The 417168-nt window shown below is 45.2% G+C and carries 370 protein-coding genes, 25 tRNA genes, 2 rRNA genes, 1 other RNA gene and 4 pseudogenes; 247 read left to right on the forward strand and 155 right to left on the reverse strand.

Annotation, left to right across the window (positions count from 1 at the left end; all coding sequences use genetic code 11):
* Window positions 1–8: 8 nt before the first annotated feature.
* The 5 genes from rrf (UF05_RS02775) (at window position 9) to UF05_RS02795 (ending at window position 2579) form a co-directional block, all read left to right on the forward strand.
* A 5S ribosomal RNA gene (gene rrf / locus UF05_RS02775) occupies window positions 9–124 on the forward strand.
* Between the two features lie 99 nt (window positions 125–223).
* Window positions 224–299: transfer RNA gene (locus UF05_RS02780), tRNA-Thr, on the forward strand.
* A gap of 57 nt (window positions 300–356) precedes the next feature.
* Window positions 357–473 (forward strand): 5S ribosomal RNA (gene rrf / locus UF05_RS02785).
* A 31-nt stretch (window positions 474–504) separates the two neighbouring features.
* Window positions 505–581 (forward strand) — tRNA-Asp (locus UF05_RS02790).
* Between the two features lie 561 nt (window positions 582–1142).
* On the forward strand, window positions 1143–2579 hold the full coding sequence (locus UF05_RS02795) for an NAD-dependent succinate-semialdehyde dehydrogenase (protein ID WP_161618657.1): 1437 nt from the start codon (window positions 1143–1145) through the stop codon (window positions 2577–2579).
* Window positions 2580–2714: 135 nt separating this feature from the next.
* Here the strand turns inward: UF05_RS02795 and UF05_RS02800 are convergent.
* The 16 genes from UF05_RS02800 to mutY all read right to left on the reverse strand — a co-directional run bounded on the left by UF05_RS02800 (window position 2715) and on the right by mutY (window position 8844).
* A tRNA-Asn gene (locus UF05_RS02800) sits at window positions 2715–2790 on the reverse strand.
* Between the two features lie 15 nt (window positions 2791–2805).
* Window positions 2806–2881 (reverse strand) — tRNA-Thr (locus tag UF05_RS02805).
* A 39-nt stretch (window positions 2882–2920) separates the two neighbouring features.
* Window positions 2921–2996, reverse strand: a tRNA-Asn gene (locus UF05_RS02810).
* Window positions 2997–3017: 21 nt separating this feature from the next.
* Window positions 3018–3093 (reverse strand) — tRNA-Thr (locus tag UF05_RS02815).
* 51 nt (window positions 3094–3144) lie between these two features.
* Window positions 3145–3220, reverse strand: a tRNA-Phe gene (locus tag UF05_RS02820).
* Between the two features lie 234 nt (window positions 3221–3454).
* A complete protein-coding gene (locus tag UF05_RS02825) occupies window positions 3455–5080 on the reverse strand; it encodes a methyl-accepting chemotaxis protein (protein ID WP_017449126.1) in 1626 nt (541 codons plus the stop codon).
* Between the two features lie 272 nt (window positions 5081–5352).
* Window positions 5353–5428, reverse strand: a tRNA-Asn gene (locus UF05_RS02830).
* A 43-nt stretch (window positions 5429–5471) separates the two neighbouring features.
* Window positions 5472–5547, reverse strand: a tRNA-Phe gene (locus UF05_RS02835).
* Window positions 5548–5554: 7 nt separating this feature from the next.
* Window positions 5555–5630: transfer RNA gene (locus UF05_RS02840), tRNA-Thr, on the reverse strand.
* A gap of 71 nt (window positions 5631–5701) precedes the next feature.
* A tRNA-Asn gene (locus UF05_RS02845) sits at window positions 5702–5777 on the reverse strand.
* A 70-nt stretch (window positions 5778–5847) separates the two neighbouring features.
* Window positions 5848–5923 (reverse strand) — tRNA-Phe (locus UF05_RS02850).
* A gap of 7 nt (window positions 5924–5930) precedes the next feature.
* A tRNA-Thr gene (locus tag UF05_RS02855) sits at window positions 5931–6006 on the reverse strand.
* Window positions 6007–6071: 65 nt separating this feature from the next.
* A tRNA-Phe gene (locus UF05_RS02860) sits at window positions 6072–6147 on the reverse strand.
* A 100-nt stretch (window positions 6148–6247) separates the two neighbouring features.
* Window positions 6248–7387, reverse strand: coding sequence for a membrane-bound lytic murein transglycosylase MltC (mltC, locus tag UF05_RS02865; RefSeq protein ID WP_005490305.1), 1140 nt, complete (start codon window positions 7385–7387; stop codon window positions 6248–6250).
* An 88-nt stretch (window positions 7388–7475) separates the two neighbouring features.
* Window positions 7476–7748, reverse strand: a complete 273-nt coding sequence (locus UF05_RS02870; protein WP_005482430.1) for an oxidative damage protection protein — start codon at window positions 7746–7748, stop codon at window positions 7476–7478.
* Between the two features lie 19 nt (window positions 7749–7767).
* Window positions 7768–8844 carry an A/G-specific adenine glycosylase gene (gene mutY, locus UF05_RS02875; RefSeq protein ID WP_045545356.1) on the reverse strand — a complete coding sequence of 359 codons (1077 nt, stop codon included), beginning with the start codon at window positions 8842–8844 and terminating at the stop codon, window positions 7768–7770.
* Between the two features lie 203 nt (window positions 8845–9047).
* Between mutY and trmB the strand changes: the two genes are divergently transcribed.
* The 3 genes from trmB (at window position 9048) to glsB (ending at window position 11820) form a co-directional block, all read left to right on the forward strand.
* Window positions 9048–9767 (forward strand): tRNA (guanosine(46)-N7)-methyltransferase TrmB, encoded by a 720-nt coding sequence (gene trmB / locus UF05_RS02880; RefSeq protein WP_025510552.1) that lies wholly within the window; start codon window positions 9048–9050, stop codon window positions 9765–9767.
* Between the two features lie 11 nt (window positions 9768–9778).
* A complete protein-coding gene (locus UF05_RS02885) occupies window positions 9779–10807 on the forward strand; it encodes a TRM11 family SAM-dependent methyltransferase (RefSeq protein WP_005482466.1) in 1029 nt (342 codons plus the stop codon).
* A 92-nt stretch (window positions 10808–10899) separates the two neighbouring features.
* Window positions 10900–11820, forward strand: coding sequence for a glutaminase B (gene glsB / locus UF05_RS02890; RefSeq protein WP_005482494.1), 921 nt, complete (start codon window positions 10900–10902; stop codon window positions 11818–11820).
* Between the two features lie 61 nt (window positions 11821–11881).
* On the opposite strand, the gene hemW is transcribed toward glsB, so the two are convergent.
* The 7 genes from hemW to UF05_RS02925 form a co-directional block, all read right to left on the reverse strand.
* On the reverse strand, window positions 11882–13060 hold the full coding sequence (gene hemW / locus UF05_RS02895) for a radical SAM family heme chaperone HemW (RefSeq protein WP_045545355.1): 1179 nt from the start codon (window positions 13058–13060) through the stop codon (window positions 11882–11884).
* Window positions 13061–13078: 18 nt separating this feature from the next.
* The gene (locus UF05_RS02900; protein WP_005482459.1) at window positions 13079–13681 is read right to left on the reverse strand and encodes an XTP/dITP diphosphatase; all 603 of its coding nucleotides are present in this window, start codon (window positions 13679–13681) and stop codon (window positions 13079–13081) included.
* A 117-nt stretch (window positions 13682–13798) separates the two neighbouring features.
* Window positions 13799–14230 (reverse strand): DUF4426 domain-containing protein, encoded by a 432-nt coding sequence (locus tag UF05_RS02905; protein WP_045545354.1) that lies wholly within the window; start codon window positions 14228–14230, stop codon window positions 13799–13801.
* Between the two features lie 127 nt (window positions 14231–14357).
* Window positions 14358–14648 (reverse strand): DUF167 family protein YggU, encoded by a 291-nt coding sequence (yggU, locus tag UF05_RS02910; protein WP_045545353.1) that lies wholly within the window; start codon window positions 14646–14648, stop codon window positions 14358–14360.
* Window positions 14648–15205, reverse strand: coding sequence for a YggT family protein (locus UF05_RS02915; protein WP_005482440.1), 558 nt, complete (start codon window positions 15203–15205; stop codon window positions 14648–14650). Before UF05_RS02915 ends, yggU begins: the two co-directional genes overlap by 1 nt.
* 52 nt (window positions 15206–15257) lie before the next feature.
* Complete coding sequence (gene proC / locus UF05_RS02920; protein ID WP_005482485.1) at window positions 15258–16076, reverse strand: pyrroline-5-carboxylate reductase; 819 nt, start codon at window positions 16074–16076, stop codon at window positions 15258–15260.
* A gap of 119 nt (window positions 16077–16195) precedes the next feature.
* The gene (locus tag UF05_RS02925) at window positions 16196–16909 is read right to left on the reverse strand and encodes a YggS family pyridoxal phosphate-dependent enzyme (protein ID WP_023623289.1); all 714 of its coding nucleotides are present in this window, start codon (window positions 16907–16909) and stop codon (window positions 16196–16198) included.
* A 28-nt stretch (window positions 16910–16937) separates the two neighbouring features.
* Between UF05_RS02925 and UF05_RS02930 the strand changes: the two genes are divergently transcribed.
* Complete coding sequence (locus UF05_RS02930) at window positions 16938–17978, forward strand: type IV pilus twitching motility protein PilT (protein ID WP_005461712.1); 1041 nt, start codon at window positions 16938–16940, stop codon at window positions 17976–17978.
* A 30-nt stretch (window positions 17979–18008) separates the two neighbouring features.
* A complete protein-coding gene (locus tag UF05_RS02935; protein ID WP_005461714.1) occupies window positions 18009–19115 on the forward strand; it encodes a PilT/PilU family type 4a pilus ATPase in 1107 nt (368 codons plus the stop codon).
* 61 nt (window positions 19116–19176) lie between these two features.
* On the opposite strand, the gene ruvX is transcribed toward UF05_RS02935, so the two are convergent.
* The 8 genes from ruvX to metK all read right to left on the reverse strand — a co-directional run bounded on the left by ruvX (window position 19177) and on the right by metK (window position 25824).
* Window positions 19177–19602, reverse strand: coding sequence for a Holliday junction resolvase RuvX (gene ruvX, locus UF05_RS02940; RefSeq protein WP_005461715.1), 426 nt, complete (start codon window positions 19600–19602; stop codon window positions 19177–19179).
* Between the two features lie 48 nt (window positions 19603–19650).
* On the reverse strand, window positions 19651–20214 hold the full coding sequence (locus tag UF05_RS02945) for a YqgE/AlgH family protein (RefSeq protein ID WP_005461717.1): 564 nt from the start codon (window positions 20212–20214) through the stop codon (window positions 19651–19653).
* A 113-nt stretch (window positions 20215–20327) separates the two neighbouring features.
* Window positions 20328–21278, reverse strand: coding sequence for a glutathione synthase (gene gshB, locus UF05_RS02950; RefSeq protein WP_005425823.1), 951 nt, complete (start codon window positions 21276–21278; stop codon window positions 20328–20330).
* Window positions 21279–21292: 14 nt separating this feature from the next.
* Window positions 21293–22024, reverse strand: a complete 732-nt coding sequence (gene rsmE / locus UF05_RS02955) for a 16S rRNA (uracil(1498)-N(3))-methyltransferase (protein ID WP_005461719.1) — start codon at window positions 22022–22024, stop codon at window positions 21293–21295.
* A 124-nt stretch (window positions 22025–22148) separates the two neighbouring features.
* Window positions 22149–22844, reverse strand: coding sequence for a deoxyribonuclease I (gene endA / locus UF05_RS02960; RefSeq protein WP_025632333.1), 696 nt, complete (start codon window positions 22842–22844; stop codon window positions 22149–22151).
* A gap of 119 nt (window positions 22845–22963) precedes the next feature.
* A complete protein-coding gene (locus UF05_RS02965; protein ID WP_021453096.1) occupies window positions 22964–23461 on the reverse strand; it encodes a SprT family zinc-dependent metalloprotease in 498 nt (165 codons plus the stop codon).
* Window positions 23462–23527: 66 nt separating this feature from the next.
* Window positions 23528–24325 (reverse strand): DUF2189 domain-containing protein, encoded by a 798-nt coding sequence (locus UF05_RS02970; protein ID WP_005461722.1) that lies wholly within the window; start codon window positions 24323–24325, stop codon window positions 23528–23530.
* Between the two features lie 344 nt (window positions 24326–24669).
* Entirely contained in the window at window positions 24670–25824 is a 1155-nt protein-coding gene (gene metK, locus UF05_RS02975) for a methionine adenosyltransferase (RefSeq protein ID WP_005461723.1), read from the reverse strand.
* 316 nt (window positions 25825–26140) lie between these two features.
* On the opposite strand from metK, the gene tkt reads away from it, so the two are divergent.
* Window positions 26141–28135, forward strand: coding sequence for a transketolase (gene tkt / locus UF05_RS02985; protein WP_045545352.1), 1995 nt, complete (start codon window positions 26141–26143; stop codon window positions 28133–28135).
* Window positions 28136–28212: 77 nt separating this feature from the next.
* On the opposite strand, the gene UF05_RS02990 is transcribed toward tkt, so the two are convergent.
* Window positions 28213–29106, reverse strand: a complete 894-nt coding sequence (locus tag UF05_RS02990; protein WP_005493888.1) for a LysR family transcriptional regulator — start codon at window positions 29104–29106, stop codon at window positions 28213–28215.
* 136 nt (window positions 29107–29242) lie between these two features.
* Between UF05_RS02990 and UF05_RS02995 the strand changes: the two genes are divergently transcribed.
* The 5 genes from UF05_RS02995 (at window position 29243) to mscS (ending at window position 36230) form a co-directional block, all read left to right on the forward strand.
* A complete protein-coding gene (locus tag UF05_RS02995; RefSeq protein ID WP_015297287.1) occupies window positions 29243–31201 on the forward strand; it encodes a ligand-gated channel protein in 1959 nt (652 codons plus the stop codon).
* A gap of 130 nt (window positions 31202–31331) precedes the next feature.
* Window positions 31332–32369 carry an erythrose-4-phosphate dehydrogenase gene (gene epd, locus UF05_RS03000; RefSeq protein WP_005461726.1) on the forward strand — a complete coding sequence of 346 codons (1038 nt, stop codon included), beginning with the start codon at window positions 31332–31334 and terminating at the stop codon, window positions 32367–32369.
* Between the two features lie 153 nt (window positions 32370–32522).
* Window positions 32523–33683 carry a phosphoglycerate kinase gene (locus tag UF05_RS03005; protein WP_005482432.1) on the forward strand — a complete coding sequence of 387 codons (1161 nt, stop codon included), beginning with the start codon at window positions 32523–32525 and terminating at the stop codon, window positions 33681–33683.
* 154 nt (window positions 33684–33837) lie between these two features.
* Window positions 33838–34914 carry a class II fructose-bisphosphate aldolase gene (gene fbaA, locus UF05_RS03010; protein ID WP_005482445.1) on the forward strand — a complete coding sequence of 359 codons (1077 nt, stop codon included), beginning with the start codon at window positions 33838–33840 and terminating at the stop codon, window positions 34912–34914.
* Window positions 34915–35363: 449 nt separating this feature from the next.
* Window positions 35364–36230: a small-conductance mechanosensitive channel MscS gene (gene mscS, locus UF05_RS03015; RefSeq protein WP_005482477.1), complete on the forward strand. Its 867-nt coding sequence runs from the start codon at window positions 35364–35366 to the stop codon at window positions 36228–36230.
* A 47-nt stretch (window positions 36231–36277) separates the two neighbouring features.
* Here the strand turns inward: mscS and UF05_RS03020 are convergent.
* Window positions 36278–36760 (reverse strand): annotated as a pseudogene (locus tag UF05_RS03020) (YbaK/EbsC family protein).
* A gap of 24 nt (window positions 36761–36784) precedes the next feature.
* Complete coding sequence (locus UF05_RS03025) at window positions 36785–37414, reverse strand: LysE/ArgO family amino acid transporter (protein WP_021450042.1); 630 nt, start codon at window positions 37412–37414, stop codon at window positions 36785–36787.
* A gap of 138 nt (window positions 37415–37552) precedes the next feature.
* Here UF05_RS03025 and UF05_RS03030 point away from each other — a divergent pair, with 138 nt between their 5' ends.
* Both UF05_RS03030 and UF05_RS03035 read left to right on the forward strand, forming a co-directional pair.
* Window positions 37553–38449, forward strand: coding sequence for a LysR family transcriptional regulator ArgP (locus UF05_RS03030; protein WP_005482449.1), 897 nt, complete (start codon window positions 37553–37555; stop codon window positions 38447–38449).
* A gap of 223 nt (window positions 38450–38672) precedes the next feature.
* The gene (locus UF05_RS03035) at window positions 38673–39365 is read left to right on the forward strand and encodes an oxidative stress defense protein (protein WP_005482489.1); all 693 of its coding nucleotides are present in this window, start codon (window positions 38673–38675) and stop codon (window positions 39363–39365) included.
* A gap of 64 nt (window positions 39366–39429) precedes the next feature.
* Here the strand turns inward: UF05_RS03035 and serA are convergent, their stop codons facing one another.
* The 5 genes from serA to UF05_RS03055 all read right to left on the reverse strand — a co-directional run bounded on the left by serA (window position 39430) and on the right by UF05_RS03055 (window position 42767).
* Window positions 39430–40662 (reverse strand): phosphoglycerate dehydrogenase, encoded by a 1233-nt coding sequence (gene serA / locus UF05_RS03040; RefSeq protein ID WP_005482463.1) that lies wholly within the window; start codon window positions 40660–40662, stop codon window positions 39430–39432.
* A gap of 274 nt (window positions 40663–40936) precedes the next feature.
* Window positions 40937–41593 carry a ribose-5-phosphate isomerase RpiA gene (gene rpiA / locus UF05_RS03045; protein WP_005493901.1) on the reverse strand — a complete coding sequence of 219 codons (657 nt, stop codon included), beginning with the start codon at window positions 41591–41593 and terminating at the stop codon, window positions 40937–40939.
* Window positions 41594–41652: 59 nt separating this feature from the next.
* Window positions 41653–42246, reverse strand: coding sequence for a 5-formyltetrahydrofolate cyclo-ligase (locus UF05_RS03050; RefSeq protein ID WP_025631679.1), 594 nt, complete (start codon window positions 42244–42246; stop codon window positions 41653–41655).
* A gap of 19 nt (window positions 42247–42265) precedes the next feature.
* Window positions 42266–42450: non-coding RNA, 6S RNA (ssrS, locus tag UF05_RS23910), on the reverse strand.
* Between the two features lie 8 nt (window positions 42451–42458).
* Complete coding sequence (locus UF05_RS03055; protein WP_005484120.1) at window positions 42459–42767, reverse strand: cell division protein ZapA; 309 nt, start codon at window positions 42765–42767, stop codon at window positions 42459–42461.
* A 249-nt stretch (window positions 42768–43016) separates the two neighbouring features.
* On the opposite strand from UF05_RS03055, the gene UF05_RS03060 reads away from it, so the two are divergent.
* From UF05_RS03060 to UF05_RS03070, 3 genes are read left to right on the forward strand one after another with little or no spacing between them, the layout of a single operon-like run.
* Entirely contained in the window at window positions 43017–43595 is a 579-nt protein-coding gene (locus UF05_RS03060; protein WP_005457285.1) for a YecA/YgfB family protein, read from the forward strand.
* A gap of 22 nt (window positions 43596–43617) precedes the next feature.
* Window positions 43618–44796, forward strand: coding sequence for a 2-octaprenyl-6-methoxyphenyl hydroxylase (gene ubiH / locus UF05_RS03065; protein ID WP_005493906.1), 1179 nt, complete (start codon window positions 43618–43620; stop codon window positions 44794–44796).
* A 49-nt stretch (window positions 44797–44845) separates the two neighbouring features.
* The gene (locus UF05_RS03070; protein ID WP_025631681.1) at window positions 44846–46054 is read left to right on the forward strand and encodes an FAD-dependent 2-octaprenylphenol hydroxylase; all 1209 of its coding nucleotides are present in this window, start codon (window positions 44846–44848) and stop codon (window positions 46052–46054) included.
* Between the two features lie 82 nt (window positions 46055–46136).
* Here UF05_RS03070 and UF05_RS03075 read toward each other — a convergent pair whose 3' ends face one another.
* The 3 genes from UF05_RS03075 to ygfZ all read right to left on the reverse strand — a co-directional run bounded on the left by UF05_RS03075 (window position 46137) and on the right by ygfZ (window position 48425).
* Window positions 46137–46343, reverse strand: a complete 207-nt coding sequence (locus UF05_RS03075) for a DUF1107 domain-containing protein (RefSeq protein WP_005380970.1) — start codon at window positions 46341–46343, stop codon at window positions 46137–46139.
* 647 nt (window positions 46344–46990) lie between these two features.
* Window positions 46991–47464, reverse strand: coding sequence for an aminoacyl-tRNA deacylase (locus UF05_RS03080; protein ID WP_005481229.1), 474 nt, complete (start codon window positions 47462–47464; stop codon window positions 46991–46993).
* Window positions 47457–48425, reverse strand: a complete 969-nt coding sequence (gene ygfZ, locus UF05_RS03085) for a tRNA-modifying protein YgfZ (RefSeq protein WP_031816780.1) — start codon at window positions 48423–48425, stop codon at window positions 47457–47459. Before ygfZ ends, UF05_RS03080 begins: the two co-directional genes overlap by 8 nt.
* Before the next feature lie 404 nt (window positions 48426–48829).
* Here ygfZ and UF05_RS03090 point away from each other — a divergent pair, with 404 nt between their 5' ends.
* Together UF05_RS03090 and UF05_RS26705 are read left to right on the forward strand one after the other, a co-directional pair.
* Window positions 48830–49090 (forward strand): FAD assembly factor SdhE, encoded by a 261-nt coding sequence (locus tag UF05_RS03090; protein WP_005458651.1) that lies wholly within the window; start codon window positions 48830–48832, stop codon window positions 49088–49090.
* Window positions 49038–49484 carry a protein YgfX gene (locus UF05_RS26705; protein WP_259346569.1) on the forward strand — a complete coding sequence of 149 codons (447 nt, stop codon included), beginning with the start codon at window positions 49038–49040 and terminating at the stop codon, window positions 49482–49484. The genes UF05_RS03090 and UF05_RS26705 overlap by 53 nt, the downstream gene beginning before the upstream one ends.
* Window positions 49485–49502: 18 nt before the next feature.
* Here UF05_RS26705 and nadB read toward each other — a convergent pair whose 3' ends face one another.
* Window positions 49503–51125, reverse strand: a complete 1623-nt coding sequence (gene nadB, locus UF05_RS03095; RefSeq protein ID WP_021450035.1) for an L-aspartate oxidase — start codon at window positions 51123–51125, stop codon at window positions 49503–49505.
* Between the two features lie 573 nt (window positions 51126–51698).
* On the opposite strand from nadB, the gene rpoE reads away from it, so the two are divergent.
* The 11 genes from rpoE (at window position 51699) to acpS (ending at window position 60911) form a co-directional block, all read left to right on the forward strand.
* Window positions 51699–52277 carry an RNA polymerase sigma factor RpoE gene (gene rpoE / locus UF05_RS03100; RefSeq protein WP_005493913.1) on the forward strand — a complete coding sequence of 193 codons (579 nt, stop codon included), beginning with the start codon at window positions 51699–51701 and terminating at the stop codon, window positions 52275–52277.
* Window positions 52278–52303: 26 nt separating this feature from the next.
* Window positions 52304–52930 carry a sigma-E factor negative regulatory protein gene (locus tag UF05_RS03105; RefSeq protein ID WP_005481241.1) on the forward strand — a complete coding sequence of 209 codons (627 nt, stop codon included), beginning with the start codon at window positions 52304–52306 and terminating at the stop codon, window positions 52928–52930.
* Window positions 52927–53889, forward strand: a complete 963-nt coding sequence (gene rseB, locus UF05_RS03110; RefSeq protein WP_005490311.1) for a sigma-E factor regulatory protein RseB — start codon at window positions 52927–52929, stop codon at window positions 53887–53889. The genes UF05_RS03105 and rseB overlap by 4 nt, the downstream gene beginning before the upstream one ends.
* Window positions 53889–54359, forward strand: a complete 471-nt coding sequence (locus UF05_RS03115; RefSeq protein WP_025537343.1) for a SoxR reducing system RseC family protein — start codon at window positions 53889–53891, stop codon at window positions 54357–54359. Before rseB ends, UF05_RS03115 begins: the two co-directional genes overlap by 1 nt.
* Window positions 54360–54486: 127 nt before the next feature.
* Window positions 54487–56280, forward strand: coding sequence for a translation elongation factor 4 (gene lepA / locus UF05_RS03120; protein WP_020835382.1), 1794 nt, complete (start codon window positions 54487–54489; stop codon window positions 56278–56280).
* Between the two features lie 103 nt (window positions 56281–56383).
* The gene (gene lepB, locus UF05_RS03125) at window positions 56384–57283 is read left to right on the forward strand and encodes a signal peptidase I (protein ID WP_020841275.1); all 900 of its coding nucleotides are present in this window, start codon (window positions 56384–56386) and stop codon (window positions 57281–57283) included.
* Window positions 57284–57303: 20 nt separating this feature from the next.
* Complete coding sequence (rnc, locus tag UF05_RS03130) at window positions 57304–57981, forward strand: ribonuclease III (RefSeq protein WP_005460683.1); 678 nt, start codon at window positions 57304–57306, stop codon at window positions 57979–57981.
* A complete protein-coding gene (gene era, locus UF05_RS03135) occupies window positions 57974–58936 on the forward strand; it encodes a GTPase Era (protein ID WP_005460684.1) in 963 nt (320 codons plus the stop codon). Before rnc ends, era begins: the two co-directional genes overlap by 8 nt.
* Before the next feature lie 121 nt (window positions 58937–59057).
* The gene (gene recO / locus UF05_RS03140) at window positions 59058–59789 is read left to right on the forward strand and encodes a DNA repair protein RecO (RefSeq protein WP_045545351.1); all 732 of its coding nucleotides are present in this window, start codon (window positions 59058–59060) and stop codon (window positions 59787–59789) included.
* Entirely contained in the window at window positions 59786–60517 is a 732-nt protein-coding gene (gene pdxJ, locus UF05_RS03145) for a pyridoxine 5'-phosphate synthase (protein ID WP_045545350.1), read from the forward strand. The genes recO and pdxJ overlap by 4 nt, the downstream gene beginning before the upstream one ends.
* Window positions 60518–60530: 13 nt before the next feature.
* Entirely contained in the window at window positions 60531–60911 is a 381-nt protein-coding gene (acpS, locus tag UF05_RS03150) for a holo-ACP synthase (protein ID WP_005484129.1), read from the forward strand.
* Window positions 60912–60980: 69 nt separating this feature from the next.
* Here acpS and barA read toward each other — a convergent pair whose 3' ends face one another.
* On the reverse strand, window positions 60981–63779 hold the full coding sequence (gene barA / locus UF05_RS03155) for a two-component sensor histidine kinase BarA (protein ID WP_045545349.1): 2799 nt from the start codon (window positions 63777–63779) through the stop codon (window positions 60981–60983).
* Between the two features lie 193 nt (window positions 63780–63972).
* Here barA and rlmD point away from each other — a divergent pair, with 193 nt between their 5' ends.
* The 13 genes from rlmD (at window position 63973) to rpoS (ending at window position 78510) form a co-directional block, all read left to right on the forward strand.
* On the forward strand, window positions 63973–65292 hold the full coding sequence (gene rlmD, locus UF05_RS03160) for a 23S rRNA (uracil(1939)-C(5))-methyltransferase RlmD (RefSeq protein WP_045545348.1): 1320 nt from the start codon (window positions 63973–63975) through the stop codon (window positions 65290–65292).
* 124 nt (window positions 65293–65416) lie between these two features.
* Entirely contained in the window at window positions 65417–67636 is a 2220-nt protein-coding gene (gene relA / locus UF05_RS03165) for a GTP diphosphokinase (RefSeq protein WP_005490307.1), read from the forward strand.
* A 224-nt stretch (window positions 67637–67860) separates the two neighbouring features.
* Window positions 67861–68652: a nucleoside triphosphate pyrophosphohydrolase gene (mazG, locus tag UF05_RS03170; protein ID WP_017449146.1), complete on the forward strand. Its 792-nt coding sequence runs from the start codon at window positions 67861–67863 to the stop codon at window positions 68650–68652.
* Window positions 68653–68870: 218 nt separating this feature from the next.
* The gene (locus UF05_RS03175) at window positions 68871–70511 is read left to right on the forward strand and encodes a CTP synthase (RefSeq protein ID WP_005455581.1); all 1641 of its coding nucleotides are present in this window, start codon (window positions 68871–68873) and stop codon (window positions 70509–70511) included.
* Window positions 70512–70589: 78 nt separating this feature from the next.
* The gene (gene eno / locus UF05_RS03180; protein ID WP_005455579.1) at window positions 70590–71891 is read left to right on the forward strand and encodes a phosphopyruvate hydratase; all 1302 of its coding nucleotides are present in this window, start codon (window positions 70590–70592) and stop codon (window positions 71889–71891) included.
* Window positions 71892–72528: 637 nt separating this feature from the next.
* Window positions 72529–72810: a cell division protein FtsB gene (ftsB, locus tag UF05_RS03190; RefSeq protein ID WP_005455577.1), complete on the forward strand. Its 282-nt coding sequence runs from the start codon at window positions 72529–72531 to the stop codon at window positions 72808–72810.
* Between the two features lies 1 nt (window position 72811).
* The gene (gene ispD / locus UF05_RS03195; RefSeq protein WP_020841271.1) at window positions 72812–73516 is read left to right on the forward strand and encodes a 2-C-methyl-D-erythritol 4-phosphate cytidylyltransferase; all 705 of its coding nucleotides are present in this window, start codon (window positions 72812–72814) and stop codon (window positions 73514–73516) included.
* A gap of 17 nt (window positions 73517–73533) precedes the next feature.
* Window positions 73534–74010: a 2-C-methyl-D-erythritol 2,4-cyclodiphosphate synthase gene (ispF, locus tag UF05_RS03200; protein WP_045545347.1), complete on the forward strand. Its 477-nt coding sequence runs from the start codon at window positions 73534–73536 to the stop codon at window positions 74008–74010.
* A gap of 46 nt (window positions 74011–74056) precedes the next feature.
* Window positions 74057–75100 (forward strand): tRNA pseudouridine(13) synthase TruD, encoded by a 1044-nt coding sequence (gene truD, locus UF05_RS03205; protein WP_045545346.1) that lies wholly within the window; start codon window positions 74057–74059, stop codon window positions 75098–75100.
* Entirely contained in the window at window positions 75100–75876 is a 777-nt protein-coding gene (surE, locus tag UF05_RS03210) for a 5'/3'-nucleotidase SurE (RefSeq protein WP_005478553.1), read from the forward strand. Before truD ends, surE begins: the two co-directional genes overlap by 1 nt.
* Window positions 75876–76502, forward strand: a complete 627-nt coding sequence (locus tag UF05_RS03215; RefSeq protein WP_005455562.1) for a protein-L-isoaspartate(D-aspartate) O-methyltransferase — start codon at window positions 75876–75878, stop codon at window positions 76500–76502. Before surE ends, UF05_RS03215 begins: the two co-directional genes overlap by 1 nt.
* A 14-nt stretch (window positions 76503–76516) precedes the next feature.
* Window positions 76517–77440, forward strand: coding sequence for a peptidoglycan DD-metalloendopeptidase family protein (locus UF05_RS03220; protein WP_005455560.1), 924 nt, complete (start codon window positions 76517–76519; stop codon window positions 77438–77440).
* An 80-nt stretch (window positions 77441–77520) separates the two neighbouring features.
* Window positions 77521–78510 (forward strand): RNA polymerase sigma factor RpoS, encoded by a 990-nt coding sequence (gene rpoS / locus UF05_RS03225; protein ID WP_025632114.1) that lies wholly within the window; start codon window positions 77521–77523, stop codon window positions 78508–78510.
* A gap of 79 nt (window positions 78511–78589) precedes the next feature.
* Here the strand turns inward: rpoS and mutS are convergent, their stop codons facing one another.
* Window positions 78590–81151 (reverse strand): DNA mismatch repair protein MutS, encoded by a 2562-nt coding sequence (mutS, locus tag UF05_RS03230; RefSeq protein ID WP_045545345.1) that lies wholly within the window; start codon window positions 81149–81151, stop codon window positions 78590–78592.
* 84 nt (window positions 81152–81235) lie between these two features.
* Here mutS and pncC point away from each other — a divergent pair, with 84 nt between their 5' ends.
* The 24 genes from pncC to luxS all read left to right on the forward strand — a co-directional run bounded on the left by pncC (window position 81236) and on the right by luxS (window position 100490).
* Complete coding sequence (gene pncC / locus UF05_RS03235; RefSeq protein ID WP_021450025.1) at window positions 81236–81718, forward strand: nicotinamide-nucleotide amidase; 483 nt, start codon at window positions 81236–81238, stop codon at window positions 81716–81718.
* Window positions 81719–81918: 200 nt separating this feature from the next.
* Window positions 81919–82962: a recombinase RecA gene (gene recA, locus UF05_RS03240; protein ID WP_023623298.1), complete on the forward strand. Its 1044-nt coding sequence runs from the start codon at window positions 81919–81921 to the stop codon at window positions 82960–82962.
* Window positions 82963–83084: 122 nt separating this feature from the next.
* A complete protein-coding gene (recX, locus tag UF05_RS03245; RefSeq protein WP_005455548.1) occupies window positions 83085–83552 on the forward strand; it encodes a recombination regulator RecX in 468 nt (155 codons plus the stop codon).
* Between the two features lie 142 nt (window positions 83553–83694).
* Window positions 83695–86277: an alanine--tRNA ligase gene (gene alaS / locus UF05_RS03250; RefSeq protein ID WP_005455546.1), complete on the forward strand. Its 2583-nt coding sequence runs from the start codon at window positions 83695–83697 to the stop codon at window positions 86275–86277.
* 202 nt (window positions 86278–86479) lie between these two features.
* A complete protein-coding gene (locus UF05_RS03255; protein ID WP_045545344.1) occupies window positions 86480–87667 on the forward strand; it encodes an aspartate kinase in 1188 nt (395 codons plus the stop codon).
* A 92-nt stretch (window positions 87668–87759) separates the two neighbouring features.
* Window positions 87760–87957 carry a carbon storage regulator CsrA gene (gene csrA / locus UF05_RS03260; protein ID WP_004415691.1) on the forward strand — a complete coding sequence of 66 codons (198 nt, stop codon included), beginning with the start codon at window positions 87760–87762 and terminating at the stop codon, window positions 87955–87957.
* 243 nt (window positions 87958–88200) lie between these two features.
* Window positions 88201–88292: transfer RNA gene (locus UF05_RS03265), tRNA-Ser, on the forward strand.
* Window positions 88293–88323: 31 nt separating this feature from the next.
* Window positions 88324–88400, forward strand: a tRNA-Arg gene (locus tag UF05_RS03270).
* A gap of 29 nt (window positions 88401–88429) precedes the next feature.
* A tRNA-Ser gene (locus UF05_RS03275) sits at window positions 88430–88521 on the forward strand.
* Window positions 88522–88606: 85 nt separating this feature from the next.
* A tRNA-Arg gene (locus UF05_RS03280) sits at window positions 88607–88683 on the forward strand.
* A gap of 56 nt (window positions 88684–88739) precedes the next feature.
* Window positions 88740–88816 (forward strand) — tRNA-Arg (locus UF05_RS03285).
* A gap of 57 nt (window positions 88817–88873) precedes the next feature.
* Window positions 88874–88950 (forward strand) — tRNA-Arg (locus UF05_RS03290).
* Window positions 88951–89007: 57 nt separating this feature from the next.
* A tRNA-Arg gene (locus UF05_RS03295) sits at window positions 89008–89084 on the forward strand.
* 57 nt (window positions 89085–89141) lie between these two features.
* A tRNA-Arg gene (locus UF05_RS03300) sits at window positions 89142–89218 on the forward strand.
* A gap of 57 nt (window positions 89219–89275) precedes the next feature.
* Window positions 89276–89352 (forward strand) — tRNA-Arg (locus UF05_RS03305).
* 569 nt (window positions 89353–89921) lie between these two features.
* Complete coding sequence (locus UF05_RS03310; protein WP_005493951.1) at window positions 89922–90179, forward strand: oxaloacetate decarboxylase subunit gamma; 258 nt, start codon at window positions 89922–89924, stop codon at window positions 90177–90179.
* A 32-nt stretch (window positions 90180–90211) separates the two neighbouring features.
* Window positions 90212–91999: a sodium-extruding oxaloacetate decarboxylase subunit alpha gene (oadA, locus tag UF05_RS03315; RefSeq protein WP_025442243.1), complete on the forward strand. Its 1788-nt coding sequence runs from the start codon at window positions 90212–90214 to the stop codon at window positions 91997–91999.
* Window positions 92000–92008: 9 nt separating this feature from the next.
* Entirely contained in the window at window positions 92009–93139 is a 1131-nt protein-coding gene (locus UF05_RS03320) for a sodium ion-translocating decarboxylase subunit beta (protein ID WP_005462536.1), read from the forward strand.
* Between the two features lie 152 nt (window positions 93140–93291).
* Window positions 93292–94242: an NADP-dependent oxidoreductase gene (locus UF05_RS03325; protein ID WP_024703540.1), complete on the forward strand. Its 951-nt coding sequence runs from the start codon at window positions 93292–93294 to the stop codon at window positions 94240–94242.
* Window positions 94236–94697, forward strand: a complete 462-nt coding sequence (locus UF05_RS03330; protein ID WP_005462564.1) for a YqaA family protein — start codon at window positions 94236–94238, stop codon at window positions 94695–94697. Before UF05_RS03325 ends, UF05_RS03330 begins: the two co-directional genes overlap by 7 nt.
* Window positions 94698–94706: 9 nt before the next feature.
* On the forward strand, window positions 94707–97550 hold the full coding sequence (locus UF05_RS03335; RefSeq protein WP_025607477.1) for a M16 family metallopeptidase: 2844 nt from the start codon (window positions 94707–94709) through the stop codon (window positions 97548–97550).
* A 156-nt stretch (window positions 97551–97706) separates the two neighbouring features.
* Complete coding sequence (gene gshA, locus UF05_RS03340) at window positions 97707–99275, forward strand: glutamate--cysteine ligase (protein ID WP_015297257.1); 1569 nt, start codon at window positions 97707–97709, stop codon at window positions 99273–99275.
* A 24-nt stretch (window positions 99276–99299) separates the two neighbouring features.
* The gene (locus UF05_RS03345; protein ID WP_025607588.1) at window positions 99300–99905 is read left to right on the forward strand and encodes a transglycosylase SLT domain-containing protein; all 606 of its coding nucleotides are present in this window, start codon (window positions 99300–99302) and stop codon (window positions 99903–99905) included.
* 66 nt (window positions 99906–99971) lie between these two features.
* Entirely contained in the window at window positions 99972–100490 is a 519-nt protein-coding gene (gene luxS / locus UF05_RS03350) for an S-ribosylhomocysteine lyase (protein WP_029816118.1), read from the forward strand.
* 61 nt (window positions 100491–100551) lie between these two features.
* On the opposite strand, the gene UF05_RS03355 is transcribed toward luxS, so the two are convergent.
* Both UF05_RS03355 and UF05_RS03360 read right to left on the reverse strand, forming a co-directional pair.
* On the reverse strand, window positions 100552–101832 hold the full coding sequence (locus tag UF05_RS03355) for an HlyC/CorC family transporter (protein WP_005462557.1): 1281 nt from the start codon (window positions 101830–101832) through the stop codon (window positions 100552–100554).
* 125 nt (window positions 101833–101957) lie between these two features.
* The gene (locus UF05_RS03360) at window positions 101958–102752 is read right to left on the reverse strand and encodes a cytochrome C assembly family protein (protein WP_005462565.1); all 795 of its coding nucleotides are present in this window, start codon (window positions 102750–102752) and stop codon (window positions 101958–101960) included.
* Window positions 102753–102964: 212 nt separating this feature from the next.
* Between UF05_RS03360 and ffh the strand changes: the two genes are divergently transcribed.
* The 5 genes from ffh to rplS all read left to right on the forward strand — a co-directional run bounded on the left by ffh (window position 102965) and on the right by rplS (window position 106548).
* Window positions 102965–104347 (forward strand): signal recognition particle protein, encoded by a 1383-nt coding sequence (ffh, locus tag UF05_RS03365; protein WP_005462555.1) that lies wholly within the window; start codon window positions 102965–102967, stop codon window positions 104345–104347.
* A 209-nt stretch (window positions 104348–104556) separates the two neighbouring features.
* Window positions 104557–104805 carry a 30S ribosomal protein S16 gene (gene rpsP / locus UF05_RS03370; protein WP_005379962.1) on the forward strand — a complete coding sequence of 83 codons (249 nt, stop codon included), beginning with the start codon at window positions 104557–104559 and terminating at the stop codon, window positions 104803–104805.
* Between the two features lie 28 nt (window positions 104806–104833).
* Window positions 104834–105382: a ribosome maturation factor RimM gene (gene rimM / locus UF05_RS03375; RefSeq protein ID WP_005462552.1), complete on the forward strand. Its 549-nt coding sequence runs from the start codon at window positions 104834–104836 to the stop codon at window positions 105380–105382.
* 27 nt (window positions 105383–105409) lie between these two features.
* On the forward strand, window positions 105410–106153 hold the full coding sequence (gene trmD / locus UF05_RS03380) for a tRNA (guanosine(37)-N1)-methyltransferase TrmD (RefSeq protein ID WP_005462562.1): 744 nt from the start codon (window positions 105410–105412) through the stop codon (window positions 106151–106153).
* A gap of 41 nt (window positions 106154–106194) precedes the next feature.
* The gene (rplS, locus tag UF05_RS03385; protein ID WP_005462554.1) at window positions 106195–106548 is read left to right on the forward strand and encodes a 50S ribosomal protein L19; all 354 of its coding nucleotides are present in this window, start codon (window positions 106195–106197) and stop codon (window positions 106546–106548) included.
* A gap of 343 nt (window positions 106549–106891) precedes the next feature.
* Here the strand turns inward: rplS and yacG are convergent, their stop codons facing one another.
* From yacG to nadC, 8 genes are all read right to left on the reverse strand, one after another.
* Complete coding sequence (gene yacG, locus UF05_RS03390; RefSeq protein ID WP_005462546.1) at window positions 106892–107086, reverse strand: DNA gyrase inhibitor YacG; 195 nt, start codon at window positions 107084–107086, stop codon at window positions 106892–106894.
* 68 nt (window positions 107087–107154) lie between these two features.
* Entirely contained in the window at window positions 107155–107895 is a 741-nt protein-coding gene (gene zapD, locus UF05_RS03395; protein WP_045545343.1) for a cell division protein ZapD, read from the reverse strand.
* 27 nt (window positions 107896–107922) lie between these two features.
* Complete coding sequence (gene coaE / locus UF05_RS03400; RefSeq protein ID WP_005480887.1) at window positions 107923–108537, reverse strand: dephospho-CoA kinase; 615 nt, start codon at window positions 108535–108537, stop codon at window positions 107923–107925.
* The gene (locus tag UF05_RS03405) at window positions 108538–109407 is read right to left on the reverse strand and encodes a prepilin peptidase (protein WP_025533026.1); all 870 of its coding nucleotides are present in this window, start codon (window positions 109405–109407) and stop codon (window positions 108538–108540) included.
* Between the two features lie 64 nt (window positions 109408–109471).
* Window positions 109472–110695 (reverse strand): type II secretion system F family protein, encoded by a 1224-nt coding sequence (locus tag UF05_RS03410; protein ID WP_029815938.1) that lies wholly within the window; start codon window positions 110693–110695, stop codon window positions 109472–109474.
* 25 nt (window positions 110696–110720) lie between these two features.
* Window positions 110721–112406 (reverse strand): type IV-A pilus assembly ATPase PilB, encoded by a 1686-nt coding sequence (gene pilB / locus UF05_RS03415; RefSeq protein ID WP_045545342.1) that lies wholly within the window; start codon window positions 112404–112406, stop codon window positions 110721–110723.
* Window positions 112407–112877: a pilin gene (locus tag UF05_RS03420; protein ID WP_045545341.1), complete on the reverse strand. Its 471-nt coding sequence runs from the start codon at window positions 112875–112877 to the stop codon at window positions 112407–112409. It lies immediately after the preceding gene.
* 263 nt (window positions 112878–113140) lie between these two features.
* The gene (gene nadC / locus UF05_RS03425; RefSeq protein WP_045545340.1) at window positions 113141–114028 is read right to left on the reverse strand and encodes a carboxylating nicotinate-nucleotide diphosphorylase; all 888 of its coding nucleotides are present in this window, start codon (window positions 114026–114028) and stop codon (window positions 113141–113143) included.
* Window positions 114029–114120: 92 nt separating this feature from the next.
* Between nadC and ampD the strand changes: the two genes are divergently transcribed.
* From ampD to lpdA, 5 genes are all read left to right on the forward strand, one after another.
* Window positions 114121–114672 (forward strand): 1,6-anhydro-N-acetylmuramyl-L-alanine amidase AmpD, encoded by a 552-nt coding sequence (gene ampD, locus UF05_RS03430; RefSeq protein ID WP_031816752.1) that lies wholly within the window; start codon window positions 114121–114123, stop codon window positions 114670–114672.
* Between the two features lie 405 nt (window positions 114673–115077).
* A complete protein-coding gene (gene pdhR, locus UF05_RS03435; protein WP_005462576.1) occupies window positions 115078–115845 on the forward strand; it encodes a pyruvate dehydrogenase complex transcriptional repressor PdhR in 768 nt (255 codons plus the stop codon).
* Between the two features lie 48 nt (window positions 115846–115893).
* Window positions 115894–118557 (forward strand): pyruvate dehydrogenase (acetyl-transferring), homodimeric type, encoded by a 2664-nt coding sequence (aceE, locus tag UF05_RS03440; RefSeq protein WP_005462566.1) that lies wholly within the window; start codon window positions 115894–115896, stop codon window positions 118555–118557.
* A 19-nt stretch (window positions 118558–118576) separates the two neighbouring features.
* Window positions 118577–120463 carry a pyruvate dehydrogenase complex dihydrolipoyllysine-residue acetyltransferase gene (aceF, locus tag UF05_RS03445; protein WP_045545339.1) on the forward strand — a complete coding sequence of 629 codons (1887 nt, stop codon included), beginning with the start codon at window positions 118577–118579 and terminating at the stop codon, window positions 120461–120463.
* A 281-nt stretch (window positions 120464–120744) separates the two neighbouring features.
* Window positions 120745–122172 carry a dihydrolipoyl dehydrogenase gene (lpdA, locus tag UF05_RS03450; RefSeq protein ID WP_005479684.1) on the forward strand — a complete coding sequence of 476 codons (1428 nt, stop codon included), beginning with the start codon at window positions 120745–120747 and terminating at the stop codon, window positions 122170–122172.
* A gap of 127 nt (window positions 122173–122299) precedes the next feature.
* Here the strand turns inward: lpdA and opaR are convergent, their stop codons facing one another.
* Window positions 122300–122914: a transcriptional regulator OpaR gene (gene opaR, locus UF05_RS03455; protein WP_005479697.1), complete on the reverse strand. Its 615-nt coding sequence runs from the start codon at window positions 122912–122914 to the stop codon at window positions 122300–122302.
* 318 nt (window positions 122915–123232) lie between these two features.
* On the opposite strand from opaR, the gene hpt reads away from it, so the two are divergent.
* Window positions 123233–123763, forward strand: a complete 531-nt coding sequence (gene hpt, locus UF05_RS03460) for a hypoxanthine phosphoribosyltransferase (RefSeq protein ID WP_005479701.1) — start codon at window positions 123233–123235, stop codon at window positions 123761–123763.
* A 74-nt stretch (window positions 123764–123837) separates the two neighbouring features.
* Here the strand turns inward: hpt and can are convergent, their stop codons facing one another.
* The gene (can, locus tag UF05_RS03465; RefSeq protein WP_045545338.1) at window positions 123838–124506 is read right to left on the reverse strand and encodes a carbonate dehydratase; all 669 of its coding nucleotides are present in this window, start codon (window positions 124504–124506) and stop codon (window positions 123838–123840) included.
* Window positions 124507–124789: 283 nt separating this feature from the next.
* Here can and UF05_RS03470 point away from each other — a divergent pair, with 283 nt between their 5' ends.
* The 4 genes from UF05_RS03470 to UF05_RS03485 all read left to right on the forward strand — a co-directional run bounded on the left by UF05_RS03470 (window position 124790) and on the right by UF05_RS03485 (window position 129459).
* Window positions 124790–126460, forward strand: coding sequence for a SulP family inorganic anion transporter (locus tag UF05_RS03470; protein WP_005493993.1), 1671 nt, complete (start codon window positions 124790–124792; stop codon window positions 126458–126460).
* A 252-nt stretch (window positions 126461–126712) separates the two neighbouring features.
* Window positions 126713–127630, forward strand: coding sequence for an ABC transporter ATP-binding protein (locus UF05_RS03475; protein ID WP_024702450.1), 918 nt, complete (start codon window positions 126713–126715; stop codon window positions 127628–127630).
* Window positions 127631–128401, forward strand: a complete 771-nt coding sequence (locus UF05_RS03480; protein WP_005479696.1) for an ABC transporter permease — start codon at window positions 127631–127633, stop codon at window positions 128399–128401.
* Between the two features lie 128 nt (window positions 128402–128529).
* Window positions 128530–129459 (forward strand): Kdo(2)-lipid IV(A) acyltransferase, encoded by a 930-nt coding sequence (locus tag UF05_RS03485; RefSeq protein WP_025518856.1) that lies wholly within the window; start codon window positions 128530–128532, stop codon window positions 129457–129459.
* A gap of 51 nt (window positions 129460–129510) precedes the next feature.
* Here the strand turns inward: UF05_RS03485 and panC are convergent, their stop codons facing one another.
* The 7 genes from panC to sfsA all read right to left on the reverse strand — a co-directional run bounded on the left by panC (window position 129511) and on the right by sfsA (window position 135554).
* Window positions 129511–130416 carry a pantoate--beta-alanine ligase gene (panC, locus tag UF05_RS03490; RefSeq protein ID WP_045545337.1) on the reverse strand — a complete coding sequence of 302 codons (906 nt, stop codon included), beginning with the start codon at window positions 130414–130416 and terminating at the stop codon, window positions 129511–129513.
* Between the two features lie 11 nt (window positions 130417–130427).
* Complete coding sequence (gene panB / locus UF05_RS03495; protein WP_005454450.1) at window positions 130428–131222, reverse strand: 3-methyl-2-oxobutanoate hydroxymethyltransferase; 795 nt, start codon at window positions 131220–131222, stop codon at window positions 130428–130430.
* Window positions 131223–131246: 24 nt separating this feature from the next.
* The gene (gene folK, locus UF05_RS03500; protein WP_005494002.1) at window positions 131247–131732 is read right to left on the reverse strand and encodes a 2-amino-4-hydroxy-6-hydroxymethyldihydropteridine diphosphokinase; all 486 of its coding nucleotides are present in this window, start codon (window positions 131730–131732) and stop codon (window positions 131247–131249) included.
* On the reverse strand, window positions 131729–133096 hold the full coding sequence (pcnB, locus tag UF05_RS03505) for a polynucleotide adenylyltransferase PcnB (protein WP_020841253.1): 1368 nt from the start codon (window positions 133094–133096) through the stop codon (window positions 131729–131731). Before pcnB ends, folK begins: the two co-directional genes overlap by 4 nt.
* Before the next feature lie 81 nt (window positions 133097–133177).
* Window positions 133178–134062, reverse strand: a complete 885-nt coding sequence (gluQRS, locus tag UF05_RS03510) for a tRNA glutamyl-Q(34) synthetase GluQRS (RefSeq protein WP_042765588.1) — start codon at window positions 134060–134062, stop codon at window positions 133178–133180.
* A gap of 192 nt (window positions 134063–134254) precedes the next feature.
* On the reverse strand, window positions 134255–134701 hold the full coding sequence (gene dksA / locus UF05_RS03515) for an RNA polymerase-binding protein DksA (protein WP_005490361.1): 447 nt from the start codon (window positions 134699–134701) through the stop codon (window positions 134255–134257).
* A 136-nt stretch (window positions 134702–134837) separates the two neighbouring features.
* Window positions 134838–135554, reverse strand: a complete 717-nt coding sequence (gene sfsA / locus UF05_RS03520) for a DNA/RNA nuclease SfsA (protein ID WP_017447689.1) — start codon at window positions 135552–135554, stop codon at window positions 134838–134840.
* Window positions 135555–135620: 66 nt separating this feature from the next.
* On the opposite strand from sfsA, the gene hrpB reads away from it, so the two are divergent.
* The 10 genes from hrpB to UF05_RS03570 all read left to right on the forward strand — a co-directional run bounded on the left by hrpB (window position 135621) and on the right by UF05_RS03570 (window position 151894).
* Window positions 135621–138089, forward strand: coding sequence for an ATP-dependent helicase HrpB (gene hrpB / locus UF05_RS03525; protein WP_045545336.1), 2469 nt, complete (start codon window positions 135621–135623; stop codon window positions 138087–138089).
* Window positions 138082–140454, forward strand: coding sequence for a penicillin-binding protein 1B (mrcB, locus tag UF05_RS03530; protein WP_005494015.1), 2373 nt, complete (start codon window positions 138082–138084; stop codon window positions 140452–140454). The genes hrpB and mrcB overlap by 8 nt, the downstream gene beginning before the upstream one ends.
* Window positions 140455–140541: 87 nt before the next feature.
* A complete protein-coding gene (locus UF05_RS03535; protein ID WP_045545335.1) occupies window positions 140542–142857 on the forward strand; it encodes a patatin-like phospholipase family protein in 2316 nt (771 codons plus the stop codon).
* Between the two features lie 268 nt (window positions 142858–143125).
* On the forward strand, window positions 143126–145723 hold the full coding sequence (gene acnB, locus UF05_RS03540) for a bifunctional aconitate hydratase 2/2-methylisocitrate dehydratase (RefSeq protein ID WP_005465026.1): 2598 nt from the start codon (window positions 143126–143128) through the stop codon (window positions 145721–145723).
* Between the two features lie 98 nt (window positions 145724–145821).
* The gene (locus UF05_RS03545) at window positions 145822–146190 is read left to right on the forward strand and encodes a YacL family protein (protein ID WP_005494019.1); all 369 of its coding nucleotides are present in this window, start codon (window positions 145822–145824) and stop codon (window positions 146188–146190) included.
* 188 nt (window positions 146191–146378) lie between these two features.
* Window positions 146379–146717 carry a P-II family nitrogen regulator gene (locus tag UF05_RS03550; RefSeq protein WP_005386570.1) on the forward strand — a complete coding sequence of 113 codons (339 nt, stop codon included), beginning with the start codon at window positions 146379–146381 and terminating at the stop codon, window positions 146715–146717.
* Window positions 146718–146743: 26 nt separating this feature from the next.
* Window positions 146744–147973 (forward strand): ammonium transporter, encoded by a 1230-nt coding sequence (locus tag UF05_RS03555; RefSeq protein ID WP_005490371.1) that lies wholly within the window; start codon window positions 146744–146746, stop codon window positions 147971–147973.
* A gap of 151 nt (window positions 147974–148124) precedes the next feature.
* Window positions 148125–149138: a Fe(3+) ABC transporter substrate-binding protein gene (locus UF05_RS03560; protein ID WP_005479089.1), complete on the forward strand. Its 1014-nt coding sequence runs from the start codon at window positions 148125–148127 to the stop codon at window positions 149136–149138.
* A gap of 99 nt (window positions 149139–149237) precedes the next feature.
* Complete coding sequence (locus tag UF05_RS03565) at window positions 149238–150863, forward strand: ABC transporter permease (protein ID WP_024699414.1); 1626 nt, start codon at window positions 149238–149240, stop codon at window positions 150861–150863.
* A complete protein-coding gene (locus tag UF05_RS03570) occupies window positions 150863–151894 on the forward strand; it encodes an ABC transporter ATP-binding protein (protein ID WP_005461276.1) in 1032 nt (343 codons plus the stop codon). Before UF05_RS03565 ends, UF05_RS03570 begins: the two co-directional genes overlap by 1 nt.
* 154 nt (window positions 151895–152048) lie before the next feature.
* Here the strand turns inward: UF05_RS03570 and UF05_RS03575 are convergent, their stop codons facing one another.
* The 14 genes from UF05_RS03575 to hemL form a co-directional block, all read right to left on the reverse strand.
* A complete protein-coding gene (locus UF05_RS03575) occupies window positions 152049–153461 on the reverse strand; it encodes a phosphoglucomutase/phosphomannomutase family protein (RefSeq protein ID WP_031847481.1) in 1413 nt (470 codons plus the stop codon).
* A 106-nt stretch (window positions 153462–153567) separates the two neighbouring features.
* On the reverse strand, window positions 153568–155976 hold the full coding sequence (locus UF05_RS03580) for a GH36-type glycosyl hydrolase domain-containing protein (RefSeq protein WP_045545334.1): 2409 nt from the start codon (window positions 155974–155976) through the stop codon (window positions 153568–153570).
* Window positions 155977–156060: 84 nt separating this feature from the next.
* Window positions 156061–157980 carry a beta-N-acetylhexosaminidase gene (locus tag UF05_RS03585; RefSeq protein WP_045545333.1) on the reverse strand — a complete coding sequence of 640 codons (1920 nt, stop codon included), beginning with the start codon at window positions 157978–157980 and terminating at the stop codon, window positions 156061–156063.
* An 8-nt stretch (window positions 157981–157988) separates the two neighbouring features.
* A complete protein-coding gene (locus UF05_RS03590; RefSeq protein WP_045545332.1) occupies window positions 157989–158879 on the reverse strand; it encodes an N-acetylglucosamine kinase in 891 nt (296 codons plus the stop codon).
* A 2-nt stretch (window positions 158880–158881) separates the two neighbouring features.
* Window positions 158882–160621: a glycoside hydrolase family 9 protein gene (locus tag UF05_RS03595; RefSeq protein WP_025632492.1), complete on the reverse strand. Its 1740-nt coding sequence runs from the start codon at window positions 160619–160621 to the stop codon at window positions 158882–158884.
* 63 nt (window positions 160622–160684) lie between these two features.
* The gene (locus UF05_RS03600; protein WP_005461254.1) at window positions 160685–161680 is read right to left on the reverse strand and encodes an ABC transporter ATP-binding protein; all 996 of its coding nucleotides are present in this window, start codon (window positions 161678–161680) and stop codon (window positions 160685–160687) included.
* A gap of 47 nt (window positions 161681–161727) precedes the next feature.
* Window positions 161728–162711, reverse strand: coding sequence for an ABC transporter ATP-binding protein (locus tag UF05_RS03605; RefSeq protein ID WP_020841243.1), 984 nt, complete (start codon window positions 162709–162711; stop codon window positions 161728–161730).
* A gap of 2 nt (window positions 162712–162713) precedes the next feature.
* The gene (locus tag UF05_RS03610; RefSeq protein WP_045545331.1) at window positions 162714–163739 is read right to left on the reverse strand and encodes an ABC transporter permease; all 1026 of its coding nucleotides are present in this window, start codon (window positions 163737–163739) and stop codon (window positions 162714–162716) included.
* 2 nt (window positions 163740–163741) lie between these two features.
* A complete protein-coding gene (locus UF05_RS03615) occupies window positions 163742–164728 on the reverse strand; it encodes an ABC transporter permease (RefSeq protein ID WP_005461259.1) in 987 nt (328 codons plus the stop codon).
* A 170-nt stretch (window positions 164729–164898) separates the two neighbouring features.
* Window positions 164899–166581 (reverse strand): ABC transporter substrate-binding protein, encoded by a 1683-nt coding sequence (locus tag UF05_RS03620; RefSeq protein ID WP_005461274.1) that lies wholly within the window; start codon window positions 166579–166581, stop codon window positions 164899–164901.
* 908 nt (window positions 166582–167489) lie between these two features.
* The gene (locus UF05_RS03625) at window positions 167490–170876 is read right to left on the reverse strand and encodes a hybrid sensor histidine kinase/response regulator (RefSeq protein ID WP_005461251.1); all 3387 of its coding nucleotides are present in this window, start codon (window positions 170874–170876) and stop codon (window positions 167490–167492) included.
* Between the two features lie 226 nt (window positions 170877–171102).
* Window positions 171103–172128, reverse strand: coding sequence for a 16S rRNA (guanine(1207)-N(2))-methyltransferase RsmC (rsmC, locus tag UF05_RS03630; RefSeq protein ID WP_045545330.1), 1026 nt, complete (start codon window positions 172126–172128; stop codon window positions 171103–171105).
* A gap of 86 nt (window positions 172129–172214) precedes the next feature.
* Window positions 172215–173300: an AI-2E family transporter gene (locus tag UF05_RS03635; protein WP_005461253.1), complete on the reverse strand. Its 1086-nt coding sequence runs from the start codon at window positions 173298–173300 to the stop codon at window positions 172215–172217.
* A gap of 337 nt (window positions 173301–173637) precedes the next feature.
* Window positions 173638–174933 (reverse strand): glutamate-1-semialdehyde 2,1-aminomutase, encoded by a 1296-nt coding sequence (hemL, locus tag UF05_RS03640; RefSeq protein WP_005488434.1) that lies wholly within the window; start codon window positions 174931–174933, stop codon window positions 173638–173640.
* Window positions 174934–175180: 247 nt separating this feature from the next.
* Between hemL and erpA the strand changes: the two genes are divergently transcribed.
* The 3 genes from erpA (at window position 175181) to vmeK (ending at window position 179887) form a co-directional block, all read left to right on the forward strand.
* Window positions 175181–175522: an iron-sulfur cluster insertion protein ErpA gene (gene erpA, locus UF05_RS03645; RefSeq protein WP_005461279.1), complete on the forward strand. Its 342-nt coding sequence runs from the start codon at window positions 175181–175183 to the stop codon at window positions 175520–175522.
* Window positions 175523–175630: 108 nt separating this feature from the next.
* Window positions 175631–176746, forward strand: coding sequence for a multidrug efflux RND transporter periplasmic adaptor subunit VmeJ (gene vmeJ / locus UF05_RS03650; RefSeq protein WP_045545329.1), 1116 nt, complete (start codon window positions 175631–175633; stop codon window positions 176744–176746).
* A 9-nt stretch (window positions 176747–176755) separates the two neighbouring features.
* Window positions 176756–179887 (forward strand): multidrug efflux RND transporter permease subunit VmeK, encoded by a 3132-nt coding sequence (gene vmeK / locus UF05_RS03655; protein WP_045545328.1) that lies wholly within the window; start codon window positions 176756–176758, stop codon window positions 179885–179887.
* A gap of 24 nt (window positions 179888–179911) precedes the next feature.
* Here vmeK and UF05_RS03660 read toward each other — a convergent pair whose 3' ends face one another.
* A complete protein-coding gene (locus UF05_RS03660; protein ID WP_005490383.1) occupies window positions 179912–181201 on the reverse strand; it encodes a peptidoglycan DD-metalloendopeptidase family protein in 1290 nt (429 codons plus the stop codon).
* 130 nt (window positions 181202–181331) lie between these two features.
* Between UF05_RS03660 and tyrS the strand changes: the two genes are divergently transcribed.
* A complete protein-coding gene (gene tyrS / locus UF05_RS03665) occupies window positions 181332–182519 on the forward strand; it encodes a tyrosine--tRNA ligase (RefSeq protein WP_005479092.1) in 1188 nt (395 codons plus the stop codon).
* Between the two features lie 417 nt (window positions 182520–182936).
* Window positions 182937–183782, forward strand: a complete 846-nt coding sequence (locus UF05_RS03670) for a magnesium transporter (RefSeq protein ID WP_005479095.1) — start codon at window positions 182937–182939, stop codon at window positions 183780–183782.
* On the opposite strand, the gene dacB is transcribed toward UF05_RS03670, so the two are convergent.
* On the reverse strand, window positions 183761–185182 hold the full coding sequence (gene dacB, locus UF05_RS03675; RefSeq protein ID WP_045545327.1) for a serine-type D-Ala-D-Ala carboxypeptidase: 1422 nt from the start codon (window positions 185180–185182) through the stop codon (window positions 183761–183763). The genes UF05_RS03670 and dacB overlap by 22 nt on opposite strands.
* 198 nt (window positions 185183–185380) lie before the next feature.
* Window positions 185381–186373, reverse strand: a complete 993-nt coding sequence (locus UF05_RS03680) for a porin (RefSeq protein ID WP_017447707.1) — start codon at window positions 186371–186373, stop codon at window positions 185381–185383.
* 537 nt (window positions 186374–186910) lie between these two features.
* Here UF05_RS03680 and greA point away from each other — a divergent pair.
* Window positions 186911–187384, forward strand: coding sequence for a transcription elongation factor GreA (greA, locus tag UF05_RS03685; RefSeq protein WP_005485311.1), 474 nt, complete (start codon window positions 186911–186913; stop codon window positions 187382–187384).
* 81 nt (window positions 187385–187465) lie between these two features.
* On the opposite strand, the gene yhbY is transcribed toward greA, so the two are convergent.
* Complete coding sequence (yhbY, locus tag UF05_RS03690) at window positions 187466–187762, reverse strand: ribosome assembly RNA-binding protein YhbY (RefSeq protein WP_005380066.1); 297 nt, start codon at window positions 187760–187762, stop codon at window positions 187466–187468.
* Window positions 187763–187900: 138 nt separating this feature from the next.
* On the opposite strand from yhbY, the gene rlmE reads away from it, so the two are divergent.
* The 17 genes from rlmE (at window position 187901) to vmrA (ending at window position 205978) form a co-directional block, all read left to right on the forward strand.
* Window positions 187901–188530 carry a 23S rRNA (uridine(2552)-2'-O)-methyltransferase RlmE gene (gene rlmE, locus UF05_RS03695; RefSeq protein WP_005494062.1) on the forward strand — a complete coding sequence of 210 codons (630 nt, stop codon included), beginning with the start codon at window positions 187901–187903 and terminating at the stop codon, window positions 188528–188530.
* 108 nt (window positions 188531–188638) lie between these two features.
* Window positions 188639–190618, forward strand: a complete 1980-nt coding sequence (gene ftsH / locus UF05_RS03700; RefSeq protein ID WP_020841236.1) for an ATP-dependent zinc metalloprotease FtsH — start codon at window positions 188639–188641, stop codon at window positions 190616–190618.
* Between the two features lie 52 nt (window positions 190619–190670).
* On the forward strand, window positions 190671–191501 hold the full coding sequence (gene folP, locus UF05_RS03705; RefSeq protein ID WP_025795190.1) for a dihydropteroate synthase: 831 nt from the start codon (window positions 190671–190673) through the stop codon (window positions 191499–191501).
* A 19-nt stretch (window positions 191502–191520) separates the two neighbouring features.
* Window positions 191521–192861: a phosphoglucosamine mutase gene (gene glmM, locus UF05_RS03710; protein WP_020841235.1), complete on the forward strand. Its 1341-nt coding sequence runs from the start codon at window positions 191521–191523 to the stop codon at window positions 192859–192861.
* A 222-nt stretch (window positions 192862–193083) separates the two neighbouring features.
* Window positions 193084–193422 carry a preprotein translocase subunit SecG gene (gene secG / locus UF05_RS03720; protein WP_005481580.1) on the forward strand — a complete coding sequence of 113 codons (339 nt, stop codon included), beginning with the start codon at window positions 193084–193086 and terminating at the stop codon, window positions 193420–193422.
* A gap of 15 nt (window positions 193423–193437) precedes the next feature.
* Window positions 193438–193521: transfer RNA gene (locus UF05_RS03725), tRNA-Leu, on the forward strand.
* Between the two features lie 56 nt (window positions 193522–193577).
* Window positions 193578–193654, forward strand: a tRNA-Met gene (locus UF05_RS03730).
* Window positions 193655–193881: 227 nt separating this feature from the next.
* Window positions 193882–194337 carry a ribosome maturation factor RimP gene (rimP, locus tag UF05_RS03735; protein ID WP_045545326.1) on the forward strand — a complete coding sequence of 152 codons (456 nt, stop codon included), beginning with the start codon at window positions 193882–193884 and terminating at the stop codon, window positions 194335–194337.
* A 36-nt stretch (window positions 194338–194373) separates the two neighbouring features.
* Window positions 194374–195861: a transcription termination factor NusA gene (nusA, locus tag UF05_RS03740; protein WP_005456069.1), complete on the forward strand. Its 1488-nt coding sequence runs from the start codon at window positions 194374–194376 to the stop codon at window positions 195859–195861.
* Between the two features lie 22 nt (window positions 195862–195883).
* The gene (gene infB / locus UF05_RS03745) at window positions 195884–198601 is read left to right on the forward strand and encodes a translation initiation factor IF-2 (protein WP_005481598.1); all 2718 of its coding nucleotides are present in this window, start codon (window positions 195884–195886) and stop codon (window positions 198599–198601) included.
* Window positions 198602–198715: 114 nt separating this feature from the next.
* On the forward strand, window positions 198716–199111 hold the full coding sequence (gene rbfA / locus UF05_RS03750) for a 30S ribosome-binding factor RbfA (protein WP_005456060.1): 396 nt from the start codon (window positions 198716–198718) through the stop codon (window positions 199109–199111).
* Entirely contained in the window at window positions 199111–200055 is a 945-nt protein-coding gene (truB, locus tag UF05_RS03755) for a tRNA pseudouridine(55) synthase TruB (RefSeq protein ID WP_020841233.1), read from the forward strand. The genes rbfA and truB overlap by 1 nt, the downstream gene beginning before the upstream one ends.
* 150 nt (window positions 200056–200205) lie before the next feature.
* A complete protein-coding gene (gene rpsO / locus UF05_RS03760) occupies window positions 200206–200475 on the forward strand; it encodes a 30S ribosomal protein S15 (protein ID WP_005456110.1) in 270 nt (89 codons plus the stop codon).
* Window positions 200476–200827: 352 nt separating this feature from the next.
* The gene (gene pnp / locus UF05_RS03765; RefSeq protein WP_005456067.1) at window positions 200828–202963 is read left to right on the forward strand and encodes a polyribonucleotide nucleotidyltransferase; all 2136 of its coding nucleotides are present in this window, start codon (window positions 200828–200830) and stop codon (window positions 202961–202963) included.
* Between the two features lie 180 nt (window positions 202964–203143).
* Entirely contained in the window at window positions 203144–204064 is a 921-nt protein-coding gene (gene nlpI / locus UF05_RS03770; RefSeq protein WP_025441385.1) for a lipoprotein NlpI, read from the forward strand.
* A 96-nt stretch (window positions 204065–204160) separates the two neighbouring features.
* The gene (locus UF05_RS03775) at window positions 204161–204574 is read left to right on the forward strand and encodes a MarR family winged helix-turn-helix transcriptional regulator (RefSeq protein WP_024702430.1); all 414 of its coding nucleotides are present in this window, start codon (window positions 204161–204163) and stop codon (window positions 204572–204574) included.
* 57 nt (window positions 204575–204631) lie between these two features.
* Complete coding sequence (gene vmrA / locus UF05_RS03780; RefSeq protein WP_045545325.1) at window positions 204632–205978, forward strand: sodium-coupled multidrug efflux MATE transporter VmrA; 1347 nt, start codon at window positions 204632–204634, stop codon at window positions 205976–205978.
* 53 nt (window positions 205979–206031) lie between these two features.
* On the opposite strand, the gene UF05_RS03785 is transcribed toward vmrA, so the two are convergent.
* The 3 genes from UF05_RS03785 to UF05_RS03795 all read right to left on the reverse strand — a co-directional run bounded on the left by UF05_RS03785 (window position 206032) and on the right by UF05_RS03795 (window position 210133).
* The gene (locus UF05_RS03785; RefSeq protein ID WP_029855165.1) at window positions 206032–206910 is read right to left on the reverse strand and encodes a U32 family peptidase; all 879 of its coding nucleotides are present in this window, start codon (window positions 206908–206910) and stop codon (window positions 206032–206034) included.
* A 20-nt stretch (window positions 206911–206930) separates the two neighbouring features.
* Window positions 206931–207944: a ubiquinone anaerobic biosynthesis protein UbiU gene (ubiU, locus tag UF05_RS03790; protein WP_005456088.1), complete on the reverse strand. Its 1014-nt coding sequence runs from the start codon at window positions 207942–207944 to the stop codon at window positions 206931–206933.
* A gap of 149 nt (window positions 207945–208093) precedes the next feature.
* Window positions 208094–210133, reverse strand: a complete 2040-nt coding sequence (locus UF05_RS03795) for a sensor domain-containing protein (RefSeq protein WP_015297221.1) — start codon at window positions 210131–210133, stop codon at window positions 208094–208096.
* Between the two features lie 366 nt (window positions 210134–210499).
* Between UF05_RS03795 and ubiT the strand changes: the two genes are divergently transcribed.
* Together ubiT and UF05_RS03805 are read left to right on the forward strand one after the other, a co-directional pair.
* Window positions 210500–211027, forward strand: a complete 528-nt coding sequence (ubiT, locus tag UF05_RS03800; RefSeq protein WP_005490392.1) for a ubiquinone anaerobic biosynthesis accessory factor UbiT — start codon at window positions 210500–210502, stop codon at window positions 211025–211027.
* Entirely contained in the window at window positions 211011–211514 is a 504-nt protein-coding gene (locus tag UF05_RS03805; RefSeq protein ID WP_025508524.1) for a GNAT family N-acetyltransferase, read from the forward strand. Before ubiT ends, UF05_RS03805 begins: the two co-directional genes overlap by 17 nt.
* Before the next feature lie 67 nt (window positions 211515–211581).
* Here the strand turns inward: UF05_RS03805 and UF05_RS03810 are convergent, their stop codons facing one another.
* Window positions 211582–212031 (reverse strand): hypothetical protein, encoded by a 450-nt coding sequence (locus tag UF05_RS03810; protein WP_005456073.1) that lies wholly within the window; start codon window positions 212029–212031, stop codon window positions 211582–211584.
* A 51-nt stretch (window positions 212032–212082) separates the two neighbouring features.
* Here UF05_RS03810 and UF05_RS03815 point away from each other — a divergent pair, with 51 nt between their 5' ends.
* The 10 genes from UF05_RS03815 (at window position 212083) to deoD (ending at window position 222175) form a co-directional block, all read left to right on the forward strand.
* Window positions 212083–212481 (forward strand): DNA polymerase III subunit psi, encoded by a 399-nt coding sequence (locus UF05_RS03815; protein ID WP_045545324.1) that lies wholly within the window; start codon window positions 212083–212085, stop codon window positions 212479–212481.
* Between the two features lie 65 nt (window positions 212482–212546).
* Window positions 212547–213002, forward strand: a complete 456-nt coding sequence (rimI, locus tag UF05_RS03820; protein WP_005494078.1) for a ribosomal protein S18-alanine N-acetyltransferase — start codon at window positions 212547–212549, stop codon at window positions 213000–213002.
* A gap of 121 nt (window positions 213003–213123) precedes the next feature.
* Window positions 213124–214713, forward strand: a complete 1590-nt coding sequence (gene prfC, locus UF05_RS03825; RefSeq protein WP_005456063.1) for a peptide chain release factor 3 — start codon at window positions 213124–213126, stop codon at window positions 214711–214713.
* Window positions 214714–214797: 84 nt separating this feature from the next.
* On the forward strand, window positions 214798–214995 hold the full coding sequence (locus UF05_RS26260) for a DUF5363 family protein (protein ID WP_005456108.1): 198 nt from the start codon (window positions 214798–214800) through the stop codon (window positions 214993–214995).
* On the forward strand, window positions 214982–215755 hold the full coding sequence (locus UF05_RS03835; RefSeq protein WP_029803204.1) for a TatD family hydrolase: 774 nt from the start codon (window positions 214982–214984) through the stop codon (window positions 215753–215755). The genes UF05_RS26260 and UF05_RS03835 overlap by 14 nt, the downstream gene beginning before the upstream one ends.
* 204 nt (window positions 215756–215959) lie before the next feature.
* Window positions 215960–217243, forward strand: a complete 1284-nt coding sequence (locus tag UF05_RS03840; protein WP_005456066.1) for a NupC/NupG family nucleoside CNT transporter — start codon at window positions 215960–215962, stop codon at window positions 217241–217243.
* A 581-nt stretch (window positions 217244–217824) separates the two neighbouring features.
* Window positions 217825–218601 carry a deoxyribose-phosphate aldolase gene (gene deoC / locus UF05_RS03845; RefSeq protein WP_005456105.1) on the forward strand — a complete coding sequence of 259 codons (777 nt, stop codon included), beginning with the start codon at window positions 217825–217827 and terminating at the stop codon, window positions 218599–218601.
* Window positions 218602–218698: 97 nt separating this feature from the next.
* Window positions 218699–220027: a thymidine phosphorylase gene (deoA, locus tag UF05_RS03850; RefSeq protein ID WP_005494080.1), complete on the forward strand. Its 1329-nt coding sequence runs from the start codon at window positions 218699–218701 to the stop codon at window positions 220025–220027.
* A gap of 68 nt (window positions 220028–220095) precedes the next feature.
* Window positions 220096–221316 (forward strand): phosphopentomutase, encoded by a 1221-nt coding sequence (locus tag UF05_RS03855; RefSeq protein ID WP_005456086.1) that lies wholly within the window; start codon window positions 220096–220098, stop codon window positions 221314–221316.
* 139 nt (window positions 221317–221455) lie between these two features.
* Entirely contained in the window at window positions 221456–222175 is a 720-nt protein-coding gene (gene deoD, locus UF05_RS03860) for a purine-nucleoside phosphorylase (protein ID WP_005456104.1), read from the forward strand.
* A gap of 87 nt (window positions 222176–222262) precedes the next feature.
* Here the strand turns inward: deoD and UF05_RS03865 are convergent, their stop codons facing one another.
* Window positions 222263–222868 carry a YtjB family periplasmic protein gene (locus UF05_RS03865; RefSeq protein ID WP_005481596.1) on the reverse strand — a complete coding sequence of 202 codons (606 nt, stop codon included), beginning with the start codon at window positions 222866–222868 and terminating at the stop codon, window positions 222263–222265.
* A 91-nt stretch (window positions 222869–222959) separates the two neighbouring features.
* Between UF05_RS03865 and serB the strand changes: the two genes are divergently transcribed.
* Complete coding sequence (serB, locus tag UF05_RS03870; RefSeq protein WP_045545323.1) at window positions 222960–223940, forward strand: phosphoserine phosphatase; 981 nt, start codon at window positions 222960–222962, stop codon at window positions 223938–223940.
* A 42-nt stretch (window positions 223941–223982) separates the two neighbouring features.
* Here the strand turns inward: serB and UF05_RS03875 are convergent, their stop codons facing one another.
* Window positions 223983–226331: a PilZ domain-containing protein gene (locus UF05_RS03875; RefSeq protein ID WP_045545322.1), complete on the reverse strand. Its 2349-nt coding sequence runs from the start codon at window positions 226329–226331 to the stop codon at window positions 223983–223985.
* Between the two features lie 136 nt (window positions 226332–226467).
* Between UF05_RS03875 and radA the strand changes: the two genes are divergently transcribed.
* Together radA and fusA are read left to right on the forward strand one after the other, a co-directional pair.
* A complete protein-coding gene (radA, locus tag UF05_RS03880) occupies window positions 226468–227847 on the forward strand; it encodes a DNA repair protein RadA (RefSeq protein WP_005456064.1) in 1380 nt (459 codons plus the stop codon).
* Window positions 227848–228063: 216 nt separating this feature from the next.
* Window positions 228064–230154 carry an elongation factor G gene (gene fusA, locus UF05_RS03885; RefSeq protein ID WP_005456593.1) on the forward strand — a complete coding sequence of 697 codons (2091 nt, stop codon included), beginning with the start codon at window positions 228064–228066 and terminating at the stop codon, window positions 230152–230154.
* 199 nt (window positions 230155–230353) lie between these two features.
* On the opposite strand, the gene UF05_RS03890 is transcribed toward fusA, so the two are convergent.
* Window positions 230354–231280, reverse strand: coding sequence for a LysR substrate-binding domain-containing protein (locus UF05_RS03890; RefSeq protein ID WP_045545321.1), 927 nt, complete (start codon window positions 231278–231280; stop codon window positions 230354–230356).
* A 98-nt stretch (window positions 231281–231378) separates the two neighbouring features.
* Between UF05_RS03890 and UF05_RS03895 the strand changes: the two genes are divergently transcribed.
* Entirely contained in the window at window positions 231379–231588 is a 210-nt protein-coding gene (locus tag UF05_RS03895; RefSeq protein WP_005494095.1) for a DUF1127 domain-containing protein, read from the forward strand.
* Window positions 231589–231643: 55 nt separating this feature from the next.
* Here the strand turns inward: UF05_RS03895 and UF05_RS03900 are convergent, their stop codons facing one another.
* Window positions 231644–233335 carry an AMP-binding protein gene (locus UF05_RS03900; protein WP_045545361.1) on the reverse strand — a complete coding sequence of 564 codons (1692 nt, stop codon included), beginning with the start codon at window positions 233333–233335 and terminating at the stop codon, window positions 231644–231646.
* Between the two features lie 364 nt (window positions 233336–233699).
* On the opposite strand from UF05_RS03900, the gene UF05_RS03905 reads away from it, so the two are divergent.
* Entirely contained in the window at window positions 233700–234695 is a 996-nt protein-coding gene (locus UF05_RS03905) for a transporter (protein ID WP_045545320.1), read from the forward strand.
* Window positions 234696–234990: 295 nt separating this feature from the next.
* Here UF05_RS03905 and UF05_RS03910 read toward each other — a convergent pair whose 3' ends face one another.
* The 4 genes from UF05_RS03910 to UF05_RS03925 are packed head-to-tail and all read right to left on the reverse strand — an operon-like array spanning window position 234991 to window position 237502.
* Window positions 234991–235557, reverse strand: a complete 567-nt coding sequence (locus UF05_RS03910; RefSeq protein WP_045545319.1) for a hypothetical protein — start codon at window positions 235555–235557, stop codon at window positions 234991–234993.
* A 54-nt stretch (window positions 235558–235611) separates the two neighbouring features.
* Window positions 235612–236289, reverse strand: coding sequence for a C39 family peptidase (locus tag UF05_RS03915; protein WP_045545318.1), 678 nt, complete (start codon window positions 236287–236289; stop codon window positions 235612–235614).
* Between the two features lie 5 nt (window positions 236290–236294).
* A complete protein-coding gene (locus UF05_RS03920; protein ID WP_045545317.1) occupies window positions 236295–236618 on the reverse strand; it encodes a hypothetical protein in 324 nt (107 codons plus the stop codon).
* Window positions 236619–236638: 20 nt separating this feature from the next.
* A complete protein-coding gene (locus UF05_RS03925) occupies window positions 236639–237502 on the reverse strand; it encodes a hypothetical protein (protein ID WP_023624281.1) in 864 nt (287 codons plus the stop codon).
* Window positions 237503–238071: 569 nt separating this feature from the next.
* On the opposite strand from UF05_RS03925, the gene UF05_RS03930 reads away from it, so the two are divergent.
* A complete protein-coding gene (locus tag UF05_RS03930) occupies window positions 238072–238716 on the forward strand; it encodes a helix-turn-helix transcriptional regulator (protein WP_045545316.1) in 645 nt (214 codons plus the stop codon).
* A gap of 203 nt (window positions 238717–238919) precedes the next feature.
* Here the strand turns inward: UF05_RS03930 and UF05_RS03935 are convergent, their stop codons facing one another.
* Entirely contained in the window at window positions 238920–239669 is a 750-nt protein-coding gene (locus UF05_RS03935) for a transglycosylase SLT domain-containing protein (RefSeq protein ID WP_045545360.1), read from the reverse strand.
* A 134-nt stretch (window positions 239670–239803) separates the two neighbouring features.
* Window positions 239804–240667 (reverse strand): LysR family transcriptional regulator, encoded by an 864-nt coding sequence (locus UF05_RS03940; RefSeq protein WP_045545315.1) that lies wholly within the window; start codon window positions 240665–240667, stop codon window positions 239804–239806.
* Window positions 240668–240981: 314 nt separating this feature from the next.
* Between UF05_RS03940 and UF05_RS03945 the strand changes: the two genes are divergently transcribed.
* The 14 genes from UF05_RS03945 (at window position 240982) to UF05_RS04010 (ending at window position 252767) form a co-directional block, all read left to right on the forward strand.
* Complete coding sequence (locus UF05_RS03945) at window positions 240982–241191, forward strand: Flp family type IVb pilin (protein ID WP_045545314.1); 210 nt, start codon at window positions 240982–240984, stop codon at window positions 241189–241191.
* A gap of 31 nt (window positions 241192–241222) precedes the next feature.
* The gene (locus UF05_RS03950) at window positions 241223–241666 is read left to right on the forward strand and encodes an A24 family peptidase (RefSeq protein ID WP_045545313.1); all 444 of its coding nucleotides are present in this window, start codon (window positions 241223–241225) and stop codon (window positions 241664–241666) included.
* Between the two features lie 16 nt (window positions 241667–241682).
* Window positions 241683–242525 carry a Flp pilus assembly protein CpaB gene (gene cpaB, locus UF05_RS03955; protein WP_045545312.1) on the forward strand — a complete coding sequence of 281 codons (843 nt, stop codon included), beginning with the start codon at window positions 241683–241685 and terminating at the stop codon, window positions 242523–242525.
* On the forward strand, window positions 242525–243886 hold the full coding sequence (locus UF05_RS03960; protein WP_045545311.1) for a type II and III secretion system protein family protein: 1362 nt from the start codon (window positions 242525–242527) through the stop codon (window positions 243884–243886). The genes cpaB and UF05_RS03960 overlap by 1 nt, the downstream gene beginning before the upstream one ends.
* Window positions 243883–244359, forward strand: a complete 477-nt coding sequence (locus UF05_RS03965) for a hypothetical protein (protein ID WP_045545310.1) — start codon at window positions 243883–243885, stop codon at window positions 244357–244359. The genes UF05_RS03960 and UF05_RS03965 overlap by 4 nt, the downstream gene beginning before the upstream one ends.
* Window positions 244359–245594 (forward strand): AAA family ATPase, encoded by a 1236-nt coding sequence (locus UF05_RS03970; protein WP_045545309.1) that lies wholly within the window; start codon window positions 244359–244361, stop codon window positions 245592–245594. Before UF05_RS03965 ends, UF05_RS03970 begins: the two co-directional genes overlap by 1 nt.
* The gene (locus UF05_RS03975; protein WP_045545308.1) at window positions 245591–246868 is read left to right on the forward strand and encodes a CpaF family protein; all 1278 of its coding nucleotides are present in this window, start codon (window positions 245591–245593) and stop codon (window positions 246866–246868) included. Before UF05_RS03970 ends, UF05_RS03975 begins: the two co-directional genes overlap by 4 nt.
* The gene (locus UF05_RS03980) at window positions 246868–247770 is read left to right on the forward strand and encodes a type II secretion system F family protein (protein WP_048852209.1); all 903 of its coding nucleotides are present in this window, start codon (window positions 246868–246870) and stop codon (window positions 247768–247770) included. The genes UF05_RS03975 and UF05_RS03980 overlap by 1 nt, the downstream gene beginning before the upstream one ends.
* Entirely contained in the window at window positions 247767–248627 is an 861-nt protein-coding gene (locus UF05_RS03985; RefSeq protein WP_045545306.1) for a type II secretion system F family protein, read from the forward strand. Before UF05_RS03980 ends, UF05_RS03985 begins: the two co-directional genes overlap by 4 nt.
* Window positions 248627–249325: a tetratricopeptide repeat protein gene (locus tag UF05_RS03990; RefSeq protein ID WP_045545305.1), complete on the forward strand. Its 699-nt coding sequence runs from the start codon at window positions 248627–248629 to the stop codon at window positions 249323–249325. Before UF05_RS03985 ends, UF05_RS03990 begins: the two co-directional genes overlap by 1 nt.
* 109 nt (window positions 249326–249434) lie before the next feature.
* On the forward strand, window positions 249435–249989 hold the full coding sequence (locus UF05_RS03995) for a TadE family protein (protein ID WP_082063947.1): 555 nt from the start codon (window positions 249435–249437) through the stop codon (window positions 249987–249989).
* 2 nt (window positions 249990–249991) lie between these two features.
* A complete protein-coding gene (gene tadF, locus UF05_RS04000; protein ID WP_045545304.1) occupies window positions 249992–250513 on the forward strand; it encodes a tight adherence pilus pseudopilin TadF in 522 nt (173 codons plus the stop codon).
* A gap of 86 nt (window positions 250514–250599) precedes the next feature.
* Window positions 250600–252072 (forward strand): pilus assembly protein, encoded by a 1473-nt coding sequence (locus tag UF05_RS04005; RefSeq protein ID WP_045545358.1) that lies wholly within the window; start codon window positions 250600–250602, stop codon window positions 252070–252072.
* A 5-nt stretch (window positions 252073–252077) separates the two neighbouring features.
* Window positions 252078–252767, forward strand: coding sequence for an OmpA family protein (locus UF05_RS04010; protein WP_045545357.1), 690 nt, complete (start codon window positions 252078–252080; stop codon window positions 252765–252767).
* 101 nt (window positions 252768–252868) lie between these two features.
* On the opposite strand, the gene UF05_RS26800 is transcribed toward UF05_RS04010, so the two are convergent.
* Window positions 252869–253972, reverse strand: a complete 1104-nt coding sequence (locus tag UF05_RS26800) for a phosphatase PAP2 family protein (protein WP_045545025.1) — start codon at window positions 253970–253972, stop codon at window positions 252869–252871.
* Between the two features lie 101 nt (window positions 253973–254073).
* Window positions 254074–255213 carry a chromate efflux transporter gene (gene chrA, locus UF05_RS04020; protein ID WP_029798127.1) on the reverse strand — a complete coding sequence of 380 codons (1140 nt, stop codon included), beginning with the start codon at window positions 255211–255213 and terminating at the stop codon, window positions 254074–254076.
* A 112-nt stretch (window positions 255214–255325) separates the two neighbouring features.
* Between chrA and UF05_RS04025 the strand changes: the two genes are divergently transcribed.
* Window positions 255326–256246: a LysR family transcriptional regulator gene (locus UF05_RS04025; protein ID WP_021447671.1), complete on the forward strand. Its 921-nt coding sequence runs from the start codon at window positions 255326–255328 to the stop codon at window positions 256244–256246.
* A 48-nt stretch (window positions 256247–256294) separates the two neighbouring features.
* On the opposite strand, the gene UF05_RS04030 is transcribed toward UF05_RS04025, so the two are convergent.
* From UF05_RS04030 to ebgR, 4 genes are all read right to left on the reverse strand, one after another.
* Entirely contained in the window at window positions 256295–257728 is a 1434-nt protein-coding gene (locus tag UF05_RS04030) for an amino acid permease (RefSeq protein ID WP_045545026.1), read from the reverse strand.
* Between the two features lie 78 nt (window positions 257729–257806).
* On the reverse strand, window positions 257807–258259 hold the full coding sequence (locus UF05_RS04035; RefSeq protein ID WP_029825049.1) for a beta-galactosidase subunit beta: 453 nt from the start codon (window positions 258257–258259) through the stop codon (window positions 257807–257809).
* 3 nt (window positions 258260–258262) lie between these two features.
* Window positions 258263–261361 carry a beta-galactosidase subunit alpha gene (gene ebgA, locus UF05_RS04040; protein WP_045545027.1) on the reverse strand — a complete coding sequence of 1033 codons (3099 nt, stop codon included), beginning with the start codon at window positions 261359–261361 and terminating at the stop codon, window positions 258263–258265.
* 346 nt (window positions 261362–261707) lie between these two features.
* Window positions 261708–262694, reverse strand: a complete 987-nt coding sequence (gene ebgR, locus UF05_RS04045) for a transcriptional regulator EbgR (protein ID WP_005494135.1) — start codon at window positions 262692–262694, stop codon at window positions 261708–261710.
* 380 nt (window positions 262695–263074) lie between these two features.
* Between ebgR and galE the strand changes: the two genes are divergently transcribed.
* The 7 genes from galE to UF05_RS04080 all read left to right on the forward strand — a co-directional run bounded on the left by galE (window position 263075) and on the right by UF05_RS04080 (window position 272158).
* On the forward strand, window positions 263075–264121 hold the full coding sequence (gene galE / locus UF05_RS04050) for a UDP-glucose 4-epimerase GalE (protein ID WP_025631158.1): 1047 nt from the start codon (window positions 263075–263077) through the stop codon (window positions 264119–264121).
* Window position 264122: 1 nt separating this feature from the next.
* Entirely contained in the window at window positions 264123–265175 is a 1053-nt protein-coding gene (locus UF05_RS04055) for a UDP-glucose--hexose-1-phosphate uridylyltransferase (RefSeq protein WP_020841212.1), read from the forward strand.
* A 109-nt stretch (window positions 265176–265284) separates the two neighbouring features.
* Window positions 265285–266445 carry a galactokinase gene (gene galK, locus UF05_RS04060; protein WP_020841211.1) on the forward strand — a complete coding sequence of 387 codons (1161 nt, stop codon included), beginning with the start codon at window positions 265285–265287 and terminating at the stop codon, window positions 266443–266445.
* Window positions 266446–266454: 9 nt separating this feature from the next.
* Window positions 266455–267519 carry a galactose-1-epimerase gene (gene galM, locus UF05_RS04065; RefSeq protein WP_045545028.1) on the forward strand — a complete coding sequence of 355 codons (1065 nt, stop codon included), beginning with the start codon at window positions 266455–266457 and terminating at the stop codon, window positions 267517–267519.
* 387 nt (window positions 267520–267906) lie between these two features.
* Window positions 267907–269547, forward strand: coding sequence for a sodium/sugar symporter (locus UF05_RS04070; RefSeq protein ID WP_228750843.1), 1641 nt, complete (start codon window positions 267907–267909; stop codon window positions 269545–269547).
* 63 nt (window positions 269548–269610) lie between these two features.
* A complete protein-coding gene (locus UF05_RS04075) occupies window positions 269611–271452 on the forward strand; it encodes a DUF294 nucleotidyltransferase-like domain-containing protein (protein WP_045545029.1) in 1842 nt (613 codons plus the stop codon).
* A 1-nt stretch (window position 271453) separates the two neighbouring features.
* Window positions 271454–272158: a 3'-5' exonuclease gene (locus UF05_RS04080; protein WP_025536491.1), complete on the forward strand. Its 705-nt coding sequence runs from the start codon at window positions 271454–271456 to the stop codon at window positions 272156–272158.
* Between the two features lie 15 nt (window positions 272159–272173).
* Here the strand turns inward: UF05_RS04080 and UF05_RS04085 are convergent, their stop codons facing one another.
* Window positions 272174–273172 carry a substrate-binding domain-containing protein gene (locus UF05_RS04085; protein WP_020835443.1) on the reverse strand — a complete coding sequence of 333 codons (999 nt, stop codon included), beginning with the start codon at window positions 273170–273172 and terminating at the stop codon, window positions 272174–272176.
* Between the two features lie 176 nt (window positions 273173–273348).
* Here UF05_RS04085 and UF05_RS04090 point away from each other — a divergent pair, with 176 nt between their 5' ends.
* Both UF05_RS04090 and UF05_RS04095 read left to right on the forward strand, forming a co-directional pair.
* A complete protein-coding gene (locus UF05_RS04090; RefSeq protein WP_005494151.1) occupies window positions 273349–273681 on the forward strand; it encodes a tRNA-binding protein in 333 nt (110 codons plus the stop codon).
* A gap of 145 nt (window positions 273682–273826) precedes the next feature.
* Window positions 273827–274423, forward strand: a complete 597-nt coding sequence (locus UF05_RS04095) for an outer membrane beta-barrel protein (protein WP_045545030.1) — start codon at window positions 273827–273829, stop codon at window positions 274421–274423.
* Between the two features lie 37 nt (window positions 274424–274460).
* Here UF05_RS04095 and UF05_RS04100 read toward each other — a convergent pair whose 3' ends face one another.
* Window positions 274461–275012 carry a gamma-glutamylcyclotransferase family protein gene (locus tag UF05_RS04100; protein ID WP_021449958.1) on the reverse strand — a complete coding sequence of 184 codons (552 nt, stop codon included), beginning with the start codon at window positions 275010–275012 and terminating at the stop codon, window positions 274461–274463.
* Between the two features lie 186 nt (window positions 275013–275198).
* Between UF05_RS04100 and UF05_RS04105 the strand changes: the two genes are divergently transcribed.
* Entirely contained in the window at window positions 275199–276383 is a 1185-nt protein-coding gene (locus tag UF05_RS04105; protein WP_045545031.1) for an NnrS family protein, read from the forward strand.
* A 76-nt stretch (window positions 276384–276459) separates the two neighbouring features.
* Here the strand turns inward: UF05_RS04105 and UF05_RS04110 are convergent, their stop codons facing one another.
* The 5 genes from UF05_RS04110 to UF05_RS04130 form a co-directional block, all read right to left on the reverse strand.
* On the reverse strand, window positions 276460–277407 hold the full coding sequence (locus tag UF05_RS04110; protein WP_045545032.1) for a magnesium transporter CorA family protein: 948 nt from the start codon (window positions 277405–277407) through the stop codon (window positions 276460–276462).
* A gap of 278 nt (window positions 277408–277685) precedes the next feature.
* Window positions 277686–279245 (reverse strand): glycerol-3-phosphate dehydrogenase, encoded by a 1560-nt coding sequence (glpD, locus tag UF05_RS04115; RefSeq protein ID WP_045545033.1) that lies wholly within the window; start codon window positions 279243–279245, stop codon window positions 277686–277688.
* A 178-nt stretch (window positions 279246–279423) separates the two neighbouring features.
* Window positions 279424–280215: a DeoR/GlpR family transcriptional regulator gene (locus tag UF05_RS04120; protein ID WP_005456614.1), complete on the reverse strand. Its 792-nt coding sequence runs from the start codon at window positions 280213–280215 to the stop codon at window positions 279424–279426.
* Window positions 280216–280374: 159 nt separating this feature from the next.
* Window positions 280375–281892 carry a glycerol kinase GlpK gene (gene glpK, locus UF05_RS04125; RefSeq protein WP_005456578.1) on the reverse strand — a complete coding sequence of 506 codons (1518 nt, stop codon included), beginning with the start codon at window positions 281890–281892 and terminating at the stop codon, window positions 280375–280377.
* A 50-nt stretch (window positions 281893–281942) separates the two neighbouring features.
* Window positions 281943–282797, reverse strand: coding sequence for an MIP/aquaporin family protein (locus UF05_RS04130; RefSeq protein WP_005456607.1), 855 nt, complete (start codon window positions 282795–282797; stop codon window positions 281943–281945).
* A gap of 895 nt (window positions 282798–283692) precedes the next feature.
* On the opposite strand from UF05_RS04130, the gene glpT reads away from it, so the two are divergent.
* A complete protein-coding gene (gene glpT, locus UF05_RS04135) occupies window positions 283693–285063 on the forward strand; it encodes a glycerol-3-phosphate transporter (protein WP_025502907.1) in 1371 nt (456 codons plus the stop codon).
* 56 nt (window positions 285064–285119) lie between these two features.
* Window positions 285120–286175 (forward strand): glycerophosphodiester phosphodiesterase, encoded by a 1056-nt coding sequence (gene glpQ / locus UF05_RS04140; RefSeq protein ID WP_045545034.1) that lies wholly within the window; start codon window positions 285120–285122, stop codon window positions 286173–286175.
* A gap of 63 nt (window positions 286176–286238) precedes the next feature.
* On the opposite strand, the gene dapD is transcribed toward glpQ, so the two are convergent.
* The 3 genes from dapD to UF05_RS04155 form a co-directional block, all read right to left on the reverse strand.
* On the reverse strand, window positions 286239–287270 hold the full coding sequence (gene dapD / locus UF05_RS04145) for a 2,3,4,5-tetrahydropyridine-2,6-dicarboxylate N-succinyltransferase (protein WP_005456577.1): 1032 nt from the start codon (window positions 287268–287270) through the stop codon (window positions 286239–286241).
* A gap of 332 nt (window positions 287271–287602) precedes the next feature.
* Window positions 287603–287899, reverse strand: a complete 297-nt coding sequence (locus UF05_RS04150) for a YebG family protein (protein ID WP_031853664.1) — start codon at window positions 287897–287899, stop codon at window positions 287603–287605.
* Between the two features lie 128 nt (window positions 287900–288027).
* Window positions 288028–288954: a LysR substrate-binding domain-containing protein gene (locus UF05_RS04155; protein WP_005482339.1), complete on the reverse strand. Its 927-nt coding sequence runs from the start codon at window positions 288952–288954 to the stop codon at window positions 288028–288030.
* Between the two features lie 109 nt (window positions 288955–289063).
* On the opposite strand from UF05_RS04155, the gene UF05_RS04160 reads away from it, so the two are divergent.
* The gene (locus tag UF05_RS04160; protein WP_045545035.1) at window positions 289064–290038 is read left to right on the forward strand and encodes a TDT family transporter; all 975 of its coding nucleotides are present in this window, start codon (window positions 289064–289066) and stop codon (window positions 290036–290038) included.
* A 75-nt stretch (window positions 290039–290113) separates the two neighbouring features.
* Here the strand turns inward: UF05_RS04160 and UF05_RS04165 are convergent, their stop codons facing one another.
* On the reverse strand, window positions 290114–291937 hold the full coding sequence (locus UF05_RS04165; RefSeq protein WP_020841201.1) for a DUF3413 domain-containing protein: 1824 nt from the start codon (window positions 291935–291937) through the stop codon (window positions 290114–290116).
* A 252-nt stretch (window positions 291938–292189) separates the two neighbouring features.
* Here UF05_RS04165 and recC point away from each other — a divergent pair, with 252 nt between their 5' ends.
* The 3 genes from recC (at window position 292190) to recD (ending at window position 301830) form a co-directional block, all read left to right on the forward strand.
* A complete protein-coding gene (gene recC, locus UF05_RS04170) occupies window positions 292190–295681 on the forward strand; it encodes an exodeoxyribonuclease V subunit gamma (RefSeq protein WP_025632628.1) in 3492 nt (1163 codons plus the stop codon).
* A 327-nt stretch (window positions 295682–296008) separates the two neighbouring features.
* On the forward strand, window positions 296009–299683 hold the full coding sequence (recB, locus tag UF05_RS04180; protein WP_045545066.1) for an exodeoxyribonuclease V subunit beta: 3675 nt from the start codon (window positions 296009–296011) through the stop codon (window positions 299681–299683).
* Window positions 299683–301830 carry an exodeoxyribonuclease V subunit alpha gene (gene recD, locus UF05_RS04185; RefSeq protein ID WP_045545036.1) on the forward strand — a complete coding sequence of 716 codons (2148 nt, stop codon included), beginning with the start codon at window positions 299683–299685 and terminating at the stop codon, window positions 301828–301830. The genes recB and recD overlap by 1 nt, the downstream gene beginning before the upstream one ends.
* Window positions 301831–301864: 34 nt before the next feature.
* Here recD and UF05_RS23950 read toward each other — a convergent pair whose 3' ends face one another.
* A complete protein-coding gene (locus UF05_RS23950) occupies window positions 301865–302053 on the reverse strand; it encodes a hypothetical protein (RefSeq protein ID WP_011106047.1) in 189 nt (62 codons plus the stop codon).
* A 348-nt stretch (window positions 302054–302401) separates the two neighbouring features.
* Window positions 302402–303739 carry an amino-acid N-acetyltransferase gene (gene argA, locus UF05_RS04190; protein ID WP_045545037.1) on the reverse strand — a complete coding sequence of 446 codons (1338 nt, stop codon included), beginning with the start codon at window positions 303737–303739 and terminating at the stop codon, window positions 302402–302404.
* Window positions 303740–303903: 164 nt separating this feature from the next.
* Here argA and UF05_RS04195 point away from each other — a divergent pair, with 164 nt between their 5' ends.
* From UF05_RS04195 to UF05_RS04215, 5 genes are all read left to right on the forward strand, one after another.
* Entirely contained in the window at window positions 303904–304359 is a 456-nt protein-coding gene (locus UF05_RS04195) for a DUF2850 domain-containing protein (RefSeq protein WP_020841194.1), read from the forward strand.
* A gap of 259 nt (window positions 304360–304618) precedes the next feature.
* Window positions 304619–305722: a murein transglycosylase A gene (mltA, locus tag UF05_RS04200; protein WP_020841193.1), complete on the forward strand. Its 1104-nt coding sequence runs from the start codon at window positions 304619–304621 to the stop codon at window positions 305720–305722.
* Window positions 305723–305821: 99 nt separating this feature from the next.
* Complete coding sequence (gene tcdA / locus UF05_RS04205) at window positions 305822–306631, forward strand: tRNA cyclic N6-threonylcarbamoyladenosine(37) synthase TcdA (RefSeq protein ID WP_045545038.1); 810 nt, start codon at window positions 305822–305824, stop codon at window positions 306629–306631.
* Between the two features lie 34 nt (window positions 306632–306665).
* Window positions 306666–307094, forward strand: a complete 429-nt coding sequence (gene csdE, locus UF05_RS04210) for a cysteine desulfurase sulfur acceptor subunit CsdE (RefSeq protein ID WP_005494187.1) — start codon at window positions 306666–306668, stop codon at window positions 307092–307094.
* A 271-nt stretch (window positions 307095–307365) separates the two neighbouring features.
* Window positions 307366–308325: a GGDEF domain-containing protein gene (locus UF05_RS04215; protein ID WP_228084308.1), complete on the forward strand. Its 960-nt coding sequence runs from the start codon at window positions 307366–307368 to the stop codon at window positions 308323–308325.
* 33 nt (window positions 308326–308358) lie between these two features.
* Here UF05_RS04215 and csdA read toward each other — a convergent pair whose 3' ends face one another.
* From csdA to UF05_RS04235, 4 genes are all read right to left on the reverse strand, one after another.
* Window positions 308359–309570, reverse strand: coding sequence for a cysteine desulfurase CsdA (gene csdA, locus UF05_RS04220; RefSeq protein ID WP_031818141.1), 1212 nt, complete (start codon window positions 309568–309570; stop codon window positions 308359–308361).
* Window positions 309570–310169 (reverse strand): DJ-1 family glyoxalase III, encoded by a 600-nt coding sequence (locus UF05_RS04225; RefSeq protein WP_005494195.1) that lies wholly within the window; start codon window positions 310167–310169, stop codon window positions 309570–309572. Before UF05_RS04225 ends, csdA begins: the two co-directional genes overlap by 1 nt.
* The gene (gene panE, locus UF05_RS04230) at window positions 310166–311056 is read right to left on the reverse strand and encodes a 2-dehydropantoate 2-reductase (RefSeq protein WP_045545039.1); all 891 of its coding nucleotides are present in this window, start codon (window positions 311054–311056) and stop codon (window positions 310166–310168) included. Before panE ends, UF05_RS04225 begins: the two co-directional genes overlap by 4 nt.
* A 108-nt stretch (window positions 311057–311164) precedes the next feature.
* The gene (locus UF05_RS04235; protein ID WP_005456639.1) at window positions 311165–311983 is read right to left on the reverse strand and encodes a nucleoside-specific channel-forming Tsx family protein; all 819 of its coding nucleotides are present in this window, start codon (window positions 311981–311983) and stop codon (window positions 311165–311167) included.
* Window positions 311984–312306: 323 nt separating this feature from the next.
* On the opposite strand from UF05_RS04235, the gene UF05_RS04240 reads away from it, so the two are divergent.
* The 4 genes from UF05_RS04240 to UF05_RS04255 are packed head-to-tail and all read left to right on the forward strand — an operon-like array spanning window position 312307 to window position 315540.
* Window positions 312307–312903: an LON peptidase substrate-binding domain-containing protein gene (locus UF05_RS04240; protein WP_020841190.1), complete on the forward strand. Its 597-nt coding sequence runs from the start codon at window positions 312307–312309 to the stop codon at window positions 312901–312903.
* A complete protein-coding gene (locus UF05_RS04245) occupies window positions 312900–314258 on the forward strand; it encodes a DUF4397 domain-containing protein (RefSeq protein WP_045545040.1) in 1359 nt (452 codons plus the stop codon). Before UF05_RS04240 ends, UF05_RS04245 begins: the two co-directional genes overlap by 4 nt.
* A 41-nt stretch (window positions 314259–314299) precedes the next feature.
* Entirely contained in the window at window positions 314300–314884 is a 585-nt protein-coding gene (locus tag UF05_RS04250; protein WP_005456530.1) for an RNA polymerase sigma factor, read from the forward strand.
* Window positions 314881–315540, forward strand: coding sequence for a ChrR family anti-sigma-E factor (locus UF05_RS04255; protein ID WP_020841188.1), 660 nt, complete (start codon window positions 314881–314883; stop codon window positions 315538–315540). Before UF05_RS04250 ends, UF05_RS04255 begins: the two co-directional genes overlap by 4 nt.
* A gap of 86 nt (window positions 315541–315626) precedes the next feature.
* Here the strand turns inward: UF05_RS04255 and UF05_RS04260 are convergent, their stop codons facing one another.
* From UF05_RS04260 to UF05_RS04275, 4 genes are all read right to left on the reverse strand, one after another.
* Complete coding sequence (locus UF05_RS04260; RefSeq protein WP_045545041.1) at window positions 315627–316979, reverse strand: AmpG family muropeptide MFS transporter; 1353 nt, start codon at window positions 316977–316979, stop codon at window positions 315627–315629.
* Window positions 316980–317050: 71 nt separating this feature from the next.
* Window positions 317051–317596 (reverse strand): peptidylprolyl isomerase, encoded by a 546-nt coding sequence (locus UF05_RS04265; RefSeq protein WP_005456634.1) that lies wholly within the window; start codon window positions 317594–317596, stop codon window positions 317051–317053.
* Window positions 317596–318165: a YajG family lipoprotein gene (locus tag UF05_RS04270; protein WP_005456550.1), complete on the reverse strand. Its 570-nt coding sequence runs from the start codon at window positions 318163–318165 to the stop codon at window positions 317596–317598. Before UF05_RS04270 ends, UF05_RS04265 begins: the two co-directional genes overlap by 1 nt.
* 36 nt (window positions 318166–318201) lie before the next feature.
* Window positions 318202–319359, reverse strand: coding sequence for a methyltransferase (locus UF05_RS04275; RefSeq protein WP_020841185.1), 1158 nt, complete (start codon window positions 319357–319359; stop codon window positions 318202–318204).
* Between the two features lie 274 nt (window positions 319360–319633).
* On the opposite strand from UF05_RS04275, the gene bolA reads away from it, so the two are divergent.
* The 11 genes from bolA to dinB all read left to right on the forward strand — a co-directional run bounded on the left by bolA (window position 319634) and on the right by dinB (window position 329296).
* Complete coding sequence (bolA, locus tag UF05_RS04280) at window positions 319634–319942, forward strand: transcriptional regulator BolA (protein WP_005456570.1); 309 nt, start codon at window positions 319634–319636, stop codon at window positions 319940–319942.
* Window positions 319943–320415: 473 nt separating this feature from the next.
* Window positions 320416–321756: a Na(+)-translocating NADH-quinone reductase subunit A gene (locus UF05_RS04290; RefSeq protein ID WP_005494215.1), complete on the forward strand. Its 1341-nt coding sequence runs from the start codon at window positions 320416–320418 to the stop codon at window positions 321754–321756.
* Between the two features lie 5 nt (window positions 321757–321761).
* Window positions 321762–323006, forward strand: coding sequence for an NADH:ubiquinone reductase (Na(+)-transporting) subunit B (locus UF05_RS04295; RefSeq protein ID WP_005456580.1), 1245 nt, complete (start codon window positions 321762–321764; stop codon window positions 323004–323006).
* Complete coding sequence (locus tag UF05_RS04300) at window positions 322996–323781, forward strand: Na(+)-translocating NADH-quinone reductase subunit C (RefSeq protein ID WP_005456526.1); 786 nt, start codon at window positions 322996–322998, stop codon at window positions 323779–323781. The genes UF05_RS04295 and UF05_RS04300 overlap by 11 nt, the downstream gene beginning before the upstream one ends.
* Window positions 323781–324413 carry an NADH:ubiquinone reductase (Na(+)-transporting) subunit D gene (locus UF05_RS04305; RefSeq protein ID WP_005456515.1) on the forward strand — a complete coding sequence of 211 codons (633 nt, stop codon included), beginning with the start codon at window positions 323781–323783 and terminating at the stop codon, window positions 324411–324413. Before UF05_RS04300 ends, UF05_RS04305 begins: the two co-directional genes overlap by 1 nt.
* 7 nt (window positions 324414–324420) lie before the next feature.
* Complete coding sequence (gene nqrE / locus UF05_RS04310; protein ID WP_005436652.1) at window positions 324421–325017, forward strand: NADH:ubiquinone reductase (Na(+)-transporting) subunit E; 597 nt, start codon at window positions 324421–324423, stop codon at window positions 325015–325017.
* A 33-nt stretch (window positions 325018–325050) separates the two neighbouring features.
* Window positions 325051–326274: an NADH:ubiquinone reductase (Na(+)-transporting) subunit F gene (nqrF, locus tag UF05_RS04315; protein WP_005456545.1), complete on the forward strand. Its 1224-nt coding sequence runs from the start codon at window positions 325051–325053 to the stop codon at window positions 326272–326274.
* 155 nt (window positions 326275–326429) lie between these two features.
* Complete coding sequence (locus UF05_RS04320) at window positions 326430–327434, forward strand: FAD:protein FMN transferase (protein WP_005494217.1); 1005 nt, start codon at window positions 326430–326432, stop codon at window positions 327432–327434.
* Between the two features lie 22 nt (window positions 327435–327456).
* Complete coding sequence (gene nqrM / locus UF05_RS04325; protein ID WP_005436655.1) at window positions 327457–327690, forward strand: (Na+)-NQR maturation NqrM; 234 nt, start codon at window positions 327457–327459, stop codon at window positions 327688–327690.
* A gap of 176 nt (window positions 327691–327866) precedes the next feature.
* The gene (locus tag UF05_RS04330; protein ID WP_020841183.1) at window positions 327867–328100 is read left to right on the forward strand and encodes a DUF2789 domain-containing protein; all 234 of its coding nucleotides are present in this window, start codon (window positions 327867–327869) and stop codon (window positions 328098–328100) included.
* 131 nt (window positions 328101–328231) lie between these two features.
* Window positions 328232–329296 carry a DNA polymerase IV gene (gene dinB, locus UF05_RS04335; protein WP_045545042.1) on the forward strand — a complete coding sequence of 355 codons (1065 nt, stop codon included), beginning with the start codon at window positions 328232–328234 and terminating at the stop codon, window positions 329294–329296.
* 1 nt (window position 329297) lies between these two features.
* Here dinB and UF05_RS04340 read toward each other — a convergent pair whose 3' ends face one another.
* Window positions 329298–331223, reverse strand: coding sequence for a RecQ family ATP-dependent DNA helicase (locus tag UF05_RS04340; RefSeq protein WP_045545067.1), 1926 nt, complete (start codon window positions 331221–331223; stop codon window positions 329298–329300).
* A gap of 76 nt (window positions 331224–331299) precedes the next feature.
* Between UF05_RS04340 and UF05_RS04345 the strand changes: the two genes are divergently transcribed.
* Both UF05_RS04345 and UF05_RS04350 read left to right on the forward strand, forming a co-directional pair.
* On the forward strand, window positions 331300–331779 hold the full coding sequence (locus UF05_RS04345; protein ID WP_029864552.1) for a GreA/GreB family elongation factor: 480 nt from the start codon (window positions 331300–331302) through the stop codon (window positions 331777–331779).
* Window positions 331780–331840: 61 nt separating this feature from the next.
* On the forward strand, window positions 331841–332584 hold the full coding sequence (locus UF05_RS04350) for a YggN family protein (protein WP_021449939.1): 744 nt from the start codon (window positions 331841–331843) through the stop codon (window positions 332582–332584).
* A gap of 141 nt (window positions 332585–332725) precedes the next feature.
* Here UF05_RS04350 and UF05_RS04355 read toward each other — a convergent pair whose 3' ends face one another.
* Window positions 332726–335272 (reverse strand): Ig-like domain-containing protein, encoded by a 2547-nt coding sequence (locus UF05_RS04355; protein WP_045545043.1) that lies wholly within the window; start codon window positions 335270–335272, stop codon window positions 332726–332728.
* Window positions 335273–335660: 388 nt separating this feature from the next.
* On the opposite strand from UF05_RS04355, the gene UF05_RS04360 reads away from it, so the two are divergent.
* Complete coding sequence (locus UF05_RS04360) at window positions 335661–337025, forward strand: sodium-dependent transporter (protein ID WP_005456537.1); 1365 nt, start codon at window positions 335661–335663, stop codon at window positions 337023–337025.
* Window positions 337026–337111: 86 nt separating this feature from the next.
* On the opposite strand, the gene UF05_RS04365 is transcribed toward UF05_RS04360, so the two are convergent.
* The 5 genes from UF05_RS04365 to tsaA all read right to left on the reverse strand — a co-directional run bounded on the left by UF05_RS04365 (window position 337112) and on the right by tsaA (window position 340975).
* Window positions 337112–337303 carry a DUF4250 domain-containing protein gene (locus UF05_RS04365; protein ID WP_042765545.1) on the reverse strand — a complete coding sequence of 64 codons (192 nt, stop codon included), beginning with the start codon at window positions 337301–337303 and terminating at the stop codon, window positions 337112–337114.
* Window positions 337303–337509, reverse strand: coding sequence for a YaeP family protein (locus tag UF05_RS04370; protein ID WP_005391765.1), 207 nt, complete (start codon window positions 337507–337509; stop codon window positions 337303–337305). The genes UF05_RS04365 and UF05_RS04370 overlap by 1 nt, the downstream gene beginning before the upstream one ends.
* Window positions 337510–337620: 111 nt before the next feature.
* The gene (locus UF05_RS04375; RefSeq protein ID WP_020841177.1) at window positions 337621–338289 is read right to left on the reverse strand and encodes a tellurite resistance TerB family protein; all 669 of its coding nucleotides are present in this window, start codon (window positions 338287–338289) and stop codon (window positions 337621–337623) included.
* A gap of 163 nt (window positions 338290–338452) precedes the next feature.
* A complete protein-coding gene (locus tag UF05_RS04380; RefSeq protein WP_005479053.1) occupies window positions 338453–340168 on the reverse strand; it encodes a proline--tRNA ligase in 1716 nt (571 codons plus the stop codon).
* A gap of 111 nt (window positions 340169–340279) precedes the next feature.
* Window positions 340280–340975, reverse strand: coding sequence for a tRNA (N6-threonylcarbamoyladenosine(37)-N6)-methyltransferase TrmO (tsaA, locus tag UF05_RS04385; protein ID WP_017447760.1), 696 nt, complete (start codon window positions 340973–340975; stop codon window positions 340280–340282).
* A gap of 122 nt (window positions 340976–341097) precedes the next feature.
* Here tsaA and UF05_RS04390 point away from each other — a divergent pair, with 122 nt between their 5' ends.
* The 3 genes from UF05_RS04390 to UF05_RS04395 all read left to right on the forward strand — a co-directional run bounded on the left by UF05_RS04390 (window position 341098) and on the right by UF05_RS04395 (window position 343568).
* Window positions 341098–341358, forward strand: a complete 261-nt coding sequence (locus UF05_RS04390; RefSeq protein ID WP_025795090.1) for a type B 50S ribosomal protein L31 — start codon at window positions 341098–341100, stop codon at window positions 341356–341358.
* 3 nt (window positions 341359–341361) lie between these two features.
* Window positions 341362–341487, forward strand: a complete 126-nt coding sequence (ykgO, locus tag UF05_RS23965; protein ID WP_005380299.1) for a type B 50S ribosomal protein L36 — start codon at window positions 341362–341364, stop codon at window positions 341485–341487.
* A 494-nt stretch (window positions 341488–341981) separates the two neighbouring features.
* Window positions 341982–343568 (forward strand): AbgT family transporter, encoded by a 1587-nt coding sequence (locus UF05_RS04395; protein ID WP_005484923.1) that lies wholly within the window; start codon window positions 341982–341984, stop codon window positions 343566–343568.
* Window positions 343569–343698: 130 nt separating this feature from the next.
* Here the strand turns inward: UF05_RS04395 and UF05_RS04400 are convergent, their stop codons facing one another.
* Both UF05_RS04400 and UF05_RS04405 read right to left on the reverse strand, forming a co-directional pair.
* A complete protein-coding gene (locus UF05_RS04400) occupies window positions 343699–344142 on the reverse strand; it encodes a YaiI/YqxD family protein (protein WP_005456606.1) in 444 nt (147 codons plus the stop codon).
* 2 nt (window positions 344143–344144) lie between these two features.
* On the reverse strand, window positions 344145–344432 hold the full coding sequence (locus tag UF05_RS04405; RefSeq protein ID WP_043038175.1) for a hypothetical protein: 288 nt from the start codon (window positions 344430–344432) through the stop codon (window positions 344145–344147).
* Between the two features lie 895 nt (window positions 344433–345327).
* Here UF05_RS04405 and UF05_RS04410 point away from each other — a divergent pair.
* Window positions 345328–345813: a GNAT family N-acetyltransferase gene (locus UF05_RS04410; RefSeq protein ID WP_021452994.1), complete on the forward strand. Its 486-nt coding sequence runs from the start codon at window positions 345328–345330 to the stop codon at window positions 345811–345813.
* Here the strand turns inward: UF05_RS04410 and UF05_RS23975 are convergent.
* Both UF05_RS23975 and UF05_RS04415 read right to left on the reverse strand, forming a co-directional pair.
* Window positions 345773–346072, reverse strand: a complete 300-nt coding sequence (locus tag UF05_RS23975; RefSeq protein ID WP_079856709.1) for a DUF3301 domain-containing protein — start codon at window positions 346070–346072, stop codon at window positions 345773–345775. The two genes, UF05_RS04410 and UF05_RS23975, sit on opposite strands and share 41 nt — an antisense overlap.
* Before the next feature lie 13 nt (window positions 346073–346085).
* On the reverse strand, window positions 346086–347123 hold the full coding sequence (locus tag UF05_RS04415; protein ID WP_045545044.1) for a DUF3549 family protein: 1038 nt from the start codon (window positions 347121–347123) through the stop codon (window positions 346086–346088).
* Window positions 347124–347202: 79 nt separating this feature from the next.
* Between UF05_RS04415 and UF05_RS04420 the strand changes: the two genes are divergently transcribed.
* Together UF05_RS04420 and truC are read left to right on the forward strand one after the other, a co-directional pair.
* Complete coding sequence (locus UF05_RS04420; protein WP_023584124.1) at window positions 347203–347517, forward strand: YqcC family protein; 315 nt, start codon at window positions 347203–347205, stop codon at window positions 347515–347517.
* A gap of 5 nt (window positions 347518–347522) precedes the next feature.
* The gene (gene truC, locus UF05_RS04425; protein ID WP_025795087.1) at window positions 347523–348290 is read left to right on the forward strand and encodes a tRNA pseudouridine(65) synthase TruC; all 768 of its coding nucleotides are present in this window, start codon (window positions 347523–347525) and stop codon (window positions 348288–348290) included.
* A gap of 82 nt (window positions 348291–348372) precedes the next feature.
* Here truC and UF05_RS04430 read toward each other — a convergent pair whose 3' ends face one another.
* The 3 genes from UF05_RS04430 to map form a co-directional block, all read right to left on the reverse strand.
* The gene (locus UF05_RS04430; protein WP_005456756.1) at window positions 348373–348756 is read right to left on the reverse strand and encodes a DUF3461 family protein; all 384 of its coding nucleotides are present in this window, start codon (window positions 348754–348756) and stop codon (window positions 348373–348375) included.
* A gap of 142 nt (window positions 348757–348898) precedes the next feature.
* The gene (gene glnD, locus UF05_RS04435; RefSeq protein WP_025522346.1) at window positions 348899–351523 is read right to left on the reverse strand and encodes a bifunctional uridylyltransferase/uridylyl-removing protein GlnD; all 2625 of its coding nucleotides are present in this window, start codon (window positions 351521–351523) and stop codon (window positions 348899–348901) included.
* Window positions 351524–351636: 113 nt separating this feature from the next.
* Entirely contained in the window at window positions 351637–352515 is an 879-nt protein-coding gene (gene map / locus UF05_RS04440) for a type I methionyl aminopeptidase (protein WP_005456732.1), read from the reverse strand.
* A 397-nt stretch (window positions 352516–352912) separates the two neighbouring features.
* On the opposite strand from map, the gene rpsB reads away from it, so the two are divergent.
* The 21 genes from rpsB (at window position 352913) to UF05_RS04545 (ending at window position 375592) form a co-directional block, all read left to right on the forward strand.
* Window positions 352913–353641 carry a 30S ribosomal protein S2 gene (gene rpsB / locus UF05_RS04445; protein ID WP_005456727.1) on the forward strand — a complete coding sequence of 243 codons (729 nt, stop codon included), beginning with the start codon at window positions 352913–352915 and terminating at the stop codon, window positions 353639–353641.
* A gap of 131 nt (window positions 353642–353772) precedes the next feature.
* Window positions 353773–354618, forward strand: a complete 846-nt coding sequence (gene tsf, locus UF05_RS04450) for a translation elongation factor Ts (protein ID WP_005456729.1) — start codon at window positions 353773–353775, stop codon at window positions 354616–354618.
* Window positions 354619–354766: 148 nt separating this feature from the next.
* Window positions 354767–355498 (forward strand): UMP kinase, encoded by a 732-nt coding sequence (pyrH, locus tag UF05_RS04455; protein ID WP_005494271.1) that lies wholly within the window; start codon window positions 354767–354769, stop codon window positions 355496–355498.
* A 96-nt stretch (window positions 355499–355594) separates the two neighbouring features.
* The gene (frr, locus tag UF05_RS04460) at window positions 355595–356152 is read left to right on the forward strand and encodes a ribosome recycling factor (RefSeq protein WP_005456723.1); all 558 of its coding nucleotides are present in this window, start codon (window positions 355595–355597) and stop codon (window positions 356150–356152) included.
* A 96-nt stretch (window positions 356153–356248) separates the two neighbouring features.
* Window positions 356249–357004 carry an isoprenyl transferase gene (locus UF05_RS04465; protein ID WP_005480970.1) on the forward strand — a complete coding sequence of 252 codons (756 nt, stop codon included), beginning with the start codon at window positions 356249–356251 and terminating at the stop codon, window positions 357002–357004.
* A 12-nt stretch (window positions 357005–357016) separates the two neighbouring features.
* Complete coding sequence (locus UF05_RS04470) at window positions 357017–357859, forward strand: phosphatidate cytidylyltransferase (RefSeq protein WP_005480977.1); 843 nt, start codon at window positions 357017–357019, stop codon at window positions 357857–357859.
* Between the two features lie 51 nt (window positions 357860–357910).
* Window positions 357911–359116 carry a 1-deoxy-D-xylulose-5-phosphate reductoisomerase gene (gene ispC / locus UF05_RS04475; RefSeq protein ID WP_045545045.1) on the forward strand — a complete coding sequence of 402 codons (1206 nt, stop codon included), beginning with the start codon at window positions 357911–357913 and terminating at the stop codon, window positions 359114–359116.
* Window positions 359116–360474 carry a sigma E protease regulator RseP gene (gene rseP / locus UF05_RS04480; protein ID WP_045545046.1) on the forward strand — a complete coding sequence of 453 codons (1359 nt, stop codon included), beginning with the start codon at window positions 359116–359118 and terminating at the stop codon, window positions 360472–360474. The genes ispC and rseP overlap by 1 nt, the downstream gene beginning before the upstream one ends.
* A 44-nt stretch (window positions 360475–360518) precedes the next feature.
* Window positions 360519–362933, forward strand: coding sequence for an outer membrane protein assembly factor BamA (gene bamA / locus UF05_RS04485; protein WP_005456717.1), 2415 nt, complete (start codon window positions 360519–360521; stop codon window positions 362931–362933).
* A 13-nt stretch (window positions 362934–362946) separates the two neighbouring features.
* The gene (locus UF05_RS04490) at window positions 362947–363456 is read left to right on the forward strand and encodes an OmpH family outer membrane protein (RefSeq protein ID WP_005456715.1); all 510 of its coding nucleotides are present in this window, start codon (window positions 362947–362949) and stop codon (window positions 363454–363456) included.
* Between the two features lie 6 nt (window positions 363457–363462).
* Entirely contained in the window at window positions 363463–364494 is a 1032-nt protein-coding gene (lpxD, locus tag UF05_RS04495; protein WP_045545047.1) for a UDP-3-O-(3-hydroxymyristoyl)glucosamine N-acyltransferase, read from the forward strand.
* A 172-nt stretch (window positions 364495–364666) separates the two neighbouring features.
* Entirely contained in the window at window positions 364667–365119 is a 453-nt protein-coding gene (fabZ, locus tag UF05_RS04500) for a 3-hydroxyacyl-ACP dehydratase FabZ (RefSeq protein ID WP_005456699.1), read from the forward strand.
* Window position 365120: 1 nt separating this feature from the next.
* On the forward strand, window positions 365121–365909 hold the full coding sequence (gene lpxA / locus UF05_RS04505) for an acyl-ACP--UDP-N-acetylglucosamine O-acyltransferase (protein ID WP_005456706.1): 789 nt from the start codon (window positions 365121–365123) through the stop codon (window positions 365907–365909).
* A gap of 110 nt (window positions 365910–366019) precedes the next feature.
* The gene (gene lpxB / locus UF05_RS04510; RefSeq protein WP_045545048.1) at window positions 366020–367159 is read left to right on the forward strand and encodes a lipid-A-disaccharide synthase; all 1140 of its coding nucleotides are present in this window, start codon (window positions 366020–366022) and stop codon (window positions 367157–367159) included.
* A 9-nt stretch (window positions 367160–367168) separates the two neighbouring features.
* A complete protein-coding gene (rnhB, locus tag UF05_RS04515) occupies window positions 367169–367804 on the forward strand; it encodes a ribonuclease HII (protein ID WP_043038171.1) in 636 nt (211 codons plus the stop codon).
* Window positions 367805–367886: 82 nt separating this feature from the next.
* Window positions 367887–371366, forward strand: a complete 3480-nt coding sequence (gene dnaE / locus UF05_RS04520; RefSeq protein WP_005487225.1) for a DNA polymerase III subunit alpha — start codon at window positions 367887–367889, stop codon at window positions 371364–371366.
* A gap of 47 nt (window positions 371367–371413) precedes the next feature.
* A complete protein-coding gene (gene accA / locus UF05_RS04525) occupies window positions 371414–372373 on the forward strand; it encodes an acetyl-CoA carboxylase carboxyl transferase subunit alpha (RefSeq protein ID WP_017447765.1) in 960 nt (319 codons plus the stop codon).
* 75 nt (window positions 372374–372448) lie between these two features.
* Window positions 372449–373765, forward strand: a complete 1317-nt coding sequence (tilS, locus tag UF05_RS04530) for a tRNA lysidine(34) synthetase TilS (RefSeq protein ID WP_045545049.1) — start codon at window positions 372449–372451, stop codon at window positions 373763–373765.
* Between the two features lie 56 nt (window positions 373766–373821).
* Entirely contained in the window at window positions 373822–374133 is a 312-nt protein-coding gene (locus UF05_RS04535; RefSeq protein ID WP_005488964.1) for a c-type cytochrome, read from the forward strand.
* 188 nt (window positions 374134–374321) lie between these two features.
* The gene (gene glnB, locus UF05_RS04540; RefSeq protein WP_005436810.1) at window positions 374322–374660 is read left to right on the forward strand and encodes a nitrogen regulatory protein P-II; all 339 of its coding nucleotides are present in this window, start codon (window positions 374322–374324) and stop codon (window positions 374658–374660) included.
* Between the two features lie 86 nt (window positions 374661–374746).
* Window positions 374747–375592: an endonuclease/exonuclease/phosphatase family protein gene (locus UF05_RS04545; RefSeq protein WP_021486826.1), complete on the forward strand. Its 846-nt coding sequence runs from the start codon at window positions 374747–374749 to the stop codon at window positions 375590–375592.
* 11 nt (window positions 375593–375603) lie between these two features.
* On the opposite strand, the gene UF05_RS04550 is transcribed toward UF05_RS04545, so the two are convergent.
* The 3 genes from UF05_RS04550 to gloB form a co-directional block, all read right to left on the reverse strand.
* On the reverse strand, window positions 375604–376290 hold the full coding sequence (locus UF05_RS04550; RefSeq protein WP_005494291.1) for a YIP1 family protein: 687 nt from the start codon (window positions 376288–376290) through the stop codon (window positions 375604–375606).
* On the reverse strand, window positions 376287–377873 hold the full coding sequence (locus UF05_RS04555) for a lytic transglycosylase (RefSeq protein WP_045545050.1): 1587 nt from the start codon (window positions 377871–377873) through the stop codon (window positions 376287–376289). Before UF05_RS04555 ends, UF05_RS04550 begins: the two co-directional genes overlap by 4 nt.
* A gap of 258 nt (window positions 377874–378131) precedes the next feature.
* On the reverse strand, window positions 378132–378890 hold the full coding sequence (gloB, locus tag UF05_RS04560) for a hydroxyacylglutathione hydrolase (protein ID WP_005456739.1): 759 nt from the start codon (window positions 378888–378890) through the stop codon (window positions 378132–378134).
* Between the two features lie 38 nt (window positions 378891–378928).
* Here gloB and UF05_RS04565 point away from each other — a divergent pair, with 38 nt between their 5' ends.
* On the forward strand, window positions 378929–379684 hold the full coding sequence (locus UF05_RS04565; RefSeq protein WP_005481108.1) for a class I SAM-dependent methyltransferase: 756 nt from the start codon (window positions 378929–378931) through the stop codon (window positions 379682–379684).
* A 4-nt stretch (window positions 379685–379688) separates the two neighbouring features.
* Here UF05_RS04565 and rnhA read toward each other — a convergent pair whose 3' ends face one another.
* Complete coding sequence (gene rnhA / locus UF05_RS04570; protein WP_005484436.1) at window positions 379689–380153, reverse strand: ribonuclease HI; 465 nt, start codon at window positions 380151–380153, stop codon at window positions 379689–379691.
* A gap of 58 nt (window positions 380154–380211) precedes the next feature.
* Here rnhA and dnaQ point away from each other — a divergent pair, with 58 nt between their 5' ends.
* Together dnaQ and UF05_RS04580 are read left to right on the forward strand one after the other, a co-directional pair.
* On the forward strand, window positions 380212–380934 hold the full coding sequence (dnaQ, locus tag UF05_RS04575) for a DNA polymerase III subunit epsilon (RefSeq protein WP_005457782.1): 723 nt from the start codon (window positions 380212–380214) through the stop codon (window positions 380932–380934).
* Window positions 380935–380942: 8 nt separating this feature from the next.
* Window positions 380943–382193 (forward strand): TIGR03503 family protein, encoded by a 1251-nt coding sequence (locus tag UF05_RS04580; RefSeq protein WP_015297131.1) that lies wholly within the window; start codon window positions 380943–380945, stop codon window positions 382191–382193.
* A gap of 65 nt (window positions 382194–382258) precedes the next feature.
* Here the strand turns inward: UF05_RS04580 and UF05_RS04585 are convergent, their stop codons facing one another.
* Together UF05_RS04585 and fadE are read right to left on the reverse strand one after the other, a co-directional pair.
* The gene (locus tag UF05_RS04585; protein ID WP_045545051.1) at window positions 382259–384034 is read right to left on the reverse strand and encodes a SulP family inorganic anion transporter; all 1776 of its coding nucleotides are present in this window, start codon (window positions 384032–384034) and stop codon (window positions 382259–382261) included.
* Between the two features lie 213 nt (window positions 384035–384247).
* Entirely contained in the window at window positions 384248–386692 is a 2445-nt protein-coding gene (gene fadE, locus UF05_RS04590) for an acyl-CoA dehydrogenase FadE (protein ID WP_045545052.1), read from the reverse strand.
* A 356-nt stretch (window positions 386693–387048) separates the two neighbouring features.
* Between fadE and lpcA the strand changes: the two genes are divergently transcribed.
* Together lpcA and UF05_RS04600 are read left to right on the forward strand one after the other, a co-directional pair.
* Window positions 387049–387624, forward strand: coding sequence for a D-sedoheptulose 7-phosphate isomerase (lpcA, locus tag UF05_RS04595; RefSeq protein WP_020841160.1), 576 nt, complete (start codon window positions 387049–387051; stop codon window positions 387622–387624).
* A 52-nt stretch (window positions 387625–387676) separates the two neighbouring features.
* Window positions 387677–388522, forward strand: a complete 846-nt coding sequence (locus tag UF05_RS04600; RefSeq protein WP_045545053.1) for a class II glutamine amidotransferase — start codon at window positions 387677–387679, stop codon at window positions 388520–388522.
* 79 nt (window positions 388523–388601) lie between these two features.
* On the opposite strand, the gene purN is transcribed toward UF05_RS04600, so the two are convergent.
* Together purN and purM are read right to left on the reverse strand one after the other, a co-directional pair.
* Window positions 388602–389249, reverse strand: a complete 648-nt coding sequence (gene purN, locus UF05_RS04605; protein ID WP_005494306.1) for a phosphoribosylglycinamide formyltransferase — start codon at window positions 389247–389249, stop codon at window positions 388602–388604.
* Between the two features lie 129 nt (window positions 389250–389378).
* Window positions 389379–390419 carry a phosphoribosylformylglycinamidine cyclo-ligase gene (purM, locus tag UF05_RS04610; RefSeq protein WP_045545054.1) on the reverse strand — a complete coding sequence of 347 codons (1041 nt, stop codon included), beginning with the start codon at window positions 390417–390419 and terminating at the stop codon, window positions 389379–389381.
* 180 nt (window positions 390420–390599) lie between these two features.
* Here purM and upp point away from each other — a divergent pair, with 180 nt between their 5' ends.
* Complete coding sequence (gene upp / locus UF05_RS04615) at window positions 390600–391226, forward strand: uracil phosphoribosyltransferase (RefSeq protein WP_005457783.1); 627 nt, start codon at window positions 390600–390602, stop codon at window positions 391224–391226.
* 104 nt (window positions 391227–391330) lie between these two features.
* Here upp and UF05_RS04620 read toward each other — a convergent pair whose 3' ends face one another.
* A complete protein-coding gene (locus UF05_RS04620) occupies window positions 391331–392584 on the reverse strand; it encodes a uracil-xanthine permease family protein (RefSeq protein ID WP_005457676.1) in 1254 nt (417 codons plus the stop codon).
* Between the two features lie 429 nt (window positions 392585–393013).
* Between UF05_RS04620 and UF05_RS04625 the strand changes: the two genes are divergently transcribed.
* Entirely contained in the window at window positions 393014–394216 is a 1203-nt protein-coding gene (locus UF05_RS04625) for a DUF2066 domain-containing protein (protein WP_045545068.1), read from the forward strand.
* Between the two features lie 68 nt (window positions 394217–394284).
* On the opposite strand, the gene UF05_RS04630 is transcribed toward UF05_RS04625, so the two are convergent.
* From UF05_RS04630 to UF05_RS04645, 4 genes are read right to left on the reverse strand one after another with little or no spacing between them, the layout of a single operon-like run.
* Entirely contained in the window at window positions 394285–394728 is a 444-nt protein-coding gene (locus UF05_RS04630) for a DUF2069 domain-containing protein (RefSeq protein WP_005457718.1), read from the reverse strand.
* Window positions 394729–394780: 52 nt separating this feature from the next.
* Window positions 394781–395353, reverse strand: a complete 573-nt coding sequence (gene wrbA / locus UF05_RS04635; protein ID WP_045545055.1) for an NAD(P)H:quinone oxidoreductase — start codon at window positions 395351–395353, stop codon at window positions 394781–394783.
* A complete protein-coding gene (gene arsC, locus UF05_RS04640) occupies window positions 395354–395704 on the reverse strand; it encodes an arsenate reductase (glutaredoxin) (protein ID WP_005457719.1) in 351 nt (116 codons plus the stop codon).
* A gap of 16 nt (window positions 395705–395720) precedes the next feature.
* Window positions 395721–397172, reverse strand: a complete 1452-nt coding sequence (locus tag UF05_RS04645) for a beta-barrel assembly-enhancing protease (RefSeq protein ID WP_025503459.1) — start codon at window positions 397170–397172, stop codon at window positions 395721–395723.
* 260 nt (window positions 397173–397432) lie between these two features.
* Here UF05_RS04645 and UF05_RS04650 point away from each other — a divergent pair, with 260 nt between their 5' ends.
* Together UF05_RS04650 and UF05_RS04655 are read left to right on the forward strand one after the other, a co-directional pair.
* Entirely contained in the window at window positions 397433–397669 is a 237-nt protein-coding gene (locus tag UF05_RS04650) for a sulfurtransferase TusA family protein (protein WP_005481078.1), read from the forward strand.
* Between the two features lies 1 nt (window position 397670).
* Entirely contained in the window at window positions 397671–398741 is a 1071-nt protein-coding gene (locus UF05_RS04655) for an AI-2E family transporter (protein ID WP_005457764.1), read from the forward strand.
* Window positions 398742–398864: 123 nt separating this feature from the next.
* Here the strand turns inward: UF05_RS04655 and UF05_RS23980 are convergent.
* A pseudogene (locus UF05_RS23980) lies at window positions 398865–399005 on the reverse strand (thioredoxin-dependent thiol peroxidase); the annotation flags it as partial.
* A 534-nt stretch (window positions 399006–399539) separates the two neighbouring features.
* Between UF05_RS23980 and UF05_RS04665 the strand changes: the two are divergent.
* Window positions 399540–400019 carry a hypothetical protein gene (locus UF05_RS04665; protein WP_045545056.1) on the forward strand — a complete coding sequence of 160 codons (480 nt, stop codon included), beginning with the start codon at window positions 399540–399542 and terminating at the stop codon, window positions 400017–400019.
* Between the two features lie 426 nt (window positions 400020–400445).
* Here UF05_RS04665 and UF05_RS04670 read toward each other — a convergent pair whose 3' ends face one another.
* Together UF05_RS04670 and UF05_RS04675 are read right to left on the reverse strand one after the other, a co-directional pair.
* The gene (locus UF05_RS04670; RefSeq protein ID WP_045545057.1) at window positions 400446–401480 is read right to left on the reverse strand and encodes a putative adhesin; all 1035 of its coding nucleotides are present in this window, start codon (window positions 401478–401480) and stop codon (window positions 400446–400448) included.
* Between the two features lie 16 nt (window positions 401481–401496).
* Entirely contained in the window at window positions 401497–402201 is a 705-nt protein-coding gene (locus tag UF05_RS04675) for an EAL domain-containing protein (protein ID WP_031852425.1), read from the reverse strand.
* Window positions 402202–402415: 214 nt separating this feature from the next.
* Here UF05_RS04675 and UF05_RS04680 point away from each other — a divergent pair, with 214 nt between their 5' ends.
* The 5 genes from UF05_RS04680 to UF05_RS04700 all read left to right on the forward strand — a co-directional run bounded on the left by UF05_RS04680 (window position 402416) and on the right by UF05_RS04700 (window position 406254).
* Entirely contained in the window at window positions 402416–403228 is an 813-nt protein-coding gene (locus UF05_RS04680; RefSeq protein WP_029803930.1) for a hypothetical protein, read from the forward strand.
* On the forward strand, window positions 403215–403430 hold the full coding sequence (locus tag UF05_RS04685) for a hypothetical protein (RefSeq protein ID WP_139103948.1): 216 nt from the start codon (window positions 403215–403217) through the stop codon (window positions 403428–403430). Before UF05_RS04680 ends, UF05_RS04685 begins: the two co-directional genes overlap by 14 nt.
* Complete coding sequence (locus UF05_RS04690; protein ID WP_045545058.1) at window positions 403405–404523, forward strand: cytotoxic necrotizing factor Rho-activating domain-containing protein; 1119 nt, start codon at window positions 403405–403407, stop codon at window positions 404521–404523. The genes UF05_RS04685 and UF05_RS04690 overlap by 26 nt, the downstream gene beginning before the upstream one ends.
* 105 nt (window positions 404524–404628) lie before the next feature.
* Complete coding sequence (locus tag UF05_RS04695) at window positions 404629–405318, forward strand: hypothetical protein (protein ID WP_045545059.1); 690 nt, start codon at window positions 404629–404631, stop codon at window positions 405316–405318.
* A 63-nt stretch (window positions 405319–405381) separates the two neighbouring features.
* Window positions 405382–406254 (forward strand): YopJ/AvrA family T3SS effector serine/threonine acetyltransferase, encoded by an 873-nt coding sequence (locus UF05_RS04700; RefSeq protein WP_031852429.1) that lies wholly within the window; start codon window positions 405382–405384, stop codon window positions 406252–406254.
* 258 nt (window positions 406255–406512) lie between these two features.
* Here the strand turns inward: UF05_RS04700 and UF05_RS04705 are convergent, their stop codons facing one another.
* Window positions 406513–407481 (reverse strand): hypothetical protein, encoded by a 969-nt coding sequence (locus tag UF05_RS04705; protein ID WP_231583795.1) that lies wholly within the window; start codon window positions 407479–407481, stop codon window positions 406513–406515.
* A gap of 63 nt (window positions 407482–407544) precedes the next feature.
* Window positions 407545–407604 (reverse strand): annotated as a pseudogene (locus tag UF05_RS26720) (hypothetical protein); the annotation flags it as partial.
* On the opposite strand from UF05_RS26720, the gene UF05_RS26435 reads away from it, so the two are divergent.
* The 14 genes and pseudogenes from UF05_RS26435 to UF05_RS04770 all read left to right on the forward strand — a co-directional run.
* Entirely contained in the window at window positions 407580–407780 is a 201-nt protein-coding gene (locus UF05_RS26435; protein ID WP_231583799.1) for a hypothetical protein, read from the forward strand. The pseudogene UF05_RS26720 and the gene UF05_RS26435 sit on opposite strands and share 25 nt — an antisense overlap.
* 385 nt (window positions 407781–408165) lie before the next feature.
* Window positions 408166–408882 carry a hypothetical protein gene (locus UF05_RS04710; RefSeq protein WP_045545060.1) on the forward strand — a complete coding sequence of 239 codons (717 nt, stop codon included), beginning with the start codon at window positions 408166–408168 and terminating at the stop codon, window positions 408880–408882.
* Between the two features lie 182 nt (window positions 408883–409064).
* Window positions 409065–409319 (forward strand): type III secretion system inner rod subunit SctI, encoded by a 255-nt coding sequence (sctI, locus tag UF05_RS04715; protein ID WP_005484531.1) that lies wholly within the window; start codon window positions 409065–409067, stop codon window positions 409317–409319.
* Between the two features lie 35 nt (window positions 409320–409354).
* Complete coding sequence (locus tag UF05_RS04720) at window positions 409355–409855, forward strand: type III secretion protein (protein WP_370446093.1); 501 nt, start codon at window positions 409355–409357, stop codon at window positions 409853–409855.
* A 1-nt stretch (window position 409856) separates the two neighbouring features.
* Window positions 409857–410315: a hypothetical protein gene (locus tag UF05_RS04725; protein ID WP_045545061.1), complete on the forward strand. Its 459-nt coding sequence runs from the start codon at window positions 409857–409859 to the stop codon at window positions 410313–410315.
* 32 nt (window positions 410316–410347) lie between these two features.
* On the forward strand, window positions 410348–410836 hold the full coding sequence (locus tag UF05_RS04730; protein WP_021821942.1) for a hypothetical protein: 489 nt from the start codon (window positions 410348–410350) through the stop codon (window positions 410834–410836).
* A 21-nt stretch (window positions 410837–410857) separates the two neighbouring features.
* Entirely contained in the window at window positions 410858–411976 is a 1119-nt protein-coding gene (locus UF05_RS04735; RefSeq protein WP_045545062.1) for a hypothetical protein, read from the forward strand.
* An 89-nt stretch (window positions 411977–412065) separates the two neighbouring features.
* Window positions 412066–413112 (forward strand): hypothetical protein, encoded by a 1047-nt coding sequence (locus UF05_RS04740; RefSeq protein ID WP_045545063.1) that lies wholly within the window; start codon window positions 412066–412068, stop codon window positions 413110–413112.
* A 13-nt stretch (window positions 413113–413125) separates the two neighbouring features.
* Complete coding sequence (locus UF05_RS04745) at window positions 413126–413857, forward strand: hypothetical protein (protein ID WP_031852435.1); 732 nt, start codon at window positions 413126–413128, stop codon at window positions 413855–413857.
* Between the two features lie 50 nt (window positions 413858–413907).
* Window positions 413908–414474 carry a hypothetical protein gene (locus UF05_RS04750; RefSeq protein WP_045545064.1) on the forward strand — a complete coding sequence of 189 codons (567 nt, stop codon included), beginning with the start codon at window positions 413908–413910 and terminating at the stop codon, window positions 414472–414474.
* Window positions 414437–414841, forward strand: a complete 405-nt coding sequence (locus UF05_RS04755; RefSeq protein WP_031816290.1) for a hypothetical protein — start codon at window positions 414437–414439, stop codon at window positions 414839–414841. The genes UF05_RS04750 and UF05_RS04755 overlap by 38 nt, the downstream gene beginning before the upstream one ends.
* A gap of 8 nt (window positions 414842–414849) precedes the next feature.
* A complete protein-coding gene (locus tag UF05_RS04760; protein WP_031816291.1) occupies window positions 414850–415416 on the forward strand; it encodes a hypothetical protein in 567 nt (188 codons plus the stop codon).
* A 1-nt stretch (window position 415417) separates the two neighbouring features.
* Window positions 415418–415702: a hypothetical protein gene (locus UF05_RS04765; RefSeq protein ID WP_031779571.1), complete on the forward strand. Its 285-nt coding sequence runs from the start codon at window positions 415418–415420 to the stop codon at window positions 415700–415702.
* Between the two features lies 1 nt (window position 415703).
* A pseudogene (locus UF05_RS04770) lies at window positions 415704–417168 on the forward strand (hypothetical protein); the annotation flags it as partial.

Below are 417168 nucleotides of genomic sequence, written 5' to 3' on the forward strand. Positions count from 1 at the left end.
AGAATTTGCTTGGCGACCATAGCGTTTTGGACCCACCTGACTCCATTCCGAACTCAGAAGTGAAACGAAATAGCGCCGATGGTAGTGTGGGGCTTCCCCATGTGAGAGTAGGACATCGCCAGGCTTTAATTTAGTTTTTTCCTTTTTAAAAGGCGAAGACAAAAGTTAAGAGAGCCCGTTTGTAAAAGCGGGCTTTTTTAGTCCTCACGGACACAAATAATGTGCTGATATGGCTCAGTCGGTAGAGCGCATCCTTGGTAAGGATGAGGTCCCCAGTTCGATTCTGGGTATCAGCACCATTTATTATTTGTTTTATGTTTTAAATTAAAGCCTAAAACAAAATGTAAAGAATTTTACTTGGCGACCATAGCACTTTGGACCCACCTGACTTCCATTCCGAACTCAGAAGTGAAACGAAGTAGCGTCGATGGTAGTGTGGGGCTTCCCCATGTGAGAGTAGAACATCGCCAGGTTCTTATTTAGACTCCAGAGTCTAACCAGTGCGGAGCGGTAGTTCAGTTGGTTAGAATACCGGCCTGTCACGCCGGGGGTCGCGGGTTCGAGTCCCGTCCGCTCCGCCACTTATTTAGAAAGCCTTGCTAGAAATAGCAAGGCTTTCATCGTTTAAGGCCAAGTCATTTTCCCCTTCAGAGAAACTAATTCCGTTTCAGTGCTCGGTACTTATTCCAACCCTTGTAGTCCGGCCATTTATACGGAATCCTCATTCGCAATAGCGATGCTCTCTCATCTACAAGCACCTGTCTTTGCCTATCTGTATTCTAGGCATATACAAACTAATTTGACTCATTTTGGTTTGCTTAAGAAGAATAAGCTTTATGGCTTTGTTGATTCATTTAGTCCTAGCCTAAAAGCTTTGGTTTTCATTTGTGTCTTGAGTCTAGCTTCAGTATAGTTAGTATTTCGTTGCCATATCATCATGTTGAGACTCGAAGTTATCAAATGAGTCTCGCATTTATGCAATCTTTGAATTTTCGAACTGGCTTGCTATGTGATCCATTCCTAGTCCTTATACTCACGGCTTTTTCGCTTGTTAATGTCAACACTGTCAGAAAACTTTGTTTGCTTTGCTGATTTCTACTAGAAGGATTACCCTAAAAGGAGTTCTCGTAGGAGTTAGTCTGGTGATGCAACAAATAAAAAATGAAACCTTAAAAGAAGTATTTAAACAATGGGCTTCCGACGACGGAGTTGTGGTCATCAACCCTGCAACTGAGCAAGAGTTAATTCGCTTGAAACCGAGTTCAATTGAAGAGTTGGATTGCCTCATTGAAGCGTGTTCGGCTGAACAAGTTCGATGGGCTAAGTTGAGTGCGAAAGAGCGATCTAGCTGTTTGAAAAACTGGCATCAATTGTTGATGGAACACGCTGAAGATATAGCGACCATTATTACATTGGAACAGGGTAAGCCATTGTCTGAAAGCCGCGGGGAAGTGAGCTACGGGGCATCTTTTGTAGAGTGGTTTGCAGAAGAGGCTAAACGAGCTTATGGCGAAGTTATCCCAGCTCCTGCTGTAGATAGACGTTTATCTACAATTAAACAGCCTGTAGGCGTGTGTGCTGCGATTACACCGTGGAATTTCCCTATTGCTATGATCACACGAAAAGCGGCACCTGCGTTAGCTGCTGGATGTGGGATGATCATCAAACCGTCCGAATTGACCCCTCTGACCGCACTAGCGGTTGTTGAACTTGCGTATCAGGCTGGTATCCCTAAGCCGCTTTTACCTGTTGTTATTTCTGAACAGGCCGCTGAGTTTGGTCAGGTGTTATCGATGGATCCTAGGATCAAGAAGATTTCATTTACGGGTTCGACTCGCGTCGGCAAAATTTTGATGAAGCAGGCTAGTGAAACTGTTAAAGCGGTATCGATGGAACTTGGAGGTAACGCTCCGTTTATTGTTTTTGAGGATGCTGATTTGGAATCAGCTGCTAATGGGCTTATCGCGTCCAAGTTCCGTAATGCAGGGCAAACGTGCGTGTGTACAAACCGTTTATATGTACATCAAAATGTCAAAGAGCGCTTTATGGAAAAAGTGCTCGCGAAAATGATGGAGCTAAATGTTGGGAATGGCTTGGAGTCTGGTGTGACAGTTGGGCCAGTGATCACCATGGCTTCTAAGCATCGTCTGGAGGCTGTTATTGATCAGGCGTTACAAGAGGGGGCTACCATTGCTAACCGTCCTCAAAAGCTCGCAGGGCGCTTTATGGAGCCTGTAATTTTGGATAATGTCGATCAAGGCATGGCTATCGTGCAGCAAGAGTTGTTTGGGCCAGTATTACCCGTATTAACATTTGAAGATGATGAACAAGTGTTAGCAATGGCCAATGATACTGAGTATGGCTTAGCTTGTTATTTCTATACCGATAGCCTTAAACGAATTATCAAGTTCACTGAAGGCTTGGAATACGGAATGGTTGGTGTGAACGAAGGTATTATCTCGACAGAAGTTGCGCCATTTGGTGGTATTAAAGAGTCAGGTGTTGGGCGTGAAGGCGCGAAACAAGGGCTCGATGAATACCTAGAGACGAAATACATATGTCTTGGTGGCTTAAACTGATCTTTGGATGAGAGTGCAAAAGAGAAAGCTGGGTTTCTAAACCTGGCTTTTTTGTTTATAGAGCAAAGAGGAGAGAAGGGTGTATTTCTTCCAGATGCAAAAAAGCCGCATCAAGTGATGCGGCTTCTTCTAATATGGCTCCCCCTACTGGACTTGAACCAGTGACCTGCGGATTAACAGTCCGTCGCTCTACCGACTGAGCTAAGGAGGAACAAATTTTAATAAGTGGTGCCGACTACCGGAATCGAACTGGTGACCTACTGATTACAAGTCAGTTGCTCTACCTACTGAGCTAAGTCGGCACATTTTCATTAACAAGTAATTAACTTGCCAATTGAAAGTGGCTCCTCCTGCTGGGCTCGAACCAGCGACCTGCGGATTAACAGTCCGTCGCTCTACCAACTGAGCTAAGGAGGAATTGTCTTTTCTAAGAATAAATGGTGCCGACTACCGGAATCGAACTGGTGACCTACTGATTACAAGTCAGTTGCTCTACCTACTGAGCTAAGTCGGCGTACCGTTATTCTTTATATTGTTCGTGTTAGACACCAACAATTTTAAATTGTGGTGCCCGGAGGCGGAATCGAACCACCGACACGAGGATTTTCAATCCTCTGCTCTACCGACTGAGCTATCCGGGCGACGAGGTGTATTAAAAGGCTTTTCGGCTTTCAGGTCAACAATAAAATTTAAATAAAATATCGTTTGATGAAAATGTGCTCGGAGTGGGCTGTTTTTATGCGTTTTAAATAGGGATACACCATGTTTTAAGCTTTTCTAAGAAAGAAATTACGAGCTTGTTTGCTAAATAAATGCGACGAAAACAAAAAAAGCACGTTTGAAAACGTGCTTTTTAGTGAACAATTGACTTTAAACTAGTGCTTTACGGAGAACTTATTCACCCATCCTTCCAGTTCATTTGCCAAAGAGGCCAAACTTTGGGTGCTCGATTGGCTCTCTGTTACCACTGAATTTAGCTTACTTCCGCTCTCTTCAATCAGATTTATGCGGTGTGCAATGTCATCACTGACTTGCGTTTGCTCAGCTGCTGCCGTCGCAATTTGCTGACTCATTGCTGTGATAGATTCAAGCGCGGTAACGATCTGTTGGAGAGCTTCTGATGCATTCATCGATTCAGTTACTGTGCTTTCACTTGTTTCCGCACAGATTTCCATTGTATGAATGGCATTGCGAGAGCCTTCTTGAAGATTCGAGATCATGTGTTGGATCTCTTTTGTGCTGTCTTGAGTTCGACCTGCAAGATTACGCACCTCATCTGCTACTACAGCAAAGCCTCGTCCTTGTTCGCCTGCTCGGGCTGCTTCAATTGCAGCGTTCAAGGCTAATAGGTTGGTTTGTTCCGCAATATCCCCGATTACATCCAGAACTTTCACGATGTTGTTTACATCTTGATCGAGATCGGCAACCGCTTTACTTGCAGTATTCAGCTGAGTCGCAAGACCTTGGATGTTATCTACCGTACTGTGGATCAGTGATTGAGTGTGCTGACTTTGTTTATCTGCTTCATCGGTATTACGTGCTGTGTCACTAGCAGAGCTTGCCACATGGTTAGCGGAAGAAGCCATTTCTGTCATCGCTGTTGCAATCATTGCGGTCGATTGCTGCTGAGAAACGGTAAGATCGGCGATGGAATTTGAGCGCGACTCTACTGCTGATAGCTCATCGCGTAGAGCGTGCATCGATTGTTCAAGGTTAGTCACCATGGTTGCCAATGATTGGCTCATATTCTGAACCGCATGGTAGATACTGCCTTTTGGAGCGACGGTATCAAAGCTAGTTTGGATGTTACCTTGTGCAACCGCTTGAACCGCTTCTCGTACATCGTTAGGTTCACCTCCTAAGAGATTGAGCATTTTGCGAATTGAGATGATCAAGCCTCCAAGAATTGAACCTGCGATAACCAGACACAGCATAAGCTGCCACTGTGCTGTCGACCAAAAACGTGCATTCACTTCATTAAAGCCAATACCTGTGCCGACAACCCAACCCCAATGTGGTGTTTTTTCTGCTATTGAGTGTTTTTCTTCAATGCTGCCGTCGGCCTGTTTTTGGCTCCAGGTATATTCAACAATCTGACCTGTTTTGCGACCCAAAACATCTAGGATGAGTTGGCCTACGCTATTACCGCTGCCATCTTTAAAGTCATGGAAACTGGTTCCGTGTAGTTGAGGATCTAGTGGTGCGGCAATAAACATCATATTTTCGTCCGCCACATAAACGTACTCGTTGTCTTTGTAGATGTTGTTACGCAGTAGGCGTGTTGCGAGTGCTTTTGCTTCCTCTTCAGGCATCTTGCCTTCAACTGCCATTTTTTCTACTTCAGTCAGAATGCTGTATGCACTCTTGAATAGCTCAGTTACTCGAGCTTTGTTATCGAGGTTACTTGCGACGCGTAAGGTCCATAAACCTGTAGCGGTCAAGGCTAGCAAAGCTAACAGTATGATCGCGGATAATAAGTAGGCTTGAGTTTTTAATTTCATATTTGGCTCACAAAATGTGTCATTGCTATGCAAAGCATGGCTTATGTCAATAATCTAATAGCCGACGCATCTTATTGAAGAAGTGGTATTACGCCTACAAGCACGTATTGAAACTATGATGAGGATTAAATTTTTAGCGTGAAATAAGTATTTTTGAAGAGGGGATTTAATATTCGGTGATGTTTGGATATGAAGTGCGAAGCAAAGGAATATTAAAATGGAGAATAGGGCAGATGCAAAAAAGCCGCATCAAGTGATGCGGCTTTTTAAATTGGCTCCTCCTGCTGGGCTCGAACCAGCGACCTGCGGATTAACAGTCCGTCGCTCTACCAACTGAGCTAAGGAGGAACTATTCTGTTTGTGTCTTGCCATTCAGCAAGTGCACCAAATATGGTGCCTCGAGGCGGAATCGAACCACCGACACGAGGATTTTCAATCCTCTGCTCTACCGACTGAGCTATCGAGGCAAAAGAATGGTGCCGACTACCGGAATCGAACTGGTGACCTACTGATTACAAGTCAGTTGCTCTACCTACTGAGCTAAGTCGGCACACTTTATTCTTTTTAGAAGAGTTCAACTCTTCATCTTTTAGAATCTCACTTAAGTGAAACTCTGAAAAGTGGCTCCTCCTGCTGGGCTCGAACCAGCGACCTGCGGATTAACAGTCCGTCGCTCTACCAACTGAGCTAAGGAGGAATTGTTCTTTTAACAACAAAAAGTTGTTTGTGTCTTGCTAATCATCAAATGAAGCAAGCGCACCAAATAATGGTGCCTCGAGGCGGAATCGAACCACCGACACGAGGATTTTCAATCCTCTGCTCTACCGACTGAGCTATCGAGGCAAAAGAATGGTGCCGACTACCGGAATCGAACTGGTGACCTACTGATTACAAGTCAGTTGCTCTACCTACTGAGCTAAGTCGGCACACTGTATTCTTTGTGCTTTTGTTCGTGTAATAACTTTTGCTAAGACACCAACAAATCAAATTGTGGTGCCCGGAGGCGGAATCGAACCACCGACACGAGGATTTTCAATCCTCTGCTCTACCGACTGAGCTATCCGGGCAACGGAGCGCTATTAAACGGATTTTCCCGCTTTGCGTCAACCACTTTTTTTAAATAATTTCAAAAAAGTGGTTGTTCGAACGCTTTTTATTCAACTGTCATTACAAAGTGTGCTCAGAGTTAAATTCCTTTTTGAAATTTGTAACTTTTTCTAGGTAACGACGCGCTTCAGCGTTCGGATGTTTCTTAGTTAGCGCCCAATAAACTTGGTTGGGTTGCAAAGAATTGAGATCTCGCATCGCGCGTTTTCGGTCACTGCGATTAAATGTGTTTAAAACACCACCAGTTCCACCGTTGTAAGCGGAAATCATACTGTACTCTAACGAAGTTGGATGCTGAACTTCGCGTAAATAACGGTTTTTGAGGATGTAGAAGTAGGCGGTTCCTGTGTCAATATTGTTTTCTGGGTTGAACAAATACTCTGGGCTAGGTTGTCCTGATTTGTTCTTTACGAGCTTAAATACATCACGACCAGCGGTTTTAGGCACTACTTGCATCAATCCATAAGCATTGGCCCAACTTACTGCGTAAGGGTTAAAACTGCTCTCGGTTTTGATGATGGCGTAAATCAGATCTTCAGGAATGTCGTATTTTTTTGACGCGCGACGCACGATATCCGCGTATTGGTAACTACGCTGAGAGAAGTGATCCTCTACCATTGGAATCTCAACGTAATACGCTTTTTTAAAGTCTACATCTTTGGTTTTGATGTTATTGGCAATCAGATAGTCAGCGAAGCGATTCGCGCGCCATGACCATTGAATGGGCTTTTTATCTTGATCGAGCACCTGTTTGTACAAAAAGGGTTGGCCTTCGAGTTTGATCTCTTTCGATGAGAACAAGTCGACGTTTGCTGGATCATCTGGCGTTAGCAATGTGGTGATGATCGCGTTCTTCAAGTGTTTTTGTGGTTCGGTCGGAGAAACGGTCTCGATAGTGATAAGACCTTTCTGGAAATCCACTTCTGCCCGACTTAAATAATTGTCGATGTATTTAACGTAGTTACTTTTACCTGCGAACTTCACTTCACGTTGTCCCCAACGCTTTTTGATATTGCCTGAGAAGCTATTGATTAACGCATCGAGTGCGGCGGTATCTTTCTCAAACTGGCCTGGTAGCTCTGCTAGATTGTTTGCAAAGCGGTTGGTTGGCTCGTAGTTCACGTCATAAATTTTTTCGACGAATTCGCGGCTACAGCCTGCCAATAAGAGAGCGGTGGCAATAAAAGCAATTTTCTTCATAAGTTTTTAGGTGATGAGGACAAGACGCTGGAGGAAAAATGACATCACAGTTTAGGTTGTGATGTCATTGCTTTTGAACAAATTGGCTTTATTCGCTTGGTGGTGTGTAACCTTCAATGTGAACGTCTTTGCCTTCGAATAGGAAGTTCACCATTTCGGTTTCGAGCAGTTTACGATGCTCTGGATCCATCATGTTGAGCTTTTTCTCGTTGATCAACATGGTTTGTTTGTGTTGCCACTGAGCCCAAGCTTCTTTCGAGATGTTATCGAAAATGCGTTTACCTAGTTCACCTGGGTAAAGTTGAAAGTCCAGGCCTTCGCCTTCTTTCTTTAGTCGAGCACAAAACACAGTGCGGCTCATAATGACTCCTTGTATTCAATTAACGAAGTTCGTGAGGTAGCGCTTCCAATAAAAGTTTCACTGGTGCGGCTAACCCCACTTCTTCAGGTTGAGATAAGTTATACCAAAGACCTTTGCTGCCTTCCATTACCACATCGGGTTGCTTTGACAGGTCAATCAAAATCGGTGTGATATCTAGGTGGTAATGACTAAATGTATGGCGAAACGTGATTAACGTTTCCTGCTTATTGATGTCGCTGGCTTTTATACCACGTTGCTCAAGTAGTAAATCGATATCGCTTTCGACGTCCACATGTTCGGTTTGTGGGAAGCAAAATAAACCTCCCCAAATGCCAGTTTGTGGTCTTTGTTCTAACCATACTTCGTGTCCGTTCTCACTGTGGTGATGAAGCATCACGAAGCGGGTTTGTTTGACCGGTTTTTCTTTCTTCGGTTTTTTACCCGGGTAGTCGAGCACGTTCCCTTGTTTTTTCGCCACACATAAATCAGCAACAGGGCATAGGGTGCACTTAGGTTTGCTGCGGGTACAAACCATCGCCCCCATGTCCATCATGGCTTGGTTATACTTATCTACATCAGTTTGCGGAGTATGCGCTTCGGCAATTTCCCATAGCTGATTTTCAACTTTCTTCTGGCCTGGCCAACCTTCTACAGCAAAGCAGCGTGATAGCGTTCGTTTTACGTTGCCATCAAGAATGGCATGCGGTTGCTTGTGTACCGATGACAATACGGCTGCCGCGGTTGAGCGACCAATTCCAGGAAGCGCATTCATTTGTTCTAGATTAAGTGGAAACTCGCCACTGTATTTATGGGCGACCTCTTTAGCTGCTTTATGAAGGTTGCGAGCACGCGCGTAATAACCTAGTCCAGTCCAAAGGTGTAGCACTTCATCTTGCTCTGCGCTCGCAAGGTCGACGACAGTCGGAAAGCGTTCCAAGAAGCGTTGGTAATAAGGAATAACGGTAGTGACCTGTGTTTGCTGAAGCATGATTTCAGACAACCAGACACTGTATGCGGTTTTGTTTTGTTGCCACGGAAGATCTTTTCTTCCGTATGCGTCATACCATTCTAAGATGGCACTGGCGAAAGGGGTCACGACTTGCTCTGTATTCTATTATTGGTTAGGGGCAAAATTGCACCACAGAATGGGTAAGAAGTACAACTGGTAAACAGTGGGGATATTACAGGGGGGGGGATGGCTTTTGGGTAGCGATAGGCCACAAGCTCAACAAATACTTGCACCCGAGTAAATTCTTTGGATAATCCCCGCTTTGATTAATCAATGTGCAGGCAAAATCAATGAGTGAAGTAACCACTAACGAATACAACGAAGACGGCAAGCTGATCCGTAAAATCCGCAGTTTTGTACGTCGCGAAGGTCGTCTAACGAAAGGCCAAGAGAACGCGATGAACGAGTGCTGGCCAACAATGGGTATCGACTACAAAGCAGAACTTCTTGATTGGAAAGAAGTGTTTGGTAACGATAATCCAGTCGTACTAGAAATCGGTTTTGGTATGGGTGCTTCATTGGTTGAAATGGCAAAGAATGCGCCTGAGAAAAACTTCTTCGGTATTGAAGTACATAGCCCAGGTGTTGGTGCTTGTCTTTCTGATGCACGCGAAGCGGGTATCACTAATCTTCGCGTAATGTGTCACGATGCGGTTGAAGTGTTTGAGCACATGATCCCAAATGACAGCCTTGCTACGCTACAATTATTCTTCCCAGACCCTTGGCACAAAAAGCGTCACCACAAGCGTCGTATCGTGCAGCTTGAGTTTGCTGAAATGGTTCGTCAAAAGCTTATCCCGAACGAAGGCATTTTCCACATGGCAACAGACTGGGAAAACTACGCAGAGCACATGATTGAAATCATGAACCAAGCGCCAGGTTTCGAAAATATTGCGCAAGACGGTGACTTTGTTCCTCGTCCTGAAGATCGTCCACTGACGAAGTTTGAAGCTCGTGGTCACCGTCTAGGTCACGGTGTGTGGGATATTAAATACAAACGCACTGCTTAAGGAGTCAGTTGATGTACCACTACGCGATATTAGCGAATCCGGGTCACAACCGAATTTACTTTGATAGCGCAATGACCATTGCATGCTCAGAGCTTAAAGCGATTTTGGCCTCTGAAGGTGTTGAAGTGACTGAAATTGGCAGCAAAGACGTGGGTTTACCTGCGGCGCTGGTGTTTTCTTGTGAGCAAGCGTTAAGTGAAGCGCAGTCTCGTAAGATTGCCGCATCTTCTATCTATTACGCGCTGTTTGAAGTGCGTGAAGATGGTTTGCTTCGTCCAATTCAGGCGCCTGCATTCAATACTTTCCCTGAGAGCATGAGCCAGATCCTGCGTTATACAGGTAAAACCAATGAGCAGTTTACTCGCTTGATGGTTAACCTTGGCGTGAGTGCTGCAAATACTGACAGCACGCAGCTAACGCTGATGGATCCAATGTGTGGTAAGGGTACGACACTGTTTGAAGGTTTGATCCATGGCTTGAATGTCGTGGGTGTAGAGATCAACCAGAAATGGGTTCAAGAGATCCAAACCTTCATCGTTAAGTTTATGAAGAATGGCCGCTTCAAGCACAAAGTGAGCAAAGAAAAGCGCACTTCTGGTGGCAAGAAAGTGGCAGATGGCTTCGTTGTTGAAGCGGCTGCAAGTAAAGAAGACTACCTCCAGGGTAATCTTCAAACCATGAAGTTGTATTCAGCAGATACCCGTATCGCTGACCAAGTTGTGAAGAAAAACTCGGTTGACGTCATGGTGTCTGACCTACCTTATGGTGTGCAGCACGGTAGCAAAAATGCCAAAGACAGCAAGCTGAACCGTAGCCCACTAGAGCTTTTGAAAGAGGCTCTGCCTGCATGGAAAGTGGTGCTGAAAAAACAAGGTTCTGTAGTGCTGTCTTTCAATGAATTCACGTTGAAATGGAAAGATGTCGCGGCATTATTTGAAGAGCAAGGGTGGAAGGTACTTTCAGAAGAGCCTTACATCGGTTATCTTCACCGTGTTGATCAATCTATCAACCGCAATATTATTGTGGCAGTGAAACCATAATCGAATCTTCGATAACTAATCCGATGAAAAGCCAACGCTCTGTTGGCTTTTTTTACCTCTGAGCGAATACTCTTGTGACAAGAAGGTAGACAATGAAACCGACAGCGGAAATTTTGACAGATATTCTGGCGGAAGTACGCCCTTTGATCGGCCAAGGAAAAGTGGCGGACTACATTCCGGCTCTGGCAAAAGTACCGAATAATAAATTAGCTATTGCGGTATACACCAATGAAGGTGAAGTGATTAAGGCTGGCGATGCCGATGAGTCTTTTTCTATTCAGTCTATTTCGAAAGCACTGAGCCTAACGTTGGCCATGTGCTTGTACAAACAAGAAGAAATTTGGGCAAGAGTTGGTAAAGAGCCATCAGGTCAGGCGTTTAACTCGCTGATTCAGTTGGAGATGGAACAGGGTATTCCACGCAACCCGTTTATTAACGCGGGTGCAATTGTTGTGGCTGACTTGCTGCAAAGTCGTTTGTCCGCACCTCGTCAGCGCTTACTTGAGTTTGTTCGTCAGTTGTCGGGCGATACTCACATTGTCTATGACAAAGTCGTGGCCGCGTCGGAAATGATGCACGGCGATCGCAACGCGGCGATTGCTTACCTAATGCGTTCATTCGGGAACTTCGAAAACGAGGTTATTCCTGTGCTACAAAACTACTTCCATGCCTGTGCTTTAAAGATGAGCTGTGTGGACTTAGCAAAAACCTTTAGCTACCTAGCCAACAAAGGCACTTCCGTGCAAACGGGCAAGCCAGTGGTGTCACCAACACAAACGAAGCAACTGAATGCATTGCTCGCAACTTGTGGTTTGTACGATGGTGCCGGTGAGTTTGCTTACCGTGTGGGTATGCCGGGTAAATCTGGCGTCGGTGGCGGCATTATTGCCGTGGTTCCGGGTGAAATGACCATTGCGGTTTGGTCTCCAGAACTTGATGCATCAGGGAACTCGTTGGCGGGTACGAAAGCACTGGAACTGCTCTCTGAGCGAATTGGCCGTTCGATTTTTTAGTGTTAACTGTTTCTATACAAAAAGCCTCTCGTCTGAGAGGCTTTTTTGTAGTTCGCGTGGTTTACTCTTCGTCTTCTTCTGCCATAAAGGCTTCAAGTAAGTCGTTGAGGAACAGCTTTCCTTTCTCGGTGAGCTGCCAGTGCGTCTCCGTTTCACTCAAATAGCCTATCTCTAACGCCCAATCAATGGTGTCTTGAATGGTACTGAGCGGTAAGCCCGTGGTATCCACATAATCTTGCTTCGGACACGCTTCCATCAAGCGGAAGCGGTTCATGAAGAACTCAAATGGGCGGTCTTCATCGGCAACGAGCTGCTCGGTATGCAAATACGGCTTTACCATATTTTGATAAGCTGCCAAGTAGCCACGAGGATGCTTCACTTTCGTGGTACGAATGATGCGGCCATCGGCAAAACTCAATTTGCCATGCGAGCCACAGCCGATGCCAAGGTAATCGCCAAAGCGCCAGTAATTCAGGTTGTGCTGACACTGATAACCCGGTTTGCTGTAACCAGATATTTCGTACTGAACGTACCCTGCTGCTGCTAGCTTTTCATGCCCTTGTTCGAAGATGTCCCACAAGTCATCGTCATCTGGTAGTGTCGGTGGCTTGTAGTAGAACATGGTGTTTGGTTCGATGGTGAGCTGATACCAAGACAGGTGCGGCGGTGCGAGCTCAATCGCTTTGTCCAAATCGGCTAGCGCTTGTTCGATGCTTTGATCGGGTAAGCCGTGCATTAAGTCGAGGTTAAAGCTGTTCAAACCAATTTGATGGGCAAGTTTCGCTGCATTAACGGCTTCGCCTTGACCATGAATTCGTCCTAGACGCTCCAACTTCTCCTGCTCAAAGCTTTGAACTCCGATGGAAATTCGCGTGACCCCCGCTTTACGATAACCCACGAAACGCTCTGCTTCGATGGTGCCAGGGTTTGCTTCCATAGTGATTTCAATGTCTGGCTTGAATGGAATTCGCGCTTCGATGCCTTTTAGCAAACGCTCAATGCCTTCTGCAGAAATCAAACTTGGCGTACCTCCGCCAATGAAGATGGAATGCAGCGGACGCGGTGCGTCATTTAAGCGGTACTTATCAATATCGGTATCCAGATCTTCTAGAAGGGCACTGATGTACTCTTCTTCTGGGATCTCCGCTTTAAGCGCATGGGAGTTAAAGTCGCAATAAGGGCACTTTTGTACACACCATGGGATGTGTACATACAAGCTGAGTGCTGGGGGCGTTAACATGGACAAGTTCACTCGATCTTACTGTGCGGTTTGCGCTGATAACTGAGCAAACAGTGATTTCAGTGCTTTACCGCGGTGAGACAACTGCTTTTTACGTGCCGGCTCTAGCTCTGCTGACGCACAGTTATCTTCTGGTACGAAGAAGATAGGGTCGTAACCAAAGCCATTTTCGCCATGTGCTTCAGTCAGAATGCGACCTTCCCATTTGCCATGACAAACGATAGGTGTTGGATCGTTCTCGTGACGCATCAATACCAATACGCAGTGAAAACGCGCGGTACGCTCTGCTTCTGGCACGCCTTCCATTGCGGCTAGCAATTTCTCTAAGTTCTCTTGGTCAGAGGCTTTTTCGCCTGCGTAACGTGCTGAGTAGATGCCCGGTGCACCTTTTAGGAAATCGACTTCCAGACCAGAATCATCTGCAATCGCTGGTAAGCCAGTTTCTTGCGCGGCATGGCGAGCTTTAATGATTGCGTTCTCAATGAATGTGGTGCCCGTTTCAGCAACTTCTGATACGTTGAATTCACTTTGCGCTAATACTTCAAAACCGAAGTCAGACAGTAGATCTGCCATCTCGCGAACTTTGCCTTGGTTGCCTGTTGCTAGCACAATTTTTTTCATGGGAATCTCTTTTAATAGTGATAGAGGAGAACAAATCGCTCTCCTCTAGATATTCTGGAACTGATAGAGGCTTTTGGCCTACTTAGATCAAAAAGCATTTAGATCATCACAACCCAATTACTCTTCGACAAAAAATTTCTGGGTGAATTTAAGCTTACCTGAGCCTTTGTTTCCAGCTTTAACGTCAATATCGAAGGTAAAAGTTTCTTCGTGAGTAATTGGCAGCTCGGCTAAGTAGTAAATGGCTTCACCTTCTTTAATTTCACGAAAGGTCAACTTTTGAGTTTGACCAATTAAGTTTTTCGCGTGTCCGCCTACCTTCGCCTCGACCGCTGGCTTACCTAAAGAGGCGCTGTCTAACACGCTGATGTTCACTACAGCCACGTAACCATTACGTTTGATGTCGTAGCTGCGAGCGACTTTAGGTGTCAGGAAAGTCGAGTTAAAAGCCACATAGTGTACTTCGATGTTTTTCATGTTTTTGAACTGTTCAGCAAAGGTCGGTAATGACAACAGACTGATCAGTAATGCGGTAATCCATTTGCTCATTGTTACTTCCTCAAAGCACTCGTTATGAGCCAACCATAGTTGCACTTTTACCCGAGTGGCAGGTTAAAAAAGCATGTCCGATAGTTGGTACTAGTAAGTGTGGTACAAAATTATAAATAAAAAGCCATCATAAGATGGCTTTTACTTCAGCGGGTATCTGTACGGGCGATTCTATCCGAATTTGTTTGTGCCGTCCTAGTTCACCTTTTTCTATTTGAACCAAACCCTTAGCGATTTTGAACTGCTTGGCTAAGAACTTAGTGAGGTGAGCATTGGCTTTGCCATCGACAGGCGGTGCAGTGATGGCGATTTTGAGCTCTTCACCGTGCAAGCCGACGATCTTATCGCGGCTTGCTTTTGGTTGAATATAAAGCTTAAGGACGATGTCCTCGCCATCTTGCCAAACTGCTGCGGACATTACAGTTGGAACCAAATAGGACCAATGATATCGCCCATCAAGAAGTTTGCGAATTGCAAACCGATGAACAGAACCAGCACGCTCAAATCCAAGCCGCCAAAAGCAGGAAGCACGCGACGAATTGGTGCGCACATTGGCTCGGTCAATTGATGGAACACGTATTCAATTGGGCTACGACCTTGGCTCACCCAGCTTAGGATTGCGCGAATCAACAATACCCAGAACAGAAGGCCACCAGCAGCTTTTAGTAGCGATAACAAACCCAAGAATAGGAAATCAACACTAAAAGAGACAGAGCCGTTAGACGCAATCAGAATCAGCGCGACAAATTTCAACACACACAGCACGTAAGCAAACAGAACCGTTGCAAGGTCAATATTGCCGATAGATGGAATAACACGACGCAGTGGGCCAATGACTGGCTGAGTCGCTTTTACAATAAATTGCGAGAACGGGTTGTAGAAATCTGCACGTGCAGCTTGCAACCAAATTCGCAAAATCACGACCATGATATACAGGTCAAATAGGGTTGAGATGAGAAAACTCATTGAATTCATAAGGTACCCTTAACAAGTAGTGGATGATGTTTCTTGAGAATCATCCAGATAATTAAAACAGTTTTTCCATTTCTTCTGCGCGAGCAACCGCAGCTTGCATGGCTTTTGCAACGATGTCCGTTAACTGATGTTCGTTGAATGTACGAAGTGCTTCGGCGGTTGTGCCGCCTTTCGAAGTCACGTTTTCACGCAGTGTCGACAGTTCAGTGTCTGGATTGCTCACCACCATACTTGCCGCACCCAGCGCTGCTTGTTGAACCAACAAACGAGCCGTTTCTTTATCAAAACCTTGAGCTATCGCTTCAGCTTGCATCGCTTCCATAAACAGGAAGAAGTATGCCGGAGCGCTGCCTGCTGCTGCAATCACATTGTTGATGCCAGATTCTTGTTCCACCCAGCAAACTTTACCAACCGCTTGCATCAGTTCTGCGGCAAAGGCTCTGTCTTGTTCTTTGACATGTTCTGGAGCGAATAAGCCACTCATGCCCAAACCCAACTGAGATGGAGTGTTTGGCATTACGCGAACCAAATTCAATTTTGTCGCTAGCATCTCATCCAAACGTGAACAATTGATGCCTGCCGCAATAGAAATCACGAGCTTGTTGCTAAAGTCGATAGATTGCAGAGGTTTACAAACATCCGCCATCATTTGTGGTTTCACAGACAGAACCACCACATCGGCCTCGGACGCTGCCAGCATGTTGTCGCTGGTGGTGCGGATACCAAAATCTTGCTCAAGCGGCAGACGACGCGCCTCTGATGGGGCGGTTGCAACAATGTTTTGTGCAGGGTAGCCGTTAGCCACGAGGCCAGAAACAATGGCTCTGACCATGTTTCCCGCACCGATAAAGGCGATCTTTTTATGTTCCATTTGTCTGATTTCCATCATGATATTTACGATTTATTGTGCGCTCAGGTGTATAATGGCGCCGCTTTGCGTTAACCGCTGTTTCATCGCGGTATCAATTAAGCATTTTCGCTTTTAAATGACTATTCACTTTTCGTGCTGTAGTCTCGCGCGCCAAAGATAGCCGTTCCGATACGAACCATGGTGCTGCCTGCTTCAATCGCAGCGGTCATGTCGCCACTCATGCCCATCGATAAGGTATCGATTTCTGGGTATTGCTGTTCAAGGGCTTGCTTCAGTGTCGCTAGCTTCTCGAACTCACGAAGCTGGGCGTCGTAGTCTGACACGTTCGCAGGAATCGACATCAATCCTCTTAAAGTGAGGTTGGGAAGGTGAGAAATCAACTCAGCCAGTTCGAATATTTCTGCGTCACTAACGCCAGATTTGGAATCTTCACCACTGGTGTTGACTTGAATCAGCACTTGCAATGGTTTGAGTTCTTGCGGACGTTGCTCATTGAGTCGCTGTGCGATCTTAGCGCGATCAATGGTGTGAACCCAATCGAAATGTTCAGCAACAAGTCGCGATTTATTCGATTGAATCGGGCCAATGAAGTGCCATTCGATTCGATTATCTGGATAATGCTCGGCAAAGTGCTGAACTTTACTGACGCCTTCTTGGACGTAGTTTTCACCAAACGCGGTTTGTCCCGCTTGGTAGGCTTCGAGAATTGCCTCGACAGGTTTAGTTTTGCTTACCGCTAGAAGTTGCACTGACTCTGGAGATCGACCACATTTTTGTTCGTCGCGTCGAATTTGAGAGGTGATATGTTCAATATTTTGTTGAATACTACTCATAGCTGTACTTTAGACTTAAGGATTTTAAATGGATATCACTGAGTTACTGGATTTTAGTGTAAAACATAATGCTTCGGATCTACATCTTTCTGCAGGTGTACCACCAATGGTTCGTATTGATGGTGATGTGAGAAAACTGGGCATTCCAGCGTTTACACACCAAGAAGTGCATCGTTTGGTTTTTGAAATCATGAACGATGCCCAGCGCAGTGAGTTCGAAGAAAAACTCGAAGTCGATTTCTCTTTTGAATTGCATAACGTTGGCCGTTTTCGTGTCAACGCTTTCAACCAATCTCGCGGTTGTGCGGCAGTGTTCCGTACCATCCCAAGTAGCATCCCAACTCTGGAAGAGCTAGAAGCGCCAGAGATCTTCAAAAAAATCGCGAATGCTGAAAAAGGTTTGGTTTTGGTTACTGGCCCAACGGGTTCTGGTAAATCGACAACCTTAGCAGCCATTGTTGACTACATTAACCGTAATCACAACAAGCATATCCTCACAATTGAAGATCCGATTGAATTTGTTCACAACAACAATAAGTGTTTGATCAACCAACGTGAAGTTCACCGTGATACCCATAGCTTCCAAAACGCGCTACGCAGCGCATTGCGTGAAGACCCGGATGTGATCCTTGTCGGTGAGATGCGTGACAAAGAAACCATCAGCCTAGCGTTAACGGCGGCAGAAACGGGTCACTTAGTTTTCGGTACGTTGCACACCAGTTCAGCAGCAAAAACCATCGACCGTATCATCGATGTGTTCCCAGGTAGCGACAAAGACATGGTGCGTTCCATGTTGTCTGAATCCCTTCGTTCGGTTATCGCGCAAAAACTTTTGAAACGTAATGGCGGTGGTCGTATCGCTTGTCACGAAATCATGATGGCAACGCCCGCGATTCGTAACTTGATTCGCGAAGACAAAGTCGCGCAGATGTACTCAATCATTCAAACGGGTGCTGCGCATGGAATGCAAACCATGGAACAAAATGCCCGTCAGTTGATGGCGCAAGGTATGGTTTCGCGCGAAGAAGTCGACAGCAAGATTGGGCTTGAAGTGCAGCAATTCTCGTAACGCTCATACAGATAATGGTGAATACGGAAGATGGATCTGAATAAATTTCTTGAAGGTATGTTGACGCTAAAAGCGTCGGATCTTTACATCACGGTTGGTGCGCCAATTCTATTTCGTGTGGATGGCGAATTGCGTCCGCAAGGGGAGAAACTCACCGAACATGATGTTGCAAAGTTGCTCGATAGCGCAATGGATCCGGATCGGCGTCAGGAGTTTCGCAAAAGCCGCGAATCAAACTTTGCTATCGTCAGAGATTGTGGTCGCTTCCGTGTTAGTGCTTTTTTTCAGCGAGAACTGCCGGGAGCAGTCATTCGCCGTATCGAAACCATTATTCCTACTTTTGAGCAGTTAAAATTGCCTTTAGTGCTGCAAGACTTAGCGATTGCCAAGCGTGGTTTGGTGCTGGTGGTCGGCGCGACTGGCTCGGGTAAATCGACCACGATGGCGGCGATGACGGGCTATCGAAACAGCAACAAAACCGGTCACATCTTGACGGTCGAAGATCCGATCGAATTTGTGCATGAGCATAAGCGTTGTATCGTGACTCAGCGTGAAGTGGGTTTGGATACCGAAAGCTATGAAGTCGCACTGAAAAACTCGCTGCGCCAAGCGCCAGATATGATTTTGATTGGTGAGATCCGTAGCCGAGAAACGATGGAATACGCGATGACCTTCGCCGAAACGGGTCACTTGTGTATGGCAACGTTGCACGCCAACAACGCCAACCAAGCGTTAGAGCGTATTCTCCATTTGGTGCCTAAAGATCAAAAAGAGCAATTTTTGTTTGATTTGTCGATGAACCTAAAAGGCGTGATTGGTCAGCAGCTGATCCGTGATAAGAATGGTCAAGGGCGTCATGGTGTGTTTGAAATCTTGCTAAACAGTCCACGAGTGTCGGATTTGATCCGTCGTGGTGATTTACACGAATTGAAGTCAACCATGGCACGATCCAATGAGTTTGGCATGCTGACGTTTGACCAATCGCTCTACAAGCTGGTGATGCAAGGTAAGATCAGCGAAGAGGATGCACTGCACAGCGCGGATTCTGCCAACGATCTTCGTTTAATGCTGAAAACACAGCGTGGTGAGCCGTTCTCTACAGGTAGTCTTGCCAACGTCAAAATCGATATGGATTAAGCGTATTCAAGACACAAAAAAGGTTGGCTTCTGCCAACCTTTTTCATTGTGCTTGCGAGGTTTATTCGCCCCAAAGCGCTTCAAACCAACTTTCCAGAATGACCACGGCAGATTGGCAGTCGATATTGCCTTTGGATAATGCTTTGTAGCCACCCATACTGAACAATTCTGCACGCGCTTCTGAAGTTGATAAGCGCTCATCATGCAATTCAACAGGCAAGCCATAACGACCTTGCAGACGCTTCGCGAATTTTTTCGCTCGCGGGGTGATGGTTTCTAAATCTTTACCATGCAAATCCGTTGGCAGGCCTACGACCAATAAGTCTGGCTGCCATTCTTTAATTTGTTTTTCGATGTCATCCCAATTTGGAATGCCATCATTGGCTTTAAACGCTTTCAGTGGTGAAGCGGTGCCAGTGATTTCTTGACCAATCGCGCTACCAATACTTTTAGTACCGAAGTCGAAGGCCATTATTGTGCGTGACATACAGTGTCTCAAATCTTAATGAAGTGGAAGTTAAGGAAGGCGGTTGCGTTACGCATGACCTGCGTCTGCCGACAATTGGCTTGGGTCGATACCTAGCTTTTCTACCGCTTTTTTCCAGCGCTCTGTAATGGGCGTATCGAAGATGATTTCTGGTGTGGCTTCGATGGTTAGCCAAGAGTTTTCAACCAGTTCATTTTCTAACTGACCAGCACTCCAACCGGAATAACCAAGAGCAACCAAATAGTCACTTGGCTCAGCCTCTGTCCCCAATACGGAAAGAATATCTCGCGAAGTGGTGACAGCAAGGTCATCGGTCATTTGAATGCTGGATTCATAGTAATCTTTCGGTTTATGTAGAATAAAACCACGGTCTTCTGAGATTGGACCGCCATTGTAGACGGGTCTATCTAAGCTGGCTTCAAACAGGCGCGGGTGAACAGGCTGCACGTCAACTTGCTTGAGCATGTTGCCTACGGTGATATCAACAGGCGCGTTGATCATCAGGCCCATAGCGCCTTCTTCGTTATGTTCACAAACGTAGATAACGCTATTCTGGAAATACGGGTCTTTCATTCCAGGCATGGCTACTAAAAAATGGTTTGTGAGGTTCATTTTCATACCGACCTTTAAGGCTCGTAAATGCACTTAAGCAAACTCGCGACTATGTGCATGAGTTTGCTTAAGATAATGTCTGGTTCTCTACTATAACTGTACTATAAATTCAGTTATTCGCCTTTCACACGACGTTCAATGGCATCCATCAGTTTGCCAGTAATAGAAATGTCGAATGCCGCTTCGATTTCACGAATACAAGTTGGGCTAGTCACGTTGATTTCAGTTAGCTTGTCGCCAATCACATCAAGACCAACAAAGATAAGACCTTTTTCTTTTAGAGTCGGAGCAACAGCTTGAGCAATCTTCATATCTGTTTCGCTTAGCGGACGAGCTTCACCAGTACCACCAGCGGCTAGGTTGCCGCGCGTTTCGCCTTTAGCAGGAATACGCGCAAGACAGTAAGGCATCGGTTCACCGTCAACAACAAGAATACGCTTATCACCATTGCTGATGTCTGGCACGAAGGTTTGCGCCATCGCGTAGTTTTGACCATGGTTAGTCAGCGTCTCGATGATCACCGACACGTTTGGATCGTTTTCTTTTACGCGGAAAATTGAAGCGCCGCCCATACCATCAAGAGGTTTGAGGATCACATCGCCGTGCTCTTCACGGAAGGCTTTAATTTTTTCTGCTTTGCGTGTCACGATTGTAGTTGGCGTAAGTTCTGGGAACCAAGCGGTAAACAGTTTTTCGTTGCAGTCGCGTAGGCTTTGAGGTTTGTTAACGATCAATGCGCCTTGTTCTTCAGCACGCTCAAGAATGTAAGTCGCGTAGATGTACTCGGTATCAAACGGAGGATCTTTGCGCATGAGTACCGCGTCGAGCTCAGACAGTTCGATCGTCTGCTCAGATTTGAACTCGTACCAGCCGTTTGGATCTTCTTTCAGCTCAACCACTTTAGTGTCGGCAATCGCTTTGCCTTGGTCTAGGTGAAGATCGTTCATTTCCATGTAGTGGATTTCATAGCCGCGGCGTTGCGCTTCAAGCATCATGGCAAAGCTAGAGTCTTTCTTGATGTTAATGGACGAGATTGGGTCCATTACAATACCGAGTTTGATCATTATTTTTCTCCGTTTTAACCAAGATCGCCGAAACGAACTTGTAAGGCTGTAATTGCTGTCAAAGCCGCAGTTTCGGTGCGTAGAACGCGGGGGCCGAGTAGCGTCTCTTCAAATTGGTATTCGCGGGTCATATCGATCTCTTCTGACGACAAACCGCCTTCAGGGCCGATCAGAAGACGCACTTTCTCTACAGGTGTCGGCAGGGTGTTGATTGAGTATTTTGCACGAGGGTGAAGGTTGAGCTTTAGACCATCGTACTCTTCTTGGCACCACTGTTCCAAGCTCATGATTGGGCGAATTTCTGGTACTACGTTGCGACCACATTGTTCACACGCACTGATCGCAATCTTCTGCCACTGCGCGAGCTTTTTCTCAAAACGTTTTTGATCCAGCTTTACGCCACAACGTTCAGAAATAAGTGGTGTGATGGTATTAACGCCAAGCTCTACTGATTTCTGGATGGTGAACTCCATCTTATCGCCACGTGAAATGACTTGGCCAAGATGTAAGTCGAGAGGGGATTCAATGTTGCTTTCGACGCGCTCAGTTACGTCAACGAGAACGTTCTTTTTACTGACTTCACTGATCACTGCTGGGAACTCTGCGCCACTGCCGTCAAATAATAGAACTTCTTGGCCTTCTTTCATGCGAAGTACTCGGCCGATATGGCCTGCAGCGTCTTCACTTAAAGCGATGGTACCAAGTTGATGAATGGTTTCTGGATGATAAATTCGAGGGATACGCATGAGATTTCCAGCAAGAGAATAAACTTAGTTCCTAACATGGATGCTTTCCACCGAAAAAACAAGGGGCAAGAGGCGTTTCGAATGAAGGAAACGCCTCAAACAAAGCTCGGGTGCGCTTGTGTTTTTACAGTGCGCGGCAAGCCTCTTGAACAAACGGGTTGTGGTTACCTTGTACTTTGGCGATGCGCTCGTCACGCTCACATTCCCATTTATCTACCGGATAGGTTTTGTTCCAAGCACTCATTAGCTGAGTTTGTTGCTTGGAGAGTTTGAATCCGTACTCCTTGCTCATGTACAGGTAAGTACGTGCAATCGAGCCGCGAGCTCTGTCGGGTGGCATTACTTTGCGTTGCTTGAAGTTCACTTGCATGTCGCAGCGGCCATAGCTGACACCATCCATGCCGTTCCATTGGCTGAAGTTGAAGTTAGAACGGTCTCCGTTCACCTCACCAATCGCTGGGGTCAGGTTGTGTAAATCCGCTTCCATGAGTTTAAAAGCCGTGTCGTTGCGCGAACAGTTTTTACGCCCACCGCTTTGCCAACACTGGAGCTGGTGGCCGAATTGCCAGGCAGGAACCACATGTTCCCATTCAATGCGAGCTGCGCGTTTTTCTTGTTTGCGAACTTGGTAACCGCAAGAGGCTAAGTCAGGAACCCCTTTTTTGCCTTGCCACTGGATATCACAACCGCAGTAAAAACTGCTTGGGTGGTCTTGATAGATTTTCACCGCTTCACGTTTGGCGGCAGAAAATGAGCTAGGAGGGGCAGAAAAAGCGGAACTAGAAAGAACAAAGAGAAACAGAGTAAACAAGTATTTCATGATTAAAGTCTTTAAAAAGTATGACTTTAATCATTCTACCACTCAGAGATTGGCTTTAGTAATGAGTCTGTTAATAATAAAAACAAACAAGTGATCGCCGCTGTTTCTCACCGGTGAGATTAAGAAAGTTGAACACCTGTAAAATTCAAAGGCTGGTGGCATTTTTGACAGGAGTAGGTTGCCTCTTTGCGCAGAACTTTATTGTGTCGGCGAATCGAGAGCGGGTAGGTCATGCAGCCGCAACGATACTCAAACGTCTTACCCTGGACTGAGGTAACTTCAAAGCGGTGTGTGGTGTTGGCAGGAATACCAAATACGGATTCCATGACGCCCCGCCACTCTTTTCCGTGTGGTCGAACTCGGCCGTACACTTGGTAGGTGATTAAGTGGGCGACTTCATGAGGAATTACTTCTTCCAAAAACGCCTGTGGATTTTCTCTAAATAAAATAGGGTTGAGACGAATCTGATTTAATTGAAGGTAGGCTTTTCCCGCTGCTTTGCCGCGAACGTTGAATGTGATGCTTGGGATAGGGAATGAGCGCTTAAATGCCTGCTGTGCCAAAGAGATACAATCAGCCATGACTTGCTTGGCTTTATAACTCAGTTCAATGTCCATCCATACTCCGGTGTATTCAATAAAAAGCCCCCGCGTTGGCGAGGGCTGAATCATAGCATTTGTCCGTTAAGGCGTGTGTTTTTTCTTGATGGTTGCATGGTAGGCGTGCCATGTACCGTAGCCCAGAATTGGCATGGTAAACAACATACCGATTCCGTAGGTAGCAAAACCAATCAAGATACCGCCACAAATAATCGCTGCCCAAACAATCATGGCTGGAATATTGGATTTCACTGCGTTAAAGCTAGTAAACACCGCTGTCATCATGTCGACACGGCGTTCCATCATTAATGGAATCGAAAACGCAGAGATACTAAATACGATACACGCCAACACGAATCCAACCAATGAACCTATGACCAGAAAAGGCAAAAACTCAGTCAGTGGTGCGCCTTGTACGGATGGGTACAACGCGTGGAGCAGCGCAGCGATACGCATCCAGAAAATCATACAGACGGCGAGCAATACTGCGAACGCCCATTGTGAGCTCGAGTTACGACCAATCGCTTTCATGGAATGGAGCAGGCGCGCTTTGTGCCCACGTTCTCTCTCCCAACTCGCATCATAAAGACCCAGTGCTAAAAACGGACCTATGAGCATATAGACGATGAGGCTTGGCATCACCACTAAATGTGTGCCTTGCCATTGCACCAGAAGCACAATACCAATCGCTGCTGCCATAAAACAGATGCCGTAAAAAGCACTGATGAGAGGCATTCGTACGAAATCATGTAACCCCAGAGCTAACCAGTGAAAGGGTGCACTCAGATTGACGGTGTTACACGGAATGGTTCTGGCGTATTCATTATCTGGTACTTCCTTTCGTTTGCTTTGGAAGTCAGATGGATTCACGGTACGAGGCATAACTCCTCCTTGATTAATTCCCACGGTGTCAACGCTTACCAAGGTCGTCAGTACTCGATCATCTCAATGGTTATCTTAAGGAGTACAGTGACTTGGTATCGAGCCATACAAAAGGATGTTTGGTTTACGTGTTTTAATCACGGACTCCACCACGTGAACCTACATCTTATTACTCGGTGTTATATGCATCGAAAAGTGCATTTAACATTATGTTAACTATTGGCGGTGATAGGGGAATTTACAAATAATTGCTGAATTTTTGTTCGGCAAGGGGAGGGAGGAATGTTCAATACAAAAAGCCCCCGCCATAAGGTGAGGGCTTTGTTGATTCTTGCGTGGCTCGATTACTTGATGCCAGCGAAATCGCGTAGAAGCTCAGCTTTATCAGTCGCTTCCCATGGGAACTCTTCGCGACCAAAGTGACCGTATGCTGCTGTCTTCTTGTAGATTGGTTGAAGTAGGTTAAGCATTTCTTGTAGACCGTATGGACGTAGGTCGAAGAATTGACGAACCGCTTCAATGATGATGTCGTGAGATACTTTCTCGGTACCAAACGTTTCAACCATGATAGACGTTGGATCAGCAACACCGATTGCGTAAGAAAGTTGGATTTCACAACGGTCAGCCATACCAGCCGCTACGATGTTTTTCGCTACGTAACGTGCTGCGTAAGCTGCAGAGCGGTCTACTTTCGATGGATCTTTACCAGAGAATGCGCCGCCACCGTGACGAGCTGCACCGCCGTAAGTATCTACGATGATTTTACGACCAGTTAGACCACAGTCACCCATTGGGCCACCGATAACGAAACGACCGGTTGGGTTGATGAAGAAGTTAGTGTCTTTGCTGATCCACTCTGCAGGAAGAACAGGTTTGATGATCTCTTCCATTACTGCTTCACGTAGGTCAGGCGTAGAGATTGAATCACAGTGCTGAGTTGAAAGAACAACAGCATCGATACCAACAATCTTACCTTGGTCGTACTGGAACGTTACCTGAGATTTTGCGTCTGGACGCAACCAAGGTAGTGTGCCGTTTTTACGAACTTCTGCTTGCTTTTCAACAAGACGGTGAGAGTAAGTGATTGGCGCTGGCATGAGTACTTCAGTTTCGTTACATGCGTAACCAAACATGATGCCTTGGTCGCCTGCACCTTGCTCTTTAGGGTCAGCTTTATCAACACCTTGGTTGATATCTGGAGACTGTTTACCGATTGTGTTTAGAACTGCACAAGAGTTCGCGTCAAAGCCCATATCTGAGTGTACGTAGCCGATTTCACGAACGGTTTCACGAGTTAACTCTTCGATGTCAACCCATGCTGAAGTCGTGATTTCACCACCCACCATTACCATACCGGTTTTAACGTAAGTCTCACATGCAACACGAGCCTTTGGATCTTGCTCTAGAATCGCGTCAAGAACCGCATCAGAAATCTGGTCTGCAATTTTATCTGGATGACCTTCTGATACTGACTCAGAAGTAAACAGGTGCTTAGCCATGTTAGCTCCACTATATCTGGTTTAAAACTGAGGAATGATAAACTCCCCAGCGCAAATTAATACTAATATTTGTAGGTGTATCTACATCTAGACGTCTATTCTAATTTTGATTGCTCGAATTACAAGCTCTTTTTTGGTTTTTGTTATAACCAAACGTTTGCTTGAATTATTGATAATTTTTAGAACTTCGATGTATTTGAACTGAAAGGTGCAATATTTGTGAGGTTTTGGGTTGGAAAACGTTTGCACACCCAACTTGGCTTTGAGAGAATTGTGACCTCTTTTTTCGTTTCGCTTAATGTACTCAGGAGCAGACATGTCGTCTCGTAAACATCTTGCCAATGCAATTCGTGCTCTAAGCATGGATGGTGTTCAACAAGCTAACTCTGGCCACCCAGGCGCACCTATGGGTATGGCTGATATCGCTGAAGTTCTTTGGCGCTCTCACCTAAACCACAACCCAGCTAACCCAGAGTGGGCAGATCGCGACCGTTTTGTACTTTCAAACGGCCACGGTTCTATGCTGATCTACTCTCTACTGCACTTGAGCGGTTACGAGCTATCTATCGATGATCTGAAAAACTTCCGTCAGCTTCACTCTAAGACTCCAGGTCACCCAGAGTACGGTTACGCACCAGGCATCGAAACGACAACAGGCCCTCTAGGTCAAGGTATCACGAACGCTGTTGGTATGGCTCTAGCAGAAAAAGCGCTAGCAGCACAATTCAACAAAGAAGGCCACGACATCATTGACCACTTCACTTACGTGTTCATGGGTGATGGCTGTCTGATGGAAGGTATCTCGCATGAGGCATGTTCTCTTGCTGGTACGCTAGGCCTAGGTAAACTGATCGCATTTTGGGATGACAACGGCATCTCTATCGATGGTCACGTTGAAGGTTGGTTCTCTGACGATACACCTAAGCGTTTCGAAGCTTACGGTTGGCACGTAATCCCAGCAGTAGATGGCCATGATTCTGAAGCAATCAACGCAGCGATTGAAGCTGCAAAAGCAGACCCTCGTCCTACGCTAATTTGTACGAAGACTATCATCGGTTTTGGTTCTCCAAACAAATCGGGTTCTCACGACTGTCACGGTGCACCACTAGGCGCTGAAGAAATCGCAGCAGCACGTGAATTCCTAGGTTGGGAACACCCTGCATTTGAAATCCCTGCTGATGTATACGCAGAGTGGGATGCAAAAGCAGCTGGCGCTGAAAAAGAAGCGGCGTGGAACGCGAAGTTCGAAGCATACGCAGCGGCTTACCCAACAGAAGCAGCAGAGCTTAAGCGTCGTCTAAACGGCGAACTTCCTGCAGAGTGGGAAGAGAAAGCAAACCAAATCATTGCTGATCTTCAAGCAAACCCAGCAAACATTGCGTCACGTAAAGCATCTCAAAATGCTCTAGAAGCTTTCGGTCAAATGCTACCAGAATTCATGGGCGGCTCTGCTGACCTAGCGCCTTCTAACCTAACCATGTGGTCGGGCTCTAAGTCTCTAGAAGCGAACGACTTCTCTGGTAACTACATCCACTACGGTGTACGTGAATTTGGTATGACTGCTATCATGAACGGTATCGCACTACACGGCGGTTTCGTTCCTTACGGCGCAACATTCCTAATGTTCATGGAATACGCTCGTAACGCAATGCGTATGGCTGCTCTGATGAAAATTCAGAACATCCAAGTGTACACTCACGACTCTATCGGTCTTGGCGAAGATGGCCCAACTCACCAACCAGTTGAGCAAATCGCTTCTCTACGTTTGACTCCAAACATGAACACATGGCGTCCATGTGACCAAGTTGAGTCTGCTGTAGCATGGAAACTAGCGATTGAACGTAAAGATGCACCAACAGCACTTATCTTCTCTCGTCAAAACCTAGCGCAACAACCACGTAGCGCTGAGCAAGTTGCAGACATCGCGAAAGGTGCTTACATCCTGAAAGACAGTGAAGGTAAGCCTGAGCTAATCCTAATCGCAACAGGCTCTGAAGTTGAGCTAGCAGTGAAAGCCGCTGAGCAACTAACAGCAGAAGGTAAGAAAGTACGCGTTGTTTCAATGCCATCAACAGATGCATTCGACAAACAAGACGCAGCTTACCGTGAAGCAGTTCTACCATCAGACGTAACAACACGTATCGCTATTGAAGCGGGCATCGCAGACTTCTGGTACAAGTACGTTGGTTTCGACGGTCGCATCATCGGTATGACAACATTCGGTGAATCTGCACCTGCTGACCAGTTGTTCGAAATGTTTGGTTTCACTGTAGAAAACGTAGTGAACACAGCAAAAGAACTACTAGCGTAATCGAGACAGTTGTTTAAACCGGCTCTGTTGAGCGGTTGTGAGAAAAGGCCATCATGTTGATGGCCTTTTTATTTGTCTCAATATTTCCAATCTAGCGGAATACTTTGGTGAATATCTTCAAGCAGTACGGATAAGCGAAGAGGATGACGCCCTGCTGGTGTATAACAGTTGATCGTTATTGGCTCTGAAAGCCAGCCTTCAAGGCATGGGGTGATACGGCCGGGGTGATGTTTCTCATACCCTTGTGCAGTCCAAGTCGGCAAGAGACCAATGCCGTGTCCGTTGGCGATACTATCGATCTGCATAGCAATGTTGTCGCTATAGAGTCGGCTGACAAATGGTTCTAGAAAAAACTCCCCTTGTTCAGGGTGCGAGAGTAGCAAACCATTCTCTTGTATCGACCCAAAATCTATCCACGGATGTTTGTTTAGTTCTCTCGGGTGGTGGATGGGGCCATGTTTTTCGATGTAGTTTGGCGACGCGAATGGGGTGTAACGAAATACGCCAAGCGTTTCTTTGCGCCAATCCAGCCCTTTGTGTTCACCTAGCCAGATAAACAAATCTGGATCGTGGTGTGTATCGGAAAAATCACTGGTGAGCTGGACTCTGACGTCAGGGTTCTCCGCCAGAAATTCATTGAGCACATCGCCTAACCAACTGCGAACTAACGCTGCGTGGCAAACGATATGTAGAGAGCCTGATACTTGATTATTTAAGCCTTGAAGCGCCTCATAACTTTCCTCGCTGAGCTCTAGGATCTGGCGGCTGTAGTCGGCAAAAATCTCCCCTGCGCGTGTCAGAATCAAGCGGTTGCCTTGTCGAGTCGTTAGCGCTTGGCCAAAGTCGGCTTCTAATTGTGCTAAGCGGCGGCTCACGGTGGATTTCGGCTGATTCAGTGCTTTGGCGGCTGCGGTCAAACTTTTGTGTTGGTTAAGCGCATCAAAAGCACGAATTGATGCTAAGTCGTGCATATCTTACTCCTTACTGCGTTATGTACGGATTCCATATATGGGAAGAACCGTTCCATAACTATCACTATGCATCTCATTCTATTTATGAATAATTCCACTTTGAAAATAATAATCATTATCAATTATGGAGATGTAGATGTCCACTCTTAGACTGCCAGTGCTAACTGCAACTGGTGTTTTAGCCTTCGTCAGTGTCCCTCATGTATTTGCTAACGACTCAGTTTCAAAAATGGAAACCGTCGTGGTGACAGCGTCAAGTTATGAGCAATCCCAAGCGGATGCGCCTGCAAGTATTAGTGTTATTTCGCGAGAAGAATTGGACTCGCGCTACTACCGCGACGTGACTGATGCACTGAAAAGTGTGCCGGGTGTTGTTGTGACTGGTGGTGGTGATACAACCGATATCAGCATTCGTGGTATGGGCTCTAAGTACACGTTAATTCTTGTGGATGGTAAGCGCCAAAGTACTCGCGAAACTCGCCCAAATAGCGATGGCCCTGGTATTGAACAAGGTTGGTTGCCACCACTTCAAGCCATTGAGCGAATCGAAGTGATCCGTGGCCCGATGTCGACACTATACGGTTCCGATGCGATTGGTGGTGTGATTAACGTGATCACCCGTAAAGATGCGCTTGAGTGGACAGGTAATGTGCAGCTGGGGACGGTTATCCAAGAAAACAGCCGTTCTGGTGGTGAACAGAGTGCAAACTTCTTTGTAAATGGCCCTCTTGCAGAAAACTTGTTGCTACAGGTTTATGGTCAATACACCGCAAGGGAAGAAGATGACATTGATTATGGTTATGAAGACAAAGATATGCAGAGCATCTCTTCAAAACTGATCTATCAAATCAATGATCGTCACTCTGTGCAGTTAGAGGGGGGGACATCGGCACAAAGTCGTCGCGGTAATGTTGGTCTTTCTGTACCTACGACGGGCTGTCGTAGAGGCTGTGAAGATTCATTGAATGAATATCGTCGTAACTACGTTACGCTTAGTCACACCGGGGAGTGGGAGTTATTGGGTAATTCTGATACCTACTTGCAGCGCGAGGAGAGTGAAAACAAATCTCGCGAAATGACTATTGTAAATACCACGTTTAAATCCAGCGTAGTTAAAGGGCTGGGCGCGCATACTCTGACAACTGGTGTCGATGCGACGCATGCCGAGTTGGAAGATTTTACGTCTAACAAAGCATCATCTAAGACTAAAGCATCAAATACTCAATGGGCTGTGTTCATCGAAGATGAATGGAAGATCGCAGAACCTTTTAGTCTGACATTAGGTGGTCGTTTGGATCACGATGAAAACTACGGCGCGCATTTTAGCCCGAGAGTGTATGGTGTGTGGCGTGTTGATCCTGCTTGGACGGTCAAAGGCGGTGTGGCGACAGGTTTCCGCTCTCCTCAGTTACGTGAAATTACCCCTGGTTGGGCGCAAGTCAGTGGTGGCGGTAATATTTATGGTAACCCAGATTTAGATCCGGAAACTTCACTGAACAAAGAAATCAGTGTGCTTTACCAAGGTGATTCTGGTCTTGATGTGACGTTAACTGCCTTCCACAATGAGTTTAAAGATAAGATCACTCGCGTGGTGTGCCCAGATACAATTTGTACGGATGGCCCAAACCAATGGGGGGCAGATCCTACTTACCGCATTAATGTGGATGAAGCTGTTACTCAGGGTGTAGAAGCAACGTTGGCGAAACCACTAACCGAGACTATCTACTTAAGCTCAAGCTATACCTTTACCGACTCGGAGCAAAAAACGGGTGAATACAAAGGCATGCCACTTCAGCAACTTCCAAAGCATCTGTTTAATGTTGATGTCACTTGGCAAACAACAGACAACCTAGAGAGCTGGACGAAAGTGACCTACCGAGGAAAAGAAATGGATCCGGTCACTGGCCCATCACGCAACAGCATCGTTGAACCTGCTTATACGTTTGTAGATGCCGGCGTAACGTATCAGTTGACGGATAACACCAAGATCAAAGGTGCGATTTACAACCTGTTCGATGAAGACATCAACTACAAAGAATATGGGTACGTCGAAGATGGACGCCGTTACTGGTTAGGGTTAGACGTAGCATTCTAATTTCTTTTAAAGAAGGCTGGGCTATGTCCCAGCCTTTTTAAATCATGCTTTACTATGATTCATTAGGTGCGTTTTTCAGCCTTATCAGGTACTATCTGTGCCACGAAATTTTTGGTGGGGCGAAGGATAAATGCTAAAAGTTGCGATCAATGGATTTGGACGTATAGGTCGTAATGTTCTGCGAGCTGTCTATGAAAGCGGCAAACATCAGCAGATTAAAGTGGTAGCGGTTAATGAGCTTGCTCAACCAGAGGCAATGGCTCACCTTCTACAATATGACACCAGTCATGGCCGTTTTGGTAAGAAAATCTCCCACGATCAAGAACATTTGAATGTTCACCATGAAAGCGGTGAATATGATGCCATCCGAATTCTTCATCTCTCTGAAATTGAACTGCTTCCGTGGCGCGACCTTGAGGTCGATATCGTTTTAGATTGTACCGGCGTTTATGGTTCAAAGGCGGATGGTCTTGCCCATATCGAAGCCGGAGCGAAGAAAGTGCTCTTCTCTCACCCAGGAGCGAACGATCTCGATAACACCATTATTTACGGTGTGAACCACGAAACTCTCAAAGATGAACACCGCGTGGTGTCCAATGGTTCATGTACCACCAACTGTATTGTTCCCATTATCAAAGTATTGGATGAAGCGTTTGGGATTGAGTCAGGTACCATTACCACAATTCACTCATCTATGAACGACCAACAAGTTATTGATGCTTACCATAATGACTTACGTCGTACTCGAGCTGCGAGCCAATCTATCATTCCTGTTGACACCAAGTTGCATAAAGGAATTGAAAGAATCTTCCCGAAATTTTCCAACAAATTCGAAGCCATTTCCGTTCGAGTTCCGACAGTTAACGTCACTGCAATGGATTTAAGTGTCACAATTAATACAAATGTGAAAGTTAATGACGTAAATCAAACCATTGTTAACGCATCTCAGTGTACATTACGTAACATTGTTGACTATACTGAATCGCCACTCGTTTCCATCGACTTTAACCACGATCCCCATAGCGCGATAGTGGATGGAACTCAGACAAGAGTGAGTAACGGGCAATTAGTAAAAATGCTCGTTTGGTGCGATAACGAATGGGGCTTTGCTAACCGGATGCTGGATACCGCTTTAGCAATGAAAGCTTCTTCACAAGTGGAGCTTTAAAGGTGAAGAAGTGATGGAGAGAATTTTTATTTCAAGCCTTGAAATAAATCTGACGTATCTCCATATCTATAACCAGTTTGAAGAATTAACAGGCTTGGCAGGGTTGCCGAGTTTTCAAAAACTTTAATTATTAAATATTTGAGAGGACACATCATGTCTGTAATCAAGATGACTGACCTGGATCTTGCAGGTAAACGTGTATTCATCCGTGCTGACCTAAACGTGCCAGTAAAAGACGGTAAAGTAACTTCTGATGCACGTATCATCGCATCTCTTCCAACTATTAAGCACTGCCTAGAAGCTGGCGCTAAAGTAATGGTTACTTCTCACCTAGGTCGTCCAACTGAAGGTGAATACGCTGAAGAGTTCTCTCTACAACCAGTTGTTAACTACCTAAACGACGCACTAGATTGCGAAGTTAAACTTGCTAAAGATTACCTAGATGGCCTAGAGCTAAACGCTGGTGAGCTTGTTGTTCTAGAAAACGTTCGCTTCAACAAAGGCGAGAAGAAAAACGAAGAAGAGCTATCTAAGAAATACGCAGCACTATGTGACGTATTCGTAATGGATGCATTCGGTACGGCTCACCGCGCTCAAGCGTCAACTCACGGCGTTGGTATGCACGCTCCTGTAGCTTGTGCTGGTCCTCTACTAGCAAACGAACTAGAAGCTCTAGGCAAAGCAATGGATAAGCCTGCTCGTCCAATGGTTGCTATCGTAGGTGGTTCAAAAGTTTCTACTAAGCTAACTGTTCTTGAATCTCTATCTAAAATCGCTGACCAACTTGTTGTTGGTGGTGGTATTGCTAACACATTCATCGCTGCTGCTGGCCACAACGTTGGTAAATCTCTATACGAAGCTGACCTAGTAGACACTGCTAAGAAGCTAATGGACGAGTGTGCAATTCCAGTGGCAACTGACGTTGCATGTGCGAAAGCATTCGACGAGAACGCAGAAGCAGAAATCAAACACGTTTCTGAAGTACAAGACGACGACATGATCTTCGACCTTGGTCCAGAATCAACAGCTGCTCTAGCTGAAATCCTTAAAAACGCGAAAACTATCCTATGGAACGGTCCTGTAGGTGTATTCGAATTCAAGAACTTCGAAGCAGGTACTAAAGGTATCTCTGAAGCTATCGCAGCTTCTGAAGGTTTCTCTGTTGCAGGTGGTGGTGACACGCTAGCAGCTATCGACAAGTTCGGTATCAAAGCTGACGTATCTTACATCTCTACTGGCGGCGGCGCTTTCCTTGAGTTCGTAGAAGGTAAAGTTCTTCCAGCAGTAGAAATGCTAGAAGCACGCGCTAAGTAATTAAAGCAAAGCGGGGGAGTTACTCTCCCGCTTTCTTGTTTGCTGCAACGTGAGAGGAACTCTGCTAGAATAGCCTCAGTTGTGAGCAAACGTTTGCAAGATTTTCAACTTAACAAGTTTTGTTTAAAAACGACAGATAAATAGGATTACATCCATGTCTAAGATCTTCGACTTCGTAAAACCAGGTGTTATCTCTGGCGATGACGTTCAGAAAGTATTTGAAGTTGCAAAAGAAAACCACTTTGCACTTCCAGCAGTAAACTGTGTTGGTACTGACTCTGTAAACGCAGTACTTGAAGCAGCTGCAAAAGTTAAAGCTCCAGTTATCGTTCAGTTCTCTAACGGTGGTGCTGCTTTCTTTGCTGGTAAAGGTCTAAAACTTGAAGGTCAAGAAGCTCAAATCCTAGGTGCTGTTGCTGGTGCGAAATACGTTCACGCTGTAGCTGAAGCTTACGGTGTTCCAGTAATCCTACACACTGACCACGCTGCTAAGAAACTTCTACCATGGATCGACGGTCTACTAGACGCTGGTGAAGAGTACTTCGCGCAAACTGGTAAACCTCTATTCTCTTCTCACATGATCGACCTTTCTGAAGAGTCTCTAGAAGAGAACATCGAAATTTCTGCTAAGTACCTAGAGCGCATGGCTAAAATGAACATGACTCTAGAAATCGAACTTGGTTGTACTGGTGGTGAAGAAGACGGCGTTGACAACTCTGATATGGACGCGTCTGAGCTATACACTTCTCCAGAAGATGTTGCATACGCATACGAGAAACTAAACGCTATCAGCCACCGTTTCACTATCGCAGCATCTTTCGGTAACGTACACGGTGTTTACAAGCCAGGTAACGTTGTTCTAACTCCAACTATCCTACGTGATTCTCAAGCGTACGTTTCTGAGAAATTCGGTCTTCCAGCGAACTCTCTAAACTTCGTATTCCACGGTGGTTCTGGTTCTTCTCTAGAAGAAATCCGTGAATCTATCGGCTACGGTGTTATCAAAATGAACATCGATACAGATACACAGTGGGCAACTTGGGATGGTATCCGTCAGTACGAAGCTGAAAACCACGATTACCTACAAGGTCAAATCGGTAACCCAACTGGCGAAGACGCGCCAAACAAGAAGTACTACGATCCACGCGTATGGCTACGTGCTGGTCAAGCTTCAATGGTTACTCGTCTTGAGCAAGCATTTGCTGACCTTAACGCAATCGACGTACTATAATTCGTCTGAATTGAGTTATCTAAAAACCCGCTCTTTGAGCGGGTTTTTTTGTGTCTGTCATTTGGCTTTCTTCAACGTTAATAGATTTATACCCATGCTGAATAGAAGAATGGATAGGGGCATGCAAGTACGTATTAATAATGCACCAATAATCATTAGGTTGTTTTTTAGCCGCTTCGCATGAATCTAGGTAATAGAAGTGGCGAAATGTTAAAGCATTGCGTACTCTGTAACAGGTCGATATCAGAAAATTCTGATAAAGCCTTGTTTTGCATATCTTTGCGAAACTCTGACTTTGCAAAATGTCAAAGTTGGGATATCGTGCCAAAAATCTGACACTGTTCAGTTGGGCAATAGGGATATTGTTGTAGATAAGGGCCTATAAAAAACAAGGCTCATAAGTTAACGGCAATTAGATTTATATATCTTTATTTTTGAGGATAAGAATTATGGCAGGTGAATCGATGGGTATCGATACCACTCTAACAGATGGGCTGACTCAAGCTGAGACTTGGCTTACAAACAACTCAGACCTACTTATTCAGTACGGTGTGAACATTATTTCAGCGCTGATTATCCTATTTATCGGTAATATTATCGTTAAAGCAGTCGCTGGCAGTGTTTCCAAAGTACTTGAAAAGAAAAACATGGATAAGGCGGTCGTAGAATTTATTCACGGTCTTGTTCGTTACCTACTATTCGTTATCGTACTTATCGCAGCTCTGGGCCGCTTAGGTGTTCAAACGGCATCTGTTGTTGCTGTAATCGGTGCGGCAGGTCTTGCTGTTGGTCTTGCTCTACAAGGTTCTCTATCAAACTTTGCGGCAGGCGTACTGATTGTTGCATTCCGTCCATTTAAATCTGGCGACTATGTAGAGATTGGCGGCGTAGCGGGTAGTGTTGAAGCGATTCAAATCTTCCAAACAGTTCTAAAAACGCCAGACAACAAAATGGTTGTTGTACCTAACTCGTCTGTTATTGGTGGTGCAATCACGAACTACTCTCGTCATGCAACGCGACGCGTAGATTTGGTCATCGGCGTTTCATACAAAGCCGATCTTAAGCTAACGAAGAAAGTGATTCGCGAAACGCTAGAAAAAGATCCTCGTATCTTGAAAGATCCTGATATGACTATCGGTGTTCTAACACTAGCAGATTCTTCAGTTAACTTCGTAGTGCGCCCTTGGGTTAAAACTGCGGATTACTGGGGTGTGTACTTTGATTCAATGCAAGGCATTAAAGAAGCATTGGACGAGAACGGTATCGAAATTCCATTCCCACAAATGGATGTTCATTTGAACCGTGTCGAATCTTAATTCGAACGATAGATAATCTAAAAAGCGAGGCACTAGCCTCGCTTTTTTTATATTTCAAACAGAGGGTTATTACCTATCTGTAAGAGTGGTCTTAAATGAATACCTGCAATACCGAAGGTGCGCTCTGGTAGCCCTGGTGTATAAAGCAACTCTTCGTGATGATAGAGCTTGGTATCCACCACGATCGCAACCTCTGGTGGTAAACCTATCGGGCAAACAGCACCGGGTAGGCAGCCAAGTAATTCCTGCATGAGTTCATCACTGCCAATAGAAGGTCGCTTGCCTAATATTGCTTTAATCGTGTTGGCATCAAGGCGAGAGTCTTTATCAGTAATGAACACGGCATACCCGCCACCTTTGAGTGTTAAAAACAAGCTTTTGCTATGTGTGCCTTGCTAGCCGAGTTCTTTCGCGACTTTAAGGTCGGTGTCGAAGTCGAGAATGGCTTCATGTCGCCATTCTCGAAATGGAATCGAGAGCGAATGCAATCGCTCTTTGTTGAGGCGATAGATGTTTTCCAGTGACTCCATGTCATTCATATCCTTAGGTTTGGGTTACCAGTATTTAGTGATGAGCTCGCTCGCGAGTACATAAGCAATGGTGAACATCATCAGTGCAACGGCGATATCGATGCCTTTTTTCACTTTCGGTTTAGATAGCGTAGGCCCGAGTTTTGCGGCGCCCATCGACAAGGTATAGAACCAAACAAATGACGCCATAATAGTGCCTAACGCGAAAGCGATTCGATCATGGCCTTCAAATTGTCCACCGATTGAGCCTAAGATAACGACGGTATCTAAGTACAAATGTGGGTTGAGCACGGTGACAGCTAATGCGCCTAAAATGACCGTTCGGCGTCCACGAGCTACGACTTCCCCTTTTGATTCCGATTCATTCTCTGGCTTGAATGCGCTTTTAAGCGAAAGTAGTCCATAGAAGCTCAGGAAGGCAATACCACCAAGCGTCACCGATGTCAGTAGGACTTCATTTTGAGACAGAATAGCACCACCACCAAAGATACCTAGAGAAATGAAGATCATATCTAAGACGCTACAAATAGTGGCTGTCGTCAGGTGGTGATTGCGCTTTATGCCTTGATTCAAGACATACGCATTTTGTGCTCCGATCGGAATGATCATCGATGCCCCTAAACCAAATCCTTGCAATAAAACCCAAAAGCTCACAATACACCTCAAATAATTAAGAAAACGACAGAGAGGGGAAAGATAATGGCTTTGGTTAAATAAGTATAATTAATGATTTTAATATATTATTAGAGTTACTTATTTAACGGTTTGGTGTTGTTTTTTGGGAGAACGTGAATGCGAGGGTTGGATTACAAATGGATAGAAGCCTTGGATGCCGTTGTTTATCAAGGCAGTTTTGAACGAGCTGCTGAGCATCTGTTTGTCTCACAATCTGCCATTTCGCAGCGTATTAAACAGCTCGAAAAGTTCTTGGCGCAACCTGTGTTAATTCGCGAGCAGCCACCCAAGCCAACCCCTATTGGGAAAAAACTATTGGGGCTTTACCGTCGAGTTCGGTTGCTAGAGCACGAAATTTTACCTGAGATCAAAAACGATACTACAACGCGCCCAGTACAACTGTCTTTGGCTACTAACGCCGACAGTTTGGCTACGTGGTTACTGCCTGCTTTGCAAGATGTCATGAAAACTCGTCAAGTAGAGTTGAAGCTGACGATTTACGGTGAATCACGTTCAATAGAAAAACTGAAAAGTGGTGAGGTCGCAGGGGCGATCAGTTTAGAGTCTCAAGCGATACCAAATTGTCGCGCCGATTACTTAGGACGAATTGATTACGTTTGTGTGGCTAACCCTGAGTTTTATCAGCGTTACTTTTCTGAAGGTGTAAACAATCAGACCTTAGCAAAGGCGCCAGCGGTTTCCTACGATCAGTATGATGACTTACATAAAAAGTTTCTCACGGAGCATTTCAATGTGCGTCCTGATAGCGTGATTCATCACAACATCAGCAGCTCAGAGGCTTTTCTCAAAATGGCGTTAGCTGGAGTGGCATATTGTTTGATCCCTCGTTTGCAAATTACTGATGAGTTAGAGCAAGGCTCGTTAATTGATATTACGCCTGGCTTCCTGATGTCTTATCGTATTTATTGGCACCATTGGCAGTTGGAAACTGGCGTATTGCAGGAGATTTCACAAGCGATTGTCAATTATGCACAGCGTCATTTACCACAGTAGTGATTGAATAGACGACCATTTCTGACGAATATTAAATGACGAATGGTTGAAATTACACCAAAGTTACACAGTCAAAGTTGTGTTAGAAGTGAAGTTAGGAGCTTGGATAATCACCGGAAGTTTCTATTATGAAACCACTTACTCCTACAGCTCGGCGACTTAACAAAGTCGGTGATGCTGATTTGTGGAGACACTTCACTATTGATATGGATGGATTTGTCGAATGAAACTGTATTCGTGTTTGCTGGCTTCAGCTCTTAGTCTTAGCAGTGTTTCAGTCTTGGCTGATGTGCCTGAATTTGCTCACGTAACAACAACGGGTTACGGTGAGGTGGTCGCAACACCAGACATGGCGACCTTTTCTGTAAAAGTGGTGGATACCACCATGACAGCGGAACAAGCAAAACAATCAGTCGATAAAACAGTCGAAGATTTTCTCCAATATCTGTCTGATGCTGGTTTATCAAAGGACAATATCACCAGCTCAAACCTGTATCTTGCGCCTCAGTATCACTACCCTAAATCGGGCAAAGCGGAGTTGGTTGGATACAGAGCATCACGCAGCATCAATGTAACAGTGACAGATTTAGCCGATCTTAACCAGTATTTGGATATGGCGTTGAAAGCTGGCATTAATCAGGTCGACAACATCCAATTGAAAGTGAGCAATCAAGCGGAATACCAACAAAAAGCACGCATGGCTGCGATCAAAGATGCGAGAGAAAAAGCGGCATCGCTTGCATCTGGCTTTGATAAAAAACTCGGCGGCATCTGGCAAATTAACTATAACCAAATGCATGTACAGCCTGTGTTGATGCGCTCAATGGCGATGGACAGCAAGCAAGGTTCGAACAGTTACCAAGACTCGACTCTTGTAATTCGTGACCAAGTAGATGTGGTTTATAAATTAAAATAATTTGTTTTGGTAACACAAAAAGAAAAGGCAGGGATAATCCCTGCCTTTGTTGTATGGATTCTTCTTAATGAAGAATACGAGCACGAATCGTGCCTTCAATGCTTTTCAACTTAGTTAGTGCTTCTTCTGAACGCTCAGTTTCCACATCAATAACTACGTAGCCGATCTCAGCTTCAGTTTGTAGGTACTGCGCTGCGATGTTGATGCCTTCTTCTGCGAAGATGGTGTTAATTTGAGTCAGAATACCTGGGCGGTTTTTGTGAATGTGCAGTAAGCGAGAGCATTCACGACCGTGTTCAGGCAGAGAAACTTCAGGGAAGTTAACGCTTGATAGTGTTGAACCATTATCTGAATATTTCGCCAGTTTACCCGCTACTTCCACGCCGATGTTTTCTTGTGCTTCTTGAGTAGAGCCGCCCACGTGTGGCGTTAGAATGACGTTATCGAATTTCTGTAGTGGAGATTCAAACGGGTCAGCGTTTGTTTTTGGTTCAACTGGGAATACGTCGATTGCTGCGCCAGCTAAGTGACCTGCTTCTAGGCTGTGGCAAAGCGCAGGAATATCAACAACGGTACCGCGAGCGGCGTTGATGAAGATTGCGCCAGGTTTCATGCGAGCAAATTCTTCTTCACCCATCATGTTCTTCGTTTCAGGTGTTTCTGGTACGTGCAGCGAAATAACATCACATTTGTTTAGCAGCTCGCTCATCGTGTGGATTTGCGTTGCGTTGCCAAGTGATAGTTTGTTTTCGATGTCGTAGTAGTACACGCGCATACCTAAGTTTTCAGCAATAATGCCCAGCTGAGTACCGATATGGCCATAACCAATGATACCAAGGCGTTTACCACGCGCTTCGTAAGAGTTGTCTGCGCTCTTCTTCCAAATACCACGGTGTGCCAAGGCGTTCTTTTCAGGAATCCCACGAAGGAGCAGAAGAATCTGACCAAGCACTAGCTCAGCTACACTTCGTGTATTTGAAAACGGTGCATTGAATACAGGAATGCCACGTTTTGCCGCCGCACCAAGATCGACTTGGTTAGTTCCGATACAAAAACAGCCAATCGCAACCAGTTTGTTTGCCGCATTGATCACTTCCTCGGATAGATTCGTTCGGGAGCGGATACCGATGAAGTGCGTATCTTTAACTGCTTCAATCAGTTCTTCCTCTGAAAGCGAACCTTTGTGATATTCAATGTTGGTGTAACCAGCTGCTTGAAGAACTTCAACTGAAGAAGGGTGAAGTCCCTCGAGTAAGAGGATCTTAATCTTTTCTTTTTCCAGTGAAACTTTGGCCATTTTTTCTCGTCCTTAAAATGGAAAGGTGGGCTAATGTGGCGCACATTGGGCAAAACCATTAAAAAGGGGATAATTAATAGTTTTGTAGGAGGACAAACGTTTCCTTGTGCGTCTTCTGTTCAATAAAGTAACAAAAAAAAATTGCTTTGGGTAAGAAAATTACGGAATAAGAGATAATTTTCTTAGAGAAAGGAATAAAAAACGGTGCCTTGCAGCACCGTCTGTAATGAAATAACAGAAAACTGAATCAGATAGACCGATTCATGGCTATTATTTACTCTTCAATTTTTGCGCCTTCTGGCGTACCAGTGATCACAACATCAGCACCACGGTGAGCAAAAAGACCAACCGTTACCACACCCGCGATACCGTTGATTTTGTCTTCCATCTCTTTCGGGTTGGTGATTTGCATGTTGTGCACATCTAGGATGATGTTGCCGTTATCCGTTACAACACCTTCACGGTATGCAGGGTCGCCACCAAGTTTCACCAACTCACGAGCAACGTAAGAACGTGCCATTGGAATCACTTCCACTGGAAGAGGGAACTGGCCAAGCACGTCAACCGCTTTCGTGTCGTCAACGATACATACAAACTTTTCAGAGATTGCTGCAACGATTTTTTCACGAGTTAGCGCTGCACCGCCACCTTTGATCATTTCACGCGCAGGGTTGATTTCGTCTGCGCCATCAACATATACGTCTAGCTTAATTACGTCGTTGCACTCAAAAACTTCAATACCAAGCTCTTTTAGACGCTCTGTAGAAGCAACTGAGCTAGACACTGCACCTTTGATATCATCTTTGATAGTGCCTAGTGCATCGATGAAGTGATTCACGGTAGAGCCTGTGCCAACACCGACAATGCTGCCTTTCTCAACATATTTAAGTGCTGCCCAACCAGCCGCTTTTTTCATTTCATCTTGAGTCATGCCAATCTCCTGAATAGATGTTCGTTAACGTTTGCGGGCGTGATTATAGCGGCTAAGCGTTATTTTTCCCATTGCCATATTTGGCTTGGAGTCACGATCTTAGGTAATGGAATATCCCAGCTTTCAATTGGTAAGCGTTCTACATGCTGGCAATCGTGAGCAATGCCAATCGGTTTGCCTCCTTCTCCTGTCTTGAACCAATGAGAAAGAGTGCGATCGTAGTAGCCTCCACCCATACCTAAGCGGTGTCCGATACTGTCGAAGCCGACCAAAGGCGTGCAGATTACATCTAATTGTTTGACGGGAAGAAGGTGGCGAATATCGAGTTTTGGCTCGAGAATGCGGTACTTATTGTAGACCAGTTGATCTTCATTCACGTATTGAAGAAACAATAACTGGCCTTTTGAGAAAGGATGGATGACGGGTAAATACACCGACTTTCCCTGTTGCCATAACCATTCAATCAGTGGCTTCGTATCGAGTTCACCATCGGCAGAGAGATAAATGGCAATGTTCTGCGCTTGTTGGATTTCTGGAAGTTGGGCGAATTGAGTAACTAGGTCTAGCCCCGCTTGAAACTGCGTATCGCTACACAAGGCGTTGCGTTTTTCACGGATAAGTTTGCGGAAGTCTTGTCGGGAGCGTGATGATATGGATTGTGATGACATAAAGGAATACCCCAGGGTGCCGTTGAGGATTGTGGCCCTTGAACCAGCTGGTTCAAGGCGGATCAGCAATGATAACCGTAGGCTTCTCGGTGCATGCCAAGCTTGCTCAATAGCTATCAAGTACTAACCCTTTGGTATTGCTTATCGGCTCAGGGACTTAAATCCGTCTGACGAACACCCCAGGGTAAATTTTGTATCTACGGCTGTCCTTGCGTAACTTTGCTTAGTGCGTTCTCTAAAGACGCAGTGAGCTTTTCCATGCGCTCAGTAATTTCTTGCTGTTGACCGTTTGATTCGTATGACTTGGTGTGCAACTCATAACAAATGTTTAATGCAGCAAACGTCAGCAGTTGAATTTCATTGGTTACCTTAGTACGTTCGCTCATCTCTTTCAATCGGCGATCAAGATCTTTTGCTGCTGCAACGAGAGACTCTTCTTGCCCTGCTGGACAATTTACTCGTGTAACTTTGCCTAGTATTTCTACGTCGATCGCTTGATTGCTCATGATGAATAAACTCTATATTCGCGCTATCTAAGGTGTTGCTACGTGCAACTACCGAGGAGGAAACTATAGGAAAACCGTTATTAAGATTCAAGCATTTCCCATCACAGAAAGAGAAATGATGACGTGATCACACAGGAATTGGACAAATTGAACAAATGGTATTCAAAATTGAATTTGATAGCCGTTTCAGACGACTAACCTTGATGGTAGGATATGTCGATACATTATTACGCAAGAATGAGCCAAGTTATGAGTGAAATCACCCTTCCAGAATATCAATCTATTGCTGCAGAGCTACAATCTGCAAGTTTAGCTGTGACACCTGCGGAGCTGCACGGTTTGCTTGTCGGCATGCTAAGTGGTGGATTGGCGATTAACGATCAAACCTGGCAACCAATTCTATTCGATTACACCAATGATGGCATGGGCTGGCCAACGACGGCGTTAGCTTTTGCACAGACGGTCTTCAAAGTGACGGCGAACGAGCTAACGGGTTCATCCATGGAGCTGTCACTACTTCTGCCGGATGAGTCGGGCGAAGAGGGTTTATTCGCGTTGGCAGATAGCTTGTCTGATTTTGTGAATCACTTTATCTCTGGTCTTGGTTTAGCAGGCATTGCGCTGAACAATGCATCGGATGATGCAAAAGAAGCGTTGGCTGACCTAGAAGAAATTGCCAAGTTAGGCATTGATGAAGATGATGACTTTGGTGAACAAGCACAATTGCTGGAACAAGTCATTGAACACGTGAAAGCTTGCGTACTTACCATTCATGCTGAGTTCGGAGCTCGCCCAGAAAGCAGCGAAAGCAAACCGACGATCCATTAATCTAGATAGACCAGAGGTTAACATGAAGCAATATGACGTAGTAATTGCTGGTGGTGCCATGGCTGGGGCTACACTAGCTTTAGCGATTGAGCATTTGTCTCAAGGGGCTTTGCGTGTTGCCGTTGTTGAACCGTTTAAAGCACAATCTGATCAGCATCCGGGCTTTGATTCGCGCTCGATTGCTTTGTCTTATGGTACGGTTAACCTGCTGCGTCACTTAGAGTTATGGTCTGCGATTGAACCTTTTTCGACCCCGATTGAACACATCCATGTGTCTGATCGTTCTCATGCGGGAATGACGGACATCACTAAGCACGACGTTGGCGTTGAAGCGTTAGGTTATGTTGTAGAGTTAGCCGATGTTGGTCGTGTTTACCAAGAATTGCTGACTCACAGTACCGCTATCGATTTGTACTGCCCAGACTCCGCGAAGCACATTACCCGAACTCAAGAAAATGTGACGATTGAGCTTGCTAGTGGTGAGTTGCTTAATGCGAAATTACTTGTTGCCGCCGATGGTGCGGTTTCGCAATGTTGTCAGCAAATTGGTTTGGAGCTTTCTGAGCATGATTTCGACCAAGTTGCCGTAATTGCCAATATTGTGACTCAAGAGCCGCATCAAGGTCGCGCATTTGAGCGTTTTACTGAAAACGGCCCAGTTGCCCTGCTGCCAATGAGTGATAATCGAATGTCGCTCGTGTGGTGCTTACGTCCTGATGAAGCTCAAATTGTAATGGAATTGTCTGAAAGCGAATTTCTTGAACGGCTTCAGCAAGATTTTGGTTGGCGATTAGGTGCGATGCAAAAAGTGGGGCTGCGTGCGAGCTATCCGTTGTTGCTTCGTCATCGCAAGCAAAATATTTCACACCGTTTTGCGATAGTCGGTAACGCAGCACAAACGCTGCATCCCATTGCTGGGCAGGGCTTCAACTTGGGGATCCGAGACGTGGTCACTCTCGCTGAGGAACTGGTCAAGCAAGGTGAAGATGTTGGGCGTTACCAAGGCCTGATCCGCTTTAGTCAACGCCGAGAAGCAGACCGCAACGAAACCATTTGGCTAACAAGCTCGTTAGTCCATGTTTTTTCGAACGATTTACTCGCGATGCGAATTGGGCGAAATACCGCCTTAGCCGCGATGGATAACCTTTCTATTTTTAAGCAGCCGCTCTTGCGCCATACTCTTGGCTTAGTGAAACGATGATTGACTGCAACAAACTAGGTAACAACCAGTTATTAGGTAATAAATAGCAATGATGCAAAGTGTAGATATCGCCATCATCGGCGGAGGGATGGTTGGGTTGGCGCTTGCCGCCGCATTCAAAGACAGTGACCTGCGTATCGCCGTGATCGAAGGTAACGTGCCAGATGAAACGTTGAATGAACTGCCTGATGTGCGAGTTTCTGCACTGAGCCGCTCAAGTGAAACCATTTTACGTAAGCTAGGAGCTTGGCAGGGTATTGAGCAACGCCGTGCTGCACCTTACTACGGTATGGAAGTGTGGGAGCAAGACAGCTTCGCAAAAATAGAGTTTGATGCACAAAGTATGGCGCAACCTGATTTGGGTCACATCGTTGAAAATCGCGTGATTCAGTTAGCGTTGTTGGAACAAGTACAAAAGCTAGAGAATGTGACGCTATTCATGCCAGCGCGCTGTGCGACACTCGCGGTTGGTGAACAAGAGAGTTGGTTAACGCTCGATAACGGCCAAGCGATGACAGCGAAGCTGGTGGTGGGTGCTGATGGCGCGAATTCGTGGCTGCGTAACCAGATGGATATTCCTTTGACGCATTGGGACTACGGTCACCATGCGTTGGTTGCTAATGTGAAAACAGCGGATCCGCACCACAGCATCGCGCGTCAGATTTTTACACCTCACGGGCCTTTGGCATTCTTACCGATGTCTCAACCAAACATGTGTTCTATCGTCTGGTCGACAGAGCCAAACCGAGCGGAAGAATTGCTGGCCATGAGCGGTGAAGCGTTCAACAAAACGCTAACCAGCGAATTTGATGCTCGTTTAGGCGTGTGTGAAGTGGTGGGAGGGCGAGCGGCGTTTCCGCTAAAAATGCGTTATGCCCGAGACTTTGTGGTTGAGCGTGTTGCACTGGTTGGCGATGCGGCTCATACCATCCACCCTTTAGCTGGCCAAGGCGTGAACCTCGGCTTATTGGATGCAGCCAGTCTGGCGCAAGAAGTACTGACTCTTTGGAAACAAGGGCAAGACATTGGTAGTAAACGCAATCTGCGTGGCTATGAGCGTTGGCGTAAGGCTGAAGCGGCGAAGATGATTGCGGCGATGCAAGGTTTCCGTGATTTATTCTCTGGTGACCATCCAGCGAAAAAACTGGTTCGCGGTATTGGCTTGAGTTTAGCGGGACAATTACCGGGTGCTAAAGATGAGATCATGAAACGTGCACTGGGTTTGAAGGGGCACCTACCAGAACTGGCTCGTCAATAGCTCTGAGTTACATTACCTAAAAACACAAAAGGCTGGATAATCCAGCCTTTGTTTTACTTATCTTTTTGACATCGATGAAGTGCTAAGCGTATGCGCATCGGAGTTTCATTATTTCTTGGTTAATCTCTTTTACCGCTCGAAAATGACGTTGCTCCGCTTTTTCCGGTAGTATCAATTTACCGTTATCAAACTCGAATCTTCCGACCCCGTAAATATAGATTCTTCCCTTAAAAAGACGACTTATATGTTTAGCAATCATACTTGGTGTATAGCGCTTAAACAGTCTCATATTTACTTTCCTTTTCTCTTACCTAGCCCAGTTATTCTACGTTTTGGACGTAAAAATTATTGTGACAGCAATAGTATTAAGTACAGGTGAAATGTATCGCTTTGGAGAATTGTGCTGCCTTAGACAAATTGACAGACTGATATCTCAAATAGCGTGAGGATTACCCCAAAAAATTACACTGGAAGGAACCCAAATGTTTCTGTTCTCCTTCATACGTGGTGCATTAAGCAATAGTTTTGTTACAGAAATAAGAATAGAAGGAAAATGATTGTTTGCTAATTGTTTCTTTTTCAAACCTACACCTTCTATCTAAGTGTTATAGCTTGCTTACACAAGATTAGATGAGACTGCTTGAAAAAAGTTCCAAGCAAAAAAAAGCCCGCTTGAGCGGGCGAATAGTCACAGATGCATTACACAAAAGTGGATAGCTGACATCACGAGCGTGGTCATGCCTGTCAGCCGGTTCACTTTATGTTGGTTAAGTGCTTGTTGAAAACTTAACCAACAGAATCAGCATATACGAGTTTTATAATGGTGACTATTTATGTTTTAATTTTGATTAAAAATTCTTTGGCGTGTTTTTATAGATATGAGGGAGATCACGCAGTGATGAGAACACTGCGCTTTATTGCATTATGAATTGGATGTTAACGACAGATTTCGGCCACGGTGGGTTGGCATAGCTGAACCAAATCGTCGATGGATAACGCCAGCCCTGCCATGCGGTCCCCACTGCTGATGGTGACTTCACGTTCTTCCAATAAGCTTGGGTCAAACACAATCGGCATCTGTCGTTTGAGTAATAACGGCGTCACTGTGCCAATTTTATAACCAGTGATGGCTTCTACATCGGCCTGGTCGACACAAGTCATGCGGCGACATTGCAGTAAAGCTCGTACCTTTTTTGGATCCACACTGCGATCACCAGGGGCGCAGGCGAGGGCGTATTGATTGCCCATGTCTCGCAGCAATATCGCTTTGACCATTTGAGAAGGGCGAATGCCGCGTTGTTGCGCGGCATCCTCAATTGTTGTAGCTGGTCTTTGATGCGGAAGCAGACGAAACGTGATGTTTTGGTCGGCAAGAAACTGCATCAAAGGAGTATGAATGGCATTATTCATCATCAAGGCTGTAAGGCAATTCTGCGATGGTCCATTCACAATCAGGCTGAGACGTCAAACGAAGGCGAGTGTCGTCATCCAGATTATTTGGTAACACGATCAAACCCATAGCTTGGTTATCACTGAATTGATAGTGAGCCAGTAACGTGCCGACTGAGCGCCAGTTGTCGCCTACGCTGCGTTCTAGTTCAATCGCATCATCGTTTAACGCGGTCGACGTTGCGCCTTTCACGATGTACATAGCGCGCTTGTTTGTGCCGCGGTATTTCGCTCGAGCTACGGTTTCTTGGCCTGTGTAACAGCCTTTAGTGAAGCTAATGCCACCTAGGGCTTGAATGTTCAAGGCTTGTGGAATGTGCTCGTTTTGCGCTGTGGCAGAAACGAATGGCAGTGCAGATTCAATGTCGAACCGAGTCCAAAGCTCGCGTGTTGTCAGCGTAGCATCGCTGTTTTCGATCAGTGCTTGCGCCGCTTCTTCTGTCACAACAAGTAACCAACGGTTCGCCTCTACTTTTACCGCAGTGCCGCCATTGATGATGCGTACATCACCGGCATCTTCATTTAAAGCAGACACAAACGCATCGGCGTTGACACCTGCAACGCCAAGAATCACATCGTTAGATTCTTCAATCGTGACTTTGGAAAATACGGCGTATTTTTTTATTTCTTTCAGTTCGATTTCAATCGCAGATTTCGGCTGGATCATGCCGTAGCCATCACCATGATGGAACAAGCGGAATACACTCCACACTTTACCTTTCGCGTCGCAGTGCGCACCGAGTGTTGATTGGTCTTTTTCTAGAGAAACCACATCACAGGTAACTTGACCATGCAGGTACGATTTTTTGTCATCGCCTACCATGGTGATCATGCCTAGATGATCGAGTCGTGAGATAGACAGTTCTGGTAGAGCATCTTGAGTCGATAGGTTGAGCGGTGAAAAGCGAGTTTGCCATTCCATGATTACAATGCCTTTTGAAGATATTTTTCAGCTATGTTAAATGCAGATTCACGATTTGTCAGCTTTCAATATGCCCAAGTCACCTTAAGGTGTTCGGTTTAGCGAGAACCGCTCAGTTTTCAGATGTAGCGGTAATTTGGAAATCTAATCAACCTTGAGTAAGAAACGTCAACAACGTATGCCAATCAAGGATAGGTGACGTTTTCTATCGTGATTTCATGGCAGAATAATTAGGAAAGAGCTCGCTGTTGCTAAACGTGAGGTTCAGTGGTGTTGAATCAGTGACCAGCTTTGAATCTGACACCTTGAAGTTACTTAACGTATTGTGACCCGCACACTAGTGACGTAGCACATCCCTTGTTACACTCCGCATTAATAACAAGACATCTATGAAGGAATAATGAATGTACACTCCTGAAGAAAAGGCGCGTATTAAATGGGCTTGTCGTCGTGGCATGCTTGAGCTGGATGTGGTGATTATGCCGTTTTTTGAAGAGTGCTTTGATGCGCTGAACGAACAAGAACAGCGTGACTTTGTTTCTCTGCTTGAATGTGATGATCCAGATCTGTTCACTTGGGTGATGGGACATGGTCGTAGCGAGAACCTAGGCCATGCAGCAATGGTTGATAAAATTGTTGCCCACAACCTCAGCAAAGTTCGTTAATCTTAACGTATCTTCCTCAATTACGGCTCAAGTCAGTAATCTGACCGTTTTCTTAAGCTTGACTTGGGCCGTGTCGCTTTCCGACATTCCGCTCGTATTATCGATTTATTTGTTATTACTGATTGCTAGCAAGCTACGTGATCCAGGCTTTGTCCTTTTGTCGAGTCAAGGGCATTGGTATGTGCACAGTGACGGTACGGTAAAAAATGAAACGAGTAGTTCGCATATCAAACACGTCAACCTGACGACGCTGCCTTTTAAACTCTCCTTTACGCTAGAGTCGGGTGAAATGGTGACGATTTGGCGAGACAGTTGTGATGAACGGTGCTATCGGCAACTTTCCTTGATTTTGCGTCAATGGAAAATGAAACAAGGAGCCAAAGCTCCCTGTTGATAAGCGTTACATTCGATATTAATTATCGGTTAACTGCTTTGCTGGTACCAGAATTGTCGGGCCGCTGTTTTCCAGTTGATTGGGGTAATCAAGCGTGTAGTGCAGGCCGCGGCTCTCTTTACGCTGCATTGCACAGCGAACCATAAGCTCTGCAACTTGCAGTAGATTACGCAGCTCCAACAAGTTATTAGATACGCGGAAGTTACTGTAGTACTCATGCGTTTCTTGTTGTAGCAGTTGAATGCGGCGCAATGCACGCTCTAAGCGCTTATCGGTACGCACAATGCCCATGTAGTCCCACATGAACAGGCGAAGTTCGTGCCAGTTGTGTTGAATAATAACTTCTTCATCACTGTTGGTGACTTGGCTTTCATCCCAACATGGAACACGTGAAGGCAGCTCAATGCTGGTGTGATGTTTCAGAATATCTTTTGCAGCAGACCACGCATAAACCACACATTCCAACAGTGAGTTCGATGCCATACGGTTAGCACCATGCAAGCCGGTGTAGCTCACTTCGCCAATCGCGTATAGGTTTTTCAAATCCGTATGACCGTTTTGATCCACCATCACGCCGCCACAGGTATAGTGCGCAGCTGGTACGATTGGAATAGGCTCTTTGGTCATATCAATGCCCAAGTCCATCAAGCGCGAGTAAATGGTCGGGAAGTGCTTGGTGATAAAGTCTGCTGGTTTATGACTGATGTCGAGATACATGCAGTCTGCACCCAAGCGTTTCATTTCGAAGTCGATGGCACGAGCGACAACATCGCGGGGGGCGAGTTCTTTTCGCTCATCAAAATCTGGCATAAAGCGAGTACCGTCTGGGCGACGAAGGTAAGCGCCTTCACCACGAAGGGCTTCGGTCAGCAAGAAGTTGCGAGCTTCGGGGTGGTAAAGGCAAGTTGGGTGGAACTGGTTGAACTCTAAGTTTGCCACTCGACAGCCAGCTCGCCACGCGATAGCAATACCATCACCCGATGAGACATCAGGGTTAGAGGTGTATTGATAAACCTTTGATGCGCCACCTGTCGCTAGAACCACAAATTTGGCGCGCACGGTTTCTACGTGCTCTTCGTTTCGGTTCCAGATATAGGCACCGATGACTTTGTTTTTATCACCGCCGATTTTATCTTCAGTGATCAAGTCCAGAGCGTTGTGGCGTTCAAGAACATGAATATTGGGATGGTTGTGGGCGTTGTCCTGCAATGAGGTTTGCATTGCCATACCGGTTGCGTCTGCAGCGTGCAGAATACGGCGGCGGCTGTGGCCACCTTCGCGAGTTAGGTGGTAACGAGGTTCATCGTCAGAATCATCGTCTTCACGGTCAAATGGTACACCGCCGTCAATCAGCCATTGCACACATTCTTTTGAGTGTTCTGCAATGAATCTCACGGTCTCTTCGTCGCAGATACCATCCCCGGCAATTTGGGTATCTTCAACGTGCGACTCAATGGTGTCGGATTCATCGAACACAGCGGCGATACCGCCTTGAGCGTAGTAAGTTGCCCCTTCGCTGCGCGGTCCTTTGCTGAGTACCATTACTTTACAGTGGTTTGCGACACGTAAAGCCAACGACAAGCCCGCAGCGCCACTCCCTACCACTAACACATCACATTCATGTTCACGATTTGTGTTCATATAACTTTTATAATCCCAAGCTAAGGTAACAACGTTACCTTGTGTATTATTTGCACACCATGTGCATTCCATATGCGTGACATCCGTCACTAAGGGCTAAGTTGGGAGACTTATCTAAATCACAGTTACTCTGGTGACTTGAGCCACTCTTCTTTTTGCATGCTTAGGTCATTGAGGCCTAATGACACACGGTTGTTTTCTGAGTTTTGGTTGAAAACGCGTTATTCAGACAGCCAATAGCCATGCAAATGAAAAGTAATAGTTTGTCAATCTCATTGCTTTTCTAGTTTCTACCCAGCACAATCTGGGACAGAGATCATCCATTATACCCATTTCCCTTTAATATGCTCGCTTGTCAAATTAGACATAAGTCAGGCAGTGCATGGGATTTGGCGCATGACATCACACTGTGAAAAAACAATGACAAAAAACTTGAGAAACCATGGAACTTTCTCATTCACATTGGAGTCACAATAGTGCTCAAGTAAGCAGTGGTGTCAATACTACGTTTTGCATAATTAGTACCCATATCTGAGAAGAGTAGGGGCATAACAAATAGGAGTATCCGCTCGAATGAACGAGCAGCTGACCGATCAAGTATTGATTGAGCGAGTTCAGAATGGTGATAAGCAAGCATTCAACCTGCTGGTAACAAAGTATCAGAACAAGGTGTGTAATCTTATTTCCAGATACGTTAGTAATCCTGGCGATGTACCTGATGTAGCACAAGAAGCCTTTATCAAAGCTTACCGAGCTATCCCTAGCTTTCGCGGGGAAAGTGCGTTTTATACGTGGCTGTATCGCATTGCAGTGAATACTGCGAAAAATCACATTGTGGCTCAAGGGCGCAGACCCCCAGCGACAGATGTTGATGCTGAAGAAGCTGAATTTTACGAAACAGGTAGTGCACTTAAAGAAATTTCGAACCCTGAGAACTTAACGTTGTCCAAAGAATTGCAACGGGTAGTGTTCAGTGCAATCGAAGCTTTACCTGAAGATTTAAAGACAGCAATGACATTGCGAGAGCTTGATGGCTTAAGTTATGAAGAAATTGCTGAAGTGATGGATTGCCCGGTAGGAACGGTACGTTCACGTATCTTCCGTGCTCGTGAAGCGGTGGAAAAGAAAATCAGACCTCTTTTACAGCGCTAGTACAAGTAATAACTATGGTGAAAACAATGGCTGACAAAGAACAACTTTCAGCTCTCATGGATGGAGAATTGGTCGATAAGGCTTTAATTCAAGAGTTAGAGCAGGACCAAGAGAGCCGTGAAGCTTGGCAGAATTATCACCTAATTGGTGATGTGATGCGAGGCGAGGCGCCAGCAAAACCTGAGTGGAATATTGCTGAAAGCGTAGCGTTAGCGTTAGAAGACGAACCTGTGCATCGTGCGATCGATTCGCGCAGTGCCAATGTCATTTCAATCGCTGATGCGCCTAAAGAGTCGCAACCAGAACCGCAAAAAGCCAAACGTCAGTTGCCAGCGTGGTTAACTCAGTTTGGGCAAGTCGCTGTTGCTGCATGTGTGTCGCTAGTCGTTATCTTAGGTGTGCAGCAATACGGTGGTAGCGATCCAATGTCGCCACAAGCTGAACAGTTACCAGTTTTGCAAACCGTTCCGTTTGCAGGCAGTGCTGAACCTGTGAGCTTAACTCGTGAGTCCGTAGAGCGCTCAGTGGGTGAGGCAAATATGCAGGAGCAACGTAAACGCGTTCATGCTATGCTACGTGACTACGAATTGCAGTTAAGAATTAACAGTGACGCATCTCAGCAAGATGCGCATCTGACTCCGGATAGTGAATGAAAAAATTTCTGATCAGCGCTTGCGCTCTGTTCAGTATGATGTCTTCGCAAGCCTTTGCTGGTGATAAGCCGGCGGAGGCTTTATTGCATCAAATGAGCGAGGCGAGTAAGAATTTAAGTTACGAACTTTCTTACATCCTTATCAAAAAGAACAGCATTGAGCCTTTGCTGTATCGTCACGCGACACACGGCGAAGATCAGTACGCTCATCTTGTTTATTTAAGTGGACCTGTACGTGAGGTGATTCGTCGCGGAACAGAAGTGAGTTATATCGAAACTGGCGTGGAACCGTTCACTATCGAATCAGGCAAAATGGTTGCACCAACGATACCGATGCTTAACACCAATATCGACGAGCTAAACCTGTATTACGACTACGTTCAAGTAGGGCGTGCGCGTGAAGCCGGTGTTCCAACTCAGGTATTACGCATTGTGCCGAAAGACGGACTACGTTATTCCTATGTCCTTTGGATTGACGAAAAGAGCAAATTGCCACTTCGCGCCGATCTTGTCGATCGTGATGGCGAGATGCTAGAGCAATACCGCACGATCTCTTACACAGTAAACCCTAAAATTGCAGAGTTGATGAGCGGCCTTGAAGACGTTCAACTTCCTGCTGTGCTTACCATGCCGAAAGGTGAAATTGGCACGAGCAATTGGACTGTGGGCTGGACTCCAGACGGTTTTCATCCAAACGATCTCAATCGCTACCGTATGGCATCAACAGACCAAATGGTAGAAAGTCAGTTGTATTCTGATGGCTTGTTCAACTTCTCTGTTTACGTAGCAAACAAAGATGAACATTCATTAAAAGGACAACTGGTTCGTCAAGGCCGTAGAACATTACACAGTTTTGTGAATGGTGATTATGAAATCTCTGTGGTCGGAGATATTCCGCCTGCTACGGCGCAGCGCATTGCTCAATCTGTCACATTTAATGTAACAAAGAGTAAGCAATAATGATGACTGCGTTAGCTACCGTGACCGGAGTAGAGCGTCACGGTAAGCAGTACGAGATAGATTTAAGCTGCGAGCAGCAAACGAGCTGCAGCAGCTGCTCCTCGCAAAAAAGTTGTGGCACAGGTGTTGTCACTAAAGCGATAGGTAATAAGAGCCTGTCGTGGCATCTGCGCACAGAAAAAAACGTGCAAGTCGGTCAAGTCGTGGAAATCGGCTTTCCTGAATCCAGCCTTATCAAGTCAGCCATGGCGGTGTATCTACTGCCTTTATTTGGTTTGATTCTTGGTGCTATGGTTGGTCATTTCTTACTGACTCCTTTGACCGCTGGTGGAGAAGGCATTGTTATTCTCGCATCCGTGCTATTTGCAGGCGGTGGTATGTGGTTCGCAAAACGCCTATCAAAACCGCTTGAAGATGAGTCAAAACGCCAAGTCACCCTCATTCGAGTTCTCGGTGAACCTATCCAATAAGCTCTACACTTTAAATTAGGTGCGCCCGTTAACGAAATTCGGTAGAATCTGCCAACTTGATTGAAATGCCGTCAAATGATGGCTTTCTTACTGTCCCAATTTGTAAAGAGTTAGTCACCCTAAATCTATGAAGCACATTCGTAACTTTTCGATTATCGCCCACATCGACCATGGTAAGTCGACCCTATCAGACCGTCTAATCCAAGTTTGTGGAGGATTAAGCGATCGTGAAATGGCCGCACAGGTTCTGGATTCTATGGATCTTGAACGTGAGCGTGGTATCACCATTAAATCTCAGAGTGTGACGCTAAACTACACCGCTAAAGACGGTGAAACTTATCAGCTGAACTTCATCGATACTCCGGGACACGTAGACTTTGCATACGAAGTATCACGTTCTCTAGCGGCTTGTGAAGGCGCGCTATTGGTTGTTGATGCTGGTCAGGGTGTAGAAGCGCAAACACTTGCTAACTGTTACACCGCGATCGAAATGGATCTGGAAGTTGTGCCAATCCTAAACAAGATCGACTTGCCAGCCGCTGATCCTGAACGTGTAGCTGAAGAAATTGAAGAAATCGTTGGTATTGATGCGATGGACGCAACACGCTGTTCTGCGAAGACAGGTCTGGGTGTTGAGGATGTTCTAGAAAACATCGTATCAGCAATTCCAGCACCAGAAGGTGATCCTGATGCGCCACTACAAGCGCTGATCATCGACTCATGGTTTGATAACTATCTTGGCGTAGTATCTTTGGTACGAATCAAAAACGGTTCACTGAAGAAGAACGACAAAATCAAAGTAATGAGCACAGGCCAAGCTTGGGGTGTAGACCGTTTGGGTATCTTTACACCTAAGCAAGTGGATACTGATGTTCTAAATACTGGCGAAGTAGGTTGGGTTGTTTGTGGTATCAAAGACATCCTAGGCGCACCAGTAGGTGATACGCTAACGTTAGCGAAAAACGGCAGCGACAAGCCACTTCCAGGCTTTAAGAAAGTAAAACCTCAGGTATACGCGGGTCTGTTCCCTGTATCATCTGACGATTACGAAAACTTCCGTGACGCACTGGGTAAATTGAGCCTAAACGATGCATCGCTATTCTACGAGCCAGAAAACTCAGCAGCGCTTGGTTTTGGTTTCCGTTGTGGTTTCCTTGGCATGCTGCACATGGAAATTATCCAAGAGCGTCTAGAGCGTGAATACGATCTCGACCTGATTACCACAGCGCCAACGGTAGTTTACGAAGTTGAGAAAACGGATGGTGAGCTACTGTACGTTGATAGCCCAGCGAAGCTACCTGCTATTAACGACATCGAAGAGATTCGTGAGCCAATCGCACGTTGTAATATCTTGGTACCAGCAGATTACCTAGGTAACGTGATCACACTGTGTGTGGAGAAGCGTGGTCTCCAAGTTGATATGGTTTACCACGGTAACCAAGTTGCAGTGACTTACGACATCCCAATGGCGGAAGTTGTTCTCGACTTCTTCGACCGTCTGAAGTCTACGTCACGTGGTTACGCGTCTCTGGATTACAACTTCCAACGCTTTGAAGCGTCAAACATGGTACGCGTAGACGTACTATTGAACGGCGACAAAGTGGATGCACTTGCGCTTATCACGCACAAAGATCAGTCTCAGACTCGTGGTCGTCAGCTGGTTGAGAAGATGAAAGAATTTATCCCTCGTCAGATGTTCGATATCGCGATTCAAGCGGCTATTGGTAACCACATCATTGCGCGTTCTACCGTTAAGCAGCTACGTAAAAACGTAATCGCAAAATGTTACGGTGGTGACGTGAGTCGTAAGAAGAAACTTCTGAAGAAACAGAAAGAAGGTAAGAAACGTATGAAGCAGATCGGTAACGTGGAACTGCCTCAAGAAGCGTTCCTAGCAATTCTTCACGTCGGCAAAGATTAGAGTTGAACTTTGTCCCACTGTTGTTGGTCATAAGGCGTTAGAACTTAAATAAGTGAAAGGGTTTAGGCTCTTTCACTTTCGTATTTTTAGATAAGGGAATTTAATGGCGAATACATTCTCACTGATGCTGGTTATCGTCACCTTGGTAACGGGTGTAGTTTGGCTACTGGAAAAGCTGGTGTTTGCAAAAAAACGTCAAGCGAAAGTAGCGGAGATTCAAGCGCAAACTACAAATGGTTTGGATGCGGTCACTCTACAGAAAGTGGAGCGCCAGCCATGGTGGATTGAAAACAGTGTGTCTATTTTCCCTGTTATCGCTTTCGTCTTAGTATTACGTTCTTTTATCTATGAACCGTTTCAAATCCCGTCAGGCTCAATGATGCCAACCTTGCTGGTTGGTGATTTCATTTTAGTTGAGAAGTACGCGTACGGTCTAAAAGACCCAGTATGGCGTACTCAGCTAGTGGAAACTGGTAAGCCTGAACGTGGTGATATTGTTGTCTTTAAATACCCACCTCAACCAAGCGTTGATTACATCAAACGTGTCATTGGTTTGCCGGGTGACATTGTTCGTTATTCTGGTGATAAGCAGTTGTGCATTCAAAGCCAAGGCGAATCCAGCTGTAAGCCAGTTAAACTGAGCAATGTAGAAGAGAGTCAATTCAAATCAAACGGTATCCCAATGATCCAACTGGATGAGAAATTGGGTAACGTTGAGCACAATATTTTGGTTAACCCACTTGTACGTAACCGTGTGGAGCAATACTTCCCACGTAGCGGTACAACTGAATGGGTGGTACCTCAAGGTCAGTACTTTGTGATGGGTGATAACCGTGACAACAGTGCAGACAGCCGTTACTGGGGCTTTGTTCCTGAAGCTAACCTTGTCGGCAAAGCTGTTGCCATTTGGATCAGCTTTGAGTTTGATCGTGGCGCAGATAGCGTTCTACCTTCATGGATCCCAACTGGTGTGCGTTTCAACCGCATCGGTGGTATTCACTAACTATTTAATATCGAGAGAGTATGAATTCTCCAATTGATAAACTAGAGAGAAAGCTCGGCTACCAATTTAAGGATGCTGGGCTTATCAACTTGGCGCTGACTCACCGCAGCGCCAACAGCAAGCACAATGAACGTCTTGAGTTTCTGGGCGATTCAATTTTAAGTTTTGTCATCGCTGATGATCTGTACCATCGTTTTCCGAAAGTGAACGAGGGTGACATGAGCCGTATGCGCGCTACTCTGGTACGTGGACACACATTGGCGGAACTGGGTCGTGAATTCGATCTAGGAGATTATTTAAAATTAGGTCCAGGTGAATTGAAGAGTGGCGGTTTCCGCCGAGACTCTATTCTAGCCGATGCGGTAGAAGCCATTATTGGTGCGATTTACCTAGATAGTGATATTGAGAAAGTACGCAGTATTGTTCTGAGTTGGTACAACTCGCGTCTTGAAGCCATCAAACCTGGCGTATCACAAAAAGACCCAAAAACTCGCCTACAAGAGTTCCTGCAAGGCAGAAGAAAACCGCTGCCTGTCTACACAGTGACTAATATTAAAGGTGAAGCGCACAACCAAGAGTTTACGGTTGAGTGTGAAGTAGCAGGTGTGGATAAGCCTGTAATCGGTAAAGGCACCAGCCGCCGCAAGGCAGAACAGGCGGCAGCAGAAACAGCACTAGAGCAATTAACTAATGGCTGATAACGAATTCGACATCGATGCGTTTTTCGCATCACATGGTGAGGTGAGCTCACCGGAAAACCAGCATTGTGGTTTCATTGCCATTGTTGGTCGTCCTAACGTGGGTAAATCGACGCTTCTGAACAAAATTCTAGGTCAGAAGATTTCGATCACGTCACGTAAGCCGCAAACGACGCGTCACCGCATCATGGGCGTCGACACAGATGGCGATTACCAAGCGATTTACGTTGATACACCAGGACTTCACATTGAAGAAAAACGTGCAATCAACCGTTTGATGAACCGCGCTGCAAACTCCTCGTTGAGTGACGTGAACCTAGTTTTCTTCTTGGTCGATGGTACTCATTGGACTAAAGACGACGAGATGGTGTTGACCAAGCTTCAGAAATCGAACTTCCCTGTTGTACTTTGTGTTAACAAAGTTGATAACGTGCAAGATCGTAATGAAGTGATGCTACACATGGCTGAAATGTCTAAAAAAATGGACTTTGTCGATGTAGTGCCAATTTCTGCGAAGCAAGGTAAGAACATTGATGTATTGCGCAAGCACGTACGTAATCACCTGCCGAAAGCGACGCATCACTTCCCTGAAGAATACGTAACGGATCGCTCTCAGCGTTTCATGGCTTCAGAAATCGTACGTGAAAAGCTAATGCGCTTTACTGGTGATGAACTGCCATATTCTGTAACGGTTGAGATTGAGCGTTTTGATTACAACCCAGAAACGGACGGTTTCCATATCAATGCTTTGATTCTTGTTGAACGTAATGGTCAGAAGAAGATGGTGATTGGTAAAGGCGGCGAGAAGATCAAAACCATTGGTCGTGAAGCACGTCTAGATATGGAAGAGTTGTTCGGTCGTAAAGTTTATCTAGAGACTTGGGTGAAAGTGAAGTCTGGTTGGGCAGATGACGAACGTGCACTACGCTCACTGGGTTACATCGACGATCTATAATTTGAGGCGAGAGCACTTCGTTTCAATATTAAGTAGAATCCAATATCGATTAAAATAAGGAGCCGCATGGCTCCTTATTTTTTACTATTCTGGCATTAGATTTTTAGGCACACAGATTTAGATGAGCAACTTATCCGCAGAAGGTTTTCAACGCAGCTTTGTCCTGCACCGACGCCCTTACAGTGAATCGAGCTTAATCCTTGATGTATTTAGCGAGGAATATGGTCGTATCACGCTAATGGCCAAGGGCGCGCGTAGTAAACGCTCCAATCTAAAAGGCGCACTGCAACCTTTTACGCCGCTATTGCTTAAATGGTCTGGTAAAGGGTCGATGAAAACGTTGCGCCAAGCAGAGCCTATCAGCCTCGGTTTACCTTTATTTGGGATCAACCTGTACTCAGCCATGTACGTCAACGAGCTCGTTGGGCGAGTGCTAATGGCAGAAGTCCCTATGCCTGCACTGTTTCATGATTACCTGCATGCCTTAACCGAGCTCGCTCAGTGTGAAAACCCAGAACCCGCATTACGCCGTTTTGAGTTGGCTTTACTCTCTTCAATGGGGTATGGCGTCGACTTTTTGCACTGTGCTGGCACGGGTGAACCGGTCGATCCTGAGATGACGTACCGCTACCGAGAACAAAAGGGATTTATCGCATCGGTAAGGCGCGACAATCTAACATTTCTGGGCAATGAGCTGATTGCAATCAGTGAGCGGCGGTTTGTCACTAAAGAGCAGTTAAAAGCGGCAAAACGCTTTACACGTATAGCCTTAAAGCCGTATCTTGGCGGCAAACCTTTAAAAAGTCGTGAATTGTTTATTCAGACACCCAGAGCACGGAGTAATGGAAAATGAGCTCAATTTATTTAGGCGTTAATATCGACCATATTGCCACTCTACGTAATGCGCGTGGTACAAAATACCCAGATCCTGTACACGCTGCGGAAATTGCAGAGCGTGCTGGGGCGGACGGCATTACCATCCACCTGCGTGAAGACCGTCGCCATATTTTGGATCGTGATGTGCGTATTCTACGTGAGACGATTCAAACACGTATGAATCTAGAAATGGCGGTCACTGAAGAAATGGTTGAGATCGCACTAAAAACTAAGCCAGAGTTTGTTTGTCTCGTACCAGAAAAGCGTGAAGAGCTCACCACTGAAGGCGGCTTAGATGTGGTTGGCCAACTTGAGAAAGTAAAAGCGGCAACACAAAAGCTGACGGAAGCGGGCATTAAAGTTTCTCTGTTTATTGATGCGGATCGTCAGCAAATTGAAGCGGCGAAGCAGTGCGGTGCACCATTTATCGAGCTTCATACTGGTCATTACGCTGATGCAGAAACAGAAGAAGAGCAACAAGCAGAATTGAAGAAGATTGCTGCGGGTGCAAGTTACGCTGATGACCTTGGTATTATTGTGAACGCTGGCCACGGTCTGACTTACCACAACGTGGCACCAATTGCTGCGCTACCAGAAATTTACGAGTTGAACATTGGTCACTCTATCATTGGACGTGCAGCGTTTGATGGCCTAGAAAAGTCAGTGGCAGAGATGAAAGCACTGATGATCGCGGCACGCAAATAACTAGGTTCTGCGAATGGCTATTTTAGGTTTAGGAACCGATATTGCTGAAATCGAGCGTATAGAGAAAGCGCTAGGCCGCAGTGGTGAACCTTTTGCTCGACGTATTCTCTCTGAGGATGAAATGGCAAAGTTTTCGCAACTTAAGCAGCAAGGGCGTTATCTTGCTAAGCGTTTTGCTGCTAAAGAGGCAGCATCGAAAGCGCTAGGTACGGGGATTGCTCAAGGCGTGACTTTCCATGATTTTACCGTCTCGAATGATGAGTTGGGTAAGCCAGTTTTAATGCTGTCTGGCGTGGCTCAAAAAATGGCGCAGACGATGGGCGTTAATCACGTTCACTTATCCATTTCTGATGAACGTCACTACGCGGTTGCGACCGTGATTCTTGAATCCTAACCCTTTAAGCTGAATAACAAAAGCCAGAGCAAATGCTCTGGCTTTTTTGTATGAAGTTCAGTCAGGATGCTACTGCTCTAGATAAAGTTTTGCAGTGGTGGTGACCTTAATCATTTCATCTTGCAATTCAAACATTTCAGGTTCAATTTCCTCAATGCTGGCTCCTGAACGAAGTGCGTGTTCAAGCGTAGCGCAGAGAGATTTTAGCCTTGGTACGCCACAATAAGAGCTACTGCCGTGCAGTTTGTGGATCACATGAATTAACTCTTCACGCGAATAATCGTCTTGCTCAAGTGCGTGGTCGACAACTTCTTCTACTTCTGGAATGAAATCGATCAACATACGCAGCATATCTTTGGCTAAATCTTCCTTATTAGCGCTCTGTTTCAATGCGGCTTGCCAGTCAATAATCACATCAGGTTGTGTATTTTCAGCTGTGGCAGGAGCTTTACTTGCTGGTTCATCGACGTAGGACGGCGCAACTTTCCCTATGCTTTCTGTACAGGTATTCGGATTCCAGTGGACCAACACTTGTTGCAGTACATGCTCTTCAATTGGTTTGGTGAGGTAATCATCCATACCTGCGGCGAGCAGACGATCGCGCTCCCCAGCCATGGCGTGCGCGGTAACGGCGATCACTGGTGTGTCTTTGTTTAACTCAAGCTCTTTGATGTTCTGACAAGCGGTCACGCCATCCATTAATGGCATTTGGATGTCCATAAAGATCAGGTCGTATTTCTTCTCGGTAGCGAGATTTACGGCTTGCTGACCATTGCTACAAGCCGTTACGGTTTCCACTCTTTCTTTCAGTAGTGCTGAAATCAGTTTTAGGTTTGCAGGGTTATCATCCACCGCGAGCACCGTCAGTGGCAGTCGTTCGCTTTCTTCTGTTTCAACAGGAGCGGCAATAGCTTGAGGTGCTTCAACATGTTCATTGATCAAACTTTGCAGCAGCTTACGGCGAGATAGCGGTTTGGTTAAGCATTGGATTTGATGCTCGGTCATGATTTGGTCGGCAAGCGCTAATTCGGTGCTCGGTGTACCCATGATGACACTTGGCGCCATGCGCTTCGCTTGCTCAATCCAAGCAGCGACTGATTGCTCGTCATAAGTTTGGTTAGCTGCCAAGTTCAGCAATACGTAATCGTAGTGCTCTTCGTTCTCTGGTAAGGAAGAACGATAGGTCACGAGAATACCTTCTTGACTCAAGATCTGCTGAGTCACCGATGCCGCTTGCATGTTTGGTTCTACCAACAGCAACTGTTTGCCCGTTAGTAGCTCGACTTCAATCAGATCGCTCATTGGCATTTCTGTCGAGTTGAGGCGAAGTGTAAACCAGAATGTCGAACCTTGGTGAAGACGACTGGTCAAACTGATTTCGCCTCCCATCTGACTAACCAGTTTCTGGGTGATAACCAAGCCCAGGCCCGTACCACCATATCGACGAGATATGCTGGCATCCGCTTGGCTGAATGCTTGGAATAACTGCGCTTGTTGACGCTCTGAAATACCGATACCGGTGTCTCGCACCATAAATTGCAGCTCAACCGAGTCACCTGCTTGTGAACGCATTTCGACGCTAACATCGATGTTTCCGCGCTCAGTAAACTTAATGGAGTTCCCCACCAAGTTAGTCAAAATTTGTTGGATACGTAGCGGGTCTCCGACTAGACCTGGCGGGATCTTCGGATCCACTTTCAAGGTGATCTCCAGACCTTTCTCATGCGCGCTGGTGGCTTGTAGGTTGATTACTTCTTCTAAGCTTTCGCGGAAATCAAATGGAATGTTTTCCAACGCCAGCTTACCGGCTTCCAATTTTGAGAAATCGAGAATGTCATTGATGATGTTTAATAGGTTGTTTGCGGACTTCTCAATGGTTTGCAAGTAGTCGGTTTGGCTATTAGAAAGCTGCGTTTTGAGCATTTGACGAGTAAAGCCAATCACGCCATTCAATGGCGTACGTAATTCGTGCGACATATTGGCCAAAAATTCTGACTTCACACGTGCGGCTTCTTGTGCGCGCTTCTTCGCAATATCGAGCTCAACGTTTTGAATTTCTAACTGTTCCAAGGTTTCGCGTAGGTCTGACGTGGCTTGGTCTATACTGTGCTGCATCTCGACGTGGTATTCCGATAGCGAAACCGCCATGGCGTTGATACCGTTTTTCAGTTGGTCTAACTCGCCGTGCATTTTGCCTTCGATACGCACATCCAAGTGACCACGACGAATGCGATCAACGACGTTTTTCATGTGCGTGATTGGTTGGGTAACATCATGCATTAAGCGGGAAGCAAACACGCTCGCAAGCCCAAGACCAAGGATCAAAACAAGGAAAGCGGAGAAAACTTCTTGGTATTGCTGCAAGCGTAGAGAAGAAAGATCCATTTCTACCGCGATGTAGCCAATGGCTTTCGTGCCTTGGTTTTCGTTAGACAGTTCTGATAAATAGTGTCCTTCCGACAAGATCGGCACACGCAGGATCAGGGAGTTCTCATAGATTTCCGAATTTCCCAGCTTCGGGATCGGCTTATCTTTTGGGAACATCAGCGCTTCAAAATTAGGATGGAAGTTTGACGTGACGAACAGTTCATGGTGCTCATCAAATACGGCAATACTGCGAACGAGTTTGGAATTTTTACGGTGCGCGTAGCTAATCAGGCGACGTACGGCTTCACGGCTTTCAGCAAGTAGGTGAGATTCACTGGCGATCGCAAGAGGTTCAATGATGCTATTGCCCGTAGTGATAACTTGTTTCTCTAGGTCCTGATAGCGATTAAAGGAGAAAAAGCCGCTCAGTAATAAACCAATAATGAGAGTGGGAGCGAGAGTCAGCGTAATTACACGTGCTCGTAAGCCATATCTGGTCATGTTATCTAATTACATCGGAGTCTGGATATGGGAAAATAACGCATTATTTCTCAAGAGTAGTCATACTGCCTTGAGCAAAGAAGTGACGTCACCGGATAAACGGTAAGCATAATCAAGTCACTCGAATCACACAACGGCTGCAATCAAGAATAGTGAAGCAGCAGAGCAATTAGACACTAATCAGGCACAGAGCATGGCACGTATCTTTCAACCTAAAAAGAAAACGCAATTAAACACTCGTCACCAAGCGGTACAAGTAGAGCGTTTGGATCACCACGGCGCAGGTATTGCTTACCTTAAAAAGAAACCGTTGTTCATTGACGGCGCATTACCAGGTGAAGAAGTGGTGACGCAATTGGTGGAAGAGAAGAGCAAATTTGCTCGCGGCAAGCTGATTAAAATCCTAAAGCCAAGCGACGCGCGCGTTGAGCCATTTTGTCCGCATTATCATGAATGTGGCGGTTGTGATTTGCAGCACCTCAATTATGACCAACAATTGACGCACAAACAGCAGACGCTGCGTCAGTTAATGCGAAAATTTGCTGGCAGTGACATTGAGTTAGATGCGCCAGTATTGGGCGAGTCATTGGGCTACCGACGTCGTGCTCGCGTGAGTTTGTTTGTCGATAAGAAAACGCGTCAGTTGCACTTCGGCTTCCGCAAAAAGCAAAGCAAGCAAATTGCACAAGTGACGGATTGTCCGGTATTGGCTCCTGAGTTGAATGCGCTATTGCCTGAGATTTATTCGGTGCTAACAGCGTTCAAAAAGCCAGAGCAATTGGGGCATGTAGAACTGGTGTTGGGTGACAACGGGCCTTGTATCACGCTGCGACACTTAAGTAATTTGGCCGATGAAGAAGTGAGTGCATTAGTTGAATTAGCGACACACCATCAAGCCTCGTTGTATCTGATGCCAGAAACTGACCAACTTAACTTAGTTGCAGGTGAGGTGCCTTTCTATCAAGAAGTGGGCGTAAAAATCCCTTTTGCACCGAACAACTTTATTCAGGTCAACCAAGCGGTGAACCAGAAAATGGTGGAACAGGCGATTGAGTGGTTAGACCCTCAAAGTGACGAACGAGTGTTAGATTTGTTCTGTGGATTAGGCAACTTCAGCTTGCCGTTCGCAAAGCGTGCTAAACATGTCGTTGGCGTAGAAGGTGTGGCTGAGATGGTCGAAAAAGTCTCAAATAATGCATCTTTGAACCAAATCAATAACGCGCAATTTTATCACGCTAACCTTGAGCAGGATTTTGACGGCCAAGCTTGGGCTGCGGAAAAGTTTGACAAAGTATTGCTGGACCCTGCACGAGCAGGAGCGAGTGGGATCATCGATCAAGTTTCTGCGCTTGGCGCTCAGCGTGTAGTTTATGTTTCTTGTAATCCTGCTACCCTTGCAAGGGACAGCCAGAGCTTGCTAGATCAAGGCTATCAACTAACCAAATTAGGTATGCTGGACATGTTCCCTCATACCAGCCATTTAGAATCGATGGCACTGTTTGAAAAGTCTTAACTTTTAAGACTTTGGCCGCTTACTTGTGGTGGGCGGTCATAAAGCCAACACTCAACGTGGAGGCAAAGAACTAACCTGGACGGTGTTAGTCAAACCACACAAATATAATAATTAGGATGATGAGATGGTTGCGGTAAGAAGCGCGCATTTAAACCAAAATGAACAGTTTGAACTTGAAAACTGGGTGGCTAGCCTAGGACAAGAGAAAAGCACAGCATCACGCTTAATCGAAGTTTATCGAGATTGCCAAACGATTTTGGCGGGTCACGAACAAGCCGAACTCCTGTTGTGGCGTGGACGAGAGATGATCGAAATTCTGATCACCTTGTCGATGGACAAAGCAACATTAGTGGCGGCTCAACTGTTTCCTTTGGTTTCAAGTGGTGCTTTCAACAGAGAACTTCTTGAAGAAAAATACAGCAAAGAAATCATTAAGCTCATTGATGGCGTAGAAGAAATGGCCGCTATCGGTCAGCTTAACGTCACGATGGAAGGCAGCGCTGCGTCGTCTCAAGTAGACAACGTTCGTCGCATGCTGCTTGCCATGGTGGATGATTTTCGTTGTGTTGTCATCAAGCTAGCAGAACGAATTTGCAACCTTATTGAAGTGAAAAAAGCACCGGACGAAGTTCGACGTGCTGCGGCGAAAGAGTGTGCCAACATTTATGCTCCACTGGCTAACCGCCTAGGTATCGGTCAGCTTAAGTGGGAAATCGAAGACTACGCTTTCCGTTATCAACAACCGGATACTTACAAGCAAATTGCAAAGCAGCTTGCTGAGCGTCGTATTGTCCGTGAGCAATACATCAAAGATTTTGTCGAAGACTTATCTCAAGAGATGAAAGCTTGTGGCATTAATGCCGAAGTAAGTGGTCGTCCTAAACACATCTACAGCATTTGGCGAAAAATGCAGAAGAAGAGTTTGGCGTTTGATGAATTGTTTGACGTGCGTGCAGTACGTATCATCGCCGACAAACTGCAAGATTGTTACGCTGCGTTAGGTGTGGTTCATACCAAATACAAGCACTTACCGAGCGAGTTCGACGACTACGTTGCAAACCCAAAACCAAACGGTTACCAATCGATTCACACCGTGATTCTTGGCCCTGAAGGCAAAACCATCGAGATTCAAATTCGTACCAAGCAAATGCACGAAGAATCTGAGCTGGGCGTTGCCGCGCACTGGAAATACAAAGAAGGTGCGAGCAGTCGCAGTGGTTACGATGAGAAAATTACCTGGCTGCGTAAACTATTGGATTGGCAAGAAGAAATGTCCGATTCTGGTGAGATGTTGGATGAACTGCGAAGCCAAGTCTTCGATGACCGCGTCTACGCATTTACACCACGCGGTGATGTTGTCGACTTACCAATGGGGGCAACTCCACTAGACTTTGCCTACCACATTCACTCAGAAGTCGGGCACCGTTGTATTGGTGCCAAAGTTGGTGGCCGAATCGTGCCGTTCACCCATAAACTCCACATGGGCGATCAGGTCGAAATCATCACAGCAAAAGAGCCAAACCCATCGCGAGACTGGTTAAACCCATCACTAGGCTTTGTTCACTCAGGTCGTGCTCGTGCGAAGATCAACGCTTGGTTCCGTAAACAGAGTCGTGAGAAAAACCTCGAAGCGGGACGTGAAATCCTCGAACACGAGTTGGTGAAGATTGGTGCGACGTTAAAAGATGCAGAGCATTACGCCCTAAAACGCTTCAACGTCAACACGCCGGATGAACTCTACGTCGGTGTAGGCAGTGGCGACCTGCGTATCAATCAGATCATCAACCACATCAATGCACTGGTGAATAAACCAACGGCGGAAGAAGAAGACCAGCAAGCGCTAGAAAAACTCCAAGAAGCCGAGCACAAAGCACCAGCGCAAAGTCGGCCGAAAAAAGACGCGGTAGTTGTAGAAGGTGTCGACAACCTAATGACGCACCTAGCTCGCTGTTGTCAGCCAATTCCAGGTGATGACATTTGTGGTTACATCACCCAAGGCCGAGGGATCTCAGTGCACCGCAGTGACTGTGAACAGCTCGAAGAACTGCGTCATCACGCACCAGAACGTATCATTGATACCGTATGGGGCAGCGGATTTGTAGGGTCATACATCCTCACCGTGCGTGTCGAAGCGATGGAGCGAGGCGGTCTATTGAAAGACATCACCACACTATTTGCCAACGAGAAAATCAAAGTGACCAGCATGAAGAGCCGTGTCGATTACCGTCGTCAGCTCGCCATCATGGACTTTGATCTTGAGGTGACCAATATTGAGGTGCTCTCTCGCGTTTCGAAACGTGTCGAGCAGATTAAGGATGTGATGTCGGTAAAACGCTTAGGCTAACTTTCACGTCGTACTTGTCACTTTTACTGCGTTAACTGCGTTTACTCCGGAGTGCCGGCCCAGGCTCATCACATAGGCGAGCTATGCTCAGGAGTCGCGAAAACTTGTTGCCTTGTCAAAGTAACAATTACTTAGTGAAAGCTGCTGAGAAAATATAATGTAGAAGGTGAGTGGTTTTGGCTGCTCACCTTTTTCTTTAGATAGAAAGGTTTAAAGGAACAGAAATGAGTCATCCAATTGAACAATTAGAACAAATCATGGCGAAGTTACGTGACCCAGAAAGCGGTTGCCCTTGGGACTTAAAACAAACCTTTGACACCATCGTTCCGCACACCATCGAAGAAACCTACGAAGTGGTGGATGCGATTCAGAATCGTGATTGGTCAAATCTGAAAGAAGAGCTGGGTGATTTGTTGTTCCAGGTGATTTTTTACAGTCAATTAGCGAAAGAGCAAGGGCTGTTCGAATTTTCGGACGTGGTCGAAACCGTGAACGAAAAACTGACGCGTCGCCATCCGCATGTTTTTTCGGATGTTGAGTTTGAGTCTGACGAGGAAATTAACGCTAACTGGGAAGCGGAAAAAGCAAAAGAAAAAGCGCAAGTAGGCAAAGCTGAAGAAAGTATCCTAGACTCAATACCAAACTCTTTGCCGGCGCTTTCTCGTGCTACAAAGATTCAGAAAAAATGTGCGAAATACGGATTCGATTGGGATTCGCTTGGGCCAGTAGTCAGTAAGGTTCAAGAAGAAGTGGATGAGGTGATGGAAGAAGCGCTTCAAATCGAACCAGATGAAGAGAAAGTCGAACTTGAGTTAGGGGACTTGTTGTTTGCCACGGTCAACTTAGCGCGTCATCTTGGCAAAGACCCAGAAGTGGCATTAAGCAAAGCGAACATTAAGTTTGCCAAGCGTTTTAAGCAAGTTGAAGGTAAGGTCGCGCAATCAGGAAGAACACTCACCGAGTGTACGTTGTCAGAACTCGACAATTTTTGGAATGAAGTGAAAAAAGAAGAGTGAAGTTGCAGACAAAATAGTCACAGCGCGATTTATGGGACAAGTCTGACTCAGAACATAAATAAGCACTTTGCTTTGTCTCTACCCACTTTGATTTGAAGCAAAAAATAAAAAATTACGGTGTGATAGATTTCACGTTGTGGCGGTAAGGAGCTTCTGGTATATTTATCTCCCGTCCAGAAGCACTCCATTTCCCTCATTCAACCAATTTCAGGTTAAACATGACGACAAATTACATTTTTGTTACTGGCGGGGTTGTATCCTCTCTAGGTAAAGGTATTGCAGCAGCATCTCTTGCAGCTATTCTAGAAGCTCGTGGTCTTAAAGTGACTATGATGAAGCTTGACCCTTACATCAACGTTGATCCAGGCACAATGAGCCCAACTCAGCACGGTGAAGTGTTTGTTACGGAAGATGGCGCAGAGACTGACCTTGACCTTGGTCACTACGAGCGTTTCATCCGTACCAAGATGACCAAGCGTAACAACTTCACTGCAGGTCGTGTTTATGCCGACGTACTTCGTAAAGAACGTCGTGGTGACTACCTAGGCGCAACAATTCAAGTTATCCCTCATATCACTAACGCTATCAAAGATCGCGTAATCGCAGGTTCTGAAGGCCACGATATTGCTATCGTTGAAGTTGGTGGTACGGTAGGTGATATCGAATCGCTACCATTTATGGAAGCAATCCGTCAGCTAGCAGTAGAACTTGGCCGTGAACGCGCAATGTTCATGCATCTAACTCTTGTTCCTTACCTAGCAGCAGCTGGCGAAGTGAAAACTAAACCGACTCAGCACTCTGTTAAAGAGCTACTGTCTATCGGTATCCAACCAGACATCCTAGTTTGCCGCAGCGATCGCATGATCCCAGCGAACGAGCGTAAGAAGATTGCACTTTTCTGTAACGTTCCTGAGAAAGCGGTAATCTCAATGAAGGACGTAGATTCAATCTACAAGATCCCTCAACTTGTTAAGTCTCAAGGTCTTGATGACCTAGTGTGTACTCGTTTCGGTATTGATGCGCCAGAAGCTGACCTTTCTGAATGGGAACAGGTTATCTACGAAGAAGCGAATCCAACAGGTGAAGTAACTATCGGTATGGTCGGTAAATACATCGAACTACCAGATGCGTACAAATCTGTGAACGAAGCACTTAAGCACGCAGGCTTGAAAAACCGCCTAAACGTAACCATTAAGTACGTAGACTCTCAAGACATCGAAACTAAAGGCGTTGAGCTTCTAGAAGGTCTAGACGCTATCCTAGTTCCAGGTGGTTTCGGTGATCGTGGTGTTGAAGGCAAGATCCGTGCGGCTCAATACGCACGTGAAAACAAAGTGCCTTACCTAGGTATCTGTCTAGGTATGCAAGTTGCACTTATCGAATACGCGCGTAACGTTGCGGGTATGGAAGGTGCACATTCAACAGAATTTAACAAAGACACGAAGTACCCTGTGGTAGGTTTGATCACAGAATGGGTTGATGAAACAGGTAACGTGGAAGAGCGTACTGAATCATCTGATCTTGGCGGTACGATGCGTCTAGGTTCTCAGCTATGTCACCTAGAAAAAGGTACAAAAGCTCGTGAACTGTACGGTAGCGCGACGATCCATGAACGTCACCGTCACCGTTACGAAGTGAACAACGTTCTTCGTCCACAAATTGAAAAAGCAGGTCTTAAAGTGTCAGGCCTATCTGCGGACAAGAAGCTAGTGGAAATGATTGAGAACCCAGCTCACCCATGGTTTGTAGCAGCTCAGTTCCACCCTGAATTCACATCGACTCCTCGCGATGGTCACCCATTGTTTGCAGGTTTCGTTAAGGCTGCGGGTCAATACTCACGCGGCGAATTCGAGAAGTAAAAGGATACGGGCGGCGGCGAAGGTTGTGCTGCTGCCCTTTAAAATTGACATTTATATTTGAAACGAGAGGAAACATTAATGTCTAAGATCGTTAAAGTTCTAGGTCGTGAAATCATCGACTCACGTGGTAACCCAACTGTAGAAGCTGAAGTACACCTAGAAGGCGGTTTCGTAGGTATGGCGGCAGCTCCATCTGGCGCATCTACTGGTTCTCGCGAAGCTCTTGAGCTACGTGACGGTGACAAAGCACGTTTCCTAGGTAAAGGTGTTCTTAAAGCAATTGAAGCTGTAAACGGCCCAATCGCTGAAGCTCTAGTTGGCAAAGACGCTAAAGACCAAGCTGCAATCGACGCAGTAATGATCGAACTAGACGGCACTGAAAACAAATCTAAATTCGGTGCGAACGCTATCCTAGCAGTTTCTCTAGCAAACGCTAAAGCTGCAGCAGCAGCTAAAGGCATGCCTCTATACGAGCACATCGCTGAGCTAAACGGTACTGCTGGTCAGTTCTCTATGCCTCTACCAATGATGAACATCATCAACGGTGGTGAGCACGCAGACAACAACGTTGACATCCAAGAATTCATGATTCAACCAGTTGGCGCTGCAACTCTTAAAGAAGCTGTACGCATGGGTGCGGAAGTATTCCACAACCTAGCTAAAGTTCTTAAGTCTAAAGGCTACAACACAGCTGTTGGTGACGAAGGTGGTTTCGCTCCTAACCTTAAATCTAACGCTGAAGCTCTAGAAGTTATCGCAGAAGCTGTTGCTGCTGCTGGTTACGAGCTAGGCAAAGACGTTACTCTAGCTATGGACTGTGCTGCATCTGAGTTCTTCGACAAAGAAGCTGGCATCTACAACATGAAAGGTGAAGGCAAAACTTTCACTTCTGAAGAGTTCAACCACTACCTAGCTGGTCTAGTTGAGCAATTCCCAATCGTATCTATCGAAGACGGTCTAGACGAGTCTGACTGGGATGGTTTCGCACACCAAACTCAACTTCTAGGCGACAAGATCCAACTAGTTGGTGACGATCTATTCGTTACAAACACTAAGATCCTAGCTGAAGGTATCGAGAAAGGCATCGCTAACTCAATCCTAATCAAGTTCAACCAAATCGGTTCTCTAACTGAGACTCTAGCTGCGATCAAGATGGCTAAAGACGCAGGTTACACAGCAGTAATCTCTCACCGTTCTGGCGAAACTGAAGATGCAACTATCGCTGACCTAGCGGTAGGTACAGCTGCAGGTCAAATCAAAACTGGTTCTATGAGCCGTTCTGACCGTGTTGCTAAGTACAACCAACTAATCCGTATCGAGGAAGCTCTAGGTGAGCGCGCTCCTTTCAACGGTCTTAAAGAAGTTAAAGGCCAAGCTTAATTCTTATTGAATTAGTTTAGCTAAATAGCTTTTTGAAACCCTCGCTAAGGCGGGGGTTTTTGTTTATAGGCGTATGTTTAAAAGCAGATGGTTAAGAGCGATGAGCTGTTTTGACCGTGTTGCTGCTATACCTAAAAGAAAGCAACCAACTAATCCGTATTGAGGAAGCTCTAGGTGAGCGCGCTCCTTTCAACGGTCTTAAAGAAGTTAAAGGCCAAGCTTAATTCTTATTGAATTAGTTTAGTTAAATAGCTTTTTGAAACCCTCGCTAAGGCGGGGGTTTTTGTTTATTGGCGTATGTTTAAAAGCAGATGGTTAAGAGCGATGAGCTGTTTTGACCGTGTTGCTGCTATACCTAAAAGAAAGCAACCAACTCATCTGTATCTAGCAAGCTCTTAGTTAGCTAACTGCCCTGAGTTCTCAGGTAATTGAAACCGAATCTTCCTTTTTCTAGCACGTAAACGGTTCTTTACTTTCTCGATTAAAGAGTGCCATCGAACTTAGGCATTTTTTATTTTCGTGCTTATTTCCTGTAAGGAGCGTGTGAGTCTCCCTTTATCCCCTAGAGGCAACTCGGCATTTATGCTATATATGTCACCTTATCTAATTCCTTCCGGTACAGAATGTTAGCAGCGATATGCGAATCTTTGTTATAGCCCTTACGTTACTGTTTGGTTGGCTTCAATACACTCTATGGTTTGGTAAAAACGGGGTGTCTGACTACTACACAGTAAAAGATGAAATTGAAGTTCAACAGCAGGTGAACAGCAAGCTACAAGCTCGCAATAATGAAATGTTTGCTGAGATAGATGACTTAAAGCAAGGACTTGATGCGATTGAAGAAAGAGCTCGTCATGAACTTGGCTTGGTGAAAGAAGGAGAGACCTTCTACCGCATAGTTGGTGAGGAAAACCCGTAAGATGTCAGAGAACGTTTCATCTCATATCGCTATTGTACCTGCGGCTGGTGTTGGTAGCCGAATGAAAGCAGATCGACCTAAACAGTATTTGTTAATCGATGGAAAAACGGTATTGGAACATACCGTAGAGAAACTGCTTGCTCACCCTAAAATCGCGAAAGTTGTGGTTGCGGTTACAGAAGGTGACCCATACTACCCTGAACTATCGATTGCCCTGCACCCAGACGTAATACGTGTCGCTGGTGGTAAAGAAAGAGCCGATTCAGTGCTTTCAGGGCTAAACTATGTAAGTGCGCAGCTTCCGTGTGAATGGGTTCTTGTCCATGATGCCGCGAGACCTTGCGTAACATTAAACGATATTGATCGTCTGATTGATGTTTGTTGTGCTCATCCTACTGGTGGCATTCTTGCCTCGCCCGTGAGAGATACAATGAAACGAGCGAACAAAGAAAACAACATCGATCATACCGTAGACAGAGAAGCATTGTGGCATGCACTGACTCCACAAATGTTTAAAACTCAGCAGCTAACAAGAGCACTGGCAGACGCATTGCAGCAAGGTGTTGCGATCACTGATGAAGCATCGGCTTTAGAGTGGTTGGGAGAAACGCCAGCTTTAGTTCAAGGTAGTGCGAATAACATTAAAATTACTCAGCCAGAAGATCTCGCCTTAGCCGAGTTTTATCTTAGCCGCGAGCGCGGTTAGAAAATAAAGGATAAAAAATGATTCGAATTGGTCATGGTTTCGACGTACACAAATTTGGCGGTGAAGGCCCTGTGATTATTGGTGGTGTTGCAATTCCTTACGAACGAGGCCTGATTGCGCACTCAGATGGCGACGTTGCTCTGCATGCTCTCACCGACGCTTTGTTAGGTGCGATTGCTGCGGGTGATATTGGTCGTCATTTTCCAGATACCGACGATAAATGGAAAGGTGCAAACAGCCGCGAATTATTGAAAGACGTTTACCGTCGAGTAAAAGAACAAGGCTACCGCCTTGGTAATGCAGACGTCACCATCATGGCGCAAGCGCCGAAAATGGCGCCTCACATTGATGCAATGTGTGCAGCCATTGCCGAAGATCTAGAAACCGATATTAGCAACATCAACGTAAAAGCAACGACGACAGAACGTCTTGGTTTTACTGGACGCAAAGAAGGCATTGCTACAGAAGCAGTCGTGCTTCTATTTAAGCAATGATCGAATAATTTGCTCCTTAAAGCTGCATAAGCAGTGGAAATACATCATGTCAGATATTTTATCCTCATTGGCTTACCTCACAGGCAAGCCAGTCGCATCAGCAAAAATTAAAGCGCAACCAGAACACTTTCAGGTTCGCGAAGATTTGGGTTTTGCCTTCACGGGAGAAGGTGAACACTTAATGGTGCGCATTCGAAAAACAGGTGAGAACACCAGTTTCGTCGCTAACGAGCTAGCGAAAGCTTGTGGTGTTAAGTCTAAAGACGTTAGTTGGGCAGGCCTGAAAGATCGCCATGCAGTAACCGAACAGTGGCTAAGTGTTCATCTGCCTAAAGGTGAGACTCCAGATTTTTCGACATTTTTGGCGCAATACCCAAGTATTGAAATTCTGGCGACCGATCGACACAACAAAAAACTGCGTCCTGGTGACTTAATCGGGAACGAGTTTGTGGTTACCTTGTCTGAAGTGACAGATATGGCGGATGTAGAGCAACGCCTTGAAAAAGTTAAACAAGTTGGTGTGCCAAACTACTTTGGTAGCCAACGCTTTGGTAACGATGGAAATAACCTTGACGAAGCCCGTCGTTGGGGACGAGAGAACGTTCGTACGCGTAACCAAAACAAACGCAGCATGTACCTGTCTGCCGCGCGTTCATGGATCTTCAACCGCATCGTTTCTGCTCGTCTAGAAAATGGTGTGTTTGATAAATTCATCGATGGTGACATCGCACAGACATCACAAGGATTGTTGGCTGTTGATGCGAATAACCTTGCTGATATGCAAAACAAGCTTGCATTGAGTGAAGTTGAGATTACTGCCGCTTTAGCGGGTGATAATGCGTTACCGACCCAAGCTGATGCACTTGCATTAGAACAGCCATTTATTGATGAAGAACCTGATTTAATGGTTCTAATCCGTGGGAATCGTATGCGTCACGATCGTCGTGAAATCGCACTCAAACCAAAAGACTTAGCTTGGAACATTGAAGGTAACAATATTACGTTGACCTTCTCACTCGATGCAGGCTCTTTTGCCACATCCATTGTTCGTGAGTTGGTGAATGAGGTCAAAGTAGAAAGAGAATACTAATGGAACTGGATTCACTAAATACAAAACCTTTAAGAATTCTAATTAGTAATGACGACGGTGTGCATGCTCAAGGAATTCACGCGTTAGCGGATGAGCTGAGAAGCATCGCGGAAGTGATCATTGTTGCCCCAGACCGAAATCGTTCTGGTGCATCAAACTCATTGACTTTGGAACAGCCTCTGCGAGTCTCAGAAATTGCCCCTAATACTTATTCGGTTCAAGGGACACCGACAGATTGCGTTCATTTTGCTCTAAATGAGCTGATGAAAGATGACCTGCCAGATCTTGTATTATCTGGCATTAATCATGGTGCAAATCTGGGGGATGACGTTCTGTACTCTGGTACCGTCGCTGCTGCAATGGAAGGGCATTTTCTTGGCGTGCAGGCCATTGCGTTTTCACTGGTTGGTAAACGTCATTTTGAGTCGGCTGCTAAAATTGCTCGACAGTTGGTTGAGCAACACTTGGCAGCGCCAATCCCAACCAACCGTTTGTTGAACGTGAATGTACCTGACTTGCCTCTCGAGAGTCTTGGTGAAATCGAAGTTACCCGTTTAGGTGCTCGTCATCACGCAGAGAATATGATCAAGCAGAAAGATCCGCGTGGGCATGATATCTATTGGTTAGGGCCTCCGGGGAAAGAACAAGATGCGGGTGAAGGTACCGACTTTTATGCGATTGAGCATGGTCGAGTTTCTATTACCCCACTGCAAGTAGACCTCACGGCTCATGAGTCTCTGCGTGCGATGGATAGTTGGTTGAAGGAAGAGAAGTAATGAGTAACCCACATGCTGACAGGTTGATAGCGTTTCTTATCTCCAGTGGCATCAAAGATCAACGCGTTTTGGATGCAATGCATTGTTTACCGAGAGAGAGCTTTGTTTCTCAAGCGATGATGCACCAAGCCTACGATAACAATGCGCTACCGATTGGTCAGGGACAAACTATTTCTCAACCTTACATCGTCGCTCGCATGACCGAGCTGCTTGAGCTTCAACGTGCTAGTAACGTTTTGGAAATCGGAACCGGTTCTGGGTACCAAACGGCAGTTTTAGCACAAATCGTTGACCATGTTTATTCCGTTGAACGCATCAAATCTTTGCAATGGGAAGCGAAACGTCGTCTTAAGCAACTTGATATCTACAATGTCTCGACGAAGCATGGTGATGGCTGGTTAGGATGGGAAACGAAAGGTCCGTTTGACGCCATCATTGTTACCGCTGCTGCAGAAGTGATTCCCCAAGCGCTTCTCTCACAGCTAAAAGATGGCGGTAAAATGGTGATTCCTGTCGGAGATGCTGAGCAGCAACTACTTAGAATTGAACGCAAGGGTGACGAGTACCTTTCTACCGTTGTGGAAATGGTTCGCTTTGTTCCTCTTGTCGCGGGTGATTTGGCTTAAGGATCTGAGGTTAGGTGAGTAAGTTACTGCGTCATATTGGTATTAGCTTTGTATTAGCTGCGGGACTCGTTGGTTGTGCGGCTCACTCACCTGCGCCTGTTTCCAGCCTAAAGAAGGATTATTCGAGCGTTGAGCGTGGTAGTTATAGAGGGAGTTACTACGAAGTAAAGAAAGGTGACACACTTTATTTCATTGCTTACGTCACAGATAAAGATGTAAATGATCTTGTACGTTACAACGAACTCTCTCAGCCTTACACCATTTATCCAGGTCAAAAGCTAAAACTTTGGGCTCCGAAATATGTCGCGCCAAAATATGGCCAAAAAGTTGAACCCGTTGTAGTACCTGTAGTTACAACGACACCGCCTCCAGTGGTGAAGCCAACGACGACGACAAAGCCTGTGACTTCAAGTAAAAACTCTAGTCAAAAGCCTACAACAACTCCGACTAAAGTAGCACAAAAAGAGCCGCCAAAGAAAGTTGAACAAACCAAAGCAAAGGAGTATGTTGGTTCAAAAGATAACCAACCTACTAAACCGAAGCCGCCAACAACGACGGTACAAAACGACAAAGTATCGAAGTGGTTGTGGCCGACAAAAGGGAGAGTAATCAAGAACTTCTCGGCGGGAGAACAGGGAAATAAAGGCATTGACATCGCAGGACAGCGTGGTCAGCCTATCGTTTCAACCGCAGCCGGCACGGTCGTTTATTCGGGTAATGCGCTAAGAGGTTATGGCAACCTAATTATAGTGAAGCATAACGACAATTATTTAAGCGCATACGCACATAACGACAAACTGCTGGTAACAGAAGGTCAGAGTGTAAAAAGCGGACAGAAAATTGCGACCATGGGTAGTTCAGGCGCAAAATCCGTCAAGCTGCACTTTGAAATTCGCTACCAAGGTAAATCAGTGAATCCAAAACGCTATTTACCGTAAGACTTTGAAAAACAACTTGCGAAATCATTTAGCGACATATTGAGTTGTCATGTCTTGCTAACTCGCCAGGGGGAGGCGTTATGAGTATCAGCAACACAGTATCCAAAGTTGAAGAGTTTGAATACGACAATGCGTCAGAGACGACCATTGATAACGAACTCGGAAAATCATCATCTACTACCGAAGGCAAAACAGCTGTCCGTGAAGAGTTTGACGCGAGCAGTAAAAGCCTAGACGCAACTCAATTGTATCTAGGTGAAATTGGCTTCTCACCTCTACTTACTGCTGAAGAAGAAGTCCTTTACGCCCGCAGAGCATTGCGCGGTGATGAAGCGGCTCGTAAGCGTATGATCGAAAGCAATCTACGTTTGGTGGTGAAAATTTCTCGTCGATACAGCAATCGCGGTCTTGCACTACTTGATCTTATAGAAGAGGGTAACCTCGGGTTGATCCGCGCGGTTGAAAAATTCGATCCAGAACGAGGTTTCCGTTTCTCAACTTACGCAACATGGTGGATCCGTCAAACGATCGAACGTGCGTTGATGAACCAAACTCGCACCATTCGCTTGCCTATTCATGTCGTGAAAGAGCTGAACATTTATCTGCGTACTGCGCGTGAACTTTCTCAAAAGCTCGATCATGAACCAACGGCAGAAGAAATTGCTGCTCAACTAGATATACCAGTAGAAGATGTCAGCAAAATGCTGCGTCTTAACGAGCGTATTAGCTCCGTTGATACCCCAATTGGTGGTGACGGTGAAAAAGCGCTGTTGGATATTATCCCTGACGCAAACAACTCTGATCCAGAAGTGTCGACTCAAGATGATGACATCAAATCGTCTTTGATCCATTGGTTGGAAGAGTTGAATCCAAAACAAAAAGAAGTACTTGCACGCCGTTTTGGTTTGCTTGGTTATGAGCCGTCTACGCTTGAAGAAGTGGGACGAGAGATTGGTCTTACTCGTGAGCGTGTACGTCAAATTCAAGTGGAGGGTTTACGTCGACTTCGTGAAATTCTAATTAAACAAGGCCTAAATATGGAAAACTTGTTTAACGTCGAAGACGATTAATACTAAGCTTTCTCGAAACACTAAGGGCTATGGATAACCATAGCCCTTTTTCTGTTTTAGGGGAGATTAGATATTCTCGTTAAAGCATTTTCTTCAAACGATACAGCTCTTCAAGGGCTTGACGAGGTGTTAAGTCGTCTGGATCGATGTTTGATAACGCTTGTTCAATTTCGCTAGGTTCAGGGATTAAGCTGAGCTGATTTGCTATATCCACAGTGCTTGGACGAGGCGAGTCGCTAGCTTGGCCGAGTTGCTCTAGTTGAGACAGTTTAGTACGAGCATTTTTGATGACCGTTTTAGGTACGCCAGCTAAGCCCGCAACCGCCAAGCCGTATGATTTGCTTGCGGCGCCTTCTTGAACAGCGTGCATGAAAGCAATGCTGTCGCCATGTTCTACCGCATCTAGGTGAACATTTGCTAAGTTTGGTAGCAAGTTCGGTAATTCGGTTAGTTCAAAATAGTGCGTAGCGAAAAGTGTCATCGCACCAATTTGTGTTGCAAGCCATTCGGCACTTGCCCATGCCAATGAAAGACCATCGTAAGTACTGGTACCGCGACCGATCTCATCCATTAACACCAAGCTGTTCTTGGTTGCGTTGTGGAGAATGTTGGCCGTTTCTGTCATCTCTACCATGAAGGTTGAACGACCTGATGCCAAGTCATCTGAAGCACCGATACGAGTAAAGATGCGATCCAATGAGCCAATTTGTGCTGATTCCGCAGGTACATAAGAGCCGATGTGAGCCATCAACGCAATTAGCGCAGTTTGGCGCATGTAGGTTGATTTACCCCCCATGTTTGGACCCGTGATGATGAGCATTTTACGGCTTGTGCTTAATTCTATTGGGTTAGCAATGAACGGGTCCGAGGTGACTTGCTCTACTACCGGGTGGCGACCTGCTTGAATGTGAATACCTGCGTCTTTAACTAGAGTAGGGCGGCAATAATCCAATGAGTCTGCGCGTTCTGCTAGGTTTTGTAACACGTCCATCTGTGAAACGGCAGAAGCTAGGTTTTGCATTTGTTCAAGATGAGGCATCAGCAAATCGAACAGCTCTTCCCACAGTTTTTTCTCTAGTGCGAGTGCTTTTGATTTTGAGTTCAGAACTTTGTCTTCATGCTCTTTAAGCTCAGGAATAATGTAGCGCTCTGCATTTTTCAGAGTTTGGCGACGCACGTAATGTGGCGGCACCAAATGGCTTTGGCCACGGCTTACCTGAATGAAGAACCCATGTACGGCGTTGTAGCCAACTTTCAGCGTATCGATGCCATGACGCTCGCGTTCATCCGCTTCGAGCTTTTCTAGATACTCGGTTGCACCATCAGCGAGCTTGCGCCACTCATCCAATTCTTCGTTATAGCCTTCTGCAATCACACCACCATCGCGGATCACTACCGGCGGGTTTTCTTTGATAGCACGCTCAAGAAGTTCACATACCTCATCTATTGGCGCAGCAAATTGAGCCAACTTCACTAGGTATGGATGAGTTAAGGATGCAGTGAGCGATTCTAGTTCAGGAAGTTGTTGCATGGCATGGCGTAGGCGAGCCATATCACGTGGACGAGCAGAACGTAGAGCAAGACGCGCTAAGATACGTTCAATATCGCCAATCTGTTTTAAAGTTGGCTGAAGATCGGTAAATAAGCCTTGATCTTTAATTTCACCAATCGCATCCAGACGGTTGTTTAGCGTATCAATACAACGCATCGGTTGATGCAGCCAACGCTTTAACATGCGGCTGCCCATCGGGGTTGAGCAATGGTCGAGAACTGCGGCGAGTGTATTGTCCGTGCCGCCAGCTAAATTTTGGGTGATTTCTAGATTGCGACGCGTAGCTGCATCTAAAATTACAGAGTGATCTTGGCGATCAAACGTTAGTGAGCGGATATGTGGTAGAGCAGTGCGTTGTGTGTCTTTTACGTATTGGATCAAACAACCTGCGGCGCACAAACCAAGAGAGGCGTGCTCAACACCAAAACCGACAAGATCACGGGTGCCAAACTGCTGGTTCAGCTGTTGTTTGGCTGTATCTAGTTCAAACTCCCATACAGGGCGACGACGGTTACCGTTACGGTTCGACATCAAGTGGACTGGCTCGAAATCTTCAGGGAACAACAACTCACGCGGTGCGGTGCGTTGTAGTTCCGCCATCATGGCTTCTTCGGTTTCTGGCTCCGTTAATTGAAAACGGCCAGAAGTAACGTCTAACGTCGCATAACCAAACTTGCCGTTGTGATGGTAAATCGCAGCGATTAAGTTATCGAGACGTTCAGAAAGCAGTGCCTCATCGGTTACGGTGCCTGGCGTGACAATGCGTACTACTTTACGCTCAACAGGACCTTTGCTCGTCGCAGGATCCCCAATTTGTTCACAGATTGCGACTGACTCACCAAGCTGAACTAGTTTCGCGAGATACCCTTCCACTGCATGGAATGGCACTCCCGCCATAGGAATAGGTTCTCCGGCCGATGAACCGCGCTTGGTTAATGAAATATCAAGCAGTTGAGACGCTCGTTTCGCGTCATCATAGAAGAGTTCGTAGAAATCGCCCATGCGGTAGAACAGCAAAATTTCTGGGTTCTCAGCTTTTAGCTTGAGATATTGCTGCATCATCGGAGTGTGTTTTTGTTCAGCTTTCACAGGTAAGTTCTTTTGTTTATTTCCGTAGCGGCTTAGGATACGTGAATCCCTATCAAGTAAAAAGAGACAAAGGGCATTTTGGCTATGGAAAAAACAACAAAATTAAGTGCTGATTTAGGTGTGTTACTTGCGCGACATGGGCATGTGCTGACCACAGCAGAGTCCTGTACTGGCGGTGGCGTTGCAGCCGCAATTACTGATATTGCAGGTAGCTCCGGTTGGCTTGACCGCGCTTTTGTTACGTACAGTAATGAGGCCAAAATGGAGATGCTTGGAGTGCAGTTTCAAACACTCGAAGCGTATGGCGCAGTGAGTGAGCCGGTTGTAATCGAAATGGTGCAGGGGGCATTAAAACATTCCAATGCAACAATTGGGGTGTCTATCAGTGGCATCGCTGGTCCTGGTGGTGGCAGTGAGGAAAAGCCGGTTGGAACGGTGTGTTTTGCCTTTGCAGATAATCAGGGGTGGCAGTTAGTAGAAACCATGCATTTTTCTGGAAATCGAGCAGAAGTTCGCGAACAAGCGGTGATTCATGCATTGAGTCAATTGCACCAACACTTAATCTAGATTTTTTGGAACTGCGTAAGCCCAGAGAAAACAAGGGCTAGAGAAAACTGCACGATATTGTGAGCCAAATTTTTTTCATACAGGTATAGACACTGTATGAATCAACAGTATAATGACTTTTATTGCTGAGCAGAACTTCTGCTTAAGAAAAATGAATTACTATTCGTCGCCCAAAGAAGATGAATAAATCGGAGAAAGTAATGGACGAGAACAAACAGAAAGCGCTCGCCGCTGCGCTAGGTCAAATTGAAAAGCAATTCGGTAAAGGCTCTATCATGCGCCTTGGTGATAACCGCGCAATGGATGTAGAAACCATTTCAACGGGTTCGCTTTCTCTTGATATCGCTTTGGGTGCTGGTGGTCTACCAATGGGTCGTATCGTTGAGATTTACGGTCCAGAATCTTCAGGTAAAACAACACTAACTCTTGAACTTATTGCTGCTGCGCAACGTGAAGGCAAAACTTGTGCGTTTATCGATGCAGAGCACGCTTTAGATCCTGTATATGCAAAGAAACTTGGCGTTGATATCGATGCACTATTGGTATCTCAGCCAGACACTGGTGAGCAAGCTCTAGAGATTTGTGATGCATTAGCTCGCTCTGGTGCAATCGACGTAATGGTTGTTGACTCTGTTGCTGCTCTAACACCTAAAGCTGAGATCGAAGGTGAAATGGGCGACAGCCACATGGGTCTCCAAGCTCGTATGCTTTCTCAAGCAATGCGTAAGCTTACAGGTAACCTGAAACAGTCTAACTGTATGTGTATCTTCATCAACCAAATCCGTATGAAGATTGGTGTGATGTTCGGTAACCCTGAAACGACTACTGGCGGTAATGCGCTTAAGTTTTACGCTTCTGTTCGTTTAGATATCCGTCGTACTGGCGCAATCAAAGAAGGCGACGAAGTTGTAGGTAACGAAACGCGTATCAAAGTGGTTAAGAACAAGATTGCAGCACCATTTAAAGAAGCAAACACGCAAATCATGTATGGCCAAGGCTTTAACCGTGAAGGTGAGTTGATTGACTTAGGCGTGAAGCACAAGCTAGTAGAAAAAGCGGGTGCTTGGTACAGCTACAATGGCGATAAGATTGGTCAAGGTAAAGCAAACGCTTGTAACTACCTGCGTGAGCATCCAGAAATCGCGAAAACAATCGATACCAAACTGCGTGAAATGCTACTTTCTCCAGCTCAACCAGAAGCACCTACTGCCGGTGAGAAGCCTGAGCAAGAAGAAGAGTTTTAATCTTCTGATAGACTAAAACAAAGCCCTGCGTTGCAGGGCTTTGTTGTATTTGTCGAAATCAAAATCGAAGAAATTTAAGGCAAACGAAAAGCCTGTACAGCTAAATTACCTTTAGGATCACTATGTACCAAAAGCGACAAGCACCGACGCTATCTAGCAAAGAAGCCGCGATTCAGTTACTTAGTCGTCGAGATCATGGCTTATATGAGCTCCATCAAAAGCTTGCGATGAAAGGCTATGAAGAGGCTGATATTGAAGCTGCGATTAACTTTTGTTTAGAACACAATTATTTGGATGACTTGCGTTACGCCAAAAGCCAAGTGCGTCAACACGTTTACAAAGGTCATGGTGAGCGTCGTATTCGCCAAGAGCTTAACCAGAAGCGCGTTGCAGAATCTGTCATTGAACAAGCAATGGCAGAAGAGCCCCAAGATTGGTTTGAATTGGCAAAGTTGGCAGCAGAGAAGAAATTTAAAGGAATAAAGGCCAAAGACCAGAAAGAGTACGCTAAACAGGTTCGTTTCTTACAATATCGCGGCTACAGTTTTGACCAAATTAGCTATGCGTTAAGCTTTGAAGACGAAGATTAGGCGTGAATTATTCACGCTGATTTTTGTTTTGCTTCAAATTTTTTCTTCTACCCCCTCTTTTCCGCAAGAAAACTAGTCTCAGCTGATTGCATGATCTACAATACGGCAAAATTCTAACTCGACTATTTTCAGGAAGAGCTGCATGTACATGAGCACTGACGAGGTTCGTAACGCGTTCCTCAAGTTCTTTGAAAGCAAAGGACACCAAATCGTAGAAAGTTCATCGTTAGTTCCACATAACGACCCAACCCTGCTGTTCACAAACGCAGGTATGAACCAATTTAAGGATTGTTTCTTAGGCTTGGAAAAACGAGCCTATACTCGAGCGACTACGGCTCAACGTTGTGTACGTGCTGGCGGTAAACACAACGACCTGGAAAACGTGGGCTTTACAGCTCGTCACCATACTTTCTTTGAAATGCTAGGTAACTTCAGCTTTGGCGATTACTTCAAAGAAGACGCGATTTCATTCGCTTGGGAATTTCTAACAGACGTTCTTAAGCTGCCTGCAGACCGTCTATTGGTGACCGTTTACGAAACTGATGACGAAGCATTCGATATCTGGAACAAGAAAGTAGGTGTTCCTGCAGATCGCATCATCCGCATTGGCGACAAGAAAGGTGGCAAACCATACGAGTCAGACAACTTCTGGCAAATGGGTGATACTGGTCCTTGTGGTCCATGTACTGAAATCTTCTACGATCACGGTGAGCACATCTGGGGTGGCCGTCCTGGCACACCTGAAGAAGATGGTGACCGTTTCATCGAGATCTGGAACAACGTATTCATGCAGTTCAACCGTCATGCTGATGGCACGATGGAACCGCTACCAAAACCGTCGGTAGATACAGGTATGGGTATCGAGCGTATCTCTGCAATCATGCAAGGCGTTCACTCGAACTACGAAATCGACGTATTCCAAGCTCTTATCAAAGCAGCCGCAGAAGTGATCGGTTACGAAGACCTATCAAACCAATCGCTACGCGTTATCGCTGACCACATCCGTTCATGTTCATTCCTGATTGTTGATGGTGTTATGCCTTCAAACGAAGGTCGTGGCTATGTTCTACGTCGTATCATTCGTCGTGCTGTTCGTCACGGTAACAAGCTAGGTGCGCAAGGTGCATTCTTCCACAAATTGGTTGGTGTACTAGCTGACATCATGGGCACTGCAGGTGAAGAACTGAAACGTCAGCAAGCTGTCGTAGAAAAAGTACTGCGTATCGAAGAAGAAAACTTCGGTCGTACGCTTGAACGCGGTATGGCGATTCTAAACGAAGCGCTAGATAACTTAGATGGTAAAGTGCTCGACGGTGAAACCGTATTCAAACTTTACGATACTTACGGCTTCCCAGCTGACTTGACTAACGACGTTGCGCGTGAACGTGAGTTCGCGATTGACGAAGAAGGCTTCGAGAAAGCAATGGAAGAGCAGCGTCAGCGTGCGCGTGAAGCGGGTCAGTTCGGTACAGACTACAACGCAGCAATTAAAGTTGATACACAAACTGAATTCTGTGGCTACGTTGGAACAAAAGGCTCTAGCTCAGTGGCTGCAATGTTCGTTGAAGGCAACGAAGTGGATTCTCTATCTGCTGGCGACAAAGCGATCATTGTGCTTGGTGAAACCCCATTCTACGCTGAGTCAGGCGGTCAATGTGGTGATGCGGGTGAAATCCGCACTGAAGCTGGTGTATTCCGAGTAGAAGATACTCAAAAGTTAGGCAACGCAATCGCACACCACGGTGTTATGGCGGAAGGTGTTCTAGCGAAAGGCGATGAAGTCGCTACTATCGTTGACGCAGAACGTCGCGCAGCTATCTCTCTAAACCACTCAGCAACGCACTTGCTACACGCCGCACTTCGTCAAGTTCTTGGTGAGCACGTGACGCAAAAAGGCTCTTTGGTTAAAGCAGAAAACCTACGTTTTGACTTCTCTCATCTAGAAGCGGTAACGGCGGCAGAGCTAAAAGAAGTTGAACGTCTAGTGAACGCGCAAATTCGTCGCAACCACGTTATTGAAACCAACGTGATGGACATTGAGTCTGCGAAGAAGAAAGGCGCAATGGCACTATTTGGCGAGAAGTACGATGATGAAGTACGCGTACTGTCTATGGGCGATTTCTCTACAGAGCTTTGTGGTGGTATCCACGCTTCTAACACTGGCGATATCGGCTTATTCAAGATCACCTCTGAGAGCGGCATCGCGGCGGGCATCCGTCGTATTGAAGCAGTAACAGGTGAAGCAGCTCTAGATGCGATCGAAGCTCAAGCAGCAAAATACGAAGAGAAACTAGCAGAATCTGCACAAAAAGCGAAAACGCTAGAAAAAGAACTTCAGAAGCTTAAAGACAAGATGGCTGCTGCTGAAAGCGCAAACATCATGGGTAAAGCAGTGGAAGTAAACGGCACGAAAGTACTGGTTGCTGCACTAGAAGGCGCAGATAGCAAAAACCTACGTACAATGGTTGACGACATCAAGAACCAAATGGGCTCAGGTGTTGTGCTTCTAGCAAACGTAACTGATGACAAAGTTGGCTTGATTGCTGGTGTGACGAAAGATCTGGTAGGCAAAGTTAAGGCGGGCGACCTCGTTAAAATGGTTGCAGAGCAGGTTGGTGGTAAGGGCGGTGGTCGCCCTGACATGGCGCAAGCTGGTGGTACTGATGTGTCAGCATTACCAGAAGCGATCAAAACTGTTCAGCCTTGGCTAGAAGAGCGCTTATAAGCATTACATAACGAATTTACGCTCAATCAAGTTTCTTTGATTGGGCGTAATTTTTTTACGGTAACCAAGTGGTTTAATTGACCGAAAAATAACCAGGTCATTTAAGCTGCTTGGTTTTTGTTGTAACTACCGCTTATATAATTTCAACTAGTGGAATATAAGTGGTCCGAATGAGACTTTGGTCTTGGGAAGGTGAAGACTGGTGAAAAAGCCCCTTATCGTGCAAAAGTTTGGTGGAACCTCCGTGGGTTCAATTGAAAGAATCCACCAGGTCGCTGAACACATCATTAAGGCGAAAAATGATGGTAATCAAGTTGTCGTAGTTGTGTCTGCAATGTCAGGCGAAACAAACCGACTAATGGACCTAGCGAAACAAGTAGATAGTGTTCCTACGGCTCGAGAACTTGATGTTTTGCTCTCTGCTGGTGAGCAAGTGTCAATGGCGTTATTGGCGATGACACTCAATAAACTGGGCTATGTAGCTCGCTCACTTACCGGAGCACAAGCGAACATTGTGACGGATAATCAACACAATGACGCGACGATTAAACATATTGATACCTCAACGATTACGGATTTACTTGAACAAGATCAAATCGTCATTGTCGCAGGTTTTCAAGGTGTGAATGAAAATGGGGATATCACCACATTAGGTCGAGGCGGCTCTGATACGAGCGCCGTGACGCTTGCAGGCGCATTGCGCGCTGACGAGTGTCAAATCTTTACCGACGTTGATGGTATTTATACTTGTGACCCACGTGTAGTGAAAAATGCTCAGAAAATGGCGGTCATTGACTTTCCTTCAATGGAAGCAATGGCAAGTCGAGGAGCAAAAGTTCTACATTTACCTTCTGTGCAGTTCGCATGGAAGAATAATGTACCGCTACGCGTGCTTTCGACCTTTGAAGTTAATGAAGGCAGTTTGGTTAAGGGGGAATCAGGCCATCAAGCCGTCTCTGGTATAGCCATTCAACGTGACCTTGCCATTATTGAAGTCGATAAAGAACATTTATCTAGTGCTACAAAACAATGTCAGATGTTAGGCATAGACATTTGGAATGTGATCGAGGAAACAGAACGAACAGGTATCATGATAAAACAAGAAGCATGTGCCAAGTTCGATCTGGTGTTCAGCGATAAAATCCGTAATAGTGAAGCTGTAAGCCTGTTAACCGCTGTAGGGCTTGAAGTCAATGGAATGGTGGAACATGCATGCGGTTTGTTGGCTCAGCAAGATATTGCGATCAATTTCTGCGCAACGAATGCACTCACTATGATGCTGGTATTGCCACCTGAGAGTGTGGATACAGCAGCAAACATTCTTCATGATGCTTACATTACGTCTAGTGAAGCATTGAACATTCAGCAAAAACATGCCTTTTTAGGCTGATTTTCCGTGACAAGGTAGTTTACGAAAATATAACTTTTGTTGGATAATAGCTTTGTAGCAAGAAAATTTAGAGATTACTCAAGGAGCAAAGAATGCTAATTTTGACTCGCCGCGTAGGCGAAACACTTATGATTGGTGATGAAGTGACTGTAACTGTACTAGGTGTTAAAGGTAACCAAGTACGTATCGGTGTTAACGCTCCGAAAGAGGTTTCAGTTCACCGTGAAGAAATCTACATGCGCATTCAGGCTGAAAAAGGCAATGGCAACGTTGCTTCAGGTAACTACTAAGTCGCTCCTGTTTACAGAGCTTAGTTTGAATGAAAAAGGCTAGCCGATCGGCTAGCCTTTTTAGTTTCTGATAAATGTCATTTTTTAAGAGAAGATTCTCTTTTTTTCATCATAATAGAGTGATAAGGTTTGTTTTATAGTCACTTTGATTAAATCCGCATCGGTTAAGCGTTTTTTGCGTTTTTTTTCAAAGAAAGTGTTTGACATATTTTCGGTAAAACGTAATATGTGCCTCCGCAAGACGGTGAGGTGGCCGAGAGGCTGAAGGCGCTCCCCTGCTAAGGGAGTATACGGTTTATCCCGTATCGAGGGTTCGAATCCCTCCTTCACCGCCATTCTTGCAACGTTGATTTATCAACAAAAAGTGCGTCCTTAGCTCAGCTGGATAGAGTACCTGGCTACGAACCAGGCGGTCGGAGGTTCGAATCCTCCAGGACGCGCCATATCTCTTTTGAGATATAACAATGAAAACGGTGAGGTGGCCGAGAGGCTGAAGGCGCTCCCCTGCTAAGGGAGTATACGGTTTATCCCGTATCGAGGGTTCGAATCCCTCCTTCACCGCCATTCATTGACTGGCCCGATGGCCTTTTTTTTGTTTCGCAAGAAATGAATGTGATTTACTTCACAACTTCCTAGCAAGAAGATCTGCGCGTCCTTAGCTCAGCTGGATAGAGTACCTGGCTACGAACCAGGCGGTCGGAGGTTCGAATCCTCCAGGACGCGCCACTATTTAATAATTCGTTTGATAAACGGGTTATACAAAGTAAAATAAAGATTATTGCGCGTCCTTAGCTCAGCTGGATAGAGTACCTGGCTACGAACCAGGCGGTCGGAGGTTCGAATCCTCCAGGACGCGCCACTCTTTAGGGTTTCCTTGTGAACTCCTGATATTGGTAACACTGATATCGAAAACTGCGCGTCCTTAGCTCAGCTGGATAGAGTACCTGGCTACGAACCAGGCGGTCGGAGGTTCGAATCCTCCAGGACGCGCCACTTTTTAGGGTTTCCTTGTGAACTCCTGATATTGGTAATACTGATATCGAAAACTGCGCGTCCTTAGCTCAGCTGGATAGAGTACCTGGCTACGAACCAGGCGGTCGGAGGTTCGAATCCTCCAGGACGCGCCACTCTTTAGGGTTTCCTTGTGAACTCCTGATATTGGTAATACTGATATCGAAAACTGCGCGTCCTTAGCTCAGCTGGATAGAGTACCTGGCTACGAACCAGGCGGTCGGAGGTTCGAATCCTCCAGGACGCGCCACTCTTTAGGGTTTCCTTGTGAACTCCTGATATTGGTAATACTGATATCGAAAACTGCGCGTCCTTAGCTCAGCTGGATAGAGTACCTGGCTACGAACCAGGCGGTCGGAGGTTCGAATCCTCCAGGACGCGCCACTTATCAAAAAGCCTCGCTTATGCGAGGCTTTTTTTGTATCTGAAAAACAAACACTCACTACTTATTCTCTAGTCTGCGCTGTCAAAGTAGGTTTCTTTTCTTATCTGATTGAACTGCAATGTCACTTTGCGTATCTAGTCAATCATCTCTAATAATTCATCATCGGTGCTCCATGCTTTCTTCGTTTCCAGCAAAATGATGACTAGCGTGATTTAAATAAAATATGTTAATCACATGTTGTAATAGTGTTTTTGTTTTGATCTTTGCTCCTATCTTTTTGTTTTAATAGTTCTTTCTTTTAATCTCACTTGTTTTGTTTTGAAATCTTAATCGCAGTTTTCTCGTGCTCTTTGAATTAACCTGTTTATATATTGAGCATTCGTTCTAACTCGATGGTTTAGGTTTGAATTGTGATCTGGGTAGTGAATAAATAATCAATTATGGAGATTATTTAAATCCTTCCTTAAACAAAATTGACAAAATTTAACCAATCGAGATAATCCATTGGTCGGGATTTGACGCTAATAAAGTCCTGCACGTTGTCAGGATGACAAAGAAAGGAAGCAACATGACGAATATAGGAAGCCTGCTAGTAGATGCGGCCACCCTTATGGTTACGGGGATGGCGGTCGTATTTATTTTCCTCACCATTCTTGTTTATCTCGTTCGGCTATTGTCGAAACTGGTACCAGAAGAAGTACCAGAGCCGATCGCAGCACCAAAAACAAATACCAAAGTTCAATCAACCTCTTCAGCTGTTAGTCCACAAGTAGTGGCAGCGATTTCAGCGGCGATTCATCAACATCGCGCTTCAATCGCGAAGTAGCCGAATATAGGATTAAAAAGGAGTTTAAGAGCATGTCTAAACCACTAGCTATTACCGATGTGGTCCTTCGAGACGCCCATCAATCACTGTTTGCTACGCGTATGCGTATCGAAGATATGCTGCCTATCGCAGCTGAGTTGGATAAGATTGGATACTGGTCCCTAGAAACCTGGGGTGGTGCAACGTTTGATTCGTGTATTCGATTCCTTGGGGAAGACCCTTGGGAGCGTCTACGTGAGTTGAAAAAGGCGATGCCAAATACACCAATGCAAATGCTACTTCGTGGTCAAAACCTTTTAGGATATCGCCATTATGCTGATGACGTAGTAGAGAAGTTCGTTGAGCGTGCTCATGCCAACGGTATGGATGTATTCCGTATCTTTGATGCGATGAACGATGTTCGCAATTTCCAAAAAGCGGTGAAATCGGCGGTAGATGTTGGCGCTCATGCGCAAGGCACCCTGTCATACACAACAAGCCCTGTTCACAATACGGATACTTGGGTTGATTTAGCAAAGCGTTTGGAAGATCTCGGTTGTCATTCTCTGTGTATCAAAGACATGTCTGGCTTGCTAAAGCCTTACGAAGCGCAAGAGCTAATCACACGCATCAAAGCCTCTTGTGATGTACCACTGGCACTCCACTGCCATGCAACCACTGGTCTTTCTACCGCTACGGCAATCAAAGCGGTAGAGGCTGGTATCGACATCCTCGATACGGCTATTTCTTCGATGAGCTGTACTTACGGGCATACCCCGACAGAAACGGTTGTAGCAATGCTGCAAGGTACTGAGCGCGACACCAACCTGAAACTTGATCAACTAGAACCTATTGCAGCTTACTTCCGTGAAGTACGTAAGAAATACGCGAAGTGGGAAGGGCAACTAAAAGGCGTGGATTCCCGTATCCTTATTGCTCAAGTGCCAGGTGGTATGTTGACGAATATGGAAGGTCAGCTAAAAGAGCAGGGTGCAGCGGATCGTATCGACGAGGTGCTAGAAGAAATCCCACGTGTACGTGAAGATCTTGGCTTTATTCCTCTCGTAACACCGACGTCTCAGATCGTTGGTACTCAAGCCGTCATTAACGTACTGACCGGCGAGCGCTACAAGAGCATCACTAAAGAAACCGCTGGTGTTCTCAAAGGTGAGTACGGTGCCGCTCCTGCGGCAGTGAATGCCGATCTACAAGCTAAAGTCCTTGAAGGTAAAGATCCAATTACGTGTCGTCCTGCTGATTTGTTAGAGTCAGAAATGGAAGCTCTCACGGTGGATTTAATGGATAAGGCTCAATCTGAAGGCATTAAGCTTGCGAGTGAACGCGTTGATGACGTACTTACTTATGCGTTGTTCCCTCAAGTTGGTCTGAAGTTCCTTAAAAACCGTGGTAACCCTGATGCTTTTGAACCAGCACCTACATTGGAAAGTGCAAAACCAGTTGCAGCGCCTGCGGCTCCAGTCGCGTCTGGTAGCGTAGAAACTTACAGTGTTCGCGTTGATGGACAAGTCTACGAAGTTGAAGTGGGGCCAAAAGGACAATTGACTTCTGTGACGCCAAGTTCAGCTTCTGCACCAGTGGCCGCTCCCGTTGCTCCTGTGACGGCAAATGCGGAATCGGTTCCTGCACCGCTTGCAGGAAACATCTTTAAAGTGAACGTTCAGCCGGGTGCTGAAGTCGCGGAAGGTGATGTCCTACTGATCCTTGAAGCAATGAAGATGGAAACGGAAGTTCGTGCAGCTCGCGGTGGTATCGTTCAAGAACTGAACGTAAAAGAGGGTGATGCCGTTACCGTTGGTGCACCTCTTCTCAGTTTGGCGTAAGGGAGTATCATGGACGGATTGATGACCTTATGGTCAGAAACAGGGATCGCTAACTTTGAGTTTGGCCAAATCTGCATGATGCTGGTTGGCTGTACGCTGTTGTTTTTAGCGATTCGTAAAGGCTTTGAACCATTACTTTTATTGCCAATTGGCTTTGGCGCTATCTTAGCTAACATTCCTAATGCGGGCTTCACTGAGCCGGGCGGTTTGTTGTACTACGTCTACTATATCGGGATCGAATCGGGAGTTTTCCCATTGTTGATCTTTATGGGCGTTGGTGCGATGACGGACTTTGGCGCATTGATCGCGAACCCTAAAACACTTTGGTTAGGGGCGGCAGCGCAGTTTGGTATTTTTGCGACCTTGTTTGGGGCGATTTTGCTTAACTTTGTGCCAGGGATGGAGTTCTCGATGGCAGATGCATCATCGATCGCCATCATCGGTGGTGCTGATGGTCCAACGGCGATCTTCTTGGCCAGCAAGTTGTCGCCAGACTTATTGGGGGCGATTGCGGTAGCGGCATACAGCTACATGGCATTAGTTCCGATCATTCAACCGCCAATTATGAAAGCGCTGACTACCAAAGAAGAGCGTGAAATCAAAATGGCGCAGCTTCGTCATGTTGGTAAGTGGGAAAAAGTGTTCTTCCCGATGGCCGTGCTGTTGATGACGATTCTGTTCCTACCTTCTGCGACGCCATTGGTTGGTATGTTCTGTCTCGGTAACCTGATGCGTGAAGCGGGTGTAGTGGATCGTTTATCGAAAACTGCACAAAATGAACTGATCAATATTGTGACTATCTTCTTGGGTTTAGGGGTTGGCTCGAAACTGCAAGCTGACCAGTTCTTAAACTTGGAAACATTAGGCATTCTTGGTCTAGGCGCTGTGGCGTTCAGTATCGGTACAGGCGCAGGTGTGCTCATGGCTAAGCTTCTCAATAAGTTCTCAGAAGAGGACATCAACCCACTCATTGGCGCGGCAGGGGTGTCTGCTGTACCTATGGCAGCGCGTGTGGTGAACAAAGTCGGGCTTGATGCAAACCCTCAAAACTTCTTGTTGATGCATGCGATGGGACCAAACGTAGCTGGCGTACTTGGCTCCGCGGTAGCGGCAGGTATTCTGTTGGCCTTGGTTGGATAAAGACTCTTGTAACACGTAAATACAGTTATCGTGTTGAAGATAAAATTATCAACCAATTTACATGCTTGCCATTAACTTGGTTAAACAAAATGGTTTATAGTCAAAGGGATGCTCCGGCATCCCTTTTTTATTTGTCCCTCAGGGAGTGAGTTATGGAACATAAACAGATTGTTATCACTGAGTTTGGCGACGCCAATGTTCTGGCGATTCAAAGCGCTGAAACTCCGATCCCTAAGTCTGGCGAAGTGCTGGTCAAGGTGCATTATGCTGGCGTGAATCCTATCGATGTCAAAACACGAGCGGGACTTGGCTGGGCAGCTTCCCAGAATAAAGACAAACTGCCTTGGGTGCCAGGTTACGATATTTCTGGGAAAGTCGCCTCTTGTGGTACTAAGACTTCTCGCTTTGCTGTGGGAGATGAAGTGGCTGGTTTTATTGGCTTTCCTCTCCAAGGTGGTGGTTATAGCCAATATGTTTGTGTTCCGGAGTCGGAGTTAAGTCACGTGCCAAGTTCGGTCACGCTAGAAGCGGCGGCGGTTTTACCATTGGCAGGGCAAACCGCTGCTCAAGCATTAAGCAAAGCGAATGTCAGCGAATGCGATAGAGTATTAATTCTCGCAGGAGCGGGTGGCGTAGGGCACTTAGCGGTGCAGATTGCTGTGGCGACAAAAGCCGAAGTGTTTACCACCTGCAGTGAACGAAATTTAGACTACCTCGCCACACTTGGCGCTCATGCAGTGAACTATCAATTTGCACCAGTGTCAGAACGTGTTGAAGGCGTTGATGTTTTAATTGATTTGGTTGGTGGCGATGCGGCTCTAGATGCTCTCAAGTGCCTAAAAGACAATGCCCGCGTGATCACGGTACCAACGATTAGCGCTGAATTAATTTGTGACAAGGCCAAGCTATTAGGCTTCGAGGCAAGCGGTATGTTGGTTGAGCCAGAACCTTCACAGTTAGACACGTTGTTGTACATGGTAGGTGTGGGATTACTTAAAACAGAAGTGCAACACATTTACCCAATGACTGAAGTTATCGCCGCACACCAACAAGTGGAATCGGGGCGAACGAGAGGCAAGGTATTACTTGATATGACATGCTAGACGCATTCAATTCAGCTTTTGAACATTTAGCCCTTTGGTTTTCTGATTCAGCATTGTGGGTGCTTTTTTTAACGGGCTTTCTGAGCGCCACCTTACTGCCTGGTGGCTCTGAAGCTGGGCTGATAGCAACTCTCTCACTCAATCAATATGCGGTTTCTTCTATTCTATTGGTTGCCACAATAGGTAATACGCTTGGTGGCTTAACCAATTACTGGCTTGGGTTATGGATCCCCAATAAAACCCAAGAAGAAAAACATGGTCATACCGCTTTAAAGTGGCTAGCAAAATATGGCTACTGGGGATTATTTTTCAGTTGGTTACCAATTATTGGTGATCCGTTGTGTCTCGCGGCTGGATGGTTAAGGATGAAATTTCTGCCGTGTGTGATTTTAATATTTTTAGGAAAAGCCGCTCGGTACAGCTTGTTGGCGGCCATTTATCTCGGATTATTTTAAGGAAAGTACATGAGAATGTTTTGGGTTGGCGCGTGCTCACTGTTAGTGATCACGGGCTGTGCATCAAATTCCCCTGTTTCATCGTTGCCAAAAGGGGTGACTTTCGTCGAATCATCGAAAGCAGAAGACGGCAAAGTTAAGATCCCATATCAAAAATACAAACTCGATAACGGCTTGACCGTAATTCTAGCGCCAGAGGGCTCTGATCCATTGGTACACGTTGATGTCACGTATCACGTCGGCTCAGCTCGTGAAGAAATCGGTAAGTCGGGCTTTGCGCACTTCTTTGAACATATGATGTTCCAAGGTTCAGAGAACGTTGGCGATCAAGAGCACTTCAAAATCATCACAGAGGCGGGTGGTACGTTAAACGGTACGACCAATCGCGATCGCACCAATTACTTTGAAACCGTTCCTGCGAATCAGCTGGAAAAAATGCTGTGGCTTGAATCGGATCGTATGGGCTTTTTACTTGATGCGGTTTCACAGCGCAAATTTGAAATTCAGCGATCTACGGTGAAAAATGAGCGTGCGCAACGTTATGACAACCGTCCGTACGGTTTGATTTGGGAACGTATGTCTGAAGCGTTATACCCAGAAGGTCATCCTTACTCATGGCAAACCATCGGTTACGTTGAAGATCTTGATCGTGTTGACGTGAATGATCTTAAAGCGTTTTTCTTGCGTTGGTACGGTCCAAATAATGCGACGATCACGATCGGTGGTGACTTAGATGTCGAGCAAACACTGGCGTGGGTAAACAAATACTTCGGTTCCATTCCTCGTGGTCCAGAAGTTGAAAACGCACCGAAACAACCAGCTAAGTTGCAAGAAGACAAATACATTACGTTGGAAGATCGTATCCAACAACCGATGGTAATGATTGCGTGGCCAACCACATACAGCGGCGAAGAGAGCCAAGCATCTCTGGATACGCTATCGGAAGTATTAGGTGGTGGCACCAACAGCGTGCTGTACCAAGATTTAGTGAAGACGCAAAAAGCGGTTGATGCGGGTTCCTTCCATGACTGTGCAGAGCTTGCGTGTAATTTCTATGTCTACGCGATGGGAGATTCTGGAGACAAAGGTGATCTTTCGACCTTGTACGGTGAGCTCATGAAATCGATGAGCAAGTTTGCAGAGAAAGGCGTCACTGACGATCGTCTGGAGCAATTGAAAGGTAAAGCTGAAGCGGATGCGATTTTCGCGCTTGAAAGCGTGAAAGGTAAAGTCACACAGCTAGCGTCGAATGAAACTTTCTTTGGCCAACCTGACTTGATTGAAAAACAATTGGAACAGATTCGCGCCGTGACTCCTCAATCTGTTGAGAAGGTGTACCAAAACTTTATTCAAGGTAAGTCGAAAGTCACCTTGAGCGTGGTACCAAAAGGCAAAACGGATCTTGCTGTTAAGTCTGCGACATTTACAACGCCAGAGCGTACCTTGCCAGAGTACAAAAAAATTACCGATGATCAGTTAGCCTATCGCCGCGCAACGGACAATTTTGATCGTTCAGTACAGCCACCGGTAGGTGAGCCAGTGAAAGCAACAATGCCAGAACTGTACAACGTGCATTTTGACAACGGCTCTGAACTACTCGGTACCGTGAGCAACGAAACTCCGACAGTCATGATGCAGTTCAGCTTACCAGCGGGCACGCGTTTTGTGGAAAAAGGCAAAGAAGGCCTAGCGCAACTGACAGCCGCTATGTTGCAAGAAGGAACGACCAAACGTAGCGTGGAACAAATTCAAGCTGAGCTCGATAAACTCGGCAGCATGATCTCTGTCGATGCCACAGGCTACACAACGAACATCAGCGTTTCTTCTTTAGAAAAGAATTTAGAGCCAACACTGAAAATCGTTGAAGAGATGCTGCTGTCACCAGCGTTCAAACAAGAAGATTTTGATCGTGTGAAAATGCAGGCACTCGAAGGGCTTGTCTACGAACATCAAAATCCAAGTTGGATGGCATCTCAAGCGAGTCGACAAGTGCTGTATGGCGATTCTGTTTTCGCTCGTCCGAAAGACGGCACGCAAGCTGGTGTCAGTGCACTAACGCTTGATGATGTACGTGAGTTCTACGCTAAGCACTACACACCGCAGAGCGCACAAGTCGTGGTGGTGGGTGACATTGCTAAACAAGACATTGAGCAGAAGCTTGCGTTTTGGGCTGAATGGAAAGATGAAGCGGCACCACTTTATGCTCCTCAAACAATACCAGCATTAGGTGAGCAGAAAATTCATCTTGTCGATAAACCAGGGGCACCGCAAAGTGTGGTTATGATGGTTCGTCAAGGCATGCCTTATGATGCCACGGGTGACTTTTATCTAAGCCAGCTCGCGAACTTTAACCTAGCGGGTAACTTTAACAGTCGCATCAACCAAAACCTGCGTGAAGACAAAGGCTACACCTACGGTGCTTACGGTTACTTCTCGGGGAATCCTGAAACCGGTTCGGTTGTATTTACCGCGCAAGTTCGTGCCGATTCGACGGTCGCATCGATTATCGAGATGGAAAATGAGCTGAATGAATACGCTCAATCTGGAATGACTGATGAAGAAATGAAATTTATGCGCCAAGCGGTCGGTCAAAAAGATGCACTGAAGTATGAAACGCCGACACAAAAAGCGGAACTTATTAGTGATATTCTCAAGTACAACCTCGATCAAGATTACTTGCAGCAAAGAAACGCTATCGTTGAGAAAGTGGATAAGCAAACTTTGAATGCATTAGCTCAAAAATGGTTTGATCCGAATGACTATCAAATCATTGTCGTTGGTGATGCTAAATCACTTCGTCCTCAACTAGAAAAGTTGGGGAAAGACGTAGAAGAGCTTGAAATCATTCGATAGAGTACACATTTAATAGCGGAGAGTGCTCTCTCCGCTATTCATCTAGATAAGCGACTTTTAATGGGTTGTTTATCTAGATGCATGAACTATCAATAACTTAGCTTTCACTTGTCCCGAGCGACAAGTGTCCTGCTCCTAATATAAGCGAACCTCATTTTGACTGATTTTGCTGCGCGACTAAAAAAAGTTGCATCAAACCCCGAAGTATTTAAGCAGTTTGGACGCGGTGTTGAGCGAGAAACTTTGCGCTATCGTCAGGATGGACACCTAGCAACAACGCCTCATCCAGAGGGTTTGGGCTCAGCGTTCACAAACAAATGGATCACCACCGACTTTTCTGAATCGTTGCTGGAGTTCATCACTCCGGTTTCTCATGACATTCCAGAATTGATGGCGCAACTGAAAGACATTCACCATTTTACTCAAACCAAAATGGGCGAAGAAAAGATGTGGCCGCTTTCTATGCCATGTTATGTCGGCAGTGAAGATGATATTCAGCTTGCTCAGTACGGTTCATCGAACTCGGCGAAAATGAAAACATTGTACCGTGAGGGGCTAAAACGCCGTTACGGTAGCTTGATGCAGATTATTTCTGGTGTTCACTTCAACTTTTCATTCCCTGAGTCATTTTGGGATGCGCTTTATGGTGAGCAGGATGAGCAAGCTCGCCAAGACACCAAATCAGCTGCTTACTTTGCTTTGATTCGTAACTATTACCGTTTTGGTTGGATGATCCCTTACTTCTTTGGTGCATCGCCAGCGTTATGTGGTTCGTTCATTCAAGGCCGTGAGACTAAACTCCCGTTTGAAAGCATTGGTGGGACACTGTATCTTCCTAAAGCGACGTCTCTTCGCTTGAGTGATCTTGGTTATACCAACAGTGCTCAAAGCGTATTGAAAATTGGTTTCAACAGTATTGACCAATATCTTGAAGGTTTAGGTGATGCGATTCGTCGACCATCTGAAGAATTCGCAAAAATTGGAGTAAAAGTGGATGGTGAGTACCGTCAGCTCAATACCAATATTCTCCAGATTGAAAATGAATTGTACGCACCAATTCGTCCAAAACGCGTAGCGAAAAGTGGTGAGAAGCCATCAGATGCATTGAGTCGCGCGGGCGTGGAATACATTGAAGTGCGCTCATTAGATGTGAACCCATTTAGTGCCGTTGGTGTTAGCGAAGAGCAAGTTCGTTTCTTAGATCTTTTCCTAACGTGGGCGGCGTTGTCAGATTCTGACCCAATGGATAACTGCGAACTAGAATGCTGGCGTGACAACTGGAACAAAGTGATCATCTCTGGTCGTGAAAAAGGTTTGATGCTGCAAATCGGTTGCCAAGGTGAACGCTTATCTTTGCAAGATTGGGCGAAGCGAGTATTCGTTGAGTTGCGCCAAATTGCAGTAGAGATGGATTCTGCGGCTGGTGGCGACGCTTACCAAGCTGTATGTGACAAGCTAGAAGCATGGATTGATAACCCTGAACTGACGATTTCTGGCCAATTGCTTGAGCTAACCAAAGAACTTGGTGGACTTGGCAAAGTAGGTTGTGCTCTTGGCATGAAGTTCCGTGAAGAAAATCTGGCTCACGGTTACCAACATTACTCGCAAGATATAATGGAAACGGAAGTGGCTTCTTCAGTTGAGAAACAGCGACAAGCGGAAGAAAGCGATACGTTATCTTTTGACGAGTTTCTGGAAAACTACTTCGCTTATCTAAAACAATAATCAATAAGTAAGGATTGGGTGGAATTGAACATTAAGCCGTTGGTTGTATCGGTTCTAGGAAGTGTGTTGCTTGCGGGATGTGCGACAGCGCCACCAAAACAGCAAGATAACCTATGTGAGATATTCCGAGAAAAATCTGGTTGGTATGATGATGCGAAAGATATGGAAAAAGAGTGGGGAACGCCCATTCATGTTGCCATGGCCATCATCAAGCAGGAAAGCAGCTTCCGCCATAATGCCAAACCACCCAAAGATTACGTATTGGGTTTCATCCCTTGGGGACGCGTAAGCAGTGCGTATGGCTATGCACAGGCTCAAAATCCAGCTTGGGATGACTTCCAAGATTCCACCGGACAAGGTGGTTCGCGCACCAATTTTGATGATTCGATAATGTTTGTTGGGTGGTATACCCACGAGACTCGTCGCCAGTTAGGCATTTCATTGTGGGACCCTTATAACCAGTATCTGGCCTATCATGAAGGGCGAGGCGGTTATAAACGTGGAACTTACAAAAGAAAGCCTAGTTTGATGAAAGTGGCTCGGCGCGTTGAGCAAACCGCAAAGACTTATGGCTGGCAGCTGAAACAATGTCGTCAGGAACTGGAAGACAACAGCAGCTGGTTCTTTTAACCCCATTTGGGTATAAAAACCAAACCAATACCTCAAGGTGTTGGAATTACAATCAGGAGAGATGTAATGCCTTTACTCGATAGCTTCACCGTAGACCACACTCGCATGAATGCACCAGCAGTGCGTGTCGCGAAAACCATGCAAACTCCAAAAGGAGATACCATTACGGTTTTCGACTTACGCTTCACTGCGCCTAACAAAGACATTCTTTCAGAGAAAGGCATTCATACACTAGAGCACTTGTACGCAGGTTTCATGCGCAATCACCTAAATGGTGACAGTGTGGAAATCATTGATATCTCACCGATGGGATGTCGCACTGGTTTTTACATGAGTCTCATTGGTACGCCTTCTGAACAGCAAGTCGCAGACGCATGGCTTGTTTCTATGGAAGATGTGCTAAAAGTGGAAAGCCAGAACAAAATCCCTGAGCTAAATGAGTACCAGTGTGGTACTGCAGCGATGCATTCTTTAGAAGAAGCACAGCAAATTGCCAAGAACATTCTAGCCGCAGGTGTGTCTGTTAATAAAAACGACGAGTTGGCTTTACCAGAATCAATGCTAAAAGAGCTGCGCGTAGACTAAGTTCTTTTGGAACGGCAATACAAAACAAAAAGCCTGACATGAGTCAGGCTTTTTGTTTTGGTTATTTGGACGTTGATTTTTTCTTCTTCGGATAGACTCGAACTAACTTGATTCGGTTTTCTTCGATTTCAACAATTTCCATTGGGTGGCCCGCGACACGGACACTTAAATGACTCTCTGGAATATCTTCTAGGTGTTCCAAAATCAGACCATTCAAGGTTCTAGGGCCATCGGTAGGTAAATCCCATTTCAAACCTTTGTTGATATCGCGGATATTGGTGCTGCCTTCAATTAAGAAACTACCATCGCCTTGTGGGCTGATTTCATCAGACAAACTAGGAGAAATAGACGTCGTAAACTCACCAATGATCTCTTCTAGGATGTCTTCAAGAGTGATTAGACCGATGATATCACCGTACTCGTCTACGATCAGACCGATGCGCTGCTTGTTGCGCTGGAACTTCAACATTTGTACGTTCAGCGGCGTGCCTTCAGGAATGTAATACACTTCATCTGCCGCGCGCAGTAACGTTTCTTTGTTAAACTCGTTCTTTTCTAGCATCAAACGGTACGCTTCACGTAAACGCAGCATACCAACCACTTCATCGATTTGGTCGCGATAAAAAACGATTCGACCGTGTGGCGAGTGTGTTAACTGACGAACAATGGATTTCCAGTCATCGTTAATATCGATACCCGTAATCTCATTACGTGGCACCATAATGTCATTTACAGTAACGTGTTCGAGATCGAGAATAGACACCAACATGTCTTGGTGTCGACGAGGGATAAGTCCGCCAGCTTCATTTACGACCGTGCGTAACTCTTCCGAACTCAGATGATCCTCTACCGTGTGATCAGCTTTCACGCCAAGCAAACGAATGAAACCATTAGTAATAAAGTTCACCAGCATTACGAGCGGTGATAGCACTTTCATTAGGATAGTGAGCAAGATGCTGCTCGCGTAGGAAACACGCTCTGGATACAGCGCTGCAACGGTTTTTGGTGTGACTTCGGCAAACACCAAGACAACCATAGTTAGCGCACCCGTTGCGATCGCGACACCTAAATCGCCGTACAGGCGCATGCCGATGATGGTCGCAATTGCTGAAGCAAGAATGTTCACGAGGTTGTTGCCGATAAGAATAAGGCCAATCAAGCGATCTGGTCGGTCTAATAACTTTTCGACACGTTTGGCGCCCTTATGCCCACTTTTCGCTAAGTGCTTCAAGCGGTAACGGTTCAAAGACATCATCCCTGTTTCTGAACCAGAAAAATAACCTGATATGACGATAAGACACGCGAGTAGCGCAAATAAGATACCCGTAGATATGTCGTCCAAAACGTAGCTGTTCCTTGTATGTTTTTGGCAATTCAACAGCAAAGTGAGCTGCGAATTCAATGAATTAATGCGTACTGTATTTTATCTGTCCGCGAATATAAAGGATAAAGGAGCCCAAGAGCTCCTTAATTCAAGATGATTTCTTTTACAAAACGACTGCCAAAATAGGCCAACGTTAATAACGTCGCACCAGCAACCGCAAACCACGTTACTTTTCGACCGCGCCAACCTTTATGGTAGTGGCCCCAAAGTAAGATGGAATAAACGATCCACGCAATGAAGGAAAGAATACCTTTATGCGCTTTGCCTTGCGCAAACATGTCTTGTACAAACACAAAACCAGTGATGAGTGTGCCTGTTAGAAGTAAGTTACCAATCAGAATGATTTTAAATAGCTGACGTTCAACCATTAACAGCGGTGGTAAATTAGGGTTAATAGCCAGCGACTTCTTCGCTTTTAATTTGTGATCGAGCCAAGCCAATTGCAGCGCGTACAAAGCGCCGATGGTGAGCGTTGCATAAGAAAATAGTGCAAAAGAGATATGAATGAGTAGCTTCGGGTCATTTTCTAAGTGCTTGACAAACGTGCTTGGTAAAAATGTGGCAGCAGTTAAGTTGATGGCAGCAAAGCTATAAACGACAGGCAATAAAAACCACAGTCGGTTTTTCAACATTGCAATGCTCATGACCAGCGAAATAATAAAACTGATCAAAGACGCGACGTTAAGAATACTCAGGTTTTGACCAGAACCATCAAATATCAGGTCACTCAAAATCCACGCATGAAAAACAAGCGCACAGGCAGCACTGGCAAACACTGTTTTTGCTTTGATTCCTGACTGTTGAGAGAGTCCAGGTATGATGGTCGCAATCGCCAAAACGTAGAGCATGGCGGCCGCGATGGCAATTAAGCTATCCATGAATCCTAAATGTTGTTGTGCACGGTGACGAAATTATACCTTGCATTACTCTTTGGGGCTACGTTATATGCGTCATCAATCATGAGAGATGAGATATTGAAATTAACAAGTTAGCCCTCAACTTAGTTATAAGAGTAGTGTTCGGGTATGACTGTGACGTTGGCTAAGGTATACTCACCCTAATTAATCGCCATTTTAGCGAAGAGACAAAGATGTTTGAGAATTTAACGGATCGATTATCCAAAACGCTGAAAAATATCAGTGGCAAAGGTCGTCTGACCGAAGACAACATTAAAGAAACCCTACGTGAAGTTCGTATGGCCCTTTTAGAGGCTGACGTTGCACTTCCTGTTGTTCGCGAATTCGTAAACCGCGTTAAAGAAAAAGCGGTTGGCGTAGAAGTTTCTAAATCCTTAACTCCGGGCCAAGAATTCATCAAGATCGTTCAAGCAGAGCTTGAAGCGGTAATGGGTGAGTCTAACGAAGCGCTTAACCTAGCAGCACAGCCGCCAGCAGTACTTTTGATGGCAGGTCTACAAGGTGCGGGTAAAACCACATCGGTAGGTAAGCTATCTAAGCTTCTAAAAGAGCGCGATAAGAAGAAAGTGCTTGTGGTGTCTGCCGACGTTTACCGTCCTGCGGCGATCAAACAGTTAGAAACACTAGCATCAGACATCGGTGTCGACTTCTTCCCATCTTCACCAGATCAAAAGCCACTTGATATTGCTAACGCAGCAATCGACCACGCGAAGAAGAAATTCTACGACGTATTAATTGTCGATACCGCTGGTCGTTTGGCTATCGATGAAGAGATGATGGGGGAGATCAAAGATCTTCACTCAGCTATCAATCCTGTTGAGACGCTGTTCGTTGTTGATGCAATGACAGGTCAAGATGCGGCGAACACAGCAAAAGCCTTTGGTGATGCACTACCACTTACTGGTGTGATTCTTACTAAGGTTGATGGTGATGCGCGTGGTGGTGCTGCGCTGTCAGTTCGTCATATCACGGGCAAGCCAATTAAGTTCTTAGGTGTCGGTGAGAAAACTGACGCACTAGAACCATTCCACCCTGATCGTGTTGCATCGCGTATTCTTGGCATGGGCGACGTTCTGTCTTTGATTGAAGACCTACAACGCAATGTTGACCAAGAAAAAGCAGAGAAGCTAGCGAAGAAGTTCAAAGAGAAGAAAGGTTTCGACCTTGAAGACTTCCGTGAACAGCTAGGTCAAATGCAAAACATGGGTGGCATGATGGGCATGCTAGACAAGCTACCAGGTATGTCTCAGCTACCATCTGACGTGAAAGACAAAGTCGATGACAAGATGTTTAAGCAAATGGAAGCGATCATCAGCTCAATGACGATGAAAGAGCGTCAACGTCCTGAAATCATTAAAGGTTCGCGTAAAAAGCGTATCGCTGCAGGTTCAGGTGTACAGGTTCAAGATGTTAACCGTCTACTGAAGCAGTTCACCCAAATGCAGAAGATGATGAAGAAAATGCAGAAGGGCGGCATGAAAGGCATGATGCGTAACATGCAAGGCATGATGGGCGGTATGGGTGGTGGCGGCGGCTTCAATCCATTTGGTCGATAATTCATCGATGTGACTATAGTTTCAGGGTGTTAGCTGCGTCACAAACTTGAATTTCGATTTATGTTGGTGAAAAAGTAACTAAACCCTTGCATTGCTCCGGGATAAGAGTAAAATTCCGGAGCTTTATTTTGGCACGAGACCCCAGATTGTTCAGGTTATTGAACGGTTTTTGGGGTTAATTTTATTTTTGAGAAAGCAAAGAGGACGACATGGTAACCATTCGTTTGGCACGTCACGGCGCTAAGAAGCGTCCATTTTATCAAATCGTAGTAGCGGACAGCCGCAACGCTGCAACTGGCCGTTTCATCGAGAAAGTTGGTTTCTTCAACCCAACTGCTAAAGGTCAAGAAGAAGGTCTACGTCTAGACCTAGACCGCGTTAACCACTGGGTTGGTCAAGGCGCGTCTGTATCTGACCGCGTTGCTAAGCTAGTTAAAGACGCTCAAAAAGCGGCTTAATTTTTACTTCAGAAGTAGAAACTAGTTTATGTCGATGAAAGGTAAAGAAACAATGAGCAACGAAAAGATTGTTGTAGGCAAGTTTGGTGCTACTTACGGCATTCGAGGTTGGCTTAAGGTTTTTTCCTACACAGACAATGCTGAAAGCATTTTCGATTACAGCCCTTGGTATATTAACCAAAAGGGCAAGTGGGTTGAGTACAAAGTAGAAAGCTGGAAGCGCCATAACAAAGGTATGGTGGCTAAGCTGGAAGGCATGGATGTTCGTGAAGACGCGCATTTAATGACTAACTTTGAAATTGCTATTGACCCTGCAGTACTTCCTGAATTGTCAGAAGATGAATTCTACTGGCGTGAATTGTTTGGAATGCACGTAGTAACCACTAAAGGTTACGATCTAGGTGTCGTTACTGACATGCTAGAAACTGGCTCAAACGATGTTCTGGTTGTTAAAGCAAATCTTAAAGATGCTTTCGGGCAAAAGGAACGACTAATTCCGTTCCTTGAAGAGCAAGTGATCATCAAAGTTGATCGCGAAGCTCAACGGATCGAAGTTGACTGGGATCCTGGATTCTAATCTCCAAAATTACAGAGCGAGATAAACATGTGGGTTGGCGTTATTAGCCTTTTTCCTGAAATGTTCCGTTCTGTTACTGATTTTGGAGTAACAGGTCAAGCGGTTAAAAAAGGTCTTTTGTCGATTGAGACATGGAATCCTCGCGATTTCACTCACGACAAACATCGCACTGTCGATGACCGACCTTACGGTGGTGGCCCTGGTATGTTAATGATGGTTCAGCCTTTGCGCGATGCCATTCATACCGCTAAGAAAGCCTCACCGGGTAAAACGAAAGTCATTTACCTCTCTCCTCAAGGTCGTAAGCTCGACCAAAAAGGAGTCGAAGAACTGGCAACAAATGAGAATTTGCTTCTGATTTGTGGTCGTTATGAAGGGGTAGATGAGCGCATCATTCAATCTGAAGTCGACGAAGAATGGTCGATTGGGGATTTTGTGATGACGGGTGGTGAGATACCAGCCATGACGTTAATTGATTCTGTATCTCGGTTTATTCCGGGCGTATTAGGAGATTTTGCGTCAGCAGAAGAAGATTCTTTTGCTAATGGCTTGCTAGATTGCCCTCACTATACGCGTCCAGAAGTATTGGATGACAAAGAGGTGCCATCGGTACTGATGTCAGGCAATCACAAGGACATTCGTCAATGGCGACTAAAGCAGTCGCTGGGCCGAACTTGGCTTAGAAGACCAGAGCTCCTGGAAAACCTAGCTCTGACTGACGAACAGGAACAATTACTTGCAGAGTTCATTAGTGAGCATAATGCAAAGTAACCTAATTTATTTAGTATCAGTTTATTCTAGGAATTTTAAAAATGAGTAACATCATCAAGGCTCTTGAAGAAGAGCAAATGAAATCAGGCCTACCTAAATTTGCACCAGGTGACACTGTTGTAGTTCAGGTTAAAGTTAAAGAAGGTGACCGTGAGCGTCTACAGGCTTTCGAAGGCGTTGTAATCGCAATCCGTAACCGTGGCCTGCACTCTGCTTTCACTGTACGTAAGATCTCTAACGGTGAAGGTGTTGAGCGTACGTTCCAAACACACTCTCCAATCGTTGATAGCATCGAAGTTAAACGCCGTGGTGCAGTACGTCGTGCCAAGTTGTACTACCTACGTGAGCGTTCTGGTAAGTCAGCTCGTATCAAAGAGAAACTTGCTAAGAAGTAATGCTATAACTAGCGTTCTCATTAAACGGAGCCCTTTTGGGCTCCGTTTTTTTTATGTTTGCCTCATAACTGGCTATTTCTCTTTCTACCGTTGTCATCGGTGCTCATGTACTGGCGTACACTCCGCGCCTCTTCCTAGGTAGCAAGAAAAATATCTGCGTTCTGCGCTAAACAAATTGCTTGTGTTTAAATAACTTACTTAATCCGCTGATATAGAGTGGAACTGTAACTTGAAAGGTTACACCCCCTATAGTAGTGGAGAAGCCTTCAGGGAAAGTTTTTCGACAGGCAATAAAAAAGTTGACGCTTTCACGCCAACTTTCTCAACTTTTAGAACCTAGAACCTAGTATTGATCTTCTGACCAGCCGTCACTGTCTGACATATCTGGGGCGCCAGCAATGGCATTTTCTTCATCTGCCCATTCACCAAAATCGATCATTTGGCATTTTTTACTACAGAAAGGGCGATGAGGACTTTGTTCTCCCCATTCAACGTCGGTACCACATTGAGGGCATTGAACGATAGTAATTTTAGACATGGTTGAATCGTCCCATTGTAATCTTGGTATTAAAGCGAAGTATTTAGAATAATAGCCTGATGTTTTGATTAGCTACAAACGGCTAATTCAAACTCGACATCTTGTGTGCATGCCTGACCATTTTCAAAAGCCATAAATTTAATCGCAAAACGATTTTTATGACCTGAAATCATAGGGTAGACGCCATACTTCATTGGAATATGAAGTCGGAGGATATTTGCTTCATCTGCGTCACTTTGGAAGAATCCTGCGCGCGCGATTTGGGCTTTAAAATGACCGGTTTCACGAGCAAGTTTTAGCCACAAGGTGAGCGCATCGGAAAGCGGTTTCAAACTCTTTTGCCATTGGTTGGCATCATGCTTTTTACGTTCAATAGGCAGATGAAGCCAATAGTGTAATGCAGGTAAATCAAAGCAGCACGAGCCTCCTGGCAGATTGAAACGTTGGCGAATAGAGCTAAGGAAGCGATCTTCTTTTAACGCTTGACCAAAACGCTCCGCACCCATTAATTGACTATAAACCACATCAATTTCATTGAGTAACGAATTGAGGGCTTCTTGATCAACACCTTCTACATTTAGCCAATGGCGATAGGAGAGGCGCTGTTTCTCAAGATCTTTAGCCAATTCACTTTTTAGTTGGATCTGTTCGAAGATCTCTACCATGTCAAAAAGAGCACGGAAAAAAAGTTGATACTGGTGATTATCGGTAAAACCAGAGGCCAAGTGAGCCTGACGCAGCAGAGACTCTACTCTTAGATAAATACGAGTTTTCTCATTTAACGGATGTTCAAATTTGTGCGTGGTCATCGACATAAGCCTTGGTGAGTTTCATTCCTATTTTCGCAGATTTTTCTTACACATGGCTAGGTACTTTTCGTGCAAATCTGTGATTTGAAGCAAAAGATCTGGGTCATTTGGATTGTTTTTAACCACATCGTCAGCGATATCGAGTCTCTGCTGTCTCGAAGCTTGAGAGGCGAGAATCGCATGTGCTTGCTCTTCACTTACGTTGTCGCGTTTAACGGTGCGAGAAATTTGAGTTTCAGGTTCTACATCTACAACGAGGACACGATCGCACAAACTATCGAGGTTGTTTTCAACGAGTAATGGCACGACCAATAACGCATAATCCGACGTGACCTGTTGAAGGTCTTCTATCATTTTTTCTCGAATGATCGGATGTAACAATGCATTGAGCCAAGCTTTTTCTTCTGGATTAGAAAAGATTTTTTCGCGTAACTTGGCACGATCTAAGGTGTTGTCGTCATGCGTAATGTCTTGACCAAAATGTTGAATGATTGCATTTAACCCGGGAGTTCCTGGTTCGACGACTTCTCGTGCGACAATATCTGCATCGACAATATCAATTTTAAACTGCTGCTTGAACAGATTCGCTACGGTAGTTTTACCGCTGGCGATACCCCCCGTTAAGCCTATTACCAAAGCCATTTACACCCCTAAAATTGACGTGAAGTACCAACTTAGAATTTGGTCGCCCCAGATTAAGCTTACCCATCCTGCAATCGCTAAATATGGGCCGAAAGGGAAAGCTCTCTCTATACCTTGTTTTTGTAGTCGTAACTGAACGAGCCCGAATATAACACCGACGACGGAAGAAAGTAGGATGATCATTGGTAATGATTGCCATCCTAGCCAAGCGCCAAGGGCAGCCAGCAATTTAAAATCACCGTAACCCATGCCTTCTTTACCAGTAAGCAGTTTGAACCCCCAATATACTGACCAAAGACACAAATAACCGGCAATCGCACCAATTACGGCGTCTTGTAGACTAACAGGGCTTATTTCTGTTAATGCTAACGCAATGCCAGCCCAAGTTAATGGTAATGTTAATTGGTCCGGTAGCAGCATAGTATCGAGATCGATAAAAGTCGCGGCTATTAAGACAAATGTGAAAAAGATTAACGCAACCGTAAAGTAGCTAAAGCCGAAATGATAAGCCACAAAACCAGCGCACGCTGCAGTGAGTAATTCTATCAGCGGATAGCGAGGACTAATTGCGGTATGGCAATGATGGCATTTTCCTTTTAACAATAGCCAGCTGATTACTGGAATATTGTCTCGAATACGAATTGGCGTCGCGCAGTTTTGGCACGAAGAGCGAGGCACGCTCAATGTCAAAACTTCTTGAGGTGGCTTAATCTTATATTCAGGGAATGATTCGGCGCATTCACGGCGCCATTCTAATTCCATGATTTTAGGTAGCCGATAAATGACCACATTAAGAAAACTACCCACAATTAAACCGAAGATACTGGCAAACACAACGAATAGCCAAGGGTAGTACTGGAACACTTCCATATTTGTCTCTTGAGCGATAAGTCAAATCAGCAACATGCTATTTTGAAGGGATTAACGGCTCATTCTAGCCCAATACACTCATTAAGTTAAAGATTGGCAAGTACATTGCTGTGACCAAGCCACCGACAACGATACCTAAAAAAACGATAATCAATGGCTCTAAGATTTTACTGAGGTTATCGACGGTGTTGTCCACTTCAAACTCGTAAATTGTGGCAACTTTATTGAGCATATCGTCAAGTCGGCCGGATTCTTCGCCTATCATAACCATTTGCAGCACCAACTCAGGGAACACGTTGCAATTGCGCATTGCAACATACATCGGCATTCCTGCTGCGGTATCGCGATAAACCTCTTCGATAGCCAATTGATAATGCATATTTCCGGACGTTTTCGAGGTGGTTTTTAAACTGGTTAGAATCGGAATGCCCGCCGTAAAGCTCGTAGCGAGTGTTCGACTAAATTTTGCGATAGCGGCTTTCGATAAAACTGCCCCAAGGACTGGAAACTTAAGTACAGATCGGTTGAGCATTAAACGAAAAGAATCTGAACGCTTAGAGAGTACTCTCGCGGAGATAAATACACTGATGGAGCCAAGTGCGATAAATGGGCTCCAGTTTTGTGTCCAAGCGGAAAGATCTAAGACTTGCCTTGTAAACCATGGCAATTCAGCGCCAAAGCCAACAAACATTTTTTCAAACTCGGGAATGACCTTGGTTAGCATGATAAACGATACTCCCAGTGCAACTAGAACAACCATGGCTGGATATATTAGAGCCTTGATCACTTTGGCTCTAAGCTGCTCATTTTTTTCCCTGTAGGTGGCTAAGCGTTCGAACACTTCGGCTAAGTTGCCCGATTGTTCTCCTGTCGCAATCAGGTCGGTATACAGCGGGTCAAAATGGTTACTGGCGGTACGCATCGCTTTAGACATCGGTGTACCCGCTTCAACAGCCCGAGTTACACTCATCAAAATGGATTTCATTTCCGCCTTTTTGTGGTTATCAGAGACCAATTTCAATGCTTGTACTAGCGGCACACCGGTTACCAGCATCGTTGAGATTTGACGAGTGAAAACCGTGATGTCTTTCCCTTTTACGCGATGGCTAAGTTTGGTCAAAAAAGAGATGCTGCTTTTCTTTAGCTTTTTGATTTTGATGTGCTGGGCATCTAAGCGCTCTCGTACTTCGATTTCGCTCATTGCCAGAGTTTGACCAGAGGTCTTTTTCCCTGAGCTGTTGACGCCTTTCCAACGGAAGTTCTTTAATTGTGGTGTCGTAGTTTTCATAGGGGGGTAACTGCTGATTAAAGGATTAGAAATAGAGCACGCGTTGTAACTCACTAAAGCTTGTGATGCCTTGTTTGAGTTTTTCTATTCCGGACATTTGCAAGGTGCTCATGCCGTTCGCAATGGCAAGCTTTTCCAGTTCATGTACCGAGGCTCCTTTAATAAGAGCTTCGGATAGAGATTCATCAAAGCGCATGACTTCATAGATACCCGTCCGGCCAGAATAACCATGGGTGCATTCGTTGCAACCATCTGGATTGGCTCTAAAAATTTTGTCAGTTGTTTGAATGCCTAGGTGCTGAAGTTGAACGGTATGCTCTTGCGGTTGTTTACAATATGGACAAAGTTTGCGAGCTAGGCGTTGGGCAATAATCAAGCTAAGCGAAGAGGCGAGGTTAAAACTTTCTACGCCCATGTTTGATAAACGAATGATGGTTTCAGCTGCAGAGTTGGTATGCAAAGTAGAGAGCACTAAGTGACCGGTTTGGGACGCCTTGATGGCGATTTCCGCAGTATCTAGGTCTCGAATCTCACCCACCATGACCACATCGGGATCTTGACGCAGAAAAGAACGTAGAGCTTCTGCAAAGCCAAAACCAATCTTAGGTTGGACTTGAACTTGGTTAATACCCGATAAGTTAATTTCCACCGGGTCTTCCGCTGTGGAGATGTTGATCTCTGGTTTATTGAGAATATTTAACCCAGTGTACAACGAAACGGTTTTGCCGCTTCCTGTTGGACCTGTCATCAGAATCATACCTTGTGGACGACGCAGAGCCTCTAAATACAGCTGTTTTTGTTGCTCACTATAACCAAGCTTGTCGATATCCAGTGATGCAGAGCTGCTATCGAGCAGTCGTAGTACGATCTTCTCTCCAAACAAGGTAGGTAGAGTGGATACCCGCATATCAATCGCGGTGTCTTGATTCAGTTTGAGTTTAATTCGCCCATCTTGTGGTAAACGTCGCTCGGCAATATCAAGTTTAGAGAGAATTTTTATACGAGCTGATAAGCGACGACTCAAGTGATTTGGCGGTTGCTGAGTTTCGATCAAAATGCCATCGCAACGTAGACGAACTCGGTACATCTTTTCATAAGGTTCAAAGTGGATATCGGATGCGCCTTTGCGTACAGCGTCCAACAGAATTTGGTTGATGTAGCGGCTAACGGGCGACTCGTCTTGGCTCAAATCTTCGATATTGTCGATTTCATCTGCACCGACATCCACGAGACTCGCTAGCTCTTCTTGGTTGATCTCTTTTAACCCAGACTTTTCATGACTCAATGAACGACCATATAAGCGTCGAATTGCTGCACTGAGTTGACGAAAATCCGCCAACACCAATTCAACCTGTAAACCAGTGGCAAAGCGGAAATCATCTTCAGCTTGTTGATTCGTGGGGTCGGCAACCGCTAACAATAACGTTGAAGGAGTACGGCGGAGCGGGAGTGCATTATGTCGCGTGATTAATTCACGTAGGCCGAGCTGTTGGCAAAGAGAAGCATATTCATATTGAGATAACTCGGGCTGACTTAAGCAAAAAATAGAACTTAAGTGCTTGGCCAGTTCGCTTGACGTGAAGAATCCAGAACTGAGTAAAGCTTCCGGCATCGAGATGCCAGAAGCTTTAACTTGCTCTATTAACGATTCTTCTTGGGAAAACGTCAGTAATCCTTTTTGACGAAGAACCGTTGAGAGTTTTGTATGCATTTACTTGCAAGACTTTGGAAGGAGTTCTGACTCAACGCCGCTAGTTGTGGCTGTTGCACACGTCCACTGCCCTGAAGTATCAGCTCGTGTAAGGGTAAAACCTTTACCTGAAACAAGGCTACTTACGCCAGCGCTTGCCGTCGTGAAAAATGTAAATGCCATTGTTCCACCATCGCCTGTGCTGCTAGGAGTAAACGCAACGCTTCCAAGAGGCATTGTTGGAATACCTAGATCAGTAGTTGTTTGATCCTGACTAGAGCCATCTGGGAAAAGTCCGTTTTCAACAGTGTATGCCTCAACGTTCGTTTTTGCTCCGGTTAGCGTTGCCAATGCTGAGGCTACTTCACTTTTAGCAACGTACTTCTGGTATTGTGGCATTGCAATCGCCGCCAAGACACCAATTACTGCCACTACAATCATTAATTCAATCAGAGTAAAGCCCTGTTGTTTTTTTTGTTTACTGTGTTTCATTTTCTTTCCTTCTTAATGAAATAAATAATGCCCTTGCATTAGCGAAGGATTATGGAGACTTCATAAAGGTTGAAAATGGGGAAGAGATGGGGTCTCGAGTGAGGTAAAACTCTTTGGTGGAAAGTTGCATATCGTATGCAGAGTTTTGCGAGTAGTGCTATTTTTTTAGTGGATAAAAAGAAAGGGCCTAGTGGCCCTTTTTAATGATGAATTACTCACAACTTACTGAGTTAGTTGAAGTAATTTAAATTTTATTGCTTGTGTTATTTGAAGCGCATCGAAAGATCCATCGCTTTTAGATGCTTAGTTAGTGCGCCTACCGAAATGTAATCGACTCCGGTTTCTGCGTATTCAGCGATAGTATCTAGAGTGATGTTACCTGAGTTTTCTAAAGCGGCACGGCCTGCGTTAATCTCTACGGCTTCACGCATCATTTCTTTGGTGAAGTTATCTAGCATGATGATGTCGGCACCTGCGTCGATCGCTTCTTGTAGCTCAGCCAGGCTTTCTGTTTCTACTTCTACTGGTTTGCCAGGATTGAGCTCTTTTGCTGTGGTGATTGCTTGAGTAATTCCGCCACAAGCGATGATGTGGTTTTCTTTGATGAGGTAAGCGTCGAACACTCCGATACGATGGTTAAAACCACCACCACAAGCAACGGCGTACTTCAGCGCACTTCGAAGACCCGGAATGGTTTTGCGAGTGTCTAACAAACGACAATCGGTATGCGCGATTTTTGCTGCATACTCAGCGGTTGTTGTTGCACAGCCAGAAAGGGTTTGAATAAAATTCATTGCGTTGCGCTCACCCGTTAATAGGTCACGAGCTGGGCCTGTTAGCGTGCAAAGTGTTTGTTTTGGCTCGACTTTATCGCCATCTTTTACATGCCATTCGATAGTGACTTTGCCGCCAAGCTGTTTAAATACTTCATCTGCCCAAGCTTGACCACAAAACACACCGTGTTCACGAGTGATGATGGTTGCGGTATTCATTGCATCAGCAGGAATAAGAGATGCGGTGATATCTTGTGACGCATCCAACGTGCCACCTAGATCTTCTTTTAAGGTATCGGCGACAGAGCGGGTGATTTCTAAAGGAAGTTGTTGCTTGAGGTATTCTAGGCGTTCTTGGCTGTTGTGTGTGTTCTTCATCGCAAATCTAGTCTTGAAAGGGAGATGGCATCGAATGATACTCTCCGGTGTCAATAATTTCAGCAGTTAATTTGCAAACTATAGAGGTTGATATGTCCCCAATTATCGATAATGGATGGTTGACTCACGCAAAGCATGTTCCATCACCATTTTTTGATGCACGCAACAGCGAACACGATATCTCTCTATTAGTTGTTCATAACATCAGTTTGCCACCAGGTCAGTTTGGTGGGCCGTATATTGAAGATTTTTTCAGCGGCAATCTTGATCCTAACGTGCACCCATTTTTTGAGGTAATTCACAAAATGGGCGTTTCAGCGCATTGTTTAATTAAGCGCGACGGTGAGATTGTTCAGTTCGTTTCATTTCTTGATAGAGCATGGCATGCGGGGCAATCAAGCTTTGCCGGGAGAGACCGTTGCAATGATTACTCTATTGGCATTGAGCTAGAGGGAACAGAATTTGTGGCGTATACAGAAGAGCAATATCAATCACTTGCTCGATTAACTCAAGCCATCATGCACCAATATCCTCAAATTACCTTGCCGCGAATTACCGGTCATCAATACATTGCTCCCTTGAGAAAAAGCGATCCTGGTCTAAGCTTTGATTGGGTTAAATATAGGCAGCTGGTTCAACGTTGATTTGTAGCAAAACTGTAAATTCAAAAAACGGAAATAAATAAGGCATACGATCAGGTATGCCTTTTTTTGATACGAGAAATATTAATAGTTGTTAAAAATTAACTACATTTTTACGACTAATGAGTTCGTTTTGGTGAATAAATAGACTGATCATTTTGTCATTTTTTGTATTTCTTTTCCAAAACCGCTAGCACGTCTAATTCCCATTTGTTTTGTTAATGTAATTGGTCAGACCAATTTTTTTGCCGTTTTAATAGTCAATTGTTATCAGAGTGTTGGTTGTAAGTCCGTTCTATGATTTAGGTCAATTTTTGGCTGGACAGTTGCGTTTTAATTATGTTAATTTCTGCACCAACTTAAAATTGGTATTACCAATTACCTGCAAGAGTAGAAGAACAATAAATTATGGCTTATCAAAGGATTCGTCAGCCAAAGCTCTCTGATGTTATTGAACAAGAGTTAGAAAGGTTGATTGTGGAAGGAACATTGTCTCCGGGGCAACAATTGCCACCTGAGCGCGAACTGGCGAAACAGTTCGATGTGTCTCGTCCTTCAGTCCGTGAAGCCATCCAACGCTTAGAAGCGAAACGTTTGTTAACTCGTCGCCAAGGTGGCGGTACTTTCGTTAGCGAAAACATCTGGAAAAGCTTTTCCGATCCTTTGCTGAATTTGTTGTCTAGCCACTCTGAAACCCAACTTGATTTGCTTGAGTCACGTCATGCAATGGAAGGGATTTCGGCGTATTTTGCAGCTTTGCGTGGTACCGAAGAAGATTTTGCACGCATTCAAGGCTGCCTTGAGCGCATTAGTAAAGAGCAAGCAAACAACGATATCGAAGCGGAATCAGCGGAAGTTATGCAGTTTTTAATTGCGATAACAGAAGCGGCTCATAATGTCGTGTTACTGCACATTGTGCGTAGCTTAGCTCCTCTACTTGAGCAAAACATTCTACAGAATTTTAAATTACTACGTCGCCGCCCTGAGGCGGTCGAGAAAGTGAGTAAACACCGAGCTAACATTGTGGATGCGATTGTTTCTGGTCAGCCTGAAAAGGCTCGTGAGATGTCTCATTCGCACTTGGCTTACATCGAAGAAACATTGTTGGATTTGACTCGAGAAGAGTCTCGACGAGAGCGTTCTCTGCGTCGAATTCAGCAGGGTAACAACTCGTAAGAGTGTTACTTAAATAAGTAGATCCAACCAACAGAAGGATAGATCGCCATGTCTGATATGAAGCATGACGTAGATGCACTGGAAACTCAAGAATGGCTACAAGCACTTGAGTCAGTTGTACGTGAAGAAGGTGTAGAACGCGCTCAGTACCTACTAGAGCAGGTTCTAGACAAAGCACGTCTAGACGGTGTTGATATGCCAACAGGTATCACAACTAACTACATCAACACGATTCCTGCAGACCAAGAGCCAGCTTACCCTGGTGACACAACGCTTGAGCGCCGTATTCGTTCCATCATTCGCTGGAACGCAATCATGATCGTTCTTCGCGCATCTAAGAAAGACCTAGAACTAGGCGGCCACATGGCGTCTTTCCAGTCTTCTGCTGCATTCTACGAAACATGTTTCAACCACTTCTTCCGTGCGCCAAACGAGAAGGACGGTGGTGACCTAGTTTACTACCAAGGTCACATCTCTCCGGGTATCTACGCTCGTGCGTTCGTTGAAGGTCGTCTAACTGAAGAGCAGCTAGACAACTTCCGTCAAGAAGTGGATGGTAAAGGTATCCCATCATACCCGCACCCTAAACTAATGCCTGAATTCTGGCAGTTCCCAACCGTATCTATGGGTCTAGGTCCGATCTCTGCGATCTACCAAGCTCGTTTCCTTAAGTACCTTGAAGGCCGCGGCATGAAAGATACTTCTGAGCAGCGCGTTTACGCGTTCCTAGGTGACGGTGAGATGGATGAGCCAGAATCACGTGGTGCTATCTCTTTCGCTGCGCGTGAGAAGCTAGACAACCTATGTTTCCTAATCAACTGTAACCTACAGCGTCTAGACGGCCCTGTAATGGGTAACGGTAAGATCATTCAAGAACTTGAAGGTCTGTTCAAAGGTGCTGGCTGGAACGTAGTGAAAGTAATCTGGGGTAACAACTGGGATTCTCTACTAGCTAAAGACACAACTGGTAAGCTTCTACAGCTTATGAACGAAACAATCGATGGCGATTACCAAACGTTCAAAGCGAAAGATGGCGCATACGTGCGTGAGCACTTCTTCGGTAAGTACCCAGAAACTGCTGCACTAGTTGCTGACATGACTGACGACGAAATTTTCGCACTTAAGCGTGGTGGTCACGAGTCTTCTAAGCTTTACGCTGCTTACAAAAACGCGGCAGAAACTAAAGGTCGTCCAACAGTAATCCTAGCTAAGACTGTTAAAGGTTACGGCATGGGTGAAGCGGCTGAAGGTAAGAACATCGCGCACCAAGTTAAGAAGATGGATATGACTCACGTACTACACCTACGTGATCGTCTAGGTCTACAAGACATCCTAACTGACGAAGCGGTTAAAGAACTTCCGTACCTGAAACTTGAAGAAGGTTCAAAAGAGTACGAATACCTACACGCTCGTCGTAAAGCGCTACACGGCTACACGCCACAGCGTCTACCAAACTTTACTCAAGAACTCATCGTTCCTGAGCTAGAAGAATTCAAGCCACTACTAGAAGAACAGAAGCGTGATATCTCTTCTACTATGGCATTCGTACGTGCACTTAACGTTCTACTTAAGAACAAAAACATTGGTAAGAACATCGTTCCTATCATTGCTGATGAAGCGCGTACATTCGGTATGGAAGGTCTGTTCCGTCAAATCGGTATTTACAACCCGCACGGCCAGAACTACACACCACAAGACCGCGACATCGTTTCTTACTACAAAGAAGCAACGTCAGGTCAGGTTCTACAAGAAGGTATCAACGAGCTAGGTGCTATGTCTTCATGGGTTGCTGCTGCGACTTCATACTCGACAAACGACCTACCAATGATCCCGTTCTACATCTACTACTCAATGTTCGGCTTCCAACGTGTTGGCGACATGGCGTGGATGGCTGGCGACCAACAAGCACGTGGTTTCCTACTAGGCGCAACTGCTGGTCGTACGACGCTGAACGGTGAAGGTCTACAGCACGAAGACGGTCACTCGCACATCATGGCGGGGACGGTTCCTAACTGTATCTCTTACGACCCAACATTCGCGTACGAAGTAGCAGTAATCATGCAAGACGGTATCCGTCGCATGTACGGTCCTGATCAAGAGAACGTGTTCTACTACCTAACGCTAATGAACGAAAACTACGCAATGCCAGCAATGCCAGAAGGCGCTGAAGAAGGCATCCGTAAAGGTATCTACAAGCTAGAAACTTACACGGGCGATAAAGCGAAAGTTCAGCTAATGAGCTCAGGTACTATCATGAATGAAGTACGTAAAGCAGCTCAAATCCTAAGCGAAGAGTACGGTGTCGCTTCTGATGTTTACTCTGTAACGTCATTCAACGAACTAACTCGCGACGGTCAAGATGCAGAGCGTTTCAACATGCTTCACCCAGAAGCGGAAGCGAAAGTACCTTACATCCAAACAGTAATGGGTACTGAGCCAGCTATCGCAGCAACTGACTACATGAAGAACTACGCAGAGCAGGTTCGTGCATTCATTCCTGCTGAGTCTTTCAAAGTTCTTGGTACTGATGGCTTCGGTCGTTCAGACAGCCGTGAAAACCTACGTCGTCACTTCGAAGTGAACGCAGGTTACGTAGTAGTAGCAGCGCTAACTGAACTAGCGAAACGTGGCGAAGTTGAGAAATCTGTAATTGCGGAAGCAATTAAGAAATTCGACATCGACACTGAGAAAACTAACCCGCTATACGCTTAATTAAGAAGGTAGATAAGAAATGGCAATCGAAATTAATGTACCAGACATCGGTGCGGATGAGGTTGAAGTTACTGAGATTCTTGTAAGCGTTGGCGACAAGGTTGAAGAAGAACAGTCTCTGATCACTGTTGAAGGCGATAAAGCTTCTATGGAAGTTCCTGCTTCTCAAGCGGGTATCGTTAAAGAAATCAAAGTTGCAGAAGGCGACAAGGTTTCTACTGGTTCTCTAATCATGATTTTCGAAGCCGAGGGTGCAGCTGACGCTGCACCTGCTCCTGAGGCAGAAGCGGCTCCAGCAGCGGCTCCAGCTCCAGCAGCAGCGGCAGAACTGAAAGAAGTTCACGTACCAGACATCGGTGGTGACGAAGTTGAAGTTACTGAAATCATGGTAGCAATCGGCGACAGCATCGAAGAAGAGCAATCTCTTATCACTGTAGAAGGCGACAAAGCTTCTATGGAAGTTCCTGCACCATTCGCAGGTACGCTTAAAGAGATCAAAGTAGCAGCAGGCGATAAAGTATCGACTGGCTCTCTAATCATGGTATTCGAAACTGCAGGTTCAGGTGCTCCAGCAGCTCCTGCGGCAGTTGAAGCTCCAGCGGCAGCAGCTCCAGCAGCGTCTGCGGCAAAAGAAGTTAACGTTCCAGATATCGGCGGCGACGAAGTTGAAGTAACTGAAATCATGGTTGCTGTTGGTGACACAGTGGAAGAAGAGCAATCTCTGATCACTGTAGAAGGCGACAAAGCTTCTATGGAAGTTCCTGCACCATTTGCTGGTACAGTTAAAGAAATCAAGATTGCAGCTGGCGACAAAGTGTCTACTGGCTCACTAATCATGGTATTCGAAGTAGCGGGCGCAGCACCTGCTCCGGTAGCGGCTCCAGCTCAAGCAGCAGCACCTGCAGCGGCAACTCCTAAAGCAGAAGCTCCAGCGGCAGCAGCTCCAGCAGCGACTGGCGATTTCAAAGAGAACGATGAGTACGCTCACGCGTCTCCAGTTGTTCGTCGTCTAGCTCGTGAGTTCGGTGTAAACCTTTCTAAGGTTAAAGGTTCTGGTCGTAAGAGCCGTATCCTGAAAGAAGACGTTCAGAACTACGTGAAAGAAGCGCTTAAGCGTCTTGAGTCTGGTGCAGCAGCATCTGGCAAAGGCGACGGTGCTGCTCTTGGTCTACTACCATGGCCAAAAGTGGACTTCAGCAAGTTCGGTGAGACAGAAGTACAACCGCTATCTCGCATTAAGAAGATCTCTGGTGCTAACCTACACCGTAACTGGGTAATGATCCCGCACGTTACACAATGGGATAACGCAGACATCACAGCTCTTGAAGCATTCCGTAAAGAGCAAAACGCGATTGAAGCGAAGAAAGACACTGGCATGAAGATCACTCCACTAGTGTTCATCATGAAAGCGGCTGCTAAAGCACTTGAAGCGTTCCCAGCGTTCAACTCTTCTCTATCAGAAGACGGTGAGAGCCTAATTCTGAAGAAATACGTGAACATCGGTATCGCAGTAGATACGCCAAACGGTCTAGTTGTTCCTGTATTTAAAGACGTGAACAAGAAAGGCATCTACGAGCTATCTGAAGAGCTAATGGCTGTTTCTAAGAAAGCACGTGCAGGCAAGCTAACTGCTGCTGACATGCAAGGTGGCTGTTTCACTATCTCTAGCCTAGGCGGTATCGGCGGTACGGCGTTTACTCCAATCGTAAACGCGCCAGAAGTTGGTATCCTAGGTGTGTCTAAGTCAGAAATGAAACCTGTATGGAACGGTAAAGAGTTCGAACCGCGTCTACAACTTCCACTGTCTCTATCATACGACCACCGTGTGATCGATGGTGCTGAAGGTGCGCGCTTCATCACTTACCTAAACGCATGTCTATCTGACATTCGTCGTCTAGTTCTTTAATCAAGATTAGATGAATGAGAGGCGGCAATTTAGCCGCCTCTGCTTATAGCGAATATTGAATAAAATTTACCGGACAATTTGGTTGTCTCCCCAATCTCTACAGGGTTTTCACAATCGAATTGTTGTCTAGCTCACAGGCTAAATTGATTTACTTTTCACACCATTAACATCTCTGTAAACTGTTGGCGGTCTGAAAATAATTGTTTAAAACGAATAACTCTTAAACAGAAAAAATCGATACCCACTCAGCCTGTTAGGGATAATGACTACAAGAGGTCAAAATGAGCAAAGAAATTAAAGCCCAAGTTGTTGTACTTGGTTCTGGTCCTGCTGGTTACTCCGCTGCCTTCCGTTGTGCAGACTTAGGTCTTGAAACTGTACTTGTTGAACGTTACAGCACTCTAGGTGGTGTGTGTCTGAACGTGGGTTGTATCCCATCTAAAGCACTTCTACACGTTTCTAAAGTAATTGAAGAAGCGAAAGCGATGGCTGATCACGGTGTTGTGTTCGGCGAACCGCAAACAGACATCAACAAGATCCGTATCTGGAAAGAAAAAGTTGTTAACCAACTAACTGGCGGCCTAAGCGGCATGGCTAAGATGCGTAACGTAACAGTGGTAAACGGTTACGGTAAGTTCACTGGCCCTAACTCTATCCTTGTAGAAGGTGAAGGCGAGTCAACCGTTGTTAACTTCGACAACGCAATCGTTGCGGCTGGTTCTCGTCCAATCAAACTGCCATTTATCCCGCATGAAGACCCACGTATTTGGGACTCTACTGACGCTCTTGAACTGAAAGAAGTGCCAGAAAAACTGCTTATCATGGGTGGTGGTATCATCGGTCTAGAAATGGGTACGGTTTACCACTCTCTAGGTTCTAAAGTTGAAGTTGTTGAGATGTTTGACCAGGTAATCCCTGCTGCAGACAAAGATATCGTTAAGGTTTACACCAAGCGTATCAAAGACAAGTTCAAGCTAATGCTAGAAACGAAAGTAACAGCAGTTGAAGCGAAAGAAGACGGTATCTACGTTTCAATGGAAGGCAAAAAAGCACCTGCTGAAGCAGAGCGCTACGATGCGGTTCTAGTTGCTATCGGTCGTGTACCAAACGGCAAACTTATCGACGGTGAAAAAGCGGGTCTAGAAATCGACGAGCGCGGCTTCATCAATGTTGATAAGCAAATGCGTACTAACGTTCCTCACATCTTCGCGATCGGTGATATCGTTGGTCAGCCAATGCTTGCTCACAAAGGTGTGCATGAAGGACACGTAGCGGCTGAAGTTATCTCTGGTAAGAAGCACTACTTTGACCCTAAAGTTATCCCTTCAATTGCGTACACTGAGCCAGAAGTGGCTTGGGTTGGTAAGACAGAGAAAGAAGCGAAAGCTGAAGGCATCAAGTACGAAGTGGCGACATTCCCATGGGCTGCATCAGGTCGTGCAATCGCATCTGACTGTTCAGATGGTATGACTAAGCTAATCTTCGACAAAGAAACTCATCGCGTAATTGGTGGTGCTATCGTTGGTACTAACGGTGGTGAACTACTAGGCGAAATCGGTCTGGCGATCGAGATGGGCTGTGATGCAGAAGATATCGCTCTGACTATCCACGCTCACCCAACTCTACACGAGTCTGTGGGTCTAGCTGCTGAAGTATTTGAAGGTTCAATTACTGACCTGCCAAACAAAAAAGCAGTTAAGAAGAAGTAAGTTCTCTTACTGAAAGAATAATAAAAACCGCTGAATATCAGCGGTTTTTTTGTATTTGAATGTTCGAAGCGGCCAAACATAAAAAAGCCCACCATGTGGTGGGCTTGTTCGTGTTCAAATCTGAGCTTTAGTGTTCGCGATTGTAGATGCAAAGCATATCTAGGTAAGCGCTCACGAGTTCTTTCAACTCGGCTTCACCTTTGAAGCGGTTTGCTTGTACGAACAGCGAGTAACAAATACCGTGGAATAGATTTGCCAAGTGTTCTGAATCGTGTTGATCACACACTTCACCGCGTTCAATCGCTTTAATGAACATGTTTTGAACCAATAATTGGTTAGTGCGGTTGGTAGACACAAATAGAGGCCAAACTTCATCACGAGTTGATGCGCTCCACTCGAACCAAACTTTCAGCCAGTGACAATCTTGGCTTACAAGCTCGATCATCGCATTGGTGATGTTTGCGATGTTTTCACGAGCGTGTATGTCTAGGTCGATGTTATCCGAAAGGAAATTCGAGAACTGACGTACAACATGATTGAGAACTTCATCAACCAAATCTTCGCGAGTTGGGAAGTAGTTAAAAACGGTTGCAACAGACACTTGCGCAATTTCAGCAATATCTGCGTGACCACCACGGCCAATACCACGGCGTGCAAATACTTCTAACGCGATTTCCATGAGTTGTTGCTTACGTTTAAGAGGAGAAAGCCTAGTTCTAGGTCTCTTTGCAATTGAGTCCATATCCATTTTCCTTGCCATTTGAGTTGTTGTTGGGGGTAACCCCCTAATTGATTATTTTAATAATTGCTTTAAGCAGTGATGAGTGTAATGGTGCATATGCACAAGGTCAACATCTGATGGATAATTTATAGACAGTAATGTCATTATTATTGATAAGTTTTGCTGTAAACTTTCGAAAATTTGGCAGCGCTCCCAAGAATTTTCCGCAAAAGGATGTGACTTTCAACCCACTCTTCGTGGTGATACACTACACGCCGTAAGATTAGGTGATCGTTTGCGTGCGACCTACCTCAACCCACAAACTAAATTGAGCACAGTATGAAACATACAATAGAAGTCATGATTTCTGAGCAAGAAGTTCAGGAACGAATTCGTGAATTAGGCAAACAAATTACAGAGCGTTACCAAGGCAGTGAAGACCTAGTTTTGGTTGGCTTGTTGCGTGGTTCTTTTGTATTTATGGCCGATCTAGCGCGTGCTATTGAACTGACTCATCAAGTTGATTTTATGACGGCATCAAGCTACGGCAACACGATGGAAAGCTCACGCGATGTACGCATCTTGAAAGATTTGGATGATGACATTAAAGGCAAAGACGTTTTGCTTGTTGAAGACATCATCGATACAGGTAACACGCTAAATAAAATTCGCGAAATCCTATCGCTACGTGAACCGAAATCTATCGCGATTTGTACGCTACTAGACAAGCCATCTCGCCGTGAAGTTAATGTGCCAGTTGATTGGATTGGTTTCGAGATCCCTGACGAGTTCGTTGTTGGTGTTGGTATCGATTACGCTCAAAAATACCGTCACCTACCATTCATCGGTAAAGTGGTTCCTCAAGAATAATTGAGTTCACTATTCGAAATACAAAAAAAACGCCCATATAAATGGGCGTTTTTTATTTATTCAGATTTTATGGCTTAGCGACACAGAAGCTTATTGTCAGGGTTTAAAATCGTCGACAGTGCTTTCTGGTACGATGCTTCAACGGTCTCTTTAGAATTAGAGCGAATACCTAAATATTCAAGGCGACCATCTTCAATTCCGTATATGACACCATGAATTTCGACATCTTGCCCGCGCTCCCACGCGTTTTGCATGATGGTTGAATTGCCTAGGTTATAAACTTGTTCTGCAACGTTAATTTCACCAAGCTTATCGGCACGATCTTCAACAGGCATTTGATCTAAGTAAGAACGATGCTTGAAGTAAAGATCTCTGATGTGCAGTAGCCAGTTATTGATAAGCCCGAGTTGAGGGTTATCTATCGCTGCGTTAACACCGCCGCAACCGTAGTGACCACACACAATAATGTGCTTCACCTTGAGTACATCAACGGCGTATTGAACAACGGAAAGGCAATTGAGGTCTGTGTGAATGACTTGGTTTGCAACATTGCGGTGAACAAATAATTCACCGGAGTAAAGGCCGGTTAATCGTTCTGCGGGTACTCGACTATCGGAGCAGCCAATCCAAAGAAAATCAGGCTTTTGGCCTTCGGCGAGCTTAGCGAAATATTCAGGACGATCAGATTTGATTTCTTCCGACCATTTTGAATTATTCTCAAATAACTGTTTAATTTCCGGCATCTTGCAAACTACTTCCCTTAAATGACAAAAGCACTCATCGCAATTGAAACATATCAAGCGATCAGTGTTGTAACTATACACAATGTTACAATTTCGATCCCGTTAAATATGCGTCAGACAGGACTCATCTGACGTGTTCTTGGAAATAAATTCGTACAATTCAGACCGCTTATTAGATAACGAATTAAGCCATAATTTATTTATGGTTTAATTTTTCACATTCCTCGTTAAAGTAATGACATTTTACTTATTTAATTTTGAAATTAATGCAGGGAGCTAAACGGTGTTCGGTAGTCGTTTTAAAGATATCAATTTCAAAGGGGATATATTTGGCGGGGTGACCACTGCCATTATTTCTCTCCCTTTGGCGTTGGCGTTCGGGGTTGCTTCGGGGGCGGGCGCAGAAGCTGGCCTTTGGGGCGCCATAATGGTGGGCTTGTTTGCCTCCTTATTTGGTGGCTCAAATACACTTATCTCAGAACCCACGGGTCCGATGACGGTGATCATGACAGCCGTATTGACCAGTATGATGGCGAAGTACCCTGAAACAGGTATGGCGATGACGTTTACTGTTGTCATGATGGCGGGTGCATTTCAGATCTTGCTTGGAACGCTGAAGATGGGTAAATACGTCACCTTGATGCCTTACAGCGTGATCTCCGGCTTTATGTCGGGTATTGGTGTCATACTTATCATTCTTCAATTGTCGCCACTCCTAGGGCATGCTGCGCCTACGGGAGGAGTGCTAGGGACATTGTCAGCGCTGCCTGAAACCATTTCTAATCTAAAATTTAACGAGCTTTTCCTTGGCTTGCTGACATTAGGCATTCTGTTCTTTTTCCCAAAGAAGTATCGCAAATATGTACCCGCCCAATTGGTGGCACTGGTTGCAGTGACCTTATTGTCTGTGATGTTGTTTGATACGGAAGATATCCGCCGTATCGGGGAAATTCCGGCTGGCCTGCCATCTTTGGTCGCGCCACATATCGACCCCGATATGTTCGTTGAAATGGTCATCGATGCATTGGTGTTAGGTACGCTCGGTTGTATTGATACCTTGTTAACTGCGGTTATCGGTGACTCACTTACCCGAAAAGAGCACGATTCCGACAAAGAGCTTCGTGGTCAGGGCTTAGCGAATATGATTTCAGGTTTATTCGGCGCACTTCCAGGAGCTGGTGCGACGATGGGCACGGTGACAAACATCCAAGTTGGCGCTCGCTCTCCATTATCTGGTGTGGTGCGAGCCTTAGTACTGGCTCTGGTTGTTTTGGTGGCTGGTGGATTAACCGAACCTATCCCAATGGCTGTGCTAGCAGGCATCGCGGTGTACGTTGGCTTTAACATCTTAGACTGGAGCTTTATTCAGCGCGCGCATAAGGTCAGTTTTTCTGGCATGGCGATCATGTATGGCGTGATGCTACTGACAGTGTTCGTTGATCTCATTGTGGCCGTTGGTTTGGGGGTGTTTGTTTCAAACATCATGATTATTGAGCGCTTGAGTCGCGAGCAAGCTCGTCAGGTAAAAGCCATCAGTGATGCCGATGAAGATGATGTGCCACTGACGGACAGTGAACGAGGATTGTTAGATCGCGCCAATGGGCGAGTGTTGTTCTTCTATCTCTCTGGCCCGATGATTTTCAGTGTGTCTAAGGCTATTTCTCGTCAACACACCAGTATTTCTGATTACGACGTGATGATCTTGGATTTGACCGATGTTCCTATGCTGGATGTTACGGTGGGCCTAGCACTCGAAAACGCCATTAAAGACGCGTTAGATGCTCGCTGTGAAGTGTACTTGTTGTGTCCGAATCAGCGTACTCGCGAGCAACTAGAGAAGTTTCATGTCATCGACCTAGTGCCGGATAACAATATGTATCAGTTCCGCTACGAGGCCTTGAATGCGGCTGTCGCGCATGTAGAATCGGATCACTACCAGCGAATGACAGCCTAATTTTTACGTTCTGTATGAAAGCGCTGCTCAGCCTGTTTAGCAGCGTTTTTTTTGTTTCCCCTTAACCCCCTCAATTGAAAACCTTGAAAATTACAAGGTTGATATTTCCAATATTGTCGAAAGGTTTAATTGTAATCATCGTTATTCGACGATAAACTAATGAAACTTTCTCCAGCTTCCTACTAAGCTTCAGGTGATGCTTATCTTGGAACTGGTCATCCCAATTCACTAACAGATGGCAATCATTACGCTATGTACGCATTAGAAATTGAACAATTACGTAAAACGTATGCGGGCGGCTTTGAAGCGTTAAAAGGCATCAGTCTACAAGTTAAAAAAGGTGACTTTTACGCGCTTCTTGGACCTAACGGTGCAGGAAAATCAACCACGATCGGCATCATCTCTTCTTTGGTTAATAAGACTTCTGGAGTAGCAAAAGTTTTTGGTTATGACATTGATACTGATTTAGAACTTGCCAAGCAAAACCTTGGTTTAGTGCCTCAAGAATTCAACTTCAACCAATTTGAAACGGTTGAGCAGATCGTCATTCAACAAGCGGGTTACTATGGTGTTTCAAAAATTCTGGCAAAAGAGCGAGCCGAAAAATACCTGAAGAAGCTCGATTTATGGGAGAAGCGCAAAGAGCGTGCTCGTAACTTATCGGGTGGTATGAAGCGTCGTTTGATGATTGCTCGCGCGCTCATGCACGAGCCAAAACTGCTGATTTTGGATGAGCCGACGGCTGGGGTGGACATTGAGTTGCGTCGTTCAATGTGGGATTTCCTCAAGGAAATCAATCAGCAGCAAGGGATCACTATCATTCTTACTACGCACTATTTAGAAGAAGCGGAAATGCTGTGTCGCAACATAGGCATTATCAATCGCGGCGAGTTGATTGAAAACACCACCATGAAAGCGTTGCTCAGCAAGCTCAGCGTAGAAACCTTTATTCTAGATATCGAGACTGACGGCGAAGTGCCTGAGTTGAATGGTGTCAATCGTCAAAGCTTAATTGATGGCTCATTAGAAATTGAGTTAGATAAAAGCCAAGGTCTCAATGCGGTGTTTGCTCAATTAACGGAACATGGCGTGAAAGTGCTGTCGATGCGCAATAAAGCCAACCGATTAGAAGAACTGTTTGTCAGCATTGTCAGAGAGGGGGGCAAGTAAATGTACCAACTGTATTGGACGGCATTTCGTAGTTTGCTGGGTAAAGAGGTGACGCGTTTCTCGCGTATTTGGGTGCAAACCTTGGTACCACCAGCGATTACAATGACGCTGTATTTCATCATCTTTGGTAATCTGATCGGTTCTCGAATTGGTGAAATGAGCGGATTTAGCTATATGGAATACATCGTGCCGGGTTTGATCATGATGTCGGTGATCACCAACTCATATTCAAATGTCGCGTCTTCATTCTTTAGTGCAAAACTGCAAAAGAACATCGAAGAGTTGTTGGTTGCACCTGTGCCAAACTACGTCATCATCGCAGGTTATGTCATGGGTGGTGTAACCCGTGGCTTGCTGGTTGGTGCTATTGTGACGTGCGTGTCGCTGCTGTTTGTAGATCTACAGGTGGAGCACTGGGGCATCATTGTGGCGACGGTATTTATGACGTCGGTGGTGTTTGCTCTTGGTGGATTGATCAATGCGGTTTACGCAAAGACGTTTGATGACATCTCAATCATTCCTACGTTTGTATTAACGCCGCTTACCTATCTTGGCGGTGTGTTTTATTCGATTAGCCTGTTGCCTGAGTTTTGGCAAGGTGTATCGAAAATCAACCCAATTGTTTACATGGTGAATGCATTCCGTTACGGATTTTTAGGCGTATCGGATGTCGGTATCGTGACTTCATTTAGTGTACTTGGTGTGTTTGTTGTGGTGCTGTACGCCATTGCCCACTATTTGGTAACAAAAGGGATTGGGCTACGAAGCTAAGCCATGCTCATAAAGAAAAAGAGCAGCTATTTACGCTGCTCTTTTGCATGCACAACAATACATACCCATACAATCTTCCGGTTTTTATCATGATAGGTTTCAATCATTTGTAATAAATGAGTGATCCTATGAATATTGTCCCGCCGCCGCTTTTTTCCTATCAGTTACTTAAGCCCAAATATTGGTCTGTTTGGCTGGCATTTGGATCTCTAGCAATCATTGTTAATGTACTGCCGTATGTGGTTTTACGAATCTTAGGTAGAAGCATCGGTTGCGTTGCGATGCAGTTAATGAAGCGCCGATACAAGATCGCTTTGCGTAATCTTCAGCTATGTTTTCCTGATTACACAGATTGGCAATGCAAGGATGTGGTACGAAAAAACTTTCAATACACGGGAATGGCGCTCATCGAAACTGGTATCGCTTGGTTTTGGCCAGACTGGCGAATTAATCGCATAACTTCTATTGTTGGCAAAGATCGTCTGCTCACAGAGGAAAAGAACGGTCGCGGTGTATTAGTGGTGTGTAGTCACCATTTGAACTTGGAAATAACCGCTCGTATCTTCAGCCAATTTGCCAAAGGCTATGGTGTTTACCGTCCAAACTCAAACCCTGCTTATGAATTTATTCAACATCGAGGCCGAACTCGTTTTGGGCATCAAATGATTGATCGAAAAGACGTGAAATCAATGCTCAAAGTTTTGAAAAATGGCCATCGACTTTGGTATTTACCTGATCATGATTATGGTGCCAGCCATTCTGTTTTTGCACCGTTTTTTGCCGTTGAACAAGCTGCGAGCACAGTGGGGTCTAGTGTGCTTATTGACGCAACAAAGTGCGCGGTCATATCAGGTGTCACAGTGAGCAGGAATCATCACTACACGTTGTATATTGGGAAGGATCTCAGTGAGTATTTTGAAAAGCGTAATGCGATGAAAGCGGCAAGTATCTTGAACCAAGAACTCGAAAAAATGATAAGACGCGATATTCCTGCGTGGATGTGGTTGCACAAACGGTTTAAAACACGTCCTGAAGGATTTGATTGCGTCTATACGTAGAACATAAAAAAGGTCGACACAAGGTCGACCTTTTTCTTTTGAGCGTTTGGCTTATTCAGCGTTTGCTGCGGTGCCATCATTAGATTCTGCTTCATCTTTCGATTCCACAACCATATCAACGGTTTGGTTGTCGATAAGACGAGCTTGACCTAAGAATGCCGACATCAGAATGACAGCTTGTGTCGTTTCTGGTGTGATCACTTGCAAAGTACGAGCATCACGAATGAAGATCTCATCAGGATGAAGACCGGCAGCGCGTAGCTGATCATTTGCATCTTCAATGATGGAAGCGTAATCATCGCGGCCACCACGAATGGCACTGCTGATCCAACGCATTGTACGAGCAAGTACTGGCGCACGTTGACGTTCATCCAGTGTCAGCAGGCCATTGCGTGAACTCATTGCTAAACCGTCCATCTCTCGTACGGTTGGTACACCAATGATTTCAATATCCATTGCTAGGTCATCAGCCATCTTGCGGATAACAGCAAGTTGTTGGAAGTCCTTCTCGCCGAAGCATGCTACATCCGGTTGTACGATGTTAAATAGCTTATTCACAATGGTTGTCACGCCACGGAAGTGACCTGGGCGAGACGCGCCTTCTAGAATCGTTGATAGGCCAGGAACATCGACGAAGGTTTGCTTATCCAGACCTTCTGGGTAAATGATTTCTGGAGTTGGCGTGAATACCACATCGACGCCTTCTGCCGTCAACTTGCTTAAGTCTTCTTCAAGCGTACGTGGGTAGTTATTTAAATCGTCTGCACGATCAAATTGCATCGGGTTTACAAAGATGCTTACGACAACGATATCAGCGTATTCGCGTGCTTTACGCACTAAAGTTAAGTGACCTTCGTGAAGGTTGCCCATTGTAGGGACGAAGGCAATTTTACGACCTTCACGTTTAAAGGTTTTAAGGTGTTCACGAACTGCTGAGATTTCCGCAAAAGTTTGCATGCTTTTATCCTCTAGGCAATGGTATGAGCGTCGTCTGGGAATACACCGTTTGCTACATCTTCAATGTATTTTGCAACGGCTTTGCGCATATCACCTGTTTCAGCAAGGAAGTTTTTGGAGAATTTAGGCATGTAGTTGGCAGAGATGCCGAACATATCATGCATTACAAGAATCTGACCATCCGTTACGTTACCCGCACCGATACCGATGACTGGCACGTCGAGTACTTTAGTAATGCGTTCTGCCAGTTCAGCAGGCACACATTCTAGTAGGACGATTTGAGCGCCTGCTTCTTGTAGCGCTAACGCATCTTTTACCATGCGATCCGCTTTTTCTTGATCGCGACCTTGGATTTTGTAACCACCAAAAATGTTAACAGACTGAGGGGTTAAACCAAGGTGAGCACAGACTGGCACTGCGCGTTCAGTAAGCATCTTAACGGTATCAACTAGCCAGTCGCCGCCTTCGATTTTTACCATGTTTGCGCCTGCGCGCATCAATTTTGCCGCGTTCTCACACGCTTGCTCTGGTGTTGCGTAGCTCATGAATGGCATATCGGCCATTAGCAAGCAATTCGGGCTGCCAGCACGCACACAGCGAGTGTGGTACACGATGTCATCTACCGTTACTGGTAGCGTATCGTTTTCACCTTGCAATACCATACCAAGTGAATCACCAACTAAAAGAACGGGCATTTCTTGGCTTTCAAAAAGTTGTGCAAAGCTCGCATCGTAAGCGGTTGAAGTAGCAAATTTACGACCTTCTTGCTTCCACTTGATAAGGTCGTTGATGGTCATCTTTTTCATTGTTTTATCCTTACTAGGAGCTGGCTATGACTGCCAAATTCTGAGGCCGTTTCTATCTACTTGTTCCAGTAGTTCAGAGACCTCGGTCCCATCAGGGAGTTGTAAACTTGGTGCAATTTCCGCAAGAGGGTAGAGTACGAATTCGCGCTCTCGCATTCCGTAATGAGGAACAATAAGTCTTTCGGAATTAATCACCTCATTGCCGTAAAGAACGATATCAAGATCCAAGGTTCTTGGTCCCCAACGTTCGTCTTTTCGGACACGCCCTTGCTCTTGCTCAATTGCTTGGGTGCAATCAAGTAGCTCAAGAGGCGTCAAATTTGTTTTGATCGCCACAACCGCATTGATGTAATCCGGCTGATTTTGTGGCCCCATAGGCGTGCTGCTGTATAGCGAAGACGCTTGTACAAACTCAGAGTTTGGTAACGTTTTTAGAGCCTCAATCGCTTGCTGAGCTTGGCTGACAGGATCAGCCAAGTTACTGCCTACCGCAATGTACGCTGTGATCATGATTTCGGCTTACTCTTTTTCTTGCGAAAGGTTTTGCGGCGACGTTGGCCCGATTTTGGTGCTTGACCATCTAGGTCTGCGGCCATCGCTTGGCGCATTTCTCGGCCTGCATTTTGGAAAGTTTCCCACCACTTAGCAAGCTTCAGAGTGTCGCCACCCTCAATTTCACCGCGCATTTCAAGAAAATCAAAGCCAGCTCTAAATTTGTTGAGTTCCATTAGGCGGAACGCACGTTTGCCATTGCGTCGTGGAAGGCGCAATTGCAGCTGCCAAATCTCACGGATGGTCGCAGTATGGCGACGTGGAATTGCGATGGTACGAACTTGATCATCAAGAATGATATTGCTCGCTTCCATGATCGCGTCGTAATGACACAAGTTATGCTGGTCCATGAGTTTGTCTGCTAGTGCACAAAGCGGGTACCACAGCATCGCAGCAAACATAAATGCTGGGTTAATGCGCTTGCCATCTTCAATACGCATGTCTGTGGAATCCAACACAAGATCGAGCATTTGTTCAGTATGCGACGAATAGTCTTCTGTGAAGTGCTCCGAAATGGCTGGGAACAGTTGTTGGAATAAGTTGTATTCACGTAGCAGGTGGTATGTCTCTAGACCATGGCCTGACTGCAAGAGTTTGAGTGACTCTTCGAAAAGACGAGCGGAAGGAATTTCACGCAGTAGCGGCGCCATCTCTTCGATTGGTGCTGCTGTGTCTTCTTCAATATCAAAGTCCAGTTTCACGGCAAAGCGAACCGCACGCAGCATGCGCACTGGGTCTTCACGGTAGCGTGTTTCTGGATAGCCAATCAGACGAATCAGACGATCTTCTAAATCTTCGATACCGCGCGCGTAGTCGTGGATCGAGTAATCAGCGATGTTGTAGTACATCGAGTTGATCGTAAAGTCACGGCGCTCAGCGTCTTCATCAATGGTGCCGTACACGTTATCGCGTAGCAGCATACCTTCTTTGGATTGCTGAGAGATGTTTTTGTTCTTTTGCTCTTGATGGTGACCGCGGAATGTCGCCACTTCGATGATGTCTCGGCCAAACATAATGTGCGCCAGACGGAAGCGTCGGCCAATCAAGCGGCAGTTTCTAAATAGCTGCTTGATCTGTTCTGGCGTTGCGTTGGTCGCAATATCAAAGTCTTTCGGTTTTTGTCCAAGCAGTAAGTCTCGAACCCCGCCACCCACAAGAAAAGCATCGAAACCAGCACCGTTTAGTCGGTACAGCACTTTCAGTGCGTTGTCACTGATCTGCTTACGCGAAATGTTGTGCTCTTCACGAGTTATTACATTGAGAGCGAGCTCTGGAACTGTGGCAGGTTCGCTTGGTGTATAGTCGTTTGTATTCATGTGCATCTGGCAATAACTGGGTTTAATCCAATCTTGCTTTGGTTAGTTATCTGCGCCTCTAGGGCTGATTTTGCGGCTAATGATAGCCTACACAGTGCCATTTGAGAATCGCGGTGTGATCTCGATCTCTGATGGCAGTTGTTCTAAGCGCCAATTTTCGCAGCCCCAACGAAGAATTTCGTTCATGCTGGCGGCTTTTATTTCTTCAGGCACATCAAAGCCTAAAAACGTCATGGCATGCAATAAAGCTGGCTTAGGGTTTTCGATATCAATAGCTGTCGCGTGATTTTGTTTCGACAATTTGTTGCCGTTGTCATCCATCGCCAATGGTAAATGCAAGTAGCTAACTTCAGGTTGTCCAAGGATTTGGTACAAACTGATTTGGCGTCCTGTTGGTTCAATCAGGTCTGCACCTCGAACCACTTCAGTAACCCCTTGGTCGATGTCGTCCAATACTACCGCAAGATTATAAGCAAATAATCCATCTCGACGTTTAATAATGAAATCTTCATTAACCAATTGCTCTGGAATCTCAATCATTCCATGTTTCTGATCGAGGAAGCGGGCGACGGGTTTGGTCATTTTTAGGCGAATCGCGCCTTCTTTCAAGTTTTTATCTCGGCAAGTTCCCGGATAAAAGCCACCGTGCTCTTTAATTTGCTTGCGAGTGCATTGGCAATAATAGGCGTCACCGTTCTCGAGCCAAGCATCGATCTGTGCTTGGTAAAGGTCATGACGCTCGCTTTGATACACCACTTCTCCATCCCAATGCAACTGGTAAGCTTTAAGCGCTTCTAGAATCAGTTGCGAAGCGCCGGGCATTTCTCTTGGTGGATCAAGATCTTCAATGCGTACTAACCAAATTCCGTTGTTTGCTTTGGCTTGAAAATAACTGCCAAGCGCAGCAATCAATGAGCCAAAGTGTAATGGGCCAGAAGGGGATGGGGCAAATCGACCTACGTAGCGTGCCATGGGTGTATCTCGAATTTATTAGATGTACAGTTTAGTCATCGTAAGTAACGCTTCAGCTAGGTTTTGTAAACACGAAGTGGCAATAACGTTTTGCCTGCGGTGAGTGTTTGTGGTTCTGAGCGCTTACGGGACTGGTATTAGCCAAAACAAAAAGGGAGCCTTAGCTCCCTTCAGTAATCAAATGCGTGGTGATTAACCTTGCATCTGCTTCTCTTTGATTTCTGCAAGTGTTTTACAGTCAATACAAAGGTCTGCAGTTGGACGTGCTTCAAGGCGACGAACGCCAATCTCAACGCCACAAGACTCACAGAAACCAAAATCATCTTCTTTGATTTTGTCTAATGTTTTTTCAATCTTCTTGATCAAACGGCGCTCACGATCACGATTACGCAGTTCTAGGCTGAACTCTTCCTCTTGAGAGGCGCGGTCAACTGGATCTGGGAAGTTTGCTGCTTCGTCCTGCATGTGGTGAACGGTACGATCTACTTCAGCTCGTAGTTGGTCACGCCAAGCTGTTAAGATTTTCGTAAAGTGTTCAACCTGCGCTGGTGACATGTATTCTTCACCAGGCTTCTCCTGATATGGCTCCACGCCGGCAATGGCTAGGATGCCGATCGTTTTCTTCTTTGCTTCTGGCATACAGCATCTCCTACTTACACCTAGTCAACTGCTACGCAGTCAATTTAAGGCGGGTATCTATAGCAAAAAGAGGCGGTGCAAGCAAACACTGAATCGCAAAGTTGTCGTCAATGTGAAGACGACATCATTTTTTCTCTTAATTGATAAAATCAATAGCGGAAATTAGCTTCATTTCAGTATTGCTCAGTTCGGCTTTATAGCAGAGAACTTCTACTCCGGCGTCTTGTGCTTGTTTGAGTAATAGTGAATATTTCGCGTCTATATGGTGTGCCGCGGATACTTTTTCAATACCTGAATGTAAAACAGTGAATAAAAGTATGGCTCTACTTCCATTTTGTGCCATTTCTGTGAGCTCTCTCAGGTGCTTTTGACCACGAGTCGTGACGGCATCTGGGAAGTATCCTTGTCCAGCTGAGCCTGTCTCATCAAGAAGAGTGACGCTTTTCACTTCTATATAGCACTTTGGCTTGTCGCTTGCGCTGAGCAAGATATCAATTCGACTATTTTCATTGCCATATTTCACTTCAGTTTGAAGTGTGTCATATCCGCAAAGCTCTGAAATGACATTATTTTCAATAGCCTCAACGGCTAATTGGTTGGCGCGGGCAGTATTGATACAAATACGATGTCCTTGCGCGGTTTCACTTAGTTCCCAGCTGTTGGGGTATTTGCGTTTTGGGTTGTCGGACGTTGAAAACCAAACTTTATTACCGGGTGTCGCGCAACCTGTCATCGCACCGGTGTTCGCACAGTGGATGGTGCGCAGCTCACCATTATCAAATTCGATATCAGCAAGGAAGCGTTTGTAGCGTTTAAGTAGAGTGGCTGACTCTAAAGCGGGTTTGAATTGCATTTGCTTATTTAGACGGGAATGTTTTTATGTACAATGTTGCCACCATTACACCACAAGGTATTTCCTTTGTCACAATTGCCGATTGAAGCCGTGATGCCCCAGCTACTTACGGCGGTCAAACATCAACATCAGGTTATTTTAAAAGCCGCGCCTGGTGCGGGTAAATCGACGTATTTCCCTTTACAACTTATCCAGAACCAAGTGGTGACTGGGAAAGTCATCATGCTTGAACCAAGACGATTAGCCGCGCGCAATATCGCGAGATATTTGGCCGAGCAACTTGGCGAGCAAGTTGGCCAGCGAGTGGGGTATCGCGTTCGTGGCGAGACAAAGGTAAGTGCTTCTACTCAGTTAGAAATTGTGACTGAAGGGGTCATGACTCGCATGATCCAAAATGACCCTGAGCTAGATGGCGTCGATTTGCTGATTTTTGATGAGTTCCATGAGCGCAGTATTCATGCCGATACGGCTTTGGCGCTTAGCTTGGAAGTTCAAGAAGCATTGCGAGACGATCTTAAGCTGGTGGTGATGTCGGCAACGTTGGAGCAAGAAGCGTTGCAATCCTTACTGCCGGAAGCTTGTTATATTGAATCTGAAGGGCGCAGCTTTGCCGTGGAAACTCGCTATGCTCCGCTGACTGCCAACGATCATCTTCCAACGGTAATGGCAAAAAATATAGAGAGTTTGATGAATAAAGAGTCAGGCTCTCTGCTTGCGTTTCTTCCCGGTGTGGCGGCCATTAAGCAAGTGCAAGAGCGGTTATCGCACTTACCGGACGATGTTGAAGTATGCCCGTTGTATGGTCAGTTGAGCTTTACTGAGCAACAGAAAGCCATCTCTCCTGCAGAAAAAGGTAAGCGCAAAGTCGTATTGGCAACCAACATTGCGGAAACCTCTCTGACAATTGAAGGTATTCGCCTTGTGGTGGATTCTGGTTTGGAGCGTGTTGCGCGTTTTGACTTGAAAAATGGCCTTACACGATTGGAACAAACGCGTATTGCTCAATCGTCTGCCATCCAGCGAGCTGGTCGTGCTGGTCGGATTGAAGAGGGGATTTGCGTTCGCCTCTATTCAGAAAGTCAACTCAAGCAACAGCCACAAGTGCCACAACCTGAGATTTTGCATTCCGATCTTGCGAGCTTGGTAATGGAGCTGGCGTTTTGGGGGACGACCGATATTCATGAGCTAAAATGGCTCGATATTCCTTCTGCTGCCGCGCTGCAACAAGCTAAGCAGTTGTTGTTTTCATTAGGGCTTATTACCGAGCACGGACAACTGACTGCGGAAGGAAAGCTGGCACATGACTTGGGCGTAGAACCTCGTGCGGCAGCGATGTTAATTAAATCGCAATCCCACAGCGATAAGATGGTAAATGTCGCTTTGGCGGCGGTCGCCCTAATTGAAGAGCCAGAGCGTAATGTAACGAATATCGCACATAGCTTGCATCGTTGGTTGTCCGGTTCTCATCCGAAAAAATCGTTGTTATTGAAGCGCGCACAATCTCTTGCGCATAAACTCGATACCACGTTTAGCCTTCGAGAAGTGGATGAATATGCATTGCCGTTGGTGTTGAGCTTGGCGTTTCCCGATAGGATCGCTCAGCAACGCGCCAATCAATTTGGTCGCTTTGCACTAGCGAATGGTCATGGTGCAGAATGTCGTCCTGACGATATGTTAGGCGGCTGTGAGTACTTGGTCGCGATTGATCTGATGCGGTCTCATTCCAATTCGAGCCAAATACATTTAGCGTGTGAATTGGACGTCAATATATTGCAAACGACTTTTGATTCGCTATTTTCTACTGAAGAAGTAGTGGATTGGGATGAAAAGAAAGGGCGTTTAGTGACCGAGAAACAACGAAAACTCGGTCAATTGGTGATTGAAAGGGTGTCATTACCTAATCCGGGTAAAGAAAAAATGACACAAGCTTTACTCACTTATGTCCGCCGTCAGGGCTTAAGCAGTCTAAACTGGACGCCGGCAGCGGAAAGCCTGCTTGAACGTATTCGCTGTGCGGTGGATTGGTTACCTGAGCAAGCATGGCCAATGTTTGATGAAGCCAGTTTGTTGGATTCATTAGACGAATGGTTAGAACCGTACATGACGTCGGTCGCTTCGGTGAAAGATCTGAGCAAGATAAACTTGGTCGAAGCGCTTAATGCTCGATTAGGCTGGCCACTCAATCAACACTTGGATGAATGGTTGCCAGAACATTATCAGTTACCGACTGGGACTAAAAAGCGCATTCGTTATCAACATGGGCATGAGCCCGTATTGTCAGTGCGAATGCAAGAAGTGTTTGGGGAAAGTACGTCGCCAACGGTGGCCATTGGCCGCAAGCGTTTGGTGCTTGAACTACTTTCTCCCGCACAACGTCCACTGCAAGTGACGTCAGACTTGGCGGCTTTCTGGAATGGAAGCTACAAAGACGTTCAAAAAGAGATGAAAGGGCGCTACCCAAAACACGTTTGGCCAGATGACCCGGCAAACCACGTAGCGACAACGAAAACGAAAAGACAATTGAATAATGACTGACAGTAAGAAGCCAAGCGCTAAGAAAGCGCCTGCGAAGAAAAGTACAGCCAGCAAAGGTACCACAAAACGCCCTCGTCGCACGCCGAGTAAAAAGCCAACCAACGAGAAACGTTCTTGGCTCAAAGTGTTGTGGTCTTTCAGCTGGAAGGCCGGCGTTGCTCTTGCCGCGGTGTTGCTGTTTGTTGGTATTTACCTAGATAGTGTGGTTAAAGAACGCTTTGATGGGCAGCTATTCGAATTGCCTACCGTTGTGTACGCGCGCATTTTGAACCTCAATCCAGGTGAAAATATTACCATTCAAGAGCTTCGCAACGAATTAGATGTACTGAACTACCGCAAGGTAAGTCAGCCTCGTTACCCTGGTGAGTATTCTTCTTCTTCGACTCGTGTTGAACTGATCCGCCGTCCTTTTGAATTTGCTGATGGCCCAGAACCGGATCGCCACGTCATGCTGCATTTCTCAGACAGCGGTTTGCAGCGTATTCAATCTTTAGAATCAAAAGGCGATCTGGGCTACTTGCGCCTTGAGCCAAAGATGCTGGGGATGCTTGAAAAAGATCGTGATGAGCAACGTCTGTTCTTACGTCGTGACCAATTCCCTGAAATTTTAGTTGATGCCTTGTTGGCGACAGAAGACCGAGACTTCTATCAGCATGATGGTGTTTCACCATTGGCTATTGCTCGTGCTTTAGTGGCGAACATCAAAGCGGGTCGCACCGTGCAAGGTGGCAGTACCTTAACGCAGCAGCTAGCGAAAAACTTATTTCTAACCCGTGATAAAACGCTGTGGCGTAAGGTCCGCGAAGCTTATATTGCGCTTATTCTTGATTACCGTTATAGCAAAGACCGCATTTTAGAAGCCTACCTCAATGAAGTGTATTTGGGCCAAAGCGGCGGCGAAGCGATCCACGGTTTTGGCTTAGCATCACGCTACTACTTTGGGCAGCCAATCCAAGAGTTGCGAATTGATCAACTTGCGATGCTGGTGGGCATGGTGAAAGGACCGTCGTACTACAATCCAGTTCGCTATCCTGAGCGCACTAAAGAGCGTCGAGACTTGGTGCTTCGATTGCTGATGCAACAAAACATGCTCACATCGCAGCAATATGAACAAGCTGTGAGTCGACCTCTTGATACACAAAGCAAACCACGTATTGCGAGCCGTCAGCCTGCATACTTCCAGCAATTGAATATCGAGCTGAAAGAGAAGGTCGGTGATCGCTTCAAGGCTGAAACTGGTCTGCGCGTGTTTACGTCTCTTGATCCTGTCTCTCAAAGTAAAATGGAACAGGCGATCGCGAAGAAAATACCGGATTTAGCGAAGCGAGGCGGCAAAGAGCTTGAAGCTGCTGCCGTGGCTGTTGATCGCCACAGTGGTGAAATTCGAGCCATGGTTGGTGGTAAACGCGTGGGTTATGAAGGCTTTAACCGTGCGCTTAATGCTAGTCGTCCAATTGGTTCGTTGGTCAAGCCGGCGATTTACCTGACCGCGCTTGAACAGCCAGACAAATACAATTTGGGGACGACGCTGCACGACACGCCTCTAAGTTTGAAAGGTAGCAAAGGCTCGGTGTGGACTCCGCGTAACTACGACCGTAAATATCGTGGTGATGTGCCACTTTACCTTGCGCTTGCGAAGTCATTGAACGTACCAACGGTAAGGTTGGGGATGGAGCTTGGTATTCCAGAAGTGTCTGGCACGCTTGAACGTTTAGGCGTCAACAAAGATGAGATTCGTCCTGTGCCTTCTATGTTCTTGGGCTCGTTTTCATTGACGCCATTTGAAGTGGCGCAAATGTACCAAACTCTGACTAACTCGGGTAAACGCGCTAAGCTGACCGCGCTTCGTTCTGTCATCGATATGGACGGTAACGTGCTTTATCAATCGTTGCCTCGTTCCTCTCGCGCGGTTGATGAACAAGCGGCTTGGCTAACGACTTACGCGATGAAACAAGGTGTCGCACAAGGTACGGGCCGCTACCTTCAAAGCCAATTCGCTTGGGCTGCATTGGCGGGTAAAACGGGCACCAGTAACGATACTCGTGATAGCTGGTTTGTCGGGATTGATGGCCGTGAAGTGACGACCATTTGGCTAGGCCGTGATGATAACAAGCCAATCAACCTTACGGGGTCAAGCGGTGCATTGCGTGTTTACGCGGAATACTTGGCGCAGCGAATTCCTGAGCGTTTGGAGTTGCCTTGGCCTAAAGAAGTGACGACGCTTGGCTTTAAACCGACCTCCAACGGTGGTTTAGAGATGAATTGCCGCAGCGATTACAAACTTCCAGTATGGGATAAAACGGGTCAAATCAAACAACAGTGTGAGAAAAAATCTAACTGGTTGAATAGTTTGTTTGATTGGTAGGATCTCCAAATCAACAACATGGACTTGTTTCACTGGTCAATTCTTAGTACATATTAGTGATCAAGTATTCAGTAAAGGAAGAAGTGGATGTTCAAAACGCTGTCATCAAGCCCGATGTCGCGCTATTTCGCGTTGTGGGTAAGTTTGTTTTTGATAGCCACTTCTTCTGTTGCTCAAGTCAAAAATGAGGATACTCCGACTCGTCCTAAAGTCGCGGTTGTTCTCGCTGGTGGCGGCGCAAAAGGCGCTGCCCACATTGGTGTCCTCAAGGCGCTAGAAGAAATGCACATTCCTGTCGATATCATCACAGGGACAAGTATGGGGGCTTATGTTGGCGGCTTGTACGCGACAGGCATGAGCGCCGATGAAATCGATAGTTTTATCTATTCTGTTGATTGGAACAGTGGTTATCGTGATCGCGTCGATCGCAGTCAGCGTCGCGTTCGTGACAAAGAATATGAAGACCGCTATCAAATCACGACCGACCTTGGTTTACGGTTCGGCGAAGTTCGTGCACCAACTGGTGTGGTTCAAGGGCAAAACATGTTGCGTGTGTTGCGCGAAACCACAGGTAACCTCGGACGTTTTGACTCCTTTGATGAGCTTGCCATTCCTTACCGTTCCGTCGCGACAGATATTTTAGAACTGGACGAAGTGGTGATCGGCAATGGTTACTTAGTTGATGCCATGATGGCCAGTATGTCTGTACCCGGTGCTCTCCCTCCGTATAAGTTAAATGGTCACATGCTCGTTGATGGTGGCGTGGTCAACAATATGCCAGTGGATGTTGCGCGTGCGATGGGCGCGGATGTGGTTATCGCGGTAGACATCAGTACCGACTACAAAACCGAAGATGATTTTACTGGGCTGTTTACCGTTGCAGACCAACTCTCCAACTATCTGGTGCGTCGCAGTACCCAACAGCAAGTCGAAACCCTGCAAGAACACGATGTTTACATTCGTCCCAATGTCGGCCAAATGGAAACCGTCGAGTTCGACAAAATGCCTTGGGCTTTTCAATCTGGTTATGACATCACCAGAGAAATGGAGTCGAAGTTAGCGGGACTGCGTTTATCAAACGCGGAGTATCAAAAGTACATCGACCATAAGCAGGAAGTTCGCAAAAAGCTCGTTTATGGTGACGATCGCGTAGTGGATGAGATTGTGATTGTAAACAATACCCACTATAGCGATGTTTTGTTGACCAACCGTTTGGAACTGGAAACTGGCCGTAAAATCGAAACGGCTGAAATCGAAAAAGCGGTAGAAAACCTCTATGCATTGGACCGATTTGAGTTAATTACTTATCACTTTGAAGAAGTCGATGGTTCGAATTTATTGGTGTTTGACGTTAACGAAAAATCTTGGGGCCCAAACTACCTCAACTTCCGTTTCTTCCTCGAAGATGACTTTGATACCGACAGCCAATACGGCATAGGGATGTCGACTAACTTTACCAACTTAAACTCTCACGGTGCTGAAATGGCACTCAACGTTGAGATGGGCACAGATAAGCTCATTGAGGCGGAGCTGTATTCTCCGGTTCTGTCTAGCCAAGAGTTTTTTGTTGCTGGTAAGGTGGCGTACAGCAGTGAAGGGCGAAACTTGCCGGTCAGTGATGATGACTCGAGTTTAAGTTCGGTGAACGATTTTTTGCCAGTGTCTTATACCGAGTTTGTTTCCGAGATAGCGATTGGCATTCAGCCTACGTTGTGGCAAGAGTTGAGATTGGGCGGTCGATACTCTTCGGGTAGCATTGAGTTATCGACATTGGCGTCTGTAGGCAATCTAGATTTTGAGCGAAGAGGCTTGTTTGCCAATTACCGCTTAGACACCCTCGATGATTTTGCTTTTCCTACGCGAGGTTTGTTGGTCGACCTAGAATATTTGGTTTCTCACGATACCAGCCCTCAAGAGATAGGTCAGTCCAAGCCTGAAGATATTGTGGAAGATACAGTGTATGAAATTGACGCTCGATTTAAGGGGGCAATGAGCTATCAGCGTCATACTTTAGTCGGACAAGCAGAATACAGCTTTGTGCAAAGTAAAAATTCGTCGATAACGCTGGACCCTCGTGAGTTAGGGGGCTTTTTGCATTTGTCAGGCATACCGAGAAACAGCTTGATAGGGCAAAACTTATTCTTCAGCAGTTTGGTATATCGCTACAAATGGTTCGACAATGATTTTGGATTGTTTGAAGCGCCAGTTTATGTTGGCGCGTCGCTAGAACATGGCGGTACATGGTCAGACAACGATCTGAAATTGAATGAAGCACCATTGTATAACGCCGCATCAATTTTCTTTGGTGTGGACTCGCCAATTGGACCTATTATGTTGGCATACGGTCGTACGGAGCAGAATATGGAAGCTGTGTATTTGATCGTAGGAACGTCGTTTAAATAATTGGGCTGTAGAAAGCAAAACCTTGGCATATTTGGTCAAAATTAGCAGGACTTTAGTCGTAAGTTGCTATGTTGGTCAAAATGATAAGATTTTAATTTAAGGTTAAATTTGCTATTCTTTTGCCCACAGTTTGGCCTCTACGGCGCTGTTTCTCAATCAGAATTGAATGAAAACAAGGGCAATGGAGAGCCAAGTTTCCAAGGATGTTCACTCCTTTACTTTAACAATAGTAATAATAGAGGAGGAACCGCAATGAGAGGAAAAAGTCGTGCTTGAAGCCTACCGTAAACACGTCGAAGAGCGTGCTGCCGAAGGAGTTGTTCCTAAACCGCTAGACGCAGAGCAAGTTGCTGGACTTGTAGAACTTCTGAAAAATCCCCCGCAAGGTGAAGAAAAGTTCATTCTTGACCTACTAGAAAACCGTATTCCACCAGGTGTAGATGAAGCCGCTTATGTTAAAGCTGGTTTCCTGACTGCAGTAGCAAAAGGTGAAGTGTCTTCACCGCTTGTAAGCCGAGAAAAAGCGGCTGAGCTACTGGGTACAATGCAAGGCGGTTACAACATTGCACCGTTAGTTGAGCTACTAGACGATGAAGCCTTGGCTGAAATCGCTGTGAAAGCTCTGTCTCATACGCTACTGATGTTTGATGCTTTCTATGATGTAGAAGAGAAAGCAAAAGCAGGCAATGCTCATGCACAAAAAGTGCTTCAATCTTGGGCGGATGCTGAATGGTTCCTATCTAAGCCTAAGCTTGAAGAAAAAATCACGCTGACTGTCTTTAAAGTGACAGGTGAAACGAACACGGATGATCTTTCTCCAGCTCCTGATGCATGGTCTCGCCCTGATATTCCAGTACACGCGCTTGCGATGCTGAAAAACGAACGTGAGGGTATTAACCCTGACCAGCCAGGCACCATCGGTCCAATCAAACAAATCGAAGAGCTAAAATCAAAAGGTCACCAGCTAGTGTACGTTGGTGATGTTGTTGGTACTGGTTCTTCTCGTAAATCTGCAACTAACTCAGTGCTATGGTTCATGGGCGATGATATCCCTTACGTACCTAACAAACGCGCTGGTGGTTACGTGCTTGGCGGTAAAATTGCACCTATCTTCTTCAACACAATGGAAGATGCGGGCGCACTGCCTATCGAAGTTGATGTAACGAAGTTGAATATGGGCGACGTTATCGACGTTTACCCATACGAAGGCAAAGTATGTAACCACGAAACAGGTGAAGTACTTGCTGAGTTTTCTCTAAAAACAGACGTGCTGATTGATGAAGTACGTGCTGGCGGTCGTATCCCATTGATCATCGGTCGTGGTTTAACAGATAAAGCGCGCCAAGCTCTAGGTCTTGAGTCTTCTGATGTATTCCGTAAACCTGGTGAAGTCGCTGATTCTGGCAAGGGTTACACGCTTGCACAGAAAATGGTTGGTAAAGCATGTGGTGTAGCAGGTGTTCGTCCGGGCACTTACTGTGAGCCTAAGATGACAACCGTAGGTTCTCAAGATACAACGGGTCCTATGACGCGTGATGAGCTTAAAGACCTTGCGTGTCTTGGCTTCTCAGCAGACCTAGTTATGCAGTCGTTCTGTCACACATCTGCGTACCCTAAACCAGTTGACGTGAATACTCACCATACACTTCCTGATTTCATCATGAACCGTGGCGGTGTTTCTCTACGTCCAGGCGATGGTATTATCCACTCGTGGCTAAACCGTATGCTACTGCCAGATACTGTCGGTACTGGTGGCGACTCGCATACTCGTTTCCCGCTAGGTATTTCATTCCCAGCTGGTTCTGGTCTGGTTGCATTCGCAGCGGCAACAGGCGTTATGCCATTGGATATGCCTGAATCAATTTTGGTTCGCTTTAAAGGCAAGATGCAACCGGGTATCACACTTCGTGACCTAGTTCATGCCATCCCTTACTACGCGATTCAACAAGGTCTACTGACTGTTGAAAAAGCCGGTAAAGTGAATGAATTCTCTGGCCGTATCCTTGAGATTGAAGGTCTAGAAACACTAACGGTTGAGCAAGCATTCGAACTGTCTGATGCGTCAGCTGAGCGTTCTGCTGCGGGTTGTACCGTTAAGCTATCTCAAGAATCAATCGAAGAATACCTAAACTCGAACATCGTAATGCTTAAGTGGATGATCTCGGAAGGATACGGTGACCGCCGTACAATCGAGCGTCGTATCACTGCGATGGAAGAGTGGTTGGCGAAACCTGAATTGATGTCAGCGGATTCAGATGCGGAATACGCGCATGTGATTGAAATCGACATGGCCGAAATCCATGAGCCAGTACTGTGTGCACCAAACGATCCAGATGATGCTCGTTTGCTATCTGAAGTACAAGGCACTGCGATTGATGAAGTGTTCATCGGTTCTTGTATGACGAACATTGGTCACTTCCGTGCTGCAGGTAAATTGCTTGATAAGTTCAATGGTCAGTTAGCGACGCGCCTTTGGGTAGCGCCTCCAACGAAGATGGATAAAGACCAACTGACAGAAGAAGGCTACTACGGCATCTTCGGACGTGCAGGGGTTCGTATTGAAACTCCAGGATGTTCACTATGTATGGGTAACCAAGCACGCGTTGCTGACAAATCGACAGTCATGTCTACGTCTACGCGTAACTTCCCGAACCGTCTAGGTACTGGCGCGAATGTTTACCTATCTTCTGCGGAGTTAGCGGCAGTAGGTGCAATCCTAGGTAAGATTCCAACCAAAGAAGAATACCTAGAATACGCGAAGCAAATCGACGCAACGGCAACAGATACTTACCGCTACTTGAACTTCCATAAAATGGAACAGTACACCAAGAAAGCTGATGAAGTTATCTTCCAAGAGCCAGCATAAGCAAAGCTAAACGACGAAAAGCACCTCACTTGAGGTGCTTTTTTTATGGACGTAATTCGTTATACTCCGCACCAAATTGATACGAAAAGGCAACCTCGATGGAATTTGAATTCATCCGTAATACGTTGATGGGCGAGTACTACGTAAAATGCAGCATGGGGCATGAGATCGTAGGGCGCTGGTTACAAGAAGAAATCGGGAAAGATCCAGCGAAGATTGCTCAAGTAGAAGCCTTAATTGATAAGGCGTTTTCTCTTCCTTCTCAAGAGCATACTTTAACAGGCACTGAGATCAGCTTGATGATTCAAGGGGATGAAGTTCTGGTGCAGGAGAACGCTCTATCGCACGATTACGATGTAGAGATGGAAAGTGAGTTTGATTTCTATGATGCAGAGAGTACAGCAAGCTGCGGCATTGAAGACTTTGTTGCACTGATTGAGCAATGGAAAGACTTTTTGAACATTTAATGCACAGTTTTGGGTAATCCCATCGGGATTGCTTTATATTTGTGAAAAAGGCGCACCATATCGGTGCGCCTTTTTTGTTTATAAACCTATAAATTACTATAAATCTATCTAATTCAATAGTTTAAAAACTTGGCACGCAGATTGGATTATTAGAAGTGTTTCAGGATGAAAGCTTCGGAGAGAATTGCATGAAAATAATCAACGCCATTATTAAGCCGTTTAAGTTAGACGATGTTCGCGAGGCATTGGCTGATGTCGGTATCGAAGGGATGACAGTATCAGAGGTGAAAGGCTTTGGTCGCCAGAAGGGTCACACTGAGTTGTACCGCGGTGCGGAATACCAAGTGGACTTTCTACCGAAGGTCAAAATAGAAATTGCGACACATGCAGACAATGTTGATCGCGTCGTAGAGGCGATCACAAAAGCGGCGCAGACCGGAAAAATTGGCGACGGTAAGATTTTTGTGTACGACCTGAACCAAGCGGTGCGCATCCGTACGGGTGAAATGGACGCAGAAGCACTTTAAGTATTCAAGGGATTGGAGACACTATTATGGAATTAGCAACAACAGTAACCGAGTTACGTTACGCACTCGACACCTTTTTCTTCCTCATTTCCGGTGCGTTGGTAATGTGGATGGCAGCAGGTTTTGCCATGTTAGAAGCGGGTCTAGTGCGTTCTAAGAACACAACTGAGATTCTAACCAAAAACTTTTGTTTGTACGCGATAGCGTGCACCACTTACCTTGTTATTGGTTACAACATTATGTACGTCGATAACGGAGAAGGCGGTTGGTTACCATCGTTCGGTGGGTTGATTGGTACCCAGGGTGAAGGCGCAGACCATTCTCTTGAATCCGACTTTTTCTTCCAAGTGGTATTTGTTGCAACAGCGATGTCTGTTGTTTCGGGGGCCGTTGCAGAGCGCATGAAGCTTTGGTCATTCTTGCTGTTCTCAGCTGTTTTGACCGCGTTCATTTACCCAATGGAAGGCTACTGGACATGGGGCGGTGGCTTCCTATCTGAAGCTGGCTTTAGCGACTTCGCGGGTTCAGGTATTGTTCATATGGCAGGTGCGTCTGCGGCGCTAGCTGGCGTGTTACTGCTTGGTGCTCGAAAAGGTAAATACGGTAAGAACGGTGAAATCTACCCAATTCCTGGCTCGAACATGCCATTAGCAACACTGGGTACGTTTATTCTTTGGTTCGGCTGGTTTGGCTTCAATGGCGGTTCTCAATTGATGGTTTCAGACTTTGAAAACGCAACGGCGGTTGGTCAAATCTTCCTTAACACGAACGCGGCTGCGGCTGCGGGTTCGATTGCTGCATTGTTTGTGTGTAAAACCACTTGGGGTAAAGCAGATTTAACCATGATCCTTAACGGTGCGCTGGCTGGTTTGGTAGCTATCACGGCAGACCCACTATCACCATCACCTTTGTATGCTGTAGCAATCGGTGCGGTATCGGGTGCGCTAGTGGTATTTAGCATCATCGGTCTCGATAAACTGAAGATTGACGATCCTGTGGGTGCAATTTCAGTTCACGGTGTTTGTGGTTTCTTCGGTCTAATGGTTGTTCCTCTAAGCAACGGTGAAGCAACGTTTGGTGCGCAGCTTCTTGGTGCCGCAGTGATCTTTGCTTGGGTATTTGGTGCAAGCCTAGTGGTTTGGGCGATTCTTAAAGCTACGGTTGGTATTCGAGTTACGGAAGAGGAAGAAATGGAAGGTATGGATATGCACGATTGTGGTGTTGGTGCTTACCCTGAATTCGTAACTGTGAAGTAAATATGCCTTGTAATAAATAGTTACATTCTCGGTATGTAAAAACCTGCTCCGATGAGCAGGTTTTTTTATTTTGGTCGTTGTTTTCTTATTGAACATACATATAATAACGCAACTGATAAACGTTATCATTAGCATGGTAAAGGATTAAACAATGAAAAAACTGCTAACTCTTTCAGCACTGACTTGCGCAACTCTAGCTCCAACAGCAATGGCAGCTGAAGAAGTGAACGTCTACTCTTACCGTCAACCTTTTCTAGTTGAACCAATGTTCAACGAGTTCACTAAAGAAACTGGCATCAAAGTAAACGTTAAATTTGCGAAGGAAGGTCTAGCAGAGAAACTAGCTCAGGAAGGCGAATACAGCCCAGCGGACGTTGTCCTGACTACTGATATCAGCCGTCTAGCAGAACTGACAAACAAAGGTCTAGTTCAGAAAGTTGATAGCAAGATCATTGAAGAAAATGTACCAGCTCAGTACCAAGACAAAGAGAATGAGTGGTTTGCACTTACGCTACGTACTCGCAGTGTTTACTCTTCTCGCGACCGTGTTGGCAAACTAGGTGCGGACTTTAACTATGCTGATCTAGCCAAACCAGAATACAAAGGTAAGATTTGTACTCGCAGCGGCAAGCACCCATACAACGTATCTCTTGTTTCTTCGATGATCGCTCACTACGGCGAAGCAGAAACGAAAGAATGGTTGGAAGGCGTAAAAGCGAACCTTGCTCGTAAACCTCAAGGTAACGACCGTGCACAAGTAAAAGCGATCAAAGAAGGTCTATGTGATGTTTCTTTGGGTAACAGCTACTACCTAGGCAAAATGGTTAACGACAAAGAGCAAAAAGCTTGGGCTGATGCGGTTTACATCAATTTCCCGAATCAAGAAACAACAGGCACGCACGTGAACATCTCTGGTATGGCGATGGCGAAGTACGCTCCAAACCGAGATAACGCGCTTAAGCTAATGGAATTCTTGACTGGCGAAACCGCTCAGAAGATGTATGCAGAAGTGAACTACGAGTACCCAGTAAAAGAAGGCGTTAAGCGTTCTGAACTTGTGGAATCTTGGGGCGACTTTAAAGCAGACACGCTTTCTCTAGATGATATCGCTTCTCACCATGAAGCAGCGATTAAGCTACTAGATGAAGTGAAATTTGACCTTTAATTCCTTGTGGGGGTATAACTATACCCCCATTTGATTAAAGGATATGAGATGTATTTGCACCAGCATTTGTATTTCATAAAGCCTTGCAGTAATTAGGCAATGAAAGATAGACATTCTCTATGGAAAACCAGTAGTGGAGCGATAACTCTGTTACTGGTTTTGCCGATCTTAGCGATCTTCTACACCGCAATTGGTGAAACGGATAACCTGTTTACACATTTGATGTCGACGGTGATGCCAACCTATATCTATAACACCGTCGTCTTAACGATTGGGGTTATGGGCCTGTCTCTTATTTTCGGTATTCCAAGCGCTTGGTTGATGGCAATGTGTAAGTTGCCAACGGAAAAGTGGTTACAGTGGGCGCTTGTATTGCCATTGGCAATGCCGGGTTACATTATTGGTTACATATTTACGGATTGGTTCGACTTTGCTGGCCCAATTCAAATATTCCTGCGTGATGTCACCGGGTGGGGACCTGGCGAGTATTGGTTCCCTGATATTCGAACCTTACCGGGGGCGACCTTTGTCCTGTCTCTAGTGTTATACCCTTACGTGTATCTACTGTGCCGCGCGGCGTTTATGGAACAGAATGTTTCACTGCTGCAAAGTGCCCGCTTGCTGAAATGCTCACCTTGGGAGAGCTTTTGGCGTATTTCGATGCCTTTGGTGCGACCTTCTATTGCCGTGGGTTTGTCGCTGGTGGCGATGGAAACCATTGGGGACTTCGGCACTGTCAGCTATTTCGCCGTTAACACATTAACGACAGCGGTTTACGACACGTGGCTTGGTTATTCTAACCTTAACGCGGCCGCTAAAATTTCCGCAATTATGCTGTTGATTGTTGTGCTGCTACTCAGTACAGAACGCTATAGCCGCAGAAAGCAGAAACTATTCCAAAGCCAATTTAACAGCCATGAAGATTTTCGTTACGAGTTAAGTGGCTGGAAAAAATGGGCGGCACTGGTGTGGTGTTGGGGGCTGGTTGCTGTGGCGTTCATTTTGCCATTACTTCAGTTGATTGATTACTCCATTACTTACTTTGAGCAAAGCTGGACACCAGAATTCCGTGAGTACGCGTGGAACAGTCTTGTTGTGTCTGTCATTGCTGCGATCATCGGCGTGGCCGTTGCTCTTGTGGTTAACTTTACTCACCGAGTCAATGGCAAACGTGAAAGCCTTGCTTTTATGCGTCTTTCCTCAATGGGCTACGCAGTACCTGGAACGGTATTGGCGATCGGCGTGATGGTTGCCGTGCTGTTTATGGACTATCGCGTAAACGATATTGCGAAGGCGATGGAATGGGGTAGACCGGGGCTGATTTTCTCAGGCTCAATGTTTGCGTTGATCTTTGCGATGGTGGTGCGTTTCTCTGCTGTTGCGATTGGTAGTATCGAAAGTAATCTAAATAAAATTTCTCCATCGTTAGATATGGCGTCACGCACGATGGGATGTACGCCTAATACGATGCTGTGGCGAGTGCACTTCCCACTGGTAAAACGTGGTGCACTGATTGCGGCATTGTTGGTGTTTATTGAGTCGATGAAAGAGCTCAATGCCTCTCTGCTTCTGCGTCCATTCAATTTTGAAACACTGGCAACATACGTATATAACTTTGCCTCGGATGAGCATTTAGAATTGGCAGCTCTGCCTGCTGTATTGTTGGTTCTTGTTGGGTTGATCCCGCTTGTTGTTGTTAACCGTTCACTGGAGCAAAATCACTGATGAGCTGCGCACTATCAATTAAAAACCTAACTTGCCAATACGATGCTCAAACCGTTTTAGAGTCTTTGTCGCTTGAAGTTGAACAGGGGCAAATCGTTTGTCTTTTAGGGGCGAGTGGTTGTGGCAAAACGACATTGTTGAAAGCGATTGCTGGTTTGCTGCCTCTTACTTCTGGTCAAATGAGCTTAAATTGTCAGACGATTGATGATGGTGAAAATTGGTTGCCGCCAGAAGAGCGCAATATCGGAATGATCTTCCAAGATTATGCACTATTTCCTCATCTGACAGTTGCGCAAAATATAGCCTTTGGCTTGAAGCATCAATCAGCACAGGAAAAGCGCGCGAAAGTTGATGAAATGCTAGAACTCGTGCACCTTCAAGGTTACGCCGATCGTTATCCACATCAGCTTTCTGGTGGACAACAACAGCGCGTTGCGATTGCCCGTTCTCTGGCTTACAGCCCTGATTTACTGCTTTTGGATGAACCGTTTTCCAATATTGATACTCAGGTTCGTCACGAGTTAATCAGCGAGATCCGTAAGATTTTTAAGGCACAAGGCGTTACAGCGATTTTCGTGACTCACAGTCGTGAAGAAGCATTTGCGTTTGCCGACAAAATGGCGGTGATGAACCACGGTGTTATTGAGCAATACGGCACGGCTTCAGAACTCTACTACCAACCTTCGAGCAAGTTTGTTGCAGACTTCTTAGGTGGTGGTAGCTACCTAGCCGCAACGCGCATTTCAGATACGGAATACGAAACCCATATTGGTGTAGTTGAGGCGAGTGCACAGCAAGAGATTCAAATGCAATCTGCTTGTTCATTACTACTGCGACCACAACATGTCCAAATTCAGTCGGATGAAGACAGTGCGGTCACTGTGCTTGAGCAGCACTTCATGGGTGATCATTGTCGTTATGTGATTGATGCTAATGGTGATCGTCTACTGGCTATCGCATCACAGCCGCTTCATATCGGTGAGCGTGTTGCTGTGAAGATCGAAACTCAAGGCGTGCTAGCGTTCGCTTAATGTCTCTGCATACGGGATTGCGAATCCATTCTCGATTTATAGATACAAAAAAGCCCGGCAGTGATGCCGGGCAAGTGCTCTTCTCCTGTTGATGATCGCCTTTTCCAGACAGCGTCGGCTCTCATCATTGTGCTCGAAGCGGGCACAAGGTCAGTTATAGAGACAAGAAGTCTTTAAACTGTTGAAGAACACGTTCCGCAGTGTCCTTATCTTGCATTTCTGCAAAAATACGTAGTAATGGCTCAGTACCAGAGAAGCGCGCGATGATCCAACCGCCGTTTTTGAAGTAGACTTTCGCGCCATCTTCGTAGCTGACTTTTTCAATATCGAACTCAAACTCAGGCAGTTGTTTTTCAACATATATCTTGTTGAATAGGACTTCTTTTTGCGCTGGTTTGAATTTGCAATCACCTTCTGCCATGTACGCGTAGCCGTACTTGCCATAGATTTCATCCAGTAGTTCAGACAACTTTTTGCCCGTTACCGAGATCATTTCAACCAGTAAGCTCGATGCGAACACACCATCTTTACCTTTGATATGACCGCGAATAGTTAAACCACCAGAGCTTTCTCCACCAATCAGTGAGTCATCTGCTTCCATTTGCGAGCTGATGTGTTTGAAGCCAACTGGAACCTCAAAACATTTCTCACCGTGATCTTCGGCGATTTTGTCTAGTAGATGTGTTGTCGCGATGTTACGTACGACTGAGCCTTTCCAACCTTTGTATTTCAATAGGTAGTAATACAGCAGGATCAGCACTTCATTTGGATGAATGAAGTTGCCTTTCTCATCGATGATACCAAGACGGTCTGCATCGCCGTCAGTCCCAATACCGATGTCGTAGCCTTCTTGCTCGACAAGGTGCATCAAGCGGTACAGGGTCGCAGCACTTGGAGAAGGCATTAAACCGCCGAAGTCTGGGTTTTTTCCGTCGTTGATCACGTCTACTTCACAGCGGCCGTTGATTAGAACGGTTTGCAGTGCGTTTTTCGCGACACCAAACATCGGGTCAATCAGCACACGAAGGTTGGCTTTTTTGATTGCTTCAATGTCGATAAAGTCGATGATTGAATCAACAAACTCGTTCATCGGGTTGATGATTTCAATCAACTTGTCTTCAACCGCTTGATCAAAATCGACACTTTTCACATCTTGTGCGGTAAGTGTGGAAATTTGAGTTTCAATTTTCTCGGTAATGATTTCATCTGCATCACGACCACCTTCAATGAAGACTTTGATGCCATTGTAATCTGCAGGGTTATGCGATGCGGTGATGCACGCCGAGTAAGCACAGCCCATCTCTTTTGCTTTGAACATCACGATTGGTGTTGGAACAAACTTATCGATAAAGCTAACTACAATGCCATTTGCCGATAAAACTTCGGCAAACCAACGGCCCGCTTTATCAGACAGAAAACGTCGGTCATAGCCAATGATAAAGCCACGATCTGCCACTGATTCTCTGTTAGTGATGTTTGCTACTGCCTGAGCAACCAAACGAACATTATCTTTAGTGAATTCTTCACCGATGAATGCGCGCCAACCGCCTGTACCAAATTTGATCATGATTCGAACCTCAATAAGGGCGGCAATACACCGCGCCTTAAAATTTTGCTAGCGAACCCAATGCACAAGCTAAAGAGCAAAAGTGCATTGGGGCATTTTTAAGCGATTAACCTAGTGTTACGATCACTTCGTTCACGGAGCCTTCCGCTTGAACTGGTACTGATGCGCCAGTGATAGCTTCGCCGTTCAGAGTGATAGATTTCACGCCTTTGCTGACTGAATCAGGGTTAACAACTTTGATGTTGTAAGTCGCGCCTAGCCACTGACGAGTGACTTCAAATCCAGGCCAGTTAGTTGGAATACATGGATCGATAGTTAGACCATCAAAACCTGTGCGCACACCAAGGATAAAGTTGGTCACTGCGAAGTAAGCCCAACCAGATGTGCCAGTTAGCCATGGGTGGTTTGCACGACCGTGATCTTGGTGGTCTCGACCCATAATGAACTGCACGTAGGAGTACGGTTCTGCGATACGTTTTTCGATGATGTCGTTTTGGTTGTATGGGTTGAGAGCATCGTAGAACTTCATCGCACGGTCACCACGCCCCAATTTTGCTTCAGCAACCCAAGCCCATGGGTTTGGATGTGAGAAGATCGCACCGTTTTCTTTTACGCCTTGGTAAACGCGGGTTACAAAGCCGATATCATCATTTGGTGTTGCGAATGATGGTGAGTTCAGATGTAGGCCGTATTCAGAGAATAGATTCTCGTCGACTGCGTCCATTGCCTTTTCACCGCGCTCTTGAGATACCGCACCAGACAGCACCGCAAGAGTGTTTGACTCAAGGTGCACACGACCTTCTTTTTGTTGCGCTGTACCAATCTTGTCGCCGTTTTTCGTTAGACCACGAATGTACCAGCCGCCTTCTTCGTCCCAAAGGTGTGTTTCACACGCTTCACGCACGTTTGCTGCCATCTCGGTGTATTTCTCAATGTCAGCTTCTTTGCCTAGGTATTTTGCAAGGTCGATGAACTCTTGTAGCGCCCAGAAGTGTAGGAAAGACACCATTGAAGACTCGCCGCCACCTAGGTTTAGACAGTCGTTCCAGTCGGCACGTAGACCTTTACAGATGCCTGTTTGACCCACGTATTCAGCTGAGAAGTCTAGCGCAGCTTTCATGTGGTCATACACGGTTGCATCACCGCCATCCGCGTAAGGAATCACTTCCTCGAAGAAGCTGTGCTCACCGGTTTCCATCACGTATTTACAGATGGTTGGTACTAGCCATAGGTGATCATCAGAGCAAGTGTCTTCAATACCGTGGATCTTATCTTCATCGGACGGAGTAGGAACAACCGTTGGAGACTTAGATGGTTTAACATCTGCTTTTTCAGGATCGAACCAATCAGGATCGAATAGGTGTAGGCCGTAACCCGCTTTTACTTGACCACGAAGTAGATCAACGATGCGCTTACGAGTCATTTTCGGGTTCGCGTGAGGAACGGAAATTGCGTCTTGCGCCGTATCGCGGTAACCAAGACCAGTACGACCACCCACTTCGATGAACGAAGCAAAGCGAGACCAAACCACACATGTTTCTGCTTGGTATAGCGTCCAAGCATTGATCATGGTGTCTAGGCCTTCGTTTGGCGATTTCACTTGGAACTTGCCACAACGCTCATCCCAGTGTGCTTTGATGCCAGCAAATGCATTGTCGACTTCGGCAAGGTCTTGGTACTTAGCACGCAGACGCTCACCGTTGCCTTTACCGATACCTAGAATGTAAGCAAAGCGAACTTCTTCACCTGGTTGGATAGTAAATTGCTTGTGCAGAGAGCCACAGTGGTTGTAACACGTTTGTGCGGTGTTAAAACACTTACCTTGTTCTACTGCTAGTGGGTTTGCTTCGTCGCGGTATAGACCTAGGAAGCTATCACGTTGACCGTCGTATGAATCTGGATCAAACGTTGAAGCTAGGTAGTAGAAGCCTTCGAAATCGTTAGTGTTGTAGTACAGGTCGTATTCAATCACACCTTCGTTGTATGACGTACCAGCAGAGTAGAGAGACATCTGGTGGTTTTGGTTATCAGATTGAATGTGGCTGAATGAGAACTCAACAAATGAGAATGCACTGATCGTACGCGGTTTGTCAGAGGTGTTCTTGATTACTACATCCCAAATTTCTGCATCTTCGCCTTTTGGTACAAAGAGCGTTTTGGTTGCGCTAATGCCGCTGTATTCACACTTGAATTTAGAGTACGACAAACCATGACGAACTTCGTAGTTCGCTTCGTCTAGGCTTTTGGCAACTGGTTGCCAAGAGATTGACCAGTAATCTCCCGTCTCATCATCACGTAGGTAAACGTAGTGTCCTGGGCGATCGAATGTCGCATTTGGACGGAACTTAGTAACACGGTTGTATTCTGGAGAGTTGTAGAACGAATAGCCACCTGCGTTATGCGAGATAACGGTACAGAATTTTTCTGTACCTAGGTAGTTGGTCCAAGGAGCAGGTACATCAGGGCGAGTAATGACGTATTCACGATTCTCGTTATCGAAATAGCCGTATTTCATTTGTGTATTTCCTTTTTACAAAGCTGCGTCTGCAGCCAAAATTTAAAAACTCTTCAAGCGTGATGCTTCTACATCAGCTCTGTATTACTTCCACGGTTTACGGTAATTCACTCCCTGCAAATCAAGCAGCGGTAGGTGTCCTTTCAAACGTGATAAATAGTCGGTCCAGTCTCGGTGTTGCTTGTCTGTCCAACATGCTTCTGCCATTGCGGTTAAGCGCGGGAAGACCATGTAGTCCATGCGAGACTGGTTGTTGATGATTTCACACCACAATGCTGTTTGAATGCCCCAAATGCGTTTACGTATTGGATCGTCGGCTGGCACTTCAGCGAGTGGTTCATAGTTGTAAGCTTTTTCTAGCGGCAACGGGTTAGCCCAATCCACGCCCGGTTCTTCTGGTGCGTAATCTTGGGTCATATCTAGGTAGGTGGTTTGCGCTGGTTGTAGCACCACATCGAAACCTTGGCGCGCGCAGTTCAACGCCGCTTCTTCGCTTAGCCACGAATAGATCACTGTGTCTTTGCTGACTTTGTCGCCATGCTGTGCTTCTTCCCAACCCAGCATGCGCTTGCCAAGTTTGCGCAGTTTGTCTTCGGCATGACGCAAGAAGTGCCCTTGTAACTCTTTGTAGTCGCTGTAACCCAGTTGTTCCATTAGTGCTTGGCATGCAGGGCTTTTTGACCATACGCCGTTAGGTACTTCATCCGCACCGATATGAACATAAGGGGCAGGGAACAACGCGGAGACTTCTTCCAACACTTTATCGATAAACTCATAGCTCCCCGGCAGAGCTGGGTTAATGACGTTGTCGTTGTAATGCTGAATGCTGCGGTATTCGGTGGTATCTTCTGCTTCTACCAATAGGTGTGGTAACGACTTGATGGCAGCTCGGCAGTGGCCTGGTACATCGATTTCAGGGATAACAGTGATGCCTCGTTTAGAAGCAAAGGCAACCACGTCTTTGATGTCTTCTTGAGTGTAAAAACCGCCGTAACGCTCAGCAAGGTGCGTGTACTGTGGCTCATTGGTTTCATCCAACCCACGCCATGCGCCAATATCGGTTAGTTGAGGCAATGATTTGATCTCAATTCGCCAACCTTCATCATCGGTAAGGTGCCAATGGAATGTATTGAACTTGTAGTGAGCCAACTGGTTGATCAAACGTTTGACTTGCTCAACGGAGTGAAAATGGCGAGCACAATCTAGCATCATACCGCGGTAACGAAAACGTGCTCGGTCTTTGATTGAACAGCAAACCACTTCCATTGAGGCTGGTTGATCGCCAACTTTGATCAGTTGCAATAACGTTGCACAAGCATGGGTAAAACCAGACGAAGAGCCAGCTTCAATTTTGATCGACTCTTCTGCTACCTTCAGCTTGTAGACGCCTTCATCCAAGGTTGGGTTGCCTTTGAAGATGATCTGACTGCCATTGTCTGATGCGAACTCAAATTGATGAATGCGCTTAAGCTCTTCAAGTAACCACTCTTTAGCTGAATTGGCTAAGTTTGAATAAACCGCAACGCCAGCGTGATGATTAAAGCTAAAGCAGTGATCGCTGACTTCTATATGGTTTGGTTTTGGCAATAAAGGCTGCGCATGCGTCAAGCTGGAAGGGATCTCACTACGTTCACGGTACGGCGAAGCCAATACGATCGGCGTGACATCGACTTGAGCTCGCTGCAGGTTACCGTTGACTTCAAAGTTGACCAAGGCTTCATTGAATCCATCAGAATAGTAACGGAATGGGTTCGAACCAATACTGAACTCGCAGTAAAAATGATGGTTAGCTGCCAGCACCAACCCTTCTGGTTTGAGGGTGCAGTAGCTGCCAATTTGCTTGAGCTGACCATTCGAAATACTATCCGGCAGAATGTAGCGATCAAAAGCAAAAATCAGGCTCCAATTGTGGAGATCTTGATCGCTCAAGTTATGGAAAGTCAGTCCGAAACGGCAGTTTTGCTTTTGTTCTGATAGGACGACGAGATCAACACGATATTCCATATCTACTCCTACGCCGCACTGAGCGAGTAAAGGTTATGTTCAGGTTTACCTGCAAACATAATTGCGCCTTCAATCGCGTCAAACTGTGGCTCAACAACCCATTGCTGAACTGGTGGCGAAAGCCAACGTAAAATACGTTCAGCAATGCTGCCCATTAAACAAATACGCGTTGCGCCGCGCTTGTTTAATGCCACGAGAAACATTTCTATATCAGCTGCAGTTTGCTTCAGCATCTCAATTGCTAGTGCATCACCTTGTTCTGCATGTTGGAAAATCGCAGGAGAAAACTGGCCATAATCACGAGGAAGCGCTTGTTTAGACCAAGCCACCACGTTATCAACGTCATTTTCGAAATGCGCCATGACGTGTTGTGCTAGAGGCGTTTTCTCTCTGATGCCATCTTCTGCTAACAAAACTTGTTGAACTAGGCGAAGCCCCATCACTGCGCCGCCACCTTGATCCGAAATAGGGAATTCGCGACCACCGACAACGTGCTGCTCCAATCGTTTAAGGTAGATGCCACAAGAGCCCGTTCCTGCGATCATGATTGCGCCATCTTCGCCATTGTGTGCACCAACGCACGCGCCGTAAGCATCAGTATTAAGAGTCATACTGGCAAACGGATGAGGAAGAGACATAAAGGCTTGCCAAGATGCTTTGTGCTCAGCACCTGCAAGGGCTAAGCCGACATGCATCGATGTAAAATCTTGTTGTGTCAGGCCACCTTGCTCGGCAGCCGAAGTGATGGATTCAAGAATCGAAGCCATTGCAACTTCAGCACCTAGCATGATGTTGGCGCTGCCGCTTTTGGCCTCGCCAAGAAAATTACCTTGTGAATCTTTGATCCTGGCTCGACATGACGTACCGCCACCATCGATACCGACAAAATACATCCCCATGATTATTGTTCCTTAATATTTTTAGAGGTTGCCAACTGAGAAATATGCTGAGCTTGACTCATTATCGCGAGTAAGTACCAAGCGCCATGCGGGATCCATTGTTCGCCCCAGCGCCAGTTTTGTAACATGTCGTCTTTTTGTGCTGGTGGGTTAAATGCGATGTCTTCCTCGTCTTCAAAGCCGCCAGTGATTCCGTTACACACACCGCCTTTAGCGTTGAAGAAACCATATTGAGGAAGGTAATCAGGGTTGTTACGACCGTGGCCATCAAGCATGCACATGTCGTATGGGTTTAAGCCTACAATCCAGTTCAATGCATCTTGAGCAAACACGGAAAGTTGTTGCTGTATTTCTTGCGATGCTATATGCGGTTGAGCAAGGTATGCCATGGTCGCGAGTGAGCCCAATCGAGCATTCTCGCCTTGCCACCAATAGCCGGATTCATTGTTGTGTGCGACAAAAAATGCATCGCGTTTTGACTCATTTACGCCTTTAACATACTGGCGAGGGTAACCGAATGGGTTGGTCACTTTATTCGATATTTTGATCTCAAACTCACACGCTCGGTTAACGATGCGTTTTACCGATTCTGTCTGTACGGAGTCGTCTTCAATTGCTAGGTATTCGCATAGGGCAATAACTGGTAGACCTGCTTCGGCAGCGTGAAAGTATGGACGACTGCCGTCTTCGTTTGCTGACCAGAAGTGTTGAATCTGCTCGTCGCTCATTTGGCGGGCAACTAAGCGTTGTGCCCACAAACGGCTCTCTTCCAAGTAGCGAGTTTCTTTGGTGGCTTTAAACAGTTCTACACTAGCTAGTAGCGCACAGTATTCGTCGATAATGTTTTCTTCACTATCATTGAGGTATTGCGTATTGTGCTCTTTTAAGTGCCAGTAACCATTTTCAGCAGCGTTGCGGTATTTCTGTTGATCGTATTCTCCGTGAACACCTAAACGCGACGCCGCGGCCAGCGCCGCGATGGCGACACCGCCACCTTGTCGAAAGCCTGCTTGGTAGTCGTCAAATTTGTGACCAAGTTGCGTTTCGTAGGCACAGATTTCTCGTTGTGCGGTATCTTTGCTCCACTTATCAAAGACCGTCATGTAGAAGAAGCCTTTTTCGTTTTGCATACGAACAAGGAAGTCTGCACCGAACAGGGCTTCTTCAATAAGACGTGTGCGTGTGAAGGCTGCAATGTCTTCGCTTCCTTCAAGCAATGAAAGCCCTTTTAGGATGTTCCAAACCACCATTGGAGTTTGTTGAGGGTTCAAATAATTAGCGTATGAAAGATGACTTAAATACTTACTAACGTCTCCAGATGCGTCGTACCAGCCACCGTGAACATCAACTGTTTGGTTGGCGTTGAGCACTGGCACTTGTCGATCTTGTTGATCGAAAACCCCACCGCAACGTTGTGATTTGAAGTAGTGGATCACATCTGACAGGGTTTGATTCAACAGAATATGTTCGCCAACAGTGAAAGAGGAAGAACGCGAATCTTCCACTTGTAGGAAATAGTCGCCTGAATCTGTGAAAGATGAAAAGTCGATGAGGTAGAAATAGCCCTGATGCCAGTTCGCCACTTTACCTTGTTCTTCAACCGCAAAAGTTGCCACTGTTTGCTCGCTAGTGGCACAAATCAATTGAGCAGTGTAAGAAGACAAGTGTGGTTGTTCGGTCTGGATAATGGCTTTTTTGGGGCCCAGACGTTCATAACCAATGTGGTTAGTCAGTAGCAGCATTCAATGTCTCCGGGAAACGATAAAAACAGGAATGGGCCAGGCTGAACCTGACCCTCGTTATGATTAATCTTCAAATAAGTAACAGCGGACAAAGTGGTTGTCGGACAGTTGAGTGACGCCCGGTAGTCGTTCGCGACATTTGTCGGTAGCGTGTACACAACGTCCTGCAAATGGACAGCCGACAGATTCTGGTGTCCAAAGTGGGATTTCCCCTTTGTTGCCTTTCAGCTTCTCGTGAATAGACTTCGATGGATCTGGAACCGCAGATACCAACAGTTGCGTATATGGGTGTTGAGGATCGTGAATAATTTCTTCAGTATCGCCCCATTCAACCATGTGACCTACGTACATGACCGCGAGATCTTCAGCAATGTAACGCGCTGTTGCGATGTCGTGAGTGATGTAAAGCAGAGACATTTGTTTCTCGAACTTCATCTCTTCCATCAAGTTCAGAACACCGGCACGGATTGATACATCGAGCATCGATGTTGGCTCATCCGCCAATACCACTTCTGCACCAACTGCGATGTTACGAGCTAGGTTTACACGTTGACGCTGGCCGCCAGATAGCTGGTGCGGGAACTTTTGTGCCGTTTCTTTTGGGGGAATAAGACCAACTTGTTCAAGTAGGTCGTACACACGTTCTTCCAGTTCTTTCTTGTTGCCCGGTGCTACTTTCTTATGAATCAGCAGCGGGCGCGCAATATGGTGGAAGATATTGTGCGTTGGGTTTAGCGAGCCAAATGGGTCTTGCCACACCATTTGTACGCCTTCACGATATGCCATCAAGTCTTGTCTTGAGGTGATGTCTTGAATATCACGCCCTTTGTACTCAATGATGCCGTCAGTAGGTGCGTACATTTTTGCAATCATTTTAGCGGTGGTCGATTTACCTGAACCAGATTCGCCCACTACTGACAAACCGCGGCTTTTGTACATTTTGAAAGATACGTCGTTGATAGCACGCATCTTTGACTGCTTGATTGAGTTACTGTTTAACGGGAAGTCCTTAACGACGTTTTTACCCTCAACCAGCAGTTCGCCGAGTTGTTTGCTCATAATTCTCTCCAGTGTAATTTTGTTCTTAGCTAGCGTGACTTCTGGTTTTAAACCTTGGTTTGAGCAATCGTATCGCCGTACAAGTGGCAGTTTGAATAACGACCAGGTTCAATTTGACGCAGCTGAGTCGGTACTCGTGTACAAGCTTCGTGGACACGGTCACAGCGAGCTTGGAAGCGGCAGCCTTGAGGAATCTCTAATAGGTTCAAAGGGTTGCCTGGAATACCAGTCAATTTGGTCTTAGGGCCAGTTAGTGGAGGGAAAGAGCTACCCAAACCTTTGGTGTAAGGGTGGTAAGGACTTTCCAGAATTTGTTTCGAAGGTGCGACTTCAATCAATTCACCTGAATACATGATGCCGATACGGTCAGAAAACTCGACCATCAGCGACAAGTCATGAGTAATGAACAGAATCGAGAAGCCAAACTCTTCTTTAAGCGCGTAAATCTTTTGCAGAATTTCACGTTGGACCACCACGTCTAGTGCCGTAGTTGGTTCATCCATGATGATCATCTTCGGATTCAGAGCCAGAGCAATAGCGATAACCAAACGCTGACGCATACCACCAGAGAACTGGTGCGGGTAATCGCTCAAGCGGCTAGGATGAATATCAACAATTTCCAATAGGCCTTCAGCGCGAACTCTTGCTTGAGCTCGAGTGAGTCCTGTGTGGCGCATGATTACGTCGCAGAACTGTTCTTCCATAGTGAGAACTGGGTTCAGCGCGTTCATCGCACTTTGGAATACCATCGACATTTCACTCCAACGGAATGATTGCATGCGTTGATCACTGTATTGGAGGATGTCTTCGCCATTGAAGATAACTTCACCTCCGGTGATAAACGCTGGCGGCTTATGTAAGCGCATTAGTGAGAAAGCAACGGTTGATTTACCACAGCCTGATTCACCAGCCAGACCAAAGACTTCGCCCGGTGCAATATCAAAGCTTACGTTGTTACAGGCACGGACATCGCCCGCATCTGTAATGTAGTCTACGCATAGGTTACGGATAGAAATTAGTGGTGCAGTCATGATTATTTATCTCCGCTCCATAGTGCATTTTGCGGTGCCAATTCAGGCTCACGCTCTTTCTTGTCTTTTGCTGCTAGTTTTTTCCAGCGTTTCATGCCTTTGTGAGAACGAAGCTGAGGGTTCGCAATTTCGTCAACGGCAAAGTTCAACAGAGCAAGACCAGTAACCAGTAGTGTTAGTGCAATACAAGGTGCGAGTACTTCCCACCATGCGCCAATCAACATTGCTGAAGATGTTTGTACGTTGTACAGCATGATGCCCCAGCTGATGGTGTTTGCGTCGCCAAGACCCAAGAACGAGATAACGGCTTCGGTGTTGATTGCCAGCATTACTGAACCGATGAAGCTTGCACCTACGATAGGAATTAGGTTTGGCAGAATTTCAACGAAGATGATGCGGAATGGAGATTCACCCAAAACTTCGGCTGCTTTAACGAACTCTTTCTCACGCAGTGCCATGGTTTGCGAGCGAACAACACGAGCGCCCCAAGCCCAGGAAGTACCTGCAATAATTAAGGCAATGGTGAGAGGACCTGCCTCCCCAATGAATGCCGCCAATACAAACAGCAATGGATATTGAGGAATTACTAGCATGATGTTCATTGCAGCACTCAATACGTCATCCACTTTACCGCCGAAGTAACCTGCCGAGATACCAATGACCGTAGCTAGGAAACACACGATGATGCCAGCACCGAAGCCTACCCCTAGTGATACGCGGGCACCGTAAGCCACTTGTGACCAGATGTCGCGGCCCATACGGCTAGTACCTAATACGTGATCTGCTTTTTTAGACATAACCAGCGTGCGACGATCGTCTGCTAGGTTCTTAGCCACCCAACCATCAGGGTTACTTTGCGCTTGTTTCACAACAAAGCTTGGGTACTCATGAGGATTACCAGTACGCTTGTCTGGTGCGTGTTTTGTAATTAATGGTGCTGCCACTGCAACGAAGATGAAGATCGTGATAATGGCTAAACCAATACGTGCGAACGAGTTGCCTAAAATCAGTTTGAATAAGTTTTTCATGATTATTTGCCTCCCTTGCGTAGGCGAGGGTCTAGAATCATGTACAGCATGTCAGCCATTAAGTTGAAGCACAGCATGAACATCGTCATGATAATTAGCTGACCTTGAAGTACTTGGTAGTCACGAGCGTGGATAGCGTTCAGTAGAACAGTACCTAGGCCTGGGTAGTTAAAGATCATTTCGATAATCAACTGACCACCGATAGCCATACCTAGAGACATTGAAAGTGCAGTCACACTTGGAAGTAGAGCGTTACGAGCGGCGTAGTTAAATACCACACGGTTTTCGCTTAGACCCTTACCTTTAGCCATTGTGATGTAGTCTTCAGCTAGAAGGTTGATCATGTTGTTACGCATGTTTACTAAGAAGCCACCGATTTGAACAATCGTTGCACAAAATAGAGGCAGTACCGCGTGGTAACCAACGTCTTTAATGAATGCCCAGCTTGACCAATCTGGCACGGTGCCTGGTGTATAAGCGTAGCCAGATGGGAACCATTTCAAGCCAATTGAAAAGGTAAACAGCGCTAGCATTGCGATAACCATTTGTGGGATAGCTTGGATGATCAGTGTGCCTGGTGTTACGAAGGCATCGTAACGACTACCACGTTTCCAAGCGGCGAAGATGCCAAGAACTGATGCGATTGAGAAAGAAAGTACAACCGCTGTACCAGCTAGGAACAGAGACCAGCCAAATGCACTGCCAAGTAGAGAGTTTACTGAAAGCGGATAGAACTGAATTGAAGTACCTAGCTCCCAGCTTAGAATGTTTTTAATGTAGGACAGGTATTGGATGTAAATAGGACCATCAACGAAACCTAGCAATTCTTTCATTGCTGCGATTCGCTCTGGCGTTACCTGTACTGAAGCGTTCGCAAACATCATGGTAACTGGGTCACCAGGCATTGCTCGCGGAATAATAAAGTTTAACGTCGCCGCAACTAAGAGCGCGACAAGATAGAACGACAAACGTCTTAAAAAATAACCCATAACTCACACCTTACTCACCCAGATTTTTCCCCTGTTTCTGGTTTCAGGTCGCCCCTAGCGAAATTTAGAGCGAAAAATCCCCTGACGACGAGCGCCACATATTGGTTTCGTTATTAGGGGATTTTTATAGGCGGCACACGGGATGTGTGCCGCGAGAAATGAACTTCTACTTATTTAACTGGTTTTAGGTCCAGTACGTGAAGTAGACGCTCTGGGATACCAGCCCAAATGTTTGGACGGCCCTTAGGATTTTCTTCGTTCCACCAACCAGTGAAGCGAGTTGTGTTGTATTGGTACATGTAAGCGCCAGACAACACAGGGATAGTAACTTGATCCTGAGCGATGATTTGCTGGATACCATGAGCGATTTCTAGCTGCTCTTGCTTATCAGCTGTTTTGTAGAAGCTGTTAAGTAGGCTGTCTAGCTTGTCGTTCTTGTAGAAGTGCATCGCGAAACGAGGCATACCATCGCCAGATTGTAGCTTCGAGTTGTAACCGCTATCCCAGTACAAGTGTGGATCTGCACCGTGGAAGTAGTTGGTGTAAGCAACGTCGTAAGTACCTTCTAGCATTGCTTGGTTGTACACAGAGAAGTCTGGAGTACGAGCACGTGCTTTAATACCAACTTCAGCTAGTTGCTCAACCGCTAGTTGTACTGTGTTGTTGAAGTCCGTCCAACCGTTTGGCGATTGAATTAGAAGCTCAAAAGACTTACCTGATGGTGTGTCTACGAAGCCATCTTTGTTCACGTCTTTGAAGCCAGCTTTCGCTAGAAGTTTCTTAGCACCTTCAACGTTGTACGTGTTGTAGCCTTTGTACTTGTTGTGAGTTGCTTCGTCAGACCAAGCTTCGAATGCGTAGCCAAGGCCAGATGCGAAGTCGTTCACTGTACCGCCACCGTAGAATGCGATGTCGATGATAGTTTGACGGTCAAGCGCCATAGAGAACGCGCGACGGAAGTCAACGTTTGTTAGTGCTTCGTTCTTAGCAGCGTCTGGGTTTTTGAAGTTCACTACGAACGCTTGAGTACCCGCTGGCGGGTACCAGTAGTGGTGGTTCGGGCTTGCTGCTGCGTAAGTACGGTCAATGTCAGGAACGAATGAAGAAGTCCAGTCCATCTCGCCGTTAACAATCTTACCTAGGAATTGGTCGTTGTTTGCGATTTGAGGTACACGTAGACAGTCAACATCTAGGTTGTCAGCATCCCAGTAGTTCGGGTTTTGACATTGGATGTACAATTGTGGAGTGAACGTATCGATCACTGTGAATGGGCCTGAACCTACAGGATTTTCGTTAGTAAACGTTGCTGGATCTTTCACTTTGCTCCATACGTGCTTAGGTACAACTGGTACTTTAGCAATTTCGTAAGGAACGTTAGAGTTTGCTTCGCTTAGACGGAATTTAACTTGGTAGTCGTTAACTTTCTCAACACCAGTAACCCAAGAGTTGATGCCTGACTGGTCTAGCTCAGGTTTCTCTTTTACTAGGTTGAAAGAGTAAACAACGTCGTCAGCAGTGAATGCTTGACCATCAGACCATTTCACGCCTTTACGGATATCGAAAGTTACGCTCATTAGGTCGTCAGCCATTTTGAAGTTTTCAGCTAGACGGAATACCGGAGTGTTACCGTGCATTTCGTTGAAAACAACTAGTGGCTCGTAGATGAAGTCGGTTGTTGTGTGCAAGTTAGTTGCACCCAAGAAAGGGTTAAAGTTACGAACGAAAGTTGTAAACTCTTTAGGGTGGATAGTCAGTTCACTGCGTTCAGCCGCAGTAGCTACCGATGCAAAACCTGTAGTAGCTGTTGCAATAATTGCTGTTGCTAGTGCTGTTTTTTTAATATTGGCAAGCATAGCTGTTCCTTACTATTTGCTTTCATTTCACTAAATGGAATTGAATGTCATCAATTGATAAACACTCTCCAAGACCTACCTCTTCGTTTTTCGTTACTTACGCTTTTCACATTAAGTCTCGTTAAGAGTGGCCTGTAGGCCTTAGGCAGGAGTAAGAAAACACCTTATCCATAAAATAATCAAACTCGATTCCCGTTAAAAACGTTAAAAACACACCCGTCCACGTCATAAACGTCATTTTGTTTGCTTTTAGCTCGTTCTTGGTTGAAAAATGAACATTGATATGTGTCGCAGTTTATATCCGTGTTTTTCTTGTGTGTTAGTGGTTGCTAACATTGAGGTCTAGGTGTTTAAGGGGTTCTTTCTGTCTTTGTAAGGTTCGGAGATCTAGCTCACATGCGCTGAAAGCGTTAATTAATCAGGTGAAATTTAATCTGCCGTTCTGTTGTGATTGACTTCGCAATCTCTGTCAATTGTTGGTCAATTTCCGTTTGGAATATGAAAAATCGTCTTTTTTACCAGCGAAATTAAGGGGGTGATTATGCTTTTTTTACAAGAAAAATGAAGTCTAATTTCCCATTTATCAAAGAAGAATGGCGGATTGATAAATAGTGCAATACAACACTTTTTAACTACGGTGTTTTTTCGTTTAAAGAAGAGGAGAGTTCCGTCGAAGCTGCTAGGAAATGAGCTCAATTAAGAAGAGTGCTTGAGGTCGTCGCTAAGATTAATGGTGTTTGTGAAAATGTCAGCTCGTACTTGTTCGTTGAGTGCATAGGAGCATACATTCACCGTTTACATGTCATGCATTTTGTTTTTTGAGAGGGGAGAGTGCGTACCACCCATAGGTAGAAAACAATAGGTATAAAAAGCCCCGCATTGAGCGAGGCTTGTATTTTATGAGAGGTTTAGCTAGTGAGCAGTCTTTGCAATTTATCGCGCTGTGCTTCGATGTAAGCACGTTCAGGGCTCTGTTCTTTACAGTGTTCAAGAATAAACTCAATCGAACTCAGAACCGTTCTCCAGCGCGGTGTTTTAGGCAGAGTTTCGATACGCATGTATTTATCGAGCGTTCGGGTTTGCAGTGTGCTTCGGTCGAGGTAGACGCGCCACAGTCCACTTTGTTCGGCAAACGCAAATTTACTTTCACCCGTAACAGACTCCCAATAGTCTAATGCATGCGTCATGGCATCGACTAACACTTCACGCATCAAATCTTGCTTATCTTTTTTGTTGCCCAAAGCCTTATCAGCCAAACGAGTAAACTCGCCACCAAGCTCTTTGAGTTTCTGCAACTGGTCTCTATCACCATCGAATGCATAACTTGAGAGTACTTCTACCGCAGTTTCTAGGTTATGAATACGCGCGGCGTTAGCTCCACCACCGACATTAAAGATGTACATCACATCTAAGCCGGAGCCTTCTGGCAGTTTTAGAATGTCGGCTTCAATGTTTTGACGAATATCCTCAATGTAGATATCAATTTTGCCGCAATAATGAGGCTGCTTCACCGTCAAATATTTTGGTGCGATCAGTTCGTCAGCTGACGAGCGTTTAAGTTGCTCTAAACTGCGTTTGAATAGCTTACAAGCCGCTTCGTTAGCAAAACGAATACGCTGATCTTCTCGCAGACAAATAATAGCTTCCGGTGCAGATTCTAGCTGTTCCAACAAACGACCTTGAGTTTCAAGAAGGCTTGCTTCGACGACAGCACGTTGTCGAAGTTCTGACTCCAGCACTTTGTTTTCCATATGGCGCATTTCCGCTTTACTTGCTGTTAAATGCGCTTGGATACGTGCCGCCAACTCTTGTTTGTTGAATGGCTTCGATAAGTAGTCATTCGCGCCTGCTTCAAAGCCTCTCACACGGTCTTCTGTTTGGCTGAGAGCGGTGAGCATAATGATCGGTAGCTCAGCATGATCATAGGTTTCACGTAGTTCACTACATACTTGGTAGCCGCTCATGCCGGGCATCATAATGTCGAGTAACAGCAGTTCCGGCTTTTCTTGTTCAACCAGCGCCAGCGTTTCTGGGCCATCTGAAACGGTACGAACGCGGTATCCTTCTAGGCGCAAGAAGCTTTCCAGTACTCGCAAGTTAACGGGTTCATCATCTGCGACGTAAAGCAGTGGGCCATCAGGGTTCTCGGGTAGCGATAAGTCGTCGCCATTTTCCAAATTAATCTCAGGAATTTGAAAGTGCCCGCGCGCCACTAAGGTTTGAGTTGCTTGGATTTCTTCTTCGCTGGCCAATGGCAAGGTGAAACTAAACGTGGTGCCGACCATCGGTTGACTGCTTACGTAAAGCGAACCGCCCATCAACTCAATCAGTTGGCGGCTAATCGATAGTCCCAGTCCCGCACCTTGACGATAGCGACTTGCATCTTGACCAGCTTGAATTAAAGGCTCAAAAATATGCTCAAGATGTTCTGCTGGAATCCCCTGACCAGTATCGACCACTTGCACTCGGACGTGATCGTCAACAATGGTAGCGGAAATGACGATCTTACCTTCTGAGGTGTATTTAATGGCATTGCCAATCAAGTTATACAGCACTTGCTCTAGGCGTTGAGGATCGGCCGAAACGGCTTTCAGGTCGGCTGGTACTTGGTTGATGATGCGAATGGTCTTATTGCCTAGCAGGTGATTAGAAAGCTCAAGCACCAAGCGTGTTGCACTGGCTAAGCTTACTGCCGATTTTTGGATATCCATGCTGCCATAGCGCATTTTGTGGTAATCCAATAAATCGTCTACGAGGTTAGCTAAGCGTTGACCACTTTTGATAATGATATCAAGTTGGTATTTTTGACTGGCGGGAATGACTCCATTTGCTCCTGACACAAGGGTTTCTGCTATCCCAACCATGCCATGTAGCGGTGTACGCAATTCGTGCGAGGTTGTTGCGAGGAACTCATCTTTCAGTTTATCAGCCAGTTGCAACTCATCATTTTGCTTTTGAATCAGCTTGATGTTGCTTTCAAGTTCTTCGTTTTGCTGTTTAATGGTTTGGATTTTTTCTCGAATCGAGCGCTGCATACGTTCGAAGCTGATAGCCAAGCGACCGATTTCATCTTTACGTTCGGTATTGAATGTCGTTTCGTCGAGGTCGCCAGCGGATACTTTCTCCGCCGCCCAAGTCAGCTTCAGCAGTGGTGATGTAATGAAGTTGGACAAATAATGCGATGCAATCACCACAAGAATGATCGCGATTAGCATGGCGATAACGAAGAGCTTTTCCAGTTGATGAATGCGTGAAAACGCCTCTTTTTCTGGAAGTTGAACCACGAGCGCCCATGTAATACCGCGTGTTTGAATTGGGGCAAATGCAGCGATAATTTCTTCGCCAAGTCCATTGGTGTAGGTGCCAACGTCGGTTTGTCCCGCTAAAGCTTTATCGATGACTTCAAGACTGTTTTGAATACTGTCTTGCTTGGTATTAATCGTACGTGGCTGCTGATCGCTGCCGACCAGTAGAGTGTTGATGGACGATTCACGGTTCTTATCTGCGATCAGCTTGGTAATGCCGTTGTTTGGTAAACGGAACATAGCATAGCTGTGCAAATAGCCTTGTTGAACGATAGGTGCACCAAGCCAAGCGACTTGTCGACCATGTTCCAGTTCAAAATCAGAAATAATGACGGGCGTATAATCTTCATTCACTTTGCGGCGTTCGTTGACGTCATCAGCTAGACGTTTAAAGGTTTTACCTAATGCCGAGTCTTTGTAGCGCCCCGTTAGTAGGTTAGTACCGTAGTTGTCATCTTTGTTGATGGAATAAGTCACGTTGCCGTTAATATCGACCAGCAAAATATCATTAAAATCTGAGCGTTTGAGTAGCTCCAGATACGCCCAGTGATAACGTTTGTGGAGTAAGCGATAACGTTCACTGCCGACATAATTTGAGGACTCCGGCAAAATCGATGTTTTGATTTGGTCACCGCTGCCTTCGATATAACGTTGCTGAGCATTTTCACGTGCTTCTTCAATATCATTGCCTAAACGGCTAAATGCATTGACGAGGCCGTAAAAACGACCACCACTGGCATACGCGAGCTCAGAGCGTACAAATCCCATGACTTCGGTTTCTTGCGCTTCGAAGTAGTCGAGGATCTGTTGTTGTTTGGTATCACGAACAGAAAGCAGATGTGAAGTGCTCTGTTCTTGCAGATCTTTACTATGGGATTGCAGGAAAAAAATCGCAGTGATGGTAAGAGGCGTAATGCTGAGGACAAGAAACGCAGTCATCAGCGTACTCTGAAGGCGCTTAAATTTCTGTTTTTTGTAGAATTTAAACATGGATAAGATTACAACTCGTAAAGGGCTTGCACGGGTTGAAGGTGCTCGCCTAGGTTCTCGTTAAAAACGGATAAGAAGTTAAATTCGATAGAATTAACAAAATTAACGAGTTTTTTTTCTTTGACAAGAAAGTTAGTTGCAAAGCGTGCAGAGTCACGCAGTTTTTCTTACAAATGGGGCAATTTTAGGAAAGAAGCGCGCAGGTTCTTGCCTGCGCGGCTCACCATTACGATTTTTTCGCGTAGTAGATAGAGAACTTATTGGTCTTATTTAGCGTCTCGCAATTATTGAATGCATTCTCAATAATTGGTGGGTATTTCAAGAAGCTGTTCGCAACAATGATCATCTCACCATGGTTTGAAAGGTGTTGTGGCGCGTGACCTAACAGAGTTTCAGCAGCGTTGTAATTGGTGTCTAAACCACTGTGGAATGGCGGGTTGCTGATGATAAATCGGTAGTCATTGGCCGTATCTGAGTAAATGTCAGACGCAAACACGCGACCAGACAAACCGTTGGCTTCAAGCGTTGCTTGGCTTGAGGTGATGGCATACGCGTTGATGTCACACATCTCAATCGCAATTTCTGGGTTTGCTTTCGCCATGAACGCGCCTAAAACACCGGCACCACAACCAAAATCGAGCACTTTGCCTGACAAGTTAGGTAAGGTTTCCAGTAGTAGACGGCTGCCTAAGTCAAATTGACCATGACTGAATACGCCCGGTAAACTTTTTACTGTAAGTGACTGCTCACCAAGGGTTACCGTGTAAGACTTAAACCAATCTTCTTGATTGAATGGCTTTGGCTCATTTAAGCAATTACCCCAGTAGAAAGAGCAGCGGCGAGCTGAGTCGTATTTGTTCACAGGGCCATATTCTTTGAACATCTTTTCAATGCTCTTTACACCGGAACGGTTTTCACCGACAACCACAATCTCCGTGTTCACGCCCAGTTTAGCCATAAGCATGGCAAGCAAATATTCGGCTTCTGCTTTCGCTTTTGGCCAATACAGCAGGAGCATGTCGGCTTGAGTATCCACATCAAATTCAGAACCAAAATGGCTTTTTATTTTGTCTGAGTGACGGATTTGACGGAAATAGCTGTAGTTTGAAGTAAAAACTTCGACCGATTCACAGTGTGCGGTCAGTTCCAGAGGGAACATATCTTCGACTTCACCTGCAACTAAAACATGTTTTCCGTTGAAGTACTCTAGCTGACGCTGAGCGATTTGGCTTGGAGCGATATAGGCAGACATAAATTTGGTTCATCAGAAATAATTAGGGCCAGATTTTCGCACAATCTGGCCCAAGCTTGAAGCTGTTGCTTACTATTCAGTGGCGGCTAGCTGTTGTCTTGTTGGTTGAGGAAGTCTTTGAATTCCTCTTCATAGATATTAAACAGCACCATGGTGACCGCAAAAATCAGTGGGCCATAAATCAAACCAATCAAACCAAATAAGTGCAGACCACCCAATAATGAGAAGAAAATCATTAAGGTATTCATGCCTGCGCTGCCTTGCATCAACAATGGACGCAACAAGTTATCAATCGAACCGACGATGACTACACTCCATGCGGTTAGGAAGATTGCCCACGTCATATCACCGGTGAGGAACAAGTACGCGGCGGCTGGTATCCAGATCAACGCCGTACCGACAACTGGAATGAAGGAAGCAAAGCCCATCATGGTGCCCCAGAATAAACCAGGGAAGCCAGCTAGCCACATACCGATACCGCCCGCTAAGCCTTGCGCGATAGCCGTTAAAAACGAGCCCATGACTGCGGACTTCGAAACTTGTTCTATCTCGGTCAAGATTCTATCTTCTTGGCTACGAGAGAGTGGCAGAATATGTCGAATTGCCGAAATGATTTTGTCGTGGTCACGTAATAGGAAGAAAAGCACAAACAGCATCAAGAAAAAATCCATCAAGAAGTTTGTTGCGTCACCCAGAATTTTCGCACTGATCGCGACAAGGTTTGAACCAAAAGTGGTAGCAAATTGCCCGATTTTTTCGGCGATGGCTTTGGGCTCGATTTTATCAAAAGGTAAGTACTCATTAACAATGGATAGACCTTTGATAACCCAAGGATGTTGGAAGATATCTTGAATGCCACCATTGGTGACCCATTTGTACGTGTTCTGAGAAAAAACGGAGCCTTGTTGAACAATTGCAGCAAACACAAACAGTAGTGGAATGACAATAATGAAAGTCAAAACTACGCACGTGAGCAGCGATGCCGAATTTTTGTGTTTTGGCATTTTACGCTCAAACCACTCATGCACAGGAAACATAAGCAGTGAGATAATGAAAGCCATTACGATCGAATTGATGTAAGGCTCGACCAATAAATAGCAAGCAAAAGCAGCGGCGAGTAGAGCGATCATTAATACACGATGACTCGACGTGATTTTTACGTTGTTTGGCATGAGATAAATCCAACTTACGGATGACGTTTACAGTGGCTCGCGTTGATATCAGCGCGAAACCTTTATTACTTTGCACCGGCTTTCCTTTCAGCCTTATGACACAGCTGAATTGGGAAGGGGTAAATGACCTTGTTATAATGACTACAAATCAGATGGTTATCAATCAAGAGATGAAAAATGGGTTGTTGTAACGGCGATAAGAAATGTAAATCTGAGAAGAAAACCAAACGTATTCCGTGGTTTGGCATTGTTCTAGGCGTGTTAGCTGTCTTGGTAATTTTGAACTGGCAATAAAAAAGGACCTTCCGGTCCTTTTCTTATAACTTGCGTATAGCGCTTATTTTGCTTCTGCCGCAATGATTGCAAAACAGCGATCCGCCGCTTCTAGTGTCGCGTCGATCTCTTTTGAACCGTGCGCTAGAGACGTAAAGCTTGCTTCGAATGCTGATGGCGCGAGGTATACGCCGTGATCTAGCATTAAGTGGAAGAAACGCTTGAATCGTTCGATGTCGCACTTAGTTACGTCTTCGTAGCAAGTTACTGTTTCTTGGTCAGTGAAGAAGAAGCCGAACATGCCGCCCACTTGGTTAACAACTAGTGGGATACCGTGTTTCTCTGCTAGAGACTTAAAGCCATCTGCCAGTTGCTTAGTTTTAGAAGCTAGGCGTTTTTCATTGCCTTCTTCTTTTAGAAGGTTCAAACAGGCAAAACCTGCAGCCATTGCCACTGGGTTACCAGAAAGCGTACCAGCTTGGTAAACAGGGCCTGTAGGCGCAACGTATTGCATCACTTCTTTACGGCCACCGAAAGCACCCACAGGCATACCGCCGCCGATTACTTTACCTAGTGTGGTTAGATCTGGTTTGATGTTGTAGTGTGCTTGTGCGCCGCCAAGTGCGACACGGAAGCCTGTCATTACTTCATCAAAAATCAGCAGTGCGCCTTCTTGATCACAGATTTCACGCAGGCCTTCGTGGAAGCCTTCTACTGGTGGGATACAGTTCATGTTGCCCGCTACTGGTTCAACGATGATACATGCGATCTCACCTTTGTTCGCTGCAAACAGTTCACGTACAGAATCTAGATCGTTAAATGTTGCCGTTAGCGTGTGCTTAGCAAAGTCTGCAGGAACGCCTGGAGAGCTTGGTTGGCCTAGAGTTAGTGCGCCAGAGCCAGCTTTTACTAGCAAACTGTCTGCGTGACCGTGGTAACAGCCTTCAAACTTCATGATCTTGTCACGACCAGTAAAGCCACGAGCGAGACGAATCGCACTCATGGTTGCTTCTGTACCAGAACTTACCATGCGGATTTGTTCCATTGATGGTACGAGTTCAGACACTAGTTCTGCCATCGCGATTTCCATCTCTGTTGGTGCGCCAAAGCTCAGGCCACGTTGTGCCGCGTCGATAACCGCTTCACGAATAACAGCGTGGTTGTGGCCAAGAATCATTGGACCCCAAGAGCCAACGTAATCAATGTACGCTTTACCATCGGCATCAAAAATCAGTGCACCGTCTGCTCGTTCGATAAATAGCGGAGAACCGCCAACGCCATTGAATGCACGAACTGGTGAATTTACACCGCCAGGAATGGTTTGCTGAGCTTTTTGATACAGCTCTGATGATTTGGTCATGGGGTTATCCTCTTTTGATTGCTCGGACCAAGTGGGGCGCATTGTACCTAGCTATAATCAAGTTAGAAACGTTTTGCTTAATTTATGTGTTGTTTCGCAGTGTAATCTTACATATCAGCGACCAATCTAAAGAATCGGCGGCGAATACTTGAACGAGTTTGTCAGGTATTGGATAATCGTCCTCAATTAGCACAAATTTGACGTCTTGCTCCAGGCTTGACGCATTACACGAGTGAGAGAGGTCTTCGTGAGCGAAGTAAACGTACCATTATCTTTTTCTGATGCTGCAGCATCTCGCGTTAAGGCACTGATTGCAGAAGAAGAAAACCCGGCATTGAAATTGCGCGTATACATTACTGGTGGCGGTTGTAGCGGCTTCCAATACGGCTTTACTTTCGATGAGAACGTAAATGACGGCGATACAACCATCGAAAACAGTGGCGTGACACTGGTTGTTGACCCAATGAGCCTGCAATACCTGATTGGCGGCATTGTGGATTACACCGAAGGGTTGGAAGGCGCTCGCTTCTTCGTTAACAACCCGAATGCAACAACCACATGTGGTTGTGGTGCATCATTTAGCGTGTAATTGACACGATGACAGGCAGCCAATTGGCTGCCTGAGTTTTACGTAGCAGGATGTCACGTAAACATGCTCTCAGCGCTCCGCAGGAGAGAATAATAAAAAGGACTTTGTATGTCTGGAACTTCGTTTGGGCGACGTTTTGTCGAACGTCCATGGCTAGTATCTCTCATCCTTATTTTGCTACTTGTTGCTTGGTTGGCTGCAGGGCAGCTCAAAGCACAAGGTGACCACACCTCATCCCCATCTCTCCAATCTGAAAACACGCCCTTAGCTAAGGTGATGTTTGATACTTTCACCGCAAAACCTACCAGTAAAACGATAGAACTTTATGGCCGAACCGCACCCAATCGCCAAGCTCGTCTTGGTGCAGAAGTGGCCGGTAAAATTGTCAGTCTCAACATCAATAAAGGGCAACTTGTTAAGCAAGGGCAAGTGATTGCTAACATTGATAAGCGGGATTTGGACAGTCAGCTCAAACGCGCTCAGGCTATGCTGCGAGTGAAAGAAAAGGAGTTTAATGCCGCAAAATCCCTCAAAAGCAGGGGGTTACAAGGCGAGGTGGCCTTTGCGACTGCGGAAGCCGCGTTAGTCGATGCAAGAGCGAACCTCAATAATGTCCAAACCGCTCTCAAGAATACCGAAGTTAAAGCGCCCTTTGATGGCATTGTTGATCATCATTTTGTCGAAGTGGGTGACTTTGTCGGTGTGGGCGACCCAATAGCGACAGTGATTGATTTAGAGACTCTGGTCATTGAGGCCGACGTTAGCGAGCGCCATATCCAGTATCTTAAAGAAGGTCTTCAAGCGGATGTCAGAACTATCAATGGTCAGCATCACTTGGGGACTTTACGTTATATTGGTCGTGTTTCTTCCGTATCGACCAATACGTTTCCGATTGAAATCGAAATAGATAATCGCAATTCGTTCATCCCAGCGGGGATCAGCGCGGAAGTGCAGCTCCCTTTGAATGAAGTGCTAGCGATTAAAATTACCGCTGCAATGTTGGCGTTAGATGAAGAAGGGAATTTAGGTGTCAAAACACTGCAAGATGAACACGTTAAGTTTGTTCCTATTCAGTTAGTCAAAGCAGAAGAAGATGGCGTTTGGTTATCTGGGCTTGGCGAGCGAGCGGACATTATTGTATTAGGACAGGGGTTTGTTCGTGATGGCGATACCGTGATTGCGAATAAAGTCGGTGATGTCGCTACCGATGCGGCCGAAAAATAGGGAGGCAGCATGTTTAGTATAATTGACGCTGCGTTATCCCGATCAAGAACGATGTTGACCTTGTTGGTGATGATCCTCATCGCAGGGGTCATTACTTACGTCACCATCCCAAAAGAATCTAGTCCTGATATCACTATTCCTATCATTTACGTCTCTGTGGGGCATCAAGGTATTTCTCCAACTGATGCTGAGCGCTTACTGGTTCGTCCTATCGAACAAGAACTGCGCTCAATTGAAGGGGTGAAAGAGATGACATCGGTTGCCTCCGAAGGCCACGCCTCAGTCACTTTGGAGTTTAGCGTCGGCGTGGATCTCGATAAAGCGATGGCGGATGTTCGCGACGCGGTCGATCTGGCGAAACCTAAGCTACCAGCAGACAGTGATGAACCGACGGTCAATGAAGTTACTTTTGCTTCAGAGGAGCCAGTTTTAACCGTTGTGCTTTATGGCACGGTGCCAGAGAGAACCATTGTTCAAATCGCACGAACGTTGCGTGACAGATTAGAAAGCTTCCGCCAGATTTTGGAAGTCGATATTGCTGGTGATCGTGAAGACATTGTCGAGATCGTGGTCGATCCGCTTTTAATGGAAAGCTATGGATTGGATCAGGCCGATATCTATAACTTGATCGCACTAAACAACCGAGTGGTTGCGGCTGGTTTTGTCGATACTGGATATGGGCGCTTTTCGGTCAAAGTTCCGTCGGTGTTTGATTCTCTGAAAGATGTTCTCGAATTGCCTATCAAAGTGAATGGTAAAGAAGTGATCACCTTTGGTGATGTGGCCACAGTTCGCCGAGCGTTTCGTGACCCGGAAAGCTTTGCCCGCTTGGATGGTGAGCCTGCCATTGTGCTTGACGTGAAAAAGCGTGCTGGCGAGAACATTATTGAAACCGTCGCGTTAGTTAAAGAGGTGATTGCTCAAGGGCAACTGCGTGCAGAGTGGCCAAGTAATTTGCAGGTGAAATACACTTGGGATCAGTCGGATGATGTCAAGCTGATGCTTAGTGATCTGCAAAACAACATTCTCTCGGCAATCATTTTGGTGGTCATCGTTATTATCGCGATCTTGGGGGTAAGAACGGCATTGTTGGTTGGGATCTCTATTCCAGGCTCTTTCTTAACGGGGTTGTTAGTCCTCTCTGTTTTTGGTCTTACCGTAAACATCGTGGTGCTGTTTGCCTTAATCATGGCGGTCGGCATGCTGGTGGATGGTGCAATCGTCGTCACTGAGTTTGCCGATCGGAGAATGCAAGAAGGCACGCCGCGTAAAGAGGCATACCGAGACGCAGCCAAACGCATGGCATGGCCGATCACCGCCTCTACCGCGACTACGTTGGCGGCATTTGCTCCGCTTCTTTTTTGGCCGGATATTACCGGTGAGTTTATGAAGTACTTACCGTTAACGCTAATCGCGACGTTAGCGGCGTCATTGGTGATGGCTTTGCTATTTGTGCCTGTTATTGGCGGCATTATTGGTAAACCTCAGGTTATCAATCCTAAAGCCCAACAAGAAATGGTGGAGCTACACAACGGAAACTTTGAGAAAGCGACAGGAATTACCAAGCTTTATTACAAAACTTTGTTTGTGGCGATTAAACATCCTTGGAAAGTGCTGCTGAGCGCGGTATTGCTGGCGGGTGGTGTTGGATTTACTTACAGTAAAGCGGGGTTAGGAGCTGAGTTTTTCCCTGAAGTCGATCCGCCATTTTTCACCGTAAAAGTACGCTCTTACGGGGATCTTTCCATTAATGAGAAAGATATCGTAATGCGAGAAATTGAAAAGGTCATGCTGGGTCATGATGAGTTTGAAAGTGTCTACACTCGCACTGGATCGAGCGATAATGGTGACGAAATCGGTCAGATTCAAATAACTCCTGTGGATTGGCAATATCGTCGTAAAGTCAAAACGATCATTGAAGAACTAAAAGCTACCACCGACCAATTTTATGGCGTTGAGTTAGAGTACAAATTCCCGGATGCCGGCCCTCCGGTTGAACATGATTTGGTGATTGAAGTTTCTTCTCGAAGTAGGAGTATAGGCGAGCTAGATGACGCCGCGAAGCTCGTTAGGCTTTGGGCTGATAGCAACCCAGCACTGACTAATTTGAGTGATACCACCAATAAAGAGGGGATTGACTGGCAAATTGACATTCGACGCGACGACGCTTCTCGTTTTGCTGCCGATGCAACTTTGGTGGGAAATACAGTTCAATTTGTCACGAATGGTCTGAAAATAGGGGACTATTTACCTGACGATGCGGATGAAGAAGTCGATATTTTGGTGCGCTACCCACAAGAGAAGCGAGATATTGGTCGATTCGATCAGCTAAGAGTGAAAACCGCTGCAGGTTTAGTGCCTATAACCAACTTTGCTCAAATTAAACCAGACCACAAGCAAGATACTATCCGCCGTGTTGATGGCCATCGAGTTATCAACATTAAAGCGGATATGGTGGAAGGCTACAATTTGGCGCTTGAGTTACCAAAAATTGCGGCTGAAATGGAACAGCTCGGTTTACCGGAAGGCGTTGAATATAAGATTCGGGGTCAAAATGAGGAGCAGGAAAACTCATCAGCATTCTTGCAAAACGCTTTTGTTGTGGCTCTTGGCGTCATGGCGCTCATTCTCATCACGCAGTTCAACAGCTTTTATCAGGCATTTTTGATTTTGAGTGCGGTGCTGTTTTCAACGGTCGGGGTTTTTGCTGGGTTGCTTATTTTCCAAAAACCATTCGGCATCATCATGTCTGGCATTGGTGTGATTGCCTTGGCTGGTATCGTAGTTAATAACAACATTGTACTGATTGATACTTATAACCAAATGCGAAAAAGAGGACTGGACAAAGCAGAGGCTATCCTGCGGACCGGTGTGCAACGTTTGAGACCGGTGCTATTAACCACAATTACGACCATTTTAGGGTTGTTACCGATGGTTCTAGAAATGAACATCGATTTAGTTAATCAAAAAGTCGAATTTGGTGCGCCGAGTACGCAATGGTGGTCTCAGTTAGCGACGGCAGTAGCGGGGGGATTGGCATTTGCTACGGTGTTGACGTTGGTGCTTACGCCTTGTTTGCTTATGTTGGGAAGAGATCATCTTGCTAAGCCCGAACCTGATGAAAGCGAAGAGGCAGCGTAATGCTGCCTCTTTTTACTTTTCCGTTTATCTCATTGCCAGTAACTTACTGTAACGATCCAGCTTGTCCATACTGACTTTTGCATTCGCCATGAAGGTTTGTCTTGCTTTACCTGTTAACGATTTGGATTGCGGCAAATTCACTGTTCTTGGGTTTTTGTGCACGCCATTTACTAGGAACTCATAATGTAAGTGAGGTCCTGTCACACGACCTGTTCCACCAAGCGTACCGATAGTTTGACCTTGTTTAACACGTTGACCCGTTTTGACTGTGCGCTTCGTTAAGTGCAGATACTTGGTAATGTAAGTATTGCTGTGCTTAATGAACACGTAGTTCCCGTTGAACTTGTTGTAAGCCGATTTTTGCACCACACCATCACCAGCGGCCCAAATTGGCGTACCAACAGGTGCTGCGTAGTCAGTGCCTCGGTGAGGACGTACTCGACCCGTAACTGGGTGAAGACGACGTGGGTTAAAGTTTGAAGTCACGCGACGGAAATCCAGTGGAGCGCGCAAGAAGGCTTTTTTCATCGCTCGGCCATTTTCGTCGTAATATTTGCCCGTTTTTTCATCTAAAATAGCCGTAAACGTATCGCCCTGGTTTTTGAATATCGCAGCGATGATTTTTCCGCGACCAATGACTTCACCTTCTACAACTTCTTCTTGATACAGCACTCGGAAAGAGTCGTTTTTGCGAATATCGAGTGCGAAGTCGATATCCCAGCCAAAAATTCCTGCTAGCTCCATGATTTGGTTGCCATTCAAGCCAGACGAAATTCCTGCGTTCCAGAAGTTGGATTTGATGGTTGCCTCGGCGTAGTTGAATTGGTAATCGACCTCTTTTTTATCGACCTCAGAAACGTATTTTCCGTCTTGCAGTTTGATGCGAAAGGTTTCGAATGCGCTTAACGTACGGCGCAGTTGAACCAAGTCGTTTTTCTCATCAAAACCAAATTGCAATTTATCGCCCGGACGAAGACGAGTTAACTGCTGTTCAATTTCTTTATCGGAGGACACTAACTCGTGCAGTAGACGAGCAGATAGTCCCACTCGATTAAATAGAATGGCGGCGCTCTCGCCATTTTTTACTTTGTAAGTTTCCCAGCGCAAAACCGAAGACATCTGAGAGGAGCCATTTAATGTCGTCAATTCAAGTGAGATCGGCACAGGATAGTGTTGACCAACTTTTAATCGGCTTTGTTGCGGGTTGAGGTCTTGCGGATCGGGCAGAAAGAACAGTGCAATGATGATCAGAGCACTAAAAAAACCGATCAATACTTTGTGCAAGAGTGGAAGTCGGACAAAAATCGAATGCATGAGGTACTTGATTGCTAAATTAAACGGAAAAAGTGACAACTACCTAGTCTAACGTGTTTCAAAATGCATCGCTATTCAAGTAATATGTTCAGCTATTATATTTTTGCCAAATCTGTGGGAGTGAACAAGAATGGCGAGCATTGAAGCTGCACTAGCCGAGATTAAGCGCGGTGTTGAAGAGCTGATTCCAGAAGAAGAGCTAATCGCAAAACTAAAAGAAGGTCGTCCTCTACGTATTAAATTGGGCGCCGATCCAACAGCACCTGACATTCACCTAGGCCATACGGTTATTTTCAATAAGCTTCGCTTGTTCCAAGAACTAGGTCATGAAGTGACGTTCCTAATCGGTGACTTCACTGCAATGGTTGGTGACCCAACAGGTAAAAACACAACTCGTCCACCGTTAAGCCGCGAAGACGTATTGCGTAACGCTGAAACGTACAAAGAACAGGTGTTCAAAATTCTAGATCCTGCGAAGACTAAAATTCAGTTTAACTCTGAGTGGCTGTCTGAACTGGGTGCAGAAGGTATGATTCGTCTGGCTGCAAACCAAACCGTTGCTCGTATGCTAGAACGTGACGACTTTAAAAAGCGTTACGCAGGCGGTCAACCAATTGCTATCCATGAGTTCATGTACCCACTTCTGCAAGGTTGGGACTCTGTCGCGATGGAAACGGACGTTGAATTAGGCGGTACAGACCAGAAGTTCAACCTTCTAATGGGTCGTGAACTGCAAAAATCTCACGGTCAAAAACCTCAAGTTGTACTTATGATGCCGCTTCTTGTTGGTCTAGACGGCGAGAAGAAGATGTCTAAGTCTGCGGGTAACTACATTGGTATCAGCGAAGCGCCAAGCGAAATGTTTGGTAAGATCATGTCGATCTCTGATGACTTAATGTGGAGCTACTACGAGCTGCTATCGTTCCGTCCTCTAGAGGAAATCGAACAGTTTAAAGCGGATGTTCAAGCGGGTAAAAACCCACGTGATATCAAAGTGCTACTTGCTAAAGAGATCATTGCGCGTTTCCACAGTGAAGCTGATGCAGATGCGGCAGAGCAAGAGTTTGTGAACCGTTTCGCTAAGAACCAAATCCCTGACGAAATGCCAGAATTTGACTTTGATGCTGGTACTCCAGTAGCGAATCTTCTAAAAGATGCTGGTCTGTGTGCGTCAACGTCTGAAGCGATGCGCATGGTAAAACAAGGTGCAGCAAAGGTTGAAGGCGAGAAAGTTGCCGACGCTAAATTTGCACCAGAAGCTGGTACTTACGTATTCCAAGTTGGTAAACGTAAATTTGCACGTATTACGATTAAGTAATCCATAATTATTACGTATGGAAGCGCCCTATGGGCGCTTTTTTTGTTCTTAAAATTGGCAAAAAAAGAACAAAGCCCACCTGTAAATATGGATTAACTTTGCTACTATACTTGCGCTGCCAATCAGGGCAGCGATATCGGAGATTTACATGAACAATACCGACCATCCTCCCAGTCGTTGGGTGAGTAAGATTAAGGGAGCGAAATAACCCGCTTCGGTATTGGCGATCTCCGTCTTACCCGAGTGGTGAGGCATCTTTTCTAATTTTCTTCTCGTTATTTCCTTCATACATTCTGAATAGACAGTGCTTTTGCATTGGTGAATTCGCGTGTTTGTGTCATCTATCGGCATAAAGGCGTGATGAGCTTGTGCTTGTGTTGTCGATGGTCGTTACCAATGCCAATCGGGAGATTCGCCATGACGGTAATGAACAACACTTTTATTGAAACAACACCAAACTTTTCTGAAGTAGAAATTGGTGCAGCTCGCAATGCCTTTTTGAAATACGATCAAGAGCAGCAACTTCATTTGCTCACTATCATGCCAATAGATGAAGCGGTGGGGATTTTGAAGCACTGTTCTGTAGGGTATGTGAACAGTTTGATGTCTCAACTTGAGCATGCGGGTCATGATAAGCGTGCGCGTCACTATGCGCACCAATTGGGTTTGCATGTGTCGGAAGTTGATACTCCTGACGGTTACTTATCAACAGGCGTAGTTGAGCATGTAAAGCAGCGAATAGGCTGGATTATTGCACTCGCTTTATTGGGGATCGTTTCTGGGCTGATTATTGCTCAGTATGAAGATACATTGAGCCAACTGGTTTTACTTGCAGTGTACATGCCGGTGATTGCGGCGGCTGGTGGTAATACGGGAACTCAAGCGGCCACATTGGTCATTCGTGCATTGGCCACTGGTGAACTTAAAAAGCGTCAGTGGTTAGCAGTACTTTGGAAAGAAAGTCGCGTAGCGCTGTGTCTCGCACTAGCGATCGCAATAGTTATGGTTGGACGCATTATGCTTTTTAGTGCCGGCCAATCTACGGGGGGCTTTGAGCTGACAGACATCGCACTTGCAATCGCCGTTGCTTTGTTTATTCAAGTCTCAATTTCCACGACGCTTGGCGGTTTGTTGCCAATAATTGCCCGTGCTTGCAAGCTAGACCCAGCCGTATTGGTGAGCCCTGTGCTTGCATCAATCGTTGATATTTCAGGTATGTGGATTTACTTTACTGTGGTGAATTACTTCTTAGGCATCGCCTGACTATAATTCACGATGTCACGGTAAAATAACTGCTCAAAATGCGTAATAGGGGCGATGACAGGTTTGTTATCGTCCCTTTTTTCTGGGAAGTAGTCTGAGACAAACTGGACGAAAATAGTATTCGGCTGGCCATTTTTATCTAAACCATAACCCGCCATGTTGTAGGTTCCGTACAATGAACCACTCTTCGCAATCAGTTGACCTTTAATTGGGGCATTCCGCATGCTTTGGCGGTATTGCAGCGTACCCGATTCGCCTGATTTAGGCATGATGGCAATCAGCTTCAGTGTTTTTTCGTTTTTCCAAATATAACGTAGGATTTCTGCCATTTTGGTCGCAGAAATGCGGTTGTTTCTTGAAAGGCCCGATCCATCTTCCAAGCGTGCGTTACGGATATCGATGCCAGTATTGGCGAAAATGATCTGTTTGATCGCTTCTGTACCATTGGTAAAACTTCCGGGTTGAACAAAAAACTTCGCACCCAATGTTTTCGTTAATGTGTCTGCGATCAAATTGTCAGAATGCTTGAGCATGTCATCAAGTAAATCGGATAGCGGCTTTGATTGATGTAATGCCATCAATTTACGTTGTTTCTGTGGCGCTGAACCAATCTTAATTTTGCCTTTGAGCTCAATACCTAATTGCTTGAGTAACGTACTGATATTTTGACTGGTATAACGTTCAGGATCTTGAACCGCAAATTTGAGAGGCAGCGGCTTTTCTCGTTCGACTAAGCATCCTTTTAATTCGTAGCGATTGTCTGGGTTAGCAAGCAGGTCTAAATCGCAATGGCGGCTCTTTTGAATCGTCTTAGAAACGGTCTCGACCGAACTTTTAACACGAATAGGTTGATGCTCTGGCACATAGACTCGAGTCCTGCCATCTTTTTGCGTATAGATAGAAGCTTGGACACAGTTGTTGTTGAGTGTAATGCTAGAAGCCGGAGCACTGTAGCAAACCCCCAGAATGTCCCACGGCCAACCCACCGCTCGGTCATACCCTGTAAAGGCACTGTTGTCTAACCACAAGTCACCGTTAATGCGCGTTAAACCATTTTTTTTCGCCAATGACAGCAACGCTTTCAAATCTTGGGTTTGTAGGGTGGGATCTCCGACAAAGTAGATAACGGCATCGGAACTCGAGGTTTCAAGCTTTGTTCGAAATGCAAAGCTGTCCCCTAACTCTAATTTAGCAGCTAAGGCTGTGACAATTTTTAAGGTGCTTGCTGGTGGAAATAGTTGGTCCGTTGGACGGATACCATCGAGCGTGGAACTTTCGTTTAGTTTTTCTGCAACTAAGCTGATACGGGCGCCCTCTGGCAATACCTCTTGATGAGGATACGCATAGGACAATAGCGGAAAAATAAGAGAAGAAATGAGTAGAGGCCAACATAAACGCATAGTGTGATTTTCTAGGGTTAGTTATGTAATTGAGTATACGCAAGTCCACTCAATATGCTAGGCGCATCCAAGAATGCTCGGTTCATCATTAATATTGAGACAAAGTGGTTAAAAGAACGCGCTATTAAGATGAGAAATGAAAGATAAAAAAATGCCCGCGATAAGCGGGCACTAAGTATTCAAGTCTAAAGACTGGAATTAGAAGTCGTAACGTAGACCTAGAGCTAGCTCGTCTTCTGCATCAGCTTTAGATGCTGTAGTGTTGCCACCAACTTTACCTAGTTTATCGCCAGAGTCGATTAGGTTGAAGTTGTATGAAACGTAACCACGGAAGTTAGGCTTGAAGTAGTAAGATGCATCAACAGCGAAGTTGTTAGCAGAAGTTTCGTTGTTAGTTTCTGCGTTGTTGTACGTTGTTGTGAATACTGTTTGACCTAGAGTGTAAGCACCAGCTAGTTCGTAACCAGTGTAGTCACCTTCAGTTTTCGCTTTTTCACCATCAGTGAAGATACCAGCGAAGTATAGGTCACCCATAGTGTAAGATGCAGCTAGCATGTATTCGTTAGCTTCGTCTTGGTCTGCGTAACCAGCACCTAGCTCAAGACCTGTGTCTGCTACTGCGTAGATTGCAGATAGAGAGTAGCCGTCTTGTTTGTTGTCTGTGTATTCACCGTTTACTTCTTCACGGTCAGCAAAGCGGTAGCTAGCTTTAACGTTTAGGTTTTCGAATTGACCTTTGTAAGACATCATGTTGTCTGAACGATCAGCCACTGCTAGTTTGTCAGCTGCTGAGTTACCGTGGTAAGCCATGATATCTGTGAAATCAGTGATAACGCCTAATGCACCTTCGTTTTTACCGTAAGTGAACTCACCCCATGCACCGCCAAGACCAGCGTATGCGTAACGAGTGTCTAGGTTGCTGTTTCCATCTACACCGCCGTTTTCAGCTGTAGTAAACTCACCTTCCCAGAAACCAACACCGTAAAGGTTGTCGTTGATAGCTTGAGTACCAAGGAAGTTTAGACGGATACGAGAGTTGTCTTGAGCGTCGCCATCTTTCATAGATAGACGTGCTTCAGCGCGGCCGCCCATTTCTAGAGAAGTGCCGTCTTGGTTGTAAAGTTCAGCTGCGTTAACGCCAGTTGCCATAGCTGCTGCAGATACAGAAAGAGCAATTAGAGTCTTTTTCATCTTATTTGTCCTAGTTAGCTGTCCATAATCATTGTTGTATGGGGGAGAGATGACCTCTCACAAGTTATTGGTCTATATTTGGCTTCATCTGCGAGAGTTTTCCGCAACTGTAAGCCTTTGATGTAACAACTTGCTGGACATGTTTTACTGCTAAAGTTTCATGATGAGTTAGTAAAATGATATAAATCATACTGATGAACACTGTTCGATTGTGTTTGTTTGCTTGTTAAGTTGTTGTTTTTTATATGGTAATTCTTCAATGACATTGGTCTGACATTGATTAGTTTTTATGTTTTTTGATGTTTTTAGTGTAATGAACAGTGTTGTTTTTCAATAAATTGCGATAATGATTGGATCTAAAATTGATTCGGTTCGTTATGCTGCAAAGGCATAGCAATGTTGAATTTCGAATTAAGATGATTTCGCTCAGGAGTTTGTTTACACTAGTTGAAAATACATCTTTAACCGCACTACCTAGTCCTACGACTGGGTGGGCTTTTTATTGTCCAAAGACCCATTTGGGCTTGAGGTTACATAATGGAAAAAGTTCCAATGACACTACGTGGCGAACAAATGCTACGTACAGAACTAGAACGTCTACTTAAGCTACGTCCTCAAATTTCAGAAGCGATTGCTGAAGCACGAGAACTAGGTGATTTGAAGGAAAATGCTGAATATCATGCCGCTCGAGAAGAGCAGGGTATTTGTGAAGCGCAAATCCGTGACATTGAATATAAGCTATCTGTTGCGCAAGTAATTGATGTAACTAAAATGGAAAATACTGGCAAGGTTATCTTTGGTTCAACGGTAACTTTGATTGATGTCGATACCGATGAAGAAAAGACATACCAGATCGTTGGTGACGATGAAGCTGATATTAAAGCTGGCCGTATTTCAGTGAGCTCTCCAATTGCTCGTGGCTTGATCGGCAAGATGGAAGGCGACGAGGTTGCTATCCAGACTCCTGGTGGAGCGAAAGATTTCGAAATTGACCGAGTTGAATACATCTAAGTGGCATCTTGAATGCCCACTATTTGTTAAATGCAAAAAAGGTCGCCATTGGCGACCTTTTTCTTCAACAACGTAAGTGAATTACTTACGAGGAATTTCGATTTTACGCTCTTCAGACTGGCGGTATAGCACAAGCACTTTACCAATTGTCTGAACTTTTTCAGCGCCTGTCTCACGTACGATAGCGTCAATGATTAGCTGTTTTGTTTCACGATCTTCTGAAGCAACTTTTACTTTGATCAGTTCGTGATGGTTTAGAGCGATTTCAATTTCTGCTAGCACGGCTTCTGTAAGTCCATTTGCGCCCATTAGCACAACAGGTTTTAAACTGTGAGCCAGGCCTTTTAGGTGCTGCTTTTGTTTGGTGCTTAGGTTCATTACGCGGCCAATTTTCTTTAAAATAAGGGTTGAAAAAAGCTATTTTAACGCCATCTATTGCTGAAGACTATAATTTATTGAGTAATAGGTTGTGCCTATTAAAACAATAGCTCCTATTTGCGCCTTGTTGGGATTAAAATGAGTAAACAAAAACATTCGGCTAGTTCTGGTCGTTGGTTGAAAGAACACTTTGATGATAAATACGCGAATGAAGCCCGTAAAAAAGGATATCGTTCACGTGCGTACTTCAAGATTGATGAAATCCAAACAAAAGATAAGTTGTTAAAACCTGGCATGACAGTGGTCGATTTAGGTGCTGCTCCGGGTGGATGGTCTCAATATGCTGCTAAAATAGTAGGAGATAGTGGTCAGATTATTGCTTGTGATTTACTTCCTATGGATCCAATAGCTGGTGTAAGTTTCTTGCAAGGTGACTTCCGAGACGATGCCGTGTTAGAGGCGTTGCTTGATAGAATTCAACCATCAATGGTTGATGTTGTAATGTCTGATATGGCGCCGAACATTGCAGGTAACAACTCTGTCGATCAACCACGCGCAATGTATTTAGTTGAATTGGCTTTAGATATGTGTCGACAAGTTCTAGCGCCTAATGGTAGCTTTGTCGTAAAGGTTTTCCAGGGTGAAGGCTTCGATCAATACGTGAAAGAAGTCCGAGACATGTTTAAAGTCGTAAAAATCAGAAAACCAGACTCATCGCGAGCTCGCTCCCGAGAAGTCTTTGTTGTAGCCACTGGTTACAAAGGTTAACTATTTTGCTCTTTCGGGAGCGTGTTAACACTATAGCTACAGTGAGTGAACTGTAGTACCCTACCTTTAATTACAATTAGTTATCGAGAGGCTTACACCTTGAGTGACATGGCAAAAAATTTAATTCTGTGGCTTGTTATCGCTGTCGTATTGATGTCGGTATTCCAGAGCTTTGGCCCTGGAGAGAGCAATGGCAGAACCGTGGATTACACCACGTTTGTACAGGAAGTTGGCCAAGGCCAGATTCAAGAAGCAACTTTTAAAGACGGTGAAATTAGCTTTGTTCGTCGTGGCGGCGGTGCCAAAATGGTCACTTACATGCCAGTGTATGATCAGAAGCTTCTAGATGACCTAATTAACCAAAACGTGAAAGTGCAAGGTACGCCTCCTGAAGAGCAAAGCTTGCTTGGCACAATTTTCATTTCTTGGTTCCCAATGATCTTACTGATTGGTGTGTGGATTTTCTTCATGCGTCAAATGCAAGGCGGCGGCGGTAAAGGCGCTATGTCTTTCGGTAAGAGTAAAGCTCGTATGATGAGCGAAGAACAAATCAAAACCACTTTCGCTGATGTTGCAGGCTGTGACGAAGCAAAAGAAGACGTAAAAGAACTTGTTGATTACCTACGTGATCCAAGCCGTTTCCAAAAACTGGGTGGTAAGATTCCAACTGGTGTTTTAATGGTTGGTCCTCCAGGTACGGGTAAAACGTTACTTGCAAAAGCTATCGCAGGTGAGGCAAAAGTACCGTTCTTTACTATTTCAGGTTCCGATTTCGTAGAAATGTTCGTTGGTGTTGGCGCATCTCGTGTACGTGATATGTTCGAGCAAGCGAAGAAAGCCGCGCCTTGTATTATCTTTATCGATGAAATCGATGCAGTAGGTCGTCAGCGTGGTGCTGGTGTAGGTGGTGGTCACGATGAACGTGAGCAAACACTGAACCAAATGCTAGTAGAAATGGATGGTTTTGAGGGCAACGAAGGTATTATCGTTATTGCTGCGACCAACCGCCCAGACGTATTAGACCCTGCATTGCTACGTCCGGGTCGTTTTGACCGTCAAGTAGTTGTAGGCCTTCCTGATGTACGCGGTCGTGAACAGATTCTAAAAGTACACATGCGCAAAGTGCCATTAGCTGGTGACGTAGAGCCTTCTCTAATCGCTCGTGGTACGCCAGGTTTCTCTGGTGCTGACCTAGCAAACTTAGTTAACGAAGCTGCGCTATTTGCTGCACGTGGCAACAAACGCAATGTCTCTATGGTTGAGTTTGAGCTAGCGAAAGACAAAATCATGATGGGTGCAGAGCGCCGTTCTATGGTGATGTCAGAAGAGACCAAAGAGTCAACAGCGTACCATGAAGCTGGTCACGCGATTGTTGGCCGTTTAGTACCTGAGCATGATCCTGTGTACAAAGTGTCTATCATTCCACGTGGTCGTGCACTTGGTGTAACGATGTACTTGCCAGAACAAGACCGTGTAAGTATGTCTCGTCAGCACTTAGAATCTATGATTTCAAGCCTATATGGCGGTCGTCTTGCTGAAGAGCTAATTTACGGTCCTGAAAAAGTATCGACAGGTGCTTCCAACGACATTGAACGTGCGACAGATATTGCTCGTAAGATGGTGACACAATGGGGCTTCTCTGAAAAACTTGGTCCTCTACTTTATGCAGAAGATGAAGGTGAAGTATTCCTTGGTCGTAGCGTAACGCAGACTAAACACATGTCTGATGATACCGCAAAGTTGATCGATGATGAGGTTCGCCAAATCATCGACCGCAATTACGACCGTGCTAAAAAGATTTTGGAAGACAACATGGACATCATGCATGCGATGAAAGATGCGCTAATGAAGTATGAAACCATTGATGCTCGCCAAATTGATGATCTCATGGAACGTAAAGCGGAAATTCGTGAGCCAGCAGGCTGGGGTGATAACCCGATGAATAAGCCAAAGGATGACGATAAGCCTCAAGTAACGCCTGAAGTGAAAGAGGAAGAGAAAGCAACGGATTCTGCGAATGCCGCAGAGCAAGTTACTTCTCAAGATTCTGCTTCAAGTGAAGTTCCAGAAAAGAAAGACTCTGAATAAAGAGTGTTGATAATAATAAACCCCGAGTTAGCTCGGGGTTTTTGTATTTATTATGATTATTACAGCAAATAACAAATCTCTCGACCTTTCTCGTCCACATGTAATGGCGATTCTTAATGTTACCCCTGATTCATTTTCTGATGGTGGTAAATTCAATTCTTTAGAACTTGCTCTTGCTCAAGTCGAAAAAATGATTACAGCAGGAGTTAGCATCATTGATGTCGGTGGTGAGTCTACACGCCCTGGGGCGCCAGATGTCTCTCTAGAAGAAGAGCTGCAACGCGTTGTTCCTGTTGTAAAGGCCATCCGCGAAAAATACGATGTATGGATCTCTGTCGATACCAGTAAAGCAGAAGTAATGCGTCAGGCTATCGCTGTTGGTGCGGATCTAATTAACGATATCCGTGCGTTACAAGAACCTGGTGCACTTCAAGTTGCGGCTGCATCAAAACTACCTGTTTGCTTAATGCATATGAAGGGGCAACCTAGAACTATGCAGGAAAGCCCTCAGTACGAGAACTTGATGGATGACGTCGCTCAGTTTCTAGAAGAGCGCATAGCTGCTTGTGAAGCTGTAGGTATCAATAAGTCTCAACTTATCCTCGATCCTGGTTTTGGCTTTGGCAAAACCATTGAACACAATTATCATATGCTCGCTCATCTCGAGAAGTTTCGTGAGTTCGGTCTGCCTATCTTGGCGGGCATGTCTCGTAAATCAATGATTTTCAAGCTGCTTGATAAGCCCGCAGCAGATTGCACTAACGCCAGTGTCGTTTGTGCCACGATTGCTGCCATGAAAGGCGCGCAGATCATTCGTGTTCATGATTTTGAAGAAACTATTGAAGCAATGAAAATTGTCGAAATGACGCAAAACAATATTTAAAAATAATAAAGGTAAGTTTATGTCGAATAAAAGACGTTACTTTGGTACGGACGGTGTACGCGGTAAAGTTGGACAGTACCCAATCACTCCAGACTTCGTACTTAAGCTTGGCTGGGCTGCTGGTCGTGTGCTAGCAAAACAAGGCACAAAGAAAGTTATTATTGGTAAAGATACTCGTATCTCTGGCTACATGCTTGAATCTGCACTAGAAGCAGGTCTTGCTGCCGCAGGTCTGAAAGCAACCTTTACAGGTCCAATGCCGACACCTGCAGTTGCTTACTTAACGCAAACTTTCCGCGCAGAAGCGGGCATTGTGATTTCTGCATCGCATAACCCATATTACGATAACGGTATTAAATTCTTCTCATCTGAGGGCACAAAATTGCCTGATGATATCGAGCTTGCTATCGAAGCTGAATTGGACAAAGACATTGAATGTGTTGAGTCTTCTGAATTGGGCAAAGCGACTCGTTTAAATGATGCTGCAGGTCGTTACATCGAGTTCTGTAAAAGCACATTCCCATCGACACTAAGTCTCTCTAACTTAAAGATCGTCGTTGATTGCGCTCATGGTGCTACCTACCATATTGCTCCAAATGTCTTCAAAGAACTTGGTGCAGATGTAATCGCGATGGGTGTTGAGCCAAATGGTATCAACATCAATGAAGAAGTGGGTGCTACAGACGTTCGCGCGCTACAAAGACGCGTTGTAGAAGAGCAAGCTCATCTTGGTCTTGCATTCGATGGTGACGGTGACCGTATCATCATGGTTGATCATTTAGGTAATAAAGTCGATGGTGACCAAATTGCTTACATTATCGCACGTGATGCTTTGCGTCGTGGTGAACTAAAAGGTGGCGTGGTTGGTACGTTGATGACTAACCTAGGTATGGAAAATGGCCTGAAGCAATTAGGTATTCCATTTGTTCGTGCAGCTGTCGGTGACCGCTATGTAATGGAGCAATTGCTGGCTAAAGGCTGGAAGATCGGTGCCGAAAACTCTGGTCACGTTATCTTGCTAGATAAAGTAACAACGGGAGATGCGATTGTTGCTGCTCTACAAGTGCTTGCTTCTGTTGTTGGCAGTGACATGTCATTGCACGACTTGTCGCAAGGCATGACGCTTTACCCACAAGTTTTAGAAAATGTACGTTTCGCTGGTGAAAACAACCCTCTAGAAGCGCAAGCAGTACTGGCTGCTGTAGAAGAAGTTGAAGCTGAGCTAGGCGATAAAGGTCGCGTTTTACTACGTAAATCAGGTACAGAGCCTTTGATTCGCGTAATGGTAGAAGGTGAAGATGCCGAGCTTGTTCAAAGCTCAGCGCTTAAGATTGCGGATGCAGTAAAAGCAAGTTGTTAATCATTGCTTTAACGTATTTAAAGAAAGAAAAGGGCAAGTTTTGCCCTTTTTTTGAGCGCTTAACCCGCCGACATTGATTTTTTACTAATTTTCCCTTGTCAGCGTTACTGGCTTTCGCTAGTATTGCTCCGCCTCCCGTTAGGAGGTCGCTAGCCTTGTTCATTAACGATGTTTCGATATTGAACGGCGCTGGCTCAACAATTTGGAACATAGGTGGAAAAAATGTTTTCAGTTCTACTTGTGATTTACCTGTTGGCAGCGCTTGGTGTGATTGGCCTTGTGTTGATTCAACAAGGTAAAGGCGCAGATATGGGAGCCTCGTTCGGTGCTGGTGCTTCAAACACAGTGTTTGGTGCTAGTGGCTCAGGTAATTTCTTAACCCGAACAACTGCTATTTTAGCAACCGTATTTTTTGTCGTTAGCTTGCTACTTGGTCGTATGTCTACACACAAGACCGAGTCTCAATGGGTAGACCCAACGTTAGGTCAACCAGTAGTTGAACAAGTTAAAGACGCAGCGAGTGAAGTTCCAGCACCTACTGGTGATGAAATTCCTCAATAAGCTGTAAGGTTTTGTGCCGAGATGGTGAAATTGGTAGACACGCTAGCATGAGGTGCTAGTGCCTTAGGTGTGAGGGTTCGAGTCCCTCTCTCGGCACCATGTATTTACAAACTTGTAAATCACTTGTTTGCGAGTATAATGCTCAGCAAGTCGGACGCGGGGTGGAGCAGCTTGGTAGCTCGTCGGGCTCATAACCCGAAGGTCGTCGGTTCAAATCCGGCCCCCGCAACCAATCTCTTTCTTTCAATAAAGAAGTGGCAGATTGGCAAGTTTGCGTAGTGCTAACCACACTACGAGTTAAGAAAAGTAATTTTGACTATTCTTAACGTATCAGGGTCCAGCAGCATAAAACCCCGACTATCGGGGTTTTTTGTTATCTGAGTTTTTTAAATTACTCAGGTCACTGCTTGGTTTTTTGATTGGGCTCTGAGCCCTTTTTTTGTTTCTGGAGTGGTTTAAATGACTGGTTTAGAAAGACAACTTACTGAAATGCTTGAAGCGCCAGTAGAGGCATCAGGCTATGAGTTAGTTGGATTAGAATTCATTCGTGCTGGCGCGCACTCAACGTTACGCATCTACATCGACCATGAAAATGGTATTAACGTGGACGACTGTGCAGAAGTTAGCCACCAAGTAAGTGCAGTGTTAGACGTTGAAGATCCAATTTCTGTTGCTTACAGCCTAGAAGTGTCTTCTCCAGGTTTAGAAAGACCACTATTCAAAGCAGCACATTACGAGCAATTTATTGGTCACGAGGTCAGCATCGTTTTGAAAATGGCTGTAGTAAACCGTCGTAAGTGGAAAGGCATTATCCACGGCGTGGATGGCGAAACAGTGACAGTTACTGTTGAAGGTCAGCAAGAAGAGTTTGCTTTAAGTAACATTTCAAAAGCTAACCTGATCCCTAAATTTTAGGTCCCTAAAAAAGTTTAAGCTTAGAGGCTAAATACAATGAGTAAAGAAATTTTAGCGGTAGCAGAAGCGGTATCGAACGAAAAAGCGGTACCTCGTGAGCGTATCTTTGAAGCTCTTGAGATTGCTCTAGCAACTTCTACAAAGAAAAAGTACGAAATCGAAATCGACGTTCGTGTTGCTATTGACCGTAAAACTGGTGAGTTTGTAACTTACCGTCGTTGGTTGGTTGTTGACCAAGTAGAAAGCCCAACGAAAGAGATCTCTCTAGAAGCTGCTCAATATGAAGATGATTCAGTTGAGCTAGGCGATTACGTAGAAGATGAAATCGAATCAGTAACGTTTGACCGTATTACGACTCAAACGGCTAAGCAAGTTATTGTACAAAAAGTTCGTGAAGCTGAACGTGCACAAATCGTTGAGCAGTTTATCGACAACGAAGGTGATCTAATCACTGGTGTTGTTAAGAAGGTAAACCGCGACACAATCGTTCTTGACTTAGGTAACAACGCAGAAGCGGTAATCCTACGTGATGACCAACTTCCTCGTGAAAACTTCCGTCCAGGTGACCGTGTACGTGGTCTTCTGTACAAAGTTGCTCCAGAAGCGCGTGGTTTCCAATTGTTTATCACTCGTTCTAAGCCTGAAATGCTTGAAGAACTATTCCGTGTAGAAGTTCCTGAGATCGCTGAAGAAATCATCGAACTGAAAGGCGCTGCTCGTGATCCTGGTTCTCGCGCTAAGATCGCAGTGAAAACAAATGACAAACGTATTGATCCTGTTGGTGCGTGTGTTGGTATGCGTGGCGCACGTGTACAAGCTGTTTCTGGTGAGCTTGGTGGTGAGCGTATCGATATCGTGCTTTGGGATGATAACCCAGCGCAATTCGTTATCAACGCAATGGCTCCAGCAGACGTAGCTTCTATCATCGTGGATGAAGATGCACACTCAATGGACATCGCAGTTGAAGCCGACAACCTAGCACAGGCTATCGGTCGTAACGGTCAGAACGTACGTTTAGCATCTCAGCTAACGGGTTGGGAACTGAACGTAATGACAGTTGCAGATCTTCAGAAGAAACACGCTGAAGAATCACAAGCGTCTATCGAAAACTTCATGAAGTACCTAGACATCGAAGAAGACTTTGCTCAGCTGCTTGTTGAAGAAGGCTTCTCTACTCTAGAAGAAATCGCATACGTTCCAGTTAACGAGCTTCTAGAAATCGACGGCCTAAACGAAGAGCTTGTAGAAGAGCTACGTGGTCGTGCGAAAGACGCGCTAACAACAATTGCATTAGCACAAGAAGAATCTTTTGAAGGTCTAGAACCTGCAGACGATCTACTAGGTCTTGAAGGTCTAGAGCGCGAAATGGCATTCAAACTGGCAGCTAAAGGTGTAGCGACACTGGAAGATCTAGCTGACCAAGGCATTGACGATTTAGAAGGTATCGAAGGCCTGACCGAAGAACGTGCAGGCGAGCTAATTATGGCCGCACGTAACATCTGTTGGTTCGGCGAAGAAGCATAATTTCGGCAAGGAGGAAAGCGGCATGACACAATTAACAGTTAAAGCACTGAGTGATGAGATTGGTACGCCAGTCGACCGCTTGATTGAACAACTTGCTGACGCTGGCATGAAAAAGGCGAGCTCTGACAATGTAACTGATGAAGAGAAGCAAAAGCTTCTCTCTCATCTAAAGAAAGAACACGGTGATAAATCTGGTGATGCAGAGCCGACTCGCCTAACGCTTCAGCGTAAAACTCGTAGTACACTTAGTGTGAATGCGGGTGGTGGTAAGAGTAAGAATGTTCAGGTTGAGGTGCGCAAAAAACGTACATATGTGAAGCGTAGCACAATTGAAGATGAAGCTAAGCGTGAAGCAGAAGAAGTAGCAAAACGTGAAGCAGAAGAAGCAGCAAAACGCGTAGCAGAGGAAACTGCTAAGCGTGAAGCTGAAGAGGCTGCAAAACGTGAAGCTGAAGATGCTGTAAAACGTGAAGCGGAAGAAAAAGCGAAACGCGAAGCTGAAGAAAAAGCGAAGCGCGACGCAGATACGAATGCACAACGTAATGCTGAAGAAAAAGCAAAACGTGATGCTGAAGAGAAAATTAAGCAAGAAGCAGCGCGAAAAGAGGCCGACGAGCTTAAACGTCGTCAGGAAGAAGAAGCTAAGCGTAAGGCTGAAGAGGAAAGTCAGCGCAAGCTTGAGGAAGCTCGCGAATTGGCTGAAAAGAATAAAGAGCGTTGGTCTGCTGCAGAAGAGAAAAAGGGTGATATGGAAGATACAGATTACCATGTAACGACTTCACAATACGCACGTGAAGCCGAAGATGAAGCAGATCGCAAAGAAGAAGCCGGTCGTCGTAATAAGAAGAAGAAAAAACCTTCGACTAAAGACGAGCAGGCACGCAATAGCGGTCGTAGCCAACGTGGCGGTAAAGGCGGCCGTAAAGGTAAGCTAGCTAAACCAACATCAATGCAGCACGGCTTTGATAAGTCGGCGACTGTTGCTAAGCAAGATGTTGTGATTGGCGAAACAATTGTTCTTTCAGAACTTGCTAACAAGATGTCGGTTAAAGCGACAGAAGTTATCAAAGTGATGATGAAGATGGGCGCTATGGCGACTATCAACCAAGTGATCGACCAAGAAACAGCACAGCTTGTTGCTGAAGAAATGGGTCACAAAGTTGTTCTTCGTAAAGAGAACGAACTGGAAGAAGCAGTACTATCTGACCGCGACACTAATGCTGAATCAGTACCTCGTGCTCCAGTTGTAACGATCATGGGTCACGTTGACCACGGTAAAACGTCAACACTTGACTACATCCGTCGTACACACGTTGCTTCAGGCGAAGCGGGTGGTATTACACAGCACATCGGTGCTTACCACGTTGAAACTGAAAACGGTATGATCACGTTCCTTGATACTCCTGGACACGCGGCGTTTACTGCTATGCGTGCTCGTGGTGCTCAAGCGACAGATATCGTTGTTCTTGTAGTTGCAGCAGATGATGGCGTAATGCCACAAACAGTAGAAGCGATCCAGCACGCGAAAGCGGCAGGCGTTCCTTTGATTGTTGCTGTGAACAAGATCGATAAAGAAGATGCGAACCCAGACAACGTTAAGAATGAGCTAGCTCAATACGACGTAATCCCTGAAGAATGGGGCGGTGAGAACATGTTCGTTCACATCTCTGCAAAACAGGGTACAAACATTGATGGTCTGCTAGAAGCAATCCTTCTTCAATCTGAAGTTCTAGAACTTACAGCTGTGAAAGAAGGTATGGCGTCTGGTGTGGTAGTTGAATCTCGTCTTGATAAAGGTCGTGGTCCAGTTGCTACAGTACTAGTTCAATCTGGTACGCTACATAAAGGCGACATCGTACTTTGTGGTCAAGAGTACGGCCGTGTTCGTGCAATGCGCGACGAACTAGGTCAAGAAATCACAGAAGCAGGTCCATCTATTCCTGTAGAGATCCTTGGTCTTTCAGGTGTGCCAGCTTCAGGTGACGAAGCTACTGTAGTACGTGATGAACGTAAAGCGCGTGAAGTTGCTAACTACCGTGCTGGTAAGTTCCGTGAAGTGAAACTTGCTCGTCAGCAGAAATCTAAACTAGAGAACATGTTCTCTAACATGACTGCTGGTGAAGTTGCAGAGCTTAACGTTGTTCTTAAAGCTGACGTTCAAGGTTCTGTAGAAGCTATCGCAGACTCACTACTGAAACTATCGACTGACGAAGTGAAAGTGAACATCGTTGGTTCTGGTGTTGGTGGTATTACTGAGACTGACGTAGTACTAGCAGAAGCTTCAAACGCAATCATTCTTGGCTTTAACGTACGTGCTGATGCATCTGCTCGTCGTGCAGTTGAAGCCGCAGCAGTTGACCTACGTTACTACTCAATCATTTACCAATTGATTGACGAAGTGAAACAGGCAATGGGCGGTATGCTTGCTCCAGAATTCAAGCAAGAGATCATTGGTCTTGCTGAAGTTCGTGACGTGTTTAAGTCACCGAAACTGGGCGCAATCGCTGGCTGTATGGTTACTGAAGGTCTAATTAAGCGCAACAACCCTATCCGTGTTCTACGTGATAACGTTGTTATTTACGAAGGTGAACTAGAGTCACTACGTCGCTTTAAAGATGACGTTCAAGAAGTTAAGAATGGCTACGAATGTGGTATCGGCGTTAAGAACTACAATGACGTTCGCGTTGGTGACCAAATCGAAGTATTCGAAATCGTTGAAATTCAACGTACTCTAGACTAATTGACTAAAATTACTCATATTATCTTTGATAGATAAGTAGTAATTGGTTGTTGAATACACCATGGGGGGCTGGCTTTGACCAACCCCCCATTCTTTCTATATAAGAGAAAAGATATGTCAAAAGAATTTAGCCGCACGCAGCGTGTTGCACAGCAGCTGCAAAAAGAATTAGCAATGATCCTTCAACGTGAAGTTCGTGATTCACGTTTGGGTATGGTTACCATTTCCGATGTGGAAGTCTCTCGTGACCTTGCTTACGCAAAAGTGTTCGTGACTTTCCTGTGTGTAGGTGAGCAAACACCAGAATCATGCCTAGCGGCACTACGTGAGCATGAAGTTCACATTCGCATGATGCTTGGTAAGCGTATTCGTCTGCGTCTAACTCCAGAAATCCGCTTCTACTACGACAACACGCTCGTAGAAGGTATGCGTATGTCTAACCTAGTAACCGAAGTGGTTAACTCAGACAAGCAGAAGCAAAAGAACTCTGGCCGTGAGGACGAAGAATAATGGCTCGTCGTCGTAAAGGTCGTCCAATTAATGGTGTTATCTTGTTGGATAAACCAACAGGTATCTCTTCCAATGATGCACTGCAAAAAGTAAAGCGAATCTACTTTGCTGAGAAAGCGGGTCACACTGGTGCGTTGGACCCTCTAGCGACGGGTATGTTGCCGATCTGTTTAGGTGAAGCAACCAAGTTTTCTCAGTTCCTACTGGATTCAGACAAACGCTATCGCGTGATCGCGAAACTTGGCGAACGTACTAACACTTCAGACTCTGATGGTGAAGTGGTAGAAACGCGTCCAGTAGATGTGACTCTCGAGAAACTAGAAGCGAGTATTGAGAAGTTCCGTGGCGAATCTGACCAAGTGCCTTCGATGTTTTCTGCTTTGAAATACCAGGGCAAACCTCTGTACGAGTACGCTCGTAAAGGTATCGAAGTTCCACGTGAGTCTCGTAAAATTACGGTATACGAAATCATTCTTCACCGTTTTGAAGGTGATGAAGTTGAGATGGAGGTGCACTGTTCAAAAGGCACTTACATTCGTACTATCGTCGATGATTTGGGCGAAATGCTCGGTTGTGGTGCTCACGTAACTATGCTGCGCCGTACAGCTGTAGCCAAGTACCCTTACGAGAAAATGGTGACTCTTGAGCAGCTTAATGAGCTGCTTGAGCAAGCTCATCGTGAAGAAATCGCTCCTCGAGAGTTGCTCGATCCACTGCTTATGCCAATGGACACTGCAGTTGAAGACTTACCAGAAGTAAACCTAATTCCTGAATTAGCAGATATGGTTCAGCATGGCCAACCGGTTCAAGTATTAGGTGCACCAGAGCAGGGGTCTCTACGCCTGACTATGGGCGAAGAGCGTTTGTTTATCGGTGTTGGTGAAATGAACGATGATGGTAAGATCGCACCAAAACGTTTAGTCGTTTTCCGCGACGAAGAGTAATCTCTATCTCACTTGAAAAATACCGGCATTTAGGCCGGTATTTTTATATTGCGCCTATAAGCAAACTTCCTTATAATTCGCGCTTCTCGTGTCGGCTGAATCAGAGATTGGCTGGCACAAACATTAACTTACTCTTATTAGGAGAGAATTATGTCTCTGAATGCAGAAACTAAAGCAGCAATCGTTGCAGAATACGCACAATCTGAAGGCGACACTGGTTCACCAGAAGTTCAAGTAGCTCTACTTACAGCTTCTATCAACCACCTACAAGGTCACTTCAAAGCTCACAAAGGCGATCACCACAGCCGTCGTGGTCTTCTACGTATGGTTTCTCGCCGTCGTAAGCTTCTAGATTACCTAAAAGGTAAAGATCTAGCTCGCTACCAAGACCTAATCAAGCGTCTAGGCCTACGTCGCTAATAAGCGACTGCATAGCAGTTTGTCAAAAAAGGGGCTTTATGCCCCTTTTTTGTTGCCCCTTATTTATTTTTGACTGCATAGCTTAGCCAAATCATCCTTAAGCGGTTATAATACTGGCGGCTTAATCTTTTGATACCGTTCTAGATGAGTGATTAGTCGCTGTTTAGTCAGGTATATTAGATTTTTATTAAACTCATAGCATTACAGTCAACCTCGTCGACCAAAAGGTCGCGGCTATTAAAAAGAAATTTACGTAAGTTTCTTTTCACTAGTCGCGATTCGTAATGCCTTGAGTGTTTATTAACACACCTAAGCGGCTATTTATCGGTGCGCTTAGAAACAAGGAATAACAATGTTCGAAAAACCAGTTGTTAAAACGTTCCAGTACGGTAACCACACGGTTACTCTAGAAACTGGCGTTATCGCACGTCAAGCTACAGCAGCAGTTATGGTTACAATGGACGATACAGCAGTATTCGTTTCAGTTGTTGGTAAAAAAGAAGCAGTAGCGGGTCAAGATTTCTTCCCACTAACTGTAAACTACCAAGAGCGTACTTACGCTGCAGGTAAAATCCCAGGTGGCTTCTTCAAACGTGAAGGTCGTCCATCTGAGGGCGAAACGCTAACAGCTCGTCTAATCGACCGTCCAATCCGTCCACTATTCCCGGACGCGTTCAAAAATGAAGTGCAAGTTATTGCAACGGTTGTATCTGTAAACCCAGACGTTCAACCAGATATCCCAACAATGATTGGTACATCTGCGGCTCTTGCTATCTCTGGTATTCCATTCAATGGTCCTATCGGTGCAGCACGTGTTGGTCACATCGATGGTCAGCTAGTTCTTAACCCTAGCCAAACTGAGCTAAACGCATCGCGTCTAGATCTAGTGGTTGCAGGTACAGAGTCTGCGGTACTAATGGTTGAGTCAGAAGCTGACAACCTAACTGAAGAAGAAATGCTAGCAGCAGTTGTGTTCGGTCACGATCAACAACAAGTTGTAATCAATGCTATCAACGAGTTCAAAGCTGAAGTTGCTACTCCAGCTTGGGATTGGGTTGCTCCAGAAGAAAATACAGCACTTAAGACTAAGATTGCTGAACTTGCTGAAGCTAAGCTTGTTGAGGCTTACCAAATCACTGAGAAAATGGCTCGTTACGACCGCATCCATGAGATTGCAGCAGAAGTAAACGAAGCACTGCTTGCTCAAGATCCTGAAGCGGATACTAAAGAAATCCACACAATCTTCCACGATCTAGAGAAGACTGTTGTACGTCGTAGCATCATCGCGGGTAACCCTCGTATCGATGGTCGTGAGAAAGACATGGTTCGTGCGCTAGACGTACGCACTGGTGTTCTTCCACGTACACACGGCTCTGCGCTATTCACTCGTGGTGAAACTCAGGCTCTAGTGACAGCTACTCTAGGTACTCAACGTGATGCACAAATCATCGATGAGCTAACTGGTGAGCGTAAAGATCACTTCCTACTACACTACAACTTCCCTCCATACTGTGTGGGTGAGACTGGTTTCGTAGGTTCTCCTAAGCGTCGTGAAATCGGCCACGGTAAACTGGCTAAGCGTGGTATTGCAGCTGTAATGCCATCTGTTGACGAGTTCCCATACACAGTTCGCGTTGTATCAGAAATCACGGAATCTAACGGTTCATCTTCAATGGCGTCTGTATGTGGTACATCTCTAGCACTTATGGATGCTGGTGTGCCAATCAAAGCATCTGTTGCGGGTATCGCGATGGGTCTTGTGAAAGAAGGCGATGACTTTGTTGTTCTTTCTGACATCCTTGGCGACGAAGACCACCTAGGTGACATGGACTTTAAAGTAGCAGGTACTAGCACTGGTGTTACTGCACTTCAAATGGACATCAAGATCGAAGGTATCACTAAAGAGATCATGCAAATTGCGCTTAACCAAGCACAAGGCGCACGTAAGCACATCCTATCTGTAATGGATGAAGCGCTTGCTGGTGCTCGTGACGATATCTCTGAGTTCGCTCCGCGTATCCACACAATGAAGATCAGCGCAGAGAAGATCAAAGATGTTATCGGTAAAGGTGGTGCAGTTATCCGTGCTCTAACTGAAGAGACTGGTACAACTATCGAAATCGAAGACGACGGTACAATCAAGATTGCAGCAACTGAAGGTGCAGCAGCGAAAGAAGCTATCCGCCGTATCGAAGAGATCACTGCTGAAGTTGAAGTAGGCCGTATCTACACTGGTAAAGTGGCTCGTCTAGCTGACTTTGGTGCGTTTGTAACGGTTCTACCAGGTAAAGATGGTCTAGTACACATTTCTCAAATCGCTGAAAAACGCGTTGAGAAAGTGTCTGACTACCTAACTGAAGGTCAAGAAGTTCAAGTTAAAGTTCTTGAAATCGACCGTCAAGGCCGTGTACGTCTAAGCATGAAAGAAGCGGTAGAGAAGCCTGCTGAAGAAGCAGCGGCAGAAGCACCAGCAGCGAAAGAAGAGTAATCTGAAACTCGCCTTTCGGTCTTTTATTAGCTTAAGAGCCTGAAAGCATGCTATAAAGGGGAGCATTTTCGCTCCCTTTTTTTTGGCCTGTTTCGAGGAGTTTGACCTCAAATGAGGTTATTTATCCTATAGTGCATTAAGGAAACAGACCCAAGGCGGTCCAAACAGGAGTATCAATTAGTGAAATGGTTTCAAACCGCAAGTTTATGTGTTGCTATCGCGCTGACCGGTTGTGCAAATACTTCTCAGCATTCAGCTCTGAAGTGGCTTTACCCACCAATGGCTGTGCCTTTACAACCGAGCGTTCAACAAGAAGTTCAAATTGCGCGTTTATCACAACTACTGCAGCGCCCTGATCTCAGCGATGAAGTGCGTGCCAAAATGCACTATGAACGTGGTAATTACTACGACAGTGTTGGCTTGCGTGACCTTGCTCGTTTGGATTTCAACCAATCATTGCAGTTGAACCCAGCTCAGCCAGATATATTTAATCTTCTCGGCGTTTACTTTACTCAGGTTGGAGAGTTTGATGCGGCATACGAAGCATTTGATTCAACACTCGAACTTGCACCAGATAACTCTTACGCAGAGCGCAATCGGGCGATAGCGCTATACTACGGCGGTCGTATTGATTTGTCCTTAGAAGATATGACCAAGCATTATCAAGAGATGCCAAGCGATCCATTTCGCGCATTGTGGTTATACATCATTGAAGCGGATCAAAACCCTGAGCAAGCAAAAGCAAACCTTCAGCAGCGTTACCAACAAGATCGCAGTGAAGAATGGGGTTGGGTGTTAGTCGCTCTTATGCTGCGCGATGTTTCTGATGAAGCGGCTCTTGCTGCGATTATGGATGGGACGCGAGAAAACTATCGCCTTGCTCAGCGATTGACGGAAACCTATTTTTATCTCGGTAAACGTCATCAATTGGAAGGTGACATCGCCAGCGCGATTTCGTTGTATAAGCTCGCCATTTCGTTGAATGTGTACGAGTATGTTGAGCATCGTTACTCTTTCTTGGAGTTAGCACAAATTTATGACCAACTTCAGCAAGATAGGTTGGCCAAGCTAAAAGCCGCCGAGCAACAAGAACAGCAATAATGATAAAGCCGCTTCCATAAGCGGCTTTTTTACGCTTGATGATTGAGATAACTCGCTTTAGAATAGTTAGCCTTGCTAACTAATTGGTGAATCTTTATGGCTTTAGAAGAGAGTTTGATCGATTTGGAGCGTTTTTGCGCCAAAGCTTGGCGTGTTTACGCTAAAGAAGATCCATTGTCTCATCTTAGCTTTAACGAATTTGATTACTTACGCGTAATTCAGGTGTTTCCTGAAGGCGTTCGTATTACTGATCTTGCTGACGAGTTACAGGTAACCAAACCTTCTGCCTCCAATATGGTGGTGCGTTTAGAAAAGAAAGGGTTAGTGAAGCGTATTGCTTGCAATGAAGATGCTCGCGCAAAGCGTGTCTTATTGACGGAAGAGGTCGCTGAAAAAATGTCTTTAGAACAAATTGTTTATAAGGATATTTCGGATCAAATGATGCTAAAGCTAAACGAACAAGAAGCCAAACAATTGCAGTCGCTACTCAATAAAGCGCTTGGAAATTAATTCAAAAATTCATTTATTTAACTATTTAGTTAGCTTTGCTAACTATTGGTGAGAATCATGCAAAACTCCATTTATAAACAGTTTTGGAAATATACCATTCCAACTGTCGCAGCCATGTTGGTCAATGGGCTGTACCAAGTCGTCGACGGTATTTTTATTGGCCGTTACGTCGGCGCTGACGGATTGGCGGGCATCAATGTCGCTTGGCCAGTGATTGGTAGCATTCTGGGAATAGGGATGATGGTTGGTGTGGGAACGGGAGCCCTGACTTCCATCAAGCAAGGAGAGCAAGATCAACAAGGTGCGAAACGGGTCTTAACCACAGGCTTGCTATTTTTGTTGGCCCTGATGCCTATTGCCGCAACGATTCTATTTTTCTTTGCTGATGACTTTATTCGTTGGCAAGGCGCTCAGGGGCGAGTGTACGAGTTGGGCTTGCAATATCTCCAGATACTAATCGTCGCGTGTATTTTTTCACTTGGCTCTATTGCGGTTCCATTCTTGCTACGTAACGACAACAGCCCTAACTTAGCTACAATTTTGATGGTGATAGGTGCAATCATCAATATTGTGTTGGACTATGTTTTCATTGCTTGGATGAACTGGGAGCTAACAGGAGCGGCTATTGCGACCGCATTGGCACAGATGGTTGTCACCGTGCTAGGTGTGGGCTACTTCTTCTCTTCTAAAGCGAAGTTACGTCTAACATTTAGAGAGTTGAAAGTGCAATTGGATGCTATTCCTAAAATTGTGCTTATCGGGACATCCAGCTTTTTTATGTACGCTTATGGATCTACGATGGTAGCTCTGCACAACGCATTATTCGCACAATACGGCAGCCCGCTTTTGATCGGCGCTTACGCCATTTTAGGCTATATCGTGACGGTCTATTATCTCGTGGCGGAAGGCATTGCCAATGGTATGCAGCCTTTGGTGAGCTACAACCATGGCGCACGAAATCAAGATAACATTCGTAAGTTGCTACAAATTGCCATGGGGACATCGGTTTTAGGTGGTGTTGTGTTCGTGGTATTGATGAACCTTTTCCCGTACCAGCTCGTATCCGTCTTTAATGAAGCGGATCAGCAGCTTATCGAAAGTGCTGTGGTGGGAATTCGTCTCCACATGTTCGCACTGTTTCTGGATGGTTTCTTAGTGGTAGCAGGGGCTTACTATCAATCGGTCAACAAAGGCAGTAAGGCGATGTTTGTGACGGTAGGTAATATGCTTATTCAACTGCCGTTCTTGTTCATCATGCCAAAACTGTTGGGTGTGACAGGCATTTGGATTGCATTCCCGCTATCCAACATTGCGTTAAGTCTGGTTGTGATGAGTATGCTTTGGCGTGATATCAAAAAGTTGATGGTGGATAGGCCAGTAGAACCGAGCATCCAAGCGTCTTAAGTTGGTAGCAGAAAAGCGAGGCTAGTGCCTCGCTTTTTACTTTGTCGGAAGAGTTAAATGTTCTTCACTTCTAAGCCAGCCAATTGATGCCAGTAACCGTTGCATTGGCGGCTTGATAGTTTGTCTGGGTTTGAGCCTTGCTCGTTAGAACGGAAGCGATCCAATTCTGAGAAGGTACTTACGCCTAATGGACTCAAGCGAACGACATCAACGAGTCCTTGCATGCTTGGCAGATCGTTGATCAGGTTGTAACAGTAGCCCGATTGCGTTTGGATGCCATTCAAGTTGAAGACTTCTTGCCCCTCTTGGCTGCTTACTTGGATACCGGTTGGGTATTTGATGCAGCAAGTTTCGCAATCATCCTTCGCTTTATTTTCTGCACGCGCCGTGAAGCAGCGAGCCGAGTAGGCTAATGGCAAATAGCCGTGGCTAAAGACTTCGACTTCGAATTTGTTACGAATCCCTAAGTCTTCACATTGTGTCAGAGTATCGCTTAGCCATTCACGAGATAGCTCAACCGGCATACACCAACGAGTCATCCCTTGTTTTAAAAACAGGTTCAGGGTGTATGCGTTGTAAGTGTTAATTGCTGGGCCAACGACAAATGGGACTTTGTGTTCAGACGCCAGTTGAACTGCGGACACGTCATTTGCTTCAATCGCAAAGTCACCATTATCGATATACTTCTTCATGATATTGACTTCGCTTGGTGCTTCCAACAATGCCATGGTGGAAAGCACCACTTGCTTACCGGATGCCGATAGGTCTTTGGCAATATCGAACCAATGAGCAGGTTTCATCTCGCGACGTTTTGAACAAACGGTTTCACCCAAGTAGATAATGTCTGCCGAGCTTTCTTTTGCTTGTAAGTAAAATGCTTCGATATCTTGTTTTGGCCAAAAGTACAGCAGTGGGCCAAGTGCGTATTTCATTGAATTTTCCATCTTAACCTCTACTGCCATTTACGGTGGTATGCACCCAGCGTGGTTTGCGTACCTTCAGAAACGTTAGCCAGTGCGGCATCCCAAGCTGCTTCGACTTGGTAAGCTTCTGGGTTTGCTTGGTAACGATCAATTGCTGCGCGCCAAGTGCGAGTAACTTGCTCTACATAGGCAGGGCTGCGTTGACGGCCTTCAATTTTTACCGACGCTACGTTTGCTGCAAACAGTTCAGGAAGCATAGAGAGAGTATTTAAACTGGTTGGTTCTTCCAGCGCGTGGTAACGTTTTTTCTCGCCTTCAATTTCAGCTTCAAAGCGGCCTTTACAAAGCGTTGGATAGCCTGCGTTTTCACCCGCGCAGTAACGGTCGATCAAAATGTTGTTTAATCGAGACTCCAAGCCTTGTTCAGTTTCTTGCCAGCGCACGTATTTCGCTGGAGAGCAGGCTCCGACCGTATTTGGTGATTCACCCGTCATGTAAGACGACAAGTAACAACGACCTTCAGACATGATGCACAGACTGCCAAACGCAAATACTTCCAGCTCGACATCACTGGTGATGTTACGCGACAGTTGTTTCACCTGATGAATGGACAACACGCGAGGCAATACCACACGTTTAACGTTGAAGTTTTGCTTGTAGAAATCAATCGCAGCTACGTTGGTAGCAGAAGCTTGCACGGAAAGGTGCAGCTCAAGCTCAGGGTATTTGCGAGCAGCGTACTCAAGAACAGCAATGTCAGCGACAATCAGTGCATCTACGCCCAATGCCGCTGCGTTATCGACGGCGTTCGTCCAGCGTTCAAAACCGTTTGGATGAGCAAAGGTATTGAGTGCAACGTGGATCTTTTTGTTGTGGTCATGCACATATTGCACGGCCTTTTCTAGTTTTTTACCGTTAAAGTTAAGACCAGCAAAGTGACGCGCGTTGGTATCGTCTTTGAAGCCGATGTACACGGCATCTGCACCGCAATCAATCGCGGTTTTTAGCGCAGGCAGGTTACCCGCAGGACACAAGAGTTCCATATGCTCACAATCATAGAGAAGGAAAAGGTGCCCGCATTTTATGAAGAATTATGAATAGCTAATTTGACCTAAGTTAGGTTTAGCTCAATAAACTCAATATTTACCCCTTGAGAGTAGGGGTAAAGGTTTGATTTGACGAAGTAGGGGGATCAGTTTTTGTGGCGGCGGTTTTGCACAAACAACTCTTCGATTTCATGTTTTGGCTGAGGTCGGTAGAAATGAAAACCTTGAATCGAGTTACATTGAAGGTTGGAAAGCAAAGTAGCTTGCTGATGCGTTTCTACGCCTTCTGCAACGACCGTTAGTTCCAAAGATTTGCCCAAGTTGATGATGTTCTCGATGACGGTCACCTGTTTTGGCAGGGCGTCAATGTCATTAATGAATGCTCGGTCGATTTTTAGTTCATCAATCGGGAAACGAGCTAAATACGACAGTGACGAATACCCAGTTCCAAAGTCGTCGATCGATAAAGCAAAGCCCAGCTTTTTAATCGCATTCAGCATTTGCAGCGTATGTTCGCTGTCACTCATCACCGCGCTTTCCGTTAGCTCAAACGTGATGCAACTTGGATCAAGTTCGGTTGTGCGCAGCAGCTTCTCCATAAAGTCGATCAACTGAGGGTTGCCAAACTGTTCTGGAGACAAGTTGATCGCGACGCGACCCGGCAAAATGCCTTGTTGTTTCCAGCGTTTTACGGTGTTGAATACATCACGCATCACCACGCGACCCAGATGCTCAATCAAACCTGCTCGTTCCGCCACAGGAATAAATGATCCTGGGCTAATGTAGCCCTCAACCGGATGTTTCCAACGTACTAAAGCCTCTGCGCCATTGATACTGAAATCGCGGGCGTTCACTTTGGGTTGATACCAAACTTCAAGACCATTTTGCTGCAGGGCTTTTTGCAGTTCGATTTCGAGCCACAAACGCATACGCGCTTCTTTGTTCATTTGGTCATTGAATTTGATCAGACGGTTTCGTCCGCGATCTTTGGCTTCGTACATCGCGGTATCGGCGTTTTGTAGCAAGATACGAGCATCCTGCCCATCTTCCGGATAGCGGACGCTACCAATTGAGCAGGCAAGACGTTTACTGAAATGGTGCAGATCAAAAGGTTGGTTTATCAAAGAAATAATGCGATCTGATAACACTTCTGCCATGCGCGAGTTTTCTGGCTCAGGAAGGATGATGCCGAACTCATCACCGCCAAGATGGCCGATGATCGCTTGGTTTGGCAGCAGTCGTTTTAAACGCGCAGAAACTTCTTGGATGACTTTGTCACCAATGTGATGACCCAGCGAGTCATTAATGTTCTTAAAGTTATCGATATCGAGGTAAAACACCAATAGCGGTGTTTGGCTTTTGATCAGTTGCTCTAGGCGCTTGGTGAAACCAAATCGGTTATACAGTTTGGTTAAAGAGTCGATATGAGAATCTTCACTGGAGGCTGACGACAGGTGTTTTGGTGTGTCATCCGCATCTTGGATAAGAATAATTTGAGATTCACTGCCTAGAATTGCCGTCGAGTCCGCATGCAATTGGACTTTGCGCTCAAATCCGCAACGCGCGCTAGTCAGGCAAACAAACGGTTTGTCCGAAATAAGCGTGCTGAGTCGGTGACTGAAAACTTTTTTGGTGTTTTCGTCGATGAACAAGCGAGAGAGCTCTTCACCGAGCAGCTCGTGAGGGGAGTTAAGCCCAAGCAGACGAGCCGAGGCAGGGTTTGCTGAGATGATGATGTCATCTTCAATCAGCAGCAGGCCATCGGGCAATAGTTGGGTCAGCTTGGCAAATTTGTTTTCGGCTTCTTCCAGAGAGCGGACAAGAATTTGCTTTTCGGAGGTGTCGACGGCGTGAAACACTACGAAACGTACCTCGTTACCTTCATACACTGGTGACAAACTAAAGTGAAGGCTGGTCTCTAAATCGGTTTCATCTAAGGTAATTTCAGCTTCGACATGCACGCCTTTGAATGCGCGTTGGTAGTAAGGTGCCAGCTTCTTATAAAACTGCTCACCTAGCACCTGGCAATCGTTTAACCCGATGATTTCTTCATGATTTAAGCCTGCAATATCGCAATAGCGGTCACTCACCATTCGATAATTGTGTTTTTTATCAAGAATGGCAAAAAAGAAAGGGCTATTTGAGGTTAGCGTGGCAAACCAATGTTGTAATTGCTGGGAAGGCATTAGGGTATTACCGATCTCCAATGAGCCAGATTAATTCGTCCGTGTAATCAAAAGCGCTACCCTGGCGAACATGCCGCCGTGCTTCTCAAGCCTGCATAGTGAGTCATTTTTAAGTGGTTGACTCGGCTTTATTCTGTGACTTGATATCACGAGGATACGCTCGGATAACTATAACTTTGAAAATACGGTTATTAAAGCGTTTATCAAGCTGTTCGCATCAATAATACACGTAAGGTCAAAAAACGACACGTTAGTGGACAATAAACCACCAACTGAAAACAAACAGTTTATTGATACATAACAGGTATCGCGGTGGTGCGATTGCGTAATATGAGCGACCTAATGACAAAGTAACGGATAATGAACGTGTTAAACAAGATTCGCAGTCAACTAGTAAAGAACGCAGCCAACATTTTGCGTTCTCCAGTCCAGTTATTACCACAAACAGTTCAACAAAAAGCCTTGCTTGAAGGGCTGAAAATGGTATTCAAAGAAGCGTTAGAAGATGGCGACTTTGAATTCCTTGAAGACAAGTGGTTAAAAGTTGCGATTAAAGACTTGAACTTAGCATGGTACATCAGCTATCAAGATGAAAAATTAGTCGTCGCTGAAAAACCAGTTCAGGAAGATGTGAGTTTTAGTGGTAATCTAAACGACCTAGTACTGATTGCTGGTCGTAAAGAAGACCCTGATACACTGTTCTTCCAACGTCGCCTTTCAATTGAAGGTGACACTGAGCTTGGCTTAGAAGTGAAAAACTTGATGGACAGTGTCGACTTAGAGCAGTTACCAAAAGCAATGCAAGTAGCGTTGAACCAACTGGCTGACTTTGTCCAAAAAGGGGTTCAAGAGCCTGCACAACAACCCGGAGTAGCGAATGCTTATTCGAACTGAAGCCCCTGCGGACATTCTGACCATTGACCGCCTATTGAAACATGCGTTTCCAACCGATGCAGAAGCCAACTTGGTGATGCGTTTACGTGAAAACGGCAAGCTGACCTTGTCGCTGGTGGCGTGTACGGATGAAGGTGAGGTAATTGGCCATGCTTTATTTAGCCCAGTTACATTAAATGGTGAAGATTTGTCGTGGCAAGGGCTTGCACCATTGGCTGTTCATGAGGACTATCGCCGTCAAGGCATTGGAGCTGAACTCATTAAAGAAGGTTTCGAATCTCTGCGTGATTTCGGTTATCCAGTCTGTGTCGTGTTGGGTGAACCTAACTACTATGCACGACAAGGTTTCGAAGCTGGTGAAGAGATGGGCTTTGAATGCGCTTGGGAAGTGCCTGAAGGTGCGTTTCGAGTAGCTGAACTCGTCGAGGGCCAATGTGCAGGACGTTCTGGACGCATTGATTACGCGCCTGAGTTCTCAGAGCTTTAAATGCTGAAACAGCCCGCTGAAATAGCGGGCTGTTTGCTTTTCATCAGTCAATCGACAAGCATGACGTTTATTGAGCGTTTTTGGTTCTTTTTTTGCCCCAGATTTCGACTTTTGCTTTTTTGCTGACACCCAACACGTCGAGCTTCATGTTTCCCCAACTGCTGTATTTCATTTCAAGGTGCTTAAGTTTCGCGTCCTCCGCTCCTGGTAGTGTCCAAGCTCGCGTTGACATTCCGTTGGTGAGCGTGCCCATTGATGTGAGTTTTTTCTCGCTGCCGTCGGTCATGGTGACTTTGATGTCTTTTAAATCGACGGTGCCTTGAATGCACTTTATTTTGATTTTACTGAAGTTACGGTTTTTGAGCAGACTATTTGGCGTAACGGTGTCTGTCTCCGTTTGGAAGTTGACGGTCTTGGTTGCGATCAGCTCCCAGTCATCATTATTGCTGCTCGCAAATGTGGAAAAACTGATGGTCGCTACCATCATCACAGTAAAGAGTGATTGGAAAAGCTTCATAACACCTCTGACTTTTTGATAGGATTGCCTCGTTCAAACAGGTGACGAAAAATGTCAATTAACGAGAAACAGTATTTACACGAAATGGGAATCACCTCGTGGGAGTTGATTCACCCAGAAAGGTTGGCAGGCTATCAACCGCCAACTATAGATTTGCCAAGTTCTTGCAAACTTCTGCTGGTCTCATCCATCTGTCCTACGAATGAGACAGCGATACTGTTCGAGAAGATACTTAAAAGTATGAAGTTAACGCTTGAACAAGCCATGCATATCGAGCCTGAGCGCCTTGCAATGCTTGGTGAACATCAGTTGGAGTGGGTATGGTTTGCAGGCTGTGAAAGTAACAGCATGGAAAATGCTAAGCAGCTAACCTCGCCGTTATTGCAAGACATTGATGGCAACAATGAACAAAAACGCGCACTTTGGCAGCAAATTTGTTCTTACTCGTAACGTTTGTAAAAGATCGAATACCAAGCTCTATTGTGGCGCGGTATTTCGACCTAATAGGTTAAATCATGACGATTGAAATTCTCCCAATGTGCAGTGAGCATGTGGAGCAAGTTTGGCAAATTGAACAGCAAGCGCATTCTCACCCATGGGCAGAGTCGTTAGTGCGCGATTTGTCGAGTCGCGGTGCGTGCCATCACGTGATGGTCGAAGACGGCTCGGTAGTTGGCTACTTTTATGCACAAAATATTGTGGGTGAAGTGACGTTACTCAATATTGCGGTTGCCCCTGCGCTACAAGGAAAAGGCTACGGTCAAAAGTTATTGGATGCCTTTCTGAATCACTGTGAGCAAGCCAAAGCAGACAGCGCGTGGCTAGAAGTAAGAGAAAGTAACCATCCTGCGATTCATATTTATGAGCAAGCTGGTTTTAACGAAGTGGATCGTCGTTATGATTATTATCCAGCCAAAACAGGCAATGGAAAAGAAGACGCGATCATCATGAGTTATCTCTTCTTTAACTAGACGTACTACTCGGGAAGTTGCCCCTAAAGCAATAATAGGCGAGAATACCGCGCAAAATTGAATCTACAAAAAGCGTGTTTGCTTTTCAGCAGGCATTCAGACATCAAAGAAGACCAGTTTCATGTCAAATACACCTTTTCTAAGCGAAGTTTCTAAACGTAGAACGTTCGCTATTATTTCTCACCCGGATGCGGGTAAAACAACCATTACCGAAAAAGTCCTTTTATTCGGAAACGCGATCCAAAAAGCAGGTACTGTAAAAGGTCGTGGTAATGCACAGCACGCAAAATCTGACTGGATGGAAATGGAAAAGGAACGTGGTATCTCGGTAACCACTTCTGTGATGCAGTTCCCGTACAACGATTGCCTAGTAAACCTGCTTGATACTCCAGGGCACGAAGACTTCTCAGAAGATACTTACCGTACTCTAACGGCAGTTGACTCGTGTTTGATGGTTATCGATGCGGCGAAAGGTGTCGAGGATCGTACTCGTAAGCTAATGGAAGTAACACGTCTGCGTGATACGCCAATCGTAACTTTCATGAACAAACTTGACCGTGATGTTCGTGATCCAATGGAAGTATTGGACGAAGTAGAAAACGAACTGGGTATGATGTGTGCACCGATCACTTGGCCAATTGGCTGTGGTAAAGAATTTAAAGGTGTTTACCACATTCACCGTGACGAAACGATCCTTTATGAATCTGGCCACGGTCATGAAATTCAAGAAGTTCGCATCATCAAAGGTCTGGATAACCCTGAGCTTGATGAAAAAGTTGGTGAAAGCCTAGCGGCAAGCGTTCGTGAAGAGCTTGAGCTTGTAATGGGTGCATGTCCTGAGTTTGATAAAGAACTGTTCCTAACGGGTGAACTGACACCGGTTTATTTCGGCACTGCACTGGGTAACTTTGGTGTTGACCATATGCTAGACGGTCTGACTGAATGGGCGCCAGCGCCGAAAACGCGTCAAGCGGTTGAGCGTGATGTTGAAGCGACAGAAGACAAGTTCTCTGGCTTCGTATTCAAGATCCAAGCAAACATGGACCCTAAACACCGTGACCGTATCGCATTCATGCGCATCGTATCGGGTACTTACACTCAAGGTATGAAGATGAACCACGTTCGTCTAGGCAAACAAGTAAGTATCTCTGATGCGGTAACCTTCATGGCTGGTGACCGTTCACGAGCAGAACACGCTTACGCGGGTGACATCATTGGTCTGCATAACCACGGCACTATCCAAATTGGTGATACTTTCACGCAAGGTGAGTCACTGAAGTTCTCTGGTATTCCAAACTTTGCGCCTGAATTGTTCCGTCGTATTCGTTTGAAAGATCCATTGAAGCAGAAGCAGCTACTAAAAGGCTTGGTTCAGCTTTCTGAAGAAGGTGCGGTACAGGTATTCCGTCCACTGCAAAACAACGATCTGATCGTTGGTGCGGTAGGTGTGCTTCAGTTTGACGTGGTTGTGGCTCGCTTGAAGTCAGAATACAACGTTGAAGCAATCTACGAAGGCGTTAACGTAGCGACAGCTCGTTGGGTTGAGTGTGGCGATGCGAAGAAACTGGATGAGTTCCAGCGTAAGAACCAAGCGAACTTAGCATTGGATGGTGGTGACAACCTAACGTACATTGCCCCAACTATGGTTAACTTGAACCTTGCAAAAGAACGCTTCCCAGACGTTGAATTCCGTGCGACTCGCGAGCACTAATCAACCGCCGCGTTAAAGCAACTAGATTTTAAAACGCCCTTGGCTATAGACTTAGTCAAGGGCGTTTTTATATAAGGAAGAAAAATGAACTGGTTCAAACGTGGGTTAAAGCGTTACGACGATTGGTGCAAACAAATGGGATTAACGCCCGATCAAAAACGCAGCTGCGTCCCATATCGAAAAGATCCTGCCCATCAAAACGAAGAGAAGGGCGAAGCTCTGTCTTTTTCTGACTCTCCGTCTGCTGGCGTCGATAAAAAGTCTCAAGATGAAGTTCTTTGATACGCACTGCCACTTTGATTTTGATGTGTTTCAAGATGACTTTGCGCATCAACTTGAGCTTGCTAAAACGCAAGGCGTCGCAAGAATTCTGATTCCTTCCGTCGGCCCGCAAAATTGGGCTCGTATTCAAACGTTGGCAGAGCAACACGCCAATTTGTATTACGCGCTCGGTTTTCATCCGTATTTTCTAGAAGATAACGTTGAGCAGCACCTTTCAGAACTAGAACGCTATCTCAACCAAAAATCGCCACAGTGTGTGGCAATTGGAGAGTGCGGACTAGACTTTGCAGTTAACGTAGATCCTGAGCTACAAGAAAGGGCGCTTGAAACTCAATTTGAGCTGGCAAGGCGTTTCAATCTTCCTGTCATTTTGCACAGCCGGAAAGCACACAATCGACTCATTCAAATGGTCAAAGCGGCGAAGTTACCTCGTGGTGGCGTTTTGCACGCGTTTGCTGGTAGTTATCAGCAGGGGATGGAGTGGGTCAGATTAGGTTTTTTCATCGGTGTTGGTGGAACCATTACCTATCCGAGAGCCCATAAAACTCGCGACGCGATTCAAAGATTACCACTCGAAAATCTAGTTATAGAAACAGATGCTCCAGATATGCCTATACTTGGTTATCAAGGGGAGCCGAATCACCCTGCCAAACTCATTCATGTATTCAATGAGCTCGCAGAGTTGCATAGTGTGCGAAAGCAATCGATTGCCACTCAGCTGTGGGAAAATAGCAATTTTGCTTTCTCTATCTGTGAATAAAATCTAAAGATGTAGTCTGAAATAGAAAACGTTTCCCTTCTTATTGTGAGATAACTCACAAAGGTGGGTGAATCAATGATGAATCTTATAAGAAAGTGTGAGGGTGGCATTACTTTAATTGATTCTGCGTGAGTATAATTGCCCCCGCTTTATAGCTCCATTTTGTAACACGCCAATAAATAACTTATAAGGAAGTCATAAACTATGAGCCTGTTTATGAGCCTAGTCGGTATGGTAGTGCTTCTTGCTATTGCATTTGCATTTTCTAATAACCGTAAAGCTATCAATCTAAGAACTGTGGGTGGCGCATTCGCTATCCAATTCGCATTAGGTGCATTCGTACTTTATGTACCTTGGGGCCGTGATCTACTGAACGGTTTCTCTACTGGTGTTTCTAACGTTATCAACTACGGTAACAATGGTTCATCGTTCCTATTCGGTGGTCTTGTTTCTGACAAGATGTTCGAAGTATTCGGCGGCGGCGGTTTCATCTTCGCTTTCCGTGTTCTTCCTACACTGATCTTCTTCTCAGCACTGATTTCAGTTCTTTACTACGTTGGCGTAATGCAGTGGGTTATCAAGATTCTTGGTGGTGCACTTCAAAAAGCGCTTGGTACTTCTCGTGCGGAATCAATGTCAGCAGCAGCTAACATCTTCGTAGGTCAAACTGAAGCACCTCTAGTAGTTCGTCCATTCGTTCCAAAAATGACTCAATCTGAGCTATTCGCGGTAATGTGTGGTGGTCTAGCTTCTGTAGCTGGTGGTGTACTAGCAGGTTACGCATCTATGGGTGTTCCTCTAGAGTACCTAGTAGCAGCATCATTCATGGCGGCACCAGGTGGTCTACTGTTCGCTAAGATTCTTCACCCAGAGACTGATCAGCCTCACGAAGATATCGAAGAAGCAATGGACGGTGGCGACGACAAACCAGCTAACGTAATCGACGCAGCAGCGGGCGGTGCGGCTTCTGGTCTACAACTTGCGCTAAACGTAGGTGCAATGCTAATCGCATTCGTTGGTCTGATTGCTCTAGTTAACGGTATGCTAGGTGGCATCGGTGGTTGGTTCGGCATGCCTGAGCTAACTCTAGAACTAATCCTAGGTTACGCATTCTCTCCACTAGCATTCCTAATCGGTGTTCCATGGAACGAAGCAGTTGTTGCTGGTTCATTCATCGGTCAGAAACTAGTTATCAACGAATTCGTTGCTTACTTGAACTTCACACCTTACCTAGGTGACAGCGCTCAAGTAGTAGCAGCAACTGGTGAAGTAATGTCTGAGAAGACAACAGCTATCATCTCATTCGCACTATGTGGCTTCGCGAACCTTTCTTCTATCGCGATCCTACTTGGTGGTCTAGGTAGCCTTGCACCAAACCGTCGTTCAGATATCGCTCGCATGGGTATCAAAGCAGTTCTTGCAGGTACGTTGTCTAACCTTATGGCAGCGACAATTGCAGGCTTCTGCCTAAGCCTTGCAGCATTTTAATTAGAATCGGTTCTTAATATATAGACGCCGTTTTAAACCATGCCCTGTAGCAAGAGATTGCTGCGGGGCATTTTTCGTTTTTCAGGACCAAAATTTTTACGCTGAGTAAACCCAAGGCATTGGTTTACGCAGCGAATGGAATAGCGGCTTGGAAATTTTGAGATACAAACCGTTTGCGCTCTATTTGGTGCTACAGTTTTGCGGTGAATATCTATAATGTAGTAATCACGAGATCATGGTTACGATAACCACTTAATCATAGAGTGAATATTACATACTCGATGGGCAAATGAATTGCCCTGCAATATCAGATCTAATAGGCGTTTCGCTGTGTGATGTGATATTAAAGACACCGCAATCATAGATTGTTGTGCCATAGGCCAAACTGGTACTGTGCGGTGACAAGGATAGCAATTGGCATATGAATTTTTCGCTGTATATGCCGAGTCTTCAGGGAACCAAGTCCGTTCATAAATAGACTGTTTAGCCAATTTCTCACACTATCTCGACTTGTTGATTATAGTTAGAGAAGTGATGTGAGGCTGAGTAGTGAATTTTTTGAATATTGATCGGAGATAGAAATGAGCGATTTAAAAGCAGCAGCGCTACGTGCACTAAAACTTATGGACCTAACTACGCTGAATGATGATGACACTGATGCAAAAGTGATCTCACTATGTCATGACGCGAAAACAGCAGTAGGCAACACAGCTGCAATCTGTATTTACCCTCGCTTTATTCCTATTGCTAAGAAGACACTTCGTGAGCAAGGTACGCCAGAAGTTCGCATTGCAACAGTAACGAACTTCCCACACGGTAACGACGATATCGACATCGCTGTTGCTGAAACAAAAGCGGCTGTTGCTTACGGTGCAGACGAAGTTGACGTAGTTTTCCCATACCGCGCGCTAATGGCGGGTGATGAGAAAGTAGGCTTCGAACTAGTTAAGCAATGTAAAGAAGCTTGTGGTGATATCCTTCTTAAAGTCATCATCGAAACAGGTGAGCTTAAAGAAGAAGCACTCATCAAGAAAGCATCTCAAATCTGTATCGAAGCAGGTGCTGACTTCATTAAAACTTCAACTGGTAAAGTGCCAGTAAACGCAACACCAGAATACGCTCGCATGATGCTTGAAGTTATTCGCGACATGGGTGTTGCAGAAACTGTTGGTTTCAAACCAGCAGGTGGTGTGCGCACTGCTGAAGACGCAGCTGCATACCTAGCAATGGCTGACGAAATCCTAGGTGACAACTGGGTTGATGCTCGTCACTACCGTTTTGGTGCGTCTAGCCTGCTAACCAACCTACTAAATACATTAGAAGTATCGGACGACGTCGCTGATCCAACAGCGTACTAATTCCAATAATACGTCTGAACGGTAGCACCTAAAAGGGTGCTACCAAACCTCTTCTATCCTACTACAACCATGGCTCAAAAGAGCTTGGGAGGCACTAATGTATTTACCACAAGAAATCATTCGTAAAAAACGTGACGGCGAAGTCCTAACAGCCGACGAAATCAACTTCTTTATTCAAGGCGTAGCGAACAACACGGTATCTGAAGGTCAGATTGCGGCGTTTGCTATGACGATTTTCTTTAATGAAATGACCATGGATGAGCGCATCGCCCTAACGTGTGCAATGCGTGATTCAGGCATGGTTATCGACTGGAGCCACATGAACTTCGGTGGTCCAATTGTCGACAAACACTCAACCGGTGGTGTGGGTGACGTAACTTCTCTGATGCTTGGCCCTATGGTGGCAGCATGTGGCGGTTTCGTACCTATGATCTCTGGTCGTGGCCTTGGCCACACAGGCGGCACGCTAGATAAACTTGAAGCGATTCCTGGCTACAACATCACACCAACGAACGAAGTTTTTGGTCAAGTAACCAAAGATGCGGGTGTGGCGATCATCGGTCAAACGGGCGATCTTGCTCCGGCAGATAAGCGCGTGTACGCGACTCGTGATATCACGGCTACCGTAGACAACATCTCACTGATCACGGCATCGATCCTGTCTAAGAAATTGGCAGCGGGTCTGGAATCTCTAGTGATGGACGTAAAAGTCGGTTCTGGCGCATTTATGCCAACTTACGAAGCGTCTGAAGAGCTAGCAAAATCTATCGTTGCTGTAGCAAATGGTGCAGGCACGAAGACTACGGCGATCCTTACGGACATGAACCAAGTACTGGCTTCTTCTGCGGGTAACGCGGTGGAAGTTCGTGAAGCGGTTCGTTTCCTAACAGGTGAATACCGCAACCCGCGTCTACTTGAAGTGACGATGGCATCATGTGCTGAAATGCTCGTGCTTGGCAAACTGGCTGAGAACACAGACGACGCACGCGCGAAACTGATGGAAGTGCTAGACAACGGTAAAGCAGCAGCTTGCTTTGGCAAAATGGTTGCGGGTCTTGGCGGTCCAGCTGACTTCGTAGAAAACTACGACAACTACCTAGAAAAAGCAGAAATCATCAAGCCAGTTTACGCGACAGAAACAGGTATTGTCTCTGCAATGGACACGCGTGCTATTGGCATGGCTGTGGTTTCTATGGGTGGCGGTCGCCGTGTTGCAACTGATGAAATCGACTACGCGGTAGGTTTTGATAACTTCATCCGATTGGGTGAAGTTGCTGATAGCGATAAACCTCTAGCAGTTATCCACGCTCGCAGTGAAGAGCAGTGGGAAGAAGCGGCAAAAGCACTACGCAGTGCAATCAAAGTGGGTGGTGAATATACACCAACTCCAGAGGTTTACCGTCAAATTCGTGCAGAAGACATCTAAAAGATTAAGTAATTACATAAGGCCTACTCAACCATAATAATTCGCCGAGTGGGCCTAAGGAAAGAGCAATGAAAAGAGCATTTATTTTAGTACTAGACTCATTCGGTATCGGTGCAACTGCTGATGCAAAAGAATTTGGTGATGTAGGTTCAGACACTCTAGGTCATATCGCTGACCAGTGTGAAAAAGGCTTAGCAGATAACGACAAACGTCAAGGCGCACTCCGCCTTCCAAACCTATCTAAGCTTGGTCTGGCGATGGCACACAAAGAATCAACAGGTCGCTTTGCTCCTGGCCTAGACGCTGATGCAGAAATCATCGGTGCTTACGGTCACGCTGCTGAGCTTTCTTCTGGTAAAGACACTCCGTCTGGTCACTGGGAAATTGCTGGCGTACCAGTTCTGTTTGACTGGGGCTACTTCACAGATAAAGCAAACAGCTTCCCTAAAGAGCTGACTGACCGCATTCTTGAGCGTGCAGGTCTAGATGGCTTCCTAGGTAACTGCCACGCATCTGGTACTCAAGTTCTTGATGACCTTGGTGAAGAACACATGAAGACTGGCCAACCAATCTTCTACACTTCTGCGGACTCTGTATTCCAAATCGCATGTCACGAAGAGACATTCGGTCTAGATCGTCTACTAGAGCTTTGCCAAATTGCTCGTGAAGAACTAGAAGATTACAACATCGGCCGTGTAATCGCGCGTCCATTCATCGGTCCTGGTAAAGGTCAATTTGAGCGTACGGGTAACCGTCGTGACCTATCTGTAGAGCCACCATCAGCAACGGTTCTGCAAAAGTTAGTCGAAGAGAAACAAGGCAATGTGGTTTCTATCGGTAAGATTGCAGACATCTACGCAAACTGCGGTATCACCAAGAAAGTGAAAGCGACAGGTATTCCTGCATTGTTCGAAGCAACGCTAGAGCAAATCAAAGAAGCAGGTGATAACACCATCGTATTCACTAACTTTGTTGATTTCGACTCAGCTTACGGCCACCGCCGTGATGTGGCGGGTTACGCTGCGGCGCTTGAGTACTTTGATGGTCGCATCAACGAAGTGCTCGAACTGATGGGTGAAGATGACGTGCTAATCCTAACGGCTGACCACGGTTGTGACCCAACATGGCCAGGTACTGACCATACTCGTGAGCACATTCCAGTATTGGTTTACGGTCAAAAAGTGCCAGCTGGCTCTCTTGGCCGCCGCGAAACGTTCGCAGATATCGGCCAAACATTGGCGAGCTACTTCGGTACTTCTCCAATGGATTACGGTAAGAATTTCCTATAATTAGGATATTAAAAACTAGGAGCTGAATGCTCCTAGTTTTATGTTTGCAGTATGCAAGTACTGCTTGTCGGAAATGAGAATACTCTGGCTTACATCGCCTTAAGCGCGGAGCGCTAGAGAAAGGTTAAGGAAAAGAAAAATGGCAACTCCACATATCAATGCTGAAATGGGTGCATTCGCAGACGTAGTACTGATGCCAGGTGACCCGCTACGTGCAAAATACATCGCAGAAACCTTCCTTGAAGATGTTGTTCAAGTGTGTGATGTGCGCAATATGTTCGGTTACACAGGTACTTACAAAGGCCGTAAAATCTCTGTGATGGGCCACGGTATGGGTATCCCATCATGTTCGATTTACGCGACTGAGCTAATCAAAGACTTCGGTGTGAAGAAAATCATCCGTGTCGGTAGCTGTGGTGCGGTGAATGAAGACATCAAAGTACGTGATGTTGTGATCGGCATGGGCGCGTGTACGGATTCAAAAGTAAACCGCATTCGCTTTAAAGGCCATGACTTTGCGGCTATCGCAGACTACAAAATGGTTCGTGCAGCAGAAGATGCAGCAAAAGCACGTGGTATTGATGTGAAAGTCGGCAACCTATTCTCAGCGGAGCTTTTCTACACGCCAGATCCAGAAATGTTCGACGTAATGGACAAGTACGGCATTGTTGGTGTTGAAATGGAAGCGGCGGGTATTTACGGCGTGGCAGCAGAATACGGCGCAAAAGCTCTGACAATCTGTACGGTTTCTGACCATATCAAAACTGGCGAGCAAACCACATCAGACGAGCGTCAAACAACATTTAACGACATGATGCTAATCGCGTTAGATTCAGTATTGCTAGGCGACGCAGAATAAGCGACAAAGATTCGTCTTCGCTTTCAAGAACTAAAAAAACAGCCCGCTCAAAGCGGGCTGTTTTTTATTTGAAGTTGGCTGTTGGAATTACTTGGTCAGCAGCAAGTTTTCGGCTTTTTTACGGCGGATCGGCTGTCTACGTAAAATCATAATAAACAACATGCCACACACAAAACTCATCAAGACCATCATATACATGTAACGATCACTCTTACGATAATGGTGATCAGAAATCGCCGTCACTCGGCCTGTCTCAAACGTCACACGTACAAAACCAATCACAGCACCATCAGCTAGGACAGGCTCGACCAATTGCTGGCGACCAATAGATGCGGTGGCCAGTGGGGTATCTAATCCTAGGACTTCACGAACAGACAGCGCCTCGTCACTCGATGCTAATCGCACACCTTGTGAGTCATAAATCGTGGCATCAAATACCAAACGGTCTTGCGCGAGCTGGTTGGTCAGCTTGAGCAATCGCTCTTGGTCTTTGGTTAATATCATTTCGCTGGCAGACAAAGATGCCTGCGAGATCAAAACCTTGGTGAGTGTTTCAAGCTGCTGCGCTTGAATCTTCTCGTTGCCCTTACTGATCACAACACTGTTTTTGATGGTGATGAATAACATCACGCACAGTAGGATTAGTGCCAGAATTCGCAGGGCATTCCTTACTGAGAACAAGGATTCACTCATGCTCTTTACTCATCCATTTAAAACAAAACAAAGACTTGCCTTTTTAGTTTGTTGAGGTAACGTTTTAGCAAAGTCATAAGGGATTATATACATGGACGCGTCAAAAAGCTTGCCTATCAGAAAACATACGACACTTTTAAACCGACTGCCCGAAACTCGATTTGCTACCCAGTTAGATAAAGCGAAAGCGAATTGGATCGTTTTTGCTGAATATCTTTCCCCTCGCCATTTTGAAGATATCGACTTCTTTACTGGTTTCTATAACCCGGTGTTAGAAACATGGAAAGTCGGTCAGTATGAAGTAGCATTGATGGCGGGCGAATTAACATCTAAACACGAAACCATCTTAAAAAGCCTCAACATTGATTATGCTTCTCTGAATGAAGTGCCGGATCTCTCTGCGCCTGGTTTAGTGGTGTTCGATATGGATTCCACAGCGATTCAAATTGAATGTATTGATGAAATTGCCAAACTGGCTGGAGTAGGGGAAGAAGTCGCCGAAGTAACTGAACGTGCGATGCAAGGTGAGTTGGACTTTGAACAAAGCTTGCGTCAAAGGGTTGGTAAACTAAAAGGAGCAGATGAAGCGATTTTAGAGCAAGTGCGTTCTGAGCTTCCATTCATGCCAGACTTTGAAGCGTTGATTGCGACCTTTAAAGCGCTCGGTTGGAAAACCGCCATTGCATCTGGTGGGTTCACGTATTTCTCTGATTACATCAAAGAGAAAGTCGGTCTGGACTTCGCTCGTTCAAATCAGCTTGAGATCATTGACGGAAAGTTAACTGGGCAAGTGATTGGTGACGTGGTATCTGCGCAAACCAAGTCCGATATTTTGGTTGAACTGGCGGATGAATACGAAATTGAACAGCATAATACCGTTGCCGTTGGTGATGGTGCCAACGACTTAGTGATGATGTCCGCCGCAGGCCTTGGTATTGCCTACCACGCGAAACCTAAAGTAGAGGCACAGGCACAAACCTCGGTGCGTTTTGCTGGGTTAGGTGGGGTGCTCTGTATTTTGTCTGGCGCGCTCGTGAAGCAGCAAAAAATCAGTTGGAAAGCGAAGCCTTAATAGAATCAGAAAGAAAAACACCGCCTATCTTGGCGGTGTTTTTTATTCCGTTAGTTCAAGTCGCACGACGACTTCTTCGGTGATGTCTTCAAACTCGCTGTAGCCAACCAAAGCCGTCAGCTCCTTTTCTAGTTTACTGGCTTGATGAACGCCAAACTGAGTAAGGTCACTCAAGTCCTGTCGTAGCAGCGACGTCATAGGATCAAAAATGGGTGCGGTAGACATTCGAAAGACATAGAAATCGCCCATCATGCGCGCTTTTTTGATGAACTGAATTCGCTCTTTCACGCTATTAAATTCTTGGTGCAGTTTGGATTCGATAGCAGTGATCTTGTTGCCGATTTTCGCCGTACTAATGTAGATGTCTTGGTGTCTTGCTTGTGCTCCGTCGACACGCTTAATTGGTTCTGCGATCAGCGTGCTAGAGCGGCCTTTAAAAATTGGCTCTAAAGAGAATTTTTGATCGTGACCTAAGCGCGCAAACAACTCAATGTGTTTTGGCAACGGCAGGTTCACTCCAACCACCGGAGTTTTTAGTGCCGACGCTGTACTTTTGCTGATAAAGATGGGTGTGCTTAACGTCCTTGATAGCAAAACGCTGTGCAGTCTTTCCAGTAATGCATTGCTTGGCAACATCTCTTTTTGTGGGATCAGCTTATCTTGGTTGTGTTCAATGATGCTGTTGAAGAAAGCGATCACACGGATCGTTTTGCTGTTTTCATCAATAACCAATTGTACGCTGCAACCGTCAGGGCTGACTCGAATAACGCGATATGGAACGGCCATGAGAGGCAGCTTTTTATCGTAAAGTTGTAACTCACGAAAGTTAACTTGCACTTCTTGTCCCGAGCGTAACATCGTTGGTTCATCTAAACGAATCCCTAAGCCTCGCTTAGAAATATCAACGGTTGAACCTGCTGCTTTTAACTCACCCGAACTGAGTTCAAGCGGCGTTTTGAATCGATAGCGTGGTTCTTTACGGCGCGATTGAGCATCGAAATAGATACCTTTAGGGTTGCCAGTGATTTTTCGAGGATGACGAAAGGCATTTAACGTGTTGGCTGGCAAACGCGGCTTTTCTGTTAATAGGTAATCTTGCCCCGACTTTTCGTCAGCGATTTCTTGCAAAATGCCGATATGAGTCAGTGACTGAGAGGTTTCGGCTAACTCTGGAGAGAATAGTGCGAGATCTTCTTTCTCTTGCTCAGATAACTCAAAAATAGAAATTCGAAACGCACGCCAACTTTCACGCTTAGCCCCTAAATGCCAAAACAGCTGGCGTTGTTCGCGAGTCGCTTCGGGTCTAAGCATCGAGTAGAAGTACGTTTTGTTTTCATGTTCATGAGTAAACGAGTACAAAACGTTACTGGTGCCTTTCACGCCTTGTTTGATCAAAGATGCGACGCGTTGCTCGTTAAACAAGGAGCCAAACACTTGTTGATTTCTCTCATCGTGCCAGTACTGCCACAACTTTTGGTTGTTTGGTGTCAGCATCGCTAGCTTGAGTTCGTTACCATCAAAAAACAGTGGTAAGTTGCTCGTGTGTTTGAGTGCAATGTGCTCATAACCGCGTGTGCGTGCACGAATGATTTTATCTTGGTTGTCATGACGTGCGCGTTTGGCGGCACTGTTTAATGCTTCGTCGATGACGCGCGCAACGACATTGGTTTCCGTTAGACGAATGGTTCGTAGATAGCGCACGGCATCATTTTCATAGCAATCGTCCACGGCCAATACTCGATACGACAGTGGCTTTTCGATGCCCGCGACTTGCGACTTGCCTGCAAACTCGGTAAACGAAACGTGAATGATTTCACCAAGGTTGTATTTAAATGCGCTCGGGACTTTAAATTTTGCCCCAGAGCTCGACAAATCGATGCTTAATCCATGAAGGATTTGCCCTTTGGCGCGGCGAATTTCTACCTGCGACTGAACCTTCAAGCGCTTTTCTTGGCGTTTTAAGTCGTAACCGAGGTGAACCGGCTCTGCGAGAAAGGGGCTTTTAGGATCGGTTAATGAATGAGACTTTTCCTGTGTGGCGAGCTTGCTCATCACACGAAAGTTATTGCGCGTGTTGACCAGTGCTTCCCACATGCCTTCGGTGTAGGTGCCAAACTTCTTAATGTTCTTGTGATAAGCATTAAAAGCGACATCGTCCAACCAATGCGAAATGCCATCTAAAACATATTCACGACATTCGCCTTTGACGCGACCACGTAAATCAATGCTCTTCTTACATGGTGCCATAAGACGGTTCAGTTCCATCTTCACTAAGATTTTGGCCGACGGCGGCTCTTCCTCGGTCAATTGACCAAGGACAAAATCAAAGTCTTCAGAACCATAAACGGGAATGAGTCTTTCAGCGAGTGAGAGAATTTCAGATTGCTGCATTATTTCTGTTAGAGTATGTCGTTACTTTAATTTGTATCGACTAAGTAAAGTAAAACTTAAGTATATCAATAGTTCATTTCAGATTAGATCTGACTTGGCTGTGCTTGGTCACATTTGTAGAAAAAATCGAGGCATCATGGCGAAAGCAAAACGAGCGTATGTTTGTAATGATTGTGGCGCGGATTTTCCACGTTGGCAGGGACAATGTAATGCGTGTGGTGCATGGAATACGATCACAGAGGTGCGCATTGCTGCTTCGCCAACCGTTGCTCGTAATGAACGCTTAAGCGGTTATGCTGGTTCGGCGACAGAATCGAAAGTCCAAACCTTATCTGAAATCGATCTGCAAGAAGTGCCGCGATTCACTAGTGGTTTTAAAGAGCTCGATCGTGTGCTTGGTGGTGGTGTCGTACCTGGCGCGGCGATTCTTATAGGTGGTAACCCTGGCGCGGGCAAGTCGACGTTGCTTCTTCAAACTATGTGTACGTTATCAGGGCTGATGCCGACACTTTACGTTACGGGTGAGGAATCGCTTCAACAGGTTGCGATGCGTGCGTCTCGTCTTGGTCTGCCAAAAGAGCACCTGAAGATGCTATCAGAAACCAACGTCGATAAAATTTGCCAAATTGCAGAGAAAGAGCAGCCCAGAATTATGGTGATTGACTCGATTCAGGTTATGCACGTTTCTGATGTTCAATCGTCACCGGGCAGTGTTGCTCAGGTGCGAGAATCTGCGACGGCACTGACTCGATACGCAAAACAGAACAATGTTGCGGTATTTATTGTTGGTCACGTAACGAAAGATGGTACTCTTGCCGGCCCTAAAGTCCTTGAGCACATTATTGACTGTTCTGTCTTGCTTGATGGCGGAACAGATAGTCGTTTCCGTACACTGCGCAGCCACAAAAACCGTTTTGGTGCGGTAAATGAATTAGGCGTGTTTGCGATGACGGGGCAGGGACTGAAAGAAGTAAGTAACCCATCGGCGATTTTCCTTTCTCGTGGCGAAGAAGAGACGTCAGGATCTTCGGTCATGGTTGTGTGGGAAGGTACACGTCCTCTATTAGTAGAGATTCAAGCGCTGGTGGACTACTCGCAATTGGCAAACCCTCGTCGCGTAGCGGTTGGTTTGGAGCAGAATCGTCTCTCCTTATTATTAGCCGTACTGCATAAGCACGGTGGTCTGCAAATGGCTGATCAAGACGTGTTTGTGAATGTAGTCGGCGGCGTTAAGGTAACAGAAACCAGTGCGGATCTTGCTTTAGTGATGGCGTTACTATCAAGCTTTCGCGATCGTCCGTTGCCAAAAGATGTGGTGGTATTTGGCGAAGTTGGTTTAGCTGGCGAGATTCGTCCGGTACCGAGTGGGCAAGAGCGTTTGAACGAGGCGTTTAAGCACGGCTTCAAAAAGGCAATTGTCCCGGCTGCTAATATGCCAAAAGGTGGCATTCCGGGGATGCAAATCCACGGCGTTAAGAAGTTGTCAGAGGCTATTGAGGCTTTTGACGAGCTGTAATGCTGAAAAAGAATGGTATTTGTGGGCTCACAAACTGTTCATTCCGTCCTGAATATAGAACGAATAAAGTACATAAATCGCTATGTTTGACTATCCTTTGAGGACGGAAAATTCACGTTAAAATTTTTTTTCTTCCATCTGCACGCAAGGGTATCAGTATTGACAGAATGTGATATACTCTGCGCGCACTTTATACCTTATTAACAGAGTAAGACAATGACTGATTTATCAAAATACAGAAACATTGGTATTTTTGCTCACGTAGACGCGGGTAAAACTACCTCTACAGAGCGTATCCTAAAGCTAACTGGTAAGATCCATAAGATCGGTGACACTCACGACGGTTCAACTACTACTGACTTCATGGAGCAGGAAGCTGAACGTGGTATCACTATCCAGTCTGCAGCAACAACTTGTTTCTGGAACGATCACCGTCTAAACATCATCGATACTCCTGGACACGTTGACTTCACTATCGAAGTTTACCGTTCTCTAAAAGTACTTGACGGTGGTATCGGTGTATTCTGTGGTTCTGGTGGTGTTGAGCCTCAGTCAGAAACTAACTGGCGTTACGCTGACGAATCACACGTATCTCGTCTGATCTTCGTTAACAAACTAGACCGTATGGGCGCAGACTTCTACAAAGTTGTAGACCAAGTACAAAACGTTCTAGGTGCAACTCCTCTAGTAATGACTCTACCTATCGGTATCGAAGAAGATTTCGTAGGTGTTGTAGACGTACTAAGCCAACAAGCTTACGTATGGGACGAGTCTGGCCAGCCAGAGAACTACGAAGTTCAAGAAATCCCAGCAGACATGGTAGACAAAGCAGCTGAATACCGTGAAATGCTAATCGAAACTGCTCTAGAGCAAGACGAAGATCTAATGATGGCTTACCTAGAAGAAGGCGAAGAGCCATCTGTAGAAGACATCAAACGTTGTATCCGTAAAGGTACACGTGACCTAGCATTCTTCCCAACTTACTGTGGTTCAGCGTACAAGAACAAAGGTATGCAACTTATTCTTGACGCGGTAGTAGATTACCTACCATCGCCAACAGAAGTTGATCCACAGCCTCTAACTGATCCTGACACAGGTGAAGCGACTGGTGAAGTTGCAACTGTATCTGCAGACGAGCCACTAAAAGCGCTTGCGTTCAAAATCATGGACGACCGTTTCGGTGCTCTAACCTTCATCCGTATCTACTCTGGTAAGATGAAGAAAGGCGACACAGTTCTTAACTCTGCAACTGGTAAAACAGAGCGTATCGGCCGTATGGTTGAGATGCACGCAGACGAGCGTAACGAGATCGATTCAGCACAAGCTGGTGACATCATCGCTGTAGTTGGTATGAAGAACGTTCAAACTGGTCACACTCTATGTGATCCTAAACACGAATGTACTCTAGAACCAATGATCTTCCCTGAACCAGTAATCTCTATCGCTGTTAAGCCTAAAGATAAAGGCGGTTCTGAGAAGATGGGTATCGCTATTGGTAAGATGGTTGCAGAAGATCCATCATTCCAAGTTGAGACTGACGAAGAGTCTGGCGAAACTATCCTAAAAGGTATGGGTGAACTTCACCTAGATATCAAAGTTGATATCCTAAAACGTACTTACGGCGTTGAGCTAGAAGTAGGTGCTCCTCAGGTTGCTTACCGTGAAACTATCACTCAAGCAATCGAAGACAGCTACACTCACAAGAAACAGTCTGGTGGTTCTGGTCAGTTCGCGAAAATCGACTACCGTATCAAACCAGGTGAAGTTGGTTCAGGCTTCACGTTCAAATCAACAGTTGTTGGTGGTAACGTACCTAAAGAATTCTGGCCTGCAGTTGAGAAAGGCTTCGCTGGCATGATGGAAACTGGTGTTCTAGCTGGCTTCCCTACTCTAGACGTAGAAGTTGAACTATACGACGGTGGTTTCCACGCAGTTGACTCTTCAGCTATCGCTTACGAAATCGCTGCTAAAGGCGCATTCCGTCAGTCTATGCCTAAAGCTGGCGCGCAACTTCTTGAGCCAATCATGAAAGTTGACGTGTTCACTCCAGAAGATCACGTTGGTGACGTAATCGGTGACCTTAACCGTCGTCGTGGTATGATCAAAGACCAACAAGCTGGTACTACTGGCGTACGTATCAAGGGTGATGTACCTCTATCAGAAATGTTTGGTTACATCGGTACTCTACGTACAATGACATCTGGTCGTGGTCAGTTCTCTATGGAGTTCTCACACTACTCACCATGTCCAAACAACGTTGCTGAGCAAGTAATTGCTGACGTTAAAGAGCGTAACGCTAAGAAGTAATTCTTAAGTTAACTCTATGATTTTAAAGCCCCGCCTCGTGCGGGGCTTTTTATATCTATGGCCGAAAGTTGTTTGAAGAGTCATCAACGTTCATCTTTTAAGTTTGCTTTACTTTGATGCTGAGATGCTGGCTAACATTCATCACCGAACTTGGTCGTTCTCTTGCTGTTTAGCAAAACTCCTTTTGAAGTAAGACTGCTTATTTATCGAGATCGATAATTTCAAAATCTTGTGTCACTGACTTTTCAAATGTGTCTATCTCTTCTCTTAACCACTGGGCAAATAGTTGTGCTTTTGGTCGCTTCAAGTAACCCTTTGGTGCACATAGGTAGTACGCAAATCTAGGTTTTATCGCGATGTCGCCAATACGAACCAGTTTACCCGTCCGAAAATATTGATACGCCAAGCTGTGTTTGACGAGCGCTACGCCTTGCAGTGATAACGCGGCTTCCAACACTAAGTGCGAGCCACTGTATTTTAAAGCGGGCTTTGCCGCTGAGTGTCCAAGTCTTGCTAACCACATGTTCCAGTCGAGATCGGGCCAAACGTCTTCGATGAGCTCTGCTTTGCTCAAATCTTCGATGCTATAGATGCCATGTTCCTTCTGATACATCGGATGACATGCTGGGTAAAAGGCTTCGTCCATCAGCCACTGCGATTCTAAATTTGGGTATTTTCCTAATCCGTAGCGAACGCACAAATCTATCTGACTATCTTGAAAAGAGACAAGATCATTTGTGGGCTCTAGTAATAGGGCAATATCAGGATGACGTTGACGAAAGGCGGTGATTTTAGGCACCAACCAATGGTGGGCAAAGGAGGGCAGTGTTGATATTGAAAGGTGGTTCGGGTTTGGATCCTGGTTGACAAGACGTACGCCTTGCTGCAAATGGGCAAACCCTCTTTCTGCCTGAGTAAATAGCAGTTCCCCTTCTGGCGTCAGCACAATTTTTCTGTGTTGACGAACAAACAAGTCCGTCCCTAAAAACTCCTCAAGCTGACGAACTTGTTGGCTGATGGCTGCGGGGGTAACAAATAGATTCTTGGCTGCGGTTTTAAAACTGCCTTCCTTTGCTGCGATGAAAAAATAGTACAAGCCCTGTAATGGTGGCATCCGATCTTTCACATTAGCTTTCCTTAACTCAATGGCAGATTCTATCGTTTGAGGATATCAGCGTAGTCTCCGATTATTAACTGGTCAATATTGTAATAGGAAGCCGAAACATGGAAAACGTGACGCAAACTTGTGAACAAGTGATCCCAGTCAGTCGTCAGACTTGGTTACAGTTAATTTATTCTAAACTGGTAGTTTGGCGAAGGAACTATCGGACGCGCCGACACTTGAGGGACTTACCTGAACATTTGTGGGATGACATCGGATTAGAAGCGAATGAGATTCGTGATGAAGTCAGCAAACCATTTTGGAGAGAGTAGTTTGAAGCAAGAATAAAGAGCACTCCCCAATGGCTTTGAGGAGTGCTTTGCTTGGTTACAAGTCTTCTTCCCACAAGACTAATTCATCTTTCGGCCAGTTGTGGCCAAGCTCGTGGTATTTCTGTTCCAATACATGGCGTTTGATTTTGAGTGTTGGTGTCAACACACCATTTTCAATACTCCATGGCTCTTTGATCATCAATACGCCTTTGATTTGCTCATGAGAGGCCAATTCTTGATTCATGCGCGCAATGACTTTTCTTGTCGTACGAGCATAACGCTCTTTGTCGAAATGAGGAAAATCATGCGGCACTACGAGAAGAATAGGGCCAGGTAAACCTAAGCCAATCAGGCACATCATTTCTACACGGCTGTACTCGAAGAGTTTTTTCTCAATCGGTACTGGAGAGACAAATTTGCCCTTGGCGGTTTTGAACGTGTCTTTTTTGCGACCTTGAATGGTGAGGTAGCCATCTTTATCAATTGCGCCAATGTCGCCGGTGTGCAGCCAACCGTCTGAATCAAAAGATTCTTGAGTTGCGATGTCATTCTTGTAGTAGCCAGAGAACAATCCTTTACCGCGCACCATGATTTCGCTGTCATCGGCAATTTTTAACTCAATGCCGGGGCCTGCGTTACCCACGGTACCAATTTTATCTGCCCTAAATGGGTAGTTTATGGTGCTGTAAGCGAAGGATTCCGTCATCCCCCATGCTTCGGTGATGTTTAGGCCAACGCTGTGGTACCAATCTAATAGTGCGGGTGATACCGGAGCAGAACCACACCCCAAAACTCGCGCTTGATCTAACCCCAGCCCTTCGGCGAGCTTTTTCTTAATCAGCGAATTTACGAACGGTATTTTCAGTAAGAAATTCAATTTTTTCTGTGGAAGTTTGTCTTGAATGCGTTGCTGGAACAGAGTCCATAATCTCGGTACAGAAATGAACAAGGTTGGGCGGTGCATTTTCACGTCTTCGATAAAAGTATCGAGCGACTCTGGGAAAGCCGTTGGTACGCCACCCATGATGGATGAACCAAAAATATAAACGCGTTCAGTAATATGTGCCAATGGTAGGTAGGAAAAGAGTCGGTCGTTAGCTTGAATGCCGATGTGGTTGATCAGCTGTTGTACCGACCAACTAAACGCTCCGTAAGTCAGCATTGCGCCTTTTGGCAAACCTGATGTGCCGGAGGTATACACCAATGACATCAACTTATCGTCGTAGTGTTGTGGACGCTCTTCACTTGGCTCGGCATCCGCAATCAATGCGTTGAACTGGTATTGGCATTGTGGTGCTGAATCATACGGCAGCGCGATGCTGATAAGCTCGGGCATGGCATCAATGACTTGCTGAGTTGCTGCTGGGTCATCAAGCTTCCCCCCGATCAGCGCCTTACTTTCACTGTGAGTTACACAGTATTCAATCGTGTCGGCCCCTGCGGTAGGGAAAATAGGTACGCTTACGTAATCCCCTAGCATCATGGCCAAATCGCAGATAAACCACTCTGCGCAGTTTTTCGATACCAGTGAGACTTTATCGCCTGGCTGAATACCTAGCCCACGTAGTGCGCTGACGAGCTTGAGAGCCTGATCGGCGACTTCTGCGTAAGTAAACTCGACAAACTGTCGGTTAATGATTTGTTTTAGGTAGACCTCATTCGGGCGCTCCGCTGCCCATTTAAGAATCATTTCATTTGGTGGTGGGAGAGCGCAACCAGCAGTGCTATTTATTTTCGGCTGATTCATGTTTGGTGACTCCATGTCTTCTCGTTGTATTTATAATTGTTAATGTATTGTTAACTTTAGCATGTTGAATTACGACACGGGAACGCATTTTGATGAATTCTGTGGAGATCATAGCGATTTGCAATTGACTATTTTTTCTTCATCTCTAGTTGATGTCAAAGATAAGCGATTTATTTTAAAAACATTATTGCGAAATCTGAGAATCTATTCTAATCATTTAAATGAGTAGTTTAATGTTGAATCACGATTCGGATACTTGTTGGAAGTGTTCTCATTATTGGCTCTACTATGAAAAGTAAGAGGCTCCTCTTTAAGGTGCAGCCCAAGTTTGCTTGGATTAGATCATTAGAAAAAGGAAAATGTGATGTTAAGGAAGAGTTTGTTAGGGAGTTCTCTTTGTAGCTTATTTTTAGTTGGTCAAGCGTACTGTGCCGAGGGCGATGATATACCTCAGAGAGCACAAACAGTTGGTGATGTTATTGAGCGTCCAGGGGTCTTAACTCCCAAAGGGAAGTGGTCGTTTGATTCGTCTCTAAGTTATACGCAGAACTCTTCAAATAAAGTTTCTGTTGTTGGGTATACGGTGTTGCCAACGTTGATCGTTGGTCGCATCGAGGTTAGTGATTCGGATAGAACCACGGTAACAGTTGGATTAACCGCGCGTTATGGTTTAACAAATGCTACAGAATTAGAGATTCGAGTACCATACGTTTATCGTAATGATCAAGTTTCTACAAGACCTATTCAAGATGGATCTAATAGCAATGTGGTCAATACTACGGTAGATGGTGGCGGTCTAGGGGATTTAGAGTTTGCTTTGAGACACCAGTTTAACTTTGAATCTGCACCATACTGGGTTGGTGGTTTGAGAATAAAGTCAGACACAGGCCGCTCACCTTATGATGTGTCCATTGAAGATGGTAGCAACTCATTTAGTGATGTACCTACTGGCTCTGGTTTTTGGAGCTTTGAACCAAATTTGTCTCTTATTCATCCTGTTGATCCTGCAGTTTTGTTTGCTAGCATCAGTTACATCTACAACTTAGAGGATACTGTTAAGGTTGGTGACACAAAAGCTGATGTTGAACTAGGAGACACTATTTCTCTTTCGGGAGGGATGGGATTTGCTGTAAACCCTGATCTTTCCTTCTCATTAGGACTGAGTCATAAAACTATCTTGAAAAGCAAGGTGAATGGAAGCTCAGCAGATGATGCAAAATTGCTTCAACTAGATGCACTTACTTTTGGAATAAATTATGCGTTTAGCCAAAGATCGTCTATCAATATCAGTGCGCAGGCTGGGCTAACTGAAGATACTCCTGACTTTCAATTGACGGTTAGAGTACCGTTCAATTTATGATACTTAATTTCTGATAGCGTTTATGTATGTCGATCTAATTGAAGTACCATCGATGCACTTTTTACGTCAGGTTTACTAAGGTCTCATGTTGACCTTAATTTAGAGCATTTAATTTACAAAAACTAAGCATGTTAAATTGAGTTAGTGGTTATTTCTTCTTTAACGTTTAATCTACGATTTGAAAAAGTACTTATATTAGAAAAATTAATTAGGAACTGATGTGTCATATTTTTTAAAGTTATAAAATATATGACATAATAAGTAGTAGTCTCGGTTTATAGGCTAAATAACATTTTTATTGCAAATGATTCAATAAAGCATCTTCGAGTTGTTGGTTTGCTTTGATTTCCCGTATTACCCCATTTACTTGAGCATCAATGTCTACGAGCGTGCTGAGTCCAATAATACTGTTATCTTTCGTGTTTTGAATAATATTGATAATGCTTGAATTTATAAAGTCTGAACTTATTATATTAGGATTTTGAGACGAAGGCATTTTTGGTGAATCTATAGAATCATCTCCAATAATATTTCCTTCACCAAATTGTATGATGTTAACAATACCCTGGTTGAAAACATCTCCACTTTGATTTTTACTATTTGCGCTAATGTTTTTTAAATTACCATTTTCAATTACTAAGTTGGCAATATTTGTGTTCAAAATATCATCGCCATTTATAGTCGTAGTAATGCTTAACCCAATATTAATAATATACTCGTCCGTAATTTGGAAACCACCTCGATATTCTTCTAAAGATGAATTTGAAAGAGGAGTAAGCTCTTGTAGGCCAACATCTTTAGCATCCACATTAAAATGAGGTATTAGCATACAAAGCACTAACAAAAATTTATTGTAGTTCATAATGCAGGCCTTTCAGGTTGTTAGATTCTTAAAGTTATTTAAAATACTGTTAGATTAATTTTCACCGGAAACTGGTAGAGTAATGCTAAATACCCCCAAGGAATCTCTAGACACGCCTGTTTCTAATGGTGATCTTTGATATACGGTGAAATTATCATTGGTTATAAAGCTAGACCGTCCCATTTCCGCTTCGTTACGGACCAGTAACACAATTCCTTGGTAATATTTTTCAAACTCATCCAGTTTCATTATCATGGTTCCTCTAGAAGGGTCTCCTAGAATAACTGAGTGATTGTTTATACCTCTGATTACAACAAAATGCATATACCCATCGAAATTAACGAGAGTAATCCCAGGGACACCGACTTCTTTAATTTTCTCCAGTCCTACTTGAAAACCGTCAGAACGTAACCCTATGGAATCCAAGTAAAACTTCATTTCCAACAAAGAAAAACCTTTCTCTTTGATTTTTTCTTTATCACCTTTTTCAAACATGCTTTTGAAGATATCTTGTTCAGATGACTCTGTTGCATAATGAAAAGTGAGAAGAGAAGCCAGGGCGGCAGAGCCACAGCTGAAGTCATACTGTTGGCGAAAAACATCACCAAACACTATTTCTTTGTAGCTTTTAACAGGAACAGAGTAATGTGCTCGGTAAGGTAGCAGTTCTAATGAAATGGCTGATGCTGAATAAACGAGCATCAGCCAAATTAAGTTATTTAATACTTTCATATTGTTTACTTGAGTGTCAGGTTAACGACGGTAGAGTTCTGGATTAAAACGTTGTTTCCGCTGTTCTGAATTACGTTGGATATACCCGAACTGTCTGCGAACGCTCCACTTGATAGTATATTGTTACCACTCACGGTGTTTGACGCGACATTATCTGACGAAATACCATTGATATCTGATTCTGCATAAACCAAGTCGAGTTCAATATTTTGTCCACCTCTTGATTCATTCATGATATCCCAGCTAACTTCTCCGCCAGATAATGCAATGTCATCAGCGAGTGCAGTGCAGGCAACTATCATACTCAAAGTACAGATTGCCAAACGCATCGCTTTCTCCTACTAGTCGGTTACTCACCCCCAGTAAACACACTTGCATTAGTTGTAACAGATTGTTGTACAAGTGAATTTGAACCAGCATTCTGACCAACGGTAGTAATACCAGCAGCACCACCAAGACCACCAAGGGTGTTAATGTTTTCAACTCGAACTCGAGTATCATCCGCGTTAGTTGCATAAATAACTGATGCACCTGTAACACCACCCATTAGGCTTGAGCTCGCAACAACCATATCTGTATCCATATGGACTTGATTGAAGCTATCAACATTTGTTGAGCTCGAGTCACTTTGATAGTTACTATTGTCGTTAAAGCTGTTCGAGTTTGTTGTGCTTGAATCAGCGTAGCTACGGTTATCACTCTGGTTACGGTTGTCGCTTTGATTACGATTATCGCTGTTATCATTAAAGCTACCGTTGACGCTAGAGTCACTGTTGTCGTTGTGGCTTCTATTTGTATTGATACTTGAATCACTACTATCGCTAGTTAAGCTCACATCAAGATCAGCACTGGTACTATTATCGTTGTGGCTTTGAGCGGTGTTCATGCTCGAGTTTGAATTGTCGCTGTTGTCATTAAAGCTGTCATCAACGCCAAGAGTTGCACTGTTGTCAGTATCGCTGTTATCGTTAAAGCTATCACCGATACCCAGTGAAGCACTGTTGTCACTGTTGTCGTTAAAGCTATCGCCAACACCCAATGAAGCACTGTTGTCACTGTTGTCGTTAAAGCTGCCTGATAAACCGATAGCAGTATTGGCGCTGTCAGTCCATTGCATATTATCGTTGCCATCATCGATCTCATTCGCGATTAGAGAGCCACTAAATAAAATTGCTGACATTGCTAAAGCAAGCCCTGTTTTGTTTAGAGTCATAACGATTACTCCATTTCCTATATATTCCTGATTAAAAATGACTGCACTTAACTTCTTGCTGCTTCCTTCAAATGTTGTGGGAAGCGATGAAATTATAAGAGAGGATCAGTGAAAGCTGTTCTCATTATTGAGAATGACACAGACTGGAAGGGAGTATTTAGGTGCATCTCTTTAAGGTATTAAGGAAAAAAATAACATAATCAGAATGTTATTTTTTGTATTTACTTTAAGTATTCATCAAGTATGAAATGAAGCCAATATAAAGAAGTAGTTCGTTCTATTGCACTGAGCGGAGCAGTCATCCATTTTTTATAAATGGCATTTTATCCAATTATTATCTTTATTATTTAATATTATAAATCATGTCCTTATGCTAGCACAGGTTGAAAAGTATGGATAAAAATATAATAGGTTCATACTTTTTAAGTCTTTTTCGGTGCTGAAATGCAATGCGATATCATTCTGAAGTGCTATATTTTCTACTTAAAATGAAGATAAATTCTCTTTGCTATCCCCAATTTATTTTTAAACGGGGGTTGGTGAAACAGGTAAGTTAATGTGGTGGGACTATGGAAAAGAAGCACTTGATACTACTAGCTGAGAGTAATTTGCAAAGTAACTTAATAAAAAAACAGCTGTCTTCCATTCATGATGTCGATGTAAAAATAATGCAACCAGATGAAGTGGTGTTCAGAAGTCACTCACTCAGTATCGATTTGATGTTTATTGATTACGATTTTATGCGTCAGCTTGAAATGCAAGGAAAGTTACCAGATTTTGATCTATTTGGGTGGTCCTTTATGCTCCACAACGTCCCTTGTGAAAAAGTACAAACGGACTTACTGCATTGGAAGTTGTTAAAAGGAATTTTGCTCCGAAGCGCATCAGTGACACATATATGTGATGGCGCGGAATACGTACTGAAAGGTGGGTTGTGGCTGCCAAGAATGTACTTAGAGAAGTTAGTCCTCAATTATCGGCATGCAAATTTGTCCGAAGAACAGCAGCATGATGAGTTAACATGCAGAGAGAAGCAGATTTTAGAGCTACTTGTGTACGGCATTTCAAATCAACAAATTGCTTCAAGGCTTTTTTTATCTGAAAGTACAGTGAAAAGCCATATATACAAGTTGTACAAAAAACTCGATGTCCATTCTCGTCATGATGCGGTTAAGTTGGTACGAATGAACAATGGCTTAACCGCAAAAAGTTAAGTTGTAAAGCATACAACCCATTGATTAATGATGTTTTTGATTTAAGGGTTGACGTATCAGACAGGCATATCGTAGAGGTGATAAGGTCACATCCGCAACATTGGTGAGAAAAGGTTTAGGATATCTCAGGGTTCTGCTCGATATTGATAACTTAGAATGCATAGCACTCGCATTTTGAGAACATTTTGGTTTGATAATTAATTTCAAGGATATGCGTCAAGATAAAATGTATATAAACGCATGACTTTTGCAACATAAAGGCGCGTTTCGGGAATTGGTAATTTCTGTGTGAGTTCAAAATATAGCGCTTCTTCACTCATTTTATTCACATTGCGTGAAAACATGAGTAACGAGTTAGTCCTGCTAAGCGTTTGCATTACGCGAGATAAACCACAATTATAGGCAGAAATCACGACAAGCCGCCGCTTTGTGTCGGACGTTATCGCTTGCAAATGAACATTGTTTAGAATGTGCAAATAAGCACTTCCTATATCTATGTTTACCTCGGGCCGATATAATCTCTCGCTCTCTACCTGATGTTCATCGTGGTATTTTTGTGCTACTTCTAACGCTGCACCTTGAGGCATTATTTGCATTAACCCAATGGCGCCTTTATCAGAGCGTGCTTTAGGATTAAACGCACTTTCAGCGTCAATAATGGCAAATATTAGCGCAGGTTCGATTTGCCACTTTTCTGCCGCTTGAGACACTAATGGAACGTATTCCCAAGCAGAAAGGAGTCTTCGTGAAAATTTTGGAGCGCGATTCTCTAGTATTTTTGCCTGGCCTTTTCCTTTAAGCTCAACCATCTGAGTAGCTGATAGAGACGGGGGAAGGGGAGGGAGAGTTTTACTTTCAAGAAAACTGTGTTGTTGCTTCTGGATTTCATCATGATCCAGTGTGGTTATTTTTGCTTGGGTAAATAGCGCGCAGCTAAGTAGCGTTATAGTCATGGATAAACGTCGTCGCCATTGTATGAGCTTGTTTAGCCTTGATAGGGGGAGTTTACTCCCATTTAAAACCATGTCTCATTACCTTACGTTTTTGTCCACCAATAACCAAATATTGAGATCTTGTTGGCTTATTGCTAAACGTGAGGGATGTTCCCTTTTAGCCTGTCATGCAACCATTGATTGTATTTACTGTACTCCGTATGAAGTGGCCAAATCAAAGAAGCGTATATTTGCTTGCTAAATAGACCAGTCTCATTGGGATATAGGGTCAGAATCTCAGCATATGGATTCTGTTCAAGAGCGTGCTGTGGTACAAAAGCAATGCCTTTTTGCGCGATACAAAGCTCAATCATTAATCTAATATCATCAAGCACCCAAACTAGATTATTGGCTACATTCGATAAATTTAGGATGTATTCGTGACCATCTAATAATAGTAGGCGAGATTTGTACGGTTTCGATACTTTGAGTTGTTGGGGATGTGTGACCCAATGACAATGTACGCAAAATAGCTCATCAATATTAAAGTTACGAGTAGTTCGGTGGTAAGGGTTGCCAATTGCTATGTCGATTTCATGTCTATCAATACAATCGACGAGCATGTGGCTAGGCATTGTTACAATGGTGAGCGCGAGCTCAGGAAAAGTATCGCACAAGGCAATCAAGGTCGATCTTACCTTAGGGCTAAAGACTAAAGGGTCAACTCCCAAACGTAAGCGCAATGATTGGCAATGCATTAATGACTCGGCGACGTGGTTCAAATCTCGGTATTTATTGACTAGAGGTGATACTAGTTGGTAGAGTTTTTTCCCCTGCTCCGTGAGCCCAATCTGTTGCGATTCGCGGTCAATCAAACGATAGCCAAGCATCCCTTCAAGGCTTTTAACTGCACCGCTTACGGTCGATTGTGATTTGCCCAACTTCCTCGCTCCTGCACTGAATGAGCCACACGTTACCACTGCATGAAAAGAGATTAGATTGTCGAATGCTAGTTTCATCTTGTTTCTCCTGTATCTATTGTAAGCGTAATGGATATTATTCTAATCGAATAATTTCTGGTTTTTTTTGTGATCAATACCTTTTTTTATGTCATAGATATGTGACCTTTTTTTCTATTGCTTAACATGATTTGGTTCAAAGTGACCTTATTGTCACTATATATTTATGATATTTAATATTTTTAGATATTCGTGGAATAAAAATAGTGAATTTCTATCGGTTTTACCGATGTGTCTTATTTATGAAACGGTAGCCTTCGAGCTAAGCTCATAGAGAAATACAATTTTATGCACACAAGGAAGAGGGTAACACCATGATTACTAAACTTTATGTAACCGCAAGCAACTACCTAAACAACCTAAGAAATGACGAGCGTGGCGTGACCGCGATTGAATATGGTCTTATAGCTATTGCTATGGCAACCATGTTGGCTTTAGTTTTTTACAACACTGGCAGCTTAGTTGATGAGCTTAAAATTGGCTTCGATAAAATCACTTCAGCGCTAAATTCAGCTAATAACTAGCCGCGACTGTAAACCAATATTAGTTAACCCTGTGTTACTGATTTATGTCCTACTGGCTCTGCTCTGTGCGATGGTATCGTTTTCTGACCTTCGCCATCGCACGATAAAGAATCATCACGTAGGCATGATTGCGCTCTTGGCAATCGTTATTGGCAGTGCGGACTATACACTCGACAGCTCTTGGATACTGGGTATTTGTTGGTCTGCGCTGCTTGTTCTTCACATTCTTAATGTAATGGGAGGGGGAGATGTAAAACTCATTGCAGCCTTTTCTTTGGCACTTCCAACCCCTTTTTTGCTGCCCGCTTTAATGCTTGTAGCTGTGTTTGGGGGCGTACTTACCACATTTTACTTGTGTAAACGTTGGTGGATAACTAAGAAAAGCGCGCAAGAGCATGTACAAATCGGCCTCCCTTACGGCGTTGCAATTTGCTGTGGCTTTTTCACAGCACTTCTATTGAATTCAGCCGTTTAATCGGTGGGAGGAGCGTATGCGATCTCGTATCGGGTTAGTGTTGGCACTGTTAGCACTGGTGATAGGTGGTTACGGGCTGTTTAGCCAAATGTCGACCCAAGCACCACAACAGGAAACCGTGGCCCAAGATAATAACTCTAATCAACCTCAAGTGCACTACGTTCAGGTATGGCGCGCCAAACACGATCTCACACGTGGCAGTGCCATCGGAATAGAAGACGTAGAAAGAGAGCAAATGCAGCTCGACATGGCATTGGAAGAGGGGATCAATAGCGATATTCAACTCGATTTTTCACCTTCTACGCTACTTATCAATGATGTGCCTCAAGGCAAAATTGTGTTTGCCGAATACCAAGTGGATGAGAGTGACCCAAGGCATATTGATGTGCTCATTACTGCAGGTAAGGAGCCGTATTCACTTTTGGTCAGTACACGTAACTTAGTCAAAGGTTATATTCGTCCTGGGGTGTATGTGGATGTGCTGTCAGTCGGTTCACCTCAAGAAAATCTTTCCGACGAGCGCAGGACGAGTATCGATTTTAACGGTGTGAGTGCGCGCCACATCTTACGTAACGTCAAAGTGCTCAGTGTGGGTAATTCCAAAGAGCCTGTGGACTCGCCTGTTAAATCCAACGTCAGCAGTGATGATGAAAAGCAGATCGTCATCGTGGTCGAAGTGGAGCCCAGTGATATCGCTAAATTATCCATTGCGCAAAAAACCATGTATCTCGAAGTATACAGAACACATCAATATCAAGAGCCAGTGTTCGCAGAAGTGCGTGACGTGATAGGAAATTACAGCGGTGTTGCCGAGTTAAGAGGCTCATCTCGACAATCAGCACAAGGAGAAGAGCTGTGATGGTAGGAATAATTAGAAACACTTGGCAATTTGGGTTGAGTGCATTGCTCTGCGTGTTGTTTAGCGCATCCCTGTGTGCTGCAGAGCAATACATTACCGTGGGGGATGGTCAGCACATCGCGGTAGAGGAAGCTATCTCTACCATTTTTATCAGCGATCCAGAAGTCGTGGATTACAACGTCGTAAATGAAAATACAGTAGTTGTGTTTGCCAAGTCTGTCGGGCAGGCACGGCTTATCGTTTACGGTAATTCGAAAAAAGTGCTGCTCTCGCAGAGGATCATCGTTGATGTGGATCTCTCGCTCGTGCGTCGTCAAATCAAGCTGATGTATCCAGATCTAAATGTCAAAGTCGAGTCGGTGGGTCAGCAAGTTGCAGTAAGCGGTATCGTCGATTCTGAGCAACAACGTGATGATATCTATCGCATGGTGGCGACACTACTGGGGCGTAAGAAGGTAGAGAAATGGGAAGATACCGACATTATTGAGTTTAAGGGCGATGGGTTTGATGTACAGGAACCTCAAAGCATGATCTTTGCTCGTAACATGACGTGGGAAGGCATTTTGGAGTTGCTAGAAGTTGCCACGGATCAGCAAGTTAACGTTAAGATCTCTGTAGCACAAGTGACTGAAAGTTTCTCGAAAACTGTAGGTGTTGATTGGTCTTCTGTTGGAGCTGATGTGGGGGAGTTCTTATTCCAACAATTTGATGCCGCAGATTTAACAACATTGATTACAGCACTCGGAAATGAAAACGTAGCGCAAATTTTGGCTGAACCCAATCTTACTGTGATTTCTGGTGAGTCAGCAAGCTTTTTAGTTGGAGGTGAAGTACCAATTGTCGTTAGTACTAATAGTAACATCAACATCACCTTTAGAGAGTTTGGTATTAAGCTTGATCTCACTGCCAAGGTGCTGCATGAAGACAAAATCCGTATGCGCTTGATCCCGGAAGTTAGTGAAGTGGAAAGATACATTCGTGCTGCAGGTATAGAAGTACCGCAGTTTGCTACTCGACGAGCCATGACCACCATTGAGCTAGGTGATGGCGACAGCTTTGTCTTGGGGGGCTTAATGAGCAGTGCCGATCTTGAAGAGTTACAGAAAACCCCTCTACTGGGTGATGTGCCTATCTTGGGAGCGGCATTTCGGAAAGCATCCACAGACCGACGCCATACAGAGTTGATCATTGTTGCCACAGTCAATCTTGTTAAGCCAATAAAGAATAAAGAGATTCAACTTCCATACATCAGAAAAACCTCAACTCTGCACCGTTGGTTTAACGTGGATACTAATGACGTTGGCAATAAAGGCAATGACCCCACCATCAAATTGCTTTCTCAGGGAGGATTCATCCAATGAGACGAACATTAATGACATTGTTAGGTATCATTCTACTCACTGGCTGTGCAGAGCGTTACTTTTCGGGCTCTGGCGTAGAGGCCCTAATTTACCCAGAAACGCATGTGTATCAATTAACGATAAAATCGGTATCGGAATCTGCAGAGCAGCTCGGAGACATCATCGACAAAGTCAGTGAGATCGATTCCGGAGGCCATTATTTATTGGAATATCGCAACAGCAAAGGGAAAAAAGTGGTACAGCATACCCTGAAAACGAGAGCTACATTACCTTTGCGTGCGGACTCGTTCGAACTAAAGCCTAATAGCACTATAGATAGCGATCTGCTACTGACAGTTACTTACCATGCCATGATGACACAAGCGTGTAAACCGGCAGAAATTGAACGCGCTAACCCAAGCCGAAATTGCTTTTCTGAAGTGGCTAGGATGAAGCAAGTCTCTCACAAGGAACGCATCGTGGAGGGGTTATAATGTTTGATTTAGGAAAATCTCTTAATCAAAGCAAACCAGCGGTCTTAGAAGGTAGTCATGGCCCTGTAGGTTGTGTTCTGCTCCATCAAAGCGACGAATGTGTTGCCTTGGTAAAAGAAATGTTTGAGTTTGAAGGTTGGGCAGCACCAACCTGCATCAAGCAGAGTGCGGTGCCGAAAAACTTTTATTCAGAGCAAAGCGGAAATATGGTCATTTTGGAGCTTTCTGAATCGCAGGATATTGTTACTGATGCGCAAAGGTTGACTAACCAAATGCCGACTCACAAAGGTATTGTAGTGATAGGTACGGAAGATTCGATCAGTGTATTACGTCAGTTAAAGGATGTCGGGTTTTACTACCTGTTTTGGCCAATCAATAAGCATGAGTTTGCAGATTTCATTATGAACGTACACCGCAATTTACAAACCTATACTGGGGTGAGTAAGCAGCGTCGGGCAAAGCGTGTGGCTGTTGTTGGTAGTAAAGGCGGAATTGGAACCTCTTTCATCGCGACCGAGATCAGCTCTAAATTGGCATCGAACGATATCGATAATATTCTTGTCGACCACCAGTACAACAACAGCAACATTGATGTGTTACTGGCGTTAGACGACTTTAAACCACGTTCGATAGACGAGTATGCCGTTCCAATACATGAACTTGATACAGAAGGTGCCAACAGCTATCTAACGAAAATACGTAAAAACTTGCGCTTACTGTCGTTAGGCAGTGATCGATCTCAAGCAGAGGTTTTTAATTACAGTCAGGCATTGTGTGAGTTACTCAGTCGTAATACCAATTTCATCATTGAGGACTTCTCTGGCAGTATTGATTTTCACGTCGAACCCCATATGTTGATAGAAAACTACGATGTGGTCGTCGTGATTTTTGAGCCTTCCATTTCATCGATTCGGAATGCTCGAACCCTACTCGAACAGCTAGAAAATAAGCAGCTCTCGATGAGCAAACGGATTCGTATTATTACATTGGCCAATCATCACCGACCAGAGAACAACTTTGTCATTGAGCAAAAAGAGCTAAAACGATACTTAGGTTCGGAGGTGAATCTTAATATGGCCTACTGTCGTTCATTGTCGCATCTATTGCTCGAAGGCAAACGCGCTCACAAACACGATCGCAGTATTAGCCATACTATTGATGATCTCACACGTCTTATTAACGGGCAGCCAGCTCAGCACACTGGCGGTTTTCTCGCTAGGTTGGGGGTCAAATGAGTTCTAATAAAGAGGTTTATTCAGCGTTTAGAGCACAGATCTTCGAGGCACTTGATGTCGAAGCGATACAATCTCTTGCGCGCCCTGAGATCGAGGGGCAAATTCGCAATGCGGTAGATGTGTTAGCGACTAACTTTGATCGCCCCGTGACTAGTATGATGAAAGCAAGCCTTGTGAAAAGCATGCTAGATGAGTTGTTCGGTCTCGGTCCAATCCAGCCGTTGGTGGATGATAAAGCGATCACTGACATCATGGTCAATGGGCCGAATAATGTTTTTTATGAAAAACATGGAAAACTAGAAAAATCGGACATTACGTTTATCGACGAAGATCAAGTACGTACGATAGCCAAGCAAATTGCCGCGCGCGTTGGACGTCGTGTGGATGAGCTCTCTCCCACAGTGGATGCCCGTCTTAGTGATGGTAGCCGGGTTAATGTAGTGATTCCGCCGATAGCGTTAGATGGCACCGCCATCTCTATTCGTAAATTCCGTGAGCAAAATATAGGCTTAGAGGAGTTGGTCGAGTTTGGTTCTATGTCCATGGACATGGCAAGGCTCTTGTCTATCGCGTCTCGCTGCAGGATGAACATCTTGATCTCTGGGGGGACTGGGTCCGGTAAAACTACACTACTCAATTCGCTCTCTCAATATATTGGTGAAGATGAGCGCATTGTAACCATTGAGGATGCCGCAGAGCTGCGCCTACAGCAACCGAACTTGGTACGCATGGAAACCCGAGCTGAGAGCATTGAACATACAGGGCTAGTGACGCAACGGGATCTTGTGATCAACGCGCTACGTATGCGACCTGACCGTATCATCCTTGGTGAGTGTCGTGGCTCAGAGGCGTTCGAGATGTTGCAAGCGATGAATACAGGCCATGAAGGTTCCATGTCTACTTTGCACGCAAACTCACCACGAGATGCGATATCTCGTGTCGAATCGATGGTGATGATGGCGAATTTAAACCAACCGTTAGACGCTATTCGTCGTGCTATTGTCAGCGCTATTGAATTGGTGGTGCAAGTTAGCCGCTTGCGTGATGGTTCGCGAAAAATCACGAGCATATCAGAAATCATTGGACTAGAAGGTGATAGCGTGGTGATGGAGGAGATCTTTCGCTTCCAATATGAAGAAGTTGGGTATGGTGAAGCAGTCCGAGGCCGCTTTATTACTGAAGGCTTAATGCAACGCTCCGAGTTGGTGAAAAAAGCCCACTTTTATGGTCTCTATGACGAGCTAATGAAAGCGTTTCAAGGAGAAAGAAAATGATCTTATGGATATCTTTCATACTATTTTGTGTCGCGATTTTGTTCTTATTGAGTGGCAAAAAGAGCAAAGTAGAAAACTATTTCCCAGAAGTGGAGGTGGAGGAAGATATCATTACCGCAATTAACCTTAATGTGTTAATCGAACAAAAGCCGTGGCAACGTTTTAAAAACATGGTATCACCGGCAATAAAAGTGCTCGGACCCAGAGCATATGTGATCATTTTTATTTTCTTGTGTCTCTCGGCTTATATCAGTTATTACGTCGTGTATCAGTTACTGAATGTTGATTCGCGCTTGATGTCGTTTCTCATTTTTACTTTTTCAGTATTTTGGGGATATTTCTGGCTGCAAAATCGACGTCGTTTAGATTTTGAGAAAAAATTCCCCGATGCGTTGAATATTTTAATGAGTGCGGTGACCGCCGGTGAAAGTTTAATGCATGCCTTTTCGTTTGTAGGCGAGAATATGGATGGCGAAGTTGGACGTGAATTTAGGGAAATGGGTGAGCGACTTAAATTGGGAGAAAACCCAGAGAAAGTATTATTGCGCTCGTGCAAAGCATTCCCTTACCCTGAGTACGTTTTTTTTACTATTACGGTACGTGCCAACCTGAACCGAGGAGGACAGTTAAAACATGTATTAGCGCGTTTAATTCGAATTTTAGTTGATGCAAGAACACTAGAATCGAAAAAAATGGCAATGACGTCAGAGGCAAGAATTTCAGCCAAAGTGGTTGCAGCGATTCCTTTGGTGTTCGCTATCATTATTAGTCAAATTAATCCCGACCATATTGAATTTGTGCTCAATGACCCACGTGGACAATTAGTATTGTATTATGTTGTCGGTAGTGAGTTGATCGGTCTGTTTATTGTTTGGCTTCTGGTAAAAGGAGTTAGGCGATGATTTTAGCAATAAGTGTGTTTTTAATTGTTTGCGCGCTGACTTTTGTCTTTTATGACTATTACTCGACACGCAAGCGTGAAATCGCACTAAATAAATATTTAAAACACCAATCCAAAAAAATGAAAAAGCAAAAAATGGAAACGTTTATCGTTGCATTTGGGGAGAGTGGTAAAAAAGACTTAGAACAAAAATTGTTAAACGCGGGTTATTACAATAAGCAGCTAGCGAAGTACTACTTTCCTTTTAAAGCTTTTCTCTTTGTGGTGGCATCATTAGTCATTTTCTTTATTGATGTGGCCATTAATAGCAAAATCATTTTGCTCCTCATCGCAGCGGTAACCATTATTGTGTTACCTGACTTTTTACTCGAGTTACGCCGACGTTGGCTTGTGCGTAAAATTTCAAAAAACCTTCCCTACGTGCTCGATATTATGTCGGTGTGTGTGCAAACGGGTATGACCATTGAGGCATCTTTTGCTTATTTGGCCAAAGAGCTAAAAATCTTCGATAAAGATCTGTGCTATCAAATCAATAAGACGTCCGAGTCAGGGAAAGTACACGGGATTGAAAAAGCCTTGCATGATCTGTCGCTGCGCTTGCCTGCACCAGAGATCAATAGTTTTGTGCTTACCATTATCCAAAACTTACATTATGGCGCCTCTGTTGCTGGTGTATTAAGTGACTTGGCAGAAGACATGCGCCGAATTCACTTACTCGAAGTAGAAGAGCGAATGGGGAAACTATCAGCCAAAATGAGTGTGCCTCTTATTTTGCTGATCATGTTTCCAATCGTTATTTTTATCCTCGCTCCGGGTTTCTTGCAAATCGATTTCTCGACACTTTCAGGGAGTGGGTAATGAAAAAAATCGCATTGATGGCTTTAACACTTTTTTCTCTCATGGGGTGCAGCTCGACGGCGTACAACGAAGAAAGTACTGTTGAAAGCATGAAACGTGTACAAAATCATGCAGGCCTTATTGAGCATTACAAAGCACGCTTAGAACAAAAATCCAACGATGTACAAGTGATGCAGGATCTCGCTTTTGCTTATCTGGCAAAAGAGGATGTGGAGTCTGCAAAATTTTATGTTCAGCACTTATCTGAATTAGGAGTTGAAAATGCGCGACTTGCACAGCTAGGTGGGCAAGTTCATAGCCTCGAAGGCGAAGATGCATTAGCGTTGGAACAGTACCAACGTTCCATCGCTATGGGTAATAGTAGCGGAGAAATTCAGGTACTAACCGGCATTGCGTATAGTAACTTGGGTGAGTTCTCTTTGGCTATACGGGCTTTTAATCAAGCTCGCCTGAAGGGGTTTAATGATGTAGCCATTAAGAATAATCTCGCTGTGGTCTATTTAGCTCAGCAGCAATATCATGACGTAATCGCGCTGCTTGCCCCTGTTTATCAGGAGAACCAAAGCAATGAAAAAGTACGTTCAAACTTAGCCATTGCCCTTTTCAAGGTAGGAGAAGTATCGCAAGCCAAAGAGTTACTTGAGGGCACTTTTTCTGATACGCAAGTTGCGCAAATATCCAAAACGCTTCATCGATAAAAAGCGATAACGATAAAAAACGAAATGTATTAAAAAGTTACATCATTGAAATATGGCATGGGATACAGCGAAAGCCACAAAAGTGACACCGATAATTAGGGTGGACAATATGAAACGATTATTGACTCAATTTCAAAGAAATGTAGCCGCTAAATCTCGATCTAAGAGTAAGTCATCATCAAGGCGTTCACGGAAAAAAATACAAGGGGTTACGGCTGTAGAGTTTGCGCTCGGTGCATTGGTGCTAGCGATTTCACTGCTGATGTTGTTTGAGATGGGACTACGTATTTATACAATGAGTGTGGTTGAGTATGCCTTAAGAGAGACGGTGCGAAATACTAAGATATTTGAGGGTGGGAGTAACTATAGCAGCTATAATAATACATTGAGAGCAGCGTTAAATGAGAGCGGAACACTTTGGTCTGCGCTGACTCCAGCGGACAATTTTAGTATTTCGGGTAAGTACTACTTAACCTATCCGGATCTGATCGCAGATAGCAGCTTTTCAGATGCGGAAATGATGGAAGATGATTTGGGCTATCAGATTGCTGAGATTACGTTAACGTACAATTACCGTCCGGTTTTGAATGTGTTTTCTAGTGCCACTGTGCCTATTGTCAGAAGCACTTTGATCAATTTAGAGCACGAGGGTTGGGAGGAATAACCATGAAATTGCGTTCCCGACAAAAAGGCTCCTTCGCCATTGAGCTTTTCTTTGTGCTTATAGCGATCGTCACCATTTTTTATTTTATGACTGATCTGAGCGATAAATTGATGACAAGAGCAAAACTTGATCGCAGTAGTTTTGCCTTAGTAAACATACTAAAAGAGCGCTCTCGGTATTACGATGAAAGAGTGAATTTAAATGCAATTGATACCTCCCACATGCAAATTTTGGCAGCGCGTTTGCTCGGTACTAGCCCCGATAGTATCGCTATTAAGATAGAAGCATTGCACAATAAAACCGTTTGGGAGCAGTTTGTAAGTACGGAATACGAGAACTTAGGCTGTAATGCTGTAGCGTTGAATGAAAAAGCTTATCTTGTCCCAGTTGAAAATAGCGTCGTCTTTCCTCTCTACCAAGTAACGCTGTGCCAAAAGGAAACGTCTTGGTTCGCGACGCTTTGGGGGAATAGCGGCGGGTCCACAATGACAATCTCATCCAGTTCTGTTGTGGTGGGGAGGTAACAATGGGTTTCATGAATAAGCCACAGTCTTGTCGCTCAACGTATTTTAGTAAAGCTACAGGTCGAGTCCTACTGGCAAGACGGTCCATGCGTCACCAAAAAGGGGTTGCCGCCATTTGGTTTGCAATTAGCCTTGTCCCTGTACTTGGTATCACGTTTTTTGCCGTAGAGGGCACTCGTTATATTCACGAGACAAGTCGTTTACGTGATGCTGCACAAAGTGCGGCGTTGGCGATTACGATTGACGATAAAGCAAACCAAGCGGACGCCTTAGCTACTCGATATATTCAAGATTATGTGCGGGATATTTCCCATGTCGATATTACTACGCTCAGAACATACCAAGAGCCGGATGAGGACGCTGGAGTCTTAGAAAAAATTCAATATTCAGTACAAGTGACCACAACCCATAATTCTTGGTTTGCCAGTAATTTGATCCCCTCATTTAAAGCGCAGGAGAAACTGGCAGGACAAGCCGTTGCAGCGAAGTATCCGTACTATTTGGGTGACAAAATCATTGACTTGGTTTTAGTGAGTGACTTTTCGGGCTCAATGAATTGGAAGTGGCAAGGTAAAGTCAAAATCAACTTACTAAAAGGAGCCGTTGAGCAGATATCTGACCGTATTTTAGTCCCGAGAACCGGTGAAACCGAGGTGCTCAATCGGGTGGCGATTGTGCCGTTTAACTTGAGGGTACAAGAGAAAATGCAGGGCTCTCTTTTTTCAAGTAGTCAAGTCAGATACAGAAACGATGTGAGAACAAATGTCTCATCGGTAACCTATGAACAAGTGGACTGGTCAGCTTGGGCTAGTTCCTCTGAGAGAGATGTAGAGCGTTGTGCCGCTTGGAGGAGTTGGTGGTGTAATAGCCAGCAAAAAGAACAAGCACGACGAGTTCTCGACGTATTAGATCAAAATGGCAGCAGCAACTATCTGGAGGTGCCGGTTTACATTGATTACGCTACATCGGTGAATGATATGTTTAACGATAAGGTGTCGGATCCGAACTTTAATTTCCATTTTGATTCCAACAACAACAACCTTTATAGAGATAGCTTAACAAGCCCTGGCAAGAATGGCTTTTATACTATTCCGCTTACTGCGGACAAAAGTAAACTTGCAGAAATGCAAGGAATGCGAGCCGGAGGTGGTACGGCTGCTTATCAAGGTTTATTGCGTGGTTTTCAAGCCATGGATAAAGGGCGTCCCGCCAGTGGAAGTACTGAGGATGAGATTGAACAATATAACGAGCGGCTGAAAATGCTGATCGTGATCAGCGATGGTGAGGAAGACCCATTTGGAAATATTTTGCCAAACCTTGTTGAACAAGGCATGTGCGATAAAGCGCGAGCGCACTTTGAATCAGCGAAGGGCTACTTATACATTGGCGTAATTGGGGTGGATTTTCAGGCATCGGCACAAAGCGGCTTCCAAGATTGCGTGCTGAACCCAGACGAAGACATTATTGATGTAACAGAAACGGAAGATTTTATTAAAAAAATCGAAGAATTAATTCAAAAAGGATCTCGTGGTACTGGTGAATCGAGACTATATGGGTGAAAGATATGACCAATAAAAAAGTAATGGCAGTAATGCTGGTGGTCGGTTTTACAACGTTAAATGCCAATGCCAACGACATCAGTTCAACATTAACAGAGTACTGCGCCACTGCGTTTTATGAATATTCGCATTCAATCACAGTCGGAGAAGTGACGGGCGTTGGCACACATCGCAATGGTTTTTTGCAAGTGACCGAAAAAAGCGATGACCAAGCTCTTAAACAGGCACTGATGAAAAAATCATCACTGTTAACCGTTCCGAGTGAATGTTTAACCTATATCTCAAACTTAGGTATTGCACAATTTAGTGGTGAAGTGGGTGACAAGGGACAACTGGTTGCACGGGTTCACTTTGCTTTTGATCGTTTCAATCTTTCATCATTGGCTAGAGATGTGTTAAGCAGTGTGGCGCGTCAATTGGCTCTAAGTAATTATCGAGTGACGGTTGAAGGGCATACTGACTGGATCGGTACCGATACTTACAACCAAGAGCTTGGCTTGAACCGCGCGCACAGCACCGCCAATGAATTGGTGAAATATGGGGTGAAACGGGAAAATACAGAGCTGAAGTCATTTGGTGAATCTGAACCGATTGCTAGCAATGAAACCCCCCAAGGACGCTCTAAAAACCGCCGAGCGGATGTCTACATACCAGCTGAAGAGCGAGAGTCACCAAGCCATAAAGCTATCCCATAACCGCTATATCCCCCCCCCCTTCCCGCTTCTACACGGGCGGGGGAGTTTTTTCCTTACTTCAACACATACTTCTATTAGAACTGGCGCTTTGGGGATCAATCTCAAACCGCCATGGTATTGCGTTTGATGAACCAACCAACTGTCTTCCACAATAAAACAGTTAACAGCGTCCCCACATAGCCATCAATGGCATAATGCCAACCTAAATGTACCGAGCCGATTTGTATCAGGATAGCAAAAGCGTAAGCAAAGTAACCGAGCTTTTTATTCAGTCTGCAAATGGACAACGCCATCAATACAGACATAGATACGTGCATACTCGGCATCGCGGAAATACCAGAGCCAAAACTATTGGCATTCTCTAGGTATTCATGCCACAGGTAGTCTTGTGTCGACAAAGACCATAAAGGGGATGCGCCAATGTTCTCCAGATACAGACTTTGAGCGGTGAGTAATTTCATCAACGGTGCGTACTGAGCGTCACCGGTCAAAAGTTCCATATAGCAAGGGCCTGCAGAAGAAAATAAGGTAGCGAACCATATACTATTTATCATCCATAGCAGTGCGAATGTGAGCAGAAATTGCAATCTCAATAATGGAAGTTTGTAATAGATGCAAAAAAAGAATGCGCTCCCCCACATTAGAAAAAACCATAGGTTGTAAGCAAAATTGATACTAAGTGAAGCCCACGGGCTAGAGAACAAGCTATGAGTCAATTCCCATGGTGCAACGCCAAAATGAAGCAGCCTATCAAGCTCAGCAAAGGTATGATCCCATTTGAATGGATTTATGAGTGGGATAAGCGATTTCAGAAACGTATGGTTAGTTACAATAAAATTGATAGCGAGCAACGATAAAAAAATAGAGATGGTTCGGTATAGAGGGAAAAATAGTTGATGAACTTTTTTCTTAAAACGATTCAAAGGACGCTTTTCTCGTTGGACCAGTAAATAGAAATAATAATACATACCTGCCCCTAAAATAGCGGCGCAAGTCGTAACTGTGAAGAGGTGGTAATAAGTAGAAAATGAGTAATTGATAGGGGAATCAAGGTACCAAGAGCAAAAGTAAATAATGGCAGTAGATCCAAAACTGTATAGATAAAAAATGATATCAGTACTCAGTTCATCCTTTACTGATTTTATCCAAGATGACGTTTTTTGCTGCCAACTGAGGTTGAGCTCGTAATTATTCTCTTGTTCCATCGATGCTCCCATCTTCTTATTTTTTATTAGAGGTATAAGTTTAGTTGAGAAAACGGGCACTTGTATTTAAGTGCCCGCTAAGAGTTTGTCGTTTAAGATTTTTACATCATGCCCGTGACAAGGCCTGCTGCCACAAAAAACACGATCATCCACAGCACCGAAAGGTTGAGCTTTTTGTGTAGATAGAAACCCGCAACCACTAACGCCATGTCGATGGGAGCAACAACTGCGCTGCTAAATACTGGCTGGTAAAGTGCCGCGAGTAGTAACCCTACTACCGAGGCATTGACACCGTTGATGGCGCCGGAGACCAGCGGTTTTCCTGCCAGTGCTTGCCAGTTTTTAAGAACGCCAAGCAGTAAAAGAAACCCTGGGAGGAATACGCCAAGCGTTGCGATCAGCGCACCTAAAATTGGCGTATCCGAAAGCTCATAACCAATAAAAGTCGCAAAGGTGAACATTGGCCCCGGTACAGCTTGTGCAGCGGCGTAGCCTGTTAAAAATGCATCTTGGCTGAGCTGGTCGCCAACAATGTTTTGCAGAAGCGGCAGCACCACATGACCACCACCAAACACTAAGCTACCAGCTTGGAAAAAATCACTAAACAGCCCAAGCAAAGGCAATGAATGAGCTACTAATGGTAAGCCGAGTAAAAGCACCGCAAATAGAGCCAATGGCACGATAGACGGTTTAAATAGCTCTGCTGATGGCGCGGAGTCTTTCTTCAGATATCGCATGCCGACAAAACCTGCTACTAGCAACACGAACATTTGCGTCATGATGCTTGGTGCCACCAGCAACGCAATCGCAGTCGCGACGCACAAACCCGCGGTTAGTTTGCTTTGGCAGAAGTTTTTGTACATGCCCCAAGTCGCATCCGCCACGACGACGACTGCGAGCAGTTTTAGGCCGTGAACGATGTTTTGGAACACTGCGGTGTCGGTAATTTGGCTGCTCACCATCGCCAGCGCCAACATGATGATCACCGAAGGAAGCGTGAATCCGACAAATGCTGCGCATGCGCCACCTAAACCGCCGCGTTTATAACCTAAAGCAAAGCCAACTTGGCTTGAGCCCGGTCCCGGCAAAAACTGACTGAGTGCGACAATTTGCGCGTACTCGCTGTCATCAAGCCATTTCAGTTTCTCAACAAAGGTTTGGCGAAAATAACCAATATGAGCCGCAGGGCCGCCGAAGCTGAACCAACCTAGCCAGAAAAAAGTTTTGAAGATGGTGAACATGTCGAGCCTGTTTATCTAAAAAGCATTGTTGCTAATTTATCGGATGCTATAAAATGACTCAAATTGATAGATTTAATTTCATTTATGAATGAAATGGGATGAAGGTGTTGAGGTGAAAGAGGACATTCAGTGGCGCAACATTGACTTGAACTTATTGGTGACGTTTTCCTACTTGTATCGCCATCGAAGCGTTAGCGTCGCGGCAGAGAAAAGTTACGTTAGCCAGTCGGCAATGAGTCATAGTTTGTCTCGTTTAAGGTTGTTGTTTGACGACCCGCTTTTTGAGCGAAAAGGACACAAGATGGAGCCCACCGAGCACGCTCACCACATCGCGCCAACCGTGCATCATTTGCTGGACTCTATCGCCAAAGACTTGCTCACTAAGTCTGCCTTCCAACCTGAAAATTACGCGGGTGTATGTCGCATCGGGTTAACGGATTATGCCGAGTTTATTTTTGCTCCTCGGCTTTATGACGAAATACGCCAGCGCGCACCAGAGGCGCAGATCAGTTTTATTAACGTCAATCGTAGCAACTACGTGGCATTAACTGAGCACGAAAAGCTCGATGTCATTATTGGCAGCATGCCGGTGTTGGATGACAACTTTGAGAGCTTGTACTTGTACACGGAAAAACACGTGTGTATGTGTGATAAACAGGTATTGAAAGGGGAAACACAGCTATCTCTGGAAGCGTTCGCGAACATAGAGCAAGCTCTGGTAAGTCCCGATGGGAGCTTAAAGACACAAGTAGACCAAAAGCTCGCAGAACATGGCTTGAGCCGTAAAGTCACCGTGGCGTCGCGCAACTTTCTCACTATTCGGCATTTATTGAAAAAGCGCGATCTCATTGCCATCGTGCCAGAAAAAATGGCGTTGGCGGAGGGCTTTTCGGACGACCTCATTACCGTTAAGCCGCCGATCGCCGTTGCGGATTTTGATATTGCCATGCTGTGGCATTCCAGCCGAAACAATGAAGACAAAGGCATTTGGCTACGCGAGTTGGTTTCTTCGACCATCACCTCTCACATATAAAAAAGAGCACCAAAGGGTGCCCAGAATGTTTGTCATTGAAAGTCTTTGTTATACCGCTTGCGAAGCTGGTGCGGCTTCTTTTATACGCTCTTCCAGATTCAATGATTTTTCGTATTGGCTGTACTTCCACCAAGCAAAGCCAAGGAAAATCACGATACCGCCAACGTTGTAGAAAATGATGGTCATGATGTCGGCCCCTGTAGGGAAGGTCGATGCTAAGAAACCAACCGTAAAGATAGCGATCAGTACCGATACGGTAGCGATGCCCATTTTGCGTGAGCCCATTTTGAAATCACGCTCGACGTGATCCAGTTTCAAGCGCAGATTCAGGTACGCCAACATGATAAACAGCGGTGGTAGCATCGAGGCGGCTGCCGTCATGTTGATCACGGTGTTCATCAGATCTTGAGCGGTGTTAGAACCTAATGTTGGGATGATCATCAATGGGATAACGATAAGGAACTGATACCAAGCTGCGCGAGCTGGTACGCCGTTTTCGTTCAGCTCTACGGTTTTCTTACCAAAAATGCCTTCTGGAATCTCAGAGAAGAAGATTTTCACTGGCGTTGCTGTCCACATCAGTAGGGAGCCAAACATAGCGGTGAAGGATACCAAGCCTACGAAGCGGTTCATCAATATTTCTGGCAAACCAAAGTACGCAGCCAAACCTTCAAATACTTGAACCGATCCGCCCGTGTATTTTAGGGTTTCGCTAGGAACAAATACGTTAATCAAAACAGACGCAATTGAGTAAAGCACGCCGATAAAGATACCTGCGATGATGATGACTTTAACGAACGATTTCGAGCCGCCTTTTACATCGTTTACGTAAACCGCGACCGATTCCGCACCGCCTGCCGCCATAAAGATCCATGTAGTAATGCCTAAAAATGCCCAGCTGAAATCAGGGATCATCGCTTCTACGGTAATTGGATCAGCCGGTTCTACGCCGCCGATCAACGCAGCGCCAGCCAGTAAAATGTACGACATTGTCAGTAGCAGCATGAGGGAGGAGGTCACCGACGTAATTGGTCCCAACATTTTCGCGCCGTTTGTCGATACGTAGGTCGCAAACGCAAACAAAATCATACTGAGCACGGTAGTGGTGAATGGCGTCAGAATGTATTCATAGCCCAAGAACGCGTAAGACGCATAAGCGATAACACGCGGCAGCAAGGACGTGAAGAAGAATAGGTTAACGAACCAGTAAGTGTAGGCAGAGATAAACGCCCAGCGACCGCCAAGTGAGCTTTTTACCCATGCGTAGACCCCCGCTTCAGAATCTTTATTCAGAGATACGAATTCTGCGATGATCAAACAGAAAGGGATGAAATAAAAAATGGTCGCCAGAAAGAACATTGGCGCAGACGCTAGACCGATCTCGATGTTGTTATTGATTACGTTATTAAAGCTAAATACTGCAGCAAAGGTGAGGGACAACAACCCGAATTTGCCTATCGTATTACGTTTGGATTCAGACATGTTCTATCTCCGGTGAATCACGTTGGAATTGTAGGGAGGAAGGGCTTGTAATGCTGTGACCACAGCCCTTCTCTTGTTTTATTTATTTAGGAAGTAGCCATCTTCGATGGTCACTTTGAGCACCACTTTTCTTACGCGGTTGTCTCCGTGGAAGCGGTACGCTTCACTGTTTTCAAAAATCGCCACTTGGCCTTCGCAAAGCTCACGTGTTTCACCCTGACCAGAAAAAAATTCGCGGTCGGTTTCATCACGATAAGCTTGTTCTAGTGTCAAAGCGGTTTTATCCGCGAACTCAACGGTTTCTCGACCTTCGAGGTAGTAATGCACATCGAAGTAACGACGGTTACCGATGAACGTTTCGGTTTGTTTTGCGATGCCATTCTCAACCATGTAAACCAGTGAATCGCCAATCGAGTGCATCACGCCATCTTTGATGTTGCCGATGTTGCCAATGGCTTCCACACAGCGGTTCCATTTACGACCGTTGCGATATACCTGTTTGAATTGCTCTAAGCTGTCTAACACGATCATGGGTTACGCCTCGTTGACTGATTGAGTATTGGTTTGAGTGAAAAACGCGTTGTCGAAATCATGGTTTGCCATCACTTGTGCGTTGCAATCGCCTGCTTGCAGTGGCATCAGCGTCAAACCGTAACGGAACTCGTCCATGTACACGCGGTAAGAGTCGAGCACTTCGCTGCCCCATGAATTCGAGCCTAACCCCATCACTTGATGGTCAAGGTTAAGGGTGATGTAGCCACTCTTTTCTAGCTCGATCGTATGTTGCGCTTCATGCAGATTTTGGTTGGTGTAGAACCACGCGCTGAAGTTGATTTCTTGCTGAGGTTTCACCAATAACCCTGTGCCATGACGGTTCGTGAGCGATGCCCAGCGCACGTGTTGGCGGTTGCCGTTGTTTTGCGGGAACGGGTAGTTCTCGAACATGTCTTCTACGGTGCTGTGGTAAACATCAATGAGGTTAGCTTGGCGACTGTCTTGGTAGTTTTCTTCTGGGCCGCGACCGTAGTAGCTCGCTTGGTCAAAGCTGCCGTTGATGCTCAAATCCAAGCCGATGACCGGAATCACGTGAGGGTAGTCGCCGTAGCGCTCGCCACTCAGTTCCACGTTCAAATGGCCTTGAGCATTGATTTGATAGCGATAGGTACAACGCATGCCAAAATCAAAGACCGGCGGCGCAATGATGCTGGTGGTTGTAATCAAGACGGAATCATCAGTTGCTTCCACAGCAAGTGTGCGGAAGTGCTCCTGCATGATTTGCAGATGCGCTGGGTGCCACAAACCTTCATACTCTTGTTTGTGGTTATCAATCATCGGTTTGAAGAAGTTCAGTCTCGGCTCAGATTGAATGATCTCTTCGCCATTTACGCGCCAAGAAGTCAGCTTGCCGTTTACTTTCGAGAAAGTAAGCGTGAAGTTATGGCCTTCAATTACGTGTTCCAAACGGCTTTCGTTAATCACCAAAGGTTGTGCGTTGCGATTGATGAACGCAGGTGCAGACGCGGTCTTTTCTTTCAGTTGGAACTGATACACCGCAATTTCATGGTTGGCTTCGCTGTAAAGCGTGCGACTGTCTTTGCGTACGGTGAAGTTGATGAAGGCTTCGCGCTCATCCAATTCTGGCAAGTCGATGGTCACTTCACGTTCGCTGTTGGCGACCAAAGCTTCGACTTTGAATTGCACGCTACGCAGGGTTTCACCTTCGGCACGCACGTCGGCATTAATGGTGTAATCATCGAGGTTGGTGAACCACAATTTGTTCTCAACGATAAAGCGGTCATGGCAACCTTCAACGGCGCGGATTTTCACCGGTGCAATGACTTGTTTGTATTCTTTCAGGCCAGGACCCGGGGTTTGATCTGGGTAAATCAGACCATCCATGCAGAAGTTGTAGTTGTTTGGGTAGTCGCCGTAATCGCCGCCGTATTTGTAGAACTCTTGACCGTGTTCATCACGCGCTAGAATGCCGTGATCACACCATTCCCAAACGTAGTGACCTTGAATGTGGTCGTGCGCATAGAACACGTTTTGGTATTCCGTCAGACCACCCGGCCCGTTACCCATCGCGTGTGCGTATTCGCAGATAATGCGTGGCTTCTCGTGTGGGTGTTCGCCAAAGTAATTCATCAGTTGAGCACGTGAGTACATCGTCGAAATCACATCGACCACTTCAGCATCGCGGTCTTCTTCGTAGTGAACCAAACGGGTGTCATCAATTGCTTTGGTCGCGGTATACATCGCACGGATGTTACAGCCATAACCCGATTCGTTACCGAGTGACCACATGATGATCGAAGGGTGGTTCTTTTGCGCATGAACATGACGCACTGCGCGATCGACAAACACTGCTTCCCAAGCAGGATCATTGGTGATACGGCTCAGGTCGCCAACGTTGGCAAAGCCGTGGGTTTCCACATCGGTTTCTGCCATCACAAACAGGCCGTAAATATCACATAACTCGTAGAAGCGTGGGTCGTTCGGGTAGTGTGCGGTGCGAACCGAGTTGATGTTGTGTTGCTTCATCAAAATCAGATCTTTTTCCACGCGGTCCATGCCCACTGCGCGACCTTTTAGATGATCGTTGTCATGACGGTTGACACCATGCAGCATCACGTATTGGTTGTTGATGTAGAACAGGCCATCGCGCACTTTGATGTCACGGAAACCCACGCGTTGTGGGATCACTTCCACTACGTTGTCTTGGTGATCTTTTAAGGTGATGAACAAGTGGTAAAGGTAAGGGTTTTCAGCCGTCCAATGCGTTGGATTCACCATATCAATCGCAAAGCTTGTTGAGTGGTGGTTTTGGATAGTCAGTGAATCGCATTGACCACTGGCTACGACAGTGCCTTTGTCATGCAGTGCGTATTCCAGCGTATAGCCAGACGCAATCGCGGTAGAAAGATTTTCCAATTCGACTTGAGCACTGAGCGTCGCACTTTGGTAATCGTCGGCGAAATCGGTACGAATGGTGAGGTCTTGGACGTGAATGTTCTCTTTTCCGATTAGGTAAACATCACGGAAGATCCCCGCCGTCCACCACATGTCTTGGTCTTCAATGTAAGTGGAATCGGCCCACTGCATCACGCGTACAGAGAGCAAGTTTTCGCCTTGTTGGACGAACTTGGAAATGTCGAATTCCGCTGTGAGTCGGCTGCCTTTACTAAAGCCGACGTACTCGCCGTTTACGTACACTTCAAAGTAGGTTTCCACGCCATCGAACTTGATGATAGTTTGTTGGTTATCCCACTGTGGACCAAGTGTAAATGTGCGTTGATAAGCGCCCGTTGGGTTGTCGGTTGGTACAAACGGGACGTCGATCGGGAATGGGAAGCCTTCATCGGTGTATTGCAGATCGCCGTGGCCTTCCATTTGCCACATGTTTGGGACGGTAATGTGTCCCCAGTCGTTCATTGTTTGTGAGTAAAACTCATCAGGTACCAACATTGGGTTGGTGAAATAACGGAATGTCCATTGGCCGCTGAGCAACATAAAGCGGCGACTCAGTTCACGTTGAAAGGTTTGTGCGCTCTGAACAGAGTCGTAGGAGAAAAAGTACGCACGTGGTGCCATACGATTCTCGTGTAAGTGTTGGAAGTTTTCCCAATTGTTCACGTTTTGATCTCCCCTCGGCTTGGTGCGCTTATGTTGGAGTGCGGATTGGTTTCATCGCGGCTCAACATCAGTGCAAAAACAACGGCCGATGTATTGTGAAAAATGCTTATGAATAATCTGAGAAAGATATTAGTAAAAGTTTTACTAAAATAAATTAGTGAAAACGTTTTACTTTAACTTGGTCACGTTTTAAATGACCAATGTTGAGCAAGATGTGATCAGAGTAAAGGAATGCGTTCTAGATTGTTTTGGAAAGTAAAAACAGTAAAAATTCGGTAGAAAATAAAAGAAGAAATAAAAAGCACTGAAAATTCAGTGCTTTATTTGATCAGTTTTGAGGGTGTTTTTATCGAGTTGTGCCGCGTAGCTTGAGCTTGCTTGGAACGTACACTTGAAGGGGCAGTGCGCGTCCGTCACGGTATTTTTCGACTAACAAGTTCACGCCTTGAATCCCCATCATTTCAGAATGAATACGAACGGTAGATAGAGGAGGGAAGGTAAAGCGCGCGGTAGGGATGTCGTTCACGCTGATCAGCGCAATATCATCAGGAATGTTTAAACCAAACTCATGCACTGCTCGTAACACACCAATCGCAATGGAGTCCGAAGCAATGAACATCGCTTTTGGGAAATCGCCTTTGGCCAGCATCTCTTTCGCTAAGTCATAACCGGACAAGCTAGAGAAATCGCCACGATAAATGTCGTCTTCAGAAACCACACCTTTTAGACTGCCGTAGTCCACAAACGCATTTTCACGAATGTCTGCGGTGTTGGGCTCGTCTTGTCCACCAATAAAGCCGATGCGCTCGTAGCCTTGTTGTACAAAGAAATCAACCACTTGCTTGCTGATTCTTACAAGGTCGATATCAACGCAATCGTAAGGACTAGTTGGATCTGAAAAGTCGATGTAACAGATGCTATCGGCTAGGCGTTTAGGTAACTTATTGACCACCTTTTGGTCGACTTTCCCGACTAAAAGGACACCCGTGATCTTTTGCGTTTCAACATCAATTTCGCTGTTGTAGCAATTGGTTAGCGTAATGCCGAGTTTGTCGCACTGAGTTTCAATCCCATGACGAATCGACAAGTAGTACGGGTCATTCACTTCTGCTTCTTGTTTGTAATTGTACAAGGCCAAAAAGTGATGTTTTTGCTTGGCTTCTTTGGTGGCTTTCTTCGAACTGCTGGTGCGGTACTCCAGCTTTTCTGCGATTTCTAAAATGCGGCGTTTGGTTTCTTCTTTAACGCTCAACGTCGGATCGTCATTCAAAACTCGCGATACGGTTGCAAGTGAGACGCCCGCTTCAGTGGCGATATCTTTTAGTGTTGCCATGTACATTTCCCGTTGGCATTGCTCACAGTCCAAGTGAGAACTCAATAATCTGGCTATTGTAAACAGCTACTTAGGGATGCACAAACTTTTAGTAAAATCGTGCGATCCACGAAAGAGAGCGGTATCTGCTCGACTCATCTTCACTGCTCATCATCTTCCTGGTTTAATTTAACTAAAGTCAGTATCTAAAATAAGGCTTTTGTGTAATTTTGTGGAAACGTTTACACAATTTGAATTCGATCACGGATCTGGATCGAGATTGGTTGCTAGACTTTTAGCCAGTTAAGAAATGGGCGTTCCGATTCGATGCAATGGCGATTGGCTTTTAGCGCATCAGAGTGAGGTATGAACAGAAAGCAGCAAACGTGGAGAAGCAAAAAGTGAAAGTTCTTGTCACAGGCGGTATGGGATACATCGGTAGTCACACTTGCGTTCAGATGATTGAAGCGGGAATGGAACCTATCATCGTTGATAACTTGTGTAACGCCAAACTGGAAGTGTTAAACCGTATTGAAGCGCTGACAGGCAAGCAGCCTGCGTTCCACCAAGGTGACATCCGTGACGAAGCATTTTTGGATACGGTATTCGCGCAGCACGACATCCAAGCAGTGATCCACTTTGCTGGCCTCAAAGCGGTTGGCGAATCGGTGGCAAAACCACTTGAGTACTACGACAACAACGTCAATGGCTCATTGGTGTTGGCGCGCAGCATGCGTAAATCGGGTGTGAAAAGCATCGTATTCAGTTCATCGGCAACGGTTTACGGTGACCCAGAAATAGTGCCGATTACGGAAGATTCACCAACAGGCGCAACCACCAATCCATACGGTCGCAGTAAATATATGGTGGAGCAGTGCTTCAGCGATCTGTTCCATGCTGAAAACGACTGGAGCATCACCTTACTGCGTTACTTCAACCCAGTTGGCGCCCATTCATCGGGCAGCATGGGGGAAGACCCACAAGGTATTCCCAATAACTTGATGCCATTTATCGCCCAAGTCGCTGTTGGCCGCCGAGAAAAACTCGCGGTATTCGGTAGCGACTACCCAACACCTGATGGCACTGGCGTGCGCGATTACATCCATGTGATGGATCTGGCCGATGGCCATATTGCGGCTTTGAAAACGGTGGGTGAGAAATCGGGTTTGCACATTTACAACTTAGGTACAGGTAAAGGCTCGAGCGTACTTGAGATGGTGGATGCGTTCGCGACCGCTTGCGGTAAACCAGTGCCTTACGAGTTATGCCCGCGTCGTCCTGGGGATATTGCTGAATGTTGGGCAAGCACGGAAAAAGCTGAGCGTGAACTAGGCTGGAAAGCAATACGCACGGTGGCTGAAATGACCGCTGATACGTGGCACTGGCAGTCAAAAAATCCCAATGGCTATTCCCCTAGTTTGAAGAATTTTAAAGAGTTGAGTAAGTAACATGTCGAATGTCGAATTTAACCCAGTGGATCATCCACACCGCCGTTACAACCCTCTGACTGGGCAATGGATTTTGGTTTCACCTCACCGTGCAAAACGCCCTTGGAGCGGCGCAGATGAAAAGCCCGCATTGGATGAGCTACCAAGCTATGACGGTAAATGTTTCCTTTGTCCAACCAACGAACGTATCTCTGGCGATGTTAATCCAGACTACCAAGGCACCTATGTGTTCAATAACGATTTTGCTGCGCTGATGGTGGATTCACCAGATGCACCAGAGTCAAACAACCCGCTATTCAAAACGCAAGGCGTGCGTGGTTTGAGCCGAGTGATTTGCTTCTCGCCAGATCACAGCAAAACCTTACCGGAGCTGCCAGTGGATAAAATTCGTGGCGTGATAGAGACCTGGAACGAACAAATTGAAGAGCTCGGCAAGGAATACGTTTGGGTTCAGGCGTTCGAAAACAAAGGCGAAACCATGGGCTGTTCTCAGCCTCATCCGCACGGTCAAATCTGGGCGAACAGCTTCTTACCAAATGAAATCGAGCGTAAAGAGCACAACCTAAAAGCCTACTACCAAGAACACGGCAGCAACTTGCTGGTGGATTACGTACAAGCGGAACTCAAAGACGGTTCACGCATTGTGGTGGAAACCGAACACTGGCTGGCGGTGGTGCCTTACTGGGCTGCTTGGCCGTTCGAAACCATGTTGTTGCCGAAAACGCACATTCGTCGCATGAGCGAACTCAGCGATGAGCAACGAGACGATTTAGCGCGAGCGATTAAGAAGCTGACCAGCCGTTACGACAATTTATTCCAATGCTCTTTCCCTTACTCGATGGGCTGGCACTACGCGCCGTTTTTTGACGAAGGCACAGACATCGACCATTGGCAGCTTCATGCACTTTTTTATCCGCCACTACTGCGCAGTGCCACGGTTCGTAAGTTCATGGTGGGCTACGAAATGCTGGCAGAAAGCCAACGTGACCTCACCGCAGAGCAAGCGGCGCAGCGTCTGCGTGATGTGAGTGATGTCCACTACAAAGAATGCTAAGTCTTTAAATTGGACTGATTACGAATAACGGGATAGCGCGACTTTACAGATAGAAAGTTAGGCTCAACGCGCTATCCCACACAAATTACTATTTTAAGAGAACGTCCCTATGTCTGAACTTATCCAAAATGTGAAAGCGTCATTTGAGCAAGTGTTGGGCTACGCACCTAGCCATATTATCCAAGCGCCTGGTCGTGTGAACTTGATTGGTGAGCACACCGATTACAACGATGGTTTTGTCCTACCGTGTGCCATTAACTACCAAACGGTCGTGGCGGCGGCAAAGCGTGAAGACAATATCGTGCGTGTGGTGTCGGTCGATTACGGTAACGTAGTGGACGAATTCGATATCACGCAAGCCATTACTTTCCAGCAAGATAAAATGTGGGCGAACTACATTCGCGGCGTGGTGAAGTGTCTTCTGGCGCGTGGCTACCAGTTTACTGGGGCGGATATTTCAGTCAGCGGCAACGTACCTCAAGGCGCGGGTTTGAGCTCATCGGCGGCATTGGAAGTGGTGATCGGTCAAACGTTTAAAGTGCTGTTTAACCTTGAAATCAGCCAAGCCGAAATCGCCTTAAACGGTCAGCAAGCAGAGAATGAATTCGTCGGTTGCAACTGCGGCATCATGGATCAAATGATTTCAGCGGAAGGGCGTGAAAATCATGCGATGCTATTAGATTGCCGTAGCCTTGAAACTGAAGCAGTCTCAATGCCAGAAGAGATGGCAGTCGTGATCATCAACTCGAATAAAAAACGTGGTTTGGTCGACAGTGAATACAACACTCGTCGTCAGCAATGTGAAGAAGCGGCGCGTATTTTCGGTGTGAAAGCTTTGCGTGATGTGACGATTGAGCAGTTCAACGAGAAAGTCGCTGAGCTGGATGAAATGGTGGCAAAACGTGCCCGTCATGTCATCACAGAAAACGATCGTACTGTGGAAGCGGCGCAAGCGCTGCGAGCACACGACATGAAGCGTATGGGCGAGCTGATGGCCGAGTCTCATGCCTCGATGCGCGATGATTTCGAAATCACGGTAAAAGAAATCGATACGCTGGTGGATATAGTCAAAGAGGTGATCGGTGATCAAGGCGGCGTGCGCATGACTGGCGGTGGCTTTGGTGGTTGCATCGTGGCACTTGTACCGCCAGCACTGGTTGATGACGTGAAAGCGGTAGTTGAAGCGAAGTACCAAGCGGCTACGGGCTTAAAAGAGTCGATTTATGTTTGCCAAGCCAAAAATGGTGCGGGTTTAGTTGAAGTGCTGTAAGGAATGATGATGAAAGCCTATTTTCAACAACTAGAACAAGCGATGGCGCAAACGCCGTCGTTTGATGGCCAAACTGCGAATCTGATTCATTTGACCAACGCGAATGGTATGACAGCGTCGTTTATGGATATCGGTGCGACGTGGTTGAGTTGCACATTACCGGTAAATGGTGAAAACCGTGAAGTGTTGTTGCGCTCACCAAATATGGCTGAACACATGAAGCAAGACGCTTACTTCGGTTCCATTGTTGGCCGCTTTGCTAACCGAATTGCGAAGGGGCAGTTTGAGATAGACGGAGAGAAGTATCAACTTGGTATCAATAACGGTGAAAACTCACTGCACGGTGGCCTAGAAGGGTTTGATAAACGTCGCTGGAAGGTTGAAGAGCAAAATGATCAACAGGTCACTTTTTCACTTCGCTCACCGGACGGTGACCAAGGCTATCCGGGAAATCTCGATGTGAAGGTGACGTACACGCTTACTGACGAGAATGAACTAGCTATCGCCTATGATGCTAAGACCGACAAAACATCGCCAGTGAATTTAACCAATCACGCTTACTTTAACTTGGCTGGTGAGGCGAGCCGCACGAAAAGTTTGGATCATACGTTACAGCTCAATGCTGGGCATTACTTGCCAACGGATGCGGGGTTAATTCCTACCGGTGAACAAAAGCCAGTTTCGGGCACCAGTTTCGACTTCACCGAGCCAAAATCGATTGGCCAAGAATTTCTTGCCGAGCAAGATCAGAAAACTGCTGGTGGCTACGATCACGCCTTTGTATTCACGCCTGAAGTGACCGATGGCGTGTCTGTCACTGCGGTCTTAATTGCACCAAAAGAAGATGTGGTGATGAAGGTGAAAACCACCAAACCTGCCATCCAGTTCTATTCAGGTAATTTCTTAGCCGGTACGCCAGGTGCAAGTAAAACTTACGAACGCTATGACGGCCTAGCATTGGAAACGCAGTACTTTCCAGACGGGCCAAACAAACCAGAATGGGGACTCAACAATGGGGTGTTGAGCTCTGGGGATTGCTATCAGCATCAAACTACTTATCAGTTTGAATTTTAGATAGCACTTCTACCCTTTGAACTTGCAGCGGCAGCGATGCTGCAACTCCAACGACTTTGGGTGTTATGGTGGGCTACATGCCCACCTTTTTTGTTTTTGATATGTATTTTTACTAGGAAGTTTAAATCACTTACCTCACTTTCGACACAATACTGTACGGTGGATGATCCCCGTAATTTCCTACTTATTACTCTTCGTTTTACTTTTATTGTTATCGTTTACATTTTTGTTGATTTTAGAGAGTTTTAATTAAATGCTTCTCTTAATATTTGTGATCTTTAGCTCGTTATAAGGTTTTTAGCGTAATATGTATCAATATGTGTGATTTTAGTTACATTTCATTTGAGTGGTAACGTTTACACTTTGCGGCGTAAACAAAACTACAGGATGAAACTGATGTCGAATATAGAACATGGTCTAAGCTTTATCGACATAATGGTCTTCGCCATTTATGTCGCAATTATCATTGGGGTAGGACTTTGGGTATCTCGTGATAAAAAAGGCACTCAGAAAAGTACGGAAGATTATTTCTTGGCGGGAAAATCTTTGCCTTGGTGGGCTGTCGGTGCTTCGCTAATTGCTGCAAATATTTCTGCGGAACAATTTATAGGAATGTCTGGTTCAGGCTATTCAATCGGCTTGGCTATCGCATCTTATGAATGGATGTCGGCAATAACATTGATTATTGTTGGTAAGTACTTTCTACCTATTTTCATTGAAAAAGGAATCTATACCATTCCTGAATTTGTTGAAAAACGCTTCAATAAAAAACTAAAAACAATTTTGGCCGTTTTTTGGATTTCCTTGTACATTTTTGTAAACCTAACTTCAGTACTGTATTTAGGTGGTTTGGCTCTCGAAACCATTTTGGGTATTCCGTTGATGTACTCAATTCTAGGTCTTGCGCTGTTTGCGTTGGTGTACTCAATTTACGGTGGTTTATCGGCAGTAGTATGGACCGATGTCATCCAAGTGTTCTTCTTAGTTTTGGGTGGTTTTATGACTACCTACATGGCAGTGAGCTTTATTGGAGGTACGGACGGTTGGTTCGCTGGGTTGTCTAAAATGGTCGATGCCGCTCCAGGCCACTTTGAGATGATCTTGGATCAAAGTAATCCACAATACATGAACCTTCCTGGTATTGCCGTATTAATTGGTGGTCTTTGGGTAGCAAACTTATATTACTGGGGCTTTAACCAGTACATTATTCAAAGAACGCTTGCTGCAAAATCAGTATCGGAAGCTCAGAAAGGTATTGTTTTTGCGGCGTTTTTGAAACTTATCGTTCCGTTTCTCGTGGTATTGCCAGGTATTGCCGCTTACGTTATTACTTCGGACCCACAACTAATGGCAAGCCTTGGTGATATTGCAGCAACAAACCTTCCAAGTGCTGCTAATGCGGATAAAGCATACCCTTGGCTAACTCAGTTCTTGCCTGTTGGTGTTAAAGGTGTTGTTTTTGCGGCTCTTGCTGCTGCAATTGTTTCTTCACTAGCATCAATGCTTAACTCAACAGCCACTATCTTCACTATGGATATTTACAAAGAGTATATCTCTCCTGACTCAGGTGACCACAAGTTGGTGAATGTTGGGCGTACTGCAGCTGTGGTGGCACTAATTATTGCTTGCCTAATTGCCCCAATGTTAGGTGGTATTGGCCAAGCATTCCAATACATCCAAGAATATACAGGTTTAGTTAGCCCTGGCATTTTGGCTGTATTCTTACTTGGCTTATTCTGGAAGAAAACAACCAGTAAAGGGGCTATTATTGGTGTAGTAGCATCAATACCATTTGCCTTGTTCTTGAAATTTATGCCACTTTCCATGCCATTTATGGATCAAATGCTATACACATTATTGTTTACAATGGTTGTTATCGCATTTACAAGTTTGAGCACATCAATTAATGATGATGATCCTAAAGGTATTAGTGTTACATCATCGATGTTTGTAACAGATCGAAGCTTTAATATCGCTGCTTACGGCATAATGATTGTTTTGGCAGTGTTATATACATTGTTCTGGTAAAACCATTCTTTATTATACTCCGCTCTTTTTTGAGCGGAGTTTTTCTAATTAAAAGAGTGTCATATGGATTCAACCTTGCTGCCAAATGTCGTTTCTTTTTTTAAAACGATAGAGCCATTTCATTTACTTCCTGACCATGTTCTTGATGCTATCGCTACGAACACAGATATTGTTTATTGGGGAAAGGGAGAGAGTGTCTCCTTAGTTATGCCTGAAGGAAAAAATTTATTTATTATTCGAGCTGGAGTTATCGAACAGAGATTTCCTAATGGTGAATTAAGAGCTAGATTAGGCGAAAATGATGTATTTGGATTTAATTTAGAACAGGATAAATATAAAGTAAAAACCATTGAAAATTGTTTAATATATAAAATTAATTATGCGTTTTTACTAAAAGCAGTTTCGAATTTTGAAAATGTTGTTAACCAGGTTGCAATCCGTGCAAGTCAACGTCTCACTTCAAGTATTAATGCACAGTATTCACAAGTAGAAAAAAGCCTGTTTTTTAAAAGGGCTAAAGATTTAGCCAATCATAATGTTGTGGTGGTGCATACAAACCAAAGTATCCAGCAAGTGGCACAAATCATGAGTAAAAAAGGCTGCACTTGTGCCTTGGTTACCAATGACAATGCATTGGTTGGAGTGGTTACCGAGACTGACATGACAAGTAGAGTGGTTGCTGAGGCGTTTAATATCTATAGACCTGTTGAGGATATTATGAACGCCCATCCTCAGAGTGTTGACCAAAATGAGCCCGTTATTTCTGCGCTCAATCTGATGATGAAACACAATATTCGTAATATCCCTGTTCTTGACAAAAATAAACAGGTTTTAGGTTTGATTAGCCCTCAAGAGTTAGTTCAGAGGCATGGCATCCAGGCTGTTTTTTTGATTGAAAAAATCAGTAAGTGTAATAGTTTAGAATCGCTTTCATTGTTAGTAAAAGAACGTCAGGCAGTATTTGAGGCGATGATAGAATCGCATTTGCCAGCCAATGTAATTGGGCAAGTTTTAATGATGATTTATGATGCCTTTACCTGTCGATTGATTAAATTAGCAGAAAGAAACGTGGGTTTACCTCCTTGTAATTATGCTTGGCTAGCGGCGGGTTCGCATGCGAGAGGAGAGGTTCACTTAGGTTCTGATCAAGATAACGCTTTAGTACTTGATGACTCAGCAACAGAAAGTGACCGAATTTATTTTCGACATTTTGCTATGTATATATGTAAAGGATTAGCGGAATGCGGGTATCCTTTGTGTAATGGGCGTTTTATGGCGGCTACACCAAAGTGGAATCAGCCATTATTCATCTGGAAGCCGCTCTACAGAAAATGGGCGAACAATCCAGAGTACAATATGTTACTAAATCTTAATGTCTTTCTTGAAGTGCGCTTTATTTCCGGGGATAGGTCACTATTTGATGAACTAAATAGTGAACGCGAGCGGTGTACCAAAAATAACCCTCATTTAATCGCAGCCTTAGTTAGAAATTTAATATCACACCGTCCACCACTAGGGATATTCAATAACTTAGTGTTAGAAAATAATGGTCACAACGAAAAATCGCTGAATATTAAAAAGTCTGCGATTGGTCTGTTGGTCGATATCGCTAGAATTTATGCTCTTCACAAAGGCGGAGGAATGTTGTCAACGGAAGAAAGATTCGATTTTGCGTATGATAGAGGATTGATTAATAGCACTTCACATCAAGACTTGATAGGGACTTATCGTTATGTAACGCAATTACGTTACTCACATCAGCTGCAATGCTTACAAGGTGGAAAGCCAGTAACGAATGCTATATTTCCTGAGCATTTTGGCAGTTTTGAAAGACAACACCTCAAAGATGCTTTTCGCATAATACGCGGTTATCAAGACACGTTAAAAATGAAATTTGGCTCTTAGTATGTTTGGCTACTCATTCCAGTCAATTGAACATCTAGAACAGGTGCGCAGAGAACTAGAAAAATCTAGCTTGCCAGATGTATTTAACTCTATAGGAAATACGCCTCTACCTGGCGCTTTATCGGATGCTAGAGAGTTAGACACGTTAGTCTTGGACTTTGAAACGACAGGATTTAATCCTGAAGTAGATAGAGTAATCAGTATTGGATGGGTAGAAATTCGAAACAGCAATATTCGTCTAAATAGTGCACGTCATGTCTTCATTAATCATGCAATTGATATTTGTCATGAGTCAGTCAAAGTTCACCATATTAGGCCTGAAACGTTGCATGTATCGGGGATTTCAGAACAAGCTGCTTTCACTCAGTTGCTGGATGTAATTGCTGGTAAAATTCTTGTTGCACATGGCTGCATTATGGAGCAGAGGTTTTTAGAGCAATACATCAAGATGAAGTACCAGAATTTGAAGTTGCCATTAATATGGTTAGATACATTAAAAATCGAGCAATATCGCACCCAACTGAGACCTACTCGGTCTGACTGGCGGTTAAGTTCAATTCGAAAGGAACTCAACCTACCAACATATCAAGCCCATAACGCACTAAATGATGCGATAGCGACTGCCGAACTATATCTAGCACAGATTAATTGCTTGTTTGGCCTTTCATCTGCGCCATTACATGTTTTAGTTAATGCTTCGCGCTAACATTTAACGCATACATCAACAACGCTCAACAGAATTTCTTCGTACTAAAGTTGGGCTAAAAATAATGGTTTCATCTTCAACTTTTTCGTCACGAGATAGCGCCAAAGCCAAACGGGCGGCGCGTTCTGCCATCATCTCGATTGGGTAGCGAATAGTAGTCAAGCTAGGGTGAACAAAGCGGGCGATCAAGCCATCATCGAACCCGACCATAGAAACCTTACTTGGTACGTCAATGCCATTTTGATCTAACGCTGCGAGTGCGCCAGCGGCCATGTAGTCGTTGTAGGCCACCACTCCAGTAATCTCCAAAGATTTGGTTAACAGGTTGGTCATCGCAACTTCGCCACCATCACTGTTGGGCTCACCGTATTCGATGTAGCTTTTGGAGAGTTCAATACCATGTTCTTTCAATGCGGCTTGGTAACCTTGCAAGCGCTCATCGGTATCTTCGATATCGTGGGATGAGGCAATGCAAGCAATTTTGCGATGTCCGTGACGAATTAAATATTCTGTCGCGAGGAATGCTCCTTTGCGGTTATCAAGGGAAATACAGCGCTCAGCAAGCTCTGGGATATGACGATTGATAAGCACCATACCTTTTACTTCTTGGGCGTAGCCAATTAGCTCCTCATCAGATAAGCCTTTCGAGTGGATGACTATTGCATCGCAACGGCTGTTGATCAGTAATTCTAGAGCTTGACGTTCATCTTCTGGATTATGGTAACCGTTGCCAATCAAGATATGTTTGCCATTTTCGCGCGCGACATTATCGACGGATTTGACCAGCGTGCCGAAGAAAGGATCGGACACATCACTCACCAACACACCCATGGTATTTGTGCTTTGACTCACCAGTGCGCGAGCTGCGGCATTGGGTCTGTAACCCAATTTGCTCATTGCTTTGGTGACCGACTCTACCGATGATTGACTGGCTTTTGGGGACTTGTTGATCACGCGAGAAACCGTTGCGACCGAAACACCGGCTTCTTTCGCGACATCCTTGATCGTTGCCATATAGAACCTTTAGTGGCTAAAAATTTTGACTGAAAGTATTAAACACCCATTGTGTAATAAGTGCAATTTGATAGAGGATTTGCTTTCGGAAATGAGATCTTTACCACTTATATTTATTAAGCTTACTGATAGTGTAAACGTTATCTTTTTAGTAAAACTTTACTGGGGTTTTTATTATGGAAACTATCGCTTACTCTGATTTTGCCAAACTGGAAATTCGTACCGGAAAAATCATTGAAGTAGCTCGTCATCAAAATGCAGACAAGCTGTATATTGTGCAGATTGATATTGGTGAAAAAACACTGCAAACCGTAACCAGTTTAGTGCCTTATTACACCGAGGAAGAGTTGATGGGCAAACAAGTGGTCGTGTTGTGTAATCTTGCCAAAGCCAAAATGCGCGGTGAAACCTCTGAATGTATGTTGTTATGCGCAGAAACGGATGATGAATCCGAAAGTGTGTTACTAACGCCAGAAAGAGCGATGCCGACCGGGGTGAGAATTGTTTAGAGTTTAATCAAGCAAACGTTTTATTGTTCGTGTTTATGTTTTGTGTCTCATTTTATAAATAAATCAATAGATATATATTCAACTCTATTTATAATCTCCGCGCTTTTAAAACTGTTTAACAGTATGAAAAATATAGGAAATTATAATGAAAAAAGTATTGCCACTATTGGCTTTAGGTGCAGTGGTTGCTTCAGCGTCAGTTCAAGCAAAAGGTAACTGGTATGTTGGCGCAGATGTTCTTAACTCTGATCTTAAAGTTGAAGGACACTCTTACAGCTCTTCGGCGACTGGCTTGGGTATTGCAGTAGGTAAAGAACTGCAATTTTCAAAAAACTTCAAATTGGCTTTAGAAGGTGAATACGTTTACTACGGTAGCTTCGAAGAAAAAAAATCGGGTGCGGGTAATTGGTTAGAAGCGACAGTTGAAGGTTATTCGTTCAACCTTAATGCTAAACCTAAGTACCAATTCTCTGGTACCGGTTTTTATGTTGGTGCCGTCGTTGGTCTTGGTGTAACGGGCGTTGATTTGGAGACAAAGTCAAACCTTTCTAGCCTTACTGGCAAGACTGATGGCAGCGATGCTGGCTTTAACTATGGTGCTGAAGTGGGTTATGAATTTGCTTCAGGCCTGATTGTTTCTGGTGGCTACCGTACTTCTACAGTAACCATTGATGTTGAAGGTGGTGGCGATCTCGAATTTGATTTTGACAGCCTTTACGTTGGCGTTGACTACAAATTCTAGGTTCGCGTATGCAAACATAGATACTAAAAAGGAGCCATTAGGCTCCTTTTTTGATCAGATTATCAATCAACTCGTAATGGTGCTCTTGCACGCCTGCAAGGTTGCCGTATTTGGGTTGGTGGCGGTCATTTTCTTTCGCGTGGTGCCAGCCAATGGTGTGACGCACAAAATGCTCCGCAAATGCATGGGATACTTCCAAGCAACCTGCTAGCACGGTATCAACATAGCTTTGCATAATTGGGCTTTTTGCGCACGGTGGTAGTGGCTCGTCTTTTACGTAAACCCAAATCTCATGTCCTTGGTTAAAGTTCGCGTCCGTTTCGATTTGATCTGGCTGAATTTGAATACGATGATAGCCACGTTCACGGCGATCGAATTCTGCGAGAGCTTCTTCATTCACTTCTAGTAAAACGCCATTGACCTGTCCATTGCCTTGGTTCACAACCAGTGGAGATAGAGTGTAGCTGTCATCAATCTTTCCCCAGTAGCGAACCAGTCCATGAGCAATGACGGGAATGGCTTCTCCCGTTTGTCCTGTTAACTTGCGCGACGCGGAATTGATTAAACTGCCATAGCCAAATATGTACATCTTCGTTGCATCCCTTAACTCATTTTTTGTATCTTGGACTGTTTATACCTAACCAGCCCATGAAGCACAAACTTTACCCCTTAAGTATAATCTTATTTTTTAACATGTATTTTTTATGCATGTTTATGGTAGCATCAACATCGTAGTTGAGTTAACCAGCATCGAGAGACGCTTGAGGGCAAGATAATGCTGAACATCACCGATAAAAAAGTGGAAGAAAAAATCCCCGCATGGCTGCGATTAGGCTTTCGGCCGTTTTTTCTATTTGGGTCGATTTACGCCATTGTTGCGATTGCGTTGTGGGTATGGATGTTCCAAACCGGACAGCCAAACGCATTAGCTGTACCGGCATTGTGGTGGCACGTACATGAAATGTTGTTTGGTTTTTCGATGGCGATTGTGGTTGGTTTTGTATTGACTGCTGTACAAAACTGGACGGGCATTAATGGCACCAAGCATTACACGCTTTTGGTCTTATTTGGCTTGTGGTTAGCGCCTAGAATATTGCTTTGGACGCCAGTACCCTTGTGGTTAACCAGCAGCATTGAAGCGGTATTTTTACTGTTTGTTGCCTATGAGGTAGGCATTCGTGTTTATCGAGCCAAAGGGTGGCGTAATTTATTTTTTGTGCCTCTGTTCCTTTTGGCCATCTTTGCGAACTTTGCAAGCTACGCGACGATAAAAGGCATGCCGCCGTTTACTTCTTCTGCTGTGTGGCAGGCGATGTTGTGGTGGTTTACGTTGTTATTGTCGGTGATGGGTGGACGTGTGATTCCATTTTTTACTGCTCGTCGATTTAATTTCGAAAAAGCACAACCACTGCCGTGGTTAGATTGGTTCGCGAACTTGCCGTTGGTAATGCTATTTGTGCTGAGCTTTTTCCCCGTGACGTTTGCAGAATTAGGCAATCCGTTGATGCTGTTTGCAGGAGTTGCTCAGTTGGTGCGTTTTGTTCGCTGGAAACCTTGGTTAACCCTGAGCGAGCCTTTAGTGTGGTCGCTGCATGCTGCGTATTTGTGTTTGCCGCTAAGCTTAATTTTGCGAGGCGCTTGGGGAGATGCATTTGCTAGCCATAACCTCATTCACCTGTTTGCGATAGGTGCGTTAGGCGGTTTGATTTTGGCGATGATCGCGCGCGTGACGATGGGGCACACTGGTCGCATGATCTACAAAGGGCCAAACATGAGTCTTGCGTTTGCAGCGATTACCGCGGCTGCTTTGGTTCGCAGTTTCGCCGTGATCTTTGACCCAGCGAGCATGATGCTGTGGATTGATATCAGCGGCGGATTGTGGATTGTTGCGTTTGGGCTGTTTGTGTGGCGCTTTGGTATGATGCTCGTGACCCCTCGTGTGGATGGTCATCCGGGATAAAGCGTTTAGACTTGAGTGATAAAAAAGAGGAGCGACACGCTCCTCTTTTGGTTTCTGCGCTTTACGGTTTTATCGCTTATTCATCATCCGTTTTGTTCGTGAACCCTAAGCGTTTGAACAGCAACCACTCTAGGCCAAAGATCACAATCAAAGCGATGCAGAACCAAGTGAACGCCATGGAGGATTCTACGCCCGGCATGCCACCAATGTTGATGCCAAGTAGTCCTGTTAGGAAGCTGGTTGGTAAGAAAATGGTGGCAACTAAAGTAAATAGGTAACTGTTTTTATTGGTTTTATCGTCTCGGTTGTGTTTGATTTCGTCTTGGAAAAGCGCTACTTCGCCAAGGTAAAATTCAATCGTTTCGTTGATGCGAGTAATGTTGTTATGCGCGAAGCGATATTGGTGAGGTCTTGATGTTACCAATTCTGACTCTGACTCGATCAAATCACGAATCGCATATTGCTGAGGGCGAATAAAACGTTTGATGGAAATAAGCGCCTTTTGTGCCGCAATGTGGTTGTATGTTGACTCATCATTGACGTCAAACTCGTTTAACGTTTCTTCGATGGTGTCGAGATACAAGTCGATTTTGCCGTTCAACCCTTCGATGATTTGATTCAGTAAGCTCGCCAGGCTTTTCGGCCCTTTGTGCTCTGCTAATGCTTGGCGAATTTCCATGATTGCACGTGATGGGATCTTACGAGTCGAGATCAGTGCGCCCTGAAAATAGAGAATACGGATACTGAGCATGTCTTCCGGCGACGCATTCTCATTCATGTTGATGCCTCGTAAGATCAGCATGAAGTTATCGTCATCTAAAGGATGGAAAGATGGTCGGCTCTCGTCGGCTAACAGATGATCGACCGTCGCACGTGGTACGTGATTGTCCTCTAGCCAGCCACGAATATCGGGATGAAGCCTTTCACAGTGGTACCAATGATTCGGTTGAATGTGTTCCGCCGCTGTTGTTTCTTGAGTCGCCATTGGGGTTGAGAAATCCCAATGTTCAATCATAAAACCCATTTTCTTTTCCTTGTATGAGCCTATACCCCAATAATCTCCAGATGCTTAACTTAGCGAGAATGACTTAGCGCACGACACGCCGCAACGTTCTCACGCCTTCACATTGAAGTTATGGGGGATAATTATTCAAATGAGTATGATTGCATTTTACGCCAAATGTCTATGAATAATTGTTCTTATTGGTAAGCAAGTGAAGCAATAAGAACCGCACAGTAACAAGGGGAAACAAAAAGCCTGCAACGAGGCAGGCTTTGTCATAGGTGAGGGGGAGGAGCTTTTTAGCTAACCTGAGAAAGGTTGACCACTTTTTGTTGCAACTTTTCTTTCAGGTAGTCGGCAAGTGCCTGTTTTTCTTCGTCGTTCATGTAAAGGCCAAGTTTAGTACGACGCCATAAAATGTCTTCGTCGGTTAGCACCATTTCATGGTTCATCAAGTAATCGATCTCGCGTTGGTACACGCCGCCTGCTTGCTCTGAGAACGCTTGGCCAAGATCGGCTTCACTGGATGCGCCTTCCATCAAATCCCACGTTTGCGTACCAAACTGAGTCACATAGCGCAGAATCAGCGCTTGCGGTGCCCATGAGTATTTCGCGTGAATTTGCTTCGCTAACTGTTCACGGGTGCAGCTAAAGTTACCACCTGGTAGCGTTTGATTTGCTGTCCAGTTACCACCCATTTGAGGTAGGTACGGTTCCAGTTTCTTCATCGCCGCTTCACCGAGTTTACGGTAAGTCGTTAGCTTGCCACCGAATACTGACAACAATGGTGCTTGATCGTACTCAGCATCGAGCTCTAGCGTGTAGTCTCGTGTGATCGCTTGCGGTGAGTCAGACTCATCATCACACAGAGGACGTACACCACTGTAAGTCCAAACCACGTCTTCACGAGTAAGTTGGTGGACAAAGTGTTGGTTCACGATGTCGATGAGGTAATCAACTTCGTCATCCGAGATCGCCACTTCACGTGGGTCACCTTTGTATTCCACATCTGTCGTACCGATGATTGAGAACTTATCTAGATAAGGAATCATAAATACGATGCGGTTATCTTTGTTTTGAAGAATGTAGGCTTGCGGTTCGTTGTGGATACGTGGAACAACGATGTGCGAGCCTTTGATCAAACGAATGTTGCGAGGGGAGGTTTGCTCCAATCCTTCATCAAAGAACTGTTTCACCCATGGACCAGCAGCGTTAACCAGAGCTTTCGCTTTGCGCTCGAAGCGTTGGTCTGTCGTTACGTCATGGATTGTTACGTGCCATACGCCGTTTTCACGGTGCGCTTTTTCAACGCGACAGTAGTTACGTACTTCGGCGTGGTTTTCACGAGCCGCCATAACGTTCAGCAAGACTAAACGAGCGTCATCAACCCAGCAGTCTGAGTATTCGAAACCGGTTTTCATTTCTGGTTTTAGCAAGCCAGATTTTGCAAGGTTGACGGTTTTACTGCCTGGTAGAGTTGTGCGTTTGCCCAAGTTATCGTAAAGGAATAGGCCACAGCGGATCATCCAAGCTGGGCGTAGGAATGGGCGATGAGGCAAACGGAAACGCATTGGTAGAGCGACGTGTGGTGCTTTACGCAGAATCACTTCACGCTCTGCGAGCGCTTCCGAAACCAAACGAAACTCGTAGTGTTCAAGGTAGCGTAATCCACCGTGAATAAGTTTAGAACTTGCTGAAGACGTTGCTGATGCAAAATCGTTAGCTTCATATAAACCGACACTCAAACCGCGGCCAGCTGCATCAGCTGCAATGCCAGCCCCGTTAATGCCGCCACCGATAACGATCAAGTCTAAAAGAGTGGATGAGCTAGTTGTGGATGTATTTTTTTGTATACTCATGAATTTGACCTCTTGGTGAGCGAACGAGCATTTTAGAACATGGTTTAATCCTAGCTCAGGTTTCGTTTGTGATCATCTATTATTTTCGTTTGTGAGCGTTTTGTGTGATTTGGGCATAAAAAAACCTCTGTCTAATTAAGACAGAGGTCATTTTGAGGTTCAAATTTGAGCGATTTATCTATTCGGCGTCTGCTGATGTTACATTCGCTTCGACCACTTCGAGGGGAATTGCGGCGTCTTTTAAGATCGCGAGAATTTCTTCTGGTGGCTGTTTGTTAGTAAATATCATGTTCAGCTGCGCGATGTTGCCCAGTTTCACCATGGCATTGCGACCAAACTTTGTGTGGTCGACGGCGAGAAATACGCTGCGGCTGTTGTCGATGATCGCTTGCTTCACGCGTACTTCGTGGTAATCAAAGTCCAATAGGGAACCATCAAAATCGATGCCACTGATGCCGAGAATGCCAAAATCGAGACGGAACTGTTTCACGAAATCGAGCGTTGCTTCGCCTACGATACCGCCATCGCGGCTGCGGACTTCACCACCTGCTAAGATGACCTTGATCTCTGGGTTAGGGAAGAGAATGGTTGCCACGTTGATGTTGTTGGTGACGACGCGTAGCTGCTTGTGGCTCTTAGTGAGCGCACGTGCGACGGCTTCTGGTGTTGTGCCGATATCAATAAATAGCGTCGCGCCGTCAGGAATGTGTTTCACCACCTCTTCTGCAATGACATCTTTTTCATTGAAGTTAAGCGCTTTACGCGTGTTGTAAGATGTGTTTTCAGAACTGAGAGGGATGGTGGCACCACCGTGATAACGACGAATTTTGTTGTCGTCTGCGAGTTCGTTGAGATCGCGTCGGATGGTTTGTGGGCTGACATTGAATCTTTCTACCAACTCATCCGTGCTGACATAGCCTTGTTTTTTCACCAGTTCAACAATCTGCTGGTGTCTAGGTATTTGCTTCACTTACCACTCCCTTGTGCATTGGTAACGGCCAATGCTTCAAATTCGAAGCGCTATTGTGCTCGAATTTGCGCGTTGTGAGAAGTAAAGGCTGGTAGGAATCGGGGATAAGACGCAAAAAAGAGCGCTCAAATGGCGCTCTTTTTTCGTTTGGGAGAAAAATTAATCGTCTTCGTCGTGCAGTTCAGACCAAGTTTGCGCACATTTCACAGCGCGTTTCCAACCTTTGTAACGACGGTTGCGTTTTTCTTCGTCATCATGCGGTTCGAACGTACGATCAAGCACTGCTTTATCTTGCAGCTCATCAATGCTGTTCCAGTAACCAACCGCTAAACCTGCCAGGTATGCAGCACCAAGAGCCGTTACCTCAGTCACTTGTGGACGGTGTACTTCTGTGTTTAATACATCCGATTGGAATTGCATTAGGAAGTTGTTTGCTACCGCACCGCCATCAACACGCAAGTTTGCGAGTTTGATTCCAGAGTCAGCTTGCATCGCATCCAATACGTCACGAGTTTGGTAAGCGATGCCTTCCAGAGTCGCTCGGATAATGTGGTTTGAGTTCACACCGCGAGTAAGGCCAACAATGGTGCCACGTGCGTAAGCATCCCAGTATGGAGCGCCAAGGCCAGTAAAGGCTGGTACTACATAAACGCCGTTCGATGTGTCCACTTTTGTTGCGAAGTATTCAGAATCTTCTGCGCCGTTTAGGATTTTCAGTTCATCACGTAGCCACTGGATAGAGGCACCACCCATGAACACAGCACCTTCAAGTGCGTAAGCTGGCTCGCCTTTCGGACCACAAGCTAGAGTGGTAAGCAGACCATTCTTCGAGGTGACTTTCTCTTGGCCAGTGTTCATCAGCAAGAAACAACCTGTGCCGTATGTGTTTTTCGCTTGGCCAGCTTCCACACACATTTGGCCGTATAGCGCCGCTTGTTGGTCACCTGCAATACCTGCGATAGGAATTCGAGTACCGCCTTTACCACCGATGTTCGTTTTGCCGTAAATTTCCGAAGAGCGTTTTACTTCTGGCATCATTGACGCCGGAATGCCCATCTCATCCAACAGCTTTTGGTCCCAACATAGGTCGTTGATGTTAAACAGCATGGTACGTGATGCGTTGGTGTAGTCAGTAACGTGAACGCGGCCTTGAGTCATCTTCCATACTAACCACGTATCGACGGTACCAAACAGCAGTTTGCCTGCTTCTGCATCTTCGCGTGCGCCTTCTACGTTATCCAGAATCCACTTAACTTTAGTGCCAGAGAAATAAGGGTCAAGCACCAAGCCGGTGTTGTCGCGAACGTAATCTTCTAAGCCGCGGCTTTTTAGGTCTTCACAAATGTCTGCGGTGCGACGACATTGCCATACGATCGCGTTGTAGACGGGTTTGCCTGTTTCTTTGTTCCAGACGATGGTGGTTTCACGTTGGTTCGTAATACCAATGGCAGCTAATTGGTCGCTTCGGATGCCTGACTTAGCCAAAGCTTCAACTAATGTAGAGCTTTGTGTTGCCCAGATTTCCATTGGATCGTGCTCAACCCAACCTGCTTGTGGATAAATCTGAGTAAACTCTCGCTGAGCGACGCTTACGATATTGGCGTCGTGATCAAGAATAACAGCGCGAGAGCTTGTCGTACCTTGGTCGAGGGCAACAATGTATTTTTGCTCAGTCATGGTAAGAATCCTTTTGTTTCGTTATTTATATTTTAGTAATTGGCAAGCGGTTAAGCTCGAGCTTCTTCTGTTTCTTCTTCAGTATCACATTGGTTTGGAATGGTACAACCGTGACCTTGGCGAGGGAGGTATGCCGCGATCGCTTTTGGATATAACCAACCACCAAAGCAAGCACCCGCAATAGGAGCAAGAAGGGGAACGATAAAGTAAGGGATGTCTTTAGCGCCGGTCAGTGCGTAATCCCAACCTGCAAAGTACGCGAACAGTTTAGGGCCAAAGTCACGAGCTGGGTTCATCGCAAAGCCAGTCAGTGGACCAAGAGAACCACCAATAACCGCAATCAGAATACCAATCAATAATGGGTTCATCGCGCCACGAGCGGCACCGTTGTTTTCATCACCCAGAGCCAAAATGGCAAACATTAATACAGCTGTAATGACGAATTCCACAGCAAATGCGCCAAAGAAAGAAAGAGAAGCGTGTGGGTAAGTTGAGAAAATACCAGCCGTTGCAAGGGCGTCTTGGCTGCTACGTACAAAGTTGTGTGCGATTTCGTAATCGGTGAAAAGGTTGCTGTACAAGCTGTAAACCAAAGCGGCAGAGAAAAATGCACCTAACATCTGAGCGATGATGTACGGCACCACTTTCGCTTTATCGAAACCATGAAACATAGCTAATGCAATGGTTACGGCTGGGTTGATGTGTGCGCCTGAAACGCCGGCAGTACAGTAGATCGCGATGGAGACACCTAAGCCCCATACAATACTGATTTCCCATTGTCCAAAAGATGCGCCTGTTAACACTAAGGCTGCGACGCAGCCAACGCCGAAGAAGATGAGTAGTCCTGTACCGATGAACTCGGCCAAACATTCTCCGAGCAGAGAGGGGTGTTTGTTGGTTGTCATGTTAAGAGTCCTATAGTTATTTTTGCTTATCTAGCACGATAGTATTGTGCACATATAAACGTTTGCGAAAACAAACGAGCATTAAAAATGAGCGTTTGAGCATGAATTTGTTAACCAAACTCTTCGTTTTTGTTAAATGGCGCATCTTTTGACCAGAAAGGAAACTGATAGAAAGCTCTTTATAGGGATGAGTGAGTCATTTTCAGCGCTCAAATTACCGATGTGAAAACAAATGCACAACTGGTAAGAGGAGTTTTGTGAAGCTGGTTCGTCAATGGTGGATTATCGTTCAATAGTTTGTGTAAAAAGTAATCCCTAAGAGGTAGTTAAAGCCAGATACAGCAAAGGCTTGGGGGGAGATCCTGAAAGAAAATAACTAGAACGCACGACGATAAAATCGGACTCGCGTATAACGAGAGTATGATATGGATTTTGCCTTCCAAAAGTGTGTTCATTGCGCTAAGTGTACGAAATGTACACCTCAGTAGAACTTGGTTGTTTTTGGACTCTTTATTTCGTTTGAAACTAAACACCAAACTTTTCCTTCACTTTTGTTATTACTGATTTTTCCTTAGCTTAATGCGTCATGCAGCACCGTTTATCTCGAATTTGTGTTCCTATTCGAGCCTTTATTTTGTTTAGTTTCGAATGTGAGTGATTAAATGTTCTTTTTTGATCAAGAAAAGATATTAACGAATTCTGAGTAAAGTTGAACGGCTGTCTAATTAATGGTGGCTAATTTGCTGTATTTACTAATAATTAATTCCTATGCAACATTTATCACAGAAATTAAATCCTAACCTCATACAATGCAGAAACTTTCGAACGAATGTTAATTTTGTTTCGTTCGCTCCTTTTGGGTTCTTTACCATCGCATATACATAATGAGGTTCCTATGTTTGGAATATTCAAACCTAAGGCGCACATTGATCGTCTATCCCCAGATAGCATTGATAGCACCTATTCTCGCCTCCGTTGGCAACTGTTCATCGGTATTTTTGTTGGCTACGCCGGCTACTATTTGGTTCGTAAAAACTTCAGTTTAGCGATGCCGTACCTCATCGAGGAGGGTTACAGCCGTGGTGACCTTGGTGTTGCTTTGGCCGCTGTTTCAATCGCTTATGGCCTTTCAAAATTCTTAATGGGCAGCGTGTCTGACCGTTCTAACCCGCGCTATTTCCTCAGTGGCGGTTTGTTGATGTCAGCTTTGGTTATGTTCTGTTTTGGCTTTATGCCATGGGCAACAGGCAGCATCACGGCGATGTTTATTCTTCTATTTTTGAACGGTTGGTTCCAAGGTATGGGGTGGCCGGCCTGTGGGCGAACCATGGTGCACTGGTGGTCACGTAAAGAGCGTGGTGAGATCGTTTCGGTTTGGAACGTGGCGCACAACGTGGGTGGCGGTTTGATTGGTCCACTATTCATTTTGGGTCTGTGGGCATTTAACGATGATTGGCGCACCGCATTTTATGTACCTGCATTTTTCGCCACTTTGGTTGCGGTGTTCATTTGGATGACGGTTCGAGATACGCCTCAGTCTTGTGGTCTACCGCCGATTGAAGAGTACAAAGATGACTACCCAGATGACTACGACAAGTCGCATGAACAAGAAATGACGGCGAAGGAAATTTTCTTCAAGTACGTATTCAACAATAAACTGTTGTGGTCGATTGCGATTGCAAACGCGTTTGTTTACTTGATCCGTTACGGTGTGTTGGACTGGGCACCCGTTTATCTAAAAGAAGCGAAGGACTTCTCGGTAGATAAATCGTCTTGGGCTTACTTCCTATACGAGTGGGCAGGTATTCCTGGCACGTTATTGTGTGGTTGGATTTCGGACAAACTGTTCAAAGGCCGTCGTGCACCTGCAGGCATCTTGTTCATGGTATTGGTAACGTTGGCGGTATTGGTTTACTGGTTCAACCCAGCGGGCAACCCAACAATCGATATGATGGCTCTTATCGCGATTGGCTTCTTGATTTACGGCCCTGTCATGCTGATTGGTTTGTATGCACTTGAATTGGCACCGAAAAAAGCAGCGGGTACTGCTGCTGGTCTAACTGGCTTGTTTGGTTACTTAGGCGGTGCGGTGGCTGCAAACGCGATTCTTGGTTACACCGTGGACCATTTCGGTTGGGATGGCGGTTTCATCATTCTAATTGGTTCATGTATTACTTCTATCGTGTGTTTGACGTATGCGCTTCTAGGCGAACGCGCACACCACGAGCAAAAAGAGCGCGAAAAGGAACAAGAAGCGCTAGCGTAATATTTATTTAAAGAGGCAGTGGAATACTGCCTCTTCGCTTTATCAAGGATATAACAATGAAAACCAAGTCAGTATGTCTCACATTTTTAGCGCTTAGCCTATCTGCTGGCGCAATTGCAAAGCCGCTTGTTATCGCTCACCGCGGCGCTTCTGGTTATTTACCGGAGCACACTTTAGAAGCCAAAGCTTTGGCTTATGCAATGAAACCAGATTACATCGAGCAAGATGTCGTGATGACGAAAGACGATCAGTTAGTGGTGTTGCATGATCATTATTTGGATCGCGTCACGGATGTAGCGGAGCGTTTTCCTGATCGCGCACGCGAAGATGGTCGTTATTACGCGATTGACTTTACTCTGGCAGAAATCAAATCTCTGCGAGTCACTGAAGGGTTCAATATCGACGAAAACGGCAAAAAAGTCGCCGGTTATCCAACCCGATTCCCAATGTGGAAATCTGATTTCACTGTACCGACGTTTGCTGAAGAGATTGAACTGATCCAAGGCCTTAACAAGACGTTGGGTTACGACATCGGTATTTACCCGGAAATTAAAGCGCCTTGGTTCCATCGTCACGAAGGTAAGGACATTTCTAAAGCGGTGCTTAAAGTCTTGAAGCAGTACGGTTACGACTCGCAAGACGACAAAGTCTACCTGCAGTGTTTTGATGCGAATGAACTGCAACGCATTAACAGTGAGTTGATGCCCGCAATGGACATGGATTTAAAGCTCGTTCAGCTCATGGCTTACACCGATTGGAACGAAACTATGGTGTACAAAGGCGAGACAGCAATGCCATACAGCTATGATTGGATGTTCGAAGCCGACGGCATGAAGAAAGTGGCGAGTTACGCCGAAGGTATTGGACCTTGGAAGCCGATGCTGGTGGATGATAAGTCAACCAAAGACAATATCATCATCAAGCCGTTGATGAAGGCTGCAAAAGACGCCGGCTTACAAGTTCATCCATACACGTTCCGTGCTGATCCAGGACGCATTCCTGCGTACACGGACAGCTTTGAAGGCATGATGGATGTGTACTATAACCAAGTGAAAGTGGATGGTTTGTTTACTGACTTTCCAGATAAAGCAGTCAGCTTTTTAAATCAGTAATCAGCACTCACACATTTAAAAAATCCCCCAACAGTTTCCTGCTGGGGGATTTTTGTATTCTTATTAGTTGTTTTTATGCAGTTCGCTGTTCAGTTCAACCGCGCTCTTGTTTGCAAGACACTCGATTTGACCTGTCACAGAGTTACGACGGAACAGTAGGTCAGAAACACCAGCAAGGTCGCGTGCTTTCACCACTTCGACTTCTTGACCTGCAGAATCTAGCATGCGCACTTTAGAACCAGCAGTCACGTACAAACCTGACTCGATAGTACAACGGTCACCCATTGGGAAACCAAGGCCAGCGTTCGCGCCTAGTAGTGAGTTTTCACCAATAGAAACCACCACTTTACCGCCGCCAGATAGCGTACCCATGATCGATGCGCCGCCACCGATGTCAGAACCGTTACCAACAACCACGCCAGCAGAGATACGGCCTTCAACCATGCTCACGCCAGTTGTACCCGCGTTGAAGTTGATGAAGCCTTCGTGCATAACAGTTGTGCCTTCGCCAACGTGTGCGCCAAGACGTACGCGAGAAGTGTCTGCGATACGAACACCAGTTGGAACCACGTAGTCCACCATTTTAGGGAACTTGTCTACGCAATCTACGCTTAGCGTACGGCCAGCTAGGCGAGCTTCGATTTGACGCTCAGCCAGCTCAGGTAGGTCGATTGGGCCTTCGTTTGTCCATGCGATGTTGTGCAGCAGACCGAAGATGCCATCCAGTACCGTGCCGTGTGGCTTAACTAGACGGTTAGAGATAAGTTGAAGTTTTAGGAAGCCTTCAGCAACAGATTGTGGCTGTTCATCCGTAGCTAGAATAACCAGTACAAGCGGTTGTGCTGATTCTGCTGCTTTGGTTGCGAAAGATGCGTTTGCTGCATCGCCGTTAGCTTCGAATGCTGCCGCAAGTTCTGCACTTTGTGCCGCAGAGATCTCGATAGCTTGGTTGCCTTGCTCGTAACCTGCTACTGCAGCCAGTGCGTTAACAAGTGTGTCGCTTGGGTTAAGAACTGGGTTTGGGAAAAACGCTTCGATGATTTTACCGTCGCGGTTTTTAGTTGCCGTACCAAAGGCTAGAGAAAAGAAAGCCATAGTTGATCTCCATGTGTTGAGTCTTGTGTCTCGTCTGTTCACTGACAAGAAATAATTACGTTGTCAGCCATCATAAAGAGAGTATTGGGGAGTTTAAAGGGGGGAAATGGAGAAAGTCCGTAGATGGATACCTTTTGTCTTTTCGGAGATATGTCTGTCTGATGAGAAATGTGGCTACGAGGTGGTCTATTGGGAGAGTTTTGCTGAAATTAAGAAAAGGCAGTTTCTTGTCTCGGATCTAGAAAGAAAGGGCGTTCTTTCATTATGCTCTATGCTTTCAGGCATAAAAAAACGCCACAAGATGCGGCGTTATTTGAAGGGCAGTCATTGGGTTATGCTGCGTCTTCTTGCTGTTCTTCTTCAACAGCTTCAAGCTTCTTTGCTTTTTTTGGTACAGGTTTGCGTTTTGCACCGATTGCGTAAAGCAACTCTTCTTTGTTTTGCGCGAGGAACATTGCAAGATCTTCTTGCTTGCCTTCGTCTTCTAGAAGTTCACTTTTACCTAGCAGCGTGAATAGTTCATCTGCCATATCCAGCATTTTGTCGTATGCGTCAGCTTCCGCTTTAGAGGTAAAAGTCATTTTCTCTTCTCCATTGCGTTCTACCACGTACTTGACGATTACAGCCATGGTTGGTCCCCTAATTTGGTGTATTGATACTGGCTTTTTATACAGTTTTTGACCAATCAAGTCTAGCGACAAGCCCCAGAATGAGAGACACGTACAACTAACTGACTAGCATTTAAACTATCTTGGTTTCACTTTGCGGATTTATTCCCCAAAGGAAGGTTGGTTGGTCGTTCCCAATCTTGGCAAAATTCGATAAACGTTTTGAGCAATGGGCTTTGATATTTCTCTTTATGAACCAGTAACCAGAAGCGGCGTTTCATATCTAAAGGCATGTCGAGCAGTTTTACACGACCGTCACGAATAGCAGGTTCTGCAGACAAGCGTGACAAGCAGCCTAAGCCCAGCCCAGCAGATACTGAGTTGATCAACGCTTCGGTGGTATTGAGCTGAAAAGCTTCATGCCAATGTTCCAAGCGCGGCGCGACAACGCGCATAAAAAATTCGCGTGAACCAGATCCCGCCTCTCGTAATATCCATTCACTGTTTTCTAGCTCGGTTAAGTTTACTGGCCCTTCGTGCGCGGCTGGGTAATCGGGCGCGCAAATCACGCACATTTCATCTTCGCTAAACTGGGTAGACTGCAATTCAGGGTGAAGTGTTTTGCCTTCAATGAGGGCTATGTCTAACTCGTAATCGGTCAGCATGTCGCAGATTTGTGCGGAGTTAGAAATGAACAGGCTTTGAGAACGATGGTTCGTTTGCTGACGAAATTCGCTAAGCAAATAGGGCGCGACTTGGTTGCCAATGGTGTCGCTGGCACCAATGCGAAGTTGGCCCGATAGCGCTTGGTCACCATCGAAAATGCTCTCGATGTCCTTGGCTCGGTTGAGTAATTCATCCGCCAGTGGCAGTAGCTTTTGGCCTTCTTGGTTCAAAATCAGTCGGTTATTAACACGATCAAACAAGTGATGGCCGATCTGCTTTTCTAATTCTGAGAGTGCCATGCTCACAGCGGCTTTTGATAAAAAGAGACTATCAGAAGCTGCTGTGAGCGTTTTGTGCTGCGTGATCGTCGTAAACACTTTCAGTTGTTTAAGAGAAATGTGACTTGCCATATCCCACCGTTAAGTAATTTTGAACGTTTGTTTTAAATAATTAGATATATCGGAACGAAGTGCAAGCGTATTATACGCTCCATCAAGAGTGAGTCTGGTTGAGGTCATCATGATTCAAAGAACAAAAGCAAAAGTAATGGGAGCACCAACTCCGATGGCGGGTTTGGCTCTTGGTATTGCAAGCTTAGGCTGGAGTTGGGAAAACTTCGCCGAATTACATGGCTACGGACAGTGGATTAGTGCGGGTATCGCGAGCGTATTGTTGGCTATATTGGCAACCAAGTTTTTGCTACATAACCATCTATTGAGACAAGATCTTGCTCATCCGGTTGTGGGCAGCGTGGTTCCGACATTTGCGATGGGCACTATGGTGGTATCGAACTCTCTCGGCCATTTTTACCAATTGGCTGGTGATGTACTTTGGCTGATTGCAGTGGTTCTGCACATCGTGTTCTTGGTGAGCTTTGTTTACCATCGCGCCAAAGATTTTGAATTGCACCACATGGTTCCTAGTTGGTTTGTACCGCCTGTGGGTATCATCGTTGCGGATGTGTCTTTCTCTGGCAACCCGATGTTAGCACCAGTGGCACAAGGTGCATTGATGTTTGGTATGGTGGCGTATGCGATCATGTTGCCGATGATGATTTACCGTTTCATGTTTACCCATGAAATTCCGGATGCAGCGAAACCAACAATGGCAATCATGGCAGCGCCAGCAAGTCTATCATTGGCAGGGTACTTAACGGTCACTGCGACACCATCACCAGTGATCATCGCTATGCTATTTGGTATCGCGGTATTGATGACAGCTATCATTTACCTCGCATTCTTTAAATTGCTTAGACTGCCATTTAGCCCAGGCTATGCGGCGTTCACTTTCCCGATGGTGATCGGTGCGACGGCGCTGTTTAAAATGGCGAATTGGATGGAGTTGCAAGGATTGGCTGCACACTATGTGCAACAAGTGCGCGGCTTAGCTGGTCTTGAGTTGATTGTGGCAACATTTGTTGTCTCTTATGTGGCTTTACAGTACATCAACAACTTGTTGATTCAGCCACGCTTGATGCACGCTCATCACGCTTAAATAGCTGATAGGGAAAAGCCTCTTGGTCTTACAACCAAGAGGCTTTTTTATTTCAATCGGCGTCGATGTTGGACGCTAGCCTTTTTTATAAAATCGCGACATCTCATCCAGAGAATGACGAATGATATCGACAGGAACTTTCTGTTCTTTCTCGACTTTTAATTGGCGATTCAGTTGCTGAGAGTGCCCGCCAGGATTGACCACAAGCATCAGTTCTTTGCCGACCAATGCATAGTTGTAGTAGCTGCCAGCAATATACCAATCGCGAGGGGCAGAGCTATCAAACAAGTTATGACCAACACTGTATGAACTCGTTGTGCCTTGAACGTCAAACAGCGTATTCATCATGGTTGGCACGACGTCAAAATGGGTCGTGCGGTAATTAATTTGCTCTGGTTGACGATTTGGCATGTACACGTAAAGAGGCACATGTACTTGAACGTCACTGTAGTTACCCGTATGGCCCCAGTAGTTCATCTTATGATCATTAAACTCTTCCCCATGATCAGATGAAATCACCACAATGGTATTGTCTAAGTCGACGTTTTTCAGCACTTCACCAATCAAGCTATCGATGTAGTACAACGAGTTCTTGTATCGATTGTGGTAAAGCGAAGCGTCAAAATCATTGTTGAGCAAAATGTGGTCAACGCGTTCCCAGTATGGTTTGAATTTCGCAAATTCAGCTTCAGGAAACACCGTGCCGTGGGCGGCATCGTAGAACAGGAAACCAAAGTACGGTTTGTCGCTGTCCTGCTTTTGGAACTCGATGAACTTGTCTGTGATCTGCTGATCGCGCTCGACCGCCGTTTCCCCGGTTTGTTTCAGAGTCAAGTCCGATACTTTTTTGAATACCGTACGAGAAAGTGGCGGGCTGGTGAGCGGTGCCGAGCCAAAAATGCCCATGCGGTAGCCTTCTGCTTGCAGCGTATCCATAAAAACAGGAGAGCGTTGGCTTGCGTAAAAGCTTTCCCAGTAGGTCGCTGGCAAGCTGTAAAACAGGCTGAAAATACCCGCTTGAGTTGAGTTGCCGCCGCTCATATGTTGTGTGAAATTCACCGTTTTTTCGGCGAACTTGCTGACATTTGGCATGACTTCCGGCGTCGCATCACTGTAGCGCCACGCGTCAACCAAGATAAACAAAACATTGGGCTGCTTCTCTTTGCTTTGCACTTGAATGGGTGCAAGCGGGTAGTTGAGTGAGCTACGTTCAATATTGGTTAACTCTACGCGGTTCTTCGATGCAATGTTCTCATCCACTAGGTCGTGTTTGTAAATAAATTTACGAGCCGTCAGCGGGTAGTAAAGTGGCCAGTTATTCGAAAACTGACTGACTTCATCGTCGTAAAGCGCGTTTTTGTACGCATGAATCATCTGTGTGCTGAGCAATACAGCAAACCAGACGCTGCTCAAAACGAACTTAGCTCGGCTTTGTGCCAGTTTATTACTTACCCAAACGGTACAGGCGAGCCCGATCACCAGAACGGCAACTTCACTGACGAAGATAAGCCAACTCATCCACGAAATATCGAAGACATCACCACCTCCTTCGAAAAACATACGGATTAATAGGGCGTTGATGTGAAGTTTGTATTGCTGAAAAACGAGGATATCGACTTTAAACATGATCAATAGACAGATCGCTATAGCGATCACGATGCCTTTGAATGCTCGAGTCGGTAGAAAAGAGAGCAATAAACTCAACAACATAAATGGAAGAGCGATCAAGCCCAGCCAGCCATATTGAGTCGAAACCAAATAGTAACCTTGCAACAAGGTTAGTGGTTCATTCTGATTGTTAGACAACACAAAAGGATAACAAGCGATCGACAGATACACTGCAAAGCAAGCAAAAAAAGCAATCAGCCAAGCGCTGTTGGAAGACAGTTTGCGAAACATACTTTTTATATATTTATAAATTATAGGTAGCAAGAGTATAAAACAGTGTTTTTTATTATGGAATAGTTGCGAGTAACGTCACATTTTGTATGGCTGTGTAAGATTTTGCTTACGCCTTGAAAAGGTGATGTTTTCTGTCCATTTTGAGCGATATGTAACCTTTTACTTTTTCAGAACGCGAGATCACTGCGGGTTTAAATGGGGCTGTGCTAAGCTAGCTAACAGTTTCAATCGGCGCTCGGTATTCCCAATTTGTTTACTGTTTATCACTCCAACCAAGTTGACGTTCTTAAATCACTCCTTGTTGAACTGATTCGAATCAGTCCGCTGGAAAACCCGTTCGAAAAAGAACAAATTCTGGTTCAAAGTCCGGGCATGTCCCAGTGGCTAAAAATGGAATTGGCCAAAGAGTTTGGTGTTGCCGCGAACATTGATTTTCCGCTCCCTGCAACCTTCATTTGGGAAATGTTTACGCAGGTGTTGCCAGACGTGCCAAAACGCAGTGCGTTTAACAAAGAAGCGATGACGTGGAAGTTGATGCATCTGCTTCCTGGGCTTCTTAACCAAGACGTGTTTTCGCCGTTAGCGCAGTACCTCAAAGATGACAGTGACCACTCTAAGCTGTATCAGCTGGCTGAGAAAATTGCCGATATTTTCGATGGTTACTTGGTGTATCGTCCGGAATGGATCGCAAGTTGGGAAGCTGGGCAGAGTGTGGCAGAGCTGGAAGATGAGCATCCGTGGCAGCCGATCTTATGGCAAGCGTTGTACGATCACACTGTGTCATTAGGACAGTCTCCTTATCACCGTGCCAACCTTTATGAGCACTTTATCGACACGTTAGCGAGTTTTAACGGCAATTTTGACCATTTACCCAAGCGTTTGTTTGTTTTTGGTATTTCCTCGTTACCGCCTCGCTATATGGATGCGCTAAAAGCAATTGGTGAGCATATCGATGTGCATCTGATGTTCACTAACCCGTGTCGCTATTACTGGGGTGAAGTTCGAGATCGCAAGTATCTTGCTCGTTTGGCGGCGAAACATCGTCAGCACGTTGTGTGGCGGGACGATCACTCGGAAGTGCAAGGTGAAACTGAGCAACTGAAAGGCTCATTGGAAGATAATGTGATCGATGAGCTACACACCGATGTGGTCGGAAACAGTCTGTTGGCGTCCATGGGTAAACTCGGGCGTGACAATATGTATCTGTTGTCTCAGCTGGAATCTCATGAAATCGAAGCGTTTGTTGATGTTGAGCGCGACAGTCTGCTCCATCAATTGCAAGCGGATATTCTCAATCTCGAAGAACATCAAGATGACCAACAGATTGAAAACAGTCATCACAAACAAGTGGTTAGCTTGGGTGATAAATCACTGAGCCTACACGCTTGTCACAGCCCGATGCGTGAAGTGGAAGTGCTGCATGATCAACTATTGGCGATGTTCGATGCTGACCCAACGTTAAAACCGCGCGATATTATCGTGATGGTCGCGGACATCAACGCTTACAGCCCTGCGATTCAGGCGGTCTTTGGTAACGCTCCGGGTGAGCGTTTTATTCCATATTCGATTTCTGACCGAACCGCCGATCAAGAGAGCCCAATTCTGGCCGCATTTATGCAGTTGGTGAACTTACCCAATACGCGCTGTTTGGCATCAGAACTACTCGAACTTCTGGAAACTCCGGCGATATTAAAGCGTTTTGAACTCAGCGAAGATGATTTCTTACAAGCCAAACAATGGGTTGAGGAATCGGGGATTCGCTGGGGATTGGATGCCAATACCGGACGCGAATTTGAACTGCCGGAAACCCGTCAAAACACGTGGCAATTTGGTATTCAACGCATGTTGCTCGGCTATGCGATGCCAGAATCCGCAGGCTTGTTTGAAACCGAGCAAGGTAGTTTATCTCCGTACAACGAAGTGCAAGGCATGGGTGCAGAGCTTGCGGGCAAGTTGGCACACTTTATCCAACAAATTAGCACTTATCGAAGCAAACTTTCTCATGTTCAGACTATTGATGGTTGGCGAGAGACTTTGGTTTCACTGCTGGATGACTTCTTCTCAGTTGAGTTAGAAGGCGAAATGGCGCTCAAATCCATTCGCGATACGCTCAGCCAACTCAAAGAGCAATTAGCTGATGCCGCATTTGATGATGCGTTGTCGCCGTCGATCATCAGCCAATACCTTCAAAACAAATTATCTGGCACACGAGTCAGCCAGCGCTTCCTGGCTGGTCAAGTGAACTTTTGTACCCTGATGCCGATGCGCTCTATTCCGTTTAGAACCGTTTGTCTACTGGGGATGAATGACGGCGTGTACCCACGCTCCATGCCGCCAGAAGGCTTTGACTTGATGACGGGAAGAACCAAGCGGGGCGACCGTTCGCGCCGAGATGATGACCGTTACCTATTCCTCGAAGCGATGTTGTCTGCACAGCAAACGCTCTACATCAGCTATGTTGGCCGTTCAATCCAAGACAACACCGAGCGAGTGCCTTCGGTTCTGGTTTCTGAGCTGATGGAATACTGCCACCAAAACTATTGTTTAAGTGGTGATGAAGCGTTGCCCGTTGATGAGTCTGGCGACAACTTATTAAACGCGTTGGTGAATACCCACTCCATGGTGCCGTTTAGCCCAAGTGCGTTCCAAGGCATGCACGCCAGCTACGCGAAAGAGTGGATTCCAGCAGCATTGACTCAAAGTAGTCAATCGCAAGGCTATGTTCGTCGTGATTTTAATCGGGCATTAGACGACTATCTGTTAGGAGCGACGTTCCCGCTTGAGCTCGACTTAGTCGAGTTGCAACGTTTCTGGCGCTTACCTGTGCAGTATTTTTTCAATCGTCGTTTAAAAGTAATCTTTGAACCGCCACTGCCGGTGATGGAAGACGACGAACCCTTTGTTTTAGGTGGTTTGGAAAGTTATCAAATGCGTGATGAGCTGTTAGAAACCTTGCTTGAAACGACATTGATGCAGCCAGAGAAAAAAACAGAGGTGCTTAAACACTTTATGAGTCAACAGCGCGCGCAAGGCAAACTGCCGGTGGGGGCGTTTGGTGATATCGAGTTTGAAACCAATCGAGTTCAGGCGGAAGAGCTGGTGGACAAACTGGCGTTTTTATCTGGTGCGCCTCAAGACGATTTGGAAATCGACCTGACGTTTGATTCCTTGTTTGAGCGAAATGAAGGCGAAGAGAAAAACGTTCGCCTAACAGGTTGGCTAACCCAGTGTTACCAATCTGGGTTGATTCGTTACCGAAGCGGTAAGATTCGCTCGCAGGATTACCTTGCAGCGTGGATCGATCACCTTGCCATGTCGGCGTCGGGTTATGCCAAGAAAACTCATCTGATTGGCTACGATCGTAAAGAAGGCGCGCTGCATTTGATCTACCCAGAAATTGCCGATGCGCAGTATGCCAAACAGCTACTGACTGAATTAGTTCGCTTGTTCTTCGAAGGCATGACTAAGCCTTTGCCTTATTTCCCGAAAACGGCGTTGGCTTGTGTTGAAGCGGGCTTTAGCCGCGGTCAGTGGGTCGATGACGAAGATAAATCTTTGAAGAAAATGGCTGACGCATTCAATGATGGCTTCATGAGCCCGGGCGAAGGCAATAATGCGTACATCTCTCGAATTTGGCCTGCTTGGAATGATGAGTTGGCCTCAGAAGTTCGTTTGCTGACAGCATTAGTTTTGCAAGGTGCGCGCTTAGCGGTTCAAGACGCTGATGACGTAAAAGCGTAATAAAGACAGTTGGATAAAGAGAAGGAAGAGTAGGGTGGCCGCCAGAAAATCATTATTTTTTGTAGGGCGTTCGCTGTACGGCCACAAGGTCAGAGGGACCATGATACTTTTGTTTAATTCATTTGAGTTGTGCCGCCAAAAAGGTTTGGCGTATCTCGTGGGGCGCATACTAACGGTACGTCTTATGGATAACCGTGAGAAAGATCTCACAAAGCTCTAAATTATCCAACTTGTTAAACATATTAATAGAATTTTTAACTATAGATCACATTTATTAGGTGATACGTCCTAGTAAATAATCCGGAGAGATTCAGCGTTATGGATCAAATGTCAGGTGCAGAGTGTCCTCTACATACGTTAGACCGCACAGAGCAACCTCAACCAACGCCACTAGAACCGATGACGTTTCCTCTGCATGGTGCGAGGTTAATCGAGGCATCAGCAGGTACAGGTAAAACCTTCACTATTGCAGGTTTATATCTGCGCCTTTTGCTTGGTCACGGCAACGCGGAAACTCGACATCGCGTACCGCTTACGGTCGACCAAATTCTGGTCGTAACCTTTACCGAAGCGGCAACTGCGGAATTGCGCGATCGTATCAGGGCAAGGATCCATGACGCGCGAATCGCGTTTGCGCGTGGACAGAGTTCCGATCCGGTGATCCAACCTTTGCTTAATGAGTTTGACGATCACAAGCAAGCCGCAGAAATTTTATTGCAGGCAGAGCGTCAGATGGACGAGGCGGCGGTCTACACCATTCACGGTTTTTGCCAACGTATGCTAACGCAAAATGCGTTTGAATCTGGCAGCCGATTTAATAACGAGTTTGTGACCGATGAAAGTCACCTAAAAGCGCAAGTTGTAGCCGATTACTGGCGCCGAAATTTCTACCCGTTGCCATTTACCTTGGCTGGAGAAATTCGCCAGCTATGGAGCTCTCCATCTGTGTTGTTGTCTGACATCAGCAATTACTTAACCGGTGCGCCGTTAAGCCTTTCTGTTCCTGCAATGAAAGGCAGTTTGGCTGATCTTCATACTGAAAATTTGAAAAAAATTGATGAATTAAAAGCACAGTGGCGAGAAAGCCAAGATGACTTCTTAACGCTGATTTCAGATTCAGATATTAACAAACGTAGCTACACCAAAAAGTCTCTGCCGACGTGGTTGGAGGCGGTAAACGCTTGGGCAGCAACGGAAACCACAGGTTACGATTATCCAGACAAGCTGGAGAAATTCGCGCAAAACGTCTTGTTGGAAAAAACACCGAAAGGCAGTGCGCCGCAGCATGCGGTATTTGAAGCCATTGAAACATTTCTTGCCAACCCAATCAGCTTAAAAGCGCCACTGCTTGCTCATGCGATTGAACATTGTCGTGTGATGCTGGCTAACGCGAAAAATCAAAAACAGTGGCTCTCTTTCGATGATTTGCTGACGCAACTTTCTGCTTCTATCGATACGGACGAAAGCGAGCTTTTAGCGGCGCGTATTCGTACTTTGTATCCTGTCGCAATGATTGACGAGTTCCAAGATACCGACCCGCTTCAATACAGTATTTTCAGCCGTATTTATCTGAACAACCCGGAATGTGGTTTGTTTATGATCGGTGACCCCAAGCAGGCGATTTATGGCTTTCGTGGCGCAGACATTTTCACTTATATCAAAGCGCGTAACCAAGTAAGTGCCCACTACACGTTAGGAACCAACTGGCGTTCAAGTGCCGATATGGTGCAGGCGGTAAACCAAGTATTTGCTTTGCCAGACAGTCCATTTATCTATGATTCGGATATTCCGTTCTTACCCGTTAAGTACAGTCCCAATGCCGAAAAACGCATTTGGACTATGGGTGGCCAAAAGCAACCCGCGCTGACTTATTGGTTGCAAGAAGCGGACGATAAACCGCTACCAAAAGGCGAGTATTTGACTCGAATGGCAGAGGCGGCCGCAAGCCAAATCCAAACTATTTTGACGCAGGCTCAACAGGGGCAAGCGTGTCTGGTGAATGGCGAAAAACAGAAAGCGGTTCAAGCGGGCGATATCGCGGTGTTGGTTCGAACAGGTAGTGAAGGTCGAATGATCAAACAAGCGCTAGCAGACCAAGGTATTGCCAGCGTGTACCTGTCTAACCGAGACAGCGTGTTTACCAGTTCGGTGGCACAGGATTTACAGCGTTTGCTGCAAGCGGTGCTGACTCCAGAAAATGATCGTGCGCTGCGTGCAAGTCTTGCCTCTGAGCTGTTTGCCCTCGATGCAGCAAGTTTGGATGCGCTTAATAACGATGAAGTCGTGTGGGAAAACGCCGTAAACGAATTCAAAGAATATCGCAAGCTTTGGGTTCAGCGTGGTGTGCTGCCGATGCTGCGCGCGGTGATCAGCAAACGCCATATTGCCGAGCGATTACTAGAAGAAGGTGCGAGTTCACAGGGTGAAAATGGTGAGCGAGTGCTTACCGATTTAATGCACATAGGTGAACTGCTTCAACAAGCCAGTAATGAACTGGACAGCGATCACGGTCTGCTGCGTTGGCTCGCTCAGTCGATCAGTGATGCGGAAAACGGTTTGGGCGGCAGTGATGACCAAATCCAACGTTTAGAATCGGAACGTAATTTAGTGCAGATCGTGACTATTCACAAATCAAAAGGCTTGGAGTATGACCTCGTATTTCTGCCGTTTGTGTTCAGCTATCGAGAAGCCAGCGAAGCAAAATATTACGATGCAGCCAATGACCGCACGGTACTGGATATCACTGGCAACGATGCGTCCATGAAGCAAGCGGATAAAGAGCGTTTGGCGGAAGACTTACGCTTGATATACGTGGCACTAACGCGAGCTGTGTATGCGTGTTTTATCGGTGCCTCGCCTTTGCGCAATGGCCGTTCGACCAAAGAGCCAACCGGCGTACACCGCAGTGCAATTGGCTATTTGATTCAAAATGGTCAAGAAGGTGGCATTAACGATTTGCACCAAGGTTTAACAAAGCAACAAGACGAGCTTGATTGTGTCGTTGTGGCCGATCCGCCGCAGCAACTCGAAGAGAAGTACGTAGCACCACAAGAAGAAATACACGATCTTAGCGCGAAAGAACTGCAAAACCCTATCGACAGAAACTGGCGCATCACCAGTTATTCTGGCTTGGTCAAGCAAGGCTCTCATCACGCCGAGCATGATGCCACGATTGAGATTACGGGTTTTGATATCGACTCATCTGAAGAACAAGACGAAGCGGATTTGGTGGAGCCAGAGCGTTCTATTTTTACCTTCCCTCGTGGTGCGCGTCCGGGTACGTTCCTGCACAGCCTGTTTGAGGAAATTGAATTTACTCAGCCAGCCACGACGGAAGAGAATACACAAATCATCCTTGGCTTGATGGAAAGCGAACAGCTCGATGAAGATTGGTTGCCCATTTTACAGCAATTGATTGATACCGTACTCGCAACGCCGTTGGATGGTAAGTCTTTGCTGCTGAATCAAAAAGCACCGTCGCAACGTTTGGTGGAGATGGAATTTTTGTTGCCGATTGAAGTATTGTCTGCACCGGCGTTAAACCGAGTCATTCAACGTCACGATCCGTTGTCGGCGAAAGCGGGGGATTTAGGTTTCCAAACCGTGCAAGGCATGCTCAAAGGTTTTATCGACTTGGTGTTTGAACATCAAGGTAAATACTATGTGCTTGACTGGAAATCGAATCATCTTGGCGACGATGTGACGCACTACCATGGTGAGGCTCTGAAATCGGCGATGGCTGAGCACCGCTACGATTTGCAGTACCAGATTTATGCGTTAGCACTGCATCGTTTCCTACGCAGCCGATTGGCGAATTATCAATATGAGCAGCACTTCGGTGGTGTGTATTACTTGTTCTTGCGCGGTATGGATGGGCAGAGTGACCACGGCATTTTTGCCGCGAAACCAACTTTCGAGTTCTTACAAGAGATGGATCGTTTGATTGATGGTCAAGCACTTGAAGCGCGCTCAACTCAAGCCGGGCAGATGGAGCTACTTTAATGACGACAAATCACAATCTTCATTCTGGCCAAGATAGTCTATTGGTAGTGCTGGAACGCTTGGCGCACAAAGGCGCTATTCGTCAGCTCGACTACCAATTCGCCTGTTTTATTGATTCTCAAACGCATGATGAATCGTCGGACAGCCAAGCATTGGCGTTTATCGCTGGTGTTGTCAGTAGTGAGCTTGGTAAAGGACATATCTGTCTGTCTCTGTTCGATGCACAAGGGCAATCTACGGATTTAGCCAGTAAGTTAGGGCTGTTTGGTGAGTCGGCATTGGCGCTTAATACTCAGCTTCAAGGCATAGACTGGATTCAAGTATTACAAAATTCCAGCTTGGTCGGCGCGCAAGGAGAAGCCTTGCCGCTGATGTTCGATGGCGAGCGTCTGTATCTGCACCGCTATTGGCATTATGAAGTGACACTGGCGGAAAAGCTTAATCAGTTGGGCGCCGCAGTTAACTTGCAACCACAAGAGTTTGCGCGATTATCCGAGTTGCTCAACCATTTGTTTGCACGCCAATACCATTTTCTGTTTAACGCGTTAGGCAAAGCAGTAGAAGCGGGAAACAGCAACCAAGTGTTGCGTCAACAATTGGTGTGTGACCACCTTGATGTGGTCGTAAGCGAATCGTTGGATTGGCACGCCATTGATTCCGTGCTTAGCAATGCGCGCAAGGTTCAAGATTTGCAAACACTGGATGAACTCGTACCACTCTCAGCTTGTGTGAACTGGCAAAAAGTCGCGGCGGCGGTTGCGTTGACCCGTCGATTTGCTGTGATTTCTGGTGGCCCAGGTACGGGTAAAACGACGACGGTAACCAAATTGCTTGCCGCTTTGATTGAGCAGGCGACGCAAGAGAAAAATCTAACCATTAAGCTGGTGGCCCCAACGGGGAAAGCGGCGGCGCGATTAACCGAGTCCATTGGTAAAGCAGTGCAAGAACTGCCAGTTTCTCCGGAGCTAAAAGCCAAAATTCCGACTGAATCGAGCACCTTGCATCGATTGCTGGGCGCGATTCCTAATAGCGCAGAATTTCGTCACAACAAACAAAATCCACTGCATTTGGATATTTTGGTTATCGACGAAGCGTCGATGGTCGATTTGCCAATGATGTACAAAGTAGTCGATGCCTTACCGAAACATGCGCGGCTGATTTTGTTAGGTGATAAAGACCAACTTGCCTCAGTTGAAGCAGGGGCTGTGTTGGGTGATATCTGTTCGTTCCATGCATTGGGTTATGGCAAAGAGCAGGCGTCAGCCATCGCAAAACTGACGGGGTTCGGTACTTTAGCCCATACGGGTAACAGTGCATCTAGCATTGCCGATAGTTTATGTATGCTGCAAAAGAGCTACCGATTTGATGCTCGCTCAGGCATTGGTCAGTTGGCAAAAGCGGTTAACTCAGGTTCTGCTGCGAGCGTAGATAACGTCTGGGCGCGTGACTTTTCCGATATCGAACATTTCGCACTAAGTAGTCAACATTATAACCAAATGATGCAGACGTTGGTGCAGGAATACGGTCGTTACCTCAAACGCATTGGACAACAGGAAACTGATCCTAAAACCGGAGAGCCAGAGTCGCTAACGCACAAAGCCAAAGCGGTGTTAGATACCTTCAACCAATGCCGACTGCTGTGCGCGATCCGTGAAGGTGACTTCGGTGTGGCTGGGCTAAACCAACGCATCGAGAAAGCGCTCGCGGCGCGCAAGTTCATTCAGGTTCAGGATGAAATTTGGTATCACGGCAGACCCGTCATGGTTACGCGTAATGATCACGGTTTAGGTTTGTATAACGGTGATATTGGTATTTGTATGCGAGATGACAGTGAAGAAGAACCGCGTTTGAAAGTCTTTTTCGAGTTACCTGACGGCAGTGTGAAATCGGTCTTGCCAAGCCGAGTACCTGAACATGAAACGGCTTACGCCATGACCATCCATAAATCGCAAGGCAGTGAATTTGATTACACCCTTATGATTTTGCCACCAGACTTTAGCCCGATATTAACCCGTGAGTTGATTTACACAGGTATTACCCGCGCGAAAAAGCGCTTAGCTCTTTATGCCGAGCTCAATGTTCTGAAGCGAGGCATTAAGGTGAAAACGACTCGTGCGAGTGGGCTAGTACAGCGGCTTACTAACTAAAACAAGAAGACCGAGCTTATGGCTCGGTCTTCTTTTATGTACGTTGTGCAAAGGCATCGGTAAACGACACGCTGCGTATTTTGTATTGCTGTTGATAAGTAAGGATAAAGTCTCGAATGGCGTCATTCACCGGAAAAACACAGTGAACATCTAGGCCTTCTAAAAACTGATTGTCAGCCATATCCCAGAAACTTTGAAGCGAATTACAAATGATTGTTCTCATAACAGTGCTCGTCTCGGCTTATTGAAAGTCAGATTAACAACTGTCCTTGGTGTGCAATGCGGGCTAACTAGTTATCGACTGCCCAGCATTTTAGGGTGAAGGCTACGTATCATCACCTAGATCCATTTGCATTGGTTAAAAACCAATCACTAGCGCGCAGAGTATAGCCAACAGTGTGTATATTGAAAAGGTAAAAATGGAACTAAAATCAATGTAATGCTTTGCATATCTAAATTGATGGTATTACTGCTTATGATTCATGGTTTTATTATTGAGATAGTCGGAGCATGGCGTTCCAAACCTCGGATTGAGGATTCAGAACGCACCTGTTAATGATGTTGAGTTTGTTTATAAGTCTAACGCTAAGATTTTGGACTTACGCTGAAAGTTGTACAGCCCTTGCTTGGCTCCTGGCAAGTAATCGACTCCAACTTCGTAGAATCCTTGCTCTCTAAACCAATGCAGACTGTGGGTGGTAAGGACAAAAATCTGGTTGATGTTTTCTGATTTTGAACGATGCTTCATGTAGTTCAGCAGCAACAAACCTCGGTTGCCATCCCGATAGTCTGGGTGAATGGCAACACAGGCCATTTCAGCTTTTCGTTCTTCAGAATATGGGTATAAAGCCGCACATCCGATGATTAAGCCATCTTTTTCAATGATGGTGAATTTACCAATCTCTTGCTCTAGCTGTTCTCTCGAACGCCTGACCAAAATGCCTTGTTCTTCTAATGGATGAATCAATTCCAAAATGCCGCCGATGTCATCAATACCAGCTTGACGAACTTGCTCTGCGCTCGCCATGACGACTTGAGTTCCGATACCGTCAAACGAGAACAACTCCTGAATCAAAGCCCCATCTACTTTGTAGCTGATGAGATGGCTACGTGGGACGCCAGCACGACAAGCGGCGATGGAACCTTTGAGGAAACGCAAAGTGCCCGTGTTGTAATCGGAATCTGAAGCGTGGTTTTCTGAAAGCGTTTTGATGACGTGCTCTGCCTCGACAGGCAGCAACTCTGCGACGGCATTGCCATTGTCATCAATAACGCCTTGCTCTGAACAGAAGCCAATCAGTTTGTCTGCGCCCAATTTGATCGCCAGTTGCGTCGCGACTTCTTCAGAAAGTAAGTTGAAACACTCGCCAGTCACAGAACTTGCAATGGGGCCAAGCAGCACAATTGAGCCTTGGTCAAGCGTGCGATTAATCGCGTCGGTATCAATGCGGCGAATGCGTCCACTGTGGCAGTAATCGACACCGTCATCCACGCCAAGTGGTTGCGCAATGACGAAGTTGCCACTGACTACATTCAGTTGTGTGCCAGCCATTGGGGTGTTGTTTAAGCTCATTGAAAGGCGTGCGGTAATGGCTAGTTGAAGCTGCCCCGCAGCTTGCATAACTACCGATAGTGCCGCTTCGTCGGTAATTCGGATGTTTTTGTGGTATGGCGTAGTAAGGTCTTGTTTTTCAAGTAATTGATTGATTTGCGGACGAGCACCATAAACGACAACGACTTTGATACCTAAACTGTGCATCAAAGCAACATCATTGATTATATTGCCAAAATTATTATGGGCGACCGCTTCACCTCCCAGCATGATCACCATGGTTTTCCCACGGTGAGCGTTGACGTAAGGGGTTGATTGGCGGAATCCTTTTACGAGAGCGGTACTACGAATTTTCACTACAGCCATTCCTTGTGTTTATTTATGCTTAAATAATGTCTTTTTATTCAATTAATGGCAAGGCAATTTTTTGGAATAAAGCACAAACATCTGGAGTACGGCGCTTTGTCCAGTTTGGTTATGGAGGTTACAATACGCGCGTCTATTTCAAATAAGTGAACCTCATGTCTTCAGTTGTAAATAAGAATGCTGCGATCACTGCTCAAAACGAGTCTAATTCATCTACAAAATCGTCATTTCGTAAGTGGGCGGAACGTTCTCTCATGCTAATGGCAGTGCTGGGTACGGTCATTGTTTGTATGCTGTATGGCGATTTGATCACTCGGTACATTAACCCTCCCATCTCTAAATCAATAATTTATGGCCGCTGGGTTGAGCAAGATGTAGCCCCTTACTCGAGGGAAGAGTTTGTGCTTAGTGAAAGGGGCGTGACCGTTAATGGCTCGACGATTGCAACCGATTTTGAATTTGATGGCGATTCGTTCTCATACAAAGTCGGTTCGACCGTACGCCATTTTGATTTTGTCGGAAAACAACATACAGAAATGAAGTTGGATGCGCGGGCGCACTATCTTCCGGTCTTTCGTCTTGAAGGGCACGCTGGCATCGCCGTTCGTTAAATACTGTGTTTTCTATTTGAGCATTCGCCATTGCGCGAGTGCTCACATTCCTATCTTTTTTATATCCACATCAGTTCAGACATTGTCTGGACAATTTCGTAAATATTCTCCTGTTATCATGTTGTTCGTCTCGAAATGGATGAATTAACAACAAGTAAACGGATTGGCTTAGTGTTGAAACATTTTGTCGTCGCTTTTCAATTGCGTCGTTTGCATTTGTTTGCCATCCTTTTGCTATTCTTTTTTACGGAAAAATCACGTGTTAAAAAAACTCCTTCCTATTATTTCTTTGAGTCTGCTATTTGGTTGTGCTCAACAAAATGATCGCGCTCAGCAATATCTCGATGGTGAGTTCCCTCAGATCCTAAATAAAGTGGATGTAGTTGAGTCCAACAAACCACGCGATTTTACTGAGTTTAATAAGCAAGCTGAGCAAGTGGTGATGAAGTCACCATCCATGGCGAAGATTTACCAACCGCTTTACCAAAGACTGAGTGAGTGGGCGCAGCAAAGCGGAGACACCAGCGCGTTGAGTGCGTTTGGCATTCAAGCTGCGCAATTGGGTGGTGGTGATAAAAAAGGTAATGTGTTGTTTACTGGATACTTTTCTCCCGTGATGGAACTGCGTCATACACCAAACGACATTTTTAAGTACCCAGTTTACGGTAAGCCGAACTGCACATCAGATTGCCCAACTCGCGCGGAGATCTACAATGGGGCATTAGATGGCCAAGGTTTAGTGCTTGGTTATGCGCCAAATCGTATTGACCCGTTTATGATGGAAGTGCAGGGCAGTGGCTATGTGCATTTTGAAGATGATGATACGTTGGAGTACTTTGCGTACGCAGGGAAAAACAACAAAGCATACGTCAGCATTGGCCGCATTTTGATTGAACGTGGTGAAGTGCCGCGTGAAAAAATGTCCCTCAAAGCGATTAAAGAGTGGGTGATGGACAACGACGATGCGGCAGTGCGTGAGCTGTTGGAGCAAAATCCTTCTTACGTTTTCTTTGCACCAAAAGCGGAAGCGCCTGTAACAGGCTCGGCTGGTATTCCGTTGTTGCCAATGGCCGCTGTCGCGGGCGATCGTTCTATCTTACCAATGGGCACGCCAATCTTGGCGGAAGTGCCGTTGTTGAATGCCGATGGTACGTGGAGCGGTGCTCACCAACTGCGCATGCTGATCGTTTTAGACACAGGTGGTGCGGTAAAACAAAACCATTTGGACCTGTATCATGGCATTGGTGCGAGAGCAGGGACAGAAGCTGGTCACTACAAGCATTTTGGTCGAGTGTGGAAACTTGGGTTGGAAAACTCACCAACTCAAGCGCCTTGGGCTTTACCGCCAGAAAAGCTACAATAGCTCCCCAAGAAAGAAGAACCCCCTCTTATCTAGACATTTCATCAAAGAGTGCGTATAAATCGCACTCTTTGTTTTTCTATCGATCATCTGGACTTCAATATGCGTGAACTCGATACCCCTGCATCTGACAGCTACAACCAACGCTTTGGCGGCACACGTCGTCTTTATGGCAATAGTGAAGTGGACATTCTTCGCGCTGCACACGTTTGTGTGATCGGTATTGGTGGTGTAGGTTCATGGGCGGTAGAGGCGTTAGCTCGTACGGGTATTGGTGAACTGACGCTGATTGATATGGACGATGTATGCGTCACCAACATTAACCGTCAAATTCATGCGATGACGGGCAGCGTCGGTCAAAGCAAAATTGAAGTAATGGCCGAGCGCGTGAAATTAATCAACCCCGAGTGTAAAGTGAATCTGATTGATGATTTCATTACGCCAGACAATCAACATGAGTACTTAAGCAAAGAGTTTGATTACGTGTTGGATGCGATTGACAGCGTAAAAGCGAAAGCGTCTTTGTTGGCGTATTGCCGCAGCAACAAGATCAAAGTGATCACCACGGGTGGCGCTGGTGGTCAGGTCGATCCAACGCAGATCATGGTCGCTGATTTAACGAAAACGATTCAAGATCCTTTAGCTAAGAAAATCAAAGACAATTTGCGTCGTCATCATAACTTCCCTAAGAATCCGGCTCGTAAGTTTGGTATTGATTGCGTGTTTTCAACCGAGCAGCTGAAGTATCCTCAAGCAGACGGTTCAGTGTGCGGTGTGAAGTCGACAGCGGAAGGTCCAAAACGCATGGATTGTGCTAGCGGATTTGGTGCGGCAACTGTCGTAACCGCGACGTTTGGCTTTGTTGCGGTATCGCGAATTGTTGAGAAGCTGATTCAAAAACACAAGAAGTAGTTCAGCCAAAAAGCATCAAACAGAAGGGCACATTATGATCGATTTTCCTGCATCTCCATTTGGAACAGAAATCACCAGCGAAGATATTGTCGCAACGATGCAGCAATTTAAAGGCTGGGAAGATCGTTACCGTCAGGTCATTCAGTGGGGTAAAAAGCTGCCACAAATGCCAGAAGAGCTGAAATCAGAACAAGTTACAGTATCGGGTTGCGAAAGCTTGGTGTGGTTAGTGAGCCAAGCGCAAAATGGCGTGTGGCATTTTTGTGCAGATTCCGATGCGCGCATTGTACGCGGATTAATTGCGTTGGTGATGGCGGCTTATGACGGTAAAACGGCCGATCAAATTCAAGCGTTTGACATTGATGCTTATTTTGAGCAGCTGGGACTCATCGCGCATTTAAGCCCGTCACGTGGTAATGGCCTGAAAGCTATTGTTGAGCAGATTAAGCGCACTGCCGTGTAATGAGCCATTTCCCCAATTTTTAAAAAACGCCGAATAGCTTAGCTGTTTGGCGTTTTTTGTATCTGAGTTGATACGTTTTTTGCGTGTGAATAAAAGATACGCAAATAGTCGACTATTTTGACTTTAATTGACCTTTCTATTGATCCAGATTCAGTATATTGCCTACTTGGTTTTTATAGACTCAATTGTATTTAAAATTTGTCTATATTGGATAATAGACATATGCCCCATTCGCTTCTATTCCCCAATGTTGAAACACATTTGGAGGCGATTGGGTTACTTAGATACAAACGCTAGGAACCTCCCTGTATGCAATTCACCTTGGAACATGCGCAAGACGTGTTATCCGGAATGCCTGACCCCACTTTTTATTTTGAGTGAAGATGGTATCTATATTGATGTTTTTGGAGGAACAGACAAAAAAGCCTATCACGATGGAAGCAATTTGATAGGTAAGACGCTGCACAGCGTACTTGATAAAGAGCAAGCCGACTGGTTTATCGAACAGATCAATCGGTCACTCAATCAAGACTGTATTGTGACGATCGAGTACAAGATGTGCGCCGACAGCGTTCAGGGAATAGATGCGAATAGTGGGCCAAAAGGCGACCTCTATTACGAAGGGAAAATCTGTCCGCTCACTATAAACTATCAAGGTCGTCGCGTTGTTCTCATTCTTACCCGCAACATTTCCAACCGCCACCGAGTCGAAACCCTTCTTCGCCACCAAAGCCAAATTGACGCTCTCACAAACATCTACAATCGACGTGTTTTTTTCGAAAAGCTCACAGAAGAAGTCATTAAATCCCAAGAGCCTGACTACCAATCTGCTCTATTATTGTTTGATTTGGATTTTTTTAAAGTTATCAATGATAAACGTGGCCACGATGCGGGAGATTATGTCTTAGAGACATTAGCCGATTTGGTTTCTCACTTGTTGGTTAAAGACGAGATTTTTGCAAGAGTCGGAGGGGAGGAGTTTGCGATTATTCTGCCAGAAACCTCTCTATCGGCGGCGAAAGAAGTGGGAGAGGAAGTACGTTCCCATATTCAAAATTGCCAGTTTGAATTTAAAAAGGTCGAAATTCCGGTCACGGTGAGCGTGGGCGTGGTTAAAATAGGCAGAAATGAAACCACCAAACGCTTGTATGCGCATGCAGATGAAGCGCTTTATGTTGCGAAAAGAAATGGCAGAAATTGCGTGGCGACTCTGGATAGGCAGATGGAGTAACCTTGTTGGTTACTCCAAGTTGAAAGGTGGGCGTTATAACATGTCGGCGGCTTTTTCTACGGCGGCGATGAGTCTATCCACATCTTCAGCCGTGTTATAAATACCAAAAGAAACGCGTACCGTTCCTTTAACGTTTAGCGCATCCATCAATGGGTGAGCGCAGTGGTGTCCTGCTCGTACCGCAATGCCTTGTTGATCGAGCAGCGTCGCCATGTCTTGGTGATGAACGCCGTCCATTACGAACGTCAGTACAGAGGCATTCGGTTGATAGCCTAGAATATGGATGTCATCCAACGCGTTTAGTGCTTGGTAGGCCTTATCCTGAAGCGCATGGAGATGATCCTCGACTTCGTGATGGTCAAAACCTTGGTACCACTCAATGGCTTTCGCTAAAGCAATCGCGCCCGCTACGTTTGGTGTGCCCGCTTCAAATTTGCCAGGAAGTGATGAAAAGGTCGTTTTCTCGAAAGAAACGCGTTCAACCATTTTACCGCCGCCGTGCCATGGTGGCATAGCTTCTAACAACTCTAGTTTGCCGTATAGAACGCCAATACCTGCTGGCGCATAAAGCTTGTGACCTGAGAAAACGTAAAAATCGATATCTGATGCCGACAAATCTAGCTGCTCATGCACGATGCCTTGTGCGCCATCAACTACAACTACCGCACCAACGCTGTGCGCTAGCTCGGTGATCTTTTCGATAGGTTGGCGTGTGCCTGTTACGTTGGTTATTTGTGCGCACGCGACGATTTTGCATCGCTCAGAAATCAGCTGCTCAAACGCCTGTAAGTCAAACTGGCATTCAGCCGTCATTGGCACTTTCACTATTTTCGCACCAGTTTGTTCGGCTACAATCTGCCACGGCACGATGTTGGCGTGGTGTTCCATCTCGCTAATCAAGATTTCATCGCCCGGTTGTAAGGTGCTGCGAGCGTAAGTTTGTGCAATTAAGTTAAGTGCTTCGGTTGCGCCTCGCGTCCAAATGATTTCTTTAGAGCTGTTTGCACCAATAAACGTTGCTACGGCTTCGCGAGCGGCTTCAAACTGGCTAGTCGCGTTTGCTGTCAAACTGTGGCTACCACGATGCACGTTAGCATTTTGTACACTGTAGTAACGGCTAATCACATCGATCACGCACTGTGGTTTTTGTGTTGTTGCTGCGCTATCAAGGTAAACCAAAGGCGATTGGTTTACATCTTGATTTAGGGCCGGGAACTGTTCGCGTACAGCGTTTACGTCAAACATTACTCTTCACCAAATTCGTGATAATGCAGTGTTGGGATAGTGACTAGCGGTTCTGCGACCATCCATCCATGCTCTTTACCGGAAAGTTTGATAATGATTTCCATTGCGAACTCAAGTGCGGTTCCTGGTCCCTGACTTGTCAGTAGGTTGTGATTCACATCCATGGTGACACGTTTAGCTCGCCATTTGTCTTCAGGAATATGAGATTGGAAGCTTGGATGACATGTCATCAACGCATCTGGGTATAGGTTGTGATGTTGTAGAACCAAGGCTGGAGCTGCACAAATTGCCGCCACTAATTTACCTTCGTACATATGCTGTTTGAGGATTTCAATCATGACGGTACTGTCGCGGAAAGTTTCTGCCCCGCCCACGCCGCCAGATAATACAATGGCATCAAACTCGTCATCGGCAATATCAACCAGCTTGCAATCCGCGGTAAGTGTCACGCCTCTAGACGCTTTCATAGTCAGTGAACCATCGAAATCTGCGCTTGCGACCGTTACGTCATAGCCTGCTCGAACCATCAAGTCGATAACGGTGACGGCTTCCATTTCTTCGGTGCCCGGAGCGATCGGCACTAAGATTTTCTTACTCATTCTTCTGTCCAGCTTTGTTCTATTTGTTTGATGCGTTGGTAAAGTTCTAAATTCTCAGGTGTATTGATGCGATGTTTCTCTGCCGCTTTTAGCAAGTACCCAGTGATAAAATCAATTTCGGTCGGGCGCTGATGAAACACATCTTGCCTCATTGAAGAATAGTTCTCAGACGTTGCCCGCACCACTTGCATAATGGTTTCGAAAAGTACGTCGAACTTCGTCGCAACGTCTTCCTTATTCATCACTTCGACAAGTTCTTTCGTGATGTTTTTCAAGGTGTCTTGAAAATCACCGTGTGCAAGGTCGCCATTTTTACATTGATGCAATGCTGTAAGCGGGTTGATTGCACAGTTTATGGCGAGTTTGGTCCACAATGCGGCATTGATGTTTGGGTTCCAAACAACTTCTGGTAAAGCGTGCTGCATAACATCTTGCAAAAACTGGCATTGAGCGCCAGATGCATTAAAACCGCCAACTTGAGTGATGCCTTGCCCCGTGTGCATTACGAGTTCTTTATTCGGCTTATAAGCACCATGTGTTGTGGTTGCGATAACGACGGGATTTCCGGATAGCATCTCTTCTACCTGCTCGGCCGTACCCATACCATTGTGCATAAGCATAACAATGGCATCGCGATGAATGTGCTCAATAAGAGGTTTGAGTGCAGTGGTCACTTGCCACGCTTTCACCGTAACCAAAATCAAATCCGCTTGTTGTAAAGAGGGAATATGTTGATTAGGAAACTCCATTGCCGGTGAGTCATCAAGCGTAAGGGAGTGTTGCGGCTCAGACGTTCTGCCCCACACTGATACTTGGTGTCCTGCCAATTGAAATTTTGTTGCCCACAGTGAGCCAATGGCCCCCGGACCTAAAATGAGAATATTCACCAAACGCTCTCAGTAAAAAGGTTTGCTGCAAGGATAATGAGGGGAGAGAGGAAAGCAAATAAAAATGGCGCCAATTGGCGCCATTTTTGAGGAAACTTATCGGTTCAATTAGAACTTGTAAGTTACTGCTACGTAGTGACCTGCACCAGAAGATTCTGGTTTGTGACCCCATGGTAGAGCTTCGCCATCTTTGAAACCGTACACGTCTTTGTAAAGTTTTAGACCGTAACCAACTGCAAAGCGGTCAGAATGCCAGTAGATACCGTTGAACATTGCACCGCCGTTAGACGCTGTAGTGTTGAACTTGTTACCTTTGTCGTCATCCATACCGAATTGGTAATCGATGTAACCTTGGTAAGAAATGAATGAACCGTTCTCGAAGAAGAAGAATGGTTTGAACCAGTTAGTAGAAACTTGGAAACCGTTCCAATCTTTCTTGTTGCCATCGTAAGTACCGTATAGGTTTAGGCCGATTTTGCCTAACCAAGGTACCATCACGTCAGAACCTAGACCGATTTTTTGAGAGTTAACGTCAGAGTTACCGCCCCACTCCATTAGAGTAGAAACGTATAGCTCTTGAACAGGACCAAAAGATAGGTCTTTACCAGTTAGCGCGTCTAAAGACATACGTGGTGCGAATTTCATGAAGATTTTTTCGCCGCCAGCTTTGTCGCTGCCTGGGTCAGAAGCTAGGTTGAATACGTCAACGTAACCGTAAAGATCGAAAATACCAGAGCGACCGCCGAATTCCATCTCTAGGTAATCATGAGAAGATTCAGCATAACCTTTCTCATTGAATGCACCCATTAGGTTAAATTGCATCCACTTGTAATCGTTTTTGTGGATATCGCCGTCAGAGTAATCTGCAGCCAATACTGGAGCTGATGTAGCCGCTAGAAGGCTAAGAGCTAGAAGTGATTTACGCATAAGGGGACTCTCTATGTTTGTAATGATTCAGAACACGCAATCTGTGCTGCGCTTTCCAATTGGCGGGAATAATAGCGATAAAAATCGCAAATGAAAGTGATAAAGGGTGCAAAAATGAACGTTTTTAGTGAGGTATGTCACGAACTTATCTTTATTTACGGAACTTTTTGTTTGTTTCATTAACTTGCAATAAATATGTGATTTAGATCGTTTGCGTGAGCGATTTTATGACTTTTTAAGCCAGTCGATTAACCAACACAAATCGTTAGTGATCCGAGTAATAAGGCGTTCGTATGAATTGGAGAACCAAAGAGGACGTTTGAATGAAAGAAGTCATGTTATTCCCGCTCACCTCGGTTGTACTACCCGAAGGCAAGATGAATCTGCGTATTTTTGAACCAAGATATAAGCGCATGGTGAAAGAGTGTAGTCTGAAAAATGTGGGGTTTGGTGTTTGCCTAGTAGGAAGCGAGGGTGACCCTAAAGACGTGGGAAATGTTTCATCTATCGGAACTTTGGTCAGGATCGTTGATTTTGAAACACTCAGTGATGGTCTTCTTGGTATTACAGTCGCTGGTGAGAAACGCTTTGTTATCAAACGAGTTCGTGCGGACTCGGACGGTTTACGCCATGCAGAAGTCGAATGGTTAGACAATTGGCAACATCCAGACAACTCACCAGATTTTTTCTATTTAAGCCAGCAGTTATCCCATATTTATGAAGAGTTTCCGCAACTTGGAAACCTTTACCTGCATCGTTTTTACGACGACTCAGCTTGGGTTACCCAGCGCTGGCTTGAATTACTTCCTTTAGACTGCAATCTGTTCGAACAGCTCGTTGGCGCAGAGGACTGTATTCCTGCGTTGCAATTTCTGACAGATGCCATAGAAGCCCCGAATAACAAAGAGGCAAGGATATGAAAGGATTTAGCAGAGTTGCGCTAACTATGGTGGCGGCATTAGGATTGTCTGCGTGTGGCTCCGACAGTGACACCATCGAGTATTCCAATTTGCAAGCAGTACATGCGTCTTCTGATGCGCCGCTTGCAAATGTGTGGATAAACGATAAACCATCATTGAAAGGTGTTGATTATGGTATGGGGTCTGGGTACATGAAGTTACGTGAGGGCATGAACTCAATTCAAGTTGATGTTCAACTGCCAAGCGATGAAACCGCGACCGTAATACCTAAAACAGAATTAGATCTCGATTCTGACCTCAATTACAACGTGTTCGTTATTGGTGATGCCGATGGTTCGCCAAACCCAGTAGAACCTTTAGTTGTGACTCGCAGCGCCGATTCAATGGCTGATGCCAATAGTTTAGATGTTCAAGTTGTTCATGCAGCGTCTGGCGTTCCTGCCGTAGATCTCTACGTCACGGAGCCAGGGGCTGATCTTGCTAGCGCGACACCGCTTATTAATCTTGCATACAAAGCATCTACAGACGTATTGAACATCCCCGCTGGTGAGTACCAAGTTCGACTTGCTGTTGGGGATAGCGTTGCTTTTGACTCGGGCACAATATCTCTTGCTGCTAATTCAAACTTGACGATTGCCGCTATCGGTACCGGAGATTCAAATAGCACGTCACCGGTTAAGCTGTTGGTATTGGATGGTTCAGGATCTTCTATAATCGAGGATATGGGCAGCCAAGCTGAAGTAAGAGTCGGACACCTTGTCGATGGAGCGCCAATCGTCGATGTTAACGTTAATGGCGCGGCCTTCGGTCCTCTTGCTGACTTAGCGTTCAAAGAGATTCGTGGTTATTTGGGTCTCGATGCTGGCGCTTACGATATTGACGTTTACGTGGATGGCACAACAACCAATCCTATTATCGATGTTGACGGGTTAATGGTTGCGGGCGGAATGGATTACAGTGTTTATGCAGTCGGTGTTGTTAGCCCAGCGATTGATATCGAACCTCTGGTTGTTGAAGACATGAGACGCGCAGTGGCAACCAGTGCGACGTTAAACGTGACTCATGCGGCAGCCAACCCAGTAGCAGAGATGGTTGATATCTACCTCACAACGTCAGTAGGGATAGAGGGCAGTGATCCAACCATCACAAACTTTGCGTATAAAGAAAGTGCGAAAGGATTGTATGTTGCGGCAGGCACTTACTACGTAACTGTCACCGTCGCAGGCAACTCTGACGCGGTCGCGATCGATTCGCTACCAGTACACTTAATGAATGGTGTTGTCTACCAAGTGGTTGCTATTGATGACGGAAACAATGGTGGCTTCAATCTTCTCGTTGATGACATCACCGATTAGGAAGAAGGGAGGTGAGAGCCTCCCTATAGTAAAGGCTGATTATGATGAGTGATAGCCCACAAAAATTGGGGCGAAATGAATGGAACGCTTACATGGATAAAGTAAAAGCCAAAGATAGAGAGGCTTTTGCGTTCGTATTCCGTTTTTATGCACCCAAGCTAAAACAGTTTGCCTACAAGCACGTTGGTAATGAGCAAGTTGCTATGGAGATGGTTCAAGAAACCATGGCAACGGTCTGGCAAAAAGCTCATCTTTACGATGGAAAGAAGAGTGCGTTATCGACGTGGATATACACGATTATCCGCAACTTGTGTTTTGACTTACTCAGAAAACAAAAGGGTAAAGAGCTTCACATCCATTCTGATGACATTTGGCCATCGGAATATTATCCGCCAGATTTGGTTGATCATTATTCTCCAGAACAAGACATGTTGAAGGAACAGGTGGTGAAGTTTCTTGATATTTTGCCTAAAAATCAGAGAGACGTATTGCAAGCGGTTTATCTCGAAGAACTGCCACATCAGCAAGTTGCGGAACTTTTTGACATACCGCTAGGCACGGTGAAGTCTCGGTTAAGACTCGCAGTAGAAAAGTTAAGGCACTCAATGCATACGGAGCAACTATGAACAAACATCCAGATAACAACTTGTTAGAAGCGTACGCTTCGGGCAGCATTGATGCGGTTTCTGGTCTTGTGGTCGCCACACATTTAGAGACGTGCTCAAAGTGCCGAGCGTATGTAAACCAAGTAGAAGCAAGTCAAGCAAACACAGTGAGTGAAAGTCCATCAGAGTATTCACCTGAGTTTGATGACATGTTTAACGACATTATTAACGCAGAACCTGTGAACGACAATGTGGTGATTCAAGATACAGCTTTCGTCAATGTCGCAGGTAAAAGCTTCGAGCTTCCAAAAACGTTAGTGCGCTTTTCTGATTTGGTGGGATCGTGGCGAAGCTACGGTGGGAAGGTTTTTAGTGCACAAATTGATTTGGGTGAAGATGCCCGAGTGAGCCTGATGTACATCGGCGAAAATGTACAAATCCCACAACACACGCACAGAGGGTTGGAATCCACACTGGTTCTGCATGGTGGATTTAGCGATGAAGACGGGCAGTATGAAGAAGGCGACTTGATGATACGAGATGCCTCAGTCAAACACAGCCCCTTTACTCAGGAAGGTGAAGACTGTTTGTGTTTAACGGTACTCACTGAGCCAATGATTTTCACGCAAGGTGTTGCACGAATCTTCAATTTGTTCGGCAAAGGGCTTTACCCGTAAGCTTCGAATGCCGCGTTTTGTATAGAAAAAAACCACCGTATTGTGCGGTGGTTTATTATTCTTACTTTTGAGCAAATTTGCGGTAGTTAGTGCTTATGCCGCGCTTTTTCCAAAAGATCCGTAAAGTAATGACGCAGTGAATACAACATGATCAAGCTTGGGACCACCATTACGGCTGTGAGAATGAAAAACGTGCTCCAGTCATTTAGGTAGTCAACCAATTCACCGCTGAATGACGCTAGCGTGGTTCGTCCAAAGTTTCCTAGCGACGCAAGCAATGCATATTGAGTGGCAGAGAACGCTTGCCCGGTTAATAGAGTCAGAAACGAGACAAAGGCTACGGTGGAAAATGCCGTCGTAAAATTATCAACGATGATGGTCGCTAAATACAGATGCTCGTTAGGGCCAACAGATGCTATCCAAGCAAACATCAAGTTACTCGCTGACATAGCAATGCCGCCAATCATCAAACCGCGCACGATACCAAACTTCACATTGAACATACTGCCAACGAGAGTAAAGAAGATGGTGGCTCCCCATCCGATCAACTTCGAGTAGTAGCCAATTTGTTCGTTGCTAAAGCCAATGTCTTTGTAGAAAGCAATCGACATGCGGCCCAGGAAAGCTTCGCCAATCTTAAACAAGAAGACAAACAGCAACAGGGTTATCGCGACGCGAACACCATTGCGGTTGAAGAAATCGAGGAAAGGCTCAACAACGGTGACAGTAAACCACGCCACAAGTTTTGAACCGACGACTTCTTTGTGTCTTTGTTCCGCTTCGGATTGGAGCCTTTCACGTTGTGTGACTGGTTCGCCCACTAACAAAGTGAACACCATGAGTACCACAACAACGGCTGCCATACCGTAATACACACCGTTCCAGCCGATAGTATCGGCGTTAACAAACGCCAAGTATCCCGGCAATGAGTAGCCTGTCCACCATCCGATGACTGCCATAGCCGAAGCTTGTGGCAACTTAGATTCTTCCGATTTTGGAAAAGTATCAATTCGGAAAGCGTCGATGGCGATGTCTTGTGTTGCCGATGCCGTTGCAATACACAAGGCGAGCAGAGAGGCGAAAATGAGATTTTCCGCAGGATTGACCCCTGCAATGAATAATGTGGCAACCAGCACAATGCTTTGACAGAAAAAGATCCAACTGCGTCTTTGTCCAAGCAGAGGATACAACAGCGGTAACTTCACTCGGTCGACCAAGGGAGCCCACAGAAAGTTGATCGCATAGACCGCAAAGACACTACCAAAATAGCCGATTGCGGAAAGGGTCAAGCCGGCGTCTTTTAGCCAACCAGACATGTTTGAGCCGATAAGTACCCATGGAAAGCCGCTAGAACAGCCCAACATGAAAACCCACATGAGTCGCTTATCAAGGTAACTTTTTACCGTTTCCAACCAAGTGATGGAAGGTAATGAAGACATAAATCAATCCAATAAAATGAAGCCATGGAACGAGAAAGCCCTTCGAATATTCAAAGGGCTTATGGATTTGGTTATTTGAGTAGCGTTGCTTTAGTAATGACGATTTGCGTCTCTGGTACATCACGCATTCGACCTACTGTAGTGGTTGGCTGCTGTGCCATTTTTTCGATAACGTCGAATCCTTCAGTCACCTCACCAAATACCGCATAACCCGGTGGGCGAGCACCATAGTTTAGGAAGTCATTGTCGACGAGGTTGACGAAGAATTGGCGAGTTGCAGAGTCTGGTGCATTAGTGCGTGCCATTGCGATGGTTGCGCGGTCATTGTTCAGACCATTATTTCCTTCGTTTTTGATTGGCGCGTATGTTTTTACCATCTGCATGTCTTGGTTAAAGCCGCCACCTTGTGCCATGAATCCTGGGATAATACGATGGAAAATCGTACCTTCGTAGCTGCCGTCTTCTACATATTTCAGAAAGTTAGCCACTGTGATTGGCGCTTTTTCTTCATTCAGCTCGACGGTAAATGAACCTAACGTTGTTTCAAACGCCACTTTTGGCCCTGCCCAAACACTGCAGCTAAGTAATGCTAAAGAAAGAATCGCTTTGCGTAACATTAGAAACGCTCCTGCATGTACTGACGAAGCTCTGGGTCGTTAGCAATTTCTTTAAGCGTTAACGTCACTACATCATTCAGTGTTTCTTCAATATCAGAATCTGAAGCGCTTAAAGTGCCAGAGCGTTTTGCAGTACCTGTGTAGGTTTTCACCAATTTGCCTTGTGGTGTTTCTGCTGTGATCTCTAGTATCACTTTGGCATCCATTTGGTTTTCCATCACGGAATGTTTGACGTTCACTAGCGCTTCTTGAACATTCAGTTCAATTGCGTTGTTGCTGTTTAAATCAGAGTGGAAACCTTGAGATGAGAACTGTTTCTCTAAAGCTTCTTCTAATGCAATGCGTAAGTTTTGTTTCGCATGAAGTGGTAGAATGTTTGAACGACCGTTATCAACCAAAGCTACGTACTGCGCTGCGCGCACGTCTTTGCTGGTCAAGCTGTATGTTTTGCCTTGTACAATAGGATTGGTGCTCAAGGTGCTTTCAGGCATTAGGTTCAGTTGCGGTTGTTGTGGCGCTGAACATGCAGCAAGCAATGCAACCGAAGCCGCGAGTAACAGTTTTTTCATTTTATTGTTCCTTGTAAACATTTTGCTCGGAGAGCTCTATTGTTTTGCGCTTAATTTAGCAGGATTTTTTGTTGCCTGTAAAATCACGAACTTATTGTTAGAAGCGATGAGTTTCACATTCTTATCACCAAACAGACGTTTCAACTTGGCATCGTAGCCGAGGTGACGGTTTCCTATGACGAGTAACTTGCCATTTTGGTTCAAAATTTGTTTTGCATCACAGAACATTTGCCATGCGATATGATCGGTAATGGCTTGTTGCTGATGGAACGGTGGGTTACACATGATTAAATCGCAACTGTCAGGTTTGAATCCATCCAAACAGTTATTGGCCACGCACTGAATGTCGCGACCTTCGCCTAAGTTATCCAATAAGTTCTGCTTGGCAGATTCAAGCGCCATGAAGCTTTCATCAACGCAAGTCAGTCTTACATTTGGATTGAGTTGACCTGCTTTTACCGATAAGACGCCGTTACCGCATCCCAAATCGATAATGTGGTTGATTGAGGCGTCTTGAGGAATATGTTGCAGCATAAAACGCGCACCTAAATCTAAGCTTTCTCCTGAATAGACATTTGGCAGGTTTTTAAGCTGAATGTGTTCACCTTCGATACCCCAAGCCGTGATTGGATCTACTTCAATTCTTGGTTCTGCATTGGCCTGAGAAAAGACCAGTCGATGCTTTTTCCACGCCAGTGACGTTTTAGTCTCTCCAAGATATTTTTCGAACAACTTTAATGTAGATGTATGGATTTCTTTGGCTTTGTTTACAGCAATCACAGGGCAAGCGGTTGGAAGCACTTTGCGAAGTTGGCTCAAGATCCAAACAAGATGACGATTACTTTTAGGTAGCTGGACTAACACAAGATCTGTATTCGCAGGAATACTGTCCATTGTGGTCAGAAATGCCACTTTATTACATTGATTGTCTTCAAGATTTTTTTGAGCACCTTTGTGAGAGACGAAAGAATCGCTCATAAAAGTGACATGATGTTTTTCAGAAAACCAGCAAGCGAGGGCACCAAAGTTATCATTGATAACAACGATGTTTTGATGGTCAGGTAACGCCATTTCTTCGACGTGATTGATCAGGTACTCATCACCCGCATCCCAAGCTTGAAGCGTTTCGTTAGAACGCTTAGGAAAACGATGAAGCGTGAGGCTTCTACCGTGAAGATTCAATTCGGTTTTCATAAGTAAACGTAGGTTGATTCAATAAACTAGTGATTATTGTCGCAAATGATGGCTTACGTAGATACAAAAAGCTGTCAAATTTTCTATTTAACTCGCCGAAATAGCGTAAAGTGGCAAGCTTGTGGCTCGTGCTTTAAACGCATCTGTGCTGAATGGGCTGAACCTTTGCCAGTATTAACGCGAAACAAAGTCGCAAAATGGGAAGAGTATCAAGTCTCCACCTCTTTAGGAGTTGGGTATATACTTATGGCATTTGCATCATTGAGGAAAGAATATGATCCAAGAAATCATAGAGAAGAAGTTACATAGTGAGCTGCAACCAAGCTACTTAAAAGTTATCAACGAAAGTTACATGCACAATGTACCGCCTGGCTCGGAAAGTCACTTTAAAGTCATTGTTGTGAGTGACTTATTTGCCGGTCAGAGATTGATTGGCCGTCACCGTCAAGTTCATCAAATTCTTGCCGATGAGCTAGATAATCATATTCACGCGCTTGCGATCCATACTTACACAGAGGAAGAGTGGAAACGTGAGCAAAATGGTGCACCAGACAGTCCAATGTGTATGGGAGGAGGGCGTTAACCCCTTTCAAACCAGACGTTTTTAGAAAGATGGCTCAGGCCATCTTTTTTTGTTTTACATTTTGTGTGGGACAAAAATGTGGCACAAATGTTGGTTAAAAAATGTGTTAACAGCGTTTCAACAAATGAATATAAATTAAAGCATATTTCAGGCTGTGAATATTTCATTTCCATAAGGTATGTGTGGAATATGTCATTTGTGCGTTCGGTCAAAGTTATGACTAATATTTGACCTTTTAGACCTGATTCTATCGAAATTACCCCTCTATTCTGATGATTGGTCATGGCATCAAGTTCCTAAAAAATGCTAGACTACCGCACCTGATAAATCTCTCATATTTCATGTGACGAGATTTTTAATAGGATGTTGCGATTTTGGTGTTTTAAACAACATCAAAACCGGACACTGATGTCGTGTCTAAAAGTTACGCAATCAAAAGAATCTTTTTCCCGATAAAAGTAGTGCAAGTGCGTATGATTACAATAAAGAAGGGCTTGGATCTTCCTATCGCAGGAACTCCATCCCAGGTGATTAATGATGGTAAGACCATCAAAAAAGTCGCCTTGCTTGGCGAAGAGTACGTTGGCATGCGTCCTACCATGCATGTCCGCGTTGGTGATGAAGTGAAAAAAGCGCAAATTCTTTTTGAAGACAAGAAGAACCCTGGCGTGAAATTTACTGCACCAGCAGCCGGTAAAGTGATCGAAGTTAACCGTGGCGCTAAACGTGTCCTTCAATCTGTAGTGATTGAAGTGGCAGGTGAAGAGCAGGTGACATTCGATAAGTTCGAAGCCGCTCAACTATCTGGTCTAGATCGCGAAGTGATCAAGACTCAACTGGTTGAATCTGGCCTTTGGACCGCTTTACGTACTCGTCCGTTTAGCAAGGTTCCAGCAATCGAGTCTGCTACTAAGGCTATTTTCGTAACTGCAATGGATACTAATCCTCTTGCAGCTAAGCCTGAGTTGATCATTAACGAACAACAAGAAGCATTCATTGCCGGTCTAGACATTCTTTCAGCCCTGACAGAAGGCAAGGTTTACGTATGTAAATCTGGCACTAGCTTGCCACGCTCTTCTCAGTCTAACGTAGAAGAACACGTCTTCGATGGCCCTCACCCAGCAGGTCTTGCTGGCACCCACATGCATTTCCTATACCCAGTAAATGCAGAAAACGTGGCTTGGAGCATCAACTACCAAGACGTTATCGCGTTCGGTAAGCTGTTCCTAACAGGTGAGCTATACACAGACCGTGTTATCTCTCTAGCGGGGCCAGTGGTGAATAACCCACGTCTGGTTCGTACCGTAATGGGTGCTAGCCTTGACGACCTAACAGATAGCGAACTGATGCCTGGCGAAGTTCGTGTGATCTCTGGCTCAGTACTAACTGGCACTCACGCTACAGGTCCACACGCGTACCTTGGCCGTTACCATCAGCAGGTTTCTGTATTACGCGAAGGCCGTGAAAAAGAACTGCTCGGCTGGGCTATGCCTGGTAAGAACAAGTTCTCAGTAACTCGCTCATTCCTTGGTCACCTATTCAAAGGTCAGTTGTTCAACATGACAACATCGACTAATGGTAGTGACCGTTCAATGGTTCCAATCGGCAGCTACGAACGCGTAATGCCATTAGATATGGAACCTACTTTGCTACTTCGCGATCTATGCGCGGGCGATAGTGACAGTGCTCAAGCACTGGGCGCTCTAGAGCTAGACGAAGAAGATTTGGCATTGTGTACCTTTGTTTGTCCTGGTAAGTACGAGTACGGTCAACTACTTCGTGAATGCCTAGATAAGATCGAGAAGGAAGGGTAATTTCCATGGCTCTTAAAAAGTTTCTTGAAGACATCGAGCATCACTTTGAGCCTGGTGGTAAACATGAAAAATGGTTTGCCCTGTACGAAGCTGTCGCTACAGTTTTCTACACGCCAGGTCTAGTAACAAAGAAAAGCTCACACGTTCGTGATAGCGTTGACCTAAAACGTATCATGATCATGGTTTGGTTTGCGGTATTCCCAGCAATGTTCTGGGGTATGTACAACGCAGGTGGCCAAGCTATTGCAGCTCTAAACCACATGTACGCTGGTGATCAACTAGCGACAGTTATCGCAGGTAACTGGCACTACTGGCTGACTGAAATGCTAGGCGGATCGATTTCTGCTGATGCAGGCGTTGGCAGTAAGATGCTACTAGGTGCGACGTACTTCCTACCAATCTACGCAACAGTATTCCTTGTTGGTGGTTTCTGGGAAGTGCTTTTCTGTATGGTGCGTAAGCACGAAGTTAACGAAGGTTTCTTTGTAACTTCTATTCTTTTCGCACTTATCGTTCCACCAACGCTACCTCTATGGCAAGCGGCACTAGGTATTACATTTGGTGTTGTTGTTGCTAAAGAGATCTTCGGTGGTACAGGTCGCAACTTCCTTAACCCTGCACTTGCAGGTCGTGCTTTCCTATTCTTTGCTTACCCAGCGCAAATCTCGGGTGACGTAGTTTGGACTGCAGCTGACGGCTTCTCTGGTGCAACTGCTCTTAGCCAATGGGCTCACGGCGGTAGCGGCGCGTTGATCAACAACATCACTGGCGCTCCTATCACTTGGATGGATGCTTTCATCGGCAACATCCCTGGTTCAATTGGTGAAGTATCGACTCTTGCTCTAATGATCGGTGCAGCGATGATCGTTTACATGCGAATCGCTTCATGGCGCATCATTGCGGGTGTAATGATCGGTATGATTGCAGTATCGACACTGTTTAACGTGGTCGGTTCTGACACCAACCCAATGTTCAACATGCCATGGCACTGGCACCTAGTTCTAGGTGGTTTTGCATTCGGTATGTTCTTCATGGCTACAGACCCAGTATCAGCTTCATTTACTAACAAAGGTAAATGGTGGTACGGCATCCTAATCGGTGCAATGTGTGTGATGATCCGTGTAGTTAACCCAGCGTACCCAGAAGGTATGATGCTGGCGATTCTATTCGCGAACCTATTCGCACCTCTGTTCGACCATGTAGTAATTGAGAAGAACATCAAGCGGAGACTAGCACGCTATGGCAAGTAATAACGACAGCATTAAAAAGACGCTGGGTGTTGTTATCGGGTTGAGCCTTGTTTGTTCAATCATCGTATCAACAGCAGCAGTAGGTCTGCGTGATAAGCAAAAAGCTAACGCTGTCCTAGATAAACAATCAAAGATTGTTGAAGTTGCTGGCATTGAAGCAAATGGTAAGAAAGTACCTGAGCTATATGCTGAATACATCGAGCCTCGCTTGGTTGATTTCGCAACAGGCGAATTCGTTGAAGAAGCGGCTGATGGTTCTAAAGCAGCTAACTACGATCAACGTAAAGCAGCGAAAGACAACGCGACGTCTATTAAGCTTACAGCTGAGCAAGACAAAGCTAAGATCATTCGTCGTGCTAACACGGGTATCGTATACCTAGTGAAAAACGGTGATGACGTTTCTAAAGTTATCATCCCAGTTCACGGTAACGGTCTATGGTCGATGATGTACGCATTCGTTGCAGTTGAAACTGACGGTAACACTGTGTCTGGTATCACTTACTACGAGCAAGGTGAAACTCCTGGACTTGGTGGTGAAGTTGAGAACCCATCATGGCGTGCTCAATGGGTTGGTAAGAAACTGTTCGACGAAAACCACAAACCAGCAATCAAGGTTGTTAAAGGTGGTGCGCCAGCAGGTTCTGAACACGGCGTTGATGGCCTATCTGGTGCGACACTAACTGGTAACGGTGTTCAAGGTACATTCGACTTCTGGTTAGGTGACATGGGCTTTGGTCCTTTCCTAGCAAAAGTTCGTGACGGAGGTCTGAACTAATGTCTAGCGCACAAAACATTAAAAAGAGCATTATGGCGCCGGTGTTGGATAACAACCCGATCGCGCTACAAGTTCTTGGTGTATGTTCTGCTCTTGCAGTAACAACTAAACTAGAAACGGCGTTTGTAATGACACTAGCGGTAACATTCGTAACTGCTCTGTCTAACTTCTCTGTTTCTCTGATCCGTAACCACATTCCTAACAGTGTGCGTATCATCGTTCAAATGGCGATCATCGCATCTCTAGTTATCGTGGTAGACCAGGTGCTAAAAGCTTACCTATACGATATCTCTAAACAGCTATCAGTATTCGTTGGCCTGATCATCACAAACTGTATCGTAATGGGTCGTGCTGAAGCATTCGCAATGAAGTCTGCGCCAGTACCTTCTCTAATCGACGGTATTGGTAACGGTCTAGGTTACGGTTTCGTTCTTATCACTGTTGGTTTCTTCCGTGAGCTATTCGGCTCAGGCAAACTATTTGGTATGGAAGTACTACCTCTAGTGAGCAACGGTGGTTGGTACCAGCCTAACGGTCTAATGCTACTAGCACCATCTGCATTCTTCCTAATCGGCTTCCTGATCTGGGTAATCCGTGTGTTTAAACCAGAACAAGTAGAAGCGAAGGAGTAAGGGCGTCATGGAACATTACATCAGTCTGTTAGTTAAATCGATTTTCATCGAGAACATGGCACTGTCTTTCTTCCTAGGTATGTGTACTTTCCTTGCCGTATCTAAGAAAGTTAAGACCTCTTTCGGTCTAGGTGTTGCAGTTGTGGTAGTTTTGACTATCGCTGTTCCTGTGAACAACCTAGTTTACAACCTAGTTCTGAAAGAAAATGCGTTAGTTGAGGGCGTGGACCTTAGCTTCCTAAACTTCATCACCTTTATCGGTGTAATTGCAGCACTTGTACAGATCCTAGAGATGGTTCTTGACCGTTTCTTCCCACCTTTGTACAACGCGCTAGGCATCTTCTTACCGTTGATCACAGTAAACTGTGCGATCTTCGGTGGTGTATCTTTCATGGTACAACGTGACTACAACTTTGCTGAATCTGTTGTTTACGGTTTCGGTTCTGGTGTGGGTTGGATGCTAGCAATCGTTGCTCTTGCAGGTATCCGTGAGAAGATGAAGTACTCTGACGTACCTCCAGGTCTACGTGGTCTTGGCATCACATTCATCACTGTAGGTCTTATGGCGTTAGGCTTTATGTCTTTCTCTGGTGTTCAACTGTAAGTCGGGTAAACCGCAACAATTAAGGAATAGTCAATGGACATTATTCTTGGTGTAGTGATGTTTACTCTGATCGTACTTGCGCTAGTACTAGTGATTCTTTTCGCTAAGTCTAAGCTTGTACCAACAGGTGACATTACAATTTCTGTGAACGGTGACGCTGATAAAGCGATCGTTACACAACCAGGCGGTAAGCTACTGAGTGCTCTAGCTGGTGCTGGCGTATTCGTATCTTCTGCTTGTGGTGGCGGTGGCTCTTGTGGTCAGTGTCGCGTAAAAGTTAAATCTGGCGGTGGCGACATCCTACCAACTGAGCTTGATCACATCACTAAAGGTGAAGCTCGTGAAGGTGAGCGTCTAGCGTGTCAGGTGGCAGTGAAAACTGACATGGACATCGAACTACCAGAAGAAATCTTCGGCGTTAAGAAGTGGGAATGTACGGTTATCTCTAACGATAACAAAGCGACATTCATCAAAGAGCTTAAGCTACAAATTCCAGATGGCGAATCAGTACCTTTCCGTGCTGGTGGTTACATCCAGATTGAAGCGCCAGCTCACCACGTTAAATACGCGGACTACGATATTCCTCAGGAATACCGTGAGGACTGGGAGAAGTTCAATCTTTTCCGTTACGAGTCTAAAGTTAATGAAGAAACAATTCGTGCATACTCAATGGCTAACTACCCTGAAGAGCACGGTATCATCATGCTTAACGTTCGTATCGCAACTCCGCCGCCGAACAACCCAGACGTACCACCGGGCATCATGTCTTCGTACATCTGGTCTTTGAAAGAAGGTGACAAGTGTACTATCTCTGGCCCATTTGGTGAGTTCTTCGCGAAAGACACTGACGCAGAAATGGTATTCATTGGTGGTGGTGCAGGTATGGCTCCAATGCGTTCTCATATCTTCGACCAGCTAAAACGTCTGCACTCTAAGCGCAAGATGTCATTCTGGTACGGTGCACGTTCTAAACGTGAAATGTTCTACGTTGAAGACTTCGATGGCCTAGCGGCTGAGAACGACAACTTCGTATGGCACTGTGCACTGTCAGATCCACTTCCAGAAGATAACTGGGATGGTTACACAGGCTTTATTCACAACGTTCTTTACGAGAACTACTTACGTGATCACGAAGCTCCAGAAGACTGTGAGTACTACATGTGTGGTCCACCTATGATGAACGCGGCTGTTATCGGCATGCTGAAAGACCTAGGTGTAGAGGATGAGAACATCCTACTAGATGACTTCGGTGGTTAATCCCTCCAAGTGATTGTATTTATGGCTAGCTCTCTGAGGGCTAGCCATTATTTTTTCTGAAATACAAAACCATATTCAACAGTTGCTATAGGAAATTGGATTGACGGACATGGTCCTATTCCCCATATCAATTCAACAACAATGGGAGTAAACAAGTGAAAAAGTGGCTTGTTGCATTCGCTTCTCTATTGATTTTGGCTGGTTGTGAACAGCCTGCTGATCAAATTCATTTAAGCGGTCCTACAATGGGGACTTCTTACAACATTAAATACATTGAGCAAGACGGCATTCCGACGCCGAAGGCTCTGCAAACGGAAATCGATCGCCTGCTTGAAGAAGTCAACGATCAAATGTCGACTTACCGTGAAGACTCAGAGCTGAGTCGCTTTAACCAGCATCAAACAAGTGAGCCTTTCGAAGTGTCAGCGCAAACGGCAACCGTAGTAAAAGAAGCGGTTCGTCTCAATGGCCTAACTTTAGGTGCGCTTGATGTAACGGTTGGTCCTCTGGTTAACCTTTGGGGCTTTGGCCCAGAAGCTCGCCCTGACGTAGTGCCTTCTGATGAAGAGTTAGCGGCTCGTAAGGCAAACACTGGGATTCACCACCTGACCGTTGATGGCAATAAACTGTCAAAGGACATTCCTAATTTGTATGTTGACCTGTCAACGATTGCAAAAGGTTGGGGGGTTGATGTGGTTGCTGATTACCTACAATCGGTAGGGATCAAAAACTACATGGTCGAAGTTGGTGGCGAAATGCGTTTGAAAGGTATCAACCGAGAAGGTGTGCCATGGCGAATCGCGATTGAGAAACCAACGGTTGATGAGCGATCTATTCAAGAGATCATCGAACCAGGTGACATGGCAATTGCAACAAGTGGTGACTACCGTAATTACTTTGAGAGCAATGGTGTGCGATACTCTCACATTATCAATCCGCAAACAGGCAAACCAATCCATCATAAAGTGGTGTCTGTGACAGTATTGGATAAATCGTCGATGACTGCTGACGGTCTAGCAACGGGTCTTATGGTGCTAGGCGAAGAAAAAGGCATGGAAATCGCGAACGAAAATAACATTCCTGTTTTCATGATTGTGAAAACGGAAGATGGTTTTAAAGAGCTGGCTTCGGAAGCATACAAGCCATTCATGAACAAATAACATCAGAAGTGAGCATGTTCTTATGAGTACATTTCTAATTACATTTGCAGTGTTTGTTGCGGTGATCGCAGCGATGGCCGTTGGCTACATCTTCCAGAAGAAAGTAGTGAAAGGCAGCTGTGGTGGTCTTGGCGCAGTCGGCATAGAGAAAGTATGTAACTGCCCAGAGCCATGTGACGCACGCAAGAAGCGTGAAGCTCGCGAAGCTGCTCGTGCTGAAAAGCTAGCTGCGTGGGAAAAAGATCGTATCGCGTAACGCGCAAGCATAGAGTGCTTATCATTTTTCTATAACCCAGCTTCGGCTGGGTTATTTTTTGCGTGTATCAAAGCGCCGTGCTTTCTAAATAGAGAGTGAAATATTAGTACTTTCACGGGCGCATAATTGGGTGAGGTATATACTCAAATAAAGGTTCATTCGAGTCGGAGGACACAATGGAATTACATCAACATGGCATGGCTGATCTTTTCAATCAGCTCGGGTTAGGGAGCTCTTCCAAAGAAATTAAAGATTTCGTCAATACGCATCGACATAAACGAGAATCAGCACCTTTACACGAAGCGAGTTTCTGGACACATTCTCAGGCCGCATTTTTAAAACAGGCGATTGAAGAAGATGCGGACTGGGCTGAACTCGTGGATCAGCTCGATGTAATGTTACGGGATTGATGTCACTTGCAGCTGGGATCGCAAGAGTAAATCGGTTTGGTTTATCACTATTGGCGATCACTTTTTAGCCGGTGTTTGCTTGTCGCACGAATTGATTTATACTGTTTTTTTAAACAGTATTATTATTGGGTATGTCAGAACGAATCAGAAAAATCATTCATGTCGATATGGATTGTTTTTATGCTGCCGTTGAGATGCGAGATAACCCAAGCTATCGAGATATAGCACTTGCCGTTGGTGGCCATGAGAAACAGCGCGGTGTCATTAGTACGTGTAACTATGAAGCGCGCAAGTATGGCGTGCGTAGTGCTATGCCCACTGCTCGTGCATTGCAGCAGTGTCCCCACTTGCTTGTGGTTCCCGGTCGAATGCATGTCTATAAACAAGTCTCTCAGCAAATTCGTGCGATCTTCGAGCGTTATACCTCGCTTATTGAACCCCTTTCTCTCGATGAAGCTTACCTCGATGTGACTGATGCGAGCGCATGTCGCGGCTCTGCAACTCTGATTGCGGAGTCTATTCGTAATGATATTCGTCGTGAACTTGCTTTGACCGCCTCTGCTGGGGTTGCACCAATCAAGTTTTTGGCCAAAGTTGCGTCCGACATGAATAAACCGAATGGACAATTCGTTATCCCACCGGAGAACGTTCAGGAAGTGGTCGATAAGTTGCCACTAGAGAAAATTCCCGGGGTCGGCAAGGTCAGTCTAGAAAAGTTACATCAAGCGGGCTTTTATCTGTGTGAAGACATTAAAAATAGCGACTATCGAGAACTGTTACGCCAATTCGGTCGTCAAGGCGCATCATTGTGGAAACGCAGCCATGGTATCGATGATCGAGAAGTGGTCGTCGAGCGTGAGAGAAAGTCGGTTGGTGTTGAGCGAACGTTTAGCCAAAACATCTTTACTTATGATGAGTGTTGGCAAGTGATCGAAGAGAAACTATATCCAGAGCTGGAAAAGCGACTAGAGCGCGCCAGTCCAGATAAATCGATCATTAAGCAAGGTATTAAGGTAAAGTTTGCGGACTTCCAACTCACCACCATTGAACATATTCATCCTCAGTTAGAACTTGAGGACTTTAAGTTGCTGCTAAATGACATCTTAAAGCGGCAAAATGGTCGTGAAATTCGCCTCTTAGGCTTGAGTGTTATGCTCAAGCCAGAAGAGCAAGCCCGTCAACTGAGCTTCTTTTAATCTATTCCCGCACGCTTTCAACCAAGTGTAGTACCTGTTCGAAGGACACATTAGCTAATGCACCATACCCTGATAGCTTTGAGGCTTTAAGTTGGCTGATCAACGGCGTGCTGATACCACATAAGAATCTGGCGATGGCTTCGTTACTGATTACCGAAGGGGAAAGTTGGACAAACTCTGCAATCCAAGCGGAGGCGACTTCTGGTTCAGGTTGATCATAAGTCCGAGGTGGGAACACCGCTCTCTGTCCTCGACACGCAGAACAATGACCGCAGTGAGTAGGGGCATTGTGGTCGGCAAAGTAACTGGCTAATTGATGACTTAAACAATCTGACGATTGGAACAACCCCAACATGGCGTGAATTCGGTCGATGTCTTTGCGCTCTTTAGACTGGAACAGCTCGTACAGATGCTGCGTGATGTCTTCGATATTCTGTGTCTCAGGTAAGACGGAATACACATCGGTTAGCTGCTTGCTTTCCAGTTCAACCCAACCATTCTGATGAAAGTAATCCAGTGCAGCGACAACGCGGCTACGTTCCGAGTGATAGTGCATCCAAAGAGCATCGAGATCGACTTGGCACCATACTTTCGCTTTGGTTGAACAAGTGAAAATGGCTTCTACAAACTCGCGTCGTTCTCCTTGGAATTGGTTAACGATAAATTGCTGATCTTGTAGGAATTTGAATCGATATTCGGCAAAGTAGCTAAACTTAGCTTCGATCACTTTCGTAAGCTCTAAATACACCAACAGCGTCTTGAGTGGTAACTGGCGGATATTGCTCTCGCGAGACAAACGTAGTGGCACGACTTCCCACTGAGGTTGGTGCTCTTTGATTTGACCCAATACATAACTAATCGAAGAGCGCTCAGGCGTGTCGCCAAACACAAAGTTTTCTAATACAGTTAGACCAGAAGTATTGCCAAGCAGAATGCATTCAGAGCGTTGTCCATCTCGTCCTGCTCGACCTATTTCTTGTGCATAGTTTTCAATGGATTTAGGTAGATCAAAGTGAATCACACGGCGAATATCTGATTTGTCGACACCCATCCCAAAGGCAATCGTGGCCACAATGCAGTCAATTTGGCCCGCCATAAATTGCTGTTGTATTTGCTCACGAACTTCACTTTTCATTCCCGCATGATACGCATGAGCGTTAACGCCAATGTGGATCAATGACTTAGCCACTTGCTCTGCAGTTTGCTGTTGCGTTACGTAAACGATGGTTGGCAGTTTAGGGGCTGCGGCGACAATCGTGTTGAGTTGCGTTTGCTTTTCGGACTCTTCGCAAGGGATGACTGAAATATCGAGGTTCGAACGGTAAAAGCCAGTTACAGTAATGTGGTCACTCGTAATATCGAATTTATTTTTCATGTCCTCAATAACGGCGGGCGTTGCTGTGGCGGTCAGCAATAAGGTTTGGGGAATATTCAGTTCTCGCTGATATTGCGGTAACTTGAGGTAATCCGGACGGAAGTTATGCCCCCACTCAGAGATACAGTGCGCTTCATCGACTACCATCAAAGAGATTGGCACTTGACGAATGAACTCGCGAAAGCGCTCGTTTTTGAGGCGTTCGACAGAAATCATCAAAATTTTGATTTCACCGTTTTTGACTCCAACCATTACGCGTTGCGCTTCTTCTCTGCTTTGGCTGCTATCGATAGAAGCGGCGGCGATCCCTTTGCTTTGCAAAAAGCTCAGCTGATCTTTCATTAGTGCCAGTAATGGCGAGATCACTAAAGTGAGGTTTGGCAGCATGGTGGCGGGGAGTTGATAACAAAGAGATTTGCCCGAGCCCGTTGGGAATATTGCTGCTGCAGAGTAACCATCCATGACCGATTCAATAACTGGTTGTTGGCCTTGGCGTAATGAGTCAAAACCAAACACGGATTGAAGCGTTTGTAGTAACTGGGTACTTTGCATGTTAGGGAAACCTTTCTTCGGTGATAGACTAGGGTACATTAACATATCCTGCCTACTGAGCGCGCCTTCAAAAAGTATGAACAAAGCTGAGTTAATCCAAATCATCATTCATCAATTGGAAGAAAAACTTCGAATTGCACACGCTTCCACCCAAAGAGCCATTGATGCCGCAACGGACGAAGAAACTGTGCCCGAGCATAAGTACGACACGCTTGCATTAGAGGCTTCCTATCTTGCTCACGGCCAATCAATGCGAGTACAAGAGAGTGAGGACGAATTGCGTCAGTATCGCTCAATGGTTATTCGCGACTTTACGGATGCGCCAATAGGTGTAGGCGCGTATGTGGTTCTCGTCGATGAGAATAATATCGAAAAACGCTTTTTCATCGGTCCGTGCTCTGGTGGACTAACGGTGGCTTGGCAAGATCAGGAAGTCTTTGTCTTAACAGCGAAATCACCATTGGGACGAGCGTTACTTGGCAAAGAGGAAGGCGAAGAGTTTGAGATGAAAATTGGCGATAAAACAACTTGTTACGAAGTCGTGACGGTGTTCTGACATCAAATGTATAACTGAGTGTTATGTTTAACAGAAGTTATTTTGAAGATAAGAGAATGACATGAAGAAACTTTTTACACTTTCATTGCTGATGGTTAGTGCAACAGGCTATGCAGCGCAATGTCGTGTGGACATCCATAATGAAGTTCGTATGGATGGACAGAGTTTGGAAATTCGCCAGACTTCTGGTGATAAAGCCGTCGTGGACGAAGACAACAACCTGTTCATCAAAGGTGAGTTGATTGAACTCGATGCAGAGCAGAAAGCCGCGATTGAAGCATATCGCGAAAAAATGAATGCCTATATCCCTCAAGCTAAGCAGCTAGCGAGTGATGGCTTGGAACTCGCCAATGACATCATTGATGATGTGGCAGCGAGTTTGGATGCGCCGGGCGCGTTTGATAACGTAAAAGTTGCAGTTAAAGACTTCTTTGCTGATGTGCAATCTCGTTATTACAAAGATGGTGATTTTATTTTGCCTGCAGACAGCTTTGAATCGATGACGCAGGGCTGGACGAAAGATTTTGAAAAAGCGCAGGAGATTTTTAATAAAGAGTTTCTGGCTAGCGCGTTCGATGCTTTATCGAAAAAAATGAAAGAAGAGGGTGGTTTAAACCTGACAGCACTCTCTGAAAGCATGGCAGAATTAAGTGCGAAAGTTGAGCAGCGTTTGGCTGAACATTCGAAAGAGGTGGAGCAACAAGCGGAAGACTTATGTGAATCTCTGGACAATATGGCAGGGCAAGAAGACGATTTGTTGAAGAAAATTCCTGAGTTGAAAGACTATCGAGTCTTTACCATTTGATGAATCGCTTCGCGTAGAAACAACATCTAAAAATACAAAGAAAGAGAGCGCCGTGTGGCGCTCTCTTTTCGTTTTAGTGGTTCCATCTTTTGGTCGAGTTGCGAGGGTTTGACCAAACGCACCTAACCGGCTTAAAGGCGCTTATTGCGCGTTCATCTGAGTTAACTTATCACCAACAGGTTTTGAGAAGTTAAAGCCATCATGCTGATCCCAGTTGATAGACCACGTCATTACGCCAGCATAATTCGGGTAGTTGAACGCTGGTTTAACGGTGCCACAGGATGTGCCTTTTGTTAAACAGTCTAGCGCACTAAGAATATTTTGTGTCGGAGCCTGACCTGAGTTTGCCGAGCTTGGGCCTGAAGGTAAACCGATCGCGACTTGATCATCACGCAATGGCGCAAACTGAGTGCCGTCGGCTAGTTCAAAACCTTCGATAAGCATCTTAGATTGAGCGACCATCATATCAACAGAGCCTTCTGGTGCAGAACCTGGTAGGTACGGGTTTGGTAGACCGCCGTTGTTGTATAGCTGAACATGAAGCAAGTCGAGCGTGCTGCGAGTATCGTTGATCACTGGAATGTACGCTCCCCAAATTCCGCTGTAAGCGACGTAACCGCCTTGAACATAAGGGTGTTCAGGTGCCATGGTTAGGTACATATCGCCCCCCATGTTTTGCTCAATTTGCAGCAAAGCACGACCAAGGCGAGCTTGAATTTGTGAACCGTGTACTAGGTTAGATCCACTCTCTAAATCCACATCGAGACCATCAAAGCCCCATTCAGCGATAAGGCCAGTTAGACTAGAAACAAAGTTCGCTTCGTCTTGGTCAGTGTTTAGAGTGATAGTGCCTTCAGCGCCTCCAAGAGATAGAACGAACTTCTTACCTTTCGCTTGCAATGCAGCCATATCTTGTTTGAATTGCGTTGGGTCGAGTGCAGGACAATCACTGTAAATATCGCCAGAATACAGGTTGAAGTGCACTGTGCCATCGCTGTTTCGGTCGTTTTCAGCAAAGGCAATATCAATCACATCCCAAGCGTCAGCCATGTCTGCCAGTCTGATTGGGCAACCCGCACCGTTCACGAAGTTGTGCCAGTAACCAATCAGTTTATGACGTTTTTCTGTCTGCTCTACAACTGTCACCGCTGCCGCGTCAGATAATGCGGTGCTTCCGGCAAGATCGACGGCTTGAGCGCTTACGGTAAACTGTCCGATTGCGGCTGGTGTCCAGTTCGCAGAGTAAGGTGCAGTCGTATCTGTGGCGACAACGGCGCCGTTGACCATAAAGTCAACTTGCTTAATGCCTGAAGTTAAAGACGTTGCATCGGCGCTTAATGCGAGATTTTTGCCTAAGCCAACCGTTTGACCTGCGCTAGGTGAAGTAAGAGAGATGACTAAATCTTTATCACTGACATTTACGTTCACAACAGATTCTGACGTATTGTTGTCGTTATCGGTTGCAACGGCTTTAAGCTGGTTAGCGCCAATAAGTGTGGCGTTCCAAGTTACGGAATATGGCGCTTGAGTAACGACACCTAAGCGAACGTTATTCGCGTAAAACTCCACTTGCGTAACCGTGCCATCTGAGTCGCTTGCGTTGGCTGCGATTTCGTTGTTGCTGCCTGCGAGCACGACTTGCCCATCAGTTGGGGCGGTAATGGTAACTTGAGGTGGTGTTGAGCACGCTCCTAGGCCAGTCCAAGCGTCTTTCCAGTACAGGCCTTCACCTGGCTCGTAGGCCCATGTTGCATCGGACGAACACCAACCCGCAACGTCACAACGATATTTTTGGTTAAGGTTAGATACCAGAGCTCCTACTTCATAACGTGTGCCAGCAACGTAAGGTAGAGCATCAGCACACCCACCATTGCCTGTTTCTGAATTCGCGACGACCAGCGCCACTTCTTGACTCGTGGTAGAGAGATTAGAGTCATCTGTCGCTTGAGCTTTAAATGAGTGCGTGCCAACACTCGCTGTCCATTGGTATTCGTAAGGTGCACTGGTATCAATGGCGACAGATTGGTTGTTAACGAAGAACTCAACTTGAGTAACTACGCCATCAAAGTCATCAGCTTGAGCAGTGACGGTTAGGTTATCCCCCACACTCAGTGTTTCCGTACCTGTTGGGCTAGTGAGAGTAATGCTAGGTGGCGGCAGCTCTACTTGAGGCTGAACGACGATAGCAACCGTTGTGGAGGTTACTGCGCCTTCATTGTCTGTCGCAATCGCGGTGAGTTGAGAAACGCCTTGGGCTGCGGTCCAAGAAGCCTCAAATGGCGCTTGGGTGACGATAGCAACGGTTTGGTCACCCGCTAAAAACTCCACTTGTGTGACCTGTCCGTCCTCGTCGGACGCATTGGCTAACAGAGTAATGGCGCTGCCTTCAGGAATTTGCGCGTTGTTCGTTGGAGAAGAGAAGGACACCGTTGGCGACAGATTACTGTTTCCTCCATCACATTGACCTAATGCCTTCCACGCTTCCCATGAGCCTGAGTTGGTGACGGGGTCGTTACCTTGTGTCCAATAAGCGGCCTCATAGGCGGCACCTTGAGTTTTCACTTGAGTGCCTGAGGTGTAGATCGCTGTGCTATCCCAATCAGGCAGGCTTTGGCAGTTGTAGGCTTGAGCTTGATAGCTAACACTGAGTGCAGCGACCACCGCTCCGTGAAGTAGAGTGACCTTCATTTTCCTCTCCTTGAGTCATGGATATAAATGAGAACAGAGTAATAACTAGCTGATAAATAGACATAAGGGGGAAAAAGCGAAGAACAATATTCTGCTTTTCGACACAATATCACGAGGAACTATTCGCCTCTTACAGTCGAGCTCATTATTTTTCGGCTCACTTCACGATGAATGAATCAGTGGTTTTTGCGTGGTGATACAGTCGATTTGATGGCAAATAACGGTTTGATGATGGGATGATGAATATGAGATGTATGTAAAAATTTACAAACTGAATGTCTGCCATTTGTATCGTTTGTCGAGTATTTGACCTGCTTGCTCTTGTTGATTAGTTAATATTGCTATAGTGTACTAGTTAGCTAGTTCATTGATATTTTGTGTGAGTGGTATGACACAACAAACTTCTTCTCAGCCTCGCGAGCATTTTGGCTCTCGTCTCGGATTCATCTTAGCCGCCGCCGGCGCTGCGGTTGGTCTGGGTAATATTTGGGGCTTCCCAACACAAGCAGCAAGTAATGGTGGTGGAGCCTTCTTGCTGGTTTATTTAGTGATGATTCTTATCGTTGCTTTTCCTATGCTGGTGGTTGAAATGGCGATTGGTCGTCATGGTCAAGCCAACCCAGTAGATAGCATGCGTGCATTAACCAACCACCCGACAGGCAAAAAGCTTGGCGGTATTGTGGGCTGGATTGGTTTGAGTGTACCAAGTGCAGTCTTAGCGTTTTATTCCATTGTTGGCGGTTGGTTGATCTGCTTTTTGCTAGGTGCGGTTACCGACATCATGGGAATGGAAGCGGCGACTCAATGGTTAAAAGGTTTTAGTGTAGAGCGCAACTTGTTCGGTACGATTACATTTTATGTACTTACCATTTTGATCGTGCAAGGTGGCGTTAAACAAGGCATTGAGAAATGGTCAACACGTCTAATGCCTGCGTTGTTCGTGTTATTCGGTTTGCTGTTTGTTTACATCATGACTCAAAACGGCGCGATGGAAGGTCTGAAGCATTACTTGGTGCCTGATTTCGAGAAAGTATGGGACCGTAAACTAATTCTTGCTGCAATGGGGCAGGGCTTCTTCTCACTGACGATTGGTGGTTGTTCAATGCTGATCTACGGCTCTTACTTGAGCAAGAAAGAGAACCTTCCAAAGATGGCAATGAATGTGACCTTGGTCGATACGGCTGTTGCCTTTATTGCAGGACTAGTGGTGATGCCAGCGATGTTTGTTGCGATGCAAAAAGGTGTCCAAATCTACGCTGAAGACGGTTCTCTATTGAGCTCAGACACCTTGGTATTTACCGTATTGCCACTGATGTTTGATAGCTTAGGTTTACTTGGCCAACTGTTCTCAATCGTGTTTTTCTTATTGCTGACGATTGCGGCGCTGACGTCTTCCATCTCAATGTTAGAGTGTCCGGTGGCGTTAGTGAGTGAACGTTTCAATACTAAGCGCAGTGCGACTAGCTGGGTGCTAGGTGGTCTTATTGCTCTGTTCAGCGTAGTGATTGTGTACAACTTTGGCGCGTTGTTTGGCATGGTTGCGACGGTTGCAACTCAGTATTTACAGCCAACTGCGGCACTACTGTTCTGCTTGTTTGGTGGTTGGGTATGGAATCGTAACTCTAAAATTAAAGAGCTTGAGCAGGGCTGCCCTGAATTCACACAAGGCTGGTTTGGTAAATTGTGGCCTGCGTATGTGAAGTTTGTGTGTCCTGTATTAGTTGCGACGGTGATCTGGGCTTCGTTCGGTTAACAAGCAAAGATACAGCATAAACAAAGGGCTTGATGTATACATCAAGCCCTTTTTTCATGATTGTCGTTGGGGGGGGGCCGTCGTGATTAACGGAACTGACCTGCTTCGGGTAAGAAATCAAACCCTGCCGTAGCCAATTTTGCTTCAAGCGCCGTGCGGTCTATATCAAAAAAAGCAACCAGCTTATTCAGATCACCGCCGAAGTCGTCACGTAGCTTCATGTTGACGATGCTCATCAGCATGACTGGGTCCATCGATTCAAAGTTCGCTAAGTTCATTACTTGTCCTCAAAATCTGAAATCAGTAGGTTTGCAGCCGCAAACGCCGCTTTCTCTCGTACTTCTTTTGGCAAAGATTCATCCGCCGCAACATCGTTTAGCGCTTTTACTGCACAAGAAATTGCTTGAGGGATGTAGGCTTGATCGCCGCTACCAATTTGAGCATAAAGCTCACGAACTAATTCACAACAGCCGTATACTTGCATGTTTTCTTTCCACTAAATGATAACTTATCTCAATATACACATAGCGGATTTGAAACTCAAAGCTGAGAGTTGTTTTGGCTCAAGTTGAGGTGCATCTTGGACAAGCTTTAATCACTGCATCTGCGCTTCTAATTGATACGTCACTTCCGGAGAAAGCTGAAGCTGCTTAGCCAGCTCTTGTAAGTAAGCTTTTTCCATGAAGTTTTGTTCATCGGCAACAATGAGTGACGCTAAATAGATCTCAGAAGCTTGCTGTGGTGTCGACGCTTGGCTTGCAATTTCTACTGGATCAAGTGGCTTATGCAACTCTTGTTGAACCAACTGACGAACGTGTTCATCTGCTCCCATTTCTGTAAGGGCTTGTTCAATTCGGGCCATTTCCACATCATCGACATGACCATCGGCTTTGGCTGCACCAATCATGGCTTTTAAAATTAATACGCTGTGTTTGCTATCTTGTGGATCGAAGGGTTCATGGACGCCTTGATCACTCTGCTTAGCTTGCCAATCGTTATACACTTTGTAGGCAAGTGCACCGAGTGCTGCCGCTCCACCGACTTTAAGCGCGCCAGAACCCATTTTCTTCGCCATCTTTTTGCTTTTCTTTGAGCCCATAAGCATGCCAATCAATCCACCACCGATGGCTCCTGCGCCGAGCGTTTTGAACTGGCTAGAGCTGGATGATGATTTGATGTTTTGAGTTTGCTTACCCATGGCGTCAGCACCTTGTTTGAGTAAATCAGAGTTGAGCGCTTGGTTTAGAAGACTTTTTAAATCCATAACTGACCTCCTGTAAATGTTGAGATCAGTGTACAAACAACAAGCTGAACCAAAGATTAACGAAATGAATAGTAAAGAAATTAGGGTCAGTGTCATTTCTGAGGACAATAGAAAAGGGTTGACCGAAGCCAACCCTTTTATTTAATCGAAACCTTTTAGGCGTTTATTTAAGTTGAGATTTAACGTGCTCAACAATATCCGCCATCGCTACTGGAGTTTTCTCGCCAGTACGACGGTTTTTGTATTCGAAGTTACCTTCATCCATGCTGCGATCGCCAATCACGATAGTGTGAGGGATACCGATCAACTCGATGTCAGAGAACATCACACCTGGGCGTTCTTTACGGTCATCAAATAGAACTTCGATGCCCATAGCAGTTAGTTCAGCGTATAGCTTCTCTGCTGCTTCTTTTACGCGCTCAGATTTGTGCATATTCATTGGCACGATTGCTACTTGGAAAGGTGCAATTGCGTCTGGCCAAATGATGCCGTATTTGTCGTGGTTCTGTTCAATCGCAGAAGCAACAACACGCGATACACCGATGCCGTAACAACCCATCTCTAGGATTACGTTTTTACCGTCAGGGCCAAGAACGCTACAGTTCATTGCTTCTGAGTAAACGTTACCAAGTTGGAAGATATGACCAACTTCGATACCACGTTTCAGCATTAGCGTACCTTTACCACATGGGCTTGGATCGCCTTCTACTACGTTACGTAGATCTTCTACTTGACCCAGTTCAACGTCACGACCCCAGTTAATACCGAAGTAGTGTTTACCGTCGATGTTTGCGCCAGCGCCAAAGTCGCTCATGACTGCTACGCTGCGGTCAACGATGAATGGCAGTTCTAGGCCTACAGGGCCAAGAGAACCAGGGCCAGCACCGATCAGTTCACGAATTTCTTCTTCTGATGCCATCTCTAGTGGAGAAGCCACTTGAGGTAGGTTTTCTGCTTTCACTTCGTTTAGCTCGTGGTCACCACGAACGATCAACGCAATGATTGGTGCATCGATTTCGTCAGACGCCTTAACAAATAGCGTTTTAACGGTTTTCTCGATAGGTAGACCGTGTTGCTCAACCAACTCTGCGATTGTTTTCGCGTTTGGAGTATCAACTAGTGTCATTTCTTGAGTTGGTTCTGCGCGTTCTACCGCAGGCGCTAACGCTTCTGCTTTTTCGATGTTCGCTGCGTAATCAGACTCAGTAGAGAATGCAATTAGGTCTTCGCCGCTGTCTGCAAGTACGTGGAACTCTTGAGAGCCGCTACCACCGATAGCGCCTGAGTCCGCAAGTACTGGACGGTACTCAAGACCCATACGGTCAAATGCTTTACAGTAAGCATCGTGCATTGCTTGGTAAGATTTCTCTAGACCTGCTTTGTCGATGTCGAAGCTGTATGCATCCATCATGCAGAATTCGCGTGCACGCATTACGCCGAAACGAGGACGACGTTCGTCACGGAATTTAGTTTGGATTTGGTACAGGTTTAGCGGAAGCTGTTTGTAAGAGCTCACTTCATTACGCACAAGGCTAGTGATCACTTCTTCAGCTGTTGGGCTAAGTACAAACGGACGAACATGACGGTCAGTAAAGCGAAGTAGCTCAGGACCCATCTTCTCGCTGCGGCCTGTCTCTTCCCATAGTTCAAACGGCTGAACAACGGGCATCAAAGTTTCGACTGCACCTGCATTGTCGATTTCTTGACGAACGATGTTTTCGACTTTACGCAGCACACGTAGACCAGTAGGCAGCCAGGTGTAAAGACCTGAAGCCAGCTTACGGATCATACCTGCACGTAGCATGAGCTGGTGGCTCACTACTTCTGCGTCGTTTGGAGTCTCCTTCAGAGTAGAAAGAAGATAATTACTGGTACGCATTAAATTTATCCGTTTATTAAAGTTAGTTACTCAAGCCAGAATGGACAGGAGTATGAAGGTCCCAAGAAGGGAAAATTGTTAGCCGTCTATAATATCAGCCAATTGGCTTTGTCAAAAGCTTTCAATCGCCGTAACCGTTATTAAGTTGCTATTCACGCTGAACTTAACGTTCAGATCGAACAAATTTACCGCATATTCCTTGGTATCCGGTTTGTTCTTCTTGTATGCAGGACGTGGATCCTGCGCCAGAACTTGTTCGATCACCGATTGTACATATTGAGTATCGGATCGCTTTGCTAGCATCGCCAATGCTTGAGACGAAAAGGTGACGTTCGATTTTTCAGGCTCTTCACCAGCGTAGCCGCCAATCGCTTCAGGAATGGCATCTGAGTAAGGAATATAAGGTTTGATGTCGACAATCGGTGTGCCATCGACCAAATCAACACTGCCAAGATCAATATATATTTGATCACCTTTCTTCGTGATGCCTTTCACTTCGACTGCCGACATTCCAATGCCATTTGGTCGAAAGGTAGAGCGCGAAGCAAACACGCCAATACGCTCATTTCCACCCAAACGAGGAGGCCGTACGGTTGGTTTCCATCCTGCCTCCAAATTTTGGTCAAACAGAAACAATAACCAGACGTGAGAGAACTGTTCTAACCCGCGCACCGCTTCTGGGCTATTTGCCTCGCCTAACAGTTTTACTCGCGCTTTAGCGGCTGGAACTAGGCGCGGTTGGCGAGGGACGGCAAACTTCTCTTTGTAAGGGGTTTCAATGATGCCAATCGGCTCAATCGAATACATAGCAATTTTCTTCAAGATTCATTTAAGTGAAAAAGTATCACAAATTTCTCTTGCATTTCTTATTGGGAATGATTATTAATTAAAATGTTATAACATAACAATTTAGTTTGAAGGAAATTGAAATGAAACCAGGAATCCATCCTGACTATCGTCCAGTGGTGTTTCATGACACAAGTTTGGATGAATACTTTGTTGTCGGCTCAACATTGAAAACCGATCGCACCATTGAGTGGAAAGACGGAAAAACATACCCGTACTTCACATTGGATGTGTCGTCGTCTTCTCATCCGTTTTACACAGGTAAGCAACGAGTGGTTCAAGCGGAAGGGCGTATTGCTAACTTCAACCGTCGTTTTGGTCAATTTACTAGTGACAAGGAATAAGTCATGAAAGTTGTGAAATCACTTAAAAGCGCGAAGAGCCGTCATCCTGACTGTCAGATAGTGAAAAGAAGAGGGCGCTTGTACGTTATTTGTAAGACAAATCCGAGGTTCAAAGCTGTACAAAAATAACAGTAGAAACGAACAACAAAGGGGTGTGTAGCGAAATTGAAGGTATTTTCGTACATGACAACGGATGATTGCCTCAGCAGCTATGAATCTACACGCCCACCTAATACTCGCCAAGTGCCAACGTTTATTCGCTCGTGCTTGGCATGGTTTTTACTGGCACGACTTCGTCGTTATTCAAGTCAAAATTGAACGTTTGCCAGACTGCTCGGCTCTTTGAGCTTACACCACACACTATCTTTGCATTCGACTTTATATAGGGATTAGGCATTCCTGCATATCTAATGGTTATATCTTTGTTTAATTTATAATGTTGGTTAATTTGTTTTATATGGATGAAATATCTACATTTATGCAAATAACTGGTTATAAATTTGCCATTGATTTACAATTCGTAACGTTTTTGGCTTTTAATTGACTCTTTACTCAAGTACCCTTCGCTCGCTTTGTGACATTTTTTTCACAATTGCACAGGAATAAAAACAAGGAGGGAACAGATGAGTTCATCTGCTTCAATTAAACAAAACTCACCTAAGAAGCCGTTGTTTACGCGCTTTTTGGATACTGTCGAATATTTGGGGAACCTGTTGCCCCACCCGATTACACTATTTGCCATTTTCTGTTTAGCCATTTTGGTGATGTCGGGTATAGCTGGTTACTTCGAAGTATCGGTTGTCGATCCTCGTCCTGAGGGAGCAAAAGGTCGTGCTGCAGACGGCATGATTCAAGTGGTCAGCTTACTTAACGCTGACGGTCTAGAGCTTATTGTTACCAATCTAGTGAAAAACTTTGTTGGTTTCGCACCGTTAGGCACGGTATTGGTTGCGATGCTTGGTGTTGCAATTGCGGAATACTCGGGCCTACTTTCAGCAGCAATGCGTGGCCTAGTAATGGGCGCGTCACAACGTATGGTGACGGTTACGGTTGTTTTTGCTGGTATCATTTCAAACACCGCTTCTGAGCTTGGCTACGTGGTTCTTATCCCACTAGCTGCAATGCTTTTCCATTCCCTTGGTCGTCACCCTCTTGCTGGTCTTGCGGCAGCATTTGCTGGTGTATCGGGCGGTTACTCAGCAAACCTTCTAATTGGTACGGTTGACCCACTACTTTCAGGTATTACTGAGACAGCAGCTCAAATGATTGACCCGACTTACACTGTTGGACCAGAAGTAAACTGGTACTTCATGTTTGTGTCGACGTTCTTCATCGCGGGTATGGGTGCATTCGTTACAGAGAAAATCGTTGAGCCGAAACTTGGCAAGTACAACGAGGAAGAAGCGGCTGAAGATTTGTCTAACGACAAAATGGGCAACCTAACTGACCTTGAGAAGAAAGGTCTGAAAGTTGCTGGTCTTGCTGTGTTGGTTGTGTCTGCTTTGTTGGCTTGGACGATTGTTCCAGAAGACGGCATTCTACGCTCAGACGCTGGCACTGTTGCAGGATCCCCATTCCTGAAAAGTATCGTAGCTTTCATCTTCGTATTCTTTGCTATCCCTGGCTTTGTATACGGTAAAGTCGTTGGCACGATGAAAACCGACCGTGATGTTATCGATGCGATGTCTAAATCAATGTCTTCGATGGGCATGTACATCGTGTTGGTGTTCTTCGCTGCGCAGTTTGTTGCTTTCTTTAAGTGGACGAACTTTGGCCAAGTATTTGCCGTTGCAGGTGCTGACTTCCTGCAAAGCATCGGTCTGACTGGCCCTATGTTGTTCTTCGCATTCATTCTAATGTGTGGCTTCATTAACCTGATGATCGGTTCTGCATCGGCGCAGTGGGCCGTGACAGCTCCTATCTTCGTGCCAATGCTAATGCTAGTGGGTTATGCTCCAGAAACCATTCAAGCGGCTTACCGTATCGGTGATTCAACCACGAACATCATCACACCGATGATGAGCTACTTTGGTTTGATTTTGGCGGTAGCGACTCGCTACATGAAGAATCTAGGTATCGGTACGCTGATCGCGACCATGCTGCCTTACTCAATCTGCTTTATCGTAGGTTGGAGTCTGCTGTTCTACCTATGGGTATTCGTATTTGGTCTACCAGTCGGCCCGGGCGCTGCAACGTATTACACACCGTAATACTTAGGGCACCTCACACAGCTCCAAAAAAAGCCTGCGATATTCGCAGGCTTTTTTGCATGTTTGAAGTACGAACTCTGTTGAGTCTTATTTCATCGATGGATCATTTCAATGCTTGAAAGAAAGGCCTTTATCGCTTCGCGAGGATTCTATCTAGATGGTTTGCAAACTCGCGGCGTTCGGTTTGCGAAAGTGCCGCAGGTCCGCCAGTTTGAATACCGCTTGAGCGCATGGTTTCCATAAAGTCACGAATATTAAGACGCGCTTTGATGGTGTCTTTGGTGTAAAGCTCGCCACGAGAGCTCAACGCTAGAGCGCCTTTAGTGATGACTTCATCGGCAAGTGGGATATCGGATGTGATGACCAAATCATTTGGCTCCACACGACGAACAATTTCGTTGTCAGCAATATCAAAACCTGCAGGGACTTGAAGTGAGTGAATGTTGGCTCTTTTTGGCACTGGTACAACGTGATTGGCGACAAAGGTACACTCTACGCCGGTTCGTTCTGCGGCACGCACGATGGTCTCACGGATCACTTTAGGACAAGCGTCTGCATCTACCCATAACTTCATTCTTATTTCTCACCCACTTTTGCTTCTAGCTCTTTAATACGAGCGGTTAATTTTGCGACTGTTTTTTCAAGTGCCGTCAGGCGATCTTCTTCTTTCGATAGTGGCGCAGTGACTTCTACTTTTGGGACATGATTCGCGCTCTTCCAGCTTTTGATAACAGTAATGAGTGCAGGCATTGGGACTGGTGTCTTCATACGTGCTTTCACTAGTGCAACCGTTGGCTCTTTACCTTCTCGTTGCAGCTGCTCCATCACAGCTTCCAGCTCTTTCGTGACGTCTTGAGTTAACATTTTCAATCCTTAATAACGATATAGTTGTCATCATACTTTGAGAGGTGGGATTTAGCGAATAGCAATTTCGGTAGTGGGTTGTGAGAGATCTCTTACATAGCGTGTAAGAGAAAACGATTTCGTCATCAGTTTTACAGAAAAGTTCCAGTGTAAGATTTTGATAAATAATGATTTAACATGTTATTAACCGTTGCGAATAAAAAAAATTGTTTTAGGGTAGATTGTGAAAGCTAAGGAAAAGCGTAAATTTAACCTTGTCAGCAGGAAGCAGACACGGAACAGGAAAGCACCAAGGATTTGGTTATCGTCAGGAAGACGATTTGGTTAATCAGGATGATTGATCAAGCATGGAGCGCAGGACATTGTAAGGAAGCAATCATCAATAGGATGTTGATGACTAAGGATAGACAATGGACCCCTCATAGGATTGAGGTTATGGACAGCATCAGGAAGATGCAAGGGACACCGCTCAAGGAACAAGTGATGTGCGCTAACGGGGAATGTTAGCTATCAGGATGATAAGGACACCGCTAGGACGGCGACGTAAGGACTGAGCTGACGGAATCAGCCACTATTATGGATGATGCATGGAGCACTATTTAGTAGCCGGACTGCTGCGAGTAAGACCATGACCCCGATACATTCGTGTCGGGGTCTTTCTTATTTTCGATAGTAAAACCGTCAATGTCACAAAATTTATAAAATCCTAATAACACTTAATAAAAAACAATCCAGATCAATATCCTTTCCAATCAGTTGGTTTAACTTTCGGCTTCTCTACAAGGCGTTATCTCCCGCAGTCACTTGGCAGGCTCAGCTTCGCTTAGCTTGTGATATGCGGATTAATTAAGTTTGCTGTAATCAAGGAACAGATGTGGCCATAGTAACCAGAAGAATGCTTCTTCTACCCTACAATGAGTCGTTGCAACTAGAATTCGTTATGCTTAATTGCTGCGCGAAAAACCGTGCCGAAATGAATGGTCCTCATACAGTAGCGTCTGCCAAACAGTTGTTTGAGAAAATACTGGATGACGAAAATATTTATAGTATGGCGGTACTTGAGAGTACGAGCCGTGACTATATGGGGCATGTATTCATTTCCCATCTCGATTCCGAACCCGAATTAGGTTTTATTTTTGATAAGGCGTATTGGGGTAAAGGGTTAGCGACAGAAGCGCTAAAAGCGTTTTTCCCTAAAGCGTGCCGCGAATTGGAACTACATAAGGTGAAAGCGAATGTAAACAGCAATCACCAAGCATCAATGGCGGTATTGGAAAAACTGGGATTTGTTAAAACAAGAGAAAGTAAGGACTTATTCGGCCCTTACTTTGAAATGGAATTTACAAGCGATGTGGCGGTAGGTGAAAGCTCTGCGGCCTGAATCCAACCATAGTCAATTGGCCTTGATAGCAGTCATCGCCAAGAGATGAAAATTCAAATTGATACACTGTATGCCAACGCCAGACTCCGTCTGGCGTTTTCAGTTTGTGTGCTCCCAAAGCGATGCTAACGAGCTGAAGATCTAATTGCTCGCATTTTCGTGAGATGGCAACTTTGGCTAACTCAGATTGACGTCGTTGTTGCCAAAATAGAAAACAGAAAAAGCACAGTCCAAGTATTGCCAGTAGATCTCCTATCATCCTTAATCCTTTCTTATCCCTTTGTGGCTTGCTGCAATTTGATGAGTGCAGTGGCTAGCTCTTCCGATGGGCTAGAGTGCAGCAAAGGTAGCAATACCATTCTTAGCTCTGGCAGCATAACTAAATCGGCAAATAATTGATTGAACAGGGTTTGATTGCCTGTTTGTGCGAGTCGCAGCAAAAATTGTTCAGCGATTTTTGCATCAGAAAGAAGGTGCCATGCTCGTCCCGCAATACCGATCAGTACTTCTTGGTGACTTAAACGAGGGCTTTGCAAAATCGCTTCTAGTACTGGTAAAGAGACTTCAGTTGGAGCGCCTGCTAACGCGCGAGTTAATGCCGATAGCAAGAACAAATCTGGTTCTGTGCTGTGAATCTCTTGCTGCGCTTTTTCTGCGATACGCTGCGCTAGTCGTTCTTGTAAGTCGACATGCTCAAGAGCACCAAGCAGTGCGTATAGAGGCTCGTTAGGTAAATGATTGAGAGCTTTACGCAGAGTGACCGCATTTTGCTCTTTACCAAGGCGTGCGGCGACATCGGTGATTCCTTGCAGGCCAACCGTCTGCCAGTTTTCCCAGCCTAGATCGCCTGTGAAGTAGTGCTGTGTATGTTCGTAATATTGGCTGGTGGGTAGATCCAAATTTGCTCGAACTTGGCTGTGGAATACCGCCATCTTGTCTTCAGAAGGTTTGAACGTGTATGGATTATTGGAGAGTTTTTGTTGTTGCTCTTCAGACATCTCTTCGCTTAGACGAGTGCCCATGGCTTCAACTACGTATTTAATGAAGTTGCCAATATCAGATTGCTTGAGTAAGCCGCGCTCATCCAGTTCAAACTTTAAAAACCAAATCCAAGGTTGTTTTTGTTCATTCCAATAAGCAATCGCTAAATGTGCTTTACGCTGCATTGGGTATGGGTAAGGGCACTGACCTTTTTCAACATCGGCGAACAATTGTGAATCGATCGTTTTGATGCGTCGACCAAGGTCGAAGATTTGATATTCACAATGACTGTTTTTCAGTAACTGGGTGAGGGTTTGAATGTTTTCCATTAAATACGACGTCCTAACGTTCTTTTGACAAGAAATGGTATCATTCTCGGCTAATTCAAGGTTCGAGATGTAAAAGTTAATGACAACAAGCACAAAACTGGTGGAATTACTGTACCAACTTGAAGCACAACTTCAAAAGCACGAGCTATGGCAACAAACCATGCCGTCGCCAGAAGCGTTGCAAAGTGTGGAGCCTTTCGCGATAGATACGCTTGATCCACATGAATGGTTGCAGTGGATTTTTATTGCTCGAATGCACGCTTTAGTAGAAAGTAGCCAACCTTTGCCAAGAGGTTTCTCTATTGAACCTTATTTTGCAGAAGCGTGGAAGCAAGAACCGCAGTACGCAGAGCTTTTGAACACGATTCGAACTATCGACGAACTATGTAAGTAACTTCAATGTCAGAACAAGAAACATCACAAACCGTGGCTCCAGTAGAGTTGGAGATTGTTTATCAAGATGAGTATTTTGTTGCGGTGAACAAGCCCGCCGGCATGTTGGTTCATCGCAGTTGGCTAGATAAACACGAAACTCAGTTTGTCATGCAGACTCTGCGAGACCAAATTGGTCAGCATGTCTTTCCGTTGCATCGCTTGGATCGTCCGACTTCTGGCGTTTTGGTGTTTGCGCTCTCCAGTGAAGTGGCTTCTCAAGTGATGCCAATGTTTGCGGAGCACAAAATGGAGAAGACCTATCACGCGATTGTCCGTGGTTGGATTGAGGAAGAGGGCGTTTTAGATTACGCGTTAAAAGTCGAATTAGACAAAATTGCAGATAAGTTCGCCTCACAAGAGAAAGAAGCTCAAGAGGCCGTAACCGCTTACAAACCACTGGCGAAAGTGGAAGTGCCTTATTCGACGGGCAAGTTCCCAACAACGCGCTACTGCTTGATGGAAATGAAGCCCAAGACTGGTCGCAAGCACCAATTGCGTCGTCACATGGCCCACCTACGTCACCCAATTGTGGGGGACACATCGCACGGTGATGGTAAACACAACAAATTGTTCCGTAACGAATTTAATTCACACCGCTTGCTGTTACATGCTTCGGAGCTGCGTTTTGTGCATCCGTTTACAAATGAAGAGCTAGTGATGAAAGCGAGTATCGACGATACGTGGCAGCAATTGTTTACTCGATTTGAGTGGGACGAAGAGCTCGTTAAGTAAAGAGGTTGTGCTCTAGCGAAGAGAAATAGAAAAGGGTTGGCATGTTTACCAACCCTTTTTGCTGTTTACCGATTCTCAAAGGCTATTTGAGTTTTTCTAGATCCGCTTCGATCTCGGCGATCTTGCTAGAAACGACTTTTTCTAAATGGCGAAGATCAGAAAGAATCTTTTGTTTTACATCCAGTTCAGACACTTTCGCTGGTTTTGTGATCTTGTTGAGTTCGTCGATAACCAAAGTAAGGTTACGGTTGATTTCCGTTACTTCCTTGTATTTATGACTACCGCTATCAACTAAGACATTTTTTACTTGGCGTGGGTATTTGAATTTGACGCTTTTGGCAAAGAACTCGCCTTTTTGCTTATGGAAGTAGATTTTGAGCACGTCTTTATGTGCTTCTTGACGTAGGGAATAACGTTCAATCTGCTTGGGATCATGAATACCCAAACCAGTGAGGTGGGGATACATAGGCTACCTCTGTTACATCTAATTGATATTGATATAACTGTAGCAGCCTATGTATGAGCTAGATAGCTGATATTTAGCCAAATTGCTCAACTTGTGGACAAGATCGCCCTCACTCTGAACCGGATGTTTTGGCAGTTTCGAATTAGGCAGTGACGGCGTCAGATAACTTCTCGATCAGTTTGTCTCTCAATTCATTTTGCTGTTCTTCGCTGAGTCTACCGCCAGCTTCGCTAGTGAGAATAAATAAGTCCTCTGCTCGTTCGCCGATGGTCGTGATCTTTGCGCCGTGGAGGTTGATATTCAAATCGGCAAAAGTACGTCCGACTTTGGCTAGTAGTCCCGGAGTATCGAGTGCTACAAACTCCATCAAGGTGTGTTTCTTCCCTTTTGTTGGTAAGAAATCGACTTTGGTTTTCACATTGAAGTGTTGAAGTTTATTTGGGGTGCGGCGCGTTTTAATCTTCGTCGGACGACCCGCTTCCAGTACGTGAGTGAGGTGTTTAATCACGGCAGCATGGCGAGATTCGTCAATGGCTTCTCCATGTTGGTCGAGCACCATGAAGGTATCAATCACGTGGCCGTCTTTGCTGGTCATGATTTGTGCGTCATGAACGTTAAAGTTACGACGGTCGAGCTCCGCCACCACGGTAGCAAACAACGCTGGTTGATCTTTGGTGTAGACGAACACTTCTGTACCACCACGCGTAGCTTTTTTGCTGATAAGTACCAGCGGCTTGTTTGGATCATCCATACGGAGCAAATGCGCACAATGCCAAGCGATTTGAGTGTGAGTATGGCGCAAGAAATAGTCGGCTTTGAATCGTTGCCACAACACTTCGATTTGGCGTGCAGAAAACCCTTCTTTGCGCAGCAATGCGGAAGCCATTTGTTGGTTATGGCGAATACGCTCACGCACATCAACCGGATTTTCTAATCCGCGACGCAGTGCGCGTTGCGTTGAGTAGAAGAGCTCGGCAAGCAGCGTGCGTTTCCAAGCGTTCCACAACTCTGGATTGGTTGCGCAAATATCCGCAACCGTGAGACACACCAAATACTCAAGAGATTCTTCGTCACGAACTTGTTTCGCAAACTCTGTAATGACGTCAGGATCGTAAATATCGCGTCGTTGTGCGGTGACTGACATGAGAAGGTGATGCCTCACCAGCCAGCCCACTAACTTAGCTTCTGGCTTCGACAGCCCGTGTTCAATACAGAAATCGTACGCTTCACCTTCACCAATCACTGAGTGATCACCACCGCGACCTTTACCAATATCATGGAAGATTGCTGCAATGATCAGCAGTTCTTTCTTTTGCATGCGAGGGTATATGTCGCAACAAATCGGATGCTTCGCGTGGTTGTCTGGATTGTTAAAGGTATTGATGTGTTTGAGTAGGCGAATACTGTGCTCGTCAACCGTGTAGGCGTGGAACAGGTCGAACTGCATCTGACCAACAATCTGGCTCCATTGCGGTAAATATGCGGCCATAACTCCAAGTCTATGCATCAAACTGAACGCTTTATGAAGTGCATTTGGGTGTCGACATAACGCTAAGAATTTTTCACGAGCCGCTGGAATCGTGTGTAAAAACTTGTTTAAGCGGCGACGTGCAGTACGCAGTTGTCGCAGGGTTGGAGGGCTTACCCCCTCAATGGTTGAGTCGTTTGCGATATGCAAAAACATATCAAGAATAGTTTCAGGTCTGGCTTGGAATAGCGCGGGTTTTCTGGCTTCGATTAACGATCCACGACGTTGAAAATCTGCATCCAAAATTTCTGCGTTTTCAGTCGCGCCACCATTGATGATGGCTTGATCAAACAGTTTGAGCAGCATTTTGTTTAATTCTGCGACGCGACGAAGTGTGCGATAAAACTCTTTCATCATCATCTCGACGCCGCGATTGCCTTCACCAACATAACCGAGGTTTTCGGCCACTTGTGCTTGATGTGCGAAGGTCAAACGGTTGTCGTATCGGCGAAGTTCAATGTGCAGCGCAAAGCGGACACGCCACAAGAAGTCCTGACACTCCACCAGTTCGCGGTATTCCGCATCGGTAAGAAAGCCGTAACGGCTCATCTCTAGCAGAGATGTGGCGCCAAAGTGACGGCGCGCTACCCAGCTCAAAGTGTGAATATCGCGAAGACCTCCTGGGGTCGATTTGATGTCGGGCTCTAAGTTATAGGTCGTATCGTGGTAGCGAGCATGACGTTCGCGTTGTTCTTGGATTTTTGCGCGGTAGAAGGTTTCGCTCGGCCAGAAAGAGTCGGATAGCACGACCTTTTTTAGAGCTTGGAATGTGTCTTCGCTGCCACAAAGCAGACGTGCTTCTTGTAGGTTAGTGGCAACCGTTAGATCGTCACGACCGATTTGTGCACATTCATTGACAGTGCGAACCGCATGGCCAACTTCCAGTTTTAAGTCCCATAGTAAGGTAATAAATTCACTGATTTTCGCTTCTAACGCGGTCGGCAGTTTGTTGTTAGAAAGAACAAGAATGTCTATGTCGGACAACGGATGCAGTTCACCGCGACCATATCCGCCCACGGCCACTAATGAGATGTTGTAAATGTCATTAAAACCGAAGTATTGCCATAAACGCGTCAGCAGCAAGTCCATGTACTCTGCGCGAGCCAATACTAAGCTGGTCACAGGGTGATGGTTAAGAAACTCTTGTTTTTGGGTTGAGCTGAATTTTTCTAACTCTTGTTTTAGTTCGCCGATATTGATTTGTTCGTCGGAAAACATAAGAGGGGACTGAAGTGGCATATTTGCTATCCGTGCAAGCTAAAAGTAAAGATCTACAAACCTTTCTAATTTAACAAATCTCGCGGAGATAAAAAATATCCCCGCATGAGCGGGGATATTGAAGTCATTCTTAGTTACGCATTTTTCATTAGGCGAGGAATCGTATCATCACTGCGTAGCGTTAATACTTCACAACCATCTTTGGTTACCACGATAGTGTGTTCCCATTGCGCTGAGTTTTTGCCGTCACCTGTGTATACAGTCCAGTCGTCTTGTGCGTCAACAGTACAACCGAATTTACCTGCGTTGATCATTGGTTCAATAGTGAAACACATGCCTTCTTTAAGTACGCGGCGGTCTTTGTTCTTGTAGTGAACCACTTGTGGTTCTTCGTGGAACTCATCACCGATACCGTGACCACAGAAGTCTTTAACAATAGAGAACTTATTGCGAGGGTTGTTCTTATTGTTTTCTTTGATGTATTTCTCGATAGCTGTACCGATATCACCAACAGTTGAACCTGGTTTAACGGTACGCATACCGACATAAAGTGCTTCTTGAGCAACCATGCATAGACGTTTGTTGGCTGGTGAAACATCACCGACTAGGAACATTTTAGATGTGTCACCGTGGTAGCCTTGAGGGCGTACACTTAGGTCTGCATTCTCATCGTTCGGGATGATCACAGTGATATCAACGTTAAGAATGTCGCCATCTTTTAGTACCGCCGGCTTCATTTGGCCGTTGCTACCAATCTCGTCTTTTTCAGCAGGAATACCGTGACAAACAATATGGTTGATAGACGTACAAATCGACTTAGGGAAACCATGGTAATCAAGCGGTGCAGAGTATGCGCCTTTTTCTAGAGCGTATTCATGACAGATTTTGTTTAGTTCGTCTGTCGTAACTCCCACCTGAATATGTGGTTCGATCATTTCTAGAATTTCTGCGGCCAGCTTGCCCGCAATGCGCATGCGTTCGATTTCTTCAGCAGTTTTAATCTTGATTGACATTGGCTTTCTCTACTTATTCGTAAGCACGTAAACGTGCGAATGGCCGCATTCTATCAGACATCTGGCGGTTAACCCAAGCCAGTTAAGAATATGAGTCATTCTTACTTGAAGTGTAGTAATAGAATCTGGCCGAGAGTAGGGTAGCATTCCTGCTAATGTGACAAGTATAAGAAACAATTTTTACTAGCCATCTTGAGCTAAAATATGATATAAAGCGCGCCGGAATAGAGGACTGTTCTCTTCGCTCTGCATAAGCTAAGCGGCGAAGCAAGCTTCATCCGATTAACCTTTTTATCTTTAAATCACACACATTCCGTCACATGTTCCGGGGTGCTGAGCAGAAGCTTGGTCGGAATTATGGGGGATGTGGAGGCCTAACCCCATAGAGGATTTTAAAATGGCAACTGTATCAATGCGCGATATGCTGAAAGCTGGTGTTCACTTCGGTCACCAAACTCGTTACTGGAACCCAAAAATGAAGCCATTCATCTTTGGTGCACGTAACCGCGTTCACATCATCAACCTAGAAAAAACTGTACCAATGTTCAACGAAGCTCTAGCTGAACTAGCTAAAGTTGGCGAGAAAAAAGGTAAAGTTCTATTCGTAGGTACTAAGCGCGCTGCATCTGAAGCTGTTAAAGAAGCTGCAATCGCTAGCAACCAGTTCTACGTGAACAACCGTTGGTTGGGCGGTATGCTAACGAACTACAAAACTGTTCGTCAGTCAATCAAGCGTCTAAAAGAACTTGAGATTCAATCTCAAGACGGTACTTTCGACAAACTAACTAAGAAAGAAGCTCTAATGCGCACTCGTGAAATGGAGAAGCTAGAGAAATCTCTTGGTGGTATCAAAGACATGGGCGGCCTACCAGACGCTCTATTCGTAATCGACGCTGATCACGAACACATTGCAATCAAAGAAGCTAACAACCTAGGTATTCCAGTATACGCTGTGGTAGATACTAACTCTAACCCAGACGGCGTTGACTACATCATCCCAGGTAACGACGACGCGATCCGCGCAGTTCAACTATACCTAAACGCTGCTGCATCTGCAGTAACTGAAGGTCGCAACAAAGACGTTGCAGTAGTTGCTGAAAAAGACGGCTTCGTAGAAGCTGAATAATAGCGGCTCTGTGTCACACTTAGTTTATGTGAAACCTTGTTGTAGCATAGACTGAGTTATAGTTAGCATCGGGGGCCGACAATGTAGGCCCCTGTTTTTTACCTTATTTCGAATCAAACGAGGAATAGAGAATGGCAACTGTAACTGCTGCTCTAGTTAAAGAACTTCGCGAGCGCACTGGCGCTGGCATGATGGAATGTAAGAAAGCGCTTGTAGAAGCAAACGCTGACATCGAACTAGCAATTGAAAACATGCGTAAATCTGGCGCAGCGAAAGCAGCTAAGAAAGCTGGTAACGTTGCAGCTGAAGGTGCGATCATCATCAAAGAAGAAAACGGTTCAGCTGTTCTTCTTGAAGTTAACTGCCAAACTGACTTCGTTGCTAAAGACGGTAACTTCACTGCGTTTGCACAAGAAGTTGCAGCTGCAGCTCTAGCTTCAAAAGCTACAGTTGAAGAGCTACAAGCGCAATTCGAAGAAGCTCGCGTTGCTCTAGTTGCTAAAATCGGCGAAAACATCAACATCCGTCGCGTACAATACGTTGAAGGTACTGCAATCGCTTCTTACCGTCACGGTGAGAAAATCGGTGTAGTTGTTGCTGGTGAAGGCGACGCTGAAACTCTTAAGCACGTAGCAATGCACGTTGCTGCTTCTAAGCCAGAGTACGTAAACCCAGAAGACGTACCAGCTGACGTAGTTGCTAAAGAGAAAGAAGTTCAAGTTGAAATCGCTATGAACGAAGGCAAGCCAGCTGAGATCGCTGAGAAGATGGTTGTTGGCCGCATGAAGAAATTCACAGGCGAAATCTCTCTAACTGGTCAAGCATTCATCATGGAACCTAAGAAAACTGTAGGTGAAATGCTGAAAGAAAAAGGTGCTTCAGTTGCTACATTCGTTCGCCTAGAAGTTGGTGAAGGTATCGAGAAAGCAGAAGGCCTAAGCTTCGCTGAAGAAGTTGCACTAGCTCAAAAAGGTTAATCCTTAGAGACTTGTGTAAAGATTAGACCGTGGCCTTGGCTGCGGTCTTTTTATGAGCAGTAGACGATTAGCCGTGATGAATAACCATAAGCAAGCTTGTGATTATTCATGACTGTTAATCAACAACTCTCTTTGGAAGGTAAACTCCATGACTACGAACCCTAAACCAGCGTATCAACGTATTCTATTAAAACTGAGTGGTGAAGCTCTTCAAGGTGAAGACGGTTTTGGTATTGATCCTGCGATCCTTGATCGTATGGCACAAGAAGTTAAAGAACTTGTTGAACTGGGTGTTCAGGTTGGTGTAGTTATCGGTGGCGGTAACCTGTTCCGTGGCGCTGGTCTTGCAGAAGCTGGTATGAACCGTGTAGTGGGTGACCACATGGGTATGCTTGCTACAGTAATGAACGGCCTTGCGATGCGTGACGCTCTTCACCGTGCATATGTAAACGCGCGCGTAATGTCTGCAATTCCTCTTAAAGGCGTATGTGACGACTACAATTGGGCTGATGCAATTCGCGAACTTCGTCAAGGCCGCGTTGTAATCTTCTCAGCAGGTACTGGTAACCCATTCTTCACAACAGACTCTGCTGCGTGTCTACGTGGTATCGAAATCGAAGCTGACGTAGTTCTAAAAGCAACGAAAGTTGATGGCGTATTTACTGCTGACCCAGTAGCAAACCCAGACGCAGAGCTGTATGATAAGCTATCTTACGCAGAAGTTCTGGATAAAGAGCTTAAAGTAATGGATTTGGCTGCGTTCACACTTGCTCGTGACCACAAAATGCCTATCCGCGTATTTAACATGAACAAGCCAGGCGCACTACGTCGCGTGGTGATGGGCGAAGAAGAAGGCACGCTGATCAACTCTGACGCATAATTCTAATACGCCATCCAAGCAACGTTGGGTGGCGTTTCGCTTTGCTCAACCCTTTTAAGCTTTCTTCAGGAAAGATGACATTTTTAAGGTGAAACCGTGATTAACGAAATCAAAAAAGACGCGCAAGAGCGCATGGACAAAAGCGTTGAAGCGCTAAAGAACAACCTTTCTAAAGTTCGTACTGGTCGTGCACACCCAAGCCTACTATCTGGTATCTCTGTTGAGTACTACGGTGCTGCTACTCCTCTTAACCAAGTAGCGAACGTTGTAGCTGAAGACGCACGTACACTAGCAATCACAGTTTTCGACAAAGAACTAACTCAAAAAGTTGAAAAAGCGATCATGATGTCTGACCTTGGTCTAAATCCAATGTCTGCTGGTACGATCATTCGCGTTCCACTTCCACCACTAACAGAAGAGCGTCGTAAAGACCTAGTTAAGATCGTTCGTGGTGAAGCTGAAGGTGGTCGTGTTGCAGTACGTAACATCCGTCGTGACGCAAACAACGATCTAAAAGCGCTTCTAAAAGATAAAGAAATCTCTGAAGACGAAGATCGTAAAGCACAAGAAGAGATCCAAAAACTAACTGACGTAGCAGTTAAGAAGATCGACGAAGTTCTTGCTGCAAAAGAAAAAGAGTTGATGGAAGTTTAATACTCCCACCTACATCACTGTTGGAAAACGCTGTGCTCACAGTGCAGCGTTTTTTTGTGTTAATCTATCCAACTGATGGAACTCAATTAACTCCCTATGCAAAATTCTCAAGCCTTCTCTGACTCCCTCCCTAAGCATATTGCCATCATCATGGACGGTAATGGTCGCTGGGCTAAGTCCAAAGGAAAACCTCGCGTATTTGGCCATAAAAAAGGCGTTAATGCCGTTCGTAAGACCGTTGCTGCGGCTTCTAAACTTGGCATTAAAGCGATGACATTATTTGCTTTTAGTAGTGAAAACTGGCGTCGTCCGGAGGAAGAAGTTGGTCTTTTGATGGAACTGTTCATCACAGTCCTGTCTAGTGAAGTAAAAAAGCTACATAAAAACAACTTACAGTTACGTGTTATTGGTGACACAAGCCGCTTTAGTGAGCGCCTACAAAAGAAAATTGTAGAAGCGGAAAATCTAACGGCAAGCAACACCGGTATGGTGATTAACATTGCGGCCAATTATGGTGGTAAATGGGACATCACAGAAGCGGCTAAAGCACTAGCGCTTAAAGCTCGTAACGGTGAAATTCGTGTAGAGGATATTAATGAGCAGTTAATCACTGAGCATTTGACCATGGCAGACCTACCAGAGGTGGATCTTTTGATCCGTACTAGTGGGGAATGCCGCATTAGCAACTTCATGCTGTGGCAAATGGCTTATGCTGAAATGTACTTTACGCCAGAGTTTTGGCCAGAGTTTGACGAAGACAGCTTAGTTGAAGCTGTGACGTGGTTTATTAACCGTGAGCGTCGTTTTGGCTGTACTGGTGAACAAGTAAAGGCATTGATGACGGCTCAATAAGGACTAATTAGTTTGAAACAGAGAATAATAACAGCACTAATTTTAGCTCCCCTGGTTATTTTAGGCATTTTTAAGTTACCCCTAATGGGCTTTATTATCGCGTTGACGGCGATAACACTGTTAGGTTTTTGGGAGTGGACACAATTTACAGAAAGCAATTCTCGCATTGCTGCACTGATTCCGGCAGCCGTTGTTACCGGACTTAGTTTTCTCTTTATCTCACCTGACGCACATAGCTTAAACCATTTAAGTACACCTCATTATGTTGTGTTAGGGCTTGGTTTTGTGTGGTGGATTATTGCGAGCTTGATGGCAATTACTTACCCGAAAACCACAAAATCTTGGCAAGGCAACCTTGTTTTACGACATGTTTTTGGTTTTCTGACATTACTCCCTTTTCTTTGGAGTGTAATCATTCTAAGAGCCTCAGACATTTCCGTAGATCCATACCACGGTGCAAAGCTCGTAATGTACGTTTGCTTCTTGGTATGGGCTGCAGACAGCGGTGCTTACTTCGCTGGTAAAAGTTTAGGCAAGCGCAAGATGGCACCACATGTTAGCCCAAACAAAACGATTGAAGGTCTTATTGGCGGTATCATCGCGGCACTGATTGTTGGCTGGTTGTTCGCCGATTGGTTCAATATCCAGTTCACGAGCCCAATTCATATGATCATCATTACGTTGATCACGGTCGTGATTTCTGTATTGGGTGATTTAGTCGAAAGCATGTTTAAGCGTGTTTCTGGCATCAAAGACAGCAGTAACATCATTCCAGGCCACGGTGGCGTATTAGATCGCATTGATAGCCTGACTGCTGCATTTCCAGTCTTTGCTCTTCTATACTACGTATTCTAATTTATCGGGAGCGGCTTCATCGCTCCTGAATTTTTCTAACGGTCTTACATCATGCAAAAGTTAACGATTCTTGGTGCAACAGGCTCAATAGGTGCAAGCACCTTAAAAGTGGTTGAACAAAACCCAGAGCTGTTTTCTGTGGTCGCACTGGCGGCTGGCACTAACGTTGAAAAGATGGTGGCACTTTGTCGCCAATGGCAGCCTAAATTCGCGGTAATGGCGGATAAGGCTGCGGCTGTTGCTCTGCAATCAGAAATCCACACCATTTCACCAAATACAGAAGTGTTAGGTGGTGTTGATGCACTTTGTCATGTGGCTTCATTAGAAGAAATAGATAGCGTAATGGCAGCCATCGTTGGTGCAGCGGGTTTGTTGCCAACCATGGCGGCCGTTAAAGCGGGCAAGCGCGTATTGCTGGCGAATAAAGAAGCGCTTGTCATGTCTGGACAGTTGTTTATTGATGCCGTTGAACAATACGGGGCAGAGTTGCTGCCAGTAGACAGTGAACATAATGCTATTTTCCAGTGCCTACCACAGCAAGTTCAAACCAATCTTGGCCGCTGTAACTTAGATGAGCATGGCATTTCCAGTATTCTGTTAACCGGATCTGGCGGTCCATTCCGTTACGCTGACATTGCCGATCTCGACAGCGTAACGCCAGCACAGGCAATCGCGCACCCTAACTGGTCTATGGGGCCAAAGATTTCGGTCGATTCTGCGACTATGATGAATAAAGGCCTTGAGTATATTGAAGCAAAATGGCTATTCAATGCGTCTCGTGACCAGTTAAAAGTGATTATTCACCCGCAATCCGTGATCCATTCAATGGTTCAGTATCGTGATGGTTCGGTACTGGCGCAAATGGGAGAGCCAGATATGGCAACACCAATTGCGCTGACAATGTCTTATCCTTCTCGTGTTGATGCCGGTGTAAAACCACTAGACTTTACTCAAGTAGGTGAATTGACATTCTTGCAACCAGACTTTGCTCGTTATCCGTGTTTGAAGCTTGCGATTGACGCGTGTTACGAAGGGCAACATGCGACTACTGCTCTAAATGCAGCCAATGAAGTTGCTGTTGATGCGTTTCTAAATAATCGCCTTGGTTTTACAGACATAGCTCGCATCAATGAATTGGTTTTGCATAAAATCACCGCAAGCTGCAAACCTGAGAATGCGAATAGCTTGGAAAGCTTGCTAGAGCTAGATAGAATGTCTCGAACTATCGCCCTAGAAATTATACGCGAGCGTAGCTAATGACTGGTATTTTGTGGAATCTTGTTTCTTTTATCGTTGCACTAGGCATTCTCGTTGCCGTGCACGAGTTTGGGCACTTTTGGGTTGCTCGTCGTTGTGGCGTGAAGGTTGAAAGATTTTCCATCGGTTTTGGTAAGTCTATTTGGCGAAAAGTTGGTCAAGACGGAACCGAATACACTATCTCAATGATTCCTCTTGGTGGATACGTCAAAATGGTAGATAGCCGTGTTGACGATGTGCCAGAAAGTGAAAAACATTTAGCCTTTGATCAAAAGCCGCTTTGGAAACGAACATCTATTGTTGCAGCTGGCCCTATCTTTAATTTCTTATTTGCTATTTTTGCTTATTGGTTGGTTTTCCTGATTGGTGTACCTGCGGTAAAACCCGTAATTGGTGAAGTTACGCCCAATTCGATTGTTGCTGAGGCAGGAATTGAATCTGGAATGGAACTAAAAGCAGTATCAGGCATCAAAACTCCGGATTGGGAATCAGTTAATATGGGATTAATTTCTCATATTGGTGATGACGCTATGACGCTAACACTGACGTCAGACTCAGAAGTTGGCGCTGAAGTGACGAAAACGCTGGACCTTCGTGACTGGAAATTTGATCCAGAAACCGAATCTGCGATGCATTCACTTGGTTTTGCACCATATACACCAGAAATCTATCGCGTTATTAAGCAAGTTTCTGAAGATGGTGCAGCCGCGAAAGCAGGTGTGCTTCCAGAAGATGAAATCATCGCGATTGGTGGTGAGCCTATCAATGACTGGAAACAAGTTGTAGATGCTGTACGTTCAAATCCAAATACTCCAATCGAGTTGACGGTATTACGCCGAGGCATTGAGCAATCACTAACAATAACACCAGACAGTCGTGAGCTGGCTAACAAACAAGTGGTTGGCTTTGCCGGTATCGCACCTGAAGTCGCAGAATGGCCAGAAAGTTATCGTTTCGAGCTGCAGTTTGGTGTATTCGAATCAATTGGTAAAGCGGTTGATAAGACAGGCCAAGTGATTGGTTTGACCGTCAGCATGTTGAAAAAACTGATTGTTGGTGATGTCGGTCTTAATAATCTGAGCGGCCCAATTTCGATTGCAAAAGGTGCGGGTGCGACGGCGGACTACGGTCTAGTTTACTTTTTAGGTTTTCTCGCTCTAATTAGTGTTAACCTAGGTATTATTAACCTCGTTCCGTTACCTATGTTGGATGGTGGTCATTTATTGTTCTTCGCAATTGAAGCCGTTATCCGACGCCCAGTCCCAGAAAAAGTACAGGAAATGGGCTTTAGAATTGGTGGTGCAATCATCTTCTCGCTCATGGCGTTAGCGCTATTTAATGATTTTACTCGTCTGTGATAGTTCAGAGACAAAAGCAGTAGCAAGGAATAATTAGAACAAGTATGGCGATTAAGCGAATTCTGTTTGCAAGTTTACTGGCGACCAGTGTATCTGCAAACGGAGCAGAGAACTTCGTAGTTCAAGATATTGAAATCGATGGATTGCAGCGTGTAGCACTTGGTGCGGCGTTGCTAAAAATGCCTGTACGTGTCGGTGATACCATTGACCAAGGCGATGTTGCAGAGATTATCCGCGCACTGTACGCATCTGGTAACTTCGAAGATGTAAAAGTGCTGCGTGATGGTGGCGTGTTGATGGTTCAAGTGAAAGAGCGTCCAACTATCGCAAGCATCTCATTCTCAGGCAACAAAGCGATCAAGGACGAGCAGCTACAAGAAAACCTGAATGCATCTGGCGTTCGTGAAGGTGAAGCGCTTGACCGTACTACGCTAAGTAACATCGAAAAAGGCTTGGAAGATTTTTACTACAGTGTTGGTAAGTACAACGCAACAGTGAAAGCGGTTGTGACTCCATTGCCACGTAACCGTTCTGACTTGAAATTTGTCTTCACGGAAGGCGTGTCAGCAAAAATTCAGCAAATCAACTTTATCGGTAACGAAGTCTTTTCGGATGAAGAACTTCTTTCTCGTTTCAACTTGAACGTTGATGTGCCTTGGTGGAATTTCCTCGCGGACGAAAAATACCAAAAGCAAGTGCTTGCTGGTGATATCGAAGCGCTGAAGTCATTCTATCTTGACCGCGGCTACCTGAAATTTAACGTTGATTCTACACAAGTTGCGATCTCTCCTGACAAGAAAGGGGTATACATTACTCTTGGCTTGGAAGAGGGCGAAGTGTACACCGTTAAAGATGTGAAATTCCGCGGTGATCTGATTGGTGAAGAAGCGACCTTCGAACGACTCGTTCCATTCGAAGACAATGAAACGTACAACGGTTCTCTTGTGACTTCGATGGAAGAAGGCATCAAGCGTGTGCTTGGTGAATCTGGCTACGCTTATCCTCAAGTAAACACCATCCCTGAATTTGACGATGAAAACAAACAAGTCTCCTTGGTTGTGAATGTTGATCCAGGTAATCGAATTTACGTTCGCGACATTCGTTTTACTGGTAATAACTCAACGAAAGATGAAGTGTTGCGTCGTGAAATGCGCCAAATGGAAGGCAGCTGGCTAAACTCCAAGTCGATTGAAACTGGTAAGACACGTCTTAACCGTCTTGGCTATTTTGAAAACGTAGAAGTACAAACGGTTCGTGTACCGGGTAGTGATGATCAAGTTGATCTGGTTTACTCGGTTAAAGAAGCGAACTCAGGCAGCGTTAACTTTGGTGTTGGCTACGGTACCGAATCGGGCGTCAGCTTCCAAGTTGGTCTGCAACAAGACAACTTCTTAGGTAGCGGTAACCGCGTTGGTATCAACGCGATGATGAACGATTATCAAAAGAACGTGAGCTTAGACTACCGCGACCCATACTGGAACCTTGATGGTGTAAGCTTGGGCGGTAAGATTTTCTACGATGAATTTGAAGCATCGGAAGCGGGTATCGTTGACTATACCAACCAAAGTTATGGTGCAAGTTTGACATGGGGTTTCCCATTTGACGAACTGAACCGTTTTGAATTCGGCGTTGGTTATACCCACAACAAGATCGGTAACTTGTCACCTTACTTGCAGGTAGAGCAATTCTTGCAAGCTCAAGCAGACAATATCGACTCAAGCGGTGCGCTAAATACCAACGACTTTGACTTCAACATCTCTTGGACTCGTAACAACCTGAACCGCGGTTATTTCCCGACAGCGGGTAACCACCAACGCGCATTCTACAAGATGACCGTACCTGGCTCTGACGTTCAATACTTCAAAATGCAGTACGATGTGCGTCAGTACGTACCTTTGACTAAGAAGCATGAGTTCACGCTCTTGTTCCGTGGTCGCTTAGGTTATGGTAACGGTTACGGTCAGACGGATGGCAACGATAACTTGTTCCCATTCTACGAAAACTATTACGCAGGTGGCTTTACGACACTACGTGGTTTCGGCTCTAACAGCGTAGGTCCGAAAGCGGTTTATCGTGATTACTCTGGCTCGAACAATGGTGCTGATACTGCTACAGACGATTCTGTTGGTGGTAACGCAGTAGCGCTAGCAAGTATCGAGCTGATTGTTCCTACACCATTTGCGTCGGACGAAGTTCGCAACCAAATTCGAACCAGTATTTTCTTCGATATGGCAAGTATTTGGGATACCGAGTTTGACTATCGCGACTCTGGTGCAGAATATGGTGACCGTTACTACTACGATTACTCAGATCCAACCAACTACCGTTCATCTTATGGTGCGGCGTTGCAGTGGATGTCTCCAATGGGGCCTCTAGTCTTCTCACTAGCGAAACCAATTAAGAAATTTGATGGCGATGATGAAGAGTTCTTCACATTCACTATCGGTAGAACTTTCTAAAGAGGAAAATATTTTGAATAAAATGATCAAAGCGGCTGGGATTGGCCTTCTTGTACTGAGCTCTTCAATGTTTGCAAACGCAGCCGAAGCTGCACAGAAAATCGCTTACGTAAACACTGCTCAAGTTTTCCAAGCTCTTCCTCAACGTGAAGTCGTTCTACAAAAAATGCAGAAAGACTTTAAGAGCAAAGCTGATGAGCTGAAATCAATTCAAGCGCAAGCTAAAACCAAGATTGAAAAACTACAACGTGATGGTGAGCTTCTAGGTCAGGAAGAAATTGAGAAATTGCGTATCGACATCGCTAAGCTAGACAGCGAATACAAAGTAAAAGCTCAAGCTCTAGAGAAAGCAAGCGCTCGTCGTGAAGCAGAAGAGAAAGCGAAGCTATTCAAAACAATCCAAGATGCTGTGAAGAAAGTAGCAGACAAAAAAGGTTACGACCTAGTTATTGATATTTCTGCACTGCAATACGGCAAACCAGAATACAATATCTCAGAAGATGTAATTAAAGCTCTAAAATAAGAAGTTATGAAAAAATTGACATTAGCCGAGTTGGCGACAATGACCGGGGGTGAGCTATTTGGTGACGAGTCACTCGTCGTTGGCCGTGTAGCTCCAATGGATAAAGCGCAAGAAGGTGACGTGACTTTCTTGTCTAACCCAAAATACGCAAAGCATCTATCTGAATGTAAAGCAACAGTGGTGATGGTGAAGGCAGAGCATAAGGACCAGTGTGCTGGTAATGCACTTGTCGTTGCTGACCCTTATGTTGCATTCGCTCGTGTTGTTCAGGCTATGGATACCACACCAAAACCTGCTGAAGACATTGCACCGAGTGCAGTGATTGCATCCGATGTGAAGATGGGTGAAAACGTTGCAATTGGCGCAAACGCGGTTATTGAAACGGGAGTTGAACTGGGTGATAACGTTGTTATCGGCGCAGGTTGCTTTATCGGTAAAAACGCGAAACTGGGGAACAACACCAAGCTTTGGGCTAATGTGACAATTTATCATGAAGTATCATTGGGCGATGACTGTCTGGTTCAATCTGGCACAGTCATTGGCTCTGACGGTTTTGGTTATGCGAACGATAAAGGCGAGTGGATTAAAATCCCTCAGCTTGGTTCTGTGCGCATTGGTAACCGCGTCGAGATTGGTGCATGTACTACGATTGACCGTGGCGCACTTGAAGACACCATTATTGAAGACAATGTAATTCTTGATAACCAACTTCAAATCGCACATAACGTGCAGATCGGATATGGTACCGTGATGCCCGGTGGTACTATTGTCGCCGGCAGTACTAAAATTGGTAAGTACTGTCAGATCGGCGGCGCGTCGGTTCTAAATGGCCACATCACTATCGCAGATGGTGTTGCCATCACCGGTATGGGCATGGTAATGCGCAGTATCGAAGAAAAGGGTCTTTATTCATCAGGTATCCCATTACAGACGAACCGAGAATGGCGCAAGACGGCAACTCGTGTTCACCGTATTGACGAGATGAACAAACGCTTGAAAGCTGTTGAAAAACAGCTGGAGCAGAAAGAAGAATCTTAAGTTCCATATTCTGAACAAAGACTCGCGAAATGCGGGTCTTTTTCTTCTATAATGACGCGCTATTAGTAGATTTATTATCAAGCTGGTATACACTTTGCAGGCATTTCCCAGTTTGCGGCCTTTGCCGCTGCCTTGCCATCTTGGTTAAGAGAATTGATATAGGAAGACGACTTTGACTACTGAAAAGAAAACGATGAACATCTCTGAAATTCAAGAGCTACTACCTCATCGCTACCCATTCTTATTGATCGACCGAGTGATTGACTTCCAAGAAGCGAAGTACCTTCACGCAATTAAAAATGTGTCGGTTAACGAACCTCAGTTCACAGGTCACTTTCCTCAACTACCAGTATTCCCAGGTGTGTTGATTCTGGAAGCTATGGCTCAGGCTACTGGCCTACTAGCATTTAAATCATTTGGTGCACCGACAGAAAACGAGTTGTACTACTTTGCGAGTGTAGACGGCGCGAAATTCCGTAAACCTGTGGTTCCTGGTGACCAAATGGTTATTGAAGTTGAATTTCTAAAAGAGCGTCGTGGCATTGCTGCATTTAGCGGTGTAGCAAAAGTAGACGGCGAAGTAGTGTGTTCAGCAGAGCTGAAGTGTGCTCGTCGAGAGTTTTAATATGATTCATGAAACCGCTAAAATCCACCCAGCTGCGGTGGTAGAAGAAGGCGCAAAAATTGGCGCTAACGTGACGGTTGGTCCTTTTACCTATATCACCTCAACGGTGGAGATTGGTGAAGGTACTGAAGTCATGTCTCACGTAGTAATCAAAGGCCATACCAAAATTGGTAAAGATAACCGTATTTTCCCACATGCAGTGATTGGTGAAGAAAACCAGGACAAGAAGTATGGTGGCGAAGATACAACCGTGGTTATCGGTGACCGTAATGTGATTCGCGAAGCGGTTCAGGTTCATCGTGGTACTGTGCAAGACAAAGCGACAACAGTGATTGGCGACGACAACCTACTGTGCGTGAATGCGCACATCGCGCATGATGTCGTAGTAGGCAACCATACTCATATTGGTAACAATGCGATTCTGGGTGGCCACGTAACAGTAGAAGATCACGCTGGTGTAATGGCACTTTCTGCTATTCACCCATTCTGTACGGTAGGCGCTTATGCATACGTTGGTGGTTGTTCTGCGGTTGTTCAGGACGTACCTGCTTACGTACTTGCTCAAGGTAATCATGCTACGCCGTTTGGTTTGAACCTAGTTGGCTTGAAACGTAATGGTTTTGAGAAACCAGAAATTCGAGCACTACAAAAAGCGTACAAAGAAATTTACCGCTCTGGTAAAACGCTAGAAGAAGTGAAACCAATTCTTGCAGAAATGGCACAAGAATGGCCAGCAGTGAAGCGTTTTTCTGACATTCTAGAAACAACGGAACGTGGTATCATTCGTTAATTCACGAATGAATCAATAAGTGGAAAAGATCGCGCCCAATTAGGGCTGCGGTCTTTTTGTGTTTTATGGATAAGGAATCCCTTATCCATAGTACATAGGGCGAAATCGATATGGAAAAACCATTACGTATTGGCATCATTGCTGGCGAGTTATCTGGTGACACGCTAGGGGAAGGCTTTATCAAGGCAGTGAAAGAACGATACCCGAATGCAGAGTTCGTTGGCATCGGTGGGCCAAAAATGATCGCGCAAGGCTGTGAATCTCTTTTTGATATGGAAGAGTTAGCTGTAATGGGTTTAGTTGAAGTGCTTGGACGATTACCTCGTTTGTTAAAAGTAAAAGCTGAGCTTGTTAAGTACTTCACCCAGAACCCGCCAGATGTTTTTGTCGGTATTGATGCGCCAGATTTTAACTTGCGTCTAGAGTTAGATTTAAAGCAAGCAGGCATTAAAACCGTGCACTACGTGAGCCCTTCAGTATGGGCGTGGCGTCAAAAGCGTATCTTCAAAATCGAGGCTGCGACCAACCTGGTACTGGCTTTTCTACCGTTTGAAAAGGCGTTTTACGATAAATTTAACGTGCCTTGTGAGTTTATCGGCCACACCTTAGCGGATGCTATTCCTTTGCAATCTGAGCAAGCGCCTGCGCGAGATCTGCTAGGACTTGAACAAGACAAAAAATGGTTAGCAGTTTTACCGGGTAGCCGTGGTAGTGAGCTCAAGATGCTCTCTCAGCCATTCATTGAGACGTGCAAGCTTCTGCACCAAAAATACCCCGGTTTGGGCTTTGTAGTGGCGCTAGTTAATCAAAAACGTCGAGAGCAATTTGAGCAAGCGTGGAAAGCGCATGCGCCCGAGCTTGATTTCAAATTGGTGGATGATACGGCTCGCAATGTCATTACAGCCTCTGATGCGGTAATGCTAGCATCTGGAACGGTAGCGTTAGAGTGCATGTTGCTTAAGCGTCCTATGGTTGTTGGCTATCGCGTCAATACCTTTACCGCCTTTCTGGCCAAGCGCCTATTGAAAACTAAGTACGTGTCACTACCCAATATTCTCGCAGATGACGAACTGGTAAAAGAGTATCTTCAAGACGATTGCACACCAGACAACTTGTTCAATGAAGTTTCTCGTTTGCTAGAGAGTGATAATAAGCCAATGCTTGATAAGTTCACCGAAATGCATCATTGGATTCGTAAAGACGCGGATCTACAAGCTGCGAATGCAGTATTGAAATTGATTGAAAAATAGAGAAGTACCATGGTCGCGAAAGTAAAAACGACAAAAGCAAAAGTAGAGCTCCCTCCGTTTGAATACCCTCAAGGTTACCAATTGATCGCCGGAGTCGATGAAGTTGGACGCGGCCCTTTGGTTGGAGATGTCGTCACCGCTGCAGTTATCCTCGATCCTAATAACCCAATCGAAGGCTTGAATGACTCTAAGAAGCTGAGCGAGAAAAAGCGTCTGTCACTGCTTCCTGAAATCAAAGAAAAAGCGCTAGCGTGGGCGGTAGGCCGTTGCTCTCCCGAAGAGATTGATGAACTGAATATTCTGCAAGCTACCATGGTTGCCATGCAACGTGCGATTGCGGGACTGAAGGTACAGCCAGATTTAGTGCTGATCGATGGTAATCGTTGCCCTGAGCTACCGATGGATTCTCAAGCTGTGGTGAAAGGCGATTTACGAGTGGCTGAAATCAGTGCTGCTTCCATCATTGCTAAAGTTGTACGCGACCAAGAGATGGAAGAGCTGGATAAACAATATCCGCAATTCGGCTTTGCGAAGCACAAAGGTTATCCAACCAAAGCGCACTTTGAAGCAATTGAGCAACATGGTGTGATAAGCGAGCACCGTAAGAGCTTCAAACCAGTAAAGAAAGCTTTAGGCTTAGATTAATAAATTGGGCGGATTGGTGTTATAAACCCAGCCCCCTTTAGGTTAGAATTCCAAACAAAATAGAGTTACACGGTACCTGTTAATGTCAGATCCCAAGTTCGTCCACCTTCGTATTCACAGTGATTTCTCGATGGTGGATGGTATCAATAAAGTTCCACCGATAGTCAAGAAAGTCGCCGAGCTTGGTATGCCTGCCATGGCTTTGACCGACTTCACCAACTTATGTGGTTTGGTGAAGTTTTATGGCACAGCGCATGGCTCCGGCGTTAAACCGATCATCGGTGCAGATTTCAAAATGCAATCTGATGAATTTGGTGAAGAACTGACCCAGCTGACAGTACTTGCTGCCGACAATGCAGGTTACAAGAACCTCACGTTACTGATTTCCAAAGCGTACTTACGTGGCCACGTTCAGCACCAACCTGTGATTGATAGGGCGTGGCTGGCCGAGATGTCAGAAGGCTTAATCGTTCTATCTGGTGCTAAAAATGGCGATATCGGCAAAGCGCTGCTTAAAGGTAACCGTAAACTGGTTGAAAGCTGTGTAGAGTTTTACAAACAGCATTTCCCGGACCGTTTCTATCTAGAATTGATTCGTACAGGCCGTCCGGATGAAGAGACGTACTTGCACTTTGCCATCGATCTCGCTGAGCAACATGACTTGCCCGTGGTCGCGACAAACGAAGTGGTTTTCCTAAGTGCAGACCTTTTCGATGCGCATGAGATTCGTGTTGCGATTCATGATGGTTACACACTAGAAGACCCACGCCGACCAAAAAATTACAGCCCGCAGCAGTACCTTCGCACTGAAGAGGAAATGTGTGAGCTGTTTGCTGATATTCCAGAAGCGCTAGAAAACAGTGTTGAGATCGCCAAGCGTTGCAACGTGACCGTTCGTTTAGGTGAATACTTCTTGCCCGCCTTCCCAACAGAAGGGATGGAAGAAACTGAATTCTTGGTCATGAAGTCGCGCGAAGGTTTGGAAGAGCGTCTAGAGTTCCTATTCCCTGATGAAGAAGAGCGCAAAAAGCGCCGTCCAGAATACGACGAGCGTTTACAAATCGAACTCGACGTAATCAACCAAATGGGGTTCCCAGGCTACTTCTTGATCGTAATGGAGTTCATCCAGTGGTCGAAAGACAACGCGATTCCAGTCGGTCCTGGTCGTGGTTCGGGTGCCGGCTCTTTGGTGGCCTACGCGCTGAAAATCACCGATCTTGATCCGCTTGAATATGACTTGCTCTTCGAACGTTTCTTGAACCCAGAACGTGTATCCATGCCCGATTTCGACGTCGACTTTTGTATGGATAAGCGTGACCAAGTGATTGATCACGTTGCCGAAATGTACGGTCGAGATGCCGTATCTCAGATCATCACATTCGGTACGATGGCGGCGAAAGCGGTAATCCGTGACGTTGGTCGTGTTCTTGGTCACCCATTTGGTTTCGTTGACCGTATTTCGAAACTGGTTCCGCCAGATCCGGGTATGACGCTAGAAAAAGCGTTTAAAGCCGAGCCTGCTCTGCCTGAGCTTTATGAGGCCGATGAGGAAGTTAAAGAACTCATCGATATGTGTCGCCTATTAGAAGGTTGTACACGTAACGCCGGTAAGCACGCGGGTGGTGTTGTAATTTCACCAACCACGATTACAGACTTTGCGCCAATTTATGCGGATGCGGAAGGGCATTTCCCCGTAACTCAGTTTGATAAGAACGACGTAGAAACTGCTGGTCTGGTTAAGTTTGACTTCTTGGGCCTACGTACTCTAACCATTATCGACTGGGCATTAGGGTTGATTAACCCGCGCTTGGAGAAGGAAGGTAAACCTCCTGTTCGTATCGAGTCGATACCTTTGGAAGATCCGGCTTCGTTTCGTTTACTCCAAAACTCAGAGACCACTGCGGTATTCCAGCTTGAATCGCGTGGTATGAAAGAGCTGATCAAACGACTTCAGCCTGACTGTTTTGAAGACATCATCGCATTGGTGGCCTTGTTCCGTCCGGGTCCGTTGCAATCGGGCATGGTAGATAACTTTATCGACCGTAAACATGGCCGAGAAGCGATCTCTTACCCCGATGAAAAGTGGCAACACGAGTCACTAAAAGAAATCCTCGATCCGACGTACGGCATCATTCTGTATCAAGAACAGGTAATGCAGATTGCGCAGGTTTTGTCTGGCTACACCCTTGGTGGTGCGGATATGCTGCGTCGTGCGATGGGTAAGAAAAAGCCGGAAGAAATGGCCAAGCAGCGTGCAACCTTCGAAGAAGGGGCAGTGAAGAACGGTGTTGATGGCGAGTTGGCGATGAAAATCTTCGACTTGGTAGAAAAGTTCGCAGGTTACGGTTTTAACAAATCGCACTCAGCGGCTTACGCACTGGTTTCTTACCAAACGCTGTGGCTTAAAACGCACTATCCAGCTGAATTCATGGCGGCGGTAATGACTGCCGATATGGATAACACCGAAAAAGTAGTTGGTCTGGTGGACGAATGTTTCCGCATGAAACTCACCGTGTTGCCGCCAGACATCAACTCCGGTTTATACCGTTTCAACGTTGATGAAAACGGTGCGATTGTTTACGGTATCGGCGCAATCAAAGGTGTGGGTGAAGGCCCTATCGATGCGATACTAGAAGCGCGAAACAAAGGTGGTCACTTTAAAGACCTATTTGATTTCTGTGCTCGTATCGATCTCAAACGTGTTAACAAACGCGTCATCGAAAAGCTGATTTATGCAGGTGCACTTGACCGACTTGGCCCTCATCGAGCGGCGATGATGGCGTCACTGAACGATGCCGTTAAAGCGGCCAGCCAACATCACCAAGCAGAGGCCTTTGGCCAAGGCGATATGTTTGGTGTGTTGACCGATGCACCAGAAGAAGTTGAGAATAAATACACGCAAGTGCCACCATGGCCAGAAAAGGTTTGGCTAGAAGGGGAGCGCGAAACTCTCGGTTTATATTTGACCGGGCACCCCATTAACGCGTATTTAAAGGAACTAAACAAATACACCAGTTGTCGACTAAAGGATGCGACCCCAACACGTCGCGATCAATCGGTAACGGTAGCAGGTTTAGTGATTGCTGCGCGAGTGATGACAACCAAGCGAGGTACTCGCATTGGTATCATGACGTTGGACGACCGAAGTGGTCGAATGGAAGTAATGCTGTTCTCCGATGCACTTGATCGGTATGCTGAACTTCTCGAAAAAGACAGAATTTTGGTGGTTTCGGGACAGGTCAGCTTTGATGACTTCAACGGTGGCCTTAAAATGTCGGCGCGTGAAGTTATGGATCTCGGCAGCGCGCGCGAAAAATACGCACGTGGTCTGTCGGTATCAATTGATGCTAACCAGATCAATGATCAATTCTTTGAGCAGTTTAGTCGTATTTTAGAACCGCACAAAGCCGGAACCGTACCCGTCAATGTATACTACCAGCGTGCCGACGCCAGAGCGCGGTTAACATTGGGCACCGAATGGCGAGTAACGCCAAGTGATACATTAATAGACGATTTAAAACAGTTGCTTGGCAAAAGCCAGGTAGAACTCGAATTTAACTAAAAAATTCAGCGCAATATGTCAGACGCTGAGTCAACAAGGATTCATAGATGAGCCTAAACTTTCTTGAATTTGAAAAGCCAATTGCAGAACTAGAAGCGAAAATCGAAGCACTACGTGACGTATCACGTCATGGTGGTGATTCTGCAATTGACCTGGATAAAGAAATCGAACAGCTTGAGAAGAAGAGCCTAGAACTTAAGAAGAAGATCTTCAGCGACCTAGGTGCATGGGAAACAGCTCAACTGGCTCGTCACCCACTACGTCCATACACGCTTGATTACGTTCAACACGTATTTGAAGAGTTTGACGAACTCGCGGGTGACCGCGCATTCGCAGACGACAAAGCGATTGTCGGTGGTATTGCACGTCTTGAAGGTCGTCCTGTGATGATCATTGGTCACCAAAAAGGCCGTGAGACAAAAGAAAAAGTACGACGTAACTTTGGCATGCCAAAGCCAGAAGGTTACCGCAAAGCACTACGTTTGATGGAAATGGCCGAGCGTTTCAACATGCCAATCATCACATTCATCGACACAGCTGGCGCATACCCAGGTGTTGGTGCAGAAGAGCGTGGTCAATCTGAAGCTATCGCGAAAAACCTAAAAGTGATGTCTGGTCTTAAAGTTCCAGTAATCTGTAACGTTGTAGGTGAAGGTGGTTCAGGCGGTGCACTAGCTATTGGTGTAGGCGACTACGTGAACATGCTTCAGTACTCTACGTACTCAGTAATTTCTCCAGAAGGTTGTGCTTCAATCCTATGGCGTGATTCTGACAAAGCGCCTCAAGCAGCAGAAGCAATGGGTCTAACTGCTCCTCGCCTAAAAGAACTTGATCTAATTGATGAGATCATCGAAGAGCCACTAGGTGGCGCGCACCGCGATCACGTTAAAATGGCTGAAAACATGAAAGCGACGCTGCTTCGTCAGCTAGAAGATCTTGAGCAGCTAGATGAAGAATCGTTACGTGAACGCCGTTACCAACGTCTAATGAACTACGGTTACTGCTGATATCTCGCGAGATAACGGATAAAATAGAAAGGGTTGGACAATGTCCAACCCTTTTTTGTACCTATCGGATCGCTTATGGAATCGCTTTACCAGCAGTTTTCTCATGTATTGAACACCTATTATCAACCTCAAACGAAGGTCGTTGTCGCGTTTAGTGGTGGTGTGGACTCGCGCTTGTTACTTGAGTTACTTCGACGTTATCGAGAAGAAAACTCCCTCTCTTGCCACGCGGTTTATGTTCATCATGGTTTGAGTGAAAATGCGGACATTTGGGCCGATAAGTGTCAAGTATGGGCGAAACAAGCAGGTATTTCGTGCTCGGTAGAGCGTGTGAACCTAGATACCAATAGTGGTGAGAGCATTGAATTGCTGGCACGTGAAGCGCGCTATGAAGCTCTGGCTCGTCATATCAATCGTGGCGACTTATTGCTAACAGGTCAGCATGCCGACGACCAAGTCGAAACATTTTTACTCGCGTTGAAACGTGGAAGTGGACCTAAGGGTTTATCTTCGATGGCAGAAAGTATGCCGTTTGCTGGTGGCACATTAGTTCGTCCGCTACTTAACACCAAGCGCGAGCAGATAGAAACGACGGCGAAGAACATTGGTTTGGAATGGGTAGAAGACGAAAGTAACCAAGACACGCGCTACGATCGAAATTTTTTACGTCATCGTATCGTCCCTGAGTTGTCTGAGCGTTGGCCGAGTATTCATCAAGCGGTGCAACGAAGCGCAAGCTTATGTGCTCAGCAAGAAGCGTTATTGGATGAGCTCCTAGGTTCGGTGTTTGCGCGTGCTCTACAGGCGGATTTGAGCTTAAGCATTGATGAGTTAGCTATCCATAGTGAATTAGCTCAAGCGCGTTTGATTCGTATGTGGTTGAGTAAATGGAATGCCAATATGCCGAGTCAAACTCAATTGCGCTTGATTTGGCAAGAAGTGGCATTGGCACAACAAGATGCCAATCCAAAGCTTAAACTCAAACAAGGAGAGATCCGACGCTTCCAAAACAAATTGTACTGGGTTACGCCCCATGCCGATGTGACGAGTTGGCAAGGCCATATCCAAATCGATGAGCCACTGGTTTTACCTGAGAGTTTGGGGACGTTAACGCTTAGTACGGGTTCTCATCAGCCAAATATTTCGCTGCCATCGCACCCCGAGTTATTGAGGGTTACTTTCAATCCCGAAGGTTTGTCGGCACACCCCACAACACGTAGTCGTAGTCGTAAACTGAAAAAGTTATTCCAAGAATACAATGTGCCAAGCTGGTTACGTCGTCAGATCCCGATTTTGATGTACAAAGACCAAGTTGTTGCAGTCGCAGACTTGTTTGTGGATCAAACATTTAGTGGCCAAGACTGTGAACTCATTTGGCGCAAGACTTTGTAATTCATGTCACAATATCGACCATAACTATCTCAAATAAAAAACGATTAGGTGAAGCAATGAAGAGAGTAATGATCGGTGCAGTGGCTGCACTAACCATGTTGAGTGGCCAAGCTCTGGCGGGTGATGCCGCTGCGGGACAAGCTAAAGCTGCAGTATGTGCGGCGTGTCATGGCGCAGACGGTAACGCAACGATTCCAGGCTACCCAAATTTGAAAGGGCAAAACGAGCAGTACATCGTGAGCTCAATCAAGGCTTACAAAAACAAAGAACGTAGCGGTGGTCTTGCTGCAGTAATGCAGGCTCAGGCGTCGCTGCTTTCTGATGACGATATTGCAAACCTTGCCGCTTACTACTCAAGTTTGAAGTAAGTAAAAAGCGCATTAACACGTCGTTATCTTATTTCTACAAACCAGAGCATTGCTCTGGTTTTGTTTTATCTCGAGTTAATAAACCTTATTGAGCTCAGGATTTTAGCTGATGAACCAGAGACAAACATTGAATGTTATGAGACGCTAAACGATAATATGCGCAAACGATTGAAGCTTAAGGGATGAACATGAAAAAGATTGAAGCGATTATCAAGCCATTTAAATTGGATGATGTTCGAGAAGCACTTGCTGAAGTAGGCATCACAGGGATGACCGTTTCTGAAGTGAAAGGTTTTGGTCGTCAGAAAGGCCACACTGAGCTATACCGCGGTGCGGAATACATGGTGGACTTCCTACCGAAAGTGAAACTGGAAATTGTTGTTACTGAAGATGTAGCAGACAAATGCGTAGAAACCATCATCGAAACCGCACAAACAGGTAAGATTGGCGATGGTAAAATTTTCGTAACAGATGTTGAGCGTGTGGTTCGTATCCGTACTGGTGAAGAAGACGAAGACGCGATTTAAGATTTCACTACAATTGCATTTTTGATTAAGCTAAAAGGGAGCCCAATAAGGCTCCTTTTTTATTTCATGCATTCAGGTACGCTCTCATGTTTAAGCGTTTTGTTCTCTCTTTAGCCTTTCTAATCATGGCTGCGGTAGTGAGTTTTCAAGTCATCTTTACCGTGCCAGAACACCCACAGATCATCACACAAACTGGTTCTGAAATTACCGAAGACATTCGATGTATAGAGTTTAGCGGAGCAAAAGCTCTGGACGATAACGGTGAACTCAACCTTTTAGTTTGGAACATCTACAAGCAAAATCGCGCTAACTGGCAATCTGAGCTGGAGTTGTTCTCGGCAGATAAGCAATTGTTATTGCTGCAAGAAGCCAGCATGACAGACAGTTTTAAACAATGGTTGGTAGATGGCAGCTGGGTCAGCAACCAAGTCAGCGCGTTTAAAGCGTTAGGCAGCGGAGCCGGCGTGATTAGTATTGCTCAAAAGCAGCCAGTTAAAGCATGCGCGTACACGTCAAAAGAACCGTGGTTGCGTTTGCCAAAATCGGCGTTGTACAGCCAGTATCGTTTAAGTAATGGTGAGAGCTTGGCCGTTATCAATGTGCATGCGATCAACTTTACCGTTGGAACGGAAGAATATACTTCGCAACTTTCTGCGCTTGAGACGCTACTTAAACAACACAGCGGGCCAATCGTATTTGCTGGTGATTTTAATAGTTGGAGCGAATATCGGATTACGGCCATGAAGCAGGCCCTGAGGGAAGCAAATTTGAGAGAAGTACAGTTCTCGCCAGATCATCGTACGCAGTTTATTACGGGCTTGCCGCTAGACCATGTGTTCTACCGCGGATTAACGCTGAAAAATGCGAAAGCGCCGCAGAGCGACGCTTCCGATCATAATCCATTACTGGTGTCGTTTACGCTTAACGATTAGCGTTAGTCAGCTTAAGCGATAACGATGTACAACGCCCAAATCACGTAAAACGCGATCCAAGGCAGGCTCGAAATCACCAGAGCCTGTCCGCGTTCAAATTCAGTCCACGTTAATACCACGCCGTAACCTAGAACAATGTACCAAGGCAACAGAAGTGGCAGTGAGCTAGCAAAGTGAGACCATTCGTTGGTGAGTGGCAACTTCAGTAAGCCATTGAGACTGTTGAGATCCGCCGCATAGGTCATTACCTGACCATGTTTCAATAGTAAGCTTGCGTAGCTTGCAATGTCGCCCAATACCGCTGGAAACAAAATGGCGCACGATGCCGCAAACCATTTCCAATAACCGTATTGTTGTTTACTTGCTTTAGTCGCAAGGAAGAACCAAAACGCAAGCAACAAAAGCGTCGCAAAGCGATTGAACACGTCATTAATGATCGCACTTGCCATCAACGTGTTTGGTTCCAATAGCTCAATCTGCTGTGGGTCGATTTGTTGGAACTGTACAGTGAGTTGGTCACTTAACCACGTAAAATCAACGTTCGAAAAGTACGCGCCCCAAAATAGGAATGGGCTTAGCATCAAAAAGATGAAAGGTTGCCATCCCCAACCACCACGCTGATAAAGCGCAAGAAAACAAGAGGTTGGAGAACGGAATATGTCCAACAACATTACGAGTGGGTTACTTGACGGGTTCATACACTTACCTTAGTTACATCTACGTACAGCTTAAGTTTTTGACCCGGTTTTAGGTACTTCTGCTTATGCAGCGAGTTCCATTTTACGATGTCGTTGCTCTTCACCTTGAATTTGCTTGCGATGCCACTGATGGTGTCGCCAGAGCGAACGTTGTAGAACACGGTACGAATCACGGCGCCTTGGTCTGATTTTTTCCAAATCACCAGCTTTTGACCGACGCGCAGGGTATCTTTTGGTCCCATGCTGTTCCATTTTGCTAGCGATTTGTGTGAAACCTTGTTGTCACGAGCGATAGACCACAAACTTTCACCCGATTGCACAACGTGTGACAGTTTCAGCTGGCCACGAGCTTGCGATTGCGTTTTGTTCAAACGGTTTTGCGCTGTAAGTGCGTACTTTGAATCGTCTTTGGTTGACGTCGGAATAAGTAAGTACTGACCAATGCGAATGTTGTTGTTCGACAGGCCGTTAGCACGACGAATCACTTTTGAGGTCGTACCGTATTTCTTCGCCAACATACTCAACGAGTCGCCAGATTTGACTTTGTAACGCGCGACTTTCATGCCTTTACCGCGATTGCTCTCAACTTGAGTTAAGAACGCCTCCTTCTTCTCCACAGGAATAAGAAGCTGATGAGGCCCTTCTGGTGCGGTGGACCATTGGTTGTAGGCAGGGTTGTAGCTTTGCAGCTCTTTTACCCCGATGCCCGCGTAATCAGCAGCGATAGCGAGATCCAGTTGTTCTTTCGGATCGACTAACGTCAGCACTGGTTTGTTTGGGATAGATGGAATGTCGATACCGTACTTTTCTTGGTTTGCCACCACGTCCGCAAGAGCGAGAAGTTTTGGCACGTAGCTACTGGTCTCTTTTGGCAGATCTAAAGAGAAAAAGTCGACAGGTTTACCCAATTTTTTGTTCTTACGGATAGCACTAGATACACGACCCCCGCCACTATTGTAGGCTGCGATTGCGTGTTCCCAGTTTCCATCAAAACGTTCATTTAATTGAACAAGATAATCCAATGCAGCATCGGTAGAGGCAGCGACATCGCGACGCCCGTCATACCAGTAGTTTTGTTCAAGCCCCATCATTTTCCCGGTGCCTGGCACAAACTGCCACAAACCTGCTGCGCTACCGTGCGAGTAGGCGAAAGCGTCAAATGAGCTTTCCACAACCGGTAGAAGAGCAAGCTCCATTGGCAAACCACGTTCTTCGATACGTTGCGTGATCATGTAAAGAAATGGCGCTGCACGTTTAGATACCGTGTACAGGTGGTTTGGGTGTTTCAAATACCACGTACGGTAATAATCTACTTTCTTGTTGTTTGGGATGTCCATTTCAAGCTGCATAGCAATACGTTGCCACACATCTTCTTGTTCCTGAGGGGAGAGAACTTTTGGCGTATCCTTGGCAGAATCTTTCGCCAAAGACTGTTTGTTTTTAGATTTAGTCTTAGTGGCATTCTGCTTAGCAGTTTGCTCTGACTTGTTGGTTTCTGGAGTTGGAGTGGTGGACGAATTTGGCTGAGTCAATTGACAGCCAGATAATAACAACACCAACGCCCAGCTATACTTCAAACGCATGGGTTCAGCCTATTTAGGGCCTTTTTATCTTCTCCTGCCTGTCGCGCAGCCTAAGTTGCGTGGCAGTCGTGAGATAATAGACATCTTTTAACACTAACTAATATTCAATAGAGGCGGAGAGCTTCTAAAATTATGCATGGGAGCGACATTCAAGTTGATTTATATCGACCCCAAACGTAAGAGAAGCGCCAGTGGCGCTTCCCAAAAAATCAGCCCCTGATAATACTGGGGTCTTGCAAACTTACAAGCAGAAAATGGTTAAAATTCGTTCTTCCACTCACGCAAAGCAGTAAAAACCGAGCATGGATCGCTATTTTTAATGCGGTTCGCGACAGACTTAACAACGTCTGGATTGGTGGTACGCAAGAATGGATTAATCCACTTTTCTTTTCGCAGCGTTGTTGGAAGGGTAGGAATGTTTAGTGCACGAAGGCGGTTCACATCGTCTCGGTATTGACGTAGTTGCTCGTTATCAGGTTCCACAGCCAGCGCAAAGGCAACGTTACTCGCTGTATATTCATGCGCGCAGAACACCTGTGTTTCTTCTGGAAGCGCTGCAATTTTGCTCAGAGACTCAAACATCTGCTCTGGTGTGCCTTCGAAAATACGACCGCAACCAGCAGAAAATAGCACGTCACCACAAAATAGCTTGCTATCGCCTACATACCCTATATGACCGAGCGTGTGCCCCGGCAAACCGAGCACCAAGAATATTTCGCCGAACAGCTCAAGCTTATCGCCTTCTTCCATAGGAGTTGTTAAGGTCGGAATTGGCTCCGCTTTCGGGCCGACAACGGTAACGTGAGGAAATGCACGAACTAAATCTGGAACACCGCCAATGTGATCGTTGTGGTGGTGTGTAACTAAGATCGCTTCTAAAGTTAATTCGTTAGCCTGCAAATAATCTAGTACTGGCTGTGCATCGCCTGGATCGACCACGGCGCAACGCTTGTCGCTATTTTGTATCAGCCAGATGTAATTATCATTAAATGCGGGTATGCTTTTGATCTCTAACACGATTCGTTCTCCGTCACCCTTTTTAAGTCAGGTGGTTAATGAAACCAGCACTCAGCAACAAAACTTTACCGCACCCATCGACTTGGTCAGCGATGAACAATGGGCCTTGGGTGCTTGAGTCAATCCAGACCCGACTTGATGAATGGTGTCCGAAACTGTTCGGCTACCATATGCTCAAACTGGGCGGGTTGAGCTGTGAGCTAACCAGCTGTAATTGTAACATTCAACACCAAGTCAACGTAGATATCCAGAACCCGTTGCACAATGTTATCGCAGATGGTTACGAATTGCCCTTTTTGGAAAAAAGCTTTGATGTCGTGATACTTGCCCATCAGCTTGATTATGCAAGTGATCCACATCGTCTGCTGCGAGAAGTAGACAGAGTGATGATGGATGATGGCTGCTTGATCATTACGGGTTTTAACCCAATTAGCTTTACTGGTTTGGCGAGTTTATTCCCATGGCGTAAAAATAACTTGCCGTGGAGTGGACGAATGTTTACTTCGAGCCGAATCAATGACTGGTTGGGGTTACTCAATTACCAAGTAATTCATTGTGATCGTTATGCGCTGTTTCCTATGACACGTTATCGCACCATGTGGACTTGGTTAGAAAACAGCTTGGGGGATTGGGCTTCTCCGGCGGGGAGCTTGTACTATATCGTCGCTCGTAAACGAACGTACCCTCTCAAGCCAATCAAACCACATTGGCGTCTAAAGAAAAAACTGACGCCGCTTGGCGTGATGAACCGAGAGGGATTTGGTGTGAAGAGAGTGTCGAGCCAGCGCTACTAGCGTATTAAGATGGCTGGTAGCCTGTATCTTCTTCTGTTGGGTTTTCTGCTGCTGTGCGGGCGAGTTCATCACAGATTTCGTTTTCTCTGTGTCCAGCATGGCCTTTAACCCAATGCCAATCCACTTGGTGGCGCGCCGTTTCTTTATCCAGTGCTTGCCATAAATCGGCGTTCTTCACGGGCTTTTTATCTGCAGTTTTCCAGCCGCGTTTTTTCCAGTTGTGAATCCACTGCGTGATCCCTTGGCGCACGTACTGACTATCGGTCGTCAGCGTGACACGGCACGGCTCTTTCAGTGTTTGCAGGGCGACAACTGCGGCTAACATTTCCATGCGATTGTTGGTGGTGAGTGTGTAGCCTTTGGAGAGCGTCTTTTCTACGTCTTTGTAGCGTAAGACGATGCCGTAGCCACCAGGGCCTGGATTTCCTAAACAAGATCCGTCTGTGAAAATCTCAACGTGTTTGGTCATATTTTTGGTACTATTAGCCGAAACATTTAATAAAGCATAGTCTGACATACATAACCTTATGAATACCAGCAGCAATTCTGAACATAATCGCATTGTCGTTCTCGATACCGAAACCACAGGTATGAACCAAGAAGGTGGTCCGCACTACTTAGGGCACCGCATCATCGAAATCGGTGCCGTGGAGATCATCAACCGTAAGCTGACTGGTCGTCATTTCCATGTGTACATTAAGCCCGATCGTGAAATTCAACCTGAGGCGATACAAGTACACGGTATTACCGATGAATTCTTGGTAGATAAACCGGAATACGCGAGTATCCACCAAGAGTTTCTTGATTTTATCAAAGGCGCAGAACTGGTTGCGCATAACGCGCCCTTCGATACTGGCTTCATGGATTATGAGTTTGAAAAACTCGATCCAACAATTGGTAAAACCGACGATTACTGCAAGGTGACGGATACGCTTGCCATGGCGAAGAAAATCTTCCCGGGCAAGCGCAACAACCTCGACGTATTATGTGAACGTTACGGCATTGATAACTCGCACCGTACACTCCACGGGGCATTGCTCGATGCGGAGATTCTAGCCGACGTTTACCTACTGATGACCGGTGGGCAAACGAGTCTAGAATTTAACGCCAACAAACAAGAAGGCGGGGTAGAAACCATTCGCCGCATTGAAGGAAGAAAAGCACTAAAGGTTTTGCGTGCAACTGCCGATGAATTAGAAGCGCACCAGAAAAGATTAGAACTGGTAAACGACTGTATTTGGCACCAATAGGAGAAGCTATGTTGAGGGCTTTGTCGGTCGCTATTTTAGCGATCTGGAGTTGTTTCGCATTTGCCGCGAGCGAGTCCGCCATGTCTTTGTTGGATAACCGTTTTCGTGTCGACCCGACCATCGAACAGATTACTTTTCTGGTTTATCGTGAACAAAGTTCTCAACCTGTTGTGTTAGTTCGTCCAGATGGTAAAAAATATTACGCGTGGGGCTCTTACGACAACGTTCGTTGGTATCAAGAACCATCACTCGACATCATTTCAGTCGATAACCCAATGCCCGGTCCTTGGCAAGCTGTGGGGAAAGTAACCCCAAAAAACAACATCCGCTTAATTTCACATCTCAAGCTCAGCACCGACGTATTCCCTAACCGTCTCTATAACGGAGAAGCGCTCAAGTTCACTGCGCGTTTAACTTCAGACGATAAGCCGCTTGTCCTGCGAGACTTTCTCGACCGCGTCAACTTGCGAGTCACCTTTACTAAGTTTGTCGAAAATGAAGACGAACTGATAAAAGAAGCACGCCCAGTGCCGATGATCATTGGCGAATTTTCTGATGATGGTCGCGGTCTGGATGAACAAGCGGGCGATGGCGTCTTCACCGTTCAATTACCTATCGAAGTGGAACCGGGCAAGTACCGCGCACGAATCACCTCTGGAAACGGCGTATTTTTGCGTGCGCAAGAACAGGTGATTTTGGTGTACCCAAACCCAGTCTCACGTACGTTTATTCAATCTCGTAGCCCAGAGAAACCACATCAGCTGGTGGTTAGCGGTGAGCAAGGTATGATTGCTCCCGGTTCTATCGCTGTAAATGTCGAACAAAATGCACCTGATGGCTTCATTACCTACAGCCAAGGGCAAGTGTCACAGGATGGTATGAAAACCACCTTGAACTTGGATAACGATCCTGAACTGGGCAAGTACTCATGGCGCGGAGAAATCTTTGCAACGGATTTCGCAACCCAGCGTGCACTGGTGTTTCCTATTCAAGAACAAACCTTCAGTGTCGTTGATGAAGTGGATTTAGAAGCCGCCCGCATAGCCAAAGAAGCAGAGCTGGCCGAGCAACGCCGTATTGAGATGGAAAAACGCATCATTGCAGAGCGCGAAGCAGAGCGTAAACGCAGCATGATCATCATTGCGGTCGGCAACGTAGTGATGCTTTTGATTGCTATTGTGGCTTGGATTGTGTGGCGCAAGTTAAAAGCGAAACGACAAGCCATGCCTGAAATGCAATTGGAAGTGCCAAAGAAATAAGGCAGAAGAGTTAGAGAAAGAACGGAGCCCATCGGCTCCGTTTTTTGTTTATCTTAGATTATCGCTTAAGCCACTTCTGGAATTGGCTTTGGTGGTTGTTCCAAATCGGGTTCTTTTTGCACGGTCGGAACAATCCCTTCACCGACTGCACTGAGGTAGCTACCACTGAGTTTGATCGCAAGGTACATATCGGCACGCAGCAAAATCCCGCCTTCGCTGGTGCTTATTCCCGTTAACTCACACCATTGACGCAAGCGGCGTTTTCTTCCTGCCAGGACTAATCGTATTCCTCTTTTTTTGAGCACTTCGTGAATGTCGGCCAATGTCGCCATGACACTCAAATCTAGGTGAGTAAAGCTTGATACGGCATCGACTACGACACAGCTGACATCTTTGTTTTGCTCTGCGTGCTCTAGTAAACGACGCTTAAAGTACGGCGCATTAAAGTAGGTCAACGGTGAGTTGAAGCGATAAATCACCATTCCCGGAATTGGAGACGCTTTTCCGGTTTCATCAATGGTGCGAATGGTGCCTTTTTCATCCAGACCCAGTAGTTGGTCACTTGGTCGCATGACGATGCGTAAAAACTGAAATAGACCTAATAGAACTGCCAGTGTGATACCCGGAATAACCCCAATCACTAGCACGGAAATAAAGGTAATGATGGCAAGGTAAAAGGCATCTTTGTCACGTGTTTTCAGTATCCATATGGATTTGAGGTCAAGCAGTGACAGTGACGCGATGATGAGTACCACGCCGAGTGAGGCTATAGGGATGAACTGCAACGGCTCGTAAATAAAGACCGCGATAATAGCAATGGTGATGGCAGCGACAATCGATACCAATTGCGATTTTCCCCCATTGGCGTCGTTAACGGCGGTACGAGAATCTGCGCCGCTGATGGCAAAGCCTTGCGAGAAAGCAGAAGCAATATTGGCAAAACCCAATGCCTGAAACTCTTTATTGGCGTCAATGTCGTAGCCGTTCTTTGCTGCGAAGCTGCGCGCGGTCAGCATCATGCTGACAAAGCTAACGATCGCTAAGTTTAACGCTGGCACGACGAGCTCACGCACTTCGCCAAGCTCAAATTGTGGGGCTTGAAATTGAGGGAAACCACCTTGAGTTAAGCCGACTACGGCCACGTCCATTTCTTGTAAATGCAGCAGCCAAACCGATGCTGTAGTAACCAATATGGCAAGCATTGCTGCAGGCCAAGTAGGACGGTAGCGTTTGGTTACCAAATAGACCACCACAGTCGCTACACTTAACGCAACGGTTGGCCAATGAAGTTCTGCCAAGCGTTGTGGAGCTTCCCATAATCGTTCAAGTAGATAGCGTTGTTCGTATTTCAAACCCACGACTTTCGCAAACTGACCGACAATGATGGTCAACGCCACGCCGTTGAGTAGCCCTAAGAGGATTGGGCGGGAAAGGAAGTCAGCAAAAATTCCCAGTTTGAAGCGGCTGGCCAGTACACACCAAATACCTGTCATGGCTGTCATGGTCATCACGAGCTGCCAGTGTTTGGTTGGGTCGCCAGCGGCAATTGGGGTAACGACGGCGGCGATGACGGCACAGGTTGCTGCGTCCGGGCCAACAATGAGTTGCCGGGAAGTGCCCATTAAAGCGTAAACCAGCATCGGCAGCACGCATGAGTAGAGGCCGACGATAGCAGAAACGCCAGTTAGCTGTGCATAAGCAATAGCAACAGGTAGTGCAACAGCAACAACAGAAAATGCTGCTCTAAAGTCGTTCACGAGCCATTCTTTTTGATAGTTTTTAAGTTGAATGAGTCCTGGGAACCACTGAGCGAATAAGAATCTAGCCAACAGATTTTCCATATATGTGGTTGAGATACGGTAAAGTATACATCGTTAATGGGTAAGGTCTGTGAGCTATTTATCACTCATATCGCGATCAATTGGTTTGGCTGTGGTTACAACGGTTGTCTGAGAGTGAGCATCGGATGCGTCGAAAGGGAGGGGGCGTTATTTGGAGTCAGAGCACAAGAAAACGGGAGCCAAAGCTCCCGTTTTTGTCTTTCTTATTGGTTTTTAAGCAACGCTATCCATTTGAGGGTAAAGTGGCTTTGCTGCCAATAGTTCCGGCTCAAAATCGTCAACGTTAATGGTATCGAGACGATGTTGCTCGGCTTCTCTCAGCAGTTCTGCTTCTTCTTGAGTGATCACGCCTTGCTCTAGACCTTCTTGAGCAATCATATCCAAGCGGAGGAATGGACGACGTTTACCTTGCGCTTTACAAACTTTGTCGAACACAGGCTCAGCTTGAAGAATCACAGACAGTGCTAACTCAATCTTACCTGCTGGGTTGTGCTCTGTTGGCTCTAGGTACTGGCCACGGCCAATGCGCGAACGTGTTGCACTTGGGGTTTGTAGAATACGTGCCACTTTGCTGTCTAGCTTGTCACTTGGTGCTTTGCGTACACGCCCGAATGGCATAATCAGAACGCGAAGTGTGCGGCCAATGACTTTGTTCGGGAAGTTTGCTAGGAACTCATCAACGGCGATTTCTGCTTGTTTTAAGCTATCTTGTAGACCCCAGTGAACCAAAGCCAAATCTTCAGCTGGACGACCATCTTGTTCAAAACGTTTTAGTGTCGCGGAGCTTAGGTATAGCTGACTGAGAATGTCACCTAAACGCGCAGATAAGCGCTCTTTACGTTTCAACGAACCACCAAGTACCGCCATTGAGATATCAGACAGAAGCGCTAGGTTGGCACTGTAACGGTTTAGCTGTTGGTAGTAGCGTTTCGTTGCATCTTTAGTCGGTGCCGATGAACCTAGGCCATCGCTTAAACCAAACCAAATACTGCGAACGAGGTTACTCATGGTAAAGCTCACGTGGCCAGCTAACGCTTTGTCGAATTTCTCAACCGCGTCGCTTGCTTCTGAGTATGCTGCGTTCATTTCTTCAAGCACGTATGGGTGACAACGAATCGCACCTTGACCGAAGATGATCATCGAACGAGTCAGAATGTTTGCACCTTCTACCGTTACGGCGATTGGAGAGCCTTGGTAGCCACGAGCGAGGAAGTTCGAAGGGCCTAAACAAATGCCTTTACCGCCGACAATGTCCATCGCGTCGATGATGCTTTGTTGACCGCGGTGGGTACAGTGGTACTTCACAATTGCAGAAATAACCGATGGCTTTTCACCTAGGTCGATACCTGCAACAGTTAGGTTGCTGGCCGCATCCATGACGTATGCATTACCGCCAAGACGCGCCAATGGCTCTTCAACGCCTTCCATGTGACCGATTGGTTGTTTGAACTGACGACGAATGCGAGAGTATGCACCCGTTGCCATCGCAGCCGATTTGATACCACCCGTCGAGTTAGAAGGTAGCGTGATGCCACGGCCGACCGACAGACATTCCACCAGCATGCGCCAGCCTTGCCCTGCCATTTTCTCACCACCGATGATGAAATCGATAGGAACGAAAATGTCTTTACCACGGGTTGGACCGTTCTGGAATGGTACGTTCAGTGGGAAGTGACGGTTACCGATTTCTACACCTTTCACATCCGTTGGGATCAGCGCACATGTGATACCAAGATCTTCTTTATCACCAAGCAGGCCTTCCGGGTCACGCAGTTTGAATGCAAGGCCAAGTACCGTCGCAACAGGCGCAAGCGTGATGTAGCGTTTGTTCCACGTTAGACGCATACCCAACACTTCTTTACCTTCCCATTCTCCTTTACAAACGACGCCGTAATCTGGGATTGAGCCTGCGTCTGAGCCTGCTTCTGGGCTAGTTAGCGCGAAACATGGGATTTCTTTACCTTCGGCTAGGCGAGGTAAGTAATAGTTTTTCTGATCTTCTGTACCGTAGTGTTGCAAGAGTTCGCCTGGGCCTAATGAGTTAGGCACGCCAACGGTAGAAGAAAGTACGCCAGAAACACCCGTCAGCTTTTGCAGTACCAAAGATTGAGCGTATGCAGAGAACTCTAGACCACCGTACTTTTTCTTGATGATCATGGCGAAGAATTTGTTGTCTTTCAGATACTGCCAAACTTCAGGTGGTAAATCCGCGAGTTCATGCGTTACTTGGAAGTCGCTGACCATAGCACACACTTCGTTTACTGGGCCGTCTAAGAACGCTTGCTCTTCAGCGCTAAGTTTTGGCGCTTGAATTGCATGTAATTTTTCCCATTCAGGTTTACCTTTGAATAGCTCAGCTTCCCACCATACGGTACCAGCATCGAGAGCTTCTTTTTCGGTTTGAGACATCGCAGGTAGCACAGTCTTAAACAACGCCAGTGCCTTACGGCTAATAAGCGATTGGCGGATACCAGAAACGGCAAAGACCGCGATTGCAAGCACATACAGTGCCCAGCCAATAACGCCAACTGAGCCTATGATAGTCAGCACTAGCATGGCAGCAGTTAGTAGGCTGACGGATTTAACGAGTGACATTCTGTGGTAAAGCGTAATGCCTAACACAACAGCCATCGCAACGATAGAGAGCAAGATGTCCATATAATTTTTCCTTTTCAGACTTTATAAATGTTGTACGTCTGTATTTTGGTAAGAGGTCTAACCAGTTGGTATAAGTGTAATCAAAATATTAAAGAAATGTAAAACGAAAGATTGAGTAAAAAGTGATCTAAGTAGAGTTAAAATTCTAAAGTTGCGAATTGAGTGATGGTTTCGTAAGCAAGTTGACAAGTTTATTACTGCCACCAATCCAAATCTGGAGGTTCACTATCGACACTAATTCTCGTTTGTGGGTAAACTCAGTGTTATGAAATGTCCGGTGCTAAAATGGCATCAGAACCATTTACTAAGGCGAAGCGAATGCGCATTTACGCCCGAAATAATAAAGAGAACGTCTTATGTACCAAGATCTGATTAGAAGTGAATTGAACGAAGCTGCTGAAGTGCTCAACAAATTTTTAAGCGATGACCATAACATTGCTCAAATCGAAGCGGCAGCGAAGATGATTGCCGATTCTTTTAAGCAAGATGGTAAGGTGCTGTCGTGCGGTAATGGTGGTTCGCACTGTGATGCAATGCACTTCGCAGAAGAGCTAACAGGGCGTTACCGTGATAATCGCCCAGGATACGCTGGTATTGCGATTTCAGATCCAAGCCACCTTTCTTGTGTCAGTAACGATTTTGGTTACGACTTTGTTTTTTCTCGTTACGTTGAAGCGGTAGGCCGCAAAGGTGATGTTCTGTTTGGTTTGTCGACATCTGGCAACTCAGGCAATATTCTTAAAGCGATTGAAGCTGCGAAAGCGAAAGGCATGAAGACCGTCGCACTGACGGGTAAAGATGGCGGTAAAATGGCTGGTCTTGCTGATATTGAAATTCGTGTACCACACTTTGGTTATGCAGACCGTATTCAAGAAGTACATATTAAGATTATTCACATCATCATTCAGTTGATTGAAAAAGAGATGGAATAATTTTCTGCAGCCACTTTTTCGGCTGTGGTTTAGGTAAGGAGTTCGTTAAACGATGTGTGAATTGCTCGGCATGAGCGCCAATGTTCCAACGGATATCTGTTTCAGCTTTACAGGGCTGATGCAGCGTGGAGGTCGTACTGGCCCGCACCGTGATGGTTGGGGAATTACTTTTTATGAAGGTAAAGGTTTTCGAACCTTTAAAGACCCAAAACCAAGCTGTGAGTCCCAAATCGCTGAATTGGTGCAAAACTATCCGATCAAAAGTCGTGCGGTTGTGAGTCATATTCGCCAAGCAAACCGTGGCGGAGTGAATTTAGAAAATACGCACCCATTCACACGTGAGTTGTGGGGAAAGTATTGGACCTTTGCTCACAATGGCCAGCTGTCTGATTACCAAGATCTGTACACTGGGCGCCATCGTCCTGTTGGTCAAACAGACAGTGAGCTCGCGTTTTGTTGGCTGCTAAAGCAGATGGAAGATCGATATCCAGAGCCTCCTCAGGACATGGAATCTGTTTTTCTCTACATCGCTAAGTGTTGCGATCAGCTCAAAGAAAAAGGCGTGTTCAATATGTTGCTCAGCGACGGCGAGTTTGTCATGACGTATTGTACTAATCACTTGTATTGGATTACGCGTCGCGCTCCGTTTGGCAAGGCCGCTTTGCTAGATGAAGATGTGGAGATCAACTTCCAAGAAGAAACAACACCAAACGATGTTGTTTCTGTCATTGCAACTCAGCCTTTAACCGGCAATGAGACTTGGCATCGAATGAAGCCCGGTGAATATGGTTTGTTTCACCTTGGTGAACTGATCCAAAACAATGCATCTGATTTGAAAGATGTGCCATTTGCAGCGCCCAAACCGGGTAATCAAGCTCCAACCGAACTGTTGGAATAAAGACGTTTCTAGACATCAAGTTTTCCAAATAACAAAAAGGCAGTCACTCGACTGCCTTTTTTGATGCGTTAAAAAGCACTTATTCTTCTTCAGCGGCTGCGTAGCCATGAGGGCCGAGTTCTTTGCCATCTAACCAAGCTTTGCCATCTTGCATGATTAAACGCTCTTCAACGAGCCACTTAGTCACGATAGGGTAAATGGTGTGCTCTTGAGTTTGTACACGCGCAGCGAGTGCTGCTGCATCATCATCTTCAAATACTGGCACTTTTGCTTGAAGAACTACGGGACCGCCGTCTAACTCTTCTGTGACAAAGTGAACACTTGTGCCGTGCTCTTTGTCTTTGGCGTCAATCGCGCGCTGGTGGGTGTGTAAACCTGGGTATTTAGGTAGAAGAGAAGGGTGAATGTTGATCATCTTACCGAGATAGTGCGAAACAAATGCACCGCTAAGAATGCGCATGTACCCAGCAAGAACGACAACATCGGGCTGATACTTGTCAATTTGTTGCATCAACTCGGCATCGAATGCCTCGCGTGACTCGAACGCTTTAGGGTCAACAAAGTGGCCATCAACACTAAATTGTTTTGCACGTTCTAGACCGTATGCGTCAGATTTATTAGAAAATACTGCTGCAACGTGTGCGTTAGGCATGCTGTTTTCACAAGCTTCTAAAATGGCTTGTAAGTTACTGCCGTTACCTGAAATTAGGACCACGATGTTTTTCATGATGTTGGGGCTGCCTTGATATTGTAGGTTCTATAAATTACCTACTATTAGGATGGTTTTCGATGTTCCAGATAGCAGAATGAGGACGTGGCGTCCTCATTCATTTTATTTTTTAGCGTGATTCACAAGTTAGTTGATTTCAACTTGCTCTTCATTTGCTTCTGCTTGAGCAATTTCACCAATCACCCATGCGTTTTCGCCTTCTTCTTTAAGAAGTGCAACCGCCGCGTCTGCTTGGTCTTTTGGTAGTGCAACGACTAGACCAGCACCACAGTTGAACGTACGGTACATTTCGTGTGTTTCAACGTTGCCTTTCTCTTGCAGCCATTTGAAAATGATTGGCCATTCCCAGCTGTTACCGTCGATAACGGCTTTTGTGCCTTCAGGCAGTACGCGAGGGATGTTTTCCCAGAAACCACCACCCGTAATGTGAGAAATCGCGTGGATATCGTGTTTCTCAATCATCTTAAGTGCGGATTTGATGTAAATCTTCGTTGGTTCTAGTAGGTGCTCACCGATAGTGCGACCTGCTAGCTCTTCGTTTTTATCTGCGCCAGAAACTTCTAGAATCTTACGGATCAGTGAGTAACCGTTTGAGTGTGGACCGCTTGAGCCGACAGCGATAAGTGCGTCGCCTGCTGCTACTTTAGTGCCGTCAATCACGTCTTCTTTTTCCACTACGCCTACACAGAAACCCGCAACGTCGTAGTCTTCGCCTTCGTACATGCCTGGCATTTCAGCGGTTTCGCCACCGATAAGTGCACAACCAGCTTGAACACAGCCATCAGCAATACCAGAAACCACGTCTGCTGCTGTGTCTACATCTAGCTTGCCAGTCGCGTAGTAATCTAGGAAGAATAGGGGCTCGGCACCTTGAACGATTAGGTCGTTTACACACATTGCCACTAGGTCGATGCCGATAGTGTCGTGCTTGTTCATATCCAGTGCTAGGCGAAGTTTTGTGCCTACACCGTCAGTACCAGAAACCAGTACAGGTTGTTTGTATTTGGTTGGCAATTCGCATAAAGCGCCAAAACCACCGATACCACCCATCACTTCAGGGCGACGAGTACGTTTCACCGCACCCTTAATACGATCTACAAGCGCATTGCCTGCATCAATATCGACACCAGCGTCTTTATAGCTAAGAGAAGAGTTGTTACCACTCACAGGGAAGTCCTCGGTATTTAAGTTGGATATGAAAACGGCGCTATTCTACCAGTGGTTAAATACAGATAGCAAACGTTTGCGTCGGTTTTTTTCTGTAGTGATATATCCTGAAATCCTTGTGAAAATCATGTATAATCTGAAGGTTTGTTTAAATATTGCCAACTATAGCCGGAGATGGACATGAAAGTTGTTGAAGTAAAGCACCCTCTTGTAAAACACAAAATTGGTCTAATGAGAGAAGGTGACATCAGCACAAAGCGTTTTCGTGAGTTAGCGACAGAAGTCGGTAGCCTACTTACTTACGAAGCGACAGCAGACTTTGAAACAGAGAAAGTAACCATTGAAGGTTGGAACGGTCCGGTAGAAGTTGACCAAATCAAAGGTAAAAAAGTAACAGTAGTGCCAATCCTACGTGCAGGTCTAGGCATGATGGATGGCGTTCTTGAGCACATGCCAAGCGCTCGTATCAGTGTTGTTGGTATTTACCGTGATGAAGAAACACTTGAGCCAGTACCTTACTTCAACAAGCTAGCGTCTAACATTGATGAGCGTATTGCTCTAGTTGTTGACCCAATGCTAGCAACTGGCGGTTCGATGATCGCGACTATCGACCTACTAAAAGAGAAAGGCTGTCAGTCAATTAAAGTTCTTGTTCTAGTTGCTGCTCCAGAAGGTATTGAAGCACTAGAAAAAGCGCACCCAGACGTTGAGCTTTACACTGCGGCAATCGATGAGAAGCTAAACGACAAAGGCTACATCGTTCCTGGTCTTGGTGATGCAGGTGATAAGATTTTCGGTACTAAGTAGTTAGTTACTCCGAATAAAACAAAGGCTTGGTTTTCACCAAGCCTTTTTTGTTGCTGTTTATTTAGAAAGGTTAAAGTGCGCCACTTAAAAGTCGCGCAGTCGAATTACTTCGCGCTTTCTTCTTCCATTTGAGCGTTATCAACCACGTGGTTTTCACCAAGGTCGTGTGGCAGCACTAGGTTAAGAAGGATTGCCACGATACCACATAGGCTTACACCTTGTAGGCTGAACTCGCCGATACCGAAAGCCATACCACCGATACCAAATACCAGTGTTACTGCAACGATCACCAGGTTACGAGATTTGTGTAGATCAACGTTGTTCTTAATCAGCGTATTCAAACCGACGGTTGCGATAGAACCGAACAGAAGAATCATGATGCCGCCCATTACTGGCACAGGAATGGTTTGCAGAATCGCACCTAGCTTACCTACCAGCGCAAGAACAATAGCGGTAATGGCAGCCCAAGTCATGATTACAGGGTTGAAAGCTTTGGTCAGCATTACCGCGCCTGTTACTTCACTGTAAGTAGTGTTTGGCGGCGCACCAACCATTGATGCTGCAATTGTCGCGATTCCGTCACCCGCGATAGTGCGGTGTAGGCCTGGTTTCTTCAGGTAGTTTTTACCCGTTACATTTGAGATAGCCAACATGTCACCCACGTGCTCTACCGCAGGAGCGATTGCAACTGGGATCATGAATAGAATCGCGTTGATGTTGAACTCAGGCATGGTGAAGTTGGGCATTGCAAGCCAAGCTGCTTGAGCCACAGGTGTAAAGTCAACCACACCGTAGAATAGGGATACTGAATAGCCCGCCAAAATACCACCCACGATAGGAACCAGTTTTAGGAACCCTTTTGCGAACACGCTAAGTGCAATCGTCGTTAGCAGCGAAACCGCAGAGATAATGACCGCAGCATCGCCATTTACTAACTGAACCGCACCGTCGCCCGTTTTACCTACCGCCATGTTAACTGCCGTTGGCGCAAGGCCAAGGCCTATAACCATGATCACTGGGCCAACTACAACCGGTGGCAAAATCTTATGGATAAACCCTACACCACGCACTTTGATCATCGCGCCAAGTGCAACGTAAACCAAACCTGCCGCCATCAAGCCACCCATAGTTGCACCAATACCCCAAGTTTGGATACCGAACATAATAGGAGCAATAAACGCAAAAGAAGAGGCAAGGAAGATTGGGACAGAACGTTTAGTGATTAATTGGAAGAGGAGAGTACCGACACCGGCACCAAAGAGGGCTACGTTTGGATCGAGACCAGTCAGAAGCGGCACGAGCACGAGAGCACCAAAAGCGACAAAGAGCATTTGAGCGCCTTGTAACGCATTTTTCATAATAATTCCCTATTTCAAAGATACGCAGACAAATCCGACGAATTCTATCATCCTGCAATCGTTTGCAACGTTGCTTAGATCAAACTTTCGAATGAATTTATCATCCAAACGAATGTTTTGAGAGTTGGTTGCTTGCAAAATGGACGATTTTACGAGTCCAAATTAAGCCATTCAAAGAACATCGATGTGCTGTGAGCTAATAAGCGCTCTTGAAAATGAAGCTTCAAGAGCAATGAATATCAGGTTTTATGTCTTTCAATATGCATCGATATGAGTTCATGTTGATGGGGTAACGTTAATTAATCACCTAGTGATGCAAAAAACGGCATTAACTTGGTCAAACTACAAACAATTCACTCAGTACGCGCCTTGCTCAAGATTTGATAGTTGCTTATTATGCGGGTTCTTGTTTAGAGGATTATGAAAACTATGCGCTATTTAGCTCTCTTACTGATCGGTTGGTTGTCCCTGCCGGTGTATGCATTAACTCAGGTAGATATCTATCGTGCCGAAGTGGTTATCGACAGTGAGCAGAACGACGGTGAGTCTGCGGCTCGTGAACAAGGTATGAAAGATGTGATTGTTCGAGCGACTGGTTCTCAATCTTCTCTAAGCAACCCTGTTATCCAAAAGGCGCTGAGTTCTAGCTCTCGCTATATTTCTCAGCTTGGGAAAAGCCAAGTTGATGGTAAAGCAAGTCTTAAAATGTTGTTTAACAGTGGGCAAATTCAATCACTTTTGACTCAAGCTCAGTTGCCTTCATGGTCACCGAATCGTGCCAACATTTTGGTTTGGCTGGTGGAAGAGCAAGATTACGACCGCGCAATTGCATGGGAACATTCTGATTCTGCCAACGTTGCTGCGTTGAAAAAAGCAACGGAAGCTCGTGGCCTTCCAATTACGATTCCTGTTGGGGATTTTGACGATGTCACGGGCGTAAACACGTCTGATCTTTGGGGCGGTTTCATTGAACCGATTAGCCAAGCCAGCCAGCGTTACCCAGCGGACGCGGTATTAATTATTCGTGCGCAAGGCGAGCAGATTCGTTGGACTTTGTATGACCAAGCGCCTGCAAAGATTATTGATGCGCAAACTTCTCCACGCAGCGGGTCGGCAACAGGTGCAGACGCTATTTCCGCAATGGTGGATGGTATTGCTGATTACTACGCAAGTAAAAACGCCGTTGTTGTCTCAGGCAAGTCTTCTAAAGCTGTGAACGTGAAAGTGTTAAATGTAACGTCTGCTGCTGATTTCTTCCGTTTAGAAAATGCACTTACCAAATTGAATTCAGTGGCGGGCACTGAAATCAAGCGTGTACAAGGCAGTGAGTTAACGCTGACTATTCATTTGCTTGCTTCACAACAAGCATTTGAGCAAGAGGCTTCGTCTATCTCACAATTGATGGAATTTGAAGATCCACTCGGTGACGTTGAAGAAGTGGCGCCATCGGAAGATCAATCGGTAGAAACTCTACCTTCAGAGGCTCAAGCTGTAGAAGGGCAACCAAAAACGTTGGTTCAAGCCGTTGAGGAAACTGTGCCAGCAGCGCAAGTACAACAGCCTGTTGTGATTCCTCAAGTGCAAGATCAATACGATCTGATTTATGAGTGGAATTCTACTTCGCAAAGTTAATCCGCGTTTGGGCATAGAATAAAGAAAGAGTCGCAATTGCGACTCTTTTTGTTTTTGAATCAGAGAAGTTATTTATTGAACTTCGCTTTTTCTTCTTTTTCTACTTGTGACAAGCGTTTGAGTTTAAGGCCTAGCTCTTTTCCTCGAGCACGAGCAAATAAAATATTGCCAGCAAAACCAAGAGAGGTAAGCACCAGCTCAACTGCTGCCAACCAACGTTCACCACCGTCTACGTACAAGATAGTGAGCGCGTGCAAGAAATACAGCATCAAGACAAAGTTCGCCCATGCATGCGTGTAAGGTTTGCCTGCTAAGATGCCAGGTAACGGTAGCAATAACGGAATACACCATGCAATTGCGAGTGTTGTGCTACTCAGATGAGGGTGAGGAGATAAAGCTAGTTGCCAAATCGCGACCCATGCTAATAAAGCTAAGTTGCCGAACAAAGCGAGGTAGCGATACGTTTTTGCTTGAGCACCAAGAGGTGGTTGTTCTTCGAAAGAGTCAGACATCGATTCTCTATCCTTGAATTGATACCAATTCTACTAATTATTAATACTGGTATTAGTGACAAGCTTTGAGCTTTAACGCTGCTGTTGCTAGTCGTTTACCCAATTGTTGTGCCAGGCGAGCCTCCTCCGCTGTGAGACTTGGTTCGTGTCCTACACTGCTGGCACCGTAGGGTGTGCCACCAGATTGGGTCGAATGCAGCTCTGGTTCAGCGTAAGGAATGCCAAGTACCATCATCCCGTGATGCAGTAATGGCGTCATCATGCTTTGAAGTGTGGTCTCCTGACCGCCATGCATCGAAGATGATGAGGTAAATACACAAGCTGGCTTATCGATTAAGTCACCGCTAACCCACAAAGGGGTGGTTTGATCCCAAAAGTGCTTTAAAGGCGCTGCCATATTGCCAAACCAAACGGGACTACCGAACGCTAGACCGTCGCACTTTTTCAGTTCCTCTAGAGTAACAATTGGATCGGAAGGGGGATGTGAGTGAGGTGACAATTCTTCAACTGTACGCAAAATTGCTTGGCATTGAGGAGTCGATTCGACTCCTCTTGCTATCTGTCTTGCCAGTTGTTTTGTTGAGCCATGACGGCTGAAGTACAAAATAAGGATCTGGCAATCCATTTATAGAATATCCAACACTTGCTCTGGTGGGCGACCAATTTTAGCTTTGCCGTTTGCTACAACAACTGGACGTTCGAACAATTTTGGGTTTTGCGCCATCGCTTCGAACAATTGTTCGTCACTTACTGATGCTTCGCCTAAACCAAGTTCTTTGTAAACGTCTTCTTTTGTACGCATCATTTCACGTACTGATGAGAAACCGAGTTGAGCGTATAGCGCTTTTAGTTCATCCACATTTAGTGGTGTGTCTAGGTATTTTACGACTTCCGGTGTAACACCATTTTGCTCAAGTAACTCAAGAGTTTGACGGCTCTTTGAGCAACGTGGGTTGTGATAAATCACGACTGACATGGTTTTCTCCATTTCGTTATTGTAATGCCATGAATCGATCTCGTTGGATCATGAGTTGGTCGATACGAGCATCGTATCGCGCTTGTTCTAAGCTACCCAATTCGGCCATTTTACTTGCTTCACTGTAATATTGAATCGCTTTATTCCAGTTTGCTCTTAGCGCCAGAATTTCCGCGCGAGCTGCAAGCTCTTCATCACTACGTCCAAGGGCATGATAGCCTTTCGATAATAGCTGCCAGCCATTGCTATCTTCTGGGTTATCGTGTGTATAACGTTGAAGCGTACGCACAGCTTGATCATTTTGGTTTGCTTCAAGCAACGCGTTGGCGTAGTTAATGGTTAATACTTTGTTTTGAGGATTACGCTTTAGCGCGCTATTTAGCAACTCAACGGCTTTTTGTGGCTGTTTTTTCTCGATGTATAGATCGGTCATTGCATCTAAATAGAATGGGTTGCCCGGATCTTGCGCTAACAGCTTTTTCAAAATCGGTTCTGCTTGTGATAAGCGTTTGTTGTCCAAATGAACCAGCGCTCGGCCGTAATCAAATGACGGCATGATGTCCGCTGAAGCTTTCTTTTGAGTACGCTCAAACCAACCTAGTGCGGCTTGTCCGTCGATACCGGCATATCGCGCCACAATGCGTGCGCGCGCCAAATGGTAATCGATAGAGGGTGCAATGCGCATTGGGGGATAGGCTTGTGCACGTTGACGGCTATCTGCTACACGGTCTTCTGGTAAAGGGTGAGTCAGTAGCATTGGTGGCGGTTTGCTCGCGTAGCGGTATTCATCGGCCAAACGGCCAAAGAAACGCGGCATTGCTTGCACATCAAATCCTGCTTTCGCCAAGGTTGCGATACCGAAGCGGTCGGCTTCTTTCTCGTTTGAGCGAGTGTAGTTTATTTGGCTTTGCATGTTGCCTGCTGTTGCGGCGGTAATCGCTGCCATGCCTGCTTCTGGTGAAGCAATCGAAAGTAATAATGCACCAGCAAGCGCGGCTAAAGTAGCTGGAGAGCGTCTTGCCTGGTCTTCCATACTGCGCGCTAGGTGGCGCTGTGTTACGTGTGCAATTTCGTGCGCGACAACGGATGCGAGTTCACTTTCGCTACGAGCATGAAGAAATAGCCCTGAGTGCAATGCAACGTAACCGCCAAAAAAGGCAAAGGCGTTGATATTACGATCACGAATCATGAAGAAGTGGAACGGCGTTTTTACATCGTTCGCATTGGCAACGAGGCGGTGTCCGAGGGAATCGATATATTCGTTGATGACCGGATCGTTGACGATAGGCTTACTGGCTCTTAGCATGCGCATGTACGCGTCGCCATAAATCAACTCTTGGTCTATAGAAAGCGTGCCGCCAGCTGCCGTACCAATATCAGGCAAGTCGATGCTACTGGCGTAAGTCGTTGGTGAACTGATTGCAGCAGCAAGGCACAAACAAACGAGCGAGCGAGTGCGTTTTAACATACGGTTTAAAGATTCTCCAAAATACCTAAGTACGTGGTTGGAGGTCGAGTACCTCACAACATCACCACTATACTTTATGGTCATCCTCTAGGATGAATAGGCTAGCACTAAGACCAAAAATAAATGAATTGGTTTCGTAAATTGTTTTATATCCGAGTCATTTCAGCATGCGGTTAAATCATGTCAGAAGTGCTAGCACCAGCTCAAAAAGCCGTTACAATACAACCCTATCATAAGTGCAGAGCAATACAATGGAATCCATGTTACTTGATTTGCGCGAGCAACGCTGCCCAATGGCGCTGTTACTTGCCAAGCGTCACGCTGCTGAGGTCTTTCAGGATGAAAAATCGCAGTATCATCACCTTGTCATTCAAGTGGTGGATAACAGCTCTAAACGAGACATTGTGAATTACCTTCGTACCCAAGGGTACGTGGTTGATTGCCAATCTACACCAGAGCACTACACATTGACTGTTTTCAATAAGGAATCCGCATAAGATGTTCGAAATGGTAAGTCGTTGGTATCAACGCCGCTTCTCAGATCCCCACGCAGTAAGCCTTGTCGCCATTTTGCTGTTTGGTTTTATCACCATTTACTTCTTTGGGCATTTGATTGCGCCATTGCTGGTGGCGATCGTATTGGCATATCTCCTAGAATGGCCAGTGGTTAAATTGTCTCGTATGGGTGTGCCTCGCACCTTATCAGTGATTATTGTTCTGCTGATTTTTATCAGCATCATGCTGATTGCCTTATTTGGCTTGGTTCCGACGATCTGGACTCAGGTTGGTAACTTAATCAACGATATTCCGAACATGTATAACGGGCTGCAAAAGTTCATCATGACGTTGCCTGAGCGCCATCCGGAACTGGCGAACCTACAAATTGTAGAAACCGTCGTGACCAACGCGAAAAACCAAGCACTAGGTTTGGGTGAAAGCGTGGTAAAAGGCTCACTTGCATCGTTAGTTAGTATTGCCACATTGGCGGTGTACTTGATTTTGGTGCCGCTGCTGATTTTCTTCCTACTTAAAGACAAAGAAGAAATGCTTAGAATGGCGAGCGGCATTTTGCCGAAAAACCGTAAGCTGGCGAACAAAGTTTGGCACGAGATGAACGAGCAAATCTCGAACTACATTCGCGGGAAAGTGCTGGAAATCTTGATTGTTGGTGGCGTGAGCTACGTAACATTCGCGATTCTAGACCTACGTTACTCCGCGCTCTTGGCCGTTGCTGTAGGTTTGTCTGTATTGATTCCATATATTGGTGCAGCAGCGGTAACCGTACCGGTTGCGATTGTTGGTTTGTTCCAATGGGGCATGACGCCACAATTCTACTGGTTGCTGCTGGCTTACGGCATCATCCAAGCGCTAGATGGTAATGTGCTTGTGCCAGTTCTATTTTCAGAAGCGGTTAACCTTCACCCGGTTGCGATTATTGTTGCGGTACTGGTGTTTGGCGGTTTGTGGGGATTCTGGGGAGTCTTCTTTGCGATCCCATTAGCGACGTTAGTGAAAGCCGTTTGGAATGCGCTACCAAGCACCGAAGAAAGCGAACCCGTCCAAGAGTAACGCGTTCGACATTGAGCAAAGCTCAGTGATTATTCGATTGAATAAAAAGCCCAGCAATCAATGCTGGGCTTTTTCGATTCTTAGAACGTTAACTTTTAACGTATGACTCTAAACGAGCTCGCATTAGGCGTTTTCGTTTAGGTAGTTCAGAACCACTTCGTGGTGATCTTTCGTTTTGAACTTGTTGAATACGTGCTCAATCACGCCTTCTTCATTAATTAAGAAGCTGATGCGGTGAAGGCCATCGTAAACTTTGCCCATAAAGTTTTACCCTTGGGAATATTTTAAGACATAATATTTGACGAATTTACGAAAAGTCTTTATCTAATAGTCAGTTAGGATAATTGTAATTCTCTTTTAACTTCAAACATAGCAGCTGTCATATTTTTTTGTCAATTTGACCCTATCCACCGTTATCCAAGTGAAACCTGTCATAAAAACTGAGGTAAGATATGACGTGAAGCTACTTTTTACAAATGACAAAATCGCTTGGTGCTCACAAAATCAGTGGCATCTCTTCTGGCTCACCTTTGATCCAATCATTTTTTGCGATGCTCTCTGCCCTTGTTTTATTTAACAATAGTTTGAGCAAATTCAAGCAATGTTACGAAGTGACTATTAACTCGGTGGTTAAGCTCACGATTGGAAGCTTAATTTTTTTAACAACCAAGATTTAAATGTATTAACTCGTATAATTCGCTCAACAAAGTCTGTTTGTGTAGTGGGCAGAATCTAAATTTTACCTTAACATAGAGATAAGTAGAGGGAATAATTTAATATTTATCAAGTGGTTCACCTATGCATTCAAAAAATCTTGAAGATATTGATGTTAGTTTTCATTGTTATCCATTAGGTCTTGAACGATATGTTCGATGTACTTGGGCTCTGCATATGTACAGGCATCATGTTTTTCGTGCAAACTTGCCAGATTCTCTAATCTTGAATATCAAGCAAATAAATGAATCTATAGGAATTCTTGTAGAGGATATTGATTTAAATGAGTACAAAGATGGTTTTAGAACGTCATTATCTCTAAATAAATCTATTGAGGAAAATGAGTACCCTAAATGGATCTGGTTTTATGGTGTCGCTGCGTTAAAAGATTCAAACTTCTCAGGTTGGTTACGCAATCGGTTGACAGTCCGATCAATAGAAAATCTGCGAGTTGTATTTGTACTCGATTCTCGCGGCGATTATCAGGATGTGTTTTGTGATAGTAGGGAGCCTTTATATAAGTCTACTATGCTATTCCGGGCTGGCATTGACCACCAGAACTAGGGTTGTAGTAGTCAGCGAGGCTAATGAACGTGGAAGTACATTTATTAACCTAAGGCAGGCAAGTCAGCCTTTTAGAATCTAGCTTATTTACGCTTAAAACCGTGAATTGTCGCAGACTTGATAGACGCTGTTTAGTTCGACAAAATGACTGACAGCTAGGTGCTTATGAGCAGCAGAAGATATCCAAATAACTGGTTTTGGTTGCTCTTTTAATGGCTATATGATGACGTCTCCAACCCAAAAGGCACTCGCTGAATTTTACCAAGGTGAAGCAGGCATGATTCTAATAAGTAGTTTTCCTCTGTAGAGAATGAGAAGCAATATGAGAGAAGACTAACTATGGTCTACTGACTATTCAGATATACTCGGTATGGTTGAACTTTAAGCGGCTTTATCAAGCCGCTAAGAAACCTCAAAGTTAGTCATTTACCATATAATCCCATGTTCACGAAGTATACGTTGAGCTTGTACTTCTGAGGTGGCTAGGATGTATTTTGGGTTGTTACCAGGGATGAATACACCAATAGCACCTGGATTTGTCGAACTTTCCCAAAGAGCTGGCTGTGGGAAAGTTTTATCGGGTCTGCGTTCTACGATACTTACAGTTTGCCTGATGTTTTGATAGATTGGCTCGGTTGTTTTAAAGTTATTTGCTACAGAAAATACTTTTGCCTGGTTGTTTTTAGGACGGCAAAAATGACAGTCAAACGTTTTGTAACTAGGTTCTAACGTTCGGATACTACTAATAACATCAGAAAAAAGTATGCCTGTAGTTTCATTATCTAAAAGGAAAATATCGAATTGTAAGTTATTCTTATCGCCGTGAATATCTGCGACTAAGCTAGCTGCGTTTTCTGGTTGCGTTCTAATACCACCACTTAAAAAATAGTTAGTCACTCTACGCTGGCGTTTGTCATAAACTTGAGATGCGTCTTTATACTGAATTTCATTTTGTCGAAGCTTGTCGATGAAGTTTGTAGTTGAAGATGACAAAACAGTATTCGCAAGTGCAGCAAAATTTAGCTGTATATCATCGTCTTTATTGAAGGTCAGAGTGTGGTTTCTAGCCGTCCCATGACTGCTAATTAGTAATCTGTTTCTATTACTATCAATGCCTTGGAATAGGTACCCAATAAACTTTTCGTTAAGATGTACAGGTAAAACATTTATATTATACCTATTAGATAACTCTGATGCGATTAGATCATAATATTTATTTTTTGGCTCCTCACTTTGACATACCGATGATGTATTTCTTTTTATCGACTCAACTTTATTTTTCTGTAATAAAATTGATTTTAACTTATTGACCTTTTCCTCATTATTTGAATTTTTTATTGTTTTATTAATTCTTTTTAATGATAACTTTTCTAGATTGTTGTTATCAATTGCAGAAGAAACTTCTTTTGATGAAACATTTAGATTGAAAAAATCTCTCAGTTTTTTGCTTTGTATTAACATTTTTTACCTAGGTTGTTTACATTTGTGGAGCAATATGAGGTTTAGAAAATAAATAGCCTTGGAAAAAGCGTACGCCTAACTCTTTAAGTTTTATGTACTGTTCCCAACTCTCTACGCCTTCTGCTATAACTTCTAGTTTTGCTGTTTGGCACGCAGAAAGAATTGCGAATAAAATGGATTCTTCGTTATGATCGATAGTATCTATGAATTTCTTGTCAATCTTAACGTGTGTTAATCCTAGGTTGATCAAGTTTATAAAACTATTGTAACCACAACAAAAATCATCAATTTTAAAATAATAACCGTGATCATTTAAAAATTTTATATTTCTCTTTGCAGCTTCCCAGTTAGTAATTGGCGTGCGCTCAGTTAATTCAAAATGAAGTCTACCTGATAAAGGGAAATTTAATTCTTTCAATAAGTGTATTAGTTCATCACTTTCAATCTGATTCGGCGTGATGTTAACGCTAAACCAAGCATCTTCTTTGAATTTTTCAATGTTTTCGTTAATTTTAGATATAATTATCTTTACTATGGTAGATAAATGGCCAGAGCTTTCAAGTTGTTCAATAAAGAATGCTGGAGATAGGTATTTATCTCCTAATTTCCATCGAATTAAAGCCTCGTAACCAGAAATTTTTTCTTCTTCACAGTCATATATACCTTGAAAAAAAGGTATAAATTCATTGTTAATAATACCATTATCTATAGAACTTAACATTTAGCCACCTCTGATTCAAATTTATTGCAAAGTATTTAAATTGGCAACAGAAAGGAAATGAATAATGCTTACCTTTAAAATTACAGGATGTTTCATTGATACTCATGCTTGTTCACTATTCTTCATGTAATGTAGTGTTAATTCATATGATTTTGTCTTTTATGTGACTTAGTATAATTATGTATTTCTGTGTTTTATCAGGTGTTTAGTATAAATGGCTCTAGTAAAATTTACTGAAGTAAGAAACCTATTAAAGATGAATGTTAGCTCTGAGCAGCTAGATAAATTTGATTCAGTACTTAAAGTCAATCCACGGTTCTCAGATTTAAATAGAGAGCAAAAGATTACATTGAATATGATGTCAAAGTATTTACGTGAAGGGAAAAATCATAATAAAATACTGAGAATTCATAGTTTGATTAACAAGATTCAACTTAACGATGTAGTTAATCCTAGTACTCCAAGATTAGTTTCTGATTTGATAAAAGGTAGACAAGAGGGGCGATACCAACATTTTTCCGGAACGAATAGGGATGTATATATTGATACTGAAAATGGTGTTGGGTATAAAGTATTTAAAAGTGGTAGTTCTTGGAGTTGGATGGGTAATGCCGACTTGAGAATTAATGATATATATAAAAACAAGGGTTTCTATGGCGGGAAATACGCCAAGTACGCAAATAATTCAAAAATAAAGATGATTGATGATCGAGGTGTTAAACCAGAGATTGTTGATGTCTTCAAGTTTGAGTTAATACCTAATTCAGAACGTTTGTTTAGATCCGAGAAAATTCCCAAGTCTGTTTTGGCTATGATGGAAAAATGCGGTTATATGCCTTTTGATGTGAAACCAGACAACTTTGTCAAAGTGCTTAATGAAAAAGGCCAATATGACTATCTTCCTATAGATTCGAAACAAATCGGGAAAGTTGGAAGTGGTACAGTACGTACTCAAGAGGTTATTGAATTCAAAAAAATGTATGGGGCGTACTACTATGGCGGGCGCTATGTTGATGAGCGAAAATGATTTAAAGCTTGATAGATTAAGAAGGGAAGTTGTTTTGGGTATTGAACGTGCCGTGCGCTTAATTTCTGAAGACGAGGATGTCTGTATCATCAACAGCCATCTAAATGAACTGGAAAAAGCACATCTTTCTTTTGAGGAAGAATACAACTTTAGTTTGAAAATGAAAGGAAATAAACATGTTAGAATTAAAGCAGATATTTAGAAAGACATGCAATCCATCCTTTTTTGAAAGTTTTAATGAACAAGGCTTACAGTTAAAGTCGGTCAGACACTTATCGACAGAAGAAAGAGCCAAGATAAAACGTGTACCTTTTCCAAAAGGTGGTGTGACGCAGGCAAAAAATATTCAATTAGAAACTCTAGTTGCAGATAGTACAGTCCTTAATGGTTCTAACCAATTTGCGATTAAAGCTTTTGCAAGCGATCCTAAGTTTAACAAAAATAATACTCAAAAATCTGGTGACACAAATACAAAATTGATGAAATCGCTAGAGAAAGGCGATGTCAGTGTATTAAAAGGTAAAGGTATTATTGGCGGAGAGAGTACAACTACTCAGTTGCCATTTAAATGTGATATTGTTAAGTACGATAAAAATGGATTCAAATCAGCATCAGGGATTAATCAGGCTCAATTTGGTATTCAAGTTATAACTGGAAAGGAGATTACATCTGCGCAGTTAATTCCGGGAACCCCTTTAGGTCAATTTTACAATACTAATTCGTTCAGTGACCAGGTTAGTGTTGTATACATTCCAAATGGTGAGCGAGGGCTAACCGCACTCAAGGTGCCATTATCAGATATTGAGAAGAATAAAAATATTCTTGTCTCCAGTGGTGCCCTATCTGGTTGTACATCTGTGACAGCAATGGATAAAAATAATTTGTATGTTTTTCATGTTGGCAAAAGTGGTAACGACACTTCTACTTGGAAGACAAATAAAGATGGAGCTGCAATGGTAAAGCAGTGTGCAGAAAAAATGTCGGGAGTTAGTTCGCAAAGTTCTGGAGTTGTTTCAGAACTGCAGTCTTTAGTTAATTATTGTTCAAAAGCATTTGAACAAGCTACAATTCAATTTTGTGGTCACGGAGAAAAAATAAAAAATCCCAAAAATGTAAATATATTTGATTATAATAAACCTCAAAAGAATAAACCTTTTAGGGTTGGGAATCACGTTACTCTGATTAGTAACTCAAACGGTAATCTTCATATTTCCACTTTATGTGATGATATGTGGATCGATAATAAGAGATATAATACACAATCAATCGATAATAAAGTGGTCAAATTTGTGTAGTCACATAACATTAAATTATAACTAAGCTATACATTCTCTCTTTTATTTTTAGGGTCGAGATGTACTCGACCCTAACTTTATAGAAATTATTAATAAGGATAAACTATGCCTTTAAATAAAATAAATCCTATTCAGTCTAGCTATGTTTACAGTGGGAAATGCCATGAAGAACAAGCAGCTATCCCTGTGAGGAATATTTCTCATAAAACAATAGAAAAAGCGGTTTTGAAAACAGTTAAGCTAATTAAAAAAGGCGTATCAAAAGACAATGATGAAAAGTATGGTGTTCTAAAAAATCATATATCTTATGTTTGTAATTCAGAGATCAACAGAATACTGACTGAGAAATCAGGTACGATCAGTAATGGTAAACTAATCGGTATCAAACAAAAATCGATTAATCAGCAAGTGCTTATGGGAACTAAGTTAGATTACTTAATGTGTTCAGCACCATTGCAAAATTATTTGACATCATTATTAGATAGAGATCCTACGTTTAAAAAGTTAAATAAAGACGATAGGCAAGCGCTATTAAGCCAAGCTTATGAAATGTTAGATGGAAAAATCGATGAAAAGATTATCGCTAAGAAGCTTAAAATGCCTACAATTGCAGCATCCAAAGAGCTTGTTGCTGTTATTTGTGAAACTGAGTTTTCGAAAGTTGAATCAGATGCGAAAATGAAGAAGCGCCTTTCTGCAATTTTGTCAAAAGAACTGAATATTGAACTTAATCTTGGTGATTTTTGCGGCGAGACACTCAATGAGATAGAGCCAATTTTTAGTGAGTATTTATAATTTATTAATATTAATAAGGCTTCTTTTGTATTAGTAGAGGTTTCCTGAAAAAGGTGAATATACATGAATGTCGATAGTAAAGCAGGACCGGTTGAGTGTAATCAAAGTATTGATCATAGTTTTCATGATCAGCTGTGTGCATACATTGATTTAATGGATGACGCCATTAAAAATGGTCAGCAACTACCTAAAGATGCTGCCGCTGGAAATGATATTGCTTTGATGCCAGATTTTATTGATATAGCAAATAAGAAGAAGGCGGGGTTAAATGCTCTATTTTGTAATAATCCTCTCGAAATGGTCGAGAAAGTAAAGCAACTCCTATTGTTAGAAAAATCATCCGCAAGGTTTATTGTGAACTTAGGTTGTGGCGGTATTCATTGTATGGCGGTTGATTGCTTGGTTAGCGATGGAAAGTGTTCATTGATTGGTATTGAGCCTGTGGGAATGAACAGTTCCGGACCTGCACTATTGGCCATTCGATTGCAATCTATATGTAAAAGAGAACTGCCTGGAGCGTACTTGGCTATTTTCGAAACAGATATGCAACGCAGCTATGGTGAATGCGCAATGTTCTCGTTGTTTTTGGTTAAAAAGATGCATAAGGAAAGTGATCAATTTCAAGAGCTCCATAAGAAAAATATAGATCAAAACTTGCCTAAATCTGGAGAGATTATTGTTTCTGTCTCACAGGCCAATAATTTGTTACCTCCCTCCTTGATGAAGCATGTGCAATCACCAAAAAGGCTGGAAGCATATCTAGAATCAAGACCAGAAGTTGCTGATGTAGTAGTTAATAAAAAGGGAGAAACACTTTTGTCACGACAACAGCGTTATATTACTACTATAGAGGCAGAAGATAAGCAGATTACTTATAGTGCTTCTATTGAACATAAACGATTAACAGAAGTAAAAAAACTCTTAGAATCAATTTGATAATTTTATAAGAGAATGTGTATCTGATTTTGTTATGAATATAAGTAAAGTGCAGTGAGTGACTTCTCTCAACCTAGTTAAAAAGAGTTTCCTCGAATGCGTTAAGCTATGTTTCTCTTAGTATAGTTATTGGACAGAAGAGATAGGTATTACACGGATCAAAAAAATGACGTCTGCGGAAGTGAGTAACTGTCAGATCTGGTCTAAATTAGTATAAATAAATGTAAAAAAATCGCCTTTTAAAGGCGATTTTTTTTATTAAGATAGTTTTGCAGCCAATGCCGCTTCTAGCTCTTTGAGTCTGGCCTCTAAGCCTGAAAAGGTAAAGGATTGAAATCCATTCGCCAAATGTTGGTTCATAAACTTACAGAGATTTTGTTGAGCACTTTCCGTACTTTCTATTGAAGAACAGAAAGCGGATTTAAGTTTTTGCACTGCTACTTTACCATTTTGTTGCTCAAAACCCTCCATACATGGAAGCTCACAAAATGCTTTAAATAGAGCGTCTTTATATCCGTTACCTAATAGTTTAAGTTTATCTTCATTTGGTAGTGATTGTGATGCTTTTTGCGCCATGCTCTCCAGAATCGACTGGGCACTCTTAAGTTCAACTTGACCTAGTTTGCTGTCAGAACGGAATATACGATGTGGAGAGCCGCTTAAGCGCGTCATTGCAACTTCTACGATATCTCGTCCCGATTTATGTTTTGGTGATTCATCTGATACGACATCTGCCTGTTTATATACATCCGGATATTTACTTATTTCAGCCCACATTACTTGTAGGTATTGTGGTTTATCTGTTAAAACTTTCTCCAAAGCGCTGGTAGATGTTAGTCCTTTGAGTTCACTCTTCATGACTTTTTGCCAATCTACTTGCATGGCAGCGGTCAAATACTGGCTGATGTTTTCGCTAATTTGTAACAATGAGTCTGGAGCTACTTTTTGCGCTGATTGCATCAAGCTATCAGAGAAAATATCAACCTGCGATGGTTCTGCATGTTTCGTTGTTGTCGATACTGCTTTTTCCAATCGTCCGGTTTTTTTCAAAAGCGTATGACTAAACGAACTGATCTCTGCGAGTAACTGATCGCGACCTTCTCCCGACTGTTTCGCCGTTGTGGCTTTTGGAAGCGGTGGAGGCGGAGGTGGTGGGATGTCGCTACCATCATTGCTAGGACGTCGGTTGTCACTAAACGCTTTTGCCTTTGTGCGAATTTCTTTCATCAGCTCAGTTTCAGGTGACGTCTTTTTATTCTCAGCTTGTGGCACGGTTGGTTTCAGTTTTACACCAGCTCGTATCTCCTCCATTAGTTGAGAGCGGTTTGACTGCTCTGCTTTATTTTGCATTTGACTTTTGTTTGCCTTCACTTCTTTTTCTGGCTGCGGTGCTGGCGGTGCTGGCGGTGCTGGCGGTGCTGGCGGTGCTGGCGGTGCTGGCGGTGCTGGCGGTGCTGGCGGTGCTGATTCTTTTTCTTTTGTATTGCTGGCTCCAGATAATGCCGTCGGTAATTGAATTTTCGTGACAGAGCGAAGAGCTGGCTCGCACTTGTTTTTGAGATTTGGAATTCCTAAGAGTTTTGATTCACGGATTGCAGATGACACTTTGCTGATCGAAAAGGTCGAACTGCTCTTAGTTTTTGGCGTGTTTGGTTGTTCCGTGTTTTGAGATATTTGTACTTTAAAGGTTGACTTAAACATCGTCTTTCCTTTTCTGGTTGAACACACAGATATCATAGGAAAAACACGTCTTTGTTATTAGTTACTTTAAGTGGTTTTAGCTGAAGAAATCGTCCAGCATGTATTTGATAGGATTTTGCCCTCAGGACGGATTTCATTTTAATTCACATGATTCTAATTCGAGAGCAAGGTACGATTTTGAAGAAGTAAACAAGCAAAAGAGGTTTGTGTATGAAATCGTACAACGTGACTTCTCACGTTCATAGCAACACCAATGTTAGAAATCATGACATTGAAAACGATCGTGATTTCGGGAACTCCGTTACTCAAGTAAGAGAGAAGAATGCAACTCAGGCTTCAAAGTTAAACCGGGTACTCTCTATTTTTAATCAAAAAAAAGGAACTGAGTCGAAGGTTAAGCTTACAAAATGCGAAAATAAAGACTTTTCCGGCCCACGTGAAACAGATTTTAAATCATTATTGGAGGCCGTTTTTACTAAATCGAAGAAGAAAAGCGCTGGCGATGGTTTTACAAATTGGCATTTTGGTGTGACTCCTGCTGCATTTGGGCCGACACCTAATGAGGTTGCAGTTCGCATTGTTGAGAAAATCAGTTCGCAGCATCACTATTGCCAGGATGGCGTTATCGGAATTAAGCATTCTAGGTTAAAGGCTGGTATTGCCATTAATCATTCGGATAAGACGATCGCGCTCGTTTTCAAGCGTAAAAATGAGACTGGTCTACAGAACTTATTTAAACATAAAAACTCTCAACAAGATTATCTTAACGCTTCCGTTATCCTTAATCGCTTAATGTCTTACGCACAGGAAAACCTTGGAACGTACCAAGTTGTTATTGCGGGACAAAACCAAGATAACAAACTGATTGCCTATGCTGCGTCCAAAAATGAATCTGAGAATGAGAAATTAAAAATAGTTGTTGTATGAGAAAAGCGGGTCGTGACCCGCTTTTTTATTTTATTTATCATGCAATTAAACATACCAGACTCTTACGTACCATGCCTTTTTGTGATTGTTTGTGGTGTTCACTTTGATTCATGTTTTTTCATTGGTGTCTTGAATATTCCTGAAGTAATTTTTCATCAACGAAAGTCACTTAGTGAGGTTATATGTTCGATTTTTCATTACAAGGTGTTCAGGCTGTAAAACCATCAGTACTAGAGGAAACCTTCAACAATGTAGGTGAAGGGTTTGAAGATATCCTTAATACTTTAGAACAGATTCGTGGGCATGGTGATATGTCCGCTGTTGATGCATTACAGTTGCAACAAGATGTATTTCGCTACTCAATGTTCCAAGAGGTAGTGAGCAAAATTGCATCTAAATCAGCGACTGCGATTAACGAGGTTATGAAAGCTCAATGATTAGAAGAATTTGGTTTTATCTAGTCATATCACTGATGCTAGCAGGATGTGGCACTCAAGGGCAGAGCAAAATCGCGACCTTTGAATCAGCTGATCTGGCGAATAAAGTGGTGGTTATGCTTAATAAACATCAAATTCCTAGCACGCTTTCTGTGCAAAAAGAGTTGTATTCAGTTTCCGTTGATGAATCCAATGAAATGAAAGCGAGAGAGTTGCTCACAACGTTCAATTTCTATTTTGAGAAAGAAGACCTAAATGACTTGCTGGAGTCTAAGTTTGCGAGCTTAAGTAAGCTTGAGCAAGTAAAGAGCAACTTTCTACAAAGCCGAGAAATATCGAATAAATTGAGTGTGATGCCGAATATCTTTCGCGTTAGCGTCGTGGTAACGGGCAGTCAAAAAAAACGTATCTCAGTTCTTATTTTAAGCTTGTCAGAGTTGGATTCTGAAAATAAGGCAAATATTGAGCAGTTTTTAAAAGGAACGCTGGAATCTGAAGATAAATTGACAGTGAGTTATTTTGTTCAGGCAAGTTAGCATGAAAAAATACAACAGAGTTTATCAGCGCGTGCTTCATTATTATTTGTCAAAAGCACAGTTAGCAGAAGAAGAGTTTTTGGTTTTGACGACCCTGACAGAAGAGGAAATAGAATCATTTTTTTGGGATAGAATAAAGACGGTTAGAAAAGTTATTTACTTGCTAGGTCAAATTGTTGAGTATCAAAAAAGTAAAAGGGATATTGATTATCTGTCTTGGGTCGAGATGCAAGCATTGATTCCTAGGGAATTATGTCTAATTTCAGACAGCATTGGCTTGCATACTCAAATTGATGTCACAGATAAAAATAGTCTTGGTTTAGGATTGTTATCTTCAATTGATCGCAGAAAAGCAATTGTTTGGGGGCTTAGATTAAAACATAGCGCACCAGAACAAAAGCTGACAGTAGATAGTGGAGCGCGTCTTCGTTATTTGATAAATCGCATATCGCAATCTTAATCAAACTATTTCAATTATCAGAGATAACTTACATGGCAGAAACTTTAAACATAAACTCAGATTTAGAAGAAGATTTTTTTGAACTACTAGAGGGACGTTTGTACTCTGAACGTTTAAAAGAAATCCGAAAAAAAGAGAATATATCAGTAGAAACCTTAATGGCGATTTATGCGCTAGGAGAGGAGTTTTACAATCGCTTCCTGATGAAAGAAGCAGAAGTTATTTTTTCTGCATATATGGCTCTTTGCCCGTACGATCATCGTGGTCCTGGTAGTTTAGCCTCTATCTACTTAGAACAGGGTAAGTTTAACAAAGCACTAGAAATGCTTAACATTGCGAAAGTCTATCCGACAGCAGACTTTGATGAAACTATTTTAAATATTGCTTTGTGCCACTACAAACTAAAAGAGCACAATAACGCAGCAGTAATGCTTATCCTTGTTAAGAGAGAGAATCTTAATGAGTATTATGCTAAACGATACGACTATCTAAAGAGACAGTTGAATCCATATCTACAATAAAATGCTAATTAGGGAGTTGCTATGAAAGTTAATTCTAGCATCAGCTCTTCGGGGGCAGCGCCACATACTGGCACCGAGAGCCAAACAGGAAATCAGGGCGTAGTAGAGAGCGTAACGAACTTAGAGCAGGCGTTATCACTTCTTGAAAGTGACTCGCTAAATGTCGCTGATTTAAAAACACTGTCGGATACGGTTAATAATCAACGAAGTGCCTTGAACTTAATGTCGTCACGAAATGCTGAAGCAGACATTGCGAACTCTCTTAATGGGGCTATCGACCAGTACGCTAAAGAGTTAGAGCTTATACAAGGTTGGACTAATGGCGGTAAGGATATGTTTAATGCAGCCAACCGAGTGATGTTTAATACGATAGTCAGCTCTGGCAATGTGTCCGGCTTTAAGCTAGAAGACATTTTTCAAATTGCGATAATTGACTTCATGGCAAACGACTCCAATATTCCTAGAGACGTCTTTGGGGCAATGCAGCATTTCCTAGAAAGTACAGGGACAGGAAGTCATGGGGTGCATGAGGGATGGGATGGTGCGAAGTTTTCCCAAAACACAGATTTGGTTTGGGATTATATGAAAAACAACGCAAGTGCTACGAGTTTGTCTCGTGAAATCTTAAATTATCTGGATACTGTTGGAGGGAAATCGGCCCTTAAAAATCAATATTCGACAGCGTTTGATAATAGCGAGGGATACGCATTTAACTCTGGGTTTAATAAAGATAACGGACTTAGCCCAATGTTAAGGCTCACGTTAATGTCAAATTATCTAAAGGAAAATCCGGATATAAAGCAAGCAGATATGGAAATCTTTTTGAAAGGCTCATTCGCTCAAATGGAGAAGTTTGTCCAAGATACAGCGAAGCAAAGTATGATTGATCTGCTTTCAAAGGATTCTCAATGGAGGATTGTCGACATGAATGGAAAACAGGTAATCGACTGGGAAGGTGTTGGCTTGGATTCGTCATTCTTTGTTGGTCTTTATCAAAAATTTCCACCTCGCGTCTTGAGTGATGAAGATACGACAAACATTAACCGAATTGGTGATACGGTTAAAATGATTCAACAAACGTTGAAATATTGGATTCAGATTATGCGCGATGAACGCATGGCTGTGGCTAGAAATATTTAAATTTGTGTTAGTCGGAGGCACAAAACTCGAGAGTAGTTTTATTCTGGCGAGTAATTAACAAGTTCCGATAAATCATATAGGTGAAAAATATGAGATCATCTTTAGTATCAAATCTTGAGCCTGTTGCTCTATGGAGCCAGGCAAATGAAGAAATTGAAAAAGCGCAAAATAAACCACAAGAATTTGCAGAAAGTGGTGCAGTTGTTCCTGGTCAACCACTTCCAGGCAGCTCTGTATCGCTAAATGACTTGTGGCGCGTTATCAAAGACAGTATGAAAGACGTGGCTGAAGCCGTATCTGGTACAGGTCAAGAAAACGTAGCAACGAAAAAAGGTCTGATCCAAATCCAAAAGGATTCTCAGATCCAAATGCTTAATGAGCGTGCTTCTCAACTTGAAGAGCAGAAGAAGGCTGAACAAAAACAAAGTATTTGGGGCAAAATTGCTATGGCGCTTAGCTTCGTCGCGGCAATTATCATGGCACCATTTAACCCTGTGATGGCTGCGGTAATGATTGGTGGTTTAATTGCGAGTTTAGTCATTCCAAAAATCGCTGATGAGATCATGAAAGCTGCTGGTGTTGATGAGAATACTCGCGGTTATGTAAAGCTTGGTCTTGACTTGGCAATTGGTATTGGCTCTGCGATTTTAAGTTTCAACCCAGCAAACATCGCGACTTCGGCTGGTAAGGCAATTGCCGGCGGAGCTGCTAAGGTTGGCGCATTTGTTAGTAAAACCATGAATGCAGCGAACACGCTAAAATCTTTTAGCTCTATTTCTTCTAAGGCAGGAAATATTGTCAACAAAATGAAGAAAATGATCGATCCGTTGCTTAATAAAATACAAGATTTTGCTAAAGGCGGACAAATGGCAACAAGCCGTATTTCACAAGCCAGCTCTGTTGCATCAAATGTCACTTCGACGGTCAGCATGGGATACGGTGTGAAATCGGCAGATGTTGCTAAAGACTTAGAAATTGCGCAAGCAAAACAAGATGAGCTACAAACCCGAATTGATCAAGTTCTAATGATGCTCGAGCAAGCACTGCGTTCTGTGGCGCATTCGTTTGAATCTTTGTTCAAAACAAACGAAGACCACCGCGAATTTACAAAAGCAATGTCATCAATTCATATGTAATCGGAGCAGATAAATGAAACCAATTAGTATTAATACAGCCGCTTCTGCAAACGCATCAGCTCAAGAAGCAACAAACCACAACGCGTCAGTTAGCGTGGATGTACAACAATGGCAACAATTTGATTCGTCGTTAGAAAAAGCGAGCCAAGGCGGCGTATCAATGAGCGAGCTATTGGCATTACTATCTCAGATTATCTCGTCAGCAAAAGAGCTACGTTCACAGGTAATGCAAAGCCGAATTGATGAAGCGAAGGCAACAACAGAGCTTGCTATCGTGCTTGCAGATGATCGCCGCAGCGATGCGCAAATGAAGTTTGGTATTTCATTAGCGTCATCTGTTATGAACATGGCATTGACAACAGCGTCATCAGTTCGTATTGGTCAAACCAAAACTCTAAAAGACAAGCATCTGTCAAGCATGTCAGGAAATGGTGACATGAAAGTGTCAGATCTTTCTATGAAGGATTTGAACAAGTTCACCGCGCAACTTCAGCAAGCTCGTACGGCTAAATACAACACGGTTTCTCAAAGCGGTAACATGGCTAACTCTATGGTGGGTAATGCAAATGACATTATTAACGCCGAAGAAGTTAAGCACCAAGAGGAAGGAACGGCGAGTAAGCAGCTTAAAGAGAAAGTAGATGCTCATTTGGATCAATTTATCCAAGAGTTGACCACAGAAGCGGTCAAACTCAATGAGATTCTAGATTTGATGGCTCGCGCAAGTTTGGTCACAAACCGATAAGAGTAAAAGTAAAGGAGCAGGCGGGTTATATACCCGCCTTATTATAATTTATGCGCCCAGTTTCGTTTGTCACCCCACTTCGTGCAGAGCGTATATCTGAAGTTTCAAGTTCTCGTAGCATACGAGAAGAAGAAAAACCTAAGCGTGTTAGAGATGTTAAAGATTCTGAAAGGCAGGAAAAGAAACGCCACCGAGTCTTCAGAATAAAAAAAGCCCCAATGACACCTCAACAGCAGAGACAGTTTGCGAAGCAGCTAAACAGTTATCAGCTTAGGGCTATGCGCGATTGGTATAGCTTTTCAGAGTCGTTAGATATTGAATCTTTAAATGATGCTCAAAAGTGGGTTTTACATGCAGTTAATCAAAGCCAACACCTCTATCCTAAAACATTGAGAAGAGAAATTAGGGCATATCTAAATGGTGTATCTCTAGACCAGTTCGCTTCTCTTGATGAGGCACCTGATGGTGCAACGATTCAACAGCTTTTAGCCTATGAAGATTACTTAGAAGGCATATTGGCAATTCTTGTTTTATGTCGACGTTATGATGAGAGAGAGAAGAAGCGGAAGTTAAGACAAAATGCAGAAGAAAATTGCTCATCTGAAAATAAAGAATAAACCTTTAGATCCCTACGAAATACTTAAAAACAAATCTAATCGAATTAGTTGGAATGGATTGTCAGACTCTGAGAAGTTTGTTGATAAGGAAAACTTAATGGACTGGTTTGTGTTACTAAGAGATTACTCTGAGGACACGGTTAAAGCAGTTGTTATCGATGGCCTGTTGGAAAATCAGTTCCATAAAGTTACGTTTATTCTTCAATTGGCGATGACTCCCGATTTCCAATCATTGGGTTCTAAACAGGTATATGAATTACTTTATGATTTTGTATCTCGTACTCCGAAATCCGTACTCGGGTGGATAGATGAAAAAGATTATCAAATGAGTAGAGACGTATTAGCTTTATTGTCCAGAAATCGATGAGGTAAAAGATGGTTGATAAACTCTGTGTAATAGAACAAAAGAATATAACGAAAGCTGTGTTCAAAAAAGTTGCACCTATTGTTGGAAAGGTGTTTGATAATGATGAAATAAAATTAGATTTCGGCGAACTGATATTTAATCTGCCTAAGAGCGAATCACTGATTGCAATGAATCTCGTAAATTTTGGCATAGAGGCCAAAGTTTATTTATGTGAACAAGAGGCTCAGCGATTACTTGGCGTCGAAGTCAAGTATTTGGATGAGAAGTACATTTCATATTTAATCACACAAAATCTGTCACGTATAGGGCTGCACTTTGATAAGTTAGTGTCATGGGATGAAGTCGATAATGTATCACTTATTCATTCCATGCTGAGTTTTGGTGAGCAAAAAATAGATGCAATTGTTGATATTGAAAGTCTAAAAGCAGAACAAGCATATATGGCTATGAAAGAAAACAATATAAGTCGTCATTTGATTGTTAAAACTGAACTCTCTTTGTTTGAAACATACCTTGATTCGTCTGAAATTAGTTCATTGACTAATGATGATGTTGTTTTGGTTTATCCTAAATAAAATGGAGTATATTGAAAAATTCCTTCTTCAATTGGAAAAAAATGAAGAGTATGTTTTTGAAAGTTGTTTGGATGATTTTATTATCCCTATTTGCCCATTTTTTCAACTGGTGCATGTCATCAACCTCAATGAAACATTACAAAAACTGAAAACAATTGAAGAGAGTTGCTTTGGCTTGTTGGTAAGGGATGGTGGCTATGTGTCATTAGCTATTTCAGAACAGAACTTTATACAAGAGGAAGTAAGAAGAAATATTCTTCAGTTATTGGAAATAATGAGGTTTTAATATGATAAACAGCCTTAATATACAAAATACTGGTTCAATCAGCGAATTGGATCAGAATCCAAAATTAACTATAAACAGTGCGCCTGCACCAAGCGTCCTACCTCGTTCTGAGGCGCTAGCTAATTCAAACGATGTCTTACCTAGCGCGGTTACTGCTCAAGATAGTTGTTTTGAACAGGGTGATGAGAAAGTAACCGAAAATAATAATAATGTAAATAAACCAGCAAAAAACAAGAAAGTTAATTGTAAATCTAATAAGTACAATAACAAAACAAAAGCCAAAACTCATTTAGCGGCTATTGCTGGTGCGACAACGTTAGGTGCTGTGCTGGCTCCTTTTACTGGGGGTTTAAGTTTATTACCTACAGCATTCGTAGTGTTGTTTGGTAACGCATCAGCATTAGCAATGTACGGTGGTTCGGAGTTCTTCCTCGGACAAAATGCAATAAATAAGGAGGAAGAGCCGAAAGACAAGCTAAAAGAAAAGGAGACCCCAGAGACTGCGTTAAAGCGTACTCCAGAGAGACCAATTTTCCCTCGTTACTTGGAACGTCGCATACACTTTGATGAAGTTGATGGATTAAAGCGCAATGGGCCCGATTCCTTCAATGTAACAAATAACTACTACTCGCCAACGTTTAATATCAATGTTGGCGATTATTTTTTTAATAACCAAACAAATAATAGAGACGAAAGTAAAGCTGAAGATAAACCATTTTCGCAACCTGCAGCTCAATCAGACGCTTCTTCACAAACTACAACGTTGTTCGATGAAGCTATTCAGAACATGGGGCAATTACAGGTTGTAGATGTTTCTGAGATCAGTCCTGATACCTTATTTAGTGAGGTGACCGATCATGCTACAAATATTGGTACAGAAGATACCGTAGACAACTTGTTAGGTGCACTTGAGAGTTGTCACTTGCAAAGTGGTCAGGCCAAACTAGTAAAGGTTACGCTAGAAGGAGGGCTGCAAGCTTATCTAGGTGGTATCTCTGATGACACTGCAGATGCTTTACCGCCTGTTGTTACAGAAAACGTAACGTCTTCACCAGTTAAAAAATGGCCAGAAGTTAAGATACCGGCACGTATTATCACCACTTCAGGCAATGCGAGCGTTGATGGTAACCCAGGTTACCGTCCAACACGCGTCGACAGCAATGGTGAGACGATGGGCTATGAGATGCGCGATCGCGTATCATCCTCTTCGACGCCATCGCCAAGCGCGGCTCCGTCATCGAAGGGCAGTGTGAATACAGAAGGGAGCGCGACTCAAACGGGGACGCCAGCACAAGCTGACAGTACGAAGGGTATGGAAGCAAATGTGGCAACACCAGAGCAGAAACCAAGTGCGGATGCGTCTAGCGGTGAGCCAACTTCGGCACAAGGTAATGCATCAGAAGGTATTGATTCCGGTGTAGGTACGCCAGAAGCGACACCGAGTGTGGACGCGGCAACGGGTGAGC

Origin of the sequence: Vibrio sp. S457-15 (assembly GCF_000960545.1) — a bacterium.
GTDB classification, from domain to species: Bacteria; Pseudomonadota; Gammaproteobacteria; order Enterobacterales; family Vibrionaceae; genus Vibrio; species Vibrio parahaemolyticus.

Coding starts and splice junctions, on each gene's coding strand:
- UF05_RS02825 (WP_017449126.1), bottom strand. CDS start 5,080: ATGAAATTAAAAACTCAAGCCTACTTATTATCCGCGATCATACTGTTA.
- mltC (WP_005490305.1), bottom strand. CDS start 7,387: ATGAAGAAAATTGCTTTTATTGCCACCGCTCTCTTATTGGCAGGCTGT.
- UF05_RS02870 (WP_005482430.1), bottom strand. CDS start 7,748: ATGAGCCGCACTGTGTTTTGTGCTCGACTAAAGAAAGAAGGCGAAGGC.
- trmB (WP_025510552.1), top strand. CDS start 9,048: ATGAGTGAAGTAACCACTAACGAATACAACGAAGACGGCAAGCTGATC.
- UF05_RS02885 (WP_005482466.1), top strand. CDS start 9,779: ATGTACCACTACGCGATATTAGCGAATCCGGGTCACAACCGAATTTAC.
- glsB (WP_005482494.1), top strand. CDS start 10,900: ATGAAACCGACAGCGGAAATTTTGACAGATATTCTGGCGGAAGTACGC.
- hemW (WP_045545355.1), bottom strand. CDS start 13,060: ATGTTAACGCCCCCAGCACTCAGCTTGTATGTACACATCCCATGGTGT.
- UF05_RS02900 (WP_005482459.1), bottom strand. CDS start 13,681: ATGAAAAAAATTGTGCTAGCAACAGGCAACCAAGGCAAAGTTCGCGAG.
- UF05_RS02905 (WP_045545354.1), bottom strand. CDS start 14,230: ATGAGCAAATGGATTACCGCATTACTGATCAGTCTGTTGTCATTACCG.
- yggU (WP_045545353.1), bottom strand. CDS start 14,648: ATGTCCGCAGCAGTTTGGCAAGATGGCGAGGACATCGTCCTTAAGCTT.
- UF05_RS02915 (WP_005482440.1), bottom strand. CDS start 15,205: ATGAATTCAATGAGTTTTCTCATCTCAACCCTATTTGACCTGTATATC.
- proC (WP_005482485.1), bottom strand. CDS start 16,076: ATGGAACATAAAAAGATCGCCTTTATCGGTGCGGGAAACATGGTCAGA.
- UF05_RS02925 (WP_023623289.1), bottom strand. CDS start 16,909: ATGAGTAGTATTCAACAAAATATTGAACATATCACCTCTCAAATTCGA.
- UF05_RS02930 (WP_005461712.1), top strand. CDS start 16,938: ATGGATATCACTGAGTTACTGGATTTTAGTGTAAAACATAATGCTTCG.
- UF05_RS02935 (WP_005461714.1), top strand. CDS start 18,009: ATGGATCTGAATAAATTTCTTGAAGGTATGTTGACGCTAAAAGCGTCG.
- ruvX (WP_005461715.1), bottom strand. CDS start 19,602: ATGTCACGCACAATAATGGCCTTCGACTTCGGTACTAAAAGTATTGGT.
- UF05_RS02945 (WP_005461717.1), bottom strand. CDS start 20,214: ATGAACCTCACAAACCATTTTTTAGTAGCCATGCCTGGAATGAAAGAC.
- gshB (WP_005425823.1), bottom strand. CDS start 21,278: ATGATCAAACTCGGTATTGTAATGGACCCAATCTCGTCCATTAACATC.
- rsmE (WP_005461719.1), bottom strand. CDS start 22,024: ATGCGTATCCCTCGAATTTATCATCCAGAAACCATTCATCAACTTGGT.
- endA (WP_025632333.1), bottom strand. CDS start 22,844: ATGAAATACTTGTTTACTCTGTTTCTCTTTGTTCTTTCTAGTTCCGCT.
- UF05_RS02965 (WP_021453096.1), bottom strand. CDS start 23,461: ATGGACATTGAACTGAGTTATAAAGCCAAGCAAGTCATGGCTGATTGT.
- UF05_RS02970 (WP_005461722.1), bottom strand. CDS start 24,325: ATGCCTCGTACCGTGAATCCATCTGACTTCCAAAGCAAACGAAAGGAA.
- metK (WP_005461723.1), bottom strand. CDS start 25,824: ATGGCTAAGCACCTGTTTACTTCTGAGTCAGTATCAGAAGGTCATCCA.
- tkt (WP_045545352.1), top strand. CDS start 26,141: ATGTCGTCTCGTAAACATCTTGCCAATGCAATTCGTGCTCTAAGCATG.
- UF05_RS02990 (WP_005493888.1), bottom strand. CDS start 29,106: ATGCACGACTTAGCATCAATTCGTGCTTTTGATGCGCTTAACCAACAC.
- UF05_RS02995 (WP_015297287.1), top strand. CDS start 29,243: ATGTCCACTCTTAGACTGCCAGTGCTAACTGCAACTGGTGTTTTAGCC.
- epd (WP_005461726.1), top strand. CDS start 31,332: ATGCTAAAAGTTGCGATCAATGGATTTGGACGTATAGGTCGTAATGTT.
- UF05_RS03005 (WP_005482432.1), top strand. CDS start 32,523: ATGTCTGTAATCAAGATGACTGACCTGGATCTTGCAGGTAAACGTGTA.
- fbaA (WP_005482445.1), top strand. CDS start 33,838: ATGTCTAAGATCTTCGACTTCGTAAAACCAGGTGTTATCTCTGGCGAT.
- mscS (WP_005482477.1), top strand. CDS start 35,364: ATGGCAGGTGAATCGATGGGTATCGATACCACTCTAACAGATGGGCTG.
- UF05_RS03030 (WP_005482449.1), top strand. CDS start 37,553: ATGCGAGGGTTGGATTACAAATGGATAGAAGCCTTGGATGCCGTTGTT.
- UF05_RS03035 (WP_005482489.1), top strand. CDS start 38,673: ATGAAACTGTATTCGTGTTTGCTGGCTTCAGCTCTTAGTCTTAGCAGT.
- serA (WP_005482463.1), bottom strand. CDS start 40,662: ATGGCCAAAGTTTCACTGGAAAAAGAAAAGATTAAGATCCTCTTACTC.
- rpiA (WP_005493901.1), bottom strand. CDS start 41,593: ATGACTCAAGATGAAATGAAAAAAGCGGCTGGTTGGGCAGCACTTAAA.
- UF05_RS03055 (WP_005484120.1), bottom strand. CDS start 42,767: ATGAGCAATCAAGCGATCGACGTAGAAATACTAGGCAAAGTTACACGA.
- UF05_RS03060 (WP_005457285.1), top strand. CDS start 43,017: ATGAGTGAAATCACCCTTCCAGAATATCAATCTATTGCTGCAGAGCTA.
- ubiH (WP_005493906.1), top strand. CDS start 43,618: ATGAAGCAATATGACGTAGTAATTGCTGGTGGTGCCATGGCTGGGGCT.
- UF05_RS03070 (WP_025631681.1), top strand. CDS start 44,846: ATGATGCAAAGTGTAGATATCGCCATCATCGGCGGAGGGATGGTTGGG.
- UF05_RS03075 (WP_005380970.1), bottom strand. CDS start 46,343: ATGAGACTGTTTAAGCGCTATACACCAAGTATGATTGCTAAACATATA.
- UF05_RS03080 (WP_005481229.1), bottom strand. CDS start 47,464: ATGAATAATGCCATTCATACTCCTTTGATGCAGTTTCTTGCCGACCAA.
- ygfZ (WP_031816780.1), bottom strand. CDS start 48,425: ATGGAATGGCAAACTCGCTTTTCACCGCTCAACCTATCGACTCAAGAT.
- UF05_RS03090 (WP_005458651.1), top strand. CDS start 48,830: ATGTACACTCCTGAAGAAAAGGCGCGTATTAAATGGGCTTGTCGTCGT.
- UF05_RS26705 (WP_259346569.1), top strand. CDS start 49,038: ATGCAGCAATGGTTGATAAAATTGTTGCCCACAACCTCAGCAAAGTTC.
- nadB (WP_021450035.1), bottom strand. CDS start 51,125: ATGAACACAAATCGTGAACATGAATGTGATGTGTTAGTGGTAGGGAGT.
- rpoE (WP_005493913.1), top strand. CDS start 51,699: ATGAACGAGCAGCTGACCGATCAAGTATTGATTGAGCGAGTTCAGAAT.
- UF05_RS03105 (WP_005481241.1), top strand. CDS start 52,304: ATGGCTGACAAAGAACAACTTTCAGCTCTCATGGATGGAGAATTGGTC.
- rseB (WP_005490311.1), top strand. CDS start 52,927: ATGAAAAAATTTCTGATCAGCGCTTGCGCTCTGTTCAGTATGATGTCT.
- UF05_RS03115 (WP_025537343.1), top strand. CDS start 53,889: ATGATGACTGCGTTAGCTACCGTGACCGGAGTAGAGCGTCACGGTAAG.
- lepA (WP_020835382.1), top strand. CDS start 54,487: ATGAAGCACATTCGTAACTTTTCGATTATCGCCCACATCGACCATGGT.
- lepB (WP_020841275.1), top strand. CDS start 56,384: ATGGCGAATACATTCTCACTGATGCTGGTTATCGTCACCTTGGTAACG.
- rnc (WP_005460683.1), top strand. CDS start 57,304: ATGAATTCTCCAATTGATAAACTAGAGAGAAAGCTCGGCTACCAATTT.
- era (WP_005460684.1), top strand. CDS start 57,974: ATGGCTGATAACGAATTCGACATCGATGCGTTTTTCGCATCACATGGT.
- recO (WP_045545351.1), top strand. CDS start 59,058: ATGAGCAACTTATCCGCAGAAGGTTTTCAACGCAGCTTTGTCCTGCAC.
- pdxJ (WP_045545350.1), top strand. CDS start 59,786: ATGAGCTCAATTTATTTAGGCGTTAATATCGACCATATTGCCACTCTA.
- acpS (WP_005484129.1), top strand. CDS start 60,531: ATGGCTATTTTAGGTTTAGGAACCGATATTGCTGAAATCGAGCGTATA.
- barA (WP_045545349.1), bottom strand. CDS start 63,779: ATGACCAGATATGGCTTACGAGCACGTGTAATTACGCTGACTCTCGCT.
- rlmD (WP_045545348.1), top strand. CDS start 63,973: ATGGCACGTATCTTTCAACCTAAAAAGAAAACGCAATTAAACACTCGT.
- relA (WP_005490307.1), top strand. CDS start 65,417: ATGGTTGCGGTAAGAAGCGCGCATTTAAACCAAAATGAACAGTTTGAA.
- mazG (WP_017449146.1), top strand. CDS start 67,861: ATGAGTCATCCAATTGAACAATTAGAACAAATCATGGCGAAGTTACGT.
- UF05_RS03175 (WP_005455581.1), top strand. CDS start 68,871: ATGACGACAAATTACATTTTTGTTACTGGCGGGGTTGTATCCTCTCTA.
- eno (WP_005455579.1), top strand. CDS start 70,590: ATGTCTAAGATCGTTAAAGTTCTAGGTCGTGAAATCATCGACTCACGT.
- ftsB (WP_005455577.1), top strand. CDS start 72,529: ATGCGAATCTTTGTTATAGCCCTTACGTTACTGTTTGGTTGGCTTCAA.
- ispD (WP_020841271.1), top strand. CDS start 72,812: ATGTCAGAGAACGTTTCATCTCATATCGCTATTGTACCTGCGGCTGGT.
- ispF (WP_045545347.1), top strand. CDS start 73,534: ATGATTCGAATTGGTCATGGTTTCGACGTACACAAATTTGGCGGTGAA.
- truD (WP_045545346.1), top strand. CDS start 74,057: ATGTCAGATATTTTATCCTCATTGGCTTACCTCACAGGCAAGCCAGTC.
- surE (WP_005478553.1), top strand. CDS start 75,100: ATGGAACTGGATTCACTAAATACAAAACCTTTAAGAATTCTAATTAGT.
- UF05_RS03215 (WP_005455562.1), top strand. CDS start 75,876: ATGAGTAACCCACATGCTGACAGGTTGATAGCGTTTCTTATCTCCAGT.
- rpoS (WP_025632114.1), top strand. CDS start 77,521: ATGAGTATCAGCAACACAGTATCCAAAGTTGAAGAGTTTGAATACGAC.
- pncC (WP_021450025.1), top strand. CDS start 81,236: ATGGAAAAAACAACAAAATTAAGTGCTGATTTAGGTGTGTTACTTGCG.
- recA (WP_023623298.1), top strand. CDS start 81,919: ATGGACGAGAACAAACAGAAAGCGCTCGCCGCTGCGCTAGGTCAAATT.
- recX (WP_005455548.1), top strand. CDS start 83,085: ATGTACCAAAAGCGACAAGCACCGACGCTATCTAGCAAAGAAGCCGCG.
- alaS (WP_005455546.1), top strand. CDS start 83,695: ATGTACATGAGCACTGACGAGGTTCGTAACGCGTTCCTCAAGTTCTTT.
- csrA (WP_004415691.1), top strand. CDS start 87,760: ATGCTAATTTTGACTCGCCGCGTAGGCGAAACACTTATGATTGGTGAT.
- UF05_RS03310 (WP_005493951.1), top strand. CDS start 89,922: ATGACGAATATAGGAAGCCTGCTAGTAGATGCGGCCACCCTTATGGTT.
- oadA (WP_025442243.1), top strand. CDS start 90,212: ATGTCTAAACCACTAGCTATTACCGATGTGGTCCTTCGAGACGCCCAT.
- UF05_RS03320 (WP_005462536.1), top strand. CDS start 92,009: ATGGACGGATTGATGACCTTATGGTCAGAAACAGGGATCGCTAACTTT.
- UF05_RS03325 (WP_024703540.1), top strand. CDS start 93,292: ATGGAACATAAACAGATTGTTATCACTGAGTTTGGCGACGCCAATGTT.
- UF05_RS03330 (WP_005462564.1), top strand. CDS start 94,236: ATGCTAGACGCATTCAATTCAGCTTTTGAACATTTAGCCCTTTGGTTT.
- UF05_RS03335 (WP_025607477.1), top strand. CDS start 94,707: ATGAGAATGTTTTGGGTTGGCGCGTGCTCACTGTTAGTGATCACGGGC.
- luxS (WP_029816118.1), top strand. CDS start 99,972: ATGCCTTTACTCGATAGCTTCACCGTAGACCACACTCGCATGAATGCA.
- UF05_RS03360 (WP_005462565.1), bottom strand. CDS start 102,752: ATGGATAGCTTAATTGCCATCGCGGCCGCCATGCTCTACGTTTTGGCG.
- ffh (WP_005462555.1), top strand. CDS start 102,965: ATGTTTGAGAATTTAACGGATCGATTATCCAAAACGCTGAAAAATATC.
- rpsP (WP_005379962.1), top strand. CDS start 104,557: ATGGTAACCATTCGTTTGGCACGTCACGGCGCTAAGAAGCGTCCATTT.
- rimM (WP_005462552.1), top strand. CDS start 104,834: ATGTCGATGAAAGGTAAAGAAACAATGAGCAACGAAAAGATTGTTGTA.
- trmD (WP_005462562.1), top strand. CDS start 105,410: ATGTGGGTTGGCGTTATTAGCCTTTTTCCTGAAATGTTCCGTTCTGTT.
- rplS (WP_005462554.1), top strand. CDS start 106,195: ATGAGTAACATCATCAAGGCTCTTGAAGAAGAGCAAATGAAATCAGGC.
- yacG (WP_005462546.1), bottom strand. CDS start 107,086: ATGTCTAAAATTACTATCGTTCAATGCCCTCAATGTGGTACCGACGTT.
- zapD (WP_045545343.1), bottom strand. CDS start 107,895: ATGACCACGCACAAATTTGAACATCCGTTAAATGAGAAAACTCGTATT.
- coaE (WP_005480887.1), bottom strand. CDS start 108,537: ATGGCTTTGGTAATAGGCTTAACGGGGGGTATCGCCAGCGGTAAAACT.
- UF05_RS03405 (WP_025533026.1), bottom strand. CDS start 109,407: ATGGAAGTGTTCCAGTACTACCCTTGGCTATTCGTTGTGTTTGCCAGT.
- UF05_RS03410 (WP_029815938.1), bottom strand. CDS start 110,695: ATGAAAACTACGACACCACAATTAAAGAACTTCCGTTGGAAAGGCGTC.
- pilB (WP_045545342.1), bottom strand. CDS start 112,406: ATGCATACAAAACTCTCAACGGTTCTTCGTCAAAAAGGATTACTGACG.
- UF05_RS03420 (WP_045545341.1), bottom strand. CDS start 112,877: ATGAAACACAGTAAACAAAAAAAACAACAGGGCTTTACTCTGATTGAA.
- nadC (WP_045545340.1), bottom strand. CDS start 114,028: ATGAAGAACACACACAACAGCCAAGAACGCCTAGAATACCTCAAGCAA.
- ampD (WP_031816752.1), top strand. CDS start 114,121: ATGTCCCCAATTATCGATAATGGATGGTTGACTCACGCAAAGCATGTT.
- pdhR (WP_005462576.1), top strand. CDS start 115,078: ATGGCTTATCAAAGGATTCGTCAGCCAAAGCTCTCTGATGTTATTGAA.
- aceE (WP_005462566.1), top strand. CDS start 115,894: ATGTCTGATATGAAGCATGACGTAGATGCACTGGAAACTCAAGAATGG.
- aceF (WP_045545339.1), top strand. CDS start 118,577: ATGGCAATCGAAATTAATGTACCAGACATCGGTGCGGATGAGGTTGAA.
- lpdA (WP_005479684.1), top strand. CDS start 120,745: ATGAGCAAAGAAATTAAAGCCCAAGTTGTTGTACTTGGTTCTGGTCCT.
- opaR (WP_005479697.1), bottom strand. CDS start 122,914: ATGGACTCAATTGCAAAGAGACCTAGAACTAGGCTTTCTCCTCTTAAA.
- hpt (WP_005479701.1), top strand. CDS start 123,233: ATGAAACATACAATAGAAGTCATGATTTCTGAGCAAGAAGTTCAGGAA.
- can (WP_045545338.1), bottom strand. CDS start 124,506: ATGCCGGAAATTAAACAGTTATTTGAGAATAATTCAAAATGGTCGGAA.
- UF05_RS03475 (WP_024702450.1), top strand. CDS start 126,713: ATGTACGCATTAGAAATTGAACAATTACGTAAAACGTATGCGGGCGGC.
- UF05_RS03480 (WP_005479696.1), top strand. CDS start 127,631: ATGTACCAACTGTATTGGACGGCATTTCGTAGTTTGCTGGGTAAAGAG.
- UF05_RS03485 (WP_025518856.1), top strand. CDS start 128,530: ATGAATATTGTCCCGCCGCCGCTTTTTTCCTATCAGTTACTTAAGCCC.
- panC (WP_045545337.1), bottom strand. CDS start 130,416: ATGCAAACTTTTGCGGAAATCTCAGCAGTTCGTGAACACCTTAAAACC.
- panB (WP_005454450.1), bottom strand. CDS start 131,222: ATGAAAAAGATGACCATCAACGACCTTATCAAGTGGAAGCAAGAAGGT.
- folK (WP_005494002.1), bottom strand. CDS start 131,732: ATGATCACAGCGTACATTGCGGTAGGCAGTAACTTGGCTGATCCTGTC.
- pcnB (WP_020841253.1), bottom strand. CDS start 133,096: ATGCACATGAATACAAACGACTATACACCAAGCGAACCTGCCACAGTT.
- gluQRS (WP_042765588.1), bottom strand. CDS start 134,062: ATGGCACGCTACGTAGGTCGATTTGCCCCATCCCCTTCTGGCCCATTA.
- dksA (WP_005490361.1), bottom strand. CDS start 134,701: ATGCCAGAAGCAAAGAAGAAAACGATCGGCATCCTAGCCATTGCCGGC.
- sfsA (WP_017447689.1), bottom strand. CDS start 135,554: ATGCAATTCAAACCCGCTTTAGAGTCAGCCACTCTACTTAAACGCTAC.
- mrcB (WP_005494015.1), top strand. CDS start 138,082: ATGACTGACAGTAAGAAGCCAAGCGCTAAGAAAGCGCCTGCGAAGAAA.
- UF05_RS03535 (WP_045545335.1), top strand. CDS start 140,542: ATGTTCAAAACGCTGTCATCAAGCCCGATGTCGCGCTATTTCGCGTTG.
- UF05_RS03545 (WP_005494019.1), top strand. CDS start 145,822: ATGGAATTTGAATTCATCCGTAATACGTTGATGGGCGAGTACTACGTA.
- UF05_RS03550 (WP_005386570.1), top strand. CDS start 146,379: ATGAAAATAATCAACGCCATTATTAAGCCGTTTAAGTTAGACGATGTT.
- UF05_RS03555 (WP_005490371.1), top strand. CDS start 146,744: ATGGAATTAGCAACAACAGTAACCGAGTTACGTTACGCACTCGACACC.
- UF05_RS03560 (WP_005479089.1), top strand. CDS start 148,125: ATGAAAAAACTGCTAACTCTTTCAGCACTGACTTGCGCAACTCTAGCT.
- UF05_RS03565 (WP_024699414.1), top strand. CDS start 149,238: ATGAAAGATAGACATTCTCTATGGAAAACCAGTAGTGGAGCGATAACT.
- UF05_RS03570 (WP_005461276.1), top strand. CDS start 150,863: ATGAGCTGCGCACTATCAATTAAAAACCTAACTTGCCAATACGATGCT.
- UF05_RS03575 (WP_031847481.1), bottom strand. CDS start 153,461: ATGATCAAATTTGGTACAGGCGGTTGGCGCGCATTCATCGGTGAAGAA.
- UF05_RS03580 (WP_045545334.1), bottom strand. CDS start 155,976: ATGAAATACGGCTATTTCGATAACGAGAATCGTGAATACGTCATTACT.
- UF05_RS03585 (WP_045545333.1), bottom strand. CDS start 157,980: ATGGAATATCGTGTTGATCTCGTCGTCCTATCAGAACAAAAGCAAAAC.
- UF05_RS03590 (WP_045545332.1), bottom strand. CDS start 158,879: ATGGGGATGTATTTTGTCGGTATCGATGGTGGCGGTACGTCATGTCGA.
- UF05_RS03595 (WP_025632492.1), bottom strand. CDS start 160,621: ATGCTGCTACTGACTAACCACATTGGTTATGAACGTCTGGGCCCCAAA.
- UF05_RS03600 (WP_005461254.1), bottom strand. CDS start 161,680: ATGAGCAAACAACTCGGCGAACTGCTGGTTGAGGGTAAAAACGTCGTT.
- UF05_RS03605 (WP_020841243.1), bottom strand. CDS start 162,711: ATGACTGCACCACTAATTTCTATCCGTAACCTATGCGTAGACTACATT.
- UF05_RS03610 (WP_045545331.1), bottom strand. CDS start 163,739: ATGAAAAACTTATTCAAACTGATTTTAGGCAACTCGTTCGCACGTATT.
- UF05_RS03615 (WP_005461259.1), bottom strand. CDS start 164,728: ATGGGTTATTTTTTAAGACGTTTGTCGTTCTATCTTGTCGCGCTCTTA.
- UF05_RS03620 (WP_005461274.1), bottom strand. CDS start 166,581: ATGCTTGCCAATATTAAAAAAACAGCACTAGCAACAGCAATTATTGCA.
- UF05_RS03625 (WP_005461251.1), bottom strand. CDS start 170,876: ATGTTTAAATTCTACAAAAAACAGAAATTTAAGCGCCTTCAGAGTACG.
- rsmC (WP_045545330.1), bottom strand. CDS start 172,128: ATGTCTGCCTATATCGCTCCAAGCCAAATCGCTCAGCGTCAGCTAGAG.
- UF05_RS03635 (WP_005461253.1), bottom strand. CDS start 173,300: ATGCCAAACAACGTAAAAATCACGTCGAGTCATCGTGTATTAATGATC.
- hemL (WP_005488434.1), bottom strand. CDS start 174,933: ATGACCAAATCATCAGAGCTGTATCAAAAAGCTCAGCAAACCATTCCT.
- vmeJ (WP_045545329.1), top strand. CDS start 175,631: ATGTCTGGAACTTCGTTTGGGCGACGTTTTGTCGAACGTCCATGGCTA.
- vmeK (WP_045545328.1), top strand. CDS start 176,756: ATGTTTAGTATAATTGACGCTGCGTTATCCCGATCAAGAACGATGTTG.
- UF05_RS03660 (WP_005490383.1), bottom strand. CDS start 181,201: ATGCATTCGATTTTTGTCCGACTTCCACTCTTGCACAAAGTATTGATC.
- tyrS (WP_005479092.1), top strand. CDS start 181,332: ATGGCGAGCATTGAAGCTGCACTAGCCGAGATTAAGCGCGGTGTTGAA.
- UF05_RS03670 (WP_005479095.1), top strand. CDS start 182,937: ATGACGGTAATGAACAACACTTTTATTGAAACAACACCAAACTTTTCT.
- dacB (WP_045545327.1), bottom strand. CDS start 185,182: ATGCGTTTATGTTGGCCTCTACTCATTTCTTCTCTTATTTTTCCGCTA.
- UF05_RS03680 (WP_017447707.1), bottom strand. CDS start 186,373: ATGAAAAAGACTCTAATTGCTCTTTCTGTATCTGCAGCAGCTATGGCA.
- greA (WP_005485311.1), top strand. CDS start 186,911: ATGGAAAAAGTTCCAATGACACTACGTGGCGAACAAATGCTACGTACA.
- yhbY (WP_005380066.1), bottom strand. CDS start 187,762: ATGAACCTAAGCACCAAACAAAAGCAGCACCTAAAAGGCCTGGCTCAC.
- rlmE (WP_005494062.1), top strand. CDS start 187,901: ATGAGTAAACAAAAACATTCGGCTAGTTCTGGTCGTTGGTTGAAAGAA.
- ftsH (WP_020841236.1), top strand. CDS start 188,639: ATGGCAAAAAATTTAATTCTGTGGCTTGTTATCGCTGTCGTATTGATG.
- folP (WP_025795190.1), top strand. CDS start 190,671: ATGATTATTACAGCAAATAACAAATCTCTCGACCTTTCTCGTCCACAT.
- glmM (WP_020841235.1), top strand. CDS start 191,521: ATGTCGAATAAAAGACGTTACTTTGGTACGGACGGTGTACGCGGTAAA.
- secG (WP_005481580.1), top strand. CDS start 193,084: ATGTTTTCAGTTCTACTTGTGATTTACCTGTTGGCAGCGCTTGGTGTG.
- rimP (WP_045545326.1), top strand. CDS start 193,882: ATGACTGGTTTAGAAAGACAACTTACTGAAATGCTTGAAGCGCCAGTA.
- nusA (WP_005456069.1), top strand. CDS start 194,374: ATGAGTAAAGAAATTTTAGCGGTAGCAGAAGCGGTATCGAACGAAAAA.
- infB (WP_005481598.1), top strand. CDS start 195,884: ATGACACAATTAACAGTTAAAGCACTGAGTGATGAGATTGGTACGCCA.
- rbfA (WP_005456060.1), top strand. CDS start 198,716: ATGTCAAAAGAATTTAGCCGCACGCAGCGTGTTGCACAGCAGCTGCAA.
- truB (WP_020841233.1), top strand. CDS start 199,111: ATGGCTCGTCGTCGTAAAGGTCGTCCAATTAATGGTGTTATCTTGTTG.
- rpsO (WP_005456110.1), top strand. CDS start 200,206: ATGTCTCTGAATGCAGAAACTAAAGCAGCAATCGTTGCAGAATACGCA.
- pnp (WP_005456067.1), top strand. CDS start 200,828: ATGTTCGAAAAACCAGTTGTTAAAACGTTCCAGTACGGTAACCACACG.
- UF05_RS03775 (WP_024702430.1), top strand. CDS start 204,161: ATGGCTTTAGAAGAGAGTTTGATCGATTTGGAGCGTTTTTGCGCCAAA.
- vmrA (WP_045545325.1), top strand. CDS start 204,632: ATGCAAAACTCCATTTATAAACAGTTTTGGAAATATACCATTCCAACT.
- UF05_RS03785 (WP_029855165.1), bottom strand. CDS start 206,910: ATGAAATACGCACTTGGCCCACTGCTGTACTTTTGGCCAAAACAAGAT.
- ubiU (WP_005456088.1), bottom strand. CDS start 207,944: ATGGAACTCTTGTGTCCTGCGGGTAACCTGCCTGCGCTAAAAACCGCG.
- UF05_RS03795 (WP_015297221.1), bottom strand. CDS start 210,133: ATGCCTTCCCAGCAATTACAACATTGGTTTGCCACGCTAACCTCAAAT.
- UF05_RS03805 (WP_025508524.1), top strand. CDS start 211,011: ATGCTTATTCGAACTGAAGCCCCTGCGGACATTCTGACCATTGACCGC.
- UF05_RS03810 (WP_005456073.1), bottom strand. CDS start 212,031: ATGAAGCTTTTCCAATCACTCTTTACTGTGATGATGGTAGCGACCATC.
- UF05_RS03815 (WP_045545324.1), top strand. CDS start 212,083: ATGTCAATTAACGAGAAACAGTATTTACACGAAATGGGAATCACCTCG.
- rimI (WP_005494078.1), top strand. CDS start 212,547: ATGACGATTGAAATTCTCCCAATGTGCAGTGAGCATGTGGAGCAAGTT.
- prfC (WP_005456063.1), top strand. CDS start 213,124: ATGTCAAATACACCTTTTCTAAGCGAAGTTTCTAAACGTAGAACGTTC.
- UF05_RS26260 (WP_005456108.1), top strand. CDS start 214,798: ATGAACTGGTTCAAACGTGGGTTAAAGCGTTACGACGATTGGTGCAAA.
- UF05_RS03835 (WP_029803204.1), top strand. CDS start 214,982: ATGAAGTTCTTTGATACGCACTGCCACTTTGATTTTGATGTGTTTCAA.
- UF05_RS03840 (WP_005456066.1), top strand. CDS start 215,960: ATGAGCCTGTTTATGAGCCTAGTCGGTATGGTAGTGCTTCTTGCTATT.
- deoC (WP_005456105.1), top strand. CDS start 217,825: ATGAGCGATTTAAAAGCAGCAGCGCTACGTGCACTAAAACTTATGGAC.
- deoA (WP_005494080.1), top strand. CDS start 218,699: ATGTATTTACCACAAGAAATCATTCGTAAAAAACGTGACGGCGAAGTC.
- UF05_RS03855 (WP_005456086.1), top strand. CDS start 220,096: ATGAAAAGAGCATTTATTTTAGTACTAGACTCATTCGGTATCGGTGCA.
- deoD (WP_005456104.1), top strand. CDS start 221,456: ATGGCAACTCCACATATCAATGCTGAAATGGGTGCATTCGCAGACGTA.
- UF05_RS03865 (WP_005481596.1), bottom strand. CDS start 222,868: ATGAGTGAATCCTTGTTCTCAGTAAGGAATGCCCTGCGAATTCTGGCA.
- serB (WP_045545323.1), top strand. CDS start 222,960: ATGGACGCGTCAAAAAGCTTGCCTATCAGAAAACATACGACACTTTTA.
- UF05_RS03875 (WP_045545322.1), bottom strand. CDS start 226,331: ATGCAGCAATCTGAAATTCTCTCACTCGCTGAAAGACTCATTCCCGTT.
- radA (WP_005456064.1), top strand. CDS start 226,468: ATGGCGAAAGCAAAACGAGCGTATGTTTGTAATGATTGTGGCGCGGAT.
- fusA (WP_005456593.1), top strand. CDS start 228,064: ATGACTGATTTATCAAAATACAGAAACATTGGTATTTTTGCTCACGTA.
- UF05_RS03895 (WP_005494095.1), top strand. CDS start 231,379: ATGGAAAACGTGACGCAAACTTGTGAACAAGTGATCCCAGTCAGTCGT.
- UF05_RS03900 (WP_045545361.1), bottom strand. CDS start 233,335: ATGAATCAGCCGAAAATAAATAGCACTGCTGGTTGCGCTCTCCCACCA.
- UF05_RS03905 (WP_045545320.1), top strand. CDS start 233,700: ATGTTAAGGAAGAGTTTGTTAGGGAGTTCTCTTTGTAGCTTATTTTTA.
- UF05_RS03910 (WP_045545319.1), bottom strand. CDS start 235,557: ATGAACTACAATAAATTTTTGTTAGTGCTTTGTATGCTAATACCTCAT.
- UF05_RS03915 (WP_045545318.1), bottom strand. CDS start 236,289: ATGAAAGTATTAAATAACTTAATTTGGCTGATGCTCGTTTATTCAGCA.
- UF05_RS03920 (WP_045545317.1), bottom strand. CDS start 236,618: ATGCGTTTGGCAATCTGTACTTTGAGTATGATAGTTGCCTGCACTGCA.
- UF05_RS03925 (WP_023624281.1), bottom strand. CDS start 237,502: ATGACTCTAAACAAAACAGGGCTTGCTTTAGCAATGTCAGCAATTTTA.
- UF05_RS03930 (WP_045545316.1), top strand. CDS start 238,072: ATGGAAAAGAAGCACTTGATACTACTAGCTGAGAGTAATTTGCAAAGT.
- UF05_RS03935 (WP_045545360.1), bottom strand. CDS start 239,669: ATGACTATAACGCTACTTAGCTGCGCGCTATTTACCCAAGCAAAAATA.
- UF05_RS03940 (WP_045545315.1), bottom strand. CDS start 240,667: ATGAAACTAGCATTCGACAATCTAATCTCTTTTCATGCAGTGGTAACG.
- UF05_RS03945 (WP_045545314.1), top strand. CDS start 240,982: ATGATTACTAAACTTTATGTAACCGCAAGCAACTACCTAAACAACCTA.
- cpaB (WP_045545312.1), top strand. CDS start 241,683: ATGCGATCTCGTATCGGGTTAGTGTTGGCACTGTTAGCACTGGTGATA.
- UF05_RS03960 (WP_045545311.1), top strand. CDS start 242,525: ATGGTAGGAATAATTAGAAACACTTGGCAATTTGGGTTGAGTGCATTG.
- UF05_RS03965 (WP_045545310.1), top strand. CDS start 243,883: ATGAGACGAACATTAATGACATTGTTAGGTATCATTCTACTCACTGGC.
- UF05_RS03970 (WP_045545309.1), top strand. CDS start 244,359: ATGTTTGATTTAGGAAAATCTCTTAATCAAAGCAAACCAGCGGTCTTA.
- UF05_RS03975 (WP_045545308.1), top strand. CDS start 245,591: ATGAGTTCTAATAAAGAGGTTTATTCAGCGTTTAGAGCACAGATCTTC.
- UF05_RS03985 (WP_045545306.1), top strand. CDS start 247,767: ATGATTTTAGCAATAAGTGTGTTTTTAATTGTTTGCGCGCTGACTTTT.
- UF05_RS03990 (WP_045545305.1), top strand. CDS start 248,627: ATGAAAAAAATCGCATTGATGGCTTTAACACTTTTTTCTCTCATGGGG.
- UF05_RS03995 (WP_082063947.1), top strand. CDS start 249,435: ATGAAACGATTATTGACTCAATTTCAAAGAAATGTAGCCGCTAAATCT.
- tadF (WP_045545304.1), top strand. CDS start 249,992: ATGAAATTGCGTTCCCGACAAAAAGGCTCCTTCGCCATTGAGCTTTTC.
- UF05_RS04005 (WP_045545358.1), top strand. CDS start 250,600: ATGCGTCACCAAAAAGGGGTTGCCGCCATTTGGTTTGCAATTAGCCTT.
- UF05_RS04010 (WP_045545357.1), top strand. CDS start 252,078: ATGACCAATAAAAAAGTAATGGCAGTAATGCTGGTGGTCGGTTTTACA.
- UF05_RS26800 (WP_045545025.1), bottom strand. CDS start 253,972: ATGGAACAAGAGAATAATTACGAGCTCAACCTCAGTTGGCAGCAAAAA.
- chrA (WP_029798127.1), bottom strand. CDS start 255,213: ATGTTCACCATCTTCAAAACTTTTTTCTGGCTAGGTTGGTTCAGCTTC.
- UF05_RS04030 (WP_045545026.1), bottom strand. CDS start 257,728: ATGTCTGAATCCAAACGTAATACGATAGGCAAATTCGGGTTGTTGTCC.
- UF05_RS04035 (WP_029825049.1), bottom strand. CDS start 258,259: ATGATCGTGTTAGACAGCTTAGAGCAATTCAAACAGGTATATCGCAAC.
- ebgR (WP_005494135.1), bottom strand. CDS start 262,694: ATGGCAACACTAAAAGATATCGCCACTGAAGCGGGCGTCTCACTTGCA.
- UF05_RS04055 (WP_020841212.1), top strand. CDS start 264,123: ATGTCGAATGTCGAATTTAACCCAGTGGATCATCCACACCGCCGTTAC.
- galK (WP_020841211.1), top strand. CDS start 265,285: ATGTCTGAACTTATCCAAAATGTGAAAGCGTCATTTGAGCAAGTGTTG.
- galM (WP_045545028.1), top strand. CDS start 266,455: ATGAAAGCCTATTTTCAACAACTAGAACAAGCGATGGCGCAAACGCCG.
- UF05_RS04070 (WP_228750843.1), top strand. CDS start 267,907: ATGAAACTGATGTCGAATATAGAACATGGTCTAAGCTTTATCGACATA.
- UF05_RS04075 (WP_045545029.1), top strand. CDS start 269,611: ATGGATTCAACCTTGCTGCCAAATGTCGTTTCTTTTTTTAAAACGATA.
- UF05_RS04080 (WP_025536491.1), top strand. CDS start 271,454: ATGTTTGGCTACTCATTCCAGTCAATTGAACATCTAGAACAGGTGCGC.
- UF05_RS04085 (WP_020835443.1), bottom strand. CDS start 273,172: ATGGCAACGATCAAGGATGTCGCGAAAGAAGCCGGTGTTTCGGTCGCA.
- UF05_RS04090 (WP_005494151.1), top strand. CDS start 273,349: ATGGAAACTATCGCTTACTCTGATTTTGCCAAACTGGAAATTCGTACC.
- UF05_RS04095 (WP_045545030.1), top strand. CDS start 273,827: ATGAAAAAAGTATTGCCACTATTGGCTTTAGGTGCAGTGGTTGCTTCA.
- UF05_RS04100 (WP_021449958.1), bottom strand. CDS start 275,012: ATGTACATATTTGGCTATGGCAGTTTAATCAATTCCGCGTCGCGCAAG.
- UF05_RS04105 (WP_045545031.1), top strand. CDS start 275,199: ATGCTGAACATCACCGATAAAAAAGTGGAAGAAAAAATCCCCGCATGG.
- UF05_RS04110 (WP_045545032.1), bottom strand. CDS start 277,407: ATGGGTTTTATGATTGAACATTGGGATTTCTCAACCCCAATGGCGACT.
- glpD (WP_045545033.1), bottom strand. CDS start 279,245: ATGAGTATACAAAAAAATACATCCACAACTAGCTCATCCACTCTTTTA.
- glpK (WP_005456578.1), bottom strand. CDS start 281,892: ATGACTGAGCAAAAATACATTGTTGCCCTCGACCAAGGTACGACAAGC.
- UF05_RS04130 (WP_005456607.1), bottom strand. CDS start 282,797: ATGACAACCAACAAACACCCCTCTCTGCTCGGAGAATGTTTGGCCGAG.
- glpT (WP_025502907.1), top strand. CDS start 283,693: ATGTTTGGAATATTCAAACCTAAGGCGCACATTGATCGTCTATCCCCA.
- glpQ (WP_045545034.1), top strand. CDS start 285,120: ATGAAAACCAAGTCAGTATGTCTCACATTTTTAGCGCTTAGCCTATCT.
- dapD (WP_005456577.1), bottom strand. CDS start 287,270: ATGGCTTTCTTTTCTCTAGCCTTTGGTACGGCAACTAAAAACCGCGAC.
- UF05_RS04150 (WP_031853664.1), bottom strand. CDS start 287,899: ATGGCTGTAATCGTCAAGTACGTGGTAGAACGCAATGGAGAAGAGAAA.
- UF05_RS04155 (WP_005482339.1), bottom strand. CDS start 288,954: ATGGCAAGTCACATTTCTCTTAAACAACTGAAAGTGTTTACGACGATC.
- UF05_RS04160 (WP_045545035.1), top strand. CDS start 289,064: ATGATTCAAAGAACAAAAGCAAAAGTAATGGGAGCACCAACTCCGATG.
- UF05_RS04165 (WP_020841201.1), bottom strand. CDS start 291,937: ATGTTTCGCAAACTGTCTTCCAACAGCGCTTGGCTGATTGCTTTTTTT.
- recB (WP_045545066.1), top strand. CDS start 296,009: ATGTCAGGTGCAGAGTGTCCTCTACATACGTTAGACCGCACAGAGCAA.
- recD (WP_045545036.1), top strand. CDS start 299,683: ATGACGACAAATCACAATCTTCATTCTGGCCAAGATAGTCTATTGGTA.
- UF05_RS23950 (WP_011106047.1), bottom strand. CDS start 302,053: ATGAGAACAATCATTTGTAATTCGCTTCAAAGTTTCTGGGATATGGCT.
- UF05_RS04195 (WP_020841194.1), top strand. CDS start 303,904: ATGTCTTCAGTTGTAAATAAGAATGCTGCGATCACTGCTCAAAACGAG.
- tcdA (WP_045545038.1), top strand. CDS start 305,822: ATGCGTGAACTCGATACCCCTGCATCTGACAGCTACAACCAACGCTTT.
- csdE (WP_005494187.1), top strand. CDS start 306,666: ATGATCGATTTTCCTGCATCTCCATTTGGAACAGAAATCACCAGCGAA.
- csdA (WP_031818141.1), bottom strand. CDS start 309,570: ATGTTTGACGTAAACGCTGTACGCGAACAGTTCCCGGCCCTAAATCAA.
- UF05_RS04225 (WP_005494195.1), bottom strand. CDS start 310,169: ATGAGTAAGAAAATCTTAGTGCCGATCGCTCCGGGCACCGAAGAAATG.
- UF05_RS04235 (WP_005456639.1), bottom strand. CDS start 311,983: ATGCGTAAATCACTTCTAGCTCTTAGCCTTCTAGCGGCTACATCAGCT.
- UF05_RS04240 (WP_020841190.1), top strand. CDS start 312,307: ATGAAAGAAGTCATGTTATTCCCGCTCACCTCGGTTGTACTACCCGAA.
- UF05_RS04245 (WP_045545040.1), top strand. CDS start 312,900: ATGAAAGGATTTAGCAGAGTTGCGCTAACTATGGTGGCGGCATTAGGA.
- UF05_RS04250 (WP_005456530.1), top strand. CDS start 314,300: ATGATGAGTGATAGCCCACAAAAATTGGGGCGAAATGAATGGAACGCT.
- UF05_RS04255 (WP_020841188.1), top strand. CDS start 314,881: ATGAACAAACATCCAGATAACAACTTGTTAGAAGCGTACGCTTCGGGC.
- UF05_RS04260 (WP_045545041.1), bottom strand. CDS start 316,979: ATGTCTTCATTACCTTCCATCACTTGGTTGGAAACGGTAAAAAGTTAC.
- UF05_RS04265 (WP_005456634.1), bottom strand. CDS start 317,596: ATGTTACGCAAAGCGATTCTTTCTTTAGCATTACTTAGCTGCAGTGTT.
- UF05_RS04270 (WP_005456550.1), bottom strand. CDS start 318,165: ATGAAAAAACTGTTACTCGCGGCTTCGGTTGCATTGCTTGCTGCATGT.
- UF05_RS04275 (WP_020841185.1), bottom strand. CDS start 319,359: ATGAAAACCGAATTGAATCTTCACGGTAGAAGCCTCACGCTTCATCGT.
- bolA (WP_005456570.1), top strand. CDS start 319,634: ATGATCCAAGAAATCATAGAGAAGAAGTTACATAGTGAGCTGCAACCA.
- UF05_RS04290 (WP_005494215.1), top strand. CDS start 320,416: ATGATTACAATAAAGAAGGGCTTGGATCTTCCTATCGCAGGAACTCCA.
- UF05_RS04295 (WP_005456580.1), top strand. CDS start 321,762: ATGGCTCTTAAAAAGTTTCTTGAAGACATCGAGCATCACTTTGAGCCT.
- UF05_RS04300 (WP_005456526.1), top strand. CDS start 322,996: ATGGCAAGTAATAACGACAGCATTAAAAAGACGCTGGGTGTTGTTATC.
- UF05_RS04305 (WP_005456515.1), top strand. CDS start 323,781: ATGTCTAGCGCACAAAACATTAAAAAGAGCATTATGGCGCCGGTGTTG.
- nqrE (WP_005436652.1), top strand. CDS start 324,421: ATGGAACATTACATCAGTCTGTTAGTTAAATCGATTTTCATCGAGAAC.
- nqrF (WP_005456545.1), top strand. CDS start 325,051: ATGGACATTATTCTTGGTGTAGTGATGTTTACTCTGATCGTACTTGCG.
- nqrM (WP_005436655.1), top strand. CDS start 327,457: ATGAGTACATTTCTAATTACATTTGCAGTGTTTGTTGCGGTGATCGCA.
- UF05_RS04330 (WP_020841183.1), top strand. CDS start 327,867: ATGGAATTACATCAACATGGCATGGCTGATCTTTTCAATCAGCTCGGG.
- dinB (WP_045545042.1), top strand. CDS start 328,232: ATGTCAGAACGAATCAGAAAAATCATTCATGTCGATATGGATTGTTTT.
- UF05_RS04340 (WP_045545067.1), bottom strand. CDS start 331,223: ATGCAAAGTACCCAGTTACTACAAACGCTTCAATCCGTGTTTGGTTTT.
- UF05_RS04345 (WP_029864552.1), top strand. CDS start 331,300: ATGAACAAAGCTGAGTTAATCCAAATCATCATTCATCAATTGGAAGAA.
- UF05_RS04350 (WP_021449939.1), top strand. CDS start 331,841: ATGAAGAAACTTTTTACACTTTCATTGCTGATGGTTAGTGCAACAGGC.
- UF05_RS04355 (WP_045545043.1), bottom strand. CDS start 335,272: ATGAAGGTCACTCTACTTCACGGAGCGGTGGTCGCTGCACTCAGTGTT.
- UF05_RS04360 (WP_005456537.1), top strand. CDS start 335,661: ATGACACAACAAACTTCTTCTCAGCCTCGCGAGCATTTTGGCTCTCGT.
- UF05_RS04365 (WP_042765545.1), bottom strand. CDS start 337,303: ATGAACTTAGCGAACTTTGAATCGATGGACCCAGTCATGCTGATGAGC.
- UF05_RS04370 (WP_005391765.1), bottom strand. CDS start 337,509: ATGCAAGTATACGGCTGTTGTGAATTAGTTCGTGAGCTTTATGCTCAA.
- UF05_RS04375 (WP_020841177.1), bottom strand. CDS start 338,289: ATGGATTTAAAAAGTCTTCTAAACCAAGCGCTCAACTCTGATTTACTC.
- UF05_RS04380 (WP_005479053.1), bottom strand. CDS start 340,168: ATGCGTACCAGTAATTATCTTCTTTCTACTCTGAAGGAGACTCCAAAC.
- tsaA (WP_017447760.1), bottom strand. CDS start 340,975: ATGTATTCGATTGAGCCGATTGGCATCATTGAAACCCCTTACAAAGAG.
- UF05_RS04390 (WP_025795090.1), top strand. CDS start 341,098: ATGAAACCAGGAATCCATCCTGACTATCGTCCAGTGGTGTTTCATGAC.
- ykgO (WP_005380299.1), top strand. CDS start 341,362: ATGAAAGTTGTGAAATCACTTAAAAGCGCGAAGAGCCGTCATCCTGAC.
- UF05_RS04395 (WP_005484923.1), top strand. CDS start 341,982: ATGAGTTCATCTGCTTCAATTAAACAAAACTCACCTAAGAAGCCGTTG.
- UF05_RS04400 (WP_005456606.1), bottom strand. CDS start 344,142: ATGAAGTTATGGGTAGATGCAGACGCTTGTCCTAAAGTGATCCGTGAG.
- UF05_RS04405 (WP_043038175.1), bottom strand. CDS start 344,432: ATGTTAACTCAAGACGTCACGAAAGAGCTGGAAGCTGTGATGGAGCAG.
- UF05_RS04410 (WP_021452994.1), top strand. CDS start 345,328: ATGCTTCTTCTACCCTACAATGAGTCGTTGCAACTAGAATTCGTTATG.
- UF05_RS23975 (WP_079856709.1), bottom strand. CDS start 346,072: ATGATAGGAGATCTACTGGCAATACTTGGACTGTGCTTTTTCTGTTTT.
- UF05_RS04415 (WP_045545044.1), bottom strand. CDS start 347,123: ATGGAAAACATTCAAACCCTCACCCAGTTACTGAAAAACAGTCATTGT.
- UF05_RS04420 (WP_023584124.1), top strand. CDS start 347,203: ATGACAACAAGCACAAAACTGGTGGAATTACTGTACCAACTTGAAGCA.
- truC (WP_025795087.1), top strand. CDS start 347,523: ATGTCAGAACAAGAAACATCACAAACCGTGGCTCCAGTAGAGTTGGAG.
- UF05_RS04430 (WP_005456756.1), bottom strand. CDS start 348,756: ATGTATCCCCACCTCACTGGTTTGGGTATTCATGATCCCAAGCAGATT.
- glnD (WP_025522346.1), bottom strand. CDS start 351,523: ATGCCACTTCAGTCCCCTCTTATGTTTTCCGACGAACAAATCAATATC.
- map (WP_005456732.1), bottom strand. CDS start 352,515: ATGTCAATCAAGATTAAAACTGCTGAAGAAATCGAACGCATGCGCATT.
- rpsB (WP_005456727.1), top strand. CDS start 352,913: ATGGCAACTGTATCAATGCGCGATATGCTGAAAGCTGGTGTTCACTTC.
- tsf (WP_005456729.1), top strand. CDS start 353,773: ATGGCAACTGTAACTGCTGCTCTAGTTAAAGAACTTCGCGAGCGCACT.
- pyrH (WP_005494271.1), top strand. CDS start 354,767: ATGACTACGAACCCTAAACCAGCGTATCAACGTATTCTATTAAAACTG.
- UF05_RS04465 (WP_005480970.1), top strand. CDS start 356,249: ATGCAAAATTCTCAAGCCTTCTCTGACTCCCTCCCTAAGCATATTGCC.
- ispC (WP_045545045.1), top strand. CDS start 357,911: ATGCAAAAGTTAACGATTCTTGGTGCAACAGGCTCAATAGGTGCAAGC.
- rseP (WP_045545046.1), top strand. CDS start 359,116: ATGACTGGTATTTTGTGGAATCTTGTTTCTTTTATCGTTGCACTAGGC.
- bamA (WP_005456717.1), top strand. CDS start 360,519: ATGGCGATTAAGCGAATTCTGTTTGCAAGTTTACTGGCGACCAGTGTA.
- lpxD (WP_045545047.1), top strand. CDS start 363,463: ATGAAAAAATTGACATTAGCCGAGTTGGCGACAATGACCGGGGGTGAG.
- lpxA (WP_005456706.1), top strand. CDS start 365,121: ATGATTCATGAAACCGCTAAAATCCACCCAGCTGCGGTGGTAGAAGAA.
- lpxB (WP_045545048.1), top strand. CDS start 366,020: ATGGAAAAACCATTACGTATTGGCATCATTGCTGGCGAGTTATCTGGT.
- rnhB (WP_043038171.1), top strand. CDS start 367,169: ATGGTCGCGAAAGTAAAAACGACAAAAGCAAAAGTAGAGCTCCCTCCG.
- dnaE (WP_005487225.1), top strand. CDS start 367,887: ATGTCAGATCCCAAGTTCGTCCACCTTCGTATTCACAGTGATTTCTCG.
- accA (WP_017447765.1), top strand. CDS start 371,414: ATGAGCCTAAACTTTCTTGAATTTGAAAAGCCAATTGCAGAACTAGAA.
- tilS (WP_045545049.1), top strand. CDS start 372,449: ATGGAATCGCTTTACCAGCAGTTTTCTCATGTATTGAACACCTATTAT.
- UF05_RS04535 (WP_005488964.1), top strand. CDS start 373,822: ATGAAGAGAGTAATGATCGGTGCAGTGGCTGCACTAACCATGTTGAGT.
- glnB (WP_005436810.1), top strand. CDS start 374,322: ATGAAAAAGATTGAAGCGATTATCAAGCCATTTAAATTGGATGATGTT.
- UF05_RS04545 (WP_021486826.1), top strand. CDS start 374,747: ATGTTTAAGCGTTTTGTTCTCTCTTTAGCCTTTCTAATCATGGCTGCG.
- UF05_RS04550 (WP_005494291.1), bottom strand. CDS start 376,290: ATGAACCCGTCAAGTAACCCACTCGTAATGTTGTTGGACATATTCCGT.
- UF05_RS04555 (WP_045545050.1), bottom strand. CDS start 377,873: ATGCGTTTGAAGTATAGCTGGGCGTTGGTGTTGTTATTATCTGGCTGT.
- UF05_RS04565 (WP_005481108.1), top strand. CDS start 378,929: ATGAAACCAGCACTCAGCAACAAAACTTTACCGCACCCATCGACTTGG.
- rnhA (WP_005484436.1), bottom strand. CDS start 380,153: ATGACCAAACACGTTGAGATTTTCACAGACGGATCTTGTTTAGGAAAT.
- dnaQ (WP_005457782.1), top strand. CDS start 380,212: ATGAATACCAGCAGCAATTCTGAACATAATCGCATTGTCGTTCTCGAT.
- UF05_RS04580 (WP_015297131.1), top strand. CDS start 380,943: ATGTTGAGGGCTTTGTCGGTCGCTATTTTAGCGATCTGGAGTTGTTTC.
- UF05_RS04585 (WP_045545051.1), bottom strand. CDS start 384,034: ATGGAAAATCTGTTGGCTAGATTCTTATTCGCTCAGTGGTTCCCAGGA.
- fadE (WP_045545052.1), bottom strand. CDS start 386,692: ATGGACATCTTGCTCTCTATCGTTGCGATGGCTGTTGTGTTAGGCATT.
- lpcA (WP_020841160.1), top strand. CDS start 387,049: ATGTACCAAGATCTGATTAGAAGTGAATTGAACGAAGCTGCTGAAGTG.
- UF05_RS04600 (WP_045545053.1), top strand. CDS start 387,677: ATGTGTGAATTGCTCGGCATGAGCGCCAATGTTCCAACGGATATCTGT.
- purN (WP_005494306.1), bottom strand. CDS start 389,249: ATGAAAAACATCGTGGTCCTAATTTCAGGTAACGGCAGTAACTTACAA.
- upp (WP_005457783.1), top strand. CDS start 390,600: ATGAAAGTTGTTGAAGTAAAGCACCCTCTTGTAAAACACAAAATTGGT.
- UF05_RS04620 (WP_005457676.1), bottom strand. CDS start 392,584: ATGAAAAATGCGTTACAAGGCGCTCAAATGCTCTTTGTCGCTTTTGGT.
- UF05_RS04625 (WP_045545068.1), top strand. CDS start 393,014: ATGCGCTATTTAGCTCTCTTACTGATCGGTTGGTTGTCCCTGCCGGTG.
- UF05_RS04630 (WP_005457718.1), bottom strand. CDS start 394,728: ATGTCTGACTCTTTCGAAGAACAACCACCTCTTGGTGCTCAAGCAAAA.
- wrbA (WP_045545055.1), bottom strand. CDS start 395,353: ATGGATTGCCAGATCCTTATTTTGTACTTCAGCCGTCATGGCTCAACA.
- arsC (WP_005457719.1), bottom strand. CDS start 395,704: ATGTCAGTCGTGATTTATCACAACCCACGTTGCTCAAAGAGCCGTCAA.
- UF05_RS04645 (WP_025503459.1), bottom strand. CDS start 397,172: ATGTTAAAACGCACTCGCTCGCTCGTTTGTTTGTGCCTTGCTGCTGCA.
- UF05_RS04650 (WP_005481078.1), top strand. CDS start 397,433: ATGTTACTTGATTTGCGCGAGCAACGCTGCCCAATGGCGCTGTTACTT.
- UF05_RS04655 (WP_005457764.1), top strand. CDS start 397,671: ATGTTCGAAATGGTAAGTCGTTGGTATCAACGCCGCTTCTCAGATCCC.
- UF05_RS04665 (WP_045545056.1), top strand. CDS start 399,540: ATGCATTCAAAAAATCTTGAAGATATTGATGTTAGTTTTCATTGTTAT.
- UF05_RS04670 (WP_045545057.1), bottom strand. CDS start 401,480: ATGTTAATACAAAGCAAAAAACTGAGAGATTTTTTCAATCTAAATGTT.
- UF05_RS04675 (WP_031852425.1), bottom strand. CDS start 402,201: ATGTTAAGTTCTATAGATAATGGTATTATTAACAATGAATTTATACCT.
- UF05_RS04680 (WP_029803930.1), top strand. CDS start 402,416: ATGGCTCTAGTAAAATTTACTGAAGTAAGAAACCTATTAAAGATGAAT.
- UF05_RS04685 (WP_139103948.1), top strand. CDS start 403,215: ATGAGCGAAAATGATTTAAAGCTTGATAGATTAAGAAGGGAAGTTGTT.
- UF05_RS04690 (WP_045545058.1), top strand. CDS start 403,405: ATGTTAGAATTAAAGCAGATATTTAGAAAGACATGCAATCCATCCTTT.
- UF05_RS04695 (WP_045545059.1), top strand. CDS start 404,629: ATGCCTTTAAATAAAATAAATCCTATTCAGTCTAGCTATGTTTACAGT.
- UF05_RS04700 (WP_031852429.1), top strand. CDS start 405,382: ATGAATGTCGATAGTAAAGCAGGACCGGTTGAGTGTAATCAAAGTATT.
- UF05_RS04705 (WP_231583795.1), bottom strand. CDS start 407,481: ATGAAAGAAATTCGCACAAAGGCAAAAGCGTTTAGTGACAACCGACGT.
- UF05_RS04710 (WP_045545060.1), top strand. CDS start 408,166: ATGAAATCGTACAACGTGACTTCTCACGTTCATAGCAACACCAATGTT.
- sctI (WP_005484531.1), top strand. CDS start 409,065: ATGTTCGATTTTTCATTACAAGGTGTTCAGGCTGTAAAACCATCAGTA.
- UF05_RS04720 (WP_370446093.1), top strand. CDS start 409,355: ATGCTAGCAGGATGTGGCACTCAAGGGCAGAGCAAAATCGCGACCTTT.
- UF05_RS04725 (WP_045545061.1), top strand. CDS start 409,857: ATGAAAAAATACAACAGAGTTTATCAGCGCGTGCTTCATTATTATTTG.
- UF05_RS04730 (WP_021821942.1), top strand. CDS start 410,348: ATGGCAGAAACTTTAAACATAAACTCAGATTTAGAAGAAGATTTTTTT.
- UF05_RS04735 (WP_045545062.1), top strand. CDS start 410,858: ATGAAAGTTAATTCTAGCATCAGCTCTTCGGGGGCAGCGCCACATACT.
- UF05_RS04740 (WP_045545063.1), top strand. CDS start 412,066: ATGAGATCATCTTTAGTATCAAATCTTGAGCCTGTTGCTCTATGGAGC.
- UF05_RS04745 (WP_031852435.1), top strand. CDS start 413,126: ATGAAACCAATTAGTATTAATACAGCCGCTTCTGCAAACGCATCAGCT.
- UF05_RS04750 (WP_045545064.1), top strand. CDS start 413,908: ATGCGCCCAGTTTCGTTTGTCACCCCACTTCGTGCAGAGCGTATATCT.
- UF05_RS04755 (WP_031816290.1), top strand. CDS start 414,437: ATGCAGAAGAAAATTGCTCATCTGAAAATAAAGAATAAACCTTTAGAT.
- UF05_RS04760 (WP_031816291.1), top strand. CDS start 414,850: ATGGTTGATAAACTCTGTGTAATAGAACAAAAGAATATAACGAAAGCT.
- UF05_RS04765 (WP_031779571.1), top strand. CDS start 415,418: ATGGAGTATATTGAAAAATTCCTTCTTCAATTGGAAAAAAATGAAGAG.